A 451902-nucleotide genomic window follows, 5' to 3' on the forward strand; every position below is an offset into this window, starting at 1 on the left:
ATCCGGATCGATTCGATCGTGCTGGCGGTGGCGGTCAGCGGGCTGGTCGGCGTGTTCTTCGGCCTTTACCCGGCACGCCGGGCCGCCAACCTCAACCCCATCGAGGCGCTGCGGCACGAATAGCGGCGAAATCCGCCTCCGCATCTCCCTTCATCACGACAAGCCGCACATCGCTGCGGGCCAGCCACAGCGCCAACCGCCCGACCCACGCCACCTCGCGCGGTAGGGAGAGCAGCGTGGGCTGCCGTTCCGCCATCACACGGGCCAGGGCCAGGGCCGACGTCGCGGCATGGCGCTTGGCGAGGTCGATCTGTCCCACGGCCGGGTTCAGCGCCGAGCGCAACGGTCCCCCACCCATCGGCGCCACCACATCCACCGCAACGCCAGCGCGCAGCAAACCATGGGCGAGGTCGACCGCCGCGCGGCGGTCCGGCAGGTCCTTCAGGTCGGGCAGAAACAGGGCGACGGCAAGCGGGGCGGGGTTGAGCGATGGCAACGAAACGGATCCGGAACGGTGTTGAAGACGGGCTGTTGAGCGACGGAACGCCGCACCAAGTGCCCAAGGCGGCAGCGCGGATGGAAAAGACCGCGAAAGCGGTGCGCCGTCCGCTTGCCGTGGGCGTGGCGTTCGTGTATCTCACAACGCGGCGACGGGGCGTAGCGCAGTCTGGTCAGCGCGCCAGTTTTGGGTACTGGAGGCCCCCGGTTCGAATCCGGGCGCCCCGACCATCGCCAGGGGACAACTCCGCGTCCAGGCCATCCGCGCCGAAGACGCAACCGCAGGCATTTGGGGAGACGAGCGAGCCATGAACGTCCGGATCTATCAGCCGAGCAAGACGGCCATGCAATCCGGCCGGGCGAAGACTCACCGTTGGATGCTGGATTACGAGATCGAGACGCCGCGCCGTCCGGAGCCGCTGATGGGCTGGACCAGCTCCGGCGACACGCTGAACCAGGTGCGCCTGTCCTTCGAAACGAAGGAGGAGGCCATTGCGTTCGCCGAGCGTGAAGGCTGGAACTACACCGTGCAGGAAGCCCCGGTCCGCCGCATCTGTCCGCGCAACTACGCCGACAATTTCCGCACCGACCGCCCGCGCTTCTGATCGCGAATAGAGTTCTTTACCGGGACAAGGCCCCATAGCTCAGTTGGATAGAGCAGCCGCCTTCTAAGCGGCAGGTCGCTGGTTCGAATCCAGCTGGGGTCGCCACCGGAATGCGGTCGCCGCGACCCAGTGCGCGAGTTTTCTCGTCCAAGCATTTTGCCGTCTTTGCCGACGCTCCGTGCGGATACGGATTCCGGCATTGTCGTGGACCATCCGGTAAAATCCGCCTCGAGCGTTTTTTTCTGTCCAACACCGGTCAACGGGGCCGTCCGCAAGGGCGAGGCTTTGACCTTGATTGCTGCAATCGACGGGACAGCGAGCCTTGCGTCCCACGGGTCTCCGATGGTTGTGCGTATCACACGTTAATGACAAATATGGGATCGTGGACAACAGTCCGCCCGTTTCTGGGTTTTCGTAGTCGGAAGTTCGCCGACTCGGCCCACAACAGGCGGGGAAATTGCAGTGCCATCGATCAGCGGAAACACCGTCGTTGTTCTGGAACCGGATGCGATCCTGCGCCTGGGTGTGGAGGCGCTGCTGGATTTCTGGGGATGCAAGGTGATTGCCGGCGATGGTGTCGAAGATTTGCTGATGGCAATCCGCGCCGAGAAAGCGAAGCCGACCCTGTTGCTCCTTCCACCGGTCATCGGGGCGCAGACCGGCGATCAGATGGCCGCCCGTTTCGAAGCCGAGGTCGGTTGCGCCCTTCCGTGGATCGGCATCACCGGTGATCTCGGCCTGCTGAAGCGTTGGAGGGCCGGCGAGATCAGAGGCACGCTCCTGGAGATGCCCTGTTCGCCAGAGACGCTTCGCGCGGCGATGGTCAGTGCGCTGCAGGAAAGGTCCTGACCATCGCCGCCGGAACGGCTATTCCGCGACGCGCAAATCCACCTTGCCGCGCCGCTCCTCGGTTCGACGACCCATGGTGATGTTCTTGGGCGCCCGAACCTCGCGGTTCCTCCAGGTCCAGCATTCGCCGGTTTCGTCCTGGAAGCAGACCCAGCAGAGGTCATGCTCGGCGCCATAATCGATCAGGAAATGGGCGAGCGCCGGCCCCTTGGGCGTATCGAGGGGAAGCGGCGGGTTCAGTTGGAGCATGGCGGCCTCGTTGCGACTTGGTGGTCTATGAACGTCGCAACAGGCGTGCTTGCTCCCACGCCGCGATCACCCTGCACCGAATAGGTTGGAACGACCGCTTCGGCCTATAACGGGAGCCTGCAGGCGGCGGCGGCGATATTCAAGCTATGTCTTTGGAAAGAATGGTGATCCGGGTGGGATTCGAACCCACGGCCACATGATTAAAAGTCATATACTTCCATAAAACCTATCATGACCGGACATGACAATAAAGCCTTGAAAGGTATGGGCTATCTGGGTTTTGATAATACCTGTCATAACTCAACATATACCGGAAGCACACGCATCTCTGTGCCCCCTGTGTGCCCCATGCGGTTGCCCCTGGTCTGGGGCACAAGCGAACGAGGACTTCCATGCCCAGCGAGAAGCTGACCGACAGACGCATTAAGACGGTACGAGCCGAAGGCCAGCGCCTGGAACTGTGGGATCTGAACATGCCAGGGCTCGGGCTCCGCATCGCGCCTGACAGCGCGCAAGGGCCGGGCGTCAAGACATGGTTCGTGCGCTACCGCTTCCAGGGCTCTCAGCGGCGGTTCAAGCTGGGGCTCTACCCGGCGCTGCAGCTTTCAGACGCCCACAAGGCTGCTCGTGAGGTGTTCAAGCTGATCGCCGCCGGAACCGATCCGGCGGCCGAGCAGCAGGCGGAACCAGCGCCAGAGGCGGACACCTTCCAGCAGGTGGCCGAGTCCTTCATCGCGCGGCACGTCAAGGTCAAGAACCGCCCGACCACGGCAAAGGCAGTGGAGCGAACCATCACGGTGGAACTCATAAAGCCATGGGGAAAGCGGCCGGTGCAGTCGATCACCCGGCGGGATGTGATCGAGCTGCTGGACGCCATCGTGGACAGTGGCCGGCCGGTGATGGCGAACCGCACGCTCGCAGCCGCCCGCAAGCTGTTCAATTGGGCGATCGAGCGCGACATCATCCAGACGTCGCCCTGTGACCGGGTGAAGCCGCCGGGGAACGAGACAGAGCGCCAGCGCGTGCTGACCGACGAAGAACTCCGGATCATCTGGCGGGCCGCCGGCGCGGTGAAAGGGGCCTTCGGCGGGTTCGTCCGTATCTGCATGTTGACCGCCCAGCGCCGCAGCGAAACTGCCGCGATGCGGTGGCAGGATCTGGACCTGGATAAGAGCCTATGGACGATCCCGCGCGAGGTTACCAAGGGCGACCGCGCCCATGAGGTTCCGCTGTCCAGCTTGGCCCTGGAGGTGCTGATCGCGCAACCGCGCATCGGTGACTATGTGTTCCCCGGTCGCGAGGCGAAGGCAAAGGCTGACGAGCCGAAGGCAAAGCCCAAGGTGGAGGGTAAGCCCATCAACGGCTTCACCAGCGCGAAAGCCCGCTTGGACGCACAGGTGCTGAAGGAACTGCAGGCGGAGGCGAAGAAGCGCGGCGCCGATCCGGCCAAGGTGCAGCCGCTGGAGGCATGGACGATCCATGATCTGCGACGCACCGCCGCCACCGGCATGGCCCGGCTGGGCGTTCCGCGCCTGGTCATCTCGAAGATCGAAAACCATGCCGAGGGCGGGGTGACAAAGCTCTATGACCGCTATGCCTACGAGGCAGAGAAGCGTGACGCGCTGGATCGGTGGGGGGCGAAAGTCAGGTCTATCGTTTCGCCGACGCCCGATAATGTCGTGCAACTGCAGCCGGCACGGTCAGCATCGTGAAACTTCGGTTTCAAACGATCCTGACGAAGAGATGGACGAAGAGACGCGATGGGCCGGCCGAGAGGCCGATAAGGGGAGGGCGAGGAAAGCGGCACCCACACAGAAGATCAGAATACTTCCAGGCCTAAGTATTTCTTCTCGGGGCGCCTCGCGCGGCAAACGGTCGCATGAATTGTCACAAAGCGATAGACATTCGGAGGGATTCCGCGGATTGCTTTGCATTCTGCATAGAAGAGTATGCAACCGTTACTGGCGCGTAATCAAATACCCCCTTTGAGGAAGTATTTGGTCGCGCTATGGTGTGTTTGCGAGTTCGGCCTCTCTCGTAAGAGTGGGGCCGGGGGAGTGGGAGTTCCCCCGGCTCGCGAGCACACCGGTCTGGACCCGGCGCACCAACCATTGTCCATCCCCCTCGTACGCGAGGGCTGGACGCCGCCCACTGTCGGCCGACGCCGATGTGTAGCAATTGGAGTGCCTACCTGTGTCCGGTTTTTGTCAGGTTTTCCCTACTTGCTGCGACGAATCCGCGCCCCAGGCGAATCGTCATTCAGCAACTCGATCCCCTGCGCCTGCAGTGTGCGGATCACAGCGGCAACCCCGGCGCTGGTCGCGTTGATGGCGCCGTCTATGCCTTCCCAGCGTTTAATCGTATCGGCTGACACCGGGTGAATCCGTGAGGTCTCTTCGGCCAGCCGTTGCTGCGACCAGCGCAACAGCGCTCGTGCAGCCCGAAGCTGCTCCCCCTGAAGCTCGATAATCACCGCATCCTCTGACTTAGCTGTTTGGCTAAAACTCCCACCAAAGGGGTTGACCGTCAAGCGCCCTTCGTATTACCTATTTAGCTAACGTATCCACTGATTAGCGAACGTGGAGAAGCCAATGTTCCGCCGTCTCTTCCTCGCCGCAAGCGCGGCCAGCGCCATTCTATCTGCGGCGGCCAGCACTGCAGCACCCGCCCGGCTGGTAATTGCCACCGAGGGGGCCTTCGCCCCATGGAACGCTACCGCGCCCGACGGGACTCTCGTCGGCTTCGAAATTGACCTTGGGCACGAACTGTGCCGGCGCATGGACGTGTCTTGCGAGTTCGTCTCGGTCGATTGGGACGGGATCCTGCCGGGCCTGCAGCAGGGGCGCTATGACGCTGTGATGGCCGGGGTGACGGTGACGGCCGAGCGGGCGCAGGTTGTCGACTTCAGCCGCTCCTACGCCGCGGATCCCGCAACATTTGCGGTGAGGGCCGGCGCTTCCCTGACATCGTCGTTGCCGTCCTTGGTCAGGATTGACTTGTCGGCGCCGTCACAGGCTGCAACCGATGCGCTCGGCAGCATCAGGAAGGCGCTGGAAGGCAAGACGGTGGCGGTCCAGACTTCGACCATCCACGCCCGGCTCATGTCCGAAATGTTCCCCGGCGTCCAGGTGGTGACCTACGACACGCTGGACCACGCTGCCTTTGACCTCGCCGCCGGCCGGGTCGACGCGCTGCTCGGCGCCCGGACGGTCGTTGAGGCGATGGTGAAGGCTGGCGCTGGTATCGCCGCTGCCGGGCCGGCGCTTACACGCGGCGTGCTGGGCTCAGGCATAGGTGTCGCCACCAGGAAAGGCGAAGGGCTTTCGGCACGCTTTTCACGCGCGATCGACGCGGCAACGGAGGATGGGGCGACCGCCGATCTTTCCCGCCGCTGGTTTGGGTTTGACGTTTCCGCCCGGTAGTCACCGGACGGTAGGAGGGCGCCCAGCCTCGCCAAAGGCTGGGCGCCCGGCACCAGAGCGGTGGGCCGTTCTGGTGCATTTGATCCACACGCCTTTGGAGAAGTCATGTTGATCGTGTCCGACCATACGCCACGCGATACCGAGCGCAAGCCCGACATCAGAGCCGCCATCGCGGCGTATGTGCAACAGAGTGACGAGCTGCACGCCGCCTATGTTGGTCGGCCCTACGATGCCGCCAGCACCGCGAAGATCGAGCAGTTGAACGCTGAACTGGATGCCGCCATTACGGCGGCCCTCCCGATCACGGACGCGGCAGACGCCGCGGTGTTGATCGAGTTGGAGGCCAAGCTGTTCCGGGAGTTCGAGGGTGACAGCCCGGAAGGAATCCACCGCACACGCTTGACGATCCTGGAGGCGGCACGCGACTACTGCCTGCGCGGCAATGGGTCGCAGTCGGCGAAGCCTACCACGGCCGACCTCCAGGATATGGTCTCGGCCTTTGGTGCTGAGGCTCCCGCGATGCTGAACGTGCCGGCTGTGCCGGCCGACAAGCTCCTGGAGGCCTCCGCCGCCGCCGCCGGCATTACCGCCGAACAGGCCCGCATCTTCTATACCTCGATGCTGCAGCCCTTCTTAGGGAGGGCCGCGTGACCAAGATCCTCCAGTTCCGGCCTGCGGCGATCCAGCCGCCCGCCTGCGAAGTGATCGTCCAGCGCCGCACTGTAGGGCAGGCGCTGGACTGGCAGCAGGCGATTGTGAACGAGGCCCGGCGCTACCCGCACGGTAGCCCCGACCTTGTCACCTACCTGAAGGCCTCCGGATTGCTGCCCCGTTGCAGCTTCCTCTCGTCTGAACGAGACGGCGGGCCGCTACTCTTCCGGTTCATCGGCCGCCCGGCGCTGGATACGCTGGGCGAGGCCTGGGGCCGGATGGTGCTGGGTCGGCCGGAGGTGGAGGATCCCCACTGCGAGTTCTCGGCAGCCATCGCACGGGAGTATGCCGAGGCCATCGAGAGTGGGGAGGCGGTGGTCAACGAGGTGTCGGTGACCGGGATCGGCCGGCCGTTCAGCTTCAGCCATGCGCTGATCGGCTGGCGGCAGGGTCAGCATCGAGCGATCCTGTCGGCGGTGAAAATGCACGACGTTGCAGGTCCTCGATTACTGCAGCCGGTCGAAACCGCATCAAATGCAGCGTGAGGCGCCCTTCGCCCGGCTGGTTGAACATGATGGTCGGGTGGCGGTCCATATACCGCTCCCCGACCGAACGCTCCGTCCATATGCGGGAGACGTTGCTTTCGACCAAGGCGACCAGATGATCGGGCTGCCAGCGGTCGATTGCCTCCAGGCGATTGAACCGGCCGGACAGGTGGAACAGGTCGCGGTGCCCGCCGCGCCAATCGGGATGGACCCACCCGCTGGACATCATCGCCACCGCGCCGCGCGTCTCGCGGGCCTCCGGGCTGGCGGCGAAGCAATAGGCATCGGCCGGGGCGTTGCCAGGGTCATAGAAGGCCGTCAGGTCGGTGAGGCGCGCGGCGTAGGGCCGGGCGCGGCAGTCGAGCAGGATGGACGCCTGGACGGCCACCACCTCGCCCTCGGCCGTCGCCAGCCCGATCCAGAAGCACGGCGCGGCCGACGGCCTGGGCAGCAGCTCGAACCAACTGGCGCGGTGGTGCGCGTTCAGCGCCTCCAGCGCCCGCCAGTCGTCGGAGACCACCGGCCGCAACTGCTGCTCGGCGGCAGTGGCCGTTAGGCTGGCGCGTAACGACGTCAGGCTCTCGCTTGCCGTGGGCAGGGAGTCGCTGACTTTCATTCGTGCTGATTGCATGTGCATGTCCCCCTTGAGCTGTGTAGACGGACGATCCGTCATTCCCGAGTATGCATGTAGCCACCATCACGCATCCAGCCGTAGAGCGTCGCAGCCTCACGCTCCGAATAGGCGAGTGGAGATGGAGTGGCGCGTGTCATCCGCCACAGATGGCGGATTGACCCCGCGCTGCATCCGCGCTTCCCTTCCTAGAACGAAAGAGGAACGCAATGGGCAGCAAGCGATTCGATGACGTGCGGGATTTCCACCGCCACGGAGAGCGGATCGCCGTCTTCTGCCTGCGCTGCCGCCGTTATGCAGAGGTGGATGCAGGGCCGCTGATCCTGCGTCCCGCCACGATCAACCGGCACCCCTCCGCCTTGCCCTGGCGCTGCTCCCGATGCAGAGCCACTGGCAAGGACATCCTCGTGGGCTATGATGCCCGGATGCAGAGCCACAGGGCGGTGCCGTGATGGAGATGTACGGAGTGAAGGGCTTCCCCGATGGGGCGGATATACCGACTGTCGCGCTCCAGGTCCGGGCGCTTTCGCTGGAGCGGGCCGTCCAACTGGCCGCCGCCCGCCCCATTGCCGCGGGCCTGCGCCTGGAGGCCCTCCACATCGGCGGCGCGCTGAAGGACTATGGTGAGGGCGTCCGGTATGAAGGGCCTTGGCCTTGGCCGGGTCGCTCCAGCTGACCGCTCCAGCCAATCGTTCGTCACGGCGCCGCCCACGCCTCCCATGCGCCCATTCTCTGCCGCAGCAGGTCGACATAGCCGACGAGGGCATCCCGGCCAGCCGGATCGACGCACGCGACCGACGCGGCTCCCGGTGCGGTGAAAATTCGGCCGGGCCGCTGAATGGGCGCACGCAGCTCGGCCGGCGGCATCGGTCGCTGGATCACCGGAACCTCCACCCGGACGGGCTCAGAGGCGCACGCAGCGAGAAGGAGGACTGCGGTCAGGGCGAGTCGAACCATGTGTTCAGCTCCTCGATCGTGGCGGTATTGGGTTTGGGTCGCGGCTTCAGGGCTGCCAGGGCTCGCGTGGATGCAGCCTGGGATGCTGCCAGGGCCTCGGCCTTCATCCGCTCAATTGCCGCGTTCTGTTCGGCGACAGCCGCCTCCAGCCGCGCGGCTTTGCCTTGGGCAGCGGTGAGGTCCGAGCGGGCGATCCACAGGGACAGCCCCAGTCCGCCCGCCGCGACCGTCAGCAGCCCAATCATCACCAAGGTTGCGAAGCCGCCGGCTCGGGTGCCCATGATTGACAGGAGAGCGGTCATCGACCGGCGCCCTCCTTCACGCGGCCGATCACCAGAACCGACCATTCGAGGGCGCGGTAAGCCCGGCCATACCAACGGTCGGCAGGCGGGGTCGGAGTGGACGCCAATACGGCCTTGACGACGATGGCATACAAGGTCGCGTAGCCGAGCGCCTGGAGAAACCAGTCGGGCATGAGGATTCCTTTCGAGCATGAAAAAGCCCGCGGCCGAGATGGCGCGGGCATGAAAAGTTCGGCATGTGCGGATCGATGGTCAGTTGAAGTTTTGGATGGGCTCGAACTGACTAACGACCCAATCTCACATGAGTTGGTTAGGCTTGAATAATGATTTTCTCATTTCACCTTACGAACTTTTGGAAATGCACTACATTTTCACTCTGAATTTTAACCTTTTCCTCTGGAAGCTGCGCGCCAGTGATAAGCTCGAGCATCAACTCTGACAGTCCCACCTCAGTCCCTATTCCGCGTACCCCACCCTCCACAGCATCCTCAAGAGCTTGGAGAGCGGATGGAAGAAGTTCTGGCTGCTCAACTGGGAGGCTGCCGTCATCATCATATTTCTCCACCCTCGCTTGGCCGCTTTTTACCAAGTGAATGTTGGCTGTTCTATACTGTGCCGGTGAAATTATCTCCAGATCATACCCCCTTCTAATGATTGCACGCACAGAGACTTTCCATCTTTTTTTCAACTGATACAAAGCCGGCCAATTTATTGTTCTTCCTCGGGGAAATTCTCTCAGAACAGCGCCACGAGGAAACAAGAAAGCACCTGCAAACCGGTGAGCTTGGTCTTCCGTTGTTCGATCTCCGGTCTGTACTCCTCGATGCATAATCAAATGCCCGCACTCGTGAGCGAAATCAAATCTTTGGCGGCACAGGCTTTCTTTAAGAGAACTGCGAACAATGATTGGGCGGCGCCGATCCATGGAGAAGGCGTCAACGCGCTCCGATAGATCACCGAAATAAGTAACGACCGCGCCAGCATTCTCAACAACGCGCATCATGCTTGTTATTGGTCCCGTCGTCCCAAGCCCCCAGAAGAGGCGCGCTTCTTCAGCAGCTCTCTCGATCTCCTCGGCAGAATTCGCCGGAAGATCAGGGAACGATACGGCAGGGAGATCAAGGTACTGCTCAAGCGCTGCTACTAGCTTATCTAGCAGCGTCCCTCGTGCAAGCACCTGACTAGTGACGAATGCCGGACGGTTTGCATGCCCACGGAAGTGACATTGCTCCGGCCTAACTGTCGAGGCAAATGGCGCCCCGAGGAACCCTGGGGTAACACCAAGCACGTCCGCAAGAGCTTCAATAAGTTCACTTGATGGGGTTTTGGCTCCCGTCTCAAGTTGATGGATGAACTGGCGACTCGCCCCAACCAGTTCCCCCACTTCTTCCAGTGAATACCCATGTGCGAGGCGAGCGAGCCGAATTTGCTCGCCTGCGACTTTCGATAGATGTTCCATCGTGGCAGGCCTCTCGACCTTCCTTCATTGTGGCTGTGAGTTGCGCATCGCTCAATCGAGCGTGCCATCTTTCTTTTTCTTTGCTGCAATCCCGACCGTGGGGGCAGGGAGATCGACTCCTTCACTACCTTCAACCCAAAGCGGAGAAACCTTGCTAACCGCTTCGTCCAGAGGAATTTGCCATGTCAGAACCGGCGTTTCATTGTTGAGAACCACGAAAGTAATCGCCAATAAAGATCCATCGAAATCCGTTTCAACGGCAAACCTATACAGAGGCTTAGGGGTGAGCCTAACCAACTCATCGGCACTGAATAGCGTTAGCTGTCGAAGTTCCGAATATGATTGCTTCAATGTTCCGGCGCTTGGATCATCAGGCTCCCCTCGGTAAAAACGAACAGGAACTTCGCCAATGGTAAACACAAATTGCATCGATGGGTCAATAATATCAAGCCAATCGATGGTTTTGCTTGCCTCGATTATTTGGAACCGTTGGCAAGAGAATGCGTCACAACCGAGGTTCCATGGCGTGCATCCGATACTTGGGTTGTAATGATCCAATGCATCATTGCGCCCCTGTCGAATCAACTGCGCAATGGTGATGAGTCTTTCGCGGGTGAGAGACGCATGATGTTCCCAGGGCGTCATCGGATGCTCCAAGCTGTATCTGGACGCCAGCATTGGGCAAAATGGAAAATTTGTCAAGCTGGCACAGAAATGTAAACCGAGAGGCCGAATGTCAACCAACGGTCAGGGCGCCCAGGACCACACAGAGCGGAGCCTCGCCGCCATGGCCGCTTCTTCCCTGAGCATATCCTCGGCAAAGAGCCAACACCCGCCTGCCACCGAAGCGGTTCGACCTTGATCGCCCGACGCTGGGGAGGCGCGGAGACTACACCTCCATGAACTCAGCCAGCCGGTTCAGCCAGCCGGCGGCGTTGAGCGCCTGATCGTCGGTGCGACCGCGCTTCCGAGCGTCTCCCGAGATCAGGTCGCCGTAGAAGCACATCCGGGCCACAAGGACAGCGCGCCGCAGCCCGGCCGCATCGACGCCGTTGACCGTGGCGAGCGTCTTCGGCCCGACGATGCCGTCAACCATCAGCACCTGCCGGCCGGCAATCTCATTGACCGCGCCCTGCAACCATGTCCCGGCGCGGAGCGTGCCGTGGTTCACACCGCTGTCAATGACCAGGGCGCGGAGGGCGTCGTCGGTGATGCCGGAGAAGCCCGGCTCCTCGATGTAGCGGGCGCGATAGATCGCCCGCACTTCCGCTTCGTCCAGCGCCGCGACGTCGGCCGCGATGACGGGGCGCTTCCTCCAACTGGTCAGCGTCTCCAGCGTGATGCCGCCCTTCGTCGGGCCGCCGCGGTCGCTGGATCGATCGGTGTAGCGGGGCCATCCCTCGCGCCGAAGGATGGCGTCGATGATGGCCTCGGTGGGGTCGCGCGGGATCGCCGCGCCAGTGGGCGTGGTTGCCATGATGGTCTCCAGGGTGTGGAATTATGCGTTACAGGCAGCCAGTAACGCTTTTATCGCCGGTCGGCAGGCGGCAGCCGCAGCATGCCGGCGGACAACCCGCCGCGGGCTTTCGTCAGCAGAAGGGCGAGCAGCAGAAGGGCGGCGTCCTTATTGCCACCGCATTCCGCCAGCGCCTGCTGTACCTCCTGCTCGGCAGGGGACGGAGCGTTCGGCATGGGAGCCTCACACAGCCAGGGTGATCGCCAGAACGAGGCCGAAGCCGGCGCCCGTCAGGAACTCGCCCCATTCCGTGGCGCGGGTCAGCCTCCAGCCCAGCAGCGGCATCTTCGTGCCGATCAGGTAGCCCAGCGGCATGACGACGCCCCCGAGCGGCAGCCACAGGGCAGCCGGGTGGGTGGACAGCAGCGGCAGGGACAGCAGCCAAAGGCGCACCACGCCCGCCGACAGGAGATAGCCCAGGCGCTCGGGGCGGGTGATGCCGAAGAGGCTGTCGTCGGCCGGCCAGACGGTGTGGGCGTCGACCGCCCACGGCACCCGCAGGTTCTGTCCGGCGCCTTGGGGGACCGCAGACATGCCGAGGAACGCAAGCGCGCCGCACTCGGCCGCAGCGATAGCCGCAGGCAGATCGAGCGCCAACCCGGCCAGCAGCAGATAGACGACGGCGCCGACGGGCAGCGCCCAAAAGAGCAGGCGGGCACCGGTCGTGCCCAGCCAGTTGTGACCCTGCCCGCGTTCGCGGAAGGCGCAGGCGAGTATGAGGGCGGACAACGTCGCCATGACGATGGGAGACATCGGACCTCCAGACATGAAAAAGGCCGCTCGCGGCGGCCGGGGATGGTCAGGGGTTGGAGTGTTGTCGCGGGGCTATTCGGGCCACACCAGCGGCGGCAGTTCGGCAACCATCTCTTTCGGGGTCAGCGGCGGTCGCTTGCCTGCCAGCACGGCGTCCAAGGCGGCGAAGCACGCCGTCCACACCGCAGAGCGCCACGCCAGCACCGCCCGGCCCTCCGCGTCCCACCGCGGGTTGGGGTCGCCGACGTAGCTCACAGCGGCGGCGGCAGAGGCATAGTTGCGCTCAGACACAGCCGCGTCGAGGTGGCGCTGGACAGCGGCGGCGACCTGCGCCTTGAGGTTGGCAGCCTGTGCCGCGATCTCGGCTGGCGTCAGGTCCACCAGCGCATAGGTGACGGTCGCCACATCGTTGCCGATGTCCCACGCCTCGACCTGCTGACGGACGGCGCGCTTGCCGGCGACCACGGGGGCACCGGGATCGACCACCGGCCGCACGATCAGGTCGGGGCACATGGCCGCCCAATCGGCGGGCGTCCACAGCGTCCAGGCTTCGGGTGGGTGGGTGATGGTCTGCGCCTCTTCCACCTCGACCATTTCGGGCGGGGCGTCCGGATCGTCGTTTTCGGCCGGCCGCTGGACGGCGACCAGCAGCGGAGCGGTGAAGCTGGCGGGAGAATGGAACAGGACGCGCGTCCCGTCCGGATAGACGACGATGGCAGGAAGCTGCATGGCTGCGATCCTCAGCAGGGCGGGAGCGTGGGCAGGGTGTAGCTGGACGCCGTCGTCAGGCAGGACGCATAGGCGGTGAAATCCGTCACGCCGACCTTGACGTAGGAGGCATCCGTCGGATCGCCGATGCGGGCGGTCAGCGTGCCGCCAATGGCGGTGTAGGCTTGCATCGTGCTGGCGCGCAGAGACCCGTCGATATAGCCGCGGGTCGTGGTGCCGTCGTAGGTGATGAGCACCTCATGGGCGGAGTCCATGATGGATGCGGGCGCCGCTATGTCGAAGGTGTATGGTGTCGTGCCGCTGTAGAAGTTGAGACGAACGGTGCCTGCGGACACAAGCCGGATTTCGTTCTGCAGACCGCCCGGCCCCCAACTGCCGAAGCCGTTGCCGGTTGCAAGGATGGGCTGCGCGGTTTCACCGCCGACGCCCGTCACGAACCACGGCCGGAGCAACAAAGAGAACGGCGCGCCGCCTGATCCGAAGTTGAAGGGTGCACCGGCCGTGGTGTAGCCCGAACTGTCGAAGAACAAGGCCGTCGTGTAATCGCTCCAGTATTTCGGCGACGCCTGATACTTGGTACGCCCGCTCGCACTCATGGCGACGGCGTTGCCCAGATCGTCCTGTGTCGGAGCCAATCCAGCCGTGCCATCGCCGCGCATGAGGAAGGTCCGCGACCCGGCCGACGCATCGACGGCACAGGCCTTGGACGACGCCATGCGGAAGGAGCCGAATACCGCCATCACGCACCCCCGGCAATCGAGTAAATGACGACGCTGCCGGAGACCACCCAATAGGTGATGACGCTGTATTTCCCGGCCGCCGTGTTGACCGTGTCCTTGCCGACCTTGAACCAGTTGGACCCGACGCTGACCGTCCGGCCCCCCGTTCCGTCCTCATGGATCAGGATTTCGCCGCGCTGTCCGACAGGATAGGCGGACGGATTGGCGAGGGTCAGCGGCCCGGTCAGGTCGCCGATGACATAATCCTGCGCCGCGAAGTTCAGGGTGATGGTGGCGGCATAGGCGACGGATGCCTGTTTCGCTTTGGCGGGCACCCCGAATGTCGCCAAGGACGACGATAATTCCAGCGACAGCGCCGGGGACAACCGGTTGAACCAAAAACCGATAGGCCCGACGTTCGCGAGCAAGTTCACTGAGCGGGCGCCGCTCAGTGTCGTGTTCGCGCCGCTGTTCAGCAGAAGTTGGAAATCCAAGCTGTCGGACGCGCTCCCCAGCGTCATAGCTGTTTGCCCGGCAGAACTGGCATCGGTATTGAACAGGGCGGCCAGCCCGGCCAGCAGACGCAGCAACTCCTTTCCACCACCGACAGCTGACAGGCTGTTGGCACCCGCGATCTGCGCAAGCCCGGTATCCGGATCGCCGGTCACCGCCCAACCCGGGGCAGCGACCGTGCCGGCCGGGAAGCTGGAGGGCGTCGGTCCCGGCTTGCCGCTGATGCCGATGGTCCAGGATGACGGCGTGCCGCCTCCGGTGGTGTTGCCCGCCAGCACCGACAGGGTCAGCGCCCCGGTGGCGGGGTCGTGGCTCGTCACCTGCCCGACCATCGTATTGGCCGCATTGGCGGCGTCGGTCGCCGCCACCCACATGCCGGCGACGAAGCCCTTGCCGGTGGTGATGGTCATCGTCTTGGAGCCGGTGCCGATGGCGACGCTGTTGGTTGCCGACGTCGCCACCAGCGCGCTGCCCAGGTCTTCGCGGCGGGCATCCATCTCGGCAATGACGTCATCCCAGAACGGGTCCCAATTCTCCGCATAGGCATAGCCGTCCGCGCCGGAGAAATCGGCGAAGGTCCAGTCGGTGCCGTTGAAGGTCGCCATCAGATCAGTTCCTCAGCGGTGATACCCCAGCCGTAGCGGCGTGGCATGGTGGCGGTCGTGGTGGTGATGCCGGTCGTATCGCTCAGCGCGGCATAGACGGTGCGGCGGAAGCGCACGGCGGGAGCATCGTCGGGGTCGTAGACCAGCAGGAAATCGCCGTCCTTGCCCAACTGCCGCTCGATCTCGAAGCCGGTCGCCATGGCGTCCCGCTCCGTCATGTGCTCGAAGGTGATCGACAGTTCCCGATAGCGTGGCAGACGGCGAACCAACCGCCGGCCGCCACGAGTCCGCCGTGGCTCGCTCGGATCGGCGGTACGGAGCTTGACGCCGAAGGCCATCGACTGCGTCCACACCTCGCCAGCCATGAAGCGGCCGGCCTGGAAATAGCCGGCCGGGTTGTCGACGTCGCTCACATAGGTGAAGAGGTAGCGGCCATAGACGGTCGACGGAGCGACGTGCAGGTCGATCAGCCCGCCGGGATAGGCCGCAGTGTCGATGCCGTCGAAGGGGAAAGCCCCGAAGGGACGGGCGCCCCAGACTTCGGTAGGCGTCCGCATCCGTTCGAAGCCGGTGTCATAGACCGGAGTTCCGCTGTCGGTCGGGCTGTTGGTGACGACATGCCGGCGGCGGGCCACCGTGCTGCCGTTGTGGTTCAGGAGCGCGAACATCGACAACGGGGTCAGCCGGCCAAGGTCGATCCGCCACCAAGTCGAGGCTTCCGCCGTGTCGACGGAGCGGGCCATCTCCATGACGTCCTGGGTGGTCAGGTTGCCCAGCGCCAGCCCGCCCGTATCCACCCAGGCCCCGCCGCTATAGCCCCCGGCGTCGGTCGGCTTCTTCCACAGGACATGCAGCGGCTTCATCCCAGCACCGTCAGTTTCATGTTTTCGTCGTCGGCATTCCGCTCGATCTCCAGCGCCACGCCCCGCCATCCGCCGGCCAGCCCATAGCGCGGGTCGGTCAGCGCCACCGTGTGCCCGACCGTCAGGCCGGGAGTCAGCGGAACGGTGACATCGAAGGCTTTGCGCTTGGCGGCATAGAGAACCAGCCGGCGGTCGCGCTCTGTGACGGCGTCGGCTTCCGCGTCGAACAGGGTCTTGCCCTCGTCCTCCGTCGCCAGCAGAGAGGCGGCGGCAGCGGCGGCATCGGTCGCCACAGCGGTCCAGCGATATTCGGCCTGGAAGGCTTCGGCATCGGCCGCGGCGACGTTGACCTGATCAAGATCGGACGCGGTGAAGGTCACGCCGAAGGGGCGATAGCCCAGCTTCAGCGACTTCATCCGGCGTGCGACCGACCGCGGGGTCAGCTCGATGATGTCCCGTTCGCCGAATGCGAAGTCGGCGACCATGGCCGGCCCATCGTAGCGCCCCAGCGACAGCAGGCGATCTTCACCGAAGCCCCAGAACGCCCCGACCGAATCGGCGAGCTGATCGACCACGTCGCGCACCTTCGGCACACTGGACCCGTCGCACCAGTAGCCGAGCACAGCGGGCTGAAGGAGGTTGAAGGCGGTGAAGGAGGCGTCCAGCAGGCCGGCACCGGTCACCGTCGTCATGCTGGTAACGAGGTGCTGCACCAGATCGGCGAAGCGGTAAATCCAGGCCCCCGAGACCTTCACCCCCTCCGCGTCGACGGTGAAGCGGCCGTCCGGCTCCTGCCCCAGCCTGATCAACCCGGCAGCCTTGGCCGTGGCGACGTCGTCACCGGTCAGCGGGGCGGCGACCAGGGCGGCATAGGAGGCGTAATCCCCCACCGGGGCCGGATAGGCGACCCCCTTGTCGCGGGCCGCCAGCAGGGTGGAGAAGCCCAGCGGATCGACCATGTAGACGTTGTTGGCGGCGTCGATCAGCACCGGTTCGATCTGCCGGCGCCGGCCGATCAGCCAGGGCTTGTCGCGTCCCTTCAGCTCCGCCGTGCCGTCGATGCCGCCGGTTCCGCCGAACTGCCCCCGACTGGCCGGCACGTCCAGCAGCACCAACAGGTCGCGGAGCTGGATTTCGATGGCGTCGCCCAACACCATTTGCTCCGCGGCACCGGAGAACAGCACGCCGAAATCTGCCAACGTCGGACGCTCCTTCGGCGTGTACAGGATCTCCACCAGCCGGCCGTCCCAGTCCAGATCGGCCAGCCAGTCCAGCGCCCCGTCGTCATTCCCCAAGGTGGCGGAGCCGAAGCTGGTCTCGGAAAAGCCGCCCACGGCAGTGCCGTCGAACAGCGACCGGCTGACCTGCAACGGCGTCTCGATCCGCCTGACAAAGTACGTGTTGGACGGGCTGTCCGCCGGCTCGCTGGTGAAGCCGACGTCCGAGAAGAAGAGGGGCCGCACCGCGCCAAGGCTGGCGTCGTACGGCTCAGCGCGCATCAGGTATGGCATGGGATCACCCGTTCACGGCGCGGCGCTGACCGACCGGGGCGGCGGAGCGGCCAAGCTGTTTGCCGATGCTCTTCAGCTCGCCCAGCGTGTCGGCATCGCCGTCTTCGATGGCGTCAAGGATGCGCTCCAGCACCGCGACCGCCCGGTCGAGGCGCTGTTCCAGCCCGGCGGTGTTGATGACGATGGGCGGGATGCTGGGCGCGCGCAGGGCGGTGACGTTGCCGCCCCAGCGGTCGTTCGCCGCCTGGAAGCGCCGCGCCATCGCCAGCGATGCCTCGTGCGGATAGACCCGCTCGCCGCCGGCCATTCGCACCAGCTCCCGGCCATGCTCGCCAACCCAGGCGAAGCCGGGCGGCGCGCTGTCGGTGCCGCTGGCGAAACCGGGAATGCTGCGGGTGCCGGCCAACACCTCGTTGATGCCGTAGGTCTTGAACCACAGGGCGAGGTTGAAGGTCGGATCGGCCGCCCGTGCCGCGATGATGTCGCTGAAGCCGCCGAAGGCCTGCTCGATGTCGGCATTGCTGAAGGCTTCCAGCCGCTGGCGCTTCTGCTCAATCGTCCTGTCGACCGTGGTGGTCGGCGCGGTGCTGGAGTTGCCACCGGTCAGCCCCTGCAACGCCGTCAGCGACGCCTGCCAGACCAGATAGGACTGGTTCATGATGCTGTTGAGGTCGGTCAGCGCGCCGTACTGTTTCTGCCCCAGGTTGGCAGCTTCAGCCCGCTGGCGCTGCAGCTCCTTCAGCGTGGCGTTGGCTGTGTCGAGTTGGCTCTGCGCGGTGTCGACGCCGTCCGATTGGAGACCGGCGAACTCGGCAAAGACCTGCCGCACCCGGTCATAGTCGGTGGTGTCGGTCGACCCGAAGAAGCCCTTGGCGAGCTGCACCAGCGTCGGACCGAGCTGCTGCAGGGTGGCGATGGCCGCCGTCTTCTCCGCCTCGCTGGCGGAGGCATCCTTGGCCGTGGTGTAAGCCGTTTCGAACTGGCGGCGGGCTTCGGCCAGCCGGTCGCGGGCGTTCAGGGGCGAGTTGTCGTTGACGGCGAGCGCGTCATAGGCCTGCCGGAACTGCTGCATCGCCTGGGCGCTGGTCTGAAGGCTTTCGACCAGGGCCTGTTGCGCGGTGATCTGCGCGTCATAGGCGGCCAACACATCGGCCTGTGCCAGGGCGAAGGCCCTCTGCCCCCGCTCCGCCGCCTGCACCATGCGAAGCTGGGCGGTGTCGTAGCCGGCGGCCTTGGCCTGGGCGAGTTCCACCGCCTGTTGCTGATCCAGCGCGATCAGGCCGGCACCGCGGTCGTTGCCGAGTGCAGCGTACATCCGGCTGTTCAGATCGGCCTTGTAGGCTTTCAGGTTCGCCGCCGCCTGCACGGTCGCCGCGCTGGTGTCGCGCATCGACACCGCCAAATCGTGGATGGAGCCGGTGAAGCTGGCCGCGATCACGTCGAGTTGCGACGCGTCCAAGCCGTTCAGCAGGCTGGTCAGCGAGGCGTCGAAGATCTCTGTTGCCCGCTGGGTGCTGAGACCGACCGCCGTCAGATTGCGGGCGTTGATGTCCCGCGTCTTCACCAGATCGTTGATGGAGTTGATGTAGTCGCGGCCCAAGGCGCTGTTGAGCTGGCGGTTGGCATCGTCCTGCACGCTCGCCTTGATACGGGCGCGGGTCTCCTTTTCGATCTGGTCGACAACGGTAGCCAGGGCGGGGTTGAGCTGCTGATAGGCGTCGCGGATCGCCTGAAACTGGCCGGTCAGCGACGCCATGTCCTGTTCGACCTGGGTGTAATCCGGCGGGTTGCGGAGCTGGTCGAGATAGGCATTCAACTGGCCGGTGGCGAGCTTCACATACTCGCTGCCCAGGTCCAGCTTCTTCGCCCGCTCCAGCTCGTCCAGCATCGGCTTCAGCGATTCGGCCGTCGCTTCCTTGGCCGCCTTGGTGAAGCTGTTCAGCGACTTGTCGAGAGCGGCCAGGGCGGTGGTGCCGGCGTCGATGCCGGACCCCAGCGCGATATCCTTGGCAGCGTCCTCGTAAGTGGTCGCCTTGGTGTTCTTGATTGCCTTGGTGACGGCTGTCCCGGCGTTGGTCAGCCCGCCCTGTTCCAGCAGGGTGTACCGCAGCAGGTTGCCCAGCGCATCGTCGCCCTTACCGAATTCCTTGTAGGGGACGGAGCCGCCGACATAGAGGCCCTTGGCCGCGGTCTGGCCGATGCCGAACTCTTTCGCCAGCTTGCCGCCGCCGGCCGCCGCCGCGGTGAAGATCGTGCTGAAGGCGGTGCCCAGCTTCTGTGCGTCTTCGATCTTCCCGTCATTGTCGACCTGGAAGTTGCCCGCCGTCGCGCTCTTGCCGCCGGCGGTGATGGTGATGTCCGCCGACGCGGTGGGACCGACCGTGGCTTTCTGGGTGCCGATCATGCCCATGATCAGGCCGGCAACGGCACCGATGGCGGCACCCACCGGGCCGCCCAGCGACGATAGGCCGATGACGGTGGAGAGGTAGCCCGCCCCAGCACCGGCAAGGGCTCCTGTTGCACCACCCACGACCTTGCTATTTGTCTTGGTGCCGAGCCAGCCGCCGACAAGGCCGCCACCAAGTGCACCAGCGCCACCAGCGGCCAGGACGCCGCCCAGCGTCGCGCCGCCACCTGTCGCGGCGGCAGAGTTGGTGATGGCCTCAGACCCGACGACATCGACATAACCGGGCGCGATGCCGGATGATCCGGTCCACAGGGTGGTGTTCATCACACCGTCTAGCCCGCCGGTCAGACCCAGCTTGTCCATGGCCCAACCGCCAGCCTTGGACAGGGCGGCATTGGTCAGGCTGCCGGTCAGGCTGCTGGTGGCGGAGCCGGCCGCCCCGGCCGGGGCGGTGATGCCGAACAGCGACGGCATCGCCCCCACGACCTGGGTGACAATGGGCAGGACGATGTTGGTTTCGAGGGCGGCAACGGCGATGCGCTTGAAGATGCTCTTGAACAGGTCCACCACGCTGGTGGCCTTGCTCGGGTCCATCAGCCGGTCGTACAGCGCTTCCGAAATGTCGCCGGAGATTTCCTTGGCCGTGGCCTGGACCGACTTCAGATAGTCGATCATCGCCCGCTTGTCGGCGATCTGTTCCTGCCACGCCAGCCACTGCCGCGCGCCGTCCTCGCCCAGCTCCGCCACCTTACGGGCGGCTTCCTGCTGATTGCGCATGGTGGTCAGGGCGCGTTCGCGCACCGGCTCCGCCTGCCCCATCAGCTCCAGCTCACGCTGGGCCAGGGCAAGGTTGTCGTTCGCGGCCTGACGTTCCTGCTGAAGCCGGTTGTTGTCGTTCGCCGCCCGGTTCTTCCGATAGGCGTCCATCGCCTTGTTCAGCGCCTGCTGGGCTGCGGTGCCGGCAACGGTGGCATCGCTGCCGAACTTGCGGATCAGGGCAAGCTTGTATTCCTCTTCCTGCGCCACCCGGACGGCAGCCCCACCCGACGCCATGGCGAGCGTCAGCGCGTTGGTGTTGGCCGTCTCCAGCTCCAGCGACCTGACGGTCTCGTTGCTGATTTGCTCGATGGCCGCCGCTTCCTCCCGGCGGTTGGCGGCGGCGACCGCCATGACGTTGCCGTTCCCCTTGGCGGCTTCCTGCGCCAGCTTGGTGGCATAGGTCGCCTGCCGCGTCGCCGCCTCGCCCAGGCCGGCGGCACGCGCCATCACCATCTGGGCATCGGCGGCCAGCAGGATTTCCTTGCCGGCCTGACCGGCGGCGGCACCGGCTTCGGCGATGGCAACGGCATAATCCTGGGCGGCGTTGGCTTCGGCGACCTTCCGGTCGACGCCGCGGGCAACCATCTGCTCCACCGCCTTCTGGCGCTGCAGCTCTGCGGCCCCGGCCGCGTTACCGGCGGTCTGCGCTGCGGTGATCCGCTTTTCGAGGTCAAGAACCTTCTCGCGGGCGGCGGTGGCGGATTCCACCCGCTTGGTTTCCACCTCCTGTGCCTTGCCCAGCAGTTGCAGATACTCGGGGCTGACCGTGGTCAGCGGGGTTTTGCCCTCCTTCTCCCGCTGCTGGTTGATCTGCTGCAGGACGGTCAGCGCTGTGCGGGCGGCTCCCTCCGCCGCGCCGGCCTGCGCCAGCTCGCGGTTCATGTCGGCGATGGCCGACGCGACGGGATCGATCTTCAGCTTCAGCGCGGCCATGATGCCCGCGATCTGCTGGGCATCGGTGCCGTAGCTGCGCAGGAAGCCGGCCCCCGCCTTCAGCGCCTGCCCCAGCGCGGTGACCGCCTTTTCGGTTTCGGCCTGCTCGTTGGTCATGAGCTTGCCGGACTGGACCGTCATCCCCGCCTGTTTCAGCGCGTCGGACAGGGCGGTGTTCAGCGCGTTGAAGGCGGCGGTGCCGCGCGATAGCTTGCTCGCCATCTCCAGACCGACCGCGTCGCCGGTCTTCTGCCCCACCGCGTTCATCGCGTCGAGGGCCGCCGCTGCCGCCTGCGCCCGCTTGCGGGTGGTTTCCGCCACCTCGATCAACTGGCGCATCACCCCGGTCTGGTTGGGGGTGCCATCGGCACGGACGTTGCCGGTCCGCTTGTACAGCGCTTCCTGGGCGGCCAGCTCCGCCTGCGCCGCCGCTGCCGTGTCCTGGGCGGCGGCCACCTCGTTGCGCTGTTTCTCCAGCAGGGCGTTCGCCTGTTCACGGGTGGCGGAGGTCAGTTCCTGCACCCGCTGCCGACCATCGGCCAAGGTGCGGTTGTAGGCTTCCTGCGCCTTGTCCGCTTCCGTGGTCCGGGCGGAGAGGTAATAGACGGCGGCACCGGCCGCCAGGAAGGCGGCACCCCAGGGGCCACCGACCAGACCCATGACGGACGACAGCCCGGCCCCCGCCCGCGACAGCAGGGTTGCGGCGGCGGTGGTGCGGGCGATGGCGGAGGCCTGCGCCTGCGATGCCATGTTGACGGCAATCGACGCTTGCGCGACCCGTTCGTCGGCAGCGGCACGGGTGAGGCGGGCCGCCGTCAGAGCTTCTTCCGCCTGGGTCAGGCGGGCGGTCTTGCCGATGGCGGCATCCAACGCCACCGCGGCTTCATACTGGGCGGCACGGGCGGCCAGATCGGACCGGGCCTTGACCGCAGCCGCTTCGGCGGCGGCAAGATCAGCGGCGGCGGCCTGGGCAGCGGCGGCAGCCCCGGCCCGAAGCGCCGCCTCCTTCTGCAGCACATGGCCGGTGTTCTTGACCAGTTCACCGCGCAAGGCGATTTGCGCCTTGGCGAACTCCAGCCCGGCGGCGACCGCCGGCACCAGCCCGCGCGCGACGTAGACCGACGCCATGGCCGTGCCGACCGCCGTCACCCCGGTGGCGACGGCGTTCAGGTTCTCGCCCAGCGCCTGGATGCCGCGAGCCAGGGTCGTGGTGGCCCCGGCCGCTTCGTTCGCCTCGCCGATCAGCTTGCCCATGGCGTTGTCGAGGATGGCGAGCGACCGGCTGATGGTCGGCACCGTCTTGTCGAACTCCGCCTGGATCTTGGGAACCTGCCCAAGGAAGGCGTCGAAGAACTGTTTGTTGCTGACCTTGCCGTCGTTGATGAGCTGTTTCAGGCGCGAGACGGAGCCGCCCGCTTCGGTCAGCCCATCGGCGACCGCCTTCGCCACCCGTGGGGCCCCGTCGAGGATGGAGTTGAATTCCTCCGCCTGAACGCGGGCGGAGCCGAGCAACTGCCCGAGCTGCTGCATCGCCCCGGAGGCGGCGTCCGCGCTGGTGGCGGAGACGGCGAGCGCCTGGGCGACGCCGCCGGAGAAGCGGGTCAGTTGTTCCTGGGACGCGCCCAGCTCGCCCGCCGCCTGGGAGGCGCGGCTGTAGACGTCCACCACGGACGCCATGGACACGCCCGCCTTCTGGGCGGCCTGGAAGAGCTGTTCCTGCGTCGCCTTCATCTGGCCGGCGTCCTGCGCCACCTGCCGCAGGCGGTTGCCGACCTGGGTCCAGGCTTCGGCATAGTCCTTGGTCTTGGCCGCTATGGCGGCGAGACCGCCGATGCCGATCACCGCGGCGAACTGGTTGAGCCGCTGCGTCACCAGGGCGGCGGAGCGGTTGACCCGCTCCATCGCCTGATCCATCCGGCCCGCTGACGTCGTCAGCGCCCGTTCGGCGCGGGCAACCGACTGCTCCGCCGACCGCATGCCACGGTCAAGCCCGCCGGTATCGGCGGTCAGAGAGACGGAAAGGCCTTCGAGTTCAGCCATGGACGGATTCCGGATGGAGGAAGGGCGCCGCGGCATGGCCGGGCACCCTGCTGGTCGGACTCAGGCTGTCGGCTTCCGGTAGCGTGGATTGCTCCGGAGGATGGCGATCAGCCGGTCGGCGGCTTCTTCCTCGGACGCGGCGGAGGGGGCTTCCTCCTTCTCCGCGCCCCAAGGGTTGGTTTTCTTCAGGAAGTCGACGCGACCATCCAGGGCCAGCTCGATCTGGGGTATGGGGGTGTCCCAGAAGACATCCGGCACCCATCCGAGCCAGCCCGTCGCGTACTTGAAGAGTTGTTCCAGATATGCGTCGAGGGTCAGGCCTCGCCGTTTCCCTCGTCTTCCTCAACGTCCTCGGTGGACGGCATGTCGTCCGGCCGCTTGCCGCCGTTCATCAGGATGACGATGAACTCGACCAGGGGGGCTGCCAGATCGCTGATGCCGGCGCTGTAGACCTTGTCGTTCAGGCCCTTGGCCGCTTCGCCGCGGATACCGGCACCGGCTGCGATCACGAAGGCGGCGGCGGCGATGTCATGGCTGGCGATGCGCGGCACCGCTCCCTGCAGGCCTTCGAAGTGGGTGCTGATCGCCATCGCGGCGCGTGGGGTCGGCTTCAGCACGACCTTTTCGCCGTCGAGGGTGATGGTGACGGTGCCGGAATTCAGCTTGGACATGGTCGAAGTTCCTCTTGGTCAGGGGGAAGAGTGTCAGGGCGGATGAAAAAGGCCGGTGGCGCCCTGACTCGCCACCGGCCCGCTGAACCGCCACCGGAGCGCAGCCCCGGCCGGCGGTATGCCGTCAGGTTCCGCGGGCGCCTTCGATGATCCCGCCGTCGATGCCGATGTTGATCACGGCCTTCACGACCTGATTCGCGTCGCCGAACTGGTTCTTGTAGGAGAAGATTTTCGCCGGATAGCAGAAGCGGGTCGGCTTGGCGCCGGCACCGGCCGGCTTGTCGTTCAGCTCGACCTTGATGTTCACGTTCTCATAGCTGTCCAGGCCAGCCAGGACATCGCCCTGACCTTCGTCATCCGGGTTGCGGGCGACGGTGATGGAGAAGGTGCCATTGTCCAGAGCGCCCTTCAGACGGTGGACGATGGCTTCGTCGATGGTGGTGTAGGTCACTTCCTGGAACTGCGCGCCGAACTCGCCGACGTCCAGCAGGTTGCCGACCTTCACCCATGTCAGCGCATCGTATTCGGTCAGCGTATCGCACGCGGTGCCGGCTTCGATGTAGACCTTCATCTTCGCGGTGGAAATCGCACCCATGGGGGTTCTCTCCTTAGAAAAAGAGCCGCCCCATGGGCGGCCCGGAAGCTCCGGCAATGCCGAAGACGGTCAGGCGCTCTGCAGCAGAGCGCGGAAGCGGATCACGCCGTGACGGGTCAACCCGTCCGGCTCCATGAAGAGGGCTTCGAAGGCGAAGCGCAGGGTCACCAGTTGCTGACCGTCGACCGGTAACGGCTGCTGGTGCAGCGCCGCCTTGATCGTGCCCATCAGCTCCTTCGTCTCGCGTTTGCCGGCATAGCGGCTCCAGACGTGGATGACGGTGTCGATCTCTTCGGCTTCGTCATCGCCCAGCATCGGCCAATCGGTGACGGTGTCATCGCCGATCACGACATAGGGGAAGGCCTGCCCCTGCGGCACGTCGTCCAGCACCGGCACGGCATCGCCCAGCGCCGTCTTCAGCGCGGCGAACAGGGCCTTCTGAAGCGGCCAGGATGCGGCGCTCACGACTTGCCCCCTTGGCGGGCGGCGGCACGCGACAGCGCCTCATTCACCGCGGCGCGGATCAGCTTGACACTCTGCGCCCGATGCCGGCGGTAAGCCGGGAACAGGAAGGGCTGGGCTGGGGCGCCGGGATGGTGGATCACGCCGCCGTCCGACATCCGGATGTCGTGGGGGGCCGCGCCGAACTCGACCAGATGGATATGGCGGGCGCGGCGCTTGCCCCAGGAACCGACACGGGCCTGAAGACCGTTCCGGCTGATCATGAGCCGCAGCTTCCGCTTCAGCTCCCCGGTGGCGTAGGGGTGTTCCGGTCCCGGCGCAGCGGCCAGGGCGTCGGCGTAGATCACCGCGCCAGCCTGGGCCACAGCCTGGGCCACCCCCGTCTTGATGTCGATCGGAAGCTTGCGCAGTGCCGCCTGCAGCGACCTGCCGCCGGTGATCTTGCTGGCCATCAGAGGGCACTCCACAGCTTGAAGCGGACGCGCCCACCGACCCAGAGCACGAGCCCGGCTTCCGGCCACCACCATTCCAGGCGGATCACGCCGAACCGTGCAGTTCGGATCAAGGCAAGTTTCATGGCGCAACCCCCGCTTCGGCGTCGATGGTCATGAAGGCTTCCCGTCGGCCGGCATCGGCGATGAAGCGGATGTTGTGGGTCCGGCCCCGCCAGACGATCCTCATGCCGGCGTCGAGCCCGTCCCGGTGCCGGACCTTGAAGCGCATCATGGTGGCAGATTCGACCTGCCGGGCCTCGGCGCGCTCACGGCCGGAGACCGGCCAGACCTTAGCCCAGACGGTGGCGACCAGCGCCCAGGCCTCGACCGATCCGCCACCCTCATCCGGGACGCGGGTCTTGGCTTCGATCTGGATCCGTTGGTCCAGATCGCCGGCACCGGCGGTCTTCATCATTCAACCCTCCAGCCAAGCGGGATCGGGGCGGCCCAACAGGTCAGCCGTCCAGCCCGACAGCGAGCGGACCCGGCCGTCGAATTCACCGCGGGCAGCGCGGCGCCACTCCAGACGGTAGCCGACGAACCCCGGTCCGGAGCGGCGCGCGCCGTCATAGAAGTGCCGCCCGTTGTCGATCGGCACACCAGCCAGCACGACGCGTTTATGTCCGAGCCGATGCAGGGCGATGCGGACGGCGAAGAGACCGGAGGAGCCGGACAGCTCAAGGTCCGTCACCACCCGGTCGATCCGGACGCCGTCGGCGGCGTCAAGACTCCAGGTCTGCCCCTCGAACGGCAAGCCTCGCGTCCTACGCTCATCGACGAAGGCGCCGAGCCGGTCGGGGTGGAGCGTGGCCCAATGGTCGAGCCGCCCGGGGTAGAAGGCGCCCGCCCGGTTCACCGCCATCACCGGGCCGGGCCAGTCGCCCAGCGCGGCAACGTCCGCCGACAACGCGGCCCCGGAACCAAGGATCAGCAGCGGCTTCATGCGAGGGGTATCCAGCGATAGGCGCCCAGCAGCCGGTCAACCGTCGGATTCATGGTGTGGGTAGCGCCGATGATTGCGCCCTCCCGGACCGCGTAGAGGTCGCCCAGGATCAGCAGGATGGCGACCTTCACCGAAGGCGGCACCGGCACCTCGGCGCCATCGGCATCGGTCCAGGGCACTGGCCGGCTGAGATGCTGCACGGCGGCGTCCTCGGCCGCCGCCAGCTTCAGCGCGATGTCGGCGTCCTCATCCGCACCGTCGACGCGCAGATGCGCTTTCGCCTCTTCCAGGGTGACGATGGGCATGGATCACCCCTTGGTGGTGTAGGGGACACCCCGCCCGGTCGCCGACGGCTTCCCAGGTCGCAGATCGCGCATGACGCGCTGGGTCTGTTCGACGGGCGCCGGCTTTGCGACGCCTTCCCGCTCCGGCGCGCTCGCCATTACTGGGCGCCCCTGGCGACGCGCGGAGGGGTCACGGTGCGCCGCTGACCCTCGCTCGCCTCGGGTTCAGGCTTCACTTCAGCGGCAGGCTTGTTGCCGGCCGGGGCGATGTCAGGGGCCGCGCCCTCGCCACCGGGAGCCGGGGCAGTCATCTCCTCAGCGTCGGCCTTCGCGGCCTCATAGGTGATCCGCTCGGCCGCCACGATGCCCGCTGCTTGGGACACCAACTCGCCTATCGGCGTGGCGTGGTCGACCTCGATCCCCCGCTGCCGGAAGCCGGCCAGCAGGCTATCCAGCCCTTCGGCCAACTGTTCGGAGGGGATAAGCGGCCCACCCTCATTGCCATCGAGCGCGGTGGAGGCAACCGCCACGGCCACGCGCCTGGAAATGAAGCCGGCGGCTTGGGCATCGGGGAACGATGCCGTTTCCCCCGCGAGATAGGGGGTGTGGCTCTTGAGGAAGCGCACGAGCATGGTGAATGACGGGGCCTTTCAGCCCCGCCCCTCTGGTGTGGGTTGGGACTGGATCAGACCAGCGTGCCGCTGACCGGGTTCTCGGTTGCGCCGGCCAGGATGTAGGTCACCCCGAACTCGCAGACGTCCGTGTTGGCCGCCGACAGGTTCGGCGTCACCTGAAGCCGGACATACCGGTTGGTGCCGCTCAGGTCGAAATCCAGTTCCACCACACCGGTCACCGTTCCGCCGCCGCCCGGCCCGGTCGCGACCACGGTGGCCGGCAGCGCCGGGCCATAATCGTCCGCGCCGCTGCCGCCACTGTCGCTGGCGTCCTGAAGGTTGGCGGCGAAGGTCAGCGTCGCGGCGGCGGCCAGCGTGGCGGTGTAAGTCACCACAGCCTTGAGCGACGCGAAGCCCAAGCGGTCGACCCAGGCGCAGTTGACCTCGGTGTTGTCGCCGGCCCCGCCGGCCGTCACGTCGACGCCGGCAACGCCGTGGCGGGCGGCGATCAGCGCCGCCGCATTCTGCATGGATGCGTGCATGGTGATATGCCTCCCGCTCGGGTTAGTAGCTGACGCCGGTGATGCAGGAGCCGGCTTCCGGCCGCTCCAGCTTGCAGTCGGCGTACATCTCCATGTGGATGAGGATTTCGTTGGTCTGGGTCAGGAAATAGCTCTTCCCGTCGGCACCGACATAGCCGCCCTCCAGCGACACGCGGACCTCGGCGTCCGAGCCGTTGGCGACGATGATGCTCGGGCCGTTGAAGAACATGATCTCCGTGTTCGCCCCGCCCAAGTTCGTGGGGACCTGATTGGTCTCCATGATCGGATTGCGCAGCAGGGTGTTGTTGACGTCGATGCTCGGGTAAATCTTGTTCCCGTTCGGGTCGCGCAGGTCCGCCAGCTTCGCCACCGTGCGCGGCGCCATCACCCAGTAGCCGCTGGTGACGATGATGTTCGCCTCCTTCGGCAATGTCACGGCCTTGCGCAGATCCGCCTCGATGGACGCCGAACTGGTGCCGCTGATGGCGAACACGTTTCCGGCAGCGATCTGCGACCGCAGGCCGAGCGGAACATGCTCGGTGCCGCCGCCGCGCAGGAAGCCCGAGTCCTCGTTGACCGCCGTGCGCTCCTGCAGCCGGCGGACGACATAGGCTTCGAGGTTGCGCACCGCCGCACCGCCGTTGCGCGCCTGATCCAGCAGCCGACGGGAGATGACCGCCTCGATGGTCAGGCGCTTCGGATCGAGGCGGATGTCGCCGAACTTGAACTCGCCAGGAGTCGGGGCCGTGTTCTCGCCGGTCCACGAACCGTTGGGGGCCTGCGTCTCCTTCGGCAGGATCATGGTGCCCGGAACATTCAGGACCTGGGGCGACATTCGGCGCACCACCGTCATGTTCTCCAGGCCCCCGATGATGACCGAGGCGAAATCCGGGAGGGACAGCGCGCCACCGGCGGCGTAGTTGCTGAGGTTCATCGAGCGCTGGATGACGGCGACGGTGTCCTCGCCATAGACCTGACCCAGCCACTTTTCGGCGTTCAACTCGCCGCCGGTGTGGCGGACCATGATGTCGGCGAGCATGCGGCGCACCGGCGCCATCTTCACCACCTCCTCGCTGCCCTTCACGGTGGCCGGCAGCAAGGCGAAGGTGCCCTCCGGGGCGCTGCGGGGGGTGGCGCCGTTGGCGGCCATCGTTTCCATCGACACGGCGCGCTCCAGTTCCTCCCCCAGGTCCTTCGCGACCTGATGGGCGTCGGCATACGCCTTCTCGGCATCGGTCACGGCCTTGGTGGCGGCCTCCTTGCCCGCAGCATCGGCGGTGCGCAGGGCCGCCTTGGTGGTCGTGATGGAGTTGGACGCGGTCTTCGCCTTGTCCACCGCCGCGGCGAGTGCCTGGCGGATTTCCGGGATCGTCTTCATGAAAAGCTCCACGCAAAAAAGGCCGGGCGCGAGGTGCGGCCGGCCGGTCATCCGCCAGGAAAGCGGATCGGTTTCCCCTGCGATCAGGCGAGGGTGAATTCGAGGGATTTCAGTTCCAGCATCCGCAGATCGGCGGCCCTGGTTTCCAGATCGTCGTCCTCGGGCGCGACCTGTTGGATCACGCCGTCGATCAGGTCGCGGGCCTGGGTCAGGCTGGCCTCGTTAGTGCTGGACAGCACGCGCCCAGCCTTGACGGTAAGACTGGGAATGGCCTTCCCGTGCAGGGCGCCGATGATGTCCTTCAGGGTCAGCGGCGGGGCATCCTTGGCGACGTCGTCGCCCTCCTGCTCGCCCAGCTCGGCCAGCATCTCCGCGACCTCTTCCTGCGTCATGGCGATCAGCGCGGCGCCCAGCTGACGCAGCGCGTCCGCCAGCATGCCGGGCACGGCACTGCCGTCATCCTCCCAATCCGCCTCGGAAGCCGCGCTGCCCTGGATCCAGTTGATCTCCGACAGGGCGCTCGCGAGATAGCCGATGTGCCACAGCCCCTTGGCGGTCAGCGGCGGCGCGCCCTTGGCTACACCCCCCTCCACCGACTTCTCCGCCATGTTCGCGAGGCGGAGGATTTGCCCCCTCACACCCTTCTGCGCCGTCTTGGCGATGGCGCGGAATTCGCTTGCGAGCTTCTGCGGCACGGCGGCGGCGGCGCGCAGCTTCGCCAGCTCGGCGACATCGATCGATACCGTGCCGGACCGTTCCACCACCAGGGCGCTCCGGACGGCCGGGACCGACACGAAGGACAGCTCCGCCAGTTCGCAGGTCTCGTATTTGATCCCGCCGCCCAGGTTGCATCCATTGGCGTCGAACCGCGGAGGATTGGCCGGGTCCAGCGCCGACAGGTTCTTGCCCATGAAGCCGATGGACACGGCATTCACAACCTTGTTCTTCACACGGTTGTAAATCAGATCGGCAAGCTCATCCTCGCCAGCCGGCGGGAACTGGACCAGGGCGGTCAGCTTGCCGTCGGTGACGCCGATCTCGGCGCAGTGGGCAATCGGCCGATCCGGGTCGTGCTGCCACAGCACCACCGGGTTGGAGCGGTAGGCGGCGAGGTCGATGCCGGACTGAACCACCATGTCGCCGGCGCGGTCCACCTCGGGCGCCGAACAGATGACGCGGACCTGCCGAAGGTCGGCCAGGGTGGTGGCGGTGCCGCTGTGGGCCTTGCGCTGCATGCTCATTTCGGTTCCTCGGGGTTCGGAGCGGCGCCCGGCTCCGTCGGGCTCTTGCCGCCGGGCGGAGTGATGGAGACGACAGCGCCCTGCTGGTCCACATAGGCGGTGTTCAGCGGGCGCGCGAAGACGTTGCCGGCCGGGCTGGGGTTGTACCCCTCGTCGATGCGCCATTCGTTCGGCATCAGGGCGCCGGACTGGAACATGGTCCGGTTGCCTTCCTGGCGGGTCTTGAAGTCGGCGCGCAGCAGGCGGCGGACGTCGAACTCGACATAGACGCCATCCGGCAGGTTGAAGGCCCGCTCGAACTCGGCTTCGAATGCCTCCAGCATCGGCATGAGGGTTTGATCGTAATAGGTGCGGGTCAGCGCCTCCACGTTGTTGTTCGTCATCCGGTCCAGCATGCCGATCATGTGCAGCGGCACGCGGAAGCCGCGGGCAATCTCCTCAATGGTCAGCTTGCGCTGCTCTAGGAACTGCGCATCGACCGAGGTCATGCCCAGCGCCTGAAACTCCATTCCCTCTTCCAGAATGACGGTGGTTCCGGCATTTCCAGACCCGGCGTATCGCCCCCGCCAGCTATCTCGCAAACGGTCTGCGACATCTTTGGTCAGCGCTTTGGGGTGCTTAAGGACGCCGCCCGGCTGGGCGCCATTTGCCATGAGCTTGCCTGACAATTCCTCGCCAGCAATGGCAATGCCGATGGCCTCCCGCAACTGCGCCAGGGGTGACAGTCCGACGATGCCGTCGAATGTCATCCCGCGGACATGGAGGACGTCGTAATCCGGGACCATCGGCGGCACATTGCGGAGCATGGCATTCTCCAGCGTCGTCCGCCGGGAGATGGCGTAGAACAGGCGCCCGTCCATCGCCTCGTAGATCGTGACGCTTCCTGGATGCACCGGCCAAAGCCCAGTCGCATTCCCGAACCGGTCCCGCAGGATCACCGCGATGGCATTCCCCCTGAACCCCCAAGCCGAGAACATCGCGAGCAGAAGACTGACCGGTGTCATGTGCCGGTTCGGGCGACGGAGGATAGCGTGAAGCGGGTGGTCGGTCGCAGGCTCCCGCGAGCCGTCCGGCTTCTCGCGCCAGACCTGCGGCTTGAGTTTCGCCCCATCCTCGGCAATCACCCGAACGCAGGAATAGACCGCAGAGACGCGCATAGCCGTGGTGTCGGAAACCCGGACGCCGGAAGCCACGGGCGCCCCGCCCATCAACGACACAAAAAGATCGGAGGGATTCTGTGAGGAGCCGAGATCCTTCTGCACGGCAACATCCTGCTGCCGGTCGCGCTTTCGCTTTCCCATGGACGCCTCAAATCGTCAGGAAGCCATCGGCCCTTTCGGCCGACAAGTAGACGGATGTGCCGCCCTGCGACGCTGGATTGGTCGCCATCAACGCGACCGCGTCGAACGCCGCCATCAGGGCGTCGATCTTGCCCGCACCCGCTGCCTGCTTGGTGATGATCACCGCGTTGCCACGCGGCTCAACCTTGGCATTACCGACACACCAAGCCATCAGCGCTTGCCCAGCGTGTGTCAGGGTGCCGTCAACCAGCTTTCGCTCGGCCGTCTTGATGGCGCCGGTCAGTTTCCATCCCTGGCTGACACCAATCACTCGATCCTTGCCAGAGGGGTCTTCGTCTCCGCCGATCTTCCGCTCGGCCAGCGCATCAACGATGGCGCCAACGCCCATCGGATCGAGGCCGACCGACGCCAACAGACCGGAAGCGTCCACCTCGGCGATGATGTCGACAAGCTGCGTCACGTCGTCGGGCAGACTATCGACGATGGTCAGGTCGCCACCCTTCTCGAAGTCGATGAGTCGCGGCGCCTCTTCCTTCCGCCGGGCCAGCACACCGCGGTGCGCCCAGGCGTGGACCCACAACAGCCATCCCCGCGTGACCTTGTCCCGGCCAAGGATGGCGAGCCCGAGAAGATCATCCAGGCCGCCCCCGTCGATGCCGACGACCACCACCTCCGACCGCTCCAGGATCGCCTTGAGCGTCAGCGCCTTGTCGCCGCGCGCCTCCCAATGATCCGCGCCAGCCCAGCGGTCGGATCGCAGATTCAGGCCGATCTCGACGTTGAGGTGCTGGGAGGCGAACAAAGCCAGTGCCTCAGGGCCCTCGCGGTCAGCCTTCCCCATCTCTCGCACGAGGAAGTCGGTGTTGACCGATCGACCGAGGTTCGGGTTGACCAAGCCCATGTGCTTGGCCTTGGCCCACCCCTTGTCCTTGGCGATGTGAGTCGGCAGCTCGTAGATGACGGGCAGCAACGGCAGTTGCTGTTGCCCATCACGCACACGTCTGGCCGTTCCCAGCTCCGATCTGAACACGCCCGCCGGCGGCGTCTTGCTCTGCGTCGAGATTTGGAAGAGGAACCCGTCCGGCCGGGCCGCCAGGGCGCCGCGCAGCTCGACAAAGACATCGGCCGCGCGCGGCTTGCTGGCGAAGACGTGGGTCTCGTCGATCAGGATGAAGGTGGCTTTCGCTCCGGTCACCGCGTCGGTGTCGGCGGCAACGATCTTGATGGCCGCGCCGCTGATCCGGTGCGTGATCGTCCGGATATGTCGCTGCGGGTGGAACAGCTTCTTCAGCGCCTCATCGGTGCGGATCATGCCGGCGGCCTGCCGGAACGAGATGTCGGCGATCTCCTTCGTCGGCGCAACGAGCAACAACTCGGCCTCGGGCCGGCGGTTGATGATGGCCGCCGTCACCATCACTGCTGCTGCGTTGGTCGATTTGCCGTTCTTCTTGGGCACCAGGAGAAACACCTCTTGGATCGCGCGGCAGTGCGTTACCGGATCGTAGGACCCAAACAACGCCGAGACGATGTCGCGGAACCAGTCCCCCGTCGCTTCAGCCAGCGTCGGCGTGCCGATCACATCGGGTAGGCGGAGCCGGTTGAATATGCGAACGGCCTTGGCCGCCTCCTCCCGGTTCAACGGAAGGTCGGGCACCAGCGACCGACCGGAGAGGATTCGGTCCTCCCAGTCGAGACAGGCGGTGTTCCAGCCGGTCATCAGTTCGGCCTCGCGCCGTTGAAGGCGAGATCATCACCCCAAGCATCGGAGGAGGTTGCGGCGCGAGCATCCTCGGCGGCCTTCTCCTTCTTGCCCTTCTCCTCCGGTGCCGCGACCGGGCGGAACATGCCGAAGTGCTGGCCGATCTTCACCAGGGCGCCCAGCTTGTCGTGCATCCGCACTTTCAAGGTGCCGTCCTTGGTCTGGGAGATCTCCAGAATGGCCGCCGCCGCAGTATCCGAAAGCTTGGCGCTATCGGTGATCACCACCTCGTTGCCAATCTCCAAGACCGGTTCTCCGGTGTCCGGATCTTCTGCAACCTGCCGAACGTTCGCGCGCCACTGCACGACCTGCCGGATGTCGCTGAAGCCAAGTTTCGCAAGCTCAGCAATCACCATCTCGGGGGTGACGCCAGAACGCGTGGAGACAATTTTCCTACGCCGTTCCAGCTCCGCGACCACCTTAGCATGGGTTAGCAAACGGCTTGCCTCGACGGCGGCATTTTTCTCGCTGTAACCGGCCGCGATAGCCGCCTGTTTCCCATTAGGATCAAGGAGATAGGCTTCAACGAAGCGGCGCTGCTTTGGCGTCAGAGACATTAGCAAATTCCTCCAGCCATCGTTGGCGGGGAAAAATTCTGCGCGTGGGAGGGGACGCGGTCCGCCGGTCGGCCGCCCTTGGGGTTTCAACCACCCCCTACCCATGGCCGCAAACGGCGTGCCAGATGCCCGCCCTCAGGCGGACCGCGCGAACCCATGATCCCTGGCCGTCCGCCCCGAGTGGCAGGGCTTGCACAGCACCCGCAGGTTCGAACGCTCCAGCCGGAGGTCGGGCCTGTCGGTGATGCTCTCGATGTGGTCCACCTCAGCAACCGGTGTGGTGGCTGTGGCCTCGCGCTTGCGCAGCACGACGATGGCGCCGCAAGCCTCACAGCGGCAACCCCGTTCGATCACCACCGCATCTCGCAGCTTCTCCCAGTCACGGTCGTAGCCGCGCTGATGGGCCGAACCGCGAGTCTCGTCATGGCGGCGCTTGCGATCCTGTTCCGATGCGGCGGGCGCTAGAGCCTTGCCGGTGCGGGTGTCCAAGATGGACAACGGAGAGCGCAGGGAGCGGAGCCGCGAAGCCATGGATCAGCCTTCGGTCAGTCGCTGTGACGTGGCTGTGAAGCTATCCATCGCCCCAGTCGGCATACGACCGTCGATGCGCTCCAGGGCCGGCCCGATCATCTGGGTTGCGTGGCGGTACGCCTCACACTGGGCGACGCAGTCAATCAGGTCCGCGGCGTCGGCCATGGACTGCGAGAGGGGCTTGCGATCCATGGTCACCGACCTCCGTCAATCATCTTGGCTGTGGCATACAGCGCGGTGTGAGCGTCAAGTCGAGCGGCGAAGGCGTCCTCCGCATCCTGCCGGGCAGCCTGGATGCGAGCCGCATCACCCACGGTCAGCGCCGACTTGAACAGGAGCATGCGGGCCTCAACGGCGAGGTCGGAGGCCACAGCGGCGTCGGCGGCCTGTTTGATAGCGAAATTGCTCATGGTCAGCACATCCGCTCCACAATGCCGGCCGGCGGACGGGCAATGATGACGGCATTCTGCTCCACGAGCCGCTCGACCTGTTCGGCCAGAGCATTGGTGGCCTTCGCCTGCTCCGTCATCGAGGCGATGACGAGCTGGAAGGTCTCGTTGCCGGGGCCGGGCTGCGGACGGCGCGTCCAGATCCAGGCGACCGCGATGCAGGCAATGCCGATGACGGCAGCGACCTGGGCGGCGGGGGACAGGATGGAGATACGGGTCAGCGTTTCCCCAACATCGGGGATCGGTAAGGGCAGATTGTCCATGGAGGCGATCCCCAAAAGCAAAACGCCCCGCACGGGCTAGCCCGGCGAGGCGCAGAAACACTTTTTGTGAGTGTCATAAGTGGTAATTGAAAATTTTATCGGGGTCAAGTGCCAGTCGATGGCTTGCCGCTTGCCGCCGCACGAGCCTCAGCCGCTCCCCAGGCGTCTGCATCGGTCACACCGAAGTCGACAGCCTCCCCAACTCTGCCCATGCGCTGCCGACGGCTTTCCGGGTCGTAGCCGTAATGCCACGCCAGCACCCCCAAGGCCGCCACCAAGACGCCCTTGGCCGCCGTCGGGTTAAGGCTGCGCCCTGTGCCGAAGATGGTCCGCTCGGCGTGCTCCTTGACCGTCATCCCCTGACCGAGGATGTCCCATACGGCGTTCGCGGCCGGGCTGCCCATCCCGCCGAGAGCGCGGACTGCAGAGCCCACATCTTCCCGCGCCCGGTAGACCTTGGCCGGTTGGTCCCGAAGGGCACCACCGCCGCCGCGGGACAGGTCGGCCGCCTTGAGGGGGTCAAGGTGCGCGATGCCGAAGCTGGTCTGGAAGTGCTCGCCAGCTTCGACATGCCACGCCTGGATTTCCTCCTTCCGCTGGAGGGCGTGGAGGATATCCACGACGCGGTACGGGCTGCCCACTCCGCCGTCTGCGTCGATCACGCTGCGGTCGTGGGACGGGCGCAGGATCGCAGAGCCGGCGTGCTCCACGGCCTTGTGCTGGCCTCGGATGGCGAGGGTTTCGGGATCGGGGGGAGCGATGCGCTCCCGCTTGCGCTGCCCAGGCAGGGCGGCGTTGGTGGCCTTGGTGCGGCTCATTTCGAGGCCTCCGCAACAGTCGCGGGATGGGGGATGATGGTGGCAGACGCGCCCTTGCGCCGGGGGGCGGCGACAACTTCGACCGCGTCCACATCGAGACAGACCCGCAGGTCCTGATCGTGATGAACGCGGAGGCGGTCAGCGATGACCATGGTGGGGGCGGTGATGGTGGCGACCCCATCCGCGACGCTGACCGTGCAGGGCTTCAGCCATGTGGTCCACTGCGTTGCGGTGAAACGAGCGGCGTAGGGCTCCGGGGCGCGGGTCTCATCCGCCACTTTTGACGGATTGCGCCGGGCGGCGGATATCGCGGCCCGAACGTCCTTGTCGATCAGCTCCAGGGAGACCGGCATGCCGACGCGGGGTCGCTTGGACAGCCGCTCGAACTGGCGATCGATGGCCTCGGCGATGGCCTGGACAGCATCCGCGTCCGACAATCCAGCGCTTCCGGCCAGCTCCAACCAGCCTCGGATGACCACCTCGTCGCCGTCGTGGCGGTCACGCTCAACGGCATCGAACCAGTTTTCCGCAGACCGCGCAACGGCGGAAAACACGGTTTCGACGGAATCAGTCAAATCCCCGTCAGAAATTCCGGCCGGCTGGCAAAGCGCGTCCTCGCGCGCCTTAGCCGCCGCCGAAGGAGATTTATCTCCTGAGGCAAGGCTAAGATCTCCCTGTCTCTGTCCCTGTCTCTGTCTCTTGCGATCCTGCCGGGAGTCCCGACCGTTATCCTGCCGGGAGTCCTGCCGGGATTGCCGATCATCATCTTGTGGGACTTCGTTCGGGAGATCGGCCGGGACATCCTGCGGGACTGCCGACCGGTTTCCCGTCAGGATTGCCGGCGGCTTGCGCTTGGTCAGCGCCTTGGACTGCGGATTGAGTGCCGTCAGGAACCGCCGCGCGGTCGCAACCTGTTCATTTATCTGGGTTGCGTCGAACTCGATGCCCCAACGCTTGGCGTTGCCAGCACCGCTGCTCAACCGCTGCGCCAGCTTCTCCAGCCACGCTTCCAGGGCCTTCTCGGCAACGATGGGGTGATAAAGGCGCCCATCGGCGCAGAGTATCCAGCCGCGCAGTGCGCCGGCCCTGCGCAGCTTGGCCCAGGTTTTCAGATCTCGACCGTAACCGAGCGTCTTGCACAGCGCGCCATCGTCGTTCGGCAGGCTCGCGGCCGGGATTTGGTGCCATCCTTTGCACCATGACGCGACGCCAGCCCGGAACGACTCGGCATCCTCAAGCGCCATGATCTCGCTATCGAGCAGGCGAGCGACCTCCAACGGCATGAATTTGAAGTCGGTCAGGTCCACTTCGGCCGGAACCAGGGGATCCGGGAGGGTCGTTTCGGCCATGTTTAGCCTCCCACGGTAATGGGCGTCGGATCGGTGACCGGCGCGTTGATGGTGTCGATTGAGGGGGTGAGGATGACGCCCAGGGCGGAACACCACCGGAACATCGCGAAAGCGCCCGGCTCCGAGTCGCCGTTCTCCCAACGCTCCAGAGAGCGCAGGCCGAAGGCACCCATGCGGGCTACATCCTCCTGACGAAGCCCCAGCTGAAGCCGGCGGCGGACAAGCAGCGTCCGCAGGCGGCTCCAAGCACTCATGGGGTTGGTGGCGGCGCCCTGGCTGGTCATTCCACCATCCCCAAGGCTTCCTTGTAGAGTTCGAGGATGGCTTCCTGCTCCTGGCGGTCGGCCTTGTCCATCTTCCGCAGGCGGATGATCTGCCGGATGATCTTGGTGTCGAAACCGGTGCCCTTCGCCTCGGCGTAGACTTCCTTGATGTCGTCCTGCAGCCCCTTCTTTTCCTCTTCGAGACGCTCGATGCGCTCCACGAAGGACTTCAGGCGATCCGCCGCGATGCCGCCGACGTCGCAGCCAGCGCTTCCGGAGTTGTGTCCCATGCCGGTCATAGCGGTAGCTCCTCTTCCATCGAATCGAAGTCGCAGGACATCGGGTCGTCCATATCGGCCATCATCTCGTCGATCTCGGCGGGGGTGATCGGGCGTGCGCCCGTGATCCGCTTCGCCAGCGCCCATTCGGCGTCGGTCATCGTGCGGGGCTTGCCGGACCAGCGGACGCACCAGCGAAGCTCGTCGAGGGCGGTACACTCGTCCCACTCGGGCTCTTCGCCGCCGGACATGCGCCCGACCATCGGCGTGCCTTTGAGGGGGTGGGATGGCGGGTTCATGTAGACCCACCCGCGACCGTCGGCGGCGGGCTTCTTGTGCTGGTGCTGGCCAATGCAGCGGGCATGGACAGACCGGCCGCGCTCCCAACAGGATCGGTCCATGATGAGGGTCCCGCCGATGTAGTTCTCCCCCTTGGTTGCCAGGAACATTTCGTCCGGCCCGACACCGAAATGGGCCAACAGCGGGGCGGCCTTCTTCGACAGCTTCTTCAGGATCCGGAGGTTCATGACAGCGCCTCCCGACGGCTTTCCAGGCGCGCCTCAATGGCGGCCGCAACCGCTTCATCCATCCGGGCCAGCCGGCGAACGAGCGGGTCCGGATGCCAGCCCCAGACCCACTTGTCGCGCCCCTTGCGGCCCGTCCTGGGATCGGTGGACGAGGCGCCACGAGAGAAGGCGAGCCGTACCCATCCGTCATGCCGGTAGAGGTCGCCGCGGTGGAGGACGGCGTCCTGGTAGCTGATAGCCCACTGGTAGCCACGGGTGGCGCACAGGGCCGGATAGACCGTCATCCGCCACAGCCGGAGGATGGCGCGGCACCAGTCAGGAGCGGCGGCGCAGACGCGGCCAAGCTCGAAGGCTTCGGTGCGGGAGAGGCCGGCGGCGCAGCGGGGCGTCATCAGCGCACAGGAGGCGGTGACCGCCACCAGCTGCCCGTTGTGGCGCATGCCGAAGAACCAGTCGTCGCCGTAGCTGGGGCGCAGCCACGGTCCCATCTTGTGGCCCCAATCGGTGAGGCACTGGTTGAGGTCGCCCAGGTCGATCGGGTCGAAGGACACCAGGGGCGGGGCGAAGGAGAAGTTCATCCCTTATGCCTCCTTCGGCAGGGTGTGACCGACTGCGCCAGCGCCTTCGGCGGTGACGTAGAACCAGTCGGACGAGGGGGTGGCGCGCTCCAGAAGGCCGCGGCGGGCCATGTCGATGCACAGCTCGCGAGAGGCAGAGGTTTCGGGCGCGTTGAAGTGGTTCCGATAGGGCTTGTCCGAGTAGGAGAGACCCAGGGCGCCGATGATGATCTTCCGTTCGGGATCGGTGAGGGTCATGCCGTCACCTCTGCCTTCGCCGGCTGGTCACCGGTCAGCTTCTCCCGTGCGCGGTCGATGGTGCGCTGGATGTCGTCCAGGGCTTCGAGCGCACGCTCGGCGGCCATGCTGGCGTCCAGACGGGACAGGCGGGCCTCCGCCTCCCTGAGATCGCGATAGCCCGGCCAGCGGGACTCCAAGCCCAGCAGGGCCGCCAGCCTCTGCCAGACCTCGGCCGTCTGCGTGGCGTAATAGCCCAAGTTTCGGACCTGCCACACATCGGAGCGGTCGAAGGTGGCGCAGTCGGTGTCCATCCCCAACGCTGCGGCGATCTCGCCGGCCGCCTTGGCAATGGCCTCCCGGTTGGTGAAGACGGCGGCAACGTCTGCGCCCAGCTCCTTCGCCAGACGGTCACGCACCAGCCAGTCGTGAGCCTTGCGGGGTTCGGCCTTCCGGAACCGCTCGGCCCGCTCGATGCCGTCGAACAGCATCTTCTGCCAGGCCTGGAGGGGAAGGTTCTCGACCGGACGGAGCGTCGGAGCCTTGACGGTGCGCCAGCCGTTCGGACCGCGCGCCATGAGGCCACAGCCGGCCGGGATATCCTGCTTGCCGATCAGCCCGGCCGGGGTGGCGAAGATCACGGCGGAGGCGAACGGCAGATAGGTCTGCCACTTGCCGTGCGTGACATCGGCGCGGAAGTCCGAGACGGACACCTTGCACTCGTAGGCGATCGGGCAAAACCGGCTGTAGGTCGTGGGCAGGCAGTAGACATCGGGCCGGGGGGAGCCGGACGGGCCGAGCTGCATGTCCGTGAAGGTCAGGCGGTTGCTGTAGCCCACATGGCCCGCCAGATCGTCGGCCAGAGCGTCATGGGTCCATTCGGTGGTGGGGGTGGTCATGCGCCCCTCCCGTCGTTCAGGGTGGAGCCGAGGGCGTCGGCGCCTCGGGCGACCGCCATAGCGCGGTAAACGGCGGCAAGAAGCTCGTCGTGAGCGTTGTGGTTCGGTTTGCGGGCGACTCCCGACGCGACGGAGGCGCGGAACGCGGCGTGCCCAGCACCCAGCATTCGCTGGGTGATGGCGGGTGCCCGGCACGGCACGTCCAACTCATCCCGCTGAAGGCTGGCAACCCACTTCCGGAAGCCCTCCAGAATGGGCGCAGCGTTCTCGTCGGAGGCCCAGCCGCAGAACCCGATGAAGCCGTCTGACTGGAAGGTCACCGCCTCCCGGCTGCGGAAGTAGAAGCCCCGGCACCGCAGCTCCGCCTGGATGGGCTTCTCGCCCTTGAAACGGAGGCTGAGGGAGCGGTTCATCCGGTAGTCGCGAAAAAGGGGTTTCGCCCTCAGCTCCGCGTCGATCAGGCTGACGAGGCGGTGGAGCAATTCGTGGGTCAGGACGCTGTAGTCCAGGCCGCTGGAGGCCCAGAGGGCGCGGGCTTCGTCTCGGGTCATGACCGACCCCTCTGGCTGGCGAACTGGCGATCTTCCCATTCCGTGAGGGCCGGGTTGTGGAAGTGGAGCGGGCCGCCGGTCAGTACGGCGCCAAGCTCGTATTCATCGACAGCGCCGCCCTTGCACTCGTATTCATCGGAGCAGTCGCGGGTGACTTGGCAGCGGGTCTCCGCCTCCTCGTACGTGGAGGCGCCGCACACAGAGCAGGTGCCGGCGATGAAGCGCGGTGGGGCTTTAGCGTGGTCAGCCATTGGCGGAGCCCTCCGACTTGGCGTCCGCCACCAGCGGGCGCACATAGGCCAGCACCAGATCGCCATCCTCGCTGTCCCAGGCGCCAACGAGCTGGTAGCCGTCCTTGTCGACCTGGGGCGGGCACGCAGCCTCCAGGGCCGCGCCGAAGGTGTCGTCGATGACCATGTCGCGGAGGCCGTCGTCCCACTCCTCCACCTTCAGGCGGAGGTCGAAGCCGTGGCTCTTGGCGATCAGCTTCAGCTCCTTGCTGGTCATCTCGTCGTCGCCGTCCAGCATGGCCGGGCCGAACCGGCCTTCGGGATAGTCGATGCGGCGGAGCGGGTCGTAAGCGGGGGTGGCGGTGGGATTGTCCGGCAGCAGCCCGGCGGCGTGCGCCTTGGCCAGCAGTTGGCCCATGCACCACAGGCTTGCCATGGCATCGGCGCCAGGATCGGCGCTTTCTCTGACGAAGTTGTTCAGCGTGTTGCGCGCGCGGACCATCTCGTTCGCCATCTCGCGAGCGATCTCTTCGGCGAGACGGGGGCTCGCGCCATGCCCGCCAGATGTGGCGGACGCCTCGGCCGGCGTGACGCTCCACCCATGGAACCACGCGAAGGCAGCATAGGCGGCCACGTCGATGGGATCGCCCTTGTGGACGTGGCGGAGCAGCTCGGCCGCCAGTTCGCCGCGCCAGTCCGGACGCATCCAGTTGGCCGTCCAGCCGTGCTTGACCTCGAAGGCGCGGAGCTTCTTCGCCATCGCCTCGGCGAAGTCGCGGACCAACGTGGCGGTGTTCGGGTGGAGGCCCTCCGGGATCATAAAGCCGACGCGATAGGAGGCGGCCAGCGCCTGGGGTGATGCGGAGACCGGGGCGGCCGGCAAGTCCGGCGTCTTCTTGATGGCCCAGGCCTCCATCCGGTCAGCATGGGCGCGGGTAACGAAGAGGATGTCCGGCTTTGCGCCGGCGGCCTCCGCCAGATCGGCCCAGGCGCGGACTGCGGCAGCGCCAACGGCGTCCTGTCCGCGGATCAGGAAGACCGGTTCATCGGCCGGGATGATGCCGGCGGTGTCTTGGATGCGGTCGTAATCGGCGCGTGCGTGCTTCATGTCGGGATACCTCAGTTCGTCCGGACGGGGCGCCAGTGCGTGGGCGCGGCGTCGGGATCGGATTCGTTCCAGGTGAAGGAGTGCGGGCCGGGGAAGTCCGGCGTGACCCAGAAGCCGACGACGCCGGGGAACAGCGGGTTCCTGGCATCGGCCTTCCAGCGCATCTCGACAGAGGCCTCCAACTGCCCCTTGGCGTCGAAGGCGGCCAGCTTGACCAGCGTCCCGTCTCGCGGCGCGGTGCTGATGGGCAGGAAGTCAGCCGGGGGAGCGCCGTCAGCGTAGGGGTAGACGTAGGTGAGTGCCTCGGCGACGTGCCGCCGGATGGTCATCCGAGCGCCATCCATCGCGGCAATGGTGTGAGCGACCCGGACAACTCTTGCCGCGCCAGCCTCGTCGATGACGCCGTGGAGCTTCCCTTCGTCCAGCAGCTGACGGGCGGGATGGTCCACATGCAGATCGGCCACACGGGGCTTGGTCGCAGCGATCCGGGCGGTGTGGCTGGCGGTCCGCTCGGCCGGCGGCGGGAGCATGAAATCCACGTCAGGGATGGCGCAGTAAACCGCGACCTCCGGGGCGTCAGCAGGGGACACCATCGTCACAGGCACCCCGGACTGATGGAAGGCAATCGCCAGCAGGCCGAGGAGGTGCCGATCGGTATCCGTCTCCCCCATCAGCGCCGCGGTGTGGTTGCCGATGGCGGCGATCTCCATGGCCCGCTTGGCGATCTCGCAGCCGGGGATGTCCTGGATGGAGAGGGTGCCGGCGGCGGCCTGAGCGGTCAGCCGGGCAAGGGTCTCCGCCGGGGTGGGAGGCGGACGGTCGAAGAGCGACCCAACGCCCTTGATCGACTTCACCATGATGCCTCCACCAGATCGAAGAGCGACCCGTAGGCGCTGAGCTTCTCCTCCTCGGAGAGGAACTTGGCGCCCTGGCGGAAGTAGGTCGGGTTCAGCTCGGTGCCGATGAACTTGCGGCCCATGGACAGGGCGGAGACGCCCTCCGACCCGATGCCAGCGTAGGGGGACCACACGACATCTCCCTTGTTCGTGTACAACTCCAGGGCGCGCTTGGTGATGTTCAGCGGCATGGGGCAGAGGTGACGCTCGGCCCGGTCGTCCTTCGCCACTGCGACGTTCAGCACGTCGGTGGTGGGGAGGTCGCCATCACCGCGGCCGGGCTCCCGCAGGTTCCAGACCTGGGAGAAGGGTGTCGACCGCGGATCGCCGTAGGGCAGCCACAGGTCGATGTCGTTGGTCCGCCAGACCGGTGAGGCGAGGTCCTGCCAACGAGCGAGCGGCACAACGGCCTTCGGGTGGGTGACCGGGCGGACGAGGTCCTCCTCACCCGGCTTGGCCCATTTCCGGTAGACCATCAGGTACTCGGGCATGCCGACGCGGCAGAAACTGGAGTCGCCCTGGAAGGTCTTCCACAGCAGGCCGTGGGCATTGGTCTTTGCCCGCTCCAGCACCGGGTCCCGGTAGATCGTGATCCGGCAGTGGAAGGAGAAGCCCTCCTCCTGATGGACCTTGGTGCAGCCGTCGGAGAAAGCGCGGAGACCGGCGGAGCCGTCCTCGCTGCTGTTCTGGTAGTAGACCAGATCCTTGACGTGGATCGCCGTCAGCCGGCCTGGTCGGAGGACGCGGAACTTCTCCCGGACGAGATGCCGGTAGTGGTCGAAGAACTCGGCGTCGGTGGCGCAGTTCCCGTGATCGGCGACCGATTCGGAGTAGACGTAGAGGTTGCTGAACGGCGGGCTGTAGACGGCCAGATCGACACTGTTGTCGGGCAGGTTGCGGGAGAAGGAGACGCAGTCCGCGTTGTAGAGGTTCCAGGCGTTGCCGGCGGCCTGATCGAGGACGAGCGGGGGGATTTCCGGCGCGGCCGGGGCGCGAACGTGGGGCTCGGTGGTGGCGGGGGCTAGCGCCTGGGTGACAGATTGCGTTGCGGCCTTCGTCAGCTTGGCGTGCCAGAGGGCCATCTTGTCCTGCCCCGTCTTGGCGTAGCGATGGACTACATAGTCATTCCCGCGCCTCGCGTTGAACGACGACACGCAGGTCTCCATGCTCTCCCTCGCCACCACCAACGCCGCGTCAGGAGTGTCGCCATGGTTGATGTGACGAAGGTAAGCGCTCAATCCTTCGGCGATTACCGAGTAATCAAAATCGGCGCCGCCGACCGAGATTGTGCCAGCGGGAGGCGAGAGGTCGCGCGCCTTTGCATGAAGGCGGTCCACTTCAGCCCTCGCGTCCCGCATGACCATGAACACAGCCTCACGCGCCAACGGGGCGAGCGTGTCCAGCCAGCCGACGAGCGCGGGAGCTGAGGCATTTGTCGCCGTCGCGGCCGGGGCGGCGGGAGCCTTCGCGTATCGGCGATGTCCGTCCGTGCCGGCATAGACGACGAGGCCCGCCTCCAAGAGGTCCCACAGGGCGCGGCCGACGTTGCCGGACGTCAGGCCCAGCTTGGCGCCGACCTCGGCGGATTTGAGGCCGACTTCGGCAGGATCGCCGGTCAGCAGAGCGTCCAGCACCTTCTGGTGCCGGGGTTTCAGGTCAATGGGCATCCTTGCCTCCGATGCGGCGGGCGCCAGGAACCACCTGGGCCAGTTTCGTCAGCCCCTTGGGCGTGATGCGCGCTCGCTGGATGACCTTCTCCGTCCCATCGTCGCGTGGGAGGACTTCCACCTTCAGGGTCAGGTAGCCAGACTCGATCCGGTCCTGATAAGGCAGGTCGTCTGCGCAACCACGGGGCCGGTAGACCCAGCGGTTGGTGCGCATGTAGGTGAGGAGAACATGCCGGGGGACCTGCAGATCCTTGGCCGCCTGGGTGGCGGTAAGGGAGCCGTCGGCTCCGGCGATGCGGTCAAGGGCGCCGGAGGCGACGGAGGCCTCCTCCTTGGCGACGGCCAGCGCCTTCTTGGTCGTTTCGACCTCGGTGGAATAGGTCAGCAGCAGAGCGCGCAGTTGGGCCGGGTCGTTCAGGTCAAGCTTCTGGGCGGGAGTGCCGTATCCCCCGGTCTTGCGGATCGAGGGCAGGACTTCGGCCGTGACCCACTTCTTGAACCGCTTCGCCGCCGGCTTCCGGCTGGTCAGGATCAGGCTGTACAGGCCGGATTCGTTGACAAGCTTGACGATGCCGTTCCGGCTCCCGGTGATACCCTGCATATTGTGCAGGGTATGGATTTCGTCGTCCTCTAGATTGCGGGCGGCCTGCGCACTGTCGGTGTACTCCAGCACCCGACACACGTCGGCCAGAACGAACCAGGGATCGCCGGACTGGTCGGTCACCCGGACATCGAGGCCTTCGAACGCAAATACCGCCATAGGCAGAGAGGTGGCGGCATTCGCCGGCAGGTTCTGCGGCGCCGGAACCTGCCCATCCTGCCGGCCCGCATGGAGCGACGGGATTGCTACCGACGCCAGCCATGCCTTGAACCGCTGGGCGCTCGGCTTCCGGCTTGTCATCACCAGCGACCACAACCCCATCTCGTTGATGATGGTCATGTCCTGGGGGCCGCCGGCGGTCTGGATGGAGGCCGAGTTCCGTTCGTCTGCGTTCAGCCGGCCGGCGGCGGTCGCCGGATTGCTGATGTCCAGAGCGACGCAGACGTCCACCAGGACAAACCAGAGTTCGCCGCTGATGCTGACCACGCGCATAGCGTGGTCCTCGAAGTTAAGGGGCGTGAGGCTTTTCATCGGGCAACCTCCTTCAGCCATGACGGCACGTCCCGGTGCGCCATACCCACCAGTCGGGCGAGGCGGCGATAGGTCGGGCGATCCTTGACCCAGTCGGCGAGCTCGGTCTTGCGGTGAGGAAGCAGCCACTCCCGGCCAGCGGCCCGCCAGGGCGCATGCATGCAGAGTGCGTAGATCGCCGCCTGTTGGAGGCAGACCACCTCCGCCTCCTCCAGCTTCTCGATGACGATCGTGAGAATGCCCGACATGCCGAAGCCGGTTTCGTCGCGCGGCATGTCGGTCCAGCCGACAAGCACCGTCTCAATGCAGGCCAGGAGTCCGTCCGCGCGTTCGCGCCAGTGCGGTTCCGTCATCACCGCAGAGGAAATGGCTTCCAGGGCGGCAAACATCTGCTCTTGATCTTTGTTGGCAGCACGCCCCGGCGCAGGAATGTCGGAGCGCAACAGCCGGCCCAGCGGAGGCAGCTCGATGCGAGCGTCGTCAGCCATTCGACCCCTCCGATCCTTTGGGGCTGACGGACCGGGCGGTGTCGGTCAGCTCGGCCGCCAGCGCCAGCGCAGCCTCGGGCGTGTAGAGGAGGCGCACGAACTCGTCCGACATCCCCCGGCGGTCGGGGCGGCGGTAGGACAGTTGAATCCGGCCGTCATGGAGATCGATGACGGTGTGTCCGGGGAGGTGGTCAGCGTCAGCCATGGACGACGCCCTCCCCATTCATCGCGGCCTTCTTGTTGCGCCAGTAGCGGCGGCGGTCCTTCTCCCGACGACGCTCCTTGCGCTGCTCTTCGGTCATCTGGAGGCCGGTCGACTTGCCGGGGTTGATGACCTGGAAGGATAGCGAGGGGATGCCCGCTTCCGCCGTGGCGGTCGCCAGCGCCTCCCGGCGTTCCATGGGAGTGAGCCTGCCGGCAGCGAAGAGGCTCTCGACGATGGCGGCGCGGGAGCGGAACAGGGCGATCCGCTTGGAGGGGGGGACGGAAAGCCGGGGCTTATCCTTGGAGGCCATCTCAGATGTCCTCCTCTTCGTCGTCCTCGTAGGACTCCATGGAGTCGTCGATGTCCATGGAGTCGATGACGATCTTCGTGCCGGCGGCCATCAGCTGGAACAGGTCGCGGGGGAAGCCGATGAGCGTCTTGGACAAGACGGCCTTCTGCATATCGACGCCGCTGTCGGACAAGCTGAATACTTCGCCGTCGGAGTCGATGCCGATCCGGAACTGGCAGGAATACGACTGCTGATACTTCTTCGGATCGAGCTTGATCCAATGGGAGCCGTATTCGGTTTTCTCGACGATGACGGTGCAGGCGCTATCGGAGTGGAACTTCTCCTTGCGCAGCCACACCTTGAAATCCTTCACCAGCTTGGTGAGGGTGATCTCCTTCGGGGCGTCGACCAGGAGGGCGTCCAAGTCCTTCTGCAGCTTGTCGCGGAGTTGCTCGTTCACGACTTCGTCCAGGCGGTTCCGGATGATGCCGATGACCGTCTGGTTATAGGCAGGGAGGTTGAGTGCGTCGGCGCGGATGTGGAGCGCGCCCTTCACGGCGTCGGCCATCTCCTTGCGGAACGGCGAGCCGTAGCCCGTGGCGTCGTTGATGACGCTCTCCAGGGCGCCCTTGATGCCCTTCTCCAGCATCTTCTGGAACGAGCCGTCCTCCACGTACTTGGCGACGGCGTCGGTGGCGAGCTTGGTCAGGTCGATGGTTGTCATGGGGGTGGTCTCCTGGCGCTCAGCGCGCCGCGGTGGGAGATGAGCCAGCCAGCCAGGACGGCAGGGCGGGCGGAATGGTGGGGGCGTAGTTGAGCTTCACGCCGCGGCGCTCGCCGACGCGGGACATGGCGGCGGCCATCTCGCGCTTCATGGCGATGTGGTCGGCTTCCTTGCGGGCAATGGCTGCGGCGGCGTGGGCCTCGGTGTCAGCCTCGGCCGTGTGGACATGGACCGGGCGCTTTTGGCCGAACCGCCAGAAACGGCGGATGGCTTGGTAATAGTCCTCGTAGCTGTAGGAGCGGCCGACGAAGGCCGTGCGGGCGCAGTGCTGCCAGTTGAGCCCGTAGCCGGCGATGCTGGGCTTGGTGACGAGCCGGAGGATTTGACCCGCCCCGAACTGGAGGAGGCGCTCCTCCTTCAGATCCGGCTTCATGGAGCCGCGCACCGCGACCGCGCCGGGGATGAGGGCGGTCAGCGCCTCCTCCTCGTAATCGGTGTCGCACCAGATCACCCATGGCTCGTCCGGTTCGCCCATGACGACGTCGGCGATCAGCTGGGCGCGGGCTTCGACCGTGTGGCGCTTCTCTTTGTGCAGCTCGGTCGCCGAGGTGCCGGGCATGCGGAGGAGCTGAAGCTGGCCGTCCCGGTCCTCACCCGCGCCCTTCGTCAGGTCCGTCCGGACGGTGTGGTTGAAGGTCAGCAGCTCCGGCATCTCGAAGCCGGCGTCGCTGTAGCCCAGATCGGAGGGCTTGGAGATGCAGCGCGCCCAGGTGCCGACCCAGCTCCAGAAATCCTCCACCGCGAAGCGCTTCAGCCGATACCGGCCCATGTGCTTCTGGTCGTTGATGAACCAGCGGGTCAGCATCTCCACCGAGTCCATCACGCCCAGGAACTGGCAGTGCTGGCCCAACTCGGTGTGGTCGTTCGGCGCGGGGGTGGCGGAGAAGCAGGTCCGGTAGGGAATGGCCGATCCGAAGGCCATCAGCTTGCGCGTGGTGACGCCGCTGAAGCTCTTGAGGATCGACGATTCGTCCAGTGCCAGGGCACCGAAGGCCTCGGGCTGGAAGAGATGGAGGCGCTCGTAGTTGGCGATGTTGATGCCCGGCCGGATGTCGTCCTGACACCGGACCACCCGGACCTCGTCCATGCCCATCTTGGCTGCCTCGGCGACATGCTGGGGACCGACGGCCAGCGGGGCGAACAGCAGGCTGGGCTTGCCGGTGTACTCAGCGATGACGCGGGACCAATCCAGCTCGATGCCGGTCTTTCCCAGGCCGGTATCCAAGAAGCCGGCGCCGCAACCGACCTGGAGGAGGAACTCCAGCACATCGCGCTGATAGGTGAAATGGCGGGCGGAGAGGGCCGGGATGTTGTCCAGACCTCGTATGGGAGCAGAGACCAGCTTGCGAGCCAGGACATCGGCATATGAGGGGGTATGTGTCATGGCGCCGCTCTCACTCGCAGAGGCCGTAGGAGGAGCTGCAAACCGCTCCTTCGGCGTCTGCTGCCAGCGCCATCAGGCTGTAGCCACGCCCCCCCCCTGCTGGTGCGTGACCAATCGACCATCGAGTCGATGTTGCTGTGGCGGAAAGCGTGCTCGGCATCTCCGCCCTCACCATCGGCGTGGTGGAGCAGCGTCGAGAAACCGCGCTTGCAGGCCATCCCCACCAGCCGCTCCCACTCGCGAATGCGATCGATGTGCTCAGGCCAGCGCCGGGCGGCATTGGCGATCTCGTCCTTGCCGGCGTTGATGCAGAGCATGCAGCCGACGCGGTTACAGCCCTGGGAATAGAGGGGGTTCAGGTCGATCCCGCGCGAGCGGACGAAGTCCACCACCTCCTGTGCCGTCCAGGTGACGATAGGCCGGACGATCTCCCACCCCTCGGGCGTCATCTCCCGTTCGGCGGCATTCCGGCGTGCGTGGCTTTCGTCCCGACGGACGCCCTGCCAGCTTTCCAATCGGCGGCCCTGGCTGGCGAGGTCGATCATGTAGCGGTCCAGCGGGAACCGCTTCAGCTGCTGGGTGCAGAACTGCGCCTTGCGGGAGGGGAAGCGCCCTTTCCAGAGGCAGAGGTCCAGGAATGGAATGCCGGTGGGATGCAGCACGCTCAGCGCGCGAGCGACCACCTCGGCGGCTTCGTCGGCTGATATCGGACGGATCGCCGGGGACCAGACCCAACCGCCAATCACAGAGCCGAGATAAGGGTTGGCTGGGGGTGGCGGCTCGGCATCGTCTTCGTCGACAGAGCCCAGGCGCACCCACTTGCCGGCCTTGCCGTTGACTAGCTTCTCCGGCCACTTCTCAGCCACATAGACCCGCTTCCGTGTGATGTCGGCACTGAAGTCGGCACGGACGACGTCGATCTGGATGTTCAGCCGGCGCGGGAGATAGTCGGACAGGTGGGCGATGGTCAGCTCGTGCTCGTGGCCGGTGTCAGCGGTCACGAATCGGCAGCGGTCGTGCCCGTATTGGTCAATCGCCAGCAGAGCCGTGGCGAGGCTGTCCTTGCCGCCGGACATAGAGACGACCGCGATGGGATTGGCATGGCTCATGACTGGGCAGCCTCCTTCCGACGGGCGGCTTCGCGCTGCTGGGCGGCGCGCACCTCGGCGCCGCGCGCACCGGCGCGGCGGAGCTTCTTGGACAGGGCCTGTTTGTGCCGTTCGGCGGCGTCCTCCAAATCCGTGGCGGTCACCGTTCGGGCGGTGACGGTGCCGGCAGCCAGCGCCTGGGAGACGAGTGCGGAGAGGTCCTGCGCGCCGCGGCGCTGTTGAGCCTCCGCCTCGTTGCGGAGGGGGTTGGGGCGGGTGTAGCGGGTCATTCGATCACCTGTGCGGAGGTGTCGACGGCCAGCGCGATCGTGAGCGGCTGAACCCAGACCGGATCGCAGCTCATCACGAAGGTCTCGCCGGACCAGGCAAGCAGCAAGGTCCGGGCGATCACGCCCATCATCGCCTGTGCGGCGTCGGGCGGGACCATGTTGCCGATGTGCTCCCGCCACAGGCTGTCCGAGGCGCCGGCCAACTCCAGGCCCGGCCGGTCGAAGTCGACCAGCGACTGGAGCGCGGCCAGTTCCAGGGTGGTGAAGGGTCGATGCCACGTCCCGTCCATGGCGCGGATCACAGCGACGAGCTGCTGATTCGGGGCAGGAAGGGTCTCCGCCTCGTCACCCATGGCCGGCCGGGGATCGGCGACGGACCAGCGCCCGTTGTCATGCTGGCCGGAGCCAGTGACGGCGCCGGCAGTATCGCGCATGTTCAGCACGCCATAGTGGCCGCCCGTCACATAGCTTTCGCGACCGTCGCGGAAAGCCTCCGGTCGCGGGTCGGCCACAGCCAACCCGCCAGAGGTCGGACCTTGGCCGGCCGATATGGTCGGAGCAGCCTCGCGCGTGCTGACCACGCGGTAGACATTTGCGAACCGAGGCTTGTCCCCATAACGGGGATCGGCAATCGAGAACCCGCCCTGGCCCGGCGCCTTGACGTTGATGACGGAACCAGTCGACTGGCCCCACCGGCGAACACCATACTGCTGGTAATCGGCATGCCCTTCCCGCATGCGGGGATCGGCGATGGAAAAGGCGCCAGAGCCGGGCCGGCCATTGGCTGTGACGGTGCCGGCCGGGTGTTCCCATTCGTTGACCCCAAGGTAGCCGGTGCCCTCCCTGGTGCTGGTGACGCGCGGATCGGCAACGCTGAACTTGCCGTTGGACGGGAGCGATTCCCCCGCGACCGTACCCGTCGCCTCACCCCACTGGCAGACGCCGAGGGCGCCACCGCGAAGCGGGTGTTCCGGCACGATCCCGTAATCGGTCAGCACGCCGTCCGCGACGTTCAGCTTGTTCAGCGAGCGCCAGTCCGATCCGGCTTCCACGAACGCCAGCCGGACCCAGGTCTTCCACTGGAGGCGCGGGACGCGGTGCATTGGCCCGCCCAGCGGATCGCCCGGCAGGGGCAACCGCTCCAGCACTTCGCCCACGCTGCGGAGCTTCCGCTTCGGCGGTTCGTAGAGGAAGGGCGGCACCTTGGCGATGTGCCGGGCGACCATGAGGAAGCGCTTGCGGCTCTGCGCTAGCCCGCCGATTTCTCCGCAGTCGTGGTCGGTCTCTGCAATGGCATAGCCATAGGCCCGGAGCATGCCGGCGATACGGTCCAGCAGCCGGCGGGACCGCTGGGCGATCCGCGGCACGTTCTCGAACAGCAAGATCTCGGGCGGGTCGTCCGCCCAGGCCTCCATGGTCAGGAAGACGGCACGGAGAGCCAACTCGTTGAGGGCCACATACTTCGGCGCCTCGCTGGTCTTCGTGCTGATCAGGCCGCTGTTGCCCTTGCAAGGCGTGCTCATGAACACGACATGCGGCCGCTCGCCACCGGCCGCCCGGCGGAAGTCCTCGCCAGTCGCTTCGCGCCAGCCGGCCGGCGGCTCGTGCCCGTGGAAGGCGATATACTGCTTGCGGTCGAACAGATCGAGCAGCGTGCCCTTGATGCCGGTCACCAACTCCAGGCTGGCAAGGCCGATCTGATCGACATCGACGCCGCCGATGCACCGCGGCGCGGCCACCATGTTGCCCACGCGGGCGCCGCCGCGGTTGAAGCCCTTGATGCCGCCGCCGATGCCGCAGCAGACATGGAAGTGCCGGATCTCGCGAACATCCATCGCCATGATCAAGCCTCCGCCTTGGACGACAGCCGGTAGGGCATGACCACGACGAGGTGTTCGGCCGTGCCGATGTCCTCCTCCTGCGCCGCACGCCAGAAGGTCGGACTTGCAGGACCGCCCAACTCACAAGAGAGGGAGCTGGCGGTAAGCGCTTCCATGGCTGAAACAAGGAGACCGGAATGGAATCCGATTTCCATCACTCCGGAGGTGAGGCCGGTGGCGGCCTCGATGATGTCCACGGCGTCGGTGCTGGTGCGCTCCGCCGTCTCCGCCCGGACTCCGTCGGCTGTGATGGACAGGGCGATAGCCCGATTTTTGTCTCCGGCCATGGTCCGGACCCGCCGGACGCAACCGAGGAACTCGGCGCGAGGAACGGTCATGCGCTGGTTCACCTGCCCCAACGCGAATTCGATGGTTCGCTCGTAGCCGATGAACTCAATGGCGGAGAGGGTGGTCCCGAACCGGTACGGGAACATGTCGAAGATGGCGCGCTTCGAGCCGACCGTAAGACGCACCTCGGTCTCGTCACCGACAGCATCCAGCAGGCGGCGGAGAGCGCCGACAGACGGGGGCGGGATCAGGATGCCGGGGGAGCCCTCTTTGCTTGCAACGCTCGCCACGAGGTCACCAACGCCCGCTGTCACGATCAGGTCGGAGCGGGACAGGACTTGGCCGGTTGCCGTCACCACCCGCAGGCCCTCGGGCCGGGCGTGGATGAACATGCCCATCAGATTCGGCTTGGTTTCGTCCGAGCACATGGCCCAGGCGACGCGGTCGATGGCCTGCTTGAGAGCGGAGACCTGGACGAACAGCTCGGCGCCGTCGACCTGGGCGAAGGTGGGGAAGTCCTCGGCCTGATAGGTCGGCAGATGGAACCGCGTCTTGCCACAGAGGATGCGCAGCCGCGCGCCTTCCGCCTTGGCGTCGACCACCTCCAGGGTCAGTTGCGCTCCGTCGGGCATGGCGTCGATGGCGGTCGCCAGGGCGGAGCCGGGGATCGCCAGCCGGCCGGGCCGGGCACCGATACCGATCGGCAGCTTCACCTGAACGTCCACCGCCAGATCCGTGGCTGAGATGGTCAGGGTGGTTTCGGAGATGTCCAGCAGGACACATTCCAGAATGGGCATGGTCGTCTTCTTGCCGACCATGGCGACGGCACGCTTCAGGGCGGCCAACAGCGGCCCCTTGTCGACGGTGAACTGCATGGGGGTGGTGCCCTTGGGCTGGGGATTGGCGGCCGACTTGGGCGCGCGGATGGGCTGCGCCGGGGTGGCGGGCGGTTCCGCCGGACGAAACGGGACGACGTTGGCCGGGGCCGGAGCGGCCGGGGGCGGCGTGTCTGCGGGGGTGGCCTCCGCCGGAGCGGGAGCCGATTCGGTATCTTCGGCCTCCGCCTCCTCCGCCTCGGCCTCCTCTTCGGCCTTCATGTCTTCGAAGAAGGTCCCGTTGCCAGAAAGCTCCACCCACGCGGCGTCCAGAACCAGGGCGACAGACGGGGAGGCTTGGTTCTCCCCTTTGTCCATCTGGCTGTAGATCACGCGGATCTTGCGGACGTTCATGTCCTCGGGGTCGAAGATGTGCAGCGGCCGAAGGACGCCGACCGAATCCCGGTCGTTGATCAGGTCGACCAGATCGTCGAACTCGTCGGGCGCCAGATCGCGAGCGCCCCACAGGGGGTCGATCTCGTCACGCACCAGACGGGCAAAGGCGCCGTGCGGCAGGTCCTGAGGGCGGACGCAGACCTCCTTCTTAGCGGTGCCCTGGCGGATCGTGATCGAGGCGGGGTTGGTCAGTCCGCCCTTGCCGATCAGGGCGGCATAGAGCGGGACATCGCGGATGCAGGAGTTGGGGATCGGCATGGCTCACGCCCCCGGTGCGGGACGCCGGTCGACCGGGACGCCGATGTCGTCCAGGCGGATGCGGTGCCCGATCTCCAGCAGGCCGCGAGCCTTCAGCGCGTCGTAGGTCGGCAGGTCATGGACGACGGCGATGTAGGGCAGCGACACCGGCAGCGCGCCCTTGCCGGACATGCCAGCCAGATCGGCGGCGTGGGTGTCGGGGTGGCTTTCGGTCGTGGGGGGCAGGTTCACCAGCGGGCCGGCCGGCTCATAGGTCAGGCTGACCGGATCGAAAGCCTTCAGCTGGTACTGAACCACCTCGGGATAGCTGGTCCGACCGTCGGCATGGAGGCAGGCCCGGAGACGGTGGGTGGCGGTCTCCGCCGGGGTGGCTGGCGTGATGGAGGCGACTGCGGCGGCAACGCGCGCTGCGGCTCGCTGGAAGAAGGCGCCCGCCATCAGGCCGCACCCCGATGGTAGCCATGACCGGTCCCGTCCGGGTTCCACTTGCGGGTTCGGTTAACCGCCATCTTGGCGTCGATGGCGTCCCGGAGGCTGTGGCCGTAGCAGCCGCACAGCTCCTCCAGGCCGCCGATGACGGCGCGGAGGAGCGCGCAGGCCGTGGTGTGAGCCAGGGTGTCGCTGACGCCGTCCCCATCGGTATAGGCGTCCAGCTCCCCGGACAGCGTGCCGAGGTGGGTCAGGACGTAGCCGGCCAGCTTGGCGGGCCGGCGAATCATCGGGGCGCGGGTCATGAAGAGCCAGTCGTTCAGCCGGAGCAGCTCGCCGATGTCCGCGAGGATCAGCGCCGTATCGGCGGCCTCTTCGACGATCTTTTCCGGAGCGGCGTCGGAGGTGATGGCGCGGAACAGCTCGGCCGCCTCCTCAGCGGCGCGGGCCATGGTGCGCATGGGTCTGGACGGTCCAAAGGTCTCGCGCTTCCAGGCCATGATCGTGGCCTGGGTCTCGCGCGGCTTGGACGGAGCGGGGGCGGCTTTCGCCGACATGGCGTCCTCCGGGGATTGCTGTTGATGGGCATCCGCCGGCGGCACGAGGGTGAAGGTCACCTCGGCGAAGGCCTTGACGGACGGGTGGCGAAATTCGAGGAGGCGGTTCGCGGCGAGCGCTTCAGCGCGGGTCACCTTGCGAACCGAGACGATCTCGGCGTCGACCGGGCGCTTCCGGCCCTTCGGCGCGGAGAAGATCGAGATGCGGGCCTTGCGGCCGGGGCGGCATGCGGTTCGGCTGTGCTTGGCTGAGTTGTAGGGGATGTGCAGCGCCGTCCGGGCGCCGGAGCGGATCTCGTTCATCTCCCCTTCGGTGGCGTCCAACGAGATCGGGCCATGGTCGACGTCGGGGAAATGCCGGCGGAGGATGTCCACCACCTTGTTGGTGGTGAGCCTGATCGCGTCGGTCGGGATGCGATGCTGGACGATGCCGCCGCGGTGTCCCAGGACGTCGGTCAGGCAGGCGGTCCACACTCGCGAGCCGTCATCCATCTCGGCGCCGAAGGTGCCGATGACGACGCCGTCCAGGGTGATGACCTTGGACGCAGGGGAGATATCCAGCCGGGCGGAGACCGTCTTGTAGTCGATCACCGGCCAAGCGGGGGTGGCGAGAGCATCGGTCACCGCTGCGCCTCCATCTTCTGGAGGTGACGCTTCCAGGCCGGCGACGCCGCGGCGAACTCGCGGGCGAGGTCCTTCATGTTGATCCGATGGCGGGTCTCGAAGGCAGGCTCGCCAATGGCGTGCTGCTCCTGGTGGTGCTCACGGCACAGGCTGATGGTCCAGTTGTCGGACGGTTTCATACCGGTGCCGCCGTCGGTGCCGGTGCGGACGTGTGCGACCTCGATGGGCATACTCTTGCAGCCGGGAACCGAGCACTCGTGGGAGCGGACGAACGAGAGATGGGAGGGGCAGCGGGCGCGCTTGTCCCGGCCGGTATCGGCGGTCTCGCGCTTGATGCGGGCGGGGAGAGCCATGGCGGCGGTCTCGGGTGGAGGTGCCGCGCTCTATCGGGTGGGCGGCTTGCCGGCGGGCCACCCCGTTCGCGCCGGGTGTCCGCAACGGCCTATGGCCCCACCCTGGGCAGGGTAAGGGGCTTGGAAAGGTGGCCGGCAGCCGCCGGGTTGCCGGCCATAAGTCAGGGAGGAAACGCCACGCACCCGACTGGATGGGTGCGGGCCTCGGACGCGGGCAAGCCGCGAAACTGTTCAGGCCGGGGTCAGGTCACCTATCCGCCCGGCCGCCCATACCCAGGCGGTCACCGGGTTCTTGAAGTGCTGGTTGGATGCTTCGAGAGCGAGCGTGCCGGCGACATCCTCCGTCACGCTGTCGATTCCGTGGCAATGACCGGCGGCGCATTCAATGGCAACCGTCAGCCGTCCCGGCTGGGTGTCGGTCGCGATCTTCATCGTCGCGGCGCCCATGGGGCGGAGGATGTGATCGTTCATCAAGTGAACTGAAGCGTTGTGTGCTGCAGAAAAGGCGGCGCACATATTGGAGAGGCTGTTTCTGCTTGCATGGGAGGGGAGGGCGGCAAGACGCGGCGACCGCTTTGCGTCATGAGATTTATTGCTCGGTCGATTGTTGCTCATGAGGTCAACTCGTAAATTGATGTTGATCTGACGCTTAGATTGCCTCTCACGGAGTGGCGTCGATTTGACCCTCTGCCCGCGTCTTGGCGCTCGCCCTCGCCCGAGCCTCCGCAAGACTTCGACCGATCTCCTTGTTCTTGGTGGCAACCTGCTCTCGGCTATCCATCTTGCGACGCAGCCAGTCCTCGATCTCCGACTCGACCCAGGCGACAGCTCGTGTGCCGATCTGGACGCGCTTGGGGAACTTATCGTCACGCTCCAGCCTGTCGATGTGGACGCGGGTGTAGCCGACGCGCGCCTGCACCTCGGGAAAGCGAAGGAGTTTCGTGGGCTCCGACATACCTCACCCCTTAATCGGTCTGCGGCGGGGCAATCGGTGCCGCACCGTCATGTTTTGTTTTAACAGGTTGAAACAAAACCAAGCGGCAGGCAAGCGGATTTGTTTGGTTTTATCGTGACAAAACCAAATTTCTATGGAATGTTATGTGCGGTTATGTCTGGTCTATCCGACAGGGACGCACAAATGATCGCCACCTCCCGCGCTGTAGAAATTCTTAAGAAGTCAACGCATGTACCAGAGCCGCAAATCCGCGGCATGGCGAGGAGGTTGATCGATGAAGGATTTTTGCCGAAGAGCAGAGGTCGTCGCGTCGCGGAGATGGATATCGAGCAGTTCACACTCTTGCTGCTTGCCATCCATGTGACGGCTCCGAAGAAGGGCGCTTGTGAAATTGCCCAGTCTTACTTCGATCTTGAAGGGTATCACCCAGGCTCGGCGCCATTCGAGACGGTAGGGAAGCACATCGCAGCTGCGTTGCGGGCCTACATGGAGAACAGCGAATCAGCAGAGGCGCATAGCCTGTGGGGGAGCATCAGCGTCATGATCATGCTGGCTCACCCCTACGTCACCGTTACATCGCTTCGCGGCACCGGCAAGACAGAGTACGGCCGCCGGTCGACGGACGAGAAGCCCCAAACCTATGTAGAGTTCCCGGCGGGAACGTTCGCGCGAATTGCGCAGCTCTGGAGCGCGCCTTCGGCGTCAGAGGGCGAAGAGGACGACGAGAAAACTCTTGTGCCCTGTGCCCCAGAGTGTGCCCCATAACGAAAAAGGACCGCCTGGGCGGTCCATTGAAAGCATTGAAAGCCTTGCGAGGATTGGTGATCCGGGTGGGATTCGAACCCACGGCCACATGATTAAAAGTCACGTGCTCTACCGACTGAGCTACCGGATCATCCTCTCGCGGCGGTGGGAAACTGGCCCCCGCCGGAAGTGGGCGCACCATAGAAAGACGCGCCCGAAAGGTCAACCATGGGCTTGATGGGAAATGCAGGATTTTGCCATCAAACCCGTCCCTCAAGCCCATGGTTCCGGGATCAGGTCTGGCTGGTCGTCGGAACCGTGCCGTTGCCGGCCTCAAGGGCGAAGCGTTCGGCCAGCCGTTCTGCAACGCGGGGCGAGACGAAATGGCGGATGTCGCCGCCAAGCCGCCCGATCTCCTTCACGAAGCGGGAGGAGATGAACTGGTGCTTCTCCGACGACATCAGGAAGATCGTCTCGACCTTCGGGTTCAGCCGCGCATTCATGCCCGCCATCTGGAACTCGTATTCGAAGTCCGAGACGGCGCGCAGACCGCGGATGATGACGCCGGCACCCACCTCCATGGCGAAATGCATCAGCAGATTGTCGAACGCCCGTACCTCGATGCTGGCTCCACCCGCATTCAGTGCGGCCACATCCTCGCGAACCATGGCGACCCGCTCGTCCGTGGAGTAGAGCGGCCCTTTGCCGGCATTCCGGGCGACGCCGATGATCAGGTGATCGACCTGACGGGCGGCGCGCTGGATGATGTCCATGTGACCGTTGGTGATCGGATCGAAGGTGCCGGGATAGACACCGATTCGACGACCCTTGCTGGTCTCGGTCTGGCTGGTCGCCATGGGTTCCCCTTTAGGCCCGTCCGTTATTCGTTCGGCGCGGCGGAGCTGCCGGCATCACCGGTGGGCTCAACCGAACCGTTGGCGTCATCGCCGGTCTCGACGCTCGCATCCACGCCATTCTCGCCTTCTTCCTCGGCGATGGTGGCGACGGACACCACACGCTCGTCCGCCCCCACGCGGAACAGCGTGACGCCCAGCGTCTTGCGGCCGGCCACCCGCACATCGTGCAGCGGCATGCGGATCACCTGGCCGCCGTTGGTGACCATCATCACCTGATGGTTCGATTCGACGGGGAAGGCGGCGACGATGGAGCCGTTGCGCTCGCCCATCTCCATGTTCCAGATGCCCTGGCCACCGCGTCCGGCGGTGCGATACTCGTAGGACGAGCTGCGCTTGCCATAGCCGCGGTCGGAGACGGTCAGAATATACTGTTCCTTCTGTTTCAGTTCTTCGTATCGCTCCTGCGACAGGGTGACGCTGTCCGTCGGCACCTCATCCGCCTCCGGCGCGGCCTCGCCCTCCATCTCCATGCCTTCGTCGCGCTTCATCTTGAAGAAGGCGGCGCGTTCCTCCGGCGTGGCGTCGACATGGGTCAGGATCGACAGCGACACCACCTCGTCGCCGTCGGCCAGCCTGATGCCGCGCACGCCGGTGGAGGTGCGGCCGGCGAACACGCGCACGTCGTCGACCGGGAAGCGGATGCACTTGCCGCCGCGGGTAGCCAGCAGGACGTCATGGGTCTCCGAGCAGGTATGGACGCCGATCAGCCGCTCGCCTTCCTCCTCCAGCTTCATGGCGATCAGGCCGTTGGAGCGGATGTTGGCGAAGTCGGACATGCGGTTGCGGCGCACGTTGCCCTTCGACGTGGCGAAGACGACGTGCAGATCGGCCCAGGCGGCCTCATCCTCCGGCAGCGGCAGGACGGTGGTGATGGTCTCCCCGTCGATCAGCGGCAGCAGGTTGACGAAGGCCTTGCCGCGCGCCTGCGGGTTGCCCAGCGGCAGGCGGTAGACCTTCAGCTTGTAGACCATGCCGCGGTTCGAGAAGAGCAGCAGCGGCGTGTGGGTGTTGGCGACGAACAGGTCGCTGACCGCATCCTCCGCCTTCATCGACATGCCGGAGCGGCCCTTGCCGCCGCGTTTCTGCGCGCGGTAGGTCGACAGGGGCACCCGCTTCACATAACCGGACTGGCTGACGGTGACGACCATGTCCTCGCGCTGGATCAGGTCCTCGATGTCGGCCTCGAACTCCAGATCCTGGATTTCGGTGCGGCGCGGGTTGCCGAACCGCTCCTTCATCTCCACCAGCTCGTCGCGCAGGATCCCCATCAGCTTCGGCCGGTTGGCGAGCGTGGCGAGGAAGTCGGCGATCTGGTCGGTGACGTCGGTCAGCTCGGCGCCGATCTTGTCGCGCTCCAGCCCGGTCAGGCGGTGCAGGCGCAGGTCGAGGATGGCGCGGGCCTGAACCTCCGACAGGCGGTAGGTGTTCTGCTCGCTGACGCCGCGGCCGGGCTCGTCGATCAGCTCGATCAGCGGGCCGACGTCGTGAACCGGCCATTCGCGGTTCATGATCTCCTCGCGCGCCCAGACCGGATCGGGGGCGCTGCGGATCAGGGCGATCATCGCATCCAAATTGGCGACGGCGACCGCCAGACCGACCAAGGTGTGCGCCCGCTCGCGTGCCTTGCCCAGCAGGAACTCGGTCCGGCGGGTGATGACCTGCTCGCGGAAGCGGATGAAGGCGGTGATGATCTGCAGCAGATTCATCAGCTCCGGACGACCGCCGTTCAGCGCCAGCATGTTGACGCCGAAGGAGGTCTGGAGCTGGGTGTGGCGGAACAGCTGCGCCAGCACCACGTCGGGAACCGCGTCGCGCTTCAGCTCGATCACCACGCGCACGCCGTCACGGTCGGACTCGTCGCGCAGGTCGGAGATGCCCTCGATGATCTTGTCGTTCACGACCTCGCCGATGCGTTCCATCAGCTTGGCCTTGTTGACCTGATACGGGATCTCGGTCGCGACGATGGCGGTGCGGTCCTTGCGCACCTCCTCGAAATGGGTCTTGGCGCGCAGGATGACCGAGCCGCGCCCGGTCTGCAGCGCCGCCCGGCTGCCCGACCGGCCGAGGATCAGGCCGCCCGTCGGAAAATCGGGGCCGGGCACATGTTCCATCAGCTCGTCGAGCGTGACGTCCGGGTTGTCGATGTAGGCGCAGCAGGCGTCGATCACCTCGCCCAGATTGTGGGTCGGGATGTTGGTCGCCATGCCGACGGCGATGCCGCCGGCGCCGTTCACCAGCAGGTTCGGGAAACGGGCCGGGACGACGGTGGGCTCGCGGCCCGAATCGTCGTAGCTGGCCTGGAAGTCGATGGTGTCCTTGTCGATGTCGTCCAGCAGCGCTTCCGCCGCCTTGGCAAGCCGCGCCTCGGTGTAGCGCATCGCCGCGGGCGGATCGCCGTCCATCGAGCCGAAATTGCCCTGGCCGTCGATCAGTGGCAGGCGCATGGAGAAGTCCTGCGCCATGCGGACCATGGCGTCGTAGATCGCGCTGTCGCCGTGCGGGTGGTATTTACCCATCACGTCGCCGACGATGCGCGCCGACTTCTTATAGGGCTTGGTCGAGTCGTACCCGCCCTCCTTCATCGCGTAGAGGATGCGCCGGTGCACCGGCTTCAGCCCGTCGCGGACGTCGGGCAGGGCGCGGCTCACGATCACGCTCATCGCGTAGTCGAGATACGATTTCCGCATCTCGTCTTCGATGTTGATCGGCGCGATGTCGGAGGCGGGAGGAAGGGGCGTGTTGCTCAAGCGGACACTCATTTTTCGAAGGTGCCGCCGCTTGCGGATCCGCGGCAGTCACTGGCCTTGCGGGCCGAAAGTTTGCCGATGAAATATAGCAACTCTCGCAATTGCACACAATGATTCGGGTCTGGAGCCCCCCGCCGCCGCCGGTTCAACGCCGGCTGAGATGTGCGAATCGCAGGGAGAGGATGGTGACCGACACCAGACTGGCGATGAGAATACCCTCGAACAGCCCGTGGGCGCCGTGGCCGAGGCCGAAGACCAGGAAGGCCGACACCGGAATCATCACCACCGCGTAGGAGAAGAAGTGCAGCGCGGTCGGAACCCACGCGTCGTGCCGGCCGCGCAGCGCGTTCGCCATCACCGTCTGGCCGCCGTCGGCGATCAGAATCCAGGCGGCGAAGGCGATCAGCGGCGCCACCGCCTCCAGCAGTTCCGGATTGTTGGTGTAGATGGCGCCCAGCGCGTCGGGCAGGCTGCGATAGAGCACGCCGACGCAGGCCAGGATGGCGCTGGTGACGCCGAGCCCGGTCCAGCCGGCCAGCGCCATGTCGCTGCGGTCGCCGCGGCCATAGGCCACGCCCACCCGCACCGCGGTGGCCGACGCCAGACCGACCGCCGCCATGAAGGGCAGGGCGGTCAGGTTCAGCCCGACCGTGTAGGCGCCCAGCGCCAGCGGCGAGATCATGCCGGCGAACAGGCCGAGCGCGGCGAAGGCACCGCTCTCCACCCCGATGCTGAGCCCGGCGGCATAGCCGAGGTGACGCTGGCGCGCCGCGCCGCTCCACCAGCCGGACACCGGAAGGCGGACCTGCCAACGCTCATGATCGCGCATCCACCAGACATAGGCGACCAGCCCCAGCCCCATGGACCAGCGCACGATGCTGGTTGCCCAGGCGGAGCCGACGGCGCCCAGCGGCTCCAGCCCGATATGGCCCCACACCAGCGCCCAGGCGAGCGCGGCGTTGACGAGGTTGCCGATCACCATGGCGATCATGCCCGGCAACGGCCGCTTGATCCCCTCCAGGAAGAAGCCGGTGGTGATGTAGAGCATCATGCCGGGGGCACCGAGGCCCAGCACCGCCAGCACATGGGCGCCGCCCGCCGCCATCTCCGGCGTCTGGCCGCCGGCCTGGAACAGCGGATCGCCGAGAAGAGAGATCAGCGCGAACAGCACGCCCAGCAGCAGAGCGTAGGGGACCGACCGCCGCCAAGCCCGGCCGCATTCCACGTCGCTGCCGGCGCCGAAGGCGTGGGCGGTGATCATCACCGTCCCCATCAGCAGCCCGACGCCGGTGCCGACCATGATGTTGCCCGGCAGGTGGGCCAGCCCGTAATAGGCCAGTTCCTGCGCAGAGAAGCGGCCGACGATGGCGGTGTCGACCGCCATCATCACCATCAGTCCGGCACGCGAGACGATGACCGGCGCCGCCAGCCGCAGCAGCTCGCCGATGTGGACGGCGAGACGCGCGCGCAACGGCTCGGGGGCGGGCAGGGTGGCGGTGCTCATGACTTGACCTGTGGCGACGGAGGGATGACGGCGGCCCATGCCGCGCCGCCGGACCGTAAGGCTTGGCCGGAAAGCGGGCAGGCTGCGCAAAAGCTGGTCATCTTGCCCGGTGGGCGTACCGCGTCAAGGATTTCGGGCGCCCCGAAAGGACCGTTGCATTCCCTGCATGGCGGCGGGGGCGGCTGCGGAACCAAGCCGCCGCAGCCCCGTTGTCAAAAGCAGAGACGAACGACACCCAGACCATCGCCCAGTTCTGTCAATCCACGTTCCTTCAACCCCCGTCCCCTCACCCCAGACCGGAGAGACACCATGCAGCACGCCAAGAACCGCCGGCAGCGCGCCACCGCCCGCGCCATCCCGTTCCCCGCGCGCGAGGTGGTGATCCTGACCTTCCTGATGGCGCTCGCCGCCATGCTGACGGGCTGCAACACGGTCGAGGGGGCCGGGCAGGACCTCCAGTCCGGCGGTCGGGCGATTGAACGGACGGCCGAGTAAAGCGTTACCCCAGGGACCCACCCAATCAGGAGTTGCCGCATGAGCGATCCGCAGAAGCCGTCGACCCCCGGCGAGATACCGCCCCCGTCCAATCCGAACCCGCCGCAGCCAGACCGCCCGACGACCCCCGATCCCTATCCGGTACCGGAGAACCCCGGCATCCTGCCGGAAGTCCCGCCGCCGGCCGACGAGCCGATGCCGGGCATGCCGAATCCGACGACCGCGTGATCTGGGGGGAAGGCGACGTGAAGTGATTTCGCCGTCGCCGATCGACGCCGTCATCCCCGCGGAGGCGGGGATCCAGAGTTTCCGATGCAAGTGCTTGTCATGTGTGGATTCCCGCCTTCGCGGGAATGACGGTCGAGAGAAGCTCAAGCTGCGATTTGACCGAGCGTGGATCAAAGCTTGAGCCTTTCACACGCCCCTCGCCAACTCCACCGCCCTACCGCCGCAAATCCTTGTCCAGGTTGGGCTCCGCCCGGTCGCCGTTCAGGCGGGCGCGATAGACCTGGACGGCCTCCAGCACGCGCTGGACATAGTTGCGGGTCTCGGAAATCGGGATCAGCTCGATCCAGTCGACCACGTCGACGGCTTCCGTGCGCGGATCGCCATAGGTCTGCAGCCATTGCCGGACTCGGTTCGGACCGGCATTGTAGCCCGCGATCGCCAGCACCCAGGAGCCGTTGAAGCGGTCGATCAGGTCGGACAGATAGGCCGATCCCAGGGTGACGTTATAGCCGGGGTCCGAGGTCAGCCGCGCGTTCGTGTGTTTCAGTCCCAGCTTTCCCGCCACCAGCTGCGCCGTCGTCGGCATCAGCTGCATCAGTCCGCGCGCACCGGCGGACGACACGATGGTCGGGTTGAAGGTGCTTTCCTGCCGGATGATGCCGTGGACCAGCGCCAGTTCCGGCGCCGACGGACGGGCATCGATCATCGGATAGCCGGCTTCGACCAGGAAAACGTCGTTCTGGGCGGCATCCTTCGCGGCGGCCACGGCCAGATCGCGGCGGCCGACTTCGCTCGCCAGCTTCGCGGCCAGCACATAATCGGCCGGCGTCCTGGCATCCAGGCTGATGCGCCGGACGAAGCCGGTCACCTGATCGGCGGCGTTCCCGCCGATTTCCGACAGCAGCCGGGCGACGCGCACCACCTCGCGCTTGTTGAAGGCGGACGTTTCGGCGCTGGAAACCGACGGCGGTGTGGGCAGGGTGACCGCACCGCCGGAAACATGGCGGAAGGCCAACTGACCATAGAAGGTGGTCGGATAGGTCGCGGCCTTGGCATACCATTCCCGCGCCGGGCCGGTCTGGCCCAGCGCCTCCGCCGCGCGACCGCACCAATAGGCGCCGCGCGCCTTGCTGATCGGCGCGCTGACCGACCGGTACAGCTTGTGGAAATGCGCAAAGGCCTCCGACGGCTTGTCGAGGAAGCGCAGGGCCAGGAAGCCCGACAGGAACTCGGCATCGGCGAAGGCGCCGCCCTCGCTCATGCCGTTTTCGCTGACCAGACGGTAGGCGAGGTTGTAGTCGCCGCGCTCCATCGCCCGGCGGGCCAGCAGATGACGCTCCGACCACCAGGACTGTGGGCGCCCCATGTCGGCGCCGGCCTGGGCGATGATCTCCAGCGCGCCGGCATCGTCACCCTTGCGCCGCAGATAGCGGGCGCGGTCGAACATCAGCCCCGGATCGTTCAGCAGGCCGGGCGGCACGCGGGCCAGGGCCGCGTCGGCCCCCGAACGGTCGCCGTCCAGCGCGATGCGCGCCTCGATCAGTGTGTCATAGGCCTCGTCGAAAAAGGGCAGCATCCGCCGCACCGGCGCTTCCTGCCGCGCCCACAGCAGCCGGTCGATGCGCGCCTTGTGGTCCTGCTGCCGCAAATAAGGCGTGTAGTGGGCGAGGAAGGTCGCCTCCTCGTCGGCGGTGAAGGTGCCGTCGGCCCACTGCTTGCGGATCAGGGTCGTCGCGCGTTCGACGCCGCCGGTCGCGATCAGCGCGTCGGCAAAGCGGACGAAGCCGTCGTTGGTCAGCGGCGGATTCTCGCGGAACCACTCCACCACGTCGGCGGGTTGGATGTCCGGCATCGCCATTTCCGCCTGCCGCCGCAGCCCCGCCATGTTCGGCCAGTCCGGATTCTCGCGGATGAAGGCGGCGATGTCGCTGAAGCTGCCGCCGCCGGGGTTGGCCAGCACGATCCAGCGCAGAACCTTCGCCGGTAACGGATCCTGCGCGCGGGATGCCGCCGCCAACGCTTCCGCCAGCCGTTCGTCATCGGCGAGCTTGAAAGCCTCGCGGTAGATGGCGATGTCCTGCGGGCTCAGCGCCGCGGCGGGAAGGGCGCCGGGAAGTGCCGCGAAAAGGGTGAGGAGACCCGCGAAAACAGTGGTCCGGGCGCTCTTGCCGAGGGAGGCGGGGAGGGATAATGTGCGCAACTCTTTTTTCCAGCTAAGCCGACTGAGGAGGCAGCCATGTTCCACGGTTCCATCGTCGCCCTTCTGACTCCGTTCAAGGGCGGGAAAGTGGACGAGAAGGCCTTCCAGTCCTTCGTGGAGTGGCAGGTCGCCCAGGGCACCCACGGTCTGGTGCCCTGCGGCACCACCGGCGAATCGCCGACCCTGTCCCACGAGGAACACAACCGCGTCGTGGAACTGTGCATCGAGGCGGCCGGCGGCAAGGTGCCGGTGATGGCCGGCACCGGTTCCAACTCGACCGACGAGGCCATAGCCCTGACCCGCCATGCCAAGCAGGCCGGCGCGCAGGCGGCGCTTGTGGTCACGCCCTACTACAACAAGCCGTCTCAAGAGGGTCTGTACCAGCATTTCAAGGCGATCCATGACGCGGCGGATTTGCCGATCTTCATTTACAACATTCCTGGCCGCAGTGTCGTGGATATGTCTGTGGCGACGATGGCGCGGCTTGCAAAGCTGCCCAACATCGTCGGCGTGAAGGACGCCACCGCCGATCTGTCCCGCCCGTCCCGCCTGCTGCAGGAGGTCGGCCCCGACTTCATCCAGCTGTCGGGCGAGGACGCCACCGCGCTGGGCTTCAACGCGCAGGGCGGCGTCGGCTGCATCTCCGTCACCGCGAATATCGCGCCGGCCCTGTGCTCCGCCATGCAGACCGCCTGGGCGAAGGGTGACCTGAAGGAGGCCTTCCGCCTGCGCGACGTGCTGTCGCCGCTGCACGATTCGATGTTCATCGAGACCAGCCCGGCCCCGGTGAAGTTCGCCGCCAGCCTGCTGGGCCTCGGCAGCGACGAGGTCCGCCTGCCGCTGGTTCCGGCCTCCGAGACCGCCCGCGCCGCCGTGCGCGGAGCCATGACCAAAGCCGGCCTGTTGTCCTGAGTGACGAAACAGGCCGTATAGGAGAGAGACTTGGCGACGCGCGAGGAAGCCAAAAAATTTGCGGCGCAGAACCGCCGCGCGCGGTTCGACTTCTTCATCGACGACGTCCTTGAGGCCGGCATCATGCTGACCGGGTCGGAGGTGAAGTCGCTGCGGGGCGGTCGCGCCAGTGTGAACGAGGCCTATGCCGGCCTGAAGAGTGGGGAACTGTACCTGTTCAACGCGTACATCCCCGAATATCTCCAGGCCGGCCGCGTCGATCAGCATGAGCCGAAGCGTCCGCGCAAGCTTCTGGTCCGCCGCCGCGAACTGGACAAGCTCGCGGCCGGCATCAAGCAGAAGGGCGTCACCCTCGTGCCGATGTCGGTCTATTTCAACGACCGCGGCATCGCCAAGGTCGAGATCGGCCTCGCCACCGGCAAGAAGAAGCACGACAAGCGGCAGAACGAGAAGGAACGCAGTTGGCAGCGCGACAAGGCGCGGCTGATGCGCGACAAGGGCTGATTCAGGTGGCACGTCTCGACAACCGGGCCACGGACCGCGACCAGACCGTCGCCGCCGTGGCCGCCGAAGCCCTGTCCGAAATCCGGCCGCAGGGCCGGATCCTCGTTGCCTTCGACAGCGATGGCGCCATCGCCGAAGCGCTCCGCGACGGTGGGGCCGAGGTGGTGGTGTGGAACCGGCTCGCCATAGGTGGGCAGGCCGCCACGCCCTGGCCGGCGGAGGGCGCCTTCGACGGCGCCGTCCTGCGGCTGCCGCGTGGTTGGGCCGGGTTCGAAATGGCCTTGCACGCGCTGGCCTCCCGCCTTGCCCCCGGTGCCCCGCTGTGGATCGCCGGCGGCAACGACGAAGGCGTGACCAGCGCGCCCAAGCATCTTGCCGGGCTGGCCGAAGAGCCGGAAACGCTCATCATCAAGAAGCGCGCCCGGCTGCTGCTGACCCGCCGCACCGATGCGCCGGCCAAGGGGGAACTGGAGGACTGGCGGCAGACCGTCACCCTGACGCTGCCCGACCGGACACTCGATCTTGTGTCCTATCCCGGCCTGTTCGCCCATGGCCATTTGGATGCAGGCACCGAATGCCTGCTGAAGGTTCTGCCTGAGGTGGCGGCCGGCACCCGCGTGCTGGATTTCGGCTGTGGCGCCGGGGTGATCGCCCGGGCCGTGCGCGAACGCCAGCCGGACGCGCCGCTGACCCTGCTGGACATCGACGCGGTGGCTCTGCACGTTGCCCGCCGGAATGTGCCCGACGCCGAACTGGTGCTGAGCGACGGTTTGGCCGGGCTTGGCACCCGCGAGCGTTTCGGCCTGATCCTGTCCAACCCGCCGCTCCACCGCGGCAAGGACGAGGATTTCGGCATGCTCGACGCGCTGGTCGCGGGGACCAAGCAATACCTGAAGCTGCGCGGCACGCTGGTGGCGGTGACGCAGCGGACGGCCGGTGTCGGCAAGCTGTTCAAGACCGCCTTCGGCCACAGCGACATGCTGATGGAGACCACGCAGTTCCAGGTCTGGGCGGGGACGCCGAAGTAGGAAGCAGGTGCCAGCCGATGCCCCCTCCCTAACCCTCCCCCGCTATCGCGGGAGAGGGGACTGCCGCTGCACTCCCGCAAAGCTCCTGCCCCCTCCACCGCGTTAGCGGGGGAGGGATGGGGAGGGGGCTAACCGTCACCGAATCAGCACCTCAGCCTTACCTCACACATTCACCCCCCGCATCCCCTCCGCCGTATAGCGGTCCCCTGCCGCCACTCCCGGAGGCAGCGCATCGCTCAGCGCCTTCACCTCCGCATCGGTCAGCGTCACCGCCGCGGCGCCGACATTCTCCTCCAGGTACTTGATCCGCTTGGTCCCCGGAATCGGTAGGATGTCCGGCCCCTGGGCCAGCAGCCACGCCAGCGCCACCTGTCCGGCAGTGCAGCCTTTCTGCGCCGCCAGCGCCTTCACCTGCTCCACCAGAGCAAGATTGCGGTCGAAATTGTCCCCGGCAAAGCGCGGCGCGATGCGGCGGAAGTCGTTCTCGGCGAACTGGTCGGGGCTGCTGACGGCACCGGTCAGCATGCCGCGGCCGAGCGGGGCGTAGGCGACCAGCGAGATGCCGAACTCGCGGCAGGTCGGCAGCACCGACGCCTCCACGTCGCGGGTCCACAGTGAATATTCGCTCTGTACCGCGGCGATGGGGTGAACGGCATGGGCGCGGCGAAGGGTGGTGGCCGACACTTCCGACAGGCCAAGTGCCCGAACCTTCCCGGCCTTCACCAGATCGGCCATGGCGCCGACCGTCTCCTCCACCGGGATCTCCGGGTTCACGCGGTGCGCGTAATAGAGATCGATGGTCTCCACCCCCAGCCGCTTCAGCGAGGCGTCGCAGGCTTGCGCGACATAGGCGGGGCTGGTGTCGACCCGGCGGGCATACTCGCCGGGCTGGCGGACGATGCCGAACTTGGTCGCGACCGTCACCCGGTCGCGCTTGCCGGCCAGGAAGCGGGCGAGCAGCGTTTCGTTGTGGCCGCTGCCGTACATGTCGGCGGTGTCGTAATGGGTGACGCCAAACTCCAACGCCCGCTCCAGTGTGGCGAGCGATTGGGAGTCGTCGGTCGGGCCGTAGAACTCCGACATGCCCATGCAGCCAAGCCCGATTTCGGAAACCGCGAGAGTGCCACCGATATTGCGCTGTTTCATCGCTTTACCCCTCCCGTGCCGCGGCCGGGCGGATTACCCTAGGAGCCTGCGGCAACAACTACACTACACTGTGCAGTGTACTTAGAGGGTGGGGAATGTCAACGTCTCAGGTGGGTGCCCATTCGGGAGGTGGCGCGCGCGGTTCCGTCAAGCGGGACGCGGTGGTGGAGGCGGCGACCCGCGCCTTCCTGACCCAGGGCTACGAGGCCTCATCCATGGACGCCATCGCCGCCGATGCGAATGTGTCGAAACGCACCGTCTACAACCACTTCCCCGGCAAGCGCGAGCTGTTCCAGGCCGTGGTGTCCGGTCTCTACGAAGGGTTCCGCAGCGCTGACGGCCAAAGCCTGCTTTCCCACGACCAGCCACCGGAGAAGGCGCTGCCGGTCTTCCTGCGCTCCCTGCTGATCCACACGGGCCGACCGGAGGTGCGTGGCCTGCTCCGCCTGGTGATCGCGGAGCATCAGCGCTTTCCCGAACTGTCCCAGGACTATCTGGAGGGCGGAAAGAGCCAGGCCTATGCGCTGCTGGACGCCTACATCGCCGCCCAGCATGCGCGCGGTCGCCTGAACGCGCCGGACCCTCATGTGGTGGCGACCCAATTGCTCGGCGGCATGAAGGAGGTGCTGTTCTGGCCAACCATGCTGGGCCTGCCGGTCACTGCCGATCCGGAGCAGGTGATCGCCGATTCGGTCGCGGCAGTGATAAGGGCCTATGGCACCGCGGCGATCAGCGCCCCCGCAGGCCCGAAGGGTTGACGCCCACCGCCGCCCGGATGCGGCGGGCGAAATGGGAGCGGTTGGCGTAGCCGCAGGCCTCCGCAGCCTCCTGGACGCTCAGCCCCTCGCCCTGCAGCAGGTCGCGGGCATGGGCGACCCGCTCCTCCGTCAGAATGCTGCGGACCGAGCAGTTCTCTTCGGTCAGGCGACGGCGCAGCGTTCCGGTGCTGAGGTTGAGCGCGCCGGCCACGCGCTCCGCCGTCCAGGGCAGGTCGGGCTGGGTGCGCAGAAGCTGACGCACCGCATCGGCAATCCCGATCGGCGCCACCGGTCCCATCCACCAGACGCCGTCTTCCAGCAGTGCCAGCAGCACCTCCATGCAGCGATGCTCGGCCAGCTTGGACGGCAGCGGCGGGTCGGCGGTCAGGCCGGTGGCGGCGTGGTGGATGGCGTCGGTCAGGGCCGGCGTCAGGGTCACATGCCAGTCGCGCGGCCGGGTACGCGGCGCCAGCCCATCGGTGCCATGGGCGCGCAGCAGCCGCCGCACCATCTCAGCCGGGAACTCCAGCACCAGGGCGCGGTAGCGACCGGCGGAGCCGGGATCATTCACCACCGATCCGCACCAGCCCGGCGGCAGCAGCATGGCGCTGCCGGTCGGGAATCGGCGGGTGATGCCGGATTGATCGGTCAGCTCCTTGGTGCCTTCCAGAACGGCGATCAGGGCCGTACGCTCGATCCGCACCTCGGCCAGCCGTTCGCGGTCATGGGCGACGAAGGCCCAGAGTTCCGGCCGATGCGGCCGGTCGCCGCCGCCGGGACGCTGGTCGCGGGCGGCGAAGCGGGACAGACGGGCGAGCAGATCCGGACCCATGTCGTTCATCCTCTGGCCTTCGCGCATCCTAGGACCGGCCGGTGCCGTCGATCAACGGCCGTAGCGGGCGGTGAGCGTCGCCTTGGCCAAGCTGGCGGCATTCAGGTTGAAGCCGACCATGGCGCCGGACGCATCGGCCGGCAGCGGCAGGCTGTTCACCTTCAGCGCATGGACGGTGACGACATAGCGGTGCGGCTTGTCGCCCTGCGGCGGGCAGGGACCGCCATAGCCGGGGGTGCCGAAATCGGTGCGGCTCTGCACGGCGCCGGCGGGGAGGGCGGGTTTCGCCGGATCGCCGGCCCCGGCCGGCAGGCCGCGGGTGTCGGCCGGCAGGTTGAACACCACCCAATGCCACCAGCCGCTGCCGGTCGGCGCATCGGGATCGTAGATGGTCACGGCAAGGCTTCGGGTGCCGGCCGGCGGCTCCGTCCAGCTGAGCGCCGGCGACTGGTTGGCGCCGGTGCAGCCGAAGCCGGCAAACACATTCCGTTCCGGGATCGGCGCTTTGTCGGTGAAGTCGGGGCTGCGCAGCTCGAACGCGGCGGCGGGGGAGGCGGCCAGCAGCAGGGCGGCGAACAATGCCGGGCGGAAGGGGATTTTCGGGCTCATCGGGGCGTCTCCGTCGATTGGGATGCCCTGACGATAAAGGGCCGCGGATGGCTCCGCGGCCCCGAACGGCTCAAAGATGGTCCCGAACTGCTCAGCCCTGCTTGAGCAGCTTCGCCGCGTCGACCGCGCCATAAGTCAGGATGGCGTCGCAACCCGCGCGCTTGAAGCCCATCAGCGTCTCCAGCAGCGCCTTGTCGTAGTTCAGCCAGCCGTTGGCGGAGGCGGCGCGCAGCATCGCGTATTCGCCCGACACGTGATAGGCGAAGGTCGGCACCGCGAACTGGTCCTTCACCCGGCGGATGATGTCGAGATAGGGCAGGCCGGGCTTCACCATAACCATGTCCGCCCCCTCCTGCAGATCGCAGGCGACCTCGCGCAGGGCCTCGTCGGTGTTGGCGGGGTTCATCTGGTAGGTGGTCTTGTCGCCCTTCAGGAAGCCGCCGGAATTCACCGCGTCGCGGAACGGGCCGTAGAAGGCGGAGGCGTATTTCGCGGCATAGGAGCAGACGCGGGTCAGCTGGTAACCTTCGGCATCAAGCTTGTCGCGGATGGCGCCGATGCGGCCGTCCATCATGTCGGACGGCGCGACGATGTCGACGCCGGCCTCCGCCTGTGACAGCGCCTGCCGGATCAGGACCTCGACGGTTTCGTCATTCTGGATGTAGCCGTCGCGCAGGATGCCGTCATGGCCGTGGGTGGTGTAGGGGTCGAGCGCCACGTCGCCCAGGATGCCGACCTCCGGCGCCGCCGCCTTCACCGCGCGGATGGCGCGGTTCATCAGGTTTTCCGGATTGTAGGCTTCCGCCGCGTCCTCCGACTTGGCGTCGGAGCCGACGACCGGGAACAGCGCGATGCAGGGGATGCCCAGCGAACCGGCCTGCGCCACCGCCTCGCACAGCAGGTCGATGGTCATCCGCTCCACGCCGGGCATGGACGCAACCGGCTCCCGCCGGTTCTCGCCTTCGATCACGAAGACCGGCCAGATCAGGTCGTCGACGGTCAGCGTGTTCTCGGCGACCAGACGGCGGGTCCAGGCGTCGGCGCGATTGCGGCGCAGACGGGTGCGCGGGAAGGCGGCGGGAAGGGTGATCGGCATCGGGGAGACCATGCACTTAGAACGAGTGCCGCGATCCTACGCCTTCCCGCATAGTGAACTCAAGCCGCGGCGGCGGCTCCAGTCCTTTGGGACCGGGCCGTCTGCCTTGCGCAGGTCTCATGCCCCGCCGTGGGCTTCCCCGCTTGCATTCCGTGCGACCTTGTCCCATTGGGCGGCCACCCGATCGTCGGTGGCCGGCTCCCCGGCGACGGGGCGAAATCCGGTGTCCTGTCCCTGCAGCGCCCAGCGGTTTCCCTGCTTGCGATAGTTCGATGTCAGCCCACCGGCAAAGGCCGCCCCCTCCCAGGACCGCACCTCGAACGTCACCGACGGGTGGTCTACGGTGATGAGGTTGTAGGCATTCGTTTCGTTCCGCAATCGTGTGGAGGTGGCGGTGGAGGCCTGGGCGACCAGGATCGAGCGGGCGATCTGGGTGTGGAAGCTCATGATGTCGCCGGAATAGGCCTTGTGCAGATGGCCCGCCAGCAACAGGTCGACGCCGCAGCTTTCCAACGCGGGCAGAGCCAGCTTGTGGCGGCCGACCAACTGCGTCTTGGGCAGGTCGGGTGGCGGCAGGAAGGGATGGTGGGTGAACAGCACCTTGAACACCGTGTCCGGCATGCCGCAGAACACCTCGCGCACCCGCGCGATCTGGCGCCGGTTCATGCGCCCTTCGGAAAAATCCATGATGACCGGTCGGGCGGTGTTGATACCGAGTACCGCGATCTCGTCGTCGACATGCAGCGGACTGAAATCGCTGGTGATGTAGCGGCGATAATGGCCGAACGGGTCGGTGAAGCGCTTGAACACGTTATAAACCGGAATGTCGTGATTCCCCGGTACGGCCATGTAAGGAAAGGGCAATTTCTGCAGAAAGGCGCGGGCCTCCTGGAAATGGCGTGCCTTCGCCCGCTGCACGAAATCGCCGGAGATGACGATCAGGTCGGGGGCCTGCGCGGTCAGGTCGGCTAGCAGCCCGTCCACCACGCGCTGGTCGATCCGCCCGAAATGCAGGTCGGAGATGTGTGCGAGCCGTTTCACGCCATCCTCATCCTTTTTCTCAGCCTGGTGCCAGAACCTTCAGTGCGCCTGGCAGAATCCGGTAATGAAGCGGCGCGTGCAGCTTCCGGATCTCGCCATCGTTGACCATCTTCAGGCGGTGGCGGCGGCTGTGGACCGTCAGGCTGGTCACCGCATAGGTTTCCAAGCCCTCGTCCTGCTTCCAGGAACCGGCAACCAGCCTTCCCATCAACCGCAGCATCGCGAATGCGTTCCGTTCACGGGCGACATAGACCCCGAGCTTTCCCGCATCGAGCGACTGCCGGGACAGGACGAGGCCGAAGCCGTCATCATAGACGTTGTTGGAAACGACCAGGATCGGCGTGCGCATGCGGCGGGGACCGTCGCCCCAGTCCAGGCGGACATCCAGCAGCGGCAGGCGGTAGAGCGTTTTCGCCATGGCCACCGCGGCTCCCGGCCATTTCAGCAACCGGTGCTGCTTGCGCTGGCGTTCGCGTTCCTGGACCACCTGCGGATAGAAGCCGAGGATGGAACTGTTGGTGTAGGGCTCGCCGTTCACCTCGGCGATGTCGATGACCCGAACCCGGCCGGCGGCAAGGGCCTCCGCCGCACCCTCCAGTTCGAGTGGAATGCGAAGATCGCGGGCCAACAGATTGAGAGTGCCCAAGGGAATGACGCCCAGCGTCTTGCCGGTCGGCAGCGCCAGCTTGACCGCGCTGTGCAACGTACCGTCGCCGCCGCCGACCACCACCGTCTCCGCGTCGGAGTCCAGCACACGCCGGATCGTGTCGGTGCATTGCGCACCGTCGACCGTGTGCAGGTCCACCGTGGCGCCATGCCTTTGAAAGGCGTTGCGGATCGCCGCCTCGGCGCCTTCGATGGGACGGTCGACCAGCGAGCCCGCCTGCCGGTTGAGGATGATTCCGACCTTCATGCGTCACCCGGCAGGATGTGGAGCGGCATCGGCATCTGACCTTCCATAATGCGTCTGAGAGGACCCGTTCTCAGATGAGAGCGTGACCGCAACGGTCCAAGAGGGGCGTTGTTCCTAATCCGCGCGCCGGCGAACATCCGGATCCGTATGGTAGGTTTGACAGCGCCGCCGGCTCCCGTATCATCGCGGTGGGCCGGTCTCCACGCCCTGGGGCATCGCGGGGATGGAACAGACTGCTCACCACCGCCCGATTCGCAACGATAACCGAGAAAATACAAGACGATGAGCGACGCTGCTGAGATTCTGTTCGAACGTCGGGGCGCGATCGGCCTCGTCACGCTCAACCGACCCAAGGCGCTGAACGCGCTGACGCTGGGCATGATCAGGCTGTTCGATCCGCAGCTCCGGGCTTGGGATTCCGATCCGGAGGTCAAGGCCGTCGTGATTCGCGGTGCCGGCGAAAAGGCCTTCTGCGCCGGCGGCGACGTCGTCAGCCTGTACGAGGCCGGCAAGGCGGTCAAGGAAGGGCGCGGCGATACCGGGCCGATCCGCGCCTTCTTCAGCGAGGAATATGTGCTGAACCGGCTGATCAAGCGCCTGTCCAAGCCCTATGTCGCGCTGATCGACGGCATCTCGATGGGCGGCGGCGTCGGCCTGTCCGTTCACGGCACCCACCGCATCGTCACCGAGCGCACGATGTTCGCCATGCCGGAAACCGGCATCGGCCTTTATCCCGACGTCGGCGGCACCTATTTCCTGCCGCGGTTGCCGGGGCAGGTCGGCATCTGGCTTGGGCTGACCGGCGACCGGCTGAAGGCGGCGGACCTGCTGGCCATCGGCGCCGCCGACGCCTTCGTGCCGAGCGCCGGGATCGACGCGCTGATCGACGATCTCGCCGCCGGCGTCCCGGCCGACGAGGCGGTCGCGTCCCACCGCGGTCAAGCCGGCGAGGCGGCGGTTAGCGCCATCCGGGCTGCGGTCGACCGCTGCTATGCCTTCGACAGCGTGGAGGCCATCGTCAAGGCTCTGGAGGCCGAGGGGACGGAGTGGGCGGCAGGCCAACTCGCCACCCTGCGCCGGGTTTCGCCCACCAGCCTGAAGGTGACGCTGGCTGCGCTCCGTCGCGGGGCCAAGCTGGATTTCGAAGGCTGCATGGTGCAGGAGTTGCGCCTCAGCCTCGCCTGCCTTGCCGGGGATGATTTCTACGAGGGCATTCGCGCCGTTCTGGTCGACAAGGACAAGAACCCAAAATGGAAGCCGGCGGAACTGGCGGATGTCGGCCCGTCGGACGTCGAGCGGCACTTCGCCGAACCGGCGGGCGGAGATCTGATCTTCCGCGACTGACGAACCACTAATCGGATAGGGTGCCTGAGGGGAATGGTCGCGCAGGCGGTCGTGCGGCCATTCCTTTCCGCTTATGCCCGTGGTGGTGCCCGACCGAAAACCTTCGTGTGGGGACATCCGGCGAAAGGCGCCTGTACAGACGGGTTGTGCCAGACTTTTTCTGGAATTATTAGGATGATTGCCGACGAATGATCGGTTAATCTCGCTTTAAGGTCCCGGTATCGTCCTTGCGCGGGGAACGGCCGGTTAGAGCCAAAGGAGACCGCGGTGCGCAAACCCTATTACGAGAGCATTCTGTTGATCGAGCGGCTTCACCGCCACTTTCTTGAAGTGCTCAAGACTGAGTTGGACCGGCTCGGCATCCAGGACATCAACAACGTCCAGAGCCTGATCCTGTACAACATCGGCGAAGACGAGATGACGGTCGGCGAACTGACCGCGCGCGGCTACTATCTGGGTTCCAACGTCTCCTACAACGTCAAGAAGATGGTCGAGAACGGCTATCTCGGCCAGGAACGCTCCCCGCACGATCGCCGGTCGGTCCGTGTCCGCCTGTCGGAGAAGGGCCTGGATCTGCGCGAGAAGATCAGCGTCATGTTCGAACGTCATCTGACCGCCCTGGAAAAGGCCGGCTTCAGCGACGAGGAACTGACCAAGGCCAACGAGACCCTGCGCAAGCTGGAACGCTTCTGGTCGGCTTCGCTCGACTACAGCGGCTTTCCGATGACCTCGGCGGCCTGACCCGCCGGTTTTACGACGGCCCCCGCGGTTCCGGCTCCCGCGGGTGGCATCGGGTTCCCGCTTTCCATCCGTCGTCATCATGGTGTGACGGCTTGGAAAACGAAATAGAACGAGCCGGTACCTTCACCATCCATTCCGCACCGTTTCAGCATCCGTTCTGAACCCATCGGCGCCCTCGCGTGTTGACGGGGATTGGCTTTCGCGCGGCCACGGTCGGTGCGGCCGGACGAATTTCCGGCCGCCGTGTCGTGCTGAGGGCGTCACGGCAACGGGCGGCTTATGTCTTATATCGTCTTGATGGTGGGGCTTGGGGTTCTGATCCTACTGGTGGCCTGGTTGCCTATGGTGTTGAAGGAACTGCCGCTTTCCCTGCCGATCATCTGCGTCGGGCTGGGCTTCGCTGTGTTCAGCACCTTGCGGCTGGAGAATCCGGAGCCGCTGGCCTTTCCGGAAGCGACGGAGCGGCTGACCGAACTGATCGTCATCGTCTCGCTGATGGGGGCGGGGCTGAAGCTGGATCGGCGCATCGGCTGGCGGCGCTGGATCATCACCTGGCGGCTGCTGGGCATCACCATGCCGCTGTCGATCCTGATGATCGCCCTCATCGGCTGGTACTGGCTCGATTTCCCGCTGGCGGCGTCAATTCTGCTGGGGGCTGCGCTGGCGCCCACCGATCCGGTCCTCGCCTCCGACGTCCAGGTCGGCCCGCCCAAGTCGGGCGAAGAGGACGAGATCCGCTTCAGCCTGACCTCCGAAGCCGGTCTGAATGATGGTCTGGCCTTTCCCTTCGTCCACCTCGCCATCGGGGTCGCCCTGCTGAACGGCAACCCACCCTGGGATCTGCTGAAGCACTGGGTGCTGCTGGATGTGGTGTGGAAGCTGGCGGCCGGCGTCGGAGTCGGCTGGCTGGTCGGGCGATTGCTCGGCTACGTCACCTTCCGGGTGCCGAATCGGGCAAACCTGTCTCGGACCGGCGACGGCTTCGTGTCACTCGGCATCACGCTGATTGCCTATGGTCTGACGGAGCTTGTCAGCGGATACGGTTTTCTCGCGGTGTTCGTCGCAGCACTCGCCCTGCGCGATGCGGAACGGAACAGCGAATACCATGGGCGTCTGCATGATTTCGTCGAACAGACCGAGCGGCTGTTGATGATGCTGATGCTGGTGCTGTTCGGCGGCACCTTGGCCCATGGGCTGATCGACGCCCTCTCCTGGAGCGCCGTCGGCGCCGCGGTTGTCATCCTGCTTCTGGTGCGTCCCATCGCCGGCGTGGCCGGACTGGCCGGCGTGCCGATGCCGGTCGGCGAGAAGCTGGCCATCGGCTTCTTCGGCATCCGCGGCATGGGCAGCATCTATTACGTCGCCTATGCACTGAATGCCGCGGAGTTCGACGTGCCCAATGCCCTGTGGGCGGTCACCGGGCTGATCGTGCTTCTCTCGATTCTCGTCCACGGCATCAGTGTGACGCCGGTCATGCGGCGGATCGACCGGCGCCGGCAGTCCGCGGCGCCGCCTCTGCCGCCGCCCATACACCGCCGAATGGAAAAAGCGCGCGTTTCGGCCGACTCTTGATGAAAATTGTTGGTGATGCTGAAATTCCGCTTTCCGTACAAGGTGATGCGCCTGCATAGTGATCGGGAAGGGGCGGCGCGGGCGACCTGACGGTTTCGGATGAAACCAAATGGGCAGGCCGACGCGACCGCCCGGGAACCGCCGGACGAACCGATCCGGACGGTCTTCCGCAACATGCGCAACGCAACGCTGTGGGGAGGAATTCACGTATGATCGCACGTCTTCTGGCCGGTGCCGCTCTTGCTGCCCTGACGGTCGGTGTCATGTCCGCCGGGCCCGCCATGGCCCAGCAGGGCAAGCTTTCCGGCGACATGGTCAAGATCGGTGTGCTGAATGACCGTTCCGGCCTCTATGCCGATCTCGGCGGCGAGGGATCGGCCATTGCCGCGCGGATGGCGGCCGAGGAGTTCGGCAACAAGATCCTCGGCAAGCCTATCGAGATCATCACCGCCGACCATCAGAACAAGCCCGACATCGGCTCCAACCTCGCCCGCCAGTGGATCGACCGCGACGGCGTCGACGCCATCGTCGACGTGCCGAATTCCGGTGTCGCGCTCGCGGTTCAGGAGGTGACGAAGGAGAAGAAGAAGATCTTCCTGATGGAAGGTCCGGCGACCTCGCGCCTGACCGGCGACGCCTGTTCCCCCACCGGCTTCCACTGGGCCTATGACACCCGCGCCCTGGCGGTCGGCACCGGGCAGGCCATCGTGAAGGAGGGCGGCGACAGCTGGTTCTTCATCACCGCCGACTATGCCTTCGGCCATCAGCTGGAGGCCGACACCTCGGCGGAGGTCAAGAAGGCCGGCGGCAAGATCGTCGGGTCGGTGAAGGCGCCGCTGAACACCGCCGACTTCTCGTCCTTCCTGCTGCAGGCGCAGGCTTCGGGCGCCAAGATCGTCGGCCTCGCCAATGCCGGTGGCGACACCATCACCTCGATCAAGCAGGCTTCCGAGTTCGGCCTGACGCAGAGCGGTCAGCAGAAGCTGGCGGGCCTGCTGATCTTCCTGTCCGACGTTCATGCGCTGGGGCTGCAGGTCGCCCAGGATCTGGTGCTGACCACCGGGTTCTATTGGGATCGGGACGAGGAGACCCGCGCCTGGTCCAAGAAGTTCTTCGATCGTCATGGCAAGATGCCGACGATGGTGCAGGCCGGCAGCTATTCCGCCGTCCGTCACTATCTGAAGGCGGTCGAGGCCGCCGGGACCGACGACGGCCCGACCGTGGCCGCCAAGATGCGGGAGATGCCGGTCAACGACATGTTCGCCAAGAACGGCACGATCCTGCCGAACGGCCGCATGGTCCACGACATGTATCTGGCCCGCGTGAAGAAGCCGTCGGAGTCCAAGGGCGCCTGGGATTATTACCAGATCCTGCGCACCATCCCCGGCAAGGAGGCCTTCGCCACCTTCGAGGAGAGCGGCTGCAAGCTGCCGAAGTGACCATGTCGGTAAAAAATAGGACGACAGGGCATCAGTCGTGACGTGACGGCGCGGCATCCCCGCCGGGGCGGCGGTCTTCGGACCGGTGCCCCGGCGGGGATGCAGCTGAGGAGAGCGACGCTCATGATGGGAACGATTTTCGGCATTCCGCCCCAGGCGCTGTTCGGCCAGCTTCTGCTGGGGCTGATCAACGGATCGTTTTACGCGCTGCTCAGCCTTGGGCTGGCGGTGATCTTCGGCATGTTGAACGTCATCAACTTCGCCCATGGCGCGCTCTACATGATGGGCGCCTTCGTGGCGTGGCTGCTGCTGAACCAGCTCGGCATCGGCTATTGGTGGGCGCTGCTGCTGGCGCCGCTGATCGTCGGCGCGTTCGGGGCGGTGCTGGAGAAGACGCTGCTGTCGCGGCTCTACAAGCTGGATCATCTCTATGGGCTGCTGCTGACCTTCGGACTGGCCTTGATCGTCGAGGGCGCGTTCCGCCACCAGTATGGCGTCTCCGGCCAGCCCTATCCCATTCCCGCGGAACTCAGCGGCGGCCGTAACCTGGGCTTCATGTTCCTGCCCAATTACCGGGGTTGGGTGGTGGTGGCCTCGCTGATCGTCTGCATCAGCACCTGGATCGCCATCGAGAAGACGAAGCTGGGCGCCTATCTGCGCGCGGCGACCGAAAACCCGGTGCTGGTCCAGGCCTTCGGCATCAATGTGCCGCGGATGGTCACGCTGACTTACGCCTTCGGCGTGGCGCTGGCCGGGCTCGCCGGCGTGCTGGCGGCACCTATCTATCAGGTATCGCCGCTGATGGGATCGCACCTCATCATCGTCGTCTTCGCGGTGGTGGTGATCGGGGGCATGGGATCAATCCTCGGCGCCGTGCTGACCGGCTATGGGCTGGGCCTGCTGGAGGGGCTGACCAAGGTCTTCTACCCGGAGGCATCGAACATCGTGGTCTTCGTCATCATGGCGGTGGTGCTGATGGTAAAGCCCGCCGGCCTGTTCGGACGGGAGAGGTAAGCGCATGAGCCTTCATTCGCAGAGCAGCGGCCGGGCGTCCGCACAGGCTGCCGGCGCACCGGCGGCGGCAGGGCTGACCTTGGCGAGAGTTGGCGCGCTGGTGGTGCTGGCCGGTCTGCTGGCGGTGCCGTTCCTGCTCTATCCTGTTTTCCTGATGAAGGTGCTGTGCTTCGCCCTGTTCGCCTGCGCCTTTAACCTGCTGATCGGCTTCGGCGGCCTGCTCAGCTTCGGGCATGCGGCGTTCTTCGGCAGCGCCGCCTATGTCACCGCCCATGCGGTGAAGGAATGGGGGTGGTCGCCGGAACTGGGGATTCTGCTGGGCACCCTGTCCGCCGCTTTCCTGGGGCTGGTGTTCGGCATCATCGCCATCCGCCGGCAGGGCATCTATTTCGCCATGATCACGCTGGCGCTGAGCCAGATGGTCTATTTCCTGGCCCTCCAGCTGCCCTTCACCCATGGCGAGGACGGCATCCAAGCGGTGCCGCGCGGCCTTCTGTTCGGCGTCTTCGACCTGCATAACCCGCTGGAAATGTACTACACGGTGCTGGGCGTCTTCCTGATCGGATTCGTCATCATCTGGCGGACGGTGCATTCGCCGTTCGGGCAGGTGCTGAAAGCGATCCGCGAGAACGAGGCACGCGCAATCTCGCTGGGCTACCGCACCGACCGCTACAAGCTGCTGGCCTTCGTGCTGTCGGCGTCGCTGGCCGGGCTGGCGGGCGGCACCAAGGCCATCGTCTTCCAGTTGGCGACGCTGACCGACGTGACGTGGCAGATGTCGGGCGAAGTCGTGCTGATGACGCTGCTGGGCGGCATGGGCACGCTGACCGGCCCGGTCATCGGCGCCGCCCTGGTGGTGACGCTGGAGAATTATCTGGCGGCGACCAGCCTGCCGGTGCCGGTGGTGATCGGCTGCATCTTCGTCGCCTGCGTTCTGGTGTTCCGGCGCGGGATCGCCGGGGAGATCGTGGCACGTTTCGGAAAGCAGAGCCGGGATGTCTAAGATGCTGTGCTGAAAACGACAAATATATTAAGAACGGTTTCATCTATAAGACACTAAGGTTTCAAAGCACCGCATACCTCGAAAGAAGGGGTGTGCGGTGATTATTTTGCGTCCTGGAACGTTCTGCTTGCTGGGTGTTATAGGACTCAACGCGTGCGGCGGTGCAGCAAAATGACCGACGCGAGCTTTGGGAAGAAGCGTCCACCCGGACGAACGTATTCGAGGAGCATCCCGCATGGCTATGGACAAGGACACCACGACCAGCGCGCGTGAAACCGCCGACCGTGCGAAAGGCACGGTGGAGGACATGACCCGAGCCGGAGAGGCCACCACCCGCCGCGCCGCAGATGCCGCCCGCTCGATGGGTGAGAACGCGGCGGAGACCGGCCGGCAGGCCGCCGAGGCCGGTGCAGATGCCGGTCAGAAGGCAATGGGGGTGGGTGCCGACATGACCCGCCGCGGTGCCGAGACCGCCGGAACCATGATGAACAAGGCCACCGATGTCGCCGGCCGCACGACCGAGCAGCTCCAGCGTGCGCTGGGCCTGTCGAAGGAGGCGCAGGGCGAGGTCGCCAGCCAGACCCGCGAAACAATGGACGTCATGGTCCAGTGCGGCAGCGTTCTCGCCGACGGCTGGCAGAATGCCTGGCGCGAATGGATGGGGCTGGCGCAGGACGTCGCCTCACGCAACGCCGAGGGGATGAATGCGCTGATGCGCAGCCGGTCCGTCCCCGATTTCTACGCGGCGCAGAGCCGCATGCTGAAGGACAACATGCAGATGGTCCTCAGCCGCAGCGTCAAGATCTCGGAGATGTCGGCGAGCACTGCGAACACGGCGATGGGCAAGCTGAATGCCCGTCTGGAAGGTGCGGCGCAGCAGACGGAACGCCGCTTCTGAGCGACTTGTTCCCTGCATCGGCACGCCATCGATAACGAACGGTCTCCATCCTGACTGAACCCCGGCCCGCAAGGACCGGGGTTTTTTCTGCCCCGGATTTGCGGCCGTGCCGCTATGACGCTTCAGGCGCGAGCCAGCTCACCGCCGCCCCGCCGCCGGTGGAGGGCAGGGCGCGGTGCAGCGCCGGCAGCATCTCCCTCAGCGTCTCGTCGAGCTTCCAAGGCGGATTGACGATCAGCAGACCGGAGCCGTTCAGCCGCAGGTGGGTGTCCTCGGGGTGCCAGGTCAGTTCGGCGATCAGCACCTTCGGGATGCCGGTCTTCTCCACCGCATCCTGGAACCGCCAGACCGCCGCACGCTCCTTGATCGGATACCACAGGGCGAAGATGCCGGTGGACCAGCGGCGGTGCGCCTGCGCCAGCCCCTCGGCCATGCGGGCGAACTCGTCGGGTTGCTCGAAGGGGGGATCGATCAGGACCAGCCCACGCTTCTCCTTGGGCGGAAGATGGGCTTTCAGCGCGGTATAGGCATCGGATTGGTGGACGGCGACGGAGCGGTCGCCGGTGAACTCCGCCTTCAGACTGACGGCGTCGTCGGGGTGCAGTTCGACCAGCACCATGCGGTCCTGCGGGCGAAGCGCGGCGCGGGCGATTCGCGGGGAGCCGGGATACCAGCGCAGGGTGCCGTCGGGATTCAGCGCCTGGACGGCATCCAGGTAGGGAGCGAGCGCCGGATGGGGCAGAGTATGGCCGAACAGCCGGCCGATGCCCTCGTCGCTCTCACCGGTCTTGCGGGCCGCTTCGGAGGTCAGGTCGTAGCGGCCGATGCCAGCATGGGTGTCCAGCACGCAGAATGGTGCCGGCTTGGCGCGCAGATGATCCAGGATCAGCGCCAGCACGGCGTGCTTCATCACGTCGGCCGGGTTGCCGGCGTGGAAGATGTGGCGGTAGTTCATGCGTCGGGGTTTACCCGATCACGCCCCGCGGCGCCAGCGCTGTTGCCGAGGCGGTCGATCGAGTTGGACGGATCAGTTGATCGCCGCGACCTGCTGGGCATTGTGGAAGCTGCGGCGGGTGCGCGGGGCGACGCTGACGGGATCGGTGTCCTCGCAGCGGGAGGAGGCCAGCAGCTTGGCGCTCTGCGTGTCCAGTTCGGCCAGGCTCTGCCAGATCTTGCAGACATAGGCCTGGGCACGGCGGCCCGAGCTGCCGTTGTAGCGGGCCAGGGCGGTCTTCCAGTTGCCTTCCTCGCCATGGAAACGGACGAGGAGCTGGCCGGCGTAGAACACGTTGTCGCGCGGCTCGACGATCTTTTCCAGAGGCTGGAACTCGCCCCGGTGGCTGGCGACCGACAGCTGCATGCAGCCGACATAGGTGTTGGAGCGAAGCTGGCCGCGGTGGTCGCGAAGGTGACGGGCGGCGTCACTGACGTTGCGGGCGTAATAGGGACGGCCCTGCACGCTCATGGCGAAGGGGTGGGGCGCGCCGTCCTGGCCGCTTTCGACCAGTGCGATGGCCACCAGCATGCCCGACGGAATGCCGAGCTTCTGTTCGGCTTCCACCGCGTGGGTGACGCAGCTTTCCTTGGAAACGGTCTGGGCCTGGGCAGTTCCGGAGACGGTGAGCGCCACCAGGGGAGCCGTCAGCAGTCCCGCAGCCAGTGCGAAGCGTCCACACGCTGTGGCGCCTACGCGCTGATTTCGTCCCCGCATCCCAAACCTCCTTCTGCTGTCGCCCCGTGTTCTACGGCGGCTGTTTGACCCCCCGCGCGGGGCCGTTGTTCCGGTCACCGAGTCGCTTACGGCGACCGCCTCCTACCCAGATGTTCAGCGCCTCCCAATCGGGCGCCGCGGCAACACTTCCAAAAATTTGACCCATCGTCAACCCGCTTGCACCCTGGTAATACCACAGCTTTCGTCCGTCAGATGTCACGCCGGCCCGCCGGACGGACGGCTTAGGCGCTTCGGCCGGGGCTATAAGCCATTGAATCGCCACATTTGCCGGCAAAATCGATTGGGGTGACCCCGCTGCCCCACCTGCACCTTCGGACGGGGAACAAAAAAGGGGCTACTGCGACCGCGTGTCGCCCGAATCACACTTCGGAAGGATTTTCGCGCACCCCTTGCGCAGCGCAGCATGTTGGGGCAGTAAACTCCGCCGCCCTGTTTCCCTGGACTCGGTTCCCTGGGCCAAGTCGGTGCCGCAGCGACGCCCGGGACGGCCCGATGGCGAACGGTGGCGGGCTGTCCGGGCCGGCGGCATTCCCCTGGTCGAAGCCCGCGATCAGAGGAACTTCATCCGTGTCCGCGGATCCCTCCATCGGCGAAGAGTCGCAAATCTACAATCTCGATCAAATGTTCCGGTTCGGTTACGACCGGCTCTATGCAGGGGATAATGCCGGGGCCGCGCGCGCCTTTCGCGCCGGCGTCGCCGTCGACCCCGCCCATGCGGAGGCATGGTCCGCACTTGCGGAAGCCGGCGGCGGGACCGATGCGGCCGGTCGGGCCGCGGCCTGTTTCCGGCGCGCAATCACTCTGGAACCCGGTAATTGGGGCTGGCGGCTGATGCTGGGCGATGCCTTGCGGCGGTGCGGCGAAACCGATGCTGCGCACGCGTTGTTCCAGTCCCTTGCGGCGGAACGAAGCGATTCGGCGCAGGCCCGACTCGGATTGGCCCGCTGCCTTGCCGCTGCCGGCCGCCACGCCGAGGCGCTGGAGGAGTACCGGGAGGCGGTGGCACTGCGCCCCAACGACCGCGATGCCGTCCTCGCGCTGGCGGAAGCGCTGGCCACGGCGGGGGATGCGCTGGCGGCGGTCGAGCTGCTGCAGCCGCTGGCGCGGCGGCTGGAGGAGGATGCATCGGTCCATCACGCGCTGGGCCGCAGCTGGCTTGCCCTGCGTGAGCCGGCCAAGGCGCTGGCCGCGCTTCGCCATGCCGGAAAGGTCGCCGAAGGGGACGAGGCGGCGGCGATCGAACGCCTGATCGCGGCGCTGGCAGCCGGGGAGGGCACCGATCTGTCCGCCTCCTATGTCCGCGCCCTGTTCGACCGCTATGCCGACCGCTTCGACCAGGATCTGGTCGGCAAGCTCGGCTACACGGCACCCGAACTGCTGCGGTCAGCGGTCGACCGCGTTGCGCCCGCCGCTGCGGGGCTGCGCATCCTCGATCTCGGTTGCGGCACCGGGCTGGCGGGCGTCGCCTTCAAGCCGCTGGCGTCCCGGCTTGCGGGAGTCGATCTGTCGCCGCGGATGGTCGAGAAGGCGCGTCAACGCCGGCTCTACGACGAGTTGACCGTGGGCGATGTCGTGGAGGCGATGGAGCGGACGCCCGGCGGCTGGGACCTGCTGGTCGCCGCCGACGTGCTGGTCTACATCGGTGACCTCGTTCCCGTATTCGCGGCGGCGGCCCGCGCCCTTCCGCCGGGGGGGTATTTCGCCGCCACCGTGGAACGCCTGCCGGGTGAACCGGCTGCGCCAACCGGCGCTACCTTCGCACTCGGCGCGACACGCCGATACGCCCATTCCGAACCGTATGTGCGGGTGACGGCGGAAGCGGCCGGCTTCCTCATCCGCCTGATGGAGCCCTGCAGCCCGCGGCGGGAAAAGGGAATTCCCGTCCCCGGTCTGCTGTTCGTGGCGGAGCGGGCGGCGCGGTAGCGATCCGGTTGCGGGTCAGATCGCCTGCGTGTAGCGGCCGGTGTCGCCGGGCAGGCACCAGCGTGCATGCAGTTGCCCCTTGGCGTCGAAGCTGCAGGCGATCCAACCGGAGTGGTACAGCAGGCGCCGGCCACCCTCGGCGAAGGGCGGCATCTCGAACCGGTGGGCGGGCAGGGGATGGTCGGGGCGGGTCGCCAGCGGCTCCGCCAGCCGCGATCGCCATCCCGCTGCCGGGCCGGTGGTCGTGGTGAAGCGCGGCGTGTAGAGCTGCCACATCTCCAGTCCGCCGCCGCGGAGCACGCCCCGCGCGCCTGCTCCACCGGCTGTTCCCCCGGAGGCGACCGTGATGCGGCAGCCGCTGCGCCGGGAGAAATCGGCCAATGTGCGGACCATCCGCTCCCATTCGGCATGACGGCCCGGTGCCGCCCAGTGATCGGAGAACCGGCTGCGCAGTCGGGAGGGGAGCACGCCGCCCAGCCGGTCGGGCAGGACGGCGGCCGGGGTCAGCAGCGGCGCTCCGCTGACCAGGATCAGGTGCCGGCAGGCGGTAAAGCGGTCGAGCCAGTCCGGAAGCATGCTCCAGCCCCGTTCCGACAGCATGCGCCGGCCGTTGCGGTCGCTCCAGCTGTCGAGCGTCAGCAAACCGACTTCGCCCATGGTGAAGCCCTGGGCCAGCGTTCCGCATTCCGATCCCCACAGGCAGTCGGGCGGGCCGTCGGCGACGGATCCGGTCTGGAAAAGCTGGACCTGCCGGCGGGTCGCCGCGAACAGTGGGCGCAGGCTGCGCGAGGCGGCGTCGCCCTCCTCCCGGCCGCCCCAGGCGCCGGCGAGCAGCCGGCCGAGATCGCTACCGTCCCACACCATCACCGAGGGGATCGACGCCAGCGCCGACGCCGCGGCGGCACCGCTCCAGGCCCGCAGCATGCGGTCGAATCCGGCGGTCATCAGTTCTTCCGCCACGCCGGGCAGCGCGGGACCAAGCCGGCGGGAAGCGTCGGACAGCAGGGCATTCGCCTGGGGAGAGGCGGCCGTCACCGCATCGCCGTCGATCTGCCCGCCGGCCTGGACCATCAGGTGATAGCGGTCGGCGGAGTGGCGGGCCAGCAGATCGGACCAGAGAGCCGGTGAGGCACCGGTTGGGGATTCGGCATCCGGCGTGCCACTGCTGGTCATTCCGCTTCCGTAAAGAATGGCCATGCGCGGGAGTGAATGACGACCCGGAACGACCACGGTCCAGCGGGCGCCGTCGGGAAAGCCATAGGTGACGTCGGTGTCGCGCAGGCCACGCGGGACGGCGAAGTCGAAGCGCCAGACCTGGCGATGGCGCCAGTGCGTCAGGTGGCGGGGCGGAACGGGCAGGGTGACGCCGTCCACCCGCAGGTCGTCGGGCTCGACCTCGCCGTCCAGAACGAACAGCGCCGACAGCCACCAACGGTCGCGCTGCTCACCACGGAAATACAGGATGGGACCAAGCAGGATGCTCGGTTCCGCTCGTCTCGGCGCCATGCTTCATCCGTCCGAACCGGCCCTTCCCCCAAAGATGGGCCTGTCGCATGCAATAGCGCAAGGCGCCGCCGGACGGCGAAAAAATATCGCGCTCCGGAACGGACGATCAGCCGTTCCGCTTGCGCAACAGCTCGAGCATTCGGGGCGGCACCTCTTCGTTCAGGACCGGGTCGTACAGGCGGTGAAGCTCCTCCACATGCTGGCGGTGCTGGGCCAGCAGCGCCTTTGCGTCGGGATCGCTCTCGACCACGCTCTCGAATTCGGCGCGCTCCCGCTCGTCCAGGGCGCCATCCAGATAGGCGTTGATATCGGTCATCGTCACACGCTTCATCTCTGTCGTTCCCGGATGGGTCGCCGGGGTTCTCCCCTGGGACACGATCAACCGTGACACGTCCGGTGGCCCCGCCGTTCCCGGAATGCTCGGCCGATAGGACGCCTACCCCATCTTATGGGCATGATCCTCGGCCATACCAGTCCGACAAACGGCGCGATCACTGCTCACTTTCGAGGCGAGCAAACCGCCACAGCCATCCTCTTTCGCGTCGCCCGGCCAAGTAACAGGCCGGTGCAGCCGATTGTTCCGGTTTCCGTTGGTGCGGAACGCCGCGCAATAGGGACTGTTGTGATTGTGCAACTCACCCCTACCGCGTCCCGACAGGGTTGCCGAAGAAGGAGAATAGCTATGGCTCCGTAACCGTCGGAAACCGGACTTGCCTATGGCGGCAGCGGCGAGCAGCGCGACAAGGTGGCCCATATCACCGGTGGCGACAGCGGCATCGGTCGTGCCGTCGCCGTGCCGTACGCCTCTGGCAACCGGACGAGATGGCGCCGGTCTATGTGTTCCCTCCATCCGACGACTCTTCTTACCGTCGGGGCAGGTGCTGCCTCCGAACGGCGGCACGGTGAAGAATGCTTGATCTGGCTGGCTGTCGGGAGGAAGGGCGCCCACCGCGCCGGGCCGATGAGAAAATGCCGAAATGAAAAGCCCCCGCGCAGGTGGCGCGGGGGCTTTCCAATCGTGGAGTGTTCGCATTTGGCCGGCGGGCCATCAGGAAAGATGTCGGATCAGGCGGTCATCAGGTTGTTCAGCCGCTCCCGCGCACGGCACAGGCGGGACCGGATGGTGCCGATCGACACGTTAAGCGTCTCGGCCGCTTCCTGATAGGGACGCCCTTCGATGGCGACCAGCTTCACGACTTTGCGCTGGCTGGGGGTGAGGGAGGAAAAGGCACGGTCGACGTCGCGGAAGACCAGACGCGACATCTGCGCCGCGTCCACCGACATGGCGCCGTCCCACAGCTCCACCTTGGTCACATGGCGGTCACGCTGCAGGTTGTTGAAATGCAGGTTCTTCAGCATGGTGGTCAGCCACGCCTGCATATTCGTGCCGGGTTCGAAACGATGCTGGCGCGACAGGGCGCGGGCCAGGCAGTCCTGCAGCAGGTCCTCTGCGGCGTTGGCGTCACGGGTCAGCTTGCAGGCATAGCGCTGCAGGTTCGGCATGCAGCGGATCAGTTCGTTTTCGAACGAGTACGGCATGGTCTTTCCTTCCTCCACGGTCTGTGTACGTCTCCCGCCGGCCGCGTTAGCGGCGGCGCCCATCGCGGTCGAGAGCGGGGCGCCGGGCGGGGACGGCATTGGGCTTTCCGGCGCGCAATGGCGGCGCCACCGGTTCGAAGGGCTGACAGTGTCTTTTGCGGTCTTGAGCGCTCAGCAGGCCCTGGCGATGGTCCCCAGGGCGTTCGTGAGCCGGCCCGTCATCCGATGCGGGTCGGTGGCCCCTGCGGGGGTGTTGCGGAACGATCCGGTCGGCGGTGGCGTCATTGAGAAGGTCCCGTTGTTGCCCGTCGTTGATCGTGTCGGGAGCTAAACGCGCCGCCCGCCGTGGATGTTCCACCGCAGGATCCGGAAAGAGTGACATCGGTGGCAGATTGCGGAGATTTCGGTCCCGTCTCCGCTTGCCGGGCTTACCACCATCGAACGCGCCCGCCGATGCGCCGGCGCAACACTCAGCCGTTGGAAAACAGCGGCTTTTCCAGGCGCAGCGCCGCCATTCCATCCTCGTAGTAATCTGGATATTCCGCGAAGCGGCGATAGCCCGCCGCGGTGTAGAGCGCGATGGCGGCGGCATTGTCCGCCCGCACCTCCAGCCTCATTCCACGGCAGCCATGGGCGGCGGCGGACTCCTCCAGCGCCGTCAGCAGCCGGCGGCCGATTCCCTGTCCGCGATCGCCGGGCGCCACCGCGAAGGAGGTCAGCCGGGCGAAGCGCGTGCCGGCATGGAAGCCGACCACCCCATAGGCAAGTGGCGGTCCCTGCACATTCGGCACTTGGCGGCATGCCACCTGCACCACACCTTTTGCCTTCCGGATCGCATAGCGGAAGTTGCGCTGCGTCATCCGGTCGGTCGGGAAACTTCGCTCCTCGATCGCCAGCAGCGCGGGAATGTCGGCCAATTCGGCGTGACGGATGGCGATGCATGCTGCATTGCAGTGGACAGGATCGGATTCGTGAAGCATCGTTGACGGGAAAAAGGGGAGGGGACGACAGCCTACTCCCTTTTACCACAGCGAAACGATGGTGCGTTCCATCTGGGGAAAGCTTTGCTTAACCAACAGGGCAGACACTTCCCCCATGATTGGAGCGCCGCCCTTCCAGCCGCCCGCTCCTATTGGCCTTTCACGCAGAAAGTCAGGACATGGACGCTCGGTTTAAATCTCGCGACATCGAACGCCGCAGCCTTGATGTCGATGGCCTCAAACGGTCGTTCCTGGAATGGCTGGTCTATTCGGTCGGCAAGGATGCACGCGCCGCCACGCGCCGCGACTGGTTCCACACCGTGGCGCTGGCCGTTCGCGACCGTGTCGTCGACCGCTGGATGGACACGACCCGCAGCTATTACCAGGAAGACGCCAAGCGCGTTTACTACCTGTCCCTGGAATTCCTGATCGGGCGCCTGCTGACCAACAGCCTGTCGAACCTGGGCATCATGGACGAATGCCGCCAGGCGCTCGACCGCCTCGGCCTGTCGATGGACGACGTGGTCGATGCCGAGCCGGACGCGGCGCTGGGCAACGGCGGCCTCGGCCGGCTGGCCGCCTGCTTCCTCGACAGCATGGCGTCGCAGGGCCTGCCCGGCTACGGCTACGGCATCCGCTACGAGTTCGGCCTGTTCGAGCAGCGGTTCGAGAACGGCTGGCAGGTCGAGTACCCCGAGCAGTGGCTGCAATTCGGCAACCCGTGGGAGTTCGCCCGTCCGGAGGTGCTGTACCCGGTCCAGTTCTATGGCCGCGTCGAGGAGTTCCGCGACAGCGTCGGCGAACGCGCCTATCGCTGGGTCGATGCCGACCGCGTGCTGGCGATGGCCTATGACACGCCGGTCGTCGGCTTCGGCGGCGAGACGATCAACACGCTGCGCCTGTGGTCGGCCCGCGCCACCCGCGATTTCAACTTCGGCCACTTCAACGACGGCGCCTATATGAAGGCGGTCGAGCAGAAGATCCTGTCGGAGAATCTCAGCCGCGTCCTCTATCCCAACGACGCGACGGAGACCGGCAAGGAACTGCGGTTGAAGCAGGAGTATTTCTTCACCTCCGCCTCGCTGCAGGACATCCTGCGCCGCTATCTGCAGCACCACTCCACCTTCGACAATCTGCCCAACAAGGCGGCGATCCAGCTGAACGACACCCACCCGGCCATCGGCATCGCCGAACTGATGCGCCTGCTGGTCGATCAGCACGCCCTGCGCTGGGACGATGCGTGGGAAATCACCCGCGCCACCTTCGCCTACACCAACCACACCCTGCTGCCCGAGGCGCTGGAAGCCTGGCCGGTTCGGATGATCGAGCGGGTGCTGCCGCGCCACATGCAGATCATCTACGAGATCAACGCCAAGTTCCTGAACCGCACCAACGCGAAGGCGGAGGGCGACAACGCCAGGCTGTCGCGCCTGTCGCTGATCGACGAGCGCGGCGAACGACGGGTCCGCATGGGCAACCTCGCCTTCCTCGGCTCGCACAAGGTCAACGGCGTGTCGGCCCTGCACACCGAGCTGATGAAGCAGACGGTGTTCGCCGACTTCCATCAGGAATTCCCGGACCGCATCAACAACAAGACCAACGGCATCACCCCGCGCCGCTGGCTGAAGCAGGCCAACCCGGCCCTGTCTGAGCTGATCACCACCCGCATCGGCGAGGGCTGGATCTCCGACCTGTCGCAGATCGCGGCGCTGCGCGAGAAGGCCGACGACGTGGTGTTCCGCGAGGAGTTCCGCCGGGCCAAGCGCAAGAACAAGAAGCGACTGGCCGCCTACATCGCCCGCCAGACCGGCGAGGAGGTGCTGGTCGACAGCATCTTCGACGTCCAGGTCAAGCGCATGCACGAGTACAAGCGCCAGCTGCTGAACGTCCTGCACACCATCGCGCTCTACAACGAGATGCGCGACAACCCGACGGTCAGCTGGGTGCCGGTGACCAAGGTGTTCGCCGGTAAGGCGGCGCCGTCCTACCACATGGCCAAGCTGATCATCAAACTGATCAACGACGTCGCCAAGGTGGTGAACCACGACCCGGCGGTGCATGACAACCTGAAGGTCGTGCTGCTGCCGAACTACAACGTCACCGCGGCTGAGATCATCATCCCCGCCGCCGACCTGTCGGAGCAGATCTCCACCGCCGGCATGGAGGCATCGGGCACCGGCAACATGAAGCTGGCCCTGAACGGCGCGCTGACCATCGGCACGCTGGACGGCGCCAACGTCGAGATCCGCGAGCATGTCGGGCCGGACAATATCTTCATCTTCGGCATGACCGCGGAGGAGGTGAACGACCTGCGCGTCAGCGGCGGCTTCAACCCGCGCGAGGTGATCGCGTCGAACCCCAGCCTGAAGCGGGCGCTCGACATGATCTCCACCGGTGCCTTCTCGCCGGACGACCGCAACCGCTACCACCCGATCGTCCAGGCGTTGACAGACGGCGGCGACCATTTCCTGGTGACGGCGGACTTCGCCGACTATTGCCGGGCGCAGGACGCGGCGATGCAACTGTACCGCGATCCGGAGGAATGGACCCGCAAGGCCATCCTGAACACCGCCAACATGGGCTGGTTCTCGTCCGACCGTACGGTCAACGAGTACGCCCAGGAGATCTGGGACGTACACCCGGTGAAACCGAGCCATGACGGCGACGGGTTCCGGTAACTTTGGAATGGGTGAATGCGCAGGCGCTTTACAATGCCTGCGCATTCGGATAAGAAGGCCCCATGAACCGCAAGGCCATCACCACCACTACGACCAAAAAAGCGACTCGCTTCGGCGGGATGCGGCGTGGTGCGTGCTGATCGGATCGACCAGCGTTTCTTCCACGAGGCAGGCCCCGCCGGACAACGGACGGGGCCTCGTCGTATCCGGGGTCCGCTGTCCGAACGACCGATAGGCCGGTCCGATCAACAGTGCGATAGACAGGACGGAACCCCGCCATGAGCAGCAACAACGCCTCCGCTTCTTCCAAGTCCCTCCGCGTCGCCGTGGTCGGCGCCACCGGCGCCGTCGGCCGCGAGATGGTCAAGGTCCTGCACGACCGCAGCTTCCCGGTCGCCGAGCTCGGCCTGTTCGCCTCCGAGCGTTCCGCCGGCAAGGTGCAGGAGACCCCCTACGGCGCCCTGACCCTGCAGGCCTTCGACGCCGCGGTGGTCAAGGGCTATGACGTTGTCCTGCTGGCGGTGTCGGGCGACTTCGCCAAGGCGCACGCCAAGGATCTGGCCTCGGCCGGCGCGCTGGTGATCGACAACAGCTCGGCCTTCCGCTACGACGCCGACATCCCGCTGATCGTTCCGGAAATCAACGCCCACGTCTTCCGCGAGGCGTACGCCGCCGGCTCCCGTCTGGTCGCCAACCCGAACTGCACCACGGCCATCGCCGTCGTCGCGCTTGGGCCGCTGCACAAGGCCTTCGGCATCAAGCGCGCCATCGTCTCCACCTATCAGGCCACCAGCGGCGCCGGTGCCGAGGGCATGGCCGAGCTGGAGGAGCAGACGCGCAACCAGCTGGACGGCAAGCCCGTCACCAACAGCGTGTTCCGCCACCCGATCCCCTTCAACCTGATCCCCCAGATCGATGCCTTCCAGGAGAACGGCTACACGAAGGAGGAGATGAAGGTGACGTGGGAGACGCGGAAGATCATGGAGGTCCCGGACCTGCTGGTCAGCTGCACCGCCGTCCGCATCCCGACCTACCGCGCCCACTCCGAAGCCATCACGCTGGAAACGATCCAGCCGGTCACGCCGGATGCCGCCCGCGCCGTCCTGGCCGATGCCGCCGGCGTGAAGGTGGTGGACGATCCGGCCAACGGCGCCTACCCGATGCCGCTGAACGCCACCGGCCAGTATGACGTCGAAGTCGGCCGCATCCGCACCAACCTGGTGTTCGGCGACCATGGCCTGGACCTGTTCGTCTGCGGCGACCAGCTGCTGAAGGGCGCCGCCCTGAACGCGGTGCAGATCGCCGAACTGGCTCTTTGACCTGTTGATGCTTCGCGGGGTGGGGAACCGCCCCGCGAATTTTTCGGTACGGGCAAAGCAGCATTGATTTGCCGATTGCGCATGCTTTATTGCGCGAATCATCATACGCCCGACAGCGCTACGGGCATTCGGGGTTGACCCGATTTTCCGTCGCCGTCGCATCCAGACACGAGGCGATGATGGACTATCTTATCAGTGACGTCATTCTGGTTGGCTGCAATTTCGTCCCAGTGGGCTTTCTGCCCTGCGACGGCAGCATCCTGCCGATCCAGCAATACGCAGCGCTCTATTCCCTGATCGGCAACCAATATGGCGGCGACGGCATCAAGACCTTCGCCCTGCCGAACCTGAAGGGCAAGGAGCCGCTCGCCGGACTCCATTACGTCATCTGCAACGACGGGATCTATCCGCAGCGTCCGTGAGCGGCCGGCGTCCGACGGCCGGGTGGCGGAACGCTCTGGAATCCGCCCGGCGCTGCTGCTATCTAAACAACGGGGGCCGATGGGCGTATTTCGCCTGTCGGCCCCTTTCGCCGTTATCACGATCACCTTCTCTTGTCACGGGACTTAGCGCATGTCCGAACTTCAGGACGCCGTCTCCCGCCGTCGGACCTTCGCCATCATCGCGCACCCCGACGCCGGTAAGACCACGCTCACGGAAAAGCTGCTGCTGTTCGGTGGCGCCATCCAGATGGCCGGCGCCGTCAAGGCCCGCGGCGAGCAGCGGCGCGCCAAGTCGGACTGGATGAAGGTGGAGCGCGAGCGCGGCATTTCGGTGACCGCCTCCGTCATGACCTTCGACTTCGACGGGCGCACCTTCAACCTGCTCGATACGCCGGGCCACGAGGACTTCTCGGAGGACACCTATCGCACGCTGACCGCGGTCGACAGCGCGGTCATGGTGATCGACGGCGCCAAGGGCATCGAGGCGCAGACGCTGAAGCTGTTCGAGGTCTGCCGTCTGCGCGACGTGCCGATCATGACCTTCTGCAACAAGATGGACCGCGAGGCGCGCGACCCCTTCGACCTGATCTCGGAGATCGAGAGCGCGCTGGCGCTGGAGGTCACGCCGGCCAGCTGGCCGATCGGCATGGGCCGCGACTTCCTCGGCTGCTACGACCTGATCCGCGACCGGCTGATCCTGATGGACCGCAGCAAGGGCGACGAGATCGACGAGGGCATCGAGTGCAACGGCCTGGACGATCCCCGTCTGGACGAACTGCTGCCCGCCCACGCCGTCGCCAAGCTGCGCGAAGAGGTGGAGATGGCGCGCGGCCTGATGCCGGCCTTCGACCTGGAGGCCTATCGCGCCGGCCATCTGACGCCGATCTACTTCGGCTCCGCCATCAACAATTTCGGCGTGCGTGAGCTGCTGTCCGGTCTGGCGGAGAATGCGCCGCCGCCGCGCCCGCAGCCGGCCGATCCGCGCACCGTCCAGCCGGACGAGGACAAGGTCACCGGCTTCGTGTTCAAGGTCCAGGCCAACATGGACCCGAACCATCGCGACCGCATCGCCTTCGTCCGCCTCTGCTCCGGCCGCTACAAGCGCGGCGCGAAGCTGAAGCACATCCGCTCCGGCAAGCTGATGGCGGTGAACAACGCCGTGCTGTTCCTGGCCCGCGACCGCGAGGTGGCGGAAGAGGCGTGGCCCGGCGACATCATGGGCATCCCCAACCACGGCAGCCTTCGCATCGGCGATACGCTGACGGAGGGCGAGGATCTGCGCTTCACCGGCGTGCCCAGCTTCGCGCCGGAACTGCTGCAGCGCGTCCGTCCGGACGATCCGATGCGGGTGAAGCATCTGCGTAAGGCGCTGGAGCATTTTGCCGAAGAGGGCGCCTCCCAGGTGTTCAAGCCGCTGACCGGCGCCGACTGGGTCGTCGGTGTCGTCGGCCAGCTGCAGTTCGAGGTGCTGGCCTCACGAATCGAAGCGGAATACGGCATCGCTGCCCGATTCGAAGGGGCCGGTCTGGATGCCGCCCGCTGGGTCGAGACCGACGACAAGGTGCAGCTGGAAAAGTTCATCGAGCTGAACCGCTCGGCGCTGGCGGAGGATCATGACGGCGCCCTGGTGTTCCTGGCCCGCAACGCCTGGCACCTGAACCGCGCGCAGGAGGATTTCCCGGCGCTGCGCTTCCTGAAGACCCGCGAGCAGAACCGCAAGGTCCACACGGCGGCCTGATGCCGGCGCCCGCCCGCCCTGGTGCACACCGGCGCGGGCGGGCGTCCTTTCCCGAGAAAATCCTGTAAAGTTTCCCGAACCGGACTGACGGCTTGACGGCGTCGGTCCGGTGGCGGACCTTGTGCGGACGTGCATAATGGTTTCGACACTGAAGCGATGGCCTCCGTCGGACGGGTATGGTCGGAAAAGAGGCGGACATGGCAACGGGATTGGACGAGCTTCTGGATAGCAGCGGATTCATCCCCCACGGGGTCTGCCTGCTCTGGCGCCCCGACATCCTGATGCTGCATGTCGCGTCCGACATTCTGATCGGCCTGTCCTATTTCTCGATCCCGGTGGCCTTGATCTATTTTGTCATGCGTCGGCGCGATGTGGCCTTCGGTTGGGTGGCTCTGCTGTTCGCGCTGTTCATCATCGCCTGCGGCACGACCCATTTCATGTCGGTCTGGACCCTGTGGACTCCCGACTATGTGCTGGAAGGGCTGGTGAAGGTCATCACCGCCTTGGCGTCGCTGGCGACGGCGGCGGCACTCTGGTGGCTGATGCCGCGCCTGCTGGCGCTTCCCAGCCCGCGCGAACTGGAGGCCAGCAACCGCGCGCTGGCGCAGGAGGTGGCGACACGGCGGGAGATGGAGTCGCGCTATTCCAGCTTCTTCAACAATCTGGCCGAGGCTTTGTTCATTGTCCGTGTCGAACCCGATGGCGAGTTCGCGTTCGAGGCGATCAATCCGGCGCTGGCCCGGGCAACCGGTCTCGATCCGGAACGTCTGCGCGGCAAGCGTGTCGGCGATGCGCTGGGTTCGGAGGTGGCCGACGCTATCCTTCCCCGTTACACCCAATGCCGCGACCGTGGCGAGAGCATAGATTACGAGGAGACGCTGGACCTGCCGGTCGGTCAGCGCGTCTTCCACACCGTGCTGGTGCCGGTAAAGGACGCCGCCGGACGGGTGATCCAAATCCTCGGCAGCGGCCGTGACGTGACCGAGCGCAAGCGTCTGCAGGAGGAGGTGGTGCAAACCTCCAAGCTGGCGACGCTGGGCACGCTGGCCGCCGGCATGGCGCATGAGATGAGCCAACCGCTGAACGTCATCCGGCTCTGGACCGAAAACACCTTGAACCGCCTGCAGGAAAATCTCCTCGAACCGGCCCGTGCCGAAAAGGCCTTGAAGCTGGTGATCGAGCAGACCGACCGCATGGGCAAGCTGATCGACCATGTCCGCACCTTCGGCCGCCGGGACGGCGGCGGCATGCGGGCCTTCCATCCCGCCAGTTGCGTGCAGAGCGCGGTGGAGCTTGTGCGCCATCAATATGCGCTGGAAGACATCGAGATTCTTGAAAGCGTCGACTCGGCGCAACTACCGGTAACTGGTCGACCGCTTGAATTGGAGCAGGTTATACTCAACCTGTTTTCGAACGCGCGCGATGCCATCGTCGCGTATCGTGCAAATGGTGGGAAGGCGGGACGCATCATGGTGGCAGTCAGCGACGACCCGGACAGACAGAGCGTGGTCATCCAGGTGACCGACGACGGCGGCGGCATCGATCCCACGGTCCTGCCGCAAATCTTCGATCCGTTCTTCACCACCAAGGAGGTCGGGAAGGGTTCCGGCCTTGGCCTGTCGATCGGCTACGGCATCATCGACGGCATGGGCGGCCGGATCGAAGCCCGCAACGTCGACCTGGAGGGCGGAAGCCGCGGCGTCCGCTTCGGCATCACCCTGCCGAGCCAGCCGGTCGCCTCAACCGACAGGGAGGTCTCCCATGCCTGATCCCTTGCACATCCTGATCGCGGAGGACGAGGTGCTGGCGGCGATGGCGCTGGAGGATTTCCTGACCTTCCGGGGCTTCCGCGTGACCGTGGCCGCCAATGGCGTGGAGGCGCTGGAACGCTATGCCCGCGGGCCGGTGCACGCGCTGGTGACCGACCTGCGCATGCCGCGCATGGACGGCCAGACGCTGATCCGGGAAATTCGCGAACGGGATGCGGCCCTGCCGGTGGTGGTGATGACCGGTTACCTGACCCAGGACAGCGACCTGACGCACGAGCGCTGGAAGCCGCTGGAGATCTTCAGCAAGCCGGTCAACCCGCGCACCATCTGCAACACGCTGCACCGCATGCTGGGTTTGCCGCAGGAGGCGTGAGCGGGGTGCTCAGTCTTCCAGCGGTTCCACGTCGACGCTGACGGTCAGGCCGTGGCCGGCGCCGCCGACCAGGACGCCGCGGGCCGGGCTGACATCGTCGTAATCGCGGCCCCAGGCCACGGTGATGAAATCGCGGTTGGCGACGCAGGCGTTGGTCGGGCAGATGTCCAGCCAGCCCTCGGCAGCCCCGCACCAGACCGACGCCCAGGCATGGCTGACGTCGGCGCCGACCAGCCTCGGCTGTCCCGGCGGGGGCAGCGTGCGCAGATAGCCCGAGACATAGCGTGCCGGCAGGCCGACCGCGCGGGCGCAACCGACGGCGATGTGGGCGAAGTCCTGGCAGACGCCGCGACGGTTGCGCATCACGGCCGCCATCGGCGTCGCCACCGTCGTCGCGGTGGGATCGAAGGCGAATTCGCGGTTGATGCGGTTCATCAGGTCAATCGCCGCAGCCACCACCGGACGACCGGGCGTGAAGCTTCCCCGGGCATAATCGAGCAGTTCCGGGCTGGACGCGACGAGCGCGCTGTCGAAGCAGTACTGCGAGATCTCCGCCCCGTCATCCGGTCCGGACAGACCGCGCAGGCTGTCGCGCACCTGTTCCCACGGCTGCGAATCGTTCGGCGCCAGCACCGGCGGTTCGAACACCTCCACCTCGCTTTCCGCAATCACGGAGAAGGTCCGGTGTGGTTCCTGGACCGCGACATAGGTGACGGTGTTGCCGAAATAATCCACCCGTTCGGCCCGCACCGCCGGGGTCGGATCGATGGTCAGCAGACTGCGCCGGATGCGTTGGCGCGGGTGCGGCCGGGCGCACAGATGCAGCAGATGGTGGGAGATCGGCACATCCTCGCCATAGTCGTAGGCGGTGGCGTGGCGCACGCGGTAGCGCGTCGATAGGCCGCCACTGCTGGGGGAGGGGCCGGGAGCGGGGGAAGGGGGCGTCATCGCGTCAGGCCGATCGTGCGAAGGCATGGCTGAAGTAGGCGTGCGCCAGGAAATTGGACACGTCGGGCAGCGACATCGCCAGCGTGTCGAACAGCGTGCGCAGTGTCTCGCTGGATGCCAAGGCGTCCGTGCGTTCCAGGCTGTTGCGCGCGGCGGCGACGATGGCCAGCGCGCCGCCGGTCGGATCCGTCCCGGTGCCGACGCCCTGGCTGGGCAGCGCCCGCATGTGGCGATCCAGCGCGGCGAGCTGGAAAGCCAGCGCGCGGGGGTTCGCCTCCTCCCCCAGCAGCAGGTCGAGCACGGGGGTGCGCAGCACGCTGGTCAGGTGGCGCGCGCGATAGGTCATCACGCTCTCGCCCAGTTCCAGCAGCACCGACAGGGTGGCGGCCTGCACCGGCTCGTCCTCGCGGTCCAGGTCGGCGACATGGACCCCGCGCATCAGCGCGATCATGTGCAGCGACCGCTCGATCCGCCGTCCGATGTCGAGGAAGCGCCAGCCGGCGCCCCGCGTCATGCTTTCCTGCTCCAGGCCGGAGAAGGCTGCCAGCGTGATCATCACGTCGTCCAGCCGCAGCAGCAGCGAGGCCGCGTCCATCCGCCCCTTCGGCGGCTGGGTCTGGCGGTCGATCGCCGACACCACCCGCCACATGTCCATCGACAGGCGGTCGCGCACCGAATAGGCGGTGCGGTGAAGGCGCAGCACCTGGGAGCGCAGGCTGTTGGGATGGTCGGGGTCGCTCACCGCCGCGTGCAGCGCTTCGCGCAGGCCGCGGCTCGCGCCGCTCTCCGTCACCCGCGCCATCTCCGCAGGGATCATGCCGAGCGAGCCGAGCAGGTCGAGCAGCGGGCGAAGCTGCAGATTGGCGCCCGGCATGTTGCTGTCGATCAGCCGGCTCTGGGTGGCGCGCAGCAGGCGCAAAGCCCCCTCCGCCCGTTCCGCATAGCGGCCGAGCCAATAGAGGCCGTCGGCGACGCGGCTGGGCAGGTCGTTGGCGGACGGTCGGGCGCCGCTGGCCGTCGGTTCCGCCGCCAGGGCCGGGCGCGGCTGGGCTGAGGCGACGTCGGCCCGGCGCGGCGCCAGGATCCAGGTGTCCTTGCTGCCGCCGCCGCTCTGCATCGACACCACCAGCCGGCCGGATTCGCTCGACACGCGGGTCAGGCCGCCGGGCATAACGGCATAGCCGCCGCTGGGGGTGGCGCAGAGGAAGACGCGCAGCACCAGCGGGCGCGGCTGCAGCCGGCCATCCTGCCAGACCGGCGCGGTGGAGAGCGCCATCTGCTCCTGTGCCACGAAATACCAGGGGCGGCGCTTGATCCGCTCGACCAGGGCGGAGCGCTCGGCGGCCGACAACTGGGCGCCGAAGATCGGCTCGAAGGACAGCGACGGGAAGGCCGGCTTGACCACCAGCCCGTCGAGATGGTCGATCACATAGGCGCGTTCGGCGTCGTTGCCGCACCACCAGCTGGCGACGCCGGGCAGACGCAGCTCCTCCCCCAGCAGGTGACGGCAGAGCGTCGGCAGCGACGACTTCATCGCCATCGATTCCATCAGTCCGGAGCCGAGCGCGTTGGCCATCACGACGTTGCCGGCCCGCACCGCCTCGATCAGCCCGGCCACGCCCAGCGAGCTGTCGGCGCGCATTTCCAGCGGGTCGGCGAAATCGGCGTCGAGCCGGCGCAGGATCACGTCCACCTGCTCCAACCCCGACAGGGTCTTCAGATAGACCGTCCGGTCACGCACCGTCAGGTCCGCCCCCTCCACCAGCGTCAGGCCGAGGTAGCGGGCGAGATAGACGTGCTCGAAATAGGTTTCGTTGTAGGGGCCCGGAGTCAGCAGCACCACACGCGGCGCCCGTCCGCTGCCGATTGCGCCATTCCGGGGCGCGATCGACAGCAGCGTCTCCTTGAAGGTGTCGAAGAAACCGGTCAGCCGCTCCACCTGGCAATGGCGGAAACTGTCGGGCAGCACCTTGGCGATCACCGCGCGGTTTTCCAGCGCATAGCCGCTGCCGCTCGGCGCCTGGGTGCGGTCGGACAGCACCCACCAGCGCCCGTCGGGCGCGCGGGCGAGGTCGACGGCGTAGAAATGCAGATGGACGTCGTTCGGCACCCGGATGCCGTGGACCGCGCGGCGGAAGCCGGGGTCGGCATGGATCACCGACGGCGGCAGCCGGCCGTACCGGGTCAGCGTCTGCGGCCCGTACAGGTCGGTCAGAATGGCGTTCAACAGCGACGCGCGCTGGATCAGCCCCGATTCGATGGCCTTCCATTCATGGGCCGGCAGCAGAAGCGGCATCATGTCGAGCGGCCACGGCCGCTCCATCCCATTGGGGTCGCCGTAGATGTTGTAGGTGACGCCGTTCTGGTGCAGCAGCCGCCGCGCCTCCTCCCACCGCTGCGCCATCTGTTCGGCGTCGAGGGGGCCGAGCGTGCTCATGAAGGTTTGCCAGTGCGGCCGCAGCCGGCCCTGGCCGTTCACCATCTCGTCATAGACCTGGCCCGAGCCATAGCCGATGGCGTCGGCCTCGCCGAACAGCGATCCCTGGGTGAAAGGGACCGGCGGCATCCCCGACGGGATCACGGATGCCGGCGCGCGGAAAGGCTGATCGGGCTGGGACAAGGTCTGACTGGTGCGTATTGCCTATGAAGGAAGCAACAGTCTGAACGTCCAGGCCCGGCGATGCAAGGCTGGCGGCCCGCCGATCCATCCGAAAGAGGAAAGATTCCGCCCATATCCGTTCGCAGTCGCATGGATCGTCGCCGGCCGTGCCGAAAGAAAAAAGCCGGAGCGCCGCGGATGGCGACGCTCCGGCTTGCCGGATGTTGCGGAAGCCCCGAAAACGATCAAAGCGTCTTCAGATATTCCACCAGTTGCCAGCGCTGGTCGTCGGTCAGCCCGGCGCCGAATTCGTGGCCGCTGTTGTGGTTGCCGGGCTTCGTCGTGTCATAGACGAAGGTGGCGTCCTTGGCGGACGAATCCACGCCGACCTTGACCGGGTCGATGGAGGTGCTGCCCATGCGGAAGGCCACCGACCGCTGCGATGCCGGCAGCAGCATCTCATACAGGTTGGGAACCGACCCGTTGTGCATGAAGGGCGCGGTCGCCCACACGCCGTCCAGCGGACGGGCCTTGTAGGCCAGCAGCTGCTTGATGGTGGCGGCCAGCGCCTCCTCGTCGGCCGTCGCCCCGCCGGAGGTCGACTTCGCCGGAGCGGCAGCCGCCTTCGCCGCACGGCCGCCCGCGGGCACCGCGCCGACGGTCGGCTTGCTCTCGCCGCGGCCGGTCAGGGCGGCGATCACCTTCTGGTGGTCGGCGGTCATCCTGGCGCCTTGCTTCACGAAGGGCGTGGTGTCCAGCGTGCCGCCCGTCGTCTTCGATTCGGGCGACCAGCTGGCCGGTGCGCTGGCGGTCAGCCACGGCGCCGGGGCGTTGTCGCCCTTCAACAGGTCGGCCAGCAGGCCGGGTTCGCGCACCAGATCGCCGAGGATGGCGCCGATCACCGCGTTGGACAGCAGGTTCGCCGCCAGATCGGGGTTCTTCAGCGGCTTGCCGCCCAGCAGCTGCGGCGGCATGGCGACGTTGGCGAGGACGCCGGTATCGACCTGACGGCACAGCGCGTCGACCGCCATCTTCGGATCGGCGGCATAGTTGACCGTCACCATCCCGGCGGAAACGGCGGCGTCGACGCCCTTGGTGCAGATCGTGCCGAAGGCCGCGATCACCGCCTTGGCGTCGTCGGGCTTCGCCCAGTTGAACAGCGGCACCATCTGGATCGGCGCGGTGGTGTAGGTCTGGCCGCGCGGCAGGATGGCGTGGCAGCTCTCGCAGCTTTCCTTGTAGATCGTCTCGCCGGCCGCCGCCTTGACGATGTCGACATTGCCGGCAAGGCTGTCCGGCCACACCGGCGAGCGCAGCTTGCGCAGCTGGTTTTCCATGTCGACCAGATTCTGGCCGCGGACCGTCGACTTGTAATAGTAGTGCGCGGCGTTGGCCGGCGGCTTCAGCGCCACCTTGCCGAACACACCCAGCACCTCGCCGGCATTGCGGCCCAGCGCATCGAAGGCGGTGGCGTTGGGCAGCAGGCCGTTCCACTGCACCCGCGGCTGATGCGGCGCATCCCACAGGAAGGGATAGCTGACCGGGGCGTTCGGCGCGCGGTTGTTCTTGGGCAGATTCAGGTCGATGGCCGAGACCCGGTTGAAGATCATGCCGAAGGCGTCGGTGCGCATCGACCCCCACGGCGTGTCGGGGGTGCTGGCGGCGACGAAGGCGGCGAAGGACTTGTCGAAGGCCTTCAGGTCGTTGTACAGCGCCAGCTTCTGCTGATCGGTGGCGCCGGCGCCCAGAACGCGGGCGGCGAAGGGCTGGAAGGCCGCGTCGCTGGTCACGGTGGTGTGGACCGCGCCGCTCAGCCCGTTGATGAAGCCGTAGAGATCGCCGTTGGTGACCGCGCCGTCGATGCGCATGGTCTTGCCGTTCACCGTCACGTCGCCGGTGTGGCAGGCGGCGCAGGTCATGCCGAACCAGGCGGTCTTGTCGGGATCGGTGTCCTTGACGAAGCCGACCGGCAGCAGTTCGGGATTCCAGCTGCTGGCGGTGCCGGCGGCATAGCCGTAGCGGGTGATGCTCTTGACGAAGGGCTGCTTGGTCTGCGGATCCTCCAGCGCCATGAACCAGTCATAGCGCATGATCTGCGAGCCCTGGGTGGTGTTGTAGTACCACTGGCGCGCCTCGTCCGACCAACCCTGGTCCAGATACCACAGGCCGTTGACCTGGACCGGCGGCTTGACCGGCACCGGGCGGGGCGGCTGCGGCGGCTCGGCGCAGGAGCTGAGCAGCAGCGCGGTGGCCGCCAGCGTCGCGTAGAAGGGAAGTTTCATCCCTGTTGTTCCCTCATCTGGTGTGTGGCGCTTTGGCCTTCGACCGAAGAGGGTAATTCCGATAATCGTTATACGGGTAGTGCTATCGCGTTATGACGCTGAAAAATGGATGACGGACCGGTCATGCGTGAAGCGCCCTCTCCCGGGGCTCTCGGCGGATCATCGATCCGCCTGACGCCGTCAGCACAAACGGAGTTTGTGCGAGAGGCGGGAGAGGGTGTTCATCACCATGGTCGACAGGCTTCACCCCCGCCGCAGATCCAGGGTCATCGGGAATTGCGGGTTGCGCTCCTCCGCCGGGACGTCCATCGGGCCGGGGGTGTGGCCGAAGGGGAAGAAGCGGGCCAGACGTCGGCCCTCCGCCTCGTTGGCGTTGACCGGGAAGGTCTCGTAGTTGCGGCCGCCCGGATGCATGACGTGATAGGTGCAGCCGCCGATCGACCGGCCGGCCCAGCTGTCGAGGATGTCGAAGATCAGCGGGGTGTGGACGGGGATCGTCGGATGCAGGCAGGACGGCGGTTGCCACGCGCGATAGCGCACGCCGCCCACGAACTCGCCCTCCACCCCGGTCGGGATCAGCGGCACGCGCCGGCCGTTGCAGGTGATGACGTGGCGGGCGTCGATCAGGCCGGAGACACGGACCTGTACCCGCTCCACCGAGCTGTCGACATAGCGCACCGTGCCGCCGCCGCCCGGCTCCTCGCCCAGGACGTGCCAGGGCTCCAGCGCCATGCGCAGTTCCATGGTGATGCCGCGCTGGCTGACATGGCCGTAAACCGGGAAGCGGAAATTGAAGTGCGGCGCGAACCAGCCCTCCTCCAGCGGATAGCCGTGGTCTCGCAGATCCTGCAGCACGTCGGCCATGTCCTGCTGGACGAAGTGCGGAAGCATGAAGCGGTCGTGCAGATCCGTTCCCCAGCGCACCAGCTTGCCCTTGTAAGGGTGTTTCCAGAAGCGCGCGACCAGCGCCCGCATCAGAAGCTGTTGGGTCAGGCTCATCTCCGCATGCGGCGGCATCTCGAAGGCGCGGAACTCGACGAGACCGAGGCGGCCGGTGGAGCTGTCCGGCGAATAGAGCTTGTCGATGCAGAACTCCGCCCGGTGGGTGTTGCCCTGCACGTCGACCAGCAGGTTGCGCAGCACACGGTCGACCAGCCAGGGCGGGCAGTTGCCGCTCGCCGCCGCCTGATCGATCTGGTTGAAGGCGATCTCCAGCTCATAGAGCTGGTCGTCGCGCGCCTCGTCCACACGCGGAGCCTGGCTGGTCGGGCCGATGAACAGGCCGGAGAAGACGTAGGACAGGGCAGGGTGGTTCTGCCAGTAAGTGATCAGGCTGCGCAGCAGGTCGGGGCGGCGCAGGAAGGGGCTGTCGGCCGCGGTGGCGCCGCCCATCACCACATGGTTGCCGCCGCCGGTGCCGCAATGGCGCCCGTCGATCATGAACTTCTCCGCCCCCAGGCGGCTTTGGCGCGCATCCTCGTACAGGGCGATGGTGTTGCGCACCAGATCGTCCCAGCTGTGTGCCGGGTGGATGTTCACCTCGATCACGCCGGGGTCGGGGGTGACGGCCATGGAATTCAGGCGCGGGTCCTTCGGCGGCTGATAGCCCTCGATGACGACCGGCATCTCCAGTTCGACCGCCGTCGCCTCGATCTCCGCCAGCATGGCCAAATAGTCTTCCAGCGTGCTCATCGGCGGCATGAACAGGTGCAGGCGGCCGTTGCGCGCCTCGCAGCTCAGGGCGGTGCGCACCACCCACCAGGCGGACTTGCCTTCCTCCGGCAGTTCGTCGCGGATCTCGGCCATGATGCGCTGGCGCTGGGCGATCCTCTTGTCGGTGTGGACGCCGCGGTCGGATTCCTGAACGGCACCGCGAATTTCCTGCCGGCGTTGCACCGGATGAGGGGGAAGCGGGCCGCGATCCTCGAACGGGTCGGTCTCCCAGCCATAGGGATAGTCGGATTTCGACACCCAGGGCAGCGAGCCCAACGGCAGGCGGTAGCCGACCGGACTGTCGCCGGGGATCAGCAGCAGCTTCTCCTGGCGCAGCGGCCAAGTGCTGGACAGCCACACCGGGCCCTGCTGGGTCATGCGCCGATTGATCGGCAGGACGAAGCCCACCGGCTCCGCCAGACCGCGGGTGAAGACGCGGGTCAGACGCTCCCGCTCCTCCTTGTCGTCCAGCCTGCTGTTCAGCGGATCGACGTTGATCGGAAGCTGCGACTCCTTGCGCAGGTAGTGCCAGGGGTCCTCATAGGCGCCGAGCACTAGGTTCGGGTCGAGGCCCAGCCTTTTTGCCAGCGCCATCAGGAACACGCCGGCATCCTGGGCGGTGTGGCCGTAATCGGTGTCCTCGCGCGCCAGCAGGTCGCTGTTCGCCCACAGCGCCTCGCCGTCGCGGCGCCAGTAGAGCGTCATCGCCCAGCGCGGCAGCGATTCGCCGGGATACCATTTGCCCTGGCCGAAATGCAGCAGACCGCCGGGGGCGAAGCGGGCCATCAGCCGGTGGATCAGGTCGGCGGCCATCTTGCGCTTCTGCGGACCGAGCGCGGTGGTGTTCCACTCGGCGCCATCCATGTCGTCGATGGAGACGAAGGTCGGCTCGCCGCCCATGGTCAGGCGGACATCCTCGGCCTTCAGGTCCTCGTCCACCCGGTGGCCCAGCGCTTCGATGGCAGCCCATTGCTGCGGGGTGTAGGGCTTGGTGACGCGTGGCGCCTCATAGATGCGGGTGACCGACATCTCGTGGCCGAATTCGACCTCCGCCTCGTCGACGAGGCCGGAAATGGGGGCGGCGGACGACGCGTCGGGCGTGCAGGCCAGCGGGATGTGACCCTCGCCCGCCAGCAGGCCGGAGGTGGGGTCAAGCCCGACCCAGCCGGCACCGGGCAGGAACACCTCCACCCAGGCATGCAGGTCGGTGAAGTCGCTCTCCGGACCCGACGGGCCGTCCAGCGCCTTCTGATCGGCGGTCAGCTGGATCAGGTAGCCGGAGACGAAGCGGGTGGCCAGCCCGAGGTGACGCAGGATCTGCACCAGCAGCCATGCCGAATCGCGGCAGGAGCCGGTGCGCTTGGTCAGCGTCTCCTCGCAGCTCTGGATGCCGGGCTCCAGCCGGATGACATAGCCGATCTCCTGCTGCAGCCGCTGGTTCACCGCCACCAGGAAGTTGATGGTCGGTGTCTTGTCCCGCGGGATGTCCTTCAGGTAGGCCGCCAGTTCCGGTCCCGGCTCCTCCGTCTCCAGGTACGGGCGCAGTTCGCGCTGCAGCCAGTCTTCGTAGGCGAAGGGGATGTGGCTCGCCTTCTCCTCCAGGAAGAAGTCGAAGGGGTTGATCGCGGCGATCTCGGCGACCAGATCGACCTCGACGATGAACTCGCGCGTCTTTTCCGGAAAGACGAAGCGGGCCTGGAAGTTCGATTGCGGATCCTGCTGCCAGTTCAGGAAATGCTGCTTCGGCGTGACCTTCAGGGAATAGCTGAGGATCGGTGTCCGGCAATGGGGCGCCGGCCGCAACCGGATGATCTGTGGGCCGAGCGACACCGGCCGGTCGTAGCGATAGATCGTCTTATGGTTCAGCGCGACGTGGATCGCCATGGAAAACCCCGCCTCATGCCTGTTCGATGATGTTCGCGCCCCGGTTAGGTCCGGGGTCGCCGGTGCAACGGTAACACCGATGAATCCGAGCCGACAGAGCGCCGCGGCACCGATCCTACCGCAGTTGCGAAAAAGTCACGAAGTTGCGGATGACGCGCGCTGCGGCTTTCTTCCGTTCGCGTTACCCTTTATATCCTAATCGATCGGCGTATCGCTGCGGCGGGGATTCGCATCTGGATGGTGGCGGTGGCGGCTTCTTCACTCATGGGCGGCAACCGCGGTTCGGGCGGTGCGGGCGATGCCGGCCCCGGCGGCGCCGGACGGGGGGTCGTCACAGGAAAATACTTCAATTTCAAGCCGCTGCCGCCGTCGGCCGACATCCTCGGCAATCCGCTGGTCGTCCCCAACCTGCCGACGCACAAATTGCCGAAGGAAACCTTCGGCAGCCGCGTGAAGCGGTTCTTCGCCCGCATGAATCTCGGCAGCCAGTCGGCCGACACCAAGCTGCGCTGGAAGCTGCACGACACGATCCAGGCCACCATGGCGTCGCTGTCGCCGGCCGTCACGCTGGTGGCGGAAAAGCGGGTGCCGGCGAAGAGCAAGAAGCTGTCGGTTCCGGTCGTCGTCGTGCGCCATCCCTATCACCTGCGCCATGTGTTCGAGATGTTGCCGAACATCCCCGACACTTTTGCGGTGGAGCGGCGGTTCCTCGAACTTCTGATGACCCGCGCGCTGAAGCGCTACGGCGAGCAGATGGCCCTGATCAAAGGCAGCGCCTTTTCCTTCGAGCATGAAGCGCGGGAATATTTCTTCGCCGGATTCCGCCTGGAAAAGCAGATCAAGAAGGTCAACAGTCCGGACGAACGGTTTGCGGCGCTGCAGGCGATCCACACCAACTATTTCCATGGCCGCAACTATTACTACTATGCGCTGCTGCGGCGGGAGAAGCTGGCACCGGACAACAAGCTGTTCATGCTGTTCGCCCGTGCAGTCTATTTCATGGCGCGGATCGACTGGAACGGTGAGTTGCTGGATAAGCCGAATCCGCGCATGCTGCCCAGCCGCGACGACATGCTGTTTTTCGTGGAGCGTGACAAGTCGGTCGTGACGCGCTATCGCACCGACCAGGATTTCCAGCGTCAGGTCAAGTCCGTGCTGGAGGCCTTTCCCGCTTCGTGACGTTCCGTTTCCTCATCCAAGGTTTCCTGCGATGCGCGCCCTGTCCCTGGTTGGCGGTTTCCTGGCTGCCGGCTCCCTGCTTGCAGTCCTGACCGCAGTCCCGGCGCTTTCGGCGCCGGCGGACACTCCCCAGCCGGAGGCCGAATCCTCCGAGGCGGCAGCGCCCGGCTGTGATCCGGCGGAGTCGCCGACCGCACAGTTGATGTGCCGCGATGCGAAGCTGGCGGCGGCCGGTGCGGCGATGGATGCGGCGCTGGCGGCCCTTGGCGCCACCACCGACGACAGCGGCCGTGCGGCGATCGAGGACAGCCAGACCGTCTGGCGGGCGCGGCGGGACGAGTCCTGCCCGGTGACCGCGGCCGATCTGGCCGACGCGAAGTCGGCGAAAGCCCGCGCGGATTGCCTGCTGCGCGTCGTCCGCAAGCGCACGGCGGCGCTGGAGGCGGAGCGGCAGGCCCGGTCCCGGCCGGTCGGCGATCTGCCGCTGTCGGTTACTGGCGCCGCGGCCCGCCGCTTCGCCGCACCACAGACGCCGGTGCCGCCGATCAGCCGCAAGGTCTCGCTGTCGACGCTGGCCGGCCGCTGGGCCAAGGCCGATCCGGGCGATCGCACCGCCATCGACGATTGCCGAAGCTCCTATCTCGACATCGGAACGGACCGCAGCCTCCACGCCGTGGAGCCGCGGCTGCAGTTGTTCCCGCTGGATGGCACACTGGCGGCCGACGGCGACCCGGTGCAGGGAGTGGCGCTTCTGCCGACCGCACCGACGGAGGGGGCACAGGCCGGGGGGACGGCACCGCTGGCGACCCTGCGGCTTCTGCCGGCCGATTCGCCGCGTTTCGACCGGCTGATCCTGCGGATGGAACCGCCGGCCAGCTTCGCGGCGGAATTCGTCCGCTGCCGCTGATAGGGGACCTGCCGAGAGAGGACCGGCAAGACTCGGAACCGCCTGTATCGTCGTTCGCGCGTCACACGGTCGGTACGGTGCCGCCGTCGATGACGTATTCGGTGCCGGTTATGGTTCTGGCACGGTCGGAGGCGAGGAACGCTATCAGGCTGGCGACGTCTTCCGGCTTCGACGGCCCGCCGATGGGAATACCGCCGAGCGAGTCCATGATGATCCGCTTGCCGCCTTCATAGTCGGTACCGGCTTCTTTCGCGAGCCGCTCGGCCAAACGTACGGCCGCCTCGGTCTCGATCCAGCCGGGCGAAACGCGCACCACGCGCACGCCCCTGGGTGAGACCTCCTTCGACAGGCTCTTGCTATAGGTCGAGAGCGCTGCCTTCGCAGCGGCATAGGCTGTCGTCGACTGCGGCAAGGGCAACTCGCGCTGTATCGAGGTTACGTGAATGACCACGCCATGGCCCTGCGCCACCATCGCCGGCACAAGCTCGCGGTCGAGCCGGATGGCGGGCATCAGGTTCAGGTCGAGTTCGTTGCTCCAGACTTCGTCGTTCAGCGCAGCAAAGCCGCCTGCAGGGGCGGAGGATCCGCCCAGCATGTGAACGATGACGTCGATCCCACCCAAGCGGTCGCGTACGGCCGCGGCAAGCCTGGCGCACCCCTCCGCGGTCGTCAGGTCTGCGGAGACGAACATATGCCCGGCAACCCCCTCCGGGCGCGAGCGTGCCGCCGTCAGCACACGGGCGCCAAGTTCGCGAAACAGCGCGACGGTGGCCGCACCCGCGCCGCGCGTGCCCGACGTAACGAGCGCTCGCTTTCCATCCAGATTGATGAAGGGGCTCATGGGGTGATCTCCAGGCCGGCAATACGGCCGCCCTCGACCCGGAACGCAAAGACCAACCGGGCTGGACTGCCGGGGAATTGTCCGGCCACAGTCATGAGAACTCTGGTGATCTGGCCGTCTTCCGTCGATTCGAGCGGTTCGATCACATGGTGGTACTTGGCCTTTGCAGTCTGCCACCACGTCCCGATCGCTTCACGGCCAACGTGGGTTTGACCTTCATCCCTGACGGCGGCAGCGGGCGCGAAGGCATCGATCACCGCCTCGCTGTCGTTCCTGCCGTCTGCATCGATGTAGGTCAAGACCGGTGAAGGGAGAGTCATCGCCATTCCTTCCGTTAGATGTTTATTCGCCCTTCCCAAATTAGGTTTGGACATATGTTTCGATAATCGGGATAAAACTGGATGAGGTATTTCGATTGGCGGGACAATGCGCGAGGCTGAACTGAACGATCTGGATGCGGTCATCGCCATTGCGCGTCGGGGCACCTTTCGCGCGGCGGCGCTCGATCTGGGTATGTCGACGACCGCCCTCAGCAACGCCATCGGAAAGCTCGAAGCGGGCCTCGGCGTCCGCCTGTTCAACCGGACGACGCGGAGTGTCTCGCTGACTGATGCCGGGCGGGTTTTCGTCGAGCAGGTTGGTCCGGCATTGCAGGATATCCACGGTGCTCTGGAAGCAGTGCGGTCGCAGCAGATCACTCCGTCAGGCACGCTTCGCATCAATGCCTTCGCAACAGCGGCGCGCGAACTCCTCTCGCCGCTGGTGCTCGAATTCCTGCGCCGTCATCGTCAGGTTCATGTCGACCTCGTCACCGAAGGGCGACTGGTTGATATCGTTGCCGAGGGGTTCGACCTTGGTGTCCGTGCCGCCGACCTCGTACCAAGTGACATGATCGCGGTTCCGCTGGGCCGGCCGCAGCGCTATGCGGTTGTCGGGGCGCCGGCCTACTTCGCGACGCACGCGCAGCCGCGCCTGCCGCCCGATCTGCTCGATCACCCCTGCATTCGCGTCCGCCTGCCCAACGGAGCCCTGTTCCGGTGGCAGTTCGAGAAGGACGGGCAGTCGGCACAGATTGACGTAAACGGACAGATCACTCTGGACGAGGCCAGTCTTGCGCGAATCGCCGTCCTCGAAGGCGCAGGCCTCGGCTTCTTCATGGAACCGGACGTGCGGGCCGACATAGAGGCGGGGCGTCTCGTTCGCGTGCTCGATGACTGGACGCCACCGCGTTCCGAACTCTGCCTTTACTATCCCGGACGGCGAAACCCATCGGCCGCGTTCAAAGCCTTCATCAACCTCGCTCGGGAACTCGGTTCGAAGGGCGGCACTCTAGGGTCGTGATACCAGGAAGCGGACGGTCAGCGACAGCCGCTCCCCCGGTGGCAGGGCGATGACGCCGGCGCCGGGCTCCTGCGGACGGTTCAGCGCATCCGTCATGTGGGTGACCGGCTCCAGGCACAGATAGGGTTCGCCGGGCGGGGCGTAGACGATCAGATGTTCGGCCGGCCCGTCGGCCAGCATGGTCAAGCGCAGCCCCTCGCGCGGGCGGTCCAGCGTCGCGGAGCCGTTCCACCCGGTGAAGCCGTTGTCCAACGCCACATGGTCCATGGTCACGCCATGGCGGAAGTCCCAAGCGGCGGGCACCGGGCGATTCCGGAAGGGCAGGATGGTGTCGTCATTCTCCCAGACGGTTTGGACGCCGGCGGTCACGCGGCTGCCCGGCGACCTGACCAGATAGGGGTGCAGACCCAAGCCGGCCGGCATGTCGCTGTCCGAGTCGTTGACGAGGTCGAGCGTGATGGACAGTCCTTCCCCGTCCAACGCCACCGTCTGCGCCGCGCGATAGCTCCAGGGCCAGTCGTCGGCCTGGTGGGCGAAGCCCATGCGCAGGGCGTCGCCGGTGACGGCCTCCACGCTCCAGGGGGATGACCAGCCATGGCCATGGATCCGGTGGGGCGATCCGGGATCGGTGGCGAGCAAGACCTCCCGGCCCTGGAAGACGAACCGGCCGCCGCCGATGCGGTTGGAAAAGGGGACCAGCGGGAAACAGGCCATGTCGGGGGCGAAATTACCGGCCAGCGCGCGGTCGGACGCTTGCCGGAACAGATCGACCGGGCCATCGGGGGTGGACAGGCTCCAGCTCGCCAGCGATCCGCCGCATTGCGGGGCCGCGGTGAGCGTCATCGGCCCGTGCCGCAACGCGATGATGGTGCCCGTCCGGATCATGCGTTTCTCCCATCGTCGGCGTTCCAAGTTTTATCGCACATGCGAAGGACGAAGGAAACGGTCGCTGCCGGCAAGGCACCGGCTGTCCCGACGCTGACACAGTTCATCTGTTTTTGTCGAAAAATGTGGGTATCGTACACTCGTCATTTACCCTCGTTGCGCGACGATGCCCGCTCGGCGCCGCTCCCCGGCGGTTGCGGAATGCCGGTTGTATCGACAACGCGGAAGTGGCGCCGGTGTTGCAGCCCGGCTGTGCAATCCGTCACGTCCAGGAAAGGCCCGGAGTGTCCACTCCCCAACTCAGCCGCGCGATGCCGACTCCGTTGTCGGCCATGGCCACGCTCGACGAGGTGGAGCCGTGCGACTCGTTGCCGGACTACCATGCGCTGCCGGCGCGGCTGGTGATCGGCGTGGTGCTGCGGTCATATCTGGACCCGCTGTTCCTGACCCCGACGGAACTGATCCACCTCGCCAAGCCGCTGAAGGCCTGTCTGGAACAGGGGACGCTGATCGAAGCGGCGCTGAGCAAGGTCGCGGCGGCCCAGGCCCGTGCGCCGGGACAGGAGCAGCAGACGCGCAAGCGTGCGATCCGTACTGCGGTGGACGAAAGCTGGGCCAAGGCGCGCGCCGCCCAGGCCGCCTTCGCCGCCATGCCGCGTGGCCGCAAGCCGGTGGACTGGCTGCTCTCCCAGGGGGCCAAGACCCCCACCGGCGATGCGGAGTATGACCAGCGTGTCGCCATCGCCCTCGAACTGTTGGAGATCAAGAGTTGGAGCGGCAAGCTGGATCGCCTGCTCGAACTGCTCCAGTGGGATCGGGACGAACGGCTGGCCGCGGCGGTCGACGGGGTGATCGGCGATGTGCTGGCATCCGCCGCCGCCGGGGCGGACCTGTTCGGAACCAACCTGCTGCCCGGAACGCTGCTGTCCACCCTCTGCGACATGCTGTTCGGCCGCATTGGAATGGAAGCCTTTGGTCCGAACCGCATCGGCGTGCTGAACGCCCTGTTCCGCCAGGGCAAGCTGCCCCATGCGAAGGCCGCGGTGCTGGACCGCATCCGCCGTCAGTTGAAGGCACCCCAGCCGCTGGGCCGTGGCGCCTTCGACCAGGAGGCGGAGATGCTGAAGACGCTGGTCGGGCATCTGTTGACCCGCGACGGGCTGGTCGGCGGCGCGGCGATGGCCGATGCGCTGACCGTCCGCTATTCGCGCCGGCTGGAGCAGGGTGGGGCCAGCGCGTATCGCCGCTCCATCATCGGGATGGGCGAAGGGCAGTCGGACCTGATCTGCCGCATCCATTACCTGACGCGGATCGCCGCCGTGCCGGCCGCCGAGCGCCATGCCGATGAGATCCTCGCGTCCCTCGATGCCGCGGTCTGCAACGAGCTGCTGATCGAGAACATGCTGGTGCAGACGCCGGATACGGCCCTGCTGGAACGCGCATTCACCCGCGCGCTGGCTGCCATCCGCTCCGCACCGCTGCCGGCCGATGCCTGCGAGCGGATCGCCGCACGCGCCGAACGCGCGGTCGACGATTTCGTGAAGACCGGGCAGCTTGCCGTTCGCCTGAAGCAGGTGGAACCGGTCCTGCGCCGCCGCACCGTCCGGCTGGCGGAGGTCGCCTGTTCCGGCCTGATTCGGGAGGACGGCGCCCTGCCGCTGATGCGCCAGCACATCCTTGAAATCGTCCGGCAGCCGCAGTTCCAGGCGGAACTCGCCCAGCCAGAAAGCGAGGTCGCCCAGGCGGAGGTGCGAAGGCTGTTGGAACTGCTGGATCGGCTGCGCCAGATGGCGACCGCGCCGGCCCCGCCTCCCGCTCTGCCTCCCGCTCCGCCGGCCACCGTGGAAGCGCCGCCTCCACCGTCCAGGGCGGTTCGCAGCGCCGAGACCATTCTTCACCCGGCCAGCCAGCAACGGGGTACGGCCGGCGCCGCTCCTGCGATGACCGACGACATGGCGGGGCTATGCCCAAGCTGCTATTCGGCGAAAGGGCGGTCGGAGACCTGCGGCGCCTGCGGCTTTCCGACCAAATCGGACAACCGGCCGGGCGTGCATCTGGTGCCGGGAACGCTGCTGCATGGCCGCTACCGCGCCGGGCGCGTGCTGGGGCAGGGTGGGTTCGGCGCCACCTATCTGGGATGGGACGATCGGCTGCAGGTGAAGGTGGCGATCAAGGAATACTATCCATCCAACCTGATCTCCCGCGTCCCCAACGCCGCCGCCGTTTCTCCCTTCTCCGACGAGCATGCGGAGACCTTCGCCGCCGGTCTCTCCAAGTTCCTGGAGGAGGCGCGGACGCTCGCCCGCCTGCGCGACGTGCGCGAGATCGTCGGCATCCAGGATTTCTTCGAAGAGAACGCCACCGCCTATCTGGTCATGGAGCTGCTGGAAGGCCGCACCATGAAGAAATATCTGGCCGATTGCGGCGGCCGGATCGACGTGAAGCGGACGTTGTCGGTGGTGATGCCGATCGCCAAGGCGCTGCAGGCCATCCACGAGCAGGGACTGATCCACCGCGACATCAGCCCCGACAACATCTTCCTGACCAACGGCGGCGACCGCAAGCTGCTGGATTTCGGCGCCGCAAGGCAGACCGCCCGTCCGGGTGCCGGCCTGACCGTGATCCTCAAGCCCGGCTACGCCCCGCCGGAGCAATATTCCAACGAAGGGCGGCAGGGTCCGTGGTCGGACGTCTATGCGCTCTGCGCCACGATCTATCTGGCGCTGACCGGCCGTACCCCACCGGACGCAACCGCCCGTTTCATGAACGACAAGGTGCCGAAGCCGTCCGAACTGGGCGTGGCGCTGGCCCCTGGATTCGAGAAGGTGCTGCTGTCCGGGCTGGCGATGCGCTGGCAGGACCGGCCGCAGTCGATGAAGGACTTGCTGCGCGCCATGACCAACGCGCTGGCCGGCGGGTGACGGAGAGAAACCGGCACCAAGAAAAAGGGGACCGGCGCACCGGTCCCCTTTTCGCATAACGGCTGCAGAGGCGACGTTACTTCACGTCGGCCGCGACCTGCATCTTGATGATCTTGTCCGGGTCGGTGACCTGCCCGTTGCGGGACTGGCTGCCCTTCTTGATCATGTCGACGAATTCCATGCCCTCGACCACGCGGCCCCAGACGGTGTACTGGCGGTCCAGGAACTGGGCCGGGGCGAAGCAGATGAAGAACTGGCTGTCGGCGCTGTCCGGATCATTGGCGCGGGCCATCGACAGGGTGCCGCGGATGTGCGGAGCACTGGAGAACTCGGCCTTCAGCTTCTTGCCGGAGCCGCCCATGCCGGTGCCGGTCGGGTCGCCGGTCTGGGCCATGAAGCCGTCGATGACGCGGTGGAAGACGACGCCGTCATAGAAGCCCTGGCGGGTCAGCTCCTTGATGCGGGCGACGTGGTTCGGCGCCAGGTCGGGCCGCAGTTCGATCACCACGCGACCGTCCTTCAGGTCGAGGTAAATGGTGTTTTCCGGATCCAAGGCCTTCGCCTCCCCTTGAGAAACTGTAAAGAACGAGACAGTGAAGATTGTGGCGAACAGGGCCGCCAGCAACGCGCGGGTCCACCTCTTCATGTGAAACACTCCGATGAGCCGAAATCCGCGTCCCGGACCATAGGGGAAAAGCGCGGGAATGCAAAGCCGCGCTGGCGGGGATGGCGATCCGCCGAAAGTCTCCGCCAAAAGTCACGGATGACTGCCACTCGTCCGGGTGTTCATCCGAACATGGACATGGCATGGGACATGGCATGCCGGTCATGACGGAATTTTCGGGAAGGGACAGGAGCTTGAGGCTGGGACGGGCGATAGCGGGCACGGTGGCGGTCACGGTGACGCTGGCCGTGGTCGGGCTGGGCGGTGCGATCCTGGCCGGTCCGGCGCTGATCGGCGGCACGGCGACGCAGACCTTGCACGATGCCGGCTTCACCGGGGCGGCGGTGACCGTCACCAACCTGCGCATCGCCGACGGCTGGCGCGGCCTGCGGCTGGAGTTCGCCGTCGACAGCGGCCCGCTGGAGGCGGCAGCCCCGGCGCTCGACCTGCCGATGTCGGGACGCGTGACGCTGGCCGGCGCGCTGGTGATCGGGATGAACGGTGGCGCGGTAACCGTCGCCCCCGCCGGCTGCCTGCCGGCCAAGGTGGAACGGCTCACGGTCGCCGGGCAGCCGCTCGGCCTGCCGCAGGGGGCGACGCTGTGTCCGGTGGGGGATACTCCGCTCCTGCGCTGGTTGCCCGATGCCATGGCGGTCACGGCGGAGCTGCAGACGCCGCGTCTCGATGCGCCAGCCAGCGGACAGCGCGCCGACAAGGTCGTACTGCGGCTGGCGCTGGACGGAGACGGCCGGCGCGCTGATGCTCGGATTGGGCAACTTACCAATACCGCCAAGCCGGCACCCGTCGTGCCGCTGGCCGTCACGGTGCAGGCGGTGCAGGCAGGGCAGGGGCCATGGGCGATCGACGGCACCGCCAAGGGCGCGAACGGCCTTCTCACCGTCACACTCGACGGCAGCTATGACCAGACCGCGGGCGCCGGCAAACTGCAGGCGGTGGCGAAGCCGTTCCGCCTTGCCGCCGATGGCCCCGGTCTCGCCGCCGTCTCGCCGCTCGCCGCGACCTTCCTGGAAAAGGCGTCGGGCACCCTGTCGGGCAAAGCGACGGTCGCTTTGACGCCGAAAGGCATGACCACGGCCGGACAGGCGGTGGTGAAGGGGCTCGCCGGTGCCGCCGGCCAGGTGACCGTCGCCGGGGTCAGCGGCACCATCGCCTTGTCCAGCCTGTCGCCGCCGGTGATCCCGGACGGGCAGAAGCTGTCCATCGGCTTGCTGGACGTCGGCATTCCGCTGACCGACGGCACGCTGCTGTTCGGCTATGGCCGCGACGGGCGGCTGGATGTGGACCGGGCGGAGTGGATCTGGGCCGGCGGCCTTCTGCGGGCCGATCCGTTCGAGCTTTCGCCCGAGAAGCCCAAGGGGCGGGTGACCCTGCATGCCGACCGGATCGACGCCGCCAGGCTGCTGGACCTGATCGCTGTCGATGGGCTGGCGGCCAGTGGCAAGCTGGCCGGCACCCTGCCGGTGGTGTTCGCCGGCGATAAGGTGACAATCGACGGCGGCGTGCTCGAATCGGCTGGTCCCGGCACCCTGCGCTACGACCCGGACAAGCCGCCGCCGGCCTTGAAGGGGGAGGAGGGCAGCCCGACCGCCATGCTGATGGGGGCGCTGACCGACTTCCATTACGACACCCTGCGGATCACCATCGACGGGCAGGCCGGCGGCGAACTCAGTGCCGGCTTCTCGCTGCGCGGATCGAACCCGTCATTCTACGATGGCTATCCGGTTGCGCTTAACCTTAAGCTGTCCGGCGCGCTCGACCGGATTCTGCGCCAGAACCTCGACGTCTACCGGATCCCCGACACGCTGCGGGACCGGATGACCGGCTTCGACCAGAAGGACCCCTGACCGCCATTATGCTGACGAAATTCCCACCTTCCGGCTTTGCGGCTGCTCTGCTGCTTTCGGCCGCCGCTGCCGCCTGCGCCCCGACGGTGAAGATCGAAGCGCCCGACAAGCCCATCGAGATCAACCTGAACGTTCGGATCGAGCAGGAGGTGCGGGTCAAGCTGGAACGCGATGTCGACGACGCCATCCGCAACGATCCCGCCCTGTTCGGCCTGCCCACCGACTCCACGACCTCTTCCACGAAGGGGAAGAAGTGATGATGACCGATCCCATCAGCCGCCGCCGTTTCAACCGGCTCGCCCTGTCCGCGCTGGCCGCCGGACTGCTGGTTTCCGCCATGCCGCAGCTGGCCCTGGCGCAGGATGCGCTGGCCGCCGCCAAGTCCGCCGGCCAACTGGGCGAGCGTCCCGACGGGCTTGTCGGCGTCATACCCGGCGCTCCGGCCTCCGCACAGGCGCTGGCACAGCAGGTCAACGCCCAGCGCCTCGCCCGCTATCAGGAGATCGCCAAGGGCAACGGCACGGCGCTGGACAAGGTCCAGGCGGTGGCCGGCCAGCAGCTGATCGAACGCACTCCGGCCGGCCAGTATGTGATGACCGCCGCGGGCCAGTGGCAGCGCAAGTGACCTCCGCGCCCATGTCCGGCCACCCCGCCGTCGCCGATTTGCGCCGCCGTCTGGCCGGCAAGCCCGGCGACGGCGCGCTGCTGTCGGCCCTGTTCTCGGCGCTCGACACGCTGGGTCAGGCCGGCACGCCGGAGGAGGCGGTCGCCCGCTCCAACCTCGGCGAGGCGCTGCGGCGCCAGGGCCGTCTTGCGGAAGCGGAATCGCATCACCGCATGGCGCTCGCCTGGCTGCCCGATTTCGGCGGCAACCATTACAATTGGGGCGTGACCCTGCAGGCGCTCGGCCGCCCGGCCGAAGCGGCGGCGGCCTATGGGGAGGCCGCCCGGCTGATGCCGCAGTTCGCGCCCGCCCCCTGCAACCAGGGCGTCCTGCTGCGCGAACTCGGACGGCTGGACGAGGCGGAACCAGTTCTGCGCCGGGCGCTTGCGCTCGATCCGACCCTGGTGCCGGCCCGGCTGGCCCTGGCCGCCCTCCACCGCGACCGCGGGGACCTGGACGGCGCCGCCGCCGGCTTCCGTGCCTGCCTTTGCCTGCGACCCGATCTGGCGGAGGGGCAGGCGAACCTCGCCCTGACGCTGAAGGAGCGCGGACAGCGCGGTGGCCCGGTGGAAGACGGCGTGGTGAGCATCGTCGGCTTCGAGCGCGCGCTGCACATCGGCCTGCCCGATGCCGGCGGGGTTCTGGCCCAACTGGTGCAGCAGCGTCGCCATCTCTGCCGCTGGGATGGGCTGAACGCTCTGTCCGGCAGGCTGGTCGAGCTTGTGCGGGAGGGGCGGACGCAGCAGGTCCATCCCTGGATCTTTCTCGGCGAAGGGGCGGGGCCGGCGATGGAGCGCGCCTGCGCCGAACGATATGCCGCCTGGAAGACGCGCGGCATCCGCCCCGCTTTTCCGAACCGCAGGAACCGCGGACCGAAGCTACGCATCGGCTATCTCTCCGCCGACTTCCACGAACATGCGACCGCGGTTCTGATCGCCGAACTGATCGAGCGGCACGACCGCAACCGCTTCGAGATCGTCGGCTGCTCCTATGGTCCAGACGACGGAGGCCCGCTGCGCCGGCGGCTGGTCGCCGGGTTCGACCGCTTCATCGACCTGTCCGCCGCGACGGACGAGGCCGCGGCCAGCCTGATTCACGAGGTCGGCATCGACATCCTGGTCGATCTCAAGGGCCACACCCAGAACGCCCGCCCCGGCATCGCCGCCCATCGGCCGGCGCCGATACAGGCGCAGTGGCTGGGCTATCCGGGCACGCTGGGCAGCCCGGCAATCGACTATGTCATCGCCGATCCGGTGGTGGCCCCGGCCGATCACCAGCGCTTCTACAGCGAGCGTATCGTCCATCTGCCCGACAGCTACCAGCCGAACGACCGCAAGCGCGCCATCGGCCCTGTGCCGACCCGCGCCGAGTGCGGGCTTCCCGACGACGAGATGGTCTTCTGCGCCTTCAACGCATCCTACAAGATCGGCCCCGAGCTGTTCGGCCGCTGGTGCCAGATTCTGGAGCGCGTGCCGGGATCGGTGCTGTGGCTGCTGGAGGGGCCGGCTGAGGCCGCGGTCAACCTGCGGCGCGCGGCGGCGGAGCGGGGAGTGGCGCCGGAACGGCTGGTCTTCGCCCCGCGCCTGCCCGGCCCGGCGCATCTGGCGCGCCACCGGCTGGCCGACCTGTTCCTGGACTCGAGCCCGGTCGGGGCCCACACCACGGCGAGCGACGCCCTTTGGGCCGGGCTGCCGGTGCTGACGGTCCTTGGCCGCTCCTTCGCCGGACGGGTGGCCGCCAGCCTGTTGCACGCCGTCGGATTGCCGGAGCTGGCCGTGGCGGACTGGGATGCGTACGAAGCGACGGCGCGGCGCCTGGCCACGCAGCCCGCAGAACTGGCGGCATTGAAGCTATGGCTGGAGCAGGCGCAGGCCACCGCCCCGCTGTTCGACACCGACCGCTTCGCCCGCTCCATCGAGGCGGCCTATGCCACGATGTGGGAGATCCACGCGGCCGGCGAGCCGCCGCGCGGGTTCGCCGTTCCGCCTCAGGGATAGGCGCAGCGGTCGCCGGTGACCTCGACGAAGGAGCGCTGGGCGGCGGCGATGGTGAAGCGGTATTCGCTGTTGTCGACAACCAGCGACTGGTGCAGCGGCAGCACGCCGCTGACGGTGGTTCCCTTGCCGCCGATTCCGGTGATGCGGATGGTCACCGGCTGGCCCGGATCGAACCAGCTTTCGGCATTGCCCTGCGCATTGTGGGCCGACTGCCCCTCGCCGGTGACGGTCACGGTGCCGTTGCCGAAAGTCACGCCGCGCGTGCCACCCTTCAGCAGAGGGGTGGTCAGCGTGAAGCGCTTGGTGTCGGTCGGCTGGCAGTTGCGCGGAATCTGCGCCTGCGAGATGACGAAGGCAAGGCGGTTGGCGTCCAGGCCGCCTTTCAGCCGTTCGGAAACCAGCTGCGTCAGCTTGGCGAGATCGCCGGTGGGCACCTCCCGCTGCAGGCGGCCTTCCAGCTCGCCCACCCGCGCCTCCGCGGTGCGGGCGGCGTGCTGCATCTGGCTGGCCAGCAGTTCAAGCTCGGCCTTCTGGCGCGACAGGGTGGCGATTTCCTCCCGCAGGGTGACGTCGCGGCCCTTCAACTGCTCGATCCCCATCTGGTAGGAAAACAACCCGACGCCGAGCACCAGTGCCGCCAGCAGCACGAACTTGATCACGCCGGCCCGCATGCGTTTGCGATAGCGTCTTTCGTAGTCGTAACGTCCCAGGGTCATGATTCCGGTCGCGGCGGGCTGTCTCGTCGGGCGTTAATGGCTAACGGCAACGGCCAAGGGATGCAACCCCCTGGCCGTTGTTTCCTGACGACTTTTCCGGCCGACTTTCCCCGTCCACCGGCCCTTACTGGTTGGCCGAACTGCCGCCCAGGAAGCTGGCGTTGATGCCGGGGCTCTTGAACTCGCCGACATTCTTGAAGACCAGACGGAAGAAGATGGTGTTGCCGTCCTTCTCGCCGGTCGTGCTGACGGTGTAATCGCGGCGCGCGATGGTCTGGAAGACCAGACATTCGTCGGAATAGGACAGAACGGCAAGGCTGGACCGCGGACCCGGCTGCGGCTCCATCGCCTGGGTGTGGCTGACGCCCAGGCTCCAGTAATCGGTGAACTGCGACGACGCTCCGAAGGACGCCTGCTCCACCCGGTTGCGGGTCACGGCGTTGCGCGCGGTGGTCTGGTCGACATAGGTGTAGGAGGTCGACAGCCGCAGCAGCGGCACGCCGGCCGTCGCGTTCAGCGAATGGCGGCGCGGACGGAAGGTCTCGTGGTCGATGCGGAAGCCGTAATTCACATCCAGCCAGTCGGCCGGCTGCAGGTCCAGGCGGCCGACATAGTCGGACACCTGGTCTTTCAGCCCGGAATCGCCGGTGAAGCCGGCACTGCTGTCGCTCAGGCGGATGCTCTGGCCCAGGAACAGGCTGGCCGACCCCTGGGTGTTGCCGTAGATCGCCGTGCGCAGGCCGTAGGTGAAGCGCATGCCGTCGTCCAGCCGGTCGATGCCGGTGAAACGGTTGGGCTGCAGCAGGTTCACGTCGTCGAATTCGACGTCCAGGCTGTCTTCGTTCGGGAAGACGCGGTTGTTCGGCAGCTTCGGCGCGAAGGTCAGCTGGCCGATCGGCTCCACCAGCTGGGACGAGCTTTCGCCGTAGCGGACGAAGGGATAGCGGACGGTGGCCTGTCCCTGCGGGAAGAAGCGGAAGCGGCTGATGTTGTCCGCCCCGCGGCTGGTCGGGTCGGCCGTGTTGAACTGCTGCGCGGTATAGCCGGCGACCAGCACGCTGCCCGACAGGGTGGTGACGAAGCCGGCGTTCGAGACGATGTTGCGTTCCCACCCCGGCTGCGCCACGAAGCGCTGCGTGTCCGGGCCGGCATTCTTGAAGCGGGACACCGCCAGCAGGCTGGTATCGAACGACCAGCGGCCGCCCAGCAGGCTGCCCGGCTCGCCCAGCGCATTGTACTGCGCATAGGGCAGGGCGACCGGTTCGGGGATGGTGTTCCCGTACCGCATGTCCTGGAAGCTGTAGCCGGTGATCGCGGCATAGTTCCGGCCGCGGAAGCCCTCCACATAGGCCTTGCTGGTCAGGTAGTCTTCGCGGAAATCATAATAGCGGCGCAGGAAGGTCGGGTCGCTGGCCCGCTTGACGTCGAAGCCGGCCCGCCACGTCTCATCGATGTCGAACAGGCCGCGCGCCGCGACATAGCCGCGGGTGCGCGTTTCCTTCGGCACGATGGTGGTGTTGGCGACGTCGCCGCGGGTGATGGCGCCCTCCAGCTCAAGGCGCCCGCTCTCGAACCGCTTGCGGTACTGGCCGCCGAGCAGCGGCCCCTGCTGCGAGTAGTAATGCAGGTCGAAGGTAGCGTCCTGGTCCGGCGCGATATCCCAGTAGTAATGGGTCTTGAGGATCGCGCCGAGATTGGAATTGTTGCCGAAGGACGGCGTCAGGAAGCCGCTCTTGCGGTCCACCGACGGATCGGGGTGCGACAGATAGGGCGTGTAGGCGACCGGGATCCCGAAGATCTCCATCGTCGCGTCCTTGTAGCGGACCTCGTGCTCCTCGTTGTCGTGAACGATGCGCACGGCGCGGATCTGCCACAGGGGCGGACGGGTCGGGTCTTCCTTGCACAGGTCGCAGGGGCTGTAGACGCCGCGGTTGACGCGCGTCAGGCGGCCCTCGCGCCGCTCGCCCTCATTGCCGGCCATGCGGCCGTTGTCGGTCATCAGGACGCGGATGTTCTCGATGAACACGTCCTTCAGGTCGTCGGTCAGCTCGGCATAATCGGCGAAAACGATGTCGCCCGACGGCTCCACCAGCCGGATGTTCCCGGTGGCGGTGACGACCTTGGTCTTCTGGTTGTAGGTGATCTTGTCGGCGCGCACGCTGCGCTTGCCCTGCGCCAGCTCGACATTGCCGCTGGCGGTGACGACGCTGTTCGTCTCGTCGAAGGTGACCTGATCGGCGGTCAGCAGCACCGGTTCCTGCTTGGCCTCGGTACCGCTCGCGCTTCCCTGCGCGGCCGCGGCATCCGGCTTGGTTCCCGGAGCCTGGGTCGCGGGCGATTGGGCGTTCGCCGAATCCGGAATGGCCAGATCCACGACGGCAACCCCGCAAGTCGCCATGAGCCCGACGATGCCGGAGCGCATGATGAGGGTGGCGGCGGTCGGAGCTTTGGCGCGGGCGCGCCGGGAGACGTGCTTGGGCATGGCTGAACGATTGGGGGAAGCGCAAGCCCAAGTCAACGGTTTCAAGGCCTTTCGGCGGGCAATGTCACCCTGTCGCCCCGCGCCCTGTGGCAGCACTGCCGCAGCCGGCACCGCCGCAGGGGCGGCGGGGGCTGCGGCACTTCATCCGATTTCTCTCAAACAACCCGGAAGTTCTTGAACTGCCAAGGGTCATCCTCGTCGATGTCCTCGGGGAACAGGACATTGCGGTCCTGCAGCGGCGTCCAATCGCCATAGGCGCCGACCACCTCGCCGAGATAGGGATCGGCGATGTCCAGCACCCGGCGGAAGTCGACCTCGTCCGGTTCGACCACGCCCCGATTCGGGTTCTCCAGCGCCCAGACGATGCCGCCCAGCACGGTTGAGGTCACCTGCAGCGAGGTGGCGTTGTTATAGGGCGCCAGCGACCGCGCGGTGTCGATGTCCAGGCGCGAGCCGTACCAGTAGGCGCCCTTGGGATGGCCCATCAGCAGCACGCCCAGCTCGTCCATGCCGCCGGTGATCTCGTGCATCATCAGCCGCTGTTCGGCCTGGATGTTGAAGTTCTTGCCGGCCAGTTCGTGCAGCGACATCACCGCATCGTCGCAGGGGTGATAGGCATAGTGGCAGGTCGGGCGGTAGACGACGGTGTCGCCCTCGCGCACGGTGAAATAGTCGGAGATCGAGATGGATTCGCTGTGGGTGATGAGGAAGCCGTGGAACGGCCCCTCCAGCGGGGTCCAGGTGCGCACACGGGTGGCCGCGCCCGGCCGCATCAGATAGATGGCGGAATCGCAGCCGAACTCGTGACGCCGGCCGTCCGGCGGCAGCGCCTTCTCGTGCGTGCCCCAGCCGAGTTCGGCCGGCTGGCAGCCTTCGCTGACGAAGCCGTCGATCGACCAGGTGTTGACGAACTCGCCGATCTGCTTGGGCTGGTTCGACACCTGGGTGTCGCGCTCCGCCACATGAATGGTCTTGATGCCCAGCTTCTGCGCCAGCCGTCCCCAGCCGTCGCGGTCGGTGGGGACACCGGTCTCGACCCCGGTGTCGGCGGCGATGTTCAGCAGCGCCTGCTTGACGAAATGCGACACCAGACCCGGATTCGCCCCGTGGGTGATCAACGCGGTCGGGCCGCCCTCGTAACGGCTGCGCAGCGCCAGCGCCGATTCGCGCAGCGCATAGTTCGAGCGCAGCGACGGCGACAGGCTGGAATCGGTGTAGCCGCCCGCCCACGGTTCGGTGCAGGTGTCGGTGTAGAAGGCGCCGACCCGCTGGCAGAATTCGATCAGCGCGATCGACGACACGTCGACCGACAGGTTGACCAGGAAATCGCCCTTGTCGATAAGCGGCTTCAGAACCTGGAAGAAATTGTCGTTGTCGAGCGGGTTGTTGTGGAACGCGACGCCGTAAAGCTCCGCCTCCTCCCGTCCGCGCTCCTCGGCGGTGACGATGGTGATTCGGTCGGCCGTAAGTCCGTCGATGTGACGGAGAAGCAGCGGCAAGACACCCTGGCCGATCGAACCGAATCCAACGATGACCATGCGGCCTGTGAACGTGCAGAGCTTCGTGTCCAGGGCCATGATTTTTTGTCTCCCCGAGGTAGTTTAGGCCAACGACATGCGCCGGCGCACCCGCCCACTTCGGAGAAGAGGAAACGGGACGCGCCGGGCCACTGAATGTTACGGATGTCTTTACGCTTTATCCACGGAAAACCGGTCTCGATTTCAGGCCGCGCAGGAGCGCAGCTGGTAGCCGGGGGTGGCGAGCAGCGGCGCGTCCGACACCTCGACGACCCGAGCCTGATCGAAGCCGTTGAAGGCGGTGCGCAGGCAGGAGCCATAGGCGCCGAGTTGGCCCAGTTCGATCCAGTCACCGGCCTTCACGTCGGCCGGCAGGTGGAAGGGGCCGGCCATCTTGTCGGCGCTGTCGCAGGTCGGGCCGTAGAAGCTGAAGGCTTCGCTCTCGGCGTCGGTCATCGCCTCGAACGGGCGGATCAGCCGCGCCGGAAAGCGGAAGCCGGGCACGCCGGCATCCGACAGGGCGCCATAGACGCCGTCGTTGATGAACAGCTCGCTCCCACGCCGCTTGACCACCTGCACCACCAGCGAAACGCCGGGGGCAACCAGCGCGCGGCCGGGCTCGCACCACAGGCGGCAGTGCGCCGGCAGGTCGATGGCGGCGATGCCGCGGGCGATGGCGGCCATGAAATCGCCGAGCGGCGGCGGGGTGACGCCCGGATAGGACACCGGGAAGCCGCCGCCGACATCCAGCACGTCGATGGCGACGCCGCTCTCCGCGATGACGCGGCCGGCCAGCGCGATGGCGCGCTCATAGGCCGACGGGTCGAGCATCTGCGAGCCGACATGGAAGGACAGACCGACCTTGGGCGCCACGGCGCGCGCGGCGCGAAGCAGTTCCACCGCGTCGGCCATGGCGGCGCCGAACTTGCCCGACAGGTCGTAGACGGCGTTGCCCTTCGGCAGGGCGAGGCGGACCACGAGGCCGAGGTCGGCGGCACCGTCGGTCTCCGCCAGAATCTTGTCCAGTTCCTCCCGGCTGTCGAGCACGAAGTCGCGGACGCCATACTGGTGGTAGGCGTTGCGGATCGCCTGACGGCCCTTGACCGGGTGCATGTAATGCAGGACGGCGTCCGGGAACATCTGGCGGATCAGGCGGATCTCACCGGGCGAGGCGACGTCGAAATGGCGCACGCCGCCGGCCCACAGGGCGCGCAGAACCGCCGGCTCCGGGTTGCACTTCACGGCATACAGCACGTCGCCGCCACGGCCGACGGTGTCGGTCGCCCCGTTGAAGGCCGTCAGGAAGCTGCCGGCGGTGTCGGCCAGCACGCCGGGGCGGATGCAGTGCATCGGCTCTTCCGGGCGGTGCAGGGCGACAGCCTGGATAACGGTCGAGCGGCGGCCGCTGGACAGCGAAACGACGCTGCTGTCGTTCAGGCCGACGCGACGCAGCGGGGTGACGGCGGAACGGGAACGCAGGAAACCCATGGCGCACTCCTATCCCCGGACGGCGGCGTGCTGGCCGGCCCGGTGAGCAGACGGCGATCCCCGGCCGCGCCTTGAGCCGGCCAGCACAGGGCTGGGGCGCGGGTGGCGCAGCGGAATCGGCGATTGATCGGATTTTGGAAAGGGGGAGACGGAAATAGCCGGTGCGAGCAGCGGCCCCGGGCTGTGAAGCTCCAGGCAACAGCGCGTCGTTTACCGGCTAAAGGGCTACCGTCTCACAGCCCCACCGTGGGCAGCGTACATACTGACCTCCCTCTCGGGACCGGCCCACTGGAATGGCCGGTTCTGCCAAAAAGGACGCGGTACGTCGTAGCATAACCACAGAGGGCCATAGGCACGTGCGGGTGCGTCGTGCCGATTGATTTACGCTTTTCCGTCCGTGATTCAAGTGAATTTTTTGAGGCGGGAATGGGGCGGATTCAGGCCGCCTCCACAGCCTCCGCTTCGAAAAGCGGGAAGCGTGCGGCGATGGTGTCGCCGGTCGGGGTGGCCACCCAGCCGTCGGGGCGGCTGAAGAAGCGGATGGTGGTGAAGCGCGGCCGCGGCCCCATGTCGAACCAGTGCGGCGTACCGGCGGGAATGCTCAGCAGGTCCCCCGCCTCACACAGCACGCGGAAGACGCGGCGGTCGAGATGGATGTAGAAGGCGCCCGCACCCTCCACGAAGAACCGCGCCTCGTCCTCGTCGTGGGTGTGTTCGTACAGGAACTTCGCGCGCAGCGCCTCGACACCGTCGGTTTTGGGAGTGACGCGAACCACGTCCACGGTGCAGAAACGGCGGGCCGCCTTCAGCCGGTCGATGGGCGCGGCATAGGCCCGGTGCACGGCGTCGCCGTCGGCGGAGGCGGGCAGGGGGGTGTCGGCGGTCCAGCGTTCGTACAGGATGCCGATATGGGCCAGATGACCCGCCATCAGCGCCGGATCGGCGGTGCGGAGTTCCGGGCGGCGGGCATCGTTCTCCAGATAGACGGTCAGCTCACTCACCCTGCGCACTCCTGCCCAGCGAACCCGTCCAGCCTGATATGCGCCCGGGCGCAACGCAATATGGCGAAGGACAAGCGCGACCGTTCGCCGCGCCGTCAGCGGCTGCGCTGCAGTCCGGCCGTCACGCCCACCGCGATCAGGATCAGCAGCCCGACGAAGGCGGCGACCCCGGTCCAGCCGAAGCCGTGCCAGAACAGCCCGCCCAGTGTCCCGGCGACCGTGGATCCCAGATAATAGCAGAACAGATAGATGGAGGACGCCTGCCCGCGCGCCACCGCCGCCCGCCGGCCGATCCAGGCCGACACGATGGAATGGGCGCCGAAGAAGGCGAAGGTGAACAGCGCGATGCCGGGGGCGATGGCGAACAGGCTGTCGATTTCCATCAGCGCCAGCCCGCCCACCATCAGGGCCACCGCCGCCGCCAGCGTGCGGTGCGATCCGAAGCGCCCCGACCAGCCGCCGAACAGCGGCGAGCTGACGACGCCGAAGCTGTAGACCAGGAAAATCGCGCCGACGATGGCCGGTCGCAGCTCGAAGGGCGGCTCGCTCAGGCGGAAGCCGATATAGTTGAAGACGGTGACGAAGCCGCCCATCAGCAGGAATCCGAGCGAGAACAGCCCGAGCAGCGCCCGGTCGGTCAACAGCCCGCGCCACGCCCGCACCAGCGCCGGCAGCCCGGCAGCACGGCGGACGAAATGGCGCGACGGCGGCAGGGCGAGCCAGACGGTGACGGCCGCCGCGACCGCCAGCGCCCCGACAACCCCGACCGCCAGCCTCCAGGTGCCGAGATCGGTAACCACGGCGGTCAGCACCCGGCCGGACATGCCGCCGATGGCGGTGCCGCCGATATAGAGCCCCATGGCGACGCCGGCCGATTTCGGATCGACTTCTTCGGAGACGTAGGCCATGGCGACCGCCGGCAGGCCGCTCAGGGCCAGCCCCTCCAGCGCCCGCACCGCCAGGAAGCCATGCCAGTCGGGCATCAGCGCGCCGATGATCCCGAGGATGCCGGCGCCGAGCAAGGCCGCCACCATCACCGGCTTGCGCCCGATCCCGTCGGAGATGGCGCCCGCCACCAGCAAAGCCACCGCCAGCACGCCGGTGGTCAGCGACAGCGACAGGCTGGATTCGGCCGGTGTCACCCCGAATTCCTGCACGAACTCCGGCAGCAGCGGCTGCACGCAGTAGAGCGTGGCGAAGGTGGAGAATCCGGCGACGAACAGGATGCGGCTGGCACGGCGATAGGCGGGGGTGCCAGCCTGCAGATAGGCGACCTCTGCATCGGTCTCAGCACCGGTCTCGATCTCGTCGCGCACGCGCTCGGCTCCGTTTTTCTGGCTTTGGCGCCGTCCATTGCGGCGCACAACAGACATTGCCCTGTCGCGACCCCCGGTTCCAACAACCGCCGGGGCGCAGCCGCCATGCCGTTTGCGCAGATCCCTTTGGATCATGGGGATGAACGGGCTTGCACTGGACCTTGGCGGGGTCGCGCCGTATAACCAATCCCCCACCCAATTCGTTGATTGTTCGAGCCATGCACGACCTTCGCGCCATCCGTGAGAATCCCGAAGCCTTCGACCGCGGCCTTGGCCGCCGGGGACTGGCGCCGATGTCGTCCTCCGTGCTCGACCTCGACGGCCGCCGCCGCGCCGCGCAGACCCAGATGCAGGAGATGCAGGCCCGCCGGAACGAAGCGGCCAAGGAGATCGGCCTCGCCAAGCGCGAGGGCCGCGACGCCCAGCCGATCCTGGACGAGATGGCGACCCTGAAGGAGCGCCTGCCCCAGGTCGAGGAAGAGGAACGCGCGCTCGGCGCCGAACTCGACGCCATCCTGGCCGGCCTGCCCAACATCCCGGCCGACGACGTGCCGGACGGGCCGGACGAGACCGCAAACGTCGAGGTCCGCCGCTGGGGCACCCCGCCCGACATCGCCAACGCCAAGCAGCATTACGAGCTGGGCGAGGCGCTGGGCCTGATGGATTTCGAGGCCGCGGCCCGCATGTCCGGCGCCCGCTTCACCGTGCTGAAGGGCGGTCTGGCCCGGCTGGAACGTGCGCTCGCCGACTTCATGCTGGACATCCACACGTCGGAGCACGGCTTCACCGAGATTGCGCCGCCGCTGATGGTGCGCGACAACGCCCTGTTCGGCACCGGCCAGCTGCCGAAGTTCGAGGAGGACCTGTTCAAGACCACCTCGACCGACCATTACCTGATCCCGACCAGCGAGGTGCCGCTGACCAATCTGGTCAACGACCAGATCGTGGCGTCGGAGGATCTGCCGCTGCGCTACACCGCGCTGACCCCCTGCTTCCGCGCGGAGGCCGGGTCGGCGGGGCGCGACACCCGCGGCATGATCCGCCAGCACCAGTTCTGGAAGGTGGAGATGGTCGCCATCACCACGCCGGAACAGTCGGAGGACGAGCACCAGCGCATGACCCGCTGTGCCGAGACGATCCTGGAGCGGCTGGGCCTGCCCTACCGCACCATCGTCCTGTGCACCGGCGACATGGGCTTCTCCTCGCGCAAGACCTATGACGTCGAGGTCTGGCTGCCCGGCCAGAACGCCTACCGCGAGATCTCCAGCATCTCCAATTGCGGAGATTTCCAGGCGCGGCGGATGAAAGCCCGTTGCAGGCCGAAGGGCGAGAAGCAAACTCAATTCGTGCACACCCTCAATGGATCGGGTGTGGCGGTCGGGCGCTGCCTGATCGCGGTGCTGGAGAACTACCAGCAGCCCGACGGTTCGATCCTGGTTCCCGAAGCGCTCCGCCCGTACATGCGTGGAGTGGAGAGGATTTCCATCTGATGTTCGACCTGCCGCTCGACCTGTCCCGTACACGCATCCTCGTCACCAACGACGACGGCATCCATGCGCAGGGATTGAAGGTCCTGGAAGCCATCGCGCGCGAGCTGTCCGACGACGTCTGGGTCGTCGCGCCGGAGATGGAGCAGTCGGCGGCCAGCCATTCGCTGACCATCAACCGGCCGCTGCGCCTGCGCAAGCTGGACGAACGCCGCTTCACCGTCGACGGCACGCCGACCGACTGCGTGCTGCTGGCGGTCAACCATGTGATGAGGGACGCCCGTCCGACGCTGGTTCTGTCCGGCGTCAACCAGGGCTCCAACATCGGCGAGGACGTGACCTATTCCGGCACCATCGCCGCGGCGATGGAGGCGACGCTGCTGAACGTCCCGGCCATCGCCATGAGCCAGCATTACGAGACGGGCCAGCCCATCGACTGGTCGGCCGCGGCGGCCCACGGCGCCGACGTGGTGCGCAAGGCGGTGACGGTGGCCTGGCCGAAGAACGTGCTGCTGAACGTGAACTTCCCGGCCTGCCCGGCGGCGGAGGTGACGGGCATCCAGGTGGTGCGCCACGGCAAGCGCAAGATCGGCGACGAGCTGTTCGAGCGTGTGGACCCGCGCGGCAAGCCCTATATCTGGATCGGCACCCTGCGCGGCGAGGCCGACGTGGCGGACGACACCGACATCCATGTCGTGTTCAACGGCGGCATCTCGGTGACGCCGGTCTATCTCGACCTCACCCACACGCCGACGCTGCAGACGTTGAGGCAGGCTTTCGTGTGACATACAACCCGCGCAAGATCCGCTTGCTGATGGCCCTTCGCGGGGCCGGCGTCACCGACACGAAGGTGTTGGCGGCCATTGAGCGGATCCCGCGCGAGCTGTTCGTCCCCGAAGCCTTCCAGGACCGGGCGTGGGAGGACACGGCGCTGCCGATCGACCTCGGCCAGACCATCAGCCAGCCGCTGGTGGTCGGGCTGATGACCCAGGCGCTGGAGATTCAGCCGCGGCATCTTGTCCTGGAGGTCGGCACCGGCTCCGGCTATCAGGCGGCGGTGTTGTCGCGGCTCTGCCGCCGGGTCTTCACCATCGAGCGGCTGAAGCCGCTTCTGATCGAGGCGGAGGCGCGGTTCAAGGCGCTCGACATCGGCAACATCACCACGCGGCTCGGCGACGGGACGCGTGGTTGGCCGGAGCAGGCGCCCTTCGCCCGTATACTGGTCACAGCCGCCGGCGGGCCGGAGCCGCCAAAAGACTTGACGGATCAACTCGCCGTTGGTGGTGTCTTGGTCATTCCGTTGGGGACCGATCACCGCGACCAGAGGGTCGTGCGTTTCCGGCGCTCCGAAGCTGGCCTTATCCGGGAGGACCTGTGGCCCGTCCGTTTCGTTCCGCTGCTGTCCGACCCGCCGCAACCGGTCCGTTCCGCATGAAATCCGCCATGCCCAAGCACCTGCTGTCCGCACTGGTCCTGTCCACCGCCGTCCTGGCGCTCGGCGCCTGCGAACGCGTGGGTGGGCTGGCTCCGTTCACCACCGTCTCGGATGTGCCGGATTCGGCCGGCGGCGCCATCACGGTGCAGAAGGGCGACAGCGCCTACAGCCTGTCGCGCCGCTACAATGTGCCGCTGCGCGACCTGATCGAGGTTAACAAGCTGGCGGCGCCCTACCGGCTGGAGGTCGGCCAGCGGCTGATCCTGCCGACCTCGCGCCAGTACATCGTGCAGAAGGGCGACAGCCTCTACAGCATCTCCCGCATGTACAATGTCGACGTCAGCGAGCTGACGCGGCTGAACAACCTGACCCCGCCCTATGGCGTGAAGGTCGGCCAGCCCCTGCGCCTGCCGGGCGCCAACGACGGCAGCGGAACCATGATGGCTTCCGGCGGGGTGGCGAGCGGCGGTGCCATCGCCCTGACGCCGCAGGGGAATGCGCCGGGTGGCTCCACCGCCGGGCATGGCTCGATCCAGTCGACCGAACTGCCGCCGCCGGGTGCATCCTCGTCGTCCGGCGGCATCTCCGCGACGCCGCTGCCGCCGCCGAAGGCATCCGTCGCTCCTGAACCGCCTGCGAGCCAGCCGCCGGCACCGGCTGCGCAGGGGGACGTGACCTATCAGACGGGGCAGGCGCCGACCATGCTGCGCCCGCCCGGCAGCAAGCCCGCGCCGACGCCGATCCCGGCCCCGGCGGCGACCACGCCGCCCCCGGCCGCTCCACAGCAGGAGGTGGCCACCGCCGCGCCGCCGCCCAAGCCGGAACCAAAGGCGGAAGTCGGTGCGCCGCCGCCGCGCGGCAGCGCCCGCTTCCTGTGGCCGGTGAAGGGCAAGCTGATCTCCGGTTTCGGGCCGAAGCCCGACGGACTGCACAATGACGGGCTGAACATCGCGGCGCCGAAGGGCACCGCGGTGGTCGCCGCCGACAACGGCGTGGTCGCCTATGCCGGCAACGAGCTGCGCGGATTCGGCAACCTGCTGCTGCTGAAGCATTCCGACGGCTGGATCACCGCTTATGCCCATCTCGACAAGATCGAGGTGGAGCGCGGCGCCACGGTGAAGCGGGGTCAGGTGATCGCCCGGGTCGGCCAGACCGGCGGCGTGTCCTCGCCCCAGCTGCATTTCGAGCTGCGCAAGGGCAGCCAGGCCGTCGACCCGAGCGACCAGATGGACCGCAAGGTCAGCGAAGGGGCTGCCCGAGGCGACCGGCCAGGTCCTGGATGAACTGCCAGGCCACCCGGCCCGACCGGCTCCCGCGCGTGACCGACCATTCCACGGCCTCGGCGCGCAGCCGGTCCGCCGGGATGTCCAGGCCGAAGTGGCGGACATAGCCCTCGATCATGGCGAAGTAGGTGTCCTGATCGCAGTTGTGGAAGCCCAGCCACAGCCCGAAACGGTCGGACAGCGATACCTTCTCCTCCACCGCCTCCGCCGGGTTGATGGCGGTCGACCGCTCGTTCTCGATCATGTCGCGCGGCATCAGGTGGCGCCGGTTGGAGGTGGCGTAGAACACCACATTGTCCGGCCGCCCCTCGATGCCGCCGTCCAGCACCGCCTTCAGCGACTTGTAATGGGCGTCGTCATGGTCGAAGGACAGGTCGTCGCAGAACAGGATGAAGCGGCGCGCCTCTCCCTTCAGCCGGGTCAGAAGCCGGGGCAGGGTAGGGATGTCCTCGCGGTGGATTTCCACCAGCGCCAGCTCTCGCGGCCGCTCCCCGCAGATGGCGGCGTGGGCCGCCTTGACCAGCGAGCTTTTGCCGGTGCCGCGCGCACCCCACAGCAGGGCGTTGTTGGCCGGCAGACCGGCGGCGAAGCGGCGGGTGTTGTCCAGCAGGATCTCCCGCTGCCGCTCGATGCCCTGCAGAAGCATGATGTCGACGCGGTTGACCACCGGCACCGGTTCGAGCCGGTCGGGATCGGGATGCCAGACGAAGGCGTCCGCCGCGCCGAAGTCGAGCGGCCGGTCGGGCGGCGGGGCCAGACGCTCCAGCGCCTCGGCGATGCGGGTCAGCAGCGGAATCAGCGGCTGGTCCGCAGCAGGGCCGTTGCCAGAGTTGGTGATGGATTGCGACATAATTTTCCGGACATTTTTTCTGGATGTTCCATGGAAAGTGGGCGCCCGCGCAGCCATCTTTCCGACGCCTTCGCACGGTAACACAGCAGGGCAAGCACACAAGCTGTGGCCGCCCTGCGGATTGTGGCGCATCACCATTGCATCCCGATCATGGGCGGCTATAGTCGCGGCGTCCCGGCGGAACGCCGAATGGTTGCCGAGACCAAACCTGTAAGGAGCTTCCAGATGTTCGTTTCGACGGCTTATGCACAGACGGCGGCCCCGGCTGGCGGCGGCGGTGACATGCTCGTCCAGTTCGCGCCGCTGATCCTGATCTTCGTCGTCTTCTACTTCCTGTTGATCCGTCCGCAGCAGAAGAAGATGAAGGAGCATAAGGCGATGCTGTCGGCCATCCGCCGCGGCGACCGCGTCGTGACCGGCGGCGGCATCATCGGCGTCGTGACCAAGGTCGGCACCGACGACGAGATCACCGTCGAGATCGCGGAGAATGTGCGTGTGCGCTGCCTGCGCTCCACCGTGAACCTCGTGCTCGCCAAGACCGAGCCGGCCGGCAAGTCCGGCGGCGACGCCACCACCGCCGCGGACGGCGAAGCCAAGCCCGCCGACACCACCGCCACCGGCGGGATCGGCAAGCTGTTCGGCCGCAAGTAAGCCGCAGCCGGGCCCCTCATCCGCGGGTCGGCCCGAAGGCGCTTCCCGTCCGGCCCGGCCGTCGTCCGCCCGCAAGCGGCGGGCCGGCCGCCCGGACCGGGTGTCTGATCGGATTCGAGTGACGCATGCTCTATTTTTCGCGCTGGAAGATTTACCTGATCCTGGCGACCTGCATCGCCGGTTTCATCCTGATGCTGCCCAACTTCATGGGCCGCGACACGCTGGCGGCGCTGCCGTCCTGGTACGCCAACACCCGGGTGTCGCTGGGTCTCGACCTGCGCGGCGGATCGCATCTGTTGCTCGAAGTCGACATGGCCACGGTCATCCGCGACCGGGTGGAAGGTCTTGTCGACGGCGCCCGGCAGCAGCTGCGCACCGCCAACATCGGCTATACCGCGCTGAACGCCGGCGAGCGCGCCGTGACCGTCCAGCTGCGCGACCCGGCCCAGGCCGCCGAGGCGGTGAAGGCCCTGCGCCAGCTCGCCAGCCCGGTCGGCCGCACCGCTCTCGGTGGCGGGCAGCCCGACCTGGAAGTGACCGCCGACGGCGGTACGGTGACCGTGGCGCTGAGCGAGGTCGCGCTGCGTGACCGCGCCACCCAGGCCATCGAGCAGTCGATCGAGATCGTCCGCCGCCGCATCGACGAGACCGGCGTGAACGAGCCGACCATCGCCCGCCAGGGCGACGACCGCATCCTGGTCCAGTTGCCCGGCGTGGAGGATCCCGACCGCATCAAGCGGCTGCTGGGCACCACCGCCAAGATGACCTTCCGTCTGGTCGACGTGAACGCCGATCCCAACACCGGCCGCGCCCCTCCGGGTTCGGAGATCCTGCCGTCGGCCGAGGGCGACCGCTACCAGTCCAAATACGTCATCCGCAAGAAGGTCGAGGTCGACGGCGCCACGCTGCAGAATGCATCGGCCGGCACCAACAGCCAGACCGGCGAGTGGGTGGTGAATTTCGAATTCAACAGCGCCGGCGCCAACCGCTTCGCCGAAGTGACCAAGCAGAATGTCGGCCGGCCCTTCGCCATCGTGCTCGACAACAAGGTCATCAGCGCCCCGGTCATCCGCGAGCCGATCACCGGCGGCCGTGGCCAGATCAGCGGCAACTTCACCGCCGCCGGCGCCAACGACCTTGCCGTGCTGCTGCGCGCCGGCGCCCTGCCGGCCCCGCTGAAGGTGATCGAGGAGCGCACGGTCGGTCCCGACCTGGGCGCCGATTCGATCCGCGCCGGTCTGACCTCCGTCGTCGTCGGCTTCGTGCTGGTCTGCGTCTACATCATCGCGTCCTACGGGCTGTTCGGCGCCTTCGCCTGCTTTGCCCTGCTGATCAACATCGTGCTGACTCTGGCGGCGCTGTCGCTGCTGCACGCGACGCTGACGCTGCCGGGCATCGCCGGCATCCTGCTGACGCTGGGTCTGGCGGTCGACGCCAACATCCTGATCAACGAGCGCATCCGCGAGGAGACGAAGAAGGGCCGTGGCGTCTTCGCGTCGATGGAGGCCGGTTTCAGCCGTGCCTACAGCACCATTGTCGACTCCAACCTGACGACGGCCATCAAGATGTCGCTGCTGTTCATCTTCGGCACCGGCACCATCAAGGGCTTCGCCGTCACCATCACCTTCGGCATCCTCATCTCCATGTTCACCGCGACGGTGCTCGTGCGCCTGATGATGGTGACCTGGCTGCGCCGGACGCGTCCGGCCGCACTGCCGGTCTGAGAGGTCCAACGATGTTCCATCTCCGCCTCGTCCCCGACAACACCAAGATCCCGTTCATGAACGGCCGCATCGCCGGCCTGGTCGTGTCGGCGGTGCTCTCGCTCGCCTCGGTCTTCCTGTTCTTCTATCCCGGCCTGAACTACGGCATCGACTTCCGCGGCGGCATCGTCATCGAGGCCCGCACCCCGCAGGCGGCCGATTTCGCCTCGCTCCGCCACACCCTGACCGGTCTCGACATGGGTCAGGTGGCGCTGCAGGAGTTCGGGTCGCCGCAGGACGTGCTGATCCGGCTGGAACGCCAGCCCGGCGACGACGCCGCCCAGCAGGTCGCCGCCGACCGTGTGCGCAACACGCTGGCCCAGGCGGTTCCGGGCACGCAGGTCCGCCGCGTCGAAGCCGTCGGCGCCTCGGTCAGCGGCGAGCTGTTCGCCAACGGCATGCTGGCGCTCGGTCTCGCCATGCTGGCGATGCTGGTCTACATCTGGTTCCGGTTCGAATGGCAGTTCGGCTTCGGCGCGGTGGTCACGCTGCTGCTGGACATCACCAAGATCGTCGGCTTCTATGCGATCACCGGCCTGCAGTTCAATCTGGTGGCGGTCGCGGCGATCCTGACGATCATGGGCTATTCGGTGAACGACAAGGTCGTCGTCTATGACCGCATGCGCGAGAACCTGCGCATCTACAAGAAGATGCCGCTGCGCGAGCTGATCGACAAATCGATCAACGAAACGCTGAACCGCACGCTCGGCACCTCGATGTCGACCCTGCTGTCGATCATCCCGCTGGCGCTGTTCGGCGGCGAGGCTCTGCAGGATTTCGGCATCGTGCTGATCTTCGGCATCTTCCTTGCGACCAGTTCGTCGATCTTCATCGCCGCCCCCATCTTGCTGTTCCTGGGCGAGAACCGCCTGCGGCGCGGCACCCCGACCGACGCGCCCGCCGGGAACTCCCCGGCGACGACGCCGTAAGGCCGGGCGAACGAAGAAGGAGAGGGCAGCATGGCCGACATCATGCCGATGATCCCGTCGGACCGTCAGGTCATCGACGGCTATGGTCCGGGGCAGTTCTGCATTTCCGGCCAATGGCGCGTCGGCGCGGTGATCGTGCTGCCCGACCGCACCGTGACGTGGGAGGCGACAGACGCCGCCTCCCTGTCGGTGGGCGATTTCTCGACCGTGTTGGAGGCCGAGCCGAAGGTGGAAATCCTGCTGCTCGGCACCGGCCCCACCATGCGGATGATCCCCAAGGCCCTGCGCCTGGACTTGCGCGAACAGGGCGTGGTGGTGGAATTGATGGACAGCCGGGCGGTCTGCCGCACCTACAACGTCCTGCTGGCCGAAGGCCGGCGGGTCGCGGCGGCGATGCTGCCGGTATAGCAATCATTGAAGCTCTAGCATCTGGGCACTAAGGTAAGGATGTTCCTTACCATGGTGTCCCATGATAACCAGCAAGTTGACCAGCAAGGCCCAGACGACGATTCCGCAGCCGGTGCGGGCTGCGTTGGGTCTGCATGAGGGCGACGAGATCGCCTATCGCATCGAAGACGGCCGCGTCATCCTGACCCGAGCCGCTCCGGCTGCGGCCGACGACCCGTTCCGCTGCTTCACGGAATGGGACAGCGAAGCGGATCGGCAGGCCTATGCCGACCTTTGAAACCTGGAACGTCGTCAAGGTCCCGTTCCCCTACGCCGACCGTCCGGTTCGCCAGCGGCGACCGGCGTTGGTCGTGGCTTGCGGTGACCTGGAGATAAATCACAGCCTGCTATGGGTCTTGATGATCACCAGCGCCGAAAACCGGGGCTGGCCGTCGGATGTGCCTGTCGGTGACCTTGAAGCGGCAGGACTTCCAGCCCCATCGGTCGTGCGAACGGCCAAGGTCGCGGTGATCGATGCGCGCGATGCGGAACTGCTCGGCTCGCTTGCCGCCGGTGATCGCGGTGCCGTCAGCCGGCAGGTGGGCCACCATCTTGCCGGGATGCTGGCGGCGGCCAGGGACGCTTGACCTTGGAAACGACAAAGGCGCCCTTTCGGGCGCCTTTGCAGTCACAACCCTCGACGGGAAGGATCACGCAGCCAGCTGCTCGGCGGCGAAGTCCCAGTTGGCGAGGTTGTCGATGACCGCCTTCACGAAATCGGCGCGGCGGTTCTGGAAATCGACGTAATAGGCATGCTCCCACACGTCGATGGTGAACAGCGGCTTCTGGCCGTGGGCCAGCGGGGTGTCGGCGTTGCCGGTCTTGCCGACCTTCAGCTTGCCGCCGTCCAGGTACAGCCAGGCCCAGCCCGAGCCGAACTGGGTCAGGGCGGCCTGGGTCAGCTCTTCCTTGAACTTCTCGACGCTGCCGAAGTCGGCGACGATGCGCTGCTCCAGGGCCGCCGGCATCTTGCCGCCGTCCTTCTTCAGGCACTGCCAGAAGAAGGTGTGGTTCCACACCTGGGCGGCGTTGTTGAAGATGCCGACCTTGGACGAGTCACCGGCCGAGGCCTTGATGACCTCCTCCAGGCTGGCATCGGCCAGCGGGGTGTCCTTGGTCAGGTTGTTCAGGTTGGTGACGTAGGTCTGGTGGTGCTTGTCATGGTGCAGGTGCAGGGTCTCCGACGAGATGTACGGAGCCAGAGCGTCGTACGCATACGGAAGCGGCGGAAGTTCGAACGCCATTTGATTTACCCTCTCTTCTTTGATTGTCCTTCCGGGCCGGGCCTTGCGAGCGCGGCACCTCCGTCCGTCCAAATAGGCCGATGACGGAAGCTTGTGAAGGCCGGAAACACTCTCGAACGTCGTATAGGGTTATTTCCGTTCGACAAAGTGGCCTCGGCCGCCCGGTTTCCCGAGCGCACTGCGGCCTCCAACGTCGCGGGAAGCCCCGTTTCCGTCCAATCGCCGGCCAGCGTCAGATTGCTCCAGCGGGTGCGGGCGCCCGGGCGGCGCGCCACCGATTCGGGCGACTGATCCGGCGTCGCCCGCCGCTCCTTCACCACGCGGAAGGGCGGAATCGCACCCTCGAGTCGCAGGTGAGGGGCGATCTCCGCCCAAAGCCGGCCGGCGATCTCCTCGGCCGGCAGGTCGGCCAGGGCGTCGGCGTCGCTGACCGTGACCGACAGCAGGTCGTCGCGGACGAACAGCCATTCCGCGGTGCCGCCGACCAATCCGGCGAAGGGCAGGCCACCCGGCAGCCGCACCGGCTCGTCCAGCCGGACATGCAGATTGACGATGGCCGGTCCCGGCGGCGGCACGGTCAGCCCCGGCACCAGCCGCTCTGCAACCCAGGCCGGAGCGGCGAGAACCACGCTGTCGAGCGGACCGAGCGGCACGGCACTGCCGCCGGCCGAAAAGCCGGTCACGCGCCCCTCGTCAAAGCTCAGCCCCTCTACCCGCGCGCCGAGATGCAGCACCGCACCGGCGGCCCGCAGCCGCGCCAGCGCCGGATCGACGAAGGCGGCGGACAGGCCGCGCGGTGCCAGCACCGGCCGGCAGGCCGCCTCGCCGCGCAGCAGCGTCTCGCGCAGCACTGCCCCGAACAGACGGGCGGAGATGCGCTCCACCGGCCCGTTGAGGGCGGAGACCGCCAGCGGGCGCCACAGCGGCTCGAACAGCGCGTCGCCGGGCGGCAGGCAATCGGCAACGGACTGCCCCCGCCGGGCGGTCAGGCAGCGCAGGGACGCCAGATAGTCGAGCGGCCGGCTGCCGGGCACCCGCCGGGCCGGATCGAACAGCCACAGCCCGCCGGGGCGCAAGGTCCAGGCGGCACCGGTGCGCAGATCGAGGAAGGGAAAGGCCGCCGGCCGCACCTCCTCCAGCGCATCGCCGCCGCCGGTTCGCCGGGCATAGCCGAGCAGCGCCCGGTTGCCGCTGAGCACCATATGGCTGCCATTGTCGATCGACCGGCCAAGTGTGGAGTCATGAAAGCTGCGGCAGCGCCCGCCGGCTTGCGGAGCCTGCTCGTAGACGGCGACACGCCGCCCCGCCTCCACCAGCCGGACGGCGGCGGCAAGACCGGCCAGACCGGCGCCGATCACATGGACGGTGCCCGCCTCGATCATCAGGCGGCCGGGGGCAAGCCGAGCATGCAGCGCACCGCCACCCAGGCGCTTTCCCGCCGACCAACCCGCACGCGCGCGTTCAGGTCGCGCCAGCCGGCCGCGCGAAGGCGTCTGAGCAGCCGGTGATACAGCACCATCATCGCGGTGGCCGCCCACAGCGATCCGCGCGCATGCCCGGCGATCGCGGAGCGTGCCTCGGCAAAGCGCGTCTCGGCCAGCCCGGCCAGCGCCTCGCAGGCATGAGGCAGGGCGGGATGAGCCAGCACCTCGTCCGGGCGAACGCTGTCGATCCCGGCGGCCAGCAGGAGTTCCCGCGGCAGGTAGAGCCGGTCCAGTTCAGCATCCTCGGCCAGATCGCGCAGGATGTTGGTCAGCTGCAGGGCCTCGCCCAAGGCCAGGGCGAAGCGCTCGGTGGTCGGATCGGCGCGGTCGAAAACGCGGATGGCCAGCATGCCCACGGCACCGGCAACGCGCCGGCAATAGAGCCGCAGCATATCGAGGTCGGGCGCCCGCATGCCGCCGGAACCGGGTTCCTCGCCGGCGACATCCATCGCCATGCCGTCGATCAGCGCCTCCAGTTCCGTGCGCGGCAGGCCGTAGCGCTCGATGGCGCCCTTCAGCGCGGCGGTCAGCGGGCCGCTGGGAGCCCCGCCGACATAGAGATCGCGGATGTCACGCCGCCATACATCCAGCGCCGCCCGTTTGGCGGCGGGATCGCCCGGTTCGTCGGCGATGTCGTCGATGCGGCGGCAAAAGGCATAGATGGCGAACATCGCCGCCCGCTTGGACGCGGGCAGCAGACGCATCGGCCAATAGAACGTGCTGCCCGACTTCGCGGTGACGGCGGTCGCCGTATCGGGTGCCTTGTCGTCCGGCAACGTCGTGGATACCGGTTCCAGCGGGGCCGTCTCCAGCGGCGGAGGGGTCATCTGTAGCATCCTGGGCCTTGCCCGTCCTGACGTGCCACTAGGGACACGTCGCGACGTGTGGCCCCGGAGTTTATGCGGCGGAGAAGCTCCGCGCCAGCCCCCGCGCCACCGCGGCCAGTTTGTGATGAGTGCCCAACGTCACCCGCGCCTTCATCGGGTCGCGGGCCTTCAGACGCCGGGACAGCGATTCGGCGAGGCTCAGGATCACCGCCGCCTCCATCCGCAGGCCGCGGTGCTGGATCAGGCCGGGCAGGGCGGCGGCACGTTCCAGCAGCCGGTCGGTATGCTCCAACGCCTGATCGAAGATGGCGCGCATGCGGGCGTCGCTCTCGACCTCCACCAGACGTTCGACGCTGATGCCGGCCTCGTCGAACCAGCCCAGCGGGATGTAGCAGCGGCCGAGCTGGGTCCAATCCTCGCGCGCGTCCTGCAGATGGTTCAGCACCTGCAGGGCGGAGCACAGCGCATCCGACGCCGGCCCGGCGGCCACGCCCTCGCCATGGAGGTCCAGCAGGTAGCGGCCGACCGGGTTGGCGGAGAAGCGGCAGTAGAGAAGCAGGTCGCTCCAGCTGTGGCAGCGGGCACCGACGGAGTCGCGGCGGAAGGCACGCAGGATCTGGCGGGCATGACGGTCGCTGACGCCGGTCTTCTGCAGGCTCTCGCGCAGCTCGGTGGCCGGCTTCAGATAGGCATGCTTGGCCTGGCCGGAGGTCAGCGCCCGTTCCAGCGCCTCCAGATAGGCCAGCTTGGTCTCCGGCTCGAGATCCGGATCGTCGGCGATGTCGTCGGCCAGACGCACGAAGCGGTAGAAGGCGATCACATGGGGACGCAGGTGCTTCGGAATCAGGCGGGAGGCGACCGGAAAATTTTCACCGGTCTCGTCCTTGCGGGCGACCGGGCCGGTCTTGCGGGGTTTCGTCGGGGCGATGTTGAAATCCGTCATGGGATCCCTGCCTGCTGCGCGTCGGGGCTGGCGGTGCGACCGTGTGTGCTTCATATAGGCGTAGCAACAGGCTTTGGCCCGTCCTTCCATCGTTCCTCCCCTCTTTTTCCAATCGGGCATCCCATGGTGAAGGCTGCGACCGACCTGTCCTATTGCGGACGGGAGGTTCGGAAATATGACAACGACCACTTTCTGGCAGGTCTGTTCACCCCCGCCGACAGGCGCGAGGCGACATTCGCGCTCTACGCCTTCAACCTGGAGATCGCAAAAACGCGCGAGGTGGTCAGCGAGCCGATCCTGGGCCAGATGAGACTTCAATTCTGGCGCGACGGCATCGAAGCCGTCTATGAGGACGGACCCGTACCGCGCCATGAGGTGATGGACCCGCTGGCCCAGGCCGCGCGCGGGCTGGGGCTGAGCCGTGCCCTGTTCGACAGGTTGATCGACGCGCGCGAAGCCGATCTGGACGACACGCCGCCGGCCGACCTGACCTGCCTCGTCAACTATGCCGAGGTGACCGGGGCGCCGCTGGTCCAACTGGCGTTGGAGATCCTGGGCGTGCGGGATGCGGCGGCGATGGCGGCCGGGCGGCATGTCGGCATCGCCTATGCCCTGTCAGGCATCCTGCGCGCGGTGCCTTTCCTCGCCCGCCAGCACCGGCAGCGCCTGCCCGACGACCTGATGCAGCGGCATGGCGCCGGCAGCGAGGATCTGTTCGCCGGCCGCTCGACGCCGGAACTGCGGCCGGTGGTGGGGGAGATCGCCGAGGTCGCCCGCAGGCATCTGGCCGAGGCCCGCGCCCTGCGCCGCGACGTTCCCAAGGCCGCCGTCCCGGCGCTGCTGCCGGCGACGCTCGCCGACCTGCATCTGGGCGTGATCGCGCGGGAGGGCAATGACGTGTTCGCCCCGCGCGTGATGCTGGCCAATCCGTTCCGCCAGCTTCGGCTCGGCTGGGCGGCGATGCGCGGGCGCTACTGACGCCCGCGCTTTATCCTGCCGGTCAGCCCTTCAGCCAGCCGTCGAGGTCGGCCAGCGCCCGGCGGGTGTAGGCCAGCTTGCGCTCGCGCCCGCGGATCTTGTCGTCCACCGGCGGGAACAGTCCGAAGTTGACGTTCATGGGCTGGTAGGTCTCCGCCTCCGCCCCGCCGGTGATGTGGCCGAGGATGGCGCCGAGCGCCGTGGTTACCGGCGGCGTGCTGATCTCCTGGCCCAGCCGTTCGGCCGCGGCGAAGCGGCCGGCGAGCAGCCCGACGGCGGCACTCTCCACATAGCCCTCGCAGCCGGTGACCTGACCGGCGAAGCGCAGCCGGGGCAGCGACTTCAGCCGCAGGGCGCCGTCGAGGATGCGCGGGCTGTTCAGGAAGGTGTTGCGGTGCATGCCGCCCAGACGCGCGAACTCGGCATTCTCCAGACCGGGGATCATGCGGAAGATGCGCGCCTGTTCGGCATGGCGCAGCTTGGTCTGGAAGCCGACGAGGTTGTAGAGCGTGCCCAGCGCATTGTCCTGCCGCAGTTGGACCACCGCATAGGGACGGCGTTCCGGCTTGTGCGGGTTGGTCAGGCCGACCGGCTTCATCGGACCGTAGCGCAGGGTGTCGACACCACGCTCCGCCATCACCTCGATCGGCAGGCAGCCTTCGAAGTAGGGGGTGTTCTTCTCCCACTCCTTGAAGTCCAGCTTCTCGCCGGTGATCAGCGCGTCGATGAAGGCGCGATAATCGTCCTTCTCGAAAGCGCAGTTGATGTAGTCCTTGCCGGTGCCGCCGGGGCCGGGCTTGTCGTAGCGCGACTGGAACCATGCCTTCGACAGGTCGATGCTTTCCAGATAGACGATGGGGGCGATGGCGTCGAAGAAGGCCAGCGACTCCTCGCCGGTCTGGGCACGCACCGCCTCGGCCAGAGCGGGGGAGGTGAGGGGGCCGGTGGCGACGATGACGCTGTCCCACTCCTCCGGCGGCAGGCCGGCGACCTCCTCGCGCTGGATGGTGATGAGGGGATGGGTGGAGACGGCTTCCGTCACCGCATCGGCGAAACCATCACGGTCCATTGCGAGCGCGCCGCCGGCCGGCACCTTGTGCGCATCGGCGCAGCGCAGGATCAGCGAGCCGCAGCGCCGCATCTCCTCATGCAGCAGCCCCACCGCGTTGTATTCGGCATCGTCCGACCGGAAGGAGTTGGAACAGACCAGCTCCGCCAGCTTGTCGGTGTCGTGGGCCTCGGTCTTGCGGACCGGCCGCATCTCGTGCAGCACGACGGGCACGCCGCGGGAAGCGAGCTGCCACGCGGCTTCCGAGCCGGCGAGACCGCCGCCGATGACATGGACGGGGCGAAGGGTGTCGGTCATTGGACTTTCCAGAACACAGTAAGAGCAGGCGGATCAGGGGCGGGTTATGGCGTTCTGCATCGCCGAGATCCAGGATTCAATGAGCGCGGCGTGGGCTGGAAGGCGGGAAAACAGCTCTTCGGCCTTTTCTTCGGCGTAGGTATGAACCGTCAGATTACGGTCGTTCATCATCCTCATCGCCACTTCCGCCTGCTCCTCGCTCAGGAGTCCGGCGATCTGGCTTTCACGGACCATGGCTTTCGGGCTTGCCGAGTTGAGGCGTTCGGCTCCCATCTGATCGGCGATAACCGACCTCGCGGCTTTCCAGACCGTCTCCGTTGCCAGGGTGAAGCGCAGAATTGCGGAATCCCGAACGACTTCATCGACGGGAAGTGCGAGGGCTTCCTGAAGCCGAGCCAAGGCTTGGCGCGCGATGTCGAGCTTCCGGTTTACCTTGTCCATTCGATACCTTCCCGTTCGACCTCTTGCCGGAACTCCCGCCGGGCTGTCCGGAGATCCACCACATCGACAAAGTATGGAACCGTGCTCTCCTCCAACTCCTCGTTGATCTCCCCGATTAGACCGGGGGGAAGCGGTTCCAACGGGTCGATCGCGACGTCGATGTCGCTCCAATGGCCGCCATCGCCACGGGCACAGGAGCCGAACAGATAGACGCGGGCAGGGTGCCCCGCCAAGCGTTCGAGGACTATACGCTTCACCGTGTCGAGGGCGCGCAGGCGTACCGGATTCATCATTGCCGCAGCTTACCACAATGCGGGCCGGGAACCCGTCACAGGAAAAGGCCGGCCCCCGCAAGGAAGGCCGGCTTCAGGTCGATCAGGAGTCAGTCAGAACATCGATCCAGGCAATACAGTGAGCCGGAAACGTCAACCTCGGCGACGGCTCACTCGCTCTTCGTCGTCGTGCTGCGTTCGACGGTGGTGGAGCCGGTCGGGGCCGGCGGCACCGCGGTCGAACCATAGCCGGGGGTGGTGGTCGTCGTGGTCGTCGTGCTGGTGGTGGACTTGTCGGACCCGCAGGCCGCCAGCAACAGGGCCGCACCCAGGGCGGCCCCCAAACCGGTCAGAAGCGTCTTGTTCATGCCTCGCGTCTCCCATGCAGTGCGAACTCTGCATGGGAGAACGCGGTGCAGCTTGTGTTTGTTCACGCCCTCTTTCGGGTTGCCGATTTCCGCACCGCCGGCTTCGCCTTCAGGTAGGGGGCGAGGTAGCGTCCGGTATAGCTGCGCTCCACCTTCGCGACATCCTCCGGCGTGCCTTCGGCGACGATCTCGCCGCCGCCGGTGCCGCCCTCCGGCCCCAGGTCGATGATCCAGTCGGCGGTCTTGATGACCTCCAGATTGTGCTCGATCACCAGCACCGTGTTGCCCTGGTCGACCAGCGCATGCAGCACCTCCATCAGCTTTTCGACGTCGGCGAAATGCAGGCCGGTGGTCGGTTCGTCGAGGATGTACAGCGTGCGGCCGGTGGCGCGGCGGCTCAGTTCCTTGGACAGCTTTACGCGCTGCGCCTCGCCGCCCGACAGGGTCGTCGCCGCCTGCCCGATGTGGATGTAGCCGAGGCCGACCCGCTCCAGCGTGTCCAGCTTGTCGCGGATGCCGGGGACCGCCTTGAAGAACTCCTTGCCCTCTTCGACCGTCATGTCCAGCACGTCGGCGATGGTCTTGTCGCGGTAGGTGACTTCCAGCGTCTCGCGGTTGTAGCGCTTGCCGTGGCAGACGTCGCAGGTGACATAGACGTCGGGCAGGAAGTGCATCTCGATCTTGATGACGCCGTCGCCCTGGCAGGCCTCGCAGCGCCCGCCCTTGACGTTGAAGGAGAATCGGCCCGGGCCGTAGCCGCGCGCCTTCGATTCCGGCAGGCCGGCGAACCAGTCGCGCATCGGCGTGAAGGCGCCGGTGTAGGTCGCGGGGTTGGAGCGCGGGGTGCGGCCGATCGGCGACTGGTCGATGTCGATGACCTTGTCCAGATGCTCCAGCCCCAGCACCGCGTCATGGTCCGCCGGATGCTCGCGGGCGCCCATCAGCTTTCGCGCCACCGCCTTGTACAGCGTCTCGATGATCAGCGTCGACTTGCCGCCGCCCGACACGCCGGTCACGCAGGTGAAGGTGCCCAGCGGGATTTTGGTCGAGACGTTCTGCAGATTGTTGGCCCGTGCGCCCTGCACCTCCAGGAACTGGCCGGGATGGCCGGGCCGCCGGGTGTCGGGGACGGGCACGAAGCGGGTGCCGTTCAGATACTGGGCCGTGATGCTGTTGGGGTTCTTCTGAACCTCCTCCGGCCGGCCCTGGGCGATGACGGTGCCGCCATGCTGGCCGGCGCCGGGACCCATGTCGACCAGATAGTCGGCGCTGCGGATCGCATCCTCGTCATGCTCGACGACGATGACGGTGTTGCCGATGTCGCGCAGGCGCTTCAGCGTTTCCAGCAGCCGGTCGTTGTCGCGCTGGTGCAGGCCGATGGACGGCTCGTCCAGCACATACAGCACGCCGGTCAGGCCGGAGCCGATCTGCGAGGCCAGCCGGATCCGCTGGCTCTCGCCGCCCGACAGCGTGCCCGACCCGCGGCTGAGCGTCAGATACTCAAGCCCGACGGCGTTGAGGAATCCCAGCCGCTCGTTGATCTCCTTGAGGATGCGATAGGCGATCTCGCGGTCCTTCGGGCGCAGATGCTCGTTCAGTTCGCTGAACCACGCACCGGCACCGGCGATGGACAATTCCGCCGCCTCCGAGATGTTGCGGCCGCGGATCTTGACCGCCAGCGCCTCGGGCTTCAGCCGTGCGCCCTTGCACACCTCGCAGGGCTGCGAGGACTGGTATTTCGACAACTCGTCGCGCGTCCAGGCGCTGTCGGTCTCGCGGTAGCGCCGTTCCAGATTGTTGACGATGCCTTCGAACGCCTTGTTGGTCTGGTAGCGCCGCAGCCCGTCGTCATAGGTCATGGTGATGGCCGACCCGTCGGAGCCGAACAGGATGGTCTGGCGGACCTTTTCCGGCAAATCCTGCCAGGGCGTGGTCATCGACGCGCCGAAATGCTCGCAGATGCTCTCTAACGTCTGGTCGTAGTATTTGGAGGTCGATCCGGCCCACGGCGCGACGGCACCCTTGGCCAGCGACAGGCGCTCGTCCGGCACCACCAGCATCGGGTCGAAATAGATCTTGCTGCCCAAGCCGTCGCAGGCGGGGCAGGCGCCGAACGGGTTGTTGAAGGAGAACAGCCGTGGCTCGATCTCCGGAATGGTGAAGCCGCTGACCGGGCAGGCGAATTTCTGCGAGAAGACGGTCTGCTCGTTGGTCTCGGCATTCTCGACCCAGACGATGCCGTCGGCCAGCCCCAGCGCGGTCTCCAGCGAATCGGCCAGACGGTTGCCCAGCCCCTCGCGCACGACGATGCGGTCGACCACCACCTCGATGTCGTGCTTCAGCTTCTTGTTGAGCGCCGGCACCTCGTCGATCTCGTACATGGTGCCGTCGACCCGCACGCGCTGGAAACCGCGCTTGCGCAGGTCCTGGATTTCCTTCTTGTACTCGCCCTTGCGGCCGCGGACGAAGGGCGCCAGCAGCAGCAGGCGCGTGCCCTCCGCCATGGCCATGATGCGGTCGACCATCTGGCTGACCGTCTGGCTTTCGATGGGCAGGCCGGTGGCCGGCGAATAGGGAATGCCGACGCGCGCCCACAGCAGGCGCATATAGTCGTAGATCTCCGTCACCGTGCCGACGGTGGAGCGCGGATTCTTCGAGGTCGTCTTCTGTTCGATGGAGATGGCCGGCGACAGCCCCTCGATCGAATCGACGTCCGGCTTCTGCATCAGCTCCAGGAACTGGCGCGCGTAGGCCGACAGGCTCTCCACATAGCGCCGCTGCCCCTCGGCATAGATGGTGTCGAAGGCAAGCGACGACTTGCCCGACCCCGACAGGCCGGTGATGACGATCAGTTCGTCGCGCGGCAGATCCACATCGACGTTCTTCAGGTTGTGTTCCCGCGCGCCGCGGACGCTGATGTACTTGTTCATGGAGTGTTCTTTTACCCGAAGCCCATCCGGATGGAAAGCGGCAAGGCGCCGCGACGCATGACGAAAAACGGCCGGCCGGAAAGCGGTGCTCCCTGCGGCCGGCCGGCTGACGATATATGCGCTCAGGCCCGCATTGCCACCGGCGCCCGGCGCGGGTCGGTCATGACCAGAAGGGTGGCACCGCGCGGAAGCGCTTCCACAGTTCCGGCAGCGCCTTGCGCCGCTTGTCGGACTGGCGGTCGATCCAGGCGGCGACGGCGCCGACCGTCTGCGGATCGGCGCCGCCCAGCGTTCCCAGCATGCGGGCGCCGGTGACGGCGTCCTGGTCGGCGTCCAGCGCCGCGTGCAGCGGTTCCAGCGCCGCGAAGAAGGGCAGGGTGGCGGCCTCCGGATAGAGCCCACGGAAGACGTCGGCGGTGTAGCGCAATGTCCGCAGCCGGCGGCGCAGCTTGTCGCGCCCCTTGGCATCCTCCGGCGGCTTCGCGGCCTTGCCGAGCTTCGCCATGCGCGCCGACAGCCAGCCGCCGGCCACCGTCGTGACCGGGGCCGACAGCGCGGCCCGGCGGTCGCCGTCCGCCTCGGACATCCAGCGGCCATGCTCCAGCCACGCGGCGAGCGCCAGGACCATGGTGGTGCAGCCCGGTGCCAGGATCGCCGCCACCGCCTCCCGCGCCGGCCCGGCCCCGGCGCTCCGGGCGAGCATGGCCAGCTGCTCCAGCGCAGCGCGGTCGATGCCCGGCGCCGCCTTCGGATCGGCGAGAAGCGGGTCGATGACGCCGGACATCAGCACGTCCCACCCCCGCGCCGGCCCCAGCCGCTTGGCGAGCGCGCGGCTTTCCTCCACCAGCCGGTCGGCCTCGGGCGAGGCGACCAGCGGCGCGAAGAAGCGGTGGGCGATGCGAAGACGGCGCAAGGCCACGCGCATACGGTGCAGCCCCTCCACATCGCCGCCGGCCAGCGCGCAGGATTCGTTGGCGAGGAATTGGCGCAACGCCTGCCGCAGGATGTGGCGATAGGCCTCCGCCACCGTGGTCAGCGGCGACAGGCCGAGCGGCTCGGCCTCCACCGGTCCCGGCGCCTTGCCGGTAACCAGCCGCAGCCCGGCCTCCGCCTTGCTTTCGGTGCCGATGCGCATGGGGATGGCGGCCTGCAGGGTCAGCGCCAGATCGAACAGGCTGGCGACCTTCCCGGCCTTCAGTTCCAGTTCCACCTCGCCGACCGGCAGGGATTTGCCGCCGGCATAGATGGCGCCGTCATCCACCGCCAGTTCGACCGCCGTCAGCAGATCGGGACGAAGCAGCAGGGTGGTGCGGCGGAAATCGGTGATGAACAGGCAATCCAGCGTGTCGAGCGCTGCCGCCGGCACCAGCCCGGCGACGGCGGGATCGCTCAGCACACCGGTGTCCACCGCCTCGCCCGCGACGATCCACTCCCATTCCCGCCGCACCGCCACGGCGGCGGAATCGCCGGTGCTGGCGCTGTTGACGGTCTTCAGGGTCTGGATGAAACGCTCGCCCTCCTGCCGCACGCGCAACGCCACGCCGTTGGCGGCCAGCTTCAGGTCGGGGGTGTCGAAATAGGCAGTGCGCAGCCGCTGCGTCGCCGCCGGCCCATCGGCCAGCGCCTGCAGCGCCGGAAGGGCGGCAACCCGCGCCAGATCCGCCGAAGCGGCATGGAGCTTCAACTCCACCTCGCGGAAGGCGGCGGGGGTGGAGGTCTGCGCATCGGGGAGTGCGGACGGGCTGGCGGGCGGAATGGCGGGTGGCAAGGGTCGGCATCCTCCCGTATCCGGCCGGGAACGGCCTGGAATGACTCAGGTGGTTCCGTGGATACTCCAACCGCCGCCGCAGGTTAAGAGAGTTTACGCGGCTGCACAAAATCCGCCAGCCGCCCCGCCCCCAGTTCCAGGTCGGCCCAATGCAGCGTTTCGAAGACCAGAACGGCGCAGGCGCCGGTCGGAAACTTGTCGGCCAGCGCATGACGCAGCCCATGGTCGCCGCTGCCGGTCAGGGCGTTCGCCAACTCGTGCAGGTCCGGATTGTGCGCCACCAGCATCAGGCCGGTCGCCGAATCCGGCGCGTCGCGCAGCCGTTCCAGCAGCGTGCGGGCGCCGCACAGGTAAAGCCCCCGCTCATGCTCCACCGGTGGATAGGGCGCACCGATGGCCGCCATCACCCGCTTGCGCGTCTCCACCGCCCGCACTGCCGTGGAACACAGCACGAGGTCCATGTGGGCGTGATGCTTGGCCAGATAGTTGCCGACGAGGGTGGCCGCCTTCTCGCCGCGGGCGTTCAGCGGCCGGTCGTGGTCGCCCAGCGACGGATCGTCCCAGGAGGATTTGGCGTGGCGCAGCAGGAACAGCGTCTTCATGGCGGCAATCGGTCGCGGCTGGGGAGGGGAAGGGGGAGGCGAGGTCGCAGCCTATAGCCAAATGGGAGTCCTGAAACCGTAACGCATATGGGATACTCTGTCTGCCCACCATATAACCGTCGTCGGCACCGCTGGAAGGCAGGCGCCGACGTTCGGGATTTCAAAGATTTCAGAGGTCGACGTGACGCAACTCCAGGAACTCGATTCGGTCGGTATCGAGCCAAACGCACCGGAACGCTTCATCAACCGGGAGCTGTCGTGGCTGGCCTTCAACCAGCGCGTCCTGGATGAGGCGGCCAACCCAAATCACCCGCTTCTGGAGCGGCTGCGCTTCCTGTCGATCTCCGCCAGCAATCTCGACGAATTCTACATGGTCCGCGTCGCCGGCCTGAAAGGGCAGGTGGCCGCCGGCGTGAAGGCTCCGAGCCCGGAGAATCTGACCCCCGCCCAGCAGTTGTCCGCGGTGAAGCAGCGCATCTCCCTGCTGATGGACAGCCAGCAGACGATGTGGCGCACGCTGAAGGGAGAGCTGCGGGAGGCCGGCATCTCCGTGGTCGATCCCAAGGACCTGAGCGAAGGCGAACTGGACTGGCTGGAAGCGAAGTTCCTGGACGACATTTTCCCGATCCTGACCCCCATCGCCGTCGATCCCGCCCACCCCTTCCCGTTCCTGCCCAATCTCGGATTCTCGCTGGCGCTGCAGCTGCATGATCCGGTCAAGGGCCGTCACATCGACGCCCTGGTGCCGCTGCCCTCGCAGTTGGAGCGGTTCCTGCGCCTGCCCGGCTCGGACATCCGTTTCCTCCAACTGGAAAAGGTGGTGATGCAGTTCATCGACCGCCTGTTCCCTCCGTTCCAGGTCAAGGCGCACGGCGTCTTCCGCGTCCTGCGCGACAGCGAGATCGAAATCGAGGAAGAGGCCGAAGATCTCGTCCGCACCTTCGAAAGCGCGCTGAAGCGCCGCCGCCGCGGCAGCGTCATCCGGCTCGCCACCGACAGCGGCATGGCGGCCGACCTGCGCGATTTCCTGCGCCATGAGCTGAACGTCGCGTCGGACGACGTCTTCATCCTGGATGGGCTGATCGGCCTGACCGACACCAAGCAGCTGATCGTCGACGAGCGGCCGGATCTGGTCTTCCGCCCCTTCAACGCCCGTTTCCCGGAACGGATCCGCGATTTCGGCGGCGACTGCTTCGCGGCGATCCGCCACAAGGACATCGTCGTTCATCACCCGTACGAGTCGTTCGACGTGGTGGTGCAGTTCATCCGGCAGGCGGCGCGCGACCCGCAGGTGGTGGCGATCAAGCAGACGCTCTACCGTACCAGCAAGGACAGCCCCATCGTCGCCGCCCTGATCGAGGCGGCGGAGGCCGGCAAGTCGGTGACCGCGCTGGTCGAGCTGAAGGCCCGCTTCGACGAGGAGGCGAACATCCGCTGGGCGCGCGATCTGGAGCGCGCCGGCGCCCAGGTGGTCTACGGCTTCGTCGACCTGAAGACCCACGCCAAGGTGTCGCTGGTGGTCCGGCGCGAGAAGAAGGCGCTGCGCAGCTACGTCCATTTCGGCACCGGCAACTATCACCCGATCACCGCGAAGATCTACACCGACCTGTCCTTCTTCACCTGCGACCCGGCGCTGTGCCACGACGCCGCCGTCATGTTCAACTTCATGACCGGCTATGCGACGCCGAAGGTGCTGGAGAAGATCGCCATCGCGCCGATCACGCTGCGCCAGCGCCTGTCCGACCTGATCGAGGCGGAGATCGCCCATGCCGCGGCCGGCCGTCCGGCGTCCATCTGGGTGAAGCTGAACTCGCTGGTCGATCCGGTCATTATCGACAAGCTGTACAAGGCGTCGCAGGCCGGCGTGCAGATCGACATGATCATCCGCGGCATCTGCTGCCTGCGGCCGGGCGTGAAGGGGCTGTCGGAGAATATCCGGGTGCGCAGCATCGTCGGCCGCTTCCTCGAACATGGCCGCGTCATCTGCTTCGGCAACGGCCATCCCATGCCCAGCAACCAGGCCAAGATCTTCATATCCTCGGCCGACTGGATGACCCGCAACCTGGACCGCCGCATCGAAACGCTGGTTCCCATCGAAAACCCGACGGTGCACGAACAGGTGCTCGACCAGATCATGGTCGCCAACATGAAGGACGACGCAAGCACCTGGAAGCTGGGCCCCGATGGCGTGTACCATCGGATCAAGGCTGGCCCGGACGCGTTCAGCGCCCATAATTACTTCATGACCAACCCCAGCCTGTCCGGCCGGGGCAGCGCGCTCAGCAGCAAGCGCACGCCGCCGCGGCTGATGCTGCACGCGGTGTCCTGAGGGCGGGTGACGGGAGCGAGAGCATGAGCAAGGACAAACGCGCGGCCGCCATCCCCGGCGATGTCGGGCAGGCGGGTGCCGCCGGATTCGGCATGGCCGCCGTGCCCGATTATGCGCCCGACCACGTAGGCGAGCGCGTCGGCGTGATCGACATCGGTTCCAACTCGATCCGCTTGGTCGTCTATGACGGGCTGACCCGGTCGCCACTCGCGCTGTTCAACGAGAAAGTGCTGTGCGGCCTCGGTCGGGGCGTGGAGAAGTCGGGCGTGCTGAACCCCGACGGCGTCGCCCAGGGGTTGGTGGCGCTGGAACGTTTCGCCACGCTGGCCCAGGGCATGCGGGTTGGCCGGCTGGATGTGATCGCCACCGCCGCCGTGCGCGACGCCAGCGACGGTGCCGCCTTCGTCGATGCCATCCGCCGCCGCGCCGGCCTGACCGTCCGCGTCATCAGTGGCGAGGAGGAGGCCCGGCTGTCGGCCATGGGCGTGCTGTCGGGCACCCCCGGCGCCGACGGCCTCGTCGGCGATCTCGGCGGCGGCAGCCTGGAGTTGGTGACGCTCGACCGCGGCGTGATCGGCAAGCAGGTGACGCTTCCGCTTGGTCCCTTGCGGCTGATGGAGGTCGGCTCGACGAAGGGCGGCCCGGCCAAGCTGATCGACCAGCATCTGGAATCGCTGCCCTGGCTGGCGGCGATGAAGGGCCGGCCCTTCTACCCGGTCGGCGGAAGCTGGCGCGCCATCGCCAAGCTGCATATGGAGCAGTCCGGTCACCCGCTGCACATCATCCACCACTACACCATCCCCGCCGCCGACGCGCGCGAGTTCACCGGGCTGATCGGGCGGCAGAGCCGCTCGTCGCTGGAAAAGATGGCGGGATCGCGCCGGCGGCTCGACACGCTGCCCTTTGCCGGGCTGGTGCTGGAGCGGCTGCTGCGCATCGCCCAGCCGTCGAAGCTGGTCTTCTCCGCCTATGGCCTGCGCGAAGGGCATCTCTATTCGCTGCTCTCGCCGGAGGGGCAGCGCGCGGATCCGCTGATGGCATCGGCCGCCGACTGGGCGCGGCGCTTCGTGCGGATGGGCGACCCGGCGCTGCTGATGTCCTGGACCGCCGGTCTGTTCGCCGGGGAGGACGACAACGCCATCCGCCTGCGCCATGCCGCCTGCCTGCTGAGCGACGTCGGCTGGGCCGATCATCCCGATTATCGGGCGGAGCATGCCTTCCTGCGCGTCCTGCGCTACCCGTTCCCGGCGCTGGACCATGACGAGCGGGCGTTTCTGGCGCTCGCCGCCCATGCCCGCTATTCCGGCACCATCGACGTTCCGCTGACCGCGCCGGTGCGGACGCTGGTGACCGAAGGGCAGGGCATGAAGGCGCTGGTTCTGGGTCTGGCGCTCCGCCTTGCCCACACTCTGTCCGGCGGTGCCACGGCGCTGCTGGAGCGCACCAGCCTGAAGGTCGGCGACGGCCGGGTGGTTCTGACCCTGCCCGACGACGGCAGCGTTCCGTCGGGCGAAGCGGTCCAGCGCCGCATCGATGCGCTCGCAAAGGCTATGAATCTCAAGGGCGACGTGGTCCAGCCGCTGCGTCCGCAGGCGGCGGAGTAGAGCAGGGCAGATGGACCGCCCGTCGATGAAAGGCGGGCGGTCCAGCTCCGTCAGGTCCGGGTGATCGACACGCCGCCGTCGACGAGCAGAGCGGTTCCCGTGGTGAAGCTGGACATGTCGGACGCCAGATAGAGCGCCGACTGCGCGATTTCGCGCGGCGTGGCAAGGCGTTTCAGCGCGTGAAGACCTTGGACGAAGGCCAGGGCCTCCGGCGTGTTCGATACGGCGCGCCCCATCGGCGTGTCGGTCCCACCCGGCAGCAGCGCGTTGGCCCGGATGCCCTGCGGGCCGTACTCTGCGGCGATCACCTGCATCAGCCCGATCAGGCCTGCTTTGCTGGCCGCATAGGCGGCCATGCCGGGAAAACCGACGGTATGACCGACGAAGGTCGAGGTGAAGATCAGCGATCCGCCGCCACGGGCGAGCATCGCGGGAATCTGGTGCTTGGCGGCATGAAAGGCGCTGGTCAGGTTGGTGGCGATCACCTCATTCCACATCTCCGCCGTCATCTCCGGAATCGGCACCGTCGCGCCGGTCGTGCCGGCATTGTTGAAGGCGACATCCAGTCCGCCGAACCGCTTCGTGGCGACCTCCACGGCCTCGCGCGCGGTTTCCGCATCGGCCACGTTTCCAGCCACGGCAACGGCATCGCCGCCGTTGTTCCGGATCTCATCGGCCAGCCGTTCCAGTTCGTCGCGCCGCCGCGCCACGAGCACGAGCTTCGCACCATGGTCGGCGAACAGCAGCGCCGCCTCGCGCCCAATCCCGGAACTGGCGCCCGTGACGATTGCAATCTTCCCATCAAGCTGTCTCACGGCCATTCTCCATTGCTGTGAACGGCCCGAGAGTCGCGAATACGGCCCGATCCGGGCTATCCGGTTCTTGCTTTCGAATTCGCAAGGTCCGAGCGCCCTATCGCCAACCTAATTTCCATAACCTTCCTTATGTGTTTTTGCCTCTCCCGCCAGCGGCACTCCCAAGTAACGCTGTAACGACATAATGCCAGAGCACAGTTGTTGGGTGGCCCGAATCTGACTATCTTCTGGGAAGGCGCGTCGAGGATCTGACCCTCGACGCGCCCGCCCGATCAGCGGTTCAGGTAATCAAGGAATGCCTTGATCACCTGCAACAGCAGGATCAGGAGCTTGAGGATATCTGACATCCTCTGTCTCCCAGCTGAGCGGCGGCGGTGGCGGCCAGCCCGCCACCGCGTCCGCCCCCCGGTTATATCAGGGGCGCCGTCTCGCGGGAGTCACAACAAGCCTGCAAAATTTGCAATCTCGCGCATTCAGTGGATTGCCCCGTTGCGGCATGGCAATCCGGACGTCCACTACCCATTTCCGGCGTCGCAATATCTGACCCGGATGGATGATGTCGTCAAAAAATCAGCCCACCCTGCCCGATCAGCGTCAGGCGGTTCTGTCCCAGCGTCGCAACCTCAAGATGGCTGAATCCGCCCACGCCTATGTGCGCGGCAGCACGGTGAAGTTCTACGAATGGCTTGAGCAATCCGGTGGCAAGGTGCCGGACGGGCCTCCGGTCTGGATCTGCGGCGACTGCCATGTCGGCAATCTGGGGCCCGTCGCCAACGCAAAGGGCCGCATCGACATCCAGATTCGCGATGTCGACCAGACGGTGGTCGGCAATCCCGCCCATGACCTGATCCGGCTCGGCCTGTCGCTGGCGACCGCGGCGCGCGGCTCCGACCTGCCCGGCGTCACCACTGCGCTGATGCTGGAGCAGATGATCGAAGGCTACATGATGACCCTCGACGGCGACCTCGGCGGCGAGACCTTGCGGAAGAAGCCGTCGGTCGTCCGCGTCGGCATGCGGCAGGCCATCGGCCGCACCTGGAAGCATCTGGCCAAGGACCGCATCAAGGACATCCGCCCGACGATCCCGCTCGGCAAGCGCTTCTGGCCGCTGACCGACGAGGAACGCGCGGCGGTGGAAGAGCTGTTCGCCAAGGATCAGGTCCGCCGTCTGGTGACCGCCCTGCACTCCCGCGACGACGATGACCGGATCGAGCTTCTGGACGCCGCCTACTGGGTGAAGGGCTGCAGTTCGCTGGGCCGGTTGCGGGTCGCGGTGCTGCTGGGTGTCGGGGAAGGCCATTACGACGAGGGCGGTCTCAGCCTGATCGACATCAAGGAGGCGGTGCAGGCCGCCGCCCCCCGTGCCAAAAAGAACGGCATGCCGCGCGACAACGCGGAACGCGTGGTGACAGGGGCGCAGAATCTCTCACCTTTTCTCGGCGACCGCATGCGCCCTGCCCGCCTGCTCGACCGCGCCGTCTTCCTGCGCGAGCTTCTGCCGCAGGACATCAAGCTCGACTTCGACCATCTGACGCGCGAGGAAGCGACCCGCGCCGCCTTCTTCCTGGCCGCCGTGGTCGGCAAGGCGCATGCCCGCCAGATGGACGAGGCGACGCGCAAATCATGGCGGAACGAGCTGGCGCGCAACCGGACCAAGAGCCTGGACGCGCCGTCCTGGCTGTGGTCCAGCATCGTCGATCTGATCGTCGGCCATGAGGCGGCCTATCTGGAGCACTGCCGCCGTTACGCCGAACGCCCGGACGGTTGACCGAGAAGCCCCCGAGCCATCTCCAGGCAGATGTCGCGGCTGGGCTGGAAATCCTCGGCGATCCACCAACCCTCAATACGCTTCAGCGTTTCGCCGACCGCCGGGCCGCGCGGGACTCCCAATTCCAGCAGGTCGCGACCGGCGATGGGCAGCTTCAAGCCCGGCAGGTCGTCCGCCACCGCCAGCGCCCGGCGCAGTGCCGTCAGGTCCAGCGGCCCGTCATGGATCGCGGCGGCGATCAGCAGCAGGTCGCCGAACAGCTCGGCGTCGCCCAGGCGGTAGAGTGCCTGACGCAGAGCCTTGCGGTCGTCAGCGGGTGTCAGTGCGGCCACCGCCACCGCGACCGGCGGCTCGACCATGGCCAGCAGGCGGTCGCGTTCGTGGTTGGACAGGCGCAATGCCTCTGCGGCCCGCAGCGCGCCCGGCCGGTCACTGTCCAGCACCGCCGCCAGCCGGCGGGTCGGATCGGGCGTCGCCCGCAGGTCGCGCTCCACCGCGATCAGCCGCTCCAGCCGGTCGGTGTCCATCGCTTCCGGCAGCAGGTGGACCATGATGCCCTGCCCCATCATCAGCCGCCAGACCGCCGCGGCACAGGGCGCGGTCAGTAAACGGAACAGCTCCCCCCGCACCCGCTCGCCCGACAGGGTCGGCAGGCGCGGCGCCAGCTCACGACAAGCGGCCATCGCCTCGACATCGGGATCGCCGCGACCGTAATGGGCATGGAAGCGGAAGAAGCGCAGCAGGCGCAGCACGTCCTCCTCGATCCGCCGCCGCGCCTCGCCGACGAAGCGGACGCGGCCGGCGGCAAGGTCGGCCAGACCGCCGAACGGGTCGAACATGGAGCCGTCGGGCGTGCAGCTCATCGCATTCATGGTCAGGTCGCGGCGGGCGGCGTCCTCGATCCAGTCGTCGGTGAACTCGACGCGGGCATGGCGGCCGAAAGTCTCCACATCGCGCCGCAGCGTGGTGATCTCATAGGGCTTGCCGCCGCACAGCGCGGTGACGGTGCCATGGGCGATGCCGGTTGGGATGACGCGGATCCCGGCGCCTTCCAGCAGCTCCATCACCCGTTCCGGCGGCGCGTGGGTGGCGATGTCGATGTCCTTCACCGGCCGGCCGAGCCAGGCATCGCGCACGCAGCCGCCGACGAACCGCGCATCGGCGCCGCCCGACGCCAGGGCGTCGAACACCGCGAGGCTTTCGGGCGCGGTCATCCAGGGTTGGGGCGACAGGCGTGCGGCAACGGTCATGGCGCGCGACGCTATCCGATTAAGGCCGTCCATGCCACTGCTGTCCGTTTTGCGCTTTCAGCCCGCTCCCTCTCCCGTTTCGCGCGCGGCAGCGCCCAGAACGTCCCGCAGGTTCACCAGCATGCCGGCGGTCGCCCCCCAAATGTAGCGCTGCGGATAGGGGAAGGCGTAGAACCAGCGCGGCTTGCCCAGGAATTCGCGGCTGTGGCGCTGCGGGTTGGACGGATCGAGGATGAAGGACAGCGGCACCTCGAACACCTCCGCCACCTCGGTCGGGTCGGGCGTCAGCATGAAGGGCGGCGACACCACGCCCACCACCGGCGTCACCCGGAAACCGGTGCGCGTGACATAGGTATCCAGCCGGCCGACGATCTCGATCCGGCCGCGCTCCAGCCCGATCTCCTCCGCCGTCTCGCGAAGTGCGGTGTCCTCGGGGCCGGCATCCTCCGGCTCCATCCGTCCGCCGGGGAAGCTGATCTGCCCGGCATGGGCGCTCAGCGTCGCGGTGCGCTGGGTGAAGATGACGGTCAGTTCCTCCGGCCGGTCGACCAGCGGAACCAGAACCGCCGCCTCGCGCAGGGTGGAAGGCGGCCCCATCTCCGGGTTCAGATCGTGGTCGCCCCGGATCTTGGCCGCCGCCCTGGGCGGCATCCGGTTGGAGTGAACGGCGTTCTCGACGGCCGCATCGGTGCTCATCGCCGGAAAGCGCCGGCGGACCTCGTCCAGGCTCAGTCGCCAGGCAGCTTGCCCAGCGCGAAGAAGACCTTGTTGCTCCATAGACCCACCTCGGACTCGCCGGTTTCGGTGCGGCGCGTCTCGCTGCGCTCCACCATGTCGTAGTACACGGCCCGCAGGATTAGCGCCTCCAGCCGGCTTCTGATTTCGATGTAGGGTGCCGGCTCCCCGGTTTCATGGTTCACGGCGACGCGGATCGGATGTTCGGGGCCGGCCTCCACCCAATGGTCCAGGTTGGTGCGGAAGGACAGGACCTGATCCTCCCCGCTGCCCGCCACCGTCATTTCCACCGCGACGAAGGGGGCGTCCTCCACGACGATCTTGCCGCGTTCGACCGGCGTGACCAGCCAGTAATCGCCGTCGTCGTCGCGCTTCAGGACGGTGGAGAACAGCTTCGCCAGTTCGATGCGACGGATGGGATCTCCATTGTGGAACCAGGTGCCGTCGCGCGCAATGCGGATGTCGTACTGCTCCAGCGTCGGCGTCCTGCCCAGCGCGGCCGGCAGGTCCGGCGGCGTCGCGGAAGCGGTTTGCCCATCTGAGCGCTTGTCATTCGCCATCGCGTTACCGACCTTCATGGTGTTGGGAGCCGTTTTGTGCCCGGATATGCGCATTTTCGCCACACTCGACCGCTAGGTCCATCCCGTTGGTCCTTGCGCCACCATCCATCCGGCGGTGGGATTCGGAAAATGGGTGTCGACAAGGCGCAGGAACAGGGCCAACCATGCGGATCCCGTGTTTCAGGTCGCGGCAGCCTAACCAAGGGTGACCCGACGACGACACCGACCGGCCCATCATCGGGGAGCAGCACACCTTGAGCGCACAGGACATCCTGAGGGGGCAGCCTCCCGTGCCGGAGGACCCGCAACGGCTGATGGAGGAGATCGAGGCACTGGGCGACCGGCTCGCCTCGGTCCGCGACCGCATCGGCCGGGTGATCTTCGGCCAGCAGCAGGTGATCGACCGCACGCTGGTCACGCTGCTTGCCGGCGGCCATGTCCTGCTGATCGGCGTTCCCGGACTCGCCAAGACTCGGCTGGTGGAAACGCTGGGCACCGTGCTGGGCCTCGCCGAAAAGCGAATCCAGTGCACGCCCGACCTGATGCCCGCCGACATCCTCGGCTCCGAAGTGCTGGAGGAGGGCGACAACGGCCGCCGCTCCTTCCGCTTCCTGCCCGGGCCGGTGTTCAGCCAGCTTCTGATGGCGGACGAGATCAACCGCGCCAGCCCGCGCACCCAGTCGGCCCTACTTCAGGCGATGCAGGAAGGCCGGGTGTCGGTCGCCGGCCAGTACCATCCCCTGCCCCAGCCCTTCCACGTGCTGGCCACCCAGAACCCGCTGGAACAGGAAGGCACATATCCGCTGCCGGAAGCCCAACTCGACCGCTTCCTGATGCAGATCGACGTCGATTACCCCGATCGCGAGGCCGAGCGGCGGATGATGATCGCCACCACCGGCTCGACCGACGAACGCGCGGTCACGGTGCTGTCCGCCGCCGATCTGCAGATGGCTCAGCGCCTGGTCCGCCGCGTGCCGGTCGGTGAAGGGGTTGTCGACGGTATCCTCGACCTCGTCCGCCGCGGCCGGCCTGAGACCTCCGAACTGATGGAGGTTCGCCAGCATGTCGCCTGGGGTCCGGGACCGCGCGCCAGCCAGTCGCTGATGCTGGCCGCCCGCGCCCGCGCGGTGCTGGACGGCCGGCTGTCGCCGTCGCTGGACGATGTGGTGGCGCTCGCCAAGCCGATCCTGAAGCATCGCATGGCGCTGAACTTCGCCGCGCGGGCCGACGGGGTGACGCTGGATGACGTCATCGACCGCCTCTGCGCCCCCCTGATGTGACCCCCCGCAGCGGAGCCGCAATGCCGCGAAGCCCAGCCTCCCCGCAGAAGAGCCAGTTGTCGAGCACCCTGCTGGCGCGCCACCGCGCGGAGGAATTGGCATCCGCCCTGCCGCCGCTTCTGGTCGCGGCGGAGCGGGTGGCCGCCACCGTCGCCCAGGGCGTCCACGGCCGCCGCCGCGTCGGTCTGGGCGAGACCTTCTGGCAGTTCCGCCGCTACCAGCCGGGCGACGCGCCGTCGATGATCGACTGGCGCCAGTCGGCCAAGACCCAGCCGGTCTATGTCCGCGAGAACGAATGGGAGGCGGCACAAAGCGTCTGGCTGTGGCGCGACCGCTCCGCATCGATGGATTTCCGCTCGGCGTCCGGGCTGCCGACCAAGCGCGAGCGGGCCGACCTGCTGACGCTCGCCACCGCCGTCCTGCTGGCCCGTGGCGGCGAGCGGGTGGCGCTGCTGAACAGCGGCGTGCGCCCCGACCATGGCAAGACCGCCATCGACCGCATCGCCCGGCTGATGACCGACCCGCATGCCGCAGCCGCGCCCGACCCGCTGCCGCGGGTGGAGCCCCTGCCCCGCCATGCCCAGACGGTCCTGTTCGGCGACCTGCTGTCCCCCCTGCCGGAGATCCACGCCACCGTCGCCGGGCTGACCGGCCGCGGCCTGCGCGGTCATCTGGTCCAGATCCTCGATCCGGCGGAAGAGACACTGCCCTATGACGGCCGCGTCGATTTCCACGGAATGGAGGGTGAACAGAATCTTCTGGTCCCCCGCGTGGAGGCCGTCCGCGAAGCCTACCGAGAGCGGCTGAAGGCCCAGCAGGACGGGCTGGCGGCACTGGCCCGCACCGCCGGCTGGAGCTTCGCCGTCCACCGCACCGATCGTTCGCCGCAATCCGCGCTGCTCACCCTTTGGGGTGCGATGGCGATGGAGGCGGTGTGACGCGCCGGCCGACCACGTCACCCTCTTGCCCTTTCCCCCCTTGCCCTTTCCCCTCGTGAAGACGCGCCAATGCTGGGTCTAGGACCGATCGCCTTCGCCGCCCCCTGGGTCTTGACCGCGCTGGCCGCCCTGCCGGTCCTGTGGTGGCTGCTGCGCGTCACGCCGCCGGCGCCGCGCACCATCCAGTTCCCCGCGATCCGCCTGCTGCGCGACCTGACCGCGCAGGAGGAGACGCCGGCCCGCACGCCGTGGTGGCTGCTGCTGCTGCGGCTGATCGTGGCGGCGCTCATCATCCTGGCGCTGGCCGGGCCTCTGCTGAACCCGCGCGCCGCCTTGCCCGGCGGCGGGCCGCTGTTGCTGGTGGTGGACAATGGCTGGGCCGCCGGGCGCGACTGGCCGACCCGCAAGCGCACGATGGACGAGATGATCGCCCAGGCCGACCGCCAGCAGCGCCCGGTGATCCTGCTGCCCACCGCCCCGCCGGCGGACGGCCAGCCGATCCATGCCAGCGCCATCGTCCCGGCGCAGGAGGCGCGCCGTCTGGCCCAGGCGATGGTCCCCCTGCCCTGGCCGACCGACCGCGCGGCGGCGCTGGAAGCGCTGAAGGCGGTGGCGACGCAGGCCAACGGCCGCGGCTCCATCCATGCGGTGTGGCTCAGTGACGGCATCGGCGACAACCAGGCCGTCGCGCTGGCCGCCGGCTTGCAGCGGCTGGGGTCCGCCGACGTCCTCGACGATTCCGCCGAGCATCCGCCGCACCTGCTGCTGCCGCCGTCCAGCGAGGGCACCGCCCTGACCGCCCGCATCGTCCGCGCCGACCCGTCGAGGCCGGAGCCGGTGACCGTCCGCCTCGGTGCCACCGACGGCCGGCTGCTGACCCGCCAGACCGTCGCTTTCGAACCTGGCCAGAAAATACGGGAGGTGCGGCTCGACGTACCGACCGAGCTGCGCAACGACGCCGCCAGCCTGCGGGTGGAGGGCGACACCACTGCCGGCGCCACCGTCCTGCTCGACGAGCGCTGGCGCCGCCGTCCCGTCGGCCTCGTCTCCGGCCGGTCGGAGGGGGAAAGCCAGCCGCTGCTGTCCGACCTCTATTACCTAGAACGCGCGCTGTCGCCCTACAACGAGGTGCGGCGCGGCGATACGCTGGACCTGCTGAAACGCGATCTGGCCGTGCTGATCCTGTCGGACATCGGTGCTCTGACCGGAACCGAGGTGCAGGACATCGAGGACTGGGTGAAGAAGGGTGGTGTCCTGATCCGCTTCGCCGGCCCGCGTCTGGCGCAACATGCCGATACGCTGGTGCCGGAGCGGTTGCGCATCGGCGACCGCGCGCTGGGCGGCGCCCTGTCCTGGTCGGAGCCGGCAAAGCTCCAGCCCTTTCCGCCCAAATCGCCCTTCGAAGGGCTGACCATTCCGCCGGACGTGCAGGTGAACCGGCAGGTGCTGGCGGAGCCCGCCCTGGATCTGGCCGACCGCACCTGGGCGAGGCTGGCCGACGGCACGCCGCTGGTCACCTCGCAGAAGCGCGGCGACGGCTGGGTCGTGCTGGTCCACACCACCGCCAGCCCGGACTGGTCGAACCTGCCGCTGTCCGGCCTGTTCGTCGACATGCTGCGCCGTCTGGTCGCGCTCAGCGGCGGCGTGACGGGAACCGCGGCGACCGCTTCGCTCGACCCGGTGGAGGTGCTGGACGGCACCGGCCGGCTGGTTCCACCGCCGCCGACCGCCTTCCCGATCCCCGGCAACGCCACCGCCGACGTGATCGGGCCACGCCACCCGCCGGGCTTCTACGGCACCGACGATGCGCGCCGCGCGCTGAACCTGTCCGCCACCGTCACCACCCTCTCCCCGCTGCCGCCGATGCCGGCCGGGGTCGGGCGTGACGGCTATGGCGCCCGCGGCGAGGTTCCGCTGAAGCCGTCGCTGCTGGCGGCGGCACTTGCCCTGCTGACCATCGACCTGCTGATCGCGCTGGCCCTGCGCGGACTGCTGCGCCCGCCGCGCCTGCGTCGTGGCGCCGGGGGTGCGGCGGCCGGCCTGCTGATCGCCCTTGCACTGTCGGCGGCACCGCAGCCGGCCCGCGCGCTGGATCTGGACAAGGCGATCAAGGTGACGGAGGAAACCTACCTCGCCTATGTCCGCACCGGCGACAGCAGCATCGACGACACCGCCCGCGCCGGGCTGGAGGGGCTGGTCAGTGTGCTCGGCCTGCGCACGGCGGTGGAGGCCGCCGGTGCGGTCGGCGTCGATCCCGAACAGGACGAACTGGCCTTCTATCCCCTGCTCTACTGGCCGGTGTCCGACCGACAGAAGCCGCTGTCCGATCAGGCGCGCCAGCGGGTGAACGAATACATGCGCAACGGCGGCACCATCCTGTTCGACACCCGCGACCAGTCGCCGGGCGGCGGCCCCGCCGTGCTGCAGCGACTGGTGGACGGGCTGGACATCCCGCCGCTGGCCCCGGTGCCGCAGGACCATGTTCTGCGCAAGTCCTTCTATCTTCTGTCCGACTTCCCCGGCCGCTATGCCGGCGGCCAGCTGTGGATCGAGGCGCGGGAGGGGATTGCGAATGACGGCGTCTCCTCCGTCGTCATCGGCGGCAACGATTGGGCATCGGCATGGGCGGTGGGGCGCAACGGCCAGCCTCTGTTCGCCGTGATCCCCGGCGGCGAGCGCCAGCGCGAGATGGCCTATCGCTTCGGCGTCAACCTCGTGATGTACGCGCTGACCGGCAACTACAAGGCCGATCAGGTCCATGTGCCCGCCATCCTCGAAAGGCTCGGCCAGTAAATGCCCGTCGATCTGCTCTCCGGACTTTCCGTGGCGCTGGCGCCGCTGCTGCCCTGGCCGGTGCTGGGCGTCCTGATCGGCTTCGCCCTACTGGTGGTGCTGGTCGCTGCGCTGCGCCGGGCGCGCGGCACATGGTTGCGCCTGCTGGCGGTGGCGGTCCTGGCGCTTGCGCTCATCAACCCCTCGCTGGTCCAGGAGAAGCGCGACCCGATCAAGGACGTTGCCGTCGTAGTGATCGACGATTCGCCGAGCCAGGCCATCGGCGACCGCCGTGCCCGCACCGAACGCGCCGCCGAACAGCTGACCGAGCGGCTGAAGCGCTTCGACGATCTGGAGGTGCGCGTCGTCCGCAGCACCGAGGGTGCGGAAACCGGCGGCTCGATCAACGAGACCCACCTGTTCGACGCGCTGAACCGCGCCATGGCCGACGTGCCGCGCCGCCGCATGGCCGGCGCCGTATTCATCACCGACGGTCAGGTGCACGATGTTCCGCAGGTGCCCGGCAAGCTGGCTGACATCGGCCCGATCCACACCCTGCTGACCGGCGACCGCGACGAGGGCGACCGCCGCATCGCCATCGTGCAGGCGCCGAACTACGGCATCGTCGGCAAGCCGGTGGAACTGACCATCCGCGTCGACGACATGCCCGGCCACCAGTCCGCCGACGCCGCGGTGACGCTGCGCCAGGACGGTGGCACGCCGGGCACCATCCGGGTGCCGGTCGGCCGCGACGTGCGCGTCGACCTTCCCGTCACCCATGGCGGCCAGAATGTCCTTGAGCTTGAGGTGGAGCCGGCGAAGCAGGAACTGACGCTCGCCAACAACCGCGCCGCGGTGGTGGTCAACGGCGTGCGCGACCGGCTGCGCGTCCTGCTGGTTTCCGGCGAGCCCCATGCCGGGGAGCGCACATGGCGCAACCTGCTGAAGGCCGATCCGGCGGTCGATCTGGTCCACTTCACCATCCTGCGCCCGCCGGAGAAGCAGGACGGCACGCCGATCCGCGAGCTGTCGCTGATCGCCTTCCCGATCCGCGAACTGTTCGAGGTGAAGCTGGACGAGTTCGACCTGATCATCTTCGACCGCTACCGCCGCCGTGGCGTGCTGCCGCAGATGTATCTGGAGAACATCGCCGACTATGTCCGCAAGGGCGGCGCTCTGCTGGAGACCTCCGGCCAGGGCTATGCCGGCCCGCTGTCGCTCTATCGCACACCGTTGGGCTCGATCCTGCCGGCGGCCCCCAGCGGCCAGACGGTCGACCGTCCCTTCCTGCCGACCGTCACCGACGTCGGCCGCCGCCATCCGGTGACCACCGGGCTGCCCGGCGACCGGCTGGACGCTCCGCCGACCTGGGGCCGCTGGTTCCATCAGGTCGATGTGACGCCGAACAACGGCACGGTGGTGATGCAGGGCGCCGACAACCGTCCGCTCCTGGTGCTCGACCGCGTCGGCAAGGGCCGGGTGGCGCAGCTTGCCTCCGACCAGATCTGGCTGTGGAGCCGCGGCTTCGAAGGCGGCGGGCCGCAGGCGGAGCTTCTGCGCCGCCTCGCCCATTGGCTGATGAAGGAACCGGAACTGGAGGAGAATGACCTGCGCGCCCATGTGGATGGCAACCGCATCACGGTCGAACGCCGCTCCCTCACCCCCGACCCGCGCGCGGTCACCGTCACCGACCCGTCCGACCAGACCAGCACGCTGCAGCTGACCGACGACCGCACCGGCCGCGCCATTGCCACGGTGACCGCCGCCGCCCCCGGCATCTACCGCATCTCCGACGGGGAGCGGACGACGCTGGCCGTGGTCGGCGCGGTGAACACGCCGGAACTGGCCGACGTCCGTTCCACCGGCGACCGCATGAAGCCGGTGGCCGAGGCGACCGGCGGCGGCATCCATTGGGTGACCGACACCGACGGCGGCCCCAACCCCAGAATCGAGGTGCGCCGCACCCAGCCGGACCGCAGCCAGACCGGCTCCGGCTGGATCGGCCTGCGCGCCAACGGCGACTACACGGTGACCGGAGTGACCGACGTGCCGCTGCTGCCGGTGGGCGCGGTGCTGGCCCTGGTGCTGGGCGGATTGCTGATGGCATGGCGCCGGGAGGGTCGCTGAGGAGGCTCCCGAATGCCTGATTAGGCAGTGAAAATTTTCTGAAAACAGGCTGTTGCGTTCAGCCGGGCTTCCGATTATGGTGCCGCTCCTTCCGGCGATACGAGCGATCGCCGCGCCGGTTGGGGCGTCGCCAAGTGGTAAGGCAGCGGTTTTTGGTACCGCCATTCCCAGGTTCGAATCCTGGCGCCCCAGCCAACTTTCTCAGTCGGAAAATCTGCAGACTCTCCTTACACCGCCCCTTCCGCCGGCTGGAGCAGCATGACCAGCGTATAGGTGGACCGGCCGCCGGGGCGCAGTGTCACTTGCTCCATTGTCAGTGGCCCGTCCAGCGGATGGTCGAAACGGCGTAGTCCTCCTTCGCGCTCCAGCACGCCATGATCGTCCCACATCCGTGAGAATAACGGGCTCTTCCGACGCAGTCCTTCGACCAGCACCTGCACCGCAGGCTCTTCGCGATGACGGGCGGTTTCGGAACGGAATTCCGCCAGCAGGCGGCGAGCGCGGTTGTCCCAATCCAGGATGAAGCTCCGGGCCGTGGGGTCGAGGAAGACGTAGCGCAGAAGATTGCGCTCTGCTCCGCCCTGTCTTGCGCCACCTTGTCTTGCGCCACCCTGCCCCAGCCAGCTGCCGAACAGCCGCTCCGCCGCCGGATTCCAGCCGACGGCCGTCCATAGCCGGTCGAGCAGATAGGCCGGCGCCGTCATCGCCTCGAGTGCCGCCAAAAGCGACGGCGGTGGCTGGTCGGTCGAGCCGGACGGTGGCGCATCCGGATCGCGCTTGCGCGTCATGTCGAACAGATAGGCCCGTTCCGCCACGGTCAGCTGCAGCGCATCGGCCAAGCGGGCCAGCGCGGCCGGCGAAACCGACACGTCGCGCCCCTGTTCCAGCCAACTGTACCAGGTCGGGCTGATGCCGCAGAGCTGCGCCAGTTCCTCGCGTCTCAGGCCGGGTGTACGGCGGCGGGTGGAGCCGCCCTGCAAACCGGCTTCCGCAGGTGTCAGCCGTTCGCGATGGCGGCGCAGAAAGACGCCGAGCAGGCGCCGCCGTTCGGCGGACGGGTCGGCGGCTGCGATGGCTTCGGACGTGGCGGAGGTCATGGTGGCAGTGTTTATACTAGGATAACCACCCGCCTTGTACCCGGTTGACATCGGCGCGACGCTTGCCCCATCAGCCACCCCGTCACAAGGAAGCCACCCATGACCCAAAACCACCATGGCGTCGTTGCCGAGAATTACGGCCCGCGCGCCGACGCCTATGTCTCCAGCGCCGTCCATGCCGCCGGCGCCGACCTGGACCAGATCGAGGAGGCTCTGCGCGGCCGCTCCGCTGCTCGGGTGCTGGACCTGGGCTGCGGCGGCGGCCATGTCAGCTACCGCGCGGCCCCCCATGTGGCGGAGGTCGTGGCCGTCGACCTGACTCCTGAGATGCTGGAGGCGGTCACCCGCACCGCGGCGGAGCGCGGCCTGACCAACATCGCCACCCGGCAGGCGCCGGCCGAACGGCTGCCCTTCGACGACGGCTGCTTCGACCTGGTGCTCTGCCGCTTCACTGCCCACCATTGGCGCGATTTCGAGGCCGGCCTGCGGGAGGCGCGGCGTGTGCTGGCGCCCGGTGGAACCGCGATCTTCATCGACTGCGTCGCGCCGGCCGCCGCCGTGCTGGACACCCATCTGCAGGTGGTGGAGGTGCTGCGCGATCCCTCCCACGTCCGCAACTATACGGCGGCGGAGTGGATGGCGGCCCTGGCTCGGGCCGGCTTCGCCGTCCGGTCGCTGACCCCGCGTCGCCTGCGCATGGAGTTTGCGGTCTGGACCGCCCGCACCCGCACGCCGGACCTCCATGCCCAAGCCATCCGCTCTCTCCAGTGCATCGCGTCGGCCGAGGTCCGCAGCCATTTCGACATCACCGACGACGGCAGCTTCCTGCTCGACACGCTGACGCTGGAGGTTGATGCGGTTTAACAAGCCGCCGGAACGGCCTGCTCCCGCCGGTCGAGCGCACCGCTCGCCAGCGTCAGGACCAGACCACCCAGCACGAACAGGCCACCGACCCAGGGCGTGGCGCCGAGGCCGAGCGGGGAGGACACCACCTGCCCGCCGAAGAAGGCGCCCGCCGCGATGCCCAGGTTGAATGCGGCGATGTTCAGCGCCGACGCCACATCCACTGCCCCCGGCGCATGGCGCTGCGCCAGTTGGACGACATAGAGCTGAAGCCCTGGAACATTGGCGAAAGCCAGCGCCCCCATGCCGGCCAGCGTGACCAGCGCCGGGATCTTGGCATCCGCGGTGAAGGTGAAGACGATCAGAACCAGCGCCTGCAGGGCGAACAGCCAGGCCAGCGCCCGCACCGGCCTGCGGTTGGCGAGCTTGCCGCCGACGAGGTTGCCGACCGCGATGGCGGCACCATACAGCACCAGCACGAGGCTGACGGTGGAGTTGGAGAATCCGGTGATCGTCTCCAGGATCGGCGCCAGGAAGGTGAAGGCGACGAAGGTGCCGCCATAGCCCAGCGCCGTGATCGCGAAGGCCAGCAGCAGGCGCGGCTTCGCCAGCACACCGACCTGCACCGCCAGACCGGCGGCCGGCGGCTGGCTGAGTCGTGCCGGAACCAGCGCCGCAACACCCACCCCGCCGACGACGCCCAACGCAGAAACCGCCAGGAAGGTGGCGCGCCAGCCGAAGGTCTGGCCGATCCAGGTTCCCAGCGGCACGCCGGTGACGATGGCGATGGTCAGCCCGGAGAACATCATGGCGATGGCGGAGGCACGCTTGTCCTCCGGCACCAGATCGGCGGCGATGGTCGACCCGACCGAGAAGAAGACGCCATGGGCGAAGGCGCTCAGCACCCGTGCCACCAGCAGCGTCTCGTAATTCGGGCTGACGCCGGCCAGCAGGTTGCCGGCGACGAACACACCCATCAGGCCGAGCAGCAGCGGCTTGCGCGGCACCCGGCCGGTCAGCGCGGTCAGCACCGGCGCCCCGAAGGTGACGCCCAGCGCATAGACGCTGACCACCATGCCGGCCAGCGGCAGGCTGACATCCAGATCATTCGCCACGGTGGGCAGCAATCCGACGACGACGAACTCCGTCGTCCCGATCGCATAGGCGCTGATCGCCAGCGCCAGCAGTGCGAGAGGCATTTCAAAACTCCTCGTTCCAAGAAGGACTGTGCTGGAGAGACGATGTGCGCCATAAGGTCGGGAACGGGAATGCCCACGCAGTTCCCATGATTTTGTCATTCAGCGACAAGGTGAGAGCGGAGATGCCGGCATGAGCGATCCACGCGCCTGGGAAATGCGGGTGTTCCTGCGGGTTGCCGCCCGCGGCAGCTTCAGCGCCGCCGGCCGCGACGTCGGGATGACGCCGTCGTCCACGGCGAAGCTGATCGGCAGGCTGGAAGAGCGGCTGGGCGTACGCTTGGTCGAACGCTCCACCCGCAAGCTGCGGCTGACGGCCGAGGGGGACCTCTACCGCGAACGTGCGGAGGCGCTGCTTGGGGAGATGGACGCGCTCGATGCCGAAATCGCCGGCGGGGCTCGGGCGCCGACCGGTCTGATCCGCGTCAACGCCTCCGTCCCCTTCGGCCAGCATTGTCTGCTGCCGCTGCTGCCGGACTTCCTGCGCGACCATCCCGGCATCACGCTGGACATGACGATGACGGATGAGGTGGTGGACCTCTATGCCGCCCGTGTCGATGTCGCCTTCCGCGCCGGACCGTTGAGCGATTCGGCACTGCTGGCCCAGCGGCTGGGTGTCGTCCGCCGCCGGATCGTCGCTTCACCGGCTTATCTGGAACGCAAGGGCGTGCCGATGACCGCCGCTGATCTGGAGGCGCATGACTGCCTGGGATTCAATTTCCGCCGCGCCGCCGCGGTCTGGCCGCTGAAATCCGGTGGGCGTCTGGTCGACCGCGAGGTGCCCACCCGTATCCTGGCGAACAATGGCGAGACCGTGCGCCACATGGCACTGCTCGGCCTGGGGCTGGCTCGGCTGGCCGATTACCACGTCCGCACCGATCTGCGCGAGGGCCGACTGGTGGCGGTATTGGACGACGCACTCGTCGACACCGAGGAAATCCACGCCGTCTATACCGGCCGCGACCGCGCCCCCCGCCGTGTCCGCGCCTTCCTCGACCACATGGCGCCGCGCTTGCGGGCGATGCTCGCGGATTGAAGGGCGTCAAAAAGAAATCGGCCGGATGACGGGCATCCGGCCGATGGCTCCTACCGCTGCGGCGTGCCGCCTCAGAATGGGATTTCGTCGTCGAGGTCCTCGTGACGGGGCGGAGCGCCACCGCCGCTGCGGCCGCCGCCCGATGAGCCGCCACCGTAGTTGCCGCCGCCACCGCCATAGCCGCCGCCGCTGCCGCCACCGCTTCCGCCGCCACGCGATTCGTAGCCGCCGCCACCGCCGCCGAAGCTGCCGCCTTCTTCACGGGCGCCGCCGGTGAAGTCGATCTCGGCAACGCGGACCGACAGGCCGGCGCCGCGGGTGCCGTCGCGCTTCTCATACTCGCGCAGGGTCACCTCGCCCGACACCACGACGCTCTTACCCTTGGTCAGGTGCGGAGCGAGCGACTCGGCGCGGCGGCCCCAGATCGAGCAATCGACCCACTGGGTCGTCTTGCGATCGCCGAAACCGACATCGTTGGCGACGCGGAAGCCCAGCACCTTCTCGCCGCTCTGGGTCGTGCGCAATTCGCCGTCCGCGCCCAGGCGTCCCGTAAACGTCCAAACATTCATCGCTCGTTGCTCCTAAGCGCGAGTGTCCCAGCATCCATGCCGACCCGTCAGGATGCCCGGCGGAGGCATCCAGATGCCGAGGGTTCCCATTCGCAGGGCCGGCTGTTCAATGGCGACCATCCCCCCGGTCCCGCGCAACGAAGCACGATGGACCGACGCCGGTCAACCGCCGTCGGACATGCCCCGGCGATGCCCGGACCGGCGCACTCGCCCAGCCGTTCCGCACCAGAACACTCCATGAACAAATATAGCAGAGCGGCAGGCGCCGGGAAACCGATTCCTTCGCTGTAGCGCGGGATTCCTACCGGCTCGGACACGATCGCCGCAGGCGGACGGCAGTCAACGAAGACGGCGGGCGGCCAGATCCAGGGCGATCTTCAACTGGGCATGGGAAAACGGCTTGTGCACGACGCCGAGCGGATAGGTCTCGGTGATGCGGGCCATGGTGCCGTGGTCGCTGTGCCCCGACAGGTAGATGGATCGCAGGCCGTAATCCAGGTTCAGCCGCCGTGCAGTGGCGATGCCGTCCCCGCCGCCGAACCGCACATCGGTCAACGCCAGATCCGGCCGCTCACGCCCCGCCAGCTCCGCCGCTTCATTCTCCGTCCGCGCGATTCCGCAGACGGTGTGGCCCAGGTCCGCGACCAGGATGGACAGTGCGTCGGAAACGGCGTCGTCATGTTCAAGCACCAGAACGCGGAGCGGTTGCCCGGGCGAACGGACGCGCTGTGGCATGTTCTGCTTGGCAATGGAGTCGATCCTGAGCATGCGACCGACCTCGGGCGTTTTCCCAGTGTTGCGCAGTATGCGGCGAATTTTGGTAAATTTTCGTTTACCGATACGCCGTTTGTACTAGAACCAGCCCGAATTTGCAAGCTCAATCGTTCAGGTCCTGACCTTTTGCGCCAGGGTTCGCACGAGAGTCGTCAATCCGAGTCGCAGCCCGGCCGACGAGTCTTTGGTGATCGAAAGGGGTCAGCGCCCCGCCGGTCCGAGCCAGTCGATACCGCCCGTCGTGCGCTGCCCGCCACCGCCCGCACGCACTGTCGCGGCACGCGACGGCGGCGATGGCGCCGCGGGTTCACCGGCCAGCCAGGATGCGTGTCCCTCCGACGCGGGAACTTCGGACTTCGACCCCTCTGCCACAGGGACGTAGGGCCTCGACGGCGGTCGGCTACCCGCCGGTGCAGTTAGGAACGGCTCCGCGGCCGGTGCGGGTGGGCGGGGTTCCGGCAGGCGTGGTGCAGCCAGCGCCGGCTGCCCGGTGCGGGCCGGCGGGCTGCTCGGGCGCGGCGGTGGTGCATCGAGCGGAACCGGGGCCAGGTCGGCCTCCATCTCCTCGTCGTCACCCATGTCGTTGCCCATACCGCCACCATCTGGTCGATGAACGGCAGGGTCGTCCCAAACCGCTGCGGCCGGCTGTCGCAGGCGCGGTGCGTCGGCGGCCCCCAGCCAGGATGGACGTTCGTCATCCGACAACGGTCCGGTTTGGGTGTTGAGCTGCCGCGCCTGCTCGCGAATGTCCAGCAGGGTGGTTATCGCCAGTTGCAGCAGCGGGGCCAGCACCATGGGGTCGGCCATTTCCTCCGCGCTCAGCGCGGCGAAACGGTCGCGCACGGTCTCGACCGCCTGTTCCACGCCATCGCGCAGGGCGCCGGCCTCGTGGGCCAGCCGCTCCAAATCCTCGCGCAGGGCGGAGATTTCGCACGCCTGCCGCAATTCGTGGAAGCCGATCCCCGCTCCCAGGAGTGGCGAGGACCGCCGGTCCCGTGACGAACCAAAATCGTGAGGCATCTTGGCCTTACCCCGGTTCCAAGCCCAGCCCGATGAAGGCGCCCGGCCGGCATGATGCGACGGTGCCCCCTTATGGCAACCCGCGCAACCGACGCCGGTTCCAAAAGCCGACATGACGGCGCGAACTGCCGGACCGTCGGCGAAGTTGCAGCAGTCACGGCCGGCCCCTGATCGGGCAACGATGTTTAGCGCCGTTGATGTCGTTTGGAAACCGTTTGCGCGTGATGGCCGCTTGTACTATTTTTTCGGCCCCAGGGGAATGGATTCCTTGCGATCCAACATCCAGGCGCCTCCCCGCCGCCATTTCATCTTGCCGGAATCCCATACGGTGTCGATCGACCGCTCGGAACTTGAACGGCTCCTTGCCGATCGCCCGGCAGGCAACCGCAGCGCCATGCAGGCGGTGCGCGAGAGCTACGCCGACATCGGACTGATGCGCGAACGCGGCCTGTCCTGGGCCGAGATCTCGGATCTGCTGGCGAAGCTGGGCGTGACCGCCCGCGACAATCAGCCGATTTCGCCGGTCACCCTGCGCTCCGCCTTTTTCCTTGTCGGGAACGAGGGGCGCGGCGAGGCGGCCGACGACCATGCCGGCGGCACCGCCATGCCGCCGGAAACGCTGGCCGCCGTCCACGAAGCGGCGCTGTCCGCCGGCTTGAACGACCCGGAGGAGGAAGAAGACGCCGACTCCGGCGCGGAATCCGTGGATCGGGCGCCGGTTCCCGAACCGGAGCCGGCGGCGCAGACGGTCGAGGAAGCCTTCCAGGACGCCGCAGCGGATGCCGTGACGGAGGATGAGTCGGCAGTCGAAGAGCCGGAACCCGATCCCGTCGCACCGACGCTGCAGACGGACGAGTCCGAGTCCGACCCCGCGTCCCCCGCTCCGAAGAACCTGCTCGCCCCGGTCATGCCGGATGCCGACGACGTTGCTGACGAGGGGCCGGCGGAGGAAAGCGGCGCCGACGACAGCATCCCGCAGGGCGGCGCTTCCGACAGAATGGCCTCCAAGCCGGAACCACAACCGGCCTCCATCCAGACCCCCGCGGCGGCTGTGCGGGACACCGGTTCGCCGGCGTCCCCGCCTGCGCCTCCCACGACGACCCAAGACGAATCAACGAACGCATACTGGAAAGGCGATCGCATGCTGGGCACGATCTTCGTCCTCAATGACCGCGGCGGCGTCGGCAAGACGCTGCTGTCCCATCACCTGATGGCGACCGCCATGCTGGAAGGCCTGCAGCTGAAGGTCGTCGAGTACGAGGTGAACGAGCGTCTCGCCCGCCTGTTCGGCCCGGACGTGGTCGAACATCGCCGTATCACCCAGGACTTCATGAACATGATGGGGTCGGGCGACGGCTTCTACGAGTTCTGGGATCTGATCGGTCCGGAACTGCAGCGCGGCGGCCGTCTGTACGATTTCGGCGGCAACATCTCGCAGTGGTTCTTCAACTGGGCCGAGGTTTCGGGCTTCGACTATTACGTCGGCGACGGCGAACGGCTGACCTTCATGGTTCCGGTGACCGTCGACCTCGCCTCCCTCTCCACCGGCATGTCGACGCTGGAGCGGGTGGCGACCATCGCCCCGAAGGCCAAGCGCGTGCTGGTCGAAAACGGCTTTTCCGGCCCCTTCTCGCAGTTGGAGGACAGCCAGTATGCCCGCCGCAAGGCGGAGATGGTGGAGCGCGAGGGCCTGCAGGTCATCTCCATGCAGCCCTGCACCGCCCCGGCCTGGGCGCGGCTGACCGGCCACCGCCTGGATCAGGTGGCGACGATGACCCGCGAGGATCTGGTGAAGCTGGGCATGACCCCGCCGGTCGCCTCCCGCTCGCTGATCATCATCCATGAATGGCTGCGCAACATGCGTCAGGCGCTGTCGCCCTACCTGCACGACGCCTTCCGCCAGACCCCGGCCACCGCCAAGGCGCGCTGAGACCTGTAAGGCTGGTTGTCGAAAGCCCTTCTTCCCCGCGCTGGGGAGAAGGGCTTTTCCATATCTACGCCGCGCTGCGGGCGGCGCTGGAGCTGTAGAGGTCTTCCTTGACCGCCGCCACCGACCGCACCTGATAGCCTGGGCGCGCGCTGAACCGGCGATTGGCGCGCTCGGCCGCCTCGCGGTCGGATTCGGCCCACACCAGATAATTGCGCCCGCGCGCCCATTCGACCGCCAGCGGGTGGGTGGCGTCGATCTCGCCGATCTGCTGGTTCACCACGGTCACCAGCCATTCCTTGTCGCCGGGATTGCGCCGGTCGGTCAGGATCAGGATTTGGGGACGGCGCTTCGACTGCGCTTCGGTCAGGCGCTGCTGCACCTCGACCTGCTTCTTGCGCAGTTCCACGATCTCCCGCGTCAGCTCCTCGATCTCGCCATGAAGGTTCTCCTCTTCGCGGTGCAGGCGATGGATGGTGGACTCCAGCTTGTCCTGCCTGTTGCGCACGCCACGGACGCGCTGGCGCGCCTGCGACACCCGCTGTTCCACGGTCATCAGCACATTGCCGAGCCATGCGCCGATGGCGACGATCGCCAGGACGATGATGAAGTTGATCATCATGAGGCGGCACCGGCCTTGGCGCGGGCGGTGGCGGGCGGCACCGGCACGCCGCCCTTGCCGCCGCTCTTCGCATCGCCCCGCATGAAGGACTTCTGGAACCCCAGCTTGAAGGGGAAGGCGACGTCGCACATCTGTTTCGCCTCGTCGAAGCTGGAGGCCCAGACCTCCGCCACATTGGCACAGCGCCAGATCGGGTTCACCGGCCCGCGGTCGCCGGCGGCCCTTGCGGCAGCGGACGCCTTCTCCTGTGTGACGGTGGCGACGAATTTCATCAGGCCGGCTTGCGGGTCGCCGACCTCGTGCACGAACAGCGGCGGCTGCTCGGCCAGTTCGCGGATCTGCTTCTCCGCCTTGCGGATGTCGCTTTCCAGCCGGTTGCGGTCGGAGGATTGGCTGTTGCGGCGCTGGACCAGCTGGTTGACGCGGTTCTGCAGCTCCTGCGCTTCCGCATGCAGCACATAGACGCGGTTCTCGATCTGCTCCAGACCGCTGCTCTTTTCCATGATGTTCGGCAGGAAATCCTTCAGCATCATGGCGACCGGGACGGCGGCCAGCATGATGATGACGATGGCGATCAGGAACAGCGTCGTGTTCGACATCCGCCCGCCCGTTCTCCTGCCCAAGCCTTAGGAAGCTGCACCGGCGCAGTGGAATGAGGATCACCGAACAATCCGGTTCCGTCAACGAATCGTCACGGCTTGGTTCGAAATTCGACCAAAATGAAACGATTCGCTACGGTTCAGATTCGTTGCGGTTCAGGACAGCGCCATCTCCGCCACCCGCTTCACCGCGTCGCGCACCGGTCCCGGCCGGCGTTCGTCGCCCAGCGTGGTGAACCAGTGCTCCGGCGGATTGCGTCCGGCGGCGCGGCTCCAGGTCAGGGCGCGCAGCACCGCCTCCGCCTCCGCCGTCGGCCTGATCGCCGGGTCGATGCCGTTCATCACCGCCCAGATCCCGGCCCAGCAGCGACCGACCGACCAGGGGTTATAGCCGCCTCCGCCCACCACCAGCACCCGCGGCGCCAGCGACAGCAGCGCCGCCACGGCGTCCCACAGCGCGCGGTTGGACAGCTCAAGCCGGCTCAGCGGATCCTCGGCCAGCGCGTCGGCGCCGGTCTGGATCACCATCGCCTGCGGACGGAAGGCGCGGGCCAGCGGCAGCACCGCCTCCTCCATCACATGCTCCATCTCGCTGTCATTGAAACCCGGCGGCACCGGCAGGTTGCGGGCCATCCCGCCGGCGCGGTCCTCCGCCTTGCCGGTGTAGGGCCAGCGGCCGTCCTCATGGATGGAGATCGTCAGAACCCGGTCGTCGTCGGCGAAGGCCTCCTCCACCCCGTCGCCATGGTGGGCGTCGAGATCGACGTAGAGCACCCGCTCCAGCCCATGGTCCAGCAGTTCCAGAATGCCCAGCACCGGCGCGTTGAAATAGCAGAATCCGCTGGCCCGGTCGCGCCGCGCATGGTGCGTTCCCGCCGCCGGGGCATAGACCAGCCCGGCCGGCCGGTCGCCCAGGATCCGGGCTGCCTGCAACGCCGACCCGCTGCTGTGGGCCGGCCGCCGGTACATCTCGGCGAAGACCGGGTTCTCCAGCTTGCCGAGATTGTGGCGGGCCGCGGTGGCCTCATCGACCCGCTGTTCGGCTTCCGCCCGTTTCAGCGCCGCGATATAGTCGGCGGTGTGGAAGCGCGCCAGTTCCCGTTCGCTCGCCACATGGGTGTCCAGATAGACCTCGTCCGGCAGCCAGCCCATGGCGCGGCTGAGGTCGATGACGGTCGAAACGCGCGGGATCGCCAGCGGATGTTTCGGCCCATAGGTCGAGCCGCGATAGATCTCGCCGCCGATGAACAGCGGGGTACGGAAGGGCGTGGTCAGGGCGGACACTCCATGATGCCCGCCAGAAACTAGGCGCGGCCACGCGCCGGTCAAGCGCCCGCTTCCAAGGCCGGGCTTCCGCTGGCCGGCTTCCCCCGGCCGTATTCCAAGTGCCGGAAGTCCGATCCGGCAATGCTTGCGGTCACGGATCGTCCGCGCCTATAGTCGCCGCCTTCACTGGGGGGAGCCGATGGGCGGCTGAGAGGTCCTGTTGCGGGACGACCCCTGGAACCTGATCCGGTTCATGCCGGCGTAGGGATCAGTGATGCGGGACCGCCCCCTCTCCTTCTCCGCCAGACCGATATGCTAGCCATGACGCCGCTTTCGGTGACGATCTTGCGCGCCCGGCTGACCTATGGCGGCACGCTGCTGTTCTCCGACCTGACGCTGGATCTGCCGGCCGGCCGCACCACCTGCCTGCTGGGACCGAGCGGCGTCGGCAAGACCACCCTGCTGCGCATCCTCGCCGGTCTGGCCGAGCCGGAACCGCCGACGCAGGTCGTCACCGGCGATGGCCAACCGCTGGCCGGCCGCATCGCCTACATGGCGCAGCAGGACCTGCTGCTGCCCTGGCTGACCGTCCTCGACAATGTCCTCCTGGGCGACCGGCTGCGCCACCGCCGGCCCGGCCCGGCGCGGGTGGAGCAGGCCCGCGCATTGCTGGACCGCGTCGGTCTGGCGGGGCGGGAGCGCGATCGTCCGGCCGCCCTGTCCGGCGGACAGCGGCAGCGCGTCGCATTGGCGCGCACGCTGATGGAGGACAAGCCGCTGGTCCTGATGGACGAGCCCTTCTCCGCGCTCGACGCCATCACCCGGCTGCGCTTGCAGGAGACCGCGGCGGAAACCTTAGCCGGCCGCACCGTCCTGATGGTCACCCACGACCCGCTGGAGGCGCTACGCATCGGCGACCGCCTGCATGTGATGACCGGCCGTCCCGCCGTGATGGGGCCGGCGCTAGAGCCGTCCGGCCCGGTGCCGCGCCGCGTCGACGATCCCAGCCTGCTGGCCCATCAGGCCGAGTTGCTGCGGAGGCTGGCGGAATGAAGGCGCTGCTGCGCGCCCTGGTCACGCTGCTGGTGCTGGTCGCCGGCTGGCAGGCGCTGGTCTGGGCCACCGGCCTGCCGCGCTACCTGCTGCCCAGCCCGCTGGCGGTGGCCGATGCCATGCAGCGGCAGGCACCCCTGCTGCTGGCCCATGGCCTGACGACCCTGTCGGAGATCCTGATCGGGCTGGTCGCCGGCGTGGCGCTGGGCGGGGTCAGCGCGTTGCTGCTGGCGCGCTTCCGCACCGCGCGGCGCTGGCTGATGCCACTGCTTCTGGTCAGTCAGGCGATCCCGGTCTTCGCCCTGGCGCCGCTGCTGGTCCTGTGGCTGGGCTACGGCATGGCCTCCAAGATCGCCATGGCGGTGCTGGTCATCTATTTCCCGGTGACGACCGCGCTGTTCGACGGGCTGCGGCGCACCGATCCCGGCTGGCTCGACCTTGCCCGCACCATGGGCGCCTCGCCCGCCGCCATCCTGTGGAGCATCCGCCTGCCGGCCGCCCTGCCCGCCTTCTGGTCCGGCGTGCGCGTCGCCGCCGCGGTGGCGCCCATCGGCGCGGTGATCGGCGAATGGGTGGGGTCGTCCTCCGGCCTCGGCTACCTGATGCTGCATGCCAACGCCCGCATGCAGATCGACCTTCTGTTCGCCGCCGTGCTGGTGCTGGGGCTGTTCGCGGTGACGCTGTACGCCGCCGTCGATGCGCTGGCCCGCCGCGCCCTGCCCTGGCAACCCGATACCCAACCTGCAGAAGACGCCAACCCTTAATTCACCTGCCCTTGAAGGGGGAAAGTTTCCCGATGAAGCACCTGCCAATCAAACAAATAATTGGCGCCGGCCTGATGGCTGCCAGCCTGATGACCTCGCTTCCGGCCCTGGCCCAGGACAAGCTGTCCGTGATGCTGGACTGGTTCGTCAACCCCGACCATGCCCCGCTGGTGGTGGCGCAGGAGAAGGGCTTCTTCAAGGATGCCGGGCTGGACGTGACGCTGACCGCCCCGGCCGACCCCAACGATCCGCCGAAGCTGGTCGCCGCCGGCGGCACCGACATCGCCGTCTCCTACCAGCCGCAGTTGATCCTGCAGGTGGACGAAGGGCTGCCGCTGGTCCGCATCGGCACGCTGGTGTCGACGCCGCTGAACTCCGTCGTCGTGCTGCGCGACGGGCCGGTGAAGACGCTGAAGGACCTGAAGGGCCGCAAGGTCGGCTATTCCATCGCCGGTTTCGAGGATGCTCTCCTCGGCGCCATGCTGGAGAAGGAGGGGCTGAGCCTGAAGGACGTCGAGCTGGTGAACGTCAACTTCTCGCTCTCGCCGTCGCTGCTGTCGGGGCAGGTCGATGCCGTGATAGGCGCCTTCCGCAACTTCGAGCTGAACCAGATGGCGATCGAAAATCATCCCGGCCGTGCCTTCTACCCGGAGGAGGAAGGGGTGCCGCCCTATGACGAGCTGATCCTGGTCGCCCGCAAGGACAAGGCGAACGACCCGCGCTTCAAGCGCTTCCTGGCGGCGGTGGAGCGCGCGACGCTCTACATCCTGAACCATCCGGAGGAATCGCAGGCCGCCTTCGTCAAGGGCCGCCCGGAGCTGAACGACGAACTGAACCGCCGCGCCTGGGCCGACACGCTGCCGCGATTCTCCCACAGCCCGGCCGCCCTGGATGGCGAACGCTACACCCGCTTTGCCGAGTTCCTGAAGGCGCGCGGCCTGATCAAGGCGGTGGCGCCGCTCGACCACTATGCGGTGGTGGTCAAGTAACCCCATCTGCTTGCAGTCATTGCCATTTGTCGCGGCGGAGCGTTATCTGAAGAGAAAGCGCTCCGCCGGCCGACACTCCGCGCCGATGGCGGGCCGACGCATAAGATTGGGAGACGCGAGGGCATGCCGATCAAGACCATCCTGCTGCACATGGCCAACGACGACGCCCACGCCAGCCGTCTGGCGGTGGCCGCCGCCCTGGCCAAGCGCTTCTCCGCCCACATCCAGGCGCTCTACATCGCCACCCCGGTGTCGATGCCGGCGGGCGCCACCGGCCGCGCCGCCTCCTACGGCTACATGGCGGAAGCCACCGCCATCGCCCACGAGAATGCCGAGCGCATCGAGCGGGAGGTGCGTCAGGCGCTCGACGGCCTGTCCTTCGACTGGACGCTGGAGGAGGGCGACCACGTCGATCTGCTGGCAGAGCGCGCCTCCTACGCCGATCTGGTTGTGGTGGTTCAGTCGGCCGCGGTGCGTGCAGGCGAACGGGTGTCGCTGCACCATATTCCCGACCGCCTGCCTCTGGAGACCCCCACTCCGGTGTTGGTCCTGCCGCCGAAGCAGCCGGCGACCGCGCCGATCGGCCGCCATGTGCTGGTCGCCTGGAAGAACAGCCCCGAATCGGCCCGCGCCGTCCGCGCCGCCATGCCCTTCCTGGAAGCGGCGGATTCCGTCACCGTCCTGTCGGTCGAACCGCCGGGCCAGCACACCAACGATGCCGCCGATCTGGTCGACTGGCTGCACCGCCACGGCATCGCCGCCCGCCCGCAGTCGGTCATCGCGTCCGGTGGTGAGGTCGGCGACATGATCCTGTCCTGCTGCGGCGACCAGGGCGCAGATCTGCTGGTGATGGGCGCCTATGGCCACTCCCGACTGCGCGAGCTGGTGCTGGGCGGCGCCACCCGCACCGTGCTGGAAGGGCTGACCCTGCCGGTGCTGCTGACGCATTGAGGGGTGCGGGGAGGGGTGTGCGGCGGATGCCCCCCTCCCTATCCCTCCCCCTCTTCGAGGGAGAGGGGATCGAATGCTTGTCAGCCTGACGCTCTGCAAAGGATAGGCGGAGTTCCCTCTCCCGCAAAGCGGGGGAGGGTTAGGGAGGGGGCAAAACACTCCCCCCTCCCACACTCACCCAAACAACTGCCCCTGCAGCGCCTGCCAGTTTTCGCGGTCGGGCGCCAACAGGATGCTGCCGTTGAGCAGCCCCGGCCGATAGGGCGTGCCGTCGATCAGCGCCGAATAGCCGCCGGCCTCCGCATGCATCAGCACACCGGCCGCATGGTCCCACGGCATCAGCCGGTGATAGAGCGAGTAATGCGCCCGCCCCTCCAGCAGCCGCAGATACTCCTGCGCGGCGCTCGACAGGCAGACACGCTCGCCCAGCCCGGCGCTGCGCTCCTCCAACTGCCGCCCCAATTCCTCGGCGCAGAAGCGCGTCGACAGCGCGCCGACCATCTGCGGCAGCGGCACGGCCGGCGCGACATGGACGCGGCTGCCGTTCAGCCGGGCGCCTTGCCCCTTCACCGCCGTCGCCATCCGCCCGTCGACCGGATCATGGATCCAGCCGGCGACCGTTTCGCCCTTCCAGGCGAGCGCCACAATCACCGCGAACATCGGCCGGCCCTGGGCGAAATTGATGGTGCCGTCCACAGGATCGATGATCCAGACCGGATCGTCGCCATGGATGCGGTCGAGCACGCGCTCGTCCTCCGACGCCGCCTCCTCGCCGATGACGCGGCTGCCCGGCAGCAGGGCCGACAGCGCCGGGGTCAAGGCCCGCTCCGCCGCCTCGTCCGCCAGGGTGACGAGGTCGGTCGGGCCGGTCTTCTGCCGGATGCCCGATGCGTCGAGCTTTTGGAAATACGGCATGATCTCCGTCCGTGCGACGGAGCGGATCAGGTCGGAAACTCGGTCGATGTCGGGAAGCGGAAAACCCGTCATGGTCGGAAGGTTCCTGATGGCTTGAGGGGGATGGCGGTTCAGCGCTTCGCCGCCGGCTGGTTGGCGGGCACGCTGTCCAGCTTCAACACGGGATCGCCGCCCTTCGGGTCGGTCAGCAGAACCCTGCCGTCCAGCCCGCTCTCCTTCAGCGCCTTCGACAGCGCATCGAAGGTGGCGCGGTCGGCTGCAGCGGCAGCGGCCTCCTTGGCGGGATCGGGCGGCGGTGGCGGCACCGGACCACCCTGTGCCGGCTCACGCGGCGCCTTGGGATCCGGCGGCGGCGGCGGGGGGCCCGCGGTTTCCTTCTCCGGCTCCGGAGGGGGTGGCGGCGGCGGTTGCCACAGGCGGAAGCAGTCGGTGAAGGCCTGCTGCTTGCAATCCTTCAACAGCTCCGCAGCGTCCGGCGCAACGACGACTGGTTGGTCGGGTGCCAGCGGAAGGGGTTTCGGCGGGGGGGGAAGCGGATCCTCGGGCGGCACCGCCGGTTCCTCGACATAGCCGGGCGGCAGCGGTATTCCGTAACGCACCGCATCGGCCGCCACGGCTTGATCGAATGCCAAAAGCAGCGGCAATGCCGGGATCAGGCGGCCCGCGCACATCAGGACAGTACGGAATGGGAAACGGAGCACGACGGGACCGCGGCGATGGCGAACGACCCATTATGGCCCGCCATCGCCTGCGCAGTCATCCCTCAAGCATGTGTCAAATCACCGTCAGGCCGCGACGCGGTGGTCGTGATGGGGGTCGTGGCGGGTTCCACCGGTGAAACCGCCATAGCCCCAGGCAGCCAGCTCACGACAGATCGCTTCGATCTTTGCGGCCTCTTCGGCATTCGGCTCCCGCCGGGCCGCGGATTCGATCAGGCGCATCAAGGTCGCACGGCCTTCCGGCGTGCGCGAAAGCTCCTGCAACCGCAGCAGGGCGGCACCCGGCGGCAGCTTCTCCTGACGGGCGACGAGAGCGACCTGATCGGCGAGGAAAGCCGTGATCGAAAAGCACGACGGATCGGTTTGCAACCGCATTGGCAGTCCTCCTGATGGGGGAGCGCACCGCTCCGTTCCCATAATCGGACCCCAACGGGGAAATAACCACGCCGCATTCGTCTTAAGACCGGAGTGGGGTGCAACAGGTCATAGACCCTGGGTCGCACCCCATTCCTTCGGCCAAAGGTACAGGCCGACGCCGCTTACGGTTGCGGCTGAACCTGCTCGGCCGGCTGGAACCGCTTCTCGAACCGCGCGAGATCGACGGGGTCTATGGAGACCTGCAGATGCGCATGCTCCTCGTCGTCGCGCCGGTCCAGAACCTCGCTCCTGGCATAGAGCCAAGCGAGCGCCGCCCCGTCGCCCAGTTCCACCGACAGGTCGACGACCCGTCGATTGACGTTCATCCGCTGGTCGAGCAGGCGATCGAGGTCGTCGATCCCCTCCCCCGACAGGGCGGAGACCGCCACCGCGCGCGGATTGCGCCCGGTCTGGGTCAGGACCGCCGCGCGGCTGTCCTCGTCCAGAGCGTCGATCTTGTTCAGCACCTCGATCACCCGGTCGTCCGTCTCCGGGTCGATGCCCATGTCGGACAACACTTCATGGACGTCGGCCTTCTGGGCCTCGCTGTCGATGTGGGCGATGTCGCGGACATGCAGGATGATGTCGGCGGCATCCACCTCCTCCAGCGTGGCGCGGAAGGCGGCGACGAGGCCGTGCGGCAGGTCGGAGATGAAGCCGACCGTGTCCGACAGGATCACCTTGCGCCCCGACGGCAGCGTCACCTGCCGCATGGTGGGATCGAGCGTGGCGAACAGCAGATTCTGGGCGAAGACGTCGGCGTTCGCCAGCCGGTTGAACAGCGTCGATTTGCCGGCGTTGGTGTAGCCGACCAGCGCCACCACCGGGTACGGCACCTTGGCGCGCGCCTTTCGGTGCAGGCCGCGGGTTCGCCGTACCTCCTCCAGCTCCTTCTTGATCTTGATGATCCGGTCGCCGATCAGGCGCCGGTCAAGCTCGAGCTGGGATTCACCGGGGCCGCCGAGGAAGCCGAAGCCGCCGCGCTGCCGCTCCAGGTGGGTCCAGGACCGGACCAGCCGGGATTTCTGATAGGTCAGGGAGGCCAGTTCGACCTGCAGCATGCCTTCCCGCGTCCGGGCGCGGGCGCCGAAGATCTCCAGGATCAGGCCGGTGCGGTCGATGACCTTCGCCTTCAGCGCCCGTTCCAGGTTGCGCTGCTGGACCGGCGACAGGGCATGGTCGAGGACGACGAGGGTCGCCTCGGTCTCCTCCACCACCTGTGCCAGCTGCTCCACCGTGCCGGAGCCGAGCAGGGTCGATGGCTGCGGCCGGTTAACCTTGGCGCATTCGGCATGGACGACGTCCAGCTGAATGGCCTGGGCAAGACCGACCGCCTCCTCGAGCCGCGATTCGGGAGGGCGCATGTCCCCGTCCGCCTCGATGCGGAGGACAGGGTGGACCACGATGGCCCGCGCGGCGCCTTCAGGGGCCGCGCCGTTACCATTGGTCAAGGGATCAGACGCTTTCACCTTCCTTGGGCGGCTCGAAAAGTTGAATGGGATGGGCCGGCATGACCGTCGAGATTGCGTGCTTGTAGACGAGCTGGGAATGCGCGTCGCGCCGCAGAAGTACCGAGAAGTTGTCGAACCAAGTAATAATGCCCTGGAGTTTCACGCCGTTCACGAGAAAGACGGTTACGGGAGTCTTGTTCTTTCGGACGTGATTGAGAAACACGTCCTGCACGTTTTGGCTTTTTTCAGACATTTTTCATGCCCCCTTCTTCAATGTTCTTGGGACCCCTTCAGGTGGTCCGCTCCCCGTTTCACGGTGCAGGTATGGTGCGCGCTGGTACCGTCTCGACAGCCGTTTGCAGGGATATGGTATCACCATTGCCGTCCACCAAGCCATACAGGACGCCGTGCAGCGCCGTACAGTCGGTGTGGCGATGGGCGGGCGGAAAACGGTCGAAGCCGCTCCCCTCGCCCAGCCCTATTAGCACCGGAACGAGTCCGGCGCCATGGGCGCATTCCATGTCGATGTCGGCATCTCCGAGAAACCAGACATCTGCGCCGGGTGCGATCCCCGCCGGCTCCAGCGCCATCCGCACCGGGGCGATGTGCGGCTTGTCGAACTCTGCATCCTGAGCGCCGACCAGCCTGCCGAAATAGCGGGTCCAATCCAGCGCATCGGCCTCCGCCCGCAGGAACCTGCCGTTCTTGTTGGAGACCACGGCCTGATAGACGCCACGCTCGTGGAAATGGCGCAGCAGCGTCTCCGCGCCCGGCAGCGGCTTCAGCCCGTCCAGATGATGGGCGGCGAAATAGGCATAGAAGAGATCGCGCGCCTCGGTCCAGCGCTCGCCGAAGATGCGGGGAAAGCTGTCGCGCAGCGACGCCTTGATCCGCTCCCGCGCCTCCTCCGCACTCCAGGGATCGAGACCGAAGGACACCAGCGCATGGTTCAGCGCCGCGCGCACGGTGTCCCAGTTGCTGACCAGGGTGTTGTCCCAGTCATAGATGACGGCGCGCGGCAGGGTGATGGGGACGGACAAGGGGTGCTCCGGTAAAGTCAGAAGAGGCGGGCGCGGGTCAGCAGGAGTGCACCCTAATGGTCCCCGATGTGGCTGCATACTCATGGATCAGCCGGTCCCGGGTCATGAGAGGAACGCCGAGTTGGCGGGCGGTGGCGATCAGCATCCGGTCGGCCGGATCGTTATGCAGCGGTTCCGGCAGGTTCGACGCACCCAGCGCCGCGTCGAGCGACAGAGGCAGGCAGCGCAACCCGGCCGCGGCCAGGAAACGCTGCATCCAGGCCGACGGCTCCAGATCCAGCCGAATCCGGCCTTTGCGCACCAACGTGCCGATTTCCCAAGCCGAAACAGTCGAGATCAGGATGCCGCCGGTCGACCTTTCCTGCTCTATGCGCTCGCGTGCATCGGCAGAAAGCTCGACTCCTGTGTCAAGCCATAGGATTGCGTGGGTGTCGAGAAGGATCATTCGACGGTCACCGGTGAAGGATCCCGCTTTCAGCGTCGAAGACCTCGTCGTCGAAGGTCGGCTGGGTCAGGTCATAATCGCCGATCACCTCGACGGAACCGGGATGGGCGCCGAATAGCGGCGGCAATTCGCGATCCGGCGGGTTCAGTTCGGCAACCGGGCGGCCATGGCGGGTCACCACGATCTTGGCGACGCGATGATCCTCCAGGTCGTCGAACAGCGACAGGCATTTCGCCTTGAACTCGGTCACGCTGACCGTCACCACCGGCAATCCCATGGAAGCCTCCGCCAAACTGGTCATTCCTATATGACCAGTTTGGCGCCCTCGTGCAAGCGGCCGGTCACTCGATGAACATCTTCCCCTTCTCGCTGCCATGGACGCCCAGCGACTTCAGCTTGCGGTGAAGGGCGGAGCGCTCCATGCCGACGAAGGACGCGGTGCGGGAGATGTTGCCGCCGAAGCGGGTGACCTGGGCCAGCAGATATTCGCGCTCGAACACCTCGCGCGCCTCGCGCAGCGGCAGGCCCATGATCTCGCCGCCCTTGTCCCATTTCAGGACGGTCGGGGTGATGGCACCGATCTCCGGCGGCAGGGTGTCGGCGCGGATCGGCTCCTTCGCGTCGCCCTGCGCCATGATCAGCAGCCAGTCCACCACGTTGCGCAGCTGGCGCACGTTGCCCGGCCAGTCATAGGCCTGGAGCGCCGCCATCGCGTCCTCGCCGAACTCGCGGACCGGCAGGCCGGACGCCTCGGCGGAGCGCTGCATGAAATGGCGGGCCAGCACCGGGATATCCTCCCGCCGCTCGGCCAGCGACGGCACGCGGATCGGCACCACCGACAGGCGGTAGAACAGGTCCTGGCGGAAACGCCCCTGCTCGATCTCCGCCTGCAGGTCGCGGTTGGAGGTGGCGATCACGCGCACGTCCACCTCGACCCGCTGGCCGCCGCCGACGCGCTCGAACACCTGCTCCTGCAAGGCGCGGACGATCTTGCCCTGGGTTTCCAGCGGCATATCGGCGACCTCGTCCAGCAGCAGCGTGCCGCCATGGGCCTGCTCGAAGGTGCCGATCTTGCGTCCGGGGCCGTCGACGCCGGCCTCGGTGCCGAACAGCTCCATCTCCAGCCGCTCCGGCCGCATGGTGGCGCAGTTCAGCCCGACGAACGGGCCGCTGGCACGGCGCGAGCGGGCATGGATCAGGCGGGCGACCACTTCCTTGCCGGCGCCGGGCGGGCCGGAGATCAGCACGCGGCTGCCGGTCGGCGCCACCTTGTCGATGGACTGGCGAACCTGATTGACCGCCGAGGAGCGGCCGATCAGCTCGACGTCGCCACCGGCGCGCAGCTTCAGCTCCTGGTTCTCGCGCTTCAGCCGCGCCGCCTCGATGGCGCGATCCACCATCAGCAGCAGCCGGTCGGCCTTGAACGGCTTCTCGATGAAGTCGTAGGCGCCGACCTTGATCGCCTGCACCGCGGTCTCGATGTTGCCGTGGCCGGAGATCATGATGACCGGCAGATTGCCATGGTCCCGCATCAGCTGTTCCAGGATCTGCAGGCCGTCCAGCCTGCTGCCCTGCAGCCAGATGTCGAGCACGACGAGGCTCGGCCGGCGCGCCGCCACTTGCGCGAAGGCCTGATCGGCGTCGGCGGCCTCGCGGGTCTTGATGCCTTCGTCGTTCAGGATGCCGGCTATCAGCATCCGGATATCGGCTTCGTCGTCGACGATCAGAATGTCATGCGCCATGGGCTTCGTGCCTCATCTCTCCGCCGGTCTCCGCCGGCCTGTCGTCACGGCCGCCCGCGTCGTTCGCGACCGCAACCGGGTGTGGAATGACCAGGGTCACGCGCGCCCCGGCCCCGCCCTCGCGGTCCTCCAGGGTCAGCACGCCGCCATGGTCCTCCATGATCTTCTTGACGATGGCGAGCCCCAGCCCGGTGCCCTTGGCCCGCGTCGTCACATAGGGTTCGGTCAGCCGGTCGCGCTGTTCGCCGCCGGGCAGGCCCTTGCCGTTGTCCTCGACGGTGACGACGATCTTCTCGTCGTCGTCCTCCACCGCGATCGCCACCTCGCCGGGCGGCAGCTCCGACCCGTCGGCGGGCGGCGTGCGCCCCTCGATGGCGTCCGCCGCGTTCTGCAGCAGGTTGGTCAGCGCCTGGGAGATCTGCCGGCTGTCGCACGCCACCGTCAGCGGCCCCGAGGGCAGCCGGGTGTCGAAGCGGATCCTGCCGGTGTGGGCGCTGGATTGCAGGAACACCGCCTGCCGCACCAGATCGTTGATGTTGACCGGCTTCATCACCGGCTGCGGCATCCGCGCGAAGGCGGAGAACTCGTCCACCATGCGGCGGATGTCGTCGACCTGCCGGACGATGGTGTCGGTGCACATGGTGAAGACCTCCGTATCGCTGGAGATCTCCTTCAGGTATTTGCGGCGCAGCCGTTCGGCCGACAGCTGGATCGGCGTCAACGGATTCTTGATCTCGTGCGCGATGCGGCGCGCCACGTCGGCCCAGGCCGCCTTGCGCTGCGCCGACACCAGTTCGGTGATGTCGTCGAAGGTGACGACATAGCCGCGCACCTCGCCGCCGCGCACTTCCGCGGCGATGCGGACCAGCAGGGTCAACGTCGGCTTGCCCGGACGGCGGATCTGGATCTGGTCCTGCACGACGCGGCCCGGCTTCTTCGGCGCATTCTCCAGCAGGTCGACGATGTCCGGCAGCAGTTCGACCAGCGGCATGCCGACCAGACGCTCCGGATCCTCCTCGCCCAGCAGGCGGGCGGCGGACAGGTTCGGCAGGTTGATGACTCCGTCGGCATCGACGCCCAGCACGCCGGCCGACACGCCGGACAGCACCGTCTCGGTGAAGCGCCGCCGCTCGTCCAGCAGCCGGTTGGTCGACAGCAGCTCCCGGCGCTGCCCCTCGATCTCCGTGGTCATGCGGTTGAAGGCGCGGGACAGCAGCACGAACTCGTCCTCACCCGGCGGTTCGGAGACGCGAACGGTCAGGTCGCCGGCGCGCACCCGCTCGGCGGCGCCGATCAGCGCGCTGATCGGGCGGACCAGCCGGGTGGCGAAATTCAGCCCGGCCCACACCGCCGCCAGCAGCAGCAGCATTGCCACCACCAGGAAGATCAGGGTGAAGGTGATCTGCAGGCTGCCGCGCTGGTTCTCCAGCGCCGTGTATTCCTTCACCGCCCCCTCGGCCGAGGCCATGTGCTGGAGCACCCGCGGTTCCACCATGCGACCGACATAGAGGAAGGTATCGGACACCCGGTCCAGGCTGACCAGGGCGCGGACGCGGTCGTCGGATTCCTTAACGATCAGCGCGACCTCGCCGTTGCGGGCCTGCTGGATCTTGTCTTCCGGGATCGGTTCGAATTCAAGCGTGAAGGTATAGCCGGCCCGCGCGATGATCGCGCCCGTGGTGCCGTTGAAGACGATGGCCTCCGACAGGGCGCGCAGCATCGCCTGGGTGGCGACGACCTGCTCGAACCGCTCGGGATCGCTGGAAAGCCGCGCCTCCTGCGACAGGTCGTTGGCCATCGCCAGGGCGTCGGCGCGGATGTTCTGCTGGTGCTCGTGCAGATAGGCGCTGGCGACCACCAGGGATTCGTTCACCGCCGTGCGCACGCGGTCGCTGAACCAGCTCTGCACCCCGACATAGAAGAACAGGGTGGAGAAGACGGTCATGATGATGGCCGGCGCCACCGCCAGCACGCTGAACACCAGAACCAGCCGGGTGTGCAGCCGCGATCCCGCCAGCCCGCGCCGCCGCCCGATCAGGATTGCGACGATCCGCCGCGCGATCAGCACGCCCAATGTCAGCAGGATCGCAAGGTCAAGCGTCAGCAGAAGCGTGACGGTGCGCGGGTTGGCCTGCCCGAACGGCGCGCTTTCCGTCATCGCCGCATAGGTGGCGAAGCCGGCGGCCAGGGCGGCCAGCGACAAGGCAAAAGCCAACCGCTTGCCCAGGCCGACCCGCCTGGACCAGTGGAGAATCTTCTGCCAGACCGGCCTCTGGCCGGCTGCTGCGGTGTCGGAATTGGGTGGCATCGTCCGGCGCTGATCTGTTGCCGGAAAGATACACCTCTGTTGCGGCCCTGCCAAGCCGCAATGGATCTGCCTTTCGGACAGGACCGCTTGGGCCAGCCGGCGCGGCGCGCCATCGGGTGGTTGCTGGTCTTACGTCCGGCGCCGTCCGCACCGACGCTGTGTCACAATTTTGGCACGGGTCGGTTGCGGCGGCGTCGGGACGTCAATCGGCCGGTCGGCAACAGCCTATTTGATGCCTCGCATCACCTGGATGTCCAGGTCGCGGATCTTCTTGCGCAGGGTGTTGCGGTTCAGACCCAGCAGCTGGGCCGCCTTGATCTGGTTGCCGCGGGTCGCCGACAGGCTGAGGGAAATCAGCGGCCGTTCGATCTCACGCAGCACCCGGTCGTACAGGCCGTTCGACGGCATGCCGTCCTTGTGTGCGGCGAAATAGTCCTTCAGGTGGCGTTCGACCGCCGAGGACAGGCCCTCGCTCTGCGGCTCTTCCACCGGCTGGGCGGCCGGGGTGGCGTCGGCAAGCTCCGCCTCGACCACGTCCAGCCCGATGACCTCCTGCGAATAGAGGGCGGCCAGACGGCGGACCAGATTCTCCAGCTCGCGGACGTTGCCGGGCCAGCGGTAGCGCTTCAGCCGGTCCATCGCCGCCTGATCGATGCTCTTGGCCGGAAGTCCCTGGCTGATGCCGAGATTGAGGAAATGGCGGACCAGCAGCGGAATGTCCTCCGTCCGCTCGCGCAGCGGCGGCAGACGGATCGGCACCACGCACAGGCGGTAGAACAGATCCTCGCGGAACAGGCCCTGGCGGATCAGGGTACGCAGGTCGCGGTGGGTCGCCGCGATGATGCGCACGTCGGTCTTGATCGCGGTGCGGCCGCCGACCGTGGTGTACTCGCCCTCCTGCAGCACGCGCAGCAGGCGGGTCTGCGCTTCCAGCGGCATGTCGCCGATCTCGTCGAGGAACAGGGTGCCGCCCTGCGCCTGTTCGAACCGGCCGGTCGACCGGTTGGTGGCGCCGGTGAAGGCACCCTTCTCGTGGCCGAACAGCTCGGACTCGATCAGCTCGCGCGGGATGGCCGCCATGTTGATGGCGACGAAGGCGCCGTTGCGCCGCTTGCCGTAATCATGCAGCGCGCGGGCGACCAGCTCCTTGCCGGTGCCGGACTCGCCGGTGATCATCACCGTCAGGTCGGTGCCCATCAGGCGGGCCAGCACCCGGTAGATTTCCTGCATGGCGGGAGAGCGGCCGATCAGCGGCAGCTGCTCCTCGCCCTCCAGGTCGCCACCGGGCATGGCGGCCGGCGGGTTGTTGGCGTTCAGCGCCCGTTCGACGACCGACACCAGCTCCTTCAGGTCGAAGGGCTTGGGCAGATATTCGAAGGCGCCGCGTTCCGCCGCCTTCACCGCGGTGATCAGCGTGTTCTGCGCGCTCATGACGATGACACGCAGTTCGGGCCGCAGCTTCTTGATGCGCGGGATCAGGTCCAGGCCGTTTTCGTCCGGCATCACCACGTCGGTGATGACCAGATCGCCCTGCCCGTCCGCCACCCAGCGCCACAGCGTGGCGGCGTTGCCGGTGGTGCGGACCTCGTGCCCCAGCCGGGCGAGGGCCTGCGTCAGGACGGTGCGGATGGCGCGATCGTCATCCGCGACGAGAATGGTCGCCGCGCTCATCAACGAGTCCCCCGGCCGCCCTTGGACTGCAAGCCAGCGTCTGAAATCTTCGACTCTCCGGAAAGTTTCGGGTCGTCGTATTTCGAATCATCGTACATCGGCAGCGACACCTTGAAGACGGTCCGGCGAGGCTGGCTGTCGAACTCGATGGTTCCGCCATGGTCGCCTATGAGTTTCGCCACCAATGCAAGACCAAGGCCAGTGCCGTTCACTTTGCTGGTCACGAAGGGATCGAACAGGTTGGACTGCAGGTCTTCCGGAATGCCGTCGCCATTATCCTGCACCGTCACCAGCAAGGGCAGGTGCCGGCGCACGTCGCCGCCCGGCAGCGCCATGCGCACGCCATGCTGATAGGAGGTGGTCAGGGTGATCTCGCCGCCTGTTTCCGGGGCAGCCTCTGCCGCATTTTTCACCAGATTCAGGAAAACCTGCACAAGTTGGTCGCGATTGCCGTAAACAGGAGGCAGCGACGGGTCGTAACGCTCGACAAAGCGTATTTTTCGGGCAAACCCGCTCTGGGCGACCTTGCGCACATGTTCCAGCACCGTGTGGATGTTCACCGCGGCGCGTTCCAGCGGCCGTTCGTCGGAAAACACCTCCATCCGGTTGACCAGCGCAACAATGCGGTCGGCCTCGTCGCAGATCAGGCGGGTCAGCACCCGGTCCTGGTCGCTGGCGTTCTCTTCCAGCAGCTGGGCGGCGCCGCGGATGCCCGACAGCGGGTTCTTCACCTCATGCGCGAGCATCGCCGCCATGGCCGTGACGGAGCGCGCGGCATGGCGGTGGGTCAGCGAATGGTCAATCTTGCGGGCCAGCGACCGCTCGTGGATGGTCAGCACCACATGGTCGGGCGGGTCGCCCATGGCCGCCACCTGCACCGTGACATGGTGCGGGCCGATGCGCGGGGTGTCGATGATGACGCCGTCCTGCGACACCCGGCGGCTGCCGCGGCGCACCTGCGCGATCAGGCCCATCACCGGGCTGTCGGGCGGCAGCAGGTCGGGCAGCGGCATGCCTTCCATGGCGTTGGCGGACAGGTCGAAGAACTCCTGCCCCTCCAGATTGACGAAGCGGATGTCGCCGTTGCCGTCCACCACCAGCACCGGATCGGGCAGGCTGTTCAGCACCACCAGGGACTCCAGCCGGGGCGCCCGCGAGGCACCCGACCGGTTGCGGCCACGCTGGCCCGGGGCGGTCATCGGAACGGGATCCATCAGGCGGCCATCCTTTCGATTGCCGGTTCATAGAAGGCACGGATGCGGTCGCGCACCGCGTCGGGGTCGCCCAGCCGGTTGACCTCCTGGCGGAACTCGTTGGACTCGCGCAGGCCGGTCGAATACCAGGAGACATGCTTGCGGGCGACCTTGATGCCGCCGTCGGTGCCGTAATGGCTCAGCATGCTGTCGAAATGCTCCAGCAGCGTGTCCATCTGCTCGTGCAGCGGCGGGTCGGGCAACCTCTCGCCGGTGCGCAGGTAATGCATGACCTGGGACGGGAACCAGGGCCGGCCATAGCTGCCGCGCCCGATCATCACGCCGTCGGCGCCGGATTCGGCGAGCGCGCGGTCCACCGCCTCGAAACCGGTGATGTCGCCGTTGACCACCACCGGGATCGACACTGCCTCCTTTACAGGACGGACGGCGGTCCAGTCGGCGGTGCCGGTGTAGAACTGCATGCGGGTGCGGCCATGGACCGTCACCATTTTGATCCCGCACTGCTCGGCGATGCGGGCGAGGTTCGGCGCGTTGCGGTTGGTCTCGTCCCAGCCCAGCCGCATCTTCAGCGTCACCGGAATGCTGACGGCCTTCACCACCGCCTCCAGGATGCGGCCGGCCAACGCCTCGTCCCGCATCAGGGAGGAGCCGGCATGGCCGTTGACCACCTTCTTCACCGGGCAGCCGAAATTGATGTCGACGACGGCGGCGCCGCGATCCTCGTTCAGCTTCGCCGCCTCCGCCATCACCTCCGGCTCGCAGCCGGCGAGCTGGACCGCCATCGGAAATTCTTCCGGTTCGGTCTCCACCATGCGCAGGGTCTGGCGGTTCTCGCGGATCATCGCCTGGCTGGCGATCATTTCCGACACGACGAGGCCGCAGCCCGCGCGCTTCACCAGACGGCGGAACGGCAGGTCGGAGACACCCGACATGGGCGCCAGGATCACCGGTCCGGCGAGCGTGATGGGTCCGATTTGTATGGTCATTCTCACCTGCCCGATTGATGGGCAAATCAACAAAGTGCCACCATTTTGGGCAAGTTATCACGCTGCTACGGATGTGTGCAAGCGCGAAGCCCTGAGACCAAGCCCGGACATAGGTTAAAACCTATGCTCTTCCACCGACTTGCGGCGGGTGGGCCCTCAACTCCAGGCCCATTGCCCAATCAACACGTTGGACACGAACTTGACGCCGGGATAGGCAAGCGTCGCCAGCAGATAGACGATCAGCATGGTGCGCGCCGCCGTCCGCCCGCGCACGCCGGTGCGGTATTCGGCGAGCAGCAGAACGCCGATGACGATGAAGGTCGCCAGCGACAGCAAGGTCTTGTGATCGGTGCGGAACAGCAGTCCCTGCTCGAAATAGAGCACCGCCATGCCGGTGGCGAGCCCGGCGCCCAGCACCACCTCAGACGCGATCAGCAGGCGCAGTTGCAGCCGTTCGCTCTCCGCCACCGGCGGCAGGAAGCGGCTGAGCGGAGTCGGCCGCTTGCTCTTCAGCGCCCGCGTCTGGATCACCGCGGCGAAGGACGCCACGGCGCTCAGCGTCAGCAGGGCATAGGTGAAGACCGACACCGCGATGTGCAGGTCGATCCACACGCCCGGCGCATTGCCGCGCAGGACCGGGGCCGGCGCATCCTCCGTCAGCGTCGCCAGCAGGCAGACCGCCAGCAGATAGGGCAGCAGCAGCGGCGCCAGCCTCCACGCCGTGTCATGGAGCAGGCTGAGCCCGATGAACAGAGCCATGCAGGCGGCGGTCGTAACCCACAGCGCGGTGGAGAAGCCGGTCTGCCACTGGCCGGCAACCTGCAGGATCGCCCACATGCCGGGACCGGCGGCGGCGAGCAGCAGCGCACCCCAGAAGGACCAGCCGCGCCCCTCCACCCCCTGCCCCGCGATGCGCCGGTAAGGATAGAAGGCGGCAGGCAACAGGGCGACCAGCGCCGTCAGGCTCAAGAAAATGTTCTGCGACATGGACCCGAATGCACTCCCGTCCTTCCGCCGTCATGCTGCCATGACGTGCCGCCATGTAATGCCGCCCGCACCCGGACATGGTCCGGAGCGTCACAGGCGGCAAGGCTCGGCACTTGGCGGAACCACGGCGACAGGCTAGGCTCCGCGACGTTTCCGTCAAGTGGCTATCATATCTTACGGTTTGCCTCATGCCCACCTGCATCGCGCCCACCTGCATTGCCCTGATCGTCGCTGGCGGATCCGGCCAGCGGTTCGGCGCCGAACGGCCGAAGCAGTACCTGGACCTCGCCGGCAAGCCGGTGCTGCGCCGGACGGTGGAGGCTTTTCTCAGCCATCCCCAGGTCACCGGCGTGCGCGTGGTGATCGACCCGGCTTGGCGCGACGCCTATGACGCCGCCGTCGCCGGCCTCGGCCTGCCCGATCCGGTGGCCGGCGGCGCCAGCCGGCAGGACTCGGTGCGCAACGGGCTGGAGGCGCTCGCCGCCGACGGCGCCCCCGATATCGTGCTGATCCATGACGCCGCCCGTCCGCTGATCGACGCGGCCACCATCGGCGCGGTGATCGGCGCGCTGGAGACCACGCCCGGCGCCATCGCCGCGGTGCAGGTCGCCGACACGCTCAAGCGCGGCAGCGGGAATGGAGGGGCCGGCGCCATCACCGGTACGGTCGACCGCGATGGGCTGTGGCGGGCGCAGACCCCGCAGGGCTTCCGCTTCCCCGCCATTCTGGAGGCGCACCGCGCCGCCGCCGGCCTATCGCTGACCGACGATGCCGCGGTGGCGGAGCGCGCCGGTCTGGCCGTGGCTCTGGTGCCGTCCAAGGAGGACAATTTCAAGGTGACCACCCCTGACGACCTGACCCGCGCCACCCGCGCGATCATGAGCAGCCTGTGGGACGTGCGGACGGGCAGTGGCTTCGACGTCCACCGCTTCACCGACGGCGACTTCGTGACGCTCTGCGGCCTGCGTGTGCCGCACGACCACGGGCTGGAAGGCCATTCCGATGCCGACGTCGGCCTGCACGCCCTGACCGACGCCATCCTCGGCGCGCTGGCCGCCGGCGACATCGGCAGCCACTTCCCGCCGACCGACCCGCGCTGGCGCGGCGCCGACAGCGCCAAATTCCTGCGCCATGCCGCCGATCTGGTGGCGGAGCGCGGCGGCGTCATCGCCCATGCCGACGTGACGATCATCTGCGAACGCCCGAAGGTCGGTCCCCACCGTGCCGCGATGGCCGAGCGCATTGCCCAAATCCTGGGCATCGAGGTCGGCCGGGTCAGCGTCAAGGCGACGACCACCGAGCAGCTGGGCTTCACCGGCCGGCGCGAGGGCATTGCCGCGCAGGCGGTGGCGACCATCCGGCTCCCCGGCTAACATCCGACCCAACAGTCCAAACCGGGAGAGGCCGTCATGTTTCCCGAGCCCATCCGCGAGCTTTCCGCCCAGGTGCTGGCCGAATACGGCCTTGCCGGCTTCATGCTGGCGACCGCCGAATCCTGCACCGGCGGTCTGATCGCCGGCGCGCTGACCGACATCGCCGGCTCGTCCAAGGTGGTCGACCGCGGCTTCGTCACCTACACGAACATCGCCAAGACCGAACTGCTCGGCGTTCCCGCCAGCCTGCTGCACGCCCATGGCGCCGTCAGCCCGGAGGTGGCGGTCGCCATGGCAGTGGGGGCGCTGGCCAAGTCGCGGGCCGACGTGACGGTGGCGGTGACGGGAATCGCCGGCCCCGGCGGCGCGACCGAGACGAAGCCGGTGGGCCGCGTCTATGTCGCCACCGCCGTGCGCGGCGGGGCGGCCAAGGCCAAGGAATACACCTTCCCCGGCGACCGCGACGCCGTGCGCATGGCGACGGTCCAGGCGGCGCTGGAGCGGCTGCGGCTGGCCCGCCCGACCGGAAGCCTGCGCTGAACAAACGCCGGGAAACTCTTCACCAACAAGGAAAATCACCCGATGCCGACCATCAACATCCAGCTGTTCGAAGGCCGCACCGTCGAGCAGAAACGCGAATACGCCAAGGCGCTGACCGAAGCGACCGTGAAGGTCCTCGGCTGCTCGCCCTCGGCGGTGGACATCATCTTCCAGGACGTGAAGAAAAGCGATTGGGCCAGCGGCGGGGAGCTGTGGTCGGACAAGAACTGACCGACCACCTCCGTTATTCCTGCCAAACCGGCGTCAGGCCGGCTGCGTCACCCGGCCCGGCCCGTAAAGCTGGGCCGCACGCGTTTCGAAGGCCTGCACCATCCGGCGCACCGCCTCGTTGAACAGCAGGCCCATGATCTTCTGCAGCATCTTGGAGCGGAACTCGAAATCGACGAAGAAGTCGACGCAGCAGCCGCCGGGGTGATCGTTGAAGATCCAGTGGTTGTTCAGATACTGGAACGGCCCGTCGGTGTACTGCACGTCGATCCGGCAGGCCGGCGCGCTCAGCTCCACCCGAGAGGTGAAGCGTTCGCGGACCATCTTGAACCCGATGATCAGGTCCGCGAACATGACATCGCCTTCGCGCTTGCGGATGCGGGCCGCCAGGCACCAGGGCAGAAACTCCGGATACTTCTCCACATCGGCGACCAGGTCGTACATCTGCTGGGGCGTGTAGGGAAGAACCTTCTTTTCCGCGTGCGTCGGCATGCCCGTACCCGTGTCCTTCTATTGAACCGCCTGGATCAGGCGGCCGCGACCCCCAGCTTACGCAGCCGGGCTTCGCGCAGCTTCTCGAAATCGGCGCCCGCATGGTAGGACGAGCGCGTCAGCGGCGACGAGGCCACCAGCAGGAAGCCCTTGCCGCGGCCAACAGTGGAATAACCGTCGAACTCCTCGGGAGTCACGAAACGATCCACCGCCGCATGCTTGGGCGTGGGCTGGAGATACTGCCCAATCGTCAGAAAGTCCACATCGGCGGAGCGCAGATCGTCCATCACCTGCCCGATCTCCTCCTTCGTCTCGCCCAGCCCGACCATCAGGCCGGACTTGGTGAAGATCGTCGGATCCAGCTCCTTCACCCGCGCCAGCAACTGCAGCGAGGCGAAATAGCGCGCACCCGGGCGGATGTTGGGATAGAGGCGCGGAACGGTCTCCAGATTGTGGTTGAAGACGTCGGGCTTGGCCTCCACCACCACCTCGACCGCGCCCTTCTTCTTCTGGAAGTCGGGGGTCAGGATCTCGATGGTCGTTTCCGGCGAGGCGGCGCGGATGGCGCGGATGGTGCGGGCGAAATGCTCGGCACCGCCGTCGGCCAGATCGTCGCGGTCGACTGAGGTGATGACGACATGGCTGAGTTTCAGCTTGCCGACCGCCTCGGCCACATTGTCCGGCTCATGCGGGTCCAGCTGGTCCGGCCGCCCGGTCTCGACATTGCAAAAGGCGCAGCCGCGCGTGCAGATGGAGCCCAGGATCATGAAGGTGGCGTGCTTGTGCTTCCAGCACTCCCCGATGTTCGGGCAGGCGGCCTCTTCGCACACGGTGTTCAGCTTCAGCCCGCGCATCAGCTGGCGGGTCTCGTTGTATTCCTGGCTCATCGGCGCCTTGACCCGGATCCAGGCCGGTTTGCGCTGGATCGGGTTGTCGGGCTTATGGGCCTTTTCGGGGTGGCGCAGCTTCTCGGTCTGGTCGACGAGGGTCATGGTCTAAAGCTCCCGATGGCCGACGCGATGCCCCGGCCCCGACAATAGGTGCGATAAGGATGTCAAACCCGCCATTCCGGCGGAAACAGTTCGGCCGGATAGGCCGGATCGAGCGCCTGGTCAAGCGTGAAAGGCGGCAAGACCGGGAAATGCCCGTCGGGGACATCCGCCTCGTCGGCGGCATCCAGCCGGGCTTTGCGGTAGGTCTTTTCGAACACCGCAGAGATGTAGGGACGCAGGCTGGGGCTGGCAGCGATCTCATCCACCAGCCGGTCGCGCTGCTCGCGAATCGTCCGGCGCCAGCCGCGTTCGCACCGCTCGCGCAGATCCGGACAGAACAACCACTTCAGCAAATGGGTCATCAGGACCCGCAAGCGGTTGTCGATCTCGGATTTCTGGCTGCGGCCCATGCTCTCGATCTCCTCGGCGACGTTCTCCCAGTCGACCGGGGCATTGTTCAGCTCGGCGCCGGCACGGCGAAGCTCCTGCGCCTGGGCTTGCGTCCAGGCGTAGAAATCCTCGTCATAGGCGGCGCTGCTGCGGTCCATGGCTCCGTCCAAAGGGGAAAAACGTCACCCCAGAAATCCCTAGCGGAAAATCCTAGTTAAAAGTGGATCGCCCGGCCATAGGCATCAAGGACCGACTCATGCATCATTTCCGACAGGGTCGGGTGCGGGAACACCGTGTGCATCAGTTCGGCCTCGGTCAGCTCCGACGACTTGGCGATGCCGTAGCCCTGGATCAGCTCGGTCACTTCCGCGCCGATCATGTGGGCGCCCAGCATTTCGCCGGTCTTGGCGTCGAAGATGGTCTTGATCAGCCCCTCCGGCTCGCCGAGCGCGATGGCCTTGCCGTTGCCGACGAAGGGGAAGCGGCCGACCTTGATCTCGTAGCCCGCTTCCTTCGCCTTCTTCTCCGTCAGGCCGACCGACGCGATCTGCGGGTGCGAGTAGGTGCAGCCCGGGATGTTGCGGACGTTCAGCGCATGCGGGTGCTTGCCGGCGATGTGCTCGGCGACGATCACGCCTTCATGGCTGGCCTTGTGGGCGAGCCAGGGGGCGCCGGTCACATCGCCGATGGCGTACACGCCCGGCTCGTCGGTTTCGCACATGCCGTTGGTCTGGATGTGGCCGCGGTCGGTCTTGACCTTGGTGTTCTCCAGGCCCAGGCCCTCGGTGTTCGGGCTGATGCCGACGGCGACGATGACGCGGTCGACCGTGATGTCCTCGGTCTTGCCGCCGGCCTCGACGGCCACGGTCACGCTGTCGGCGGCCTTGCGCAGATTGCCGGCCTTGCCGCCGGTGATGATGCGCATGCCCTGCTTTTCGAAGGCTTTCCGGGCCATTGCGGAGATTTCCTCATCCTCCACCGGAAGGATGCGGTCCATCACCTCGACCACTGTAACTTTGGCGCCCAAGGCATTGTAGAAGCTGGCGAATTCGATTCCGATGGCACCGGACCCGATCACCAGCAGCGACTTCGGCATGCTGTCGGGCGTCATCGCCTTGCGATAGGTCCAGACCAGCTTGCCGTCGTCTTCCAGACCCGGCAGCGTGCGGGCGCGGGCGCCGGTGGCGATGATGATGTGCTTGGCGCCGAAGGTGCCGACCGGGGCCTCGCCCTTGCTGACCGCGACCTGCCCCTTGCCGAGCAGCTTGGCGGAGCCTTCGATGACCGCGACCTTGTTCTTCTTCAGCAGATGCTTGACGCCGCCGTTCAGCTGGCCCGCGACCTTGCGCGAGCGGGCGACGACCTTGTCGAGGTCGAAGGACGGGTTCTGGATGACCAGACCATAGTCGGCGGCATGCTTGGCGAGATGCAGCACCTCGGCCGAGCGCAGCAGCGCCTTGGTCGGGATGCAGCCCCAGTTCAGGCAGATGCCGCCCAGGTTTTCACGCTCGATGACCGCGGTGTGCAGTCCCAGCTGCGCGGCGCGGATCGCCGCCACGTAACCGCCCGGTCCGCCGCCGATGACGATGACGTCGTAATTGATGTCGGCCAAGGGTGTTCTCCCCATTCAGGAGCGAGGCGCATCCTCGCGGCCGGCGGCAAAGATGCCTTCCTCGACCCGGCACGCCTCGTCGATGATCGTCTGGTACAGGGTGGCCATAAAGTCCGGATCCAGGCCGTACGCCAGCCCCGCCTCGGCCGCCCGTTGCTTCACCGCTTCGACGCGGTCGGGCAGCACGGCCGGCAGGTTCTCCGCCATCTTCACCGCTGCGACGCGGTGGACGACGGACAGGCGCTTGCCCAGCAACGCGACGAGTTCGTCGTCGATGGCGTCGATTTCGGCGCGGAGCGGGGCAAGGCTTTTCGACATGGAACCGGATCCTCAAACCGTCAGAGCAGCATCGAGAGCGGATCCTCGAGCAGCTTCTTCACCGCCGCAAGGAATTCCGCACCGACGGCGCCATCGGCGACGCGGTGGTCGAAGGTGCCGGTCAGGCTCATCACCGTGGCGATGGCCAGCGCGCCGTCCTTCACCACCGGGCGCTGCTCGCTGGCGCCGACCGCCAGGATGCAGGCCTGCGGCGGGTTGATGATCGCCTGGAACTGCTTGATCCCCATCATGCCCAGGTTGGAGATGGAGATCGTGCCGCCCTGATACTCTTCCGGCTTCAGCGCGTTGTCGCGCGCCTTCTTGGCCAGCGCCTTCATCTCGTTGGAGATGTCGGCCAGACCCTTGGTTTCCGCCTTCTTGACGATCGGGGTGATCAGCCCGGTCGGGGTGGCGACGGCCACCGACACGTCGGCGTGCTGATACTGCAGCATCGCCTCGTCGGTCCAGGACGCGTTGATCGCCGGAACCTTCTTCAGCGCCAGCGCCACGGCGCGGATGATGAAGTCGTTCACCGACAGCTTGTAGGCGTCGGACCGGCCGTTCAGCTCGGCACGGACCTTCATCAGCGCGTCGATCTCGACATCCACCGTCAGGAAATAGTCGGGAACCGTGCGCTTCACCTCGCCCAGACGCTTGGCGATGGTCTTGCGCATGCCGCTGTTCGGCACGGCGGTGTAGGCCATGCCCAGCTTGTCGGCTAGCGACTTGGCATCCACACCCTCGACCTTGGCCGGGGCCGGGGCAGCCGCGGGTGCCGGAGCGGCGGTGGCCGGAGCCGGGGCAGCGGCGGGAGCGGCAGCGGCCTTGGCCGGACCGGCGGCCTTGGCGGCCTCCACGTCGGCCTTGACGATGCGGCCGTGCGGGCCGGTGCCCTTCACGGACTTCAGGTCGACGCCGGCCTGTTCGGCGATGCGGCGCGCCAGCGGGCTGGCGAACACGCGCTCGCCGGAAGCCGCCGTGGCCGGGGCCGCGGCGGGAGCCGGAGCCGGAGCAGCGGCGGCCGGGGCTGCCGTCGGCGCCGGAGCAGCGGCCGGAGCGGCGGCAGCAGGCGCCGGGGCGGGCGCGGAGCCGGCCGAGGCCAGCGCGCTCTCGTCCTCGCCCTCTTCCAGCAGGATGGCGATGGGGGTGTTCACCGCCACGCCCTGGCTGCCAGCCGGGATCAGGATCTTGCCGATGCGGCCTTCATCGACCGCTTCGACTTCCATGGTGGCCTTGTCGGTTTCAATCTCGGCGAGAACGTCGCCGGACTTCACCGTGTCGCCTTCCTTCTTCAGCCACTTGGCGAGGTTGCCCTCGGTCATCGTGGGCGAGAGGGCGGGCATCAGAATCTGAACGGTCATCCTATCAGCCCTCCTCTCAGCGATAGCAGGCTTGCTTGGCGGCCTTGACGATGTCGGCGACCTGCGGCAGCGCCAGCTTTTCCAGGTTGGCGGCGTAGGGCATCGGCACGTCCAGGCCGGCCACGCGGGCCACCGGGGCGTCGAGATAGTCGAACGCCTGCTCCATCATCAGCGCGCACATTTCCGAACCGATGCCGGCGAAGGGCCAGCCCTCCTCGACGGAGACGAGGCGGTTGGTCTTCTTGACGCTGTTGACGATGGTGGCGGTGTCCAGCGGACGGATCGTGCGCAGGTTGATGACCTCCGCATCGATGCCTTCCTTCGCCAGCTCCTCGGCGGCGGCCAGCGCATGGCCGACCATGATCGAGAAGGCGGTGATCGTCACGTCCTTGCCGGCGCGCTCGATCTTGGCCTTGCCGATCGGCAGGACGAATTCCTCGTCCTCCGGAACCTCGAAGCTCTGGCCGTAGAGAATCTCGTTCTCCAGGAAGACGACCGGGTTCGGATCGCGGATCGCCGCCTTCAGCAGGCCCTTGGCGTCGGCCGCCGACCAGGGCGAGACCACCTTCAGGCCCGGGCAGTGGGCATACCACGAGGCATAGCACTGCGAGTGCTGGGCCGCCACGCGGGCGGCGGCACCGTTCGGGCCGCGGAAGACGATCGGGCTGCCCATCTGGCCGCCGGACATGTAGAGCGTCTTGGCGGCGGAGTTGATGATGTGGTCGATCGCCTGCATGGCGAAGTTGAAGGTCATGAACTCGACGATCGGCTTCAGCCCCTTGAAGGAGGCGCCGACGCCCAGACCGGCGAAGCCGATCTCGGTGATGGGCGTGTCGATGACGCGACGCTCGCCGAACTCCTGCAGCAGGCCCTGGGTCACCTTGTAGGCGCCCTGGTACTGCGCGACCTCCTCGCCCATGACGAAGACCTTCTCGTCACGGCGCATTTCCTCGGCCATCGCGTCGCGCAGGGCTTCGCGGACCGTCTTCTTCACCGTCTTGGCGAAGAACTTGTCCTCGTCCGAATCCGGAACCGAAACCGGCGCGGCCGGCACGGTCGGAGCAGCAGCCGGGGCCGGGGCAGCTTCGGCGACGGGCGCCGGGGCCGGGTTGGCCGGAGCGGCGGCGGCCGGGGCGTTGCCACCCTTGGACAGCGCGCTCTCGTCCTCGCCCTCTTCCAGCAGGATGGCGATGGGGGTGTTCACCGCGACATTGTCGGTGCCTTCGGGCACCAGGATCTTGCCGACGCGGCCTTCATCGACCGCTTCGACTTCCATGGTGGCCTTGTCGGTCTCGATCTCGGCGAGCACGTCGCCGGACTTCACCGTGTCGCCTTCCTTCTTGACCCATTTCGCCAGCTTGCCCTCGGTCATGGTGGGCGACAGGGCCGGCATCAGCACTTCGATCGGCATTCCTCAACCTCCGGCGGCGCGGGGAACCTGGGTGCCGCTCCCATCTTCTGGGGGCAACCCGTTCCTGTCGGCACCGCTCCTGCTTTTCGTTGACGTCAGGACCAGACGGTGGATTCGACGATCAGGTCTCGACCAGGATGTCGGTCCACAGCTCCGACGGATCGGGCTCGGGGCTCTGCTGCGCGAACTCGGCCGATTCGGTGACGATCGCCTTCACCGCGCGATCGATCTCCTTCAGCTTGTCCTCGTCGGCATGGCCGCCGGCCAGCAGCTTCGACTTCAGCTGGTCGATCGGATCGGATTCCGACCGCATCTTCTCGACCTCCTCCTTCGTCCGGTACTTGGCCGGATCGGACATGGAGTGGCCGCGGTAGCGGTAGGTCTTCATCTCCAGGATGACCGGGCCGTTGCCTTCGCGGATGTAGTTCACCCACTTGTCGGCGGCTTCCTTCACCTCGAGAACGTCCATCCCGTTGACCTGATAGCCGGGGATGCCGTAGGCGGCGCCGCGCTGATGCAGCTCGCCGGCCGAGGCGCGCTCCTGCGAGGTGCCCATGGCGTACTTGTTGTTCTCGATGACGAAGAGCACCGGCAGCTTCCACAGCGCCGCCATGTTGAAGCTCTCATACACCTGGCCCTGGTTGATGGCGCCGTCGCCGCAATAGACCGCGGAGACACCACCGTCATTCAGGTACTTGTGCGAGAAGGCCAGACCGGTGCCGAGCGGAACCTGGCCGCCGACGATGCCGTGGCCGCCGTAGAAGTTCTTCTCGCGGCTGAACATGTGCATCGAGCCGCCCTTGCCCTTGGAGTAGCCTCCAATGCGGCCGGTCAGCTCGGCCATCACGCCCTTGGCTTCCATGCCGCAGGCCAGCATGTGGCCGTGGTCGCGGTAGCTGGTGATGACGTCGTCGCCCTCTTTCAGGGCCGCCTGCACGCCGACCACGACGGCTTCCTGGCCGATGTAGAGATGGCAGAAGCCGCCGATCAGGCCCATGCCGTACAGCTGGCCCGCCTTCTCTTCGAAGCGGCGGATCAGCAGCATCTCGCGGTAGTAATGAAGAAGCTCTTCGGAAGAGACGGCTTGAGCGGGCGCGGTGTCGGTCTGCGCCTTGGTGGAACGGCGTCGGGACGCGGCCATGATTCCTCCCCAGGGTTCAAGCGGCAAAGGTCTTTTACAACACCCCTTGCCGCCGCGCGTTGCGGGCATGCGAGAGCCCGCACCGGAAGCGAATATGGCGCGCACACTACACGAGCTTCTGGGTCTGCGCAAACGTCTGTTTTTGCAGCGCTATTTCAGATTAACCGCGATTCGGTTAATCGGCTGATATCCCCTTACTTCTGCGTGGCCGCACCCTCGGGATCAGCCAGTTTGGGCAGCTTGACGATGACGTCGCGCGGGTTGGCGAAATTCAGCATCAGCCGCGCCCGCTCCTCCAGCATGTCGCGGTCAAGGCCGTCGCCGCGCAGCAGCTGGGCGCGCCGTTCCATATCCTCCCGCTCGGTGCGGAGTTGGTTGAGCACATCCTCCGCCTGGGCGATTTCCCCCTGAATCTGCTTCATCGCCACCAGCCCGCGATCGCCATGGATCGCGTAATAGGCGAAGTAGGCGACCACGCAGGCGCACAGCGCCGGCATGATTGCTTGGCGGATCGCGCTTTTGGCGGCGCGGGCGAGCGTGTCGGTGAGGTCGGCGATCATCGTCATGGTGGCACGATGGAATCACAGCGGCTTTCCACCGGTCAAACGAAAAAGATGGAACAGCCAAGTCGCAAAAGGTTCGTGATCTTTGCGCAACCCAGTAATGGGTATCCGTCACGCCCAAGCCACAAGTCGACAGGATGTTCCGGTAAAGTTCTCATCAGTCATAGGCTGAACGCGGGAGGATCACACGTCCACCACCCGCCTCCGCCGGTCCGATGCCTCGCCGCTGCTGTCCGGCTCGAACGCGATGCCCTTGACCAGCGCCACCACCGGGCGGCCGGGCGCCAGTTCCAGTTCACGCACGGCCGCCCGCGTGATGCGCGCGATCAGGAACGACCCACCCACTGCCAGCCGAACGTCGGACGAGGACGGTCCCGCCTCCGCCACCTCCGCCACGGTGGCAGTCAGTGCGTTGCGCAGGCTGACGCCGCTCGGCGGCTGCAATGCAATGATGACGTCGCGGGCGTGGATGTGCAGCCGCACCGCCGCGCCGGGCGGGCGGTCGATCTGCGGCACCGTCAGGCGTCCGCCATCGAAGCCCAGCACCGACAGCCCATCCTCCGGAACATGGCGCTCGACGGTCAGGTCCAGCACCGCGCCGGCATCCTGCGCGCCGGTCACTGCCGACAGGTCGAGCCGGCCCATCACCGTACCGACCGGCCCCGCCGCGCGCACCCTGCCCTCCGCGATCAGCACCATTGTCGTGGCGAGCCGCACCACCTCGTCCAGCGCGTGGCTGACCAGGACGATGGGAATGTTCATCTCGTCGCGCAGCCGCTCGATGTACGGCATGATCTCCGCCTTGCGGGCGGCGTCGAGCGAGGCCATCGGCTCGTCCATCAGCAGCAGGCGCGGTTGCGCCAGCAGGGCCCGGCCGAAGGCGACCCGCTGCTTCTCGCCACCCGACAGGCCGCGCGGCCGGCGGTCCAGCAGATGGCCCAGCCCCAGCAGTTCCACCACCGGATCGAACGCAATGCGCCGCTCCCCGGCGGGCACACGGCGCAGCCCGTATTCCAGGTTGCTGCGCACGGTCATGTGCGGGAACAGCCGCGATTCCTGAAAGACATAGCCGATGCGCCGCTTTTCCACCGGCACGTCGATGCGCCGGGCGCTGTCGAAGAACACGGTGTCGCCGATGCGGATATGCCCGGCATCGGGTCGCCTCAGCCCGGCAATCGCATTGATGACCGACGTCTTGCCGGAGCCCGAGCGGCCGAACAGCGCCGTCACGCCGCGTTCCTCCGCGGTGAAGGCGATGTCGAGCGTGAAGGCCCCAAGCGTCTGGCGGATGTGCAGGTCCAGCATGATCAGACCTGCCCGATCAGGCGGCGAACCCGGTTCGCCAGGAATTCCGACAGCATCAGCGCCAGCAGCGCCACCCCGAAAGAGATCGCCGCCAGCCGCGCCGCCACCGCATCGCCCCCCGGTTCCTGCGTCGCGGCATAGATCGCCAGCGGCAGCGTCTGCGTCTTGCCGGGGATGTTGGAGACGAAGGTGATGACCGCCCCGAATTCGCCCATCGCGGCGGCGAAGGCGACGATGGCACCGGACAGCAGGCCCGGCGCCATCAGCGGCAGCAGGATTGTGAAGAAGCGGTCGACCGGCCCGGCGCCCAGCGTGCGCGCCGCCGCCTCCAGCCCGCCGTCGATGGCCTCCACCGACAGGCGGATCGCCCGCACCATCAGCGGGAAGGAGGTCACTGCCACCGCCAGCGACGCGCCTTCCGCCGTGAAGATCAGCTTGATGCCGAAGGTCTGGTACAGCCAGCCGCCGACCACCCCCTTGGTGCCCATCGTCACCAGCAGGATATAGCCGGTGACCACGGGCGGCAGGACCAGCGGCAGATGGACCAGCCCATCGACCAGCGTCTTGCCCGGGAAGGAATAACGGCCGAGCACCCAGGCGGCGAGCACGGCCACCGGCAATCCCAACGCGATGGCGACGCCCGCGACACGCAGGCTCAGCAGCAACGCGGTGGTTTCCATCGGCGTCAGGAGTTCCATGCGGCAGAGCTTACGGTGCCTTGGGGGCCGGAACGAAGCCGAATTCCTTCCACACCGCCATGCCGTCCGGCGATTTCATGTAGTCGAGGAAGGCGGACGCGGCCGTGTTCCTCGACGCCGCCACCAGGGCCGCCGGATAGGTGATCGCCGGATAGCTGTCCTGCGGGAAGGCGGCAGCGACCTCCACCCCCGGATCAATGGCGGCATCGGTGCGATAGACGATGCCCAGCGGCACCTCGCCGCGGCTGACCAGCACCAATGCGGCGCGCACACTCTCGGCCCGCGCCAGCTTCGGTTCGACCGCCGTCCATTGGCCCAGCGACTCCAGCGCCGCCTTGGCGTACTTCCCGACCGGAACGTTCGACGGGTCGCCGGTGGCGAGCCGCCCGTCGCCCAACTGGTCCGCCAGCTTGCCGCCCTTGGACAGGTCCGGCTTCAGGGTCGAGCCCTTCGGCACCACCACCACCAGCTCGTTGCCCAGCAGGTTCACCCGGCTGTCCGTCTTGATGAGATCGCGCTTCTGCAGATAGTTCATCCAGTCGAGATCGGCCGAGATGAAGATGTCGGCCGGGGCGCCATTCTCGATCTGCTTGGCCATCGCCGACGAAGCGGCGAAGGAGGAGGTCACGGCGGTCCCGGTCTTCGCCTTGAACTGCGCCGCCAGCTTTTCCACCGCGTTCTTGGTCGAGGCAGCCGCCAGGACCAGTACGTCCTGCGCCATCGCCGCCGGTGCCGCGACCGTCAGGCCGACGCCCAGCACGAGTGCCGAAACGGCCGCCGTGAAACCGCGGCGCCCGAACTTCCCTTTCACACCGACCATCGCGACCTCCTGCCGAATTCGACGCTTCACCTATATTCCAACGGATACAACGCTTCGCGGTTGCGGTAAAGCGTAAACGGTGCAATCCGCACCATGGAGGCATGGCCGCCATCCACATCATGTCATGACTTGCATCGTAGCCCCGTGATAGGAAGTGCGGCGAATCAGCCCCTCTTCATCTCTCACCCTGCCCCAGGAAAGCCCCATGCGCGCCGTGAAGATTTCCCCCTCGATTCTCTCCGCCGATTTCGCCCGGCTGGGCGAGGAGGTCCGCGCGGTCGACGACGCCGGCGCCGACTACATCCACATCGACGTGATGGACGGCCATTTCGTGCCGAACCTCACCATCGGGCCGGGCGTGGTGAAGGCGCTGCGTCCGCACTCCGCCAAGGTCTTCGACGTCCACCTGATGATCTCGCCGGTGGATCTGTTCATTCCCGACTTCGCCAAGGCCGGCGCCGACATCATCACCGTCCATCCGGAGGCCGGCCCGCACCTGTACCGCACCATCCAACTGATCAAGTCGCTGGGCAAGAAGGCCGGCGTCTCGCTGAACCCGGCAACCCCGGTGGACGCGATCCAGCATGTGCTGGAGGATATCGACCTCGTGCTGGTGATGACGGTGAACCCCGGCTTCGGCGGCCAGAGCTTCATCAAGAGCCAGCTTCCGAAGATCCGCGACCTGCGCGCCCGCATCGACGCGCTCGGCAAGCAGATCGACCTTGAGGTGGACGGCGGCATCAACCCGGAAACCGCCCGTCTGGCGATCGAGGCCGGCGCCGACGTGCTGGTGGCCGGCACCGCCACCTTCACCGGTGGCCCGGACCAGTATGCCGCCAACATCCGCGCGCTGCGTTGAGCGATAAGCCCCAGTAAAACGCCAGCGGCCCCGCAGCGCCCTCCGGAGGGTGGCGATGCGGGGCCGCTTCGTTTCAGGCCGATCGGTTACCGAACGGCCGGCAGGCTTTCGTCAGCGTGTCGGCGGCGTATAGGGCGCACCGCCGTTCAGGCCGCGCGTGCTGTTGTTGCCTTCCGTCTGGGAACCGGTGCCGGAATAGCTCGACCCGGAATAGCTGGAACCCGAATTGCTGTAGCCGTAGGTCCCGGTGTTCGAGCCGTAGGTCCCGGTGCTGGACCCCGAATAGCCGCCGGCCGGCATCCGGTTTTCCATCCGCTGCTGTTCGGCCAGTTGGCGCTCGCCGATGCTCTCGCCCAACACCACGACCTTGCCGCCCTGCGCCGTGTCGGTCACCGGCAGGCCGCGCGCCGGCGCGGAGAGCGGCGGAACGCCGGTGGTCGTACCCATCGTATAGCTGGAGCCGGCCTGCGGCGTCGTCGCGGAACCGGCCACCTGAGCCATCGCGCCGGTCGACAGCAGAACGGCACCCACAGCGGTGAAAATGAAGGTCTTGTTCATCACGCATCTCCTAAACTTCGTCCGTGGCGGCACCGCAGTGCAGCGCCGGAAACGTGATGCGGAGAACATGGCCGGCCCTGGAAAGGTTCCCGGACGGGATTCGGATACCCAAAGGCGAGGCACCCTAAAAGATCACGCATCGGCGAGAACCAAATGCGTCCCTGCCCGTTATTGGGCATGGGAAGACGGTCCCGCAACGGAAGGGAAATCACCATGGGCATTCTCTGGACGATCATCATCGGCTTTCTCGCCGGCATCGTCGCCAAGTTCCTGATGCCGGGTCGCGATCCGGGCGGCTTCATCATCACCACCCTGCTGGGCATCGCCGGCGCCTTCGTCGCGACCTATCTGGGCGCCGCAGTCGGCTGGTATCGTCCGGGTGAAGGAGCTGGCTTCATCGGCGCCATCGTCGGCGCGATCATCATCCTCGCCATCTACCGCATGATCGCCGGCCGCCGGACGACGGTCTAAGGGACGGCAGCGGACCAGTTCGGCTTGCTCCAAAGCCGGACAAGAAAAAGGGACCACCGGACGGCCGGCGGTCCCTTTTTCTTGCGTCTTTTTTCCGCGCCGGATCGACGTCGTTACGCCAGCGCCACCGGCTGCGGCATGAAGATGGCGCGGGAGACGGCGGCCTGGATGCCGGCATTGGTGAAGGGCTTGCGGACGATCTGCCCCAGATGGCGGGCGTCGCGGGCCAGGATGTCGTCGTCGAAGGCGGTGACGAAGATGGTGCGCAGATCGCGGACGCGCTTCAGCCTCCTCGCGATCTCGATCCCGCTGCCGCCGTCGGCCAGCCGGACATCCAGCAGGGCCAGCGTCGGCTTCTCCGCCTTCATCAGGGCCAGCGCCTCCGGTTCGTTGCCGGCGGTCCCGCAGACGACATGCCCCATCTCGGCGACCAGCGCCCCCAGTTCCATCGCCAGGAGGGCGTTGTCCTCCACCACCATCACCCGCTGGACCATGGCGCCGCGCACCCGCGCACGGGCAGTCTTCAGCCTCTCGATCGCCTCACCCGGCCGCAGTTGCAGCACCTTCGCCGCCTGCGGCAGGCCGAGCCCTTCCAGCGCGGTCAGCAGATACAGGCGGCGGTCGGCCTCCGGCAGTTCGGCCAGGGCGCGTTCGATGGGGTGCGGCGAGGGAAGCGGCCGGCCGGCCGGACCGAAATCCTCCGAACGGTCGAACAACAGGTTCAGCAGCGCATACATCGGCAGCAACGCCCCGTCGCCGCCACGATCCAGACCGAAGCGCGACGGCGCCATCATGGCCGCCTCGACACAGCGGGTCACCAGCGCATCGCCACGGTCGGTCGTGCCGGTCAGCGCCCGCGCATAGCGGCGCAGCACCGGAACCACTTCGAACAATTCGCATTCGTAAACGAGCATACCCGTGACTCCGCTCCCCACCGGGAGTTGCCGCACTGGAATCGCGCCTCTCGATCCGTTCACCGGAGAAACGCGCCGGCCCTGTCGACTGGCATCAGCACAGGCCCGGTTTTGGAGATCGTCGCCTGGAGATCTTTGCTGGAGTTCATCCTTCGTTTCATTCGGATCGTATCATGGACAGCGCGTCGGTCGAATGGGAAATGGGGGTGCCGGCCGCCAATGCACGATCAGGCACTTGCGGTCGGGGTCGGCCGATCGACGGTAGGAAACCGGCAGAGCGGATAACGCTTACTTGGCGTTCTCGCGAAGCTGTCGGCTGCGCCATTGCCAGGGCTTTTCCACCTGCCCGGCCCACAGCCCCATGCGCTTGCTCTGGGCATAGGCTTCGCCCTTCTGATAGGCCGGCGACAGGCTGGCATATTGAAAGGCCCAACCGCGCGACACCATCGCCGCCCCCAGATCGACGCCGCGCACGCGGCATTCGCCCTTCTTCTCGCCGGTGCGGTCCTGTTCGGTGACGGTGCAGGTCACCTCCTCGCCCTTCACCATGTTGGCGAGCACGGCGGTGGCGACCTTGAAGCAGTCCAGTTCGTGACCGTAGCGGTTCCTGCATTTCTGCCCCGGATCCGGGGCGTCGATGCCCATCAGCCGGACGGCCGTGCCGTTGATGGTCAGCAGGTCGCCCTCCACCGCCATGGCGGTGCCCTTGATGGTCTGGTCCGGCGTGTTGGCAATGGGGCCGCGCCCCTTGGCCGCCTGATTCGTCTGCGCCGCGGCCGGTCCCGCCAGGACGAGCGAAACCGCCAGCAGCAGCCCAACGACCGGCATTCTTCCCGGCATCCGCATCGCCTTAGAACAGGCTCGGCTGGTCATCGTCGGACTTGCTGCCCTTCACCTTGGCCGGAGCCGTCTCCTGCGGCGGATCGAGGCAGGAACAGTCGTCGTTGCGCACGCTGTTCACCTTCGGCCCCACCGGCACCACGTCCAGCCACTCCTCCGGCGCCGAACGGATCAGCCCCTCCAGCACCGGCAACGGGGTCGCCGGATCCAGCCATGTGTCCCAATCGGCGGGGTCGAGCACCACCGGCATGCGGTCGTGCAGGAAGGACAGCGTCGCGTTGGTCGCCGTCGTCACCACCGTGGCGGTTTCCAGCGGCGGGTCGAGCGGCGGCGCGCCCTTCGGCCCGCGCCAGCGCTCCCACAATCCGGCCAGCGCGAACAGGCCGCGGTCGCGGCGGCGGATGACATGGCCCTGCTTGCGCGGCTTCGCCCCCTCCCCCACGCTGGTCCATTCATAGAATCCGTCCAGCGGGACCAGACAGCGGCGCTTGCGGAAGGCATCGCGGAAGGCCGGCTTGTCGGCCACCGATTCGCCGCGCGCATTGATCATCCGCCCACCGATGGACGGATCGTCGGCCCAGGGCGGCACCAGCCCCCAACGGACCATCGCCAGATGGCGGCCGTCCTCCTCGCGACGGATGACGGGGATGTCCTGCGTCGGGGCGATATTCCACCGCGGCATCAGGTTCGGCCGTTCGGGCACGCCGAAGAGGCGCTGGACCTCGCTGACCGGGGTGGTGAGAAGCATGCGTCCACACATGCCCCGAATATGGCCCTCGGAGGCCCGTCGCGCCAGCCGTTTGCCCCTGTTCTTACGCTATGGCGTTCACACACCTCAGCGTCATGTAAAGCATTGAAAAAAATGTTTATCGGCCGTCATTCCCGCGAAGGCGGGAATCCAGCCTTTGCAAGCACTTGCGCTGGAAAAGCTGGATCCCCGCCTTCGCGGGGATGACGGAAAGTTCTATTATTTCCAGTTAGTTAGCACTTATTGAAAATGTGTGAATGCCATGGCGTCCTTGCGGGCTTAGCCGACAATCCTTGCAGCGGACAACCGTCACCCATGTCGCCCGTCGGGGTTTCCCTGACGCTTAAGCCGGCCTATCTTCGCGGGGCACAACAATCGCATCGAACCGGAAGGCGGGAGTTCACCCATGAAGTTCGGCATCGGACAGGCGGTTCCGCGCACCGAAGACGCCCGGCTGCTGACCGGCGGCGGCCGCTACACCGACGACGTGTCCCTCCCCGGACAGGCCTATGCGGCCTTCGTCCGCTCGCCCCACGCCTTCGCCGCCGTCGGCGCCATCGACACGTCCGACGCGCTGGCCCAGCCCGGCGTGCTGGCGGTCTACACCATCGCCGATCTCGACGCCGAGAATGTCGGCATGATTCCCTGTCAGGCGGTGCTGAAGCAGCGCGACGGGTCGAACTATGTCCGTACGCCGCGCCCGGCGCTGGTTCGCGGCTTCGCCCGCCATGTCGGCGATCCGGTCGCCATGGTGGTGGCCGAAACGCTGGAGGCGGCGCGCGAGGCCGCCGAACTGGTGATGGTCGATTACGAGGACCGCGAGCCCGTCACCGGCACGCTGGAGGCGCTGGAGCCCGGCCGCCCGCTGGTGTGGGACGGGGCGCCGAACAACCTCTGCTTCGACTGGGACACTGGCGACGAGGCGGCGGTGGAGGCCGCGCTCTCCGGCGCCCATCGTGTCGTCGAGCTGGAACTGGTCAACAACCGCGTCGTCGCCAACCCGATGGAAGGCCGCGCCTGCGTCGCCGGCGTCGAATCGGGTGCCGACGGCGGCCCCGGCCGTCTGCTGATCTACGTCACCAGCCAGGGCGTCCACGGCCTGCAGAAGCAGTTCGCAAAGATCCTGAACGAGCCCGACTCCCGCATTCGCGTGCTGACCACCGATGTCGGCGGCGGCTTCGGCATGAAGCTGTTCAACTACCCGGAATATGTCGCCTGCCTGTTCGCCGCCCGCCGGCTGAACCGCGCGGTGAAATGGGCCGCCGACCGGATCGAGGGCTTCATCAGCGACGACCACGGCCGCGACCATGTCAGCAAGGCGCGCCTCGCGCTCGACGCCGACGGCCATTTCCTGGGGCTGCGGGTCGATACCGTTGCCAACCTCGGCGCCTATCTGTCCAACTACGGCCCCTTCATCCCGACCGATGCCGGATCGGCGATGCTCGTCGGCTCTTATAAGACGCCAGCGGTCTATGTGCGGGTGAAGGGCGTCTTCACCAACACCCAGCCTGTGGACGCCTATCGCGGTGCCGGCCGGCCGGAAGCCGCCTATCTGCTGGAACGGCTGATCGACCATGCCGGCCGCGTCACCGGCCTCGGCCCGGCGGAGATCCGGCGGCGCAACTTCATCCCGCCGACCGCCATGCCCTATGCCACGCCGATGGGGCAGGTCTATGACACCGGCGAGTTCGTCCAGAATCTGGAGGACGGCCTGATCCTCGCCGACATGGCCGGTCTGCCCGCCCGCAAGGCCGAAGCCAAGGCCCGCGGCAAGCTGCGCGGCGCCGGCCTGTCCACCTACATCGAAGCCTGTTCGGGCGGCGGGCCGGAGCAGGCGACCGTCCAGGTCAACGGCGACGGCAAGGTGGTGCTGATGATCGGCACCCAGACCAACGGCCAGGGCCACGAGACCGCCTACAAGCAGATCCTCGCCGACCGGCTTGGCGTTCCGCCGGAGGATGTGGAGGTGGTGCAGGGCGACACCGACCGTGTCAGCTGGGGCTCCGGCACCGGCGGCTCGCGCTCCGTCCCGGTCGGCGGTTCGGCGCTGGCGGAGGGTGCGGCCAAGGTGGTGAAGGCCGCGACCAGTGTCGCCGCCGACCTGTTGGAAACCGCCGAGGTGGACGTTGAGTTTGCCGACGGCCGCTTCACCATCGTCGGCACCGACCGCTCGGTGTCGCTGAAGGAGGTGGCAGCCAAGGCGGCGGCGGGCGGCACCGGCGGCATCGCCTTCTCGGAGATGGCGCGCTGGACCCCGCCGGCCAGCACCTTCCCCAACGGCTGCCACATCGCGGAGGTGGAGATCGACCCCGCCACCGGCATCGTCGAGGTGCTGCGCTACAGCGTCGTCGATGATTTCGGCACGGTCATCAACCCGATGCTGGTGATCGGCCAGATCCATGGCGGCGTGGCGCAGGGGCTGGGTCAGGCGCTGCAGGAGCGAGTGGTGTTCGACCCCGACAGCGGACAGCTGCTGTCCGGCTCCTTCATGGACTACCAGATGCCGCGCGCGGTCGACATGCCGCCGATCGAGGTGAAGCTGAACAGCGTGCCCAGCACCACCAACATGCTGGGCATGAAGGGCGCCGGCGAGGCCGGGGCCATCGGCGCGCCGCCGGCCATCATCAATGCGGTGGTCGATGCGCTGTCCGACCTCGGCATCACCCACATCGACATGCCGGCGACGCCGGAATCGGTGTGGACGGCAATCCGTAAGGCCGAAACCCGAATGGCAGCGGAATAGGGGAAAGTCCTAGTCGGAAGGTGTGGCAATTGCCACACCTCCGTCGGATGAAATCCATGGCATTGTTCCTTACCTAAAGGTGGAAGCTCTCGATCCGACAGAGGTAAGGCAATGGCGTTCGGTGACGGTGGGTGCGGCGGTCAATGTACGGACCGTCTCGATCTGGATTTCACGATGGCGTTCCAGCCCATCGTCGATGTCGCCAACGGCGGCGTCTGGGCGCATGAGGCGCTGGTGCGCGGCACCGAGGGCCAGGGGGCCGGCTGGGTGCTGGGCCAGGTGACCGACGCCACCCGCTACGCCTTCGACCAGTCCTGCCGAATCAAGGCCATCGAGCTGGCCTCCTCCCTGCCGATGAACGGCGCCCGCCTGTCGATCAACTTCCTGCCCAACGCCGTCTACAAGGCGGAGGCCTGCATCAGGGCGACGCTCGCCGCCGCCCGGCGCACCGGCTTCCCCACCGACCGCATCATCTTCGAAGTGACGGAGAACGAGCGGGTGGTGGACCACGACCACCTGAAAAGCATCTTCAACGAATACAAGCGCCAGGGCTTCCTGACCGCCATCGACGATTTCGGCTCCGGCTATTCCGGCCTGAACCTGCTGGCCGAATTCCAGCCCGACATCATCAAGCTGGACATGGAGCTGACCCGCAACATCGACAGCGAGCGGGCCCGGCGCAGCATCGTCAAGGCGATCCTCGCGGTGTGCGAGGACCTCGCCATCACCCCCATCGCCGAGGGCATCGAGACCGCCGACGAGGCCAAGACCCTGCGCGACCTGGGCGTGAATCTGATGCAGGGCTACCTGTTCGCCAAGCCGGCGTTCCAGTCGGTGGTGACCGCCCCGGAAATGGCGGGACTGGCAGCCTAGCGTCGAACCGGCGCGGTCATGTAGCTCATCCCGCCGCCATAGCTCGCCAGCTTGGCCGCCAGCGCCGGCCCGCCACCTTCGTACGGTGCGAAGCCGACGCGGTCCCAATAGCTCCGCGCCCCCGGCGTCGAGGTCAGCGCAAGCCACCGCCACCCCTCCCGCGCCGCCAGCCCAAGGGCATAGCCCAGCACCGCCGCCCCCAGCCCGGTGCCGCGCGCCTCCGGCAGCAGGGCGATGTCGTGCAGATAGAGGCAGTCCGCATCCGCCGGCAGCCCGCCCAGCGGCGTGTCGAGCGGCGGCGGCACCCCCAGCCTGCCCGGATGCATGACGCCGTAGCCGATGGCCTCGCCGCGGCATTCCGCCACACGGCAGCCGGCGGGATAGAGCGCCAGCCTCTCCTCGAACACGCCGCGTTCCTCCGGATAGTCCGGATGAACGATGTCCGCGATGGCCAGGATCCGGTCCAGATCGGCCGCGGTCATAGCACGCCATAGGGCCGATGCGCCGTGGCCGTCCGGCCGCCCGATGTCCGACAATTCCCCGGCCGTCATCCGCCTTCTCCGTTCCACACCCGTTCAAGAGCTTCCGGCCCGCCTTCGGGCAGGATATGCTGACTCTTCATACCATAGGGAGATTACCCCATGCCCGATGCCGCTGTGGCGAGCCTGCTGCCGACGGTCCGCACCATCGCCCACGAGGCCGGTCAGGTCATCCTGCGCTTCTACAACGACGGTATCGATGTCGCCACCAAGGTCGACGGCAGCCCCGTCACGCAGGCCGACCAGGCGGCGGAAGCGGTGATCGTCCCGGCGCTGCACCACCTGCTGCCGGGCGTGCCCGTCGTCGCGGAGGAGGCGATGGCCGCCGGCCACAAGCCCGACATCTCCGGGGGCCGCTTCTGGCTGGTCGATCCGCTCGACGGCACCAAGGAATTCATCTCCCGCAACGGCGAGTTCACGGTGAACATCGCCCTGATCGAGAATGGCGTTCCTGTCCTCGGCGTCGTCTATGCCCCCGCCACCGGCGATATGTACACCGCAGCCGGCCCCGGCACCGCCGTCCACTGCGCGGAGGGCCGCCACGACCATCCCATCGCCGTCCGCAACCCGCCGCCCGACGGGCTGACCGTGGTCGCCAGCCGCTCCCACGGCAGCGGTTCGGTGCTGGAGGATTTCCTCGGCAAATATACCGTGAAGGACCGGGTGTCCTGCGGCAGCTCGCTGAAATTCTGCACGGTGGCGAGCGGCAAGGCCGACCTCTATCCCCGCTTCGGACCGACCAGCGAATGGGACACCGCCGCCGGCCATGCCGTGCTGATCGGCGCCGGCGGCCGGGTGGAGCAGCCGGACGGCTCGCCGCTGGTCTATGGCAAGGACGACATCCTCAACCCGCACTTCGTCGCCTACGGCTGGAAATGACCTCTTCCCTGTCGTGCCTGGGTGAGGCGGCGACCGCGGTGCTGACCACCGCGGCGCCGCTGGAGAAAGTGCGCCTGACCCGCCTGCATGCCGCCGCCTGGCGCGACGGCCTGCTGTCGCCCGCCGTGCCGGCCCCGCCGCCCGACCGCCCGTCCCGTCCCGACCGGCCGGAGCTGAAGCTGCCGCGCGACATGCCCAAGCGCGGGCGCGGCGGCAGCGCGCAGAACCGCATCGCCCTGCTACACGCGCTGGCCCATATCGAGCTGAACGCCATCGACCTCGCCTGGGACATCGTCGCCCGATTCGCGCCCTTCGGCCTGCCGAAGGGCTTCACCGACGACTGGATCCAGGTGGCCGACGACGAGGCGCGGCATTTCCAGATGCTGGAGACCCGGTTGAACGAATTGGGCTCCTCCTACGGCGACCTGCCGGCCCATGACGGGCTGTGGCAGGCGGCGACGGAGACCGCCCACGACCTCGCCGCCCGTCTGGCTGTGGTGCCGATGGTGCTGGAGGCGCGCGGCCTGGACGTCACGCCAGAGACCGTGCGCCGCCTGCGCGACTTCGGCGATTCAGAGAGCGCCGACCTGCTCCAGACCATCCATGACGAGGAAATCAGCCACGTCGCCGCCGGCCGGCGCTGGTTCGTCCATCTCTGCGCCGAGCGCGGAGCGGAACCGGTCGCCCTCTGGCAGGAACTGGTCGGCCGTCATTTCCGCGGCGGATTGAAGCGCCCTTTCAATGTCGGCAGCCGGAAACTCGCCGGCTTCGGCCCGGAATATTACGAGCCGATCACTCCCGAAATTGACCGCAAGCCGGAAACCCGGTAAGGCGCTGGACATCATGGCCGTATACACCGAAGTCACCGACGAGGATCTCAGCACCTTCGCCGCCCAGTACGATCTGGGCGTGGTGCTGTCGTGCAAGGGCATCGCGGAGGGGGTGGAGAATTCCAACTTCCTGCTGGTGACCGAACGCGGACCCTACATCCTGACGCTCTATGAAAAGCGCACGCGGAAGGAGGATCTGCCCTTCTTCCTCGGCCTGATGGAGCATCTGGCGGAGAAGGGCATCGCCTGCCCGCTTCCGGTGGCGGGACGCGACGGCGTGGCGCTGCGCGAGCTGTGCGGCCGTCCGGCGGTGATCGTCACCTTCCTGGCCGGTATGTGGCCGCGCCGGATCACGCCGCAGCATTGCGCCCAGCTGGGCGAGGCCTTGGCCCGCCTGCATCTGGCGGTCGGCGATTTCCGCATGGAACGGCCGAACGCGCTGGCCCTGCCCGGCTGGAAGGACCTGTTCGCGAAGTCCGCCGAACGCGCCGACGAGGTTGCCCCCGGCCTGCGTTCGACGCTGGAGACCGAACTGGCGGCGCTGGAGACCAACTGGCCGGTCGGCTTGCCGGCCGGCGTTATCCATGCCGACCTGTTCCCGGACAACGTCTTTTTCCGTGGCGACAGCCTGTCCGGCCTGATCGACTTCTATTTCGCCTGCAACGACTTCTTCGTCTACGACGTGGCGATCTGCATCAACGCGTGGTGCTTCGAGATCGACGGATCGTTCAATGCCACCAAGGCGCGGCTGCTGCTGTCCAACTACCGCAAGGTCCGTCCTCTGTCGCGCGCGGAGCTGGACGCCCTGCCCTGGCTCTGCCGCGGCAGCGCCATGCGCTTCCTGCTGACCCGCCTCTATGACTGGCTGAACCACCCGCCGGGCGCCTTCGTGCGCCCGAAGGACCCGCTGGAATATCTGCGCAAGCTGCGTTTCCACCAGTCGGTCCGCGGCCTGGGCGACTATTTCCTCGACGATTCCGACGCAGGCGGGCAATGACCGACGACTCCACGGCAACCGAATCCGGCCGCAAGACCGTCGACATTTTCACCGACGGCGCCTGCAGCGGCAATCCCGGCCCCGGCGGCTGGGGCGCCATCCTGCGCTATGGCGAGGTGGAGAAGGAACTGTATGGCGGCGAACCGGCGACCACCAACAACCGCATGGAGCTGATGGCCGCCATCATGGCGCTGGAGGCGTTGAAGAAGCCGGTGACCGTCCGCCTCTTCACCGACAGCGAATATGTGAAGAACGGCATCACCAAATGGATCCATGGCTGGAAGGCCAAGGGTTGGCTGACCGCCGACAGGAAGCCGGTGAAGAACGTCGATTTGTGGCAGCGCCTGGAAGAGGCGAAGCGGCAGCACGAGATCGAATTCCACTGGGTCCGCGGCCACGCCGGCCACCCGGAAAACGAGCGCGCTGACGAACTGGCGCGCCGCGGCGTGGCCGACGTGCGGGCGCAGGGCTGAACGAATCACACGACAGGCTGGAACGCGCACACAAATGTGCGCTATGGTTGTGACGGTGACAGCCCCTAACGTCAGGGAAGCCGCAGCATGGCCGACAACGCCGACCTCGGTCTGTTGATGGAACGGGTCAACGAGATGATTGCCGGTCAGCGGCGCATTCAGGACGATCTGACCAGCCTGCGCGGCGATGTTTCCTGGCTGAAGCAGAATGCCGCGACCCGCAGCATGATGCTGGCGCAAACCGAAGTCATGAGCCAGTTCGACAGCGTTCTGGCGACCCTTGACGGCCGGATGGCGACCATAGAGGCCAAGCTGGCGATTTGACCGGCCAACCGAGAAGAAACGCCGCGCGGAGGCCCCCCCCGCGCGGCATTCCAAAAACTCAAACCTTCTCCAGCACCGCTTCGGCCGACGACACCTCGAACTTGCCGGGGGCTTCGACGGCGACGTGCGTCACCTTGCCGTCCTCCGCCACCAGGGCGAAGCGCTGGCCGCGGGTGCCAAGGCCGTGGGCGGAGCCGTCCATGGTCAGGCCAAGGGCCGTGGTGAAGGTGGCGTTGCCGTCCGGCAGCATGGCGACCTTGTCGCCGACGCCGCCCTTGTCACCCCAGGCGCGCATCACGAACGGGTCGTTGACGGCGAGGCAGATGATGCTGTCGACGCCCTTGGCCTTCAGCGCGTCGGCCTGCTGGACGAAGCCCGGCAGATGCTTGGCGGAGCAGGTCGGGGTGAAGGCGCCGGGGACGGAGAACAGGACGACCTTCTTGCCCTTGAACAGCTCGTCCGTCGTCACTTCCTGCATGCCGTTGTCGGTCAGCCACTTCAGCGTGACGGACGGGATGGTATCGCCAACCTGGATGCTCATCGTCTCTAACCCTTCCGATTTTATGGGTCTGACCCGTTTTTCGGGTTCGACCGGACCCTCGTTGCGGAGCCCGGCCCTGCATCCCTTCTATCCCCCGCGACCGATGGCCGCAAGGCGCGGTTGGCTCAATTCCACGGCCCGGCTCACGCCTTCTTCACGAACTCCGACTTCAGGTTCATGGCGCCGATGCCGTCGATCTTGCAGGCGATGTTGTGGCCGTCCGCCCCGTCGGTCAGGCGGATGTTCTTCACCTTGGTTCCGCCCTTGACCACCAGGGACGATCCCTTGACCTTCAGGTCCTTGATGACCGTGACGCTGTCGCCGTCGCTCAGCATGTTGCCGTTGGCGTCGCGCACGCCTTGTCCCGCCTCGGCATCCGTCGCGGCGGCGGCCGTGTCAGGGTTCCATTCATGGCCGCAGTCGGGGCAGTTCCACAGGCTGCCGTCGTTATAGGCGTTCTCGGAGCCGCACTGCGGGCAGTTGATCTGATCGTCCATCATCGTCCTCATGGCACGGGAAAGGATCCCGGAGCCGCCCTGTTACCGCAGAATAGCCGCAACGGCCATAGGCCTTTTCCGGGCCACGCTCAGGACGACTTGCCCGCCACCGTCCCCGCCGCCGTCCCCGCCGCCTTGCTCAAAGCCTCCAGCACCACGCCATCGCTCAGCAGTTCCGGCAGGGCGATGCCGTCCGGCGCGCCGGGGCCGTAGACGATGTTGAAGGGGATGCCGTAGCGGCCATGGTCGGACAGGTACTTTGCGATCACCGCGTCCGGCCGGGTCCAGTCGGCGCGCATCGCCACCACGCCCTTGTCCTCCAACCGCTCGGCGACCTCGCCGCGGTTCAGCACCAGCTTCTTGTTGGCCTGACAGGTGATGCACCAGTCGGCGGTGACGTCGACGAAGACGGTGCGGCCGGCGGCGACATGCTCGCGGATCGTCGATTCGACGAAGGGCACCCAGCGGGTCTTGCTGTCGCTGACCATCGGCGCCGCACCGGCCGACGGGCCGACCGCCGCCGGCATGGCGAAGGCGGCGACCGCCAGCACACCCGCCAGCGCCGGCCCGGCGATCCGCGCCGCGCCGCGGGCGCTCCGCCCGACCCACAGCGCCAGCACCAGCGCCGCCATCAGCAACCCAACGGTGGCGGCAGCCACCTCGCCGATCTGCGCCGTCAGCACCGACAGCAGCCAAACCACCGTCAGCAGCAGCGCGAAGCCCAGGACCGTCTTCAGCTTGGCCATCCAGCGTCCCGGCCGCGGCAGCCAACCGGCCACCCGCGGCCATGCCGCCACCGCCAGATAGGGCAGCGCCAACCCGACGCCCAGCGTCGCGAAGATCGCATAAATCTCCACCGGCCCCTTGGACAGCGCGAATCCGACCGCCGTGCCCAGGAACGGCGCCGAACAGGGGGTCGCCAGCAGGGTCGCGAACATGCCGGTGGCGAACGGCCCGGCCAGCCCGTCGCCGCCCAGCCGATCCGCCAGCGCACGCGGCAGCGGCACCTCGAACAGCCCCCACAGATTGGCGGAGAACAGCGTGACCAGCACGACCATGAAGACCAGGAACAGCGGCTGCTGGAACTGGATGCCCCAGCCGACCGCCCCGCCCGCCGCCTTGATGCCGACCAGCACCGAGGCCATCAGCAGGAAGGAGGTCAGGATTCCGGCCGCGCTCGCCAGGAACCCGGCGCGCACCGCGGCCGGCGCCCGTCCGCCATGCTTGACCACCGACATCAGCTTCAGCGACAGCACCGGCAGCACGCAGGGCATCAGGTTCAGGATTAGCCCGCCCAGCAGCGCCACCCCCAGCATCGCTGCCAGCCCGACGCTGCCGGCAGTCGGCGCGGCGCCACCGGCCGACGTCATCGCCGAGGCCGTCACCGGCGCCTCGACCGCCTTGTCGCCGTCGACCAGGGTCAGGGTCATCGCCCGCCCGGCCAGATCCAGCCCCGGCTGCGGATCGGTCACCGTCAGGGTCAGGCGGACATGGCGGTCATTGTCGGAAAAAACCGTCTTGGGGGCGGAGAAGGTCAGGGCCGGATCGGTCTCCACGAACAGATCGGGGGTGACGAAGCCGTCGGCGGCGGTCGCCTCCACCTCCAGCGAAGCCCCCTCGCCGCGCACGGAATCGATGCGCAGCAGCCCGTTCGGCCCCTTCGGCACCAGCGCCTGCGCGCGGGCCACGTCGTTGGCGACCTCGCTGGGCTCCGCCGGCCCGGCCGGCAGCGCCAGCGCAAGGTCGAGCGTCTGCGGCACGCAGATCTCCGAACAGACCAGCAGTTCGGCGGTCAGCGCCAGATCGACAGGCTTGCCGGGCGTGGCCGGCGCCCCCTGGATCGGAAACAGGACGGCGGTGTCATATCCCGCCGTCTCGAAGCCCAGGACGGAAAAGCGGTGCGGCGCCGGATAGGACAGAGTCGCCCCGTTGAGGTTGGCGGAGCGGCTCCAGTCCAGGCGCGGTGCGAATCCGGCATCGCCGGGGGAGCGCCAATAGGTCTTCCACCCCGGCTCCATCCGCAGTTCCAGCCCCAGCGGCAGCGCCGTCAGGTCACCGGTCCCCCGCACCGCGGACACCAGCCGCGCCTCCACCGGCCCGGCCTTCGTCCAGGCACCGATCCCGTCCCCTGCACCATTCTCCTGGGCAAAAGCAGGTAGGCCGCCGCCGGCCAGCACGGCCAGAAGCAGCAGGAGGGTGAGGGCATGTCTTTTCATCGCGCGCACTGTTCTCTTCCCTGGAAGGGGCGCATCGGCGTCCCCGACACCCTATATGATAGCCCATATAATGGTGACAAAGCTCGGCCGGTGCTGTCACACTCCGGTGAAAGCGTCGCCAGAGCGCCAACCACAACCGACCGTAGGGACGGGGGCGGTCTTCCGCACCGAACCGACGACAAGGATAATCGCCCATGCCGCGCCTGACCAAGTCTCAGGACTCCAAGACCACGGAATCGCTGACCGGCCAGCTGCTGATCGCCATGCCCGGAATGGAGGACCCGCGTTTCCAGCGTACGGTCATCTATGTCTGCGCTCACAATGAAGACGGCGCAATGGGTCTGGTGGTGAACCGGCTGTTCGGGTCGATCACGTTCGAGGATCTGCTGGAACAGCTCGACATGGACATCCCGCAGCCGACTCACAACCTGCCGGTGCATTATGGCGGTCCGGTCGAGTCGGGCCGCGGCTTTGTCCTGCACTCCACCGATTATGTCCGCGACGGCACGCTGGTGGTGAACGACGATGTGGCGCTGACGGCGACCATCGACATCCTGCGCGCCATTTCCGAAGACCGCGGCCCGCGCCGCAACCTTCTGCTGCTCGGCTATGCCGGCTGGGGTCCGGGGCAACTCGATGCCGAATTCCAGGCCAACGGCTGGCTGAACGTGCCCTGCGACGAAAAGCTGCTGTTCGACACCGACCTGGACGCCAAATGGGAACGCGCCATCGGCAAGCTGGGCGTCAGCGTCTCCATGCTGTCGGGCGAGGCCGGGCACGCCTGAGCGCGCCCGACTTTCCTACTCCGCCCACCGCGCCGCTGCAGCGTCGTCGCTTTCCTTCGCCTCGACCCAGCGTTCGCCCTCCGGCGTCGCTTCCAGTTTCCAGAATGGTGCCTTGGTCTTCAGCCAATCCATCAGGAAGCGGCAGGACTCGAACGCGGCGTCGCGGTGGGCCGACGCCGTGGCCACCATCACGATGCGGTCGCCCGGCTCCAGCCGGCCGTAACGGTGGATCACCAGCACGTCGTCCAGCGGCCAGCGGCGGCGCGCCTCGCCCTCGATGGCTTCAAGCTGCTTCTCGGTCATGCCGGGATAATGCTCCAGCGTCATGGCGCTGACCGCAGCACCGCCGGCGATGTCGCGCACCAGCCCGACGAACATCGCCACCCCGCCGATGCTGGTTCGGCCGGCGGTGAAGGCGGCATATTCGGAGCCGACGTCGAAATCCCCGGCCTGGACGCGGATCGTCATGCCGTCAGCCCCCCGTCACCGGCGGGAACAGCGCAATCTCGTCGGTCGCGGAGATCGGGTGGTCGTAGGGCACATGCTCCTGGTTCACCGCCACCTTGACCAATTTGCTGTTGGCCAGCGCCTCGGCATGGCGGGGGCTGCGGGTCTTCAGCCACTCGACCAGAGCACCGGCCGTGGTCACCTCCGCCGGCAATTCCACGGTCTCGGTAGGCACGCCGATCTTGCTGCGCAGCCAGGCGAAATAGAGAATCTTCATCACGCGACCTCTACAGAAATTCTTTGAAAGGCAGGAAATCGATGGTCATGCCGGGCTCGACCCCGGCCAGATCCTCCGGCAACTCGATCAGGCCCTCGGACTCCACCAGCGACGACAATACACCGGCGCCGTCGCGCGGGTATTTGGATGCCAACAGCGCGCCATCCTCGCCGCGGGCCAGCGACCCGCGCAGGAACTCGCGCCGTCCCGGCTTCTTCTTGTGGGCGAAGGCTGCGCGCACCGGAATCGCCCGCGGCCTCTCGTCCGCCGCTCCCATCAGCCGCAGCAGGATCGGCCGGGCGATCCGCAGGAAGGTCACCACCACCGCCACCGGATTGCCCGGCAGCCCGACGAACACCGCGCCACGTACGCGGCCCAGCGCCACCGGCCGACCCGGCTTGATCGCCAGTCGCCAGAAATCCAGCCGCCCATTCGCCTCGACCGCCGGCTTGACGTGATCCTCCTCCCCGGTGGACATGCCGCCGGAGGTGATCAGCGCGTCATGGCTCATCGCCGCCTCCGCCAGCGCATCGCGGATCGTCTCGAACCGGTCGGGCAGGATGCCGAGGTCGGTGACGGCACAGCCCAGCCGGGTCAGCAGCGCGATCAGGGCGAAGCGGTTCGCGTCATAGACGGCGCCGGGCTCCAGCGCCTGCCCCGGCTGGCGCAACTCGTCGCCGGTCGAGAACACCGCCACCCGCAGGCGGCAGCGCACAGTCAGCACCGCATGACCGAGCGACGCGGCAAGCGCGATGTCCTCCGGCCGCAGGCGACGTCCGGCGGCCAGCACCACCGATCCTCCGCGCACATCCTCGCCCGCCAGCCGCCGGTTGACACCGCGGCGGATACCCGCAGGCAGGGTGACGGTGGCGCCGCATTCAGTGCTGACGCCGCGGCAATCCTCCTGCATGAACACGGTGTCCATGCCCGCCGGCATCGGCGCGCCGGTGAAGATGCGCACCGCCTCCCCGCGCACCGCCGGCCGGCCCATCCATTGCCCGGCGGCGACCCGCGCCGTCACCGGCAGCACGGTAGGGCCATCGGCGGCGAGATCGTCGAAGAACACGGCATAGCCGTCCACAGCGGCGTTGTCGTGCGGCGGCACGTTGAAGGGCGCCACCACATCCGCGGCCAGCACCCGGCCGAGCGCGTCCGACAGCGGCACGGTCTCCGTCGCCGTCACCGGCCCGACCCGTCCGGCCAGCAGCGCCAGCGCCGGCTCCACCGCCATCATCGGCCCGCCGAAGGCGAAGCAATCATTGTCCAGTTGCACCATGGCGGCCACTCTAGTCCGTCGCGGCGTCCGCTGCGAAGAGGGAAAAGGCGTCCTTTCCGGGAGGTGGCATTCAGGCGCCGAACAGGCCGGGGATCTCCTCCACCCGCGTCAGCAGCCGGTCCGGCCGCCGCGCCGCCAGCGCATCCGCGCGCGCATAGCCCCAGGCGACGGCGGCGCAACCCATGCCCAGCTTCCGCGCGGCGTCGATGTCGCGCACCTCGTCGCCGATGCCGACGGCAAGCTCCGCCGGAACGCCAGCCGCACGCAGCACCTTGCGGAACTTCGCCGCCTTGCCGAACAGCGAGGCGCCGCAACCATAATGCGCCACCCGCCCGGCCGTCTCCGCTCCCAGGATGTTGCGGATGTTCTCCACCGAGTTCGAACTGACGACGGCGACGGCCACGCCCATACCGTTCAACGCCCGCAGCATCTCAGGCACGCCGTCGAACAGCCGGATCCCGTCGATGTCGCGCGCCATCAGCTGCCGCATATGGTTGGCGATGAAGGGCAGCTTCCAGCCCGGCACCCGCAGGTGCCGCATGATCTGCCGCGCATCATAGCCGCGCAACCGCTCCACCTCGTCCGCCCGCACCCGGTTGAAGCCATAGCGGTCGGCGACTCCGTTCAGAACGCCGATGAACCAGGGGAAGCTGTCGGCCAGCGTGCCATCGAAATCGAAGACGGCGAGCCGATAGCCGCGGCGATCGAGCACCTGCGGCATGCGGGAAGGTACGGTGTCCATAGTGTCCCGTGATGCCCTATAGATGCGATCCTGTGGACCGCCATTCCTAGCATCATGGCGAAGAAGATTGACACCCCTCTTCAAAGTCATAGATCACGCGACTTCCGCTCTCCCGATAAGTTCCACAGTACCATAGACACACACGGAAGGGAGGAGGCGAATTGTGAATTCGTCGTTGAAAGGCGACGTAAACACCATTGCGGCGTCGGATCAACATCGTCCCTTCTTCGGCACCATGCTGCAAATGATCGGTGGGATCGACCGGCTTTTGCCGCAAAGACTCTTCGATCTCATCGACAATGGGATTCAGTGAGGCCGGCAATGCAGAACGTTCGAGCGAAAAATCCCGCCCATAATCGATTACGGCCGCAGCCTGAGCTTTGGATGAACTGGGACGCCAAGCCACGATCGATCAACCCTTGGGGCTTCGCGTCCAATATGAATCCCCCATCGCCGCAGCATTCGCCGCGAGGCGGGTCATCAGCTCTTGAAATTTCTGTTGCTGACGGCGTGTCCGCTCCGCCTCCGCCTCAGGCGTAAGGTCGGCTTCCTCGGAGACGCGCGGCTTGTTCGTCGGTTCCATAACCAACTCCAGCATGGCTGCGCTACCTCCAATGTTCGTCTGAAAGGGGCGAGAGTCAACCGCGGCTGACCCTTATTCAGACGAAAGCAATAACCTGAAGTCGTCTGCGGGTAAAGAGAAATGTCCGAATTGGAGAATTCCATCCACAGAAACACCCGTGCCAGCTGCGCTCACCCCAACCCACACCGCTCCACCACGAACGCTGCAACTGCCTCGGCATCGTTCAGGTTGAGCACCGGCACCGGACAGCCCGGTACCACGCCGTCGCTGGCGACCGCGACGATGGTGGGATCGTCGGGCGCGATCAGCGCCTTGTCCACCTCGGCCCGCCAGACCTCGATCTTCTCGTGGCGGTCGCGCTTGAAGCCCTCGACCAGCAGCAAATCGACCGGCGCAACCTTGGTCACCAATTGGTCCAGCGTCAACTCCGGCTCGCCGTCGCGCAGTTCGTGCATCAGCGCCCAGCGGCGGGGGGAGCTGACCAGCACCTCCGTGGCGCCGGCCATGCGGTGGTTGTGGCTGTCCTTGCCGGGATGATCGATGTCGAAGCCCTTGTGGGCATGCTTGACCGTCGACACGCGCAGCCCCCGCGCCGTCAGCGCCGGGATCAGCCGAACCATCAGCGAGGTCTTGCCGCTGCCGCTCCAGCCGGTAAGGCCAAAAATCTTCATGTCGGAAACTCTCAACCGGCGCTGCGGGCGGAACGGGCGGTGCCGGGCTTCGCCGGCTGCTCCGCCATCATGTGGGTCAGCCCGGCGCGCATGTAATCCCACCCGGTGTAGAAGGTCAGCGCCGCGGCGATCCACAGCCCGACCGTACCGATGAAGGTCACCGGCAGTTCCGCCGGACCATAATCGCCGACGATCAGGAAGCCCAGCGCGATCATCTGGATCGTCGTCTTCCATTTCGCCAGCCATGTCACCGGCACGCCGACATGCAACCCGGCCAGATACTCGCGCAGACCCGACACCAGCACCTCGCGCAGCAGAATCACCACCGCCGGCAGGATCGACAGACCGGTCAGCCGGTGGAACCCCGCCAGCATGATCAGGGTCGCCGCCACCAGCAACTTGTCGGCGATCGGGTCCAGGAACTTGCCGATCACGCTTTCCTGCGCCCAGGCACGCGCCAGATAGCCATCGAACCAGTCGGTGATGCAGGCGGCGGCATAGAGCGAGCAGGCGGTATAGGCCGCCCATGCCTCCGGCACATAGAACAGCCCGACCACCACCGGGATCACCGCGATGCGCGACAGGGTCAGCAGGTTGGGCAGGCTGGTCAGCATGACGGAAAACTCGAACCGCTGGAGGATGTCGCCGCACGGCGCCCGTGAGAGAGCCGGCTGGTTTGTTGTGCCCGCATTCTAACCATCGGGATGGAAGTGATCGTATATCTTTTTCGCAACAGCACGATTGATCCCTTCCACCTCTTCCAGATCGGCCAGCCCGGCGCGCGCCACCGCCGCCCCGCTGCCGAAATGGTGCAGCAGGGCCTTCTTGCGGGCGGGACCAATACCGGCGATCTCGTCGATCGGCGATTTGCCGATGGCCTTGGTCCGCTTGGCGCGGTGGGTGCCGATGGCGAAGCGGTGGGCCTCGTCGCGCAGCCGCTGCAGGAAATACAGCACCGGGTCGCGCGGCTCCATCTGGAAGGGCGGACGGTTCTCCATGAAGAAATGCTCGCGCCCGGCGTCGCGATCCGGCCCCTTGGCGATGCCGACCAGCGTCACGTCGTCGATGCCCAGCTCCGCGAACACCTCCAGCGCCACGTTCAACTGCCCCAGACCGCCGTCGATCAGCACCAGATCGGGCCAAGTGCCCAGGCTGCGCTCCGGATCGTCCTTCATCGCCCGGCCGAATCGGCGGGTCAGCACCTCGCGCATCATGGCGAAGTCGTCGCCGGCCGCCCCCTCGCTCCGGATGTTGAACTTGCGGTAGGCGTTCTTGATGAAGCCCTCCGGCCCCGCGACGATCATCGCGCCGATCGCGTGCGCGCCCTGGATGTGGGAGTTGTCGTAGACCTCGACCCGCTCCGGCGGCGCGTCCATGCCGAAGGCAGAGGCCACCCCGTCCAGCAACCGCGCCTGGCTGGAGCTTTCGGCCAGCCGGCGCCCATGCGCCTCGCGCGCGTTGGTCAGCGCATGCTCGACGATCCGCCGCTTCTCGCCGCGCTTGGGCTCCGCCAGTTCCACACGATGCCCGGCGCGCACGGCCAGCGCCTCGCTCAGCAGGTCCAGTTCCGGCAGGGCGTGGCTGACCAGCACCAGCGGCGGCGCCGCCTTGTTCTCGTAGAACTGGGCGATGAAGGCGGCCAGCACCTCCTCGGTTTCCGCCGCCTTGTCGTGGCTGGGGAAATAGGCGCGGTTGCCGTAATTGCGTCCGCCGCGGAAGAAGAAGACCTGGATGCAGGTCACCCCGCCCTCGGCATAGGCGGCGATGACGTCGGCATCCTCCACCACGCCCTCGACATTGATGTCCTGATGGGCCTGGATCGCCGTCAGCGCGCGGATACGGTCGCGGTAGCGCGCCGCCGTCTCGAAATCCATGGCGTCGGAGGCGGCCATCATCCGGTCGGCGAACTCCGTCTGGATGTCGCGGCTCTTGCCCGACAGGAAGGCGCGGGCCTGACCCACCTGCGCCTGATACTCCGCCGGGCTGACGCGGCCGACGCAGGGCGCGGTGCAGCGCTTGATCTGGTATTGCAGGCAGGGCCGTGTTCGAGAGGCGAACACCGTATCGGCACAATTGCGCAGCAGGAAGGCGCGCTGCAGCGCCGTGATCGTCCGGTTGACCGCTCCGGCCGAGGCGAATGGACCGAAGTAATCCGCATCGCGCCCGCGCGCGCCACGGTGCTTGGTCAACTGCGGATAGTCATGGTCCTTGGTGATCATGATGTGCGGAAAGGTCTTGTCATCCCGCAACAGCACGTTGTACCGCGGCATCAGCTTCTTGATCAGGTTCGATTCGAGAAGAAGCGCCTCCACCTCGGTGTGGGTGTTGACGAACTCCATCGTCTCGGTCTCCGCGACCATGCGCTGGAGCCTGACCGGCAGCTTTCCGACCTGGGTATAGTTGGTCACCCGGCGCTTCAGGTTGCGCGCCTTGCCGACATACAGAACCGCTCCGTCGCCCGCCAGCATGCGGTAGACGCCCGGCGTCTGCGGCAGGGTCTTCAGATGCTCACGTATGATCTCCACGCCCCGGTTGATGTCGGCCGGGCGCCGTTTGGCACGCGATGCCGCCCCCTCGCCGCCCGCGGCATCGGCGTCGGAAGGGGAAACCAGGGGCTCTGAGGAATGCGTTTCGGACATGACCAGAATGTCGTCGAGTGGCCGTCCCGGGTCAACCGTTGGGCACGCGAAGGACGCATGCGGAGCGACTCACCACTCCGGAAGAATATCCACGAAACCTGTGGATAAGTTTGTCGATAACGACGGGGGTAGCCCATCCGAAGCTAGGCGCCACAACGGGTCTCATGCTTCCGCCTATTTTTTAGGCATTTTTATTAAGTTATTGATTTCCTTAGGTCGGGCATGAGTCAAGGTCGGGAATTGACGCGCCGACACAAAATTGTCGCGGGCGTGCAGGCGCCTCTTGCGCGGGGTGGGGCACCTGTGTAAAACGCGCGGTCATTTTCGCCGCACCGCACCCGTCCCAACGTCCGCAAGGCTCCGGACGGGCGCGCCGTTGCATGTTCAAGGATTGTAATCCGCCGTTATTCATTGGGCACGAAGCCATGCGCCGGCTGGGCCCATCCCAGATGCTCCCCACCATCCAGCGCGATCATCTGGCCGGTCATCGCCGGGGCGGCGATCAGGAAGCGGATGGCGGCGCAGACCTCCTCCGGCGTGGTGCCGCGATGCAGCGGGGTCGAATCCCACTGGGCGGCGAACTCCTCCTCCGACTGGCGGTCGTTGCGCAGGGTGGGGCCGGGCCCGATGCCGTTGACGCGGATGCGCGGGGCAAGCGCCAGCGCCATCGTGCGGGTCAGCGCCCACAGCCCCATCTTCGACAGGGTATAGGACATGAAGTGCGGCGTGGGGTTCCACACACGCTGGTCGATGATGTTGACGATCAGTCCGCGCTCCTCCTCCGGCAACCGAGACGCGAAATCCTGCGACAGCACGAAGGGCGCCCGCAGGTTCGCCTCCATATGCGCATCCCACGAGTCGCGGGTAACGTCGGCCATCTCGTCGCGTTCGAAGCGGGAGGCGTTGTTGACCAGCAGGGTCAGCGGGCCAAGCCGCTCCGTCACCGCCGGAACCAGGGTCTTCACCTCCGCCTCGCGGTCCAGATCGGCGGCGAAGGCCATGGCACGGCCCCCCGCCCGCTCGATCTCGGCGACGACGGCATCGGCCTCCCCGCGGGAGCTTCGGTAATGGACGGCGACGTCCCACCCCTGCCCCGCCAGATCGAGCGCGATGGCCCGCCCGATGCGCTTGCCGGCCCCGGTCACCAGGGCCGTTTTCCTCTTGATCTCGACCATGGCGCCATAGGTACCTTGCCACCGCCGCCGGTCAAGGGGTGAGACGGCCAAAGGTCTGGCCAATGACGACGTTGGCGGCGAAGTTGGTGGAGGGGGTAGCCGGCGATGTTGCGCGAAGCCTTCGAATATCTGACCACGCCCTGCCCGCCGCTGGCCCGCCGTTTCGGCTATCTGTCGGAAATGGTGGCCCTTGGTGCCCGCCACCGCCGGCAGAAACGCGTCTGGGCGCCGCATGTCGCCGCCTGCCACCGCTTCATCGAACAGGCGATGCAGAAGGTGGAGCCGGGTGGACGGGCCTTGGTCGCCGGATCGGGACTGCTGATCGAAATCCCGCTGGAAACGCTGACCGCCCGCTTCGACGAGGTGGTGCTCGCCGACATGCTGCACAGCCGCGCCGTCCGCCGCCGTGCGGCTGCCCTGCCCAATGTCCGCCTTGTCGAGATGGACGTCAGCGGCGCGCTGGCGCCGCTCGCCGCCGCGCTGGACAGCGGCGGCCCGCTGCCCACCGATTTCGAGCCTCCAACTCCCGACGGTGGCCCCTTCCGATTCGCCGTATCCTGCAACCTGCTGTCCCAACTGCCGCTGCTGCCGCTGGAGACGGTGGAACGCCGCGCACCGGCGATCACGGAGGCGGAGCGGACGGCCTTCGCCTTGCGCATGGTCCATGGCCATCTGTTCTGGCTGTCCGCCATTGCCGAACGCGCGGCCCTGTTCACCGACATCGATGCCTCCTGGATGCATGGCGGCTCGGTGACGGAGGTGGAGGATTCGACCTGGGGTCTTGCCCTTCCCGCCCCCGACATGTCCTGGCTGTGGGACATCGCCCCGGCGCCGGAACAGGACCGCCGGCAGGACCTGCGCCACAGCGTGGGCGGCTGGTTCGATGTGCAAACGGTGACGAGTGTGCTTCCGCCCTGTTGAGGAAACCGAGACCTCGACACAGCAGACGGGAGAGCGCCCATGGCCGCCGATGACCGCAACCGCCGCCTCAATGACCGCACCCCGAATGACCGCCGGGCGGAAGACCGGCCCAGGGACGACATGCCAAGGGACGACCGCAACATCGGCAACGCCACCGGTCCCAGCGACAGCGGCGGCATCGACGAGCGCGAGATCCCGCTGGACATCCCCCGGACGGTCGAACATCCCGATGTGGACGAACGGGTCGAAGGCTTTCAGCGCATCATCGGCCCCGGCGCCGGCGGCCCCATCGACCAGCCCGACGAGGATTTCGGCATTCCCGGCAGCGAGGAGGCCGGCGGCCTCGGCACCGGCCCGCTGCCGCCGCGCCGGCCCGACCACCCGCAAGGCCAAACCACCAGGGGAACCGAGCGGGGATCGGACGACCGTATCGTCTCCGACCGCAACGTCGCGGTGGACGGGGCGCGGGACCGCAAGTAATCGGGGCTACGAACTATTGTTGGAGCGGCCACGGACCATGGCTCGGGAAATAGTTCGCACCTCTGTTTATTGACGAAGCTGATACGGAAAAGGTCGGTCGGCATTGCGCGGACCGCGCTTCTTGGGACAGCGGTTCTGCCCTATCTTGGGTCTCACAAGGCAAACAAAAGCTTCATACGAACCCAAGGGAGTGGACGTCTCTCACCTCACGTGGAGATTCCCAAAGCCATGAACAGCAATTTCAACGAAGTCCGCGACCCCCGCACCTACGACGAAATCATCCTGGCCGCCCGCCAGATGCGCGCCGACCACCTGCGCGACCTGTTCGGCAAGCTGCGTGTCAGCCTGTTCGGCGCCCGCACCGGCCATGGCACCGCCCTGCCGAGCGCGCACTGACGACAGCCGGGCCTCCGCCGACCGGCGGGCCTCCAGCCTGATAGAGAGACGGCACTGCGCATTGCTGCACGGTGCCGTTTCCATTTTCGGAATTTCTCCAGCCGGTTACCCGCGTTCCGATCCCGGCGCACCGGTGCTCCACAGCAGCCCCAAGACCAGCCCCTTGCAGCGCGGCAGCAGGATGAGGGTCAGCAGCAGGGTCAGCGCCGGCCAGATCGCCAAATGCAGCCAGGTCGGCGGCTCATAGGTCTGTTCGACGAACAGAAGGGCCGGAATGACGATGTGGCCGACGATCAGAATGGTCATCCAGGGCGGCGCGTCGTCGGCGCGCAGATGGCCGTATTCCTCGCCGCAGGCGGAACAGCGATCCACCGGCTTCAGGAAGTTCCGCAAAAGCCGGCCGCGCCCGCAATTGGGACAGCAGCCGATCAGGCCGCGGAAGGACGCGAGAAACTTCGACGGAGCCGCTTCGGTTCCTGCGATCATGGTCACTCCTTCCGTATTGCGGACAATATAGCCTCTCGCCCGCCAAACCACACCCCCGATTGCGGGCAGATCGGTCATGCGGAGTTGGGTTCGTGGCGGCCGGCAGGATTTTCGGGCCGTCCTTATCCCGTCCGCCGCCTCGTGCTATAAAGAGGGAGGCTGGTTGCAACTGCGGAGGGGGGCAAGATGGAAGGGACGCCGGATGGAACAGTGGAACATCTCGCGAAAACTGTTTCATAGCGTTTCAAATGTTCAACTCGAGCTTCCCCGGCCCTGCTGCCGAGTTGACGGCGGCGACCGCGCGGTCTAGGGGAAGACCTTTGCGTTCCGGAGACCCAGCCATGTCCGTCACCCGTCTGTTGTGCGCTGCCGCGGCCCTCGCCGCCTTCGTCGGTCCGTTCGCCGCCCCGGTATCGGCGATGGCGCAGACCAAGACCGTCGCCATCACCGCCATCGTCCAGCACCCGGCGCTCGACGCGACCCGCGACGGCGTGGTGGAGGCGCTGAAGGACGCCGGCTATGTCCAGGGACAGAACCTGAAGGTCGAATACCAGAGCGCGCAGGGCAACCCGGCCACCGCCGCCCAGATCGCCCGCCAGTTCGCCGGTTCCCGCCCCGACGTGATCGTCCCGATCTCCACCCCGTCGGCCCAGGCGGTGGCGGCGGCGACCCGCGACATTCCGGTGGTCTTCACCGCGGTGACCGATCCGGTGTCGGCCCAGCTGGTGAAGTCGATGGACAAGCCCGGCGCCAACATCACCGGCCTGTCCGACATGGCCCCGGTCGGTGAGCATGTCGCCCTGATCCGCGAGATCCTGCCGCAGGCCAAGCGAATCGGCGTGCTCTACAACCCCGGCGAGCCGAACTCCATCGTGCTGGTCAAGGCGTTGAAGGACGAGGCCGCCAAGGCCGGCCTGACCGTGGTCGAGGCCTCCGTGCCGAAATCGTCGGACGCCCAGCAGGCGGTGCGCAGCCTCGTCGGCAAGGCCGATGCCGTCTACATCCCGCTCGACAACACCGTCGTCTCGGCGCTGGAAAGCGTGATCTCCGTCGGCCAGCAGGCCAAGCTGCCGATCTTCTCCGCCGACACCGACAGCGTCGCCCGCGGCACCGTCGCCTCGATCGGCTTCAACTATTTCCAGGTCGGCAAGCAGACCGGCGCCATCGTCGCCCGCGTCCTGAAGGGCGAGAAGCCCGGCGACATCCCGGTTGCGCTCGCCAAGGGCACCGACCTGTACGTCAACCCGAAGTCCGCCGCCGCCATGGGCGTCACCCTGCCCGACGCGGTGGTGAAGCGCGCGACGAAGGTGGTCGGGCAGTAAGGCGCCAGCCCGCTAATGCCTGCATCCGAACAAAAGCACCGCAATGACTGAAATCGCCCTCTTCGGCGCCATCGAGATCGGCCTCGTCTATGCGCTGGTCGCCATCGGCGTCTATCTGTCCTTCCGCATCCTGGACTTCCCCGACCTGACGGTGGACGGAAGCTTTCCGCTGGGGGCGGCCGTCTGCGCGGTGCTCTTGATCGCCGGGGTCAATCCCTGGCTCGCCAGCCTCGCCGCCGCGCTTGCGGGTGCCGCGGCCGGTCTGGTGACGGCGACGCTGAACGTGCGCTTCAAGATCCTGCATCTGCTCGCCAGCATCCTGACCATGATCGCGCTGTTCTCCGTCAACCTGCGGGTCATGGGCCGTCCCAACGTGGCGCTGCTGATGCAGGACACGGTGCTGACGCCCTTCTATGGGCTCGGGATTCCGGACCACATCGTCCGGCCGCTGGTGGTCGGCGTCATCGTCGCGGTCGTCGTTCTGCTGCTCGCCCGCTTCCTGTCCAGCGAGTTCGGGCTGGCGATGCGGGCGACCGGCGTCAACGCGCGGATGGCGCGGGCGCAGGGCGTCGACACCGACGCCCATGTCTATGCCGGCATCGCCCTGTCCAACGCCCTGACCGGTCTGGCCGGCGCCCTGTTCGCCCAGACCAACGGCTTTGCCGACGTCACCACCGGAATCGGCACCATCGTGGTCGGGCTGGCCGCCGTCATCGTCGGCGAGACGGTGCTGCCCGCCCGCGCCCTGGCTCTCGCGCTGGTCGGCTGCGTCGCCGGCTCGATCCTCTATCGCCTTGCGGTGCAATTGGCGCTGTCGGCCGACTCCATCGGCCTGCAGGCCTCCGACCTCAATCTGGTAACCGCGGTGCTGGTCGCCGTCGCCCTGATCCTGCCGCGCCTGAAGGCCAAGGCCTCGCGCAGCGTCTCCCGCAGCCCGAGTGCCGCCAAATGATCGTCGTCGAGGACATCCACGTCACCTTCGGCCGCGGCACGCCGCTGGAAAAGCACGCGCTGCGCGGAGTCGACCTCACCATCCCGGAAGGAGAGTTCGTCACCGTCATCGGCTCCAACGGCGCCGGCAAGTCGACCTTCCTCGGCTCGCTGGCCGGCGACGTGCTGGCGGAGCACGGGCGCATCTCCATCGACGGCACCGACGTTACCCGCTGGGACACCCCGCGCCGTGCCGGTCTGGTCGCCCGCGTCTTCCAGGACCCGATGGCCGGCAGTTGCGCCGCCCTGACCATCGAGGAGAATATGGCGCTGGCTGCCGCCCGCGGTCGCCGCCGCGGTCTCGGGCTGGCGTTGGGCAGCGACCGCCGCAGGAATTTCCGCGACCGCATCGCCGCGCTCGGCCTGGGGCTGGAGAACCGTCTGCACGACCGCATGGGCCTGCTGTCCGGCGGGCAGCGTCAGGCGGTCAGCCTGCTGATGGCTACGCTCGCCGGCTCCAAGATCCTGCTGCTGGACGAGCACACCGCGGCACTCGACCCCGCCACCGCCGATTTCGTGCTGGACCTGACCCGCCGCATCGTCCGCGACAACCGCCTGACCACGCTGATGGTCACCCATTCGATGCGGCAGGCGCTGGACTATGGCGACCGCACGCTGATGCTGCACGAGGGTCGCGTCGTCCTCGACGTGGCGGGCGAGGAGCGCGCCGGTCTGGACGTGCCGCACCTGCTGGCGCTGTTCGCCAAGCAGCGCGGCGGGGTGGAGATCAGCGACGACAGCCTGCTGATCGGTTAGGCCTCGGCCTTCGCCCTGGCTTCACCCTCCCGATCCGCCTCGAACAGCGACTGAAGCTCGTCGGCGGCATCGCGGGAGGTCTGGATCAGCTTGATCTCGTCATTGTGGACGGCATGCTGGCGGACCAGCGTGCGCTCGTCATGGGCGCGGAAGGTGTCGAGCGTCCGCGTCACCTCACCTTCCGCCAGCCCCATCTCGCGCAGCACGTCGCCGGTCATGCGGATGCTGGAATCGAAGGTCTCGCGCACGATGTGGGTCACGCCGCGGTCCATCAGATGATGGACATGGCGACGGTTGCGGGCGCGGGCGAAGATGGTCAGGTTGGGGAAATGGCGCGTCGCCATCTCCACCACCCGCAGCGACTGCTCCATATCCTCCAGCGCCACCACCAGAATCTTCGCCTTCTCGGCCCCGGCGGCACGCAGAAGCTCCACGCGGGTCGGGTCGCCGTAATAGGCCTTGCTGCCGAACTTGCGGACAAAATCGACCTGGGCTGCGCTCTGCTCCAGCGCGGTGAAGGGAATGCCGCGCACCCGCAGCACCCGGCCGACCACCTGCCCCACCCGGCCGAAGCCGCAGATGATGACCGGCGGGTTGTCGTCGGGCGGGGTATCGAAGGGACGCTTGGGCTTCCCCGCCATCAGGCGCGGCGCGAACCAGCGCTCCTCCGCCGCGAACAGGAACGGCGTCGCCAGCATCGACAGGGTGACCACCAGCATCGCAGCCGACGCCTGTTCGCCGGCCATCACGCCGCCGCCGACCGCCAGCCCGAACAGCACGAAACCGAACTCGCCGCCCTGGCTCAGCACCGTCGCCATCCGCGTCGCCCCGGCCCACGGCACCCCGGCGATGCGGGCCAGAACCAGCATCACCAGCGCCTTCACCACCAGCAGCGCCACCGCAAGGCCGAGGAAACGGACGGGATGTGCCATCAGGGTGGGAATGTCGGCCCCCATGCCGACCGACACGAAGAACAGCCCGAGCAGCAAGCCCTCGAAGGGTTCGATATCGGCCTGCACCTCGTGCCGGTATTCCGAATCCGACAGCAGGACGCCGGCCATGAAGGCGCCCAGCGACATCGACAGCCCGGCCTCCTGGATCAGCACGGCGGTGCCGATCACGATCAGCAGGGCGGTGGCGGTGAAAATCTCGGGCGCGCCGGCCCGGTCGACGGCGTGGAAGATCGGCCGCAGCAGATAGCGCCCGCCGATCAGCACCACGACCACGGCAACCGCCGCCTTGGCGACGGACAGCCACGCGCCGTCCGCCTGCGGCACGCTGCCGGTGCCCAGCAGCGGCAGCAGCGCCACCGCGGGAATGATCGCGAGGTCCTGGAACAGCAGAACGGAAAAGGCGTTGCGCCCGGATTGGTTGGCGAGCAGCCCGCGCTCCGCCATCATCGGCAGCGCCATGGCGGTGGAGGACAGGGCGAAGCCGAAGCCCAGCACGACGGCCGTCGGCCAAGCCAGCCCCAGGCCCCAGCCGCACAGCGCAGTGATTGCGGCGCCGGTGACGGCCACCTGGGCACCGCCCAATCCCAGCACCGATTTCCGCATGACCCACAGACGGGCGGGCCTCAGCTCCAGCCCGATCAGGAACAGCAGCATGACGACGCCGAGTTCCGACGCGTGGGCGATCGCCCCCACATTGGTGACCAGCCCGAGCCCGGCCGGACCCACCGCCAGCCCGGCGGCGAGATAGCCGAGCGGCGCACCGAACCCGAATCTTTTTGCCACCGGCACGGCGACCACCATCGCCGCCAGCAGCACAACCAACGTCACAAGCTCCGCCATGTCCCCCGCCGCCGCTCGACTGTCGCGGGGGCACTATGGCGCGATTTGGACGGCCGATGCCAGACGCTTAACCGTCAGCCCGGCCATACACCCAGATGCTATTGATTATTCGGCCGCGGAGGCCACGCGCGAGTTGTTCGACGGCGGCGCCCCGCTGGCGGCCCAGCGGGTCAGCAGAAGGATGCCGACAACCACGCCGACATAGGCGATCAGCTGCGCCTCCGTCGGACGGTCGGTGTAACCGACCAGCACATGCAGCGCCTGCCCGACGAGGCTGTTGTCGCGCAGGACATCCGAGGTGTCCCACAGCACGGTGCCGCCCGACATCAGGATGCCGCCCTGCGCCAGGAAATTGACCGCCGTGGCGGCCATGCCGGCGGCCAGCAGGGTCAGCAGCCACGTGGTGGTGGCGAACAGGTGCCGCGTCGGGATCTGCAGAAGCCCGGCATAGAGCAGGACCGAGACCAGCGCGCCCAGCGCCATGCCGCCCAGCCCGCCGGTGGCCACGGTGGCGATGCCGCCCTCCTCCGACGCCAGGATGCCGGTCAGGAACAGCACGACCTCCGACCCCTCGCGCAGCACGGCGACGCCGATGACGATGGCCAGCGCCGCCAGCGACTTCTCCCCGCTCTGCACCGCACGGCCGACCGCCTTCATGTCGCGCGCCAGTTCGCGGCCATGCTGTGCCATCCAGGCATTGTGCCAGGCCAGCATGACGACGGCGATCAGCAGGACGGTGGCGTTGAACATCTCCTGCCCGGTATCGGCGAACAGCGAGCTGATGCCGTCGGCGAAGGCGGCGACGATGCAGGACCCGACGATACCGCCGACGATGCCGAGCGAAATCCACCGGCCGCGCCCGGGCACTCCCTGGGTCGCGGCCAGCACGATACCGACGATGAGGCCCGCTTCGAGGACCTCGCGAAAGACGATGATCAGACTGGCGAGCATGGTCGTCTCCGGTACTGGGCGGTCTGCTGGGACAACGTCACTCGGCGATCACGACGCCTTGCGCCGTCGCTTCGTGGAATTCGCCGAAGAAGGGATAGCGCCCCGGCTTCAGCGGACCGACCATGACCTTGATCTGCTTGCGGCCGCCGACGATCTTCTCAACCTTCATCTCGCCGCTTTCGAACTCTTCCGACGTGGCGTCCTGGTTGTCGACCAGCAGGGTCACCCGCTTGTTCGCCGGAATCTTGACCTCCGCCGGCTCGAACTTGTGATCCTTGATGACGATGGTCACCGTATCGGCGGCCTGCGCCGGGACGGCATGGATCAGGGCGGCACCGGACAGGACAATGCCGAAGGCGGCGGAAAGCAGGGAGACACGACGCATTCGCGGAAAACCTCAGGGGCTGGTGGGCCATTGCTTGTGAAAATCATTCTCACTCAAGCCCCCCACGGTCAAATGAAAAGGCACCCGCAGGCTCCGCAACGCACCTGCGACGGAATCGCGCACCCCGCCGGGTTGCCGCCGATTCGAAAGCTCCCACCCCCTGGATCCCTGCCGCGCTACTCCTGCTCGGACGAGCCGGGAAACTGCTCAAGCCCATCGGTGATTTCATAGTAGTCGGCCTTACCGGCCATATAGCCATGGCGGAGGGTCGTCAGCCCGGTCGGCTGGTCCAGGCTGCCGGCGGCGATCTCGATCTCGGCCTTGCCGTCGCCTTTCCAGAACAGGGACGACCCGCAGCGCCCGCAGAATCCCCGCTCCGCGATGTCGGAGGAGCGATACCAGGACAGCGTTCCGTCGGCGTCGAAGGTGACGGTGTCGCGCGGAACCGTGACATAGGCGCCGATGTGGCCGTGGAAACGAAGGCACTGGCCGCAATGGCAGGTCACGACCCCATCCGGCCGTTCCGCCAGCAGGAAGCGCACACCGCCACACAGGCAACCTCCCGCCAATACCCGCTCCCGCCCCGTCATGCCTTCGGTCATTCCATCACCTCTCCCGTGCTGGTCCGGCGTTCGACGCCGTCGTCGCCGATGTCGTAATAGGTGCCCTTGTGATCGACGAAGATATGCCGCTCCACCCGCAGCCCCGACGCATCGTCCAGGCTTCCGGCGGTCACAGTGATCCGGGGTTCCGCGCCGGACTGGTCCAGCGCCTCCCAGAACAGCCCGGCACCGCAACGCGCGCAGAAGCCGCGCCGTGCCCGCTCGGAAGAGGCGTACCACGTCAGCGTGTCGTCGGTGAGCAGACGCAACGTCGAACGCGGCAGACCGGTGTAGGCGCCGACATGGCTGTGCTGGCGCCTGCACTGGGAACAGTGGCAGAAGGAGATCGGCTCCGGTCGGGTGTCGATGGCATAACGGACACCGCCGCACAGGCAACCGCCGGTCCAGACCCGCTCTCCTTCCCCACTCGTCTTCAGGCCGTCCATCGCTCAGCCCCGCCAGAACGGCTTTTCGGCCTCATAATCCGCGTCGGCGCGCGAGATGCCGATGTCGGACAGCAGATGGTCGGGCAGAGCCTCCAGCGCACGGCGCTGCCGGCGGCGCTCGTTCCAGGTCGCAAGGCGGTCGAACAGCGCCACCAGACGCTCGCCCACCCCCGCACCGGCCTGGGCCGGCTTGCGGACGAACAGTTCTGCGCTGGAAATCGAAGAGTGCGTTCCCTTTGCCATGATCCGGTTCCCTCCGGTGAATGGGGAGCGGGGCCTCGGCCTCGGCGCTCCGGTTGTCAGATCGCTTGTGACACTGAGGATGGTACAGAGACCGCTTGCCGACAAACGACGCTTTCTCATAGAATCGATTAGCTCAGCTAATCCGAATCCAGCCTCCGGTCAGCCCCCGCCATGTCCCGCCGCCTGCCTCCATTGAACGCACTTCGCGCCTTCGAAGCCGCCGCACGCCATCTTTCCTTCACAAAAGCCGCGGACGAGCTGCATGTGACGCAGGCCGCCGTCAGTCACCAGATCAAGGCGCTGGAGGAGTGGCTCGGATTACCGCTGTTTCGCCGAATGAACCGGGCTCTGGCGCTGACCGAGGCCGGGCAGAACTATCTGCCGCCGGTGCGCGAGGCGATGGACACACTGTCACAGGCGACCGATCGCCTGATCCGCGCCGACAGCAGCGGCACGCTGACCATCTCCACCATGCCCAGCTTCGCTTCGAAATGGCTGGTGCCGAGGCTGGTGCGTTTTCAGAAGCGTCATCCGGAGATGGATGTGCGGGTTCACAGCACGTCACAGGTGGTGGACTTCGCCCGCCACGACGTCGATCTGGCGATCCGCTTCGGCAATGGCCTGTGGCCGGATCTGCGGGTCGAACGGCTGCTGACCGAAGACATCTTCCCGGTCGGCCACCCTTCGCTGCTGTCCGGCGACCGGCCGCTGGTGAACCCGGAGGATTTGCGGCACCACACGCTTCTGCACGACGACTACAACATCTCCTGGGCGGTGTGGTGTCGGACGGCGGGGATCGAGGGAGTGGACACCGACCGCGGCCTGCGATTCGACGATTCGTCCTTCACCCTGCAGGCGGCGATCAACGGCCACGGCATCGCGCTGGCCCGCGGCGTGCTGGTGGCCGACGACATCGCGGCCGGACGGCTGGTCCGCCTGTTCGACGTGCGGCTGCCGGGAAGCCTCGCCTACTATGTCGTGGCCCCGCAGCATTACTTTTCCCGGCCCAAGGTGAAGGCCTTCCACGACTGGTTGTTCGAAGAGGCGGAAGCGGTCTGAAAAGCGCCGAATTGAGCGGCTTGCGGGCGTAACGGACCGCTCCTATAGTCCGCGCCCATGAGCGCGAACCCGTCCCCCGACACGGTCTTCCCGCACCGCCATCTCCTCGGAATCGAGGGGCTGCGGGCCGGCGAGATCACCCAGATCCTCGACCTTGCCGATAGCTATGTCGAGCAGAACCGCCGCCCCGTGAAGAAGTCCAACCTGTTGGACGGCCGCACGCAGGTGAACCTGTTCTTCGAGAACTCCACCCGCACCCGCACCAGCTTCGAGCTGGCCGGAAAGCGGCTGGGGGCCGACGTCATCAACATGTCGACCGACAGCAGTTCGGTGAAGAAGGGCGAGACCCTGATCGACACGGCGATGACGCTGAACGCCATGCACCTGGACGCGCTGGTGGTGCGCCACGCCGATTCGGGCGCAGTGAAGCTGCTGGCCGACAAGGTCAACTGCTCGGTCATCAACGCCGGCGACGGCCACCACGAACACCCGACCCAGGCCCTGCTCGACGCGCTGGCGATCCGCCGCCGCCTTGGCCGGCTGGATGGGCTGATCGTGGCGATCTGCGGCGACATCCTGCACAGCCGCGTCGCGCGCTCCAACATCCACCTGCTGAACGCCATGGGCGCCCGGGTGCGCTGCGTGGCGCCGCCGACCCTGCTGCCCTCGCAGATCGAACGGCTGGGCGTCGAAGTCCACCATTCGATGAAGTCCGGCCTGCGCGACGCCGACGTGGTGATGATGCTGCGCCTGCAGACCGAGCGGATGAGCGGCCAATATGTCCCCTCGACCCGCGAATACTTCTACTTCTACGGCCTCGATTACGAGAAGCTGGAGGTGGCGAAGCCCGACGCCGTCATCATGCATCCGGGGCCGATGAACCGTGGCGTCGAGATCGACTCGGAAGTCGCCGACGACCTCAAGCGCTCGATGATCCTCGATCAGGTGGAGCTTGGCGTGGCCGTGCGCATGGCCGTGCTCGACCTGCTGACCCGTGAACGCCGCCAGTCCGACCTTGCGGGAGCCGTCCGATGAGTGCCCCGACGAACCCCCGTACCGTCTACCGCAACGCCCGCCTGCTCGACCCGGCGACGGGCCTGGACCAGCGCGGCGACCTGCTGATCGACGGCGAGACCATCGCCGATTTCGGCGCCGGCCTGTTCAACGACTCCACGCCAGAGGGTGCGGAGGTCATCGACCTCGCCGGCCAGTGCCTCGCCCCCGGCCTCGTCGACATGCGCGTGCTGATCGGCGAACCCGGCGAGGAAGAGAAGGACACGATCAAGAGCGCGTCCCGCGCCGCGGCGGCCGGCGGCATCACCGCCATGGCGCTGCTGCCCAACACCGACCCGGTGCTGGACGAGGTCGCCGGGCTGGAGTTCATCGCGCGGCGCGCCCGCGAGGTGAAGCTGGTCAAGGTGTTCGCCTACGCTTCCGCCACCCGCGGCACCGAAGGCAACGAGATCACCGAGATGGGCCTGCTGGGCCAAGCTGGCGCGGTCGCCTTCACCGACGGGATCAAGGCGATCACCAGCGCCAAGACGATGCGCCGGGCGCTCAGCTACGCCAAGACCTTCGGAAAGCTGATCGTCCAGCACCCGGAAGAGCCGTCGCTGGCATCCGGCGGCATGATGAATTCGGGCGAGATCGCCACCCGTCTCGGCCTCGTCGGCATCCCGCGCGAAGCCGAGATCATCATGGTCGAGCGCGACCTGCGTCTGGCCGAGTTGACCGGCGGCCGGCTGCATTTCGCCCATATCAGCACCGGTGAGTCGGTCGACCTGATCCGCCGCGCCAAGGCGCGCGGGCTGAAGGTGACCTGCGACACCGCTCCGCACTATTTCGCCCTGACAGAGACCGACGTCGGCGACTACCGCACCTATGCCAAGGTCTCCCCGCCTCTGCGTGGCGAGATGGATCGGCGCGCCATCGTCGAGGGTCTGGCCGACGGCACCATCGACGCCATCGCCTCCGACCATGTGCCGCAGGACCAGGACCAGAAGCGCCTTCCCTTCGCCCAGGCCGCCCCCGGCGTGATCGGACTGGAGACGCTGTTCCCGCTGACCCTGGAACTGGTGCATAAGGGCAAGATGCCGCTGCTGAAGGCGCTGGCCTGCGTCACCGCCAACCCGGCGGCGATCCTCGATCTGCCGCTCGGCCGCATCGTCAAGGGCGGGCCGGCCGATCTGGTCGTCTTCGATCCCGACGTACCGTGGCAGATCGACGTCAGCCGCTTCAAGTCGAAGTCGAAGAACTCGCCTTTCGAAAACCGCCCGGTCCAGGGCCGGCCGCTGCGCACCATCGTCGACGGCCGCACCGTCTGGCGGGCGGAGGACTGATCCGGTGCCGATCCTCCTGTTCGCCGCCCTGCTGGGCTACCTGCTGGGCTCGATCCCCTTCGGGCTGGTGCTGACCCGGATGGCCGGTCTGGGCGACATCCGCCAGATCGGCTCCGGCAACATCGGCGCCACCAACGTGCTGCGCACCGGCAACAAGCCGCTGGCGCTGGCAACCCTGCTGCTCGACAGCGGCAAAGGCGCCATCGCCGCGTTGCTGGCGCAGTGGCTGGCCGGACCGGAAGCGGCGGTGCTGGCCGCCGGCGGCGCCATGCTGGGGCACAGCTTCCCGGTCTGGCTCGGCTTCAAGGGTGGCAAGGGCGTCGCGACTGCGCTGGGCGTTCTGCTGGCGGTGTCCTGGCCGGTCGGGCTGCTGGCCTGCCTGACCTGGCTGGTGATGGCGGCGCTGTTCCGCATCTCTTCGCTGTCGGCGCTGACGGCACTGGGCATCAGCCCGCTGACCGGCTGGTATTTCGGCGGGCCGCTGGTCGGCGGCCTCTGCCTGTTCATCGCGGCATTGGTCTTCATCCGCCACGAGGCGAACATCCGGCGCCTGCTGAAAGGCGAGGAGCCGAAGATCGGCTCCGGCAAGAAGAAGGCCGCCTGAGCAGGCGGATCGAAGACACAGATCGACAGGGCGGGAGGGAAACTTCCCGCCTTTTTCGTTTGCAGTCCTCTGATTTCGTTGGCATTCCCATGCCCTTGGGCCTGCCCGCCCTATCCCATTTCGTCCACCCGGACAAAGACAACCGGGGCGGCCATGCGCTATGCTGCACGGCAATCCGGGGCACGAACAAGCAACCCGGCAGGTGAGCCGGCGACTGGCGCCGGCGGACAACGAGACGCTGAGGGAACCGAGAATGCACACTCCGCTGTGGAGCCCGAGTGAGGAGCGCATCGCGCAGGCCAACCTGACCGCTTTCCGCGAGGCGGCGAATGCGCGATTCGGACTGCGGCTGGACGATTACGACGCGCTCTACAACTGGTCGATCGCGGAGAAGGAGCGGTTCTGGCGCTTCCTATGGGAATGGGCCGGACTGACCGGCGACCTTGGCAACGTCGACCTGCTGGACGGCGACAAGATGCCGGGCGCGCGCTGGTTCCCCGAAGCCCGCCTCAGCTATGCCGAGAATTTGCTGGCCGGCGCGCCGGACGACAACGCCGTCATCTTCTGGGGCGAGGACAAGGTCAAGTACCGCTGGAGCGGGGCGGAGTTGAAGGCCACCGTCTCCCGCCTGCAACAGGCGCTGAAGGCAAAGGGCGTCGGCAAGGGCGACCGCGTCGCCGCCATCATGCCGAACATGCCGGAAACGCTGGCGGCGATGATCGCCACCACCAGCCTGGGCGCGGTTTGGTCCTCCTGCTCACCCGACTTCGGTATCCAGGGCATCACAGACCGCTTCGGCCAGATCGAACCGAAGGTGGTCTTCGCCCCCGACGCCTACTGGTACAACGGCAAGAGCCACGACGTCCGCGCCAAGGTGGCGGAAGTCCTGAAGGACCTGCCGACCGTCGTCGCCACCGTCATCATTCCCTATGTCGACAAGGCGCCCGACCTTTCGATGATTCCCGGCGCCGTCGGCTTCAACGAGTTCATGGCGCCCCACCCGGCGGCCGAGCCGACCTTCGAGCAGGTCGCCTTCGACCACCCGCTGTTCATCCTCTATTCCTCCGGCACCACCGGAAAGCCGAAATGCATCGTCCACGGCACCGGCGGCACCATCCTTCAGCATGTGAAGGAGCACCGGCTGCATTGCGACCTGAAGCCCGGCGACCGGCTGTTCTACTTCACCACCTGCGGCTGGATGATGTGGAACTGGCTGGTGACCGGGCTGGCCAGCGGCACGACGCTGGTCCTCTATGACGGCTCGCCCTTCGCGCCCACCGGCAACATCCTGTTCGACTATGCCGATGCGGAGCGGATCACGCTGTTCGGCACCTCGGCCAAGTTCATCCAGTCGCTGGAGAAATCGGGACTGGAGCCGATGAAGACCCATTCGCTGGCAAGCGTCCGCGCCCTGGCTTCCACCGGCTCGCCGCTGATGCCGGAGAATTTCGAGTTCGTCTATCGCTCGATCAAGCAGGACATCCACCTTGCCTCGATCAGCGGCGGCACCGACATCATGTCCTGCTTCGTGCTGGGCAACCCGATCTCCCCGGTTTGGAAGGGCGAGATCCAGACGCGCGGCCTCGGCATGGCGGTGGAGGCGTTCGACGACAACGGCCACGCCGTGCGCGGCGAGAAGGGCGAACTGGTCTGCACTCGCCCCTTCCCCAGCATGCCCATCGGTTTCTGGGCCGATCCGGACGGGTCGAAATACCGCTCCGCCTATTTCGACCGCTTCCCCAATGTCTGGGTCCACGGCGATTTCATCGAGCAGACCGAGCATGGCGGCTGGGTGATCTACGGCCGGTCTGATGCGGTGCTGAACCCCGGCGGCGTGCGCATCGGCACGGCGGAGATCTACCGCCAGGTCGAACAGTTGCCGGAGATCATGGAGGCTGTCTGCATCGGCCAGGAATGGGACGGCGACGTCCGCGTCGTGCTGTTCGTCGTCCTGCGCGAGGGACTGAAGCTGGACGAGGCGCTGGCCACCACCATCCGCAAGCGGATCAAGGACAATTGCTCCCCCCGCCATGTCCCGGCGAAGATCGTCCAGGTCACCGACATCCCGCGCACCCGCTCCGGCAAGATCACCGAGCTGGCGGTGCGCGACGCCGTCCATGGCCGTCCGATCAAGAACACGGAGGCGCTGTCCAACCCGCAGGCGCTCGACGAGTTCCGCGAGCGGACGGAACTGAGCGGGGCGTAAGGTGCCATCGCCGCTGTTCCTCGACCTCGACGGCGTGCTTGCCGATTTCGACCGCGGCGTCGTCGCGGTCACCGGCAAGCGGCCGGAACAGTTGCCAATGAAGGAGATGTGGCGGGCCTTGTCCCGCCACTCCGACTTCTTCGGCACGCTGGACTTCATGCATGACGCGCAGGAGCTTTGGGCTTTCTGTGCGCCGCACCGGCCGACCATCCTAACCGGCCTGCCGCTGGGCAGCTGGGCGCCGGAGCAGAAGAAGCGGTGGGTTGCCCACATGCTGGGGGCCGAGGTGCCGGTCATCACCTGCATGGCCCGCGACAAGGCCCGCTACGCCAGTCCCGGCGCCATCCTGGTCGATGACCGCGAGAAGGCCCGCGAACCGTGGGAGGCGGCCGGTGGCCGATTCATCCTCCACCGCAACGCAGCGGAGAGCATTGCCGAATTGGCGAGGCTGGGATTCTGAGCATGACAAGGGGCGGCACTCGCGCGCCGCCCCCCCATTTCAACCGAACTGTTTACTCGGCAGCCGCGGTCTTGGCCTCGCGGCTGGTCTTCCACAGCGACACCACCACGCCGCCGCCGATCAGGGCGAAGGTGACGCCCAGCGCGATCAGCGGGTCGGGCTTGCCGAAAAATTGCGTGTAGAAGATCTTGCCGCCGATGAACACCAGAACCAGAGCCAGAGCGTATTTCAGGTAGCGGAAGCGGTGAACCATCGCAGCCAGGGCAAAGTACAGGGCGCGCAGGCCCAGGATGGCGAAGATGTTGCTGGTGTAGACCAGATACGGATCGGTGGTGATGGCGAAGATCGCCGGCACACTGTCCACCGCGAAGACCAGATCGGCCAGTTCCACCATGATCAGCGCCAGCAGCAGCGGCGTCGCCGTCCAGCGCATGACACCGCTGTCGCCCACCGGCTGTTTGACAATGAAGTGATGACCATGGAAGCGATCGGTCACACGGATGTGGCGCTTCAGGAACCGCAGCGCCGCATTATCGCCGATGTTGGTTTCCTCGTCCGTGGCGAACAGCATCTTGATGCCGGTCAACAGCAGGAAGGCACCGAAGACGTAGAGGATCCAGTGGAATTCCGACACCAGAGCGGCGCCGGCGCCGATCATCAGGCCGCGCAGCACGATGACGCCAAGGATGCCCCAGAACAGCACTCGGTGCTGCAATTCGCGGGGCACGGCGAAATAGCTGAAGATCAGCGATATGACGAAGACATTGTCCAGTGACAGGCTCTTCTCGACGAAGAAGCCCGTGTAGTACTGCAACCCGGCCTCGCCACCCATCGACCACCAGACCCAGCCACCGAACAGCAAGGCGACCGCGATGTAGAAGGCGGAGAGCTTCAGGCTTTCACCGACGCCGATGACGTGGTCGCGCCGGTTGAGGACACCCAAGTCCAGAACCAGAAGCGTCAGGACGATCCCAACGAAAACGAGCCAAATCCAAACCGGTTTTCCCAGAAATTCCAGGAAAATCGTTGCAAACAAACCATCCATCGCAAAACCCACTTGATGACGCTGCGTGAGCGGTGAGATCAAGCGGTTCCGACATCACGACCGACGCCTCGGCCGTCAGAGGGGCCCGGACCCGAACTTCCTCGCAGATGGTGTCGCCGCGCCGCAGATCAAGATGGCGGCAAACAGCGACGAGACGGCGAAAGCAAAAACTCCGCACCGCATCTTCCGCTGGCCTTTGCGAGTCGCGCCACGGGCAGTGTCGGATTGCCATACGCACTGCAGAAAACTGCGGCCAAAGGGTCGGAACCGGCATCGGGACTCGGCTCTTGATGCAATGCCGCCACAGATGGCGAAGAAATGACCGGCAAGAAAAACACCGATGGTTGCCCAATCTGTGTTCGCTCTTGTGCGGATGGTGCCGTTCTGCCAATAACTCCGAAAAACCGAAACCAAACCGAACAAATGGAGTTTTGCATGAACCAGGCCGAGCTGATCGAAACCGTCGCCACCAACGCCGGCATCAAGAAGGCCGACGCGGCCAAGGTCGTTCAGGCTGTGTTCGAGGGCATCTCCGGCGCGCTGGGTCGCGGCGAAGATGTGCGGCTGGCCGGTTTCGGCATCTTCGAGGTGGCCGAGCGCGCCGCCCGTGAAGGCCGCAACCCGCGCACCGGCGAAGTCGTGGCGATTGCCGCCTCCAAGGCTCCGAAGTTCAAGCCGGCCAAGCAGCTGCGCGATCTGGTGAACGGCTGATTCGCCCGCAACCACGTCCCAGGGGGAGCGCAGCCATGTCCATCGATCAAACCGAACTGCAATCGCTGACCGCCAGGGTCGTCGCCGCCTATGTCGGCAACAACTCGGTGCCGGTTCAGGATCTGCCCACGCTGATCAACAGCGTCCAGGCGGCCTTCCGCAATCTGGGCGACGACAAGCCGGCCCCGGCCAAGGCCGAACTGGTCCCGGCAGTCGCGATCAAGAAGTCGGTCACGCCGGAATTCATCGTCTGCCTTGAAGACGGGAAGAAGCTGAAGATGCTGAAGCGGCATCTGAAGACCGTCTATGACATGACGCCGGACGAATATCGCGCCAAGTGGGGACTGCCGCCGGAATACCCGATGGTGGCCCCGAATTACGCCAAGGCGCGTTCGGAAATGGCGACCAAGCTCGGGCTTGGCCGCAAGCGTGCGGCGGCCGAATAACGGCTCACGCCCACCGCTTTTGCGAAAGGCGCGTCCCAGGGGGCGCGCCTTTTTCTTTCTTCGCGACCTCCCGCCGCTCCGCCCGAGGAGCCGTCACGTGGGCTACCCCGTTCCCGCTCGCCGGCCTATGACCAATGTTCAGGTAGCGAAGCGCCTCGGCCTTCCCATCTAGGGTTCCGGTAGGGTTCATGGCCCACAGCGGGTCCTATCACCTTTCTCGCCGCAGAGGCACAGTCGCCTCTCGCTATGCCTGTCGACCGGTGGCCCACCTGCCGCCGATCCACTTAGCAGCTGCGGCATGACGGTGGCATATCAAGGGCGTCCTGCCCGGAACGATGCCGGCCGATTGGAAGGGTGACACCCGCCCGAAAGGCACCTCGCCGAAGGTCTTGGGTCATAGGATTGCCTCCTCCCCCAGACTGCCGGTGCGGGTGGAAGAAGAGCTTGGGTATACGCCGAAAAACACCCGGAACACGCCCTTTACAGGGTTGATCCGCCGCATTTCCGCGGCCACATTAACATTGTCGAAAGGAAGCAGTTCCTTGAGACACCGGGCAAAAGACGAACCCCACAACAAACCAAAACCAGCCAGAGCCGAAGCGGCGGACGATATTCCTGCGTCCGCCGATGGACAATCGCCTCTAAGGCGACCCCGCCATGGGCCCCGACACGGGCCGGCCTTCGAAAACCGGCCGTCCCAGGAAGCGTTGGAGAGGAGGCATTCGCGTGCTGAAGAAACTGCTGACCGGTGAAAACGCCAGCCTGACCCGCTACATCGAGGAGTCCAAGCGCTTCCCCATCCTTGCGCCGGACGTCGAACGCGACCTCGCGATCGCTTGGCGGGAGCGTGGAAGTCCGCAGGCCCTTGAACAGCTCGTGGGCAGCCATCTCCGCCTCGTCATCAAGATCGCCCGCGGCTTCGGCGGCTACGGCCTGCCGCTGGTCGATCTGGTCGCCGAAGGCAATGTCGGCCTGATGCAGGCGGCCCAGAAATTCGATCCGCAACGCGGCTTCCGCTTCGCCACTTACGCCACCTGGTGGATCCGCGCCGCGATCCAGGAATACATTCTGCACAGCTGGTCGCTGGTGAAAATGGGCACGACCGCCGCGCAGAAGAAGCTGTTCTTCAACCTGCGCCGCTTGAAGAGCCAGATGGCCGAACTGGAACAGGGCGACCTGTCGCCGGAAACCGTGGCCACCATCGCCGCCGAACTGGACGTGCCGGAGACCGAGGTGGTGGAGATGAACCGCCGTCTGGCCGCCAACGACAGCTCGCTCGACGCCACCCTGTCGACCGATGGCGAGACCAACTGGCTCGAACTGCTGGCCGACGACCGCCCCACCCAGGACACCATGCTGGCCGACGCCGACGAACTGGCGCTGCGCCGTCGGCTGGTCGGGCAGGCGCTGGATCGGTTGGATGCGCGTGAACGCCGCATCCTGTTCGAACGCCGCCTGAAGGACGATCCATCCACGCTGGAAGCGCTCAGCCAGCAGTTTTCGGTGTCACGCGAACGGGTCCGCCAGATCGAGGTGCGGGCCTTCGAAAAGCTGCAGAAGGCGGTGCTCAGCGCCGCGCAGGCCCTGCGCCGGCCGGCCACACCGATGGTGGCCTGACCGATCCGATTGCCCCGTCAGGCGGACGCGATGCCGGACGGGGAATATGCGGAGCCGGCCATTCGGCCGGCCGCCGCATCGTTGCCGCGGGCAGTCCGCCCGCCAGTTGCCTCCAGACCTATCACCTTCAAGCCGGCGGCGCCCTTGGCCCGCCGGCATTTTCTTGCGTGGACGGGCTGTTGCAGGGTCTCCAACGGTTGTCACATGTTTCGTTTGTTGCTGCCTTTGGATGTTGTGCGACAAAGTGACCGGTTCAAAGATGCGAATGCTTGCGCATGATGTGCGGCTCGCGGGAAAGATTGCATTTTCTCCAATACTTAGTACGCTAGTCATATCTCAAATGGGAGAGGGGCTCCATGTCGCACGCTGCCCAGACTCAATCGATCATCGACCGGATCACCTTCCTGCGCATCGACGAGGCGACGAAGGCGACGCTGCGGGAGTTCCAGCCCTATCTGGCGCAGCGCATCGATCAGATTCTCGAGGAATTCTACGGCTATCTCCGGTCGGTGCCGCAGGTGGCACCGATGCTGGTCAATCCCGCGGTGACCGGCCGCGCACGCGAGCTGCAGAAGCAGCACTGGCTGCGCAACGTCTTCACCGGCACCTTCGACGAGGCCTATGTCAGCCAGGTCCTGAAGATCGGGCAGACACACCAGCGCATCGGGCTCGAACCGCGCTGGTATACCGGCGCCTACTGCTTCACCCTGAACAAGCTGATCGAGCTGGCCGCCCAGATCCACCGCAAGAAGCCGGAAAAGCTGTCACAGCTGCTCCAGGCCATCAACAAGGCGGTATTCCTGGACATGGACCTCGCCACCTCGGTCTATATCGACCTCAACACCGCCGCGATCATCGCGCGCGAGCTGGGCAGCACGGCCGACAGCTTCGAACGCGAGGTGAAGGGCGTGGTCCAGGCAGTGGCGAGCGCAGCCCAACAGTTGCAGGGTACCGCCCAGGCGATGAGCCGCACCGCCGAAACGACGAGCGAGCAGTCGACCCAGGTTGCCGCCGCCGCGGAAGAGGCGTCCGTCAACATCCAGACCGTTGCCGCGGCGGCGGAGGAGCTGACCGCCTCCATCGGCGAGATCAGCCATCAGGTGACACAGTCGGCCGCCATCGCCAATGCCGCGATGACGGAAGCCGAACGGACCAACGCGACGGTACAGGGGCTCGCCGACGCCGCCAGCCGAATCGGCCAGGTGGTTAAGCTCATCCACGACATCGCCAGCCAGACCAACCTGCTGGCGTTGAACGCCACCATCGAGGCGGCGCGCGCCGGCGAAGCCGGCAAGGGCTTCGCGGTCGTGGCCAGCGAGGTGAAGAGCCTTGCCAACCAGACCGCCAAGGCGACGGAAGAGATCAACTCGCAGATCGGGGCCGTCCAGGGTGCGACGCAGGAGGCGGTCGGCGCCATCCGCTCCATCTCCGGCACCATCGCGCGAATCAATGAGATCTCCACCTCCATCGCCACCGCCATGGAGGAACAGGGTGCCGCCACGACCGAGATCGCCCGCAATGTCCAGCAGGCCTCGATCGGCACCCGCGAGGTCAGCGAGACCATCGTCGCCGTGAACGCCTCCGCCAACAATGCCGGCGAAGAGGCCCGTGAGGTGCTGGAGGCGACCAACGAGCTGTCTCGCCAGTCCAACACCCTGCGGACGGAGGTGGAACGTTTCCTTGCCCGCGTCCGCGCCGGCTGATCTCATCCGCAGGTCTGACAACGAAAAAGGCGCGTTCCACGGAACGCGCCTTTTTCATATGGATGCGTTGAGCCATCCAATCCGCCTTCGTAGGGCGGCTTACGGCATCGTGCGAACAACCAGATCGCTGACCGGAATATTCTCGGCCTGAGCGGCGCGGCGAACATCATCGGCGCTGCGCCAATGGCTGCGACCGCCGAGGCTGGTGAGAACACCGCCCCGCATCGCGACGAACAGACCCGTGCGCCCCAGATTGACAATTCTCATCATGATTTTACCCCCGCCCAGTCTCGTGCATTTTAGCGAATTTATTTAGATTTTTTCTTTGATAGAGAATATCTCTCTGCTCAAAAGAAGTATCAGCACATGTCACCCCGCGTCAATAAGACTTCCGTCATTCAACCCCATGACGAGTTCATAGGTCACTCTTCATCCGAAAGCCTCAACCTTCATCCCGCCACTGTCCTGTACCAACTTGTATTTGTTTTATCCGAAAATTTTAGATAGTTTTGCCGCATCCGTGGGATGGCTCCGCCTGTCCAAAAGCCTTATCCCGACAGCACCACGTGGGAACGACCGCGTGCCGTGTAGGGTTGTCACCGAAAGCCGCTGTCCAATCGACGGCATGCAGCGGGGAAGAACCTGCGAGGCATCGGCATCATGGCAACTGCACACCGCCGCACCGACTCTTACGGTACGGCCAACAACCACGGTCTTGGCGCGGAGCCGGGAGAGAACGGCGGCAAGGGCACCATCCTTGCTCTGCCGCTGACAATCCGTCCGGCAAGGCTGGAGGACTTGCCAACCCTGGAGTGGTATGGCCTGCACACACCCCATCGCGAGATCATCGCGGGCGCCTTCCGTCTGCAGGAACGGGGCGACGGCTCCATGCTGTTGGCCGATGTCAACGGCTTTCCCGCCGGTCAAATCTGCATCGACTTCCTGCGCAAGCGGCCGAGTGGCCGCGCCACGCTATGGGCTCTGCGGGTGTTCCAGCCGTTCCGCGGGCTGGGCATCGGCGGCCGGCTGGTGCGGGCGGCCGAACAGGTCGTGATGCAGCGCGCAGTCCCCTATGCCGAATTGGGCGTCGACCGGGACAACGCCGGCGTCCTGCCCTTTTATGAGCGGCTGGGATACGAGCATTGTGGCCGGGAACGCGGCCAGTTCCTCTACCACACGCCCGAAGGACGGCTGGTCCGGGTCGCCATCGACCAATGGCTTCTGCACAAGCGGCTGGATGGCGCCGAGCCCGCCTCCGCAGGTGCCGACAACGGTCGTTGCCTGCGGCTGGCGGGAGACTGACCGCTATTCCGCCGCCAGCGCCGCGCCGGCAGGAAGGGGCACCAGCCGGGCCGCCCGCCTGCGCGGCAGAAAGATGCGGGCGCCATCCAGAATGTTGCCCAGTTCGCCCATCGCATCGACCGCCATGCACAGCGCCACGGGCGGAAGCCAGCGATCGAACAGTTGCGCCGCCACCTCCGCATCGCCGCTCTGGACCGCGGCCAGGGAATCCAGCAGAGCCGCCTCGTCGGCGCTGATGCGGCTGCAGGCCGGGCAGCGGATCTCCGGTTTGCGTGCACCCGCCACCGCGAAGGTGCCGAGCAGCGCGAAGAGCGGCAGCAGCGCGGTGTTCGGAACGCCGGCCACATTCAGTCCGATGCGCATCGACGCCATCGCCCCGGCGGTGCCGGCACGGAACCACTGGCGGACGCCGGTCAACAGCGCCCGTTCGGCCGTCGTCAGGTCCATCACAGTCCAGGGCGACGGCCGCCCTTCTTCCATCGTCCCGCACATGCCGCAGTTCCTTCATCCGGTTGCAGGACCATCCTAGCGCTTCTCTTCCCTAATTGCGAGTCATTCTTATTTGCGCTTTTTCCTGTGACAAAAATCGGGTGCCCCTGACAGCGGGAACGCCGGAAAGGTCGCGTTAACGAACCGCGGCAATCCTGAACCGACTCGCAGTACAGGGGGATCGGTGGGGATGATTCGGACACTACGGGGAGCTGTTCTCGGACTGGTCGCGGTGATCGGAATTGCTGTTGCGGCGGGCTTGACGGTGGCCCATCCGGCGGCGGCCCAGATCGTTCTGAAATCCGCCTATGGGGAAACGTCGCTGATCGGGCCGGCCAAGGCGCGCGGCGCGGTGGTGTGGAGCCACGGCCGTTCGGTGGACTCCGAGGATTCGGAGGCGCCCACCCCGCTCTACATGAAGGCGCTGCGCGATGCCGGCTGGGACGTGTACCGGCTGGACCGCATGCGCGTCAGCGACACGCTGCCCAACAGCTCCCGTGCGCTCGCCGGCTATTCGGAAGCGCTGAAGGCCAAGGGTTATCGCCGGGTCGCACTGACCGGGCAATCCTTCGGCGCCTTCATCTCCCTGATTGCCGCCGGACAGACCAACGCCATCGACGCCGTCATCGCCACCGCCCCCGCCGCCTTCGGCAACTTCACCGAGGCCTTCGACAGCTACCGCGAGAACGCCGCCCAGCTCTGGCCGATCCTGCGCGAGGTACGCCGGGCGCGGGTGATGATGTTCTTCTTCCACGGCGACGACTTCGATCCGGGCGGGCGCGCAGAGCCGGCCCGCAACATCCTGTCCCAGCGCGGGCTGAGCAGCCTGATCGTCGACCAGCCGTCGCTGCTGACCGGCCATGGCGCTGCCAACACCGGCCTGTTCGTCCGCCGCTTCGGCGCCTGCATCGTCCGCTTCGCCGAGGAGCCGCCGACCCCGAACGATCCGCCGTGCGACGAATCCTGGGGCCGCAGCCCCAGCGCTGAACTGCTGCAGGCCGCTCTGCCCGCCAACGCCGCGGGCTCCGCCAAGGGCAACGACGCCATGGCATCGCTCCGCCCCTACATGGGCATGTGGTACGGCAGCTACATCAATGGGCGCGAGGTCGCATTGTCGGTGGAAAAGGCGGAAGGCGACGCCGTCTATGCCGATTACGTGTTGGGCGCCGGCATGGAAGCGGACCAGCCGTTCGAGCGGGTGCGACGTAAAGGCCGGATCGAGAATGGCGAACTGGTCTTCGACGAAAAGGGCCGCAACATCCTGCGCTACCGCCTGCGTCCCGACGGCCGCGTTGCCGCCAGCTGGCTGGACAAGGACGGCCACGGCCGGCTCGACACCGTGCTGCGCCGGGTGAACTGACGTCCGGGGCGGAGGGCGCTCAGCCCACCGCCCTCTCCTCCTCAGCCCTCTGCCAGGAAATTGCGGACGATAGAGATCTGCTCGTCCGTCATCAGCGACGGGGCGTGGCCGGTGTTGGGGAATTCCACCACCCGCACAAGACCGGACGCCCCCGGCCCGCGCGCCGCCATCCGCTCCGACGTCTCGGCGCTCAACAGGTCCGAATCCGCGCCGCGCAGGACCAGCACCGGGCAGCGCACGCGGTCCCACAACGCCCACAGATCGACGTCGGCGACGGGTGCGGTCTTGAACGCCTCGCCGATGGCGGGATCATAGGCAAGACGGAACCGGCCATCGGGCAGCGGGCGGGCGCTGTGCTCCGCCATATGGCGCCAGCACTCGTCACTGATCGTGCCGAAGCCCATCAGGACGAAACGCAAATAGGATTCCAGCGCCGGCAGATCCTCGAACACCGGGTCTTTGCCGACATAATCGGCGATCCTCTGCAATCCGGCCTGGGCGATGAAGGGTCCGACATCGTTGATGACCATGCGGCGGATCGGACTGTTGGCCTGCGCAGCCAACGTCATGCCGATCAGCCCGCCCATCGAGGTGCCGACCCAATCGACCGTCTCCACCCCCATGCGGGCGATCAGCGCCACCATGTCGGCACAATATTGCGGATAGCCGTAAAGTGCCGGCACCGGCAGCCAGTCGCTGCGCCCGCGTCCGACCACGTCCGGGCAGGCGACGCGCCAGCCATCGGCCAGCGCCAGCGCCAACCGGTCGAAGTCGCGGCCGTTGCGGGTCAGCCCATGAACACAGACTGCCGTCCGCGCAGCATCGTCGCGGCCCCACTGGGTATAGGCGATCTTGTGGAACCCAGCGGCGCTGAGGCCAAGGAGGCTGCGTTCGGACATCGGCACGGGCGGGCACTCCTTTTCGGGGGACGACTGACTATCCCTTTTTCGGCGATTTGCCGCCGCGTGGCAACTCCGCCTCCGCATCGCGCCCTGCGGCAGCGCGGATGGCGGGCAGCGCCGATGATGCTTCCGTCACCGAAGCGTCGAACGGATGCCGGACATTGTCGTAAATGCGGCGGATGATACGGACATAGTTGCGCGTCTCCGCATAGGGAGGAACGCCCTTGTAGCGGTCGACCGCCCGCTCTCCGGCATTGTAGCCGGCCAACGCCAGCGTCACGTCGCCCTGGAAATAGGCGAGCAGCCAGCGCAGATACTTCACCCCGCCGGTGATGTTCTGCTTTGGGTCGAAAACGTCGCCGACGCCGAAGCGATCGGCCGTGTCGGGGATCAGCTGCATCAGGCCGGCCGCTTCCTTCGGCGAAACCGCATCGGTGCGGAAGGCGCTTTCCGCCTGGATCACCGCCAGCACCAGCGCCGGGTCGATGCCGTATTTCGGCGCGATCGAGTTGACAAGCGCCACCACCTCCGCCGGGGGAGGACCGATCTCGCGCACCGGGCCGCCACCGGGACGGCACCAGGGACGGATGCGCCCCATGCGGCCGGGAACATAGTTGACCAGCCGCCGCGCCTCCGGATGTCCGCGCGACGCGGCGGCGCGCAGCCAAGCGGTGCCGAGCCGCCGGTCCTTGCGCACGCCCTTGCCGAACAGATAGCGGCGGGCCAGCCGGAAGGCGGCGTTTGCGTCGCCCTGCTCGGCGAGTTCACAATCGGTGGATTTGCTCTTGAGCGATGGCGCAGGCAGTTCGGCCACGGCGTCCGGCTTCGTTGCCGATTTGGCGTCCGCTGCCATGGCGATGGGTGCCGACGCAATACCGGCGCCCCACAGCGCCAGCACGATCAGCGGCACCCTCACGACGCGACGAACCGGCAAACCTCAACCCTCCTGCGCACCCGCGGCATTGTACGGGATGCGGAAGTATGGTGTTGCAACCTGCCGACGACAAGGGCGGGTCGCCAAGGGGGGCTTATGGTCCGCGGCGGCGGCGCCCCTGCTTCTTCGGCGCCCCTTCGGGAATGCCGCGGCCCTGGCGGGCACTGCTGATTCCGATGCTCCCCGGGGTCTCCAGCCCCAGATCCATCGCCTCCAGCCGGCGCAGCTCGTCGCGCAGGCGGGCGGCCTCTTCGAATTCCAGGTCGGCGGCGGCGGCGCGCATGCGCTTTTCCAGATCGGCGATGACGTTCTTGAGGTTGTGCCCGACCAGTTCGTTGGAGTTCAGGCCGGTCTTCACGGTCACATGGTCGCCGCGCTCGAACACGCTTTCCAGGATGTCGCCGATGGCCTTCTTCACCGATTCCGGCGTGATTCCGTGTTCCAGGTTGTAGGCCATCTGCTTTTCCCGGCGGCGCGCCGTTTCATCGATGGCGTACTTCATGCTGTCGGTGATCTTGTCGGCATAGAGGATCGCCCGCCCATCGACGTTGCGCGCCGCGCGGCCGATGGTCTGGATCAGCGAGGTCTTGGAACGCAAATAGCCTTCCTTGTCGGCGTCCAGGATCGCCACCAGCGCGCATTCCGGGATGTCCAACCCCTCGCGCAGCAGGTTGATGCCGACCAGCACGTCATAGGCGCCGAGCCGCAAATCGCGGATGATCTCGATGCGCTCCAGCGTCTCCACGTCTGAGTGGATGTAGCGCACGCGCAACCCCGCCTCGTGCATGTACTCGGTCAGCGCTTCGGCCATCTTCTTGGTCAGGGTGGTGACCAGCACGCGATAGCCCTTGGCGACCACCTCCTTGCATTCGCCGATCAGGTCGTCGACCTGGGTTTCGGTCGGACGGACGATCACCGGCGGGTCGATCAGGCCGGTCGGGCGGACCAGCTGCTCGGTGAAGACGCCGCCTGTGCGCTCCAGCTCCCAGGGCCCGGGGGTGGCGGAGACGAAGACCGTCTGCGGCCTCATTCCCTCCCACTCCTCGAACTTCAGCGGCCGGTTGTCCTTGGCGCTGGGCAGGCGGAAGCCGTAGTCGGACAGCGTCGATTTCCGCACCAGGTCGCCGCGATACATGCCGCCGATCTGCGGCACCATGACGTGGCTCTCGTCCACGATCAGCAACGCATCGCCCGGCAGATATTCGAACAGTGTCGGCGGCGGGTCGCCCGCCGCGCGGCCGGTCAGATAGCGCGAATAGTTCTCGATGCCGGCGCAGGAACCGGTTGCCGCCATCATCTCGATGTCGAAGGTGGTGCGCTGTTCCAGCCTTTGCGCCTCCAGCAGCTTGCCCTCGGCGGCGAACTCTTCCAGCCGGTCCTTCAAGTCCTTCTTGATCTGGTTGATCGCCTGATTTAGCGTCGGCTTCGGCGTCACATAGTGGCTGTTCGGATAGACGCGCACCGCCTCCAGCGCCGCCAGCTTCTCGCCGGTCAGCGGGTCGATCTCGTGGATGCCCTCGATCTCGTCGCCGAACAGCGAGATGCGCCACGCCCGGTCTTCCATGTGGGCCGGAAACAGCTCCACCGTGTCGCCGCGCACGCGGAACAGACCGCGGCCGAAGGCGGCGTCGTTGCGCTTGTACTGAAGCTCGGTCAGCTTGCGCAGCAACTCGGGCTGGGCGATCACCTCGCCTTTACGGAGATCGACTGTCATCTCCGAATAGGTTTCGACCGAACCGATACCATAGATGCAGGACACCGACGCGACGATGATGACGTCGTCCCGCTCCAGCAGTGCCCGCGTCGCCGAGTGGCGCATGCGGTCGATCTGCTCGTTGATCGAGGACTCCTTCTCGATATATGTGTCGGTGCGCGGGACATAGGCTTCAGGCTGATAATAATCGTAGTAGGAGACGAAGTATTCCACCGCATTATTCGGGAAGAAGGACTTCATCTCGCCATACAGCTGAGCGGCCAGCGTCTTGTTCGGTGCCAGGATCAGCGTCGGACGTTGCACCGTCTGGATGACGTGCGCCATGGTGAAGGTCTTGCCTGAACCGGTGACGCCCAGCAGCACCTGATCCTTCTCGCCCTGCCGCAGGCCGCTGGTCAGTTCCTCAATGGCATTCGGCTGGTCGCCCGCGGGTTTGAAATCCGACGAGATGACGAACTGCTTTCCGGCTTCCAGCTTCGCGAGCGGCCGGGCAGGAATGGCGGACAGGACGGGGCTTGCCATGGGGCGGCGATCCGATCAGAGGACGGGTACGGAACGGGAACCGATTATATGGCCGCAACGCCCCCGTCTGTCGAGCGTAGGCTGAGCGGCACTGCGCCCCGCGCATGCGAAACGCAGTGCCGCCCCGGAATCGCCTTACTGTTGTCCCAGCGCCTTCGGGTTCGAGATGCCCAGCCGCGCCTGGACGATGGCCTCCAGCGAATCCATCAGCACGTCCTGCCCCTCATTGTCGAAGTCGCCGGCGGCGATCTCGATGCACAGGCGATGCTGCAAGGCCTCAACTCGTTTGCGCAGATCGTCGCCGGATAGCCCATCGTCTGCGTCCTCGCCATAGAGCAGGGCAAGCGCCGCCAGCATCGAATGGCCGGCGGTGTCCAACCCCTTCAACTCGCGCTCGGCAATCTCCAGCGCGTTGGCGACCATCAGCGCGGCGAAGCGAGCTTCCGGCGCCACATGGGGAAGTACATCGGCACGGAAGGTGGAGGCGGCGATCTGCAGAAGACCGCGGGCGTCGGGATTGGCGCGCATCAGGCTACCTTCTCCACCGCGCCGGTCGCCATGCCGCCGATGGAGCGGAGATGGCGCAGCATGTCCATCTCGATCTCCGGCAGCATTCGCCCGGTCAGCGCCAGTTCCAGCGACGGCTCTGCGCCGGAGCTGTGGCGCAGGCCCTGCTCCACCGCGATGGCCGCCCAGCGCAGGTAAGCGGCCGTCTCCCAATAGGCGACGCGCAACGGATCGACACGGCGGCCGGAGGTCTCCTCATAGCCGGCATAGAAATCCGCGCGGTCGGCGATGCCGCCTGCCTCCCGGTCAGGACGGCGGAACCGCCAGGAACGGGCGCAGAACCAGCCGAGATCCTCCATCGGGTCGCTGAATCCGGCGAACTCCCAATCCAGGATCGCGGTCAGGGCGCCATCCTTGACCAGATAGTTGCCGGTACGGAAATCGCGATGGCATAGCACCACCGCACCCGGCAGCGGCGCGTTTACCTCCATCCAGCGCAGGCCCCAGGCGATCACCGGGTCGCGGCGCCCCAGATCGCCGAACCAGCGGCGATACTGAGCCAGCGTCTCCTGCGCCGGGCATTCCGGCGCGTCGCCCAGCCTCTCCAGCCCCTCGGTCTCCGGGGTGATCCGATGCAGCAGGCCAAGCTGCCTGCCAAGCTCCCGCGCCAGTTCCGGCTGAGCCGCTTCCGACCGCGTCACCGCATGGCCGGCGCCAAGTCCTTCAGCGCGCCGCATGATGTAGAAGTCATGGCCCAGCACGGCGGGGTCGTCGCAGGCGAACAGCGGCTCCGGCGCCGACACTCCGCCGGCGAAGGCGGCCCGCAGCACAACGAACTCCCGCAGCTTGCCGATGCTGGCCGAAATACGTCCACCTCCCTCGGCCCGCAGCACACAGGCGTGACGGCCGGCTAGCGGCCCGCCGTCGATGTCCAGGGTCACCGCAAGATTCAGGGAGATCGCGCCACCGCCGAGCCGTCCATCCTCCGTCACCACGACGCGGGATGCACCGGCCTGCGCGGCCAGCCAGTTTTCCAGACGAACGCGATTGTCGCCCGACAGCAGCGATGGCGTGGACTGGTCGGACGCTTTGACGACGTGCATGGCGTTCTCCCTCCAGAGGTTGCATGGCGCGTTGGTTCGCGCGTCCTTATCGATTTCAGCCGTCGATGGTAGGCACGAAGCGCTGTTGCCGACAAGTTTCACCTTGGTGAGAAAAGCACCCCTACCCCCAAAAAAGTCGGCCCCTCCCCCGCCGATCGGGCGGGAAAGGGGCCGCATCTTGCATCAGGTGGAAAGTGGTCAGGCGGCGACCGGATGGTTCGCGCCCTGCTCCTGATTGGCCGTGACGGCCTGCTGGGTGGCGGGGACCGGCGCCGGCTTGGCTTCGCGGACCGGCAGCATGTCACCGATGCCGAAGGCGACGGCCATCAGGTTCGGCACCGCCATGGCGGCGAGCAGCACCGACCACAGTTCCAGCGACAGAGTGCCCAGCGGGTTCACCAGGGCGGCGGTGGCCGACGAGGCGACCAGGGCGGCGGACAGCCAGGCTTCGGGCTTGGCACAGAAGCGGCCGGCGGTGCGTTTGCCGCCCTTGGCGGTCACCCGGAAGGCATCTTGGCTGCGGAACAGGCCGCGGACGACGGCCAGGGCGACCGTGGTGGACAGCGCCATCCCGACGGCACAGGCGCCAAGGCTTTCCTTCCAGCTGTTGCCGGAGGCGTAGCGCGAGGCCAGCAGGCTGGATCCGGCACGCAGAACCAGGGCACCCAGGACGGCGGCAGTGGCGGCCACCGGCGGCAGGTGCAGCGGCAGAACCAGCGAGGCGAAGGTCCAGACCACGGCGGCGGCGGCGGCGAACAGGCCCACGGCATCGGACCACCAGCGGATCCAGTTGGTGACGTAGCCCAGCTTCTGGCGCGCGCTCAGCTCGGCCGCACCCGGCAGGAACTTCTTCCAATGGGCGCGGACGATCTGCGTGGAGCCGAACACCCAGCGGTCACGCTGCTTGCGGAACTGCATGAAATTGTCCGGAGCCAGGCCGGCGCCGAGCCGTTCGTCGGTGTAAGCGGCGCGGTAGCCGGCCGACAGGATGCGCAGGCCCAGTTCGGTGTCCTCGCAGATGCCGGCTTCCGACCAGCCGCCGACCTGATCCATCGCCGACCGGCGCAGCATGATCATCGTGCCGTGGCAGATGAAGGCCTGGGACGACACGCCTTCCTGCATGCCGACGTCGAAGAAGGGACGGTATTCGGCGGTCATCGCGGCCTTCAGCGCCGTCTCGTGGCCGTCGCGGTGCTCCTGCGGGGCCTGGACGATGCCGACCGACGGATCGGCGAAGGTCGGGGCCAGCTTCGACAGCCAGTCGGGCGACACGGTGTAGTCGGCGTCCAGCACGGCGACGATCTCGGCGGCCGGATCGGTGTGGCGCAGCGCGGCGTTCAGGGCGCCGGCCTTGAAGCCGGAGATCTTCTTGTACCAATGGAACTTGAACTTCGGACCCAGCGCCCGGCACATCTCCTCCACCGGGCGGACGAGGTGTTCCTCCTCGGTGTTGTTGATGAGGACGACGACCTCGTAGTTCGGGTAGTCCAGCCGCGACAGCGAGGCCAGCGTGGCGTTCAGCACGTCAGGCTGTTCGCGGCAGGCGGCGACGTGGATGGAGACCATCGGCTTGTGGTCGCTGCTGGGCACGGCATGCGGCAGCAGCGCCGGGGCGCGGCCGGTCAGCAGCCGGCGGGCGACATCCACCAGATCGGCAAAGGCGACGCTCATCATCAGGGCGCCCAGCGCGAAGGCGGAGCCCCAGGTGGTCAGCGCGCCGAAGGTCAGATACTCGGCGAAGGCACCGGCGACGGCCGAACCGATGGCGAAGCCGATGATGTTGGCACCCATCGAGGCGGCCAGCGCGAAGCCGGCGTTGGTCCGGCGGCGGAAGACGGCGAAAGCCGACAGGGCCAGACCGACGGCGAGCGCGACGCCCGCACCGACGCGGTCGCCATAGGACGCGGCGACCGCACCGGTCATCGACCATTTCGGCTGACGGTCGGCATCCAGCACGCCCCAGGTCGGGCCGGGCGAGCCTTCAATGGTGGACTTCCAGATGCCGTCGAAGGCCTCGACGACGTTGTAATGGATGCCGAGCGCGTTGGCTTCCGCCGCGAAGCCGCGGACGACGGCGGCCTGGGCCTCCGGCGTCGGATAGGCGTCGTGGAAGTTCTCGCCACCCGACGGCCAGCCGACCTCGCCGACGAACAGCGGCTTGCCCGGATGCGCCTTGCGCACGGTGTCGAGACGGTCGCGGATCCAGGTCAGCGCATCGGAGACCGGAACGCCTTCCCAGTAGGGCAGCACATGGACGCCCATGAAATCGGACGCCTTCACCGTGGCGTCGGCCTTGACCATTTCCGACCAGACGTCGGCGGTGCCGACCTTGATGTTGGCCGGGACGGCGGCGCGCACGCGCTTGATGTAGCCGGCCAGCTCGGCGTCGGTCAGTTCGGCGCGCAGCAGCGTTTCGTTGCCGACGACGATGCGCTTGATGCCGCGGAATTCCTTGGCCAGCGCGATGCCGTGCAGCACTTCACGCTCGTTGCGGACCTTGTCCTTGCTCAGCCAGATACCGAGCGTGACGTCCAGCCCCTTGGACACCGCGATCTCCGGCACCTCGCCCTGCGAACCCAGCGTCGAGTAGGTACGAACGCCGTCGGCGAAGCCGGCGATGGCGGTCATGTCCTTCTCGATGTCCTTGCGCGGAACGATCGGCTGGTGGTTGGGATCGTAGCTGCGGCCCGAGGGCGAATAGGACACGGATTCGATGCGGCCGGGTTCCGCGTCCACCGCCGTGGGCGCGTTGCGCCAGGACCAGAAGGACGCGTGGCCGGCGGTCACGGCCAGCAGTGCGGCGACGATGGCTGCGCGCCGGATCGAGTTCTTCGGGTTGCTCATGGGGAGTTCGCGTTGCCCTGTTGCAGGGTGGCCGTTCGCCACCGGACATCCGCACAAACGGGCAGACCGACTTCCCTATTCCGTCACTTCCAAAAATTTTTTGTGCGCTGCGGAGAGCGGAACCCTGACGTTCTCCCCCTGTTGGACAACGTCCGGTTCCATACTCCAAAAACACAGGAGAGCGCCCCATGGCCACCCGCCACGAAGACAGCCCGGAACACAAGAAGGCCCACGATCTGGCCGAGCAGGCACTGGACAAGGCCGCCGGCGGCGATCCCCGCAAGGCGCGCGACCTGATCGAGGAAGCCAAGCGCATTGATCCCAAGATCGGCGAGGAGATGTCCCGCGAAGCCGCCGCGGATCAGAAGAAGGCCGACAGGTACGTCGACAAGACCGACAAGTGAGCCGCGAGATCTCCCTCTCCCGTCCCGGGAGAGGGAGGGGACCCGCGCCGAAGGCGTGGGGAGGGTGAGGGGGATTCCAAGGATCGCGAAGCGCCTGGCTTCTTGCCTTACCCCTCACCCTTCCCTCTCCCGGGACGGGAGAGGGAGTTTTTACTCCGCCGCCACGGCCTCCACCACGACCGGCGGGGTCCAGCGCAGCACCGGCTTGCGGGCGGCGGCGGTCTCGTCCAGGCGACGGCGCGGCGTCAGACGCGGAGCGGCCTGGAAATAGGCGACATCACCCGACTTCGCCCGTTCGGCCAGCGCCCGCAGCGCATCGACGAACTGATCGAGGCTGGCCTTGCTTTCCGTTTCGGTCGGCTCGATCAGCAGCGCACCGTGGACAACCAGCGGGAAATACATGGTCATCGGGTGGAAGCCCTCGTCGATCAGGGCCTTCGCCATGTCGAGCGTGGTGACCCCCGTTCCCTTCAGGAAGCGGTCGTCGAACAGGCACTCGTGCATGCACGGCCCCTCGAAGGAGGCCGTCATCACATCCTCCAACCGCGCCATGACGTAGTTGGCGTTCAGCACCGCATCGCCCGACGCCTGCCACAGCCCGTCGGCGCCGTGGCTGAGCATGTAGGAGAGTGCGCGGACGAACATGCCCATCTGGCCGTGGAAGGCCTTCATGCGGCCGAAGGCCAGTCCGTCGCCGGCATTCTCCACCAGCGCGAAGCCGTCCTTGCCATGCGTCACGTAAGGCACCGGGATGTAGGGCGCCAGCGATTCCGCGAACACCACCGGCCCCGACCCCGGCCCGCCGCCGCCATGCGGGGTGGAGAAGGTCTTGTGCAGGTTGATGTGCATGACGTCGATGCCGAGGTCGGCCGGACGCACCCGCCCGACAATGGCGTTGAAGTTGGCGCCGTCACAGTAGAAATAGCCGCCCGCCGCATGCACCGCGTCGGCGATCGCGATGATGTCGCGTTCGAACAGGCCGCAGGTGTTGGGGTTGGTCAGCATCAGGCCGGCCACTTCGGGACCGAGCTTGGCCTTCAGCGCCTCCAGATCGACACGGCCGTCGGCGGTGGCCGGAATGGCGTCGACGCTGTAGCCGCAGGCGGCGGCGGTGGCCGGGTTGGTGCCGTGGGCGCTTTCCGGCACCAGGATCTTGGTGCGGCCGCTGTCGCCCTTGGCCTCATGCGCTGAGCGGATCGCCATGATGCCGCACATCTCGCCATGGGCACCGGCGGCGGGCGCCAGCGTCACGGCAGCCATGCCGGTCAACGTCTTCAGCCAATGGGCCAGCTGGTCCATCAACTCCAGCGCGCCCTGCACCGTGCTGACCGGCTGCAGCGGATGCACGTCGGAGAAGCCCGGCAGCCGCGCCATCTTCTCGTTCAGGCGCGGGTTGTGCTTCATCGTGCAGGAGCCCAGCGGATAGAAGCCGCTGTCGATGGCGTAATTCTTCTGCGACAGGCGGGTGTAGTGGCGGACCACCTGCGGCTCGGCAAGGCCGGGCAGACCGACCTTGGCGCGCGGCTTCACCGCCCCCAGGCGCGAGGCCACCTTCGGCACGTCGGGCAGGTCGACGCCGGTGCGGCCGGCGCTGTCCTGTTCGAAGATCAGCGGCTCTTCGATCTGCAGGCCGCGGTTGCCGGTGACAGTGCCGGTCACGCTGTCGAACCCGGCGCTGCCGGCGGGAATGGCCGACGGACGGCCCTGGTTGTTCATGCTCATGCCAGAACCTCGGTCAAGGCAGCCGCGAAGGCATCCATGTCGGCGTCGGTGTTGGTTTCGGTGACGGCGACCAGCAGCAGGTCCTCCATCTCGCCCAGATAGAGGCGCGACACCGGCACGCCGCCCAGGATGCGGCGCTTGGCGAGTTCCTCGACCACCGCGGCGGCCGGCTTCGGCAGCTTCACCGTGAATTCGTTGAAGAAGCCGTCGTTCAGCACCTCGACACCCGGGACCGCCGCCAGCTTGTCGGCCATCTGGACCGCCTTGGCGTGGTTCAACTGGGCCAGCTGCGTGATCCCGGCTTCGCCCAGCAGGCTGACATGGATCGAGAAGGCCAGCGCGCACAGGCCGGAGTTGGTGCAGATGTTCGAGGTTGCCTTCTCGCGGCGGATGTGCTGCTCGCGGGTGGAGAGCGTCAGCACGAATCCACGGCGGCCGTCGGCGTCCACCGTCTCGCCGCACAGGCGGCCCGGCATCTGGCGGACATATTTGTCCTTCACCGCGAACAGCCCGACATAGGGGCCGCCGAAATTCAGCGCGTTGCCGAAGGACTGGCCTTCCGCCGCGACGATGTCGGCACCCATGTCGCCCGGCGGCGTCAGCAGACCGAGCGACAGAGCCTCCGTCACAACGACGATCAGCAGCGCGCCCTTGGCCTGACAGGCGGCGGCCAGATCGGTGTAGTCGCGGACATGGCCGAACACGTCGGGGTTCTGCACGACGACGCAGGAGGTCTTGTCGTCGACCAGCGCCAGCAGATCCTCGCCGCCGGTCGGGGCGGCCGGCAGGGCCACCGCCTCGAAGCCGATGAAGCGGGCATCGGTGGTGGTCACGTCGCGGTAATGCGGGTGCAGGCCGCCGGACAGGATCGCCTTTTTCCGCCGGGTAACGCGGTTGGCCATCATTACCGCTTCGGCGCAGGAAGTGGCGCCGTCATACATCGAGGCGTTGGCGACATCCATGCCGGTCAGCAGCGCGACCTGGGTCTGGAATTCGAACAGGACCTGCAGCGTGCCCTGGCTCACCTCCGGCTGGTACGGCGTGTAGGCGGTCAGGAACTCGCCGCGCTGGACCAGATGGTCGACGGTGGCCGGCACATGGTGGCGGTAGGCACCGGCGCCGAGGAAGCTGGGCACGCTCCCGGCCGGCAGGTTCTTCGCCGCCATGGACCCCAGCAGCCGCTCGACCTCAAGCTCGCCCATATGGTTGGGCAAGCCCCCGATCGGGCCGGCCAGTTGGGCCGCCTTTGGAACATCGCGGAACAGGTCTTCGACCGATGTTGCGCGGACGGCCTCCAGCATCGACTGCCGGTCGGCCTCGGTCAGGGGCAGATAGCGCATGTCAGTGAGATTCCTCAACGAAGGCCTTGTAGGCCGATTCGTCCATCAGACCATCGAGTTCGGAGGCGTCCTTCAACTGGATCTTGAAGAACCAGCCATCGGTTTCGGCGGCGCTGTTGACCATCGACGGGTCATCGACCAGGGCCTGGTTGGCTTCGACGACGGTGCCGGAGACCGGGGCGTACACGTCGCTGGCGGCCTTCACGGATTCGACGACGGCGGCTTCCTTGCCCTGCTCCAGCACGCGGCCGGCCTCGGGCAGCTCGACAAACACAACGTCGCCCAGCTGGCTCTGGGCGAAGTCGGTGACGCCGACGGTGGCGACATCGCCATCGACCTGAACCCACTCGTGGTCCTTGGTGAATTTCTTGCTCATCGAAAAGGTTCCCTGTCCAAACGGTTGCTTGTGATTAGGTTGCAGAGGCATCAGCCCCGGTAGTAACGCTGCGGCACGAAGGGCGTGGCGGCGACGCGGGCGGGCAGCGGCTTGCCGCGCACCATCAGCGTCAACGGCGTGCCGACCGCGGAGTTCGCGATGTCGACATAGCCCATGGCGACCGGCGCGCCGGCGGTCGGGCCGAAGCCGCCGCTGGTGATCTCACCGATGCGGGTGCCGTTGGCGTCCTGAATTTCGGTATGCTCACGGGCCGGCTGGCGGCCTTCCGGCTGGATGCCGACGCGGCGGCGCGTGGCGCCTTCGGTAAGCTGCCGGTGGATGATGTCGTAGCCGGGGAAACCGCCCTCGGCGCGGCGGCGCTTCGGCAGCGTCCATTCCAGCGCGCCTTCGACCGGCGTCGTGGTGGTGTCGATGTCGTGGCCGTAGAGGCAGAGCCCGGCCTCCAGCCGCAGCGAGTCGCGGGCACCCAGCCCGATCGCCTCGACCTCCGATTCGGCCAGCAGCGCGCGGGCGATCATCTCGGCATCGGCGTTGGCGCAGGAGATCTCGTAGCCATCCTCGCCGGTATAGCCGGAACGGGTGAGGATCACCGGCACGCCCTTGAAGGTGGCGGACAGGTAGCTCATGAACTTCATGGTGGCAGCCTCCGGCACGAAGCGGGCCATCACCTCGGCCGCCATCGGACCCTGGAGCGCCATCAGCGCCAGATCGTCAAGCAGCTCGACCTCGGCCTTGCCGGCCAGCTTCTCGCGCAGATGGGCGACGTCCTGCTCCTTGCAGGCGGCGTTCACCACCAGGAACAGGTGGTCGCCGGCATTGGTCACCATCAGGTCGTCGAGGATGCCGCCCTGCTCGTTCAGGAACAGCGTGTAGCGCATGCGGCCCTGCGCCAGCCCCTTGATGTCGCCGGGAACCAGGGTTTCCAGGGCGGCGGCCGGATCTTCGCCGGTCAGGCGGACCTGCCCCATGTGGGACACGTCGAACAACCCGGCCTTTTCGCGGGTATGCTGGTGCTCCTTCAGGATGCCCAGCGGATACTGCACCGGCATGTCGTAGCCGGCGAAAGGCACCATGCGGGCGCCAAGCTCGACATGGAGCGCGTGCAGCGGGGTGGTCTTGAGAGCGGTTGCGGCCTCGGTCACGCGCGGGTCCTCCGACAAGGTTTCAGCGCCCGCATCGGGATCGATGCAGGAAGCTGCCCCCTCTGTCTTGGACCTGAGAGATTCACCGCCGTCCGGTCGAGCCGGGCACCCGGTTTACTCCTTCGGTGAGTCGCGGCGACTGGGCGCCGAGGCTGCTTTCCAGAGTTGCCTTATCCCCTTGCGGTCCTTTTGCCTGAGAGTTTCCGGGGGCGGTTGCTCCTTCGGCGCCGCCCGCGGACCTGTCGATTTACGACAAGGCCACAAGCGATCTCTCCCGCGAGGGATCATCGGCGTGATGGCGGCACAGTGTCGCGAACAGACAAGTTTGTCAATCGGCGGATCCGGTGCCAAACCCGCACCCTCGACGGCCGTCATCCCCGCGAAGGCGGGGATCCAGGCTTCCGGATCAAGCGGTTGATGCGGCTGGATTCCCGCCTGCGCGGGAATGACGATCGAAAAGGGAAGGCTCCGGCACCGATGAACCGCAGCGCCTACTTCTTCATCTGCGTCCGGTTGAAGTTCAGCTGGTCCGGAGTCAGCTGGAATCCGAGATAGATCTTCCAGTCCTTGGCGTTGGCGTCCTTGGGCAGCGGGATCTTCGGGGTCAGTTCCTCGCGGGTGCCGGCGCGCGGCTGACCGGGGACGAAGGTCACGTCGGTGTCGAAATAGGCCTTCGACACCAGCGTATCGTCCGGCTGGGCCAATGCTACGAAATACTGGTACTTGGCGGGGTTGCCCTGAAGGGCCGGGCCGCGCTCGGCCACCAGATAGACGTTCACGTTCACGGTGACGCCGTCGCTGGTGTAGTCGCAGCTGCCGGTGAAATCGACCAGGGCGGCCCGCGACTCCAGATCGGTCAGATCCTTGCCGCCGGGGCGGAAGACCGTCACTTCCTGCAGATCGCGGACGATGTTGACCTTCGGACAGGCCAGTGCCGCCTCCGACGGGTTCGTCGGCCCCAACCCCATGCCGGAGCAGCCGGAAAGCACCAGCACGGCCCCGGCCGCGAGCAGCGCAGGGCGGCCCATCCCAAAGAGGGACGCCAGCGGGCTTTTCCGGGCGGGGGTTCCTATATTACGGTCGCGGCGGTCCATCGGTTCGGCCTGATCGGTTGACGGGCTGTTGGACCGCGACTTTAGTGTCCCAGCTTGACCGGCACAAGACCGCGCGGCGGTTCTATCCCTTGTGACCGTCTGGCGCAGGACCACCTAAGGGCGACCCACTCCACGCAAGGGCGGTACAGCGCATATGACCACGACCTCTCCCCAGGCCAACCGGCCCTTGACGATCCTGCTGGCGGCGCCGCGCGGCTTCTGCGCCGGGGTGGACAGGGCGATCCAGATCGTCGAGACGGCGCTCGACCGCTACGGGGCTCCGGTCTATGTCCGGCACGAGATCGTTCACAACCGCTTCGTGGTCGAAAGCCTGGAAGCCAAGGGCGCCGTCTTCGTCGATGAGCTGACCGAGGTACCGGATGGACGCCCGGTGGTCTTCTCCGCCCATGGCGTGCCGAAATCAGTGCCGCAGGCGGCGGAGGCGCGCGGGCTGTTCTATCTCGACGCAACCTGCCCGCTGGTCAGCAAGGTCCACCGCGAGGCGGAACGGCATTTCGAGGACGGCAAGCAGATCGTCCTGATCGGCCATGCCGGCCATCCGGAGGTGATCGGCACCATGGGCCAGCTGCCCGACGGCGCCGTGGTGCTGGTGGAAACGGTGGCCGACGTGGCGACGCTTGAGGTGCAAGACCCGGAAAACCTCGCCTATGCCACCCAGACCACCCTGTCGGTCGACGAGACGACGGAGATCCTGGCCGCGCTCCAGTCCCGCTTCCCCGCCATCGCCGGTCCGAAGAAGGAGGACATCTGCTATGCCACCACCAACCGTCAGGCGGCGGTGAAGGCCATCGCGCCGAAGGTGGAGGCGCTGCTGGTGCTGGGTGCGCCGAACTCCTCCAACTCCAAGCGGCTGGTGGAGGTGGCGAAGACCCATGGCTGCCCGGCCGCCCAGCTGGTCCAGCGCGCCGCGGACATCGATTGGAGCGCGCTGTCCGGCGTCGCCCGCCTCGGCATCACCGCCGGCGCGTCGGCGCCGGAAGTGCTGGTCGAGGAGGTCATCGAGGCCGCCCGCGCCCGTTTCGACGTGACGGTGGAGGAACTGCGCACGGCGACGGAGAACATCGTCTTCAAGCTGCCGCGCGCGTTATCGGTGGAGCGGGAGGAAGTTTGACGGCGCCGGAACCCGGTCGCGGGGCGGCGCGTTGCTTCAGGCGGAGCGCACGCTCCGCCGTGACGAGCGTGAGGTGAAGCCTTGGTTGGTTGGATCATTCGGACGCTGGTGCTGTGCTTCGTCGTCGGCTTCGTGCTGTCGTTCCTGCGCATCGATCCGGCCAGCATCCTGACGAACAGCTGGCAGACGGTGCAGGACATCGTCGCATTGATGATCGACGCCGGCCGCTGGGCGCTCCCCTACATCCTGATCGGCGCGGTCGTGGTGGTGCCGCTGTCGGTGATCGGGCTGGTGCTGCGCTGGCGCTCGCGCCCACCCTCATGACGCTTCGCCGTCCGGATTCCGGACAAAAAAACAGGAGGCACCGGAACCGGAGCCTCCTGTGAAACAGGGAGGGTTAGAGACAGTCATAGGTCTACGCCCACCCACCCCCTCCCGCCTTGATGCATGTCAACGGACAGTCACTTTCCGTCAGCCTCCCCGCCTGAAAGAAAAAGCCGGAGACATCCATGCGGATGCTCCGGCTCAGTGATACAGGGAGGGTTAGAGACAAGAAGGACCTTATCCGGAAGCGCATAGACCGTTCGTTGATCTGCATCAAAAAAGGCGAAAATCTCGGAAATCCGTTCGCGTCGTTCCGTCGCGGGCGTCGGCCGGTCCGATCAGCCGAGAATCTCCGCCAGTGCCACCACCAGCGCCTTGTTCTCCTCCTCGCGGCCGACGGTGATGCGCAGGCAGTCGGACAGGCCGTACTCGGTCACCGGCTTCACCAGGATGCCGCGGCGGGCGAGATGGTCGATGACCGCCTGGGTGCCCAGCGACGGATCGGTCGGCACGCGGGCCAGCACGAAATTGCAGACGCTGGGATAGACGCGCAGCCCGACCCGCTCCAACTCGCGCGACAGCCAGGGCAGCCACCGTGCATTGTGGGCGAAGGTCGCCTCCTCATGCTCCGCATCGCTGAGCGCGGCGGCGGCGGTCAGCTGGGCGGGAAGCGAGACGTTGAAGGTGCCGCGGATGGCGTTCACCGCCTCGATCACCGTGGCGGGACCATAGCCCCAGCCGACCCGCAGGCCCGCCAGCCCGTGCATCTTCGAGAATGTCCGGATCAGCATGACGTTGTCGGAATTCTCGACGATCTCCGTGCCGTCGCTGTAATCCGGCAACCGGCAATAGTCGGCATAAGCCGAATCCAGCACCAGCAGCGTGTTTGACGGCAGGCCGGCCCGCAGCCGCTGCACCGCCTCGGCAGGAATATAGGTGCCGGTCGGGTTGTTGGGATTGGCGAGGAAGCAGATCTTCGTCCGCTCGCTGGCGCGGTCGATCATCGCCTCCACATCCACCACCATGTCGCGCTCCGCCGCGACCACCGCGGTGGCACCGGACGCACGGATCGCCTTGAGGAATCCGCGATAGCCCCGCTCGTGGCAAAGAACCTCGTCACCGGGGCCGGCGAAGGCCTGGGCAACGAGATGGATCAGTTCCTCCGACCCGGCGGTGCAGACGATGCGGTCGGCATCGATCGCATGACGGCGAGCAATGGCGTGGCGCAGCGGTTCCTGGTCCCAATCGGGATAGCAATGGATGCGGGTGGCCGCCTCGCAATAGGCATCCAGCGCCAGCGGGCTGGGTCCGAGCGGATTGTGGGTCAGCGACAGGTCTATCCACCGGCGGCCGTCGCGAGGCGGGCGAGCGGGACGGTACGGCTTGATCTGGCCAACGCTGGGACGGGGGCTGAGCAGGTCCATAACCTCGGTCTCCGGTAGCGGATCGGTCGAACAGCACGTCAGACGACCGATTGAACCGCAAACCGGTGCGCGACGCCACAGGACATTGCGTCGCGCACCCCAACTCGAGGTGTTTTATTTCCAAATAGCAGGCCGGACGGAACCGCCGGCCTGCTGCGCCAATCAGTGGTTTAGAATTTGGCTGAGGAAGAGGCGCGTGCGGTCCGATTTGGGGTTGGAGAAGAACGCGTCCGGCGTGTCCTGCTCCACGATCTCGCCGCGGTCCATGAAGATGACGCGGTCGGCGACCGACTTGGCGAAGCCCATTTCGTGCGTCACGCACAGCATGGTCATGCCGTCCTCGGCCAGCCCGATCATGACGTCCAGCACCTCCTTGACCATTTCGGGATCGAGCGCGGAGGTCGGCTCGTCGAACAGCATCACCTTCGGGCTCATGCACAGCGACCGCGCGATGGCGACGCGCTGCTGCTGGCCGCCCGAAAGCTGGCCGGGATACTTCTTCGCCTGCTCGGCGATGCGCACCCGAGTCAGGTAGCTCATCGCCCGCTCTTCCGCCTCCGCCTTCGGCATCTTGCGGACCCAGATCGGGGCGAGCGTGCAGTTCTCCAGCACCGTCAGGTGCGGGAACAGGTTGAAGTGCTGGAACACCATGCCGACTTCGCGGCGGACCAGCTCGATGTTCTTCAGGTTGTTGGTCAGCTCGATCCCGTCGATGACGATCGTGCCCTTCTGATGCTCCTCAAGCCGGTTCAGGCAGCGGATCATCGTCGATTTGCCCGACCCCGACGGGCCGCAGACGACGATGCGTTCGCCCTTCTGGACGCTGAGGTTGATGTTCTTCAGGACGTGGAACTCGCCGTACCACTTGTTGACACCCGTGCAGCGGATGATCTCCTCGCCGCTGAGGGTGTGCTTCGGCTTGGTGCCCTGGGACATGGCCTGGGACATGGGTCTTGCTTCTCCCTTGACGGCGTCGATCTAGCGGCGATGGCCGCGGTTCAGGTCACGTTCCAGCTTCTGGCTGTATTTCGACATGCTGAAGCAGAAGATCCAGTAGATCACGCCGATGAACAGATAGGCCTCGCGGTAGAAACCGCGCCAGGACGGATCGGACAGCGCGGCCTTCGCGGTGCCGAGCAGGTCGTACAGGCCGATGATGATGACGAGCGAGGTGTCCTTGAAGAAGCTGATGAAGGTGTTCACCAGCGGCGGGATGGCGATGGCCAGCGCCTGCGGCAGGATGATCTTGCGCATCTTCTGCCAGTAGCTGAGCCCCAGCCCGTCGGCCGCCTCATACTGCCCCTTCGGGATCGCCTGCAGGCCGCCGCGGATCGCTTCCGCCATATAGGCGGCGGCGAACATGATGAAGGCGATCTGCGCGCGCAGCAGCTTGTCGACGGAAACGCCGTTCGGTAGGAACAGCGGCAGCATCACCGACGCCATGAACAGCAGGCTGATCAACGGCACGCCGCGGATCAACTCGATGTAGGTGACGCACAGCACCTTCACCGCCGGCATGTCCGACCGCCGGCCCAGCGCCAGCAGGATCGACACCGGAAAGGCGACGGCCAGACCGATCACCGACAGGATAATGGTCAGCGGCAGGCCGCCCCACAGCGTGTTCTCGACATAGGTCAGGCCGAAGACGCCGCCCCACATCAGGATCGCCACCACTGTCAGCCCGGCGGCCCAGACCAGCCCGAACCACGGCTTCCAGAAGCGGCGGTCGCAGCTGGCGACCAGCAGCGCGATGAAGACGCAGATGGTCAGCAGCGGCCGCCACTGCTCATCCCACGGGAACATACCGAACATGATGAAGCGCAGCTTCTCGCCGATGAAGCCCCAGCAGGCGCCGCCGGCGTCCTGCCGGCAGACCGTGGAGTTCGAATCGAAGCCATGCGCGTTGACGACCAGCCAGCCGACGAAGGGCGGGATCGCCGAGACCAGCAGCGCCAGGACCAGGATGGTCAGGATGGCGTTGTACCAGCTGTTGAACAGGTTGCTCCGCAGCCACGCGATCGGGCCGACGGTGTTGGCCGGCGGACGCTCGTCCGGCAGGCCGACGCTTTGCACGTTGTCGGTCATGGCCGTTACCGCTCCACCAGCGCGATGCGCTTGTTGTACCAGTTCATGAAGATCGAGATGCTGAGGCTGATGACCAGATAGGTGCCCATGATCATCGTCACGCCTTCGATCGCCTGACCGGTCTGGTTAAGCGTCGTGTTGGCGATCGACACCAGATCGGGATAGCCGATGGCCAGCGCCAGCGAGCTGTTCTTCATCAGGTTCAGATACTGGCTGGTCAGCGGCGGCACGATCACCCGCAGCGCCTGCGGCAGGATCACCAGACGCAGCGTCGGACCGCTCGGCAGGCCGAGCGCGCGCGCCGCCTCGGTCTGGCCCCAGTTGACCGCCTTGATGCCGCTGCGCACCACCTCGGCGATGAAGGCCGCGGTGTAGAGCGTGAGGCCGGTCAGAATGGCGAAGAACTCGGGCGAGATCGCAAGGCCGCCAGAGAAGTTGAAGCCGGCCAGCTTTGGCATGTCGAGCGCCGTCGGCGCCCCGCCGGCGATCCAGGTCAGGATCGGCAGGCCGAGGATCAGGCCCAGCGCGGTCCACCCCGCGGGGAAGGGCTGCCCGGTGCGCGCCTGCCGCGCCTTGGCCCAGCGCGACATGCCCCAGGCGGCGACGATGCCGACCAGCAGGGCGATGCCCATCTCGGCCCAGACCGGATCGGCGAGTGGCACGGGGAAGCGCAAGCCGCGCTGCGACAGGAAGACACCCGGAATCGGATTCAGCGCCTGACGCACCGCCGGCAGTCCGTCCGAAACCAGCGCGTACCAGAAGAACAGCTGCAGCAGCGGCGGGATGTTGCGCACGATCTCGACGTAGGTCGACGCCAGCTTGGCGATCAGCCAGTTGCTGGACAGCCGGGAAACGCCGATGACCGTGCCGATGATCGTCGCCAGGATGATGCCGATGACCGACACCTTCAACGTGTTCAACACGCCGACCAGGAAGGCCCGGCCATAAGTGTCCTTCGGCGAATAGTCGATCAGCGACTCGCCGATGCCGAAGGCCGCTTCACGCCCCAGGAAATCGTAACCGGTCGCGATCGATCGCCGCGCGAGGTTGTCGAGCGTGTTGGAAATAAGGAACCAGCCGACCAGAGCGACCGCGCCGACCACCAGGATCTGGTAGACGATGGCACGGAACGTCGGGTCGCTGAGGGAAATGGATACGCCACCCGGCGGCGGAGCGCCTTGGGTGGTCCGGGTCTCGGTCGCCACGGACTACTCTCCCCCAACCATCGCGCCCCATACGGTGCCCACGCGGTCCCGGACGTTTTTCCGGGCATTTCCCACACCGTAGGGGATGCGACATGTCTCCCAATGCGGTCAGATGCGCGGGCGTTTCGCTGACGCCCTTCGCGACCGCTCCTCTACCGGAAGGCCGCCCCCGGCAGGTACCCGACGGGCGGCCTTCAAACGGTGGTCTGCCTTACCGGAACGGCTGCGCGTACATCAGGCCGCCCTTGGTCCACAGCGCGTTCAGGCCGCGCTCCAGCTTCAGCGGGGTGCCCGGGCCGACGTTGCGGTCGAAGATCTCGCCGTAGTTGCCGACCTTCTTCACGATGTTGTAGGCCCACTTCTCGTCCAGGCCGAGAGCCTTGCCCATGCCCGGCGAGGTGCCGAGGAAGCGCTGGATGTCCGGGTTCTTGGTGTTGGCGAACTCGTCGATGTTCTTGGAGTTGATGCCGAACTCCTCCGCCTGGATGGTGGCGTAGACGGTCCACTTGACGATGTCGAACCACTGGTCGTCGCCATGGCGCACGGCCGGGGCCAGCGGCTCCTTGGAGATGACTTCCGGCAGGATGACATGGTCTTCCGGAACCGGAGCGACACCGGCGCGGGTGCCGGCCAGACCGGACACGTCGGTCGTCAGCACGTCGCAGCGGCCGGCGAAGTAGGCGGCGTTCACCTCGTCGTTCGACTCGATGACGACCGGGTTGTAGGTCATGTTGTTGGCGCGGAAATAGTCGGCGAGGTTCAGTTCGGTGGTGGTGCCGGACTGGACGCAGACGGTGGCGCCGTTCAGTTCCTTGGCGCTCTTCACGCCCAGCTTCTTCGGAACCATGAAGCCCTGGCCGTCATAATAGGTGACGGGGGCGAAGTTCAGGCCGACCGAGGTGTCGCGGGTCAGCGTGGCGGTGGTGTTGCGCGACAGCAGGTCGACTTCGCCCGACTGGATGGCCGGGAAGCGCTGCTGCGCCGACAGCGGGGTGAACTTGACCTTGTTCGGGTCGTTGAAGATGGCGACGGCGACGGCACGGCAGTAATCGACGTCGAGGCCGGTCCAGTTGCCGGCGCTGTCGGGGTTGCCGAAGCCCGGCAGGCCGGCGTTGACGCCGCACTGCACGAAGCCGCGCTGCTTGACGGTATCGAGCGTGGCAGCACCGGCGGCGGCGCTGGCGGTAATGACCACGGCCGCCGCGGCGGCGGCGAGAAGCCCTGACTTCATAATTATTAACTCCACCCTGTTCTTGCGTTCTTCGCATTTGAGCGGTCTGACGACGCGCCGGCCACGCCGGCCATGTGAACCCCGGGAAGCCTCGGGTAGCCCCGAAGGACCGCCCCTGTGGGGATCGCGACGCAGCCATGCGCGTGGGACAAGAGTGTATCAACTTGATCCCGCTTGTCGAATCATCCGTGCATTTGTGGTGATACCAGACTATACCGCCCGCTGACGGCCCTTCGGCGCAATCGGCGACGGTCGCGGGGCATTCGGGATGATACAATGTTCGGCTCCGCCGCACCGGATCGCCGCACCAGCCAAACGGACAGTCGATGAAGGACGTCACGCAGGACACGATTCTCGTTCATGCCGGCCGCGATCCGCGGAACAACCACGGCATCGTCAATCCGCCGGTCTATCATTGTTCGACCGTGCTGTTCCCGACGCTGGACGCGCTGGAGGAAAGCGACCGCAACACGCTGGAAGGCGTGCATTACGGCCGCATGGGCACCCCCACCACCTTCGCCTTCGAAGAGGCGGCGGCGGCGCTGGAGGGCGGTTACCGCGCGGTGAACACCGGCTCCGGCCTCGCCGCCATCGCCATCGCACTGTCGGCCTTCACCAAGGCCGGCGACCATGTGCTGATCACCGACAGCGCCTATGGTCCGACCCGCCGTTTCGCCAAGGAGACGCTGGCGCCCTATGGCGTGGAGGTCGAGTTCTACGATCCCTGCATCGGCGCCGGCATCTCGGCGCTGCTGCGGCCGAACACCAGCGTCGTCTTCCTCGAATCGCCGGGTTCCCTGACCTTCGAGGTGCAGGACGTTCCGGCCATCGCCAAGGCGGCAAAGACGGTCGGCGCCACGGTGATGATCGACAACACCTGGGCGACTCCGCTGTTCTTCCGCCCGTTCGACCATGGCGTCGACCTGTCGATCCACGCCGCGACCAAATATATGGTCGGCCATGCCGACGCGATGCTGGGCGTGATCACCTGCCGGGACGAGGAAAGCTGGACGGCGGTGAAGAAGGCCGCCACCCGTTTCGGTGTCTGCGGCGGCCCTGACGACCTCTATCTCGGCCTGCGCGGCCTGCGCACCCTGTCGGTGCGGATGCGCCAGCATCAGGAAAGCGCGCTGGCGATCGCCGACTGGCTGGCCGCCCGGCCGGAGGTGACGCGCGTGCTGCACCCCGCCCGCCCCGACTTCCCCGGCCACGAACTGTGGAAGCGCGACTTCACCGGATCGAGCGGCCTGTTCTCCATCGTCATCAACCAGGTGCCGCGCAAGGCGCTGGCGGCGATGCTCGACGGGATGGAGCTGTTCGGCATGGGCTACAGCTGGGGCGGGTTCGAAAGCCTGATCCTGCCGACACGGCCGGCCGCGGTGCGCTCCGCCACCCGCTGGACCGATCCCGGTCAGGTCCTGCGCCTGCATGCCGGCCTGGAAAGCCCCGACGACCTGATCCGCGATCTCGAGGCCGGCTTCCGCCGGATGGCCGCCGCCCTCTGAGCGGCGGGCCTGTGAAGGAGTGATTTGCCATGACGGACACGCCGTCGATCGACGTCGCCCCCTTTGAAGAGGTGCTGGCCGCCATCCGCTTCACCGCCGACGGTCTGGTGCCGGCGATCGCCCAGGCCGAGGGCAGCGGCGAAATCCTGATGATGGCCTGGATGAACCGCGATGCGGTGGTCGAGACCTTGTCCACCGGCCGCGTCTGCTATTGGTCGCGGTCGCGCGGCGGGCTGTGGCGCAAGGGCGAGACGTCCGGACAGGTGCAGCGGCTGAAGGATTTCCGGGTGGATTGCGACGGCGACACCCTGCTGTTGATCGTCGAACAGGACGGCGTCGCCTGCCACACCGGCCGGCGCAGCTGCTTCTATCGGGCCTGGCGGGACGGAAAGCTGGAGACGATCCAGGAGGTCGAAACCGAACCGTCCATCCTCTATGGCGGGCATTCGCACAGCCACGGCTGAGCGGGAGGGCACAGGGGACGCGGTTCGTCGCCGCTGCCGGATTTCTTGATCCACATCAAAGCGGCACCCCCGCCAAAGGGTATACACACCTTCTTGTCTCTAACCCTCCCTGTATATGACTGCACCGGGCGTTCCTTTGGACGCCCGGTTATTTTTTGCCCGCTCCCTCGGATCCGCAATCGTGGACAGCGGGAAGCGCATTTGCGCCGCCGCTCCTCTTTCGGACGATCCGTTCCGGCAGTGCTTTTGCCTGTGGCCTACCGCCCTCCCCGGCCGCGCATCGCCTTCGGCCGGCGCCTCTGTGCCCTTCCGCCGGCCCCAACCTGCCCATAGGAGGAGCAAAGTCTCCGTTTCATCACAGAAAGATCCCGCTTTCGATCACAAATACGTCGGATAAAGAAACATTGAATATCGTAAATCCAATCAAGTTTCAGTTATCTGTGTCATCTCTCCCTGTCCCGTTTGTACTGCCACTTTATCGCTTTTCGACCGCCCCGGCCCCATGGTTAACATCTGGTTAATCGTTAACAGCACGTTAACGGCACTGATGGAGAGACGCCATGCGCCAGTTCTGGGGGACTTCGAACAACGACGCCATGACCGGCACCGCCTATGACGACCGGCTGGACGGTTTGGATGGCGACGACCGCGTCAACGGCGCCGGCGGTAACGACCTGCTGTATGGCGAACGCGGCAATGACTCGCTGATCGGCGGGCTGGGCAACGACCAGCTCCATGGCGGCGACGGCAACGACTGGCTGGGCGATCCCTATGGCGGCAACGAGGCCGGCAACGATTCGATGTGGGGCGATGCCGGCAATGACCAGCTGTTCGGCGGCGACGGCAATGACTGGCTGAATGGCGGCACCGGCGACGATATCGTCAAGGGGATGCGCGGCGACGACACCATGATCGGCGGCGCCGGCAACGACACGCTGTACGACAGCTATCGCGACGGCGGCGCCGACCTGTTCCAGCCGGGCACCGGCAACGACCTGATGGTCAGCTACACCGACGGGCAGGTCGACCGCTTCCTGATGGAGCAGGCGCCCGGCGGCTTTGGGCAGGACACCATCAACTACTTCGAAAAAGGCATCGACCAGATCGAATTCCACGGCTACGCCGCGTGGGAGATGGCGATGACGACGAACGGCTCGAATTCGGTCTTCACCTTCACCGACGGCTCGTCGCTGACCGTGGACCAGATCGGGCTCAGCGCCGGCCACGATTTCATCTTCACCTGACCTGTCCGGATGGAGGTCCTTCGCGAGCGATGGGGTCACCCCGTCGGCGCGAGGGACCTCCGGCCACGCTCGTGCTGTTTTAGAGGCGGACATTTCCGTGCCGTCAGCAAGAGGGCCAAGACCGATGGATCACCGCCGCCTTTCCCTGCGCATGCCACTCCCCAGCCTGTCGGCTCTGGCAATCTTGCCGGTTCTGGCCCTGGGCGCCTGCGCCAGTTCCGACATGGGCGGCGTCCCATCGGCGGATGTGGCGACCAAACCGCCGGTGGAACTGGTCGGGCTGACCGTGCAGACGCCCGACGGCCGCCGCATCCTCGGCAATGTCAGCGATCTCGTGATCGCGCCGAGCAACCGGGTCGAACAGGCAATCGTCACCGTCGGCGCCCCACGCTACCCGAACGAGCACAAGGTGATGGTCCCCAGCGACAACCTGCGCTACGCCCGCAACCGTCAGGCCGTGATCCTGACCGGCATGACGGCGGAGGAATTCGCCGCCCTGCCGCCAATCGCGGGAAGTGACCGCATGGTCTCGCTTGGCAGCGGCGGAGTTCTTCCCTCTACCGGAACCGCGCCGACCAACTGGGCCGGTGCCACCAAGTCGCGCTGACCCTTTCCCAACCGATTATGCATCAACAAGAAAGGGGCCGGAAAAACCGGCCCCCTTTTCGTGTCCAGGCTTGGTGACGATTGCCGTCACTTGCCCTGAAGCTGCCGCATGATGTCGTCGTTCGGGCTTGAATCCGGCTGTGCCGGAGCGCCGAAGGGCGGAGCGACTTCCTGGGTATCGAAGGCCGGAATTTCGATCTTCACGTCGTCCAGATTGATCTTCGGTCCCTTGTCGCGGCCGGCATCGACCAACTGCGGGAAGGAGATGACGAGGATCACCATGATGATCTGGATGAAGACGAACGGAACCGCACCCCAATAGATCTGACCGGTGGTGATTTTCGCGATTGTCTTCCCGGTGATCTTGTCGATGTAGTCGGTCTTTGGCGCCACCGACCGCAGGAAGAACAGCGCGAAGCCGAAGGGCGGGTGCATGAAGCTGGTCTGCATGTTCACGCCCAGCAGCACGCCGAACCAGATCAGGTCGATGCCCAGCTTGTCCGCCACCGGCCCCAGCAGCGGGACGATGATGAAGGCCAGCTCGAAGAAATCGAGGAAGAAGGCCAGGACGAAGACCAGGATGTTGCAGACGATCAGGAAGCCCACCTGCCCGCCCGGCAGACCGGTCAGCAGATGTTCGACCCAGAGATCGCCATTCACCGCGCGGAACACCAGACCGAAGACGGTCGAACCGATCAGGATGAACACCACGAAGGACGACAGCTTGGCGGTGGAGTCCATCGCCTGACGCATCAGGCTCCAGCTCAGCTGCCGCTTGGCGAGCGCCAGCAGGATGGCGCCGGCCGCGCCCATGGCGCCGCCCTCGGTCGGGGTGGCGATGCCGATGAAGATGGTGCCCAGAACCAGGAAGATCAGCACCAGCGGCGGCACCAGCGAGGTGATGACGCGGAGCAGCAGCTTCCACCCGCGCAGCGTGCGGGCTTCCGGCGGCAGCGCCGGCACCGAAGCCGGGCGGATGATGCTGGTCAGGATGATGTAGCCGGTGTAGAGGCCGGTCAGCACGAGGCCGGGAACCAGCGCGCCGGCATACATGTCGCCGACCGAGCGGCCGAGTTGGTCGGCCAGGACGATCAGCACCAGCGACGGCGGGATGATCTGCGCCAGCGTGCCCGACGCGGCGATGACGCCGGTGGCGATGCGGCGGTCATAGCCGTAGCGCAGCATGATCGGCAGCGAGATCAGGCCCATGGAGATGACCGAGGCCGCGACCACGCCGGTCGTCGCCGCCAGCAGTGCGCCGACGAAGATCACCGCATAGGCCAGACCTCCGCGGACCGGACCGAACAGCTGCCCGATGGTGTCGAGCAGATCCTCGGCCATGCCGGACCGTTCGAGGATCAGGCCCATGAAGGTGAAGAATGGAATGGCCAGCAACGTGTCGTTGCGCATGATGCCGAACACGCGTTCCGGCAGCGCCTGCATCAGCGCCGGGGTCAGCAGACCCAGCTCGATGCCGATCAGACCGAACACCAGGCCGTTCGCGGCCAGCGCGAAGGCGACCGGGAAACCCATCAGCAGGAAGAACACCAGCGCGCCGAACATCAGCGGCGCCATGTTGGCGGTTACGAACTCGACCATCAGGGGCGCTCCCGGTCCTTAGGAATGGCTGTGCATTTTCTCGCCCGGCTCCTTGCGATGGCCGGTGAGAAATGCGATGCGCTTGATCAGTTCCGAGACACCCTGCGCGGTGAGCAGGAAGAAACCGACCGGGACCAGAAGCTTCACGGGCCAGCGGATCAGGCCGCCGGCGTCGCTCGACATCTCATCGGTGACGAAGCTGTCCATGAACATCGGCCAGGACAGCACCATGATGATGAGCGTCATCGGGAACATGAAGAAGATGATGCCGAAGACGTCGACCCAGGCCTGCACCCGCTTGGAAAAGCGGCCCAGCACGATGTCGATGCGGATGTGTTCGTTGCGCAGGAAAGTATAGCCGGCGCACAGCAGGAACACGCCCGAGAACAGATACCATTGCAGTTCCAGCCACGCGTTGGAGCTGGTGTTCAGCCCATAGCGGACCACCGCGTTGACGGCGCTGACGGCGACGGCGACCAGCACGAGCCAGTAGGCGAGCTTGCCGATGCCTTCGTTCATGGCATCGATGAGCCCGCTTAGTCTGAGCAGACCTCTCAAAGGAGAAACCTCCCTGTTGCGGGGGCGCGGCTTGTGCCGTCCCCTTTTGCTTTTGTTGCAGCCGCGCACGCGCGACAGGTAGCAACCCTCTCTCGGATCGAGGGTATACCAAAAGATAGGATTGGACGGGACTATCCTTTTCCGGCCTTCCAGCGGCAAGGGCTACGTTGGAGCTAAGTAGAATCCCGTAGGCGCGTGCTGCGGAATGCTTTGCAATTCGCACTGGCTGCGTCAACTCGCCACACCGCGAACCGGGCGGCTTGGGTAACGAGATGTTGGTTGGACCGATTGTCGTCGGCCAAGCCTTTGGTTTTCTTAGCGCTCCACAAACCGGAGCGTGATGGCGCACTCCTTGCTTAGGTGGTCAGTCGCCATATCGAAGACGTCCACCGCGGCGTGACGATAGGGTGCCGGCCAGCTTCAGGGCCTTAACCAAACAGCGCCGATGCCTTTTGCAGGAGACGGGGAATGCCGTGGCTATCGAACATGACGGTTCGAATGAAGTCGATCGCTTCCTTTACCGCGGTCGTAATCATGTTCATTGCGTTTGGAGGCTTCTCCATTCTGCAGATGTCTTCGATGAACGATAAGTCTCTCGACATCAGAAACAATTGGCTTCCGTCCGTCGCTGCGGTCGCCAATCTTTACACGCTATTCGATTACTACCGAATCATTGAGGGCGCGCATATCATCTCCACATCGGACGAAGGAATGCGCGCCGAAGAAAAAACCATGGAGGAAATCCTCAAATCGTTCGAAGAGGCCGATAAGACTTACGCCGCCATGCTGACGCCTGGATACGAGACCGATACCTATCAGGCGTTCAAATCAGCATGGGACAGCTATCTGAAAACCAGTAGAACGGTCCTTCTTCCGCTCTCAAGCAAAAACCAGACCGAAGAGGCCGCGAACATTTTCCGTGGCCAAGCGAGAGAGCAGTACAGGACGGCGAAAAACCTTCTGCAAAAGCTGATCGACTTCAATACGCGTGAGGGCGCCAAGGCCGCCGACAATGGCCAGAACCTGTATGAAAACAGCAAACTTCTTATCATTGTTTTTTCCGGATTGGTTGCCGTGATCTGCATCGCCATTGCTTTCTCGATGCTGTCCACTGTGGTTCGGCCGATCCAAAACCTGACCTCAACCATGGGTCGTCTGGCGAACCGGGAACTTTCGGTTGCCGTCGATGGAACGGCACGGAAGGATGAGTTGGGCGCCATGGCCCGCGCAGTCCAGATCTTCAAGGACGGCCTGATCGAGGCAGACCGCCTCGCCTCGGCCGAGGCCGCCGAACAGCAGACCAAAGCACGGCGCACCGCGGCGATCGAGCGTTTGCTGGCCTCGTTCGAAACCTCGTCCAGCGCCGCCCTGCGCACCGTGGCGTCGGCCGCGTCGGAACTTGACGCCACCGCGCACTCCATGTCGGCAATGGCGCAGCAGACCAGCAGTCAGGCCACCGTCGTGGCGTCGGCCGCGGAACAGACCAGCGCCAACGTCCAGACGGTCGCAACCGCGACCGAGGAAATGGCCAGTTCCATCCGCGAGATCGGCAGCCAGATCGCCCGCTCGGCCGACATCGCCGGCAAGGCGGTTGCGGAGGCGGCGCAGACCAGCGACGCGGTGCGCAGTCTCGCCGATGCCGCCCAGCGGATCGGGGCGGTGGTCGAACTCATCAACTCCATCGCCAGCCAGACCAACCTGCTGGCTCTGAACGCCACCATCGAGGCTGCGCGGGCGGGAGAGGCCGGCAAGGGCTTCGCGGTGGTCGCCAGCGAGGTCAAGAGCCTCGCCGGACAGACCGCGAAGGCGACGGACGAAATCGCCAGCCAGATCGGCGCCATCCAGCAGACGACCCAGGGCGTGGTTTCCGCGATCACCGGTATCGGCGGCACCATCGGCAACATCAACGACATCACCACCGGCATCGCCGCCGCGATCGAGGAGCAGAGCGCAGCGACCAACGAAATCTCCCGCAACGTCCAGCAGGCCGCCGCCGGTACGCAGGAGGTGACGGGAAGCATCGTCCAGGTCACTCAAGCCGCAGGCGAGGCCGGCAATGCCACCGGTCAGGTGCTGGGCGCCGCCGGCGAACTGTCCAAGCAGGCAGAATTGATGCGCCGGGATGTCGAAAAGTTCCTGAGCGACATCAAGGCCGCCTGAGCAAACACGTCACCCGGATCCTGCGTGAACGTCAAACAAGGCACCGCCGGCCGCAACAATGCCGGCGGTGCTTCTATTCGGTATCCCGTTCTACGATACCGGCAGGGCGCCAGCCGTCCTCGCCCAGGCATTCCAGTGGATGGAACTTCGCCTTGTAGGCCATCTTGCGGCTATGGGCGATCCAGTAGCCGAGATAGACATAAGGCATGCCGGCGAGCCGCGCCCGTTCGATCAGGCCCAGGATCATGAAGGTGCCCAGGCTGCGGCGGTCCTGCGCCGCGTCGTAGAAGCTGTAGACCGCCGAATAGCCGTCGGCCAACCGATCCGTCAGCATGCAGCCGACCAGTTGGCCGCGCTCGTCGCGCGCCTCCAGCAGGTTGGTGTCCGCCCTGCCCTCGTCCACCATGGCGGCGAAGTCGCCCATCGCCATTCGCGCCATGTCGGAATCGCCATGGCGGGAGTTTTGATAGAGCGCGAACAGCCGGTACTGTTCCGACGTGGCGTAGGCCGGGCGTTCCGCCAGCGTCACCCCTTCGTTCAGCTTCAGCACCCGGCGCTGCGACCGGGTCGGCACGAACTCCGCCACCGGCACGCGCACCGGCACGCAGGCCTGGCAGTTGGGGCAGACCGGCCGGTAGACGATGTCGTGGCTGCGGCGGAAGCCGGCACGCGACAGGGTGGAGTTCACCTCGGTCGCGAAGGGACCGATCAGGCGGGTGAACAGCTTGCGTTCCACACGTCCGGGCAGATAGGGGCAGGGCATCGGCCCCGACCGGAAGAATTGCTGCAATGGACGCTGCGGCGGCTGGATGACCGACATTCTGACCGACAACCACCACGACAGTGAAGAGGAGGCGGAGGAGCGGGTGCCCCTCCGCCGGACCCGAGCTTACTGCGACTGGCTCTGAACTGCCAGAGGAGGCTGTACGCCGAAGAAGGCTTGCGCGATCTCCGTGGTGACCACGCTCAGTTGCAGCTGTATCCAATCGAGATATTCGTGCAGGCCGTCACGCAGCACGGCATCGATCGGCCGCGACAGCAGCGCCGCCAGCAGCTCGTCCACCCGCTCCATCGCCGCCGACCCGCCGCGCAGGTCGTAGCGCGAGCGAATCCGGGTCAGCACCCCGTCGATCTGCCGCACGCACATCACGACGGAACGCGGGAACCCCTCGTTGAACAGCATGAAGCCGGCGACCGTGGTCGGCGACATTCCGCGGGGATAGACGCGGCGGAAGGCATGGTAGCCGGCGGTGCAGCGCAGCACCGTCGTCCACTGGCTGACGTCCAGCGTGGAGCCGACGTCGAGCGGCGACGGCAGCAGCGTGTGGTACTTGATGTCGAGCAGGCGCGTGGTCTGGTCCGCCCGTTCGATATACTTGCCCATCTGGTAGAAGTACCAGCCCTGGTCGCGGTAGAAGGTGCCCTCGGTGATGCCGGTGTGGGTCTGGCATTCCTCCTTGATCCAGGTGCAGACCTTGGACAGGTTCTGCGTCGCCACGTCCTTGACCGACATCTCCAGCAGCTTGTTGTGGAACACGTTGATCTGCGTCCACATCTCGGTCGAGATCCAGGGGCGCAGGGTCCGCGCATTCTCCCGCGCCATCCGCAGCATCGACAGCAGCGAATTCCGGTTCTGCGGGTCGAACATATAGTAATGGATCACCGCTTCCGCCGTCGGGCGGTCATGGCGGCTGAAGAAGTCCTTCTCGTCGGCGTTCAGCTGGACGATGGAGAACCAGTTGGTCGCCCCGCGGGTGTCGCGCGCGAAGGTTTCGTGCACGTCCATGATGCGGGCCAGATTCTCGGCCCGCTCCATATAGCGCGCCATCCAGAAAATGCACTCGGCGTAACGGGACAGCAGGTTCATGCCGCACCACCTTCCAGAACCCAGGTGTCCTTGGAGCCGCCGCCCTGGGACGAGTTGACGATCAGCGTGCCCTTCTTCAGCGCCACGCGCGACAGGCCGCCGGGCAGGACCCAGGTGCTCTTGCCGGTGATGGCGAAGGGGCGCAGATCGACGTGGCGCGGCTCGATGGCGTCGTCGCAGACGGTCGGGCAGACCGAAAGGTCGACCACCGGCTGGCTGATGTAGTTGGACGGATCGGCCAGCAGCTTGGCCCGGCAATCCTCCAGTTCGGCCTTGCTGGCGCGCGGACCGATGGTGATGCCGTAGCCGCCGGCCTCGCCCACCGGCTTCACCACCAGATCGGCCAGATTGTCGAGCGTGTATTGCAGGGCGTCGGCCTCGCGGCAGATGCGGGTGTCGACATTCGGGATGATCGGGTCCTGGTCCAGGTAGTATTTGATCATCCGCGGCACATAGCAATAGACCGCCTTGTCGTCGGCCACGCCGGTGCCGATGGCGTTCGCCAGCGCGACATTGCCCTTGCGATAAGCCTCCAGAATGCCGGGCACGCCCAGCAGGCTGTCGGGGTTGAAGGCCTTGGGATCGAGGAAGGCGTCGTCCAACCGGCGGTAGATCGAATGGACCGGGGCCAGACCGTTGGTTGTCTTCATGAAGACGCGGTCGTTGTCCACCACCAGATCGCGCCCCTCCACCAGCGGCACGCCCATCTCGCGCGCCAGGAAGATGTGCTCGAAATAGGCGGAGTTGTAGGTGCCGGGCGACAGCAGGACGACCTGGGGATCGTCGACCGGCGCGATCTCCACCATGGCGTCGAGCAGCTTGTGGCCGTAATTGTCCACCGGGCGGATGCCGATGTCCTGCATCAGGTCGGGGAAGACCCGCTGCATCATATGGCGGTTCTCCACGACATAGGAGACGCCGGACGGAACGCGGCCATTGTCCTCCAGCACGCGGAAGGTGCCATGGCGGTCGCGCACCAGATCGGTGCCCATGATGTGGATGTAGGTGTTGAAGGGAACATCCAGCCCGATCATCTGCGGGCGGAAATTGTGGTTCCCCTCCACCAGATCCCGCGGGATCACCCCGTCCTTCAGGATTTTCTGGTCGTGATAGATGTCGTGCAAGAACAGGTTCAGCGCGGCGACCCGCTGCGTGACGCCCGCCTCCAGATGCTTCCATTCCGGTGCGGAGATCACCCGCGGGATCACGTCGAACGGCAGGATGCGGTCGACGGCGTCCTTGTCGGAATAGACGATGAAGGTGATGCCGAGATTGTAAAGCTCCCGCTCCGCATCCTGCGCGCGGCGGCGCAGTTCATCGAAGTCGAGCGCGGCCAGCCTCTGGCGGATCAGCGCCGTGTGTTCGGCCGGAAAATCCATGGCTCCGAACAACTCGTCGAAGTACAGGCCAGGATTGTAGGATGACAAAAGGTCGGACGGTTTGCCCTCGGGTACGCTCACAGACTCCCCCGCGCTTGTATCTGACCGATCATCGCGGGCCGGGCGGCATCGCCCCGGCCATGTCGCATTGTGCAGGAAGTATGACGCAACGCCGCGCGCTTTGAACAGGGCAAACGCGCGTACCGTTGTGCGACGCAATGACAAAGCAAGATTTCGGACGCGGACGATCCCGGAAATTAGCGCCAAAGTACCGGCGCCACCGAAGACTTATCGTGCTTTGGTGGGAGCACCGCCACCGCCGGACTGGCCGCCGGCCGCCGGTGCCGCCTGGGTTTCGCGCAGCAGGACCATGGTGATGCGGCGGTTGCGCGGGCTGTTGGGCTGATCGGCGACCAGCGGGTCGCGGTCGGCCTTGCCGACGACATCCTGGATTCGCGACGGGTCGATGCCGCCGGCCAGCAGGGCGCGGCGGGTGGCGTTGGCCCGCTCGGTCGACAGATCCCAGTTGTCGCGGCCGGACCCGGCGGGGAACGGCGTGGAATCGGTATGGCCGCTGATCGACAGCTTGTTGGGCAGCTTCGACAGCGCCTTCGCCACCTGCTGCACCAGCTGGCGGGTCTGCGGATACATCTGGCCGGAGCCGCCCGGGAACATCGACACGCGGTCCTGATCGACGATCTGGATGCGCAAGCCCTCCGGCGTCTGGTCGATCATCAGGTTCTGGGCCAGCGGTTCAAGCTCCGGCACCGACTGGATCGCCTGACGGATCTCGGTGGCCGCCTGCTGGAACTGGCGGGCTTCCTTGGCCGCACCCTGCAGGCTGTCCATCGCCTCCTTCACCCGCTCGCCGAAGTCGGACAGCTTTTCGCCGGGCTTCTGGCCGGGGATGCCCAATTGCTTGGCCATCTCCTCCATCCGCTTCTGGAACTCGGCGCGGGTCTCGTTCGGCTTTTGGTCGGCGACGTCCGCATCCGCCGTGCCGTTGGCCGCCGAGTCCTTGCCCGCTTTGCCCGGGCCGGTCCCCTGTCCGGGTCCGACGGCCGATTCGGTCGGGTCGTCGGCGTCATCGGTCTGCTGCGACGAATAGCCGGGCGGACCCGAGACCGGCACATCGGCCGACATCGGCGAGCTGGGGGAGATCTGCGCGCCCGGCACCGTGATGGTCTTGCCGCCCAGCATGCCGCCGGAACCCGACTGTTCGCGGCTGACCGAGACGGGCGAGAAATAGTCGGCGATGCCCTTGCGCTGGTCCGACGTGGTGACGTTCAGCAGCCACAGCAGCAGGAAGAAGGCCATCATCGCGGTCACGAAGTCGGCATAGGCCACCTTCCACGCGCCACCATGGTGGCCGCCGTGCCCGCCCTTCTTCTTCTTGATGATGATTGGCCGCTCGTCGCCGCCGGAATTACCGCTCATGCCCTGGCCGTGGCGAATGGTTCGAGGCCCGAAGGCCGTTTTCCGCGCGCGGTGCCGCGGTGGACGCGGCGGCCGTCCGCCGCGGCAAAACCCTGACCGGGTTTGATTAAGATCCGTTTAACGACGTTGCCGCCAAAGGGAGTCGCGGCGGAGATGCAGCGGAGACGGGGCGGGGATGCGACGGAGATGCGGCTTGCGCCGGATGGCATGCTGGATTAATTCCCGGTATTTCCTACTTTCAGTGTCATCTTCGGCCATTCCGGGGGCCTTGCACGGGTCCCTGCCCTCTTCTCCGCTCGCCCCTCCACCCCGGCCCACACCACAGGACGTCATGACCACCGAACAGCCGATCGATCCTCTCGCGTTCCGTTCCGCCCTCGGCTGCTTCGCCACCGGGATCGCCGTCATCACCACCATCGCGCCCGACGGGCTGCCGCTGGGGGTGACGGTGAACTCCTTCTCGTCCGTGTCGCTCGACCCGCCGCTGGTGCAGTTCTGCCTGGGCCGTGCCGCGATGTCGTTCGAGGCGTTCAACGTCGCCCCGCATTTCGCCGTGAACATCCTGGCCGCCGACCAGGAGGAGCTGTCCAACCGCTTCTCCCGCCGCGACCTGCAGGAGCGCTGGGCCGGGCTGGAGACCACCACCGGCCGTGGCGGCGTCCGCCTGCTGACCGGCTGCCTCGCCACGCTGGAATGCGACCGCGAGCATCTGCTGGACGGCGGCGACCACGTCATCGTGCTGGGCCGCGTCCGCAACCTGACCTCACGCGAGGACGGCGACCCGCTGCTCTACTTCCGCGGCCGCTACGCCCATCTGGATTGATTTGCGGGGGCTTAAGTCTTCGGTTCAGCCGGCCGCGCGGTGAAGGTCGCGGCCGGTCAGGTGGATGTTGGCATCGGGATCGAGCGCGCGGGCCAAGATCCGCTGTTCGGTCGCCCGTTCGAACAGGGGGCGGTTCATGCAGACCTGCTGAACCGCCTCGTCCGGCTTCGGCGTATGGCCGACGACGCCCTGCAGGGTGCGGCGGGTGACGAAGACCCGGCCCTGATACTCCCCGACCTGCACCGCGAACTCCACGGCGTCGGCCTCCTCGTTCCAGAAGGGGTCGTCGGGAAACAGGAAGATGGGCATCGGGTCCTCAATGGGAAAAATTCACTTCAGGACATAGGTGATATCATAGCCGCTGCGTTTGAAGCGCGTCTTCAGCAGCGTGCCGTCCGCCGCATACCACAGGTCGCGCTCGACATCGCCCTCGATGCGGTGGTGAGCGGCCTCCATCGCCTTGCCGGCGGCCTCCACCGTCTCCGCCCCGATCTTGCGCGAAGCCACCTTGTAGGGGGCGGCGTCGATCACCGACAGAAGCTCGCGGTGCTTCAGCACATCCGTCGTCCACAGGGTCAGCGGCAGCGCGCCTGCCGGCGCCTGCTGCGGCTTGCCGTCCACCACCAGCCGGTAGCCGCCGGCGTCGCGCGCCATATCGATCTTGTGCGGGGTGCCGTCGTCGTCGGTGGTGGCGGTCATCGATTCCAGAACGCCGCCCTTCCACATCTCCTCCCGCTTGTGGTCATAGCGGAAGTTGATGAACAGCACCTTCACCCGCGTGGTGGCGGTGACGGTGACCTTGGTGCGGTCGCCCTGCGGTTCGATCTTCACCTGTTCGGTACCGATGGGATCCTCGCCCATCAGGATCTGGTAGGTCAGCGTGCGCGCTGTCACTTGCGCCGACGCTGCACCCGGCATTGCGGTCAGCAGCGTGGCCGCCATCAGGGCAGCGGACAGGGTGGCGCATTTGCTGCGCATTGTCGTCATGGTCGTTTCCTCCCGGTTGTGTGTGGTTGGCGGCTCTTCCGGCCGCTCGATCAATCGTCCAGCAGTTGGGCCAGCTTCATCGCGACGCCCATCGATCCCTCGACCTTCAGCTTGCCCATGGTGAAGGCCAACATCGGGTTCAGCTTGCCGTTGATCAGCTTCTGCAGGTTTTCCGGCGAAATGCGGATGGTGCAGTCGGACTCGGCATCGTCACGGCTGATGCTGATCGGGCTGGCGCGGCCATCGACCCGGATCACCTCCCCCTCCTTGCCCAGCAGGAAGCGGACCGAGGCGTTGAGCGAGCGCAGATCGCCGCTGCGGCTGCGCAGTTCCTGCAGAATGTCGTCGACCATGAAAGCGTGCCCTCAGGATTGTTCGTAGGACTGGTCTTGACAGTAGGCGCGCATTACGTTTACGTCAACGTCATAACGAAAGCGTTTCAGACGCCCGCGCCACTGATTGCGGCAGCCAGGTGATCCGGAACGCGCCACCGCCAAGGGGAGCGAAACATGCCCGAGCCGCTTGCGCAGAGCGCCAACCCGTCCACCGTTGCCGCAGAGAACCCCGCCCATCCCTGGCTGGCGCACTATCCCAAAGGGATTGCCTGGGATCAGCAGTTCACGCCGATGCCGCTGCACATGCTGTTCGAGGAGGCGGCCGGGCGCTATGGCGACCGTCCCTGCCTCGACTTCATGGGTCGCCGCTACACCTACACCGAGGTGCTGGCCCTGGTGAACCGCGCCGCCCGCGGCTTCCAGGACATGGGCGTCGGGCCGGGGGTGCGGGTGGGGCTGTGCCTGCCCAACTGCCCGACCTACGTCATCTCCTATTTCGCGGTGCTGAAGGCCGGCGGGACGGTCGTCAACTACAACCCGCTCTATGTCGAGCGGGAGTTGGAACACCAGATCACCGACTCGCAGACCGAGATCATGGTGACGCTGGACCTGAAGCAGATCTATCCGCGCGTCGCGGCGATGCTGACGCGCACGCCGATGAAGCGGATCGTCGTCTGCCGCATGGCATCGATCCTGCCGGCGGTGAAGAAGGCTCTGTTCAGCGTGCTGAAGCGCAGCGAGATCGCCGCCGTGCCGCGCGATGACCGTCATGTCGATTTCGACAGCCTGCTTGCCAATGACGGCACGCTGCGCCCGGTTCGCATCGACGGGCTGCGCGACGTCGCCGTGCTGCAATACACCGGCGGCACCACCGGCGTGCCGAAGGGCGCGATGCTGACCCATCACAACCTGCTGTCCAACGCGCGGCAGGTGCAGGCGTGGTTCCCCGAGGTTGCGCTGGGCCAGGAGCGGGTTCTGGCCGTCCTGCCCTTCTTCCATGTCTTCGCCATGACCGTGGTGCTGAACATGGGGCTGGCCTGTGGAGCCGAGCTGATCATGCTGCCGCGCTTCGAGACGGAGCAGGTGCTGAAGACCATCGCCAAGCGCAAGCCGACTCTCGTCCCCGGCGTGCCCACGATGTACAAGGCGCTGCTGGGGCACCCGCAGGTCGCCCGCTATCCGATGACCTCGATCCGCTACTGCATCTCCGGCGGGGCGCCGCTGCCGATGGAGCTGAAGCGCCAGTTCGAGACGGCGACCGGCTGCGTTCTGATCGAGGGCTACGGCCTGTCGGAAGCGTCCCCCGTCTGCGCCGCCAATCCGCTGAATGGCGTCAACAAGGAGGGCTCCATCGGCCTGCCGCTGCCCGGCATCGCCATCGAGATCCGCGACCTTGAGGACGCCACCCGCAAGCTCGGCATCGGCGAGAAGGGGCAGGTGGCGATCGCAGGGCCCAACGTCATGGCCGGCTATTGGGGCCGGGCGGAAGAAAGCGACCGTACCGTGGTCGACGGCTTCCTGCTGACCGGCGATGTCGGGACGATGGACGAGGATGGCTACGTCTTCCTGCTCGACCGGCTGAAGGACCTCATCATCTGCAGCGGTTACAACGTCTATCCGCGCATGATCGAGGAAGCGATCTACCAGCATCCCGACGTGGTCGCCGCCTGCGTCATCGGCCTGCCCGACGATTACCGCGGCCAGACTCCGAAGGCCTTCGTGCAGTTGAAGCCCGGCGCGAACCTGACGGCGGAGGCCCTGCGCGACTTCCTGCGCGACAAGATCTCCCGCATCGAGATGCCGACGGCCATCGAGTTCCGCGAGGAACTGCCGAAGACCGCCGTCGGCAAGCTGTCGAAAAAGGAACTGATCGCCGAGGCGCAGCAGGCTCTATCGAATGGTGGATGACCCGAAGTCATCCCTCTGACCCGGACGTAAAGGGAAGCCTTATCACGCGACGGCAGCTGTGCTACCAAACGGAAGGCGCATTGTGCCGAACGCAAACAAAAGGTCTTCCCAGGGATGGAACAGCTCTACACGGTCAACCAGCTTGCGGAGGAGCTGGGCATCACGCCGCGGGCTCTGCGCTTCTACGAGGTCAAGGGGCTGCTGGCGCCGAACCGCGTCGGCAACAACCGGGTCTATACCAAGCGCGACCGCGCCCGGCTGAAGCTGATCCTGCGGGGCAAGCGCCTGGGCTTCTCGCTGGCGGAAATCCGCGAATATCTCGACCTCTACAACGTCAACGGCGGGGTCGAGCAGCAGAAGAACCTGTTGAAGCGGGTGCAGAAGCGGCTGAAGGACCTCGCCCAGCAGCGCGAGGATCTGGAGGCCACCGTGCAGGAGCTGCGCGACATTGAAGAGCAGGTCAACAACACCCTGGCGGAGCTGAAGACCGCCGCGAAGGACAGCTGACCGATCAGGCGCCCGTCTTGCGCCGATCGGCCCTGTGGAGGGGGGATCGGAACATGATGGGACAGCGACATCCGCGGGCGGCCTGCGAATTCTTGAAGGCGGGAGACGGGCGATGAACCTGATCTTCCGCCTGCTGGCGGTCGCCGCCGCCGCCATTTTCGCAGCAATGCGCGGTCGCCGCGCCGGGCTGCTGGAGCCGTCGGCTCTGCGTTTCCGGGTCTGGCCGACTGACCTGGACATCAACCTGCACATGACCAATGCACGCTATTTCAGCGTGATGGACTTGGGCCGCACCGACCTGATGATCCGCGTCGGTCTGGGACCGGCGATCCTGCGCAACCGCTGGCAGCCGGTGCTGGGCGGGGCGACGATCCGCTACCGCCGCTCGCTGCGGCCCTTCCAGAAATTCACCCTGGTCAGCCGTGTGCTGTGCTGGGACGACAAATACATCTTCATCGAACACCGCATGGAAACGCGGGGTGGGCTGGCGGCGCTGGCCGTCGTCCAGGGCGCCTTCGTCGGTAGCCGGGGCGTGGTCGCACCGGCCAAGGTCCTGGCAGCGCTCGGCACCACCGCCGCCTCCCCGCCGTTTCCCGATGCGGTCGCCGCCTTGCGCGGGCAGACCCTGTCCGCCGCCGCCTGAACAGTCACAAGAACACCATTCGAGAGGAGACACGCCATCATGAAGGTGCTGGTGCCCGTGAAGCGGGTCGTCGACTACAACGTGAAAGTCCGCGTCAAGGCGGACGGCAGTGGCGTCGAGACCTCCAACGTCAAGATGAGCATGAACCCCTTCGACGAGATCGCCGTCGAAGAGGCGGTGCGCCTGAAGGAAGCCGGCACGGCGACCGAGATCGTCGTGGTCTCTGTCGGCCCGTCCCAGGCCCAGGAGACGCTGCGCACGGCGCTGGCGATGGGAGCGGATCGCGCCATCCTGGTGCAGACCGACGTGACGACCGAACCGCTGGCCGTCGCCAAGGTGCTGAAGGCGCTGGTCGGGAAGGAGGCCCCCGGCCTCGTCATCCTCGGCAAGCAGGCCATCGACGACGACTGCAACCAGACCGGCCAGATGCTGGCGGCCCTGCTGGGCTGGGGCCAGGGCACCTTCGCCTCGAAGGTCGCCGCCGCCGACGGCAAGGTCGCGGTGACTCGTGAGATCGACGGCGGGTTGGAGACGGTGGAGTTGAAGCTGCCGGCGGTGGTCACCGCCGACCTGCGCCTGAACGAGCCGCGTTACGCTTCGCTGCCCAACATCATGAAGGCGAAGAAGAAGCCGCTGGAAACCGTCACCCCGGATGCGCTTGGCGTCGACGTGACCCCGCGTCTGACCACGGTGAAGGTCGCCGAGCCGGCGAAGCGCCAAGCCGGCATCAAGGTGCCGGACGTCGCCACGCTGGTCGACAAGCTGAAGAACGAGGCGCGGGTGATCTGAGCGCCGGCTCCGGTGCCCCCACCCTAACCCTCCCCCGCTTCGCAGGGGAGGGAACTGCCGCCGCTCTCCCGCATCAGCACTTTCCCCCTCCCCCGCCCAGCGGGGGAGGGTCGGGGTGGGGGCAAGTGTCTGCACTCCCCGCACTCCGCCCGACAGAGGAATTCGCCATGCCCATCCTGATCCTCGCCGACCACGACAACGCCACCCTCAAGCCAGCCACCGCCCACGCGGTCACCGCCGCGGCCCAGATAGCCAAGGGGCTCGGCGCCGACATCCACCTCCTCGTCGCCGGCCGCAACGCCGCCCCGGCTGCCGAGCAGGCCGCCAAGCTGTCCGGCGTCGCCAAGGTGCTGCTCGCCGACGATGCCGCCTACGAGCACGCGCTGGCCGAACCGGTCGCGGCCCTGCTGGTCTCGCTCGCCCCCGGCTACAGCCATGTCATCGCCGCCGCCACCTCCGTCGGCAAGAATGTGCTGCCGCGCGTCGCGGCGCTGCTCGACGTGGCGATGATCTCCGACATCACCGGCGTGGTCTCGGCCGACACCTTCGAGCGGCCGATCTACGCCGGCAACGCCATCGCCACCGTGCAGTCGGCCGATGCGGTGAAAATCGTCACCGTCCGCACCACCGCCTTCGAGGCCGCCGCCGCCACCAACAGCGCGCCGGTCGAGAGCGTCGCCGCCGGGGCCGATCCCGCGTTGTCGAGCTTCGTCTCGGCCGAGCTGTCGAAGTCGGAGCGGCCGGAGCTGACCTCCGCCCGCATCGTGATTTCCGGCGGGCGCGGCATGCAGTCGGGCGATAACTTCCACCTGCTGGAGGCCATCGCCGACAAGCTGGGTGCCGCCGTGGGCGCCAGCCGGGCCGCGGTCGATGCCGGCTTCGTGCCGAACGACTATCAGGTCGGGCAGACCGGCAAGATCGTGGCGCCGGACCTCTATGTCGCCGTCGGCATCTCGGGCGCAATCCAGCATCTGGCCGGCATGAAGGACAGCAAGGTGATCGTCGCCATCAACAAGGACGAGGAGGCGCCGATCTTCCAGGTCGCCGACTACGGCCTCGTCGCCGACCTGTTCAAGGCGCTGCCGGAGTTGCAGCAGGCGCTGTGACGATCAGGCCGGGCCTCTTCGGCGAGGGAGGTCCGGCCGCTTCACGCTTGCCGCGGCGGGCCGGCTGTTCTATCGCTGGCGGCACAACAAACCGACAGCGGCAGGACGCCATGAGCATCGACGGCATCACCGGACTGGACCATCTGGTCATCGCCACCCGCGACCTGGACGCGGCGCGCGACGCCTATAGCCGGCTCGGCTTCACCGTGACGCCGCGCGGCCATCACACCCAGCTGAAGTCGGCCAACCACACCATCCTGTTCCCGACCGGCACCTATCTGGAGTTGCTGGGCATCGAGGAACAGCGGCCGGCCAATGCCCATTACGCCGCCTTCCTGCGCCAGCGCGAGGGCATCGCCGCCGTCGCGCTGAAGACGCCGGACGCCCGCGCCGCCGTCGGGCCGCTGACCGCCGCAGGCTTTCCGGTGTCGGAACCCGTCGATTTCGGCCGCCCGGTGGAACTGCCCGGCGGCGCCCGCGATGCCAATTTCACCATCACCCAGATCGATCCGGCCGCCACCCCGGCCGGCCGCGTCTTCCTGTGCCAGCACCACACCCCCGATCTGGTCTGGCGCCCCGACCAGATGGAGCACGCCAACGGCGCCACCGGCCTGGAAGCGCTGGTGATCGCCGCCGCCGATCCCGACGCGGTCGCCACGACCTATGCCAAGCTGCTGGGCGGCACCGTCACCGACCGTGGTTCTGCCCGCATCGTGGAGCCTGCCCAGCGCGGCGACGGTCAGGTCCCGGTGCTGGTCGCCACGCCGGACCGGCTGAATTGGGCCTGGACCTCCGACCCGGCCTTCGCCACCGCCGCCCTGCCCTTCTTCGCCGGTTTCGTGCTGCGCGTCGCCGATCCGGTCAAGACCCAGCAGGCCTTGCAGAAGAGCAAGTTCCCGACCGTGGTCGGCGAAGGCGTGCTGCGGGTCGGGTCGGCCAGCGCCTGCGGCGCCATGATCGCCTTCGCACAGGATTTCGACCTGAACAGCCTGATCCCCTGACGGGCCACGAGGCCGGCTCAGGCGATCGTCTCAGGCGACCGTCTGGCGTTCGCGCAGAAGCGGCTCAAGTGCCTCGGCCACCGCGCGCCGCAGGTCGGCGGCGATCACCGGCTTGTGCATGACGCGGAAATTGCCGGCCTCCGCCTCCTGCGCACGGGCGGGGGCGGTGTCGCCGGTGACCAGAATGCCGGGCAGGATGCGGCCGAGCGCCAGCCGGACCTCCCGGATCGCCTCGGTCCCGGTGCGGCCGTCGCGCAGCCGGTAATCGGCGACGATCAGGTCGGGAGCCGGCCCGCGATGGGCGAGGTCGAGCGCCTCGCTGCAGGATTCGGCCGCCAGGACGATATAGCCCCACTCCTCCAGCATGGCGCGCAGTCCTTCGCGCACGATTCCGTCATCCTCGATCACCAGAACCGTGGTGGCGAAGGCCGGCAGGGGGGCCAGCGGCGCCGGCACGGTCTTGGCCGCCGGCGCGTCGGCGATCGGCACCTCCACGGTGAAGACCGATCCCTCGCCGGGGGTGGACCGCACCGTGACCTGATGGTCGAGCATCGCCGATAGCCGCCGCACCACCGCCAGACCGAGCCCGAGGCCGCGGTCGCGGTTGCGGCTGGGATTGCCGACCTGCACGAACTCCTGGAAGATGTCCTCCTGCTGGTCGGGAGGGATGCCAATGCCGGTGTCCCACACCTCGATCCGCAGCATCTCGCCCCGGCGGCGGCAGCCGATCAGGACGCGCCCCCTGTCGGTGTAGCGCAGCGCGTTTTCCACCAGATTCTGCAGGATGCGGCCCAACAGCATCGGATCGCTGCGCACATGGGCGCTGCACGGCACGATGTGCAGGATCAGCCCCTTCTGGACGGCGACGGAGCGGCTGTTGGCGGCCACGCGCTCCATCACCTCCTGCAGCGGAAACACCGTTACCTCCGGCACGACCGCCCCGGCCTCAAGGCGGGAGACGTCGAGCAGCCCGTCCAGCAGCATCTTCAGGGCGCCCAGCGCCCGGTCCATGGTGCCCAGGACATTGCGGGTCATGCCGTCGCTGACGCGGGTGGACAGCACCTCCATCAGCAGCATCAGCGACTGCACCGGCTGGCGCAGGTCGTGGCTGGCCGCCGCCAGGAATTTCGACTTCGCAACGTTCGCGACGTCGGCCTCCCGCCGGGCTTCGGTCAGCGCCGCCTGCGCCCGCTTGTGCTCGGAGATGTCGCGGACGGTGGCGATCAGGCTGACCAGACGGTTGTCGTGATCGCGCACCGGCGACGCGCTCAGTTCCAGGCAGCGCGGCCCCTGCGGATCCGCGCCGTCCTCGACAAGGCCGGGGCGGGTCAGTTCCACCCGTGCGTCCCGGCCCACCACGATGGCGTCGCGCAGCGGCTGCAGGGCCGCGCGGTCGTTCGTCGCCCGCTCAAGCGCAGTCAGGGCGCCGCTGCCCATCAGGGCGGAGACCGGCGCGCCCAGCAACTGTTCCAGCGCCGGATTGACATAGACGATGGGCATGCCCGGCTGGGTGGCATCGGCGATCATGATGCCGTCGTTGCTCCAGGCCAGCGCCCGGTTGCGCACCCGCAGCGCCCGGTCGGCGTGGCGGCGCCATTGCAGCTCGACGATGAAGGCGATGAAGAACAGCAGGATCACCACGGTGGTGGCGACCGCCCAGCCTATGTAGAGGCGGGCATTGTCGCGCCAAGGGCCGAACACCGTCTCCACCGATTCGCCGACGACTGCGACCACCGGATAGTCGGGCGCCGACCGGAAGGCGGTGATCCGCTCCACCCCATCGATGGGGCTGATCATGCGCATATGGCCGACCGGCCGCTGCCTGATCGCCTGCCAAAGCTCGCTGTTGGCCGGATCGCGGCTCGATGCCGCGTTCATTCCGGCGTTGCGCGCAATGATGATTCCGTCTGAGCGCAGCAGCGCCGCCGCACCGTCAGGCGGCATACCGAGCACGCGGTAATAGCGCACGAAGGATTCGACAGGAAGGTCGGCGACGGCGATGCCGGCGAAGGTGCCGTCGGCGTTCTCCAGCCGGCGCGACACCGGGATGATCAGGTCATGTGTCTCCGACGAGGCATAGGGAATGCCGATCACCAGCCCGCGCGGCGCGCTGTCGCGGGCGATGCGGAATTCGTCGCGGTCGGTGATGACCCCCTGGAAGGCGGCCCGTCCCCCGCCCATGGTCAGCAGCCCTGCGGCGTCATAGACGCGAACGCCCACCACCAGCCCCTCTTCGAAGGCACGGCGGGAATCCAGGCGCATGGCGCGGTTGCGTTCGGTGTTGGCGATCAGGTCCAGCAGCAGGTCGTCGACGCGGCGGAAGGTGGAAACCGCATGCTCCTCCACCAGGCGGGCGACGACGGCGGTCTTCTCATGGGCAGTCAGGTCGAGCAGCCGCTCTTCCCGATGCAGACGGTCGAGCAGAATCCACCACAAGGCGGCGATGGCCAGCGCAACCGCCAGAGCAGGCAGGACCAGACGCCCGCCGAAACCGGAAAAAAGCCAGAGCGCCCGCTTCACGTATACCCCGAACGCAGTGGATCGTCCGCCGGCCGCGTCCATCGGCGGAAATGCGGACGGCAACGGCAGGCGGACGCCAGCATGCCGTAACGCCCGTGCCGACGCAACGCCATTACCGGCAAGGTGGCAGCGGCGGACAGTTGCTCCACCCATGCATATTACTCTGACGAGCGTCGCATCCGCCGCGCCGAAAAGCCTGCTTTGCCACGCATCGAAGGCCGGCTATACCGCCGCGATGAATTTCGCACGCGCCATCGCCACCGTCGGCGGCCTGACCCTGCTGAGCCGGCTGGCCGGTTTCGCACGCGACATCCTGACCGCGGCGGTGCTCGGCGCCGGCCCGGTCGCCGACGCCTTCTTCGTCGCGCTGAAACTGCCCAACCTGTTCCGCCGCCTGTTCGCGGAGGGCGCCTTTGGCGTCGCCTTCGTTCCGCTCTTCGCCGCCGAACTGCAGACCCGCGGGCGGGCCGCCGCCATCCGCTTCGCGGAAGAGGCGCTGGCGATGCTGCTGGCGATGCTGCTGCCCTTCACGCTGGCCGCCGTCGTCGCCATGCCCTGGCTGATGCATGGTCTCGCCCCCGGATTTTCGGACGAGCCGGCCAAGTTCGCCCTGGCGGTGGACATGGCGCGTCTGACCTTTCCCTATCTGGCGCTGATCTCGCTGGTGGCGCTGCTTGGCGGGGTGCTGAACGCGCTCGACCGTTTCGGCCCCTTCGCCGCCGCCCCCATCGCCTTCAACCTGACGCTGGTCGCCGCCCTGCTGATCGCCCCGCGTCTGGGTCTGGAGCCCGGCACCGCCATGGCGGCGGCGGTGACGCTGTCGGGCGCGGTACAGGTCGGTTGGATGGCCTGGGCCTGCGGCAAGGCGGGCGTGGCCCTGCGGCTGCGTCCGCCACGGCTGACGGAGGGGATGCGGCGGCTGTTCCGGCTGATCGGGCCGGGCGCGATCGGGGCCGGCGTCATGCAGATCAACCTGTTCCTGAACATCGTGCTGGCCTCGCTGCTGCCGTCGGGCGCGGTGTCCTTCCTTTACTATGCCGACCGGCTGAACCAGATGCCGCTGGGCGTCATCGGCATCGCCATCGGCACCGCCCTTCTGCCGGTTCTCGCCCGCCATGTCGCGGCCGGGGACGATCGGATGGTCCGCCATTACCTGAGCCGCGCGCTGGAGTTCAGCCTGCTACTCGGCCTGCCGGCGGCGGTCGCGCTTTGCGTGGCGGGTGAGCCTATCGTCGCCGTGCTTTTCCAGCGCGGCGCCTTCGGTCCCGATGAGGCGCGGGCGACGGCGATGGCGCTCGCCGCCTATGCCGTCGGCATCCCGGCCTACGTGATCGTGAAATCGCTGAACGCCGCCTTCTTCGCCCGCCATGACACGGCGACGCCGGTGCGGGTGGCCGTCATCGTGACGGTGGCGACCGGCCTGCTGGCGCTGCTGCTGATGCCATGGCTGGGGCATGTCGGCATCGCGCTCGCCACCGGACTGACCGCTTGGCTGGATGTCGGGTTGCTGGTGGCGGCGATGCGCAGGCGCGGCCTGTTCGACCTGGATGAGCGGCTGAAACGCCGCGCTCCGCGGATCGCGGCGGCGGCGGTCGGGATGGGAGTGGCCCTGCTGCTCGGCGACCATATGCTGGCGCCTTGGCTGGCGGCACACTCCACCGCGGTGCGGTTCGCCGCGCTGGCGCTGCTGGTGGCCGGTGGCGCGGTGGCCTTCGGACTGCTGGCGGTGCTGCTGGGCGGGGCCAAAGTCGGGGACGTGAAGGGGATGCTGTCGAAGACTCCCTCTCCCCCGCGGGGAGAGGGGCGAAGTGAGGGGGAATCGTTGCAGGACTCCAGCGAAGATCCCGCGGCGCATCCCCCTCACCCTAACCCTCTCCCCGGGGGGGAGAGGGGATGACGGTGCACGTCTCCACCCCCTTGACGGCGGTCATAGGCAGTCGTACAAGCGCATCCAACGTGGTGATTTGGTCGACCGGCTTGCGGGCCACGTAAAACAACCCGCTAAAAAGGTCCGAGCCGCGTCCGCGCCTCGACCCGATCGGTCGGGGCGTTTTTTGTTTGCGGCCGGCCTCGCCCCACCGGCGATCATCAGGGGAGAGTTGCGGAATGTCGCGCACCGATCATCGCAATCCGAACGTCGCGGGGCTGCGCCCGCGGTCCAAGCTGGTCCATGGCGGCATCCGCCGCTCCCAGTTCGACGAGACCTGCGAGGCGCTGTACCAGACCTCCGGCTTCGTCTACGGCTCGGCCGAGGAGGCGGAGAACGCCTTCGCCAACGACGGCTCGCGCCATGTCTACTCGCGCTTCCGCAACCCGACCTCGGCGATGTTCGAGGACCGGCTGGCCGAGTATGAGGGCGCCGAATGGGCCTATGCCACCGCCAGCGGCATGGCGGCGGTGCATGGCGCCCTGATGAGCGGCCTGCGCACCGGCGACCGGGTGGTGGCGCCGCGCGCGCTGTTCATCTCCTGCTATTGGATCCTGAAGGAACTGTGCGGCCGCTACGGCATCGAAACGGTGTTCGTCGACGGCACCAACCTGACGGAGTGGGAAGAGGCGCTGTCCAAGCCGACCAAGGCGGTCTTCCTGGAAACTCCGTCGAATCCGGGACTGGAGGTCGTCGATCTGCAGGCGGTCTGCGATCTCGCCCACAAGGCGGGAGCGGTGGTGGTCGCCGACAACGCCTTCGCCACGCCGGTCCTGCAGCGTCCGTTCGACTTCGGCGCCGACGTCATCATCTATTCGGCGACCAAGCACATCGACGGTCAGGGCCGCTGCCTGGGCGGCGTCATCCTGGCCAAGGACAAGAAATACGCGTCGGAGGTCATCCATCCCTTCCTGCGCAACACCGGCCCGACCATCTCCCCCTTCAATGCCTGGCTGCTGCTGAAGGGCATGGAGACGCTGGAACTGCGGGTGCAGGCCCAGTCGGCGGCCGGGCTGCAGGTCGCGGAGTTCCTGGAACACCACCCGAAGGTCGCCCAGGTGCTGTACCCGCTGCTGCCCAGCCACCCGCAATATGATCTGGTGCGCAAGCAGATGACCGGCGGCGGCAACATGCTGTCGGTCTTCCTGAAGGGCGGCAAGACCGAGGCGTTCAACACGCTGAACGGCCTGCGCATGGTGATGATCTCCAACAATCTCGGCGATTCGAAGAGCCTGATCACCCACCCCGCCACCACCACCCATTCCAAGCTGACGGACGAGGAAAAGGTCGCCGCGCGGATCGAACCCGGCCTGCTGCGCCTGTCCGTTGGTCTGGAGGACCCGCAGGACATCATCGAAGATCTCGACCGCGCGCTCGCCGAGGCGTAAAGATCGTGCCGGAACTTATGCTGCAGTGCAGCGTTGAGGCTGCAGCCAAGTTCCGGCAACGATTTTTTTGAGAGGGGCGACGCCCATGGCATCACAGAACGGCGGCAACGGCCATCCCACCGACAGGCTTCTTGCGGTGGCGGGCCAGCTGACCAAGACCGGCCTTCGCAGCAGCGAAATGGGCGTCGCGGCGGCGCAGACCATCGGCTATCGCACGGCGATGATGACGGCGGCGCTGGCGAACCCCATCGACTTCGCCAATCCGGAATTCATCCGCATGGGATCGGAGAAGGTGGAGGCGGCGGTCGAGGCCTTCCATGCGGTGGCCACCGGCATCGGCGAGTTCGGACAGGCCTGGATCACGATGATCACCAGGCAGACCCAGGCGGCGGCGGCCACCATCGGCGGTCTTGCCACCTGCAAGAACCCGGTGGAGATCGTCGACGTACAGCAGCGCCTGCTTGCCGAAGCGGTCGATGCCGGCATCCACGCCAACCTGCGCCTGATCGAGGCGACGGCGGCGCTGGCAGCCGCCGGCATGAACCCCGCCTACCGCAAGGTGCGCGCCAACGCCCGCCGCCTCGCCCGCGAGCAGGCCTGACGGTTCAGACCACCTCCGCCGGGGCAAGGCGGCAGCAACTGCCGTCCTGCTCCACCTGGATGGTGGCGTGGCCGATGCCGAAGCGGTCCTTCAGCACCGACGAGATCTCCTGCAGGAGACCGTCGTCCTGGTCGGTGCCGGGACGCACCAGATGGGCGGTCAGCGCGGTTTCCGTCGTGCTGATCGGCCAGATGTGCAGATCATGCACCTCTTCCACGCCCGACAGCCCGGCCAGATAGCGCTCCACCCCCGCCCGGTCGATGCCATCGGGCACCGCGTCCATCGCCAGCCGCACCGACTCTTGCAGCAGGCCCCAGGTGCCGGCGATGATGACCAGGGCGATGACGATGCTGGTCACCGGGTCCAGCCACAGCCAGCCGGTGAAACGGATCACCAGCGCCGCGACGACGACGCCCACCGACACAGCAGTATCGGCCACCATGTGCAGATAGGCACCGCGCAGGTTGATGTCCTGTTTCTGCCCGCCCATGAACAGCCACGCGGTCCAGGCATTGATGACGATGCCGATCACCGCCACCACCATGACCGTCGTCTCCGCCACCGGCTCCGGATCGGCAAGGCGATTGGCAGCTTCCAGCAGGATGGCGCCGACGGCGATCAGCAGGATCATCGCGTTCAGCAGCGACGCCAGGATCGAGGCGTTGCCGAAGCCGTAGGTGTAGCGCCCCCGCGGCATCCGCCGGGTCAGCCACGCCGCACCCCAGGCCAGCAGCAGCCCCATCACATCGCTGAGATTGTGCCCGGCATCGGCCAGCAGCGCCGTGGAATTGGCGATCAGTCCATAGACCGCCTCCACCACCACGAAGCCGATGTTCAGCAATGCCCCCAGCGCGAAGGACCGGTCGTAGCGCGCGGGTCCGTGATGGTGGTGGCCGCCGTGGCTATGGCCCGCTTCGGAAGAACCGCCATGGGAATGGCCGTGCGGCATGGTGATAGGCCTCGTCATCGCAATACACGTCACAGTGCCGACTTTGGACGCCGGGGCGCCGCGGGACAAGTCCGTCGACGGCGGCGCTGCACCCCCTTGCGCCGCCCCGTCTCGGCGCCTAGCTTCGCGCGGTCACTCACGATCAACAGTGAACGAAGGAAATGGTCATGAAGGCGCGCGTCACTTGGGTGGACGGCAAGATGTTCGTCGGCGAATCCGGCAGCGGCCATGCCGTGGTGATGGACGGCGCCCCGGAATCCGGCGGCCGCAATGCCGGCATCCGCCCGATGGAAATGCTGCTGATCGGCATGGGCGGCTGCACCTGCTTCGACGTGGTGATGATCCTGGAGAAGGGCCGCCAGCAGATCACCGACTGCGTCGCCGCCATCGAGGCCGAGCGGGCGGAGACCGAACCGAAGGTCTTCACCAAGATCCACGTCCATTTCACCGTGACCGGCCGCAAGCTCGACCCCGCCAAGGTGGAACGCGCCATCGCCCTGTCGGCGGAGAAATACTGCTCCGCCTCGATCATGCTGGGGCAAACCGCCACCATCACCCACGACTTCGAGGTGGTCGAGGCGCCGTAACGGCGGCCCCGACCGCAACTTTCCAGTTGCATTCATACGCATGACTCGCGAAGGATCGGATTTCATCTCCGAACCTTCGCGATCACCGCGTGCGCCTCACTGCACTACTCGTTCTTCTTGCGGCATCTCCGGCGCTGGCCGATGAGGCAGGATACAGCCTGTCCGACTGGGGCGGGATCGGGCTGTTGCAGATGCCGAATGGCCGGATGGCGCCCGACGGCTCGATGAGCGGCGGGCTGACCGCGCTCGGCGACCTGCACCGCCACCACACCATATCCGCCCAGCCGCTGCCCTGGCTGGAGGTCACCGCCCGCAACAGTGCCTATCCCGGTTATTACGGCCTCACCGAGCCCGGCCTCGACCTGAAGCTCCGGGTGCGGCGGGAGGACGAGCGCGGGCCGGCGCTGGTGATCGGCGGGCGCGACGTCACCGGATCGGGGCTCGACCTGCCGGGCAAGGGCCGCTTCGCCGGCGAGTACATCGCCCTGTCGCGGCGCTGGTGGGATCTGGACCTGACGCTCGGCATGGGATGGGGATCGCTGGGAGAGGGCGGGCAGCTGCGCAACCCGCTGCGTTTCCTCGGCGGCCGTTTCCGGCGCGACCGCGACCCGTCGGCATGGCCGACCACGCGCGGTCCCAAGGCGTGGTTCAGCGGCGAGCGGGTGGCGCTGTTCGGCGGCGTGGAGTGGCACACGCCGGTCGATGGACTGAGCCTGAAGCTGGAATCCTCCGGCGACCGCTTCCGCGCCCAGCGGCAGGACGAACCGGGCTTCGATGCCGGCAGCCGCTACAGCCTGGGCCTGTCCTGGCGCCCGGTGTCCTGGGCCGACCTGGGCGCCGCCTACGAGCAGGGCAGACGATTGATGATGCGGCTGTCGGTCCGCTTCGATCCGGCGGTGGATGCCGACCGCCCCGACCACCCTCCCCCCGACGTCGGCCCGCGCCCGTCCGCTGGTTCCGCCCTGTCGGCCGATGCCATCGCCCTGGTGGCGCGCAGCCGCGGCCTGCCGGTTCGCTCTGCCCGCATCGACGGAGAGGTCGCGACCGTTTGGCTCGATCCGGCCGGAGGCGGGCGGATACCGCTGGCGCGCGAGGTCGGCGACGCCGCCCGCCTGCTGGCCGATCTGGCGCCGCCGCAGGTCGAGCGGTTGCGCGTCGTCGCCGGCGCCGGCGGCCTGGACACAGCCTCCGTTACACTGCTGCGCCGCGACCTGGAGCGGGCCGCCAATCACCGCGGCAGCGCCGAGGAGATCTGGCGCACGACGCAACTCGCCGCCACCGCGGACCCGCCGCCGGACTGGCGTCCGCGGCTGGACCTGTCCACCCGGCTGGTCGCCAGTTTCGATCTGGCGGAATTGGGGACGGCGCTTGCCCAGCGCACCCACACAGACGTGATGCTGCGGGCGGAGCCCTTGCGCGGGCTGGTGCTGGGCGGCGGACTGCGCATCAATGCGGCAAGCGATCTGCAACTGCTGGACACCAATGCTCTGCCGGCGGCACAGCCGGTGCGCAGCGATCTGCCGCGCTATGCCGACCGGCCGCTGGCTCTCGACCATGCCTACGCGGCGTGGCTCGCCAAGCCAGCGGATGGTTTGACGACGCGGCTGTCAGCCGGCCATCTGGAGGAGATGTATGCGGGTTTCGGTGCCGAGGCTTTGTTGCAGCCATTCGCCGCCCGCTGGGCACTCGGCGTCGACCTCAATCAGGTCTGGAAGCGGCGGCCGGAGAGCCTGCTGGCCTTCGACCAAGGCGACGCCCGCGGCACCGGCCATCTCAGTTTCTATTGGGAGAGCCCCGGCGCCGACACCACCACCGCGTTGCGGCTCGGCCGCTATCTCGGCGGCGATTGGGGCGGCACGGTGGAGGTGATGCGCCGCTTCGACGGCGGCATCGGACTGACCGCCCGCGCCACCTGGACCGAGGGGCCGGATGGCGCCCAGAGCCGCTTCGGCGGGCGGATGGACTGGGGACTGGCGCTGGTCGTGCCGATCGCTGCATCGGGATGGCTGCCGGTCGGCGGCACGGTGGAAACGGCGGTCCGTACGCTGGGACGCGACGCCGGGCAGCGCCTGCAGCAACCGCTTCCGCTCTACGATCTCCGCGTGCCGGGAGGCGTCGGCCGCCTCACCGGCACATGGTCGAAACTGCTGGACTGACTTTAGCGGAGCGGGCCTCAGCGGACCGGGGTGCCGGCCCGTGTGGTCGAGAGATCACGCGGGTCGAGGACCACGGTGGTCCATTCGCCCTGCGGGGTCATGGCGTTGGCGATGTAGCGCTCGCCCTCCTTACGGAAGTCGCGCACCGCGACAAAGCCGGAAGCGCTCAACTGATTCAGCAGCGTGGTCTGGCGCAGTTCGATCGGCTTCTGTCCGGGGCCGCGGCGCGCGGCGATGCTGGGCGCCTGCCGATGGGAGGAGCCCCCCGACCCCATTGTGGCCGAACGGGACATATCGCCGCCGGTGCTGCCGGAATAGGTGCCGGTGTAGGTGTGGGAGCCCGAATAATTCTGAGAGCCAGAATAGCTCTGCGAGTAGGTCTGCTGCGCCATCGCGGCCGGGGCGACGGCGAGCGACGCGGCGATAGCCGCCAGGAACAATCCGGTCTTCATCTGTACCTCCCTTGGTTCTCTGCCTCTTCGACCGGCGATTACCGGACCTCATGATCCTGGAAACAGCCCGGACGGCCCCTTGTTGCATAAATGTCAGCCCGTACCCGCCGAACGGTGGACCGATAGCCTGGTCGATCAGGAACAGGGAACATCGCGCCGGCGGCAGTGTTCTGGTCTTCGAATGCCGCCGCACCGGCTGTGCTTACCGTCACCTTGGCCCGACTTGCCCGCGAGGCAATGTCCATGTGACGGAGACAACGGGACGGCGGGTGCGGCCACGACTTGTCTCATCTGCGACGCCGGCAGTCCTTGGTGACTATTCGGCCGACCGAGGGAGGGTATGATGCTCTACTGGGCTCTTGTTTTCTTCGTCATCGCGCTGATCGCCGGCGCGCTCGGGTTCGGCGGGATCGCGTCGGCAAGCTCCGGCATCGCGCAGATCCTGTTCTTCCTGTTCCTGATCCTGTTCGCCATCAGCCTGATCATGGGTCTGGTGCGGCGACGGTAGGCAGAAGGCCAACCGGCCGGGCGATCGGCCCATGGGTTTCTCCGCCGTGACCTTATCCCGGCGCGAAGGAACCATCGGCGGATCGCCCGGTTGACTACGGTATCTCCTGACGCTGCAACATTCTCTCCTCCAGAGGTGACGTCAGGGCCGGCAGGCCAGGGCGGTGCTTCGATTGTCCCCGCCTCCGGCGGCGTCCAAAGCGGGCGCCGCCGTTCTTTTTTTCCGCCTTTGCGCCCGTCATGGCGGAAGAGCGAAGGACGGCACATGAAAACGGGGCACCCGGCGACCGGGCACCCCGCGAAATCCATCATGTCGCCGATATCGGCCGGCTCAGGCGTCCGTGCACAGACGCCCTGTGATCAGGCGTCCGCGTCGTCCGACGGATCCCGTCCCTCCATCAGCAGCCGCAGGGCACGTCGTCCACGCGACAGGCGCGACTTCACGGTTCCGATGGATATGCCGAGGATGTCGGCCGCCTCGTTGTAGGAGATCCCTTCAAGGCCGATCAGCAGAACGACCTCGCGCTGCTCGTTGGGGAGCAGGGCCAGCGCCCGGCGCAGGTCGCGCAGCTCCATCCGCACGAACTGCGACCCCGGTGCGGCCCCGATCGCGGCCTGTGCCTCGGCGTCGATGTCGACCACCGGCTGACGGCGGCGCACGCCGTTGATGTGCAGGTTGCGCAGGATCGTGAACAGCCAGGCGCGAAGGTTGGTGCCGGGCCGCCACAGATGCAGGCGCGACAGCGCCCGTTCGAGGCACTCCTGGACCAGATCGTCGGCCAGCGTCGCATCGCGCACCATGGCGCGCGCAAACCGGCGCAGCCGCGGGATCTCCTCCTCGATCTGGCGGATCACCGCGGGATCGGGCGGAGCGTTGGGATCGGGACGGAACTCCTCCTCGGCTTCCGCCTGACCGGCCACCACGCCGGCATCGGCGGCGGCCGTATCGGCTTCGTCGGCCCCGGCGCCGGCTTCGGCCCGCTTTGGCTCCGTTTGGGCCTCCGCATCGACAGTCAAATGGGTCTCCATCCCGGCATCGGCGGTGTTCTGGTCTGTGTACGTCGGCAGGCCGTCCGAGCGGGTCCGGCCAACGGCCTCGGCGCCGAACGGCATCGGATCGGCCAGTGCCGGGCCGCGCAGTCGGTGGCTCAAGGTTGTCGCGACGTGGTTCGCCATCGGTGAAACGATGCCTCCTTCAATGCCGTCCGCCACGGCGACGCCGACCGCTTTTTTGGGTGCGGGCGACAATGCCGGGGCCTCCGGCGCGAAGGCCCCGGACGCGGAGATCTTCAAAGGAAAATCGCCATCATCCGGGGCCATCGAATTTGCAGCCGATTATCTGGCCCGATCCGTACTTAATGAGCGCACAAAGGAGCTGCCAGTTGGGAAAAAGGCTAATGGGTCATACAATAGGGACGCCTAACCCCTAGAGTACCCCGTGTATCCCACGGCAATCACCGTTCGGGCGTTGGCGTAACAACTGGTCTTTCGTTATTTCTCCAACTCGATTGGAGGACGCATGACCAACGTGAAAAGAAAAAGACCGACCGACATTCGTCGATCGGCCTATGTATTTTTTATTGGCAGCGCCACATCAAGCACTTACGGCGATGTATTTTCCGGCAGCCGGCCTTCCGTTTCGGCTTATGCCGCCACGCCTGACACCCGGCCAGACGGATACAGCGGCGTCCTCCCTGAGAGTTCTGCTTCCGACCTTTCGATGGTCTCCGAAAGCCTGAAGAAAATCATACAGGGGGGTCCTGTGGAAGGCCACACGAACCTTTGCGGTACATCGTCCGCGTCCCGCTTCTCCGCAACCTCGCGGCGCATCGCCAGGCATGGAACCCGTTGTTCTGTACGGCTGGCCGCGCTGTCGGCCGCAGTACTCCTGCCCGCCCTGCTGGCGGCAGCGCCCGCGAACGCCGGCATCGCCGAAAAGACCGTCGCCGCGCTGGAGGCCCTCGCCAGCAAGGGCAGCGCCCGGGCCCAATATGAACTGGCCCAGCATTACGACCGCGCCAACGGGGTGAAGGCCGATTCCCGGCTCGCCTTATCCCTCTACTGCCGCGCCGCCCGTCAGGACTATGCGGACGCGGCCTTGATGGCCGGCCGCATGCACATGGCCGGTGTGGGCGGCGTGTCCAAGGATGCCGATCTCGGCCGTGCCTGGCTGCGCAAGGCCGCCTCCCTCGGCAACGAGCAGGCGGAGCGGCTGGTCGGCACAGTCAGCGCCAAGGTGAAGACGCCCGACCGCTGCGAGCCGCCCAACCTGCGCTGGGGCATCATCCGCAAGCCGCCGGCCGAGATCCGCGCCATGGTGCAGAAGATGGCGCCGACCTACGGCCTCGATCCCGATCTGGTGCTGGCGGTCATCGCGGTCGAGTCCGGCTACCGCGTCGACGTCGTGTCGAACAAGAACGCCCAGGGGCTGATGCAGCTGATCCCGGAAACCGCCGAGCGGTTCGGCGTCTCCGATCCCTTCAACGCCGAGCAGAATCTGCGCGGCGGCATGAAGTATCTGCGCTGGCTGCTGGCCTATTTCGACGGCAACGTCGCCTATGCGCTGGCGGGCTACAACGCCGGCGAAGGGGCGGTCCTGCAGTACAAAGGCATCCCGCCCTATCGCGAGACGAAGGATTACGTGACCAAGATCCGAAGCATCTACGCGCAGACCTATCATCCCTTCAACCGCGGCGTCGTGCAGTCGGCCGGTCTCGTCAGCAGCGCGCGAGAGGAAGTGGCCGAACTGTCGCTTTCGACCAGGACGCGCAGCAGCGGAAAACGCTGAGAACGGGAGATTGCGACTCGGAAAAATGCGACTCGAACGACTCGGGAGTGGCTTGGTTAACACTTTGGTTATAAAATGACGATTACCCTCGGGGCACGACGGATTTCGCAAGCGCTGGCGCCCATGGGGACGCCATCCCGCGTCACCCGCCAGCGTCTCACCTGCAACGTTTCATCCGAACGTTTCCCGAGGACCTGCCCGATGCCCATGGCCGCCGACGTCGACACCATCGAACGCACCTCCATCGTCGCCTACACGCTGCTGAACGAGCTTCATGAAGTCCTGGCCCTGCCCAAGGCTCCGGACGACGTCACGCTGGGCATCCTGATGGGCATGGCCATGTTCCTCGACGACAAGGTCGGCCCGATGCGCGCCAAGCGCCTGATGAGCGAGGCGCCGACCATCGTCCTGAAGACCGACGCCCACGTCACCACCGACCAGACCCAGCGCATCATGCCGGTCCTGCGTGCCTTCGGCGACCACCTGAAGGAACTGCGCATGAAGGCGGAGCGCCCGGTCAGCGGCTCCGTCGGCTGACCACACCCGCCGATTTCCGATTTCCATACGGACCCGACGCCGGCCATGGCGCCGGGTCCGTTGTGTTCGCCGACTGTCAGGCTGCTTGACCGAACGGCGAAATGGGCCGAAGCTTTCCGCCCATGGACTGGTTCACCGGGATCAGCATCGTCGCCATCATGGCCGGCGTGACCGTCAGCACCGTCGTGCTGGTGGCCGTCGGATCGATCCGCCGCAGCCTGAACGAGGCGGCGGCCCGCCAGTCCCAGCAAATCCGCAAGCTGACGGAGACGGTGGCGACCCTGTCCCAGCAGCAGCAGGCGGCGCAGACCCGCATCCAGCAACTGACCGACGCCAACCGCAAGCTGTCCGACGAGTTGTCGGCGCTGGGCGAACGGCTGAACGACGCCGACACGGTCCAGCGCGTGGCCGGCACGGCGAGGCTTCTCCATTGACCGCGACCACCCTTCCCGACACTCCCGCTCCCGATGCCGCCCATCCCGATGCCACCAGAGAGCGTGACCGCTGGGCCGCCAGCGCCGACGCCTGGGACCGTTGGGCCGATCCGATGGCCGATCTGGCCGACAAGCTGAACCGCCCGCTCCTGGACGCCGCCGGACTGGCGGAGGGTCACCGGCTGCTCGACCTCGCGTCGGGTGCTGGCGAGCCGGCGCTGAGCGCCGCGCGCCGCGCCGGACCGGAGGGGCTGGTGGTGGGCAGCGACCTCGTCCCCGGCATGATGGCCGGCGCCGTCCGTCGTGCCCGCAGCGTGGAGGGACCGGCCCCCGCCTTCACCGCCGCCGACATGACCGCCCTGCCCTTCGCCGACGCCGCCTTCGACGGGGTGACCTGCCGTTTCGGCATCATGTTCGTGCCGGATGTGGACTCCGCCCTGCGCGAGGTGCGGCGCGTCCTGCGCCCCGGCGGCAAGGCCGCCTTCATGGTGTGGGGTCCGCGCGCCGGAAACGGGCTGTTCGCGGAGATCGGCGACGTGGTCGCCGCCCATCTCGGCGAGGACGGCAGCCTCGACCCGCTGTTCCGCTTCGCTGAGCCGGGATTGCTGTCCGGCGTGATGCGGGCCGCTGGATTCACGGAAACGTCGGAGACCGACCTGACCCCGGTGCGCAAGGCCCCAGCCGGCCAACCCTTCTGGCGGGCCGCGCTGGACATGAGCTTCGGCCACCGGCTGGGCGGATTGAGCGCGGAGCGCCGCAAGGCGCTGGAGGAGGACATCGCCCGGCGATTCGATGCCCAGGCGGTGGACGGCATCGTGCCGGTGCCGTCGCACGCGCGGATCGTCGTGGGGTGGTAGGGGCCGGCCGACCGGCCCCCTGACCCTCTCCCTCAATAATCCTTCTCGTAGATCACCCCGAATTTCGTTTCCGAGTTGGCCCCGACCGACGCGGTGCCCTTCAGGTTCTTGGTGATGTCGATCTCGACCTTGGCCCGACTCTGGTTGGCGCCGATGCCCTGTTCGACGCCGACATAGACGCGGTCGCTGACATAGCGGCCGGCCTGCACGGCGCCGCCCTTGCCGTTCTCGCCCTGGGTGAAGTCCAGCCGGTCGACGCCCAGGCCGCGGCGCACCTTGTCGAGAATGCCGCCGCCACCGCCGCCGACCCCCGCCAGCGTCGCCGCCGACTGGGCCAACTGAACCGCCTCCGCCGCGCTGAGATCGCCGACCGACTTGCCGAACAACACGCCGGCCAGCACCTCGTCCTGGGGAAGCCCCTGCGGCGAGGTCAACTCGATCTTCGGCTGACGGGCAGTGCCGCTGACCACGACGTCGGCGGTGATGCCGTTGGCCGTCGCCTCGGCCAGCAGGTCCAGGCGCGGGTCGATCGGCTGCGTGCCGTCGAAATCGAAGATGCCTCGCTTGAACTCGAAATTCTTGGCCAGCAGGTCCAGGCTGCCTTTCAGGATGGTGAAGCGGCCGGTCACCTCCGGCGCGGCGGCGGTGCCGCCGACACGCAGGTTGCCGCCCAACTCCGCGTTCAGCCCGCGGCCACGCACGAAGATCTGATTCGGCGCATTCACCGTCATGTCCAGCGCCAGCACGAAGGGCGAGGCGGCCGGGGGCGCCTCCTCCGGCACAGGCACCCGGCGCGTGCCGCCGGCGGTGGACACCTGGGTCGTCCCGCGGGCGCGGCGGCCCTTACCGACCTCCGTCACCTTCAGGTCGACGACGTTGGCGGGCATGCGGTCGGGAACCTGAATCTCGGCACGGCGGATGTCGACCGGCCCGGCCAGCCGGGCGTTGGTGAAGCCGCCGGTCAGGGTCAGGTTCGCCCCGATCTCCGCCGTCACCAAATCGATTTCCAGCAGCCGGGCATTGTCGGCCTGCAACCTGATGTCCAACTGCTGGTCGGCGGCGGCCCCCGGACGGATGACGCCGTTTGCGGTGATGGCCCCGCCGTTGCGGGTCCGGCCGCGGAAGCTCTGGATAGTGAAGACGTCGCCATCGCCGATCAGCCGCGCCTCGATGTTGGTGATGACGGCACCCGAGGCCCGGTTCTCGTAGCGTCCATTCGCCAGCACCACCGATCCGCCCAGCGACGGTTTGTCCACCGTCCCGCCGGCCCGCACGTCCAGCCGCAGCTGGCCGCGCGCCCGGTCGCCCGACGCGGCGAGCAGGTCGTTCGCCAGCGACATGTCCACCGTGCCGTTGACCGCCGCCTCCAGCGCGCCATTGGGCGGCACGCTGACGGCGTAGCTGTCCGGATTCATCACCAGCGGCAGGGCGGCGTTGGCGGTCAGCGTGCCGGCATTCTTCGGCATGGCGACCCGGCTGGCCAGGGTCAGCCGGCGGTCGCGCCACTGGATGTCCGCCGTCGCGTCGATGCCGGGCAGCCCGGCCTGGGTGGTCTGCTGCGCCTTCAGCCCGCTGATCCGAATCGTGGCGTCGGCGCGCGGGCTGCGCAGCGTGCCGCCCAGCGACGCCCGCGCATTGGCGATGCCGTCCAGCGCCAGCGTCGGACTGGCCAGCTTCGCCAGCGCCAGCGGCAGGCGGTCGATGGTCAGTTCGCCGCTCAGCCGCTCGCCGTTCAGGCCCAGGTCGGCGGCCAGCCGGGCACTGCCGGATGACAGCCGAAGATCCTTCACCTCATAACGGCGGTCGGCGAGAAGGATGGTGGCCGGCGCGGTCATCCGCAGATCCTCGCCGGCATAGCGCGCCTGCAGACGGTCGAGCCGGATGCGGGTCACCCCGCCGTCCATCGCCAGCCCGCCGGCAAGGTCGAGCGCGACCGGCTGTTCGCCGGCACCGTTGGCCTTGGCCTGGAAACCGGCCTTCGCCAGCGAGCCGTCGACGGAGGCGGTGACGCTGCGCAGGTCGTTGCCGGCGGCGTTGCCGTCGGTCATCTCCACCCGCGCCTTGCCGCTGGGGATGCCCAGCGCATCGGCGACATCGGCCTTTGCCGTCAGTTTCCGGGCAGTCAGCAGCGGTCCACCCTGCCCTTCCCCTTGGCCCTCCACCCGCAGATCACTGGCGTCGGCGGTCAGGCTGGCCGCTTGCTTGCCGCCCTTGCCGTCCAGCGCCAGGGTGAAGGTCGCCCCACCGCCGAGCGGCATGCCCGCCAGTTCCGACAGGCCGTTCAGGTTGGGCAGCTTGCCCTCCAGCCGACCGGTGGCGAGCAGCGTGTCGAGCGCCACCTGCGCCTCGCCGGTGATGCGGTTGTTGCCGTTGGCGATGGTCAGCCCGTCCAGCCGCAGCGTCTGTTCGCGCAACGCATAGCGCCCGTCGAACGACAGCGGGGTCTTGTCCAGGTTGGTGCGGGCCGACACCGTACCGTTCGGCGTGGCCGGCAGGCCGGCGGCCGTCGCCTTCACCTCCGTGGCGCCGAGCCGGCGGCCCTGCACCACGAGGTCGCGGGCGTTCAGCGTCGCCTGAGCCTGGATGGCGTCGAGCGGACCACGGGCGGTGGCCTCGAGCGTCGCCGCCCCTTCCATCGGCGTGCCGAGCGCCGTGCCCAGCGGTTCCAGCTTCGCCACCGTCAGGGTGGTTTGCGCATCGACCTTGTTGTCCGCCAGAGCCGCATCGGCGGTCAGCTTGCCGTTGCGGCCATCCACCGTCAGGTCGGTCAGGCGCATGGCACCGTCGGGTTCCATGCGTGCCGCCAGCGCCAGCGTCGCCTTGTCGCCCAGCACGGCGTCGGCCGGGGTGCCGGTGGACAGCCGGTCGATTGAGCCGGTCAGATCGGCGGTCAGCGTGCCGTCGGCGACGCGCTTGACCGGTCCCGACAGCACCACCGCACCGGCGAGCGGCCGGCCGGCGAGGCCGGACAGCGGGGCAAGGTCGTCGGCGCTCGCGCTCAGGGTCAGGTCGGCCGTCTGGCCCCAGCCGCCGATGCTCCCCTTCGCCTCGGCACGCGCGGCGGCAGCGTTCAGCGCCAACGTCTCCAGCCCGATCCCGCCGCTGCCGGTGTCGATCTTCGCGCGGGCGGCCAGCGTGGTCTCCGGCCCAGTCAGTTGGGACAGGGCGGGATCGTCGCCGGCGAGGTCGCGCAGGGTGGCGTTGACCACGACATTCAGCGCGCTCAACGCCCCTTCGGCGGAGCCCTCCACAACGCCCTCGCGCCAGGACAGCGGCACCAGCGGGTGCAGGGTGGAGTCCGGCCCGGCCTGGATGGTCCAGCGCAGGTTCAGGCTGTTGTAATCGGCGCCGATGTCGCCGTTCACCGTCGCGTTCGCGGCGGCGACGGTCAGCGCCAGCGGACGCAGGGTAATGGCGCCTGATGGCGCCCGCACAATGGTGGCGTCCAGCGTCGGGCTGGGGCCGATCAGCGGCGTCACCGTGTCGCCCGCCAATCCGGCGATCAGCGGCGCGACATTGCCGCCGGCCGCCAGCGTCAGGACATGCCCCTCCGGCGCCTTCTTGATGGTGACGTCGGTGTTGAGCGTACCGGTGGGGGCCGCGGCCTCGCCGGCGGTGGCGGTCAGCTTGCCGGTCCAGTCGTCCAGCGAGCCGTCGCCCTTCAGCGCCAGTTCGACCGGCGGCAGGCCGGGCATCGACAGCGCGCGGGCCATGACGCCGCCCGCAGGCTCCGACGCATTGACCGACAGGTTGAGCGTATTCGCGCCGGGATCGAAGGCGGCGACCAGATCGGCTTGGCCCGGCTTGTCGTCGATGCGCGCCACCGACAGGTTGGCGTTCAGCGCCCCTCCGCCATGCTCCAGCAACAGGGAACCGGCGATGCGCAGCACCGCCTGTTCGCCCAGCAGCGCCGGCGCCAGGTCCAGCCGCTCCACCACCAGCTTCTTCAGGTCGACGTCCACCGGCAGGCTGGGCAAAAGCGAGGCATTGGGATCCGACGGCGCAGCGGGCTGGGTACTGACCGGCGCGCGGGTCACCGTCACCGACGCCGCTTCCAGCGCATCGATCTTGGCGCTGCGCAGGAACAGGGCGGACGGCGACATCACCACATGCAGCCGGTCAATGGTCAGCCAGACACCCTGGCTGTCGGCCAGCGTGACGGTGGCGATGGTGAAGTCGGTCGGGATGCTGCCGTCGATGGCGCCGAGCTTCAGGTGCATGTCCGGCGATTCGACCGCCCCTTCGATCTTCTCCGTCAGCCACGCGCGGGCGGAGTCGCCGGAGAACAGCGAAAGGGCCCTGACGGGCTGCGGGCCGGCCATCAGGCCGGTGAGGATCGTCAGACCGACCAGAAGAAAACGAACCGCCGTCACACCATGCCCTTTCACCAGCCACCTGTGTCCTAACCGCAATAAACGGTCATCGTCCCGGAGGATTGGGACGAAAATGTGCCCTTGACGTCGTGCCCTCTCCCGCCCCGGGAGAGGGAGATTAGAAAGCCTGCCCCAGGCTGAGATACAGCTGCCAGCGCGCGTCGCCGCTGGCGGGATTGAGGGGAATGCCGACATCGACGCGCAGCGGCCCGAAATCGGTGTAGTAGCGCAACCCCAGACCGGCACCGACCCGCAGAGGCTCGCTGAAGTCGGGATAGGCCGAATCATACACCGTGCCGGCATCGACAAAGGGCACGATGCCGATGCTCTCCGTCACCTTGATGCGCAGTTCCGCCCCAATCTCGAACAGCGACCGGCCGCCGACCGGATCGTCATAGCGGTCGCGCGGCCCCGCCTTCTGGAAGCCGTAGCCGCGCACCGACCCGCCGCCGCCGGCATAGAAGCGGTGGTCGGGCGGGATGTCCGACAGCGAGGTGCCGAGGATGCTGCCCAGCCCGATCCGCGCCGCGGCGACATAGCGCCCGTCATTGCCGAGATCGTAATAGGTGGAGCCGTTGAACAGCACCGAGGTGAAGGGCGACTCCGTATCCCCGCCCACCGGGAACCAAGGCGTCACCTGCAGCGAAGCCCGCTGGCCGGAAGTCGGGTTCAGCAGATTGTCGGTGCCGTTCCAGGCCGCCCCCAGAGGCACGCCGATGAAGGAGGTCTGATAGGTCTTGTCCTCCGTCCGCACCCGCCCACGCTCGCCGGCCAGGCCGTAGCTGATGGTCAGCTGATCGGTCAGCGGCCGTTCCAGCTTGACCGTCAGTTCCGACGCGACCCGGCTGTAGGCCGGCGGCTGGTCGTTCACCACGGCGAAATTGACCAGCAGCGACTGTTTCACCGCCAGGAAGTCGGGTTTGCGGAAATTGACGCTGAAACGCAGGTCCGGCAGGTCGTTGCCCTTGCTCGACGTGCCGCCGGACGATCCGGCCACACGCCCGACATCGACGCCGACGCGCAGTTGTTCCGCTCCGCCGAACAGGTTGCGGTGGCCCCAATAGGCGTTGGCGCCCAGCCCGTCCTGCGTCGAAAAGGTGACGCCGCCGCCGATGAAGCGGCGCTTGCGCTCGCTGACCGAGACGATCACCGGCGTCACGCCGTCCGGCCCCGGCTCGTCCGCCATCCGCACGCGGACGGTGTCGAAGACCTGAAGCGCGGCGATGTCCTGGCGCGCCCGGTCGGTGGCGGCCGGATCGAAGACCTGCCCCTCCTTCCAGGCGAGGCGCCCGCGCACCAGTTCCTCGTCGACCTTCTCCAACCCTTCGATCCGGGTGGCGCCATAGCGGGTCAGCGGCCCGGTATCGACGGTGTAGGCGACATCCATCGTCCGGTCGGAATGGTCGACGACCACCTCGCGGTCCGACGCCTTGGCGAAGGCATAGCCGCGCTTGGTCAGCCGGCCGACCAGCTCCGATTCGGCATCCAGTACCTTCTGCGCCACCGCCGGAGCACCGGCGGCGAGGCCGAGATCGTCGGTCGCGACCTCCTTCGGCAGGGTCGAACCGCCAGTGGAGTTGGTGGCGCCGCGCACGGTCACCGTCTTGATGTGGTAGAGCGGCCCCGGCGTCACCGCCACCGTCACCTTGACCGGCGGCGCCTCTCCCCCGGCGGGCAGGGTGCCGGTCGCGGCCGGGTCCTCGATGCGGATGTCCAGCTTCGCGTCGTAATAGCCGGCGGAGCGCAGCGCCGTCTGCAGACGGTCGCGGTCGCTGTCGGCCCGCCGCTCCAGCCCGATCAGCGAGGGCGGATGGTCGTCCTTCAACTCCACCAGGGAGGAGGCGTCGCGCAGAGTGCCGCGCAGCCCGTCATCCTCGACGCCGGTGATGTCCACCTCATAGGTGATGCCGGCCGGCCGCACCTCCTCATCCGGCGGCGCGCTCTCGGCCGGCCCGACCTGCGGCGGCACCGCCGGCACGGCGCCGGGGATGCTGTCGGGGGGCGAATCCTGGGCATGCCCGGCGCTTGCCGGCCCCAGCAACAGCAGGGCGGCGACCAGCGGAGCGGCGATGGGGGCCTTGAGCGGCACGGCTGCAATCCTCGTTGCGGCGGCCGCTCGGCGGCGTGACGGGGGGCGGGAAGCGGAGGCGAAGCGGATCATCGTTCCCAATGTAAGGTCCAATGACGCATGGCTCCATCCCGGAAATTCGCGTTAGGCCAAAGGGCACGGCGCTTGCGTTTTTGCTGAATATCCATATATTGCGCCGCAACAGTTTCCCCGACAGCGCCCACCGATAGTCTTCGGCGGGCCTTTTTGTTGTTTGTGGCAAGGTGCTGCGTGTCGGGGGTGCCATTGCGAGACCAAGGCTCCATGAATCTCCGTAACGTCGCCATCATCGCCCACGTCGACCACGGCAAGACCACGCTGGTTGACCAACTCCTCAAGCAGGCCGGCTCGTTCCGCGAGAACCAGCAGGTGGCTGAGCGCGCCATGGACTCCAACGATCTGGAGCGCGAGCGCGGCATCACCATCCTGGCCAAGTGCACGTCCGTTCTGTGGAACGACCTGCGCATCAACATCGTCGACACCCCCGGCCACGCCGATTTCGGCGGCGAGGTGGAGCGTATTCTCTCCATGGTCGACGGCGTCGTCCTGCTCTGCGACGCGGCCGAAGGCCCGCTGCCGCAGACCAAGTTCGTGCTGGGCAAGGCCCTGAAGCTCGGACTGCGCCCCATCGTCGTCATCAACAAGGTGGACCGTCCCGACGGCCGTCCGCACGAGGTGCATGACGAGGTGTTCGACCTGTTCGCCTCGCTCGACGCCTCGAACGAGCAGCTGGACTTCCCGACCCTGTTCGCCTCGGGCCGCAACGGCTGGGCGACCACGGACCTGGAGAACGGCGCCCGCGAGACGCTGACCCCGCTGTTCGAGCTGATCCGCGACCATGTCCCGGCCCCGAAGGTCGAGGAAGACCTGCCCTTCAGCATGCTGGCGACCACGCTGGAAGCGAACCCGTATCTGGGCCGCATCCTGACCGGCCGCATCCTGACCGGTTCGGTCAAGGTCAACATGGCCGTCAAGTCGATGAGCCGCGACGGCAAGCTGGTCGAGAACGCCCGCATCAGCAAGGTGCTGGCCTTCCGCGGCCTGGAGCGTGTTCCGGTGGACGAGGCGCATGCCGGCGACATCGTCGCGCTGGCCGGCCTGACCAACACCACCGTGGCCGACACCATCTGCGCGCCGGAAGTCGCCGAGCCGCTGGCCGCCCAGCCGATCGACCCGCCGACCCTGGCGATGACCTTCTCGGTCAACGACAGCCCGCTGGCCGGCCGCGAGGGCGACAAGGTCACCAGCCGCATGATCCGCGACCGCCTGATGCGCGAGGCCGAGGGCAACGTGGCTCTCCGCGTCACCGACACCGAGGGCGGCGACGCCTTCGAGGTGGCCGGCCGCGGCGAACTGCAGCTGGGCATCCTGATCGAGACCATGCGCCGCGAGGGGTATGAGCTGGCGATCAGCCGTCCGCGCGTGCTGTTCAAGACCGACCCGCTCAATGGTCAGCGTCTGGAGCCGATCGAGGAAGTCGTCGTCGACGTCGACGAGGAGTTCTCCGGCACCGTCGTCCAGAAGATGTCGGAGCGCAAGGCCGACCTGATCGAGATGCGTCCCAGCGGCGGCGACAAGACCCGCATCGTCTTCCACGCCCCGTCGCGCGGCCTGATCGGTTACCAGAGCGAGTTCCTGACGGACACCCGCGGCACCGGCATCATGAACCGCCTGTTCCATGGCTACGCCCCGTTCAAGGGCGCCATCGCGGCGCGGCGCACCGGCGTCCTGATCTCCAACAGCGACGGCACCTCGGTCGCCTACGCGCTGTGGAACCTTGAGGATCGCGGCCCGATGCTGATCGATCCGGGCGTGCCGGTGTACCAGGGCATGATCATCGGCGAGCACACCCGCGGCAACGACCTCGAGGTCAACGTCATCAAGGGCAAGCAGCTGACGAACATCCGCACCACCAGCAAGGACGAGGCGGTTCGCCTGACCCCGCCGATCCAGATGACCCTGGAAAAGGCGCTGTCCTACATCTCCGACGACGAGCTGGTGGAGGTGACGCCGAAGTCGATCCGCCTGCGCAAGCGCTACCTCGACCCGAACGAGCGCAAGCGTCACCAGCGCGCCGCCGAAGCCAGCTGATAACGGTTCGCATATAGTGTAGAGTACCGGCGGCGCTTGCCCCCTCCAGGGAGCAGGCGCCGCCTTCTTTTTGAACCAGTGCGAGGATGTTTCCGCATGGCGATGGCGACCGACGCGAAGTCACCCGGCTCCCCGTCCTTCCCTCTCCGTCGCTTGTGGTCGCGTATCGGCCCGACCGGCCTGTTCGCCCTGATCCTCGCGCTGCTGATCGCCCTGCCGATCCTCGCCGTCTTCGTCCAGTCGGCCGGCGTCTCCACCGATCTGTGGGGGCACATGGCGCGGACGGTGCTTCCCGGCTACATCCTCAACACGCTGATCCTGCTGGGCATCGTCGGCGTCGTCACGCTGGTGACCGGCGTCGCCTGCGCCTGGACCGTCACCATGCACGACTTCCGCGGGCGCGGGGTCCTGCAATGGCTGCTGCTGCTGCCGCTGGCCATGCCGGCCTATGTGCTGGCCTACACCTACACCGATTTCCTGCAATATGCCGGACCGCTGCAGTCCTTCCTGCGCGCCAGCTTCGGCTGGCGGCGCGGCGACTACTGGTTCCCGGAAATCCACACCGCCTGGGGCGCAGGGCTGGTGCTGTCGTCGGTACTGTACCCCTACGTCTATGTGCTGACCCGCGCCGCCTTCCTGGAACAATCGGTCTGCGTGCTGGAGGCCAGCCGGACGTTGGGCTGTACCCAGTTCGGCGCCTTCCGCCGCGTGGCGCTGCCGCTGGCCCGCCCGGCGCTGGTGGCCGGCGTCGGCTATGCGCTGATGGAGACGCTGGCCGACTTCGGCGCCGTACGCTATTTCGGCATCGACACCTTCACCGTCGGCATCTACCGCACCTGGTTCGCGTTGGGCGATCCGGCGGCGGCGGCGCAGTTGGCCGCCGTCCTGCTGCTGGTGGTGCTGGCGCTGGTCGGGCTGGAGCGGCTGTCGCGCGGCCGGATGCGCTTCCACCAGACCACCGGCCGCTACCGCGCCCTGCCCGCCCCGCGACTGTCGGCCCGTGGCACCGTCGTGGCCTGGATCGTCTGCCTGACACCGGTCCTGTTCGGCTTCCTGCTGCCGGGGGCGGTGCTGATCCGCATGATCCTGCGCGGCGGCACGGAATTGACGCTCGCCCGCTTCACCGACCTGACGGTCAACACCTTCATCCTCGGCGCCAGCGGCGCGCTGCTGGTGGTCACGGTGGCGCTGATGGTGATCCATGGCGTGCGCCACGACCGCAGCGGCTTCGCCACCGGCGCCGCGCGCCTCGCCTCGCTCGGTTACGCCACGCCGGGGACGGTGATCGCCGTCGGCATCCTCATCACCGTCGGGCTGACGCGCGACTGGACCGGCTGGCCGATGGGCGCCATCCTCGGCACCACCATCGCCGGCATCCTCTATGGCTATCTGATCCGCTTCTTCGTCGTCGCCTATGGGCCGCTGGAGTCCGGCTTCGCCAAGATCGGCCCGAATCTGGAAGGCGCGGCCCGCTCGCTCGGCCATACGCCACTGCAGGTGCTGCGCCGGGTCCATCTGCCGCTGCTGCGCCCCAGCCTGCTGAGCGCCGCCATGCTGGTGTTCGTCGACATCACCAAGGAACTGCCGGCGACGATGATCCTGCGGCCATTCAACTTCGACACGCTGGCGATCGAGGCCTTCCGCATGGCCTCCACCGAGCGGTTGGACGACGCCGCCCTGCCTGCCCTGGTGATCGTGCTGGTCGGGCTGGCGCCTGTGATCTACCTCAGCCGCACCATCGCCGCCTCGCGCCCCGGCCACCGGGGCTGACCTCAGGCGTCGTTCCGGCTCTCTACCCGTTCCTCGCGCTTGGGTTCCGCCGGCGGCGGCAGCGCCTCCGGCCGACGCGCCCGCAGCTTCTCACGCTCCTTCCAGCGCTGGAAGGAATGTTTGATCCACCAGCCGCGCAGCCGTCCGCCGACATCGGCGATCCGCTGATAGAGCGGCCGGCGCCGGCTGGTCACGCGGGCCGGCTCCAGCGCCATGCCGACGGAGGTGATGGTGTCGTCCTCCATGTCGCGCACGATCAGCTCGACCCCACCCATGCGCACGCGGTCGCCCAGTTCGCAGGAGCCGCCGAACTCGTTGCGCAGCAGGTCCCTCAAGGTCAGGCGGGCATTGGCCATCGACAGCGGCAGGCCGTACATTTCGGCGATCTGCTCGACCGTCGCGTCGGGGCTCAGCACCAGATCGCCGTAGAATTCCCGGTCGTTCTGGTCGAGCGCCCGGCTGCCGCCATAGAGCCGGTCGATCAGCGGCAGCCGGTGTTGAGGCGTGAACAGATAGACATGGTCGCCCGGCTGCAGCGGCTTGGCCTTGTGCAGCGGCACCACCGCGCCCGACCGGATAACCAGCGACGGCTTGGCCCAGCGCGGCATCCGCTGTCCGCGCGCCGCCGGGCTTTTGGCGTGGACAGTGTAGGCCACCAGTTCCTGATCGGCGTTGCCGGGCAGTTCAAGCTCCACGCGCTCCACCGGGCCACGGCGCGGCGGCACGATCAGTTCCAGCGCCCGCGCCATCGAGCCGATGGTCCAGCCCTGCACCAGCAGCGAGACGACCACGACGACGAAGGCGGTGTTGAAGATCAGCTGGCCGTTCTCAAGCCCGCCCAGAACGGGCACCAGCGCCAGCAGAAGCGACACCGCCCCGCGCAGGCCGACCCAGGCGATGAAGCTGGTCTCCCGCACCGAGAATCGGAAAGGCAACAGGCACATCCACACCGCCGCCGGTCGAGCGACCAGGATCAGCACCGCCGCGACGCCCAGCGCCGGCAGAATCATGCCGGCGAACTCCCGCGGCGTGGCGAGCAGCCCCAGCATCACGAACATGACGATCTGGCTGAGCCAGGTCAGCCCGGAATGGAAACGCCGCAGTTCCAGCGCGCCACGCAGCTTGACGTTCCCGGCATAGAGGCCGGCGGCATAGACGGCCAGATAGCCGCTGCCGCCCAGCACGTTGGTGGCGGCGAAGATGAACAGGGCGAAGGTCAGCGTCACCACCGGGTTCAGCCCGGATTCGAAATTCGCCTTGTTGATGAAGGCCACCAGCAGCCAGCCGCCGGCCAGCCCCATCACCCCGCCCAGCGCGAAGGCCAGCGCCAGCTCGCCCACGATGGCGGCGGGCGAGGCCAGACCGTGGGTCGCGGCCTCCACCAGCAGGATGGTCAGCATGATGGCGACCGGATCGTTGCTGCCCGATTCGATCTCAAGCGTGGAGCGGACGCGGTCGCGCAGCGTGATGCCGCCGACGCGCAGCAGGAAGAACACCGCCGCCGCGTCGGTGGAACTGCAGGCCGCCCCGACCAGCAGCGCCTCGGTCCAATCCAGACCCAGCAGCCAATGGGCGGCGACTCCGACCACGCCGGTGGTCACCGCCACGCCTATCGTCGCGAGCGTCATCGCCGGCCAGGCCGCCGCCTTGTAGCTGGCGAGCTTGGTGTCGAAGCCGCTCTCGAACAGGATCACCGCCAGCGCCATCGACCCGATCAGGAAGGCGGAGCCGGCATCGTTGAAGGCGATCTGGCCGATCCCATCCTCGCCGGCCAGCAGGCCGATGCCGAGGAAGATCAACAGCAACGGCGCGCCGACCCGCAGGGCGAGGTAGCTGGTCAACACACTGACGATCAGCAGCGTTGATCCGATGAGGATGATGTAGCTGACCGCCTCCATAAGCCCCGCACGCCGTTCGCATCAGGCCGCCATCCGGCGGAACTCCTTGATTTTGACGGCAACTCCCCACATCCGCAAGGCGTAGGACCCGGAGGCGATCATTCGGATAGGGTGTACGTTTACGACACCAGCCTCCAGCTTCCGTCAGGCTGGCGGCAGGCGGTGCCGCGCGCGACCTCGGTCCTGCCGTCGATCACGACCGTATGGTTGTAGTCGCGGCAGGTCTGGCCGTTGGTGCCCTGATAGGTCTTCACCGGCTGGATGGTGCCCCGGTTTCCGGATTCCGGATTGTTCCAGGTAATGGTCTGGTTGTTGGCGACCGCCCGCTCCTCCGCGTCCGACGCGCGATTCTGGTCGGCGGCGGTGAAGTGGCGGGCCAGCTGCTGGCCGGCATAGGCGCCCACCAGCGTGCCGATGGCAGTGGTCGCCAGCTTGCCCGCCCCGCCGCCGAAGCGGGAACCTAGCAGCCCGCCGGCCACGGCGCCGCCCAGCGCGCCGACGGTCTCCGACGTGTTCATGCCGCCGATGCCCCCCATGCCGCCATTGGGATTCTGGCAGGCGGCCAGCGACAGGGCCGCCGTGGCGGCCAGCGCGGTTGTGCGCAAATGCTTGGTGATGCTCCGCATGGTCGTTCCCCCGTTTTGAACGTTGCACGGTTAAAGTCCGGACAACGCTTGAAGGGGGAGGAGGTTCCATCCGGAAGTATCAGAGCGAAAGATCAGGGGACGATGGAAGCAAAATGCATCGTCGCGTGTTTAGACACCGAACAGTCAACACGAGGAGGGTTGCATGATGTCCCGTTTGCGTCTGATCGGTGCGGTGTTCGCGCTTCTTTCCGTCACTGCCTGCTCGACCGGCGGCGTGGTCGGCGGTGCGGCCGGGGCGGCCGGCGGTTACGCAGTGGACGGCACCCGCGGCGCCGTGATCGGCGGCCTGGGCGGTGCGGCGCTGGGCACGGCGATCGACCATTAAAACACAATCAGTCCCGCCCCTGCCCGCGCATCGACTCGCGCGGGCCGGTGGCGAAGACGGCGAGCGCGTCGTGCAAATCGGGCAGGACGCGCTCCACCGCCGCCTCACCCTCGCGGATGCAATCGTCCGCACGGTCGAACTCGGTCAGGCCGATATGGCCAAGCCGCGGCACGATGTGGACGTCCGGCGGGTCGCCGGCCAGCCGCGACCGGGTGATGCGGTCGGTGACGATGCCGAGCGAAGAGACCATCACGCCGAACAGGCTCGGCCCTTCATAGTCGCGACGGAAAATGCGGCGGGTCAGGGCGCCGATCCCGCTGAACGGGCGCTGCCCCGGCGCCTCGTCCTCCACCAGTTTCAGCAGGTCGAAGCCGGCGGCGGTCGGCACGCTGGCGCCCGGCTTGCGCGCCTTGCCCAGTATGTCACCGGACAGATTGACGGCGATCACCATCTGCGCGCCCAGCGCACGGCAGGCCGACACCGGCACCGGGTTGACCAGGGCGCCGTCGATCATCCAGCGCCCGTCGATGGACACCGGCGGGAACACCCCCGGCAGCGAGAAGGACGCCCGCATCGCGTCGACCAGTTCTCCCCGCTGCAGCCAAACCTCATGACCGGTCACCAGATCGGTGGTGACGGCGGCATAGGGGCACGGCAGTTCCTCGATCCGCACGTCGCCCAGATGCAGGCGCAGTTCCGCCAGCAGCCGGTCGCCGCCGATCAGCCCGCCGCCCTGGCGCAGCCGCAAATCCAGATAGCCGACGATCTTCATCCGGGTCAGCGTGCGCACCCAGTCTTCCAGCGTGTCGAGCTTTCCTGCCAGATGGACGCCGCCGACCAGCGCCCCGACCGAAGAGCCGCAGACGATGTCGGCCTCGATCCCATAGCGCTTCAGCGCCCGCAGCACCCCGATATGCGCCCAGCCGCGCGCCACCCCGCCGCCCAGCGCCAGACCGATGCGCGGACGCCGCGCGCCGCTGCCATTAAGCCCGCCATTGAGGCCAATTCCATTCGGCATGGGCACTCCCCCTCTCCCCCGGCGGCACTATGTTCGCCGCCCCGATCATCAGCAGCTTCCCACGGAACCGGTAAAGGAAGCCTGTAACCAGCACGGGCGCCGCCGCGGCGACCGGTGGACAAAGGCGAAGCCCATGGGCTAAGCCATCCGCATCGGACAAGATGATCGGATGCGACCGTGACGAACAAGAGCGGCAAGCCCCTGCGCCTGGATGCGGCGACCGAACGGCTGGCGGCCCGGATGTGGCGCGAGTGGGTGCGCCCCTATCGCGGCAAGCTGTTGCTGTCCTTCCTGCTGATGGCGATCGTGGCGGCGACCACCGGCGCCTATCCGCTGCTGATCGACCGCTCCTATGCCATGTTCTCCGCCCAGGACCGCGGCATGCTGCTGGCGATCCCGCTGGCGATCATCGCGGTAACGGTCATCAAGGGCGTGTCGCTCTATTCCCAGACCGTGGTGACAAGCGACATCGTCCAGCGCGTCATCGCCGACGTCCGGCTGGCGATGTTCACGCATCTGCAGACCGCCGACATGGCGCAGCTGCACGCCACCCCGACCGGGGCGCTGACCTCCCGCTTCATCAACGACGTCGACCTGATCCGCAATGCGCTGACCCGCACGCTGACCGGTCTGGTGCGCGACATCCTGACTGTGATCGCGCTGGTCGGGTCGATGTTCTATCTGGACTGGCTGCTGTCGCTGATTGTCTTCATCATCTACCCCATCGCCGCCGTGCCCATCGTCCGCATCGGCAAGCGCCTGCGCCGCGTCTCCCGCGATACCCAGGCGCAGATGGGTGACATGACCTCGCTGCTGACCGAAAGCCTGTCGGGCGCGCGCATGGTCAAGACCTACAATCTGGAAGACTACGAGCGCGCCCGTGCCGGCCGCGCATTTCAGGAGAACTACCAGCTGACCATGAAGGCGGTGCGTGCGCGCTCGCGCATCGACCCGATGATGGAGGTGCTGGGCGGCGTCGCAGTCGCCGGCGTGATCGCATTCGCCGGCTACCGCATGACGCTGGGCGAGGGCTCGGTCGGCGCCTTTTCCGGCTTCGTCGGCGCGCTGCTGATGGCGGCCCAGCCGGTGCGCGCCATCGGCACGCTGAACGCCGCCCTGCAGGAGGGCATGGCCGCCGCCCAGCGCATCTTCGAACTGCTGGACCAGCAGCCGACCATCGTCGAACAGCCGGGCGCCAGGCCGCTGTCGGTTACCAAGGGCGCGGTCGCGCTGCGCGGTGTCCGCTTCTTCTATGAGACCGGAGCCGACACGCTGAAGGGCATCGACCTCGACGTGCCGGCCGGCAGCACGGTGGCGCTGGTCGGACGCAGCGGCGCCGGCAAGTCGACGGTCTTCAACCTGATCCCGCGCCTCTATGACGTGACGGGAGGCGAGGTGCTGATCGACGGCCAGGACGTGCGCGGCGCCACCCTCCGCAGCCTGCGCGGCGCGGTCTCCATCGTCAGCCAGGACACGGTTCTGTTCAACGACACGGTGCGGGCGAACATCTGCTTCGGCCGCCTCGACGCCGGGATGGATGACGTGATCGCCGCCGCCAAGGCCGCCGCAGCGCATGACTTCATCTCGAAGCTGCCGGAGGGTTACGACACTGTGATCGGCGACCGCGGCGTCAAGCTGTCGGGCGGCGAACGCCAGCGTCTGGCGCTGGCCCGCGCCTTCCTGAAGGATGCACCGATCCTGCTGCTGGACGAGGCGACCAGCGCGCTCGACAGCGAGTCGGAGCGTCTGGTTCAGGCGGCGCTGGAACGGCTGACGGCGGGGCGCACCACCCTGGTGATCGCCCACCGTCTGGCGACCGTGCGCAATGCCGACCGCATCGTGGTGATGGAAGGCGGCCGCATCATCGAGCAGGGCACCCACGAGGCGCTGCTCGCCGCCGACGGCGCCTATGCGCGGCTGTGCCGGCTGCAGTTCGGCGAGGATGAGGTGCGGGCGGGGGCGTGAGGGGTCTGCGCTGATTGCCCTCTCCCCATCCCTCCCCCGCCCTTGGCGGTGGAGGGGGTAGGGTGCTTGTCGGCGTAACTTGATCGCGAAGCGGCGGCAGTTCCCTCTCCCACCAAAGGTGGGGGAGGGTTAGGGAGGGGGCACCGGGCTCGACAACTCGCCCCTCACCCCGCCGGAAACACCATCACCCGCTCCGCCGCCATCGCGGCGGACAGCTCCTCGCCGGCGCGGACATCGACATGCCCCGGCAGGCGTGCGTGGATTTCCGACCCGCCCAGGTCCAGGCAAACCCGCGTCGCCGGCCCCAGGAAGCTGGAATGCCGCACCCGCACCGGAACGGCGTCGGGACGGGCGCCCAGCGGCACCAGTTCCAGATCCTCCACCCGGCAGGCGACCTCGACCTTGGTCCCGCCGGGTAGGCCGGGCGCCATCACCCGGCCGAGCGGCGTAACGATCTGCCCGTCGCGCACCGTCGCCTCGAAGCGGTTCACCTCGCCGAACAGGCGGGCGACGAAGCTGTTGGCCGGGCGCTGGTAGAGGTTCACCGGCGTGTCGGCCTGGACGACGTGTCCGGCCTCCATCACCACCACGCGGTTGCCCATCTCCATCGCCTCTTCCGGGTCGTGGGTGACGACGATGGTGGCGATGCCGCTGGCGCGGATGATCCGCACCACCTCTTCCCGCACCGAGCGGCGGAGCTGTTCGTCCAGTGCCGAGAAGGGCTCGTCCAGCAGCAGGACCTTGGGATCGCGCGCCATGGCGCGGGCCAGCGCCACCCGCTGCTGCTGGCCGCCCGACAGGGTGTGCGGGTAAGCATCGGCATAGCGGGTCAGCGCCATGGTCTCCAGCAACTCCTCCACCCGGCGCCGGCGTTCGGCGCGCGGACGGTCGGTCTGGCCGAAGGCGATGTTGCCTGCCACCGTCAGGTGCGGGAACAGCGCGAAGTCCTGGAACATCATGCCGACCGGCCGCCTTTCCGGCGGCAGCGACCGGCCCGCGGTGGCGAGCGTCAGCCCCTCCACCGCGATCTCGCCCTTCTGGACCGACTCCAGTCCGCTGATCAGGCGCAGCAGGGTCGACTTACCGCAGCCGGACGGGCCGACGATGCACACCACCTCGCGCGGGGCGACCGACAGCGAGACATCGTCGACCGCGGTCAGTTGCCCGTAGCGGTGGGTGATGCCGGAGAGGATGACGGAAGGGGCGAGAGTGTCGGTCATCTTACTTCCAGCCGGCACGGTCCATGATGCGCAGCGCCTGCGGCGTGTGGGCGGCGAAGGAGGCGGCGTTCACCTCGGCCGCCTTGAAGCTGCCGAGCTTCACCAACTCCGGATGCGGCTGGACCGCCGGGTTGACCGGGTATTCCATGTTGCCGTCGGCGAACTGGCGCTGCGCCTCCGGGCTCAGCAGATATTCCAGCAGCTTGCGGGCGTTCTCCTGGTTCTTGGAGGTCTTCACCACGCCGGCGCCGCTGAGGTTCACATGGGTGCCGCGGTTGCCCTGGTTGGGGAAGATGACGCCGACCTTCGCCGCAACCTCGCGGTCCTCCTGCTTGGCGGAGGTGATCATCTTGCCGACATAATAGGTGTTTGCGATGGCGACGTCGCCCTCGCCCACCGCGACCGCGCGGATCTGGTCGGTGTCGCCGCCCTGCGGCGGACGGGCGAGGTTGGCGACGAGGCCCTTGACCCATTCCTCCGTCTTCTCCTCGCCCAGCGCTTCGATCATCGAGGCGGTCAGGGCGAGGCTGTAGGGATGGGTGCCGCTGCGGGTCAGGACGCGGTGCTTCCATTCCGGCTTGGCGAGATCCTCGTAATCCTTGATCTGCTCCGGCTTCACCCGGTCGCGGGCATAGACGATGATGCGGGCGCGGCTGGACAGGCCCCACCAGGCGCCATTGGGATCGCGCAGGTTGGCCGGAACCTTGATCGCCTCCAGTTCCGGTGAGGCGACCGGGGCGAGCAGCCCATCCTTGGCCGCCGCAGCCAGACGGCCGGCATCCACGGTGATGAACAGGTCGGCCGGGCTGCTGGCGCCCTCCGACTTCATGCGCTGAATCAGTTCATCATGGTTGCCTTCGATGATGTTGACCTTGATACCGGTCGACTTCGTGAAGGTTTCATAGATCGCGCGGTCGGTGTTGTAATGACGCGAGTTGTAGACATTGACTTCCTGCGCCTGGACCGAAAAGGCGGTCAAGGCACCGACGGCAAAAGCGACACCAGCGATCTTGTCGATGAACATCCATCACTCCCGGACTGCGAATGGCTCTCAATTCCGTGCGAATGGATATCAGTTGCAGCTGGCGCTGTCGAGACAGGATTCACCCCAGGCAGAGGGATCAGGCGATCGCCGGTGCGGCTTGAGAGCGCACCATGTCGGCCAGCGCCTCGGGCGGCATCGGGCGGCCGAACAGATAGCCCTGCATCAGGTCGCAGCCGACCGAAACCAGGAAATCGCGCTGCTCCGCCGTCTCCACCCCCTCCGCCACCGTGGTGAGGCCCAGGCCATGCGCCATGCCGACCGCGGCGCGGACCAGCGCGTTGCTCTTGGGATTCTCCGGCACATCGATGACGAAGGCGCGGTCGATTTTCAGCTTCGCCACCGGCAACTGCTGCACATAGCTGAGCGAGGAATAGCCGGAGCCGAAATCGTCGATGGCCGCCTGGATGCCCAGATCGGCCAGTTCGCCCAGCGTCCGCACCGCCACCTTCAGGTCGCGCACCGCCGCCTGCTCGGTGATCTCCAGCCCCAGATGGCTGCGCAGCGACGGATGCTCGCCCAGCAGTTCCTCAAGCCGCAGGGTCAGGTTGCCGCGCAGGAACTGCTGGCCGGAGATGTTGAGGAAGACGCGGTCGGGCAGCACGTCCTCCGCCTCCCAGACCGCCATCTGGGCGACCGCGGTGGACAGGACCCAGTCGGTGATCGGCACGATCAGGCCGCTTTCCTCGGCAACCGGGATGAACTCGCCGGGCGAGACCGGCCCCAGGGCATGATGCTCCCAGCGCAGGAGTGCTTCCGCCGACCGGACCCGGCCGGCCTTGTCGACGATGGGTTGGTAGACGAGGCGCAGCTCGTTGCGTTCGATGGCGTGGGTCAGATGCATGGTCAGCAGCATCCGCCGGGTCGCCGCCGCCGCCATTTCCGGCGTGTAGAAGCAGACCGCGTTGCCGCCGTTGTGCTGCACCGCCTGCAGGGCCAGCTTGGCCTTGGCGTTCAAATCCTCCAGCGTGCTGACGGTGTCGTCCTGCACCGCGGCGCCGACCGACAGCCGCAACCGCACCCAATGGCGGTCGGCGTAGATCGAGGCGGTCAGCCGGTCATGCAGCACGCCGGCCAGCGTGCGCGCATGATCGGCGTCGGTCACCCGTGACAGCGCTGCAAATTCGTCGGCGGCGATGCGGCAGATGATGGTATTGGGCGGCAGCACCTCCGTCACCCGGCTGACCATCGCCTTGAGCGCAGCGTCGCCGACATGGAAGCCGAAGGCCTCGTTCACGTCGCTGAACTGGTCGACGTCGAGCGAGAACAGTGCGAACTGGCTTCCGCCCGATGCCGTCCCCGCCTCTTCGGCGCGGCTGCCGGCGAACAGCGCCTCGCATTCCTCAAGGAAGGCGGTGCGGGTCAGAACCCCGGTCAGGGGATCGTGCCGCGCGAGGTAGGAGGCGCGCTGTTCCGCCGCGAGGCGTTCGGAGATGTCGCGGATGATGCCGACGAAGGTCACATCCTCGCCCAGCCGCGCCTGCCCGACGCTGAGATGGATCGGGAACACCGTGCCGTCCTTGCGCTGGCCCAGCGTTTCGCGGCCGATGCCGATGATCTTGGGCCGGTCGGTCCGCATGTAGGTGTCGACGTAGCGGCCGTGGTCGCGCGAGAAGGGCGGCGGCATCAGGATCGACATGTTCCGCCCGACCAGCTCACCGTCTTCATAGCCGAACAGGCGGCAGCAGGCGCGATTGATGGAGCGGATGATGCCGCTGCGGTCGGAGACGATGATGCCGTCCACCGCCGCATCCAGCAGGGTGGCGATAAAGGAATCCCGGCAAGTCACGAACTGCGCGATGCGGTCGGGGTCGCCGGTCATGTGGAAGGTGCCGAGATAGCCGACCGTCGCCCCGGCGGCATCGCGATGGGCGATCACGCTGCCGCTGAGGATCGAGCGGCGGCCGTCGCAGCCGACCGTCGGGCAATCGACCGGCGCGGACGTCTGCACCGGCGATCCGCCCAGCGCCGCGACGGCAGCGGCCAGCGCCGCGGTCACGGGATGGTCGATGCCGGCCAGTTCGCGGCCGATCAGGTCAGCCGGCGAACGGTCCAGAACCGCTGCGAAATGCGGATCGGCGTGGCGGCACTTGCCGTCGCGGTCCAGATAGACCAGCGCCATCCCGCCGTCGTCCAGCAGGCTTGCGGCCAAGGAGGCCAGAAAGGCGGGATCACGCGGCATCGCGGCGGCGTGATCGCCGCTGGAACCGCTGCTTTCGGAACCGTTCATCTGATCCGCCGGTTGTAGGTTCACGAAACGATCCGCTTTTCTCTGTCCTGCCGCAATAGCCGGCCTGATGATGCACCGACGGACGCCCGGCGGCTGAATCGGATACCCGACAGAGGTATTATGACCCTGTCTGGTTTGATTTCCAACGCCAAGCAATCCCGCAAATGCCAAACATTTGCGCAATCCGTTGCCCGTGATGCATTCGCACTCTAACGGTTAGAGTCCGATGCACGATTGACATGGTTCAATGCGCGGCACGGTTCAGGGAATAAACGGCCGCGCCCGGCAGCACCACCACAGCTTTTGCGCGTGTGGTCTGCGACATTTCAGTGGCATCTGCCGCGGTGGACTGGACCTGCGGCGGTATCGGCCCCAGGATTCTCTCCACACATTCCCCGCACGGGAAGCAATTCGCCTCACAGCCCGCGATGGAGGAATAAACCGGACGTCCCAGGCGTTAGTCCGACAATGGCCGCAGCCACAGGCGTGAACCTCCAGCGTCACGCACGGTGCTGCCGTCGCTTCGGGTCCGCCAACGGTCCGCAGTTCAAGAAAACGATTGGGAGCATACAGACATGACCAACGCATTCAGCCAGATCAGCCACGCCGACGGCCGTGCATACTACCAGGGCACCCCGCTGTCCCTGGCCGATGCGCAGATCATGCTCAACGACGACATCCTGCGCCGGGCCGTGCGCGTCGGCGCCTATCTGCGAGTGGACGATTCCGGCCGGCTCGTCCTGGTGAACGGCCCTGCCCTGCGGCGCTCGGTCAACCGGCCGGTTCCGCCCACCTTCAACTCCCGCGGGGGCCGGCAAGAATAAGCGCCGCCCCGGCCAGACAGACCAGTGCGCCGGCCGCGTCCCAGCGGTCCGGCCGCGCGCCCTCGACCAGCCAGAGCCACAGCAGCGACGCCGCGATGTAGACCCCGCCATAAGCGGCATAGGCGCGTCCGGCAAAGTCTGCATCGGCCCGCGTCAGCAGCCACGCGAACAGGCACAGGCTCGCCAATCCCGGCAACGTCCACCAAGCGCTCCGGCCCAGCCTTATCCAGGCCCAGAAGGCGAAGCAGCCGGCGATCTCCGCCAACGCGGCCGCACCATAGACGGCCAGCTTCGCCCCCAGCGCCCGCGCCATCCCGCCTCCGTTTCTTCCCCGTCATCGACCGGGCTGATGCTGCCGGTGGCCGACCGCTGCGTCAATGCGTTGCGCGCCGGTGAATGGCGCCACAGCTCGTTTCAATTTGCAGCCGCTATATTACAGAGCATTCATGGACTTCATCGGGGGTGCGGCATAGATTTGCTGGGAACGGAGACATACGGCGATGTTCATAGACGCGACCAATCCCATGCGGGACGCCTTTGAAACGATCCAGGCCACCGACGTGATCTCGGATGCGAAGAAGCACGTCCTGTTTCAGGGATTGGAGGCGTTGCGCCGCCAGCATTGCCCGGAGCCGGCCCAGGCAGTCCGATGCTGCGAGGAGTGCCTGACCCGGCACCGCTGCCTGCCGGCGGTTATCGACCTGCTCGGTTCCTGACCATCAGCCCCGACGATCGGATTGGACGCGGCAGAGTGAGGCTTACGCTCGACGACGAAGCGACGCTGTGTTCCGTCGAAATCCTGGCGGAAGCGGTCGAGATGGCCTTCGTTCCCGGCATTCTCGAACTGCGCACCCTGCGCGATTCCCTGAATGAGGCCCTGCGCACCCGCTCTCCGGCGGCGGTGAGGCTGGCCTACAGCGCCTTCAGCCGGGTCGACCGTGAATTCCGCGACAAGATCGCCCACCATGCCCTGCAGCTGGCGGCACTGCGCCGGCACAGCGCGGGTCCGATGCGCGTCGGCGGCGGCACCCCGCCGCGCGGGGCCGGCCGCGGCATCGACGAACCGCGCCGGGCCTGATCCGCGCCTCTTCACGCGGGGCTGGCTTGTCTTTCGTGTACTATTTGTAATGGACCCTTTTCCCTTTTGTCCTGTTGTTCCTGTATAATCAACACGCAAGAGGTTGCCACCATGGACAAGGACCGGATCGAGGGCGCCGCCCGCTCCATCAAGGGCTCGATCAAGGAAGCGGCCGGCAAGCTGACCGGCGATACCAAGACCGAGGCCGAGGGCCGCGCCGAGAAGGCCGCCGGCAAGGTTCAGAACAGCATCGGCGGCGCCAAGGATGCCGCACGCGACGCGCTGAAGTAACCCCGGCGCCCGCAGAGGGTGCTGCGATTGTATGAGATAGTATGAGTGTCCGACACCCCGGCCCCGCGTTCCCCGCGAGGCCGGGGTGATCGTTTGCAGATCGCCTTTGGCGAGAGGAGCGACAGCGGAGATCGGCGGCATGGAAATGGGCTGTTGCCGCCCCACCCTCCCCTATCTATGATGCGCCGCCCCGGCCGAATGGCCGAACGACGCGCTTAGATTCGGGTCCCATGCTCCAGTTCATCCGCAATTTCGCCGGCTCCTGGGTCGTCAAGATCCTGTTCGTGCTGTTGATCCTCAGCTTCGGCATCTGGGGGATCGGCGACGTGTTCCGCTCCACCACACCCACCACCGTCGCCGAGGTCGGCAAGGTGGAGATCGGGCAGCAGGCGCTGGACCAGGAATTCCGCCGCCAGATGGAACGGCTGCGCCCGATGCTGGGCGGCAACCTGACCGCCGAGCAGGCCAAGCGCTTCGGCCTTCTGGAGCAGTCGCTGCAGTCGCTGGTCCAGCGCACGCTGTTCGACCTCGCGGCGGCCGACATGGGCATTTCCGTCGGGCCCGAGGTGGTCCGTATGCGCATCGCCGAAGAGCCGGCCTTCCGCAACCAGCAGGGCCAGTTCGACCCCAACGTCTTCCGGTCGGTGCTGCGCAACAACCAGCTGACCGAAGATGCCTATGTCGCGATGATCCAGCGCGAGACGGCGCGCCAGCTGGTCGCCGGTGCGGTGTCCGCCGGCCTCACTCCGCCGCAGCCGCTGGTGCAGGACCTCTACCGCTATCGCGGCGAAAAGCGCGTGGCGGAGGTGGTGACTCTGCCCAACGCCTCCATCGGCGACGTCGGCGTGCCCGACGACGCGACGATCACGCAGGCGTACGAGGACCATCAGGTCCGCTTCACCGCTCCGGAATACCGCGCCCTGACGGTGGCCCGCCTGTCGCCCGACGCGCTGGCCAAGGACATCAAGATCGACGACGCCCAGCTGCGCAAGGCGTATGAGGAGCGCGCGAACGAGTTCGGCGCCCCGGAAAAACGCACCGTGCAGATGGTGGTCGTCGACGACGAGGCGAAGGCCAAGCAGATCGCCGACGCCGCGAAGGCCAAGGGCCTCGCCGATGCCGCCAAGGATGCCGGCGTCGAGCCGGTGACCCTGGACAACATCGCCAAGGCCGACCTGCCGGAGATCGGCGACGCCGCCTTCGCGCTGGAACCCGGCAAGCCCTCCGACCCGATCAAGAGCGCGCTCGGCTGGCATGTCATGGCCGTCACCGGCGTCACCCCGGCCTCGACCAAGAGCTTCGAGGACGTGCGCAGCCAGCTGGAGGCCGAGTTGAAGAAGGAGCAGGCGCTCGATTCCGTCTTCTCCATCGCCAACCGTGTCGAAGACCAGCTTGCCAGCGGCGCGCCGCTGGAGGAGGTCGCCCAGGCTCAGGGTCTGGCGCTGACCAAGGTCGCCGCCGTGGACAGCACCGGCAAGGCGCCGGACGGCAAGGACGCCGCCCCCGACCTGCCCGGCCTGAAGGCGCTGCTGCCCAATGCCTTCCAGCTGAAGACCGGCGCCACCTCCAACCTGACCGAGGGTGAAGGCAGCGTCTTCACCGCCGTCCGCGTCGACAGCGTGATCCCCGCCGCCGTCCGCCCGCTGGCGGACGTGCGCGATCAGGTCATCGCCGACTGGCAGCAGGAGCAGCGCGCCGAGCGCGCCGCCAAGAAGGCGGAGGAGATCGCCGCCAGCCTGAAGAAGGGCTCGGAAGCCGCCGCGCAGGACGTCGCGACCCAGGCCGGCGCCAGCTTCGCCATGACCTCTCCCTTCACCCGCGACGCCCAGTCGGTCCAGGGTCTGCCGGCCGACATGGTCGCCAAGCTGTTCGCCGCCAAGCCTAACGAGGTCGTCATCGGCAACACCGCCGACGCTCAGGTCGTCGCCCGCCTGAAGGAGGTCATCGCCGCCGATCCGAAGGCCGCCGACGCCGATCTGGCGCCGGTTCGCGCCTCGGTCGAACAGGGGATGGAGAACGATCTGGTGGCTGAGTTCACCAACGCGCTGCGCGACAAGTATCCGGTCACCATCCACCGTCAGCGCATCGACCAGTTCTTCGCCAGCAACTGAGTCTCCGGCTCAGCCGACAGCAACCCCGAGAGGTTCCGTGCCGTGAAGGTCCAGCCCGATACCACCACCTTCGATGCCGCTTACGCCGCCGGTCGGCCGCAGGTGGTGTGGACCACGCTGGTCAGCGATCTGGAGACGCCGGTCTCCGCCTATATGAAGCTGGCGGACGGCCGTCCGTTCGGCTTCCTGCTGGAGTCGGCGGAGCGCGGGGCCGGATCGCGCCGCGACCGCTATTCGGTGATCGGCTTCAAGCCGGACGTGGTGTGGCGGTCTCGCGGCAATCGGGCAGAGATCAACCGCGACGCCCTGCATGACCGTGACGCCTTCCAGCCGCTCGATCAGGCGCCGCTGGAGGCGCTGCGCACGCTGATCAACGAGAGCCGGATCCCGCTGCCGGATGAACTGCCGCCGATGGCCGCCGGCCTGTTCGGCTACATGACCTACGACATGGTCCGCCTGATGGAGCGGCTGCCGGATAACAATCCGGACGAGCTGAACATCCCGGACACCATCCTGACCCGCCCCAGCATCGTGGCAATCTTCGACAGCCACACCGATTCGATCACGCTGGTGACGCCGGTGTGGCCGAAGGCCGGCAAGGATGCCGCCACGGCCTATGCCGATGCGCGGGAACGGCTGACAGACGCGCTGGCCGACCTGGAACGCCCGCTGCCCTACCGGCGGGAGCCGCGGACGGAGAACGGCCTGCCGCTGGCCTGGACCTCCAACACGACGCGCGAGGAGTATCACGCGATCGTGGAGAAGGCGAAGGAGTACATCCGCGCCGGCGACATCTTCCAGGTCGTGCCGTCCCAGCGCATCCGCTTCCCCTTCAAGCCGTCGCCGCTGGCGCTGTACCGCACGCTGCGCCGCCTGAACCCGTCGCCCTTCCTGTTCCACTGCGACTTCGGCGAACTGACCGTCGTCGGTTCCAGCCCGGAGATTCTGGTACGCGTGCGCGACGGCAAGGTCACCGTCCGCCCGATCGCCGGCACCCGCAAGCGCGGCGCCACCACGGCAGAGGATGAGGCGCTGGCCGCCGATCTGCTGAGCGATCCCAAGGAGTTGGCGGAACACCTGATGCTGCTCGACCTCGGCCGCAACGATGTTGGCCGGGTGGCGAAGGTCGGCACGGTGAAGGTGACGGCCAAGATGATCGTGGAGCTTTACAGCCACGTCATGCACATCGTCTCCAACGTCGAGGGCGAGCTCGATCCGAAATTCGACGCGCTCGACGCCCTGGTCGCCGGTTTCCCCGCCGGTACGGTGTCCGGCGCGCCGAAGGTCCGCGCCATGGAGATCATCGATGAGCTGGAGAAGGCCCGCCGCGGCGTCTATGCCGGCTGCGTCGGCTATTTCGGCGCATCGGGCGCGATGGATACCTGCATCGCCCTGCGCACCGCCGTGCTGAAGGACGGCATGATGTATGTCCAGGCCGGCGGCGGCGTCGTCGCCGACAGCGACCCGGAGGCCGAGTATCAGGAGACCGTCAACAAGTCGATGGCCCTGATCCGCGCCGCCGAGGAGACGCTGCGCACCACTGCGCGGGGATAATCGTCGCAGTCACGCACAACGAAAAAGGCCGCCTTATGGGCGGCCTTTTTAATGCCGAGACAGTTGCTGACGCTCCGAGCTTTCTACTGCGATTTGGCTTATCCATAGAAATTTGCACGTCGCCAAACAGCAGCGCCGCACACATCTGCAACCATGCATCTATAGTGGGAGTGTGTGAACGGGGTGGCGGATAGGCCGCCACCGCCGCACACAACAAGGGAGAGAAGAGGATGGAGAAAATCCTCACACTCCTGATCCTGCTGTTGCAGATCATCAAGGCGTGCCTTGATCTTCTGAACCGCTGATCGGATGGGTGCGTCGGGGTCGATCACACCCCGGCGCACCTGTCCATAAAGATAAGCCATTTCCCACGCTTGCCAAGAGGCTTCCGCAAGCTCCCCGCGAGTTGGCGGTCAGAGATACCGCCGCTCCAGGTGGCGCTTGAACACCGATGCATCCAGCGGCCGGCCGGTTGCCGCAGTCAGCAAATCATCGCCGGAGGCGTGGAAGCAGCCCGTCTCATGCACATTCACCCGCAGCCAGTTCACCAGCGGCGCGAACTCGCCGCGCGACAGCGCCGGGACGATCTCCGGGTCGGCGGTGCGGGCGGCGTCGAACAGTTGGGCCGCGGTCATGGCGCCCAGCGTGTAGCTGGGGAAATAGCCCCAGCCGCCTCCCGGCCAATGGATGTCCTGCAGGCAGCCCAGCCGGTCATCCGGCGGCACCACGCCGACCAGTTCGGCCATGCCGTCGTTCCAGGCGCCCGGCAGGTCCGGCAGGGTCAGGTCACCGGCGATCAGCGCCTTTTCCAGGCGGTAGCGCAGGATGATGTGGGCGGGATAGGTGACCTCGTCGGCGTTGACGCGGATGAAGCCGCGCTCCACCCGGCTGTAGAGCCGGCGCAGGTTGTCGGCTTCCCAGGCCGGCCCCTGTCCGCCGAAGGTCTCGCGCACCACCGGCGCCAGCCACGTGATGAACTCGGCCGAACGGCAGGCCTGCATCTCCATCAGCAGCGACTGGCTCTCATGCACCGCCATGCCGCGCGACTGGCCCACCGGCTGGCTCAACCATGCGCGCGGGCGGTTCTGCTCGTACAGCGCATGACCGGTCTCGTGCAGGATGCCCATCAGCGCATCGGTGAAGTTCGCCTCGTCGTAACGGGTGGTGATGCGCACGTCGCCGGTCGCCCCGCCGCAGAATGGATGCAGCGACACATCCAGCCGGCCGCGACTGAAATCGAAGCCAAGCCCTTCCATCATGCGGATGCCAAGCTCGCGCTGCTTCTCGACCGGGAACGGCCCCTGCGGCTCAATCACCGCCGGGGCCGCAGCTTGGCGGTCGAGTACGCGGCCGATCAGGTCGGGGAGGAAGCCGGACAGATCGGCGAACAGCGCATCGATGCGCTCCGCCCGCGCTCCCGGATCGTGGCTGTCGAGCAGCGCGTCATAGGCACTGATCCCCATCACGGACCCCAGCGCCTCCGCCCCCTCGCGCACGCGGGCCAGCACCTCGGTCAGGGAGGGCAGCAGCTTGGCGAAGTCGCTCTCCGCCCGCGCCGCACGCCATGTCATCTCGCAGACGGAGACGGCCTTGCTGGTCGCCTCCACCAGATCGGCAGGAATGGCGGTGGCCTGGATGTGATGCCGGTGCATCTCGCGCAGGTTGGCGCGCTGCCAGGCATCGAGGCTGTCGTCGCGATCCGCCTCCGCCAGCAGATCCGCCATGCGCGGGTCGGTCGCCAGCTCGTGCGCGATCACCGACAGGGTCGCGGTCTGCTCCGCCCGGCCGTCGTTGGCACCCTCCGGCATGATCGTCTGGGTGTCCCAGCCGAGGATGCCAAGCGCGTCGCCGATGGCGGCGATGCGGGCGTGTCGGCGTTCAAGCTCCTGATATGCGGTCATCGGGTCGTCCGTCGGTTCCGGTGTCGGCGCGCTTGCGCTGTGACAGCACGTAGATCCCGGCGAGCGTCACCGCAAGCCCATACCAGGTCAAGGCATACTGCAGATGGTTGTTCGGCAGTTCCACCCGCGGCGCGATCCCTGCCAGCGTTCCCTTCGGCGCACCGGGCAGCACCGTCCCCTGCCCCGGCAGCATCTCCACAACCACCGGAGCCACCTCGCCCAGCGAGAGCGCCGCCGCCATCGCCGGCGGATCCGCGCGCATCCAGGCGGAACCCGGGGCCGGATTGCCATTGCCGGGCTGGAAGAAGCCAGGCGGCTGCGGCAGGCGGACGATGCCCTTGACGCTCACCTCACCCTCGACCCGCGCGGCCGGACGGGTTGCCGGATCACGTAGGTCCATCGGCACGAAGCCACGGTTGACCAGAACGATGCCGGCCCCGTCGGCGCGCTGAAATGGCGTCAGCACCTCATAGCCGACCTGCCCCTGATGGGGACGGGCGATCAGCAGCATTTCCTTGTCGTTCAGGAAGCGCCCGGCGAGCGTCACCAGGCGGAACTCCCACGCGGTCGGATCGTCGATGCGCGCGGGCAGAGGCGCAGGCGGCTCAGCCATCCGCCGGTCAATCCGCGCGATCAGTTCCTCTTTCCATTGCAGCCGCTCCATCTGCCATGTGCCGAGCCCGATGGTCACCGCCAGCCCCAGCAGAGTGACCAGCGTTGCCCCCAGAGACGGGCGGAAGCGGCGCCGCTCTTCCGCTTCGGCGGCAGCGGCGCTCACGGTCCCTTCTCCACTTCGCTGCGGCGATAACGGTACTGCAAGGCTACGACATAGGCCTTGGCAGGCCGCAGCATGCCCAGGGTCAGCGCCAGCACGACGATGCTCCAGACGATTGCATGCAGCCACAACGGCCACTCGACCGTCATCGACACCCACAGCGCGATGGGCACCACCAGGAAACCCAGGATGAAAATCAGGAAGACGGCCGGCCCGTCGCCGCTGTCGACTTGCGAGAAATCCAGATCGCAGACATTGCAGCGTTCCGCCACCGTCAGATAGCCGTCGAACAGCCGCCCCTTGCCGCAGCGCGGGCAGACGCTGCGCATGCCCGCCGACAGCGGGGAAACTCTGGGGTACGGATTGATCACGCCTTAACCTCCCGTTCGGACCGTTCCGGCAGACATAGGGGCCGCCGGAACGGCACGGCACCGGTGGCGTCAGTGTGCGGCGATCACACCGCCATGACCACCCCACCAATAGACCGACACGAATAGGAACAGCCAGACGACGTCGACGAAGTGCCAGTACCAGGCCGCCGCTTCGAAACCGAAATGGCTTTGCGGCGTGAAATGCCCCTTCACCGTGCGCACCCAGCAGACCGCCAGGAAGATGGTGCCGACCAGCACATGGAAGCCGTGGAAGCCGGTCGCCATGTAGAAGGTCGACGGGAAGATGCCGTCGGTGAACTTGAAGGAGGCGTGGACATACTCATAGGCCTGGAAGAATGTGAACATCACGCCCAGCAGGACGGTCAGCCCCAGCGCCTTGGCGGCCGTCCGGTTCTGCCCCTCGATGATGGCATGGTGCGCCCAGGTCACCGTGACGCCCGACAGCAGCAGCGTCAGCGTCATCATCAGCGGCATGTCGAACGGGTCGATGACATGGACGTTCGGCGGCGGCCAGATGGCGTCGGGGTTGATCGGCGAAACCTTGGGCTCCAGCGCCGCGTGGAAGAAGGCCCAGAAGAAGGCGGCGAAGAACATCACCTCCGACGCGATGAACAGCGCCATGCCGTAACGCAGGCCGATCTTCACCACCGGCGTGTGGGCATGCTCCACCACCGATTCCCGGATGACGGAGCGCCACCAGCCGAACATCGTCACCAGGATGGCCAGCACGCCCAGCACCAGCAGGAACTTGCCGCCGCCGTGCATGAAGACCACCAGGCCGGTCGCCAGAAGCCCGCCGGAAAATGCGCCGATCAGCGGCCAGGGGCTGGGCTTCAGCAGATGGTAGGGATGCGGGATGCCGGCGCCCGGTTCATGGGCTGATGGTTCGGCGTGCGGCATTTGCCCGTGGGTGATGTCGGCCATCGTCTCACTACCCCATATGGTTTAGTTTGTGGCGGTCGCCCCCGGCTCCGCCTTTTGTTTGCTTGCTCCCGCGTCTGAAGACGTGGCGGCGGCCGTGTGCTGCGCAAGCTTGGCCTCGCTGTCCTTGGCGCGGAAGAAGGTGTAGGACAGCGTGATGGTGGTCACGTCGTCCATGTTCGGATCGTCGGCCATCGACGGGTCGACGAAGAAGGTCACCGGCATGTCCACTGCTTGGCCGGGCTCCAGAATCTGCTCGTCGAAGCAGAAGCACTGAATCTTGTTGAAATAGGCGCCCGCCTTCTCCGGCGTGACGTTGTAGACGGCGGTGCCGACGGTGGGCTTGGCCGCCCGATTCTCGGCACGGTAGGCGGCGAATCCGGTCTCGCCCAGCTTCAGCACCAGATCCTTCTGCTCCGGCTTGAAGGACCAGGGAAGGGCGGAGTTGATATCGCCGTTGAAACGGATGGTCACCTTGCGGTCGACGACGCGCACCGCGGCCTGCTCCGCCCGCTTGGTCGTGCCGCCGAAGCCGGTGACCGAGCAGAACAGGGTATAGAGCGGGACCGACGCATAGGTCAGCCCGATCATCCCCGCCACCATCCCGAACAGGGTGCCGAGGATGAGGCGGTTGCGGCGGCGCAGTTTGTCGTCGCGCCCGGCCATCAGTGCGCCCCACCCATCCGCACGACCGTGATGGCGTAGAACAGGGCGACCAGCGCCAGCAGCGCGGCCAGAACCGCCAGATTGCGGCCCCGCAGTTTCTTGGCGCGAAGGTCGGCCTCCTGCCGCCTCTGCTCTTCAACCGAGTTGCGGGTCTCGGTCAGGTCATCGCGTTCCATCACCGTCATGCCCACCCTCCGAGGATCAGCCGCTCAGCCATCATCACGGCGAACAGCAGGAACAGGTACAGGATCGAGAAACCGAACATCTTCTTGGCCGGCTTGTCGTCGCTGGCCCGCAGCACGCGGACGGCGCAGCTGACGAACATCAGGCCCAGGATGGCCGACACCGCCAGATAGACCGGCCCGGCGATGCCGACGAAGTAAGGCGCCGCGGCCACCGGCAGCAGGATCAGCGTGTAGAGCAGCATCTGGCGCTTGGTCGCCGCCTCTCCCGCCACCACCGGCATCATCGGCACGCCGGCGCGGGTGTAGTCGCCGTTGCGGAACAGGGCCAGCGCCCAGAAATGCGGCGGCGTCCACAGGAAGATCAGCAGGAACAGCAGGACGGACGGCAGGTCGACCGTGCCGGTCACCGCGGCCCAGCCGATCATCGGCGGGAAGGCGCCGGCGGCCCCGCCGATCACGATGTTCTGCGGGGTCCGGCGTTTCAGCCACATGGTGTAGACGAAGATGTAGAAGCCGATGGTGACCGCCAGCAGCGCCGCCGCCGTCCAGTTCACCGCCAGCCCCATCACCACCACCGACAGAACCGACAGGGTGACGCCGAAGCCCAGCGCCTCCGCCGGTTCGACCCGGCCCGACGGGATCGGGCGTTTCACCGTGCGGGTCATCACCGCGTCGATGTCGCGGTCGTACCACATGTTGATGGCGCCCGACGCTCCGGCGCCGACGGCGATGCACAGAACGGCGACCATCGCCAGGAAGGGGTGGATGTGGCCGGGCGCCAGCACGATGCCGGCCAGCCCGGTGAAGACCACAAGCGACATGACCCGCGGCTTGAGCAACTCGATGAAGTCACCGGCCGACGCCCCTCCGGTGTGGTTGAGCGTCAGTTCGTTCGTCACGTCCGTCATATCATGTCCTTGTCGTCTACTAACCCCGGGTCCGTCGCCCCGGCGCTTCCCCCGCCGGCGCCCATTCTTCGGACTGCTCGGCTCTGTATCTTCTTGGTGGGGCGGGCGCCTCCTCGCGGCGACGCCCGCCCGTTAGCATGCTTACTTGACCTGCGGCAACGTTTCGAAAGCGTGGAACGGAGGCGGAGAGCTGACCGACCATTCCAGCGTGCCGGCCTGCGGCCCCCAATAGGCGCCCGGCACCCGTTCGCCGCTGCGCAGGGTCTTCCAGGCGATCCACACGAACAGCAGCGTAGAGGCGAAGGAGAGGTAGGCGCCCAGCGACGAGACCATGTTCCAGCCCCAGAAGGCGTCCGGATAGTCCGGGATGCGGCGCGGCATGCCCGACAGGCCCAGGAAGTGCTGCGGGAAGAACACCAGATTGACGCCGATGAAGGTCGTGTAGAAATGGACCTTGCCCCAGAACTCCGGATACTGGCGTCCCGACATCTTGCCGATCCAGTAGTACCAGCCGGCGAAGATCGAGAAGACCGCACCCAGCGACAGCACATAGTGGAAGTGCGCCACGACGTAGTAGGTGTCGTGCATGTAATTGTCGAGACCGCCGTTCGCCAGCACCACGCCGGTGACGCCGCCGACCGTGAACAGGAAGATGAAGCCCAGCGCCCACAGCATCGGCACCCGGAATTCGATCGACCCGCCCCACATGGTGGCGATCCAGGAGAAGATCTTCACACCGGTGGGCACCGCGATGATCATGGTGGCGGCGGTGAAGTAGGCCTTCGTGTTGACGTCCAGGCCGACCGTGTACATGTGGTGCGCCCACACGACGAAGCCGACCACGCCGATGGCGACCATGGCGTAGGCCATGCCGAGATAGCCGAACACCGGCTTCTTCGAGAAGGTCGACACGATGTGGCTGATGATGCCGAAGGCCGGCAGGATCATGATGTAGACTTCGGGGTGGCCGAAGAACCAGAACAGGTGCTGGAACAGGATCGGATCGCCGCCGCCTTCGGGATTGAAGAAGGTGGTGCCGAAATTGCGGTCGGTCAGCAGCATGGTGATCGCGCCGCCCAGAACCGGGACCGCCAGCAGCAGCAGGAAGGCCGTCACCAGCATCGCCCACACGAACAGCGGCATCTTGTGCAGCGTCATGCCCGGCGCGCGCATGTTGAAGATGGTGGTGATGAAGTTCACCGCGCCGAGGATCGAACTGGCGCCGGCCAGATGCAGGGCGAAGATCGCCATGTCGACCGATGGACCGCTATGCCCCAGCGTCGACGACAGCGGCGGGTAGATCGTCCAGCCGGTGCCGGCGCCGGTGCCGACGAAGGCGGAGCCCAGCAGCAGCAGGAAGGCCGGCACGATCAGCCAGAAGCTGATGTTGTTCATGCGCGGGAAGGCCATGTCGGGCGCGCCGATCATCAGAGGCACGAACCAGTTGCCGAAGCCGCCGATCAGCGCCGGCATCACCACGAAGAACACCATGATCAGGCCGTGCGCCGTGATCAGCACGTTCCACATCTGGCCGTCCGAGACGAACTGCAGCCCCGGCGACTGAAGCTCCGCGCGCATGATGACGGAGAACAGGCCGCCGATCAGCCCGGCGATGACCGAGAAGATCAGATAGAGCGTGCCGATGTCCTTGTGGTTGGTCGAATAGAACCAGCGCTGCACGAAGCCGGGGACGTGATGATCGTCATGCCCGTGCCCATGGTCGCCAGCATGCTCCCCATGTCCTGGTGTGCCATGTCCCGGTGTGGCGTTTGCCATGTCTCTACCCTTTGTCGCTGTCCCTGGCCGCCGTCCACTCCGGTCGGTTCGAAGCGTCGGCGGTTGGGTGGGTTCTTCTTATCGCAATGTCCCTGCGGCGGGCTGTGCGATGTCCGCTTATTCGACCAGCGTTCCGGTCGGGCGCAGCGCCACGTCGCGGTCGCCGTCCCCAGGGGCGTTGGCCGGCGCGAAGGCGGTCTTGGCCTTGGCGACCCAGGCGTCGAAGGCCTCCTTCGACACGGCTTCCACCGCGATCGGCATGAAGCCGTGGTTGGTGCCGCAGATCTCGGAGCACTGGCCGTAATAGACGCCTTCGCGCTCGGCCTTGAACCAGGTCTCGTTGATGCGGCCGGGAACGCCGTCCTTCTTCAGGCCGAAGGCGGGCACCGCCCAGGAATGGATCACGTCGCCGGCCGTCACCAGCACGCGCACGGTGGTGTTAACCGGCACGACCACGCGGTTGTCGACCTCCAGCAGGCGCTTCTGGCCGGGCTTCAGGTCCGTCTCCGGGATCATGTAGCTGGAGAAGGTGATGTTGCCGTGGTCGGGATATTCGTAATCCCAGTACCACTGGTGGCCGGTGACCTTGATTGTCATGTCGGCCTGCGGAATGCGCTCCGCCGCATAGAGCAGCTTGAAGGACGGAACGGCGATCACGATCAGGATGATGACCGGTACCACGGTCCAGGCGACCTCGAGCAGCGTGTGGTGCGAGGTCTTGGACGGGACCGGGTTCCTCTTCGCGTTGAACCGGACGACGCAATAGGCCAGCAGGCCCGCGACGAGGATCACGATCAGCGTGATGATGACGGTCAGCAGGTCGTTGAACGAGGTCATCAGGTGCTTGACCGGCGAGGCGGAGGGCTGCATGCCCATCTCCCACGGCCGCGGCTCGTTCGCCAGGGCGGTCGTCACGCCCCAGCCCCCTACCATCGACAGCACAGCCGCCAGGCCGGCGGCGTACAGGCTTTGCCTTCTCATCCCCAACCCCTTCTTAGCCGCGACGCTCGTCATGGCACGCGGTCGTCTCTTCCCGCCGACGCTCCCTCCGCCCTGTTGGTCCGGACCGTTATCTGTTCGCGCGGTCCATAGTTGGGCTTATCAGCGAACGCCAGTTTATGCAGGGATCACGCCATCTTAGCGCGACATATACCCGCAGCCGGAGCTTATCCCCGCGCCCCGCTGGGTTACAAGCCTTTCCTCTCTCCCACTGTACGCATAGACTTTTCCTCACATTCCGATGGGCCGTGCGGACAAAGGTTGAGCATGGATTGGGGTCATGCCATGCGACATTCCGCCGCAGTCCGTTGGACAAGCGGATTTTTCTCAGGATGGGATGTGGAAAGGACGTGCGGGTGCCGAGGCTGCGGCGCGCAGGATTGTTGCGGCGCTTGGGCGCGACTCAGAGGGTAAGGATGGGGGAGGTTCTGGCAGCGGGCCAGATGAGCGAAGGTGATAGCACCTCATCGGCCGTCATTCCCGCGAAGGCGGGAATCCAGTCGCTTCAGCCGCTCGATTGCGGAGTTTCCTGGATCCCCGCCTTAGCGGGGATGACGCAAGGAACCTTTAAGTCCAGAGCCTTAATCGTGTTTTGAGAGTTGTGAGCGCCCCAGCTTCCAGATGGGGGCGCAGACCGCCGCCACGCCCCTCAATGCCCCCCGACCAGCACCTTGCGAATCCGCCGCACGCCCGACCAGACGAAGGCGATGACGATGGGGATCATCACCCCGACCAGCATGTCGGGATCGACCTTGAACCCAAAGCCCTTCAACCCCTTGGCCGCATAGCCGACGATGCCGACCAGGTAATAGCTGATCGCCACCACCGACAGCCCCTCGACCGTCTCCTGCAGGCGCAGCTGCAATTGTGCGCGACGGTCCATCGACTGGAGCAGTTCGGCGTTCTGCCCCTCCACCGCGATCTCCACACGGGTGCGCAGCAGGTTGCTGGCCCGCGCGACGCGCTGCGACAGCGAATCGAGACGCTGCTCCACCGCCTCGCAGGTGCTGATCGCCGGGTTCAGGCGGCGGTCCATGAACTCCTGGATGGTCTGCAGCCCCTCGATCCGGATCTCGCGCAGTTCCTCGATTCGCCGCTCCACCAACTCGTAGTAGGCGCGGGCGGCGCCGAATCGATAGGCGGTCTCGGCGGAGATCTGCTCGGTCTGTGCCGCCAGCAGGGTCAGGCGGTCGAGCAGGTCGCGTTCGTCCTGCAGACCGCGCAGGCTGGCGATCCGGGTGGTGACGTCGGACAGCCCCGCCTCGATCGGGCCGATGCGGGGCAGCACGCCGCGCGCCATCGGCAGGGCCAGCAGGGCCAGCACGCGGTATGTCTCGATCTCCAGCAGGCGCTGGACGACGCGGCCGGTCTGGCGCGGCGTCATCGAATGGTCGGCGACCAGCATCCGGGAGAATCCGTCGCCATGGATGCGGAAATCGGTCCAGGCGGTTGCCGATCGGCCGGCGATCCGCGACCCGACATAGCTCTCCGACCCGAACATCGCCGCCATCATGTTGGCGGACGGCTCCGGCTGGTCGGCGGAGAGCACGGCGACGTGGATGCCGACCAGCAGTTCGCCCGGCAGCCCGGCCAGCCAGTCGCGCGGCAGGGCGTGCAGCGCCGGCTCCAGGAATGGATCGGCCAGGGAGCCGGCCGGCATCGCGCTGGGTCGGAAGACGGTCCAGGCCGAGAACTCGGTATGCCGCTCCCACTTCAGGTGGAAGCTGCCGAAGGAGGCGCTGTGGTGGGTGGCGCCCTGCGGCGGCCTGACCACGCCGGCCCAGTCGCACAGCGCCTCCAGATGCCGGCGGTCGGCCTCCGCCGCGCCCTCCCCCGACAGCATCGCCAGCATGGTGGCGCGCACCGGCGCCGTCAGCGATTCGGGCGGCCGGGCATGGACCTCGTTGGTCAGCACCTGCCGCAACGGATGGTCCTGCAGCGGACGCTGGCCGGTGATGCCGACGCCGGTTCCGGAGGCGCCTGCGCGGTTCAGGGTATCCGTGGTCGTCCGCACCGATTCGTCGCCCATGCTTCCCTCCGCCATCCCAGCACCGCACCCTAGAGGTTACACAATCCGGCATCGGCGAACTTGCCGGATCGCGCCAGCGTCGCCACACTATAGTCAGACCGTTAGAACACATCGTAGGGCGCGGCGCGACATCGCCCGCCATGACATTGTGTCCTACCATGGAACAAGGCCTGCACACGCCGTCAGGCCGGGCAGACCGGGTTCCGCCCCATCACAGGTTCGGAGTTTTCATGAGCGCGCTTGCCGTCACCGACGATCTCTTCTTCAACCGCGCCGGCATGGACCGCGCCCGCGTGGAAGGCGTCGTGCAGGACGCCCTGCACAGTGCCGACGATGGGGAGCTTTATCTCGAATATGCCCAGAGCGAATCGCTGGGCTGGGACGATGGGAAGCTGAAGTCCGCCAGCTTCGACACCACCCAGGGATTCGGCCTGCGCGCCATCGCCGGCGAGGCGACCGGCTACGCCCATGCCAGCAACCTGTCGGAAGAGGCCATCCGCCGCGCAGCATCCACCGTGCGCGCCGTGCAGGCCGGCCACACCGGCACGCTGGCGGAACCGCCGGCCGGCACCAACCGCGCGCTCTACATCCCCGACAATCCCCTGCACCTCGTTCCCTTCGAGGAGAAGGTGAAGCTGCTGGCCGACATCGACGCCTATGCCCGCGCCAAGGACGAGCGGGTGCGGCAGGTCAGCTGCTCGATCAGCGGCGAATGGCAGGCGGTGCAGATCATGCGCGCCGACGGCGTGCGCGTCGCCGACCTGCGCCCGCTGGTCCGCCTGAACGTCTCCGTCGTGGTGGCCGAGGGCGACCGGATGGAGACCGGCGGTTATGGCGGCGGCGGCCGCGTCACCTACGAACACTACATCCAGCCGGAGACCTGGCGCGGCTTCGTCGACGAGGCGCTGCGGCAGGCGCTGGTCAACCTGTCCTCCGTCCCCGCCCCGGCCGGCGAGATGACGGTGGTGCTCGGCAGCGGCTGGCCCGGCATCCTGCTGCACGAGGCCATCGGCCACGGGCTGGAGGGCGACTTCAACCGCAAGAAGACCTCCGCCTTCGCCGGCCTGATGGGCCAGCGCATCGCCGCGCCCGGCGTCACCATCGTCGATGACGGCACCATCGAGAACTCGCGCGGCTCCATCAGCGTCGACGACGAGGGCACCCCCGGCCAGTGCACCACGCTGATCGAGGACGGCATCCTGGTCGGCTTCATGCAGGACCGTATGAACGCCCGCCTGATGGGCATGCGCCCGACCGGCAACGGCCGGCGCCAGAGCTTCGCCTACAACCCGATGCCGCGCATGACCAACACGGTGATGCGCAACGGCAACCACACGCCGGACGAGATCATCGCCTCCGTCAAGAAGGGCATCTATGCCAAGAACTTCGGCGGCGGTCAGGTCGACATCACCAACGGCAAGTTCGTCTTCTCCGCCAGCGAGGCCTACCTGATCGAGGACGGCAAGCTGGGTCCCGCCGTGAAGGGCGCCACGCTGATCGGCAACGGTCCGGACAGCCTGACCCGCGTGTCGATGATCGGCAACGACAGCCGCCTCGACCCCGGCGTCGGCACCTGCGGCAAGGACGGCCAGGGCGTGCCGGTCGGCGTCGGCCAGCCGACGCTGAAGCTGGAAGGCCTGACCGTCGGCGGCACCGCCGCCTGACGCTAAGAAGCATCTCCACTCCCGTGCCTTGAAGAGGGGCCGGATCGTGTGCGCGATCCGGCCCCTCTTCGCATTTCGGGCTTGGAGCACCCGATTGCATTGGTATCGTCTCTCGGAAGATTTTCAACCTTTCGGAAGAGGCTATTACCAATGCATTCGATTTCGCATATCTTCAAGGCCGCCACACTCGTATTTGGATTGGCGCTGATCACGGCGCTGCCCGGATACGCTCAGACCGCCCCCACCGCCGAGCAGGTCATCGCCGCCAAGACCGCCGGGTCGAGCGCCGACCATTTGAATGCGCGCGTGGTGGTGGCGAGCTATTTCTATGCCTCGACCGATCTCACCTCCGCCCGCTATGCCGACGATTCCAAGGGCATCGATTTCTCCAAGCCGCTGGAGGTGATCGACGTTACGACCGGCACCACCTGGTACCAGTATGTGCGCACCGGCTATGACAGCATCCGATTCGGCAACTTCTTCTCGCCGGTGGTGACAGCGACGCCGGACTGCCTCGGCATCTCCGGCGCGGGCCGGGCCGAATACAAGGCGGTGCTGCCCGCCGGCCAGGGCCTGAAGTCGGTCGCCGCCCCCATCGTCGACAGCTGGACCACCCCCGGCACCAGCGTGCAGACCAAGGGCGGCTGCGCCCAGGTCGTGGTGCCGAACACCGTCAAGGCCGGCGTCACCAGCGGCGGGCTGGTCCAGTAAAGTCGTGACCAACCGCCGCCATCGCTGTTTTCCCGATGGCGGCGGTGGTCCAGACTGGCCGCCGCTTTTCGCAACGGAGCCCCCATGCCGGACATCGCCACCACCGACGAGTTGCGCCGCCATATCGCGCAGGCCCAGGCCGGGGTTGCTGCGCTGGCACAGCGGGAGCCGGAGAACAGCTGGCTCACCAGCATCCAGCGCCAGCTCGACTATGTCGACGGTGCGGCGCGCGACGGAGCCAAGCGGCTGGACCGCGCCGACGACCTGAATTTCGGCCTGCTCGCCTCCCATTACGTCGACGATGTCGATTCGTCACTGGCTGCGGAGCTTCACGCCATCAGCGCCGCCACCCGCCGGCTGTTCGGCGGCTGATCCTCACTTTCCGCTGGCGTTCACGGCACACGGCTTCGATGATCGCTCAACCGCGCGGTATGGCAAACGCCGTGTCCGCAAAGAAAGCCGATCAAGGGAGACGTGCGATGGCGACGGAATCGACTGCTGGGCTGGCCCTGGTTTCCACCTTCTGCCCCGACCGGGTCGGTCTGGTCTCCGGCATCACCAGCCATTTGTTCGAACAGGGCATCAACCTGCGGGACGCGACCTTCGCCTCGCTGGGAACCGGCGCCGAGTTCTCGGCCGTCTGCGAACTGCCCGATGGTTTGACGGTGGCCGACCTGCAAGCCAGCCTGTCGTCCCTGCCGGTCCTGGCCGGTGCCGAAGTGAAGGTCAGCCCCTTCGCCTTCGACCCGCAGCCCGGTCCACAGGCGCTGATCACCCACCGCGTCGAGGTGTCGGGCGGCGACCAGCCCGGTCTCGTGGCGCGCCTGTCTGAGATCTTCACTCAGTTCGACGCCAACATTGTGCGGCTGGATGCGCAGACCCTGCCCGACCGCGCCGGCGAGCGCTACGTCCTTCGCTTCTCGGTGTCGATACCGGCGGAACGGGCGGAGGTCTGCCTGTCGGCGGTGGCGAACACCGCGGAGACGCTGGGGCTGACCTGCCGGACGGAGGCGCTGTAAGGGGAGGGGGCTTGTTAAAGTAGTTTAAACGCGGAGCGACGGAGTTCCCTCTCCCGCGTGAGCGGGGGAGGGTTAGGGAGGGGGCACCGGCGACCACTCACCCATGCAGAACCTTCAGCCCCACGATCCCGCCAATGATCGCCGCGATGCACAGCAGCCGCAGCGCCCCGGCGGGCTCGCCGAACAGCATCATGCCCAGCACCGCGGTGCCGACGGTGCCGATTCCCGTCCACACCGCATAGGCGGTCCCAAGCGGCAGGCTTTTCAGCGCGACGCCCAGCAGCAGGATGCTCGCCAGCATCGCCGCGGCGGTCAGAACGCTCGGCAGCGGACGGGTGAAGCCCTCGGTGTATTTCAGGCCGACGGCCCAGGCGATTTCGAAAAGACCGGCGAAGAACAGCGTGACCCACGCCATGACGGCGACTCCGTCCTGGAATGGCGGGGTCGTCCCCACCCGGTTACCCTCTTTCATTCGGCGGGGTCGTCCCCGCGGGTCCCCGGCAGATAGGACATCCGCCACACGGGGTCAAGACAGGTGGCCGAGGTTGCATCGCCGCGCCGGCCCGTGCAGGATGGGGTTCCTGAATGGTTCCCCCCTTCGCCGCTGGTGGCGCTGGGGGCTTTCGACGTTGGACAGCAATGACCGAAAACGGCCCCCACACGGCTTCCAAGGCACCGGCTCCCGAGAAGGCCGAATCTGTTGAGAACCGGCGCAAGCGCCTGCGCTTCCGCTCCTGGCACCGCGGCACGCGCGAGATGGACCTGCTGATGGGCAGCTTCGCCGACGCCCATGTCGGCGACTTCGACCACGCCATGCTCGACCGCTTCGAGGCTCTGCTGGAGCTTGGCGATCCCGACCTCTACGATTGGATGTCGGGGCGGGAGCCGGTGCCGGCAGAGCATGACAATGACGTGATGCGCCTGTTGACGGCATTCCGTTACACACCACGTCAAGGCTCCTGACGGAGCCGGTCAAGGCTCCACCAACAGGCACTCCCCTTCTCCGAGGCATCCTCCTTTGGTCAGTTACGATCTCCAGCCCGGCCGCGCCGGCCGTCTCCTGATCGGCGGCGCGCCCGAGGGTCATGACGCCCGCATCCTGGCGGAGCTTGCACAGAAGGCCGGGGCCTATGGCCTGCTGCATGTGGCGCTGGACGACACGCGCTGCGCCCTGCTGGCGGAGGCGCTGGCCTTCTTCGCGCCGAAGCTGGAGGTGCTGACCTTCCCGGCCTGGGACTGCCTGCCCTATGACCGGGTGTCGCCGAACGGCGGCATCGTCGCCCGGCGCATCGACACGCTGACCCGGCTGATCGCAAGGCGAGAGGCGGCGTCGAACCGGGACGGGCTGGCGCCGCTGATCGTGCTGACCACCGTCAACGCCGTGGTGCAGAAGGTGCCGCCGCGCAGCGCCTTCAAGAACGCGGTGTTCTCGGCCAAGCTGCGCGACCGGATCGACCTGGAAAAGCTGCAGCGCTACCTCGCCGGCAACGGCTACACCCGCGCCCAGACGGTGCGGGAGCCGGGCGAGTTCGCGGTGCGCGGCGGCATCGTCGACCTGTTCCCGCCGGGCACGGAGGAACCCCTTCGCCTCGACCTGTTCGGCGACGAGCTGGAGGGGGTGCGCGCCTTCGACCCGATGACCCAGCGCACCACCGACAAGCGCGACCGTGTCGAGCTGAAGCCTATGTCGGAGGTCTTCCTGGACGAGGCCGGGATCGCCCGCTTCCGCTCCGGCTACCGCGAGTTGTTCGGCGCGGTGACCGACGACGATCCGCTGTATGAGGCGATCTCCGCCGGCCGCAGCTATGGCGGGATGGAGCATTGGCTGCCGCTGTTCCATGAGAGCATGGACACGGTGCTGGATTACCTGCCGCGCGGCATCGTCAGCCTGGACCATCAGGCCACCGAGGCGCGCGACGCCCGCATCGCCCAGGTGGTCGATTTCCACGCCTCCCGCGATTCGATGATGACCATCGAGAAGCGGGCGGGCTCGCCGGTCTACAAGCCGGTGCCGGTCGCCTCGATGTTCCTCGACGCCACCGTCTGGGACGCGCTGATGGCGGAGCGCGCGGTGGCGCAGTTGCAGATCTTCTCGACGCCCCCCGGCATCAAGGGCACGGTGGATGCCGGGGGCAAGCGCGGCCACGACTTCGCGGAGGAGCGCAACCGCCCCGACGTGAACGTCTTCGACGCGGTGAAGGACCATATCCGCGCCCTGCGCGCAGACGGGCGCCGCGTGCTGATCGCCGGCTATTCGGCGGGTTCGCGTGACCGCCTGTCCAATGTGCTGGCCGACCACGGCATCCTCGGCCTGGAGCCGGCGGAGAGCATGGAGGACGTTCGCCGTTTCGACCGCGGCATCATCGGCACCATCGTGCTGGGGATGGAGCATGGCTTCACCTCCCCCGACCTCGCCGTCATCACCGAACAGGACATCCTGGGCGACCGTCTGGTCCGCCCGGCCAAGAAGAAGCGCAAGGCCGCCAACTTCATCGCCGAGCATTCGGCCCTGCATGAGGGCGACATCGTCGTCCATATGGACCACGGCATCGGCCGCTACGATGGGCTGGAGACTCTGGATGTCACCGGCGCCCCGCACGACTGCCTACGCATCGTCTATGAGGGCGGCGACAAGCTGTACGTCCCGGTCGAGAACATCGAGGTGCTGTCGCGCTACGGCTCGGAGGACGCCAATGTCCAGCTCGACAAGCTGGGCGGCGCCGGCTGGCAAGGCCGCAAGGCGCGGGTCAAGAAGCGCCTGAAGGACATGGCGGAAGCCCTGCTGAAGATCGCGGCGGAGCGCATGCTGAAGAAGGCCGATCCGGTGCTGACCCCGGAAGGCGTCTATCAGGAATTCGCGGCCCGCTTCCCCTATCCCGAGACCGACGACCAGTTGAAGGCGATCGAGGACATCTTTACCGACCTCGGCAGCGGCCGGCCGATGGACCGTCTGGTCTGCGGCGACGTCGGCTTCGGCAAGACCGAGGTCGCTCTTCGCGCCGCCTTCATGGTGGCGATGAGCGGCAAGCAGGTCGCCGTCGTCGTGCCGACCACCCTGCTGGCGCGCCAGCATTTCAAGACATTCTCGACCCGCTTCGCCGGGCTGCCGGTGCGCGTGGTCCAGCTGTCGCGCATGGTCACCGCCCGCGAACAGACGCTGGTGAAGAAGGAACTGGCGGAGGGCACGGCCGACATCGTCGTCGGCACCCATGCCCTGCTCGCCAAGGGTCTCGACTTCAAGCGGCTCGGCATGGTCATCGTCGACGAGGAGCAGCATTTCGGCGTGAAGCAGAAGGAGCGGCTGAAGGAACTGCGCGCCGACATCCATGTGCTGACCCTGACCGCCACGCCGATTCCGCGCACCTTGCAGATGGCGCTGTCCGGCGTGCGCGAGCTGTCGCTGATCGCCACCCCGCCGGTGGACCGTCTGGCGGTGCGAACCTTCGTCCTGCCCTACGACCCCGTGGTGATCCGCGAGGCCATCCTGCGCGAGCATTACCGTGGCGGCCAGAGCTTCTATGTCTGCCCGCGCATCGAGGATCTGGCGAAGGTGGCCGAGCGGGTGCGCGATCTGGTGCCGGAGGTGAAGATCGTCACCGCCCACGGCCAGATGCCGGCCAGTGAGCTGGAAGACGTGATGACCGCCTTCGACGAAGGCAAGTTCGAGGTCCTGCTCGCCACCAACATCATCGAAAGCGGCCTGGACATCCCCAACGCCAACACGCTGATCGTCCACCGCGCCGACCTGTTCGGACTGGCCCAGCTCTATCAGATCCGCGGCCGCGTCGGCCGGTCGAAGAAGCGCGGCTATGCCTATCTGACCTACGCGCCGAACAAGCCGCTGAACGCCACCGCACAGCAGCGCCTGCACGTCATCGAGACGCTGGACAGCCTGGGCGCCGGCTTCCAGCTCGCCAGCCACGACATGGACATCCGCGGCGCCGGCAACCTGCTGGGCGAGGAGCAGTCGGGTCAGGTGCGCGAGGTCGGCGTCGAGCTTTACCAGCAGATGCTGGAAGAGGCGGTCGCCAACGCCCGCGCCGCGATGCAGGAGGGCGCCGTCGCGGCGGCGGCGGCGCAGGAGTGGGTGCCGCAGATCAACCTGGGCACGCCGGTGCTGATCCCGGAAAGCTACGTCCCCGACCTGACCGTGCGCCTGTCGCTCTACCGCCGCATCGCCGATCTGGTCGACCGGGCGGAGGTGGACGGCTTCGCCGCCGAACTGATCGACCGCTTCGGCAAGCTGCCGGAGGAGGTCGAGAACCTGCTGGACGTCGTCACCATCAAGCGCATGTGCAAACAGGCCAACATCGACCGGGTCGATGCCGGGCCGAAGGGCTTGGTGCTGGCCTTCCACGACAATTTCTATGCCGAACCGGCCAAGCTGCTGACCTACATCGCCCAGCACCTGACGCTGATGAAGCTGCGGCCCGACCACAAGCTGGTTTATGTCCGCGAATGGCCCGATCCGCAGGCCCGCGTGCGCAGTGTGCAGAAGCTGGTCAAGGATCTGGCGGAGATGGCGTCCGGCGGCGGCGTGCCGCGCGGTGAAACCCCACCGCCGCCCCCTCCCCCTCCGCCGCCGAAGCCGACCGGGGCCAAGATCGCCTCGCGCTTCGGCACGCCGTCGCGGTTCGGCCGTCCGACCGGGCGGCGCTGAGATGGATGAACTGATCAGGAATGCCTCGCTCGCCCGCCGGCTGGCGATCGGCGACCGGCGGACGGTGGGCGACGCCCCTTCCGTCGCCGACGAGGTGTCGGCCAACCGCGGCAAGCTGGCGGAACTGGTCGGCTGCCTGTTCGACCGCAATGCCAGCGTGCGCATGCGCGCCGCCGACGCGCTGGAACGGGTATCGCGCGGCAATGCCGGCTGGCTCGACCCCTATGTCGAGCATCTGCTGACCGACGCCGTCGCCATCGAACAGGCGGAGGTGCGCTGGCACCTCGCCCAGATCGTGCCGCGCCTGACCATGACGGAGGAGCAGCGCCACCGCGCCGCCGTCCTGCTGGCGGACTGGTTCGAGAACAGCCCGAGCCGCATCGTCCAGACCAGCGCGTTGCAGGCTGTGGTCGATCTGGCCGAGAAGGACGCCGGCCTGCGCGCCACCTCGGCGGAGATGCTGGGCCGAGCCATGCGCTCCGGCGTGCCGTCTCTGGCCGCCCGCGCGCGGCGCATCCTGAAGCCCTTCGAGGTGGACGAGGCAACGCTGACCGCGGCATTGGTGCGGGAGCAGACCGGCCTGACCCTGACGATCCTGCCCGACCGTCTGGCGGTGGCGCAGCTTCCGCCCGGCAGCAGCCTGCCCGACTGGCTCGACTGGACCGACCCGCTGGTCGGCGCCACCCGCACAGGAGAGGAGCTTTCGATTCTCTGCCGCGAGGACCGGGTGCCCGATGACGTGAAGGCCGAACGCGGCTGGCGCGCCTTCCGGGTGGAGGGCGTGGTGGACTTCTCCCTGTTCGGCATCCTGGCCCGCATCGCCGTTCCGCTGGCCCAGGCCCATCTGCCGATCTTCGCGATCTCCACCTACAACACCGACTATGTGCTGGTCCGCGCCGACGATCTGGACAAGGCGGCGGACGTGCTGGCGCTGAGCTGTACGGTGAAGCGGTAAGGGCGTCGACGCTGCTTGCCCCCTCCCCATCCCTCCCCCGCTAACGCGGGAGAGGGGGCAAGACGCCTGTCAGAGTACTGAACCGCATAGCAGCGGAATTCCCTCTCCCACCGAAGGTGGGGGAGGGTTAGGGAGGGGGCAACCGTTCGCCCCTCAGGCCCCGCCGCCCTCGCGCTGGGTCTGCTCGACGATGTTCTCCCGCTCGCCCATTTCCTCCCACTTCTTCTGGACGGGCTTGTCGGGATCGCCGGACGCTTTGCCGGTCTTGTCGACCAGCTTGTCCTCGATTCGCTGGGCGGCGTCCGACGGCGCGTCGGAGGTCACGGTTTTGGAGCGGTCCTGATCGGTCATGGCGGCGGTCTCCCGATAAGATGGTTGACCACACAAACACTCCTGCTCCGATAAAGTTCACGGGTTCGCGCGGAACGCCTCCGCCAGCCGGTCCACCAGGGCATCGGCGTCGGCCTGCTCGTACGGTTCGGCATGGCCGGAACCCCAGACCGGACCCGGCCATGCCGGATCGCCGCGCGTCCGACCGATCACATGGACGTGCAGTTGCGGCACCATGTTGCCCAGCGCCCCGACATTCATCTTGTCCGGCGCGAACAGCCGCTCCACCACGCGGGACGCCTGCGCGATTTCCTGCATCAGCGTCTTCTGATCGCCCTCATCCAAGCGATGGATCTCCACCGCCCCTTCCCGCATCGGCACCAGGATCAGCCAGGGCCACAGCCGGTTGTTCATCAGCAAAACCCGGCACAACCCCAGATCGGTTACAGGGCGGGTGTCGGCCCGTAGCCGTTCGTTAAGGGAAAACATGCTTCACTCCATTCATGGCCTGGGCCGGGCGCCGCCGGGGAATAATCCGGAGGCTGCCCTGTTATAGGCGGCAGTGGCGGGGCAACCGCGAAGCTTGTATAGATTGACGTGCGCGTCGGCCATACGGCGCAGCGGCATTCGATGGACGATTATTCAGTTCGGTCCGGGGAGATGGTCGGGGCGGAAACGATCCCCTTGCGCCATGTCCGCGGGCCGTATCCATGTTTTCTGGTGCGGCGAGCGAGAACGACCCACATGCGCAAATCGGCCTTTGCGGTTCTGATCCTGGTGATCCTCGGCAACATCGCCTTCTGGGCGCTGTGGAACCGTCCGGTGGACGAGCGGTCCTGGGCAGGTGCCATCACCGGCGTCGCCTATACCCCCTTCCACTCGGACAAGAGCCCGTCGAAGGGCGACAAGGCGTCCGCCGAAGACATCGAAAAGGACATGGACGCGCTGGAGGGCGCGGTAAAGGCCGTCCGCACCTACTCGACCACCGACGGCTCCGAAATGGTGGCGGCCATCGCCGCCAAGCATGGGCTGCCGGTCACCGCCGGCGCCTGGACCACCGGCAAGCCGGAGATCGACGAGCCCGAACTGGCCGGCCTGATCAAGCTGGCCCGCGCCAACAGCAACGTCCGCCGCGTGCTGGTCGGCAACGAGGCGATCCTGCGCGCCGACCTGACCGTCCCGCAGGCCATCGACTACATCAAGCGCGTGAAGAAGAAGGTCAACGTCCCGGTCTCCATCGCCGAGCCGTGGCACGTCTGGCTGAAGCATCCGGAACTGGCCGAGGCCGTCGATTTCCTCGCCGTCCACCTGCTGCCCTATTGGGAAGGCGTTCCGGTCGACCAGTCGGTCGACTACGCCATGTTCCGCTACAACGAGTTGAAGCAGAAATATCCGAACAAGCACATCCTGATCGGCGAGATCGGCTGGCCGGCCGACGGCCCGTGGCGCCGCGGCGCCGAGGCCAGTCAGGTCAATCAGGCCAAGTTCATCCGTAACTTCCTGAACGTCGCCGCGCAGAACAAGCTCGACTACTTCATCATGGAGGCCTTCGACCAGCCGTGGAAGCGGGAGATCGAGGGCACCGCCGGCACCAGCTGGGGCCTGTGGGACTATCAGCGCAACCCGAAGTTCCCGATGATCGGCGGGGTGCATGAGGTTCGCAACTGGGAGATCAAATGCGCGACCGCCATCGCGCTGGGCTTCCTGCCGCTGGTGTTCTTCCTGTGGCGCCGCAGCGACCTGAAGATCGGCGGCCAGATCTTCTACGGCGCGCTGATCCAGGCGGTGGCCTCCGTCCTGGTCTTCACCGTCAGCGCGGCGTCCGCCGCCGGCCTCGCCCTCACCACCGAAATCGCCTGGGGCTTGCTGATCTTCTGCCAGCTGGTGCTGTTCGCGGTCATGCTGATCGACGGCATGGAACTGACCGAGGTCGTCTGGCAGCACAAGTTCAAGCGCAAGTTCATCCCCTGCTCCGCCGCCCCGCTGCCCAACGCGGCGAAGGTGTCGATCCATGTGCCCTGCTACAACGAGCCGCCGCACATGGTCATGCAGACGCTGGACGCGCTGGCCAATCTTGACTACCCGAATTACGAAGTCCTGCTGCTGGACAACAACACCAAAGACCCGGCGGTCTGGCGTCCGATCGAGGAATACTGCAAGAAGCTGGGACCGAAGTTCCGCTTCTTCCACCTCGACAACTGGCCGGGTTTCAAGGCAGGCGCGCTGAATTTCGGTCTGGCGCAGACCGCCCCCGATGCCGAGCACATCGCCGTCATCGACAGCGACTATCAGGTTCATCCCGACTGGCTGAAGGCCACCATCCCGCACTTCAGCCGGCCGGAGGTCGGCTTCGTCCAGTCGCCGCAGGATTATCGCGAGTGGGAACACGACCTGTTCCAGCGCATGACCAACTGGGAATATGCCGGCTTCTTCCACATCGGCATGATCCAGCGGAACGAGCGCAACGCGATCATCCAGCACGGGACCATGACCATCATCCGCAAGTCGGCCCTGGAAAAGGTCGGCCGCTGGGGCGAGTGGTGCATCACCGAGGACGCCGACCTCGGCCTGCGTCTGTTCGAGCATGGCTATGAGGCCGTCTATATGCCGGAGAGCTACGGCAAGGGACTGGTTCCCGACAGCTTCTCCGCCTACAAGACGCAGCGTTTCCGCTGGGCCTATGGCGCCGTGCAGATCCTGAAGCACCACTGGCGCCAGCTGTCGCCGGGTGCGAAGGAGCTGACCACCGGCCAGAAGTACCATTTCATCACCGGCTGGCTGCCCTGGTTCGCCGATGCCGCCCACATGGTGTTCGGCATCGCCGGCATCATCTGGTCGATCGGGCTGATGGCCTTCCCCAAGTACTTCGAGTTCCCGCCCAATGTCTTCATGATCCCGACGCTCAGCGTCTTCGCCTTCAAGGTCGGCGCGTCGCTCTGGCTCTACGAAGCGCGGGTGAAGTGCGGGTTCTGGGACAAGGTCGGGGCGGCGGTGGCCGGCATGGCGCTGACCCACACGGTCGGCCGCGCCATGTGGCTGGGCATCTTCACCTCCGGCCGGCCCTTCGTCCGCACGCCGAAATGCGAGAACCAGCCGGCGCTGATGCAGGCTTTCCTGATGGCGCGCGAGGAGCTGGTGTTGCTGGTGTCGCTGTGGGGCGCGGCGCTGGCCATCGTCATGGTCTTCGGCCATGAGAACCGCGACGCCTTCATGTGGTCGGGCCTGCTGGTGGTGCAGTCGCTGCCCTATCTGGCCGCCTTCATCACCGCGCTGATCAACGTCTTCCCCACCATCGGCTTCGGCAAGAGCAAGCCGGAAGCCGCCGACGGCGCCGTCGGGGCCGGGGCCGGCGATTGACCCTTGGAAAGCCGGCGCTTTCACATTGACGAAAGCGCCGGCTCTGCCAGACTTGGTCTTTCAGGGGATCATTTCCCGGGAGGCGGCCCATGTCCGGCAATCTCACCTCCGGCCGCGGCATCGGCCCGCCGGAGTTCAGCGTCCGCACCACGGCGGGCGTCGAGCGGAGCGGCAACGCCACCGACCGCAACAGCCGCCGCAACCCCCGCCAGGAACGGCACGACCGTGAGCAGGAACGGCGTGACCACAACCCGCCCAACCCGCAGCGCCGCCGGCTCTATGATCTCCTGTTCGATGAGGTCGATCAGTTCGACGGGCTGGACGAGCGTCAGCGGACCCGGCTGAAGGACAATCTCCGCAGCCATCTGTCGCGGCGCGCTCCTCCCCCTCCGCCCAGCCCCCCCCCGGTCCACCATGACGAAGAGGCACTGGCCGAAGCCCTGCTGAAGGACCCGGCGGCGCCAGTCCCCGTCGATCCCGAACACATCGTCCAGGCCGCCGTCGCCGCCACCCCCGAACTTGACGCGGAAACCGCCCAGCTGGCCGAACAATTGCGTGATTGCCTCGCCCGCAACAGCGACCGCGCCCGCAAGGTGGCGGTCTACCTGCACCTGCTGCTGACGCTGGAAGGGGCCTTCCGGCCGCATATGGTGGTGGATGTGTGAGGGCTGGTTTGGAGAGATGTCGGCTGAAGAATGCCCCCTCCCTAACCTTCCCCCGCCCAGCGGGGGAGGGTTAGGGAGGGGGAGGGTTAGGGAGGGGGCACTCGAAGCCGACACTTTCCCAAATAAAAAACCCCGCCTTCCTTCCGGAAGGCGGGGCTTCTCATTCCACCGACCCTGGCCTCACTCCGGAGTGGAGGCTTCGCCGTCGGCTTCCGGGGTGCCCATCATCGCGTCGGCGACCAGACCGGCGTTGCCGCGGATCTTGGCCTCGATCGCATCGGCCATCTCGGGGTTGTTGCGCAGGTAGGTCTTGGCGTTCTCGCGGCCCTGGCCGATGCGGGTTCCGTCATAGCTGAACCACGCGCCCGACTTGTCGACCACGCCCGCCTGGATGCCGAGGTCGAGCAGTTCGCCGACTTTCGACACGCCCTCGCCGTACATGATGTCGAACTCGACCACGCGGAAGGGCGGAGCCATCTTGTTCTTCACCACCTTGACGCGGGTCTGGTTGCCGACGACGGTGTCGCGGTCCTTGATCGAGCCGATGCGGCGGATGTCAAGACGGACGGAGGCGTAGAACTTCAGCGCGTTGCCGCCCGTCGTCGTCTCCGGGTTGCCGAACATCACGCCGATCTTCAGGCGGATCTGGTTGATGAAGATCACCAGGCAGTTCGACTTGGAGATCGAGCCGGTCAGCTTGCGCAGAGCCTGGCTCATCAAACGGGCGTGCAGGCCGACATGGCTGTCGCCCATCTCGCCTTCCAGTTCGGCGCGCGGAACCAGCGCGGCCACCGAGTCGACCACCAGCACGTCGATGGCGCCGGAGCGCACCAGCGTGTCGGCGATCTCCAGCGCCTGCTCACCGGCATCCGGCTGGGAGATCAGCAGTTCGTCGATGTTGACGCCGAGCTTGCGGGCATAGGACGGATCGAGCGCATGCTCCGCATCGACGAAGGCGCAGGTGCCGCCGGCCTTCTGGGCCTGGGCGATGGCGTGCAGCGCCAGCGTGGTCTTGCCCGAGCTTTCCGGCCCGTAGATTTCGATGATGCGGCCCTTCGGCAGGCCGCCGATGCCCAGCGCGATATCGAGACCAAGGGAGCCGGTGGAAATGACCTCCGTCTCGACCAAGTTCTCACGGGCGCCAAGCTTCATGATCGAGCCCTTGCCGAACGCGCGTTCGATCTGGCTCAGGGCGGCATCGAGCGCCTTCTGCTTGTCCATGGAATCCTTCTCGACCAAACGAAGCTGTGCGGACGACATGCCCGGTACCCCTCTCTTAGAACACACGGTCGGCGCTCTTGCAACGAGGCTGAATGTACTCTCTTCGTTCTCTTTTGCAAGGGCTGATGTTGCCTGTGCGTTCCTATTTTGCAGGACATTTTCGGGGGCATTCTTGCAGGCGATTTTTCGCTCTCACCGTCCGTCGCGGATGACCTCCTTCACCTTGGATGCCAGCTGCTTCAGCGAGAAGGGTTTGGGCAGGAAATGGGCGACTTCGACGCCGTCGATCTCGCCCAGGCGGTCCTCGGCGTAGCCGGAGATGAAGATCACCCGCATCTCCGGGCGCAGCCTGCGGACATGGCGGGCCAGCGTCGGGCCATCCATCTGCGGCATGACCACGTCGGTGATCAGCAGGTCGATGGACGCGCCGTTGGTCTCGATCTGCTGCAGCGCCGCCTCGCCGTTCTTCGCCTCCAGCACCTGATAGCCCTTGTTGCGCAGCGCGCGGGCGGAGAACACCCGTACGGCGTCCTCGTCCTCCACCAGCAGGATGGTGCCGGTGCCGGTCAGGTCGCTGCCGCGCCGCTCGCGCGGTTCGGCGGTGTCGACCGGGCGCAGTTCGCCCTGGTGGTGCGGCAGCAGGATGGTGAAGGTCGTCCCCTCCCCCACCGCCGAATCGACCAGCACGAAGCCGCCGGTCTGCCGGACGATGCCGTACACCGTCGACAGGCCGAGCCCGGTGCCCGACCCGACCTCCTTGGTGGTGTAGAAGGGCTCGAAGATGCGCTGCAGATTCTCCCGCGCGATGCCGCAGCCGGTGTCGATCACCTCGATGGAGACATAGCTGCCGGACGGGATCGTCTCATGCTCCCGCCGTTCCGGCTGGCTGACGACGTAGTTGGTGGTGTTGATGGTCAGCTTGCCGCCGCCGGCCATGGCGTCGCGGGCATTGACCACCAGATTGATGATGACCTGCTCCAGCTGGTTCTGGTCGACCTTGACCAGCCCCAGGTCGCGGCCGTGGATCATCTTCAGTTCGATGTTCTCGCCGATCAGCCGGCGCAGCAGGTTCGCCAGCTCCGCCAGCACGTCGGTCACGTTGATGACGCGCGGCTGCAGGGTCTGCTGGCGCGAGAAGGCCAGCAGCTGCCGCACGAGGTTGGCGGCGCGGTTGGCGTTCTGCTTGATCTGCATGATGTCGCTGAAGGACTGGTCGCCCGGCTTGTGCCGCAGAAGCAGCAGGTCGCAGAAGCCGATCATCGCCGTCAGCAGGTTGTTGAAGTCGTGTGCCACGCCGCCGGCCAACTGGCCGACCGCCTGCATCTTCTGCGACTGGGCGAACTGGGCCTCCAGGCTCTTGCGCTCGGTCATGTCGATGAAGTGCAGAATCAGGCCCACTCCGTCGGCCCGACTGCCATCCGCCTTGCCGCCATCCGCACGGCCATCGGTGCGCACCGGGTTGGCAAGGCGCCGGGCATAGAGCTGGGCGGTCAGTTCCCGCCCGCCGGACAGCCGTACCTCCAGCGGATGGGCCGGATCGGCGCCGCCCTGCACCGATTTCAATCTTGCGGTCACCGTCTCGCGCTCCGCCGGGACGATCAGGTCGGCCATCGGGCGGTTGATGACGCTGCCCGCCTCGCTGCCGATCAGTGCCAGGAAGGCCTCGTTGCATTCGGTCAACTGGCCGGTCTCGTCGACCAGGGCGATGCCGATCGGCGCGTCTTCGAAGAAGCGCTGGAACCGCTGTTCGGACTGGCGCAGGGCCTCCTGCCATTCCCGTTCCGGCGACAGGTCGCGCACGACCGACCGGGTGTGAATGGTGCCGTCGTCGGCCCGCACCACGCTCTGCGCAACCGCGACCTGGAAACGCCGGCCGCGCAGCCCCACCATGGTCAGTTCGCCGCGCTGTTCGCCGCCGCCGTGATCGAACAGGTCGTAGGGGGCCGCGGAGACCGGGGGCACCGCCAGGATGCCGTGCAGCCGCGATTCGCCGTCGGTCAGGTCGCCGGGCGCAGCCTCCAGCCACTGGGCCAGCGTGGCGTTGACGAACAGGAATTGGCCGTTCTGATCGACCGAGAAGAAGCCGACCGGCGCATGCTCCATGAAGTCGGCCAGCTTGGCCTGCTCACGCAGCATGACATGCTCAAGCTCCCACCGGGCGGTGATGTCCTCGATCCGCCAATGGACGGAACCGGGGAAGCCGGCGACCGGCTGCCCCTGCACCTTGCGCCATTCCGGCGGGTGGTTGTCCAGCGCCGGGATCGCCAGTTCGGCCGAAGCGGCGGCACCGGCCCTCACCCGCTCGCGCAGGCGGCGGAACTCGCGCGCACTGTCGGGATCGCCGGAAAACTGGCGCGCCAGGGCGTCCAGGGGCCGTTCGCCGCGGCGCCAGCCCGCCAATTCGCGGAAGGCCGCGTTGACGAACACCACCTCGTCCGCCCCGTCGCAGACCAGCTGCCCGGCCGGCATCCCTTCCAGCGCACCGCTCAGCAGCGCGCCGATGCGCGCCGACCGCCGCACCACCGACACGCTGCGGGCAATCAGCAGAGCCACGCCTGCCGCCGCCAGCCCGGCGCCCGCCCAGCCGACCTCGTCGCGGTCCAGCAGAAGCCCGGCGGCCAGCACCAGCAGCCCGGCCGGCGCCAGCGCATATTGGATGAGCATCAGCATGCCGCCGGAAGATGCCCGGTGGTTCGCTGCATTGCGTGCGGTGTCGGAAAGGGAAGTTGTCTCGTCCACCAATACTCCAAACCCCACACGGTCATCCGGGGAAATGCCCCCGGAGCGGATTTCACCGACCGGGCATCTCCGTCGCGCCACCTGCGATGGTCGGACGCTCCACCCGGTCCCGTCAACCGTTACGGAGCCGGATCAGTTGCGCAGCGCCCGCCCTTTGAGCTTGAAGACATAGGTAATGACTTCGGCGACCGCCCGATAGTGCTCGGACGGAACTTCTTCGTCGATATCGCAAGCGGCATAGAGCGCACGGGCGAGGGGCGGGTTTTCTATGACCGGAACATTGTTCGATTCGGCGATCTCGCGAATCTTGAAGGCGACCTGATCGACACCCTTCGCCAGCACCATCGGCGCGCCCATCTGGGTCGGGTCGTATTTCAGCGCGACCGCGAAGTGGGTCGGGTTGGTGACCACCACGTCGGCGTTCGGCACCGCCGCCATCATGCGCTTGCGCGCGCGCTCGAACCGCAACTGCCGGATGCGGCCCTTGACGACGGGGTCGCCTTCCTGCTGCTTGTGCTCGTCCTTCACCTCCTGCTTGGTCATCTTCATCTTCTTGTCAAACTGCTGCTTCTGCCACAGGAAGTCGCCGGCGGCGATGAAGGTGAGCACCACCAGGACCCAGATCAGCAGCCGATGGGCCAGCCCGTCCAACTGCAGCAGCATGGTGACGATGTCGATGCCGATATACGCCTCGATGCCGCCGAACATCGGCACGAGTGCCATGTAGGCGACGCCGCCCACCACCGCCAGCTTGGCGATGCTCTTCAGCAGTTCCACGCCCTGGTTGGCCTTGAACATGTTCATCAGGCCGGGCAACGGGTTCAGCTTGCCGAATTTCGGCGCGATCAGCTGCCATGAGACGTGGAAGCCGGTCTGCCCGATGGTCGACATCACGCCGGCCACCACGAACAGCAGGATGGGCAGCCACAGCGCCCACATGACGTCGCGCATCACCCGGAACAGCAGAGCGCCGACCCCGGCGCGATCGAAGGTGAACTGATCCAGATTCTCTAAATAGTAATTCAGCCGGAAGACCAGCCCTTTCATGGTGCCGGGCAGGATGGAGACCAGCACCACCAGCATCGCCGCGACCATCAACCAGTTCGCAGCCTCGCGGGTCATCGCGAACTGGCCCTGTTTGTGAGCCTCGTCGAGCTTTTTGCCTGTCGGCTCTTCTGTTTTGGAGGACTCGTCAGCCTCTTCCGACACCGGCGTCCTCCCTCTACAGCGGCTTCAGGAATTCGACGAAGGTCGATTCGAAGCGCGACAGCCAGAACAGCATCATCGCGCCCAGCGTCAGCGCGAACATGAACAGGCCCAGCAGCACCTGGACGGAGGTGAACAGCTGGAACACCTGAACCTGCGGCGCCAGCTTGTTCAGCAGCCCCAGCGCCAGCGCGAACAGCATGCCGGTGATCAGGAAGGGGGCGGCCATCTGCACCCCCAGCATGAAGCTTTTCGACACCAGCTGCCCGACAACGTTCGCCATGTCGTCGATGGGAATCGCCGCCCCCGGCGTGAAGGTGGCATAGCTGTCGACCACCGCCATGATCAGCAGATGATGCAGGTCGGTCACGAAAATCAACAGCAGCCCCAGCCAGCCCATCAGGGACCCGGGCAGAGAGCCGGAGGTCGCCAGCGCCGGGTTGAAGATCTGCGCGTTGGCAAGGCCGCTCTGCAGGCTGATGATGGTGCCGGCCACCTCCAGCGCGCCCATCAGCAGCCGGGCGATGGTGCCGAGGAAAATCCCCACCGTCATTTCGCCGGCGGCCAGCACCAGCAGTTGAAACAGGTTACCGGGCATCGGCGGCAGCATCGGCCGGATCGCCGGCGCCACCAGCGTGCTGACCGCCAGCGCGAACAGCAGGCGCATGCGGGTGGGAACGAAGGCGTCGCCGATGGTCGGCATCACGCTGAAGGCGGTGCCGACCCGCATGAAGACCAACAACCAGACGAAGATCTGTTCGCCCAGGAGTTGCTGCAGGACGTTCATTGGCCCGCCGCGGCGGCGGTCGGGGCCGGGGGCGGCGTCACGCCGGTACCGGGGGTGAAGGGCGCGCCGCCATTGTCGGAGGCGCCGACGCCGATGGCGACAATGCGGTCGGCCACCTCATGCTCGAAGAAGTCGGTCAGCTTCCCCAGCATGAAAGGCATCAGCAGGATGCTGAGACCGAAGACCAGCAGCACCTTCGGCACCATGGCGAGGGTCTGCTCACTGATCTGGGTGACCGCCTGGAAAATGGAGATGACGGTGCCGACCGCCATCATGATGACCAGAATCGGCCCGCAGACCATCACCAGCGTGACGATGGACGTGCGGCAGAGTTCGATGACTTCGGTCTCGTTCATGACGACTGGTTCAGAACGGCGGAGGGTGCGAAACGGACGCCGTCACATCGGCATGCGCAGGATTTCCTGATAGGCGTTCAGCACCTTGTCGCGCACCGCGGTGACGGTCTGCAACGTCACCTCGGCGTTGGTCACGGCCTGGACGACGTCGTTCAGGTCGGCCTTGCCGACGGAGGCCAGGGCCGACATGTCCTCGCTCTTCTTCAGGGTGCCGATGCTTTCCTTGGCCGCCTGCTCCAGCACGTCGCCGAAGGAGAGGCCGTCGCGTGCGGACATGCCGGGGCCGGTCGTCTTGGCGGCGGTGGTGGCGTAGGCCGCGGCGGCGTTCAGCGGATTGATCATGGCGGCGGTTCCGGTCGGTCGGGAGGGTCAGGGGCGATGCGGCGGGAATAGGTCAGGTGCGCAGGATGTCGATGGTGCGGGTCAGCATCTGGCGCGCGGTATCGATGGCCGACAGGTTGGCTTCGTAGCTGCGCTGGGCCTCGCGCATGTCCATCGCCTCCACCACCGTGTTGACGTTGGGCATCAGCACATAACCGTCGGCGTCGGCCGACGGATGGGAGGGATCGTAGCGGCGCTGGAAATCGCTCTTGTCCACATCGACCTTGGCGACCCGGACCTTGTCGACGTCCATCGCACGGTCCAGCTCGTTCTTGAAGATGACCGTCTTGCGACGATAGGGCAGATCGCCCGGCGTTTCCGCGGTGGTGTTGGCGTTCGCCAGATTCTCCGAAATGACCTTCAGGCGCGTTCCCTGCGCCTTCATGCCCGAGGCGGACACCGCCATCGACTTGTAGAGATCCATCGCACCGCCTCCTCAAAAACCCGCCGGCAAATCCAAGCCCATCAACTGCCCGGCCGATCAACTGCCAGAGCGGATCGCCGACTTGATCATCGCCACCTGCTTTTTGTACAGGTTGGTGATGGTCTGGTAATCCATCGAATTCTGGCTCATCCGCATCATCTGTTCTTCCAGAACGACGTTGTTGCCGTCCGGCGCCGTCTCGTACGGGTCGCGCGCCTTCTGCTCCTGCGCCATACCGCCGGGACCGCGGGTGCCGGCCAAGTGGGACGGGTTGGTCGCCACCGGGGTCAGCCGCCGGCTGTCGCCGAGCGCGTCGCGGAAGGTGAAGGGCTTCAGGTCGCGGCCCTTGTACTCCGGCGTGTCGGCGTTGGCGATGTTCTGCGAGATGACTTCCTGACGCTGGGTCAGCCAGTCCATCTTGCGCGACATCAGTTTGAAGATGCCGAGATTTCCGAGGTCCATGGCCCTGATCCCGCCCGATGCCGCTGGAATACCACTGCCAAATCCGCAGTTCGACGCCCGTAACGGGCATCGCCACAGTCTCCGATGGTCGCCCGTTTGCGTTAACGAAGGATGAATCTCCACCGCCGCGAATCGGCCGGCCCCGCTGCCTTTACAGTTCGTTAAGCCTACCGGTCCAGGATGCGGCCCAGGAAGGACCCCCCACTCGACGCCCCATCGACGCCCCCTCGACAAGGCCGCCCTTTGTCCGCGCAAGCCCGCCCCCCCGCCTCGCCGCCAGCCGGCAAGACGCAGTCCCCTGCCCGGGGCTCCCTTGCCCGGCGGCCGGTCGCGGTTGCACTGAAATACCATCTGGGGACGGAGACGCTGCCGCGGATCGTCGCCACCGGCAAGGGAACGGTGGCGGAGCAGATCCTGGAGGTCGCCTTCGCCAACGGCGTGAAGGTACGCGAGGACGCCGATCTGGTCGAGATCCTGTCAGCCATCGAAGTCGACAGCGATATCCCCGTCGAAGCAATCGCCGCAGTGGCGGAAATCCTCGCCTATGTCTATCGCGCCAACGGCACGATGCCTTCGGAACCGCACTCCGAGGACATCATCGAGGAGGACAAGCCGTGACCCGTCCGCCACCCGCCTCCCCTTCGCCCGCCCCTCCTGCGCCCGAAAGCACCGAGTCGGCCGGCCGGATCGTGGAACAGGCATTGGCGCTGAGTGCGACGCTCGACGATGCGCGCACGCAGGCCGAGGCCGGCGTGCTGATCGACCTCGCCGGGTTGGAGGAACGCGTCGCCCATCTCTGCCTCGCCGCCGAGTCCCTGCCGCGGGGAGAGGCGCGGACCCTGCTCGGCCCGCTCGGCGATCTTGTCGCGGCGCTGGCGCCGCTGGCCGCCGCGCTGACCGACCAGCAGGCCCGGCGGGAGGAGACCATCGCCGCCGCGCTGGCCGGCCGCGACGATCCGCACACCGCCCGCCAGCGCGCCGCCGCCGCCTACGGCCGCTCCGGGAACCCGGCCGCTCCGGGCCGTCCCGACGATACGCCCTGATACAGAAAGCCTGCCCTTTCCATGGATCTCGACCAGTACATCCGTTTCCTGATGGCGCTTCTCTTCGTGGTGGCGCTCATCATGGTCGTCGCCTGGGTGATGCGCCGGGCCGGCATGGCCGGCGGCACCGTGCGCGGACGTTCCCGCCAGCGCCGGCTGAGCGTGGTGGAGGCGCTGCCGATCGATGCCAAGCGTAGGCTGATCCTGGTCCGCCGCGACGACCGCGAGCATCTGATCCTGCTGAGCGCCAACGGCGACCTGCTGGTCGACAGCGCCCCGGCCGGGGGATTCGACGCCGCTCTCGCCGGGACGGCCGATTCCCCCGCCGCGTCCGCGCCGGCCGGGAGCCAGCCGCGATGACGGCGGCGATCCCGAGGCGCCTGACATCCTGGTGGAAGCCTGCAGCCGCGGGGCTGGCGCTGGCTCTCGCCGTCGGGGTGGCACTGGGCCTGAGCGCAGGACCCGCGCTGGCGCAGAGCCTGACCTTCGACCTGGGCGACGCCGGCGGCACCGCCACCGGGCGCATCGTTCAGACCATCGGGCTGATCACGGTGCTGTCGCTGGCGCCGTCGATCCTCATCATGATGACGGCCTTCACCCGCATCGTCATCGTGCTGTCCTTCCTGCGCAACGCGCTGGGCGTGCAGCAGGTGCCGCCGACCACGGTGATGATGTCGCTGGCGCTGTTCCTGACATTCTTCGTCATGGCCCCGGTGTTCGAGCGCAGCTACACCCAGGGCATACAGCCGCTGATGAACCAGGAAATCGACGAGATGGAGGCGTTCCGCCGCACGGTGGCGCCCTTGCGCGATTTCATGCTGCATCACACCAGCGAAAAGGACCTGCGCCTGTTCATGGACATGGCCCGCCTGCAGAACGTGCAGGAGCCGAACGACATGCCGCTGCACGTCCTGGTCCCGGCCTTCATGATCTCGGAGATCAAGCGCGGGTTCGAGATCGGCTTTCTGCTGTTCCTGCCATTCCTGATCATCGACATGGTGGTGTCGTCCATCCTGATGTCGATGGGCATGATGATGCTGCCGCCGACCATGGTCGCCATCCCGTTCAAGATCATCTTCTTCGTGCTGGTCGACGGGTGGTATCTGATCGCCGGATCGCTGGCGCGCAGCTTCGGCACGCTCTGAAAGTGCCCGCATAGCGGGAAGAGCCCTGCGCACTTCGTCGCAGCCCCCAGGCTTGGCCTTCATGGCGCAAGCCGGTGCTGGCGTTGGGCGCCGTAAGCGCGTATGAGGAAAGGCGATGTGCGTCGGTGGGATGATTGGCCGGTAAGCCAATCCCGCCGGATGGCTCCGACCGTTCGCAACCGCCGAAGGGGCGGCGGGCCGGACCATCGCCGCCGCACCGGGCGCCATCGAACGACGGACCAACTTCGGACCGCAATCACTGCATGACTGATACCGCTTTGAAGGCCGCGCCGCCCGACTCCGGCAAGCTCGCGACGCTGACCCTGGGTGCCCTCGGGGTCGTGTATGGCGACATCGGCACCAGCCCGCTCTACACGCTGCGCGAATGCTTCGCCGGCGAGCATGGGCTCGCCCTGACCCATGACAATGTGCTGGGCATCATGTCGCTGGTGTTCTGGGCGCTGGTGATGGTCGTCACCGTCAAGTATGTGGGCTTCGTCATGCGGGCCGACAACAAGGGCGAGGGCGGCATCCTCTCGCTTCTGGCGCTGGCGTCGAAGACGCGGCCGGATGCGTCGGGCAAGCTGACGGTCCTGACGGCGCTCGGCCTGTTCGGCGCGGCGCTGTTCTACGGCGACGGCATGATCACCCCGGCGATGTCCGTGCTGTCGGCGGTCGAGGGGCTGGGCGTGGCGGAACCGGCGCTGGAATCGTCGGTGGTGCCGCTGACCGTCGCCATCCTGATCGCCCTGTTCGCCATCCAGAGCCACGGCACCTCGCGCGTCGGCGCACTGTTCGGTCCGATCATGCTGGTGTGGTTCTCCACGCTCGGCATCCTCGGTCTGCTGGAGGTGATCCGGCAGCCAAGCGTGCTGGTCGCCTTCAACCCGTACTATGCCATCGCCTTCTTCGCCGAACACGGCGTCGCCGGCTTTCTCGTGCTGGGCGCCGTGGTGCTGGCGGTGACCGGCGGCGAGGCGCTCTATGCCGACATGGGCCATTTCGGCCGCCGCCCGATCCAGGTGGCGTGGTTGGCCGTGGTGCTGCCGGGCCTGCTGCTGAACTATCTGGGCCAGTGCGCGCTACTGCTGAACGACCCGACGTCGGTGCGCAGCCCCTTCTATCTGCTGGCGCCGGAATGGGGGCTCTATCCGCTGATCGGCCTGTCCACCGCCGCCACCGTGATCGCCAGCCAGGCGGTGATCTCCGGCGTCTTCTCGCTGACCCGGCAGGCGGTGCAGTTGGGCCTGTGCCCGCGACTCGACATCCGCCACACCTCCAACGAGGAGGAGGGGCAGATCTACATTCCCCGCGCCAATTGGGGCCTGCTGGCCGCGGTGCTGGGGCTGGTGCTGGTCTTCCAGTCCTCCAGCCGTCTCGCCGCCGCCTATGGCATCGCGGTGACCGGCGACATGATCATCACCACCACCCTGTTCCTGGTGGTGGCGCGGCGCCGCTGGAACTGGAGCCTGCCGCTCTGCTTCGCCGTCGGCGCCACCTTCCTGGTGGTGGAGGTGTCCTTCTTCGCCGCCAACGCGGTGAAGATTCCCCATGGCGGCTGGGTGCCGCTGGTGATCGCCTGCGTCACGCTGGGCCTGATGTCCACATGGCGCCGCGGCCGGGCCGTGCTGACCAAGCGGCTGGCCGAGGAATCGCTGCCGCTCGACGCCTTCATCCAGCGTCAGGCGAAGAAGGGCGACATCCAGCGGGTGAAGGGTACGGCGGTCTTCATGACCTCCAGTTCCAACACCGTGCCGATCGCCCTGCTGCACAACCTGAAGCACAATCAGGTCCTGCACGAACGCATCGTGTTCGTCACCGTGGTGGTGGAGGATGTGCCGCGTGTCCCCGCCAAGGACCGCGTGGTGGTGGAGGGGCTGGCCGACGGCTTCTACCGCATCACCGTGCGCTACGGCTTCTCGCAGGAGCCGAACATCCCCAAGGCGCTGCGGCTGTGCAAGGCCTTCGGGCTGGAGTTCGACGTGATGGCGACCTCCTTCTTCCTGGGCCGGGAAACGCTGATCCCGCAGATGAACTCCCAGATGGCGCTGTGGCGGGAGAAGCTGTTCGTGGTGATGTCCCGCACCTCCGTCAGCGCCACCGACTTCTTCAAGCTGCCGCCCAACCGTGTGGTGGAACTGGGAACGCAGGTGCAGCTCTAGCCGGCGGGAGGCGACGATCGCACCACCAAAGCATTACCTCTTTCAATCAAACAAAAATCATCATCACGCACAAATTCTGCTGTGATCTGAACCAAAGCCTCCCCCGTAACGGTGTTGTGTCCGCGGAAAGCGGACCTTCACCGACAAGAGGGAATGCTATGAAGAAGGTTGCCACCGTGGCGATCGCCACCCTTCTTTTTGCCGGTTGCGCCAATGCGGCCATGGAGAAGATGGTCGGCGGCGCGCCGATGTACCCCAGCAAGACCATCGTGGAGAATGCGTCCCAGTCCAAGGACCACACCACCCTCGTCGCCGCCGTGAAGGCCGCCGGGCTGGTCGACACGCTGAACGGCAAGGGTCCCTTCACCGTCTTCGCCCCCACCAACGAGGCCTTCGCCGCCCTGCCCGCCGGCACCGTCGACACCCTGCTGAAGCCGGAGAACAAGGCCCAGCTGACCAAGGTGCTGACCTATCACGTCATTCCCGGCAAGCTGGACGCCAAGGACATCGTGGCGGACATCAAGAAGGGCAACGGCAAGGCGATGCTGAAGACGGTGGAAGGCATGCCGCTGACCTTCACCCAGTCCGGCGACGCCGTGATGGTTGCGGACGCCTCCGGCAACATGGCGCGCGTCACCATTGCCGACGTCGAACAGTCCAACGGCGTCGTCCACGTCATCGACAAGGTTCTGCTGCCGAAGTAACGGCCCCAGGCCGTCGGCGCGGAGCGGGCGGCGGGGCGCAGCAATCCCCCGCAAGGCGTCCCGCCGCCTTACGAAGTCGGCTTGTCGCCGGCCTGCTTGCCGCCGCGATATTCCTTCAAAAATTTCTTGAACATATCCACTTCCGCGACGCGGGAGCGGATGGTGCCGACGTCGATCAGGCCCATCGCCTGTTCGGGGCGGGTCAGGATGCGGAAGGCGTCCTCATTCGGCCCGCCCTTCATCGAGCCTTCGAAATCCTTCTTCAGCAGGTTCAGCCCGTTGCCGTCGCCGGCCAGCGCCAGCGCCACCGCACGGTTCAGCACCAACTGCGACATGTTGGGGTCCAGCGGCTTGCCGGCCGCGGGCGGCGGGCCGATCACCTTGTTCAGGGCCAGCGCCGCCGCATCCCATTTCTGCCCCTTCCACGCGATGTCGACGCGCAGCAGATTGGCGTTGGTGCTGTCGTCCTGGGCCAGAAGCTGCATCGCCTCGTCGCCGCGGTTCAGCTCGGCCAGCGCCTTGGCCTGCATCAGCCGCCGTTCGGCCGTCAGGTCGGCCGGCAGTCCGGCGACATTGGACAGTTCCAGCGCCTTCAGCGCCTCTTCCGGCTTGTTGTCGAGCAGCCGGACGGAGGCCAGACGCGTGCCGACCCGGGCCTTGTCCAGACCGGACAGACGGTATTCCACCTGATGCTGCAGCAGGTCGGCGGCGCGGTTCAGCAGATCGATGGAGATCAGCCGTTCCGCCAGCTGCCGGATGATCTCGTCGCCGGCCTCGCCCACCGGGGTCAATTCGCGGAACTGGTCGTAGAGCTGAAGCGCGTCCAGCGTCGGCAGGCGCTGCGCCCCGTCCTTGAACAGGTCGGCGAAGATGCGCGACATCTCCTTGGTGATCGCCTCGGCCCTGGGCGTGTCGGCGACCAGGGCCGCGGTCTCCTTCATGGTGTTGAAGCCCTTGGCATATTCGCCGCCGGCGATCAGCACCTCGCCCATGCGGGAGCGGATCTGCATCTCCAGATCGTCGCCGCGCCAGGTGAAGGTCAGGCCGGCCAACTGCTCCGCCGCGGCGGTCGGCGACATCTTGCCTTCCGACAGCTCCAGATTGGTCAGCGCCAGCCCGGCCTTGGCGCGATAGAGCCGGTCATAGCTGTTGTAGGCGGCGGTCAGCTGTTCCCGCGCCTGATCGATCTCACCGGTCTGGGCGAAGAGCAGGCCGCGCAGATATTGCGTCTGCGGGTTCTCCTCCTGATCCGGGCCGCTGTGCTCGATCACCCGGTCGAACAGCCGCTTGGCGGTGGCGGTGTCGCGCGTCTCCAACGCCGCTTCCGCCGCCCGCAGGCCGAGCTTCCCGATCATCGGTTCGGGGTAGCTGTTCAGGATCGGGCCGGACGCCTTGAAGCCGGCCATCGCCTTGGGCCAGTCGCGGCGGTCGGCGGCGATGGCGGCGCGCCACAGACTGGCTTCCGGATTGCCGGCCAGCGACGGGATCGACAGGTCGGCCTCCGCCCCGTCCAGATCGCCGGTCAGCACGCGGGCGGCGCCGCGCAACGCGCGGAACTCCGGCCAGCCCTCAAGGTCCGGTTGGTTCTGCTGCAGCACGTCCAGCATGCCGAGCGTCTCCTGCCCGAACCCATTGGCGAAATAGAAGCGCGCAAGGTCGAGCTGCGCCTTCGGCCGCTCCGATTCCGGCGCGTTGACCACGGCCAACTGCAGATCCTGCCGTGCCTCGGTGAAATGGTCGAGGTCGCCATGCTTCCAGGCCGGCAGGTTGAACAGGCGGCGGCCCTGCATCTGAGCGGGCTGCGCCTTCGGCGGTTCCATGGCGGACGAGGCGCCGCCGGCCGGCGGGTTGACCGGAAGCGGTGCCGCGGCCAGTTGCGACGGAACCGGTTGGGGCGCGGATGCCGGGCCAGGCGGCGGCGCCGGCGCCGGCGCCGGCGCAACAGCCGGATTGCCGGCATCGGCGGCCGGCGACAGGTGCAGACCGCCCGCAGTCGTCAGTTCCACCCCTTCCTTGATCGCGCGCACCGTCACATTGTCGGAGATCGGCCGCACCACCACACCCTGATAGGACGGCATCACTTCCAGGTCGGGATACCGGTGCGGTTCGGGCACGCCCTGCCCCGGACTGGGCAGCGGGACGACCTGGATGCGGTCGCCGACGTCGGGATCGGCGAACTGCACGACGTTCGCCGCGTCCGGCGCACGCACCAGCAACCGGGCGCCCAGCAGGAAATCGGGGTCGGGTTCGACGCGGAGATCGTTGGCGCTGCCCATGTTGGCCGGGCGGGCGGAAGACAGGATGCGCCAAGTGGTGCCCTGCCGTTCCACCGTCGGCCAGACCATCGGGCCGATCTTGGTGCGGAACACCGTGCCGCCGGTTGCCGGCACCGGCTCCACCGCGCCCATCAACTCGGACCCCGGGCCGCTGAGCTTGCCGGCGCCGATCGGCATCGGCCGGTCGAACACGACGTAAAGCTGGCCCGCCCGCGGATAGACGGCGATGGAGGCCGGCCCGCCGGTGTCGAAGGTCAGCACCGGTCCCTTCGGCCCCGCCGCCGGCTGGGACTTGGCATCGGCTGGGGCTGCCGGTGCGGCCTTTGCCTCCGTCGGCGGAGTGTTGGGAGGCGCCGCAACATTCGCCACTGGTGCGGGAGCCGCGGCATTCGCCGCGGTGGCCGAGCGACCGGAGGTCGCCGACGCCGTGGTCGGCGTGTCCCTGCCGCCTTCCCTGGCCTGCCCGCCTTCGCTGCCCCGCGATCCCGACGTACCCTCGCTTTTGGGCAGGCCGGCGCGGGAGCCGGGATTGCCGACGGACAACATCACCGACTTGCCCGATGCGCTGTCGGTCACCTCGGCATCCTGCGGCACGGCGAGCGTCACGGCCAGCGCGCCGTCGGCCCGCCGATAGGCCTCCACATTCCGGATGTTGCGCAACGCCGCCTTGGAGACCGCCGACAGGTCGGCGGTGCCGCCCTTGTCGAAGGCCACCGTCACCGCGGCGCCGTCGCGCGTGACCGTGTAGCCGACCGGCGACGGCCAGTCGAAGGTCAGGCGGCTCTGGTCCGGCTGGTCAGCCCCGCGCACGCGCAGCCGACCGGCGGACGGAACCGGCCTTATGGCTTCGGCTTTGGCGGTTTCGGCTTTCGCGGGCTCTGCCTTCGCGACCTCCGCTTTGGCGGGCGTCTGCGGCGCAGCCGGCGACAGGTCGATGGCAATGGCGTTGCCGTTGCGGAAGCTTTTCAGCGAGACCGGACGCTTCAGGTCGAACGAGACCGTCTTGCCGTCCGCCTCGATCCGTCCGGCGGCCAGATAGCCGGGCAGCGCCCGGACCAAGCGGTCGAGCGGTGCATCGATGCTGTCGGTGAAGGTGACGACCAGCCGGTCGCCTTCGACCGATGCGGTATAATCGACCTTGCCCGGCCAGTCGAAGACCAGCCTGCCGAAATCCTTGTGGGTGCCGCCGCGCACCGGAACCGTGGCGGCGTCCGCGGCGAGGGGGGACAGCAGGACCGGCACGGCAAGCAGCGCCACCGCCGCGGCACAGCCGCGCAGCCAGCGCTTCCACTCCTGGGCCGTCCGGTCCGTCACCTCAATCCGCTCCTTCCTCTCGCACCACGATGTCCACCGGCAGGCGCCCGTTGCCGGCGCCCCCCACTCCATCAACCGGCATCATCACTGCCCGTGCCACCAGATCGCGGCGATAGCCGGTCTCGCGCAGCGCCGCGGACACGGCGACCGCCCGCGTCAGTGCCCGTTCCCAGGCCACGCCACCGGTCGCATCCTCGTGCTCCGCATGGCCGACCAGCTCGATCCGGTTGCCGATCCGGCCGATGACTGCGCCCAGCAGGAACAGCACCCGCCGTCCCTCTTCGGTGAAGGCGGCGCCGGTCGGATCGAACATCCGCTCGCCCGGCAGGCGGATGACGACACGGTCATCCTCGCGCCGAACCTCGACCACCGCCAGTTCCGTATTCGACCGCAGCTGGCTTCCCAGCAGGGCCGCCAGATAATGCAGGTCGATGGCCGCCCGTGCCTCCACCGCCTTTGCGTTGAAGGCGGCGCCGGGATCGGCGGGGCGGTCGGAGGGGGTGACGGCGGTCGACCGCGCGGCGGGGATCGCCTCCGCCACGCCCTTCGCCAGACGGGTCCAGCGCTCCGCCTCCGGCTCGCTCATGGAATACATCAGGACGAAGAAGGCGAGCATGAGGGAGATCAGGTCGGTGAAGCTGATCAGCCACAGCGTCTTGCGCTGGCCGCCGCGATCTTCCGCCCCTGCCATCCCGGCCTTGTTGACGACGCCCGGAATGCGGATCATTTCCGCACCTCCGTCTTCCCTGCCTTCGGGGCTTTCGCGGCTGCCCGGTCCTCGTCCCAGCGCAGGGAAAACAGCAGGCGCACGCCGCCCGGCTCCCCGCGTTCGATCCCGATGGTGACATTGCCGGCCGGCGCCCCATCCTCGACCAGCGCGCGGGCCAGAACGCCGGCACGGGCGACCGGACCCGGCGGCTGGCTGGGCGTTCCCGTCGGCCCGATGCCGAGCAGCGCGTCCAGCTCCACCCGCTCGCCCTGGCGCGACTGACGCAAGGCGTCGGCGATGCGATCGATCAGGCCCTGGCGGTCCGGCCGCAGGGTCATGGTGCCGGGAAGGAACAGGTCGTCGGCGGGCAGCCGAACCTCCAGCAACTGGCCGGGGGCGACCACCTCCACCTTGGCGACCGCCACCGCTGTGGCGAACAGGGTGCCGACATCCTCCAGCCGCTGCACGGCGAAGACCGTACCGGCGCGGGACGCCACAGGTTCGGAGCCTTCGCGCAGGCGCGGGTCGATGACGAAGCTGGGAAAGGTCCGCTCCAGCGAAGCGGCGACCGCCTTCACCTTCTGCACCGTCTGCACCGAATTGGCGTTCAGCACGATGAAGAAGACCAGAAGCAGCAGGAACAGCGACAGCAGAAGCAGGATGCTGCCGTTGTTCGGGTTGGCATGCCCGCCAATGCCGGTGCCGCCGACACGCGCCACCCGCAGCGGCGGCAGCCCGGCGCTTCCCGTTCCCGGTCCTGCACCTTGGGCCGTGTGGCCGCCGGTGGGCCTGCTGATGGGTGCGCCGGGCAGCATGGCGTCAGTCGAAGCTGGCCAGCAGACGGTCGATCTCGTCCTGGTCCATGGCGTTGCCGGGCATCTGCGGGCCGTGCAGAAGCTGCTTGTCCGCCTCTTCCTCGCTCATCGGTTCGTAATGGACGGCGGCCTCCGCCTCCTCCGCCGCCAGCTTTGCCAGCCGTGGGGCATGGTTCTGCCGCACTTCGCTGCCGAAGGCGGCGACGATCATGTCGACCTTCGATTCGATGTGCTTCAGCGTTCGCACCACCTTGCTGATGCGCTGGCCGGTAATATCCTGGAAGTTGCAGGCCTCGTAGATCTTGGTGATCTGGTCGTTCAGCTTCGCCGAGTTGTCCGCGTCCGTCTGGCCGGCGATGGCGCCGATGGCGTCGCAGGCGTCAAAGATGGCGAAGGTCGCCTTCTCGGTCGCGCCGATCACCGCGTCCAGCTCGTCCGTGGCGGTGCGGATATGTTCATCGCGGATTTCGGCCGGCTGCAGCGCCGCGATTTCCTGCTTGGCCGTCTCGATGAACTTGGCGAGGTCCACCACTTCCTTGTAGAGGCGCAGGTCGGTGGCGGAAATGTCGCCGTCCATGCTGCCCAGGATGTTGCGGACGATGTCCGTCACCTCGTCCCGCGACAGCGGCGTTGCTGCTTCCGCAAAGGCGGCGTCGAGGCGCTGTCTCAGGAGCTTCTGTTCCGTCACGGCGGATTGGGCGGAGAAGGTCATCGGGCGTGTCCAGCGAGAGGGGCAAGGCCTTGGCGGAATATGCCGGAACCACCCCGGTCCGCGCCCTCCAGCGAGCGCCCGTCGAGTGCCCTGTGCGGCGGAGGTTCGAGGCTCCGTCCGATCGTGGCGCCCAACCGTCCCAGGAACTGTCCGAGCCGGCCAAGCGTAGGGTCGTGAGGGTTAATAGCCCGTAAAGAGGACCCTGTCGCCGCTCCCATGGCACCGTCGAAGTTGCCGGCGCGCCACACTGTGGCCCGTGCGACGGTATTGGGGCAGGCTGCCGATCAGAACAGACCGGCGGCGGCCGGCGCACCAAGAAGGGCCGCCAGGACCAGCAGGGTGACGGCAATCAGCCGCTCCGCGGTCGACCAGCGTTTCCAATCCTTTCTGAAGCTTTTCAGTTCGTCGGCCATGGCAAGCCTTCCGGGTTCGGGGACTACACTGCAACGCAACGAAAATGTATCGTGTCCAGTTGACGCATGGTTAAAAACAGCTGGAAGGGCGATCATACCTTCGTACTGGCACAGAAATGCCACAGTCGCCGCTTCGAATCCGATGATCCAGGTCAAAGATCGGATAAATTTTCGTCATTTGCCATTTCACCTGCGGCGATCGCCGGAACTCCGGCGGCGTGCCACTTCCGGCAGCTTCCGATACCGGGCGGCAATGCCTAGATGATAAGCTCTAGATCAAGCCTCCGATCCGCTGTCGGATTCTCGTGGGGGCGCTGACGGGGGAAGCGGATGGCGAAGGGAACCGACCTGAAGATCGGGCTTGCGCTGGGCAGCGGCGCTGCGCGGGGTTGGGCGCACATCGGCGTCCTGCGCGCGCTGGAAGAGATCGGAATTAAGCCCGACATCATTTGCGGAACCTCCATCGGCGCCGCGGTCGGCGCTGCCTATCTGACCGACCAGATGGACGAGTTGCAGTCCTGGGCGCAGAAGATGGGCTGGCTGGGCATGCTCGGCATCATCGACCTCACCTTCCGCCGTGGCGGTCTGGTCGCCGCGGAGAAGGCGTTCGGCCGCTTCGACAACGAGCGCAGCAATGTCCTGATCGAGGATCTGCCCCTGCCCTTCGCCACCGTCGCCACCGATCTTTCGACCGGACGGGAGATGTGGCTGCGCGACGGTCCGCTGATGTCGGCGGTGCTGGCGTCGGCCGCCATGCCCGGCCTGTTCCCGGCGGTGCGGCGCGACCATCACCTGCTGGTCGACGGTGCGCTGGTCAATCCGGTACCGGTCTCGCTGTGTCGCGCCCTCGGCGCCGACGTGGTGGTGGCGGTCAATTTGAACAGCGAGCTGTCGCCGCTCGGCCGGCCGAATGGCCGCGGCAAATCGGACGCGGTCAAGGCGGTGTCGGCCAAGGTGCCGGAGCCGGTGGTTGCAGGCGGTGATGCGGGCTCCCCCGCCTTTTCGCATCTGACCAGCCAGATCTCCACCTGGCTCGGCCGCAAGCCCACCCGGCGGACCCGTTTCCTGGCCGATCAGATCGACGATGCCCAGTCCCACAAGCCGATGCCGAACGCCCTGGAGGTGATGGCGGGCTCCATCGACATCATGCAGGACCGCATCACCCGCTCGCGTTTGGCCGGCGAGCCGCCGGACGTGCTGATCGCGCCGCGGCTGGCCCATATCGGCATCCTGGAATTCGACCGCGCGGCGGAGGCTGTGGAGATCGGCCATGCCGCAGCCTCGATGCTGCGTCCGTCCATCGAACTGGCGCTGCGCCGTGCCTGACCTGTTGCGCTGGAGACCTTGCTCGTATTTCGTATAAGCGGTAGTCCGGAATCTCCCTGGACACCCCAACCGACCGCCGCGGGAACCGAGCGTCCATGAGCCAGTCAGCGCTGACCGACAGCATTTCCGCCCTGCTCGCCAGCGGGACGCCGCATTGGGGCAACAACGGCACCGTGCTGAACGGCAGTTCCGTCGGTGCCGCCGCGACCGTCACCTACAGTTTCCTGACCAGCGCGCGGCAAATCTCCAGCGCCGATTCGGCCGGATTCGCCGCCATGAACAGCGCTCAGCAGGCTGCCGTCCGGCAGGCGCTGGCGGCATGGAGCGCGGTCGCCAACATCACCTTCACCGAGATCGCCAACCCGACCGCCGCGGATGTGGCTTTCGGCACCAACCGGCAGTATGGCCAGTCGGCGGCCTATGCCTATTACCCGTCCACCGCCTCCCAGGGCGGTCAGGTCTTCCTGGCCAACGACAGCGCCACGAACACCAACCCGACGACGGGCAGCTACGGCTACATGACGATCATCCACGAGATCGGCCATGCGTTGGGCCTGAAGCATCCCGGCAACTACAATGCCGGCTCCGACGAGGGGACGGAGGGGCCGTACCTGTCCTCCGCGCAGGACAATTATGCCTACAGCATCATGTCCTACAACGACAGCGACGCACTGCCGTCGAATACCTACCTGACCGGCCCCAGCCTGTACGACATCGCAGCGATCCAGTATCTCTACGGCGCCAATATGTCGGCCGCCCCCGGCGACACCAGCTATACGCTGAACACCGGCAGCTTCATCACCCTGTGGGATCCCAACGGGCACAACAGCCTGAACGGCAGCGCCCAGACGGCGGCGCTGTCGCTGGACCTGCGCGATGGACAGTTCAGCAGCGCGGGTTCCACCACCTTCCTGGCGCTGGCCTACGGCACGAAGATGCAGCAGGCGATCGGCGGCAGCGGCAACGACAGCTTCACCGTCAACAGCCTGGGCAATGCGCTGGATGGCGGCGCCGGCACGGATACGGTGGTGTTCAGCGGCAGCCGCGCGCAATACAGCGTTCAGCAACTGGACGGCAGCCGATATATCGTCAACGGCGCCAACGGCACCGATATCCTGACCAACATCGAGTATCTGCGCTTTTCCGACAGCAGCACCGCGCTGTCGCCCGCGGCGTCGGGAAGCTTCGACACCCTGCGCTACATCGCGTCGAATGGCGACCTGATCGCCGCTTTCGGCACCGACACGGCAGCCGCGGCGCAGCATCTCGCCAACTCCGGCGTTTACGAAGGCCGCAGCCTCAGTGGGTTCGACCCCTACAACTATCTGGCAGGCTATGGCGATCTGATGTCGGCATTCGGAACCGACGCCACCGCCGCCACCAACCATTTCATCACCAACGGCTATCGCGAGGGCCGCAATTCCAGCCTGTTCGACACGCTGTCCTACGAAGCCAGCAATCCCGACCTGATCGCCGCCTTCGGCAACAACCGCGAGGCCGTGGAACTCCATTACATCCAGTTCGGCCGCTTCGAGGGACGGTCCCTCGGCAGATTCGACGCCGCCGCCTATCTGGCCGCCAACCCGGACGTCAACGCCGCCGTCGGCGGCAGCCTGTCCGGCGCCCGGCAGCATTATGTCAGCTTCGGTTATGCCGAAGGGCGGGCGCTGGCCTGACGGAAACGACCGAAGGAACCGCGTTTACTGCGCAGGCCACATCCAGGTCAGCTCGTGCTTGTTGTGGTGCAGGTGGACCACCCGGCCGCCGGGGATCGCCGCGAAGGCGCGGGCGGTCTCGTGGTCGGTCTCCGCCTGGAACTTCAGCGTGCAGATGAAGCGCTTGGCCAGCCCGCTGTCCATCCACTCCTTCACCAACCGCAGCAGACGCGTCGGGTAGCAGATCACGTCGCAGCACAGCCAGTCCACCGGGCCGACCGCCGCCGGCTTCAGGCCGAAGGCGCTTTCCTGGCGGATCTCCACACGCGGCAGGGCGGCGATGGCAGGGTCGAGCGGCGCCTTGTCGACGCTGACCACCGACGCCCCCAACTCGTGCAGCACCCAGGTCCAGCCGCCCGGACAGGCGCCGAGGTCGAGGCAACGGTCGCCCGGCCCCGGCTGCTCCCCGAACAGGGTCAGCGCCTCCCACAGCTTCAGGTAGGCGCGGTTGGGCGGCACGGTGCGGTTCTCGACAAAGGTGACCTCGCCATTGCGGAAGGGGCTGGAGCAGTGCGCGGCGGCGATGATGGTGGACTCGTCCGTCAGCGTCCAGGAGCCCAGCGGAGCCGTCGGCAGGGGCGACGGGAAGATCACCGGCTTGGCCGAGACATGCGGCAGATTCTCCTGGATCAGGGCGGCACGGCGGTGATGCCGCTGCGACCACAGCGCCCAATTGCGCTGGATGCCGCGCAGCGCCTTGGCACCGCCCTTGATCGAGGCGAACTCGATCCGCACCGGGTCGTACCAGATGTTCTGCGCCCAGGCCGCCGGCCGCGCCGGGCCGTCGACGAAGACCAGCCGGCCGTCGACCGACGCGACCTCCCCCAGTTCCGCCACCAGATCGTCGAGGAAACCGTCCGCCGCCAGATAGACCGTCTGGCCGAGCGGAGTCACCACCGCACCCGGCGAGGTCTGCGGAGCGCTTACGGAGTCGTTTTTGGGGGTGCTGTCGTCCATGCCCCACGGGCTACCGCCGCCGGCCGCCGAATGCAAGCGCAAGGATGCGGAGCGCCACTTTCGAACTGACGCGAAGGGGGTTGTGACAAAGCGTCGCGAAAGTTCTTACATGCAATTGGTTCGCAATAGCAGCATTGACAACGATTCTCAGTCTCAGCTATTGCTGGATGCAGGACACGCACCGCAACCGACCGTCGCCGAGGGCTAATGTACGTCTGCATCTGCCACGCGTTGAACGACAAGAAGGTCAAGGCCGCGCTTGATCAAGGCGCCACGACCCCGGCCTCGGTGTTCCGCCATCACAATTGCCAGGTCCAGTGCGGCAAATGCGTGCCCACCATGCGCAGCATGGCCAGCGAGCATCGCGCCGTGATGGCCCAACAGGCGGCAATCGCCGCGACGCCGGCCGCCGCCCCCTGCTGCGGTACGCCGACGATGCCCGAACCGGCCAATGCCGAAGCCATCCCAGCCTATGCCGTCGCGGCCGAGTGAATACGCGCACGAACGCTCTACCACTTCCGACTTTCCGGCCGGTTCCAGGATTAGAACCTCGCCTTTAGGCTGCGACAGATTGCGCGCCGTCTATGATTTTTGGGCGGATTGACCCTGCCCCACCAATGCGGCACAAAAGCGTCACCAAAACAAAAGAACGTCGTCAAAAAGGCGGCGTATAAAAGCGCCAACGGGCCGGATGAAACCGGCCCTGGAGGAAACGCAATCCAACCAGGAAGACTTCCTCGGCCACCGGGTTTGCCTTGTCCTTTTCAGGCCGGGGCAACCCGGCGGGATATGGATTCGGACGGACATCCCGCAACTGCTAAATCGCATTGCAAAATCGTTACGGCTTCTCCCAAAGGGGCTGTGACGACTGCGCTTCCGGTGCGTTTGCGCAGTATCGGCGTCGGGATATCCTGCCGACCGGCCGAGAGGTCAAAATCGGTTGAGGATCAAAGGAGGACACTTCATGAGCCGCCGCAACCGGCAAGCCTTCGACACGCTGAGCCGTGATCTCGTCCTGCGCGCCACCGACCGCATGGAAACCCTGCGATCCATGGTGGAGCGTGCGGACAGCGACCGGCGAGAGACGTGGGAGCGCACGCTCGACCGCCTCCGCGGCCTGAACAATCGCGCCATCGCCCGCATCGAGGCCACCCATATGGCCGACGACGACGCCTGGCCCTTCGCCCGCGCCCAAGCCGATCAGGCCATGATGGAGCTGATGCGCGCGCTGGACGAATTCGACGGCCATCTGCGCCTGCTGGCAGCATAGGGCCTTAAGAGCCCTGGAATGGAAAAGGCCCTCTCCCGTTGGAGAGGGCCTTTGTCGTTCAGGACGCCCCGAAATCCAGCCCCCAGGCCGAATAGCGTTCCGGATCGTCGACCCAGCCCTCGCGCACCTTCACGAACAGGATCAGGTGGACGCGGCGTTCCAGCATCGACGTCAACTCGGACCTGGCGGCGGAACCCAGCGCCTTGATCCGCTGGCCGCCCTTGCCCAGCACGATGGCCTTCTGGCTTTCACGCTGCACGAAGATGACCTGCGAGATCTTCACTGAACCGTCGTCGAACTCCTCCCACACCTCGGTCTCGACCGTCGCGGAATAGGGAAGCTCCTGGTGAAGCTGCAGAAACAGCTTCTCGCGGGTGATCTCCGCCGCCAGCAGGCGCATCGGCATGTCGGAGATCTGGTCTTCCGGGAAATGCCAAGGCCCTTCCGGCAAGCGGTCGGCCAGGAACTGCTTCAGATCGGCGACGCCATCCTCGGTGAAGGCCGACACCATGAAGATGTCGGAGAAGATGCCCTCCTGCCGGAAGGCGTCGGCGATGCCCAGCAGGACGTCGCGCTTCACCAGATCGATCTTGTTCAGGATCAGGATCGCCTCGCGCCCCTGCTCCTTCAGCCGGGCGACGATGCTGCGGGTGTCCTCGTCGATGGAGCGGCGCGACACGTCGTACAGCACGCCGATCACGTCGGCGTCCTCCGCCCCCTGCCAGGCAGCCGCCACCATGGCGCGGTCCAGCCGGCGCTTCGGCTTGAAGATGCCGGGGGTGTCGACGAAGATCATCTGGGCGTCGCCCTGGATGGTGATGCCGAGCACGCGGGTGCGGGTGGTCTGCACCTTCGGGCTGACGATCGACACCTTGCTGCCGATCATCGCGTTCAGCAGCGTCGACTTGCCGGCATTGGGGGCGCCGACCAGGGCGATGAAGCCGCAACGCGGATGATCCGGCATTGCCGGCAGCGGCGGCAGGACCGAGATGGGCTGCCCGCGCAGAGCGTCCTCATCGTCGAAGTCGTCGTCCTCATAGTCTTCGTCTTCGAAGTCGCCGTCTTCGGCGTCCTCGCCGCCAGCGTCCTCATGGTCGAGCGTCTCGTCGTCCATCTCGGACTCCGGGGCCATGGACTCAGGAGTCGGCTCCGTGGCTTCGGAACCGGGCGTCTCGTTCTGCATCTTGTCGATGTCGTCGCGACCGTCAGTCATCGACCTGTACTCCCACCTGGCGCAGCAATGCGCTGGCCGCCTTCTTTTCCGCAATGCGCTTCGACGAGCCGGAGCCGTTGACCGGTTCCATTCCCGCGACATGCACCGCAACCACGAACAGCGGCTCGTGCGCCGGGCCACTGCGTTCGATCAGTTCATAGCGGGGAAGCGGCTTGCCGCGTCCCTGCGCCCATTCCTGCAGCGTCGTCTTGCTGTCCAACGGCGGCGGCGTCGCCTTGTCGATCTCGCCGGCGAGCGCCTCACGGACGAAGCGCGTCACCGGCTCCAGCCCGCCGTCGAGATACATGGCGCCCAGCACCGCCTCGCAGGCGTCGCCCAGGATGGTTCGGTTCTCGCGGCCGCCGCTCTGGGCTTCCGCCGGCGACAGACGCAGATAGGCGCCCAACCCGATGGTGTCGGCGACGCGGCCCAGCGATTCCCGGCGCACCAGCGCGGCATGCCGCTTGGCCAGCGCTCCTTCGCGCTCGTTCGGGTAGCGCTCCAGCAGCCATTGTGCGACCACCAGCCCGACGACGCGGTCGCCCAGGAACTCCAGCCGCTCATAGGCGATGCCAGGCCCCTTGTGCGACTTGCGGCCGGCCCGTTCCAGCCCCATCAGGCTCGGGTGGGTGACGGCGTCGCGCAGCAGCGACGGGTTGGAAAACTCATAGCCCAGCGCACGCGCGAGGCCGGCGACGTCCGCGGACTGGACGGCGCCGTCGGTCTCGGGTTCGGAGCCGGCGCCCGCATCGGCAGGCGCCTTGGTGACGATGGACACTTACCGGACTCCGTTGAACAGGCGGCTGAAGCGCAGATCGACCGGCCAGCGCCAGATCTCGTAGAAGCGCGTGCCCTCGTCGAGCGAGAAGAACAGGAATTCGGCGCGGCCGACCATGTTCTCGATGGGAACGAAGCCGACCTGCGACGGCACGCGGCTGTCCAGCGAGTTGTCGCGGTTGTCGCCCATCATGAACAGATGGCCGGCCGGCACCTTGAACACCGGGGTGTTGTCGAGCGGACCGTTGTCCGACTCCTCGATGATGCGGTGGGTGCGGCCGTTCGGCAGAGTCTCGATGAACTGGGCGGTGCGGATGCTGCGGCCCAGCGGATCGGTGGTGACGTAATCCTCGATCCGCTCGCGCTTCACCGGCTGGCCGTTGATGTGCAGGATGCCGCCGATCATCTGGATGCTGTCGCCCGGCAGGCCGATCACCCGCTTGATGTAGTCGGTCTTGTTGTCGCGCGGCAGCTTGAACACCGCCACGTCGCCGCGTTCGGGCATGGAGCCGAAGATGCGCCCCTCGAACAGCGGCAGGCCGAAGCCGACCGTGTATTTGCTGTACCCGTAGCTGTATTTCGATACGAACAGGTAATCGCCGATCAGCAGGGTCGGGATCATCGACCCCGACGGGATGTTGAACGGTTCGAAGGCGAACGTCCGCACGCCGAAGGCGATCAGCACGGCGAAGATCACCGTCTTGACGGTCTCGGCGAACCCGGATTCCTTGGTCTTGGCGTTGGACGCCGTTTCTTTCTGAAAGGTCATTCTGGGTTCGCCGTATTTGTGGGCATTGATGACTCGGGTGGGGCGGACTCGATCGGTTCGGCGCTGATGACGACGAAGGCCTCGGCCATCGGATACTCGTCGGTCAGCGTCACATGGATGCGGGCCCGCATGCCCGGCGGCGTGATCGCCTCCAGCCGGGCCAGCGCGCCGCCGGTCAGGCGCATGGTCGGTTGGCCGGACGGCAGGTTGACCACCCCCATGTCGCGCCAGAACACCCCGTCGCGGAAGCCGGTGCCGAGCGCCTTGGAACACGCCTCCTTGGCGGCGAAGCGCTTGGCATAGGTCGAGGCGCGGGCGTTGTTCTTCGCGGCGGATCCGGCGCGGCGTTCCGACTTGGCCTGTTCGACCTCGGTGAAGATGCGGTCGATGAAGCGCTTGCCGAAACGCTCCAGCGAATTCTCGACCCGCCGGATGTCGATCAGGTCGTTGCCGATGCCGAGGATGGTGCCGGACATCATCATCGGGCAGGCGCCGCCGCGTTCCGCGCCGTGTCCATGGCCTTGCGCATGCGGGCGATCGAGTTGGTCAGCCCGACGAAAATCGCCTCGCCGATCAGGAAATGGCCGATGTTCAACTCGACGATGGTCTGGATCGCCGCCACCGGGCCAACCGTGTCATAGCTCAGGCCATGGCCGGCATGGCATTCCAGCCCGATGGCCTCGGCATGGGCGGCGGCGCGGACGATGCGCGCCAACTCCACCTCGCGCGCCGAAGCGTCATGGGCGTCGCAATAGGCGCCGGTGTGCAGTTCCACCACCGGGGCGCCGAGACGCTTGGCGGCGTCGAGCTGCGCCGGCTCCGGATCGATGAACAGGGAGACGCGGATGCCGGCGCCGCCCAACTCACCCACCGGGCGGACCAGCTGGTCGTATTGGCCGATGACGTCCAGCCCGCCTTCGGTCGTTACCTCGGTGCGCTTCTCCGGGACGAGGCAAGCAGCGTGCGGCTTGTGGCGCAGCGCGATGGCCAGCATCTCGTCCGTCGCCGCCATCTCCAGGTTCAGCGGACGGTCGATCTCGGCCATCAGCCGGTCGATGTCGCGATCCACGATGTGGCGCCGGTCCTCGCGCAGGTGGGCGGTGATCCCGTCGGCACCGGCCTCGATGGCGAGCCTCGCCGCGCGCACGGGATCGGGATGCGCCCCGCCGCGCGCGTTGCGGACGGTCGCCACATGGTCGATGTTCACGCCGAGGCGCAGGAAACGGGACATGCACGGACTCCAAAGCGCCGCCGCCCGCCGGAACGGGCGGGGGCGATTCCGTCTATATAGCGGTGCACCGGCCTTCCGTCACGCCGAACCGACCGGTGCAGCCGCGGATGACAGGGAATTTACCGTCCCCGCGCCCGCTCCACCGAATGGATGGCCGGGGTGGCGCGCAGGGCAGCCATGATGTTGGTCAGGTGCTTGGCATCCTTCACATCGATGTCGATCAGCAGCTCGAAATAATCGGTGCTGCGGTTCGTGATCTTCTGATGGATGACGTTGCCCTGATTCTTGCCGATCACCGTGAACAGCGTGCCGAGCGAGCCCTGTTCATTGGCGATGACGACGCTGATGCGGCCGACATGCTCCTCCGGTGAATCCGGGCCGGTCTCCCACGACACGTCGATCCAGCGCTCCGGCGATTCGTGGAAGCTTTCCAACGTCTCGCAGTCGATGGTGTGGATCGTCACACCCTTGCCGGTGGTGACGATGCCGACGATGCGGTCGCCCGGCAGCGGATGGCAGCAGCGCGCGTAATGCACGGCCATGCCGGGGATCAGGCCGCGGATCGGCAGTGCCGATTCCTTGCGGGTCTTCGCCTTGGGCTTCGGCGTGCTCTCCTCGACATCGCGGACGGCGGGAGCGGTCTGCGCCTTGTGGCCGGGGAAGACGGCGTGGAAGACCTCGCGCACCGAATGCAGGCCGGAGCCCACACCGGCCATCAGATCGTCCACCGTCGGCTGCTGGAAAATCTTGATGACGTTTTCCAGCGCCTTTTCGGTGAACTCGTAACCCTCCGACTTGAACTGCCGCATCAGCATGCCGCGGCCCAGTTCCATATACTGGGCGCGCTGCTGGGTGCGCAGAAACTTGCGGATGCGGGCGCGGGCCTTGCCGGTGACGACGAAGCGCTCCCAGCCCGGGACCGGAGTCTGCGCCTTGGAGGTGACGATGTCGACCTGATCGCCGTTCTGCAGCTGTGTGCGCAGCGGCAGCATGCGGCCGTTGATCTTGGCGCCGACGCAATGGTCGCCGACCTGCGAGTGGACGGCATAGGCGAAGTCGACCGGCGTTGCTCCGCGCGGCAGCGCGATCAGATCGCCCTTCGGCGTGAAGCAGAACACCTGATCCTGGAACAGCTCCAGCTTGGTGTGTTCCAGGAACTCTTCCGGCTTCTGCGCGTGCTCCAGGATGTCCAGCAGCTCGCGCAGCCAGCGGTATTCGCCGCCGGTCGGGCGCGGCTGGTGGTCCTGCTTGTAGGCCCAGTGGGCGGCGACGCCCAACTCGGCGATCTCGTGCATGTCCTGGGTGCGGATCTGCACCTCGATCCGGTTGCGGCCGGGACCGATCACGCCGGTGTGCAGGCTGCGGTAGCCGTTGGGCTTGGGCGTGGAGATGTAATCCTTGAAGCGCCCCGGCACGACCGGGTAATGCGCGTGCACGATGCCCAGCGCCTGATAGCATTCGCCGACCGTGCCGACCGTGATGCGGAAGGCCATGATGTCGGACAGCTGCTCGAAACTGACATTCTTGCGCTGCAGCTTGCGCCAGATCGAATAGGCCGATTTCTCACGGCCGGTCACCGACACGTCGGGCAGCCCTTCGGACGCCAGCAGCTCGCGCAACTCGGTGATGATGGTCTGGACGCGGTTCTCGCCCTCGCTGCGCAGGCGGGCCAGCTGGGCCAGGATGCTGTCGCGCGCGTCGGGGTTCAGTTCGGCGAAGGCAAGATCGTCCAGCTCGTCCTTGATCTTGTGCATGCCGATGCGTTCGGCCAAGGGCGAGTAGATTTCGATGGTTTCGCGGGCGATGCGGCGGCGCTTTTCCGGCTTCTTCAGGTGGAACAGCGTGCGCATGTTGTGAAGCCGGTCGGCCAGCTTCACCAGCAGGACGCGGATGTCCTCAGACATCGCAATCACCAGCTTGCGGAAATTCTCCGCCTGCTTGGCCTGTTCGCTGTTCAGCTCCAGCCGCGACAGCTTGGTCACGCCGTCGACCAGCCGGGCGATCTCCTTGCCGAACACCCGCTCGATGTCCTCGAGCGTGGCGACCGTGTCCTCGACCGTGTCGTGAAGCAGCGCCGTGGCGATGGTGCCGGCGTCCAGCTTCATCTGGGTGAGGATGCCCGCGACCTCCAGCGGATGGAGGAAGTAGGGATCGCCCGACGCGCGCGTCTGCGATCCGTGCGCCTTCATCGAGAAGACATAGGCGCGGTTGAGCAGATCCTCGTCGGCCGAGGGATCATACGCCTTGACGCGCTCGACAAGCTCGTATTGCCGGATCATGCGGCCCGACCCGGCGCGCGCGGCGCCTCAAATGTGTGCGTGGTGGTCCTGAGCGAACCGAAAGGGAGCCGGATGCTCCCCACCCCATTCTTCGGCGAGGGGGCGTCGAGCCCCCTCCGTGTTCTGCGGTCGTTGTCCAGAATCAGAGGTCTCCGTCGGGATCCTCGGTCATGGCGAAACCAGCGCCCGGCTCGGCATCCATGTCTGCGGCGATGTCGTCCTCTTCGCCCAGCTCCTCGCCGTCGCTCTCGCTCATGCCGTCTTCGTCGCCCAGCGAGGCGTTGCCGCGCGCAGCCCAGTCATTCTCGCCGGCCATCAGCTCGACGATCTCTTCCTCCGGCTCGTCCGGCTCGACATGCTTCTGATGGCCCTTGATCAGGGCGTTCTTCAGATAATCAAGCGACACCGTCTCGTCCGCGATCTCGCGGAGCGCCACGACCGGGTTCTTGTCGTTGTCGCGGTCGATCGACAGCGGAGCGCCGCTCGCGACCTCGCGGGCGCGCTGGGCAGCCATCATGACCAGCTCGAAACGGTTCGGAACCTTCAGGACGCAATCTTCAACGGTAACGCGGGCCATGCCAGACGAACTCCGGAGTCATAGGAGGCTCTAGACTATATGGATGTGGCCCGATAGGTGCAAGCGCGAACGACAGCGTTGCTGCATTGCGTCAGGCAGAGAGGCCCAGGAAAAAGGAATCACCCATAAAGTCTAGCGCATCCGATATGGATCATGCCGTTTCCGGACACTTTATTCCGACCGTAGGGCAATAGGTATATGGTTTACCATTGGCTCCGAGCACAGCGCGGCAATCAGTCGGAACCGCCCTGTTGGACGTCGGACTTTTTGCTGGACACGCGATTGAGGACCCCAACGGGGTGCCTGCCTGCTCTATCAGTTGACTACGCATTCCAAAATTCGTTACATCGATAACCTGCTTTTGAAGCGCGTCCATGATTACTTCACGCCGTGCTCGAAGCCAGTTTCCCACACGACGGTGCCAAAACCCCATTCCGCCAACAGCCAGAAGCTGAAGCACAAAAAAAGTAAACGACATATCAATAAACCATGTCGTGGTAGCGAAACCAAAGAATCTCGGCCACATCGTTGAACATACAAGAATAAAGAATGCGGCAGCAGCAAGAGAACCGACCGTTTTTATGATTACCTTATCAAGTCGTTGGTTAAGCAACCTTAATCTGGAGAGCATTTTTGGATGCTGTATCCCTTTGACTCCTGAGACATAGCAAAGAGTGCGCATATCTTGCCGCATCCCAAGAGAGTTCGGGCCTATGTAGCTACCTTCCTCCACGTAACCGCAAGCCACCAGTCGATCGAAAGTCTCTTGCCGAAACTCAGAAATTTGTTTTCCGATAGGATCATGGATCTCTAATCGATCTATCCCAAGAAAAGCCAATAAAACTGCTGTAGACAACGCACCCAGATGCAGAACGCCCTCGACATGAACATTGCTATGAAGTATTTCAACAACTTCTAACGCAATATTGTGAGCCATGCCAGAATCTGTAAATTCAACCATTTCAAAAGCCCTACTTTTTATCTAACACCGCAATCCTAAGCCATGCAGGGAACGGAAACCGATGATTCCCAAAGCTCGTTGAATCTTTCTACAAGAGACCCGGAAATTTGCACGTCTCCAAACTGCGCTATTGCCTCAGTCTTGGTCCGATCCCCTTCCATTCGATAGGATTTTCCGTCAGAAACCGCAAAATGATATGTGTATAAACTTTGACGTTCTTCAGGAACGAATCTTACATCAAAGCAGCCCTGCCCAGCTACGTCAGATATACCTAAAATCATAGGGTGGTCGTTTATGGAAAACTCTTCAAATCTTTCTACGAGCACTCTTACACGCCCTCCTTTAATTAGGAAATCACGGCAAGCGCTAATCACTTCACTTTTCCCGTAAACGTCCTGATTCAAACATCCAGTCAATATATCAACTTCTTTTTCTGACTCTCTAAACAGTATCTCTATTATGATTGCCGCATGCCCTACGCTTCTGTTGAACACGGGCAAAGAAGCTCTCCCACTCCTGCCATATTCAGCATAGGATTGAACCTGCTCACGATAACGATCCATTTCTCCCCCCAATTCTTCAAGCCGCTCGGTTACAGACTTTCAACATGGACGATTAAGCGACTTTACAAACTTCAGCGTATACTACAGAAAATCGCGCAGGCAGATATCTAGCCACCCCGCGCTCCGGATTGTACCCAGCCTTATTGAAACCACATAGCCGTCTTCCGGCAAGCGTTAGTTCTAAACTGGACGCCTTCAATAGGATGAGGCCAAGGCGACTGCCGCGTTTGATGACCACGATACGCTCCAGCAGCAACTCTATACATACCGTACCAATGTGTGATTCTTATCAGAAAAGTGATGCAGATTCGATGGATCTTTGCTGGCATTCCTCATAAGACATTGATTACACACAAGCTTTATAGCGGATAGAATCCCGACCAGATGGTGGTCACTTCATGCATGCCACCTGAAGATCATGAGAAAGCTGGACGCAATGGCCCAACCTAAATCAAGTGTGGCAAAACGCCGCATTTCCCTGAATGCCACGGCTTGTCTGTTGAGAGCAATTCTCATGCCCCGTCATTACACTCCGAATCTGTAGAAAATACGGTATCATAGGTCATTAGTCATCGCTCAATTCAGGAAGCTTCTCCGTGATACCCGGCTGCCGCTCCTAGTAAACCTAACAATGCAGAGCCCATACCCACCGCGATGATCATCACTTGCCGTCCGGTGCGAAACGCCTTATCTTGTTAACGACAAAACATGAATGCGCCTAGTTTCAAACAGGTAGAACTTTTGGAGAAGGATTATAGCCTTGGATCGGAATTCGACTTTGCCGCGCGATGTCAGCAAGTTGTTTTACAAGGAAGAGCGTCTCGCACTGTTCATTGACGGCGCCAACCTCTACGCCGCAGCACGTTCATTAGGCTTTGACATTGATTACAAAAGGTTGCGTGACGGCTTCGCCGGGGAGGGCCGACTCGTGCGCGCCTTCTATTACACCGCCCTGGTCGAGGATCAGGAGTATTCGCCGATCCGTCCGCTGGTAGACTGGCTCGACTACAACGGCTACACCATGGTGACCAAGCCGACCAAGGAATTCACCGACGCATCGGGCCGGCGCAAGATCAAGGGCAACATGGATATCGAGCTGGCCATCGACGTGATGGAGATGGCCGACCATGTCGATCACATCCTGCTGTTCTCCGGCGACGGCGACTTCCGCCGGCTGGTGGAGGCGGTGCAGCGCAAGGGCGTGCGCTTCAGCGTCGTCAGCACCGTCCGCTCGCAGCCGCCGATGGTCGCAGACGAACTGCGCAGGCAGGCCGACAACTTTATCGAACTCCAGGAACTGGCGCCCTTCATCGCCCGCACCCACCATCACCGCGAGCAGGCGCCGTCCCACCATGACCAACAGGGTGGGCCGACGATGTACGATCCCGACGACCGGGGCTGATCGCACCGGAAGGATGTCCATGAGAAAAGGAGCGCACGAGCGCTCCTTTTTCATTTGCGGCAGAGATTTGTACGGCAGTACCGCGCTTAAGAAGCGCTGCCTCGCCGCCGGTTCCGCGCCATCCGATCGGCCGTCTTCAGCGCCGCGATCAGGCTGGTCGCGTTGGCGGCGCCCGTGCCGGCGATGTCCAGCGCGGTCCCGTGGTCGGGCGAGGTGCGAACGAAGGGCAGGCCCAGCGTGATGTTCACGCCGCCGTCGAAATCCACCGTCTTCACCGGGATCAGCGCCTGATCGTGGTACATGCACAGCGCTGCGTCATAACCGCGGCGGGCGGCGGCGTGGAACATGGTGTCGGGCGGACGCGGGCCGGAGACGTCGATGCCGTCCGCGCGCAGGATGGCGACGGCCGGCTCGATGATGTCGATCTCCTCTCGCCCCATCGCCCCACCCTCGCCCGCGTGGGGGTTTAGTCCGGCGACGGCCAGCCTCGGCCGCCCGATGCCGAAGTCACGCGCCAGGGACGCCGCGGTGACGCGGCCGGCATGGACGATGGCTGCGGTGGTCAGCGAATTCACGGCCTCGCGCACCGACACATGGATGGTCACCGGCACCACCCGCAGGTCGGCCGCCGCCAGCATCATGATCGGCTCGTCGGCCAGCCCGGCCAGATGCGCCAGATACTCGGTGTGGCCGGGATGGCGGAAGCCGGCGGCGTAAAGCGCGGATTTCTGGATCGGGTTGGTGACCACGGCCGCAGCCTGCCCCGCCTGCACCAGGGTGACCGCCCGGTCGATGCTGGCGATCACCGCCGCACCGTTGGCCGGGTCGGGCTTGCCGGCGACGACGGTGGTGCCGAGCCCCACCGGCAGGACCGGCAGCGCGCGGCCGAACAGCGCCACAGCCTCGTCCGGCGACGACACGGCCTGCACCGGAACCGCCAATCCGAGCTTGGCGGCCAGCGCCGCCAGCCGCGCGGGATCGTCCAGAACGACGAAGGGCGGCAGGGCGGCCTCATTCCGGGATGCCCAGGCCTTCAGCGTGATGTCCCCGCCGATGCCCGCCGGCTCTCCCATGGTGAGGGCCAGCGGCAGGTTATCCGGCGGGGCGGCGGTCACAGGCGCGTCTCGATGAAGGCGGTGCGGCGCAGGTCGCGGAGGTAGCGGCGCGACAGCAGCTCCGCCCGTTCGGCGATCAGCTCACGCTCGATCTCGTCGCGGCCCGGCAGCTTGGCCTCCTTGATCGGCGTGGGAGCCGGCGGCGGCGGCGGAGCGGGCTGGGCTTGCGGCGGCGGCTGGATCATCGGCACGTCGCGCTTGCAGACGATCAGGATCACCGCGGCGGCCTGGCTCATCAGCACGGGGCTGGCCTGCCCCAGCGGGATACCCAGCGCCAGGTTCTGCAGGCCCGGCGCCATGTCCTTGACCCGCATGGTGCCCATGTCGCCCGATTCCGGCATCCCGGTTTCCTTGGCGCGCGCCTGGAAGTCGGAGCAGCTCTTGATCGACTTTCGCAGCTTCTCGGCCTGTTCCTTGACGGCCTTGGCCTGCTCCTTGGACTCGATCGGGATGATGATCTGCTTCATGTTGACGGTGGCCTTGGCCACGTCGGGCCGCGGCTGCGGACGGGGCGCCGGCGGCTGGGCGACCGGCATCGGAACCTCGCCGCCGCTGCTGCCGAAGGGCCGTTGGCCGCGCACCAGCAGGATATGATAACCGGTGGCGGTGCGGATCGGCGCTGACAACTGCCCGCCGCGCATCCCGGCCAGCGCCTTGTCCACCTCGGGCGACAGTTCACCGCTGCGCACCCAGCCGAGATCGCCGCCCGACGCGGCGCCGGCCGACTGCGAGAACTGGCGGGCCAGCGCGGCGAAATTGCCACCACGCTTCACCTCTTCGACCAGACGCTCGGCATTGCGGCGGACCTCGTCGTCCTGGTCGGGGCTGTCCACCGCCAGGAAGATCTCGGCGACCAGATACTCGGGCTTGCCGATGTTGGCCTTCAGCCGCTCCATCGCCGCGTCGATCTCGTCCTCGCCGACGACGACCTCCTGGCGGATGCGGCGCTGCATCACCTTCTGCCAGGCGAGGAGCGCCCTGATCTGATCCTTCAGGGTGGAGACCGGGACATTCTGCCGCTTCAGCGTTTCCTGAAGCTGCTGGCCGTTCATCCGATTCTGCTCGGCGATGCGCTTGATGGCGTCCTCGATCTCGGAGGCGGAGACCGTGATGCCCAGGCGCTTGGCCTCCTGCATCTGCAGCCGTTCGTCGATCAGCAGGCGCATCACCTGCGGGGTCAGGCGCTTGATCGTCTCCGGATTGCCGGCGGCCCCGGCGTTCAGCAGAGCCATGCGGATGCGGGCGTTGACGTCCGAAACCGAGACGACCTCGTCATTCACCACGGCGGCGATGCCTTCGGACCCCGGTGCCCGCGCCACCTGCGTGCCCTGATCGGACGGCCGGGGGGCCGCCGCGCCGGCGGCGGCCTTGACGGACTGCGCCGCGGCGGGCAGGGCCAGAAGCGCGCAGGCGGTCGCCACGGCGACGGTGGTCCGGACGGCTCGCAAACTCGACATGCTGCTCAAGCTCCAAAAACGGGTCGCCCGTTATTACGGTGGGGCCGGTGCCCCATGCAAACGGAATCGGACCCGGCAAACCAGTGCAAAACCAAACGGGCGGAATTATGACCGAAGGCGATAACCGGCCGCTTTGCGGCGAATGGCCCCACCCCACCCGGCCGGCCTGCCGGCGTCAGCTGTCCTCAAGATGTCAGCCGTCCTCCAGATGAAGCAGAGCGGCGGTGCCCAGCAACAGGCTGATGCCGGCGGGACTCCAGGCTGCCATCACGATGGGGATCGTCTCCGACATGCCGAAGGTGCGAACCACGTCGGTCATCACGAACAGCACGAATCCGGTCAGCACGCCGCCGGTGACCATCGCCATGGTTCCGCCACGCCGCGGCAGCCGCAAGGAGAAGGCGGCGGCGAACAGCACCATCGCCAGGAACAGGAAGGGCTGGGCCAGCAGCGACTGGTAATGCAGCCGGTGCCGCACGGCGGGGAAGCCGGTGGTCTCCAGCGTGTGGATGAAGCGCGGCAGTTCCCAGAAGGAAATCGTCTCCGGCGGGGCGAAGCTCTCCTCGATGGTGGCCATGTCCAGTTCGGTCGGAATCGTATAGCTGTCGAGCTTCTCCGGATCCTTTTTGGCCCGGTTCAGAACCGCGTCCTGCAGTTCCCACTTGCGGTCCTTCAACTCGGCGCTGGGCGCGTCGACACGACCCAGATAGTTCTGGTCGGCATCGAACAGGAAGACGATGACGTTCGACAGTTCGAAGGTCACCGGGTTCACCAACTCCGCATGAATGAAGAACTGTTCCTTCTCGTTGGTCTGGCGCAGCCACAAGCCGGAGCGCGAAATGTTCAGCGTGCTCGACTGCAGTTTCAGATAGCGGTCCTGCAACTGCTCGTACTTGGCGATGAACACGGCGCCGACCGGATTGATCAGCGTCACCTTCACCACGCCGATGGCGGCGGCGGCGAACATCACCGGCATCAGGAATTGCCAGGCGGAGACGCCGACGGCACGGGCGACCACCAGCTCGGCGCTTCGCGTCAGCCGCCAGAAGGTGAACATGCCCGCGAACAGGATGACGAAGGGGAAGATCTGCTGGCCGATCTCCGGCAGTTTCAGCAGGGCCATCTCCACGACCAGCCCAAAGGTCACGTGCGGTTTGGTGCCGGCGCGGCGCAGCAGTTCCACCGTGTCCAGCAGCAGCACGATGGCGAGCAGGATCACCATCAGCAGGCAGAACCAGACGATGAACTGCCGCCCGATGTAACGGGAAAGCGTAGGCGAGGAATACATGCGGTGTCCGGTCTCCGGAGCCCCGCCCGCGGCGCCGCCATGGCGCTTGAGGCGGACTGGCGCGGTCCCGCCCGATGGACTCGGTGCGGGCCCCCGCCGGAACAGTTCCGGCTGTTTACCCCTGTTGCGTCGCGATGACAACCGGGCCGGGGGCAGGCCTCCCTCCCGCCAATCGCGCGGCCCTATCGTTGGCGACGCATTCCTGCCTCTTTTTACGGCTGGACTTCCTGCATCCGCACCCCAAACTGTTGGTATACAGGCTGCACGGGAGGGTCGGTCGATGACGGACACCACGGTCGCAATCCGCCGGGCACACGCGTCGGACGCCGACGGCATGGCCCGTGTGCATGTGCAGAGCTGGCGGTCGACTTATCCGGGCCTGATCCCGGCGCAGTTCCTGGTCAACCTGTCCGAGCCGGCCGCCGCCCAGCGCTGGGCAGCCATCGCCGAGACGCGCGGCCCCGGCCAAGGCGCCTTCGTCGCCATGGATGTCACCGGCGGGATCGCCGCACCCGGCACCATCGTCGGAATCGCCTCCTTCGGCACGCGGCGGGTCGCGGTGCAGGGCCATGCGGGGGAATTCCACGCGCTCTATCTGCTTGACGATGCAAAGGGTTACGGCATCGGACGGCGGCTGATGGCGGCGATGGCCGACCGTTTCCTGGCGGCCGGCGTCCGGTCGGCCGCGGTGTGGTGCCTGCGCGACAACCCGTCGCGCTGGTTCTACGAACGGTTGGGCGGCATCAAGGTGGCGGAACGGCCGATCCGCTTCGCCAGCACCGATTTGGTGGAGATCGCCTATGGCTGGCGCGACCTGACGCCGCTTGCACGCTTGTCGGCGGGGCCGGAGGTGCGGTAGTGAGGGGACTTGAGTCCCCACGCATCAGGATTCGCCGATGTCCAGCGCCGCTTCCCTTTCCGCCGAACGCGTCCTCATTCTCGATTTCGGGTCGCAGGTGACCCAGCTCATCGCCCGCCGCGTGCGCGAGAGCGGGGTCTATTGCGAAATCCATCCCTTCGGCATGAGCGACGAGCGTATCCGCGAGTATGACCCGAAGGCGATCATCCTGTCGGGCAGCCCGGCCTCCGTCACCGAGGCGAACGGCCCGCGCGCGCCGCAGGCGGTGTTCGACCTGAAGGTCCCGGTGCTCGGCATCTGCTATGGCCAGCAGACGATGTGCCAGCAGTTGGGCGGCAACGTCTCCGGCTCCGACCACCGCGAATTCGGCCGCGCCTTCATCGAGATCAAGGAACCCTGCGCCCTGTTCGACGGGCTGTGGGAGGTCGGGTCGAAGGAACAGGTGTGGATGAGCCACGGCGACCGCGTCACCGCGCTGCCGGACGGCTTCCGCGCCGTGGCGGTCAGCGACGGCGCGCCCTTCGCCGCCATCGCCAATGACCAGCGCCGCATGTATGGCGTGCAGTTCCACCCGGAGGTGGTCCATACCCCGCACGGCGCGCAGCTGCTGGCGAACTTCGTCCACCGGGTCGCCGGCATCAAGGGCGACTGGACCATGGCCGCCTTCAAGCAGCAGGCGATCGAGAAGATCCGCGCCCAGGTCGGCAAGGGCAAGGTGATCTGCGGCCTGTCGGGCGGCGTCGATTCGTCGGTCGCGGCCGTGCTGATCCACGAGGCCATCGGCGACCAGCTGACCTGCATCTTCGTCGACACCGGCCTGATGCGCGCCGGCGAGTCGGAAGAGGTCGTGCGGCTGTTCCGCGACCACTACAACATCCCGCTGGTCCACCGCGAGGCGTCGGACCTGTTCCTGGGCAAGCTGGCCGGCGTCACCGATCCGGAGCAGAAGCGCAAGATCATCGGCGGCCTGTTCATCGACGTCTTCGACGAGGAGAGCGCCAAGGTCGGCGGTGCGGAATTCCTGGCCCAGGGCACCCTCTACCCCGACGTGATCGAGAGCGTGTCCTTCACCGGCGGCCCGTCGGTCACCATCAAGTCGCACCACAATGTCGGCGGCCTGCCGGAGCGGATGAAGCTGAAGCTGGTCGAGCCGCTGCGTGAGCTGTTCAAGGACGAGGTCCGCGCTCTGGGCCGCGAACTCGGCCTGCCGCCGGCCTTCATCGGCCGCCACCCCTTCCCCGGCCCGGGCCTCGCCATCCGCGTTCCCGGCGAGATCACCCCGGAGAAGCTGGAGATCCTGCGCAAGGCCGACACGATCTATCTGGAGGAAATCCGCAACGCCGGCCTCTACGACGCGATCTGGCAGGCCTTCGCCGTTCTGCTGCCGGTCCGCACCGTCGGCGTGATGGGCGACGGCCGCACCTACGACCATGTGCTGGCCCTGCGCGCGGTGACCTCTACCGACGGCATGACCGCCGACTGGTACCCCTTCCCCCACGACTTCCTGGCGCGCGTGTCCAACCGCATCGTCAACGAGGTGCGCGGCGTCAACCGCGTGGTCTACGACATCACGTCGAAGCCGCCCGGCACCATCGAGTGGGAATGAGGCGGGCGGAAGGTTCTGCCGATGAAAGACGAAGGGGCGGGAAACCGCCCCTTTTCTTTTGTCCGTTCAGTTGCCGCTCAAAACAGAGACTCGACCGTCTGCGTCCTGGGACTGCGCCGCTTGCCCCGCATCGGCTTGGGGGTGGCCGGCAGAAGGCCCTCCCTCTGGGCGCACAGGTCGTGCCAGACATGGCCCGGACGCTCCGGCGTCCAATACATGGGTTCGCCAAGCAGCACCTCTTCACCGCAACAGCTGCAGGGAGGGTATGGGCTGGATGTGTGTTTGGACCGGTCCATCTCACCGTTATGCCAGTGGCGAGGCGATCCGTAAGTGATGCGGATCAAATCCGACCGCAAGGGCGCAAAAAATATCGCTCAGCTCACGCTGAAAAGACGGCGGCCGGCCCTGTTCTCCAGATATGGGGAAAATGTCCGGCCGCCTTCTTGTATTACCGTGCGTCAGCCAGCGCGACGCAGGCGCGGTCGCGGCCGGCGAGGCTGCCGCAGCCATCGGCGCGTTGGGAAACGAAGCGCATCACCACGCGCTCTCCCTTGCCGACCGACTGTGGCGGAAGCAGCGCTTCGGCGACCTGGGTGGTGAATTGCGGGCTGACCCGATGCGTGGTCGGCGCCGGCGCCTGGTCGAGGCTGGCGACCTGGACCGGTTTGGCCGCCGGCAGCACCGGTGCGGGCAGCGACGCGACCGCGACGGGGGCCGGCTCGGCGAGTTTCGGCTCGGCCGGGCGCGGCTCCATTCGGCGCGGCTCGACCGCACGGGATTCTGGCGCACGGGAGCCCGGCTCGACGGACGCGACCACGACCGGCGCCGGCTCGGACCGCTGCGGCGGGGCGGCAGGCTTGCCGCCGTGCGGCTTGGGCGCGTCGTCCGGAACGACCGCGACCTCGATGGCCGAGGCACCGGCGGCCTGCGACGGCTCGCGCGGCCCGACGCCACGCAGCACCGGGGTCAGGGCCGCCAGATACAACTTCGTCTCGCGCGGCAGCCGCTGCTTGCCGGCCAGATGTTGGGCGTAGCAGGCCGGGCCGCAATTGTAGGCGGCCAGGAAACCGGGAGCGCCGAACAGGTCGTACATCTCGCGCAGGTACGCGGTGCCGGCCATGATGTTGTCGTGGGGGTCGGACGGGTCGGGACCGAGACCATATTGCGTCCGCATCAGCTCATAGGTGCCGGGCATCACCTGCATCAGCCCGAGGGCGCCGGCGGAGCTGGTCAGAACCTTGCCGCTGTTGGTGGTCGCACGGCCATTGCTCTCCCGCATCATCACCGCGCGGATCCATTTTTCCGGCATGTCGTATTTCTGGGAAGCCTCGCGGATCAGCGGGACCCAGCGCGACAGCGGATCGTTCGGGTCCGGGACATAAGCGGCTTCGACCGGCGGGGCCGTCTGCACCTGCGGCGCTTCGGAGGCGCAGCCGGCCAGACCGAGGGCGAGGCACAGCATTGCACCGGCGGCGTTGATCGTCGCGAGGTTTCGTATGACCACGAGTGAATTTCCGTGCTGTTGGCGCGGGCGGGACAAGAGTTGGATCGCTTTTCAATGTATAGGCCACGCCTGTCAAGCGACATCACGGCCATTTACCGAATCCTGTCCCGAAGATGCCTCAAAGTTGCCCGATTTATCCCTTGTAACGAAGTCGACAATTAGGATTTTTGGCAAATGCTGGTATGCCAATCTTCGCTGCCCATCTGGATAGGACCACCCCATCACCCAGTCCCATCAATGGCGCGACAACGAGAACCTTGACGGAACATCGCCGCCACCCCTAATGGAAGGCGCCGGCCAAGCCCTCAACCGACGCCGTCCCAGTCGAATGTCTTGATCGCATGCCTTGATCGTACCTCTTGATGGCCCTGCGCCGGCCGAACTGGATCGACCATCATGACCGCCCCGCAACGGACCTTCACACCGGCTCCCCAGCCTTTGCAGCCCCAGCGGCCTTCGCCGCAGGGCGATGCACCGCCCCCGCCCCGTCCGCGGCGGCGGTTCGGCAGGCTGTTGCTGGTCCTGCTGGTCCTGATTGCGGCCGGCGGCGGGGTTGCCCTGTGGCGTGCCCGCAGCCCGGCGGCACCGCCCCCCGCTGCGGCCATTCCGGCGGCGGAACGGCCGGTGGAACTGACGGCGCTGGAAGTCACGGCGGTCGTACCGCGCGCACTGACGGAAACCGTGCGCCTCAGCGGCTCCGTTTCCCCGATGGAGCAGTCGGCGGTGAAGGCGGAAGTGGCTGCGAGGTTGGCCGAGGTGCTGGTGCGCGAGGGGCAGGCTGTGCGCCGCGGCGACGTGCTGGCCCGCTTCGACACGGTCGAACTGACGGCCCGCCTGAACGAGAAGCAGGCCAATCTGGAAGGCGCCCGCGCCCAGATGGTGCTGGCCGAAAAGACATTGGCCAAGAATCGCACGCTGAACCGCAGCAACATCGTTTCCGACACCAGCCTGGATCAGGCCGAAAGCAGCTTCGGCTTCCAGCGCGCGCAGGTCGATGCGCTGGCCGCCCAGGTGGAACTGGCGCGCAAGGCCCTGCGCGACGCCGTGGTCGTCAGCCCCATCGACGGCATGGTCGCCACCCGCTCGGTCAATCCGGGGGAGAATCTGGCGGTGAACGCCGCCATGTTCACCATCGTCGACCTGTCGCGGGTGGAGGTCGAGGCGACCGTCCCGGCGGAGCAGGTGGCGCGGCTCGCCGTCGGCCAGACCGCGACACTGCGGGTGGAAGGATTCGGCGAGCGGGAGTTCGCCGGCCGCCTCGCCCGCATCAATCCGATGGCGCGGGCGGGATCGCGCGCCATTCCCGTCTATGTGACGATCGACAACAAGGACGGCGCGCTGCGCGGCGGCATGTTCGCCAGCGGCGAGGTTCTGGTGGCGCAGGCATCGGGCGCCATCGCCGTGCCGCCGTTCGCCGTCCGCCATGACGAGCGGGGCGACTTCGTTCTGATCATCGCCGATGGCCGCACCGAACGCCGGCCGGTCACGCGGGTGGCGTCGTGGGCGCGGGGCGATCTGGTGCAGGTGGAAGGGCTGGCGCCGGGCGACCGCGTCGTCACCGGCAACCTGCCCGGCCTGACCGCCGGCCGCCCCGTCACGGTTGCCGGCGCCTGATCCGGAGCAACCGCCATGCCGATCACCCGCATCAGCGTCGACAACCCGGTCTTCGCCACCATGATGATGGTGGCGCTGATGGTGCTCGGCCTCTTCTCCTACAACCGGCTGGGCGTCGACCTGTTTCCCGACGTCGATTTCCCGGTGGTGGTGGTCAGCACCAGCTATCCCGGCGCCAGCCCGGAGACGGTGGAGACCGACATCACCCGACCGGTCGAGGATGCGATCAACACCATTGCCGGCATCAAGACGCTGACCTCGCGCTCCTATGAAGGCCAGTCGGTGGTGATCGCCGAGTTCGACCTGAAGACCTCCTCGGTCCAGGCGTTGCAGGACGTGCGCGAGAAGGTCTCGGCCATCCGCGCGACCTTCCGCGACGAGGTGAAGGACCCGCAGATCACCCGCTTCAACCCGGATGACCAGCCGATCCTGTCCATCGCGGTCACCTCCGACCTGCGCAGTCTGCGCGACCTCACCACGCTCACCGACCAGATCATCCTGAAGCGGCTGCAGAATGTCCGCGGCGTCGGCAAGGCGACCATCGCCGGCGGGGTGAAGCGCCAGATCCTGGTCCGCCTGAAGCGGGAAAAGCTGGAGGCGCTGAACGTCGGCGTCGACGAGGTGATCGCCACCGTCACCGGCGAGAACCAGGACGTGCCCGCCGGCACCGTCACCGGCCAGGGGCGGGAACGCGTGGTCCAGGTCGAGGGGCGCGTCCGCAACCCGCGCGATCTGCTGGACCTGATCGTCGCCCGCCGCGGCAACAGCCCGGTGCGGCTGGGTCAGGTCGCCGAGGTGATCGACGGGCAGGAGGAGCAGGACTCCGCAGCCTTGCTGAACGGCAACCCGGCGCTGGCCGTCGACGTGGTGAAGGTCCAGGGCGCCAACACGGTGGAGGTTGCGCGCGGCCTGCATGCGGCGATCGAGGATCTTCGCACCAACGGCTCCCTGCCGCCGGACGTGACGCTGGCGGTGGTGCGCGACAGCTCCCGCGGCATCACCAACTCGCTCAGCAACGTGCAGAAGACGCTGGTCGAGGGCGGTATCCTGACCATCCTGATCGTCATGGTCTTCCTCGGGTCCTGGCGCAGCACGGTCATCACCGCCCTGACCCTGCCGGTCGCCGTGCTCGGCACCTTCGGCATGCTGGCGGCGATGGGCTTCACGCTGAACATGATGACGCTGATGGCGCTGTCGCTCGCCATCGGCATCCTGATCGACGACGCCATCGTCGTGCGCGAGAACATCATGCGCCACCTCGCCCGCGGCCAGGGCCACCGGCAGGCGGCACTCGACGGCACGGCGGAGATCGGGCTGGCGGTTCTGGCGACGACGCTGACCATCGTCGCGGTGTTCCTGCCGGTCGCCTTCATGGGCGGCATCATCGGCCGCTTCTTCCTGCAATTCGGCATCACCGTCTCGGCGGCGGTGCTGATCTCTCTGTTCGTGTCCTTCACGCTCGATCCCATGCTGTCCAGCCTCTGGTACGACCCGGCAGCGCACGGCAAACACGGCCGCTCCATCTTCGGTCGCTTTGCCGCCGCGTTCGAGCGGGGGTTCGAGTCCGTCTCCCACGGCTATGGCCGGCTGCTGCGCTGGGGCCTGCGGCGGCGCTGGCTGGTGGCGGTCGCGGCGCTGGCGATCTTCTTCGGCAGCTTTCTGCTGGTCCCGCATATCGGCGTCGAGTTCGTGCCCGCCGCCGACCTGGGCGAGCAGATCGTCGAGGTGGAAACCCCCGTCGGCTCGTCGCTGGCCGCGACCACCGCCAAGACCAAACAGGTCGAGGCCGCGATCCGCGAGTTCCCGGAAATCGCCTATACTTACAGCACCGTGAACACCGGCGTGTCGATCGGCCACAACCGCGGCAGCATCTATCTGCGCTACGTCCCCATCGACCAGCGCAAGCGCTCACCGAACGACCTTGCGCCGCTGCTGCGCCAACGGCTGTCGGCGATCCCCGGCGTGACCATGGGCATCGCCATCCCCGGCGTCGGCGGCGTGCAGAAGCAGATCCAGGTGTCGGTGCAGGGCCGCGACATCGCCGAGTTGGACCGGCTGTCGCAGAAGGTCGTCGGCGCCATGCGCGCCATCCCCGGCTTCGTCGATGTCGACAGCACGCTGAAGGCGGCCAAGCCGACGCTGGCCGTCCGGCTGGAGCGCGAACTTGCCAGCGATCTCGGCATAAGCACCACCAAGGTCGCCGACACACTGCGCCCGCTGTTCGCCGGCGACACGGTGTCGAGTTGGAAGGCGCCGGACGGCGAGAGCTACGACGTGTTGGTCCGCCTGCCGGAGGCCGCCCGCGCCGGCCGCGCCGATCTGGACCGCATCTATCTGTCGGGCGGTAAGGACGCCAACGGCACACCGCGCATGATCCCGCTGTCCCAGGTGGCGGATGTGACGACCACGCTCGGCGCCTCGCAGATCAACCGGCGCGACCTGCAGCGCGAGGTGAATGTCCAGGCCAACGTCCAGGGCCGCGCCGCCGGTGACGCCGGGCGCGAGTTGCAGGCGGCCCTCGCCAAGATCGAGCTGCCGCCCGGCTACCGCATCGTCTTCGGCGGCTCGACCAAGGACATCGCGGAGACCAGCGGTTACGCGGCGCAGGCGCTGGCGCTTGCCGTCATCCTGATCTACCTGATCCTGGCCTCTCAGTTCGGCAGCTTCCTGCAGCCGCTCGCCATCATGGCCTCGCTGCCGCTGTCGCTGGTCGGCGTGTTCCTGGGGCTGCTGGTGGCGGGATCGACGCTGAACATCTTCAGCGCCATCGGCTTCATCATGCTGATGGGTCTGGTGACCAAGAACGCCATTCTGCTGGTCGATTTCGCCAACCAGGCGCGCAAGCGCGGCGCCGGCCTGCACGACGCGCTGGTGGAGGCCGGGATCATCCGCCTGCGCCCCATCGTGATGACCACCGCGGCGATGATCTTCGGAATGATCCCGCTAGCGCTCGGCATCGGCGAGGGCGCGCAGCAGCGGGCACCGATGGCCCATGCGGTGATCGGCGGCCTCCTGTCCTCCACCATCCTGACGCTGCTGGTGGTGCCGGTGGCGCTGACTTATCTGGACGGGCTGTCGCGCCGGATGAAGCGCTGGTTCGCCCACACCGATCCGGACGCCCAACAGCAATTGACGGGGCAGCAACCGACGGGGCAGCACCCTGCGGAGTGAGCGTCAGGCAGTGAGCGTCAGGCAGTGAGCTTCAGGCAGTGAGCTTCAGGCCAGGGCCGGCGAGCGGGCGGTGCCTTCCACGCCGACGCGGCCAAGATTCTCCTCCACCCAGCGCCCGGCCGCCTCGCGCCCCGCGTCGCGCAGCCAGTTGAGGAAGCTCCAGTCGGTCATCAGCTTCGAATAGAGCCCCAAATCCTGCAAATGCTCGTCGGCGCCGATCAGGTGCAGGCGCGGAGCGTCGCGAAGGGCGGACAGGCAGCGCATCTCCTGCAGCAGGGCGGCGTTGAAGGTGATCTGGTTCAGCCGGGCGGCGATGCCGGCCGGGTCCTCCGGCGTGGTGGCGCAGGTGAAGGGGTTGATCGCCACCACCATCAGGTCGGCACCGGGAAAGGCCTCCGCCAGCGGCGACAGCGGGGGATTGGCGAGATAGCCGCCGTCCCAATAATCCTCCCCATCGATCCGCACCGCGCGGAACAGGTGCGGAAGGCAGGCGGAGGCCAGCAGATGATCGACCTGAAGCTCCGTCTCGTCGAACAGCCGCAGGGCGCCGCTGCGCACATTGGTGGCGCTGACGAACAGCCGCAGCCCGCTCCGCCGAATCAGTTCCGGATCCACCATTTCCGCCAGCAATCCGCGCAGCGGGTGGAAATCGGCCGCCTGCGTCTGATAGGGGGTGACCCAGCGCTTCGCCCAATCCAGCAGATGGGTCCCCGGCGCATGATCGACGTTCCAGCGGCCGAGCAGCCGGTCGGTCAGGCTTGGCCTGATCGGCCCAAGCCGGCCGGCGGCGCTCACCCGCTCCCAGAAATTCGCCAGTTCGGCCCGAGCCCCGTCGCGCCCGCCCCTTGCCCAGCCCTGCACGAGCATCGTCGCGTTCATCGCCCCGGCGCTGGCGCCACTGACGCCGACCAGCCGGATATCCTCCTCCAGCAGCCGGTCGATCACGCCCCAGGTGAAGGCGCCGTGCGCGCCACCGCCCTGCAACGCCAGCGCCAGCATCGGCTTGGGCCGCGGCAGGGCCAGCATCGGCCCCGGCCCAGACAGTTCCAACGGTTCCGCAGGCAGAACGCGCGGCACCAGCTTCGCCCTGCCGCGCATGCGGTTCCACAGCCTTCGGATCATGGTCATGTCCGGCGGCTCCTCATTTTTTATGCTGCATCGCAACATGAGGGGAAGCTTCAGCATCGGCAAGGGGGTATGCCATTGGAAAGCGCCCCCGACATGCACTAAGTAGGCGCACACCCCCGACGCCGAGTTGCCCGCTTGCCCACCATCATCCCGATCACCGACCCCGAGGATCCGCGCATCGAGCCCTATCGCGACGTGCGGGAGCGCGACCTCGTCGGCCGTGACGGGCTGTTCATCGCGGAGGGTGCGGTGGTGGTGCGCAGCCTCGTGCAGTCCACCCGCTACCGCGCCCGCTCGCTGCTGATCGCCGACAAGCGGGTGACGGCGCTGGAGCCGATGCTGGCCGCGCTGCCCGCGGACACCCCCATCTACACCGCCACACAAGGGGTGCTCGACCGCATCGCCGGCTTTCCCCTGCATCGCGGCATCCTTGCCGTCGGCGAGAAGACTGCCGTGCCGAGCGCGGCGGACCTGCTCGATGCCTGCGGCCCGGTCGCCCGAATCGTCATGCTGTTCGGCATCGGCAACCACGACAACATGGGCGGCATCTTCCGCAACGCCGCCGCCTTCGGCGCCGATGCGGTGATCCTCGATCCGGGTTGCTGCGATCCGCTCTACCGCAAGGCAATCCGCGTATCCGTCGGCGCGACCCTGCTGGTGCCGACGGCCAAGCTCGCTCCGGGCGAGGACCCGCTCGCCCTGCTTGACCGGTTCGGGTTCGAGGCGGTGGCGCTCAGCCCCGCCGGTGCCGAGACGCTGGACGCCCTGGCCCCGCCCCGCCGCGCGGCGTTGCTGTTCGGGTCGGAGGGGCCGGGCCTGCCGCCTGCCCTGCTGGCGCGTGCCCGCAGCGTGCGCATCCCTATGGCCGGCGGTTTCGATTCGCTCAACGTGGCGACCACCAGCGGCATCGTGCTGCACCACATCGCCTCCGGACAAGCCACATGACAGACGACGCTCACACACCCGCCGACCCGCATCTGGTCCACGACCTCGCCGTCGCCCATCCGGAGGTGACGACGCTGGGGGCCGCCGGCGTGCTGCGGATGCCTGACGCCGAGGCGCGCGGTCTGGTGCCGCTCGGCCTGCCGTTGCCCAAGGGCAAGCGCGACCTGCTGGTCCCGGCGGAGCGGCGCGAGGCCATCCTGATGGAAATCACCGGCCGCATCGACCGCGCCCGCCGCCGCGATGCGTTGCTGGCCCAGGGTCGCCGCGCGCTGGCCGGAACCCACACCGCGTTGCTGTCCTGCGAGGACCGTACCCGCGTCCGCGCCGTCCGCATCGACGACCTGCCCTGGCCCGGCATGGCTCCGGCCATCCGCCTGCAGGTATCGCGGACCTTCGATGCGCTGGACCTGTCAGACCTTTCCGACGGCGAACTGTCGGCCCGGCTCGACCATGACCCGGCCCTGCGCACCGCCCTGGACGAGGCGCTGTCCCGCGTCGCCGCCCGCTTGCGCGATCTGGCGGAGCGGGCCGGCGACGACCCCGACTGGGGCTTTGCCAGCCTCACCGAGCGGCTGGGCAAGGCCGCCCGCAACCGGACGGACTCCGACGAGTTGCTCGACCGCTGGGACCGCGAATACGACCAGTGGCGGCGTGACCGGGCGGAGGCGCGCGGCCGGACCTACGTCGACCGTCATTTCGACTTCTCCCGCTTCGAACGGCTGTTTCCCGTGGCGCGCGGCATGAACCGCAAGCTGGTGCTGGTGATCGGCCCGACCAACTCCGGCAAGACACACCGCGCCATTTCGGCACTTCGCGAGGCGCGCGACGGCGTCTATCTGGCGCCCTTGCGCCTGCTGGCACTGGAAGTGATGGAGCGGCTGAACGCCGAAGGCACACCAACCACCCTCATCACCGGCGAGGAGGAGATCCGCACCCCCGGCGCCCGCCACACCGCCTCCACCATCGAGGTGATGGACCCCGACCGCCCGGTGGAGGTCGCGGTGATCGACGAAATCCAGATGCTGGCCGACCCCGCGCGCGGATGGGCCTGGACTGCCGCCTTGATGGGCGTTCCGGCCGAGACCGTCTATATTCTCGGCGCGCCGGAGGTCCGCCCGCTGGTGGAGCGTGCCGCCGCCCATCTCGGCGAGGCGCTGGAGGTGGTGGAACTCGACCGCAAGACCCCGCTGTCGATGCTCGACCGCCGGCTCGACTGGACGGAGGTGGAGCGCGGCGACGCCCTGATCGCCTTCTCCCGCCGTGAGGTCCACAGCGTCCGCGACACTCTGCTGGCGCAAGGGCTGTCGGTCGCCGCAATCTATGGCGCGCTGGCCCCGGCGGTGCGGCGGCGTGAGGCGGCGCGCTTCCTGGCCGGCCAGGCAGACGTGGTGGTGGCGACCGACGCCATCGGCATGGGGCTGAACCTACCCTGCCGCCGCGTGTTGTTCACCGCGCTGGAGAAGTTCGACGGCAGCAGCGTCCGCCCGCTGACCGCGACGGAGGTGAAGCAGATCGCCGGCCGCGCCGGCCGCTTCGGCCAGTTCGAAGAAGGGCATTTCGGCGTCATCGCCCGCGGCACCCCCGCCGCGTTGAAGCGCCTGCTGGAGGCGCCCGACCGCCGCCTGCGCGCCGACGCGCCCCTGCCCGTGCGCCCGACCCGCGCCATGCTGGCCCGCCTCGCCAGCCACATAGACAGCGACGAGACGCGGCTGCTGGTGGAGTGCTTCGGCACCGCCGCCACCGCCGGCTCCCCTTTCCGGTTGGCCGACCTGTCGGCGCTCCGCCGCGCCGCGCCGATGCTGGACGCGCGGCGGCTGGCGCTCGCCGCCAAGCTCGACCTGCTGCTCGCCCCCGCCGATCTGGAGGAGCCGGAGGACGCCAAGGTCTTCGCCGCCATCCTGGACGCGGTGGAGGCCGGTGAGGTCCTGCCGCTTGCCCGACTGATCCCGGCGCGGTTCGATGGGCTGGCCGCCGATGTGCTGGAAGCGGCGTCTCGCGCCTGCGACCTCTATTTCTGGGCCGCGCGCAAGTTCCCGGATGCGCTGCCCGACCGGGAGCGTGTGCGCAGCGCCCGTGACGCCATCGGCCAGCGCCTGTCGGAAGCGCTGGCGTCCCGCGCCCGCCGCCGCGAGCCACCGCCCGCCGCCGGTTTCCGCGGCGCTCCGCGCAAGCGTTTCGGCCCCCGTCGACGATAAAAGCCGGCGCTGAGCATCCCGAATGGTTCCCGCCGAAATTCGCCCGCATGGCACTGCTGCACTGCGAACGAAGTGACCATCATGCTGTTCTGAACTGGACCTGCCTTGGCAGAGCGCCCATTTCCATAGGTAACGCCTATCTCGATGTTAGAAAGCATCGATTGGACGCTATCGAAATATCCTGCCAAGTTGCATCGGCAGCCAATCCTCTGGCCGCCATCGGACCGTTCAGGAGCAACCGGCGTGAAGACCGCATCCCCCACCACCGCCGATTCCGTCCGCACTGCTGCCCCGGCAGGCGGGCGACGCTTCTGGACGATGCTCGGCCCCGGCTTCGTGGTGGCGGTCGGGTATATGGACCCCGGAAACTGGGCGACGGACATCGCGGCGGGCTCCAGCTTCGGCTTCGCGCTGCTGTCGGCGGTGCTGATCGCCAGTCTCGCCGGCATCTTCCTGCAAGGGCTGATCGTCCGGCTGACGCTGGCGACCGGCACCGATCTGGCACGGCTGATTCGCCTGCGTTTCCCGCGCCCGGTGGCGATGCTGGTGTGGGCGGTGTCGGAACTGGCGATGATCGCCACCGATCTGGCTGAACTGCTGGGCAGCGCCATTGCATTGAAGCTGCTGTTCGGCATCCCGATCATGGCCGGCGTGGTGATCTCCGCCGTGCTGACCTTCGGCATCCTGGCCCTGCCCGGCGCCCGAGGCCGCGCCCCTGAACTGGTCGTCGGCGCGCTGATGAGCGTGGTGGTGGTCTGCTTCGCCTGGGAACTGGTGATCGCCCGCCCCGACCCCGCCGCCCTGCTGGCCGGCCTGATGCCCAGCGTCGACATGGCCCGCGATCCGCAGATGCTGTACCTGTCGCTGGGCATCGTCGGTGCCACCGTCATGCCGCACAACCTGTTCCTGCACTCCGGTCTGGTGCGCTCGCGCTTGGCCGAGGTGAAGACGGAGGAGGAGCGCCGGCAGGCCGCGCGCTGGCTGACCATCGACCTGTCGAGTGCACTGGCCCTGGCCGGTCTGGTCAACGGCGCCATCCTGGCGGTGGCAGCAGTGGCCTTCCAGGGGGCCGGAGCCGGCAGCGCCCCCGGCATCGAGGATGCGCACGCCCTGCTGGGCAGCAGCATCGGCGGCGCCGCCGCGCTGGTCTTCGCCATCGCCCTGCTGGCTGCCGGGCAAAGCTCCACCACCACCGGCACGATGGCCGGGCAGATGGTGACGGAAGGCTTTCTGAACCTGCGGCTGCGCCCGATCACCCGCGCGCTGATCACCCGTGGCGCCTCGCTCATCCCGGCGCTGGCGGTTCTGGGCAGTGCCGGTGACGGCGCGGTGGACGGGTTGCTGGTGCTGAGTCAGGTGGTGCTGGCGCTGACCCTGCCCTTCATCCTGATCCCGATGCTGTTGCTGTTGCGCAACGACAAGCTGATGGGCGGGCTGGCGATGGCGCCGCTGACCCTAAGGCTGGCCGGCCTGACGGTGCTGGTGCTGACCGGCCTGTCCGGCTGGCTGGCCGGCACCTCTGCAATGGTGTGAGCGGAAAGGCAACTCGACCCGGAGCGGGGAATGGTCCATCTTGCGGCCCGTTCCCCGTCTTCCCTTTCACTTTCCCTGACCGGTGCCTAATGGATCCCGCTCTCGAACAACGCCTCGCCGATCTGGAAAGCCGCCTCGCCCATCACGAGCGCATGGCGGAGGAGATGTCCGAGGTCATCTTCGCCCAGGGCCAGACCATCGATCGCCTGACCGCCCAATTGAAGCGCATGCGCGACCGGGTGGAGGCGGCGGAATACGCCATCGCCTCCCCGCAGGACGACCGGCCGCCGCCGCATTATTGAGTCGGGGTGGCTCCTTGGCGGCGTTTGACCCACTCACATTCTTCCCTCTCCCCGCCTGAGGAGAGGGGGAATCCGCGGATCAATCCTCGGCGTAGGGGTTCTTGCCCTTGCGCAGCAGCAGGCGCACCGGCACGCCGGGCATGTCGAAGCTGTCGCGCAGGTGGGTGGTCAGATAGCGCTGATAGCTTTCCGGCAAATCCAGCGGCTTGTTGACGAACAGAGCGAAGGTCGGCGGACGGGTCTTCACCTGGGTGACGTAGCGGATCTTGACCCGGCGGCCCTCGACCAGGGGCGGCGGGTGATGCTCCAGAACGCCTTCGATCCAGCGGTTCAGCTGCGCCGTCGGGATGCGGCGGTTCCAGACGGTGTAGGTCTCCAGCACGCCGTCCAGCAGCGTGTCCAGCTTGTGGCCCTTCAGCGCCGAGATGGTGACGACCTTCACGCCCTTGATGTAGCCGAGCGAGGCCTGCAGCTTGTCCTCGACCTGACGCAGCGCCATGGCGCGGTCGTCGACCGTGTCCCACTTGTTGACGGCGATCACCAGGGCGCGGCCTTCCGAGATCACCAGACGGGCGATGGTCAGATCCTGCTTGTCGAGGATGGCGGCGGCATCGACCACCAGCACCACGACATTGGCCATACGGATGACGCGCAGGCTGTCGGCGACCGCCAGCTTCTCCACCTTCTCGTCGACGCGGGCGCGGCGGCGCATGCCGGCGGTGTCGACCAGCTTGAAGCGGCGGTCGCGCCATTCCCAATCGACCGTGATCGCGTCGCGGGTCATGCCGGCCTCGGGGCCGGTCAGCACGCGCTCCTCGCCCAGCAGGCTGTTCAGAAGGGTCGATTTGCCGACGTTCGGACGGCCGACAATGGCGATCTGGATCGGCTTGCTGCGATCCTCCTCCGGTTCCGGCTGGTCGCCGACCGGAATGGAGGGATCGAAGCCGTCGTCCTTCTCCTCGGCCTTGGAGTCATCCTCCGGCGGGGCATAGGGCAGCAGCGCCTCGACCAGATCGGCCATGCCCTCGCCATGCTCGGCGGACAGCGGAATCGGATCGCCGAGGCCCAGCTCGTAGGATTCGAACATGCCGGGCTGGCTGGCCTTGCCTTCGGTCTTGTTGGCGACCAACAGGACCGGGGTCTTGCTCCGGCGCAGCAGTTTGGCGAAATGGCGGTCCAGCGGGGTGATGCCGGCACGGGCGTCGATGATGAACAGCGCCACGTCGGCGCGCTCAAGCGCCTGCTCGGTCTGGCGGCGCATGCGCGCCTCCAGGCTGTCGTCGGTCACGTCCTCCAGGCCGGCGGTATCGACCACCGTGAAGGACAGGCCGCCGACATGGGCCGGGGCCGAGCGCCAGTCACGGGTGACGCCCGGCGTATCGTCCACCAGGGCCAGTTTCTTGCCGGCCAGACGGTTGAAGAGAGTCGATTTGCCGACATTCGGCCGACCGACGAGGACCACGGTGAACGACATGGGGCCAAAGGCCTTTCACAACAGACGGAGGAAATCCGCGATCAGCGGAACGCGACCAGCGTTCCGTTGTCGCACAGCACATAAAGAGTGTTGTTGGCAACGACCGGCGGCAAGTAGGAACCGGTGGGAAGCGAACGGGTAACCTCCACCCGGCCGTCCGACGGCGACAGGCCGAGCAGCTGGCCGTTGGAACCGGTGACCCACAGGCGGCTGCCCGCCATCACCGGGCCGGACCAGACGATCGGACCGGACTTGTCCTCCGGATCCTTGAAGCGGGCGAGCGGCGCCACCCAGCGGACCTTGCCGGTCTGGCGCGCCACCGCGACGACCTCCTGGTCGTTGGTGACGACGAACAGGTAATCGCCGGCGACCCACGGCGTCTGGACGCCGCCGATCTCGGTTTCCCAGATGCGGACGCCGATGCGCTCGTCGATGGCGACCATGCGGCCGGAATGGCCGATGGCATAGACATAACCGCGGTCGACCACCGGCAGGCCGCGGATGTCGGCCAGATTGCTCAGCTGGCCGGTGCGGCGGATGGCGGCGAGGCTGTCCTGCCAGGAAACGCGGCCGTTTTCCGGACGCAGGCCGAACAGCTCGCCCGAGGAATAGGGGGAGACGACCAGTGTGCCGGTCGCGGCGGGGCTGGCGGCGCCGAGCAGGCCGGCGGTCTCCAGGATGCCCTGCTGCGACCACTGCACCGAACCGTCGTCGGTGGAGAGCGCGATGGTCTGGTTGTCGAGCGTGATGACCAGAACCCGGCCGCCGGCAACCGTCGGCGCACCGCGGACCGGGCCGGCGATGCGCTTGCGCCACAGGATCTTGCCGGTGGATGCCTCGAGCGACAGCACCTCGGCGAAGCCGGTGGCGGCATAGACGCGGCCGTCGGCATAGGCGACGCCGCCGCCGGTGGCCCCGCCCCGCTCGTTCTCCGGCCGGGTGTCGACCCGCCACAGCGACTGGCCGCTGCGCTCGTTCAGCGCGGCGACGTGCGAGTCGGCGTCCATCGCGAAGATGCGGCCGTCGGCGATCACCGGCGTGCCGAGCAGGGCGCGCGAGCTGCTGGAGCCCGAACCGATGTCGGCGCGCCAGGCGTCGGACGGGTTGGCCGACAGGGCGAGGTTGCCCAGCACATGGTCCGGCGTGCCGCCGGGCTGCGCCCAGGCCGCGTTGGCGACCGGCGGCGGCACGGTGACGGCGACGGCGGCGAGCTGGGCGTCCGGCTCCACCTTGCGCTCGCGCTGGAGGACGGCGACGCGCTTGCCCGGCAGGGGCGGATCGGGCGTCTTGCCGAACCAGCCGTCGATGGTGTCGCAGCCGGCGAGGAAGACGGACAGCAGCGATGCGGACAGCAGCGCCGCGCGGCGGATGGAGCCGGCCTTGGTCTTGTTGGTCTTCATGGCCCTGGATCAGCCCTTGCCGTAGAGGGAGGCGAGATCGGCGGCACGGCCACGCACGCCCGACGGCGCTTGCTGGTCATCCGCCAGTTGCTTGTAGAGCGTGCGCGCCTTCTCGGTATCCCCGGCGCGGGCAGCCAGCATCGCCGTCAGCTCGCGCGCGGTGAAGCGCCAGGGGCTGCTGTCGACGGTCAGCGGCTGCAGCTTCGCCGTCAGCTGCGCCGGGTCGCCCTTCTCCGCACGCTGCGTCACCGCCAGCAGGGTGGCGAGGTCGCGGTATTCTGCGGGCACGGAACCATTGGCGGCGATGCCGTCATAGACGGTCGCGGCCTCGTCCGGCTTGCTCTGGCGGATCAGCAGCGCCGCGGCGTTGAACTGCGCGATGGCGGCGAGGTCGGGCTTGGCCGAGCCGGCGAAGGCAGACAGCGCCTCGATCCCCTTTTCCGGGCCCTGCGCGCTCTGCGAGATGGCGGTGACCAGGGCGGCGGTCTGCTCCTGCTTCTGCTGCGCCTGCCAATGGCGCCAGTAGCTGTAGCCGCCGGTTCCGGCGACGACCAGGACGGCCGCGGCGATCATGGCGCCGCCGTATTTCTTGAAGATGTGCTCCGCGCGGTCCCGGCGCAGATCCTCGTCGACTTCGCGGAAAATATCGCTCATGGCGCTGCGGTGGCGTCCCTGCGGTGGCGGCGTCGCGCACGGCCCGGATGGCGGCGCGGGTCAGGCGGAACCGGTCCGGCCGGTGAAGCGGACGGATGATTCCACAAGATCAAGAGGGGCGGATAGCATCGGGCAACCCGCCGGGTCAAGAGGCTCACTGCCGCGGACAGGTGTCCGGCCGTTGCCGCCAAAAGAAAACGAGCCGCGGAGGCGATTCCCCACGGCCCAGTTCCGCGACCCGTACGTGCCCCGGATCGGTCGATGCTCTGACTATGAGGCGGGCTGTTACGCCGACATCTCCCTCGTCGGCTTACGCCGACATCTCCCTCGTCGGCTTACGCCGACATGGCGGCGGCGGCGATGACGGCCTGGGTGCGGTTCTTGACGCCCAGCGACTTGAAGATGGCGGTGACGTGGATCTTCACGGTGCCTTCCGACAGGCCCAGCTCATAGGCGATCTGCTTGTTCGACTTGCCGAGGCGCAGGCATTCCAGCACTTCGCGCTGGCGCTGGGTCAGGCCGTAGCCGGCGCTGCGGTCGGACATGTCCACCGTGCGGCGGCGCGGCGCGGCCTCCATGCTGGCGGTGAGCGCGCCCGGCGGCAGGTAGATGCCGCCCGAGAACACCAGGTTCAGGGCGCCCATCATCACCTTCACGCTGCTCGACTTCGGGATGTAGCCGGTCGCGCCATGGTCGAGCGCGCCGCGGATGTCGCCCAGAGCCTCCGACGCGGAGATCACCACCACCGGGACGCCCGGCTGCAGCGCCTGGATCTCGCGCAGGCCGTCGAAGCCCGGCCAGTTCGGCATATGCAGGTCCATCAGGATGATGTCGAAGGTCGTGCCGGCCCGGCACTGGTCCAGCACCTCGTCGAAGGTCCCGGCCTCGACGAAGCCGGCCTCGCCCTGCAGTTGCTCAAGCAGACGCCGCAGGCCTTCGCGAAACAGCAGATGGTCGTCCCCGATCAGAATCTTCATGGTCCCCGTCATCCTCGCTCGCCGGCCCTTGCCGGTGCCGTCCGCTTGCGGACGACCGCCCGTCAGGGCTGTTGTCTGTTGTCCGGCACGCCCCCGCGGCACCCGGATCACCACATTCGCGCCGAATACATGGCTTGGTGGTCGATTGGTCTGTACGCCCTCTGCGGACATCGGCCGGAAGACCGTCTGCCGTTGTGGGCTTGTTCTTCGCTGTGTTGGGTATCTGATACCACGATCGGTCGGGACCCTGTATCCCGACAAGGGCCATAGGTCATTCGAAGCCGACATGACCCTTCGAGGCACCTTTGGTCATGGCACGACCAAGAGTTGCCTCCGCCGAAGGTCATAGTTTTTTCTGCGCTTGCGAATAGAGTTATCGCGCGAGCCCATCGGATTCACTTGGCTCGATCGGGATCATTCAAAAAGAGACCTGCTGTCTCCATTAGTGACGGGAATTTTTGTGGAACCTTGCCATCTTTGCGGCGTTCGTGTGGCAAGGATTTGGTTAATCCCGATTCGGCCGCGCAGAAGAGTAAGGGAAACCGTCGACCAAACCGAAAGGATAGCCCTGATGGATGCCTGTACCAACGCGCATTCCCCTGTGACCCGCTCAGCACACATCATTCCATAGGTGTTACCGTTTCGAAACCTGAGGCGACCAACAAGGAGACGAAAAGCGATCTTGGCTGATCATCCATCGCCTGATTTACGCGGAGCACCGTTCATTTCTAAATCACGCGGTGCGAACAGGACTTCCCCGATCCCGACGAAGGGGGAGTTTCCGGTCCACACGGAAATACTTCGATGCCCACAATAATTTTCCGGATGACGTGAGTTTTATGATGACGTGCCTGGGCCAACCGGCCGGTTCCTCTTCAACCCTTAGACGCAGGCGGCAATGCCCTGAGCCGGGCCGGCCGTGGATGCCTCCTCCAGACAGAGCTGACCCATGCACACACACCATGAGTACGCCCATGAGAAAGCATCTCACCAGACCCGCAACGCGGTGACTCCCATGCATGTCTGCCTGATCCTCGACAACAACGCGCTGACCGAGAACGTGGTGCAGCAACTGGACCGTGGCGGTCGCCACCGGGTCACGGTTCTGCACGACATCGGGGAGCTGACCCAGAGCGCGCTGACGCCGGATGCGATCCTGATCGGGCTGCAGCAGTTCACGGCGCTGCGCGAGAACGAACCGATGGTCTATCTGCGGCTGTCCCGCCGCTCGCGGATCGTCGTCGTCCTGTCGTCGCGTGAGCTGCTGGACGCCGCCCATATCCTGGCCTTCGCCGACGCGTGGGTGTTCGAGGATCTGAACGTCGACCGCATCAACGAGTTGCTGGACCTGGGGCTGGAAGGCCATTGCCTGATGCCCAAGCAGTTCCTGTCACGCCTCGGCGTCGACGAGATCCGGCTCACGCTGCTGCCGCGCCTGTCGGATCCGGAGTTCGAGACTCTGCGCCTGCTGGGCGAGGGCATGAACAACCGGACCATCGCCAACGCACTGGACCTGTCCGAGGCGGTCATCAAATCGATGGTGCGCAGCGTGCTGTCCAAGCTGCATTTCCGCAACCGGACGGAAGCCGGCGTCTTCGCCGCCCGGCAGCAGGGCGCCCTCGAACAGGCGCGGACCGGCATGACCCCGCCGCACGTCCACGCCGCCGCCGTCCGCCGGGCCGGAGTCTGATGGTCCGGCATCGCCGCCAAGCCAGTACTGACCCGGCGAACCGGGATCAGCCAGCCAGGCGGCGCCCGGCCATCGCCTCTTCGAAGCGGTCGAAGCGAGCGTCGAATGCCTGACGGTCGACCTCGGCCAACCGGAACCGGATACGCACCACCCCCTCCTCCCGGTTGAAGGCGTCGAAGGGCAGCGCCACGCCCAGGCTGTCGAACAGCAGGATGCCGCGGGCGCCGACGGCGTCGGCCTCGCCCAGCGCCGCGCCGTGGCGCGAGATGTCCAGCAGGCGCACCGTCAGGCGGCCCTCCGCCCCGCCGTCCACGACGCAGGGTGCCTCGACGCGATAGCGCGGCACGCTGCGGCGGTCGACGTCGTCGGTCGCCGTACGCACGGCGCGGACCAGCACATGCATCAGCTCGTCGATGCTGTGGGTCACTTCCGACGCCCCGGCGCGCAGCATGTCGGCGCGTTCCTCCGTCACCTTGGCCTCGCGCGACACCTCGTCGATGCGGGTCGAGACGTCGGTGGCCGCGCCGGCGGTCTGGCCGACATTGCGCGAAATCTCCTGAGTCGCCGACGCCTGCTGTTCCACCGCGGCGGCGACCGTCCCCGAAATGGCATCGATCTCGCCGATGGTGCGGCTGATGTCGCGCACCTCCTCGACGCTGCGGGCGGTGACCGCCTGGATTTCCGCGATCAGGCGCGAGATCTCCTCGGTCGAGCGCGAGGTCTGGTTGGCGAGGTTCTTCACCTCGCCGGCGACGACGGCGAATCCCTTGCCCGCCTCCCCGGCCCGCGCCGCTTCGATGGTAGCGTTCAGGGCAAGCAGGTTGGTCTGGGCGGCGATGCCCTGGATCAGTTCCGCCACATCGCCGATGCGGCTGACCGCCGAGGACAGCGATTCGATGGTGGTTTCGGTCCGGTTGCTGGCGGCGACGGCGGCGCGGGTGACCCCGGCGGCATGGCCGACCTGATTGCCGATCTCCTCGATGGAGGCCGAGAGCTGCTCGGCGGCGGAGGCCACCGCCTGGGCATTGCTGAGCGCCTGGGCCGCGGCGGCGGCGACGTTCTGGGCGTTGGACCCGACCAGACCGGCCGATGTCGCCATGGCGCCGGCATTGCGGTCCATCTCCTGCGTGCGGGCGGCGACCCGCTCGACGGCGCTGCGGCTTTCCTGCTCCACCGTATCGGCCATCGACTGCAGCGCCTTGCGCTTCTGCGCCTCGCCCTGGATGCGCTGATGCTCCTGCTCGGCGCGCAGGCGTTCCGCCTCGGCCATGCCGTCGCGGAAGACGAGGACGGAGCGCGACATCGCACCGATCTCGTCCAGCCGGTTGGCGCCGGCGACACTGGCGGAAAGATCGCCGGAGGAGAGCGCGGTCATCACATGGCTGAGCTGGCCAAGCGGACGGAGCAGCCAACGCGACACCAGATAACCCGGCACCGCCAGGACCAGGGCGCAGATCACCACCAGCATGGTGGCGAAGCGCATGCTGTCGTCGAAGGTCTTGAACACCTCCGCCTTCTTGATGCCGACATAGAGGATGCCGACCGGCTTGCCGGCCGCGTCCTTGATCGGGTCGTAGGCGGCGTAATAGGGCTCGCCCAGGATATCGACCATGCCGCGGAAAGGAACGCCCTGGCGCAGCACCGACTCATAGGCCGGCCCCTGCGCCAGCGTGGTGCCGACGGCGCGGCTGCCGTCGGGCTTGGTGACGTTGGTGGCGATTCGGCGGTCGCCCAGGAACAGCGTGGCGGTGCCCCCGGTGATGCGCTTGATCTTGTCGACCACGAGATTGTTGTCGTTCATCACGACACCGTCCAGCAGCAGCTTGCCGTCTGCGACGGTGAAATTGCCGCCGCGCTCCTGCAGCGACGACCATGCGATGTCCATGCTGAGCCGCTGCATGTCGATCGCCTGCCGCTCCAGATCGCGGACGATCACCTGACCGATCGCGAACAGGATGGCGGTGCTGAGGACCAGCATGCCGAAGAGGTTCAACACCGTGACTTTCGTGGAGATCGAAAGCCGGCCGACAAAGGCGCGCAGGGCGTCCATGAGTGCCATCCACCAGGAAACATATTGCAGATGCGAAGTCGCAGTCGCGCCGCACTATGCCATCCCGGTTTAGACTGCATTCATTTAAAATACATACGACTCCTGCGGCAACTTGTCGCCTTACGATATCTGCATGAATTCAACCTCGGAGCGACTTTTTCGGAGGTAGGGCGTGATCGAATCTTTCATGCCGCCTTGCAATGCCGACCGAAATCAGAACAGCCGCGCCCCGTCCGGCACCGCATGATCTGGGCCGACCAGCACCACCGCGCCCTCGGCATCGGGCAGGCCCAGGCACAGCACCTCGCTGGTGAAGGGGCCGATCCGCTTGGGAGGGAAATTCACCACCGCCAGCACCTGACGGCCGACCAGCGCGTCGGCGGCGTAATGGCTGGTGATCTGGGCGGAACTGCGTTTGGTGCCGATCTCGCCGCCGAAGTCGATGGTCAGCTTGTAGGCCGGCTTGCGCGCCTCCGGAAAGGCATCGACGGCGCGGATGGTGCCGACACGGATGTCGACCTTGGCGAAGTCGTCGTAGGAGATGGTCATGACGGGTCCGATGCGGTTCTTGCAGTCGGCGCCAGGGTAGCGCGGCGGGACCGGCATCGGAACCGGTAAGGCGGGTCAGGTCCATCCGGCGCAAACGAAAAAGGGGCCGCCGATGGCGACCCCTCTTCGCTGATTACCGGCGGAGGATCAGGCCTTCGCCTTGGCGATGGCGGCCTTGACCTCGTCCAGGCTGTCCGACACGCGCTTGGTCAGGATCTCGGCGGCCTCGGTGTTCGACTTGGCGATCATCTCGCTCAGCTCGCGGATGTTGGCCAGCGACTTCTCGAAGGCGGCCTTGACCAGATCGGCCTGCTTGGCGGCCTTCTCTTCCGGGGTGCCGGCGGCCGACAGCTCGCCGACGGCGCGGTTCACGTCCTCGGCGACGGTGCGCAGCACCTCGGCCTGACGACGGACGATCGCCTGGAAGCCTTCGAAGGCCAGCTGGTTGGCAGCGGTCACCGCCTCGATGTTGCGGCGCTGGCTGGCGATGATGGACTCGACGTCCACACCCGGCACCTTCAGGTCGCCCATCATCTTGGACGGATCGAATTCGAGGAAGGGGTTACCGCTGATCTTGGCCATGTTTCTCATCCCGGTATCGGTGTTTGCTGCCCGCATCGGAATACGGACATGTTGCGTCGCAACATTACAGAGGCCGACTATGCAGAGTGCCGAAAAGTTAGTCAATCCGGTTTTTTTGCGCCGCAGCATAACCTTGGCGGGAGAAAGCCGACGCCGCGGATCGCCCGCACGTCGCTAAATGCCTGACGACATGGACTCTGTTCCCGATGGCCGTCCCGGTGGACCGCGCCGGTTGGTCCAGCGGCAGAAGGTCGCGCCCCAGCGCTCCGCCCCGCGCAACGCATTGTCGAGCGCCGCCATCGTGCGCGAGAGGTCGGCGGTATCGTCGTTCAGGAACACCCGCATCACCCGCGCATGGACGGTGCCGAGGCCGGCGACCAGCGCCGCGCCGCCGCGCTGGTCCGGATCGATCCCGGCGGCGCGCAGCATCCAGGCCATGGAACGGCCGAAGGCGCAGGAGAAAGCCAGCGCGGTCGCGGGATCGGCCGGCAGGTCGCGCACCACCGACCGCAGCCCGTCGCGGAAGGGGCGCAGCGCGTCGAAGCGGCGCATCATCACGTCGAACAGCCGGTCGCGCGCCGATTCGGTCGGATCGGCGGCGATGTCGCCGGCGAGAACGGTTTCATCGGCGACCCGCGACACCGCCGCCAGGAGATCGGCACGCCCGCGATAGCGGTGATGGAAACGCGACAGCGGGATGCCGGCGGTGTGCGCGACCTCCAGCAGGCTGACGCGGCGCCAGCCCTTCTCGGCCGCCAGCCCCATCGCCGCCGATGCCACGGCTCGGTCGAGGGCATCGGGATCCGTTGGACCGGAACGGAAGCTGTTGTCTTCAGGCTTGTCGGACGACATGTCGGACATGGCACCACCTCCAGGCGACAGGGATCGCCTGATAAAATGGTGTGCGGACGGGCGAACGTCACCCGTCCACCCCTTCAGTTATGCCTTGCGGACGGTTTCCACCCGGCCGCCGGTCATGCTGACCAGATCGGCGGGGGTCAGGCGGAAGACGGCGTTGGGCGTGCCGGCGGCGGCCCAGATGGTCTCCAGCCGCAACAGGTCGTCGTCGATCAGCACCAGTGGCGGGACGGCATGGCCGATGGGCGGAACGCCGCCGATGGCGAAGCCGGTCGACTCGCGGACGAACTCCGGGTCGGCCCGCTCGATCTTCTCGCCGATCAGACGGCCGACCGCCTTCTCGTCCACCCGGTTGGCGCCGCTGGCGACGACCAGGACCGGACTGCCGGTCTCCTTGGTGCGGAAGATCAGCGACTTGGCGATCTGCGCCACCTCGCAGCCGACGGAGTTCGCGGCGTCTTCCGAGGTGCGGGTGCTGCCCTCATGCTCGACCACATGATGGCCGAGGCCGATGCCGTCCAGCAGGGCCTGGATGCGGGCGGCGGAGGGGCTGAGGGTGGTCATGGCGACGTTTCCCCCCTCAACCAGCCAGCTCGCGCGACCGCCGGGTGGCGGCGGCGATGGCGGCGTTCATCACCGGCTGCACGCCGTCCTCGGCCATCAGCACCTCAAGCGCGGCCTGGGTGGTGCCGTTGGGGCTGGTCACCGCCTTGCGCAGGTCGGCGGCCTCCTGCTGGGGCGAAGCGTCGAGCAGGGCGCCGGCGCCGGATACGGTCGCGCGGGCCAGACGCATCGCCAGATCGGCGGGCAGACCGGCGGCCTCGCCGGCCTTGGCCATCGCCTCGACCAGGAAGAAGACATAGGCCGGGCCGCTGCCCGACACGGCGGTGACGGGGTCGAGAAGCCCTTCGTCCTCGACCCAGGCGACGTCGCCGACGGCCCGCAGCAGGCGGTCGGACAGATCGCGCTGGGCGGCGCTGACGCGGGCATTCGGCACGGCGACGGTCATGCCGCGACCGATGGCGGCCGGCGTGTTGGGCATGGAGCGGACGACGACCGCCCCCTCCCCCAGCAGCCGCTCGAAGTAGGCGATGGTCTTGCCGGCGGCGATCGACAGAAAGACGGTGCCGGGACGGACCAGGGCGCGATAGGACGGCAGCGCGTCCTCCATCACCTGCGGCTTCACCGCCAGCACGATCACGTCGGGAACGAAGCCGTCCGGCAGCGCGTCGGCACCGGATGCCAGGGTGACACGCGAATCGCCCGCCACCGATTGCGGCAGACCGGCGCGGTCGACCACCACGACGCGAGACGCGGTCCCGGCGGCGAGCCAGCCGTCCAGCATCGCCCCGCCCATCTTCCCGCAACCGACCAGCAGCAGCGACGCACCCGATTCCGCCGTCATGACCGTGACCTTCCCCTTCGCTTCAGGTTTTTTGGCTTACGCTTCGCCCATGGTGTCGAGAATGGCGGCGGACACCGCCTCCGAGGCCGACTTGCCGCCCCAGATCACGAACTGGAAGGCGGGGTAGAAGCGCTCGCACTCCGACAGGGCGATCTCCACCAGATCCTCCAGCTGTTCCACCGCGGCGCCACGCGAGCCGCGCAGCAGCATGGTCTGGCGGAACATCGGCGTGTGCTCTTCCGAGCAGACGTCGAAGTGGCCGAGCCACATGCGGCCGTTGACCTCGGCCAGCAGTTCGGCGACGGCGGTGCGGCGGGCGGCCTGGACCTTCATGTCGAACTGGCAGGAGAACTGCATCGCGCTGACGTCCGGCTGCCAGACGAAATAAAGCCGGTAATCGCACCAGCGCCCGCCGATCTCGACGACCAACTCGTCCTCGGTCGCGCGGTCGAAAGGCCATTCGTTGGCGGTGACGATCTCCTCGACCACGTCGAGCGGATTGTGGGCGGAAGTGGTGGTCTCTACGGCGACTGCCGACATGTGCGCGTCCTCCTGTGAAGGCGCTATGGGCGGTACCGTTCACCCGGACCACAGCGACGCGCCGGCGTTGGCGCGCGGGTCCGGGGCAATACCCCGAAGATGACGAAATGGCGGGCTTGGCCAAGGCCGGGCGTGATGCTGCCGCGGACCATCCCCGCCGCAGGACGCGACGCGGGATGACGGCGCGTGTCGACGGGAGGAAGCGTCCGGCGGGTTCGGCGGCGCCGCCGATCAGGGTGCCGGGGCGGCCGTGGTGTCGGGCTTGTCCTCGCCTGCAGCGGCGGGCTTGGCCGCGGCGGGAGTGGATCCGGCCGCGACCGGCTGCGGTGCCTGCGCGGCGCTCAGCGATGCGACGGTGGCCTCCAGCGCGGCAAGCCGCTCGGCCATCGCCTCCTGCTCCTCGCGGGCCTTGGCGGCCATGGCGCGGACAGCCTCGTATTCCTCGCGGCTGACGACGTCCATCCGTGACAGAACCCGTTCGAGCTGGGCCCGCAGTTGGCCTTCTGCCTCTTCGCGCAAGGACGAGAAGGCGCCAAGCGCGCCACCTGCCACACGGGCGAGGTCGTCCAAAATCCTGTTGTCCACCTGCATCGCTCTGACTTCCGGTTACCGTTCGTTCATTATGGACGCCGCACGCCGCGACTTCAACGCCCTTGGAACGCCCATTGCCCTGGGGGCAGGACGTCATCCGGGCCAGCCCTTATTTGGCGGGCGCGGCTGCGTTGAAGTGGTCACGCAGGGCCTTGAGGTCCAGCGTCTGGGTCGGCGCGGCCCAGGGACCTGCCATGCGCAGCGTCAGCGGCGGCAGATCGCCGTCCGCCTTTACCGCCAGGGTCAGGCCGAGATCCACCCGCTCGTCGGGAATGGAGACGGTGCCGGTCAGCGTGCCGTCGGCCGGCGCGGTGGTCAGGCGGGCGTCCTCGGTGCGGATAACCCCGTCGGCGATGGCGAAGCGGGCATCCAGACGGTCCAGCTTGGTCTCGCCGCCCTGCAGCGCGCCGGCGACGGCGCCCAGCACCTCCTGCGTGCGCTCCGCCCCGGCGAGGCGGCTGCGCAATGCGGCGAGGTCGACGCCGCGCAGCACGCCGCCCGACGCCACCGCCCGGCCCCGGCCGGTCAGGCTGCGCAGCAGCGCATCGCCGCGGCCGCTGCCCGACAGCGTCACGTCGAGATCGACGGTGCCGCCGCTGAGGCCGAGCCCGGCGAAGCCGGACAGCGCGCCGCCCATGTCGGCCTTGATGACGGTGAGGTCGGCATCGAGCTTCGGCGCCTGCCCCGGCGCGGCGGCGAGCCGGCCGCTGAGACCGATCTGACCGCCCTGCCATTCGCCGTCCAGCTGCTCCAGGGTCGCGACGCCGTTGTCCAGGGTGGCACGCAGCGCCGGCTGGACGATGCGCTGCCCCGCCACCGTCAACGAGGTGGAGGTCAGGCCGAGCCGCCCGTCCAGCGACTGCATCCAACGGAGGTCCGACAGCGGGTCGGCCGGCGGCAGGTCGGCAGTGGGATCGGCCGCGGAAGTCGCAGTGCGACCGGTGCCCTCGCCGACCAGCGGCGCGTTGCGCAGCCGGTCGAGGTCGAGGTCGCCGGTCTGGATGTCGGCCTGGAAGGCGGTGCGCTCCGACTTGCGGTCGAGGGTCAGCTTGCCGCGCACAGGGATGCCGGCGACCAGCCCCTGCAGGTTCTTCAGGACGGGAGATGCCCCAGTCCCCGACAACTCGCCATAGAGGTCCAGCGGGCCGTAGGCGCGGGCCAGTCCGCTGTCGGTGAACAGGGCGGCGATGCGCCCCATCTCCGGGTGGGTGACGCGCAGCTTCAGGTCGGCTTCGGGCTTGCGGTCGAGGCCGAGCAGGGCGCCGCCGGCCTCCACCGTACCGCCGAGCATGCCGGCCGACGCCTCCACCGCCAGCCGCTCGCCGTCGCCGGCAAGCCGGGCCTTGACGCTGACCGCCCCCAGACGTTCCGGCACCGGCAGGCCGGACGGCCAGGAGACGGCGCTGGGCAGGCCGCTCAGCGACTTGGCATCCGCAGCCAGGGCGATGTTGACGCCGCGCAGCGGGATCAGGCTGGCGACTTGCCCGTCGATCCGCGCCTGCAGACCGGCGAGGTCGTCCACCTTGGCCTCGCGCACCGTCAGCGCGCCGGAGGCGACCGTGGCGTCGAGGTGGAGCCCCTGGACCGGCAGGCCGCCGACCGTCAGCTGGCCGACCCGCAGATCGAGGTTGGCGTCGGCAAGGCCGAGCAACCGCTGCGGGGTCTGGCCGCCGTCGGAGGCGGCGGCGCGCGGAGCCGGCTGGGTTTGGGGTTGGGATGCAGGCTGCGTGGGAGCGGGATCGGCCGGCAGGTAGCCGTCCAGGTTGAGTCGGTCCAGCTCCAGCCGCGCGCCGAAGGCCGGCCGGCCGCGGTCGACATAGGCGACGGCACCGCTGAGCCGGCTGCTGTCGAAGCGGAAATCCAGTCCCGACAGCTCGAAGCGGTCGGCGTGGCCCTGCAGCCGCGCCGACAGCGAGGCGCGGCGCAGCCGGTCGGCGGGGACGCCGCGCGGATCCAGCTTCGCCCATTCCAGCAGGGCGCGCAGGTTATCCGCATTCGCCTCCATCCGCAGGTCGAGCGTCGGCTGCCCGCCCGGCGTGGTCACTTCGCCCGCCGCGACGAAGTCGGAGCCGCCGGGCAGCAGCGCGCTGACCCGGTCGATGTTGAGCCGCCCGGCGGACAGGCTGGCCTCGATCCGGCCCTGGCGCACCACGCCGCGGTTGTAGCCTATGGCGTCGACGGCGACGTCCAGCTTCGCCTCCACACCGGTCGGCAGCGCGAAGGACGGCAGCGGCGCCTTATCGCCCGCGGCTCCGGCGGTGGGTGCGGGCGTACCCCGGCCGCTGCCATTGCTCGCGGCGGCGCCGTTGCGCCTGCCTTGGGCCAGCCAGGCATCGAGGTCCAGCCGATTGACGGCAAGGGTAAGTTCGGTGCGCGGAGTCTCGCGCTTGGCCGGATCGCCGGCGCGCAGCGTGGCGTTGCCGGTGGCCCGCGTGTCGCCCAGTTGGGCTTCCAGGCCGGAGAAGGTGGCGAGGCTGGTCCCCGCCTCCACCGTCGCGCGCAGGCTGAAGGACTGGCCCAGCGCCGCGGGAGCCCAGCCGGAGGCGGGGGCGTCCACCAGCTTGGCGAAGTCGCTGCCCTCGGCCCGCAGGTCGCCCTGCACCTTGGACCCGCCGCCAGTATTACTCCCGCCGGTGCCGCCGGTCAGGATGCCGGCGAAGCGCAGGGTCGCGTCGGTGTGCGGCATCGACAGGGTGGCGCGCACCGGCACCGCCGCGCCTTCGGTGAAGCGGCCGGCGGTCGCCTCGCCATGCAGGGACAGGCCGCGCAGGCGGAAGTCGCCCTGAAGCTGGAAGGGGCCGTTCAGACTGCCGGCGGCGATGCGGGCGTTCAGCTTCTCGACCGTCTCCGTTCGGCCGTTGCGGTCGTCGCGGTAGATGATGGTGCCGTTTTCGATCATCACCTGATCGAAGCTGACGGCGGAGACCAACCCCTCGGCGGCACCCAGGCCGTCACCGGCGCGGGCCCCGGCGGTGGACAGGTCCCAGTTGATGCGGCCGTCCTTCAACACCTCCACCACGAAGGTGGGCTCGACCAGCGCGATGCTCTCCACCTGGATGCGGCCGCCCAGCAGGGGGCCGAGCGCCACCCGGGCGTCCAGCTTCTTCAGGCGCACCATGTCGGTTTCGGCGGCGCCGGCGGCATTGGCGAGCCGGGCGTCGCGAACGGTCAGAGCCGGCGACGGCAGCAGCGTGAAGCCGACGTCGCCATGCAACTCCACCTGCCGGCCGGTCGCCTGCGACACACGCTCGGCGATGGCGCCCTTGTAGGCGTTCCAATCGATGAGGCTAGGCGCCGCCAACAGCAGACCGGCCAGAACCGCCAGTCCGGCCAGTGCAGCGATCAGGATCTTCTTCACCGGGTTTCCGCCTTCCCTGCGTCCGGCCTTGTCGTCGGCCGCGCCCCTTTGCCACGTCGATACAAAGACTCGTTCCCCCACCCGCCGCACCGTCCGCTTCCGGTGCGCGCCGTCCTTCGGTAAGCTAGCGCCCGCAGAAGAAACAAGCAATTTGGGCAATCCCACGGCCAAGTCGGGGCCGGCCCGAATTTTTTCCGCGAGATTTCCCGTCCGCCGACCGTCCCGACCGGCCGCGCGGCGCCCGAACCATTGAAATCAGCCACCGGAGACCGTGCCATGGGCGACGTGGTCAACCTCAACCGTTTCCGCAAGACCCGCGACAAGGCCGAGCGCGCCAAGGAAGCCGAGGCGAATCGGGCCCGATTCGGCCGCACCAAGGCGGAGAAGGAGCGCGACCGCAAGGAGGCCGAGCGGCGAACTCAGACTTTGGATGGGCATAAGCTTGACGGCGAGGAGTGAGCGGACAGGACAAAAGCACGGAAAAGACCAAGCTTGCGAGTGGGAATAACCTCAGCGTTATTGTTACTATTGGATATACCGATAGTTCCCTATTGCGACTATCAGCGCGACTGTGTGAGAGTTCCCTCATGGGCGCCGGCGGGCGCTGTCCTTGGGTTCATGGGGAGGGCCGTCATCATGGTCGACATGACGTCGTTTCGCGGACCGGCACACACGCCACAGACGCATACCCCGGCCTGGCTTCCGCCGATCCGGTCGGTCGAGATGGACCGTCCGTGGGTCTGGCTGGCGTCGGCCTGGCAGGACATGATGGCGGCGCCCGGCATCAGCTTCGCCTATGGCGCGCTGGCGGTGATCTCCAGCTTCGTCCTCGTGGTCGGGCTGGCGATGCTGGACATGGAGTATCTGCTGCTGCCGATGGCGGCGGGCTTCATGCTGGTAGGGCCGCTGTTCGCGGTCGGGTTGTACGAGACCAGCCGGCTGCTGGAGCTGGGGGAACGTCCGACCTTCGGCAAGGTGGTGGCCGCCTATCGCCGCAACGGTGTGCAGATCGCCGGGATCGGCATGGTCCTGATGCTGGCGATGCTGGCCTGGATCCGCATCGCCTTCCTGATCTTCGCCCTGTTCTTCTCCGGGGAGCCGCCGGCGCTGGACCAGTTGGTCGACCGCATCTTCTTCTCGGCGGAGACCATTCCGTTTCTGCTGACCGGGACGGTGTTCGGCGGGATCATCGCCACCGCGGTGTTCTCCATCGCCGTGGTGTCGGTGCCGATGCTGCTGGACCGCGAGACCGACGTCTTCACCGCGATGGCGACCAGCATTGCCGTGGTGCGCGCCAACATCAAGCCGATGATCGCCTGGGGCTTCCTCATCGCCCTGTTCATGAGCGCCGGGATGGTCACCGCCTTCATCGGGCTGGCGATCGCGCTGCCGGTGGTCGGGCACGCCTCATGGCACTGCTACCGCGATCTGGTCGGCATTGGGCGTTAAAGGGCGGGCGGTAAGCGGCCGATAACCGGAACAACAAGCCCTCTCCCCGGCGGGAGAGGGCCTTTTTTTTCATCCCTTCCTGAAGAAGGCCTCGGCCGCCGATTTCTGTGCCTGCTTGGCGGCGATGGCGGAGCGGGCGCGGTCGATCTCCGCCTCCAGCGTGGCGATGTAGGCCTCGATCTCGGCCACGCCCATCACGGTCAGGTCCTTGGGCGCCGGCTTGGCCTTGCGCGGTTCCAGATCCTCGAAACGGTCGTCGATGGCCATGCTGTGGGTCCCTCCCCTGCCGCTTGGTTCGCCTTCGCCTTGTCAGGCCGCTCCGCCAAATCTACCTTTCGCACCGGACAATGCCAACGTGCCGCTGCCGTCAGGCGCCGGAACGGACAGACAAAAATGGAAGGGACGACCACCATGGGCTTGAACCTGCCCGACAGCATGCGCTGCGTCGAGATCACCCAGCCCGGAGGGCCGGAGGTGCTGCGCCCGACGCGCCGCCCGGCGCCGGTGCCCGGTCCCGGCGAAATCCTGGTGGAGGTCGCCGCCGCCGGGGTGAACCGCCCCGACACGCTGCAGCGCCAGGGTCGCTACGACCCGCCGCCGGGCGCGTCCGACCTGCCTGGGCTGGAGTTGTCCGGCACGGTGATCGCCATCGGCGAAGGCGTCGAGACCTGGGCCAGCGGCGACAAGGTCTGCGCGCTGGTTGCCGGCGGCGGCTATGCCGAATACTGCGTGGTGCCGGCGGTGCAGGCCCTGCCCGTCCCCGCCCCGCTGTCGATGGTCGAGGCGGCGGCGGTGCCCGAGACTTTCTTCACCGTCTGGACCAACGTGTTCGAGCGCGGCGCCCTGAAGCGCGGCGAGACGCTGCTGATCCATGGCGGGTCGAGCGGCATCGGCACCACCGCGATCCAGCTGGCCAAGGCCTTCGGCGCCACCGTGTTCACCACCGCCGGCAGCGACGACAAGTGCCGCGCCTGCGAGGAGCTCGGCGCCGACCGCGCCATCAACTACAAGACCGAGGATTTCGTCGCGGTGATCCGCGAGGCGACCGGCGGGCGCGGCGTGGACGTCGTTCTGGACATGGTCGGCGGCGATTACATCGCCCGCGACATCGAGATCATGGCGGTGGACGGCCGCCACGTCTCCATCGCCTTCCTGCAGGGATCGAAGGTGTCTCTGAACATGGCGCCGGTGATGACCAAGCGGCTGACCCTGACCGGATCCACGTTGCGTGCCCGCCCGGTGGCGGAGAAGGGCCGCATCGCCGCGGCGCTGCGCGAGCATGTGTGGCCGCTGCTGGAGTCCGGCGGCATCAAGCCGCAGATTCACACCACCTTCCCGCTGGAACAGGTCGACGAGGCGCACCGGCTGATGGAAAGCAGCGCGCATATCGGCAAGATCGTGCTGACGGTGGGGCCGGAGTCCGCTTGATTTTGCGCTTTTCTTCACCGTGTGGGCGCCGTCGGGCTTGCCATCTGCTGCCAAGACAGGTTAGCAGAGGCGAGCGGGCGGCCGGGATTTCCCGGTGCGCCTGCGCAAGCATGCTTACGCGGACCGGTAATCGCCCTATATCGTGGTGACGAGAATGGGGCGGCCGCCACGGGGGTAACCCCGGGGCCGCGAAGCCGCCCCCGCGCCGCATAACCAGTTCGAACGGCCGGCCGCACCACCCGCCAGCGGGTGCGGCCGGTGAAGAGTTTGTCAGGAGGGATGATGGCACTGCCCTTGATGCCGAAAGCGACAGCCGTCTGGCTGGTCGAGAACACGTCCTTGTCCTTCGAGCAGATCGCCGCCTTCTGCGGCATGCATTCGCTGGAAGTCCAGGCCATCGCCGACGGCGAGGTCGCGGTCGGCATGGTGGGGCTGGACCCCATCGCCAACGGCCAGCTGACCAAGCAGGAAATCGAACGCTGCGAGAAGAACCAGGATCTGCGCCTGAAGCTTCTGGTCGCCGACCTTCCGCAGGTCGCCTCCCGGTCCAAGGGTCCGCGCTACACGCCGATCACCAAGCGCGGCGACAAGCCCGACGCCATCGCCTGGCTGCTGAAGCACCACCCGGAGCTGTCGGACGCCCAGATCTGCCGCCTGATCGGCACCACCAAGCCGACCATCGCCGCGGTGCGCGACCGCACCCACTGGAACGTCGCCAACATCAAGCCGCGCGGTCCGGTGATGCTGGGCCTCTGCTCTCAGCGTGAGCTGGAAGAGGCGCTGGCGCTCGCCATCCGCCGCGGCGGCGTGCCCCGTCCGCCGGAGGAGGCTGCCGAGGACTTCTATGGCGAGAACCGCGACGACGACAGCTATTCCGAACAGGAAGACGCTCGCTGAGGTCGCATGTCCGGTCAGAGCTTCGACGGCGGGCATGGAATGCCCCCCACCGCCTTTGACCGGAAAAGGGGATCTTCATCGGCCGTCATCCCCGCGAAGGCGGGGATCCAGAGTTTCCGGTGCAAGTTCTGGTGAAGTCTGGATTCCCGCCTTCGCGGGAATGACGGCCGAGAGAAGCTTCTTCGCTGGATGTGCCTGTAGTCCCAGGATGCCAGACCCCATGACCGATTCCGCCACCCCTCGGCCCCGACTCGTCGTCGGCATCAGCGGCGCGTCGGGGGTGATCTATGGCATCCGCATGCTGCAGACGCTGCGGCGGATCGGCGTCGAATCGCATCTGGTCGTCAGCCGCTCCGCCGAGGTCACGCTGGCGCACGAAACCGCCATGAAAGTGGCGGAGCTGAGGGCGCTGGCCGATGTGAGCTATGCCGCCGCCGACATCGGCGCGGCGGTGTCCAGCGGCAGCTTCCGCACCCTGGGCATGGTGGTCGCCCCCTGTTCCGTCCGCACGATGAGCGAGATCGCCAGCGGCGTCACCTCCACCCTGCTGACGCGGGCGGCCGACGTGGCGCTGAAGGAGCGGCGGCGGCTGGTGCTGATGGTGCGGGAGACGCCGCTGCATCTGGGCCACCTGCGTACCATGACCGCGCTGGCCGAAATGGGTGCGGTGATCGCGCCGCCGGTCCCCGCCTTCTACGCCAAGCCGCAGAGCATCGACGATCTGGTCGACCATTCGGTCGGGCGGGTGCTGGACCTGTTCGGACTGGACGCCGGCAACCTGCGGCGGTGGGGCGAACGACCGGAAGAGGCCTGACCGACCATCGCCGCGGATGGCTTGTTGCGGCACTGCGCAACTGGCGGCTTGGTGCGCGGACGCAATGCCGTTATACCGCTGTCGATGAATTATGACGCGGAGCCGGCAACGCCGCCGGCCGGCAGCAACGGGAACAGGCCGACCATGCCCTTCAGCAGCAAACCGAGCGAGCCCATCCGCCAGCTTCTGGCCGGCATCAAGTCCTTCCGCGCCCGTTACTACGAGCGGCGTCCCGACAGCATGCGGCAATTGGTGACCGAAGGGCAGCACCCGGAGGTGCTGGTGATCGGCTGTTCCGACAGCCGTGTCGACCCTGCCCTGCTGACCACCGCGGAGCCGGGCGAGCTGTTCGTCGTGCGCAACGTCGCCAACCTCGTCCCGCCCTACCAGCCCGACGGCGCCTATCACGGCACCTCGGCCGCCATCGAGTATGCGGTCAAGTCGCTGAAGGTTTCGGAGATCATCGTGCTGGGCCATGCCCAGTGCGGCGGCATCCAGGGCCTGATCCGGCTGCGCGCCGGCCAGAAGTCGGACGACGATTTCGTCTCCCCCTGGGTGTCCATCGCCGGTTCGGCGCTCGACCCCTATGTCGGGCCGGAGGGCTCCGAACAGGCGCGGGCCGATGCGGAAAAGCTGCAGAGCACCCCGGCGGTGATCGAGCGGGCGGCGGTCCGCGCGTCGGTCGACAATCTGATGACCTTCCCCTTCGTGCGCGACGGGGTGGAAGCCGGCACGCTGAACATCCATGGCTGGTGGTTCGACATCCAGACGGGCGAAATGTGGGCGATCAATCCCACCACCCGCCTGTTCCAGCCGTTCGAGTAAAGATCGGCCGAAGCACAGGCTCGGGAATTTCCCGGCGCCCTGCCCTGTTGAAGGCGAAGGAATGTTTTTTCTTCGCCAACACCAACCGGGAAGGGAATGCCATGAAGACCGCGCTTCGGGTTCTTATCGTCGCCGCCGTGCCGCTGGCGCTGGCCGCCTGCAATCAGACCAGCAGCAGCGGCAGTGGCGGCGGGCTGTTCGGCGGCAGCGGCGGCGGGCTGTTCGGGTCGGGAAGTTCCGATGCGCCTTACGCCCGCAACGGCCGCTGCGAGGATCCGCGCTACAACACCTCCAACGGCGGCCGGGCCGAGGCCGGGACCGACGATTACGACTGCTCGCGCTACGGCGACGGGCTGAAGCGCTGAACCAGCGCCGCCAGTTCCGCAGCCATGCGCCCGGCGACCGACAACCAGTCGCCGGGCGCCGGTTGCCGGAACAGGCGGGCGGTCGGATACCAGGGGCTGTCGTCGCGGCCGGTCAGCCAGCGCCAGTCGGGCGAGAAGGGCAGCGCCAGCCACAGCGGCACGCCGAGCGCGCCTGCCAGATGGGCCGGCCCGGTGCAGGACGACACCACGAGGTCGAGGTTCGCCATGATCGCCGCCGTATCGGCGAAGTCGGCGATCTCCGGCCCGAGGTCGGTAAAGGCGTCCGGCAGGGCGGTATCGGCGAGGTCGGCACGCCCCGGCCCCATCTGCAGGCCATAGTATCGGCAGCCCGGCACGTCGAGCAGCCCACGCAGGCCGGCCAGCCTGGGTGAGCGGTCCTCGTCGCCGGGAAAGCGCGGGTTGCCGGCCCAGACGACGCCGACGCGGAGCGCGGTAGGGGCCCCGAGCCTCTCCCGCCAGCGGGCGACTCGCACGGGATCGGGGCGCAGGTAGGGAACGTCGGCCGGCACGCCGTCCAAGACGGTGCCGAAGGCACGCGGCAGACTCATCAGCGGGCATTCGAGGTCGAAGGGCGGCAAGGGGTCGCCGCGGGCAATGACCTGCGCCGCGCCCTCCACCCCGGACATCAGCGACAGCAGCGGGCGCTGCACCTCCAGCACCACCCGGCCGCCGCGGGCCGCCACCAGCGGGACATAGCGCAGGAACTGCAGCGTGTCCCCCAGCCCCTGTTCGGCATAGAGCAGGATGGTCCGGCCGCTCAACGGCTCGCCGCGCCATGTCGGCTGATTGAGGCGGCGCCAGGGCGGTTCGGCACGGTCGTCATGGCGGCGCCAGTCGAACTCCGGCCAGCCACGCCCGTAATCCCCGGCCATCAGACGGGCGAAGCCGAGATTCCAGTGCAGGCCGGCATCCTGCGGCCGGTCGGCCAGGGCGCGGTCGAAGTCGGCCGCCGCCTCCGCCGGTCGGGCCATGGCGATCAGGGCGGTGCCGCGCGCCGCATAGAGCGACGAATTCGGCGAGAGACCGGGCCGCAACCGCTCGGCCGCCGCAAAAGCCTCCAGCGACTCCGGGAAGCGGCCGAGCTTGGCCAGAACGGCGCCCAGCACCTCCCATGCCTCGCCGGCATTCCCGTCGAGCGCCAGCGAATCGCGGGCGGCGGTCTCCGCTTCCTTCCAGCGGCGTTGCGGTGCCAGCGCGGCGGCCAGCGTCGCGTGGGCGACGGCGGAGCGGGCGTTCAGGCGAAGCGAGCGGCGGGCACAGAGTTCGGCCGATGCTGCATCGCCGGACGACAGCAGGGCGGCGGCCCGGTTCACCAGCGCGTCGGCATGACCGGGCGCGAGAGCGAGCGCCCTACCGGCGGCGAGCAGCGCCGCCTCCGTTCGCCCCAACCGACGCAAAGCGCCCGCATGGCTGGCGTGGGCGTCGGCAAGCCCCGGCATGAGACGCAGCGCCCGGCCATAGAGCCGTACCGCAGCATCGAGTGCGCCGGCCGACTGCTCCACCCCGGCGAGGTTGGACAGGCCGCCGGCCCCCTCGGGACGCAGCGCCACTGCGAGCCTCAGGATGCGGCCGGCCGCATTGAACCGGCCGGTCTGGGCGGCGAGCACGCCCAGCAGTTCCATGGCGTCGGCATGTTCCGGATCGGCATTGAGGATTCGACGATAGATGTCCTCCGCTTCCGCCACCCGGCCCGCCTGATGGTGGTCGAGGGCGATCAGCAGGGCCTGCGACAAAGTGACCATCGGGACTCTTGTGGGTTGGCGGGAATGCAGCCTCGGTCCAGATCATGCCCCGGCGCCCCCACCCCGGTCCAGCCGGGCACGGTCGGAATTCGTCGCAAACGGTCACAGGATCGGGATTTTCCCTGGATTGTCATGAGACTGACGCATCGCTATTGTCCGCGCCGCATTCCAAGGAGCGGATCATGACCTCCGGCCCAATCCGGGCATTTTGCCAATCCGGTCTCCGCCGGATCACTCTCGCCGCCGCCCTGTTGCTGGGATTGGGGGCTGCTGCCGCGCAGGCCAACGAAGGCGCCAAATCGAATGGCTGCCCCTGGGCGCAGGACGTGACGCTGGAGATCAACGGCAAGACCCTGACGCTGAAGCAGGACGTCTTCACCGCCACCAGCGCCGAGCCGATCGAGATCGAGTCCTTCAAGGTCGTGCCGCTGGTCGACCAGTTGAAGCTGCGCATCATCGGCCCCAAGGGACGCGAGTGGGAAGCGGCGCTGACCCGTCTGGTCAGCGGCAAGCGCTGCAGCGCCTTCTATGCGGGCAAGCCGGTGCTGGTGTCCAACGTCACCCGCAATCCGAACGAACTGATTCTGAACCGGTAGGGGGCCAATTCAGCCGCCCCACCAGTTCGTCCAGCGCCGGGTCGCCGCCGGGAACCAGCAGCGCCATGTTGGCGGCGGCCATTTCCACGCTGCCGCCCGGCTGCGTCAGGAATCCGCCGGCGGCGAACAGGAAGTCCTGCTGGACACGCTCGGCTTCCAGTTCCGCGGCCTTCATGCGGCGGTAGAGAGTGTCGTCCTCCAGCTTGGCGCGGCGGCGCAGGGCGCGCAGCGGGCGTACCATCTCGTCGCGCCAGCCGGACACCGCCCCGTCGATGCGGGCAAGATCGTCGGCGGACATGCGGACGCCGCACTCCAGCCCGACCCAGGCGGCGAACAGCAGAACATTGACGTCCACCCCGCGCCGGTCCTGCAGGGCCAGACAGCAGGCAGGCACCCCCGGCCGTCCGTAGACGGCCAGGGAGAAGTCCCAGAACGGATTCGCCGACATCGTGCCCGTCAGTCGCCGAAGCTGATGTTCAGGCCGCGGGCGGTCTTCACCAGCGCACCGTCCAGTTCGACGCAGGAGTAATGCTCGATCGCCTCGGTGATCGGCACGTCGATGACGCTTCGGTTGGACCAGGCGACCATGCGGTTGAACTTGCCCTCCGCGATCAGGTCGACGGCATGGACGCCGAAGGCCGACGCGATCAGACGGTCGCGCGGGCTGGGCATGCTGCCGCGCTGGACATGGCCCAGCACGGTGACGCGGGTCTCGGCCCCGGTGGCGTCGGCGATCTTCTCGCCGATATAGTCGCCGATGCCGCCATAGCGCTTCTCGCCGCCCTGCAGCACCTTCTTGACGCCGCTGCCCTCCAGGGTCTTCACCGCCTCCGACACCACGACCAGGGCGAAGTTGCGGCCGGTCTCGCGGACGTCCTTGATCTTGGCGGCGATGCTTTCGATGGAATAGGCGATTTCCGGGATCAGGATCACGTCGGCCCCGCCGGCGATGCCGGCCGCCAGCGCGATGTGGCCGGCGTCGCGGCCCATCACCTCCAGAACCATCACGCGGTGATGGCTGGCGGCAGTGGGTTGCAGGCGGTCCAGCGCCTCCACCGCCACGGCGACGGCGGTGTCGTATCCGACCGACACCTCGGTCTTGCCGAGGTCGTTGTCGATGGTCTTTGGCACGCCCACCATCGGGAAGCCGCCCTTCTGCGCCAGCTTGTGCAGGATGGCGAAGCTGCCGTCGCCGCCGATGCCGATCAGCGCATCCAGGCCGAGTTCGCGGTAGCCGCCGATGATCTCGTCGGAGCGGTCCTTCAGCGTGCCGTCGGGCATGGGATAGGCGAAGGGGTCGCCGCGGTTGGTCGTGCCCAGGATGGTGCCGCCCTGGCGCATCATGTGGCCGTCGACGCAGCCGAGGTCGAGCGTCTGGTACTGCACCGGGCGCTGAAGCAGGCCCTGGGTGCCTTCCTTGATGCCCAGCACCTGCCAGCCATAGCCGGTGGCGCGGTGAACCACCGCACGGATGACCGCGTTCAGCCCGGCGCAATCGCCGCCACTGGTCAGGATGCCGATACGTTTGCCGGCTTTAATTGGGGCAGTCATTGAGGGTTTCCCGTCCCGTTCGCCTGTTCATTGAAATGGACCACCATGTTACCGGAACAGGCGCTTCCCGCAATCATTGCCGGTATCCGCAAAGGAGGCATCGGGCCGATCTCCTCGCCGCGGTGATATCCCGGATGGCCAAAGGACCGAACCGGCGGTTTGCCGGTGCCGTGCCGCCGGATTTCTGGTATAGTCCGGCCCGCCCAGCCAACGGGTCACCCGCAAGAGCACCCCCGATCCACCCGGGGCAACGGCCATTCCTAACGGGCGCGATGAACGAGCAAGAGATTTTGAAGGAAAAGCTGGCGAGCTTGCGCAGCGAGCACCGCGACCTGGACGACGTCATCGCCCGGCTGGTGGAACGCGCGCCCTACGACCAGTTGCAGATGCAGCGGCTGAAGAAGCGAAAGCTGATGCTGAAGGACCAGATCATGGTCCTGGAAAGCCGGCTGCTGCCGGACATCATTGCCTAACCGGACGGGGCCTAACCGGACGGGCCTTTGGACGTCATCCCCGCGAAGGGGGGATCCAGGCTTCCGGATCAAGCACCTGAAAAGACTGGATTCCCGCCTTCGCGGGAATGACGGTTTCCTTGATAGGGAAGTTCCCCTCACCCCTTCTTGGGCACCGTGAAGAACTGGATGCCCATCTGGAAGCTGCGGGCGATGTTCTCGGCCTTGCCGATCAGGAAATTGGCGCCCTCGGCCGGCAGGACCTCGTGGGCGGTCTCGCGGAACAGGCCGAGCCACCGCTCGAAATGCGGCGGCTCCAGCCCAAGCGAGATGTGGACCGGCATCGGACGGCCGTCGTAACGCTGGGTCAGCAGGGCGATGGACGACCAGAAATCCATCATCTTGCGCAGATGCGGCTCCCAATCGGTGATGGCGCGGCCGAAGATCGGACCAAGCTCCTCGTCCTTCATGATCTTGCCGTAGAAGGTCCGCACCAGCGTCTCGATCGACGCCTCGTCGATGCCGACGGCGGCCATCCGCTCCTCCGCCATGGCGGCACGGATGTCGCGGTGCTCTTTGCGCTGGTCGTCGCTGGGAACGCTGTCGGTCATGCGATGGGTCCGGTTCCGGGAATGAGCAGGGTCTATCCAGTCCATATATGACGGCACCATAGGTGGAACCATGTTTCACCGGAAGGGCCGGAATGTCGCAGCCGCAGGCTGGGATTCGTCATGGCCGAAGGTGGCGGAGCGGCGCCGCCTCTGGACAGGCGCCCGACTCTTCCTATAATGCGCCGCTTTCCGGACCTTGAGGAAAGCGCCAGGCCGTGACCGCCGACCACTCCCCGAACAGCACCCCTTCGGCTGCCGGCGTCCAGCCGCTGGTCGGCATCATCATGGGCAGCCAGTCCGATTGGACGACGATGAAGCATGCCGCCGACACGCTGGCGGCGCTGGGCGTCCCGCACGAGGTCCGCATCGTTTCCGCCCACCGCACGCCGCACCGGCTGGTGGAATACGCCACCACCGCCAAGGCGCGCGGGCTGAAGGTGGTGATCGCCGGGGCCGGCGGGGCCGCCCATCTGCCGGGCATGGCCGCGTCGATGACGCCGCTGCCGGTGTTCGGCGTTCCGGTCGAAAGCCATGCGCTGAAGGGCATGGACAGCCTGCTGTCCATCGTGCAGATGCCGGGCGGCGTGCCCGTGGGCACGCTGGCCATCGGCAAGGCCGGCGCCATCAACGCCGCGCTGCTGGCCGGCTCGGTCATCGCGCTGATGGACCCGGCGGTGGCCGAGGCGCTGGACGGCTGGCGCGCCCGCCAGACCGCCGCGGTGGCCGAGGCCCCCGTAGACGATCCGACCTGACGCGATCCCGCCTGACAGACAGAAAGCCCGACGGCCATGACCGGCACTCCCCTGCCCCGCCTCGCCCCCGGTTCCACCATCGGCATGCTGGGTGCCGGACAGCTTGGCCGGATGACGGCGCTGGCCGCGGCACGGCTTGGCTACAAGACCCATGTCTACGCCCCCGATGCGGCCGACAGCCCGGCGGCGCAGGTCAGCGCCGCGGCGACGGTGGCGGACTGGGACGATCTGGAGGCGCTGGAGCGCTTCGCCCGCTCGGTCGATGTCGTGACGCTGGAGTGGGAGAATGTGCCGGTCGCCACGGCCGAGCATCTGCGCCGCTTCACCAATCTGAACCCCGGCCCGAACGTGCTGTCGGTGGCGCAGGACCGCATCGCGGAGAAGAGCTTCGTCAACGGGCTCGGCATCGCGACGGCACCCTGGCGGGCGGCCAACAGCGCCGAGGAGGTCGCCAGCGCGGTGGCGGAGATCGGTCCGCGCTGCGTGCTGAAATCGACGCGGCTCGGCTATGACGGCAAGGGACAGGCGCGTCTGGACAGCGGCAGCGATCCGGCGGCGGCCTGGGCCAGCATCGGCGGCGGCAAGCCGGGGGTGGAGGGCATCGTCGAGGGCTTCGTCACCTTCGCCTGCGAGGTGTCGGTGATCGTCGCACGCGGCGCCGACGGCGCGATGGTCGCCTATCCGGCGGTGGAGAACCGCCACAAGGACGGCATCCTCGACGTCACCATCGCCCCCGCCGCGGCGGACAAGGTATCGGATGAGACCGCGGCGGAGGCCGACCGTATCGCGCGCCGCATCGCCGAGGCGCTCGATCTGGTGGGCGTGCTGGCGGTGGAGATGTTCGTCACCGCCGACGGGGCCGTGCTGGTCAACGAAATGGCACCGCGCCCGCACAATTCCGGCCACTGGACCATGGACGCCTGCGCCACCTGCCAGTTCGAGCAGTTGGTGCGCGCGGTCTGCGGCCTGCCGCTGGGATCGGTGGAGCGGGTGGCCGATGCCGAGATGACCAACCTGATCGGCGACGACGTGCTGCGCTGGCCCGACCTGCTGGCCGAACCCGGCGCCCGGCTGCACCTGTACGGCAAGGCGGAAGCCCGGCCCGGCCGCAAGATGGGCCACGTCAACCGGCTGTTCCCGCGCCGCTGACGGTTCCTTTTGCTCAGAAACCTGAAGGCCCCGCCGACCGGAACGGTCGCGGGGCCATTTTCTTGCGGGGATTCAGGTCAGGTCGGAATTCGTTCTCGTCACGGCCGAACTGCAGCCACTGCACGCGCTGCGCCGGTGGATGGGCATCATCCGGTTCTCCGGCCGCGACGAGATGATTGGAGGATGCCGGGCGGACCGGCCGGGCACAATCGTGAGAAGGTTCAACCGCTGGGCGCAGGAGGCGTACTGCCGCGGCGGCACCCAGCCGGTGGCAGGGGAGCGAATCCGTGTGGCGGATTGTGCCATCGGCACTATGGCCGTCGGACAATCCGGCAAATCCGCACTCACCTGCAATTGCACGACCCACTCCGTGAACCAGACCGGGGTAATTGTCGGCCGTCATTCGGAATAAACCGCATTTTCGGCTATTTGGTTGCGTCGCTGACATTTACTTTCTCCCGGCGGTATTAAATCCCGTATTCCTTACCTTTCGAAGGAATATTCTGCCGCAACCTTAGCATCGGCGATCGACATGACCTGACTGTATTGACACCCCGATTAGGAGAGGCCTAATGCGTTTCCCAGTTCTGGACGGCTGGCGCGGCTTATGCGCCTTATTCGTGGCTTTATTCCACTTCAGCGCATTAGGAAATTTTTATATCAATCCCTTTGTTCGAGGCAGTTATCTGTTTGTCGATTTTTTCTTCGTTCTCAGTGGCTTCGTCATTACCCACGCCTATCTCGGGCGCCTGAACTCGGCTCCTGATGCCGGGATTTTCCTGGTCCGGCGGCTGGGCCGTGTCTGGCCCCTGCATGCGGCCACCCTGGTCGCCTTCATTCCGCTGGAAATCGTCAAGGCGCTGGCGATCCACGGCGAAGCCGCGGCCTTCACCGGCCGTTTCGCACCGTCATCCATCCTCAGCAACCTCTTCCTGCTCCATTCATTGGGCATTGAGAGCGAGCTGACCTGGAACATGCCGAGCTGGTCGATCAGCGCGGAGGTCTTCGCCTACATCACCTTCGCCCTGGTCTGTCTTTTTGCCCGCCGCACATGGCTGGTGACAGGTGCGGCCGTGGCGCTGTCGGCCACCGGCGCCTTCGTGGTCATGGGATGGTCGGACCATTACATCGACACCAGTTTCGACCTCGGCTATCTCCGCTGCCTGTACGGATTCTTCGCCGGACACGTCGTCTATCGGCTGTTCATGGCCGCCCGCGACGCCGGGCTGGCAAGGCTGCCGATGGCGGGGCTAGTCGAGGCGGCCTGCCTGACCGCGGTGATCGTGTTCGTGGCGGCGGCGCGTGGCAACGCCCTGTCCTTCGCTTCGCCGCTGCTGTTCGGTCTGGTGGTCTGGGTGTTCGCCTTCGAGGGGGGAGTCCTCTCGCATCTGCTGGCGAAGGGGCCGTTCCAATGGCTGGGCGCCCGCTCCTACTCCATCTACATGGTGCATGCTCTGGTCATCGCCCTGTATCAGAAGATCGCGGCCGTGATGCAGAAGCTGCTGGGCCAGCCGTTGTTTGTCGAGACGGCGGTCGGCGGCGAAGAGACCAGGCTGATCTTCTTCGGCGGCGCCTGGGTGATGGATGGGCTTGCGCTCTCCTATCTGGCGACGGTGGTTGCAATATCCGCGCTGACCTACCGCTTCGTCGAAATGCCCGGTCAGACGAGCTTCAACGCCGTGCTTCTGGGCCGGCGCAAACCCACTGTCCAGCCGGCAACCGTGGAAGTCACCTGATCCGGTGCACCGGGTGCGGGACTCCCGGCAGCCCCTCTACACGCCGCTCGCGGGGGGTGCCGAGTCCCGACCGGTGCATTCGACATCGTTCATTGCGGTCCCGGAATGATCGCATCAAGTTTTCGGTAACGATAATTTCCGCAAAGACAGTCGGAAGGCAAGGTGCCGCAGGATTGTTGGCATTTGCCGAATAGATGTCACAAATTGTCGCGTTTTGTTAGGCCGAAGGTCGTCGGCAACGGAGTCTCTTCTAACCTATGGCGATATTGGTTACTCTCGGTCACATTCATACTGAAACTCTCTAAACTTTGATGCAATTTGTAACCTCATGACCATGCCCTTGGCG

Annotated in this window: 440 protein-coding genes, 4 tRNA genes and 3 riboswitches (2 of these 447 cut by a window edge); of the genes, 175 read left to right on the forward strand and 269 right to left on the reverse strand. The window is 67.0% G+C overall.

Annotated features, from left to right (window positions below):
* Positions 1 to 123, forward strand: the 3' end of a protein-coding gene (locus PWS46_RS05535; protein WP_434619116.1) for an ABC transporter permease. 1110 nt of this gene lie to the left of the window's left edge; only the last 123 of its 1233 coding nucleotides appear in the window; its start codon lies beyond the left edge, outside the window; its stop codon occupies positions 121 to 123.
* Here the strand turns inward: PWS46_RS05535 and PWS46_RS05540 are convergent.
* Positions 92 to 496: a hypothetical protein gene (locus PWS46_RS05540; protein WP_434619119.1), complete on the reverse strand. Its 405-nt coding sequence runs from the start codon at positions 494 to 496 to the stop codon at positions 92 to 94. The two genes, PWS46_RS05535 and PWS46_RS05540, sit on opposite strands and share 32 nt — an antisense overlap.
* 155 nt (positions 497 to 651) lie before the next feature.
* On the opposite strand from PWS46_RS05540, the gene PWS46_RS05545 reads away from it, so the two are divergent.
* The 4 genes from PWS46_RS05545 to PWS46_RS05560 all read left to right on the forward strand — a co-directional run bounded on the left by PWS46_RS05545 (position 652) and on the right by PWS46_RS05560 (position 1952).
* Positions 652 to 729: transfer RNA gene (locus PWS46_RS05545), tRNA-Pro, on the forward strand.
* Between the two features lie 77 nt (positions 730 to 806).
* Positions 807 to 1103: an ETC complex I subunit gene (locus tag PWS46_RS05550; protein ID WP_434619122.1), complete on the forward strand. Its 297-nt coding sequence runs from the start codon at positions 807 to 809 to the stop codon at positions 1101 to 1103.
* Between the two features lie 28 nt (positions 1104 to 1131).
* A tRNA-Arg gene (locus tag PWS46_RS05555) sits at positions 1132 to 1208 on the forward strand.
* Between the two features lie 357 nt (positions 1209 to 1565).
* On the forward strand, positions 1566 to 1952 hold the full coding sequence (locus PWS46_RS05560) for a hypothetical protein (protein WP_434619124.1): 387 nt from the start codon (positions 1566 to 1568) through the stop codon (positions 1950 to 1952).
* An 18-nt stretch (positions 1953 to 1970) separates the two neighbouring features.
* Here the strand turns inward: PWS46_RS05560 and PWS46_RS05565 are convergent, their stop codons facing one another.
* Entirely contained in the window at positions 1971 to 2201 is a 231-nt protein-coding gene (locus PWS46_RS05565; RefSeq protein WP_085089330.1) for a hypothetical protein, read from the reverse strand.
* 392 nt (positions 2202 to 2593) lie between these two features.
* On the opposite strand from PWS46_RS05565, the gene PWS46_RS05570 reads away from it, so the two are divergent.
* Positions 2594 to 3913: a tyrosine-type recombinase/integrase gene (locus PWS46_RS05570; protein WP_434619127.1), complete on the forward strand. Its 1320-nt coding sequence runs from the start codon at positions 2594 to 2596 to the stop codon at positions 3911 to 3913.
* 506 nt (positions 3914 to 4419) lie between these two features.
* Here the strand turns inward: PWS46_RS05570 and PWS46_RS05575 are convergent.
* Positions 4420 to 4731, reverse strand: coding sequence for a helix-turn-helix domain-containing protein (locus PWS46_RS05575; RefSeq protein ID WP_434619130.1), 312 nt, complete (start codon positions 4729 to 4731; stop codon positions 4420 to 4422).
* A gap of 61 nt (positions 4732 to 4792) precedes the next feature.
* Between PWS46_RS05575 and PWS46_RS05580 the strand changes: the two genes are divergently transcribed.
* From PWS46_RS05580 to PWS46_RS05600, 5 genes are all read left to right on the forward strand, one after another.
* Positions 4793 to 5623, forward strand: coding sequence for a transporter substrate-binding domain-containing protein (locus PWS46_RS05580; protein ID WP_434619133.1), 831 nt, complete (start codon positions 4793 to 4795; stop codon positions 5621 to 5623).
* 105 nt (positions 5624 to 5728) lie between these two features.
* On the forward strand, positions 5729 to 6274 hold the full coding sequence (locus tag PWS46_RS05585; RefSeq protein ID WP_434619136.1) for a hypothetical protein: 546 nt from the start codon (positions 5729 to 5731) through the stop codon (positions 6272 to 6274).
* Entirely contained in the window at positions 6271 to 6819 is a 549-nt protein-coding gene (locus tag PWS46_RS05590) for a hypothetical protein (protein ID WP_434619139.1), read from the forward strand. Before PWS46_RS05585 ends, PWS46_RS05590 begins: the two co-directional genes overlap by 4 nt.
* Positions 6820 to 7659: 840 nt before the next feature.
* Positions 7660 to 7902, forward strand: coding sequence for a hypothetical protein (locus tag PWS46_RS05595; RefSeq protein ID WP_434619142.1), 243 nt, complete (start codon positions 7660 to 7662; stop codon positions 7900 to 7902).
* Positions 7902 to 8126: a hypothetical protein gene (locus PWS46_RS05600; RefSeq protein WP_434619145.1), complete on the forward strand. Its 225-nt coding sequence runs from the start codon at positions 7902 to 7904 to the stop codon at positions 8124 to 8126. Before PWS46_RS05595 ends, PWS46_RS05600 begins: the two co-directional genes overlap by 1 nt.
* A 20-nt stretch (positions 8127 to 8146) precedes the next feature.
* Here PWS46_RS05600 and PWS46_RS05605 read toward each other — a convergent pair whose 3' ends face one another.
* The 62 genes from PWS46_RS05605 to PWS46_RS05910 form a co-directional block, all read right to left on the reverse strand.
* Entirely contained in the window at positions 8147 to 8407 is a 261-nt protein-coding gene (locus PWS46_RS05605) for a hypothetical protein (protein ID WP_434619147.1), read from the reverse strand.
* Positions 8389 to 8709 carry a hypothetical protein gene (locus PWS46_RS05610; RefSeq protein ID WP_434619150.1) on the reverse strand — a complete coding sequence of 107 codons (321 nt, stop codon included), beginning with the start codon at positions 8707 to 8709 and terminating at the stop codon, positions 8389 to 8391. Before PWS46_RS05610 ends, PWS46_RS05605 begins: the two co-directional genes overlap by 19 nt.
* Positions 8706 to 8882: a hypothetical protein gene (locus tag PWS46_RS05615; protein ID WP_434619153.1), complete on the reverse strand. Its 177-nt coding sequence runs from the start codon at positions 8880 to 8882 to the stop codon at positions 8706 to 8708. Before PWS46_RS05615 ends, PWS46_RS05610 begins: the two co-directional genes overlap by 4 nt.
* Positions 8883 to 9046: 164 nt before the next feature.
* Complete coding sequence (locus tag PWS46_RS05620) at positions 9047 to 10168, reverse strand: helix-turn-helix domain-containing protein (protein WP_434619156.1); 1122 nt, start codon at positions 10166 to 10168, stop codon at positions 9047 to 9049.
* 51 nt (positions 10169 to 10219) lie between these two features.
* Entirely contained in the window at positions 10220 to 10813 is a 594-nt protein-coding gene (locus PWS46_RS05625; RefSeq protein ID WP_434619159.1) for a hypothetical protein, read from the reverse strand.
* 244 nt (positions 10814 to 11057) lie between these two features.
* Positions 11058 to 11645 carry a glycoside hydrolase family 108 protein gene (locus tag PWS46_RS05630; protein ID WP_434619162.1) on the reverse strand — a complete coding sequence of 196 codons (588 nt, stop codon included), beginning with the start codon at positions 11643 to 11645 and terminating at the stop codon, positions 11058 to 11060.
* A gap of 50 nt (positions 11646 to 11695) precedes the next feature.
* On the reverse strand, positions 11696 to 11860 hold the full coding sequence (locus tag PWS46_RS05635; RefSeq protein ID WP_372397115.1) for a hypothetical protein: 165 nt from the start codon (positions 11858 to 11860) through the stop codon (positions 11696 to 11698).
* Between the two features lie 7 nt (positions 11861 to 11867).
* Positions 11868 to 12437, reverse strand: a complete 570-nt coding sequence (locus tag PWS46_RS05640; RefSeq protein WP_434619165.1) for a hypothetical protein — start codon at positions 12435 to 12437, stop codon at positions 11868 to 11870.
* Positions 12438 to 12509: 72 nt separating this feature from the next.
* Positions 12510 to 13166, reverse strand: coding sequence for a hypothetical protein (locus tag PWS46_RS05645; protein WP_434619168.1), 657 nt, complete (start codon positions 13164 to 13166; stop codon positions 12510 to 12512).
* Positions 13167 to 13177: 11 nt separating this feature from the next.
* Entirely contained in the window at positions 13178 to 13906 is a 729-nt protein-coding gene (locus PWS46_RS05650; protein WP_434619171.1) for a LamG-like jellyroll fold domain-containing protein, read from the reverse strand.
* Positions 13906 to 15003, reverse strand: coding sequence for a hypothetical protein (locus PWS46_RS05655; protein WP_434619174.1), 1098 nt, complete (start codon positions 15001 to 15003; stop codon positions 13906 to 13908). Before PWS46_RS05655 ends, PWS46_RS05650 begins: the two co-directional genes overlap by 1 nt.
* Entirely contained in the window at positions 15003 to 15866 is an 864-nt protein-coding gene (locus PWS46_RS05660) for a hypothetical protein (protein ID WP_434619177.1), read from the reverse strand. The genes PWS46_RS05655 and PWS46_RS05660 overlap by 1 nt, the downstream gene beginning before the upstream one ends.
* A complete protein-coding gene (locus PWS46_RS05665; protein WP_434619180.1) occupies positions 15863 to 17377 on the reverse strand; it encodes a hypothetical protein in 1515 nt (504 codons plus the stop codon). Before PWS46_RS05665 ends, PWS46_RS05660 begins: the two co-directional genes overlap by 4 nt.
* Positions 17378 to 17381: 4 nt before the next feature.
* The gene (locus PWS46_RS05670) at positions 17382 to 23576 is read right to left on the reverse strand and encodes a tape measure protein (RefSeq protein ID WP_434619183.1); all 6195 of its coding nucleotides are present in this window, start codon (positions 23574 to 23576) and stop codon (positions 17382 to 17384) included.
* Positions 23577 to 23636: 60 nt separating this feature from the next.
* Positions 23637 to 23834: a hypothetical protein gene (locus PWS46_RS05675; protein WP_434619186.1), complete on the reverse strand. Its 198-nt coding sequence runs from the start codon at positions 23832 to 23834 to the stop codon at positions 23637 to 23639.
* Positions 23835 to 23890: 56 nt separating this feature from the next.
* Positions 23891 to 24247: a hypothetical protein gene (locus PWS46_RS05680; RefSeq protein WP_434619189.1), complete on the reverse strand. Its 357-nt coding sequence runs from the start codon at positions 24245 to 24247 to the stop codon at positions 23891 to 23893.
* A 124-nt stretch (positions 24248 to 24371) separates the two neighbouring features.
* The gene (locus PWS46_RS05685) at positions 24372 to 24842 is read right to left on the reverse strand and encodes a hypothetical protein (protein ID WP_434619192.1); all 471 of its coding nucleotides are present in this window, start codon (positions 24840 to 24842) and stop codon (positions 24372 to 24374) included.
* Between the two features lie 69 nt (positions 24843 to 24911).
* Positions 24912 to 25307: a DUF3168 domain-containing protein gene (locus PWS46_RS05690; protein WP_434619195.1), complete on the reverse strand. Its 396-nt coding sequence runs from the start codon at positions 25305 to 25307 to the stop codon at positions 24912 to 24914.
* Positions 25304 to 25756, reverse strand: coding sequence for an HK97-gp10 family putative phage morphogenesis protein (locus PWS46_RS05695; RefSeq protein WP_434619198.1), 453 nt, complete (start codon positions 25754 to 25756; stop codon positions 25304 to 25306). Before PWS46_RS05695 ends, PWS46_RS05690 begins: the two co-directional genes overlap by 4 nt.
* A 121-nt stretch (positions 25757 to 25877) precedes the next feature.
* Positions 25878 to 26213 (reverse strand): phage head closure protein, encoded by a 336-nt coding sequence (locus PWS46_RS05700; protein WP_434619201.1) that lies wholly within the window; start codon positions 26211 to 26213, stop codon positions 25878 to 25880.
* Positions 26214 to 26741: a hypothetical protein gene (locus tag PWS46_RS05705; RefSeq protein ID WP_434619204.1), complete on the reverse strand. Its 528-nt coding sequence runs from the start codon at positions 26739 to 26741 to the stop codon at positions 26214 to 26216. It lies immediately after the preceding gene.
* A complete protein-coding gene (locus tag PWS46_RS05710) occupies positions 26738 to 27046 on the reverse strand; it encodes a head-tail connector protein (protein WP_434619207.1) in 309 nt (102 codons plus the stop codon). The genes PWS46_RS05705 and PWS46_RS05710 overlap by 4 nt, the downstream gene beginning before the upstream one ends.
* Before the next feature lie 3 nt (positions 27047 to 27049).
* Positions 27050 to 27184, reverse strand: coding sequence for a hypothetical protein (locus PWS46_RS05715; protein ID WP_434619210.1), 135 nt, complete (start codon positions 27182 to 27184; stop codon positions 27050 to 27052).
* Positions 27184 to 27657 carry a hypothetical protein gene (locus PWS46_RS05720; protein ID WP_434619213.1) on the reverse strand — a complete coding sequence of 158 codons (474 nt, stop codon included), beginning with the start codon at positions 27655 to 27657 and terminating at the stop codon, positions 27184 to 27186. The genes PWS46_RS05715 and PWS46_RS05720 overlap by 1 nt, the downstream gene beginning before the upstream one ends.
* A 53-nt stretch (positions 27658 to 27710) precedes the next feature.
* The gene (locus tag PWS46_RS05725; protein WP_434619216.1) at positions 27711 to 28181 is read right to left on the reverse strand and encodes a hypothetical protein; all 471 of its coding nucleotides are present in this window, start codon (positions 28179 to 28181) and stop codon (positions 27711 to 27713) included.
* Positions 28182 to 28203: 22 nt separating this feature from the next.
* Positions 28204 to 29559, reverse strand: coding sequence for a phage major capsid protein (locus PWS46_RS05730; protein WP_434619218.1), 1356 nt, complete (start codon positions 29557 to 29559; stop codon positions 28204 to 28206).
* Positions 29560 to 29642: 83 nt separating this feature from the next.
* Positions 29643 to 30800 (reverse strand): hypothetical protein, encoded by a 1158-nt coding sequence (locus tag PWS46_RS05735; RefSeq protein WP_434619221.1) that lies wholly within the window; start codon positions 30798 to 30800, stop codon positions 29643 to 29645.
* Positions 30797 to 32062 (reverse strand): phage portal protein, encoded by a 1266-nt coding sequence (locus tag PWS46_RS05740; RefSeq protein ID WP_434619223.1) that lies wholly within the window; start codon positions 32060 to 32062, stop codon positions 30797 to 30799. Before PWS46_RS05740 ends, PWS46_RS05735 begins: the two co-directional genes overlap by 4 nt.
* A 46-nt stretch (positions 32063 to 32108) precedes the next feature.
* Positions 32109 to 33818, reverse strand: coding sequence for a terminase large subunit (locus tag PWS46_RS05745; protein WP_434619226.1), 1710 nt, complete (start codon positions 33816 to 33818; stop codon positions 32109 to 32111).
* Positions 33818 to 34417, reverse strand: coding sequence for a terminase small subunit (locus PWS46_RS05750; RefSeq protein ID WP_434619229.1), 600 nt, complete (start codon positions 34415 to 34417; stop codon positions 33818 to 33820). The genes PWS46_RS05745 and PWS46_RS05750 overlap by 1 nt, the downstream gene beginning before the upstream one ends.
* 135 nt (positions 34418 to 34552) lie before the next feature.
* Complete coding sequence (locus tag PWS46_RS05755) at positions 34553 to 34915, reverse strand: HNH endonuclease (RefSeq protein ID WP_434619232.1); 363 nt, start codon at positions 34913 to 34915, stop codon at positions 34553 to 34555.
* 36 nt (positions 34916 to 34951) lie between these two features.
* On the reverse strand, positions 34952 to 35140 hold the full coding sequence (locus PWS46_RS05760; RefSeq protein WP_434619235.1) for a hypothetical protein: 189 nt from the start codon (positions 35138 to 35140) through the stop codon (positions 34952 to 34954).
* Between the two features lie 2 nt (positions 35141 to 35142).
* Positions 35143 to 35358, reverse strand: coding sequence for a hypothetical protein (locus PWS46_RS05765; protein ID WP_434619238.1), 216 nt, complete (start codon positions 35356 to 35358; stop codon positions 35143 to 35145).
* Positions 35359 to 35360: 2 nt separating this feature from the next.
* A complete protein-coding gene (locus PWS46_RS05770) occupies positions 35361 to 35660 on the reverse strand; it encodes a hypothetical protein (protein ID WP_434619241.1) in 300 nt (99 codons plus the stop codon).
* 104 nt (positions 35661 to 35764) lie between these two features.
* A complete protein-coding gene (locus tag PWS46_RS05775; protein ID WP_434619244.1) occupies positions 35765 to 36478 on the reverse strand; it encodes a hypothetical protein in 714 nt (237 codons plus the stop codon).
* Positions 36475 to 37827, reverse strand: coding sequence for a hypothetical protein (locus PWS46_RS05780; protein WP_434619247.1), 1353 nt, complete (start codon positions 37825 to 37827; stop codon positions 36475 to 36477). The genes PWS46_RS05775 and PWS46_RS05780 overlap by 4 nt, the downstream gene beginning before the upstream one ends.
* A 2-nt stretch (positions 37828 to 37829) precedes the next feature.
* Complete coding sequence (locus PWS46_RS05785; RefSeq protein WP_434619249.1) at positions 37830 to 38111, reverse strand: helix-turn-helix domain-containing protein; 282 nt, start codon at positions 38109 to 38111, stop codon at positions 37830 to 37832.
* Positions 38108 to 38389, reverse strand: a complete 282-nt coding sequence (locus tag PWS46_RS05790; RefSeq protein ID WP_434619252.1) for a DUF2312 domain-containing protein — start codon at positions 38387 to 38389, stop codon at positions 38108 to 38110. Before PWS46_RS05790 ends, PWS46_RS05785 begins: the two co-directional genes overlap by 4 nt.
* The gene (locus PWS46_RS05795; protein ID WP_434619255.1) at positions 38386 to 38895 is read right to left on the reverse strand and encodes a hypothetical protein; all 510 of its coding nucleotides are present in this window, start codon (positions 38893 to 38895) and stop codon (positions 38386 to 38388) included. The genes PWS46_RS05790 and PWS46_RS05795 overlap by 4 nt, the downstream gene beginning before the upstream one ends.
* The gene (locus PWS46_RS05800) at positions 38892 to 39473 is read right to left on the reverse strand and encodes a hypothetical protein (RefSeq protein ID WP_434619258.1); all 582 of its coding nucleotides are present in this window, start codon (positions 39471 to 39473) and stop codon (positions 38892 to 38894) included. Before PWS46_RS05800 ends, PWS46_RS05795 begins: the two co-directional genes overlap by 4 nt.
* Before the next feature lie 3 nt (positions 39474 to 39476).
* Positions 39477 to 39710 (reverse strand): hypothetical protein, encoded by a 234-nt coding sequence (locus PWS46_RS05805; RefSeq protein ID WP_434619261.1) that lies wholly within the window; start codon positions 39708 to 39710, stop codon positions 39477 to 39479.
* Positions 39707 to 40588, reverse strand: a complete 882-nt coding sequence (locus PWS46_RS05810; RefSeq protein WP_434619264.1) for a hypothetical protein — start codon at positions 40586 to 40588, stop codon at positions 39707 to 39709. The genes PWS46_RS05805 and PWS46_RS05810 overlap by 4 nt, the downstream gene beginning before the upstream one ends.
* Positions 40585 to 41139, reverse strand: a complete 555-nt coding sequence (locus PWS46_RS05815) for a hypothetical protein (RefSeq protein ID WP_434619267.1) — start codon at positions 41137 to 41139, stop codon at positions 40585 to 40587. Before PWS46_RS05815 ends, PWS46_RS05810 begins: the two co-directional genes overlap by 4 nt.
* Entirely contained in the window at positions 41136 to 41390 is a 255-nt protein-coding gene (locus PWS46_RS05820) for a hypothetical protein (protein ID WP_434619270.1), read from the reverse strand. Before PWS46_RS05820 ends, PWS46_RS05815 begins: the two co-directional genes overlap by 4 nt.
* The gene (locus PWS46_RS05825) at positions 41383 to 42477 is read right to left on the reverse strand and encodes a hypothetical protein (RefSeq protein WP_434619273.1); all 1095 of its coding nucleotides are present in this window, start codon (positions 42475 to 42477) and stop codon (positions 41383 to 41385) included. The genes PWS46_RS05820 and PWS46_RS05825 overlap by 8 nt, the downstream gene beginning before the upstream one ends.
* Positions 42478 to 42488: 11 nt before the next feature.
* A complete protein-coding gene (locus PWS46_RS05830; RefSeq protein WP_434619276.1) occupies positions 42489 to 43334 on the reverse strand; it encodes a hypothetical protein in 846 nt (281 codons plus the stop codon).
* Positions 43328 to 45040, reverse strand: a complete 1713-nt coding sequence (locus PWS46_RS05835; RefSeq protein ID WP_434619279.1) for a DNA methyltransferase — start codon at positions 45038 to 45040, stop codon at positions 43328 to 43330. Before PWS46_RS05835 ends, PWS46_RS05830 begins: the two co-directional genes overlap by 7 nt.
* Positions 45030 to 46172 carry a BRO family protein gene (locus PWS46_RS05840; RefSeq protein WP_434619282.1) on the reverse strand — a complete coding sequence of 381 codons (1143 nt, stop codon included), beginning with the start codon at positions 46170 to 46172 and terminating at the stop codon, positions 45030 to 45032. The genes PWS46_RS05835 and PWS46_RS05840 overlap by 11 nt, the downstream gene beginning before the upstream one ends.
* A complete protein-coding gene (locus PWS46_RS05845; protein ID WP_434619285.1) occupies positions 46169 to 46660 on the reverse strand; it encodes a hypothetical protein in 492 nt (163 codons plus the stop codon). The genes PWS46_RS05840 and PWS46_RS05845 overlap by 4 nt, the downstream gene beginning before the upstream one ends.
* Positions 46653 to 46865: a hypothetical protein gene (locus PWS46_RS05850; RefSeq protein ID WP_434619288.1), complete on the reverse strand. Its 213-nt coding sequence runs from the start codon at positions 46863 to 46865 to the stop codon at positions 46653 to 46655. The genes PWS46_RS05845 and PWS46_RS05850 overlap by 8 nt, the downstream gene beginning before the upstream one ends.
* Positions 46858 to 47175, reverse strand: a complete 318-nt coding sequence (locus tag PWS46_RS05855) for a hypothetical protein (RefSeq protein WP_434619291.1) — start codon at positions 47173 to 47175, stop codon at positions 46858 to 46860. The genes PWS46_RS05850 and PWS46_RS05855 overlap by 8 nt, the downstream gene beginning before the upstream one ends.
* A gap of 1 nt (position 47176) precedes the next feature.
* Positions 47177 to 47878, reverse strand: a complete 702-nt coding sequence (locus PWS46_RS05860; protein ID WP_434619294.1) for a hypothetical protein — start codon at positions 47876 to 47878, stop codon at positions 47177 to 47179.
* 19 nt (positions 47879 to 47897) lie between these two features.
* Entirely contained in the window at positions 47898 to 49322 is a 1425-nt protein-coding gene (locus PWS46_RS05865) for a hypothetical protein (RefSeq protein WP_434619297.1), read from the reverse strand.
* The gene (locus tag PWS46_RS05870) at positions 49319 to 50431 is read right to left on the reverse strand and encodes a phosphoadenosine phosphosulfate reductase family protein (RefSeq protein WP_434619300.1); all 1113 of its coding nucleotides are present in this window, start codon (positions 50429 to 50431) and stop codon (positions 49319 to 49321) included. Before PWS46_RS05870 ends, PWS46_RS05865 begins: the two co-directional genes overlap by 4 nt.
* Positions 50428 to 50700: a hypothetical protein gene (locus PWS46_RS05875; RefSeq protein ID WP_434619303.1), complete on the reverse strand. Its 273-nt coding sequence runs from the start codon at positions 50698 to 50700 to the stop codon at positions 50428 to 50430. The genes PWS46_RS05870 and PWS46_RS05875 overlap by 4 nt, the downstream gene beginning before the upstream one ends.
* The gene (locus PWS46_RS05880; protein WP_434619305.1) at positions 50697 to 52541 is read right to left on the reverse strand and encodes a DNA cytosine methyltransferase; all 1845 of its coding nucleotides are present in this window, start codon (positions 52539 to 52541) and stop codon (positions 50697 to 50699) included. Before PWS46_RS05880 ends, PWS46_RS05875 begins: the two co-directional genes overlap by 4 nt.
* 2 nt (positions 52542 to 52543) lie before the next feature.
* Complete coding sequence (locus PWS46_RS05885) at positions 52544 to 54397, reverse strand: DNA polymerase III subunit beta (RefSeq protein ID WP_434619308.1); 1854 nt, start codon at positions 54395 to 54397, stop codon at positions 52544 to 52546.
* 3 nt (positions 54398 to 54400) lie between these two features.
* A complete protein-coding gene (locus tag PWS46_RS05890; protein WP_434619311.1) occupies positions 54401 to 54835 on the reverse strand; it encodes a hypothetical protein in 435 nt (144 codons plus the stop codon).
* Positions 54835 to 56007, reverse strand: coding sequence for a hypothetical protein (locus PWS46_RS05895; RefSeq protein WP_434619314.1), 1173 nt, complete (start codon positions 56005 to 56007; stop codon positions 54835 to 54837). Before PWS46_RS05895 ends, PWS46_RS05890 begins: the two co-directional genes overlap by 1 nt.
* On the reverse strand, positions 56004 to 56360 hold the full coding sequence (locus PWS46_RS05900; RefSeq protein WP_434619317.1) for a putative HNHc nuclease: 357 nt from the start codon (positions 56358 to 56360) through the stop codon (positions 56004 to 56006). The genes PWS46_RS05895 and PWS46_RS05900 overlap by 4 nt, the downstream gene beginning before the upstream one ends.
* Positions 56361 to 56591: 231 nt before the next feature.
* The gene (locus PWS46_RS05905; protein ID WP_434619320.1) at positions 56592 to 56975 is read right to left on the reverse strand and encodes a hypothetical protein; all 384 of its coding nucleotides are present in this window, start codon (positions 56973 to 56975) and stop codon (positions 56592 to 56594) included.
* Positions 56976 to 57021: 46 nt separating this feature from the next.
* The gene (locus PWS46_RS05910; RefSeq protein WP_434619323.1) at positions 57022 to 57315 is read right to left on the reverse strand and encodes a helix-turn-helix transcriptional regulator; all 294 of its coding nucleotides are present in this window, start codon (positions 57313 to 57315) and stop codon (positions 57022 to 57024) included.
* A gap of 183 nt (positions 57316 to 57498) precedes the next feature.
* On the opposite strand from PWS46_RS05910, the gene PWS46_RS05915 reads away from it, so the two are divergent.
* Positions 57499 to 58080, forward strand: a complete 582-nt coding sequence (locus tag PWS46_RS05915) for a hypothetical protein (protein ID WP_434619326.1) — start codon at positions 57499 to 57501, stop codon at positions 58078 to 58080.
* A 54-nt stretch (positions 58081 to 58134) separates the two neighbouring features.
* On the opposite strand, the gene PWS46_RS05920 is transcribed toward PWS46_RS05915, so the two are convergent.
* From PWS46_RS05920 to PWS46_RS05935, 4 genes are all read right to left on the reverse strand, one after another.
* Positions 58135 to 58210 (reverse strand) — tRNA-Lys (locus PWS46_RS05920).
* A 142-nt stretch (positions 58211 to 58352) separates the two neighbouring features.
* Positions 58353 to 58916, reverse strand: a complete 564-nt coding sequence (gene coaD / locus PWS46_RS05925; protein WP_434619329.1) for a pantetheine-phosphate adenylyltransferase — start codon at positions 58914 to 58916, stop codon at positions 58353 to 58355.
* Between the two features lie 23 nt (positions 58917 to 58939).
* Positions 58940 to 61723, reverse strand: coding sequence for a DNA gyrase subunit A (gene gyrA / locus PWS46_RS05930; protein ID WP_434619332.1), 2784 nt, complete (start codon positions 61721 to 61723; stop codon positions 58940 to 58942).
* Between the two features lie 145 nt (positions 61724 to 61868).
* Positions 61869 to 63227 (reverse strand): MATE family efflux transporter, encoded by a 1359-nt coding sequence (locus PWS46_RS05935; protein ID WP_434619335.1) that lies wholly within the window; start codon positions 63225 to 63227, stop codon positions 61869 to 61871.
* A 309-nt stretch (positions 63228 to 63536) separates the two neighbouring features.
* Here PWS46_RS05935 and PWS46_RS05940 point away from each other — a divergent pair, with 309 nt between their 5' ends.
* Positions 63537 to 63722 (forward strand): entericidin A/B family lipoprotein, encoded by a 186-nt coding sequence (locus PWS46_RS05940; RefSeq protein WP_085089334.1) that lies wholly within the window; start codon positions 63537 to 63539, stop codon positions 63720 to 63722.
* A 39-nt stretch (positions 63723 to 63761) separates the two neighbouring features.
* Positions 63762 to 63950 carry a hypothetical protein gene (locus PWS46_RS05945; protein ID WP_434619339.1) on the forward strand — a complete coding sequence of 63 codons (189 nt, stop codon included), beginning with the start codon at positions 63762 to 63764 and terminating at the stop codon, positions 63948 to 63950.
* Positions 63951 to 64164: 214 nt separating this feature from the next.
* On the opposite strand, the gene PWS46_RS05950 is transcribed toward PWS46_RS05945, so the two are convergent.
* Positions 64165 to 66150, reverse strand: coding sequence for a lytic transglycosylase domain-containing protein (locus PWS46_RS05950; protein WP_434619342.1), 1986 nt, complete (start codon positions 66148 to 66150; stop codon positions 64165 to 64167).
* 36 nt (positions 66151 to 66186) lie between these two features.
* Here PWS46_RS05950 and dapA point away from each other — a divergent pair, with 36 nt between their 5' ends.
* Genes dapA through PWS46_RS05965 form a run of 3 tightly spaced genes read left to right on the forward strand, consistent with a single transcriptional unit; the run spans position 66187 to position 68594 of the window.
* Complete coding sequence (dapA, locus tag PWS46_RS05955; protein WP_434619345.1) at positions 66187 to 67062, forward strand: 4-hydroxy-tetrahydrodipicolinate synthase; 876 nt, start codon at positions 66187 to 66189, stop codon at positions 67060 to 67062.
* Positions 67063 to 67092: 30 nt separating this feature from the next.
* Positions 67093 to 67566, forward strand: coding sequence for an SsrA-binding protein SmpB (smpB, locus tag PWS46_RS05960; RefSeq protein ID WP_295828811.1), 474 nt, complete (start codon positions 67093 to 67095; stop codon positions 67564 to 67566).
* 5 nt (positions 67567 to 67571) lie between these two features.
* Positions 67572 to 68594, forward strand: coding sequence for a methyltransferase (locus tag PWS46_RS05965; RefSeq protein WP_434619349.1), 1023 nt, complete (start codon positions 67572 to 67574; stop codon positions 68592 to 68594).
* A 162-nt stretch (positions 68595 to 68756) separates the two neighbouring features.
* Here the strand turns inward: PWS46_RS05965 and PWS46_RS05970 are convergent, their stop codons facing one another.
* Positions 68757 to 69740 (reverse strand): aldo/keto reductase, encoded by a 984-nt coding sequence (locus PWS46_RS05970; protein ID WP_434619352.1) that lies wholly within the window; start codon positions 69738 to 69740, stop codon positions 68757 to 68759.
* Positions 69741 to 69835: 95 nt separating this feature from the next.
* Between PWS46_RS05970 and PWS46_RS05975 the strand changes: the two genes are divergently transcribed.
* Entirely contained in the window at positions 69836 to 70498 is a 663-nt protein-coding gene (locus PWS46_RS05975; protein WP_434619355.1) for a TetR/AcrR family transcriptional regulator, read from the forward strand.
* On the opposite strand, the gene PWS46_RS05980 is transcribed toward PWS46_RS05975, so the two are convergent.
* The 5 genes from PWS46_RS05980 to PWS46_RS06000 all read right to left on the reverse strand — a co-directional run bounded on the left by PWS46_RS05980 (position 70470) and on the right by PWS46_RS06000 (position 74989).
* The gene (locus tag PWS46_RS05980) at positions 70470 to 71339 is read right to left on the reverse strand and encodes a helix-turn-helix transcriptional regulator (protein ID WP_434619358.1); all 870 of its coding nucleotides are present in this window, start codon (positions 71337 to 71339) and stop codon (positions 70470 to 70472) included. The two genes, PWS46_RS05975 and PWS46_RS05980, sit on opposite strands and share 29 nt — an antisense overlap.
* A gap of 42 nt (positions 71340 to 71381) precedes the next feature.
* A complete protein-coding gene (locus tag PWS46_RS05985) occupies positions 71382 to 71939 on the reverse strand; it encodes a YbhB/YbcL family Raf kinase inhibitor-like protein (RefSeq protein ID WP_434619361.1) in 558 nt (185 codons plus the stop codon).
* Between the two features lie 91 nt (positions 71940 to 72030).
* Entirely contained in the window at positions 72031 to 73035 is a 1005-nt protein-coding gene (gene hemB / locus PWS46_RS05990; RefSeq protein ID WP_434619364.1) for a porphobilinogen synthase, read from the reverse strand.
* A 117-nt stretch (positions 73036 to 73152) separates the two neighbouring features.
* Complete coding sequence (locus PWS46_RS05995) at positions 73153 to 74076, reverse strand: metallophosphoesterase family protein (RefSeq protein WP_434619367.1); 924 nt, start codon at positions 74074 to 74076, stop codon at positions 73153 to 73155.
* A gap of 19 nt (positions 74077 to 74095) precedes the next feature.
* Positions 74096 to 74989, reverse strand: coding sequence for a diacylglycerol/lipid kinase family protein (locus PWS46_RS06000; protein ID WP_434619370.1), 894 nt, complete (start codon positions 74987 to 74989; stop codon positions 74096 to 74098).
* Positions 74990 to 75271: 282 nt separating this feature from the next.
* Here PWS46_RS06000 and PWS46_RS06005 point away from each other — a divergent pair, with 282 nt between their 5' ends.
* From PWS46_RS06005 to PWS46_RS06035, 7 genes are all read left to right on the forward strand, one after another.
* On the forward strand, positions 75272 to 76333 hold the full coding sequence (locus tag PWS46_RS06005; RefSeq protein ID WP_434619373.1) for an enoyl-CoA hydratase/isomerase family protein: 1062 nt from the start codon (positions 75272 to 75274) through the stop codon (positions 76331 to 76333).
* A 267-nt stretch (positions 76334 to 76600) separates the two neighbouring features.
* Positions 76601 to 77074 (forward strand): MarR family winged helix-turn-helix transcriptional regulator, encoded by a 474-nt coding sequence (locus tag PWS46_RS06010; RefSeq protein WP_045580172.1) that lies wholly within the window; start codon positions 76601 to 76603, stop codon positions 77072 to 77074.
* A gap of 327 nt (positions 77075 to 77401) precedes the next feature.
* Positions 77402 to 78646 carry a cation:proton antiporter gene (locus tag PWS46_RS06015; RefSeq protein ID WP_434619377.1) on the forward strand — a complete coding sequence of 415 codons (1245 nt, stop codon included), beginning with the start codon at positions 77402 to 77404 and terminating at the stop codon, positions 78644 to 78646.
* Positions 78647 to 78855: 209 nt separating this feature from the next.
* A complete protein-coding gene (locus PWS46_RS06020; RefSeq protein ID WP_434619380.1) occupies positions 78856 to 80085 on the forward strand; it encodes an ABC transporter substrate-binding protein in 1230 nt (409 codons plus the stop codon).
* Between the two features lie 126 nt (positions 80086 to 80211).
* Positions 80212 to 81099, forward strand: coding sequence for a branched-chain amino acid ABC transporter permease (locus PWS46_RS06025; protein ID WP_085090662.1), 888 nt, complete (start codon positions 80212 to 80214; stop codon positions 81097 to 81099).
* A 4-nt stretch (positions 81100 to 81103) separates the two neighbouring features.
* Entirely contained in the window at positions 81104 to 82102 is a 999-nt protein-coding gene (locus tag PWS46_RS06030; protein WP_434619382.1) for a branched-chain amino acid ABC transporter permease, read from the forward strand.
* 235 nt (positions 82103 to 82337) lie between these two features.
* Positions 82338 to 83000, forward strand: coding sequence for a phasin family protein (locus tag PWS46_RS06035; protein WP_434619385.1), 663 nt, complete (start codon positions 82338 to 82340; stop codon positions 82998 to 83000).
* Positions 83001 to 83112: 112 nt separating this feature from the next.
* On the opposite strand, the gene PWS46_RS06040 is transcribed toward PWS46_RS06035, so the two are convergent.
* Together PWS46_RS06040 and PWS46_RS06045 are read right to left on the reverse strand one after the other, a co-directional pair.
* Positions 83113 to 83955: a 23S rRNA (adenine(2030)-N(6))-methyltransferase RlmJ gene (locus PWS46_RS06040; RefSeq protein WP_434619388.1), complete on the reverse strand. Its 843-nt coding sequence runs from the start codon at positions 83953 to 83955 to the stop codon at positions 83113 to 83115.
* 72 nt (positions 83956 to 84027) lie between these two features.
* Positions 84028 to 84630, reverse strand: a complete 603-nt coding sequence (locus PWS46_RS06045) for a transglycosylase SLT domain-containing protein (RefSeq protein WP_434619391.1) — start codon at positions 84628 to 84630, stop codon at positions 84028 to 84030.
* A 669-nt stretch (positions 84631 to 85299) separates the two neighbouring features.
* On the opposite strand from PWS46_RS06045, the gene PWS46_RS06050 reads away from it, so the two are divergent.
* Complete coding sequence (locus tag PWS46_RS06050; RefSeq protein ID WP_434619394.1) at positions 85300 to 86655, forward strand: tetratricopeptide repeat protein; 1356 nt, start codon at positions 85300 to 85302, stop codon at positions 86653 to 86655.
* Between the two features lie 15 nt (positions 86656 to 86670).
* On the opposite strand, the gene PWS46_RS06055 is transcribed toward PWS46_RS06050, so the two are convergent.
* From PWS46_RS06055 to PWS46_RS06070, 4 genes are all read right to left on the reverse strand, one after another.
* Positions 86671 to 88161 (reverse strand): hypothetical protein, encoded by a 1491-nt coding sequence (locus PWS46_RS06055; protein ID WP_434619396.1) that lies wholly within the window; start codon positions 88159 to 88161, stop codon positions 86671 to 86673.
* Positions 88162 to 88267: 106 nt separating this feature from the next.
* Positions 88268 to 88477 carry an anti-sigma factor family protein gene (locus PWS46_RS06060; RefSeq protein ID WP_434619399.1) on the reverse strand — a complete coding sequence of 70 codons (210 nt, stop codon included), beginning with the start codon at positions 88475 to 88477 and terminating at the stop codon, positions 88268 to 88270.
* 749 nt (positions 88478 to 89226) lie between these two features.
* A complete protein-coding gene (locus PWS46_RS06065) occupies positions 89227 to 89700 on the reverse strand; it encodes a sigma-70 family RNA polymerase sigma factor (protein ID WP_434619402.1) in 474 nt (157 codons plus the stop codon).
* A gap of 470 nt (positions 89701 to 90170) precedes the next feature.
* Entirely contained in the window at positions 90171 to 90617 is a 447-nt protein-coding gene (locus PWS46_RS06070) for a GNAT family N-acetyltransferase (protein ID WP_434619405.1), read from the reverse strand.
* A gap of 242 nt (positions 90618 to 90859) precedes the next feature.
* On the opposite strand from PWS46_RS06070, the gene PWS46_RS06075 reads away from it, so the two are divergent.
* From PWS46_RS06075 to PWS46_RS06100, 6 genes are all read left to right on the forward strand, one after another.
* Positions 90860 to 93358, forward strand: coding sequence for a glycogen/starch/alpha-glucan phosphorylase (locus PWS46_RS06075; protein ID WP_434619408.1), 2499 nt, complete (start codon positions 90860 to 90862; stop codon positions 93356 to 93358).
* Positions 93359 to 93636: 278 nt separating this feature from the next.
* Positions 93637 to 94677, forward strand: a complete 1041-nt coding sequence (locus PWS46_RS06080; RefSeq protein WP_434619411.1) for an aspartate-semialdehyde dehydrogenase — start codon at positions 93637 to 93639, stop codon at positions 94675 to 94677.
* Positions 94678 to 94853: 176 nt separating this feature from the next.
* Positions 94854 to 95099, forward strand: a complete 246-nt coding sequence (locus PWS46_RS06085) for a phage tail protein (protein ID WP_434619414.1) — start codon at positions 94854 to 94856, stop codon at positions 95097 to 95099.
* Positions 95100 to 95250: 151 nt separating this feature from the next.
* Entirely contained in the window at positions 95251 to 96858 is a 1608-nt protein-coding gene (locus tag PWS46_RS06090) for a peptide chain release factor 3 (RefSeq protein ID WP_109075712.1), read from the forward strand.
* Between the two features lie 197 nt (positions 96859 to 97055).
* Positions 97056 to 98627, forward strand: coding sequence for a sensor histidine kinase (locus PWS46_RS06095; protein WP_434619417.1), 1572 nt, complete (start codon positions 97056 to 97058; stop codon positions 98625 to 98627).
* A complete protein-coding gene (locus PWS46_RS06100; RefSeq protein WP_434619420.1) occupies positions 98620 to 99000 on the forward strand; it encodes a response regulator in 381 nt (126 codons plus the stop codon). Before PWS46_RS06095 ends, PWS46_RS06100 begins: the two co-directional genes overlap by 8 nt.
* A gap of 9 nt (positions 99001 to 99009) precedes the next feature.
* Here PWS46_RS06100 and PWS46_RS06105 read toward each other — a convergent pair whose 3' ends face one another.
* The 4 genes from PWS46_RS06105 to PWS46_RS06120 form a co-directional block, all read right to left on the reverse strand.
* A complete protein-coding gene (locus PWS46_RS06105; RefSeq protein WP_434619423.1) occupies positions 99010 to 99948 on the reverse strand; it encodes a transglutaminase family protein in 939 nt (312 codons plus the stop codon).
* A gap of 4 nt (positions 99949 to 99952) precedes the next feature.
* Positions 99953 to 102514: a circularly permuted type 2 ATP-grasp protein gene (locus PWS46_RS06110; protein WP_434619426.1), complete on the reverse strand. Its 2562-nt coding sequence runs from the start codon at positions 102512 to 102514 to the stop codon at positions 99953 to 99955.
* Positions 102515 to 102792: 278 nt separating this feature from the next.
* Entirely contained in the window at positions 102793 to 104829 is a 2037-nt protein-coding gene (locus PWS46_RS06115) for a di-heme-cytochrome C peroxidase (protein ID WP_434619429.1), read from the reverse strand.
* 243 nt (positions 104830 to 105072) lie between these two features.
* Positions 105073 to 108426 carry a DUF2126 domain-containing protein gene (locus tag PWS46_RS06120; RefSeq protein WP_434619432.1) on the reverse strand — a complete coding sequence of 1118 codons (3354 nt, stop codon included), beginning with the start codon at positions 108424 to 108426 and terminating at the stop codon, positions 105073 to 105075.
* Positions 108427 to 108663: 237 nt separating this feature from the next.
* Between PWS46_RS06120 and PWS46_RS06125 the strand changes: the two genes are divergently transcribed.
* Both PWS46_RS06125 and PWS46_RS06130 read left to right on the forward strand, forming a co-directional pair.
* A complete protein-coding gene (locus PWS46_RS06125; RefSeq protein ID WP_434619435.1) occupies positions 108664 to 109605 on the forward strand; it encodes a hypothetical protein in 942 nt (313 codons plus the stop codon).
* 31 nt (positions 109606 to 109636) lie between these two features.
* Complete coding sequence (locus tag PWS46_RS06130) at positions 109637 to 110512, forward strand: lysozyme inhibitor LprI family protein (protein ID WP_434619438.1); 876 nt, start codon at positions 109637 to 109639, stop codon at positions 110510 to 110512.
* Between the two features lie 61 nt (positions 110513 to 110573).
* On the opposite strand, the gene PWS46_RS06135 is transcribed toward PWS46_RS06130, so the two are convergent.
* Positions 110574 to 111353: an SDR family oxidoreductase gene (locus PWS46_RS06135; RefSeq protein WP_434619441.1), complete on the reverse strand. Its 780-nt coding sequence runs from the start codon at positions 111351 to 111353 to the stop codon at positions 110574 to 110576.
* Positions 111350 to 111679, reverse strand: a complete 330-nt coding sequence (locus tag PWS46_RS06140) for a nuclear transport factor 2 family protein (RefSeq protein ID WP_434619444.1) — start codon at positions 111677 to 111679, stop codon at positions 111350 to 111352. The genes PWS46_RS06135 and PWS46_RS06140 overlap by 4 nt, the downstream gene beginning before the upstream one ends.
* 100 nt (positions 111680 to 111779) lie before the next feature.
* Between PWS46_RS06140 and PWS46_RS06145 the strand changes: the two genes are divergently transcribed.
* Positions 111780 to 112694 (forward strand): LysR substrate-binding domain-containing protein, encoded by a 915-nt coding sequence (locus PWS46_RS06145; RefSeq protein WP_434619447.1) that lies wholly within the window; start codon positions 111780 to 111782, stop codon positions 112692 to 112694.
* On the opposite strand, the gene PWS46_RS06150 is transcribed toward PWS46_RS06145, so the two are convergent.
* Complete coding sequence (locus tag PWS46_RS06150; protein WP_434619450.1) at positions 112683 to 113579, reverse strand: aldose 1-epimerase; 897 nt, start codon at positions 113577 to 113579, stop codon at positions 112683 to 112685. The genes PWS46_RS06145 and PWS46_RS06150 overlap by 12 nt on opposite strands.
* A 284-nt stretch (positions 113580 to 113863) precedes the next feature.
* Here PWS46_RS06150 and PWS46_RS06155 point away from each other — a divergent pair, with 284 nt between their 5' ends.
* Positions 113864 to 116500, forward strand: a complete 2637-nt coding sequence (locus PWS46_RS06155; RefSeq protein ID WP_434619453.1) for a serine/threonine-protein kinase — start codon at positions 113864 to 113866, stop codon at positions 116498 to 116500.
* A gap of 76 nt (positions 116501 to 116576) precedes the next feature.
* Here the strand turns inward: PWS46_RS06155 and PWS46_RS06160 are convergent, their stop codons facing one another.
* Complete coding sequence (locus PWS46_RS06160) at positions 116577 to 117146, reverse strand: peptidylprolyl isomerase (protein ID WP_295834884.1); 570 nt, start codon at positions 117144 to 117146, stop codon at positions 116577 to 116579.
* A gap of 212 nt (positions 117147 to 117358) precedes the next feature.
* Between PWS46_RS06160 and PWS46_RS06165 the strand changes: the two genes are divergently transcribed.
* The 4 genes from PWS46_RS06165 to PWS46_RS06180 are packed head-to-tail and all read left to right on the forward strand — an operon-like array spanning position 117359 to position 121690.
* Entirely contained in the window at positions 117359 to 119029 is a 1671-nt protein-coding gene (locus PWS46_RS06165; protein ID WP_434619457.1) for an intermembrane phospholipid transport protein YdbH family protein, read from the forward strand.
* A gap of 8 nt (positions 119030 to 119037) precedes the next feature.
* Positions 119038 to 119286 (forward strand): YnbE family lipoprotein, encoded by a 249-nt coding sequence (locus tag PWS46_RS06170; RefSeq protein ID WP_434619460.1) that lies wholly within the window; start codon positions 119038 to 119040, stop codon positions 119284 to 119286.
* Complete coding sequence (locus tag PWS46_RS06175; protein WP_434619463.1) at positions 119286 to 119654, forward strand: YdbL family protein; 369 nt, start codon at positions 119286 to 119288, stop codon at positions 119652 to 119654. The genes PWS46_RS06170 and PWS46_RS06175 overlap by 1 nt, the downstream gene beginning before the upstream one ends.
* 11 nt (positions 119655 to 119665) lie before the next feature.
* Positions 119666 to 121690, forward strand: coding sequence for a tetratricopeptide repeat protein (locus PWS46_RS06180; protein WP_434619466.1), 2025 nt, complete (start codon positions 119666 to 119668; stop codon positions 121688 to 121690).
* Here PWS46_RS06180 and PWS46_RS06185 read toward each other — a convergent pair.
* The 6 genes from PWS46_RS06185 to PWS46_RS06210 form a co-directional block, all read right to left on the reverse strand.
* Positions 121681 to 122406: a hypothetical protein gene (locus tag PWS46_RS06185; protein ID WP_295834879.1), complete on the reverse strand. Its 726-nt coding sequence runs from the start codon at positions 122404 to 122406 to the stop codon at positions 121681 to 121683. The genes PWS46_RS06180 and PWS46_RS06185 overlap by 10 nt on opposite strands.
* A 124-nt stretch (positions 122407 to 122530) precedes the next feature.
* Positions 122531 to 124888, reverse strand: coding sequence for an LPS-assembly protein LptD (locus tag PWS46_RS06190; RefSeq protein WP_434619469.1), 2358 nt, complete (start codon positions 124886 to 124888; stop codon positions 122531 to 122533).
* 155 nt (positions 124889 to 125043) lie between these two features.
* Entirely contained in the window at positions 125044 to 126465 is a 1422-nt protein-coding gene (locus PWS46_RS06195; protein ID WP_434619472.1) for a homospermidine synthase, read from the reverse strand.
* Positions 126466 to 126609: 144 nt separating this feature from the next.
* Positions 126610 to 127893: a type III PLP-dependent enzyme gene (locus tag PWS46_RS06200; RefSeq protein WP_434619475.1), complete on the reverse strand. Its 1284-nt coding sequence runs from the start codon at positions 127891 to 127893 to the stop codon at positions 126610 to 126612.
* Between the two features lie 437 nt (positions 127894 to 128330).
* Positions 128331 to 128894: a 1,2-dihydroxy-3-keto-5-methylthiopentene dioxygenase gene (locus PWS46_RS06205; RefSeq protein ID WP_434619478.1), complete on the reverse strand. Its 564-nt coding sequence runs from the start codon at positions 128892 to 128894 to the stop codon at positions 128331 to 128333.
* 95 nt (positions 128895 to 128989) lie between these two features.
* Positions 128990 to 130210: an MFS transporter gene (locus tag PWS46_RS06210; RefSeq protein WP_434619481.1), complete on the reverse strand. Its 1221-nt coding sequence runs from the start codon at positions 130208 to 130210 to the stop codon at positions 128990 to 128992.
* A 218-nt stretch (positions 130211 to 130428) separates the two neighbouring features.
* On the opposite strand from PWS46_RS06210, the gene serS reads away from it, so the two are divergent.
* The 4 genes from serS to PWS46_RS06230 are packed head-to-tail and all read left to right on the forward strand — an operon-like array spanning position 130429 to position 134415.
* On the forward strand, positions 130429 to 131700 hold the full coding sequence (gene serS / locus PWS46_RS06215; protein ID WP_434619484.1) for a serine--tRNA ligase: 1272 nt from the start codon (positions 130429 to 130431) through the stop codon (positions 131698 to 131700).
* The gene (gene surE, locus PWS46_RS06220; protein WP_434619487.1) at positions 131700 to 132482 is read left to right on the forward strand and encodes a 5'/3'-nucleotidase SurE; all 783 of its coding nucleotides are present in this window, start codon (positions 131700 to 131702) and stop codon (positions 132480 to 132482) included. Before serS ends, surE begins: the two co-directional genes overlap by 1 nt.
* Positions 132479 to 133132: a protein-L-isoaspartate(D-aspartate) O-methyltransferase gene (locus PWS46_RS06225; protein WP_434619490.1), complete on the forward strand. Its 654-nt coding sequence runs from the start codon at positions 132479 to 132481 to the stop codon at positions 133130 to 133132. Before surE ends, PWS46_RS06225 begins: the two co-directional genes overlap by 4 nt.
* Positions 133133 to 133140: 8 nt before the next feature.
* Positions 133141 to 134415 (forward strand): peptidoglycan DD-metalloendopeptidase family protein, encoded by a 1275-nt coding sequence (locus tag PWS46_RS06230; RefSeq protein WP_434619493.1) that lies wholly within the window; start codon positions 133141 to 133143, stop codon positions 134413 to 134415.
* On the opposite strand, the gene PWS46_RS06235 is transcribed toward PWS46_RS06230, so the two are convergent.
* Positions 134372 to 135265, reverse strand: coding sequence for an ATP-binding protein (locus PWS46_RS06235; protein ID WP_434619496.1), 894 nt, complete (start codon positions 135263 to 135265; stop codon positions 134372 to 134374). The two genes, PWS46_RS06230 and PWS46_RS06235, sit on opposite strands and share 44 nt — an antisense overlap.
* A gap of 225 nt (positions 135266 to 135490) precedes the next feature.
* On the opposite strand from PWS46_RS06235, the gene yajC reads away from it, so the two are divergent.
* The 6 genes from yajC to PWS46_RS06265 all read left to right on the forward strand — a co-directional run bounded on the left by yajC (position 135491) and on the right by PWS46_RS06265 (position 139642).
* Positions 135491 to 135916, forward strand: coding sequence for a preprotein translocase subunit YajC (yajC, locus tag PWS46_RS06240; RefSeq protein WP_434619499.1), 426 nt, complete (start codon positions 135491 to 135493; stop codon positions 135914 to 135916).
* 125 nt (positions 135917 to 136041) lie between these two features.
* On the forward strand, positions 136042 to 137640 hold the full coding sequence (secD, locus tag PWS46_RS06245; protein ID WP_434619502.1) for a protein translocase subunit SecD: 1599 nt from the start codon (positions 136042 to 136044) through the stop codon (positions 137638 to 137640).
* 11 nt (positions 137641 to 137651) lie between these two features.
* Positions 137652 to 138608: a protein translocase subunit SecF gene (gene secF / locus PWS46_RS06250; RefSeq protein ID WP_434619505.1), complete on the forward strand. Its 957-nt coding sequence runs from the start codon at positions 137652 to 137654 to the stop codon at positions 138606 to 138608.
* Between the two features lie 30 nt (positions 138609 to 138638).
* Positions 138639 to 139016, forward strand: coding sequence for an Mth938-like domain-containing protein (locus PWS46_RS06255; protein WP_434619508.1), 378 nt, complete (start codon positions 138639 to 138641; stop codon positions 139014 to 139016).
* Positions 139017 to 139077: 61 nt separating this feature from the next.
* Positions 139078 to 139293 carry a type II toxin-antitoxin system PrlF family antitoxin gene (locus PWS46_RS06260; RefSeq protein WP_109154606.1) on the forward strand — a complete coding sequence of 72 codons (216 nt, stop codon included), beginning with the start codon at positions 139078 to 139080 and terminating at the stop codon, positions 139291 to 139293.
* Positions 139280 to 139642 (forward strand): type II toxin-antitoxin system PemK/MazF family toxin, encoded by a 363-nt coding sequence (locus PWS46_RS06265; protein ID WP_434619512.1) that lies wholly within the window; start codon positions 139280 to 139282, stop codon positions 139640 to 139642. Before PWS46_RS06260 ends, PWS46_RS06265 begins: the two co-directional genes overlap by 14 nt.
* 63 nt (positions 139643 to 139705) lie before the next feature.
* On the opposite strand, the gene PWS46_RS06270 is transcribed toward PWS46_RS06265, so the two are convergent.
* The 4 genes from PWS46_RS06270 to PWS46_RS06285 all read right to left on the reverse strand — a co-directional run bounded on the left by PWS46_RS06270 (position 139706) and on the right by PWS46_RS06285 (position 143553).
* The gene (locus PWS46_RS06270; RefSeq protein ID WP_109446220.1) at positions 139706 to 140299 is read right to left on the reverse strand and encodes a superoxide dismutase; all 594 of its coding nucleotides are present in this window, start codon (positions 140297 to 140299) and stop codon (positions 139706 to 139708) included.
* A gap of 5 nt (positions 140300 to 140304) precedes the next feature.
* Positions 140305 to 141681 (reverse strand): hydroxysqualene dehydroxylase HpnE, encoded by a 1377-nt coding sequence (hpnE, locus tag PWS46_RS06275; RefSeq protein WP_434619516.1) that lies wholly within the window; start codon positions 141679 to 141681, stop codon positions 140305 to 140307.
* Positions 141681 to 142610, reverse strand: coding sequence for a presqualene diphosphate synthase HpnD (gene hpnD, locus PWS46_RS06280; protein WP_434619519.1), 930 nt, complete (start codon positions 142608 to 142610; stop codon positions 141681 to 141683). The genes hpnE and hpnD overlap by 1 nt, the downstream gene beginning before the upstream one ends.
* Positions 142611 to 142680: 70 nt before the next feature.
* A complete protein-coding gene (locus tag PWS46_RS06285) occupies positions 142681 to 143553 on the reverse strand; it encodes a squalene/phytoene synthase family protein (protein WP_434619522.1) in 873 nt (290 codons plus the stop codon).
* A 123-nt stretch (positions 143554 to 143676) separates the two neighbouring features.
* On the opposite strand from PWS46_RS06285, the gene PWS46_RS06290 reads away from it, so the two are divergent.
* Positions 143677 to 144531 carry a phytoene/squalene synthase family protein gene (locus PWS46_RS06290; RefSeq protein ID WP_434619525.1) on the forward strand — a complete coding sequence of 285 codons (855 nt, stop codon included), beginning with the start codon at positions 143677 to 143679 and terminating at the stop codon, positions 144529 to 144531.
* A gap of 22 nt (positions 144532 to 144553) precedes the next feature.
* Here PWS46_RS06290 and trmFO read toward each other — a convergent pair whose 3' ends face one another.
* From trmFO to PWS46_RS06325, 7 genes are all read right to left on the reverse strand, one after another.
* Positions 144554 to 145897, reverse strand: coding sequence for a methylenetetrahydrofolate--tRNA-(uracil(54)-C(5))-methyltransferase (FADH(2)-oxidizing) TrmFO (gene trmFO / locus PWS46_RS06295; protein ID WP_434619528.1), 1344 nt, complete (start codon positions 145895 to 145897; stop codon positions 144554 to 144556).
* Positions 145898 to 145930: 33 nt separating this feature from the next.
* Complete coding sequence (locus PWS46_RS06300; protein ID WP_434619531.1) at positions 145931 to 146338, reverse strand: nucleotidyltransferase substrate binding protein; 408 nt, start codon at positions 146336 to 146338, stop codon at positions 145931 to 145933.
* A complete protein-coding gene (locus tag PWS46_RS06305) occupies positions 146326 to 146631 on the reverse strand; it encodes a nucleotidyltransferase family protein (RefSeq protein ID WP_434619534.1) in 306 nt (101 codons plus the stop codon). Before PWS46_RS06305 ends, PWS46_RS06300 begins: the two co-directional genes overlap by 13 nt.
* 149 nt (positions 146632 to 146780) lie before the next feature.
* Positions 146781 to 146978: a hypothetical protein gene (locus tag PWS46_RS06310; protein ID WP_434619537.1), complete on the reverse strand. Its 198-nt coding sequence runs from the start codon at positions 146976 to 146978 to the stop codon at positions 146781 to 146783.
* 62 nt (positions 146979 to 147040) lie between these two features.
* Positions 147041 to 149908, reverse strand: a complete 2868-nt coding sequence (uvrA, locus tag PWS46_RS06315) for an excinuclease ABC subunit UvrA (RefSeq protein ID WP_434619540.1) — start codon at positions 149906 to 149908, stop codon at positions 147041 to 147043.
* Positions 149909 to 150068: 160 nt separating this feature from the next.
* Complete coding sequence (locus PWS46_RS06320; RefSeq protein WP_434619543.1) at positions 150069 to 151676, reverse strand: CHAD domain-containing protein; 1608 nt, start codon at positions 151674 to 151676, stop codon at positions 150069 to 150071.
* A gap of 83 nt (positions 151677 to 151759) precedes the next feature.
* A complete protein-coding gene (locus PWS46_RS06325; protein WP_434619546.1) occupies positions 151760 to 152278 on the reverse strand; it encodes a SixA phosphatase family protein in 519 nt (172 codons plus the stop codon).
* Between the two features lie 181 nt (positions 152279 to 152459).
* On the opposite strand from PWS46_RS06325, the gene PWS46_RS06330 reads away from it, so the two are divergent.
* Positions 152460 to 154607, forward strand: coding sequence for an RNA degradosome polyphosphate kinase (locus PWS46_RS06330; protein WP_434619549.1), 2148 nt, complete (start codon positions 152460 to 152462; stop codon positions 154605 to 154607).
* A 23-nt stretch (positions 154608 to 154630) separates the two neighbouring features.
* Positions 154631 to 156211 (forward strand): Ppx/GppA phosphatase family protein, encoded by a 1581-nt coding sequence (locus PWS46_RS06335; protein ID WP_434619552.1) that lies wholly within the window; start codon positions 154631 to 154633, stop codon positions 156209 to 156211.
* 50 nt (positions 156212 to 156261) lie between these two features.
* Here PWS46_RS06335 and PWS46_RS06340 read toward each other — a convergent pair whose 3' ends face one another.
* Positions 156262 to 157026, reverse strand: a complete 765-nt coding sequence (locus PWS46_RS06340) for an SDR family oxidoreductase (RefSeq protein ID WP_434619555.1) — start codon at positions 157024 to 157026, stop codon at positions 156262 to 156264.
* Positions 157027 to 157582: 556 nt separating this feature from the next.
* Here PWS46_RS06340 and PWS46_RS06345 point away from each other — a divergent pair.
* Positions 157583 to 158794, forward strand: a complete 1212-nt coding sequence (locus PWS46_RS06345) for a DUF2252 family protein (RefSeq protein ID WP_434619558.1) — start codon at positions 157583 to 157585, stop codon at positions 158792 to 158794.
* Here the strand turns inward: PWS46_RS06345 and PWS46_RS06350 are convergent.
* From PWS46_RS06350 to PWS46_RS06360, 3 genes are read right to left on the reverse strand one after another with little or no spacing between them, the layout of a single operon-like run.
* Positions 158770 to 160044, reverse strand: coding sequence for a CCA tRNA nucleotidyltransferase (locus PWS46_RS06350; RefSeq protein ID WP_434619561.1), 1275 nt, complete (start codon positions 160042 to 160044; stop codon positions 158770 to 158772). The genes PWS46_RS06345 and PWS46_RS06350 overlap by 25 nt on opposite strands.
* Before the next feature lie 57 nt (positions 160045 to 160101).
* A complete protein-coding gene (locus PWS46_RS06355; RefSeq protein WP_252137432.1) occupies positions 160102 to 160740 on the reverse strand; it encodes a CoA pyrophosphatase in 639 nt (212 codons plus the stop codon).
* A gap of 32 nt (positions 160741 to 160772) precedes the next feature.
* Positions 160773 to 161339, reverse strand: a complete 567-nt coding sequence (locus PWS46_RS06360) for a DUF1285 domain-containing protein (RefSeq protein ID WP_434619564.1) — start codon at positions 161337 to 161339, stop codon at positions 160773 to 160775.
* 314 nt (positions 161340 to 161653) lie between these two features.
* Here PWS46_RS06360 and PWS46_RS06365 point away from each other — a divergent pair, with 314 nt between their 5' ends.
* The 5 genes from PWS46_RS06365 (at position 161654) to PWS46_RS06385 (ending at position 168651) form a co-directional block, all read left to right on the forward strand.
* On the forward strand, positions 161654 to 162619 hold the full coding sequence (locus tag PWS46_RS06365) for an AAA family ATPase (RefSeq protein WP_434619915.1): 966 nt from the start codon (positions 161654 to 161656) through the stop codon (positions 162617 to 162619).
* Positions 162620 to 162639: 20 nt separating this feature from the next.
* Complete coding sequence (locus PWS46_RS06370; RefSeq protein ID WP_434619567.1) at positions 162640 to 163557, forward strand: DUF58 domain-containing protein; 918 nt, start codon at positions 162640 to 162642, stop codon at positions 163555 to 163557.
* Positions 163558 to 163626: 69 nt separating this feature from the next.
* A complete protein-coding gene (locus PWS46_RS06375) occupies positions 163627 to 166350 on the forward strand; it encodes a DUF4159 domain-containing protein (protein ID WP_434619570.1) in 2724 nt (907 codons plus the stop codon).
* Positions 166351 to 168456, forward strand: a complete 2106-nt coding sequence (locus PWS46_RS06380) for a glutamine amidotransferase (protein ID WP_434619573.1) — start codon at positions 166351 to 166353, stop codon at positions 168454 to 168456.
* A 120-nt stretch (positions 168457 to 168576) separates the two neighbouring features.
* A tRNA-Gln gene (locus tag PWS46_RS06385) sits at positions 168577 to 168651 on the forward strand.
* 32 nt (positions 168652 to 168683) lie between these two features.
* Here PWS46_RS06385 and PWS46_RS06390 read toward each other — a convergent pair.
* Positions 168684 to 169553, reverse strand: a complete 870-nt coding sequence (locus tag PWS46_RS06390) for a helix-turn-helix transcriptional regulator (RefSeq protein WP_434619575.1) — start codon at positions 169551 to 169553, stop codon at positions 168684 to 168686.
* A gap of 99 nt (positions 169554 to 169652) precedes the next feature.
* Here PWS46_RS06390 and PWS46_RS06395 point away from each other — a divergent pair, with 99 nt between their 5' ends.
* Positions 169653 to 170417: a class I SAM-dependent methyltransferase gene (locus PWS46_RS06395; RefSeq protein ID WP_434619578.1), complete on the forward strand. Its 765-nt coding sequence runs from the start codon at positions 169653 to 169655 to the stop codon at positions 170415 to 170417.
* Here PWS46_RS06395 and PWS46_RS06400 read toward each other — a convergent pair.
* A complete protein-coding gene (locus tag PWS46_RS06400) occupies positions 170414 to 171595 on the reverse strand; it encodes an MFS transporter (RefSeq protein WP_434619581.1) in 1182 nt (393 codons plus the stop codon). The genes PWS46_RS06395 and PWS46_RS06400 overlap by 4 nt on opposite strands.
* A gap of 130 nt (positions 171596 to 171725) precedes the next feature.
* On the opposite strand from PWS46_RS06400, the gene PWS46_RS06405 reads away from it, so the two are divergent.
* Positions 171726 to 172628: a LysR substrate-binding domain-containing protein gene (locus PWS46_RS06405; protein ID WP_434619584.1), complete on the forward strand. Its 903-nt coding sequence runs from the start codon at positions 171726 to 171728 to the stop codon at positions 172626 to 172628.
* 71 nt (positions 172629 to 172699) lie between these two features.
* Here PWS46_RS06405 and PWS46_RS06410 read toward each other — a convergent pair whose 3' ends face one another.
* From PWS46_RS06410 to PWS46_RS06420, 3 genes are all read right to left on the reverse strand, one after another.
* Positions 172700 to 173197 carry a single-stranded DNA-binding protein gene (locus tag PWS46_RS06410; protein ID WP_434619587.1) on the reverse strand — a complete coding sequence of 166 codons (498 nt, stop codon included), beginning with the start codon at positions 173195 to 173197 and terminating at the stop codon, positions 172700 to 172702.
* Between the two features lie 339 nt (positions 173198 to 173536).
* Entirely contained in the window at positions 173537 to 173965 is a 429-nt protein-coding gene (locus PWS46_RS06415; RefSeq protein ID WP_434619590.1) for a response regulator, read from the reverse strand.
* Between the two features lie 207 nt (positions 173966 to 174172).
* Entirely contained in the window at positions 174173 to 174991 is an 819-nt protein-coding gene (locus tag PWS46_RS06420) for a hypothetical protein (protein WP_434619593.1), read from the reverse strand.
* Between the two features lie 328 nt (positions 174992 to 175319).
* Here PWS46_RS06420 and PWS46_RS06425 point away from each other — a divergent pair, with 328 nt between their 5' ends.
* Positions 175320 to 176921, forward strand: a complete 1602-nt coding sequence (locus PWS46_RS06425) for a hypothetical protein (RefSeq protein WP_434619596.1) — start codon at positions 175320 to 175322, stop codon at positions 176919 to 176921.
* A gap of 64 nt (positions 176922 to 176985) precedes the next feature.
* Here the strand turns inward: PWS46_RS06425 and PWS46_RS06430 are convergent, their stop codons facing one another.
* The 3 genes from PWS46_RS06430 to PWS46_RS06440 all read right to left on the reverse strand — a co-directional run bounded on the left by PWS46_RS06430 (position 176986) and on the right by PWS46_RS06440 (position 179423).
* Positions 176986 to 177540: a hypothetical protein gene (locus tag PWS46_RS06430; protein ID WP_434619599.1), complete on the reverse strand. Its 555-nt coding sequence runs from the start codon at positions 177538 to 177540 to the stop codon at positions 176986 to 176988.
* Complete coding sequence (locus tag PWS46_RS06435; protein ID WP_434619602.1) at positions 177537 to 178139, reverse strand: hypothetical protein; 603 nt, start codon at positions 178137 to 178139, stop codon at positions 177537 to 177539. The genes PWS46_RS06430 and PWS46_RS06435 overlap by 4 nt, the downstream gene beginning before the upstream one ends.
* Before the next feature lie 156 nt (positions 178140 to 178295).
* A complete protein-coding gene (locus tag PWS46_RS06440) occupies positions 178296 to 179423 on the reverse strand; it encodes an acetoin utilization protein AcuC (protein WP_434619605.1) in 1128 nt (375 codons plus the stop codon).
* A 161-nt stretch (positions 179424 to 179584) separates the two neighbouring features.
* A riboswitch (TPP riboswitch) is annotated at positions 179585 to 179691 on the forward strand.
* 26 nt (positions 179692 to 179717) lie between these two features.
* On the opposite strand from PWS46_RS06440, the gene PWS46_RS06445 reads away from it, so the two are divergent.
* From PWS46_RS06445 to PWS46_RS06460, 4 genes are all read left to right on the forward strand, one after another.
* Positions 179718 to 180458, forward strand: a complete 741-nt coding sequence (locus tag PWS46_RS06445) for an ABC transporter ATP-binding protein (protein WP_434619608.1) — start codon at positions 179718 to 179720, stop codon at positions 180456 to 180458.
* Complete coding sequence (locus PWS46_RS06450) at positions 180455 to 181222, forward strand: ABC transporter permease (protein ID WP_434619611.1); 768 nt, start codon at positions 180455 to 180457, stop codon at positions 181220 to 181222. The genes PWS46_RS06445 and PWS46_RS06450 overlap by 4 nt, the downstream gene beginning before the upstream one ends.
* Before the next feature lie 32 nt (positions 181223 to 181254).
* Positions 181255 to 182211: an ABC transporter substrate-binding protein gene (locus PWS46_RS06455; protein ID WP_434619614.1), complete on the forward strand. Its 957-nt coding sequence runs from the start codon at positions 181255 to 181257 to the stop codon at positions 182209 to 182211.
* A gap of 123 nt (positions 182212 to 182334) precedes the next feature.
* Positions 182335 to 183162: a universal stress protein gene (locus PWS46_RS06460; RefSeq protein ID WP_434619617.1), complete on the forward strand. Its 828-nt coding sequence runs from the start codon at positions 182335 to 182337 to the stop codon at positions 183160 to 183162.
* 174 nt (positions 183163 to 183336) lie between these two features.
* Here the strand turns inward: PWS46_RS06460 and PWS46_RS06465 are convergent, their stop codons facing one another.
* The 14 genes from PWS46_RS06465 to PWS46_RS06530 form a co-directional block, all read right to left on the reverse strand.
* Positions 183337 to 184149 (reverse strand): inositol monophosphatase family protein, encoded by an 813-nt coding sequence (locus PWS46_RS06465; RefSeq protein WP_434619620.1) that lies wholly within the window; start codon positions 184147 to 184149, stop codon positions 183337 to 183339.
* Positions 184150 to 184187: 38 nt separating this feature from the next.
* Positions 184188 to 184709, reverse strand: a complete 522-nt coding sequence (locus PWS46_RS06470; RefSeq protein ID WP_434619623.1) for a hypothetical protein — start codon at positions 184707 to 184709, stop codon at positions 184188 to 184190.
* 153 nt (positions 184710 to 184862) lie between these two features.
* Entirely contained in the window at positions 184863 to 185171 is a 309-nt protein-coding gene (locus tag PWS46_RS06475; RefSeq protein WP_434619626.1) for a hypothetical protein, read from the reverse strand.
* 164 nt (positions 185172 to 185335) lie between these two features.
* Positions 185336 to 186577 carry a GTPase HflX gene (hflX, locus tag PWS46_RS06480; RefSeq protein WP_434619629.1) on the reverse strand — a complete coding sequence of 414 codons (1242 nt, stop codon included), beginning with the start codon at positions 186575 to 186577 and terminating at the stop codon, positions 185336 to 185338.
* Between the two features lie 91 nt (positions 186578 to 186668).
* On the reverse strand, positions 186669 to 186917 hold the full coding sequence (hfq, locus tag PWS46_RS06485) for an RNA chaperone Hfq (protein ID WP_012974114.1): 249 nt from the start codon (positions 186915 to 186917) through the stop codon (positions 186669 to 186671).
* Between the two features lie 58 nt (positions 186918 to 186975).
* Positions 186976 to 187704 carry an HAD family hydrolase gene (locus PWS46_RS06490; protein WP_434619633.1) on the reverse strand — a complete coding sequence of 243 codons (729 nt, stop codon included), beginning with the start codon at positions 187702 to 187704 and terminating at the stop codon, positions 186976 to 186978.
* A gap of 37 nt (positions 187705 to 187741) precedes the next feature.
* A complete protein-coding gene (locus PWS46_RS06495; RefSeq protein WP_434619635.1) occupies positions 187742 to 188149 on the reverse strand; it encodes a type II toxin-antitoxin system VapC family toxin in 408 nt (135 codons plus the stop codon).
* A gap of 7 nt (positions 188150 to 188156) precedes the next feature.
* A complete protein-coding gene (locus PWS46_RS06500) occupies positions 188157 to 188450 on the reverse strand; it encodes a type II toxin-antitoxin system Phd/YefM family antitoxin (protein WP_434619638.1) in 294 nt (97 codons plus the stop codon).
* A 40-nt stretch (positions 188451 to 188490) separates the two neighbouring features.
* On the reverse strand, positions 188491 to 189891 hold the full coding sequence (locus PWS46_RS06505; protein ID WP_149196964.1) for a sigma-54-dependent transcriptional regulator: 1401 nt from the start codon (positions 189889 to 189891) through the stop codon (positions 188491 to 188493).
* Positions 189881 to 192199 (reverse strand): ATP-binding protein, encoded by a 2319-nt coding sequence (locus tag PWS46_RS06510; protein WP_434619641.1) that lies wholly within the window; start codon positions 192197 to 192199, stop codon positions 189881 to 189883. Before PWS46_RS06510 ends, PWS46_RS06505 begins: the two co-directional genes overlap by 11 nt.
* Positions 192200 to 192424: 225 nt before the next feature.
* The gene (ntrC, locus tag PWS46_RS06515) at positions 192425 to 193870 is read right to left on the reverse strand and encodes a nitrogen regulation protein NR(I) (RefSeq protein WP_434619644.1); all 1446 of its coding nucleotides are present in this window, start codon (positions 193868 to 193870) and stop codon (positions 192425 to 192427) included.
* Positions 193870 to 195084: a two-component system sensor histidine kinase NtrB gene (locus PWS46_RS06520; RefSeq protein ID WP_434619647.1), complete on the reverse strand. Its 1215-nt coding sequence runs from the start codon at positions 195082 to 195084 to the stop codon at positions 193870 to 193872. The genes ntrC and PWS46_RS06520 overlap by 1 nt, the downstream gene beginning before the upstream one ends.
* Positions 195084 to 196070, reverse strand: a complete 987-nt coding sequence (gene dusB, locus PWS46_RS06525; protein ID WP_434619650.1) for a tRNA dihydrouridine synthase DusB — start codon at positions 196068 to 196070, stop codon at positions 195084 to 195086. The genes PWS46_RS06520 and dusB overlap by 1 nt, the downstream gene beginning before the upstream one ends.
* 156 nt (positions 196071 to 196226) lie before the next feature.
* A complete protein-coding gene (locus PWS46_RS06530; RefSeq protein ID WP_434619653.1) occupies positions 196227 to 197057 on the reverse strand; it encodes a cytochrome C assembly family protein in 831 nt (276 codons plus the stop codon).
* 188 nt (positions 197058 to 197245) lie between these two features.
* On the opposite strand from PWS46_RS06530, the gene PWS46_RS06535 reads away from it, so the two are divergent.
* From PWS46_RS06535 to PWS46_RS06545, 3 genes are read left to right on the forward strand one after another with little or no spacing between them, the layout of a single operon-like run.
* A complete protein-coding gene (locus PWS46_RS06535) occupies positions 197246 to 198430 on the forward strand; it encodes a bifunctional 2-C-methyl-D-erythritol 4-phosphate cytidylyltransferase/2-C-methyl-D-erythritol 2,4-cyclodiphosphate synthase (RefSeq protein WP_434619656.1) in 1185 nt (394 codons plus the stop codon).
* A gap of 36 nt (positions 198431 to 198466) precedes the next feature.
* Positions 198467 to 198970: a CinA family protein gene (locus PWS46_RS06540; RefSeq protein ID WP_085089438.1), complete on the forward strand. Its 504-nt coding sequence runs from the start codon at positions 198467 to 198469 to the stop codon at positions 198968 to 198970.
* Between the two features lie 42 nt (positions 198971 to 199012).
* Positions 199013 to 199201 (forward strand): 4-oxalocrotonate tautomerase, encoded by a 189-nt coding sequence (locus PWS46_RS06545; protein ID WP_434619660.1) that lies wholly within the window; start codon positions 199013 to 199015, stop codon positions 199199 to 199201.
* A gap of 33 nt (positions 199202 to 199234) precedes the next feature.
* Here the strand turns inward: PWS46_RS06545 and PWS46_RS06550 are convergent, their stop codons facing one another.
* From PWS46_RS06550 to modA, 12 genes are all read right to left on the reverse strand, one after another.
* A complete protein-coding gene (locus PWS46_RS06550; RefSeq protein WP_085089439.1) occupies positions 199235 to 199690 on the reverse strand; it encodes a type II toxin-antitoxin system RatA family toxin in 456 nt (151 codons plus the stop codon).
* 35 nt (positions 199691 to 199725) lie between these two features.
* The gene (gene lipA / locus PWS46_RS06555) at positions 199726 to 200682 is read right to left on the reverse strand and encodes a lipoyl synthase (protein WP_149269598.1); all 957 of its coding nucleotides are present in this window, start codon (positions 200680 to 200682) and stop codon (positions 199726 to 199728) included.
* Positions 200683 to 200744: 62 nt separating this feature from the next.
* On the reverse strand, positions 200745 to 201230 hold the full coding sequence (locus PWS46_RS06560) for a DUF29 domain-containing protein (RefSeq protein ID WP_434619664.1): 486 nt from the start codon (positions 201228 to 201230) through the stop codon (positions 200745 to 200747).
* A gap of 56 nt (positions 201231 to 201286) precedes the next feature.
* Positions 201287 to 202684 (reverse strand): dihydrolipoyl dehydrogenase, encoded by a 1398-nt coding sequence (gene lpdA, locus PWS46_RS06565; protein WP_434619667.1) that lies wholly within the window; start codon positions 202682 to 202684, stop codon positions 201287 to 201289.
* A gap of 15 nt (positions 202685 to 202699) precedes the next feature.
* Positions 202700 to 203002 carry a chorismate mutase gene (locus PWS46_RS06570; protein ID WP_085089443.1) on the reverse strand — a complete coding sequence of 101 codons (303 nt, stop codon included), beginning with the start codon at positions 203000 to 203002 and terminating at the stop codon, positions 202700 to 202702.
* A gap of 20 nt (positions 203003 to 203022) precedes the next feature.
* Complete coding sequence (locus PWS46_RS06575) at positions 203023 to 204363, reverse strand: pyruvate dehydrogenase complex dihydrolipoamide acetyltransferase (protein ID WP_434619670.1); 1341 nt, start codon at positions 204361 to 204363, stop codon at positions 203023 to 203025.
* Between the two features lie 16 nt (positions 204364 to 204379).
* On the reverse strand, positions 204380 to 205774 hold the full coding sequence (locus PWS46_RS06580; RefSeq protein ID WP_434619673.1) for a pyruvate dehydrogenase complex E1 component subunit beta: 1395 nt from the start codon (positions 205772 to 205774) through the stop codon (positions 204380 to 204382).
* Between the two features lie 121 nt (positions 205775 to 205895).
* On the reverse strand, positions 205896 to 206915 hold the full coding sequence (pdhA, locus tag PWS46_RS06585) for a pyruvate dehydrogenase (acetyl-transferring) E1 component subunit alpha (protein WP_434619676.1): 1020 nt from the start codon (positions 206913 to 206915) through the stop codon (positions 205896 to 205898).
* Between the two features lie 194 nt (positions 206916 to 207109).
* Positions 207110 to 207481 carry an FtsB family cell division protein gene (locus tag PWS46_RS06590; RefSeq protein ID WP_434619679.1) on the reverse strand — a complete coding sequence of 124 codons (372 nt, stop codon included), beginning with the start codon at positions 207479 to 207481 and terminating at the stop codon, positions 207110 to 207112.
* 180 nt (positions 207482 to 207661) lie between these two features.
* Positions 207662 to 208783 carry a molybdenum ABC transporter ATP-binding protein gene (modC, locus tag PWS46_RS06595; protein WP_434619682.1) on the reverse strand — a complete coding sequence of 374 codons (1122 nt, stop codon included), beginning with the start codon at positions 208781 to 208783 and terminating at the stop codon, positions 207662 to 207664.
* Between the two features lie 2 nt (positions 208784 to 208785).
* The gene (modB, locus tag PWS46_RS06600) at positions 208786 to 209481 is read right to left on the reverse strand and encodes a molybdate ABC transporter permease subunit (RefSeq protein ID WP_295836622.1); all 696 of its coding nucleotides are present in this window, start codon (positions 209479 to 209481) and stop codon (positions 208786 to 208788) included.
* A 10-nt stretch (positions 209482 to 209491) separates the two neighbouring features.
* Positions 209492 to 210301, reverse strand: coding sequence for a molybdate ABC transporter substrate-binding protein (gene modA, locus PWS46_RS06605; protein WP_434619687.1), 810 nt, complete (start codon positions 210299 to 210301; stop codon positions 209492 to 209494).
* Between the two features lie 205 nt (positions 210302 to 210506).
* Here modA and rpe point away from each other — a divergent pair, with 205 nt between their 5' ends.
* On the forward strand, positions 210507 to 211160 hold the full coding sequence (gene rpe / locus PWS46_RS06610) for a ribulose-phosphate 3-epimerase (RefSeq protein ID WP_434619690.1): 654 nt from the start codon (positions 210507 to 210509) through the stop codon (positions 211158 to 211160).
* Positions 211161 to 211271: 111 nt separating this feature from the next.
* On the opposite strand, the gene PWS46_RS06615 is transcribed toward rpe, so the two are convergent.
* Entirely contained in the window at positions 211272 to 211718 is a 447-nt protein-coding gene (locus tag PWS46_RS06615) for a hypothetical protein (RefSeq protein WP_434619693.1), read from the reverse strand.
* Between the two features lie 213 nt (positions 211719 to 211931).
* Between PWS46_RS06615 and PWS46_RS06620 the strand changes: the two genes are divergently transcribed.
* Positions 211932 to 212189: a GlsB/YeaQ/YmgE family stress response membrane protein gene (locus PWS46_RS06620; protein ID WP_085089454.1), complete on the forward strand. Its 258-nt coding sequence runs from the start codon at positions 211932 to 211934 to the stop codon at positions 212187 to 212189.
* A 113-nt stretch (positions 212190 to 212302) separates the two neighbouring features.
* On the opposite strand, the gene PWS46_RS06625 is transcribed toward PWS46_RS06620, so the two are convergent.
* From PWS46_RS06625 to PWS46_RS06635, 3 genes are all read right to left on the reverse strand, one after another.
* Positions 212303 to 213103 carry a response regulator gene (locus PWS46_RS06625; RefSeq protein ID WP_434619696.1) on the reverse strand — a complete coding sequence of 267 codons (801 nt, stop codon included), beginning with the start codon at positions 213101 to 213103 and terminating at the stop codon, positions 212303 to 212305.
* A 288-nt stretch (positions 213104 to 213391) separates the two neighbouring features.
* The gene (locus tag PWS46_RS06630; protein ID WP_434619699.1) at positions 213392 to 213931 is read right to left on the reverse strand and encodes a thermonuclease family protein; all 540 of its coding nucleotides are present in this window, start codon (positions 213929 to 213931) and stop codon (positions 213392 to 213394) included.
* A 22-nt stretch (positions 213932 to 213953) separates the two neighbouring features.
* Positions 213954 to 214691 (reverse strand): SOS response-associated peptidase, encoded by a 738-nt coding sequence (locus PWS46_RS06635; protein ID WP_434619702.1) that lies wholly within the window; start codon positions 214689 to 214691, stop codon positions 213954 to 213956.
* A gap of 406 nt (positions 214692 to 215097) precedes the next feature.
* On the opposite strand from PWS46_RS06635, the gene PWS46_RS06640 reads away from it, so the two are divergent.
* Both PWS46_RS06640 and PWS46_RS06645 read left to right on the forward strand, forming a co-directional pair.
* Positions 215098 to 217434 (forward strand): xanthine dehydrogenase family protein molybdopterin-binding subunit, encoded by a 2337-nt coding sequence (locus PWS46_RS06640; protein WP_434619705.1) that lies wholly within the window; start codon positions 215098 to 215100, stop codon positions 217432 to 217434.
* Positions 217435 to 217608: 174 nt separating this feature from the next.
* Positions 217609 to 218307, forward strand: a complete 699-nt coding sequence (locus tag PWS46_RS06645; RefSeq protein WP_434619708.1) for an EAL domain-containing protein — start codon at positions 217609 to 217611, stop codon at positions 218305 to 218307.
* Here the strand turns inward: PWS46_RS06645 and PWS46_RS06650 are convergent.
* Positions 218304 to 218858 (reverse strand): GNAT family N-acetyltransferase, encoded by a 555-nt coding sequence (locus PWS46_RS06650; protein WP_434619711.1) that lies wholly within the window; start codon positions 218856 to 218858, stop codon positions 218304 to 218306. The genes PWS46_RS06645 and PWS46_RS06650 overlap by 4 nt on opposite strands.
* Before the next feature lie 90 nt (positions 218859 to 218948).
* Here PWS46_RS06650 and cysQ point away from each other — a divergent pair, with 90 nt between their 5' ends.
* The 5 genes from cysQ to PWS46_RS06675 all read left to right on the forward strand — a co-directional run bounded on the left by cysQ (position 218949) and on the right by PWS46_RS06675 (position 222349).
* Positions 218949 to 219725 carry a 3'(2'),5'-bisphosphate nucleotidase CysQ gene (gene cysQ / locus PWS46_RS06655; protein ID WP_149196939.1) on the forward strand — a complete coding sequence of 259 codons (777 nt, stop codon included), beginning with the start codon at positions 218949 to 218951 and terminating at the stop codon, positions 219723 to 219725.
* A complete protein-coding gene (locus tag PWS46_RS06660; RefSeq protein ID WP_434619715.1) occupies positions 219722 to 220555 on the forward strand; it encodes a ferritin-like domain-containing protein in 834 nt (277 codons plus the stop codon). The genes cysQ and PWS46_RS06660 overlap by 4 nt, the downstream gene beginning before the upstream one ends.
* A gap of 13 nt (positions 220556 to 220568) precedes the next feature.
* Positions 220569 to 221552, forward strand: a complete 984-nt coding sequence (locus PWS46_RS06665) for a homoserine kinase (protein ID WP_434619718.1) — start codon at positions 220569 to 220571, stop codon at positions 221550 to 221552.
* Positions 221549 to 222025, forward strand: coding sequence for a ribonuclease HI (gene rnhA, locus PWS46_RS06670; RefSeq protein WP_434619721.1), 477 nt, complete (start codon positions 221549 to 221551; stop codon positions 222023 to 222025). Before PWS46_RS06665 ends, rnhA begins: the two co-directional genes overlap by 4 nt.
* A gap of 87 nt (positions 222026 to 222112) precedes the next feature.
* Positions 222113 to 222349 (forward strand): hypothetical protein, encoded by a 237-nt coding sequence (locus PWS46_RS06675; RefSeq protein ID WP_434619724.1) that lies wholly within the window; start codon positions 222113 to 222115, stop codon positions 222347 to 222349.
* Between the two features lie 58 nt (positions 222350 to 222407).
* Here the strand turns inward: PWS46_RS06675 and PWS46_RS06680 are convergent, their stop codons facing one another.
* From PWS46_RS06680 to PWS46_RS06690, 3 genes are all read right to left on the reverse strand, one after another.
* The gene (locus PWS46_RS06680; RefSeq protein WP_434619727.1) at positions 222408 to 222890 is read right to left on the reverse strand and encodes a peroxiredoxin; all 483 of its coding nucleotides are present in this window, start codon (positions 222888 to 222890) and stop codon (positions 222408 to 222410) included.
* A gap of 143 nt (positions 222891 to 223033) precedes the next feature.
* Complete coding sequence (locus PWS46_RS06685) at positions 223034 to 223387, reverse strand: zinc ribbon domain-containing protein YjdM (protein WP_434619918.1); 354 nt, start codon at positions 223385 to 223387, stop codon at positions 223034 to 223036.
* A gap of 89 nt (positions 223388 to 223476) precedes the next feature.
* Positions 223477 to 225603 carry a protein-disulfide reductase DsbD family protein gene (locus tag PWS46_RS06690; protein WP_434619730.1) on the reverse strand — a complete coding sequence of 709 codons (2127 nt, stop codon included), beginning with the start codon at positions 225601 to 225603 and terminating at the stop codon, positions 223477 to 223479.
* 194 nt (positions 225604 to 225797) lie between these two features.
* Here PWS46_RS06690 and PWS46_RS06695 point away from each other — a divergent pair, with 194 nt between their 5' ends.
* Positions 225798 to 226388 (forward strand): YqgE/AlgH family protein, encoded by a 591-nt coding sequence (locus tag PWS46_RS06695; RefSeq protein WP_434619733.1) that lies wholly within the window; start codon positions 225798 to 225800, stop codon positions 226386 to 226388.
* Between the two features lie 15 nt (positions 226389 to 226403).
* Here PWS46_RS06695 and moaE read toward each other — a convergent pair whose 3' ends face one another.
* The 4 genes from moaE to PWS46_RS06715 form a co-directional block, all read right to left on the reverse strand.
* The gene (gene moaE / locus PWS46_RS06700; RefSeq protein ID WP_434619736.1) at positions 226404 to 226856 is read right to left on the reverse strand and encodes a molybdopterin synthase catalytic subunit MoaE; all 453 of its coding nucleotides are present in this window, start codon (positions 226854 to 226856) and stop codon (positions 226404 to 226406) included.
* Positions 226857 to 226860: 4 nt separating this feature from the next.
* Entirely contained in the window at positions 226861 to 227112 is a 252-nt protein-coding gene (moaD, locus tag PWS46_RS06705; RefSeq protein ID WP_109075411.1) for a molybdopterin converting factor subunit 1, read from the reverse strand.
* A 10-nt stretch (positions 227113 to 227122) separates the two neighbouring features.
* A complete protein-coding gene (locus PWS46_RS06710; protein WP_434619740.1) occupies positions 227123 to 228388 on the reverse strand; it encodes a molybdopterin molybdotransferase MoeA in 1266 nt (421 codons plus the stop codon).
* Positions 228389 to 228458: 70 nt separating this feature from the next.
* Complete coding sequence (locus PWS46_RS06715; RefSeq protein ID WP_434619743.1) at positions 228459 to 229109, reverse strand: HAD hydrolase-like protein; 651 nt, start codon at positions 229107 to 229109, stop codon at positions 228459 to 228461.
* Positions 229110 to 229293: 184 nt separating this feature from the next.
* On the opposite strand from PWS46_RS06715, the gene PWS46_RS06720 reads away from it, so the two are divergent.
* On the forward strand, positions 229294 to 229443 hold the full coding sequence (locus tag PWS46_RS06720; protein ID WP_434619746.1) for a hypothetical protein: 150 nt from the start codon (positions 229294 to 229296) through the stop codon (positions 229441 to 229443).
* 440 nt (positions 229444 to 229883) lie between these two features.
* Here PWS46_RS06720 and mobB read toward each other — a convergent pair whose 3' ends face one another.
* From mobB to PWS46_RS06740, 4 genes are all read right to left on the reverse strand, one after another.
* A complete protein-coding gene (gene mobB / locus PWS46_RS06725) occupies positions 229884 to 230384 on the reverse strand; it encodes a molybdopterin-guanine dinucleotide biosynthesis protein B (protein WP_434619749.1) in 501 nt (166 codons plus the stop codon).
* An 11-nt stretch (positions 230385 to 230395) separates the two neighbouring features.
* Entirely contained in the window at positions 230396 to 230998 is a 603-nt protein-coding gene (pgsA, locus tag PWS46_RS06730; protein ID WP_085089472.1) for a CDP-diacylglycerol--glycerol-3-phosphate 3-phosphatidyltransferase, read from the reverse strand.
* Positions 230999 to 231076: 78 nt separating this feature from the next.
* Positions 231077 to 233023, reverse strand: coding sequence for an excinuclease ABC subunit UvrC (uvrC, locus tag PWS46_RS06735; protein ID WP_434619753.1), 1947 nt, complete (start codon positions 233021 to 233023; stop codon positions 231077 to 231079).
* A 404-nt stretch (positions 233024 to 233427) separates the two neighbouring features.
* Positions 233428 to 234198 (reverse strand): SDR family oxidoreductase, encoded by a 771-nt coding sequence (locus PWS46_RS06740; RefSeq protein ID WP_434619756.1) that lies wholly within the window; start codon positions 234196 to 234198, stop codon positions 233428 to 233430.
* A gap of 105 nt (positions 234199 to 234303) precedes the next feature.
* Here PWS46_RS06740 and PWS46_RS06745 point away from each other — a divergent pair, with 105 nt between their 5' ends.
* The 3 genes from PWS46_RS06745 to PWS46_RS06755 all read left to right on the forward strand — a co-directional run bounded on the left by PWS46_RS06745 (position 234304) and on the right by PWS46_RS06755 (position 235995).
* Complete coding sequence (locus PWS46_RS06745) at positions 234304 to 235119, forward strand: hypothetical protein (protein WP_434619759.1); 816 nt, start codon at positions 234304 to 234306, stop codon at positions 235117 to 235119.
* A gap of 39 nt (positions 235120 to 235158) precedes the next feature.
* Positions 235159 to 235599, forward strand: coding sequence for a hypothetical protein (locus PWS46_RS06750; protein ID WP_434619762.1), 441 nt, complete (start codon positions 235159 to 235161; stop codon positions 235597 to 235599).
* Positions 235600 to 235827: 228 nt separating this feature from the next.
* On the forward strand, positions 235828 to 235995 hold the full coding sequence (locus PWS46_RS06755; protein ID WP_434619765.1) for an RSP_7527 family protein: 168 nt from the start codon (positions 235828 to 235830) through the stop codon (positions 235993 to 235995).
* A 105-nt stretch (positions 235996 to 236100) separates the two neighbouring features.
* Here the strand turns inward: PWS46_RS06755 and PWS46_RS06760 are convergent, their stop codons facing one another.
* Positions 236101 to 236481, reverse strand: coding sequence for a DUF983 domain-containing protein (locus tag PWS46_RS06760; RefSeq protein ID WP_434619768.1), 381 nt, complete (start codon positions 236479 to 236481; stop codon positions 236101 to 236103).
* A gap of 341 nt (positions 236482 to 236822) precedes the next feature.
* Between PWS46_RS06760 and PWS46_RS06765 the strand changes: the two genes are divergently transcribed.
* Genes PWS46_RS06765 through PWS46_RS06775 form a run of 3 tightly spaced genes read left to right on the forward strand, consistent with a single transcriptional unit; the run spans position 236823 to position 239549 of the window.
* Positions 236823 to 237803, forward strand: a complete 981-nt coding sequence (locus PWS46_RS06765) for an ABC transporter substrate-binding protein (protein ID WP_434619771.1) — start codon at positions 236823 to 236825, stop codon at positions 237801 to 237803.
* Between the two features lie 43 nt (positions 237804 to 237846).
* Positions 237847 to 238755 carry an ABC transporter permease gene (locus PWS46_RS06770; RefSeq protein ID WP_109075400.1) on the forward strand — a complete coding sequence of 303 codons (909 nt, stop codon included), beginning with the start codon at positions 237847 to 237849 and terminating at the stop codon, positions 238753 to 238755.
* Entirely contained in the window at positions 238752 to 239549 is a 798-nt protein-coding gene (locus PWS46_RS06775; protein WP_434619774.1) for an ABC transporter ATP-binding protein, read from the forward strand. The genes PWS46_RS06770 and PWS46_RS06775 overlap by 4 nt, the downstream gene beginning before the upstream one ends.
* On the opposite strand, the gene PWS46_RS06780 is transcribed toward PWS46_RS06775, so the two are convergent.
* The 6 genes from PWS46_RS06780 to PWS46_RS06805 all read right to left on the reverse strand — a co-directional run bounded on the left by PWS46_RS06780 (position 239546) and on the right by PWS46_RS06805 (position 243969).
* Complete coding sequence (locus PWS46_RS06780; RefSeq protein WP_434619777.1) at positions 239546 to 241342, reverse strand: monovalent cation:proton antiporter-2 (CPA2) family protein; 1797 nt, start codon at positions 241340 to 241342, stop codon at positions 239546 to 239548. The two genes, PWS46_RS06775 and PWS46_RS06780, sit on opposite strands and share 4 nt — an antisense overlap.
* Positions 241343 to 241447: 105 nt before the next feature.
* A complete protein-coding gene (locus PWS46_RS06785; protein ID WP_434619780.1) occupies positions 241448 to 242293 on the reverse strand; it encodes an FTR1 family iron permease in 846 nt (281 codons plus the stop codon).
* Positions 242294 to 242330: 37 nt separating this feature from the next.
* Positions 242331 to 242678, reverse strand: a complete 348-nt coding sequence (locus tag PWS46_RS06790) for a cupredoxin domain-containing protein (protein ID WP_434619783.1) — start codon at positions 242676 to 242678, stop codon at positions 242331 to 242333.
* Positions 242679 to 242854: 176 nt separating this feature from the next.
* Positions 242855 to 243280 carry a GFA family protein gene (locus tag PWS46_RS06795; protein WP_434619786.1) on the reverse strand — a complete coding sequence of 142 codons (426 nt, stop codon included), beginning with the start codon at positions 243278 to 243280 and terminating at the stop codon, positions 242855 to 242857.
* Entirely contained in the window at positions 243277 to 243726 is a 450-nt protein-coding gene (locus tag PWS46_RS06800; protein WP_434619789.1) for a GFA family protein, read from the reverse strand. Before PWS46_RS06800 ends, PWS46_RS06795 begins: the two co-directional genes overlap by 4 nt.
* Before the next feature lie 3 nt (positions 243727 to 243729).
* Positions 243730 to 243969 carry a DUF1127 domain-containing protein gene (locus tag PWS46_RS06805; RefSeq protein WP_434619792.1) on the reverse strand — a complete coding sequence of 80 codons (240 nt, stop codon included), beginning with the start codon at positions 243967 to 243969 and terminating at the stop codon, positions 243730 to 243732.
* 171 nt (positions 243970 to 244140) lie between these two features.
* On the opposite strand from PWS46_RS06805, the gene PWS46_RS06810 reads away from it, so the two are divergent.
* The 6 genes from PWS46_RS06810 to PWS46_RS06835 all read left to right on the forward strand — a co-directional run bounded on the left by PWS46_RS06810 (position 244141) and on the right by PWS46_RS06835 (position 250637).
* Entirely contained in the window at positions 244141 to 245028 is an 888-nt protein-coding gene (locus PWS46_RS06810; RefSeq protein WP_434619795.1) for a transcriptional regulator GcvA, read from the forward strand.
* A gap of 57 nt (positions 245029 to 245085) precedes the next feature.
* Positions 245086 to 246063, forward strand: coding sequence for an aspartate carbamoyltransferase catalytic subunit (locus tag PWS46_RS06815; RefSeq protein ID WP_434619798.1), 978 nt, complete (start codon positions 245086 to 245088; stop codon positions 246061 to 246063).
* Entirely contained in the window at positions 246060 to 247367 is a 1308-nt protein-coding gene (locus PWS46_RS06820) for a dihydroorotase (RefSeq protein WP_434619801.1), read from the forward strand. The genes PWS46_RS06815 and PWS46_RS06820 overlap by 4 nt, the downstream gene beginning before the upstream one ends.
* Positions 247368 to 247371: 4 nt before the next feature.
* Entirely contained in the window at positions 247372 to 247971 is a 600-nt protein-coding gene (gene plsY / locus PWS46_RS06825) for a glycerol-3-phosphate 1-O-acyltransferase PlsY (protein WP_434619804.1), read from the forward strand.
* A gap of 253 nt (positions 247972 to 248224) precedes the next feature.
* Positions 248225 to 250177 (forward strand): acetoacetate--CoA ligase, encoded by a 1953-nt coding sequence (locus PWS46_RS06830; protein ID WP_434619807.1) that lies wholly within the window; start codon positions 248225 to 248227, stop codon positions 250175 to 250177.
* A gap of 1 nt (position 250178) precedes the next feature.
* Positions 250179 to 250637 (forward strand): hypothetical protein, encoded by a 459-nt coding sequence (locus tag PWS46_RS06835; protein WP_434619810.1) that lies wholly within the window; start codon positions 250179 to 250181, stop codon positions 250635 to 250637.
* Between the two features lie 52 nt (positions 250638 to 250689).
* Here the strand turns inward: PWS46_RS06835 and PWS46_RS06840 are convergent, their stop codons facing one another.
* Complete coding sequence (locus PWS46_RS06840) at positions 250690 to 251682, reverse strand: TerC family protein (protein WP_434619921.1); 993 nt, start codon at positions 251680 to 251682, stop codon at positions 250690 to 250692.
* A 435-nt stretch (positions 251683 to 252117) separates the two neighbouring features.
* On the opposite strand from PWS46_RS06840, the gene PWS46_RS06845 reads away from it, so the two are divergent.
* The 4 genes from PWS46_RS06845 (at position 252118) to PWS46_RS06860 (ending at position 256159) form a co-directional block, all read left to right on the forward strand.
* The gene (locus PWS46_RS06845; protein ID WP_012974184.1) at positions 252118 to 252393 is read left to right on the forward strand and encodes an HU family DNA-binding protein; all 276 of its coding nucleotides are present in this window, start codon (positions 252118 to 252120) and stop codon (positions 252391 to 252393) included.
* Positions 252394 to 252428: 35 nt separating this feature from the next.
* Positions 252429 to 252839 (forward strand): MucR family transcriptional regulator, encoded by a 411-nt coding sequence (locus PWS46_RS06850; protein ID WP_085089493.1) that lies wholly within the window; start codon positions 252429 to 252431, stop codon positions 252837 to 252839.
* A 726-nt stretch (positions 252840 to 253565) separates the two neighbouring features.
* Positions 253566 to 254456 carry an RNA polymerase sigma factor RpoH gene (rpoH, locus tag PWS46_RS06855; protein ID WP_085089494.1) on the forward strand — a complete coding sequence of 297 codons (891 nt, stop codon included), beginning with the start codon at positions 253566 to 253568 and terminating at the stop codon, positions 254454 to 254456.
* A 356-nt stretch (positions 254457 to 254812) separates the two neighbouring features.
* Complete coding sequence (locus PWS46_RS06860) at positions 254813 to 256159, forward strand: protoglobin domain-containing protein (RefSeq protein ID WP_434619815.1); 1347 nt, start codon at positions 254813 to 254815, stop codon at positions 256157 to 256159.
* 99 nt (positions 256160 to 256258) lie between these two features.
* Here PWS46_RS06860 and PWS46_RS06865 read toward each other — a convergent pair whose 3' ends face one another.
* Positions 256259 to 256429 (reverse strand): hypothetical protein, encoded by a 171-nt coding sequence (locus tag PWS46_RS06865; protein ID WP_158282444.1) that lies wholly within the window; start codon positions 256427 to 256429, stop codon positions 256259 to 256261.
* A gap of 390 nt (positions 256430 to 256819) precedes the next feature.
* Between PWS46_RS06865 and PWS46_RS06870 the strand changes: the two genes are divergently transcribed.
* Positions 256820 to 257461 (forward strand): GNAT family N-acetyltransferase, encoded by a 642-nt coding sequence (locus PWS46_RS06870; protein ID WP_434619819.1) that lies wholly within the window; start codon positions 256820 to 256822, stop codon positions 257459 to 257461.
* Positions 257462 to 257464: 3 nt separating this feature from the next.
* Here PWS46_RS06870 and PWS46_RS06875 read toward each other — a convergent pair whose 3' ends face one another.
* Positions 257465 to 257953, reverse strand: a complete 489-nt coding sequence (locus PWS46_RS06875) for a hypothetical protein (protein ID WP_434619822.1) — start codon at positions 257951 to 257953, stop codon at positions 257465 to 257467.
* 229 nt (positions 257954 to 258182) lie between these two features.
* Here PWS46_RS06875 and PWS46_RS06880 point away from each other — a divergent pair, with 229 nt between their 5' ends.
* On the forward strand, positions 258183 to 259310 hold the full coding sequence (locus PWS46_RS06880) for an alpha/beta hydrolase (RefSeq protein WP_434619825.1): 1128 nt from the start codon (positions 258183 to 258185) through the stop codon (positions 259308 to 259310).
* Between the two features lie 41 nt (positions 259311 to 259351).
* Here PWS46_RS06880 and PWS46_RS06885 read toward each other — a convergent pair whose 3' ends face one another.
* From PWS46_RS06885 to PWS46_RS06910, 6 genes are all read right to left on the reverse strand, one after another.
* Positions 259352 to 260209 carry an alpha/beta fold hydrolase gene (locus tag PWS46_RS06885; protein WP_434619924.1) on the reverse strand — a complete coding sequence of 286 codons (858 nt, stop codon included), beginning with the start codon at positions 260207 to 260209 and terminating at the stop codon, positions 259352 to 259354.
* Positions 260210 to 260246: 37 nt separating this feature from the next.
* Entirely contained in the window at positions 260247 to 261146 is a 900-nt protein-coding gene (locus PWS46_RS06890; RefSeq protein WP_434619828.1) for a lytic transglycosylase domain-containing protein, read from the reverse strand.
* A 94-nt stretch (positions 261147 to 261240) separates the two neighbouring features.
* Positions 261241 to 263382 (reverse strand): excinuclease ABC subunit UvrB, encoded by a 2142-nt coding sequence (gene uvrB / locus PWS46_RS06895; protein ID WP_085089501.1) that lies wholly within the window; start codon positions 263380 to 263382, stop codon positions 261241 to 261243.
* A gap of 135 nt (positions 263383 to 263517) precedes the next feature.
* Positions 263518 to 263910 (reverse strand): DUF6285 domain-containing protein, encoded by a 393-nt coding sequence (locus PWS46_RS06900; RefSeq protein ID WP_434619831.1) that lies wholly within the window; start codon positions 263908 to 263910, stop codon positions 263518 to 263520.
* On the reverse strand, positions 263910 to 264992 hold the full coding sequence (locus PWS46_RS06905) for a phosphotransferase family protein (protein ID WP_085089503.1): 1083 nt from the start codon (positions 264990 to 264992) through the stop codon (positions 263910 to 263912). Before PWS46_RS06905 ends, PWS46_RS06900 begins: the two co-directional genes overlap by 1 nt.
* Before the next feature lie 198 nt (positions 264993 to 265190).
* The gene (locus PWS46_RS06910) at positions 265191 to 267836 is read right to left on the reverse strand and encodes a glycosyltransferase (RefSeq protein WP_434619836.1); all 2646 of its coding nucleotides are present in this window, start codon (positions 267834 to 267836) and stop codon (positions 265191 to 265193) included.
* 188 nt (positions 267837 to 268024) lie between these two features.
* Between PWS46_RS06910 and PWS46_RS06915 the strand changes: the two genes are divergently transcribed.
* Positions 268025 to 268240 (forward strand): hypothetical protein, encoded by a 216-nt coding sequence (locus PWS46_RS06915; RefSeq protein WP_434619839.1) that lies wholly within the window; start codon positions 268025 to 268027, stop codon positions 268238 to 268240.
* A 150-nt stretch (positions 268241 to 268390) separates the two neighbouring features.
* Here the strand turns inward: PWS46_RS06915 and gcvPB are convergent, their stop codons facing one another.
* The 5 genes from gcvPB to PWS46_RS06940 all read right to left on the reverse strand — a co-directional run bounded on the left by gcvPB (position 268391) and on the right by PWS46_RS06940 (position 273869).
* Positions 268391 to 269962 carry an aminomethyl-transferring glycine dehydrogenase subunit GcvPB gene (gene gcvPB, locus PWS46_RS06920; protein ID WP_434619841.1) on the reverse strand — a complete coding sequence of 524 codons (1572 nt, stop codon included), beginning with the start codon at positions 269960 to 269962 and terminating at the stop codon, positions 268391 to 268393.
* Entirely contained in the window at positions 269959 to 271302 is a 1344-nt protein-coding gene (gene gcvPA / locus PWS46_RS06925) for an aminomethyl-transferring glycine dehydrogenase subunit GcvPA (RefSeq protein ID WP_434619844.1), read from the reverse strand. Before gcvPA ends, gcvPB begins: the two co-directional genes overlap by 4 nt.
* Before the next feature lies 1 nt (position 271303).
* Complete coding sequence (gcvH, locus tag PWS46_RS06930) at positions 271304 to 271678, reverse strand: glycine cleavage system protein GcvH (protein ID WP_109155828.1); 375 nt, start codon at positions 271676 to 271678, stop codon at positions 271304 to 271306.
* A 50-nt stretch (positions 271679 to 271728) separates the two neighbouring features.
* Positions 271729 to 272841, reverse strand: coding sequence for a glycine cleavage system aminomethyltransferase GcvT (gcvT, locus tag PWS46_RS06935; RefSeq protein WP_434619847.1), 1113 nt, complete (start codon positions 272839 to 272841; stop codon positions 271729 to 271731).
* A gap of 171 nt (positions 272842 to 273012) precedes the next feature.
* Positions 273013 to 273128: riboswitch (glycine riboswitch) on the reverse strand.
* Between the two features lie 204 nt (positions 273129 to 273332).
* Positions 273333 to 273869 (reverse strand): hypothetical protein, encoded by a 537-nt coding sequence (locus PWS46_RS06940; protein WP_434619850.1) that lies wholly within the window; start codon positions 273867 to 273869, stop codon positions 273333 to 273335.
* A 220-nt stretch (positions 273870 to 274089) separates the two neighbouring features.
* On the opposite strand from PWS46_RS06940, the gene ispH reads away from it, so the two are divergent.
* Together ispH and PWS46_RS06950 are read left to right on the forward strand one after the other, a co-directional pair.
* Positions 274090 to 275067 (forward strand): 4-hydroxy-3-methylbut-2-enyl diphosphate reductase, encoded by a 978-nt coding sequence (gene ispH / locus PWS46_RS06945; protein WP_434619853.1) that lies wholly within the window; start codon positions 274090 to 274092, stop codon positions 275065 to 275067.
* Positions 275068 to 275148: 81 nt separating this feature from the next.
* Positions 275149 to 275391, forward strand: a complete 243-nt coding sequence (locus tag PWS46_RS06950) for a hypothetical protein (RefSeq protein WP_434619856.1) — start codon at positions 275149 to 275151, stop codon at positions 275389 to 275391.
* A 338-nt stretch (positions 275392 to 275729) separates the two neighbouring features.
* Here the strand turns inward: PWS46_RS06950 and PWS46_RS06955 are convergent, their stop codons facing one another.
* From PWS46_RS06955 to PWS46_RS06975, 5 genes are all read right to left on the reverse strand, one after another.
* Entirely contained in the window at positions 275730 to 276815 is a 1086-nt protein-coding gene (locus PWS46_RS06955; RefSeq protein ID WP_434619859.1) for a pyridoxal phosphate-dependent aminotransferase, read from the reverse strand.
* A 162-nt stretch (positions 276816 to 276977) separates the two neighbouring features.
* On the reverse strand, positions 276978 to 277763 hold the full coding sequence (locus PWS46_RS06960; RefSeq protein ID WP_434612932.1) for an amino acid ABC transporter ATP-binding protein: 786 nt from the start codon (positions 277761 to 277763) through the stop codon (positions 276978 to 276980).
* Between the two features lie 30 nt (positions 277764 to 277793).
* Positions 277794 to 278900 (reverse strand): amino acid ABC transporter permease, encoded by a 1107-nt coding sequence (locus PWS46_RS06965; protein ID WP_434612935.1) that lies wholly within the window; start codon positions 278898 to 278900, stop codon positions 277794 to 277796.
* 5 nt (positions 278901 to 278905) lie between these two features.
* Positions 278906 to 280105: an amino acid ABC transporter permease gene (locus tag PWS46_RS06970; protein ID WP_434612938.1), complete on the reverse strand. Its 1200-nt coding sequence runs from the start codon at positions 280103 to 280105 to the stop codon at positions 278906 to 278908.
* A 211-nt stretch (positions 280106 to 280316) separates the two neighbouring features.
* Positions 280317 to 281336 (reverse strand): transporter substrate-binding domain-containing protein, encoded by a 1020-nt coding sequence (locus tag PWS46_RS06975; protein WP_434612941.1) that lies wholly within the window; start codon positions 281334 to 281336, stop codon positions 280317 to 280319.
* Positions 281337 to 281662: 326 nt separating this feature from the next.
* Here PWS46_RS06975 and metC point away from each other — a divergent pair, with 326 nt between their 5' ends.
* The 4 genes from metC to PWS46_RS06995 all read left to right on the forward strand — a co-directional run bounded on the left by metC (position 281663) and on the right by PWS46_RS06995 (position 285156).
* Entirely contained in the window at positions 281663 to 282841 is a 1179-nt protein-coding gene (gene metC / locus PWS46_RS06980) for a cystathionine beta-lyase (RefSeq protein WP_434612944.1), read from the forward strand.
* A 29-nt stretch (positions 282842 to 282870) separates the two neighbouring features.
* A complete protein-coding gene (hisI, locus tag PWS46_RS06985; protein ID WP_434612947.1) occupies positions 282871 to 283305 on the forward strand; it encodes a phosphoribosyl-AMP cyclohydrolase in 435 nt (144 codons plus the stop codon).
* A gap of 560 nt (positions 283306 to 283865) precedes the next feature.
* Entirely contained in the window at positions 283866 to 284549 is a 684-nt protein-coding gene (locus tag PWS46_RS06990) for a calcium-binding protein (protein WP_434612950.1), read from the forward strand.
* A 124-nt stretch (positions 284550 to 284673) separates the two neighbouring features.
* Positions 284674 to 285156, forward strand: a complete 483-nt coding sequence (locus PWS46_RS06995; RefSeq protein WP_434612953.1) for a PRC-barrel domain-containing protein — start codon at positions 284674 to 284676, stop codon at positions 285154 to 285156.
* A gap of 86 nt (positions 285157 to 285242) precedes the next feature.
* On the opposite strand, the gene PWS46_RS07000 is transcribed toward PWS46_RS06995, so the two are convergent.
* Both PWS46_RS07000 and PWS46_RS07005 read right to left on the reverse strand, forming a co-directional pair.
* Entirely contained in the window at positions 285243 to 286754 is a 1512-nt protein-coding gene (locus PWS46_RS07000) for a TRAP transporter large permease (protein WP_434612956.1), read from the reverse strand.
* Positions 286755 to 286772: 18 nt separating this feature from the next.
* A complete protein-coding gene (locus PWS46_RS07005; RefSeq protein WP_434612959.1) occupies positions 286773 to 287273 on the reverse strand; it encodes a TRAP transporter small permease subunit in 501 nt (166 codons plus the stop codon).
* Positions 287274 to 287798: 525 nt separating this feature from the next.
* Between PWS46_RS07005 and PWS46_RS07010 the strand changes: the two genes are divergently transcribed.
* The gene (locus PWS46_RS07010; RefSeq protein WP_434619927.1) at positions 287799 to 289472 is read left to right on the forward strand and encodes a methyl-accepting chemotaxis protein; all 1674 of its coding nucleotides are present in this window, start codon (positions 287799 to 287801) and stop codon (positions 289470 to 289472) included.
* Positions 289473 to 289545: 73 nt separating this feature from the next.
* Here PWS46_RS07010 and PWS46_RS07015 read toward each other — a convergent pair whose 3' ends face one another.
* The 4 genes from PWS46_RS07015 to PWS46_RS07030 form a co-directional block, all read right to left on the reverse strand.
* The gene (locus tag PWS46_RS07015) at positions 289546 to 290292 is read right to left on the reverse strand and encodes an arginyltransferase (protein ID WP_434612962.1); all 747 of its coding nucleotides are present in this window, start codon (positions 290290 to 290292) and stop codon (positions 289546 to 289548) included.
* 69 nt (positions 290293 to 290361) lie between these two features.
* A complete protein-coding gene (locus tag PWS46_RS07020) occupies positions 290362 to 291339 on the reverse strand; it encodes an alpha-E domain-containing protein (protein WP_434612965.1) in 978 nt (325 codons plus the stop codon).
* Positions 291336 to 292718 (reverse strand): circularly permuted type 2 ATP-grasp protein, encoded by a 1383-nt coding sequence (locus tag PWS46_RS07025; protein WP_434612968.1) that lies wholly within the window; start codon positions 292716 to 292718, stop codon positions 291336 to 291338. Before PWS46_RS07025 ends, PWS46_RS07020 begins: the two co-directional genes overlap by 4 nt.
* A gap of 288 nt (positions 292719 to 293006) precedes the next feature.
* Positions 293007 to 294155 carry a flagellar motor protein MotB gene (locus PWS46_RS07030; protein WP_434612971.1) on the reverse strand — a complete coding sequence of 383 codons (1149 nt, stop codon included), beginning with the start codon at positions 294153 to 294155 and terminating at the stop codon, positions 293007 to 293009.
* A gap of 331 nt (positions 294156 to 294486) precedes the next feature.
* Here PWS46_RS07030 and PWS46_RS07035 point away from each other — a divergent pair, with 331 nt between their 5' ends.
* Complete coding sequence (locus PWS46_RS07035; RefSeq protein WP_149196869.1) at positions 294487 to 294978, forward strand: flavin reductase family protein; 492 nt, start codon at positions 294487 to 294489, stop codon at positions 294976 to 294978.
* A gap of 24 nt (positions 294979 to 295002) precedes the next feature.
* Here the strand turns inward: PWS46_RS07035 and PWS46_RS07040 are convergent, their stop codons facing one another.
* From PWS46_RS07040 to PWS46_RS07050, 3 genes are read right to left on the reverse strand one after another with little or no spacing between them, the layout of a single operon-like run.
* On the reverse strand, positions 295003 to 295287 hold the full coding sequence (locus tag PWS46_RS07040; protein WP_434612975.1) for a DUF1488 domain-containing protein: 285 nt from the start codon (positions 295285 to 295287) through the stop codon (positions 295003 to 295005).
* 21 nt (positions 295288 to 295308) lie between these two features.
* Positions 295309 to 295965 (reverse strand): DUF6134 family protein, encoded by a 657-nt coding sequence (locus tag PWS46_RS07045; RefSeq protein ID WP_434612978.1) that lies wholly within the window; start codon positions 295963 to 295965, stop codon positions 295309 to 295311.
* A 50-nt stretch (positions 295966 to 296015) separates the two neighbouring features.
* Positions 296016 to 296318 carry an SCP2 sterol-binding domain-containing protein gene (locus PWS46_RS07050; RefSeq protein WP_085089532.1) on the reverse strand — a complete coding sequence of 101 codons (303 nt, stop codon included), beginning with the start codon at positions 296316 to 296318 and terminating at the stop codon, positions 296016 to 296018.
* Positions 296319 to 296474: 156 nt separating this feature from the next.
* Here PWS46_RS07050 and PWS46_RS07055 point away from each other — a divergent pair, with 156 nt between their 5' ends.
* The 6 genes from PWS46_RS07055 (at position 296475) to PWS46_RS07080 (ending at position 302254) form a co-directional block, all read left to right on the forward strand.
* Positions 296475 to 298208, forward strand: a complete 1734-nt coding sequence (locus PWS46_RS07055; protein ID WP_434612982.1) for a long-chain-fatty-acid--CoA ligase — start codon at positions 296475 to 296477, stop codon at positions 298206 to 298208.
* 114 nt (positions 298209 to 298322) lie between these two features.
* A complete protein-coding gene (locus PWS46_RS07060; protein WP_085089534.1) occupies positions 298323 to 298715 on the forward strand; it encodes a MerR family transcriptional regulator in 393 nt (130 codons plus the stop codon).
* A gap of 112 nt (positions 298716 to 298827) precedes the next feature.
* Positions 298828 to 299358, forward strand: a complete 531-nt coding sequence (locus PWS46_RS07065; RefSeq protein ID WP_434612986.1) for a thioesterase family protein — start codon at positions 298828 to 298830, stop codon at positions 299356 to 299358.
* Positions 299359 to 299397: 39 nt separating this feature from the next.
* Positions 299398 to 300147: an electron transfer flavoprotein subunit beta/FixA family protein gene (locus PWS46_RS07070; protein ID WP_434612989.1), complete on the forward strand. Its 750-nt coding sequence runs from the start codon at positions 299398 to 299400 to the stop codon at positions 300145 to 300147.
* Between the two features lie 167 nt (positions 300148 to 300314).
* The gene (locus tag PWS46_RS07075) at positions 300315 to 301253 is read left to right on the forward strand and encodes an electron transfer flavoprotein subunit alpha/FixB family protein (RefSeq protein WP_434612992.1); all 939 of its coding nucleotides are present in this window, start codon (positions 300315 to 300317) and stop codon (positions 301251 to 301253) included.
* Between the two features lie 110 nt (positions 301254 to 301363).
* Positions 301364 to 302254, forward strand: a complete 891-nt coding sequence (locus PWS46_RS07080) for a VOC family protein (RefSeq protein ID WP_434612995.1) — start codon at positions 301364 to 301366, stop codon at positions 302252 to 302254.
* A 30-nt stretch (positions 302255 to 302284) separates the two neighbouring features.
* Here PWS46_RS07080 and PWS46_RS07085 read toward each other — a convergent pair whose 3' ends face one another.
* The gene (locus PWS46_RS07085) at positions 302285 to 304774 is read right to left on the reverse strand and encodes a hybrid sensor histidine kinase/response regulator (protein ID WP_434612998.1); all 2490 of its coding nucleotides are present in this window, start codon (positions 304772 to 304774) and stop codon (positions 302285 to 302287) included.
* 235 nt (positions 304775 to 305009) lie between these two features.
* Here PWS46_RS07085 and murJ point away from each other — a divergent pair, with 235 nt between their 5' ends.
* The 3 genes from murJ (at position 305010) to PWS46_RS07100 (ending at position 308690) form a co-directional block, all read left to right on the forward strand.
* Positions 305010 to 306671: a murein biosynthesis integral membrane protein MurJ gene (gene murJ / locus PWS46_RS07090; RefSeq protein ID WP_434619930.1), complete on the forward strand. Its 1662-nt coding sequence runs from the start codon at positions 305010 to 305012 to the stop codon at positions 306669 to 306671.
* A gap of 49 nt (positions 306672 to 306720) precedes the next feature.
* A riboswitch (SAM riboswitch) is annotated at positions 306721 to 306800 on the forward strand.
* Positions 306801 to 306880: 80 nt separating this feature from the next.
* On the forward strand, positions 306881 to 308089 hold the full coding sequence (gene metZ, locus PWS46_RS07095; RefSeq protein ID WP_434613001.1) for an O-succinylhomoserine sulfhydrylase: 1209 nt from the start codon (positions 306881 to 306883) through the stop codon (positions 308087 to 308089).
* A gap of 85 nt (positions 308090 to 308174) precedes the next feature.
* Positions 308175 to 308690, forward strand: coding sequence for a phasin family protein (locus PWS46_RS07100; protein WP_434613004.1), 516 nt, complete (start codon positions 308175 to 308177; stop codon positions 308688 to 308690).
* A gap of 4 nt (positions 308691 to 308694) precedes the next feature.
* Here PWS46_RS07100 and PWS46_RS07105 read toward each other — a convergent pair whose 3' ends face one another.
* A complete protein-coding gene (locus PWS46_RS07105; protein ID WP_434613007.1) occupies positions 308695 to 309657 on the reverse strand; it encodes a cation diffusion facilitator family transporter in 963 nt (320 codons plus the stop codon).
* A gap of 149 nt (positions 309658 to 309806) precedes the next feature.
* On the opposite strand from PWS46_RS07105, the gene PWS46_RS07110 reads away from it, so the two are divergent.
* Both PWS46_RS07110 and PWS46_RS07115 read left to right on the forward strand, forming a co-directional pair.
* The gene (locus PWS46_RS07110) at positions 309807 to 310226 is read left to right on the forward strand and encodes an OsmC family protein (RefSeq protein ID WP_434613010.1); all 420 of its coding nucleotides are present in this window, start codon (positions 309807 to 309809) and stop codon (positions 310224 to 310226) included.
* Between the two features lie 89 nt (positions 310227 to 310315).
* On the forward strand, positions 310316 to 312382 hold the full coding sequence (locus tag PWS46_RS07115) for a YjbH domain-containing protein (RefSeq protein ID WP_434613013.1): 2067 nt from the start codon (positions 310316 to 310318) through the stop codon (positions 312380 to 312382).
* Positions 312383 to 312399: 17 nt separating this feature from the next.
* Here PWS46_RS07115 and PWS46_RS07120 read toward each other — a convergent pair whose 3' ends face one another.
* Positions 312400 to 312834: a hypothetical protein gene (locus tag PWS46_RS07120; protein ID WP_434613016.1), complete on the reverse strand. Its 435-nt coding sequence runs from the start codon at positions 312832 to 312834 to the stop codon at positions 312400 to 312402.
* A 343-nt stretch (positions 312835 to 313177) separates the two neighbouring features.
* On the opposite strand from PWS46_RS07120, the gene PWS46_RS07125 reads away from it, so the two are divergent.
* Positions 313178 to 313342: a DUF1328 domain-containing protein gene (locus PWS46_RS07125; protein ID WP_085090676.1), complete on the forward strand. Its 165-nt coding sequence runs from the start codon at positions 313178 to 313180 to the stop codon at positions 313340 to 313342.
* Positions 313343 to 313701: 359 nt separating this feature from the next.
* Here PWS46_RS07125 and PWS46_RS07130 read toward each other — a convergent pair whose 3' ends face one another.
* Positions 313702 to 314517, reverse strand: a complete 816-nt coding sequence (locus tag PWS46_RS07130; protein WP_434613019.1) for an RNA polymerase sigma factor — start codon at positions 314515 to 314517, stop codon at positions 313702 to 313704.
* A gap of 343 nt (positions 314518 to 314860) precedes the next feature.
* Here PWS46_RS07130 and PWS46_RS07135 point away from each other — a divergent pair, with 343 nt between their 5' ends.
* The 4 genes from PWS46_RS07135 to PWS46_RS07150 all read left to right on the forward strand — a co-directional run bounded on the left by PWS46_RS07135 (position 314861) and on the right by PWS46_RS07150 (position 317957).
* The gene (locus PWS46_RS07135) at positions 314861 to 316129 is read left to right on the forward strand and encodes a lytic transglycosylase domain-containing protein (RefSeq protein WP_434613022.1); all 1269 of its coding nucleotides are present in this window, start codon (positions 314861 to 314863) and stop codon (positions 316127 to 316129) included.
* Positions 316130 to 316330: 201 nt separating this feature from the next.
* Positions 316331 to 316666, forward strand: coding sequence for a hypothetical protein (locus PWS46_RS07140; RefSeq protein WP_109152017.1), 336 nt, complete (start codon positions 316331 to 316333; stop codon positions 316664 to 316666).
* Between the two features lie 122 nt (positions 316667 to 316788).
* On the forward strand, positions 316789 to 317100 hold the full coding sequence (locus PWS46_RS07145) for a hypothetical protein (protein WP_109157472.1): 312 nt from the start codon (positions 316789 to 316791) through the stop codon (positions 317098 to 317100).
* On the forward strand, positions 317097 to 317957 hold the full coding sequence (locus tag PWS46_RS07150) for a class I SAM-dependent methyltransferase (RefSeq protein WP_434613027.1): 861 nt from the start codon (positions 317097 to 317099) through the stop codon (positions 317955 to 317957). Before PWS46_RS07145 ends, PWS46_RS07150 begins: the two co-directional genes overlap by 4 nt.
* A gap of 32 nt (positions 317958 to 317989) precedes the next feature.
* Here PWS46_RS07150 and PWS46_RS07155 read toward each other — a convergent pair whose 3' ends face one another.
* Positions 317990 to 322345 carry a translocation/assembly module TamB domain-containing protein gene (locus tag PWS46_RS07155; protein ID WP_434613030.1) on the reverse strand — a complete coding sequence of 1452 codons (4356 nt, stop codon included), beginning with the start codon at positions 322343 to 322345 and terminating at the stop codon, positions 317990 to 317992.
* 103 nt (positions 322346 to 322448) lie between these two features.
* Entirely contained in the window at positions 322449 to 324419 is a 1971-nt protein-coding gene (locus PWS46_RS07160; RefSeq protein WP_434613033.1) for an autotransporter assembly complex protein TamA, read from the reverse strand.
* Between the two features lie 282 nt (positions 324420 to 324701).
* Here PWS46_RS07160 and typA point away from each other — a divergent pair, with 282 nt between their 5' ends.
* Both typA and PWS46_RS07170 read left to right on the forward strand, forming a co-directional pair.
* Complete coding sequence (gene typA, locus PWS46_RS07165; protein ID WP_434613036.1) at positions 324702 to 326528, forward strand: translational GTPase TypA; 1827 nt, start codon at positions 324702 to 324704, stop codon at positions 326526 to 326528.
* A 96-nt stretch (positions 326529 to 326624) separates the two neighbouring features.
* The gene (locus PWS46_RS07170) at positions 326625 to 328298 is read left to right on the forward strand and encodes an ABC transporter permease (protein ID WP_434613039.1); all 1674 of its coding nucleotides are present in this window, start codon (positions 326625 to 326627) and stop codon (positions 328296 to 328298) included.
* A 2-nt stretch (positions 328299 to 328300) separates the two neighbouring features.
* On the opposite strand, the gene PWS46_RS07175 is transcribed toward PWS46_RS07170, so the two are convergent.
* Both PWS46_RS07175 and PWS46_RS07180 read right to left on the reverse strand, forming a co-directional pair.
* A complete protein-coding gene (locus PWS46_RS07175) occupies positions 328301 to 330196 on the reverse strand; it encodes a potassium/proton antiporter (protein ID WP_434613042.1) in 1896 nt (631 codons plus the stop codon).
* Between the two features lie 119 nt (positions 330197 to 330315).
* Positions 330316 to 330822 (reverse strand): RT0821/Lpp0805 family surface protein, encoded by a 507-nt coding sequence (locus tag PWS46_RS07180; protein WP_434613045.1) that lies wholly within the window; start codon positions 330820 to 330822, stop codon positions 330316 to 330318.
* Between the two features lie 163 nt (positions 330823 to 330985).
* Between PWS46_RS07180 and PWS46_RS07185 the strand changes: the two genes are divergently transcribed.
* Positions 330986 to 331168, forward strand: coding sequence for a hypothetical protein (locus PWS46_RS07185; RefSeq protein WP_085089555.1), 183 nt, complete (start codon positions 330986 to 330988; stop codon positions 331166 to 331168).
* Between the two features lie 7 nt (positions 331169 to 331175).
* Here the strand turns inward: PWS46_RS07185 and PWS46_RS07190 are convergent, their stop codons facing one another.
* A complete protein-coding gene (locus PWS46_RS07190) occupies positions 331176 to 332186 on the reverse strand; it encodes a patatin-like phospholipase family protein (RefSeq protein ID WP_434613049.1) in 1011 nt (336 codons plus the stop codon).
* Between the two features lie 177 nt (positions 332187 to 332363).
* On the opposite strand from PWS46_RS07190, the gene PWS46_RS07195 reads away from it, so the two are divergent.
* Positions 332364 to 334151: an ABC transporter ATP-binding protein gene (locus PWS46_RS07195; RefSeq protein WP_434613052.1), complete on the forward strand. Its 1788-nt coding sequence runs from the start codon at positions 332364 to 332366 to the stop codon at positions 334149 to 334151.
* Positions 334152 to 334315: 164 nt separating this feature from the next.
* On the opposite strand, the gene PWS46_RS07200 is transcribed toward PWS46_RS07195, so the two are convergent.
* The 3 genes from PWS46_RS07200 to PWS46_RS07210 all read right to left on the reverse strand — a co-directional run bounded on the left by PWS46_RS07200 (position 334316) and on the right by PWS46_RS07210 (position 338643).
* A complete protein-coding gene (locus PWS46_RS07200) occupies positions 334316 to 335371 on the reverse strand; it encodes an ABC transporter ATP-binding protein (protein ID WP_434613055.1) in 1056 nt (351 codons plus the stop codon).
* Between the two features lies 1 nt (position 335372).
* Positions 335373 to 336395 (reverse strand): Fe(3+) ABC transporter substrate-binding protein, encoded by a 1023-nt coding sequence (locus PWS46_RS07205; RefSeq protein WP_434613058.1) that lies wholly within the window; start codon positions 336393 to 336395, stop codon positions 335373 to 335375.
* Between the two features lie 97 nt (positions 336396 to 336492).
* Positions 336493 to 338643, reverse strand: coding sequence for a putative bifunctional diguanylate cyclase/phosphodiesterase (locus PWS46_RS07210; protein ID WP_434613061.1), 2151 nt, complete (start codon positions 338641 to 338643; stop codon positions 336493 to 336495).
* A 575-nt stretch (positions 338644 to 339218) separates the two neighbouring features.
* Here PWS46_RS07210 and PWS46_RS07215 point away from each other — a divergent pair.
* Positions 339219 to 339467: a hypothetical protein gene (locus tag PWS46_RS07215; RefSeq protein ID WP_434613064.1), complete on the forward strand. Its 249-nt coding sequence runs from the start codon at positions 339219 to 339221 to the stop codon at positions 339465 to 339467.
* On the opposite strand, the gene PWS46_RS07220 is transcribed toward PWS46_RS07215, so the two are convergent.
* Positions 339439 to 339780 (reverse strand): YnfA family protein, encoded by a 342-nt coding sequence (locus PWS46_RS07220; RefSeq protein WP_434613067.1) that lies wholly within the window; start codon positions 339778 to 339780, stop codon positions 339439 to 339441. The two genes, PWS46_RS07215 and PWS46_RS07220, sit on opposite strands and share 29 nt — an antisense overlap.
* Before the next feature lie 187 nt (positions 339781 to 339967).
* Between PWS46_RS07220 and PWS46_RS07225 the strand changes: the two genes are divergently transcribed.
* The 5 genes from PWS46_RS07225 (at position 339968) to trpE (ending at position 344501) form a co-directional block, all read left to right on the forward strand.
* Positions 339968 to 340183: a hypothetical protein gene (locus PWS46_RS07225; RefSeq protein ID WP_434613070.1), complete on the forward strand. Its 216-nt coding sequence runs from the start codon at positions 339968 to 339970 to the stop codon at positions 340181 to 340183.
* A 35-nt stretch (positions 340184 to 340218) separates the two neighbouring features.
* Positions 340219 to 340545 (forward strand): hypothetical protein, encoded by a 327-nt coding sequence (locus PWS46_RS07230; protein ID WP_434613072.1) that lies wholly within the window; start codon positions 340219 to 340221, stop codon positions 340543 to 340545.
* Between the two features lie 111 nt (positions 340546 to 340656).
* Positions 340657 to 340836: a CsbD family protein gene (locus PWS46_RS07235; protein WP_434613075.1), complete on the forward strand. Its 180-nt coding sequence runs from the start codon at positions 340657 to 340659 to the stop codon at positions 340834 to 340836.
* Positions 340837 to 341066: 230 nt separating this feature from the next.
* Positions 341067 to 342947: a SurA N-terminal domain-containing protein gene (locus tag PWS46_RS07240; RefSeq protein ID WP_434613078.1), complete on the forward strand. Its 1881-nt coding sequence runs from the start codon at positions 341067 to 341069 to the stop codon at positions 342945 to 342947.
* 42 nt (positions 342948 to 342989) lie between these two features.
* Positions 342990 to 344501, forward strand: a complete 1512-nt coding sequence (gene trpE / locus PWS46_RS07245; protein ID WP_434613081.1) for an anthranilate synthase component I — start codon at positions 342990 to 342992, stop codon at positions 344499 to 344501.
* Between the two features lie 413 nt (positions 344502 to 344914).
* On the opposite strand, the gene PWS46_RS07250 is transcribed toward trpE, so the two are convergent.
* From PWS46_RS07250 to PWS46_RS07295, 10 genes are all read right to left on the reverse strand, one after another.
* Complete coding sequence (locus PWS46_RS07250) at positions 344915 to 346402, reverse strand: carboxypeptidase M32 (protein WP_434613084.1); 1488 nt, start codon at positions 346400 to 346402, stop codon at positions 344915 to 344917.
* Positions 346380 to 347180: an SURF1 family protein gene (locus tag PWS46_RS07255; RefSeq protein ID WP_434613087.1), complete on the reverse strand. Its 801-nt coding sequence runs from the start codon at positions 347178 to 347180 to the stop codon at positions 346380 to 346382. The genes PWS46_RS07250 and PWS46_RS07255 overlap by 23 nt, the downstream gene beginning before the upstream one ends.
* The gene (locus PWS46_RS07260) at positions 347177 to 347548 is read right to left on the reverse strand and encodes a DUF983 domain-containing protein (RefSeq protein ID WP_434613090.1); all 372 of its coding nucleotides are present in this window, start codon (positions 347546 to 347548) and stop codon (positions 347177 to 347179) included. Before PWS46_RS07260 ends, PWS46_RS07255 begins: the two co-directional genes overlap by 4 nt.
* A gap of 69 nt (positions 347549 to 347617) precedes the next feature.
* Complete coding sequence (locus tag PWS46_RS07265; protein WP_434613093.1) at positions 347618 to 348493, reverse strand: cytochrome c oxidase subunit 3; 876 nt, start codon at positions 348491 to 348493, stop codon at positions 347618 to 347620.
* A gap of 21 nt (positions 348494 to 348514) precedes the next feature.
* Positions 348515 to 349156, reverse strand: coding sequence for a cytochrome c oxidase assembly protein (locus tag PWS46_RS07270; RefSeq protein ID WP_434613096.1), 642 nt, complete (start codon positions 349154 to 349156; stop codon positions 348515 to 348517).
* Complete coding sequence (locus PWS46_RS07275; protein ID WP_434613098.1) at positions 349156 to 349341, reverse strand: hypothetical protein; 186 nt, start codon at positions 349339 to 349341, stop codon at positions 349156 to 349158. Before PWS46_RS07275 ends, PWS46_RS07270 begins: the two co-directional genes overlap by 1 nt.
* Positions 349338 to 350249: a heme o synthase gene (gene cyoE / locus PWS46_RS07280; protein ID WP_434613101.1), complete on the reverse strand. Its 912-nt coding sequence runs from the start codon at positions 350247 to 350249 to the stop codon at positions 349338 to 349340. Before cyoE ends, PWS46_RS07275 begins: the two co-directional genes overlap by 4 nt.
* A 141-nt stretch (positions 350250 to 350390) precedes the next feature.
* Complete coding sequence (gene ctaD, locus PWS46_RS07285) at positions 350391 to 352025, reverse strand: cytochrome c oxidase subunit I (protein ID WP_208621238.1); 1635 nt, start codon at positions 352023 to 352025, stop codon at positions 350391 to 350393.
* A 117-nt stretch (positions 352026 to 352142) separates the two neighbouring features.
* Positions 352143 to 353006, reverse strand: a complete 864-nt coding sequence (gene coxB / locus PWS46_RS07290; protein ID WP_434613105.1) for a cytochrome c oxidase subunit II — start codon at positions 353004 to 353006, stop codon at positions 352143 to 352145.
* Positions 353007 to 353673: 667 nt separating this feature from the next.
* Positions 353674 to 355053 carry a DUF3422 family protein gene (locus PWS46_RS07295; RefSeq protein ID WP_434613108.1) on the reverse strand — a complete coding sequence of 460 codons (1380 nt, stop codon included), beginning with the start codon at positions 355051 to 355053 and terminating at the stop codon, positions 353674 to 353676.
* Between the two features lie 230 nt (positions 355054 to 355283).
* On the opposite strand from PWS46_RS07295, the gene tldD reads away from it, so the two are divergent.
* The 4 genes from tldD (at position 355284) to PWS46_RS07315 (ending at position 358447) form a co-directional block, all read left to right on the forward strand.
* Positions 355284 to 356717: a metalloprotease TldD gene (gene tldD / locus PWS46_RS07300; protein WP_434613110.1), complete on the forward strand. Its 1434-nt coding sequence runs from the start codon at positions 355284 to 355286 to the stop codon at positions 356715 to 356717.
* A gap of 150 nt (positions 356718 to 356867) precedes the next feature.
* Positions 356868 to 357428 carry a polymorphic toxin type 46 domain-containing protein gene (locus PWS46_RS07305; RefSeq protein WP_434613113.1) on the forward strand — a complete coding sequence of 187 codons (561 nt, stop codon included), beginning with the start codon at positions 356868 to 356870 and terminating at the stop codon, positions 357426 to 357428.
* Between the two features lie 84 nt (positions 357429 to 357512).
* Positions 357513 to 357800 (forward strand): immunity protein Tsi6 family protein, encoded by a 288-nt coding sequence (locus tag PWS46_RS07310; RefSeq protein WP_434613116.1) that lies wholly within the window; start codon positions 357513 to 357515, stop codon positions 357798 to 357800.
* Positions 357801 to 357907: 107 nt separating this feature from the next.
* On the forward strand, positions 357908 to 358447 hold the full coding sequence (locus PWS46_RS07315) for a glycine cleavage system protein R (RefSeq protein WP_434613119.1): 540 nt from the start codon (positions 357908 to 357910) through the stop codon (positions 358445 to 358447).
* 97 nt (positions 358448 to 358544) lie between these two features.
* On the opposite strand, the gene sugE is transcribed toward PWS46_RS07315, so the two are convergent.
* Entirely contained in the window at positions 358545 to 358862 is a 318-nt protein-coding gene (sugE, locus tag PWS46_RS07320; RefSeq protein ID WP_434613122.1) for a quaternary ammonium compound efflux SMR transporter SugE, read from the reverse strand.
* A 224-nt stretch (positions 358863 to 359086) separates the two neighbouring features.
* On the opposite strand from sugE, the gene PWS46_RS07325 reads away from it, so the two are divergent.
* From PWS46_RS07325 to PWS46_RS07335, 3 genes are read left to right on the forward strand one after another with little or no spacing between them, the layout of a single operon-like run.
* Positions 359087 to 359410, forward strand: a complete 324-nt coding sequence (locus PWS46_RS07325) for a succinate dehydrogenase assembly factor 2 (RefSeq protein WP_434613125.1) — start codon at positions 359087 to 359089, stop codon at positions 359408 to 359410.
* 55 nt (positions 359411 to 359465) lie between these two features.
* The gene (gene mfd, locus PWS46_RS07330; protein ID WP_434613127.1) at positions 359466 to 363107 is read left to right on the forward strand and encodes a transcription-repair coupling factor; all 3642 of its coding nucleotides are present in this window, start codon (positions 359466 to 359468) and stop codon (positions 363105 to 363107) included.
* 1 nt (position 363108) lies between these two features.
* Positions 363109 to 364062, forward strand: a complete 954-nt coding sequence (locus PWS46_RS07335) for an ACT domain-containing protein (RefSeq protein WP_434613130.1) — start codon at positions 363109 to 363111, stop codon at positions 364060 to 364062.
* A 153-nt stretch (positions 364063 to 364215) separates the two neighbouring features.
* Here PWS46_RS07335 and PWS46_RS07340 read toward each other — a convergent pair whose 3' ends face one another.
* Together PWS46_RS07340 and PWS46_RS07345 are read right to left on the reverse strand one after the other, a co-directional pair.
* Positions 364216 to 364413 carry a hypothetical protein gene (locus PWS46_RS07340; protein ID WP_434613132.1) on the reverse strand — a complete coding sequence of 66 codons (198 nt, stop codon included), beginning with the start codon at positions 364411 to 364413 and terminating at the stop codon, positions 364216 to 364218.
* Between the two features lie 57 nt (positions 364414 to 364470).
* Positions 364471 to 364881 (reverse strand): HIT domain-containing protein, encoded by a 411-nt coding sequence (locus tag PWS46_RS07345; protein WP_434613135.1) that lies wholly within the window; start codon positions 364879 to 364881, stop codon positions 364471 to 364473.
* A gap of 255 nt (positions 364882 to 365136) precedes the next feature.
* On the opposite strand from PWS46_RS07345, the gene PWS46_RS07350 reads away from it, so the two are divergent.
* The gene (locus PWS46_RS07350; RefSeq protein ID WP_434613138.1) at positions 365137 to 367749 is read left to right on the forward strand and encodes a glycosyltransferase family 2 protein; all 2613 of its coding nucleotides are present in this window, start codon (positions 365137 to 365139) and stop codon (positions 367747 to 367749) included.
* Positions 367750 to 367838: 89 nt separating this feature from the next.
* Positions 367839 to 368414, forward strand: a complete 576-nt coding sequence (locus PWS46_RS07355; protein WP_434613141.1) for a hypothetical protein — start codon at positions 367839 to 367841, stop codon at positions 368412 to 368414.
* A 180-nt stretch (positions 368415 to 368594) separates the two neighbouring features.
* Here PWS46_RS07355 and recA read toward each other — a convergent pair whose 3' ends face one another.
* From recA to flgB, 8 genes are all read right to left on the reverse strand, one after another.
* Positions 368595 to 369674 (reverse strand): recombinase RecA, encoded by a 1080-nt coding sequence (gene recA / locus PWS46_RS07360; RefSeq protein ID WP_085089587.1) that lies wholly within the window; start codon positions 369672 to 369674, stop codon positions 368595 to 368597.
* Positions 369675 to 369827: 153 nt separating this feature from the next.
* A complete protein-coding gene (locus tag PWS46_RS07365; RefSeq protein ID WP_434613145.1) occupies positions 369828 to 372374 on the reverse strand; it encodes an ATP-binding protein in 2547 nt (848 codons plus the stop codon).
* 132 nt (positions 372375 to 372506) lie between these two features.
* The gene (gene flhB / locus PWS46_RS07370) at positions 372507 to 373583 is read right to left on the reverse strand and encodes a flagellar biosynthesis protein FlhB (RefSeq protein WP_434613148.1); all 1077 of its coding nucleotides are present in this window, start codon (positions 373581 to 373583) and stop codon (positions 372507 to 372509) included.
* A gap of 13 nt (positions 373584 to 373596) precedes the next feature.
* Positions 373597 to 374367, reverse strand: a complete 771-nt coding sequence (gene fliR / locus PWS46_RS07375) for a flagellar biosynthetic protein FliR (RefSeq protein ID WP_434613151.1) — start codon at positions 374365 to 374367, stop codon at positions 373597 to 373599.
* Positions 374364 to 374723: a flagellar biosynthetic protein FliQ gene (locus PWS46_RS07380; RefSeq protein WP_085089590.1), complete on the reverse strand. Its 360-nt coding sequence runs from the start codon at positions 374721 to 374723 to the stop codon at positions 374364 to 374366. Before PWS46_RS07380 ends, fliR begins: the two co-directional genes overlap by 4 nt.
* Before the next feature lie 42 nt (positions 374724 to 374765).
* On the reverse strand, positions 374766 to 375065 hold the full coding sequence (gene fliE / locus PWS46_RS07385; RefSeq protein WP_434613155.1) for a flagellar hook-basal body complex protein FliE: 300 nt from the start codon (positions 375063 to 375065) through the stop codon (positions 374766 to 374768).
* 52 nt (positions 375066 to 375117) lie between these two features.
* Positions 375118 to 375528 (reverse strand): flagellar basal body rod protein FlgC, encoded by a 411-nt coding sequence (flgC, locus tag PWS46_RS07390; RefSeq protein WP_434613158.1) that lies wholly within the window; start codon positions 375526 to 375528, stop codon positions 375118 to 375120.
* 57 nt (positions 375529 to 375585) lie between these two features.
* Positions 375586 to 375990, reverse strand: a complete 405-nt coding sequence (flgB, locus tag PWS46_RS07395; RefSeq protein ID WP_434613161.1) for a flagellar basal body rod protein FlgB — start codon at positions 375988 to 375990, stop codon at positions 375586 to 375588.
* A 243-nt stretch (positions 375991 to 376233) separates the two neighbouring features.
* On the opposite strand from flgB, the gene PWS46_RS07400 reads away from it, so the two are divergent.
* From PWS46_RS07400 to PWS46_RS07425, 6 genes are all read left to right on the forward strand, one after another.
* Entirely contained in the window at positions 376234 to 376608 is a 375-nt protein-coding gene (locus tag PWS46_RS07400) for an EscU/YscU/HrcU family type III secretion system export apparatus switch protein (protein ID WP_434613164.1), read from the forward strand.
* Entirely contained in the window at positions 376605 to 377033 is a 429-nt protein-coding gene (locus PWS46_RS07405; protein WP_434613167.1) for a hypothetical protein, read from the forward strand. Before PWS46_RS07400 ends, PWS46_RS07405 begins: the two co-directional genes overlap by 4 nt.
* A gap of 21 nt (positions 377034 to 377054) precedes the next feature.
* Positions 377055 to 377393, forward strand: a complete 339-nt coding sequence (locus PWS46_RS07410; RefSeq protein ID WP_434613170.1) for a FliO/MopB family protein — start codon at positions 377055 to 377057, stop codon at positions 377391 to 377393.
* A complete protein-coding gene (gene fliP / locus PWS46_RS07415; protein WP_434613173.1) occupies positions 377390 to 378178 on the forward strand; it encodes a flagellar type III secretion system pore protein FliP in 789 nt (262 codons plus the stop codon). Before PWS46_RS07410 ends, fliP begins: the two co-directional genes overlap by 4 nt.
* A 263-nt stretch (positions 378179 to 378441) precedes the next feature.
* Complete coding sequence (locus PWS46_RS07420; protein ID WP_434613176.1) at positions 378442 to 380340, forward strand: potassium transporter Kup; 1899 nt, start codon at positions 378442 to 378444, stop codon at positions 380338 to 380340.
* Between the two features lie 158 nt (positions 380341 to 380498).
* Positions 380499 to 381044, forward strand: a complete 546-nt coding sequence (locus PWS46_RS07425; protein ID WP_434613179.1) for a fasciclin domain-containing protein — start codon at positions 380499 to 380501, stop codon at positions 381042 to 381044.
* 68 nt (positions 381045 to 381112) lie between these two features.
* Here the strand turns inward: PWS46_RS07425 and PWS46_RS07430 are convergent, their stop codons facing one another.
* The 5 genes from PWS46_RS07430 to PWS46_RS07450 all read right to left on the reverse strand — a co-directional run bounded on the left by PWS46_RS07430 (position 381113) and on the right by PWS46_RS07450 (position 387283).
* Positions 381113 to 384634 carry a tetratricopeptide repeat protein gene (locus tag PWS46_RS07430; RefSeq protein ID WP_434613182.1) on the reverse strand — a complete coding sequence of 1174 codons (3522 nt, stop codon included), beginning with the start codon at positions 384632 to 384634 and terminating at the stop codon, positions 381113 to 381115.
* A gap of 1 nt (position 384635) precedes the next feature.
* Complete coding sequence (locus PWS46_RS07435) at positions 384636 to 385361, reverse strand: OmpA/MotB family protein (RefSeq protein WP_434613185.1); 726 nt, start codon at positions 385359 to 385361, stop codon at positions 384636 to 384638.
* Complete coding sequence (locus PWS46_RS07440; RefSeq protein WP_434613188.1) at positions 385358 to 386158, reverse strand: hypothetical protein; 801 nt, start codon at positions 386156 to 386158, stop codon at positions 385358 to 385360. Before PWS46_RS07440 ends, PWS46_RS07435 begins: the two co-directional genes overlap by 4 nt.
* Positions 386159 to 386162: 4 nt before the next feature.
* Complete coding sequence (locus PWS46_RS07445; protein WP_434613190.1) at positions 386163 to 386870, reverse strand: protein phosphatase CheZ; 708 nt, start codon at positions 386868 to 386870, stop codon at positions 386163 to 386165.
* A 284-nt stretch (positions 386871 to 387154) separates the two neighbouring features.
* Complete coding sequence (locus PWS46_RS07450) at positions 387155 to 387283, reverse strand: hypothetical protein (RefSeq protein ID WP_256379245.1); 129 nt, start codon at positions 387281 to 387283, stop codon at positions 387155 to 387157.
* Positions 387284 to 387613: 330 nt separating this feature from the next.
* Between PWS46_RS07450 and PWS46_RS07455 the strand changes: the two genes are divergently transcribed.
* On the forward strand, positions 387614 to 388609 hold the full coding sequence (locus tag PWS46_RS07455) for a patatin-like phospholipase family protein (protein WP_434613193.1): 996 nt from the start codon (positions 387614 to 387616) through the stop codon (positions 388607 to 388609).
* A 95-nt stretch (positions 388610 to 388704) separates the two neighbouring features.
* Entirely contained in the window at positions 388705 to 390285 is a 1581-nt protein-coding gene (locus PWS46_RS07460; RefSeq protein WP_434613196.1) for a matrixin family metalloprotease, read from the forward strand.
* A gap of 24 nt (positions 390286 to 390309) precedes the next feature.
* On the opposite strand, the gene PWS46_RS07465 is transcribed toward PWS46_RS07460, so the two are convergent.
* Positions 390310 to 391281, reverse strand: coding sequence for an SAM-dependent methyltransferase (locus PWS46_RS07465; RefSeq protein ID WP_434613199.1), 972 nt, complete (start codon positions 391279 to 391281; stop codon positions 390310 to 390312).
* A 231-nt stretch (positions 391282 to 391512) separates the two neighbouring features.
* Here PWS46_RS07465 and PWS46_RS07470 point away from each other — a divergent pair, with 231 nt between their 5' ends.
* Both PWS46_RS07470 and PWS46_RS07475 read left to right on the forward strand, forming a co-directional pair.
* A complete protein-coding gene (locus PWS46_RS07470) occupies positions 391513 to 391773 on the forward strand; it encodes a (2Fe-2S)-binding protein (RefSeq protein WP_434613202.1) in 261 nt (86 codons plus the stop codon).
* A 472-nt stretch (positions 391774 to 392245) separates the two neighbouring features.
* Positions 392246 to 392551, forward strand: coding sequence for a hypothetical protein (locus tag PWS46_RS07475; RefSeq protein WP_434613204.1), 306 nt, complete (start codon positions 392246 to 392248; stop codon positions 392549 to 392551).
* A 58-nt stretch (positions 392552 to 392609) separates the two neighbouring features.
* Here the strand turns inward: PWS46_RS07475 and era are convergent, their stop codons facing one another.
* The 9 genes from era to PWS46_RS07520 all read right to left on the reverse strand — a co-directional run bounded on the left by era (position 392610) and on the right by PWS46_RS07520 (position 400921).
* Entirely contained in the window at positions 392610 to 393515 is a 906-nt protein-coding gene (gene era, locus PWS46_RS07480) for a GTPase Era (RefSeq protein WP_434619933.1), read from the reverse strand.
* A gap of 241 nt (positions 393516 to 393756) precedes the next feature.
* On the reverse strand, positions 393757 to 394542 hold the full coding sequence (gene rnc / locus PWS46_RS07485; RefSeq protein WP_434613207.1) for a ribonuclease III: 786 nt from the start codon (positions 394540 to 394542) through the stop codon (positions 393757 to 393759).
* Entirely contained in the window at positions 394543 to 395310 is a 768-nt protein-coding gene (lepB, locus tag PWS46_RS07490; protein ID WP_434613209.1) for a signal peptidase I, read from the reverse strand. It lies immediately after the preceding gene.
* A complete protein-coding gene (acpS, locus tag PWS46_RS07495; protein ID WP_434613212.1) occupies positions 395307 to 395792 on the reverse strand; it encodes a holo-ACP synthase in 486 nt (161 codons plus the stop codon). Before acpS ends, lepB begins: the two co-directional genes overlap by 4 nt.
* Positions 395789 to 396541: a pyridoxine 5'-phosphate synthase gene (locus PWS46_RS07500; protein ID WP_434613215.1), complete on the reverse strand. Its 753-nt coding sequence runs from the start codon at positions 396539 to 396541 to the stop codon at positions 395789 to 395791. The genes acpS and PWS46_RS07500 overlap by 4 nt, the downstream gene beginning before the upstream one ends.
* Positions 396542 to 396660: 119 nt before the next feature.
* Positions 396661 to 398820, reverse strand: coding sequence for a RelA/SpoT family protein (locus PWS46_RS07505; RefSeq protein WP_434613218.1), 2160 nt, complete (start codon positions 398818 to 398820; stop codon positions 396661 to 396663).
* 142 nt (positions 398821 to 398962) lie between these two features.
* Complete coding sequence (gene rpoZ / locus PWS46_RS07510) at positions 398963 to 399397, reverse strand: DNA-directed RNA polymerase subunit omega (RefSeq protein ID WP_434613221.1); 435 nt, start codon at positions 399395 to 399397, stop codon at positions 398963 to 398965.
* Between the two features lie 151 nt (positions 399398 to 399548).
* A complete protein-coding gene (locus PWS46_RS07515; protein WP_434613224.1) occupies positions 399549 to 400334 on the reverse strand; it encodes a hypothetical protein in 786 nt (261 codons plus the stop codon).
* Positions 400335 to 400393: 59 nt separating this feature from the next.
* Entirely contained in the window at positions 400394 to 400921 is a 528-nt protein-coding gene (locus tag PWS46_RS07520) for a hypothetical protein (RefSeq protein WP_434613227.1), read from the reverse strand.
* Between the two features lie 799 nt (positions 400922 to 401720).
* Between PWS46_RS07520 and PWS46_RS07525 the strand changes: the two genes are divergently transcribed.
* Positions 401721 to 402323 (forward strand): NYN domain-containing protein, encoded by a 603-nt coding sequence (locus PWS46_RS07525; protein WP_085090687.1) that lies wholly within the window; start codon positions 401721 to 401723, stop codon positions 402321 to 402323.
* A gap of 86 nt (positions 402324 to 402409) precedes the next feature.
* Here the strand turns inward: PWS46_RS07525 and pdxA are convergent, their stop codons facing one another.
* The 3 genes from pdxA to lptG form a co-directional block, all read right to left on the reverse strand.
* The gene (pdxA, locus tag PWS46_RS07530) at positions 402410 to 403438 is read right to left on the reverse strand and encodes a 4-hydroxythreonine-4-phosphate dehydrogenase PdxA (protein WP_434613230.1); all 1029 of its coding nucleotides are present in this window, start codon (positions 403436 to 403438) and stop codon (positions 402410 to 402412) included.
* Complete coding sequence (locus PWS46_RS07535) at positions 403435 to 404895, reverse strand: peptidylprolyl isomerase (RefSeq protein WP_434613233.1); 1461 nt, start codon at positions 404893 to 404895, stop codon at positions 403435 to 403437. The genes pdxA and PWS46_RS07535 overlap by 4 nt, the downstream gene beginning before the upstream one ends.
* 193 nt (positions 404896 to 405088) lie before the next feature.
* Positions 405089 to 406183, reverse strand: a complete 1095-nt coding sequence (gene lptG / locus PWS46_RS07540; protein ID WP_149198502.1) for an LPS export ABC transporter permease LptG — start codon at positions 406181 to 406183, stop codon at positions 405089 to 405091.
* Between the two features lie 280 nt (positions 406184 to 406463).
* Here lptG and PWS46_RS07545 point away from each other — a divergent pair, with 280 nt between their 5' ends.
* On the forward strand, positions 406464 to 407042 hold the full coding sequence (locus PWS46_RS07545; RefSeq protein ID WP_434613237.1) for a GNAT family N-acetyltransferase: 579 nt from the start codon (positions 406464 to 406466) through the stop codon (positions 407040 to 407042).
* A gap of 37 nt (positions 407043 to 407079) precedes the next feature.
* Positions 407080 to 408648: a glutamine-hydrolyzing GMP synthase gene (gene guaA / locus PWS46_RS07550; protein ID WP_085089616.1), complete on the forward strand. Its 1569-nt coding sequence runs from the start codon at positions 407080 to 407082 to the stop codon at positions 408646 to 408648.
* A gap of 448 nt (positions 408649 to 409096) precedes the next feature.
* Here guaA and PWS46_RS07555 read toward each other — a convergent pair whose 3' ends face one another.
* Positions 409097 to 410152 (reverse strand): transglycosylase SLT domain-containing protein, encoded by a 1056-nt coding sequence (locus PWS46_RS07555; RefSeq protein ID WP_434613242.1) that lies wholly within the window; start codon positions 410150 to 410152, stop codon positions 409097 to 409099.
* A 396-nt stretch (positions 410153 to 410548) separates the two neighbouring features.
* Here PWS46_RS07555 and PWS46_RS07560 point away from each other — a divergent pair, with 396 nt between their 5' ends.
* Together PWS46_RS07560 and PWS46_RS07565 are read left to right on the forward strand one after the other, a co-directional pair.
* Complete coding sequence (locus PWS46_RS07560; protein ID WP_434613245.1) at positions 410549 to 411766, forward strand: efflux RND transporter periplasmic adaptor subunit; 1218 nt, start codon at positions 410549 to 410551, stop codon at positions 411764 to 411766.
* Between the two features lie 15 nt (positions 411767 to 411781).
* Positions 411782 to 414937, forward strand: a complete 3156-nt coding sequence (locus PWS46_RS07565) for an efflux RND transporter permease subunit (RefSeq protein ID WP_434613248.1) — start codon at positions 411782 to 411784, stop codon at positions 414935 to 414937.
* 45 nt (positions 414938 to 414982) lie between these two features.
* Here the strand turns inward: PWS46_RS07565 and PWS46_RS07570 are convergent, their stop codons facing one another.
* On the reverse strand, positions 414983 to 416065 hold the full coding sequence (locus tag PWS46_RS07570) for a patatin-like phospholipase family protein (protein WP_434613251.1): 1083 nt from the start codon (positions 416063 to 416065) through the stop codon (positions 414983 to 414985).
* A gap of 135 nt (positions 416066 to 416200) precedes the next feature.
* Here PWS46_RS07570 and PWS46_RS07575 point away from each other — a divergent pair, with 135 nt between their 5' ends.
* The 4 genes from PWS46_RS07575 to PWS46_RS07590 all read left to right on the forward strand — a co-directional run bounded on the left by PWS46_RS07575 (position 416201) and on the right by PWS46_RS07590 (position 421040).
* Positions 416201 to 417010: a TrmH family RNA methyltransferase gene (locus tag PWS46_RS07575; protein ID WP_434613254.1), complete on the forward strand. Its 810-nt coding sequence runs from the start codon at positions 416201 to 416203 to the stop codon at positions 417008 to 417010.
* On the forward strand, positions 417007 to 419205 hold the full coding sequence (locus PWS46_RS07580) for a helicase-related protein (RefSeq protein ID WP_434613257.1): 2199 nt from the start codon (positions 417007 to 417009) through the stop codon (positions 419203 to 419205). The genes PWS46_RS07575 and PWS46_RS07580 overlap by 4 nt, the downstream gene beginning before the upstream one ends.
* 243 nt (positions 419206 to 419448) lie before the next feature.
* On the forward strand, positions 419449 to 420738 hold the full coding sequence (locus PWS46_RS07585; protein WP_434613260.1) for an Nramp family divalent metal transporter: 1290 nt from the start codon (positions 419449 to 419451) through the stop codon (positions 420736 to 420738).
* 89 nt (positions 420739 to 420827) lie between these two features.
* Entirely contained in the window at positions 420828 to 421040 is a 213-nt protein-coding gene (locus PWS46_RS07590) for a SlyX family protein (RefSeq protein WP_085089623.1), read from the forward strand.
* A 79-nt stretch (positions 421041 to 421119) separates the two neighbouring features.
* Here PWS46_RS07590 and der read toward each other — a convergent pair whose 3' ends face one another.
* From der to PWS46_RS07610, 4 genes are all read right to left on the reverse strand, one after another.
* A complete protein-coding gene (der, locus tag PWS46_RS07595) occupies positions 421120 to 422514 on the reverse strand; it encodes a ribosome biogenesis GTPase Der (protein ID WP_434613264.1) in 1395 nt (464 codons plus the stop codon).
* Positions 422515 to 422555: 41 nt separating this feature from the next.
* Positions 422556 to 423914 carry a PQQ-binding-like beta-propeller repeat protein gene (locus tag PWS46_RS07600; protein WP_434613267.1) on the reverse strand — a complete coding sequence of 453 codons (1359 nt, stop codon included), beginning with the start codon at positions 423912 to 423914 and terminating at the stop codon, positions 422556 to 422558.
* Positions 423915 to 423923: 9 nt separating this feature from the next.
* Complete coding sequence (locus PWS46_RS07605; RefSeq protein WP_434613270.1) at positions 423924 to 424568, reverse strand: tetratricopeptide repeat protein; 645 nt, start codon at positions 424566 to 424568, stop codon at positions 423924 to 423926.
* A 335-nt stretch (positions 424569 to 424903) separates the two neighbouring features.
* Positions 424904 to 425545: a response regulator transcription factor gene (locus tag PWS46_RS07610; RefSeq protein WP_434613273.1), complete on the reverse strand. Its 642-nt coding sequence runs from the start codon at positions 425543 to 425545 to the stop codon at positions 424904 to 424906.
* Positions 425546 to 426494: 949 nt separating this feature from the next.
* Between PWS46_RS07610 and PWS46_RS07615 the strand changes: the two genes are divergently transcribed.
* The gene (locus PWS46_RS07615; RefSeq protein ID WP_434613276.1) at positions 426495 to 427235 is read left to right on the forward strand and encodes a response regulator transcription factor; all 741 of its coding nucleotides are present in this window, start codon (positions 426495 to 426497) and stop codon (positions 427233 to 427235) included.
* Between the two features lie 46 nt (positions 427236 to 427281).
* On the opposite strand, the gene PWS46_RS07620 is transcribed toward PWS46_RS07615, so the two are convergent.
* The 9 genes from PWS46_RS07620 to PWS46_RS07660 form a co-directional block, all read right to left on the reverse strand.
* Positions 427282 to 429285: a methyl-accepting chemotaxis protein gene (locus tag PWS46_RS07620; protein ID WP_434613279.1), complete on the reverse strand. Its 2004-nt coding sequence runs from the start codon at positions 429283 to 429285 to the stop codon at positions 427282 to 427284.
* 213 nt (positions 429286 to 429498) lie between these two features.
* Positions 429499 to 429834 carry a tRNA-binding protein gene (locus PWS46_RS07625; protein WP_434613282.1) on the reverse strand — a complete coding sequence of 112 codons (336 nt, stop codon included), beginning with the start codon at positions 429832 to 429834 and terminating at the stop codon, positions 429499 to 429501.
* A 147-nt stretch (positions 429835 to 429981) separates the two neighbouring features.
* Positions 429982 to 430416, reverse strand: coding sequence for a phasin family protein (locus tag PWS46_RS07630; RefSeq protein ID WP_434613285.1), 435 nt, complete (start codon positions 430414 to 430416; stop codon positions 429982 to 429984).
* Between the two features lie 174 nt (positions 430417 to 430590).
* Positions 430591 to 431277 (reverse strand): TetR family transcriptional regulator, encoded by a 687-nt coding sequence (locus PWS46_RS07635; protein ID WP_434613288.1) that lies wholly within the window; start codon positions 431275 to 431277, stop codon positions 430591 to 430593.
* Positions 431278 to 431355: 78 nt separating this feature from the next.
* Positions 431356 to 431838 carry a YbaK/EbsC family protein gene (locus PWS46_RS07640; protein WP_434613291.1) on the reverse strand — a complete coding sequence of 161 codons (483 nt, stop codon included), beginning with the start codon at positions 431836 to 431838 and terminating at the stop codon, positions 431356 to 431358.
* 16 nt (positions 431839 to 431854) lie between these two features.
* Positions 431855 to 432679, reverse strand: coding sequence for a pyrroline-5-carboxylate reductase (gene proC / locus PWS46_RS07645; protein ID WP_434613294.1), 825 nt, complete (start codon positions 432677 to 432679; stop codon positions 431855 to 431857).
* 36 nt (positions 432680 to 432715) lie between these two features.
* Entirely contained in the window at positions 432716 to 433219 is a 504-nt protein-coding gene (locus tag PWS46_RS07650; protein WP_085089634.1) for a YbjN domain-containing protein, read from the reverse strand.
* A gap of 231 nt (positions 433220 to 433450) precedes the next feature.
* Positions 433451 to 433810 carry an accessory factor UbiK family protein gene (locus PWS46_RS07655; RefSeq protein ID WP_434613297.1) on the reverse strand — a complete coding sequence of 120 codons (360 nt, stop codon included), beginning with the start codon at positions 433808 to 433810 and terminating at the stop codon, positions 433451 to 433453.
* A 109-nt stretch (positions 433811 to 433919) separates the two neighbouring features.
* On the reverse strand, positions 433920 to 437168 hold the full coding sequence (locus PWS46_RS07660; protein ID WP_434613300.1) for an AsmA family protein: 3249 nt from the start codon (positions 437166 to 437168) through the stop codon (positions 433920 to 433922).
* Between the two features lie 276 nt (positions 437169 to 437444).
* Here PWS46_RS07660 and PWS46_RS07665 point away from each other — a divergent pair, with 276 nt between their 5' ends.
* Together PWS46_RS07665 and PWS46_RS07670 are read left to right on the forward strand one after the other, a co-directional pair.
* Positions 437445 to 437627, forward strand: coding sequence for a DUF4169 family protein (locus PWS46_RS07665; protein ID WP_434613303.1), 183 nt, complete (start codon positions 437445 to 437447; stop codon positions 437625 to 437627).
* Positions 437628 to 437804: 177 nt separating this feature from the next.
* Positions 437805 to 438617, forward strand: a complete 813-nt coding sequence (locus PWS46_RS07670; RefSeq protein ID WP_434613306.1) for a DUF2189 domain-containing protein — start codon at positions 437805 to 437807, stop codon at positions 438615 to 438617.
* A gap of 69 nt (positions 438618 to 438686) precedes the next feature.
* On the opposite strand, the gene PWS46_RS07675 is transcribed toward PWS46_RS07670, so the two are convergent.
* Positions 438687 to 438884: a DUF1192 family protein gene (locus PWS46_RS07675; RefSeq protein WP_434613309.1), complete on the reverse strand. Its 198-nt coding sequence runs from the start codon at positions 438882 to 438884 to the stop codon at positions 438687 to 438689.
* A gap of 144 nt (positions 438885 to 439028) precedes the next feature.
* Here PWS46_RS07675 and PWS46_RS07680 point away from each other — a divergent pair, with 144 nt between their 5' ends.
* The 5 genes from PWS46_RS07680 (at position 439029) to PWS46_RS07700 (ending at position 442946) form a co-directional block, all read left to right on the forward strand.
* Positions 439029 to 440045, forward strand: coding sequence for an NAD(P)H-quinone oxidoreductase (locus tag PWS46_RS07680; protein ID WP_434619938.1), 1017 nt, complete (start codon positions 439029 to 439031; stop codon positions 440043 to 440045).
* A 282-nt stretch (positions 440046 to 440327) separates the two neighbouring features.
* Complete coding sequence (locus PWS46_RS07685; RefSeq protein WP_434619942.1) at positions 440328 to 440942, forward strand: DUF1013 domain-containing protein; 615 nt, start codon at positions 440328 to 440330, stop codon at positions 440940 to 440942.
* 220 nt (positions 440943 to 441162) lie between these two features.
* Complete coding sequence (locus PWS46_RS07690) at positions 441163 to 441756, forward strand: UbiX family flavin prenyltransferase (RefSeq protein ID WP_434613312.1); 594 nt, start codon at positions 441163 to 441165, stop codon at positions 441754 to 441756.
* Positions 441757 to 441900: 144 nt separating this feature from the next.
* Positions 441901 to 442581, forward strand: coding sequence for a carbonic anhydrase (locus tag PWS46_RS07695; protein WP_434613315.1), 681 nt, complete (start codon positions 441901 to 441903; stop codon positions 442579 to 442581).
* A gap of 101 nt (positions 442582 to 442682) precedes the next feature.
* Positions 442683 to 442946 (forward strand): hypothetical protein, encoded by a 264-nt coding sequence (locus PWS46_RS07700; protein ID WP_434613317.1) that lies wholly within the window; start codon positions 442683 to 442685, stop codon positions 442944 to 442946.
* On the opposite strand, the gene PWS46_RS07705 is transcribed toward PWS46_RS07700, so the two are convergent.
* Positions 442922 to 444709 (reverse strand): tetratricopeptide repeat protein, encoded by a 1788-nt coding sequence (locus PWS46_RS07705; protein ID WP_434613320.1) that lies wholly within the window; start codon positions 444707 to 444709, stop codon positions 442922 to 442924. The two genes, PWS46_RS07700 and PWS46_RS07705, sit on opposite strands and share 25 nt — an antisense overlap.
* Before the next feature lie 182 nt (positions 444710 to 444891).
* Here PWS46_RS07705 and PWS46_RS07710 point away from each other — a divergent pair, with 182 nt between their 5' ends.
* A complete protein-coding gene (locus tag PWS46_RS07710) occupies positions 444892 to 445305 on the forward strand; it encodes a hypothetical protein (protein ID WP_434613323.1) in 414 nt (137 codons plus the stop codon).
* Here PWS46_RS07710 and PWS46_RS07715 read toward each other — a convergent pair.
* Together PWS46_RS07715 and PWS46_RS07720 are read right to left on the reverse strand one after the other, a co-directional pair.
* The gene (locus PWS46_RS07715) at positions 445268 to 445753 is read right to left on the reverse strand and encodes a TIGR02444 family protein (RefSeq protein WP_434613326.1); all 486 of its coding nucleotides are present in this window, start codon (positions 445751 to 445753) and stop codon (positions 445268 to 445270) included. The two genes, PWS46_RS07710 and PWS46_RS07715, sit on opposite strands and share 38 nt — an antisense overlap.
* Positions 445754 to 445761: 8 nt before the next feature.
* On the reverse strand, positions 445762 to 446856 hold the full coding sequence (locus tag PWS46_RS07720; protein ID WP_434613329.1) for an ATP-dependent 6-phosphofructokinase: 1095 nt from the start codon (positions 446854 to 446856) through the stop codon (positions 445762 to 445764).
* A gap of 272 nt (positions 446857 to 447128) precedes the next feature.
* Here PWS46_RS07720 and PWS46_RS07725 point away from each other — a divergent pair, with 272 nt between their 5' ends.
* Complete coding sequence (locus PWS46_RS07725; protein WP_085089646.1) at positions 447129 to 447329, forward strand: YdcH family protein; 201 nt, start codon at positions 447129 to 447131, stop codon at positions 447327 to 447329.
* Between the two features lie 137 nt (positions 447330 to 447466).
* Here PWS46_RS07725 and PWS46_RS07730 read toward each other — a convergent pair whose 3' ends face one another.
* Positions 447467 to 447919: a group III truncated hemoglobin gene (locus tag PWS46_RS07730; RefSeq protein WP_085089647.1), complete on the reverse strand. Its 453-nt coding sequence runs from the start codon at positions 447917 to 447919 to the stop codon at positions 447467 to 447469.
* 215 nt (positions 447920 to 448134) lie between these two features.
* Between PWS46_RS07730 and purE the strand changes: the two genes are divergently transcribed.
* The 4 genes from purE to PWS46_RS07750 all read left to right on the forward strand — a co-directional run.
* Positions 448135 to 448671 carry a 5-(carboxyamino)imidazole ribonucleotide mutase gene (gene purE / locus PWS46_RS07735; RefSeq protein ID WP_434613332.1) on the forward strand — a complete coding sequence of 179 codons (537 nt, stop codon included), beginning with the start codon at positions 448135 to 448137 and terminating at the stop codon, positions 448669 to 448671.
* Positions 448672 to 448707: 36 nt separating this feature from the next.
* Positions 448708 to 449820, forward strand: a complete 1113-nt coding sequence (locus PWS46_RS07740) for a 5-(carboxyamino)imidazole ribonucleotide synthase (protein ID WP_434613335.1) — start codon at positions 448708 to 448710, stop codon at positions 449818 to 449820.
* A gap of 572 nt (positions 449821 to 450392) precedes the next feature.
* Entirely contained in the window at positions 450393 to 451556 is a 1164-nt protein-coding gene (locus PWS46_RS07745) for an acyltransferase family protein (RefSeq protein ID WP_434613338.1), read from the forward strand.
* Between the two features lie 328 nt (positions 451557 to 451884).
* Positions 451885 to 451902: the 5' portion of an EAL domain-containing protein gene (locus PWS46_RS07750; protein ID WP_434613341.1), read on the forward strand. It continues 1740 nt past the right edge of the window; only the first 18 of its 1758 coding nucleotides appear in the window; the start codon lies at positions 451885 to 451887; its stop codon lies off the right edge, out of view.

The organism is Azospirillum sp. B2RO_4 (genome assembly GCF_051124815.1).
Lineage (GTDB): Bacteria > Pseudomonadota > Alphaproteobacteria > Azospirillales > Azospirillaceae > Azospirillum.

Coding starts and splice junctions, on each gene's coding strand:
- PWS46_RS05625 (WP_434619159.1), bottom strand. CDS start 10,813: ATGACGCCCTGGGAACATCATGCGTCTCTCACCCGCGAAAGACTCATC.
- uvrC (WP_434619753.1), bottom strand. CDS start 233,023: ATGTCCGAAACGCATTCCTCAGAGCCCCTGGTTTCCCCTTCCGACGCC.
- PWS46_RS06650 (WP_434619711.1), bottom strand. CDS start 218,858: ATGACGGCCGGGGAATTGTCGGACATCGGGCGGCCGGACGGCCACGGC.
- metZ (WP_434613001.1), top strand. CDS start 306,881: ATGTCGCGCACCGATCATCGCAATCCGAACGTCGCGGGGCTGCGCCCG.
- PWS46_RS06475 (WP_434619626.1), bottom strand. CDS start 185,171: ATGCGGTTGCAAACCGATCCGTCGTGCTTTTCGATCACGGCTTTCCTC.
- PWS46_RS06940 (WP_434619850.1), bottom strand. CDS start 273,869: ATGGGCCGCCCTGCGCTGCTCGCGGCCGGGGCCGTGCTGGTGCTTTCC.
- PWS46_RS06300 (WP_434619531.1), bottom strand. CDS start 146,338: ATGGACAAGGTAAACCGGAAGCTCGACATCGCGCGCCAAGCCTTGGCT.
- PWS46_RS05565 (WP_085089330.1), bottom strand. CDS start 2,201: ATGCTCCAACTGAACCCGCCGCTTCCCCTCGATACGCCCAAGGGGCCG.
- PWS46_RS06125 (WP_434619435.1), top strand. CDS start 108,664: ATGGTGGCGGTGGCGGCTTCTTCACTCATGGGCGGCAACCGCGGTTCG.
- PWS46_RS06110 (WP_434619426.1), bottom strand. CDS start 102,514: ATGCCGCCGGTCCCTTTCACCCAGGGATCGCTGTTCGGCGAGGCCGAC.
- PWS46_RS06540 (WP_085089438.1), top strand. CDS start 198,467: ATGTTTCCCGAGCCCATCCGCGAGCTTTCCGCCCAGGTGCTGGCCGAA.
- flgC (WP_434613158.1), bottom strand. CDS start 375,528: ATGGATCTCTACAAGTCGATGGCGGTGTCCGCCTCGGGCATGAAGGCG.
- PWS46_RS07590 (WP_085089623.1), top strand. CDS start 420,828: ATGGATCCCGCTCTCGAACAACGCCTCGCCGATCTGGAAAGCCGCCTC.
- PWS46_RS06365 (WP_434619915.1), top strand. CDS start 161,654: ATGGAGGAGATCGAGGCACTGGGCGACCGGCTCGCCTCGGTCCGCGAC.
- PWS46_RS07445 (WP_434613190.1), bottom strand. CDS start 386,870: ATGACCTTCTCCGCCCAATCCGCCGTGACGGAACAGAAGCTCCTGAGA.
- PWS46_RS06885 (WP_434619924.1), bottom strand. CDS start 260,209: ATGTCCGAACGCAGCCTCCTTGGCCTCAGCGCCGCTGGGTTCCACAAG.
- PWS46_RS05700 (WP_434619201.1), bottom strand. CDS start 26,213: ATGATGAAGACCGCCGGTGCCGGCGATCTGGACCAACGGATCCAGATC.
- PWS46_RS06400 (WP_434619581.1), bottom strand. CDS start 171,595: ATGCCTCTCGCACTGCTGGCGCTGGCGATCAGCGCCTATGCGATCGGG.
- PWS46_RS05705 (WP_434619204.1), bottom strand. CDS start 26,741: ATGAAGCCGCTGCTGATCCTTGGTTCCGGGGCCGCGTTGTCGGCGGAC.
- PWS46_RS05685 (WP_434619192.1), bottom strand. CDS start 24,842: ATGGGTGCGATTTCCACCGCGAAGATGAAGGTCTACATCGAAGCCGGC.
- PWS46_RS06905 (WP_085089503.1), bottom strand. CDS start 264,992: ATGCACGTCGTCAAAGCGTCCGACCAGTCCACGCCATCGCTGCTGTCG.
- PWS46_RS05775 (WP_434619244.1), bottom strand. CDS start 36,478: ATGAGCCGCACCAAGGCCACCAACGCCGCCCTGCCTGGGCAGCGCAAG.
- PWS46_RS05980 (WP_434619358.1), bottom strand. CDS start 71,339: ATGAACGACATGGGTCCGGATCTGCTCGCCCGTCTGTCCCGCTTCGCC.
- PWS46_RS06960 (WP_434612932.1), bottom strand. CDS start 277,763: ATGTCCCAGGCCATGTCCCAGGGCACCAAGCCGAAGCACACCCTCAGC.
- PWS46_RS06770 (WP_109075400.1), top strand. CDS start 237,847: ATGACTGAAATCGCCCTCTTCGGCGCCATCGAGATCGGCCTCGTCTAT.
- PWS46_RS06345 (WP_434619558.1), top strand. CDS start 157,583: ATGTCGTCAAAAAATCAGCCCACCCTGCCCGATCAGCGTCAGGCGGTT.
- PWS46_RS05945 (WP_434619339.1), top strand. CDS start 63,762: ATGAGCGATCCGCAGAAGCCGTCGACCCCCGGCGAGATACCGCCCCCG.
- PWS46_RS05780 (WP_434619247.1), bottom strand. CDS start 37,827: ATGGCCGAAACGACCCTCCCGGATCCCCTGGTTCCGGCCGAAGTGGAC.
- PWS46_RS07140 (WP_109152017.1), top strand. CDS start 316,331: ATGCCCATGGCCGCCGACGTCGACACCATCGAACGCACCTCCATCGTC.
- PWS46_RS05750 (WP_434619229.1), bottom strand. CDS start 34,417: ATGTCTCTGACGCCAAAGCAGCGCCGCTTCGTTGAAGCCTATCTCCTT.
- PWS46_RS07420 (WP_434613176.1), top strand. CDS start 378,442: ATGACTGATACCGCTTTGAAGGCCGCGCCGCCCGACTCCGGCAAGCTC.
- PWS46_RS06455 (WP_434619614.1), top strand. CDS start 181,255: ATGAAGCACCTGCCAATCAAACAAATAATTGGCGCCGGCCTGATGGCT.
- PWS46_RS06910 (WP_434619836.1), bottom strand. CDS start 267,836: ATGAGCAACCCGAAGAACTCGATCCGGCGCGCAGCCATCGTCGCCGCA.
- PWS46_RS07080 (WP_434612995.1), top strand. CDS start 301,364: ATGAGCATCGACGGCATCACCGGACTGGACCATCTGGTCATCGCCACC.
- fliP (WP_434613173.1), top strand. CDS start 377,390: ATGACGGCGGCGATCCCGAGGCGCCTGACATCCTGGTGGAAGCCTGCA.
- PWS46_RS06840 (WP_434619921.1), bottom strand. CDS start 251,682: ATGGATGGTTTGTTTGCAACGATTTTCCTGGAATTTCTGGGAAAACCG.
- PWS46_RS06530 (WP_434619653.1), bottom strand. CDS start 197,057: ATGTCGCAGAACATTTTCTTGAGCCTGACGGCGCTGGTCGCCCTGTTG.
- PWS46_RS07220 (WP_434613067.1), bottom strand. CDS start 339,780: ATGGCGCGGGCGCTGGGGGCGAAGCTGGCCGTCTATGGTGCGGCCGCG.
- PWS46_RS06550 (WP_085089439.1), bottom strand. CDS start 199,690: ATGCCGACGCACGCGGAAAAGAAGGTTCTTCCCTACACGCCCCAGCAG.
- PWS46_RS05970 (WP_434619352.1), bottom strand. CDS start 69,740: ATGAAACAGCGCAATATCGGTGGCACTCTCGCGGTTTCCGAAATCGGG.
- modC (WP_434619682.1), bottom strand. CDS start 208,783: ATGCTGGACCTGCACATCCGCCAGACGCTTGGGGCCTTCACGCTCGAC.
- PWS46_RS05860 (WP_434619294.1), bottom strand. CDS start 47,878: ATGACAACCATCGACCTGACCAAGCTCGCCACCGACGCCGTCGCCAAG.
- PWS46_RS06870 (WP_434619819.1), top strand. CDS start 256,820: ATGGCAACTGCACACCGCCGCACCGACTCTTACGGTACGGCCAACAAC.
- PWS46_RS07055 (WP_434612982.1), top strand. CDS start 296,475: ATGCCCGAGCCGCTTGCGCAGAGCGCCAACCCGTCCACCGTTGCCGCA.
- PWS46_RS06915 (WP_434619839.1), top strand. CDS start 268,025: ATGGCCACCCGCCACGAAGACAGCCCGGAACACAAGAAGGCCCACGAT.
- PWS46_RS05785 (WP_434619249.1), bottom strand. CDS start 38,111: ATGACCAGCCAGGGCGCCGCCACCAACCCCATGAGTGCTTGGAGCCGC.
- PWS46_RS07240 (WP_434613078.1), top strand. CDS start 341,067: ATGCTCCAGTTCATCCGCAATTTCGCCGGCTCCTGGGTCGTCAAGATC.
- PWS46_RS06375 (WP_434619570.1), top strand. CDS start 163,627: ATGCTGGGTCTAGGACCGATCGCCTTCGCCGCCCCCTGGGTCTTGACC.
- PWS46_RS06120 (WP_434619432.1), bottom strand. CDS start 108,426: ATGGCGATCCACGTCGCGCTGAACCATAAGACGATCTATCGCTACGAC.
- PWS46_RS05905 (WP_434619320.1), bottom strand. CDS start 56,975: ATGAGCAACAATCGACCGAGCAATAAATCTCATGACGCAAAGCGGTCG.
- PWS46_RS06335 (WP_434619552.1), top strand. CDS start 154,631: ATGAGCAAGGACAAACGCGCGGCCGCCATCCCCGGCGATGTCGGGCAG.
- PWS46_RS07110 (WP_434613010.1), top strand. CDS start 309,807: ATGAAGGCGCGCGTCACTTGGGTGGACGGCAAGATGTTCGTCGGCGAA.
- PWS46_RS07655 (WP_434613297.1), bottom strand. CDS start 433,810: ATGCAGGTGGACAACAGGATTTTGGACGACCTCGCCCGTGTGGCAGGT.
- PWS46_RS06285 (WP_434619522.1), bottom strand. CDS start 143,553: ATGACGGATTTCAACATCGCCCCGACGAAACCCCGCAAGACCGGCCCG.
- PWS46_RS06625 (WP_434619696.1), bottom strand. CDS start 213,103: ATGCTCGTTTACGAATGCGAATTGTTCGAAGTGGTTCCGGTGCTGCGC.
- PWS46_RS07520 (WP_434613227.1), bottom strand. CDS start 400,921: ATGGATCGTTATCGTGAGCAGGTTCAATCCTATGCTGAATATGGCAGG.
- PWS46_RS06410 (WP_434619587.1), bottom strand. CDS start 173,197: ATGAATGTTTGGACGTTTACGGGACGCCTGGGCGCGGACGGCGAATTG.
- era (WP_434619933.1), bottom strand. CDS start 393,515: ATGCCGGATCATCCGCGTTGCGGCTTCATCGCCCTGGTCGGCGCCCCC.
- PWS46_RS07100 (WP_434613004.1), top strand. CDS start 308,175: ATGGCATCACAGAACGGCGGCAACGGCCATCCCACCGACAGGCTTCTT.
- PWS46_RS05875 (WP_434619303.1), bottom strand. CDS start 50,700: ATGACCCGCTACACCCGCCCCAACCCCCTCCGCAACGAGGCGGAGGCT.
- PWS46_RS06000 (WP_434619370.1), bottom strand. CDS start 74,989: ATGAAGGTCGGAATCATCCTCAACCGGCAGGCGGGCTCGCTGGTCGAC.
- PWS46_RS07180 (WP_434613045.1), bottom strand. CDS start 330,822: ATGCGGAGCATCACCAAGCATTTGCGCACAACCGCGCTGGCCGCCACG.
- PWS46_RS06685 (WP_434619918.1), bottom strand. CDS start 223,387: ATGGACGATCAGATCAACTGCCCGCAGTGCGGCTCCGAGAACGCCTAT.
- PWS46_RS06450 (WP_434619611.1), top strand. CDS start 180,455: ATGAAGGCGCTGCTGCGCGCCCTGGTCACGCTGCTGGTGCTGGTCGCC.
- PWS46_RS06590 (WP_434619679.1), bottom strand. CDS start 207,481: ATGACGATGATCGCCGACCTCACCGACACGCTCGCCCGCGCCGCCAAA.
- PWS46_RS06660 (WP_434619715.1), top strand. CDS start 219,722: ATGACCTCTTCCCTGTCGTGCCTGGGTGAGGCGGCGACCGCGGTGCTG.
- PWS46_RS06135 (WP_434619441.1), bottom strand. CDS start 111,353: ATGAGCCCCTTCATCAATCTGGATGGAAAGCGAGCGCTCGTTACGTCG.
- PWS46_RS05655 (WP_434619174.1), bottom strand. CDS start 15,003: ATGGCGACCTTCAACGGCACCGACTGGACCTTCGCCGATTTCTCCGGC.
- PWS46_RS07270 (WP_434613096.1), bottom strand. CDS start 349,156: ATGGCCGGGCGCGACGACAAACTGCGCCGCCGCAACCGCCTCATCCTC.
- PWS46_RS05855 (WP_434619291.1), bottom strand. CDS start 47,175: ATGGCCTCCAAGGATAAGCCCCGGCTTTCCGTCCCCCCCTCCAAGCGG.
- PWS46_RS06060 (WP_434619399.1), bottom strand. CDS start 88,477: ATGACCGATATCAACGCCTATCTGGATGGCGCCCTGGACGAGCGGGAG.
- PWS46_RS06030 (WP_434619382.1), top strand. CDS start 81,104: ATGAGCCTTCATTCGCAGAGCAGCGGCCGGGCGTCCGCACAGGCTGCC.
- PWS46_RS07200 (WP_434613055.1), bottom strand. CDS start 335,371: ATGACCGACACTCTCGCCCCTTCCGTCATCCTCTCCGGCATCACCCAC.
- PWS46_RS06260 (WP_109154606.1), top strand. CDS start 139,078: ATGATAACCAGCAAGTTGACCAGCAAGGCCCAGACGACGATTCCGCAG.
- PWS46_RS07535 (WP_434613233.1), bottom strand. CDS start 404,895: ATGTCGAGTTTGCGAGCCGTCCGGACCACCGTCGCCGTGGCGACCGCC.
- PWS46_RS06640 (WP_434619705.1), top strand. CDS start 215,098: ATGAAGTTCGGCATCGGACAGGCGGTTCCGCGCACCGAAGACGCCCGG.
- PWS46_RS05660 (WP_434619177.1), bottom strand. CDS start 15,866: ATGAAGCCGCTGCATGTCCTGTGGAAGAAGCCGACCGACGCCGGGGGC.
- PWS46_RS06265 (WP_434619512.1), top strand. CDS start 139,280: ATGCCGACCTTTGAAACCTGGAACGTCGTCAAGGTCCCGTTCCCCTAC.
- hpnE (WP_434619516.1), bottom strand. CDS start 141,681: ATGATCGAGGCGGGCACCGTCCATGTGATCGGCGCCGGTCTGGCCGGT.
- PWS46_RS07425 (WP_434613179.1), top strand. CDS start 380,499: ATGAAGAAGGTTGCCACCGTGGCGATCGCCACCCTTCTTTTTGCCGGT.
- PWS46_RS06760 (WP_434619768.1), bottom strand. CDS start 236,481: ATGATCGCAGGAACCGAAGCGGCTCCGTCGAAGTTTCTCGCGTCCTTC.
- typA (WP_434613036.1), top strand. CDS start 324,702: ATGAATCTCCGTAACGTCGCCATCATCGCCCACGTCGACCACGGCAAG.
- PWS46_RS05800 (WP_434619258.1), bottom strand. CDS start 39,473: ATGAACTTCTCCTTCGCCCCGCCCCTGGTGTCCTTCGACCCGATCGAC.
- secD (WP_434619502.1), top strand. CDS start 136,042: ATGCTCTATTTTTCGCGCTGGAAGATTTACCTGATCCTGGCGACCTGC.
- PWS46_RS06800 (WP_434619789.1), bottom strand. CDS start 243,726: ATGGACGGCCTGAAGACGAGTGGGGAAGGAGAGCGGGTCTGGACCGGC.
- PWS46_RS07045 (WP_434612978.1), bottom strand. CDS start 295,965: ATGACGACAATGCGCAGCAAATGCGCCACCCTGTCCGCTGCCCTGATG.
- PWS46_RS06850 (WP_085089493.1), top strand. CDS start 252,429: ATGTCCATCGATCAAACCGAACTGCAATCGCTGACCGCCAGGGTCGTC.
- PWS46_RS06955 (WP_434619859.1), bottom strand. CDS start 276,815: ATGGACCTGCTCAGCCCCCGTCCCAGCGTTGGCCAGATCAAGCCGTAC.
- PWS46_RS07275 (WP_434613098.1), bottom strand. CDS start 349,341: ATGACGGTGATGGAACGCGATGACCTGACCGAGACCCGCAACTCGGTT.
- PWS46_RS06545 (WP_434619660.1), top strand. CDS start 199,013: ATGCCGACCATCAACATCCAGCTGTTCGAAGGCCGCACCGTCGAGCAG.
- hpnD (WP_434619519.1), bottom strand. CDS start 142,610: ATGACCCCTCCGCCGCTGGAGACGGCCCCGCTGGAACCGGTATCCACG.
- PWS46_RS05730 (WP_434619218.1), bottom strand. CDS start 29,559: ATGAAGACGATCCCGGAAATCCGCCAGGCACTCGCCGCGGCGGTGGAC.
- dapA (WP_434619345.1), top strand. CDS start 66,187: ATGTTCCACGGTTCCATCGTCGCCCTTCTGACTCCGTTCAAGGGCGGG.
- PWS46_RS07635 (WP_434613288.1), bottom strand. CDS start 431,277: ATGTCCGACATGTCGTCCGACAAGCCTGAAGACAACAGCTTCCGTTCC.
- hfq (WP_012974114.1), bottom strand. CDS start 186,917: ATGTCTGAAAAAAGCCAAAACGTGCAGGACGTGTTTCTCAATCACGTC.
- rpoZ (WP_434613221.1), bottom strand. CDS start 399,397: ATGGCCCGCGTTACCGTTGAAGATTGCGTCCTGAAGGTTCCGAACCGT.
- PWS46_RS07015 (WP_434612962.1), bottom strand. CDS start 290,292: ATGTCGGTCATCCAGCCGCCGCAGCGTCCATTGCAGCAATTCTTCCGG.
- PWS46_RS06185 (WP_295834879.1), bottom strand. CDS start 122,406: ATGACCCTGGGACGTTACGACTACGAAAGACGCTATCGCAAACGCATG.
- rpe (WP_434619690.1), top strand. CDS start 210,507: ATGCGCGCCGTGAAGATTTCCCCCTCGATTCTCTCCGCCGATTTCGCC.
- pdhA (WP_434619676.1), bottom strand. CDS start 206,915: ATGGCCGCGTCCCGACGCCGTTCCACCAAGGCGCAGACCGACACCGCG.
- PWS46_RS06105 (WP_434619423.1), bottom strand. CDS start 99,948: ATGACGCCCCCTTCCCCCGCTCCCGGCCCCTCCCCCAGCAGTGGCGGC.
- PWS46_RS06865 (WP_158282444.1), bottom strand. CDS start 256,429: ATGATGAGAATTGTCAATCTGGGGCGCACGGGTCTGTTCGTCGCGATG.
- PWS46_RS06975 (WP_434612941.1), bottom strand. CDS start 281,336: ATGAAGTCAGGGCTTCTCGCCGCCGCCGCGGCGGCCGTGGTCATTACC.
- PWS46_RS06290 (WP_434619525.1), top strand. CDS start 143,677: ATGGTGAAGGCTGCGACCGACCTGTCCTATTGCGGACGGGAGGTTCGG.
- PWS46_RS07305 (WP_434613113.1), top strand. CDS start 356,868: ATGCATTCGATTTCGCATATCTTCAAGGCCGCCACACTCGTATTTGGA.
- PWS46_RS06175 (WP_434619463.1), top strand. CDS start 119,286: ATGATGACCGATCCCATCAGCCGCCGCCGTTTCAACCGGCTCGCCCTG.
- secF (WP_434619505.1), top strand. CDS start 137,652: ATGTTCCATCTCCGCCTCGTCCCCGACAACACCAAGATCCCGTTCATG.
- PWS46_RS07730 (WP_085089647.1), bottom strand. CDS start 447,919: ATGACCGACAGCGTTCCCAGCGACGACCAGCGCAAAGAGCACCGCGAC.
- PWS46_RS07690 (WP_434613312.1), top strand. CDS start 441,163: ATGACCGATTCCGCCACCCCTCGGCCCCGACTCGTCGTCGGCATCAGC.
- PWS46_RS06790 (WP_434619783.1), bottom strand. CDS start 242,678: ATGCGTCGTGTCTCCCTGCTTTCCGCCGCCTTCGGCATTGTCCTGTCC.
- PWS46_RS05765 (WP_434619238.1), bottom strand. CDS start 35,358: ATGAGCAATTTCGCTATCAAACAGGCCGCCGACGCCGCTGTGGCCTCC.
- PWS46_RS07545 (WP_434613237.1), top strand. CDS start 406,464: ATGACGGACACCACGGTCGCAATCCGCCGGGCACACGCGTCGGACGCC.
- gcvH (WP_109155828.1), bottom strand. CDS start 271,678: ATGAGCAAGAAATTCACCAAGGACCACGAGTGGGTTCAGGTCGATGGC.
- hisI (WP_434612947.1), top strand. CDS start 282,871: ATGACGGACACGCCGTCGATCGACGTCGCCCCCTTTGAAGAGGTGCTG.
- fliE (WP_434613155.1), bottom strand. CDS start 375,065: ATGATCAATCCGCTGAACGCCGCCGCGGCCTACGCCACCACCGCCGCC.
- PWS46_RS05610 (WP_434619150.1), bottom strand. CDS start 8,709: ATGACCGCTCTCCTGTCAATCATGGGCACCCGAGCCGGCGGCTTCGCA.
- PWS46_RS07250 (WP_434613084.1), bottom strand. CDS start 346,402: ATGACCGCATATCAGGAGCTTGAACGCCGACACGCCCGCATCGCCGCC.
- PWS46_RS07035 (WP_149196869.1), top strand. CDS start 294,487: ATGACCACCGAACAGCCGATCGATCCTCTCGCGTTCCGTTCCGCCCTC.
- PWS46_RS07310 (WP_434613116.1), top strand. CDS start 357,513: ATGCCGGACATCGCCACCACCGACGAGTTGCGCCGCCATATCGCGCAG.
- PWS46_RS07505 (WP_434613218.1), bottom strand. CDS start 398,820: ATGATCCGGCAATACGAGCTTGTCGAGCGCGTCAAGGCGTATGATCCC.
- ctaD (WP_208621238.1), bottom strand. CDS start 352,025: ATGGCAAACGCCACACCGGGACATGGCACACCAGGACATGGGGAGCAT.
- PWS46_RS05850 (WP_434619288.1), bottom strand. CDS start 46,865: ATGGCTGACGCTGACCACCTCCCCGGACACACCGTCATCGATCTCCAT.
- PWS46_RS07175 (WP_434613042.1), bottom strand. CDS start 330,196: ATGGAGGCGGTCAGCTACATCATCCTCATCGGATCAACGCTGCTGATC.
- PWS46_RS07070 (WP_434612989.1), top strand. CDS start 299,398: ATGAAGGTGCTGGTGCCCGTGAAGCGGGTCGTCGACTACAACGTGAAA.
- sugE (WP_434613122.1), bottom strand. CDS start 358,862: ATGGCGTGGGTCACGCTGTTCTTCGCCGGTCTTTTCGAAATCGCCTGG.
- PWS46_RS07350 (WP_434613138.1), top strand. CDS start 365,137: ATGCGCAAATCGGCCTTTGCGGTTCTGATCCTGGTGATCCTCGGCAAC.
- PWS46_RS07120 (WP_434613016.1), bottom strand. CDS start 312,834: ATGAAGACCGGATTGTTCCTGGCGGCTATCGCCGCGTCGCTCGCCGTC.
- PWS46_RS06500 (WP_434619638.1), bottom strand. CDS start 188,450: ATGACCAGTTTGGCGGAGGCTTCCATGGGATTGCCGGTGGTGACGGTC.
- PWS46_RS06820 (WP_434619801.1), top strand. CDS start 246,060: ATGAGTGCCCCGACGAACCCCCGTACCGTCTACCGCAACGCCCGCCTG.
- PWS46_RS05885 (WP_434619308.1), bottom strand. CDS start 54,397: ATGCCGATCCCCAACTCCTGCATCCGCGATGTCCCGCTCTATGCCGCC.
- PWS46_RS05720 (WP_434619213.1), bottom strand. CDS start 27,657: ATGCTCGTGCGCTTCCTCAAGAGCCACACCCCCTATCTCGCGGGGGAA.
- PWS46_RS07075 (WP_434612992.1), top strand. CDS start 300,315: ATGCCCATCCTGATCCTCGCCGACCACGACAACGCCACCCTCAAGCCA.
- PWS46_RS06080 (WP_434619411.1), top strand. CDS start 93,637: ATGAGCAGCAACAACGCCTCCGCTTCTTCCAAGTCCCTCCGCGTCGCC.
- PWS46_RS06355 (WP_252137432.1), bottom strand. CDS start 160,740: ATGAGCACCGATGCGGCCGTCGAGAACGCCGTTCACTCCAACCGGATG.
- PWS46_RS06875 (WP_434619822.1), bottom strand. CDS start 257,953: ATGTGCGGGACGATGGAAGAAGGGCGGCCGTCGCCCTGGACTGTGATG.
- PWS46_RS07665 (WP_434613303.1), top strand. CDS start 437,445: ATGGGCGACGTGGTCAACCTCAACCGTTTCCGCAAGACCCGCGACAAG.
- PWS46_RS07315 (WP_434613119.1), top strand. CDS start 357,908: ATGGCGACGGAATCGACTGCTGGGCTGGCCCTGGTTTCCACCTTCTGC.
- PWS46_RS06180 (WP_434619466.1), top strand. CDS start 119,666: ATGTCCGGCCACCCCGCCGTCGCCGATTTGCGCCGCCGTCTGGCCGGC.
- proC (WP_434613294.1), bottom strand. CDS start 432,679: ATGACGGCGGAATCGGGTGCGTCGCTGCTGCTGGTCGGTTGCGGGAAG.
- PWS46_RS05870 (WP_434619300.1), bottom strand. CDS start 50,431: ATGAGCCATGCCAATCCCATCGCGGTCGTCTCTATGTCCGGCGGCAAG.
- PWS46_RS05715 (WP_434619210.1), bottom strand. CDS start 27,184: ATGGCGAGCGCGCCGGAGCGGGAAGGCGTCGCAAAGCCGGCGCCCGTC.
- PWS46_RS06095 (WP_434619417.1), top strand. CDS start 97,056: ATGGCAACGGGATTGGACGAGCTTCTGGATAGCAGCGGATTCATCCCC.
- PWS46_RS07740 (WP_434613335.1), top strand. CDS start 448,708: ATGACCGGCACTCCCCTGCCCCGCCTCGCCCCCGGTTCCACCATCGGC.
- PWS46_RS06415 (WP_434619590.1), bottom strand. CDS start 173,965: ATGCTCAGGATCGACTCCATTGCCAAGCAGAACATGCCACAGCGCGTC.
- PWS46_RS07010 (WP_434619927.1), top strand. CDS start 287,799: ATGACGGTTCGAATGAAGTCGATCGCTTCCTTTACCGCGGTCGTAATC.
- PWS46_RS06325 (WP_434619546.1), bottom strand. CDS start 152,278: ATGAAGACGCTGTTCCTGCTGCGCCACGCCAAATCCTCCTGGGACGAT.
- PWS46_RS06750 (WP_434619762.1), top strand. CDS start 235,159: ATGGCCGCCGATGACCGCAACCGCCGCCTCAATGACCGCACCCCGAAT.
- PWS46_RS06900 (WP_434619831.1), bottom strand. CDS start 263,910: ATGCGCGCCAATCCCGACGCCCGCGGTCTTCTGCAGATCGCCGCCTCC.
- PWS46_RS06635 (WP_434619702.1), bottom strand. CDS start 214,691: ATGCTTCTCACCACCCCGGTCAGCGAGGTCCAGCGCCTCTTCGGCGTG.
- PWS46_RS06130 (WP_434619438.1), top strand. CDS start 109,637: ATGCGCGCCCTGTCCCTGGTTGGCGGTTTCCTGGCTGCCGGCTCCCTG.
- trmFO (WP_434619528.1), bottom strand. CDS start 145,897: ATGACCGACACCCTTCGCCCCGTCCATGTCATCGGCGGCGGTCTCGCC.
- PWS46_RS07295 (WP_434613108.1), bottom strand. CDS start 355,053: ATGGGCGACGAATCGGTGCGGACGACCACGGATACCCTGAACCGCGCA.
- PWS46_RS07185 (WP_085089555.1), top strand. CDS start 330,986: ATGATGTCCCGTTTGCGTCTGATCGGTGCGGTGTTCGCGCTTCTTTCC.
- PWS46_RS06160 (WP_295834884.1), bottom strand. CDS start 117,146: ATGAAGAGGTGGACCCGCGCGTTGCTGGCGGCCCTGTTCGCCACAATC.
- PWS46_RS07340 (WP_434613132.1), bottom strand. CDS start 364,413: ATGACCGATCAGGACCGCTCCAAAACCGTGACCTCCGACGCGCCGTCG.
- PWS46_RS05795 (WP_434619255.1), bottom strand. CDS start 38,895: ATGAACCTCCGGATCCTGAAGAAGCTGTCGAAGAAGGCCGCCCCGCTG.
- PWS46_RS05630 (WP_434619162.1), bottom strand. CDS start 11,645: ATGGCAACCACGCCCACTGGCGCGGCGATCCCGCGCGACCCCACCGAG.
- PWS46_RS05815 (WP_434619267.1), bottom strand. CDS start 41,139: ATGACCCGAGACGAAGCCCGCGCCCTCTGGGCCTCCAGCGGCCTGGAC.
- PWS46_RS07715 (WP_434613326.1), bottom strand. CDS start 445,753: ATGTCGGCGAATCCGTTCTGGGACTTCTCCCTGGCCGTCTACGGACGG.
- PWS46_RS06350 (WP_434619561.1), bottom strand. CDS start 160,044: ATGACCGTTGCCGCACGCCTGTCGCCCCAACCCTGGATGACCGCGCCC.
- PWS46_RS06645 (WP_434619708.1), top strand. CDS start 217,609: ATGGCGTTCCAGCCCATCGTCGATGTCGCCAACGGCGGCGTCTGGGCG.
- PWS46_RS06005 (WP_434619373.1), top strand. CDS start 75,272: ATGAGCGACGCTGCTGAGATTCTGTTCGAACGTCGGGGCGCGATCGGC.
- PWS46_RS06805 (WP_434619792.1), bottom strand. CDS start 243,969: ATGGCAAAGGGAACGCACTCTTCGATTTCCAGCGCAGAACTGTTCGTC.
- PWS46_RS07640 (WP_434613291.1), bottom strand. CDS start 431,838: ATGACCACCCTCAGCCCCTCCGCCGCCCGCATCCAGGCCCTGCTGGAC.
- PWS46_RS07325 (WP_434613125.1), top strand. CDS start 359,087: ATGACCGAAAACGGCCCCCACACGGCTTCCAAGGCACCGGCTCCCGAG.
- PWS46_RS06075 (WP_434619408.1), top strand. CDS start 90,860: ATGGACGCTCGGTTTAAATCTCGCGACATCGAACGCCGCAGCCTTGAT.
- PWS46_RS06665 (WP_434619718.1), top strand. CDS start 220,569: ATGGCCGTATACACCGAAGTCACCGACGAGGATCTCAGCACCTTCGCC.
- PWS46_RS05580 (WP_434619133.1), top strand. CDS start 4,793: ATGTTCCGCCGTCTCTTCCTCGCCGCAAGCGCGGCCAGCGCCATTCTA.
- PWS46_RS05840 (WP_434619282.1), bottom strand. CDS start 46,172: ATGAAAAGCCTCACGCCCCTTAACTTCGAGGACCACGCTATGCGCGTG.
- PWS46_RS06465 (WP_434619620.1), bottom strand. CDS start 184,149: ATGACGGGTTTTCCGCTTCCCGACATCGACCGAGTTTCCGACCTGATC.
- PWS46_RS06535 (WP_434619656.1), top strand. CDS start 197,246: ATGCCCACCTGCATCGCGCCCACCTGCATTGCCCTGATCGTCGCTGGC.
- coaD (WP_434619329.1), bottom strand. CDS start 58,916: ATGGCGACCAGCCAGACCGAGACCAGCAAGGGTCGTCGAATCGGTGTC.
- PWS46_RS06150 (WP_434619450.1), bottom strand. CDS start 113,579: ATGATCCGGACGGGCACCATCATCGCGTTGCGGCACGGGCCGATGACG.
- PWS46_RS06115 (WP_434619429.1), bottom strand. CDS start 104,829: ATGAAACTTCCCTTCTACGCGACGCTGGCGGCCACCGCGCTGCTGCTC.
- PWS46_RS05635 (WP_372397115.1), bottom strand. CDS start 11,860: ATGCCGAACGCTCCGTCCCCTGCCGAGCAGGAGGTACAGCAGGCGCTG.
- PWS46_RS06560 (WP_434619664.1), bottom strand. CDS start 201,230: ATGGACCGCAGCAGCGCCGCCTATGACGAGGATTTCTACGCCTGGACG.
- PWS46_RS07725 (WP_085089646.1), top strand. CDS start 447,129: ATGAACGAGCAAGAGATTTTGAAGGAAAAGCTGGCGAGCTTGCGCAGC.
- PWS46_RS05820 (WP_434619270.1), bottom strand. CDS start 41,390: ATGGCTGACCACGCTAAAGCCCCACCGCGCTTCATCGCCGGCACCTGC.
- PWS46_RS07225 (WP_434613070.1), top strand. CDS start 339,968: ATGTTCATAGACGCGACCAATCCCATGCGGGACGCCTTTGAAACGATC.
- PWS46_RS07380 (WP_085089590.1), bottom strand. CDS start 374,723: ATGAACGAGACCGAAGTCATCGAACTCTGCCGCACGTCCATCGTCACG.
- PWS46_RS07710 (WP_434613323.1), top strand. CDS start 444,892: ATGACCTCCGGCCCAATCCGGGCATTTTGCCAATCCGGTCTCCGCCGG.
- PWS46_RS05810 (WP_434619264.1), bottom strand. CDS start 40,588: ATGACCACCCCCACCACCGAATGGACCCATGACGCTCTGGCCGACGAT.
- PWS46_RS07680 (WP_434619938.1), top strand. CDS start 439,029: ATGGGCTTGAACCTGCCCGACAGCATGCGCTGCGTCGAGATCACCCAG.
- serS (WP_434619484.1), top strand. CDS start 130,429: ATGCACGACCTTCGCGCCATCCGTGAGAATCCCGAAGCCTTCGACCGC.
- PWS46_RS07215 (WP_434613064.1), top strand. CDS start 339,219: ATGACCAACGCATTCAGCCAGATCAGCCACGCCGACGGCCGTGCATAC.
- lepB (WP_434613209.1), bottom strand. CDS start 395,310: ATGACCTTTCAGAAAGAAACGGCGTCCAACGCCAAGACCAAGGAATCC.
- PWS46_RS07630 (WP_434613285.1), bottom strand. CDS start 430,416: ATGGCCAAGATCAGCGGTAACCCCTTCCTCGAATTCGATCCGTCCAAG.
- PWS46_RS05865 (WP_434619297.1), bottom strand. CDS start 49,322: ATGACACATACCCCCTCATATGCCGATGTCCTGGCTCGCAAGCTGGTC.
- PWS46_RS06505 (WP_149196964.1), bottom strand. CDS start 189,891: ATGGCGCATGACATTCTGATCGTCGACGACGAAGCCGATATCCGGATG.
- PWS46_RS07580 (WP_434613257.1), top strand. CDS start 417,007: ATGACAGACGACGCTCACACACCCGCCGACCCGCATCTGGTCCACGAC.
- PWS46_RS07020 (WP_434612965.1), bottom strand. CDS start 291,339: ATGAACCTGCTGTCCCGTTACGCCGAGTGCATTTTCTGGATGGCGCGC.
- PWS46_RS05880 (WP_434619305.1), bottom strand. CDS start 52,541: ATGGCGATGGATGTTCGCGAGATCCGGCACTTCCATGTCTGCTGCGGC.
- PWS46_RS06025 (WP_085090662.1), top strand. CDS start 80,212: ATGGGAACGATTTTCGGCATTCCGCCCCAGGCGCTGTTCGGCCAGCTT.
- PWS46_RS07130 (WP_434613019.1), bottom strand. CDS start 314,517: ATGGCGAACCACGTCGCGACAACCTTGAGCCACCGACTGCGCGGCCCG.
- PWS46_RS06690 (WP_434619730.1), bottom strand. CDS start 225,603: ATGAAAAGACATGCCCTCACCCTCCTGCTGCTTCTGGCCGTGCTGGCC.
- PWS46_RS07705 (WP_434613320.1), bottom strand. CDS start 444,709: ATGGTCACTTTGTCGCAGGCCCTGCTGATCGCCCTCGACCACCATCAG.
- PWS46_RS06710 (WP_434619740.1), bottom strand. CDS start 228,388: ATGGTGCAACTGGACAATGATTGCTTCGCCTTCGGCGGGCCGATGATG.
- PWS46_RS07700 (WP_434613317.1), top strand. CDS start 442,683: ATGAAGACCGCGCTTCGGGTTCTTATCGTCGCCGCCGTGCCGCTGGCG.
- PWS46_RS06990 (WP_434612950.1), top strand. CDS start 283,866: ATGCGCCAGTTCTGGGGGACTTCGAACAACGACGCCATGACCGGCACC.
- PWS46_RS07615 (WP_434613276.1), top strand. CDS start 426,495: ATGCACACACACCATGAGTACGCCCATGAGAAAGCATCTCACCAGACC.
- PWS46_RS06065 (WP_434619402.1), bottom strand. CDS start 89,700: ATGCCGTACTCGTTCGAAAACGAACTGATCCGCTGCATGCCGAACCTG.
- PWS46_RS07675 (WP_434613309.1), bottom strand. CDS start 438,884: ATGGCCATCGACGACCGTTTCGAGGATCTGGAACCGCGCAAGGCCAAG.
- PWS46_RS06795 (WP_434619786.1), bottom strand. CDS start 243,280: ATGACCGAAGGCATGACGGGGCGGGAGCGGGTATTGGCGGGAGGTTGC.
- PWS46_RS07610 (WP_434613273.1), bottom strand. CDS start 425,545: ATGAAGATTCTGATCGGGGACGACCATCTGCTGTTTCGCGAAGGCCTG.
- PWS46_RS06860 (WP_434619815.1), top strand. CDS start 254,813: ATGTCGCACGCTGCCCAGACTCAATCGATCATCGACCGGATCACCTTC.
- PWS46_RS05645 (WP_434619168.1), bottom strand. CDS start 13,166: ATGCAGCTTCCTGCCATCGTCGTCTATCCGGACGGGACGCGCGTCCTG.
- PWS46_RS05735 (WP_434619221.1), bottom strand. CDS start 30,800: ATGAGCATGCAGCGCAAGGCCCACAGCGGCACCGCCACCACCCTGGCC.
- metC (WP_434612944.1), top strand. CDS start 281,663: ATGAAGGACGTCACGCAGGACACGATTCTCGTTCATGCCGGCCGCGAT.
- PWS46_RS06235 (WP_434619496.1), bottom strand. CDS start 135,265: ATGTCGCAATCCATCACCAACTCTGGCAACGGCCCTGCTGCGGACCAG.
- PWS46_RS05985 (WP_434619361.1), bottom strand. CDS start 71,939: ATGAGCCCGAAAATCCCCTTCCGCCCGGCATTGTTCGCCGCCCTGCTG.
- PWS46_RS05550 (WP_434619122.1), top strand. CDS start 807: ATGAACGTCCGGATCTATCAGCCGAGCAAGACGGCCATGCAATCCGGC.
- PWS46_RS06170 (WP_434619460.1), top strand. CDS start 119,038: ATGCTGACGAAATTCCCACCTTCCGGCTTTGCGGCTGCTCTGCTGCTT.
- PWS46_RS07720 (WP_434613329.1), bottom strand. CDS start 446,856: ATGACTGCCCCAATTAAAGCCGGCAAACGTATCGGCATCCTGACCAGT.
- ispH (WP_434619853.1), top strand. CDS start 274,090: ATGACCACGACCTCTCCCCAGGCCAACCGGCCCTTGACGATCCTGCTG.
- acpS (WP_434613212.1), bottom strand. CDS start 395,792: ATGATGATGTCCGGCACCATCCTCGGCATCGGCAACGACCTGATCGAC.
- PWS46_RS05790 (WP_434619252.1), bottom strand. CDS start 38,389: ATGACCGGCATGGGACACAACTCCGGAAGCGCTGGCTGCGACGTCGGC.
- moaD (WP_109075411.1), bottom strand. CDS start 227,112: ATGAAGATTCTCTATTTCGCCTGGCTGCGCAGCAAGATCGGCGTGCCT.
- PWS46_RS07455 (WP_434613193.1), top strand. CDS start 387,614: ATGGCGAAGGGAACCGACCTGAAGATCGGGCTTGCGCTGGGCAGCGGC.
- PWS46_RS06305 (WP_434619534.1), bottom strand. CDS start 146,631: ATGATGAATCCGGTACGCCTGCGCGCCCTCGACACGGTGAAGCGTATA.
- PWS46_RS07695 (WP_434613315.1), top strand. CDS start 441,901: ATGCCCTTCAGCAGCAAACCGAGCGAGCCCATCCGCCAGCTTCTGGCC.
- PWS46_RS07050 (WP_085089532.1), bottom strand. CDS start 296,318: ATGGTCGACGACATTCTGCAGGAACTGCGCAGCCGCAGCGGCGATCTG.
- PWS46_RS05585 (WP_434619136.1), top strand. CDS start 5,729: ATGTTGATCGTGTCCGACCATACGCCACGCGATACCGAGCGCAAGCCC.
- PWS46_RS07105 (WP_434613007.1), bottom strand. CDS start 309,657: ATGACGAGGCCTATCACCATGCCGCACGGCCATTCCCATGGCGGTTCT.
- PWS46_RS06765 (WP_434619771.1), top strand. CDS start 236,823: ATGTCCGTCACCCGTCTGTTGTGCGCTGCCGCGGCCCTCGCCGCCTTC.
- PWS46_RS05845 (WP_434619285.1), bottom strand. CDS start 46,660: ATGGCTGACGACGCTCGCATCGAGCTGCCTCCGCTGGGCCGGCTGTTG.
- PWS46_RS07620 (WP_434613279.1), bottom strand. CDS start 429,285: ATGGACGCCCTGCGCGCCTTTGTCGGCCGGCTTTCGATCTCCACGAAA.
- PWS46_RS06405 (WP_434619584.1), top strand. CDS start 171,726: ATGAGCGATCCACGCGCCTGGGAAATGCGGGTGTTCCTGCGGGTTGCC.
- PWS46_RS06380 (WP_434619573.1), top strand. CDS start 166,351: ATGCCCGTCGATCTGCTCTCCGGACTTTCCGTGGCGCTGGCGCCGCTG.
- PWS46_RS06695 (WP_434619733.1), top strand. CDS start 225,798: ATGCCGCGCCTGACCAAGTCTCAGGACTCCAAGACCACGGAATCGCTG.
- PWS46_RS06580 (WP_434619673.1), bottom strand. CDS start 205,774: ATGCCGATCGAAGTGCTGATGCCGGCCCTGTCGCCCACCATGACCGAG.
- PWS46_RS07475 (WP_434613204.1), top strand. CDS start 392,246: ATGAGCCGCCGCAACCGGCAAGCCTTCGACACGCTGAGCCGTGATCTC.
- PWS46_RS05825 (WP_434619273.1), bottom strand. CDS start 42,477: ATGAAGCACGCACGCGCCGATTACGACCGCATCCAAGACACCGCCGGC.
- gcvPA (WP_434619844.1), bottom strand. CDS start 271,302: ATGCGCTATCTGCCCCTGACCGAGGCCGACCGGCAGTCGATGCTGGAG.
- PWS46_RS06085 (WP_434619414.1), top strand. CDS start 94,854: ATGATGGACTATCTTATCAGTGACGTCATTCTGGTTGGCTGCAATTTC.
- surE (WP_434619487.1), top strand. CDS start 131,700: ATGTTCGACCTGCCGCTCGACCTGTCCCGTACACGCATCCTCGTCACC.
- PWS46_RS05600 (WP_434619145.1), top strand. CDS start 7,902: ATGGAGATGTACGGAGTGAAGGGCTTCCCCGATGGGGCGGATATACCG.
- PWS46_RS07560 (WP_434613245.1), top strand. CDS start 410,549: ATGACCGCCCCGCAACGGACCTTCACACCGGCTCCCCAGCCTTTGCAG.
- PWS46_RS07410 (WP_434613170.1), top strand. CDS start 377,055: ATGGATCTCGACCAGTACATCCGTTTCCTGATGGCGCTTCTCTTCGTG.
- PWS46_RS06430 (WP_434619599.1), bottom strand. CDS start 177,540: ATGATGATCAACTTCATCATCGTCCTGGCGATCGTCGCCATCGGCGCA.
- flgB (WP_434613161.1), bottom strand. CDS start 375,990: ATGGACCTCGGAAATCTCGGCATCTTCAAACTGATGTCGCGCAAGATG.
- PWS46_RS05640 (WP_434619165.1), bottom strand. CDS start 12,437: ATGTCTCCCATCGTCATGGCGACGTTGTCCGCCCTCATACTCGCCTGC.
- PWS46_RS06200 (WP_434619475.1), bottom strand. CDS start 127,893: ATGGGTTTCCTGCGTTCCCGTTCCGCCGTCACCCCGCTGCGTCGCGTC.
- recA (WP_085089587.1), bottom strand. CDS start 369,674: ATGTCGTCCGCACAGCTTCGTTTGGTCGAGAAGGATTCCATGGACAAG.
- PWS46_RS07605 (WP_434613270.1), bottom strand. CDS start 424,568: ATGAGCGATATTTTCCGCGAAGTCGACGAGGATCTGCGCCGGGACCGC.
- PWS46_RS07205 (WP_434613058.1), bottom strand. CDS start 336,395: ATGTTCATCGACAAGATCGCTGGTGTCGCTTTTGCCGTCGGTGCCTTG.
- PWS46_RS07065 (WP_434612986.1), top strand. CDS start 298,828: ATGAACCTGATCTTCCGCCTGCTGGCGGTCGCCGCCGCCGCCATTTTC.
- PWS46_RS06755 (WP_434619765.1), top strand. CDS start 235,828: ATGAACAGCAATTTCAACGAAGTCCGCGACCCCCGCACCTACGACGAA.
- PWS46_RS06575 (WP_434619670.1), bottom strand. CDS start 204,363: ATGACCGTTCAGATTCTGATGCCCGCCCTCTCGCCCACGATGACCGAG.
- hemB (WP_434619364.1), bottom strand. CDS start 73,035: ATGCCGATCACCCTTCCCGCCGCCTTCCCGCGCACCCGTCTGCGCCGC.
- PWS46_RS07650 (WP_085089634.1), bottom strand. CDS start 433,219: ATGTCGGCAGTCGCCGTAGAGACCACCACTTCCGCCCACAATCCGCTC.
- tldD (WP_434613110.1), top strand. CDS start 355,284: ATGAGCGCGCTTGCCGTCACCGACGATCTCTTCTTCAACCGCGCCGGC.
- PWS46_RS06255 (WP_434619508.1), top strand. CDS start 138,639: ATGGCCGACATCATGCCGATGATCCCGTCGGACCGTCAGGTCATCGAC.
- PWS46_RS07600 (WP_434613267.1), bottom strand. CDS start 423,914: ATGAAGACCAACAAGACCAAGGCCGGCTCCATCCGCCGCGCGGCGCTG.
- PWS46_RS06445 (WP_434619608.1), top strand. CDS start 179,718: ATGCTAGCCATGACGCCGCTTTCGGTGACGATCTTGCGCGCCCGGCTG.
- PWS46_RS07745 (WP_434613338.1), top strand. CDS start 450,393: ATGCGTTTCCCAGTTCTGGACGGCTGGCGCGGCTTATGCGCCTTATTC.
- PWS46_RS05835 (WP_434619279.1), bottom strand. CDS start 45,040: ATGCCCATTGACCTGAAACCCCGGCACCAGAAGGTGCTGGACGCTCTG.
- PWS46_RS06395 (WP_434619578.1), top strand. CDS start 169,653: ATGACCCAAAACCACCATGGCGTCGTTGCCGAGAATTACGGCCCGCGC.
- PWS46_RS05890 (WP_434619311.1), bottom strand. CDS start 54,835: ATGGCGGGCGCCTTCTTCCAGCGAGCCGCAGCGCGCGTTGCCGCCGCA.
- PWS46_RS05760 (WP_434619235.1), bottom strand. CDS start 35,140: ATGGATCGCAAGCCCCTCTCGCAGTCCATGGCCGACGCCGCGGACCTG.
- moaE (WP_434619736.1), bottom strand. CDS start 226,856: ATGACGATCCGCGTCCAGGCCGGGGATTTCGACGTCGGCTCCGAATAT.
- PWS46_RS06140 (WP_434619444.1), bottom strand. CDS start 111,679: ATGGCGATGACTCTCCCTTCACCGGTCTTGACCTACATCGATGCAGAC.
- PWS46_RS06495 (WP_434619635.1), bottom strand. CDS start 188,149: ATGATCCTTCTCGACACCCACGCAATCCTATGGCTTGACACAGGAGTC.
- PWS46_RS06620 (WP_085089454.1), top strand. CDS start 211,932: ATGGGCATTCTCTGGACGATCATCATCGGCTTTCTCGCCGGCATCGTC.
- PWS46_RS07625 (WP_434613282.1), bottom strand. CDS start 429,834: ATGACCATCTCCTACGACGACTTCGCCAAGGTCGACATCCGTGTCGGC.
- PWS46_RS07345 (WP_434613135.1), bottom strand. CDS start 364,881: ATGTTTTCCCTTAACGAACGGCTACGGGCCGACACCCGCCCTGTAACC.
- PWS46_RS06145 (WP_434619447.1), top strand. CDS start 111,780: ATGCGCGAGGCTGAACTGAACGATCTGGATGCGGTCATCGCCATTGCG.
- PWS46_RS07685 (WP_434619942.1), top strand. CDS start 440,328: ATGGCACTGCCCTTGATGCCGAAAGCGACAGCCGTCTGGCTGGTCGAG.
- PWS46_RS06815 (WP_434619798.1), top strand. CDS start 245,086: ATGAGCGCGAACCCGTCCCCCGACACGGTCTTCCCGCACCGCCATCTC.
- cyoE (WP_434613101.1), bottom strand. CDS start 350,249: ATGACGGACGTGACGAACGAACTGACGCTCAACCACACCGGAGGGGCG.
- PWS46_RS06055 (WP_434619396.1), bottom strand. CDS start 88,161: ATGGCGCCGAGACGAGCGGAACCGAGCATCCTGCTTGGTCCCATCCTG.
- coxB (WP_434613105.1), bottom strand. CDS start 353,006: ATGAGAAGGCAAAGCCTGTACGCCGCCGGCCTGGCGGCTGTGCTGTCG.
- PWS46_RS06615 (WP_434619693.1), bottom strand. CDS start 211,718: ATGAACAAGACCTTCATTTTCACCGCTGTGGGTGCCGTTCTGCTGTCG.
- yajC (WP_434619499.1), top strand. CDS start 135,491: ATGTTCGTTTCGACGGCTTATGCACAGACGGCGGCCCCGGCTGGCGGC.
- PWS46_RS06420 (WP_434619593.1), bottom strand. CDS start 174,991: ATGCCTCACGATTTTGGTTCGTCACGGGACCGGCGGTCCTCGCCACTC.
- PWS46_RS05915 (WP_434619326.1), top strand. CDS start 57,499: ATGATCGCCACCTCCCGCGCTGTAGAAATTCTTAAGAAGTCAACGCAT.
- PWS46_RS07190 (WP_434613049.1), bottom strand. CDS start 332,186: ATGCCGAATGGAATTGGCCTCAATGGCGGGCTTAATGGCAGCGGCGCG.
- PWS46_RS05695 (WP_434619198.1), bottom strand. CDS start 25,756: ATGGCCAGCAAGATCACCGGCGGCAGGTCGCTGCAGGCGGCACTGCGC.
- PWS46_RS06370 (WP_434619567.1), top strand. CDS start 162,640: ATGCCGCGAAGCCCAGCCTCCCCGCAGAAGAGCCAGTTGTCGAGCACC.
- PWS46_RS06995 (WP_434612953.1), top strand. CDS start 284,674: ATGGATCACCGCCGCCTTTCCCTGCGCATGCCACTCCCCAGCCTGTCG.
- PWS46_RS05975 (WP_434619355.1), top strand. CDS start 69,836: ATGTCAACGTCTCAGGTGGGTGCCCATTCGGGAGGTGGCGCGCGCGGT.
- PWS46_RS06780 (WP_434619777.1), bottom strand. CDS start 241,342: ATGGCGGAGCTTGTGACGTTGGTTGTGCTGCTGGCGGCGATGGTGGTC.
- PWS46_RS06090 (WP_109075712.1), top strand. CDS start 95,251: ATGTCCGAACTTCAGGACGCCGTCTCCCGCCGTCGGACCTTCGCCATC.
- PWS46_RS05670 (WP_434619183.1), bottom strand. CDS start 23,576: ATGGCTGAACTCGAAGGCCTTTCCGTCTCTCTGACCGCCGATACCGGC.
- PWS46_RS06675 (WP_434619724.1), top strand. CDS start 222,113: ATGGCCGACAACGCCGACCTCGGTCTGTTGATGGAACGGGTCAACGAG.
- PWS46_RS06435 (WP_434619602.1), bottom strand. CDS start 178,139: ATGTCGAACACGACGCTGTTCCTGATCGCCATCGTCATCATCATGCTG.
- PWS46_RS05745 (WP_434619226.1), bottom strand. CDS start 33,818: ATGACCGGCTGGAACACCGCCTGTCTCGACTGGGAGGACCGAATCCTC.
- murJ (WP_434619930.1), top strand. CDS start 305,010: ATGAATTTCGCACGCGCCATCGCCACCGTCGGCGGCCTGACCCTGCTG.
- PWS46_RS06040 (WP_434619388.1), bottom strand. CDS start 83,955: ATGAACTACCGCCACATCTTCCACGCCGGCAACCCGGCCGACGTGATG.
- PWS46_RS06680 (WP_434619727.1), bottom strand. CDS start 222,890: ATGAGCATCCAGGTTGGCGATACCATCCCGTCCGTCACGCTGAAGTGG.
- PWS46_RS07670 (WP_434613306.1), top strand. CDS start 437,805: ATGGTCGACATGACGTCGTTTCGCGGACCGGCACACACGCCACAGACG.
- PWS46_RS07170 (WP_434613039.1), top strand. CDS start 326,625: ATGGCGATGGCGACCGACGCGAAGTCACCCGGCTCCCCGTCCTTCCCT.
- PWS46_RS06740 (WP_434619756.1), bottom strand. CDS start 234,198: ATGGTCGAGATCAAGAGGAAAACGGCCCTGGTGACCGGGGCCGGCAAG.
- PWS46_RS07235 (WP_434613075.1), top strand. CDS start 340,657: ATGGACAAGGACCGGATCGAGGGCGCCGCCCGCTCCATCAAGGGCTCG.
- PWS46_RS06845 (WP_012974184.1), top strand. CDS start 252,118: ATGAACCAGGCCGAGCTGATCGAAACCGTCGCCACCAACGCCGGCATC.
- PWS46_RS06745 (WP_434619759.1), top strand. CDS start 234,304: ATGTTGCGCGAAGCCTTCGAATATCTGACCACGCCCTGCCCGCCGCTG.
- PWS46_RS05830 (WP_434619276.1), bottom strand. CDS start 43,334: ATGGTGAAGTCGATCAAGGGCGTTGGGTCGCTCTTCGACCGTCCGCCT.
- PWS46_RS07450 (WP_256379245.1), bottom strand. CDS start 387,283: ATGGCCGACGAACTGAAAAGCTTCAGAAAGGATTGGAAACGCTGGTCG.
- lptG (WP_149198502.1), bottom strand. CDS start 406,183: ATGTATTCCTCGCCTACGCTTTCCCGTTACATCGGGCGGCAGTTCATC.
- PWS46_RS06775 (WP_434619774.1), top strand. CDS start 238,752: ATGATCGTCGTCGAGGACATCCACGTCACCTTCGGCCGCGGCACGCCG.
- PWS46_RS07335 (WP_434613130.1), top strand. CDS start 363,109: ATGGATGAACTGATCAGGAATGCCTCGCTCGCCCGCCGGCTGGCGATC.
- PWS46_RS06390 (WP_434619575.1), bottom strand. CDS start 169,553: ATGACCTCCGCCACGTCCGAAGCCATCGCAGCCGCCGACCCGTCCGCC.
- PWS46_RS07135 (WP_434613022.1), top strand. CDS start 314,861: ATGACCAACGTGAAAAGAAAAAGACCGACCGACATTCGTCGATCGGCC.
- modA (WP_434619687.1), bottom strand. CDS start 210,301: ATGGTCGGTGTGAAAGGGAAGTTCGGGCGCCGCGGTTTCACGGCGGCC.
- PWS46_RS05910 (WP_434619323.1), bottom strand. CDS start 57,315: ATGTCGGAGCCCACGAAACTCCTTCGCTTTCCCGAGGTGCAGGCGCGC.
- PWS46_RS06460 (WP_434619617.1), top strand. CDS start 182,335: ATGCCGATCAAGACCATCCTGCTGCACATGGCCAACGACGACGCCCAC.
- PWS46_RS07265 (WP_434613093.1), bottom strand. CDS start 348,493: ATGGCCGACATCACCCACGGGCAAATGCCGCACGCCGAACCATCAGCC.
- guaA (WP_085089616.1), top strand. CDS start 407,080: ATGTCCAGCGCCGCTTCCCTTTCCGCCGAACGCGTCCTCATTCTCGAT.
- PWS46_RS06785 (WP_434619780.1), bottom strand. CDS start 242,293: ATGCTCGCCAGTCTGATCATCGTCTTTCGCGAGGTCCTCGAAGCGGGC.
- PWS46_RS05805 (WP_434619261.1), bottom strand. CDS start 39,710: ATGACCCTCACCGATCCCGAACGGAAGATCATCATCGGCGCCCTGGGT.
- hflX (WP_434619629.1), bottom strand. CDS start 186,577: ATGCGCCCTCCCGAATCGCGGCTCGAGGAGGCGGTCGGTCTTGCCCAG.
- ntrC (WP_434619644.1), bottom strand. CDS start 193,870: ATGAGCGCGGCGACCATTCTCGTCGCGGATGACGATCGCGCCATCCGC.
- PWS46_RS05605 (WP_434619147.1), bottom strand. CDS start 8,407: ATGGTTCGACTCGCCCTGACCGCAGTCCTCCTTCTCGCTGCGTGCGCC.
- PWS46_RS06230 (WP_434619493.1), top strand. CDS start 133,141: ATGCCCAAGCACCTGCTGTCCGCACTGGTCCTGTCCACCGCCGTCCTG.
- lipA (WP_149269598.1), bottom strand. CDS start 200,682: ATGACCCTCGTCGACCAGACCGAGAAGCTGCGCCACCCCGAAAAGGCC.
- PWS46_RS07025 (WP_434612968.1), bottom strand. CDS start 292,718: ATGGATTTTCCGGCCGAACACACGGCGCTGATCCGCCAGAGGCTGGCC.
- mobB (WP_434619749.1), bottom strand. CDS start 230,384: ATGAAGATTTTTGGCCTTACCGGCTGGAGCGGCAGCGGCAAGACCTCG.
- PWS46_RS06100 (WP_434619420.1), top strand. CDS start 98,620: ATGCCTGATCCCTTGCACATCCTGATCGCGGAGGACGAGGTGCTGGCG.
- rnhA (WP_434619721.1), top strand. CDS start 221,549: ATGACCGACGACTCCACGGCAACCGAATCCGGCCGCAAGACCGTCGAC.
- PWS46_RS06035 (WP_434619385.1), top strand. CDS start 82,338: ATGGCTATGGACAAGGACACCACGACCAGCGCGCGTGAAACCGCCGAC.
- PWS46_RS06360 (WP_434619564.1), bottom strand. CDS start 161,339: ATGGCGAATGACAAGCGCTCAGATGGGCAAACCGCTTCCGCGACGCCG.
- PWS46_RS06715 (WP_434619743.1), bottom strand. CDS start 229,109: ATGCCGCAGGTGCTCGATCGCCGCGGCTATCGGCTCGCCGTCTTCGAT.
- PWS46_RS05940 (WP_085089334.1), top strand. CDS start 63,537: ATGCAGCACGCCAAGAACCGCCGGCAGCGCGCCACCGCCCGCGCCATC.
- PWS46_RS06310 (WP_434619537.1), bottom strand. CDS start 146,978: ATGAACAAGACGCTTCTGACCGGTTTGGGGGCCGCCCTGGGTGCGGCC.
- PWS46_RS07355 (WP_434613141.1), top strand. CDS start 367,839: ATGTCCGGCAATCTCACCTCCGGCCGCGGCATCGGCCCGCCGGAGTTC.
- fliR (WP_434613151.1), bottom strand. CDS start 374,367: ATGAACGTCCTGCAGCAACTCCTGGGCGAACAGATCTTCGTCTGGTTG.
- PWS46_RS07040 (WP_434612975.1), bottom strand. CDS start 295,287: ATGCCCATCTTCCTGTTTCCCGACGACCCCTTCTGGAACGAGGAGGCC.
- uvrA (WP_434619540.1), bottom strand. CDS start 149,908: ATGAACAAGTACATCAGCGTCCGCGGCGCGCGGGAACACAACCTGAAG.
- PWS46_RS05665 (WP_434619180.1), bottom strand. CDS start 17,377: ATGCCATACCTGATGCGCGCTGAGCCGTACGACGCCAGCCTTGGCGCG.
- PWS46_RS07515 (WP_434613224.1), bottom strand. CDS start 400,334: ATGGCTCACAATATTGCGTTAGAAGTTGTTGAAATACTTCATAGCAAT.
- cysQ (WP_149196939.1), top strand. CDS start 218,949: ATGCCCGATGCCGCTGTGGCGAGCCTGCTGCCGACGGTCCGCACCATC.
- PWS46_RS06810 (WP_434619795.1), top strand. CDS start 244,141: ATGTCCCGCCGCCTGCCTCCATTGAACGCACTTCGCGCCTTCGAAGCC.
- PWS46_RS07060 (WP_085089534.1), top strand. CDS start 298,323: ATGGAACAGCTCTACACGGTCAACCAGCTTGCGGAGGAGCTGGGCATC.
- PWS46_RS06195 (WP_434619472.1), bottom strand. CDS start 126,465: ATGGCCCTGGACACGAAGCTCTGCACGTTCACAGGCCGCATGGTCATC.
- PWS46_RS07565 (WP_434613248.1), top strand. CDS start 411,782: ATGCCGATCACCCGCATCAGCGTCGACAACCCGGTCTTCGCCACCATG.
- PWS46_RS07500 (WP_434613215.1), bottom strand. CDS start 396,541: ATGTCCCGTTTCCTGCGCCTCGGCGTGAACATCGACCATGTGGCGACC.
- der (WP_434613264.1), bottom strand. CDS start 422,514: ATGTCGTTCACCGTGGTCCTCGTCGGTCGGCCGAATGTCGGCAAATCG.
- PWS46_RS07125 (WP_085090676.1), top strand. CDS start 313,178: ATGCTCTACTGGGCTCTTGTTTTCTTCGTCATCGCGCTGATCGCCGGC.
- modB (WP_295836622.1), bottom strand. CDS start 209,481: ATGGAACTCCTGACGCCGATGGAAACCACCGCGTTGCTGCTGAGCCTG.
- PWS46_RS05595 (WP_434619142.1), top strand. CDS start 7,660: ATGGGCAGCAAGCGATTCGATGACGTGCGGGATTTCCACCGCCACGGA.
- uvrB (WP_085089501.1), bottom strand. CDS start 263,382: ATGGCAAGCCCCGTCCTGTCCGCCATTCCTGCCCGGCCGCTCGCGAAG.
- PWS46_RS06520 (WP_434619647.1), bottom strand. CDS start 195,084: ATGGATCCCGTTCCGATGACCGCCCCGGGCCAGCGTGGCCGCAACCGG.
- PWS46_RS05680 (WP_434619189.1), bottom strand. CDS start 24,247: ATGTCCAAGCTGAATTCCGGCACCGTCACCATCACCCTCGACGGCGAA.
- PWS46_RS05900 (WP_434619317.1), bottom strand. CDS start 56,360: ATGGCTCTCCCCGCCCGCATCAAGCGCGAGACCGCCGATACCGGCCGG.
- PWS46_RS07465 (WP_434613199.1), bottom strand. CDS start 391,281: ATGGACGACAGCACCCCCAAAAACGACTCCGTAAGCGCTCCGCAGACC.
- dusB (WP_434619650.1), bottom strand. CDS start 196,070: ATGACCATACAAATCGGACCCATCACGCTCGCCGGACCGGTGATCCTG.
- PWS46_RS05620 (WP_434619156.1), bottom strand. CDS start 10,168: ATGGAACATCTATCGAAAGTCGCAGGCGAGCAAATTCGGCTCGCTCGC.
- PWS46_RS05615 (WP_434619153.1), bottom strand. CDS start 8,882: ATGCCCGACTGGTTTCTCCAGGCGCTCGGCTACGCGACCTTGTATGCC.
- PWS46_RS07145 (WP_109157472.1), top strand. CDS start 316,789: ATGGACTGGTTCACCGGGATCAGCATCGTCGCCATCATGGCCGGCGTG.
- PWS46_RS05935 (WP_434619335.1), bottom strand. CDS start 63,227: ATGAGCACCGCCACCCTGCCCGCCCCCGAGCCGTTGCGCGCGCGTCTC.
- PWS46_RS06270 (WP_109446220.1), bottom strand. CDS start 140,299: ATGGCGTTCGAACTTCCGCCGCTTCCGTATGCGTACGACGCTCTGGCT.
- PWS46_RS07005 (WP_434612959.1), bottom strand. CDS start 287,273: ATGAACGAAGGCATCGGCAAGCTCGCCTACTGGCTCGTGCTGGTCGCC.
- PWS46_RS07030 (WP_434612971.1), bottom strand. CDS start 294,155: ATGAGCGGTAATTCCGGCGGCGACGAGCGGCCAATCATCATCAAGAAG.
- PWS46_RS07000 (WP_434612956.1), bottom strand. CDS start 286,754: ATGGTCGAGTTCGTAACCGCCAACATGGCGCCGCTGATGTTCGGCGCG.
- pgsA (WP_085089472.1), bottom strand. CDS start 230,998: ATGCTGACCAGCCTGCCCAACCTGCTGACCCTGTCGCGCATCGCGGTG.
- PWS46_RS05725 (WP_434619216.1), bottom strand. CDS start 28,181: ATGCACGCATCCATGCAGAATGCGGCGGCGCTGATCGCCGCCCGCCAC.
- PWS46_RS07460 (WP_434613196.1), top strand. CDS start 388,705: ATGAGCCAGTCAGCGCTGACCGACAGCATTTCCGCCCTGCTCGCCAGC.
- PWS46_RS06630 (WP_434619699.1), bottom strand. CDS start 213,931: ATGCCGGTCGTTGGGCTGCTGCTGGCGGTTTCGCTCGTCCTGGCGGGA.
- PWS46_RS06190 (WP_434619469.1), bottom strand. CDS start 124,888: ATGCCCAAGCACGTCTCCCGGCGCGCCCGCGCCAAAGCTCCGACCGCC.
- PWS46_RS05650 (WP_434619171.1), bottom strand. CDS start 13,906: ATGGCGGTATTCGGCTCCTTCCGCATGGCGTCGTCCAAGGCCTGTGCC.
- PWS46_RS06965 (WP_434612935.1), bottom strand. CDS start 278,900: ATGACCGACAACGTGCAAAGCGTCGGCCTGCCGGACGAGCGTCCGCCG.
- PWS46_RS05770 (WP_434619241.1), bottom strand. CDS start 35,660: ATGGACAATCTGCCCTTACCGATCCCCGATGTTGGGGAAACGCTGACC.
- PWS46_RS07570 (WP_434613251.1), bottom strand. CDS start 416,065: ATGACCATGATCCGAAGGCTGTGGAACCGCATGCGCGGCAGGGCGAAG.
- PWS46_RS06830 (WP_434619807.1), top strand. CDS start 248,225: ATGCACACTCCGCTGTGGAGCCCGAGTGAGGAGCGCATCGCGCAGGCC.
- PWS46_RS06510 (WP_434619641.1), bottom strand. CDS start 192,199: ATGCCACCCAATTCCGACACCGCAGCAGCCGGCCAGAGGCCGGTCTGG.
- PWS46_RS07210 (WP_434613061.1), bottom strand. CDS start 338,643: ATGAACGGTTCCGAAAGCAGCGGTTCCAGCGGCGATCACGCCGCCGCG.
- PWS46_RS06020 (WP_434619380.1), top strand. CDS start 78,856: ATGATCGCACGTCTTCTGGCCGGTGCCGCTCTTGCTGCCCTGACGGTC.
- PWS46_RS05570 (WP_434619127.1), top strand. CDS start 2,594: ATGCCCAGCGAGAAGCTGACCGACAGACGCATTAAGACGGTACGAGCC.
- PWS46_RS05710 (WP_434619207.1), bottom strand. CDS start 27,046: ATGCCCATCGTCACCCTGGAAGAGGCGAAAGCGCATCTGCGCGTCGAC.
- gcvPB (WP_434619841.1), bottom strand. CDS start 269,962: ATGAGCATGAACAACCAGGGCCGTCCGTCGGCCATTCCCGCCGGCAGC.
- PWS46_RS07440 (WP_434613188.1), bottom strand. CDS start 386,158: ATGCTGCCCGGCGCACCCATCAGCAGGCCCACCGGCGGCCACACGGCC.
- PWS46_RS06570 (WP_085089443.1), bottom strand. CDS start 203,002: ATGTCGAAAAGCCTTGCCCCGCTCCGCGCCGAAATCGACGCCATCGAC.
- PWS46_RS07435 (WP_434613185.1), bottom strand. CDS start 385,361: ATGATCCGCATTCCGGGCGTCGTCAACAAGGCCGGGATGGCAGGGGCG.